Source organism: Mucilaginibacter sp. SJ, from assembly GCF_028993635.1.
GTDB lineage: Bacteria > Bacteroidota > Bacteroidia > Sphingobacteriales > Sphingobacteriaceae > Mucilaginibacter.
The window spans coordinates 115,343-576,715 of the sequence record NZ_CP118631.1; the positions used below are offsets into that span (position 1 = coordinate 115,343).

A 461,373-nucleotide genomic window follows, 5' to 3' on the forward strand; every position below is an offset into this window, starting at 1 on the left:
TCTCATTTTGTCCTTCTTCCGAGTTAAGGTACTTTTCATCGTCGGGGTTATTGATATAGCCGGTTTCAACCAATACTGATGGCATTGCGCTGTGACAGAGTACGTAAATGCCCTGCTCCCTGATCCCTTCACTGCGCCTTCCATCGGTATCAACAAATTCACCGTTAATTAAAGTAGCCAGCTTGATACTTTGCTGCCTGAACTTTCTCTTATACTCGTTTGTTAAAATAATGGTCATGGGGTCGTTCGGATCCAGTGCGCCGCCGTCGAGTTCGGTCTCTTCTCCAACCTGGTTTTTTTGAATAGCGTTTTCCTCTTCGCGGGTACGGTGTAAACCATAAACTAAAATCAGCACGCCTTTGCCCGACCTGTCCGGTACCCTAACGGTACGGTACACCGCTTTATGACGTTTGGTACCAACCTTTTCGCGAACTGTTCTGTCGGATAGCGAATTGCAATGCAGGGAAATGAAGAGTTGTCCTTTGTTTTCATTGGCTATTTCAGCCCTGCGTTCAAACGAAACATCATCTTCGGTAGTACGGGTCATTACAGCTTTTACACCGTTTAATTCTTTTTCTATAGCGGCTTGCAATTTAAAACCAATAGCCAGCGTTACATTCCTTTCTGACGAATAAGAACCCGATGCACCGTGCGAATAATGACCTGTAGAAGCTGATGGTTTGCCGCCATGGCCGGGGTCGATAATAATGGTTTTAATCTTAAAACCGGTATTGTTGACCACAGTGTCTGTTTGACGAGGAAGACTATTGGTAAAAATAGAACCGTATGATTTAAAAGGAAAAAATGAAAGGAGAACCAGCAACACCCACAAACTATAAATCAATCTTTTCAATGCCTTATTTTTCATTATTTTTGAACGCTGTTAACTATATCTGCAAAAATACTATTCATAATCAATTTTGAAATTCATAACCTTTTTTTTTCTGCTTGCAATTATATTAATAGTAAACGGACTTGCTGCTAATGCCGGCACTGTTTTAAATAACGGCCATGGCAGGAGGCCTTTAACTGATACTATTATCAAACTTGATTCGCTTCGTGATAAGAAACTTCTTAAAGGTAAACAATCCGGCTCAATAACACCGTTAAGAAACGGTAAGCCGGTAAATTCTTTACCTGCAAATGATACCACTAAAAAGAATAAAGGCGGTCTGCAATCAGAAGTAAAGGCAACTGCCGAGGACTCGACCCACTCAGACCGGGAGCACCAGGTTACCTATTTTTACGGTAAGGCCCGTGTAACCTATGAAGATTTTGAGCTTGATGCAGATTATATCAGGGTTGATGATAAAAACCACCTCATATTTGCAAGGGGGAGCATTGACCCGCGTACGCACCAATATACCCGCAGGCCTATCATGAAGCAAAAAACGGATAAGCCCGTAGCATCTGATTCGCTGATTTTTAATTATCAAACAAAAAAGGTAAAGATTTATAATCCTGCATCCGAGCAGGAAGGCAACTTTATTTCGGGCGGGCAGGCAAAAAAACTCAATGATGATGAGGTTGCATACCGTAACGTTATTTTCAGTACCTGCGATTTGCCTTACCCAGATACACACTTTGGTATAGTGATTACACGTGGCATCGGCGAAAAGAAACGTATTATATCCGGGCCCGCCTACCTGGAGATTGAAGGGGTCCCCTTACCGCTTGCCATTCCTTTCGGTTTTTTCCCTAAGCCGGATACCAGGACATCAGGTGTTATTTTGCCAACTTTTGGTGAGGACAACACCCTGGGTTTCTATTTAAAAGGGCTTGGATATTATATTGGTATAAGTGATTATGTTGATTTGACTACCACCGGGTCTATCTACTCAAAAGGCTCGTATGAACTAAGCAGCACGGCACGATATCTTAAACGTTATAAATATACAGGAAACGTTACGCTAAGCTTTGGCTCTCATAACTATGGCCTTGAGGGCGACCCGGCCACTAAAGACGCGCATATTTATTGGTCGCACGTGCAGGATGCCAATGCTAACCCAGGTTCAACTTTCAGTGCTTCGGTTGACGCCGGTACTTCCGGTTTTTTTAGGAACACGCCCTCGGCGAGTAACTATAATGTTAACTCCATTGCTCAAAGTAGTTTACGCTCAAGTATCGCTTATGGTAAAACCTGGGCAGGTACACCGTTTAACTTAAGTGTAGGCATTTCACATAGCCAGGATATAGCCCGTAAAACGGTGAATATCGAGTTGCCCACCATCGCCTTCGGTATGTCGTCAATAAATCCATTCGACTCTAAAAACAGGGTTGGCGAACAAAAATGGTATCAAAAAATTACTGTTAGCTATAATTTAGTAGGTACCAACAAGCTTAACGATATACCCGAGTCTCAGTTATTTAAAAGCGAAACTTTATCAAAACGGTTACAAAATGGTTTTCAGCATACCATCCCGGTTAGTTTGGGCTTAAACGTATTAAAGTACTTTCAGTTTAATAACAGTGTTAACTATACCGAACGCTGGTATTTTCAAAGCATTAATGAAAGATTTGAAAGGGGAAGCATCGCCGGTTCAAATCAGTTAATTATCGATACAATACCTGGTTTTAAGCGTGCCGGCGAGTATAGCATCAGTACAGGTATATCAACCAAATTGTACGGTACCATAAACTTTAAACATGGTAACCTGAAAGCAATCAGGCACGTGGCAACACCCTCAATAAGTTTTAGCTATCGTCCCGACTTCAGCGACCCAAGCTTTGGCTATTACAAAACAGCTGTAAGTACAGCCACGGTGCCTTATCCGTATACCTATCAAAAATATTCTATTTTCCAGAATGGAGTTTACGGTGGGCCCTCGGCGGGTAAGCAGGCGGGCTTAAACTTTTCGGTAGATAATACGATAGAGGCGAAAGTAAAAGCGAAAAGTACGGATACATCTGGCACCGACCGAAAGATCACGATTTTACAAGGTTTGTCGTTCTCCACCTTTTATAATTTCGCGGCCGACTCAATGAAACTTTCGGATATCTCATTTTCGGGGCATACCGCTATTTTTAATCAAAAATTAAGTATAAGTTTTTCGGGAGTGTTTAGCCCGTATGTAACTAAGGTAAGCGATTCAATCTCCAATAATCAGATTGTAAGAACAAGCCGTTACATAAACAGGTATGCCTGGCAGGACGGCAAATTCCCAACTTTAACAGGTTTAAACATTTCCATGGGCGGGAGTTTGAATTCAACGAAGGCAACTCCGGGGAATGCCGCCTTGAATACTATTGCAACCATGAATCCCACCCAGGCTCAGAGATTGGCCCTGGTAAACAGCGACCCGAATGCATATGTTGACTTTAACGTGCCATGGAATATCTCGCTCAACTACAGTTTTAGCTATCAAAACTACTTAAACAACAAAACAACCAGTAATACGCTCCAGATTTCGGGCGATGTGAACCTTACGCAAAAGTGGAAGATCCAATACTCTACCACGTATGATATTAAGGCGGCTAAATTTGCAAGCGCTACCTCGTTTTCAATATACCGCGATCTGCATTGCTGGGATCTGGCTTTTCAATGGATCCCTTTCGGTGTATACAAAATGTATAACGTAACTTTAAAGGTGAAGGCTTCTATTTTGCAGGATTTGAAACTAAGCAAGAAAAGCGATTACAATCCACAATCATCTTTTTATTAATATAATAATGCTGGCAGAAATAATTACCATCGGCGACGAAATACTTATCGGACAAATTGTTGATACCAATTCGGCCTGGATGGCTACCGAACTTAACAAGATAGGGATAAGGGTAAAACAGATCTCATCAATAAGTGACGATAAAGAACATATCCTGAAGGCATTAGCCGAAGCAGCAAGCCGGGTCAGTATCATTTTTATTACCGGTGGACTTGGCCCTACAAAAGATGATATCACCAAAAAAACATTAGCCGAATACTTTGGTGTTGAACTGATTGAAAATAAGGAAGCCTTTGCCAATGTAGAACGCATTTTTGCCAAATATAACCGCCCGTTGCTGGAGATCAACAAACAGCAGGCGCTTGTTCCTGCCAATTGCGAAGTTGTGCTTAATGAAAACGGCACTGCTCCGGGTATGTGGTTTAATCACAATGGAGTTATTTACATGTCGATGCCGGGTGTGCCATTTGAGATGATGTATATGATGGAAGGGCAGGTATTGCCTAAAATTAAGGCTACATTGAAGCTTCCCGTGATCATTCATAAAACGCTGCTAACCGTTGGCGAGGGTGAATCATTTTTGGCCGAACGGATTGCGGATATCGAAAATGATTTGCCATCGCATATTAAACTGGCCTACCTGCCCAAGTTAGGCCAGGTGCGTTTACGGTTAAGTGCTTTTGGCGAAGATGAAGCTGCTTTACAAAAAGAAGTTGATGCATTTGCCACCCGTTTTATTGAGCGCATAGGTGCGCCGTTTGTTATTGATCAGGACATCCCGCTTGAAAAAGCTATCCTTAATTTGATGGAAAGCAGGGGCCTTACTTTATCAGTAGCCGAAAGCTGTACCGGTGGTTATCTTTCGCACTTGTTTACCCAACATCCGGGGTCATCGCAGGTGTTTTTAGGTGGAGCTGTATCCTACTCATATGAGTTAAAGGAGAGTATTTTGGGCGTAAAAAACGAAACTTTGTGGCAGCATGGGGCCGTTAGCGAAGAAACCGTGAAAGAAATGGTGGAGGGTGCACTGTTAAATTTCAAGTCGGATTTGGCTGTCGCTATTACAGGCGTAGCCGGACCGGGGGGCGGTACGGAAGATAAACCCGTTGGTACTGTGTGGATTGCAGTTGCCGGAAAGCAGAAAACATACCTAAAGAAATACACATTTGGCAGCAAGCGCCGCCAAAACATTGAACGGAGTGCCGTAATGGCCCTGTCAATGTTGAATACTTTACTTATTGAAATTAAAAAGTAAAGATTTAAATACATAATTTTGGGGTCAAACTATATTCTACGTATGGCCAAATACCAGCTGTTATTGCCAAAAATGGGGGAGAGTGTTGCTGAAGCAACCGTTATCAAATGGATAAAAAAGCCGGGTGATAAGGTGAATGCTGACGATGCTGTAATGGAAATCGCTACCGATAAAGTTGACTCGGATGTGCCTTCGCCTGTAGCCGGTAAGTTAGTTGAACAACTGTATCAGGAAAACGATGTGGTACAGGTTGGCGCAGTTATAGCGATCATTGAAACTGAAGAAGCCGAAACTGCCCCGGTAGTTGCCCAGCCTGAAGAGGTTGCGCCACAACCTCCCGAAGAACCGAAAATAGTAGACTCAACTTATCACGAAACTGTTTCGTCTAAAGAAGTTGAAAAAACTCCTGAACCGGAACTGAGCGAAATTCAGCCGGAAAATTTATCCGGCATTCCTGGTATTGATCAGCTTGAGCAAAAAAGTTCGCCTGCTGCTCCGGTATTTAAATCGGAAGGGCGTTTTTATTCGCCCCTTGTAAGAAATATTGCCACACAGGAAGGTATCAGTATCGGGGAGTTGGACAGCATCCCCGGGACGGGGTCGGATGGCCGTTTAACCAAAGACGACCTGCTGAACTATCTGCAGGCAAAAACTTCATCAGTTCCAAATACACATTCGTCAGCTCATGTTGAGTCGTTTATTACTCAAACTGCCGAACAACCTGTAAAAGCAGTCGACTCTGCTAAGGAAGCACGACCGACGCCGCAACCGGTAGTTGCTGCGACTCCGGATCCTGCAAAAACCGAAACGCCAAAAGTCGCCCCTGCTGAGCAGCAGCCTGCTCCGGCTGTTTCTGTAACCGGCAGTGATGAGATCATAGAGATGGACAGGATGCGCCGTTTGATTGCCGATCACATGGTGATGAGCAAACAAACATCGCCGCATGTTACCTCATTTGTTGAAGCCGATGTCACCAACCTGGTATTATGGCGCGAAAAAGTAAAGAACAGCTTTGAAAAACGCGAAGGTGAAAAAATAACCTTTACGCCTATATTTATTGAGGCAGTAGCGAAAGCCATCAAGGATTTCCCGATGATCAATGTATCTGTTAACGGTACCCAGATTATTAAAAAAGCTGCAATCAACATCAGTATGGCTACGGCTTTGCCAAGCGGTAACCTGATAGTGCCGGTAATTAAAAAGGCGGACGAGCTTAATCTTGTTGGTTTAACAAAGGCCGTTAATGACCTCGCGAACCGTGCGCGCAACGGTAAGTTATTGCCCGATGATGTAAAAGAAGGTACATTTACGATTACCAATGTAGGCTCGTTTGGTAACGTAATGGGTACACCAATAATCAACCAACCACAGGTTGCTATTTTAGCTGTTGGTGCTATTAAGAAAAAGCCGGCTGTTATTGAAACAAAAGAGGGCGATATGATCGCTATACGCCACATGATGTTCCTGTCATTATCATATGATCACCGCGTTGTAGATGGAGCTTTGGGCGGCTCGTTTGTAAGGCGTGTTGCCGATTATTTGGAGAAGTGGGACAGTAACAGGGAAGTATAGATTCCTAATACATAAAACATAACACGCCGGACAAACTGTCCGGCGTGTCGTGTTTTTAGACTATGCGTTTCATTATCGGCAAAATTGAATTTTAAATTTGTACTAATGAAGCACATAAATAACTACAAGGGTTCAAAACCCCGTAAATGATGCTTGTTGGGTAAATTGTGTGAAAATTCGTATTAACTTTGCCTTTGAAAATGGCTTACAAGTATACTGATAATTACCGCGAACAGGGTGCCCGTAAAAGGTTGGTGGATGTTTTGAGAAAGAAGGGAATTGGCGACGAACACGTTTTAGAAGCTATTGGCAAGGTAAAACGTCATTGCTTTTTTGATGAAACTTTCTGGAACCAGGCTTACAGGGATATTGCGTTCCCGATAGGCGAAGGGCAAACCATATCGCAACCTTATACTGTGGCCTATCAAACCGAATTACTGCATATCCGTAGAGGGGATAAAGTACTTGAAATAGGCACAGGCTCCGGGTATCAAACCTGTATCCTGCTTGAATTAGGAGCTACCGTTTATACTATTGAACGCCAGGAAAAGCTCTATCACCGCACCAAATACGTACTGCCAAATGAAATGGGTTACAATGCCCGTTTTTTTCTGGGAGATGGCTCTGTTGGGATATCCGAACACGCACCTTATGATAAGATCATTGTTACCGCCGGGGCACCTACCGTACCCGACGTGCTGTTAAAGCAATTAAAAATAGGCGGTATCCTGGTTATCCCGGTTGGTGATGAGGAAACCCAAAAAATGGTTACAATACTAAAAGTAGGAGACAATGATTACGAAAAGATTGTGCTTGATACCTTTAGGTTTGTGCCTTTGGTAGGGGATAAGGCTTGGTAACGTATTTGGGATTTCGAATTTTCGATTTCGGATTGCGAAACGTTAGGATTTTATTTAAATAAATCCGAAATCGAAATTCCCAATTCCGAAATCAATTTACCTTTTCATCACCCTGTCCAGTTCTATCTTAGTATCGCGTTCTTTTAATGTTTCGCGTTTATCAAATGTCTTTTTACCCTGTGCAAGACCGATCTCCAATTTTGCAAATCCCCGTTCGCTAATGAATAATGCCAACGGAACTATGGTTAATCCACGTTCTTCGCCACGGGTTTGAAGTTTTTTGAGCTCTTTTTTATTCAGCAGCAGGATCCGGTCGCGCTTGGCTTCATGGTTATAGAACGAGCCGAATGAATATTCAGAGATATGCAGGTTGCGTACATATAACTGGTTGTTAATGAATGTACAAAAAGCGTCGTTAATGTTTGCCTTACCCTGCCTTATCGACTTGATCTCGGTACCGAGCAACTGTATGCCTGCTACATACTTATCAAGGATATGATACTCAAAGTAGGCCTTTTTATTTTTTATATAGATGTTATCCTGGCTCATAATTATTCAGCCGCAAACTTACAAAATTAGTTTGACTGTGGCTTTACCACCAATACCGGCACATTAACCTTATGCCTCACAGAGTTTACAGTGGTGCCAAATATAAGGTCTTTCAAAGCCTTGTGTCCGTGCGAGCCCATGACGATGAAATCAATTTTTTCGTCCTTTACAATTTCGGCAATGGCGCTGGCCGGGTTGCCGTAGCCAATTTGTCCCTGGGCATTGTAGCCAAGGTTTTTTAAAGCGCAAACGTATTTGTCAAGATTGTTAAAATCAATTTGGGTTTCATTATCCAGCACCTGGCCACCGTAGTAACGCGCACCGGCAGTTTCAACAACGTGGATCAATGTATAATCGGCCTTTTTACCTCCCTGCATAATAGCATGGCGCAGGCAATCGGTATCGTTTTTTGAAAAATCTATGGTTATAGCGATATGGCTATAAGTTATTGCATCGAGCTCGGTAATGGCATTGGCTATACCATGTGGTACGATAGCAGGTCTGTCATGATGTTTAAATAATAATGGCCGTATAAAAACGTAGATCAGTAACAGCGCTATCCCGATAACAATCGGAACCACTACAGCATAGATCCATATTGATGACGGATTTCCGCTTATCCAATCGCCAATTTGTTCATATACCAGTTTGGCATTTAACGCAACAATTAATAGTGCGCTTGCCCACGCTAATGCCCTTGTTTGATAATTGACTGCAAATTTGCCCATCCTTTTCCTGTCGGATGTAAAATGGATGAGGGGGATCACTGCAAAACCCAGCTGCATGCTTAATACAACCTGGCTTAAAATAAGGAGCTTTCCTAAACCCTCCTCGCCATAATAAAGAATGGTAAATACAGCCGGCACAATAGCCAGTACCCGGGTGAGTAGGCGGCGTAACCAGGGCTCTATGCGCAGGTTGATGTGCCCTTCCATAATGATTTGCCCGGCAAGTGTACCTGTAATGGTTGAACTTTGGCCGGAAGCAATGAGCGCTATGGCAAATAGTGTAGGTGCTATAGCCCCGAAAATATGCTCCAGTAGTTTAAATGCATCCTGGATCTCTGCTACTTCAAAATAGCCGTTCCTGAAAAAGGCGCTTGCTGCTAATATCAAAATAGCTGCATTCACAAAAAAAGCAAGATTAAGGGCTATAACAGTATCAAAAAGATTAAACTTAATGGCGGCTTTGAAGCCTTCTTCGGTACGGGTTATTTGGCGGGTTTGCACAAGGGATGAATGCAGGTATAAGTTATGCGGCATTACCGTAGCACCAATAATGCCTATAGCTATATAAAGCATTTGCTGGCTTATTTTATCCCCTTTAAACAGGTTGCCGGGAATGAAACCCTTCGCTACTTCTATTACATCGGGCTTAACAATAAACATTTCGACCAAAAATGAGAGTCCTACTATAAAGATCATTGAAATAATAAAGCCTTCGAGTTTGCGCATACCCTTATTCATGAGGTAGAGCATCAGTACAGTATCGGTAATGGTAAGCGATACACCCCAGATTAACGGAAGATGAAACAGCAGTTTTAAACCAATGGCCATACCAATAATTTCGGCCAGGTCGCATGCTATAATGGCTATTTGTGCCAGTATATACAAGCAAAAGTTTACAAAACGCGGATAGGCATTTTTTGACGCCTGTGCAAGGTCGAGCCCGCGCACTATCCCCAACCGGGCTGCCAGTGATTGCAGCAGGAGGGCAATCATGTTGGATACAAACAGCACCCAGATCAACTTATATCCAAAAGCACTGCCGCCGGCAATATCTGTTGCCCAGTTTCCCGGATCCATATAGCCTACGCTCACCAGGTAAGCCGGGCCCAGGAAAGCCATCAGCTTACGCCAGCCGTTTTTGTTTTCGGTGGTTACAGATCCATGTACGTTGCCTAAAGATTCGTTGTGTGTATTGTTCATAGGGCTATAAGCAAGTTATTGGCTACTTCGCGGCTGATATGCACTTCTTTATTGCCGGTTTGTACCACTACCGAATGGTCATATTCAATAATATCAGTGATCATTATTTTGCAGCCGATAGTGAGCTGTTTTTTATCGAGGTATTGTAAAAAGGATGAACTATGGTCGCGGACGCCTGAAATTATACCGCTTTGGTTAATCGTTACTGCTGAAACCGGTTTTAACTCGTGCGTGTTAAAGCGGCCGTTACAGTCAGGTATAGGATCGCCGTGCGGGTCATGTTTGGGGTAGCCCATAAACTTGTCAAGGCGGTCAATTAACTCTTCAGACGAGATATGTTCCATCTCTTCGGCAAGGTCATGAACCTGGTCCCATTTAAAATTGAGTTTCTCTACCAGAAAGTACTCCCACAGCCGGTGTTTGCGGATAATGCCTATCGCTATTTTCTCGCCGGAAGGGGTGAGGCTTACTCCCTGGTAAGGGGTGTAATTGATGAGCGCTTTATCTGCAAGTTTTTTAAGCATGTCGGTAACCGAAGATGCTTTGGTATTTAGCGAGGATGCGATTTGATTTGTACTCGCATTTCCATCATTTACAGAGAGATGATAGATGGATTTTAAGTAGTTTTCCTCGGCTAAAGTGTTCATTTAAACAAATCTAATAAAAAATTTAGACTAATCTAAAAAAATAAACGTTAGGAAATATGTTTTCGTTGAAGTACTTTAACGAAAAATTAAATTTTGCGAAGCAAGGAAAATACTATATTTGCATACAACTATGGCCGCCGAATTAGATAAAATAGACCTACAAATACTCAAGATTTTACAGGAAAACGGGAGGATAACCAACCTTCAGCTGTCTAACGAGATAGGGCTTTCGCCAGCACCTACTCTTGAACGTGTGCGTAAACTTGAGAACGCCGAATACATTAAAAGCTATCATGCGCTGGTAGATGAAGAGAAGTTAGGATTAGGAATCAAAACCTTTATCCAGATCTCGCTTGATTTTCATCAAAAAAATACCATTCAAACTTTTTTGGATGAGATCAAGAACATTAAAGAGGTAACCGAGTGCCATCACGTAACCGGTCAGTGTGATTTTCTGTTAAAGGTATACGTACGGGACATTAAATCATATGAGCAACTCATCATGGAAAAGATTAGCCGCATTACTGTGGTAAAAACATTCCAAACGATGATGATCATGTCTACCAGTAAAAAAGAGCCTATTGTGCCACTGGAGTATTAGACGTAAGAGGCAAGACTATAAGAATCAAGAGTCAAGAAGAAGGATTAAATATCTTTTATTTCTTGACTCTTTTTATTTTCAGACTTTTTAAATCTTGTTTCTTGACTCTTGGCGTCTTGTCTCTCGCTCAATGTATTTGCCAGTCAATCTCTTTTTTCCCCTCTTTCTTCAATATCTCATTAGTTTTTGAAAATGGTTTGCTGCCAAAAAAACCCCGGTCGGCTGAGAAAGGCGAGGGGTGCGGAGAGCGAATAATAAAATGTTTCTTCTCATCAATCAAAACAGCTTTTGATTGGGCAAAGGCTCCCCATAGTATAAACACGATGCCTTCTTTTTTATCGGAAATGGTTTTGATTACCTCATCAGTAAATTCTTCCCAACCTCTTTTTTGATGCGAGCCTGCATTGCCCGCCCTAACGGTTAGTGTAGCGTTCAGTAACAACACTCCTTGTTTAGCCCATTCTTCGAGGTTGCCATGTGCGGGGATTTTAAATCCGGGAATATCGTTTTGCAGCTCTTTGTAAATGTTTATCAATGATCGGGGAATAGCAATGCCCTTTTGTACTGAAAAGGAAAGACCATGGGCCTGGTGAGCACCATGATAAGGGTCCTGTCCTAATATAACTACTTTGACATCATCAAAAGGTGTAGTATTGAAAGCGTTGAAGATTTCGCCGTTTTTAGGATAAACAACTTGCCCTGATTGCTGCTCTTCTTTTAAAAATTGTTTAAGTTTTATCATGTAAGGTTTGTCAAATTCCTGCTGTAAAACCTCAAGCCATGATGGTGGTAATGCAATCGCCATAAATATTTATATAGAAGTTGATTAAGCGTACAAATAAACAGATATTTGCGCTAATATTAGTATCACAAAATTATGTCAAATATTGTTCGGTTAGTTATTGCTTGTGTAGTGATGGGTGCGGCGGTTGCGCTATGTGCATTCGGTTTTTGGGGATGGGGGATTTTTGTTCTGTTAATGGGCGGTATTATACTGCTTAGCTTCTTCTTTAACGAGAATATGATCATCGCCCAGTATTTTTTGCGTAAGGAAAATTCTGAAAAGTCAGAAGTATGGTTGTTGAAAATTACCGATTACGAAAAACAGCTGCACAAAAACCAGCACGGTTACTACAACTTGCTGATCGGTTTAATCGAATCACGCAAGGCGCCAATGAAATCAGAGAAATACTTTAAGAAAGCTCTGTCGCTGGGTATGAAAATGTCGCACAATATAGCTTTGGCGAAATTGAGCCTGGCCGGTATTTCAATGGCGAAGCGCAACAAGCGCGAGGCGCAAATGTATTTGTCAGAAGCTTCAAAAGATGATAAGAACAAATTGCTTACCGAACAGATTAAGATGATGAAAGGCCAATTAGCCCAAATGGATAAGCAAGTAGTAAGAGGGGGATATCGTCAGTTCTAAAAAAAGAACAAATAGAAAAAAGGAATAAAAAATAAAAGGGACGCGAAAACCGCGTCCCTTTTATTTTTCTTCAATGGCGCTGAAATAATCAGGCGTTGCTGAATGGTTTTGATAAGGCTGAACGTAGCTGTCTGTGTATGATGAATATTCAGATTCTTCAGACGGGTTGGCCACTTCAACAAGCTTCAATAAACTCCTGATGAACGACAGGTTGAAATTGCTCCTGTTAAGTTTGATCAGGTATTCGTTTTCGGTGATCTCTAATATTGAGTTGGTCATGATATTTGTAATATATGTTTATTACAATAGTAGCTAACTCTTTTTAAATGAAAGTATTATTTTTTTTAAGCTTTTGTTAAGAAATTATAACCGCTGAATGGAGGGATTACGCTGATTGCGTTGATTTTCTTGATTGAAAGATTTTACGATTGATTATAAACTAAAATGGCCTGCACGAAGCAGGCCATTATTAAATATCAGGGTAATCCTAAAATCCTACAAATCAAGGTTCAATTATTCAAACCAAGCCATTACCTCTTCTTTGGTTGGCATGGTAATATCGAGTTTTAGTTTTTTACGCATCCCGCCAAGATCATTAAATACCTTGTTGGGGTTAGCTGCTTTTAATTCTTCAACGGTATTAAAGCCCATTTTATTCAATACCGGTACCCATTCGGCTCGTACGCCAATATTTATAAAATCATCGGCGGTAGCTACTTTAGCTTTTTTCTCCGGGCGCATTTGCGGGAAGAACAATACTTCCTGGATGGTGCTTTGATTGGTCATCAGCATTACCAGCCTGTCGATACCGATACCTAAACCAGATGTTGGCGGCATACCATATTCAAGCGCGCGTAAAAAATCGTCATCCATGGCCATAGCTTCGTCATCACCGCGACCGGCCAGGATCAGCTGCTCTTCCAAACGCTCACGCTGGTCGATAGGGTCATTCAGCTCCGAGTAAGCATTTGCTATCTCTTTACCATTTACGAATAACTCAAAACGCTCAACCAAACCTTCTTTAGTACGGTGCTTTTTGGCAAGCGGGGTCATTTCGATAGGGTAGTCGGTAATATAAGTAGGCTGGATCAGGTGATGCTCAACTTTAGCGCTGAAAATCTCGTCGATCAGTTTGCCTTTGCCCATGCTTGGGTTTACTTCTATTTTTAGTTCTTCGCAAACCTCGCGTAAGCCTGCTTCGTCCATTGCAGATACGTCAATACCGGTGTATTTCAGGATCGAGTCATACATCGATAATTTTTCGTACGGACCTGCAAAGTTAATTTCATTGCTGCCAACCTGTACAACCGGGATTCCGTGAACTGCTTTGGCAACAGTTTCCAGACATTCCTCAACCATGGCCATCATCCATATATAGTCTTTATAGGCTACATAAATTTCCATGGCGGTAAACTCCGGGTTGTGGGTGCGGTCCATGCCCTCATTGCGGAACATTTTGCCAAACTCATAAACACCGTCAAAGCCGGCAACGATAAGCCTTTTTAAGTAAAGCTCGTTGGCGATACGTAAAAACAAGGGCATATCAAGCGTGTTATGGTGTGTAGCAAACGGACGGGCCGCTGCACCACCATGCACAGGCTGCAGGATTGGAGTTTCCACTTCCATCCATCCCTGGGTGTTAAAGTAACTGCGCATAGCGCTGATCACTTTTGAGCGGTTGATGAAAATCTGTTTATAATCGGGGTTAACCGTTAAATCCACATAACGCTGACGATAACGCAGTTCAGGGTCGGTAAAACCATCATGGATAGTTCCGTCTTCTTCGCGTTTAACAACCGGTAGCGGTTTCAGAGATTTTGAAAGCACCACCAGCTCACGTACGTGAACCGAGATCTCGCCTGTTTGAGTAAGGAACACATAGCCTTTTACGCCAATGTAGTCGCCAATGTCCAGCAGTTTTTTAAATACGGTGTTATATAATGTTTTGTCCTCACCAGGGCAAACATCATCGCGTTTTATATAGATCTGCACACGGCCGGTTGAATCCTGCAGTTCGGCAAATGAAGCACTGCCCATGATACGGCGGGTCATGATCCTGCCCGCAATTACAACATCCTGGTAGGCCTCGGGTTTATCCTTAAAATTATCGGCTATATCCTGTGCCCAGGCGTTAACATTAAAAGCTTCGGCAGGGTATGGGTTAATACCCAGTGCACGTAGCTCCTGTAAAGATTTGCGGCGAATGATCTCCTGTTCGGATAATGCAATACTCATGTGATGAACGGTATTTTAATAAAGGTGCAAAAGTAAGGTTTTTTAAGTTATCACGCTATCACACCAATCAAAAATGTGATTGGTAAGCGCAGTCGGGTGGGTTTATTCTTCAATCCTACAAAACCACCACTTGTATCAAATATTTTACCCCTTTAAAATAATCGGTCTCAAAAACATATTACTTTAGCAAAACCATTATAACATTCCGTAAACCATGAAAAAAGTCTCTGCCCTCATTTTATTGATATCGGCGTTCTCTGTTAAAGTGTTTGCACAAACCGATGCCAATTTGTACGACCCCAATACCAAACCCCAACTGGTTGCCAAACAATTCTCCTTTACGGAAGGACCCGCTGTCGACAAAAAAGGCAATGTGTTTTTTACGGATCAGCCAAACAACAAGATCTGGAAGTATGATACCGATGGCAAGCTTTCTGTTTTCCTGGATAGCGCGGGCCGCTCAAACGGGATGTATTTTGATAAGAAAGGCAACCTCATTAGCTGTGCCGATGCCAATGATCAGCTTTGGTCTATCAGCCCCAAAGGAAAGGTTACCGTTTTGCTGAAGGATTACCAGGGACATAAGTTTAACGGCCCTAATGATGTTTGGGTACGCCCGGACGGGGGCATCTATATAACCGATCCTTATTATCAACGTGACTACTGGACCCGTAAACAGCCCGACCTTGATGGCCAAAAATTATATTTCCTGGCCAAAGGCAAGGCATCGGCTGTTATGGTCGATGATAAGTTTGTACGCCCCAATGGCATAATCGGTACACCGGATGGTAAGACTTTGTATGTAGCCGATATCGGCGATAACAAAACCTATCGTTACGATATCAATAAAGATGGTACATTATCTAACCGTACCCTGTTTATAGCTATGGGCTGCGATGGCATGACGATTGACGAACATGGCAATATTTATATGTGCGGCAAAGGCGTTACCATCGTTAACCCCAAAGGCGAAAAGATTGGCCACATAGATATCGATGAACCGTGGACTGCCAACATCTGTTTTGGCGGAAAAAACAAAGATGTATTATTTATAACCGCATCAAAGGCAGTTTACACCTTTAAAATGAATGTAAAAGGAGTGGATTGATCCGCTCACTATACTATCAGTATACCCATGACAAAATAAAGTAAGGGTCATGCTGAGCTTGTCGAAGCATGGTGGGCGGGGCCTCTGCGCGCGAGTCTTCGACAAGCTCAGACTGACAGGCCTCTTTTGTTATTTCACCTTTGGAGTTCACAGGATTTAAATATTTAGCAAGACAAACATTAGGTGTTCAATTTTTTAAAGTGTGAACACTTGTTGTTTTTGTCTAAATTTTAACAGCTGATAATCAATGTGTTATAAGTATCAAGAAATGTCCAATAGCGGAATTTGAACATCTTAGTGTTGATAATCAATGTGTTATAATATTAAGCCTCCGAAAGTTGAACACCCCTTTTTCAAAAATTGAACACCAAAAAACACCAACAAAAAAGCCGGGTATCCCGGCTTTTGATTTTATAAATTATCTAAGTTTTATGTTCCCGAAGCTCCGGTATCTACTTTAACTTCAAGCGCTGTCCTAACCGCAGTTGGCAAGTTTGAGAGCAGGGTATAACCTGTTGCTGTTTCAATATCTTTGATAGTTGTTATGTACTTGGTCCAGTCGGAGTTGATGGTGTTAACATTAGGGGTATTTACCGCGATAACCCTGGTTGAAGCGGTAACCCTTGCAACGTCGCCGTCACCTTTGGGGATGATCAGGGCTACTTTCCAAACGTTACTTGGTACATTTACGTGGCCATTATTGATCGTATTGGCAGTCCCGTTTGAACCTGTTCCACCTGTACCGTAACTCCCCATAATGATATAAACTTCGTTGCCGGCTGCCACTTGTTCGCGCAGGTAATTTTCAAGATTGGCCCAGGTTTGCTGGTTATTTTGCGGGGCCTGCGGTATCATATTGGTCATCAGGAAGGTTGAGGAATTAGCGTTGGCTGAACTGGTGCGATCGGCCGAGGGACAGTTATGCCCCCTGTCGAACCCGCTGCCCGAATAGCTGTTGCTTTCTACCTGGTACCAACCAGCAGGAATCCCGCTCCAACCTGCAAAATTATCCAAACGACCAGTCGCATTAGTGGTATTGGTCGCGTCAAGGTGCCAGCTTACCCAGTTTGGCTCGCCTTTGGTAGCGTTGTATGATTCTACATAATACTTCTGGTCTATCAGGTAGTTATCCATTGAGGCCAGTGTTGAAAGTGCATTTGAGGGGTTACCGAAAAGCAGGTTGCTGTTATCGCCGCTTGCAGGTGGCGCATCAGCCCCGGCGGTAACGTTCCTTGGTGTTGCAGAATTTGATGTGCCGGTAGTATCGCTGCCGCCGGTATCAGGTATGCCAACGGTGATGCCCGGATCCCCGGTACCCTTAAAGGTAATATCATCAATATTGATGCGGGTTGTGCCTGCTTTTTTGATCTCAAACCTAACTTTACCTGTGACGCTCACTTTAAATGAGTCGGTTACCAGTGTGGTATTGGTTTCAGTAATATCGGTACCTACCTGCGTGTAATTCGCCCCGCCGTCGGTCGACATTAGCAACTGCCAGGTCGATGTGGCATCGCTGCCATATTTACCGTGTTTAATGTATAACGTAGTAAGACCTTTGATATCAAAATTCATGGCGATATCCCCGGTACGGAGCCTTACAGATTTACTGCCATCCTTAAGGTCGGCAGCGAGGTTACCTATCAGCGCATCGCTAAAATTCCAGCTTCCGGTGCTTAGGGTTACATCGGCTGCCGCGTAGGCGGTTTTACTTCCCTGTTCAAAACCTTCGGTAATGGAATAAGGAACCGGCGCAGGAGGGTTTACTGTGGTATCGCCGGTTTTTGGCGGAGTAGGCGAGTTTTTAAGGTCTTTGGAACATCCGGCAAAGGTTAAAGCTAAGCCCAGGCCGATAAGTAGGTTGTTAATTTTCATAGTGTGTTTTTTATGATAGATAAATACAATGCACAGCAAATGCGTTTACGCTGTGCAAATTTTAAAACCGGAAAGATTTAGGGAGAATTAAAAGAAACAGGAATACGCATTCACACGCTTCTGTTGGATATTATTGTGCCTTTACAAGGCCGGTGCAGTGCTTGCACACTAATAATTAAAACTTAAATATTACCGTCACCGGCTTTGGCAGTTGCCATAAGCACCATATCACCGTTCAAAATTGAACTTTATGTATTTAATTTAGGTTAAATCAATGTTAGTAAATAGGTTTTGAATAGTAACTTTTCAGTTGCAAAGCAGTGGTATAAACAACACCTGCCGGGTTGGTGCTTGATTGTAAAGGATTGATTTTTAAAATAAAAATCCCTTATGCCGGTTAAGGTATAAGGGATTTATCCGCCTGTTGTTATGTTAACTTATTGTTTTGGCTTGCCATCAGCGTCAAGTTCAACAATCGGGTAGCCCAGTTTTTGCAGGCCCGGATAGATCCTTGCCTTATCCCCAACAACCAGGATGATCATGTTATCAGGATTGAGGTATTTTGAAGCAAGCCCATTGATCTCGGCAGGAGTTATGGTTGATAAGATCTTGTTTTGCTCATCAACAAAAGTAGGTTTAAGGCCGTACTCCTGGATGCGTGATAAAAACGCCGCCTTTTGCGCGTTGGTTTCATAACGGCGGGCATCACTCTGGCCGATAGAAGTTTGGGTGAACTTCAATTCTTCGGGTGTAATCCCTGTTTTTTGATAATTGGTGATCTCCTTCATAAACTCAACCACCGAGCTATCGGTAGCCGTAGCCAATACGCCGGCCGCGGCGGTGAAGTCGCCACCATATCTACCCGAACTGAAAGATGAACGGGCACCATATGTCCAGCCTTTTTTCTCACGCAGGTTAAGATTGATGTGACTGTTGAATGCGCCGCCTAAAATGTAGTTGGCAATGTTCAACTTATAATAATCGCCAGTTGGATCATAGTTTAGTTTATCCAAATACCCGATACGGATCTCAGATTGTGCCGCGCCCGGGATATCAACCAGGTATAAAGTGGTTTTATCAAATGTTTTACCCTCAGCAGGAGCCGGGATGGTCACCTTTTTATCCTTCCAGGTATTGAGGAAAGCGAGCGCGCTTTTTGCAGATGCCTCGCTAACATCGCCTACCACAACAATTTTGGTTAACGATGGTGAAAAGTTTTTATCGTAATAGTCCTGAACATCCTGCAACGTTATACCCGCAACAGTTTCTTCATTACCGCCTGCAGCGTAAGTGCGTACGTTATCGGTACCATAAAGGATTTTGCTGTAAACTGTGCTGGCTACGCCTGCAGGTTGGGTTTTAGCTTGTTTAAAGCCTTCCAAAGTTTGCTTCTTGATTCTGTCGAGCGCATCCTGGGTGAATTTAGGGTGATATAACCTTTCTTCGAGCAGGGACATTGTCTTGCCCAGGTTTTTGGTAAGCGACGATACCTCAGCATCAATCTGATCTAAACTGGCATAAAAAGTGATACTGCTGCCCAGTTTATCCAGTTCGGAGTTGAAATCTTCGGCAGTGTATTTCTGCGTTTCTTCATTCATCATGCGGCCAACAATACCTGCCAGGCCTGCTTTTGATGGGTTGTTGATGGCAAACAAACCACCGCCTTTAATAGAGATCGACATAGATACCGATGGGATCTCGTTATTTTGAGTACCGATGATATTGATGCCATTTGGTGTATTGGCCGACCATATAGCCGGAACTTTAATGGCCGGGTTAGGGCCAACGCCCGGTTTTGCGGCACGATCAAAACTATCTTTAGGCTTGTGATAGGTTAAACCATTATAGCCATAATCCGGTGCTTTGTAACCTGTGGTATCAACAGTAAAATTATCGGGTGCTACAGGCTGCAGGTTACCGCCCTTAGGCAATACGCTTAATATTACAGCTGGTTTCCCTTTAATGTACTGGTTATAAACGCGCATCACATCCTCTTTGGTAACCGCGCGGATAGCAGCAAGTTCGCGGCCAATTTGGTTAGGGTTACCGGTAAAGGTTTGCGCCTGCGCCAGTTCAGATACCTTACCGCTTACGCTCGATAAGCTGTTGATATAATCGGCTTCGGCAGTGGCTTTAAAGCGGGCCAGGTCATCGTCACTTACACCTTTTTTCTCAAACTCGGCTAATGACTCATCGACCAGTTTTTTGGCATCAGCCAGCGTTTGACCAGGGAAAGGTATAACCCGCATGCTGATCTCACCGGCCAGTTCGGTATTGGATGAACTCATGGTGGCCTGTGCCGCTTTACGGGTTTTTACAAAGTTTTTGTAAAATATAGAATTGCGGCCCTGTCCGATGATAGCCGACAAAGCATCAAGAGGCGACATGTCCTTATCATAGATCTTAACGCCCGGATAGCTTACAGACAACAAGGGGAACTTGGCGTAATTATCTGTGTAGGATACATACCTGTCGGCTTTTAACACAGGTGCAGGTAAAGACATATTCTTTACCACTGGCCCTCTTGGGATCCCGCCGAAATATTTGCTCACCCAGGCTAAGGTTTGTTTTGGGTTAAGATCGCCGCCAATGGTTAGCGTGGCATTATTAGGGCCGTACCATCTCAGGAAAAAGTTTTTAAGATCGTTTACTCCTACTTTATTCAGCTCCTCGATATAGCCAATGGTAAGCCATGAATAAGGGTGGCCGTATGGATAAAGTGTTTTTGATGCATACTGGCTAACTAAACCGTACGGGCGGTTATCGTAGTTTTGCCCGCGTTCGTTTTTTACGGTTGCGCGCTGCACCTCAAATTTTTGCTGGGTGACAGCATCGAGCAGGAAGCCCATCCTGTCCGACTCCAGCCAGAGCATTTTTTCCAGCTGATTAGCCGGTACGGTTTCATAATAGTTGGTACGGTCGCGGTTAGTTGATCCGTTTAGGGTGCCGCCGGCTTCGGTAATGATCTTAAAATGGTCGCCATTGGCTACATGATCTGATCCCTGGAACATCATGTGCTCAAAGAAGTGAGCGAAACCCGATTTACCGATCTCCTCACGCGCCGAACCTACGTGATAGGTGATATCCACGTGAACCAGCGGATCGGAGTGATCTTCGGCCAAAATAACCGTAAGGCCATTGGGTAATACATATTTTTCATAGGGGATCACCAGCTCGGTTCCCTTACGGGTAACCTTTTCAATAAGCTTTGGTTGCGCGGCGGTTTGGGCAACCGCGTTAAACGCCAGTACAGCAATTGATGGAGTGATCAATGCGTGCTTTAAAAGTTTGATCATTTGTGTTAATTGTTTAAGTATTAGTCAGTCAACCGGTGTTTCGTTTGGTAAACACCGGAACCACTATATTAAGCAATTTATACTACTGGTTAATATTGTTGCGATGTAATTTGATTGGTGTAACGAATTTGTGACGGGTGGGTGGCGTGCATTTTTCAATTCCCTCCCTGAAAGTTTAAGTTAACCCGCAAAATAATGGTCAAATAGCTGTTGCCAATTTAGTAATCAGCTTAGTTGAACCCCTCTGGGGTTCGGATAAGGGTAGGATGCTATTCTATTCTACAAACCTTTTCCCCCTCTGGGGGACTTTTACAATTTAATAGACTGGTATTACTTTAGACGCGCTTAAAAACAGGTGCACCAGAGGTGCAAAAGGTTTGTAGCGTGAAAAATAGAAATATCCTTTGCCTCAGAGGGGCAAAACAACACACCTTGCTGATTATACAACAAACAATTTTGTGGGAATAGAGGCGGGGCACAAGAAAAGAGCGACGGCAGGGACGGCTGCTGCATGTTTAGCAAAGATGCTGAAACAAGCCCTGCACCTCAATGTCATTAATTTAAAAAAAAGACAAGTTGCACCAGAGGTGCAAAAGGTTTGTAGCATGGAAAATAGAAATATCCTTTGCCCCAGAGGGGCAAAACAACACACCTTGCTGATTATGCGACAAATAATTTTGTAGGCATAGAAGCTGGCGCGCAAGAAAAGAGCGACGGCAGGGGTGTGTTTCTGCTGCGTACTTACCAAAATGGTGAAACCTCTCCCCACACCCTTCTCGAGAGAGGAATCGCACATTCCCAGGCTTTTAAAAGCTTCAGAAACCAACATAACAAAAAATGGGTACCCAAACAAGTACCCATTTCATTAAAATTATTGTATGGCCTATCTCCAGCCGCCGCCCACAGCCTGGTATAAATTAACCGAGCTTAAGAAAATATCCCGCTTAATACCGGCCAGCTCAAGTTCGGCATCAAGTACGCTGCGTTGCGCGGTGATGATCTCCAAATAATTGGCCCGGCCAACAAGGTATAAATCGTTAGCTACAGACAATGCATTGTTTAGCGATTGCAGCTCCTGTTGCTTAAATTCAAAAGCACGGTTAAAATTCTCTATTCCGCTCAAATTATTCTTCACTTCCTGAAAACCGGAAAGGATACTTTTTTGATAATTGTACACCGCTATTTTCTGCTCAGCTATAGTTCGCTCGTATTCGGCTTTGATGGCCTTGCGGTTAAAGATAGGAGCGGTGATGCCTCCTAAAATACCATAAGTAAATGAAGCCGGATCAAATAACAAGTTTGTCCTGAAACTGTTATAGCCAACATATGGAGTTAAAGTTAAAGTTGGGAGAAAGTTTGCCCTTGCCGCTTTAATGTCCGCGTTCATCGCGGTAAGCTCCAGTTCGGCAGAGCGGATATCCGGCCTGTTTAACAGCATTTGCGACGGAACACCAGTACCAAGTACCACTGGCAGTTTAATTTTCATGATAGAAGTATCCCGTGTTACCGTTCCGGTATAACTCCCTGTTAAAAAGCGAAGCTGATTTTCGGTTTCGGTAATCTGCTGGCGGGTGGTAAACTCCAAACCTTTGGTACGGGCCAATTGCGCCTCAAATTGCTGCACAGCCAATTCCGTAGCGCGGCCGCCCAGTTTTTGGATTTTAACAATCTCTAAGGCATGTTCCTGAAGCCTGATGTTTTTTTTGATGATCCCTAATTCGGTGTCATATGCCAGCAATTGGTAATAAAGCCCTGCAATTTGGGCAGTGAGGGCTGTTGTTACCAGGCGATATCCGCTTTGACTGGCCAGGAAACGGGCAAAGGCGGCCTTTTTATGGTTGTTTAGCTTGCCCCACAGGTCAACCTCCCATGAGCTTTGAAAGCCCAGGAAATAGTTGGGGACAGGATTGGGGATATGCTGATCGCTGTTAATGTTGTTTGAAAAATTAGTGTCGTAATTACCTACGCCGTTTTGGGTATAATCACCATATTTTTCAACCCCGGCGTTGGCGGCCAGGTCTATGGTAGGTAAAAGCTTTGAGGCGTTGAACCGCAGATTGGCCCGCGCGGCCTCAACCCGTTGCAGGGCGCTTAACAGATCGGGGTTTGCTTTAAGGGCTGTGTCAATGAGGTTAACGAGCCTCTGATCGGCAAAAAACTGGCCTATTGGTAAGGCTGCAATTGTTGCAGTATCAGTACTGTTATTGAATGACGACGGCAGATTAGCGGCCACTTCCTGCCCCGTGACCGGTTTATAGCTTTTGCAGCCGGCCATGATCACCATCAAAAGTGCCGTATGGAGTATATAGAAAATTGCTTTTTTTAGCATTGCAGATCTTGATTAATTATTAACGATATCGAGCTCATGGTGAGCTACTTCTGTGGCTGGTTTTTGCTTTTTATTGCGTTCGGCCAAACCTGCAAAAATCACGTATAAGCCCGGAATGAGGATCAAGCCGAAAATAGTTCCCATCAGCATCCCTCCGGCAGCGGCTGTACCAATAGAACGGTTACCCATGGCGCCCGCACCGCTGGCAACACAAAGCGGGATCAAACCGGCTATGAACGCCAGTGATGTCATGAGGATAGGGCGTAAACGGGATACCGCACCTTCAATAGCGGCTTTTAGTACGCTTAATCCTTCTTTTTGCCGCTGGATAGCGAACTCAACTATCAGGATGGCGTTTTTACCTAACAAGCCGATAAGCATTACCAGTGCCACCTGGGCATAAATGTTGTTTTCGAGCCCCGTGATTTTTAGGAAGAAGAACGCGCCGAAAATACCTGTAGGCAATGAAAGGATAACCGGAAGCGGCAATAGGAAACTTTCATACTGGGCAGCCAGTAACAGGTAAACAAAGATCAAACAGATCACAAAAATATAAATAGCCTGGTTACCAGACAGGATCTGCTCGCGCGTCATGCCCGACCATTCAAAGGCATAACCTTTCGGCAATTTTTCGGCAGCAATACGTTCTATAGCTTTAATGGCATCGCCGCTGCTGAAGCCTTTATCGGCGTCACCTGTAACCATGGCCGATGTATACATATTGTAACGGGTAAGCTGTTCTGGTCCAAATACTTTCTCCATTTTAATGAAGGTAGAGAACGGTACCATTTCGCCTTTATCGTTCTTAACCTGCAGGTTTAAAACATCCTCGGGGCGCGAACGGTACTCGGGCGAGGCCTGAACCATCACCTTATACATCTGCCCGAATCTGATGAAATTGGAAGCATAGAAACTCCCCATCAATGTTTGCAGGGTCGACATGGCTTTATCAATCGTAATGCCCTTCTGGGCGGCCGTTTGCTGGTCAACAGAGATCAGGTACTGTGGAAAGTTAGGGTCAAAGCTGGTAAATGCCTCGGCAATCTCCGGCGAAGCGTTAAGCGCATTTACAAAGTTTTTGGTTACATCGGCAGCTTTCTGCAAATCGCCCTGGCCGCTTTTATCAAGTACCCTTATCTCGAAACCGCTGGCGTTACCAAAGCCCGGTACGGTAGGCGGGGGGAAGAACTGGATAGAAGCATCGCCGATATTCTTGGTTTTTGCGGTTAAATCAGCAATGATATCATCTAATGATTCGCTGCGCTCATCCCATGGTTTAAGGTTGATCATGGCCATACCGTATGAAGCGCCGGCAATCTCATTCACTAAACTATAGCCCGAAAGGGTTGAAACCGATTCGATAGATTTCATCGATTTGGTTTTGGCTTCAATCTCTTTCAATACCTGTTCGGTACGCTCAACTGTAGCACCTGCCGGGGTGGTTACGTTCACGTAAAGCATACCCTGGTCTTCGGTTGGGATAAAGCCCGTTGGCAAAATAGCGCTGGTTCCCCAGGTAAGGATGAAGAAACCTGCCAGTAATATCAAAGTAAGACCTTTGCGTGGTGACAGGTAGGTCATGAAGGTAGCATACCTGCCCTGTAACCTGTTGTATTTATCATTAAAGCCACCAAAAAAGCGCTGCATCAGGTTTTTCTTTTTAGGCGCATGGTTGTGCTTTAACATGATAGCACAAAGGGCAGGAGTAAGTGTTAAGGCGTTAATGCCCGATATTACAATAGAGATAGCCAGCGTAAGTGAAAACTGCCGGTAAAACACCCCAACAGGCCCCGACATAAAAGCCACCGGAACAAACACCGCCGACATTACCAATGTAATGGCCACAATAGCACCGCTGATCTCGCGCATGGCGCTGATGGTGGCATCCATGGCGTTCATGTGGTTTTCGGTCATTTTTACGTGCACGGCTTCAACTACTACTATCGCGTTATCTACCACAATACCTATGGCCAATACCAATGCAAAGAGCGTGAGCAGGTTGATAGAGAACCCCAGCATCTGCATAAAAAACAGTGAACCGATGAGAGCTACTGGTACAGCCAAAGCCGGGATCAGTGTAGACCGGAAATCCTGCAGGAAAATGAATACTACAATGAAAACCAATACGAAAGCCTCAACCAGCGTACGTAATACTTCATGTATAGATGCATCCAAAAAACGGGATACATCATAGTTTACGTTAAAGGTCATCCCGGCAGGGAATGAGCTTTCTTTAAGCTCGGCCATGCGGGTTTTAATGTTATTGATCACCTCGCGTGCATTTGAGCCGGGACGTTGTTTTATCATGATTGATGCCGAAGGCTTGCCATCAGTATTGGAAACCATACTGTAGGTCAGGGAACCGAATTCAACATCAGCAATTTCTTTCAATCTTAATACCGAGCCGTCTTCCTCGGCGCGGATCACAATGTTTTCGTATTGTTTAGGCTCAAAGAATTTGCCCGGGTAGCGCAAGACATATTGCAGCATCTGCGGGGTTTTATCTGAGCTTTGGCCGGTTTTGCCCGGCGCGGCCTCCACGTTCTGGGCACGGATGGCATCTATCACCTCATCTGTTGATACCTTGTAGGCCATCATCCTGTCGGGCTTAAGCCATACCCGCATGGAGTATTCTTTGGCGCCCATGATCTCGGCACGGCCTACACCATCAATTCGTTTAAGCTCCTGTAAAACGTTGATATCGGTAAAGTTATAAATGAATTTTTCGTCCATGCTGGTGTCCTGGCTCATGATGTTCAGGTACATCAGCATACTGTTTACTTCTTTTTCTGTAGTAACACCGGCTTTGATCACTTCTTCCGGCATTTCGTCAATAATGGTGGCTACGCGGTTTTGAACGTTAACCGCGGCCTGGTCGGGATCAACCCCAACGTTAAAGTAGATCTGGATCACCGTTAAGCCATCGTTACTGCAAACTGTCGACATGTAGGTCATCCCCGGCACGCCGTTAATGGCACGCTCCAACGGAGTTGCTACAGCCTTGGCACATACCTCGGCATTGGCACCGGTATAGTTGGCCGTTACAGTTACCGATGGCGGCACAATATCCGGGAACTGGGTAACGGGAAGCGTTATCAGCGCCAGCACACCCAGCATGGTAATTATCAATGAAATAACAAGCGACAGCACTGGCCGCTTTATGAAAGTTTCGAACATAGTTTGTTAGGGTAAGTGTACAATAAACCCGTGCCGCGCGTTTTACGCGGCCGGAAAAAGGAAACATCAGCAATAATTATTTCATTGCCAGCAATGAGTCTTTTGCCATTTTCCTTGGTTTAATGATCATGCCATCACGCACGTTCTGTGCTCCCTGATACAAGATCCTGTCGCCTGCTTTTAGGCCGTCTTTCACAATATAATAGGTAGAAAAACGGGTTTGCGGCGAAAAAGCCTGCATGTGCAGTTTATTATCCTTATCAACTATGTATACGTAACTTTTATCCTGGATATCAAATACCGACTGCTGTGGCACCATGACTACGTTATTGGCTTTGGTAGATATGAAAAGCTTACCGGTAGCACCATGCCTCAATAACCTGTTCGGATTGGGGAACTTTGCCCTGAAGTTAATAGAGCCTGTTTTTTGCTCAATTTCGGCCTCTACCGTTTCTATTTCGCCCTGGTAGGGGAAGTCCAGGCCGTCTGCCAATACCAGCTTAACCTTATCACTTGTTTGGCCGGGAGCTGATTCCTTTTTGCGGATGTATTGCAGGTATTCATTTTCCGGGAAGCTGAAATAAGCGTACATGGAGCTGATATCCGACAGGCTGGTAAGCAAGGTGCCTTCATCAATCAAACTGCCCGATTTAAGCGGGATCCTGTCTATGATGCCATCAAACGGCGCATGAATGTAAGTATAAGCCAGTTGGTCTTCGGCGCTTTGCACCATAGAGCGTGCTTCTTCAATGGTCGCGCGGTCTGCACTCATCTTTGATTCAGCAACTTCCAGTTCAGACTTGGATATTACTTTCTTGTCAACCAGTAGTTTAACCCTTGCTACCTCAAGTTCGGTTGCTTTGGCAGCGGCCACGGCATTACTTAACGCGGCTTTAGCTTTTGACAGGTTTACTTTAAATTCCTGGTCGTTAAGCTTAAATAAAAGCTGGCCTTTTTTAACCTGCTTTCCTTCGTCGATGTATATTTTTTCGAGGAAGCCGCGAACGCGCGACCGGATCTCGATGTTTTTTTGTGCCTGGATATCGGCAACGTATGATTTTTGAAGAACGGTATCCTGCGTATTTAACGTAAGTACAGGTAACTGAAGCGTATCGGAAGCGACAGCTTCGTTATTGGTTTTGGCTTTGGTTGAGCAACCCGTGACAAATATGCCGGCGGCCATGGCCAGCAGGGGTATATAAATGATGATCCTTTTCATTTTTTTTCCGGATAGATTATAGGCATAGCAGTGCTAATCACGTACTGTTAGCCAATGTTAAAATTTGATTTGTAAAAACATGGATTTGCCGCAAAGGGCATCGGAAACGGGAGGTGGATCAGAACGGGCTGAGCCTGAAAAGGAAATTGTAATATGCAGGCAAAAAGCCTTTGATGGATTTATTCTGGTTTTGTCGCTTTTCGGCTATCGATATCACATCTGCAAGTAAGGCCTGCTGACCAGGCAATAATGCTGACGAATAATTTACCCGGCTGGGTAAAAAGCGTATGATGGTACGGTTATGGTGTGCTTCGTTAGTATCCGAATCGGGTGAATCATCCTGAACTTCCTGCTGTTGAATTTGACCGATGATCCTTTGATGGGTACGGGAAATTAAATCGGCAGCCGGGCCCGATTTTTTGTAGTGGGTTAAAATTGATTCGGCGTTAGCAGGGGCTACAGCTATTGCAAGCTGGAAAAAAAATAATGCGAAGAATATTTTTTTTATCGTCGGCGCCATGATTGCGAAAATACTAAAATATTTGGAGCTATCGAAATAGGTTTGTATTTTTTTTGATATAAAATGACTTTATTTTTATTTTTTGTCGCTGTTTTTTAGGATTTTATCTTTTTATAACTCAATTTTTACTTCGGTAGTTTTATTTAATGATTTCATAACAGCAAAAACGATTATTTGTTCATGTTTTCTTAATACTGGTTAATAATATAGCTTGCAAGCTTAACTCAACGAATAATTGTATTTTAGCTACATGCTGCATCACGTTATTATTCAATGTGCCTGCCTGTTAGTAGTTATCCTTTTTGTGGTAATGCTTGGGCAAAAAATCAAAATAGCTTATCCCATACTATTGGTTTTAGTCGGTTTACCTCTTGGTTTCGTTCCTTTTCTGAAAGGTATCGAAATACAGCCCGATCTGATCTTTGTTATTTTTCTGCCGCCTTTGTTGTATGAATCGGCGTGGAACACTTCCTGGAAGGATTTCTGGAAATGGCGCAGGGTGATCTCCAGCTTTGCATTCTTGATCGTTATTTTAACTTCATGTTTAATCGCGGTTGTGTCAAACAGCCTGATAGCAGGTTTTACCCTGCCCCTGGGTTTTTTGCTCGGAGGGATCATTTCACCCCCCGACGCGGTGTCGGCAAGTACTATCCTGAAAAATATAAAAGTGCCCAAGCGGTTTATTGCCATTGTTGAGGGTGAAAGCCTGTTGAACGATGCATCAAGTTTAGTGATATTCAGGTTTGCGCTTGCCGCGGTTGTTACCGGCAAATTCGCGTTAGGACAGGCCACGCTAAGTTTTGTACTGGTGATTGTAATGGGTATCGTTATAGGATTGGCAGTAGGTTTGGTTTTTTATACCATACACCGCTGGCTGCCAACTACAGCTAATATTGATATTATCCTTACGTTTATTACACCGTATGCCATGTATATGGCGGCCGAAGAGTTTCACTTTTCGGGAGTGTTGGCTGTAGTAAGCGGCGGTTTGTTCCTGTCGTCACAACGGCACGTGATATTAAGTTACCGCAGCCGGTTACAGGGAGTTAATGTTTGGGAAACAGTAGCTTTTGTTTTAAACGGGTTTGTGTTTATCCTGATAGGGTTAGAGTTTCCGGTAATTATCAAGGCGCTTGGGCCCGAAGGCCTGAAACCGGCGATAAATTATAGCCTCATTATAACCGGTGTGCTGATAGTGGCCCGTTTAGCCAGTACTTTTGGGGCCTCTGTATTTACCGTATTCATTAGCCGTTACATCACTACAGCCGATCCGAGCCCGGGCTGGAAGGGTCCATTATTGTTAGGCTGGGCAGGTATGCGGGGTGTGGTTTCACTTGCCGCAGCCTTGAGTATCCCTGAACTTTTACCGTCAGGCGTCGCCTTCCCTCAACGCAACCTCATCTTGTTTATCACCTTTGTAGTGATCATGTTTACCCTGGTGGTTCAGGGCCTTACGTTGCCCTTATTGGTGAAGTTTGTAAATATGCCCGATCGTGATTATATAGGTTCGCACGAGCAGCAAAAGCAATTAGTCAGGAAGAAGTTATCTAAGCTGGCATTACAAATACTTGAAGATAAATATGCCGACAGATTAGACGGTAACGATATGATCAAAGCATTTAGGTTAAGACTGAGTGCTGACATGGAACTGCTGAAAGACTGGGAAAAAGATGGCAGTGAACAACGCGCCGATAATTTTTATCATGACTATCGCATGATTTTAAACGATGTGATGGATCAGCAGCGGGCCTTGTTACTTACACTGAATAAAAAAGAAAACATCAGCGATGATATTGTAAAGCAGCAATTGGATCTGCTTGATTTGGAAGAAGAGAAATTAAGGCAGCATTTTGAGGTGGTATAGATTATTATTTCTTTCATGCATAATGGCTACTTTTGCCGCTCTATATACATCAAACTATAATGAACTGGGATCAACTGTTATCGGCAAAACGCTGGGGTTACGAGGATAAATATATTGCAAACCATATCGATGCACGATCGGAGTTTCAGCGGGATTACGACCGGATCATTTTTTCATCACCCTTCAGGAGGTTACAAAACAAAACCCAGGTATTCCCTTTACCCGGAAGCATTTTTGTACATAACCGGCTTACTCATAGTTTGGAGGTAGCCAGTGTGGGCCGCTCGTTAGGGCGGATGCATTTTAACAGGATGCTTAAAGAAGATCCTGATGTAGAAAAGAAATATCCGCTGATCAGTGAGATCGGTAATATGGTGGCTGCCGCCTGCTTAGCCCATGATTTGGGTAATCCCGCCTTTGGCCATTCGGGCGAATCAGCCATTTCACATTATTTTGCCGAAGGAGCGGGTAAGGATTATAAGGATGCTGTTACAGCTCAGCAATGGGAAGATCTCACTCATTTTGAGGGTAACGCCAATGCTTTGAGATTATTGACGCATCCGTTTGCAGGTAAAGGCCGGGGGAGTTTGGCATTAACTTATTCTACCATCGCTTCTATTGCAAAATACCCGTGTTCATCTCTCGCCGGGCATAAAAAGGGTATCATCTACCGAAAGAAATATGGTTTCTTCGCTTCCGAGCAACATGACTTTGAAAAGATAGCCAATGATTTGGGTTTGATCAGGGTAGAGGGAGATGAACTTATTTACAAAAGGCATCCATTAGTATATCTTGTTGAGGCAGCTGACGATATTTGCTACAATGTCGTTGATCTGGAAGATGCCCATCGCCTTAAAATACTCTCTTATGAGGAGGTGAAGACATTGTTGATGCCGTTGTGTACTATTCCCAGGATGGAAGAGCGACTGGAAGAGTTTGATGATACTGATGCTAAAGTTGGCTATTTGAGGGCAATAGCAATAAATACCTTGGTAAATCAATGTTCAAACCTGTTTTATGGCAAACAGGAAGAGATCATGAATGGTGATTTTAATTCGGCACTGATGGATGCGATTGAAGAACCGCTCCGGTCTGCCATGAAAGCGATCGAAAAGGTTTCTGTAAAAAAGATCTACAACTATAGTTCGGTAGTACAAAAGGAAGTTGCCGGTTATAAGGTAATGGGTGGTTTATTGGAAGAGTTTGTCCCTGCTTATTTAAAGAATAATTCAAAATACCACGAGAAACTGATCGAACTGATCCCTAAACAGTTTTTAACCAAAGCCAATGACGATTATTCAAAGATCCAGACCGTTCTTGACTTTGTTTCGGGCATGACCGATCTGTATGCTGTTGAATTGTTTAGAAAAATCAAAGGGATTTCGTTCCCGTCGATGAGCTGATATACACGAATGGCTTTGCGAGGTGTAATAATTCGTGCAAATAATAGTTATTATTGCTTACTATGCCGAAAGAGATCCGACCTGTACAAATGCATACCATGGAGCAATTGCTTGCTCCGCTTGGTGTTACCAGTCAGCATAAAGGTCTGCATGTGATGTCGTTTAACCCCGAAGATGTTGAGGTCCCCATTCTGCACCCCTTCCGGTCAGATCATTTCTTTTTAACGCTGGTCCATGAAGGCGAGCTTTCAATCAATGCTAATCTTTTGGAGTATAAGGTAAAAAAGAACAATATGCTGATGATAGCGCCTAATACGGTCCGTCAGTTTCAGAATGTTTCGCCGGATTGCAGGCTCACTTCTGTAATATTTACCTCGGCGTATTTATCTGCTACCAGTATCCACACTAAAAATGTAGAAGCATTTGATTTTTTATCGTCGCAGGTGAACCCCTTGTTGGTTATCGATCAGGAATCAAAGGATACACTTACATCAATCCTGAATATTCTTGAAAGTAAAATAGAGGGCCGTAATGATCTGGCATTCCAGGATGAAGTTTTGTTAAACATTTTTACGGGTTTTATTTATGAGATAGGTGCTTTATATCAAAAACAACAAGCATTTGGGGAGGTAAAGGGTACACGAAAGGAAGAACTGACTTTTCGTTTTCTAAAAATCCTTCCGCAGCATTTTAAGGAGGAAAGAAGCGTACAGGCTTATGCTGCCATGCTGAATATCACCCCTAAATATCTTTCGCAAACTGTAAAGGAAATAACCGGCAAAACCGCCGGCGAGTTTATTGATGAGATTGTGATCATGGAAGCTAAAGTAGCGCTTAACGATCCGGCATTAACGATAGCTCAAATTGCTACCTATCTCAATTTTGCCGATCAGTTCTTTTTCAGCAAATTCTTCAAAAAACAATGCGGTACCAGTCCCAGTAAGTACCGTCAAACGCCTTAACGGGCATGTGCCTCCCTTCGAGATTCTTCCCAGCCTGCTCTCCTTGCTCCGCATTCGGTAATATACTATCTGTTGTAATTTTAATCGCAAATTAAAAGTATTGTTGCAACACTGTAATTATTATTACCATTCTATTACAATGTTTTTAGTAAAAACGACTTTTTGACATATTGCGCCATCCTTTAAACATTCTGCAAAAACGATAATTGAGCCACTTTTGCCCTGTCATCAGTTGTTGATGCAGCCGGGTGTAATAGTGTGCCCGGTTAAACGCCAGGTTTGTTTATGCCGATAAGGGACACAGGTGCCGAACAATTAATTAAGGACACCGCTAAACACATTTTTTTTGCCGAGGGCCGACTCCATGCCAATACCCAGGATATTGCCGACGCGGCCGGTGTAAGCCGCACCTTATTAAATTACTATTTCCGCACTAAGGATGTTTTAATTGAACAGGTGTTTAAGGAAGCTATGCTTGCTCTAACAACCCGTCTTGATGCCGTTATGGCATCCGACATGCCATTTAAAAGCAAGGTTGAAAGCTTTATAGAATTGTTTTTAACCGAAGCAAACGATTATCCCTACCAGGAAACCTTCCTGATCACCGAGATTAATACAAACATCTGTAAGTACACAAACGAGGCTTGGCCGCATCATATCAATAAGTTCATGGAGCAGATCAGCGCCGAAATGGAAGCGGGTAATATTGAACGGATGAACCCCATGCATTTTGTGCTGAACCTGTTTTCGCTGATGTCATACCCGCTTATCATGGGGCCTATATATAAGAAGGCCTTCAACCTGAGCAATGAAAGTTATACCTGTCTCATTAACGAACGAAAGAAGATGATCTGTAAAATGATTTTCAAGTAAAAAATTTATCCGGTGATTAACGCAATCGTCAAACAAAATAATTTAACATATATCACAATGTCTTCAATATCAATTCACTCCAATAACTACAAGTTAATATTTATGAAAAATACAGTTCAACTGTTAACCGGCTTTGGGGCCGCCTTAATTCTATTGTCGTCATGCGGCGGCAGCCAAAACCAGGGTGGTGCTATGGCTGCGGGAGCTCCCCAGCCACCGCAAAGCTACCCGGTTTTTAAAATCAGTTTACATGACGCCACGCTGAACAGCGAATACCCTGCCACGCTCCAGGGGCAGCAAAATATAGAGATCCGTCCTAAAGTTGATGGTTATGTAGATAAGATCTACATTGACGAGGGCAGCGTTGTAAAAAAGGGCCAGCTGCTTTTTAAGCTCAGCGCGCCGCAATACGCCCAGGACGTAAACACCGCGACGGCAGCCATAGCCAGTGCCGAAGCTGATGTAAGCGCTGCCCAACTGCAGGTTAACAAAACCAGGCCGTTGGTTGAAAAAGATATCATCAGCCATTATGAGCTTGAATCGGCCGAGTACACATTAAAAGCCCGCAAGGCCACCCTCGCCCAGGCAAAAGCCAGTTTGGCAAACGCCAAAACTAATTTAGGTTATACGGTAATAACCAGCCCGGTTGATGGCGTGGTAGGGGCCATTCCTTATAAATTAGGTAGCCTCATCACCGGTTCAACCGCGCAGCCATTAACAACAGTATCTAATATCGGTAAGGTGTATGCCTACTTCGCGCTGAATGAAAAGCAGCTGCTTGATTTTTCGAGAACGGTAAAAGGAAAAACCATGAATGAAAAGCTGGCCAACACGCCGCCTGTTTCACTGGTATTGCCGGATGGCAGCACCTATGCCGAAAAAGGTAAAGTGGAAACCATCAGCGGTTTAATTAATACCGAAACCGGATCGGCAAGTTACCGGGCAGCATTCCCTAACCCTGTTGGCCTGATCCGCAGCGGCGGAAGTGCTACTATACAGATCCCCCAGACTGTAAAAGATGCCGTGCTGATCCCTCAAAAGGCCGCTTATGAGCTGCAGGGAAAGCATTTTGTTTACGTGGTTGACGGCAAAGGAGCGGTTAAAAATACCGAAGTGAGCGTTATGGACCTCACCACAGGCCAATATTATGTAGTTACCGAGGGCCTTAAGGCAGGTGATACCATTATTACCGATGGCGCAGGCAGTTTAAAAGACGGTATGGTTATCAAACCGGAAGTACAGGAAAACGCCGTGGTATATAAAGATCTAAAATAATTTTCACAACACCGGCCGGATTCCTTTTTACCCGGCATCAACATAAACAATATGTTACGTACATTCATTGAACGACCAGTACTATCTACCGTAATATCGGTAATTATAGTCATACTGGGTGTCCTGGGCCTTACAACCTTGCCCATATCAGAATACCCCGATATAGCACCGCCTACAGTGCAGGTATCCGCGTCATACCAGGGCGCTAATGCCGAAGTGGTAATGAAAAGTGTTATCGTACCGCTCGAAGAGCAAATTAACGGCGTGGAGAACATGACTTACATGACCTCTACTGCAAGTAATGACGGCAGTGCTGTTATCACTGTTTATTTTAAACAAGGTACCGACCCCGACCTGGCGGCGGTAAACGTGCAGAACAGGGTGTCAAAAGCCACCAGTTTATTACCGGCCGAAGTTACAAAGGCGGGTGTTACCACCAGTAAACGGCAAAGCAGTATGGTGATGGTATTTTCCCTGTCGAGCGATAATAAAAGCTACGACGAGAAATTTTTGCAAAACTATGCCAACATTAACGTGCTGCCGCAGATCAAGCGTATCAGCGGTGTAGGTGACGCGTCATCATTTGGCATACAGGATTATTCCATGCGTATTTGGTTAAAGCCTGATGTAATGGCCACCTACGGCCTTGTACCGGATGATGTGAACAGCGCCCTGGCCGAGCAGAACATTGAAGCAGCGCCGGGTAAAGTAGGAGAGAACGATAACCAGTCGTTCCAGTATGTATTGAAATATAAAGGCAGGCTTACCAGTGTGCCCGAGTTTGAAAACATTGTGATCCGCTCATCAACTAAGGGGCAGCTGTTGCGCCTGAAAGATATAGCGAGGGTTGAGCTTGGCGCGCAAAGTTATGCCAATGCTACTACCATGAATGGTAAACCTGCAGTAGCTATAGCCATTTATCAAACCGCTGGTTCAAACGCGCATGAGTTAATTAAAAACTGCGAGCAGACCATTGAGGCTGCGTCGAAAACGTTCCCCGCGGGCATTAGCTATACTTCCCTTTTTAGTGTTAATGACTTTTTAGATGCCTCGATAGAAAAAGTTGTGCACACCCTGATTGAAGCATTTGTACTGGTGTTTATCGTAGTGTTCGTATTCCTTCAGGATTTCCGTTCTACGCTGATCCCGGCTATTGCGGTGCCTGTGGCTATTGTGGGTACTTTTTTCTTTCTACAACTGTTTGGTTTTACCATTAACCTGCTCACCCTGTTTGCTATGGTGCTGGCTATTGGCATAGTGGTGGATGATGCCATTGTGGTGGTTGAGGCCGTGCACGCCAAGCTCGATCATGGGGCTAAATCGGCAAAAGCGGCTACAATCAGCGCCATGAATGATATCAGCGGGGCTATAGTATCTATCACATTGGTAATGGCTGCCGTGTTTATCCCGGTAACGTTCATTACCGGTTCAACCGGGGTGTTTTATAAACAGTTTGGTTTAACGCTTGCTGTCGCGATTTTTATATCAGCAGTAAACGCTTTAACATTAAGCCCTGCATTGTGCGCGCTGTTATTGAAACCGCATCCCGAAGGCGAGCATCATAAAACTGGCCTGTTACAAAGATTTTATACCGCTTTTAATACCAGTTTTGATACAATTACCCGCAAGTACAAAAAATCTGTAAGCTTTCTTGCGGCCAAAAAATGGCTCTCGATTGCCGGCATTGCGGTTTTTGGGCTGATATTCTGGTTCCTGTTAAAAACAACGCCATCGGGCTTTGTGCCTAATGAAGATCAGGGTTTTATTATTGGTGATATCTCATTGCCGCCTGCCGCGTCATTGGAGCGTACTACCGAGGTTATCGACAAAGTATCAGGTATAGTAAGGTCCCTGCCCGAAGTGGAATCGACTATCAGGGTTGCCGGCCAGGGTATACTGAGCGGCGCGGGCGGTTCATATGGCTTAATCATGGTTAAGCTGAAACCCTGGGACAAACGCACGGCCAAAGGGTCTGATGTGAACACCGTTATCGGTAAGCTATTTGGCATGACAGCCGGAATTAAAGGTGCTACCGTCCTGTTCTTTGCCCCGCCAACTTTACAAGGGTTTGGTAACAGCAGCGGTTTCGAGTTCCAGGTGCAGGACAAAACCGGCGGTGACATTGTGAAATTTGCTGAAATAAACGGCAAGTTCCTGGGCGCATTAAACCAGCGTCCCGAAATTCAATATGCGTCTACGTTTTTCAATACCAACTTTCCACAGTTTTTGGTTGATGTTAACGTGGCTAAATGTAAGGATGCCGGTATTACTGTAAACTCGGTATTAAGCGCTTTACAGGGATATTTTGGCGGTGTTTATGCCTCCAACTTTAATGAGTTTGGTAAGCAATACCGGGTAATGATCCAGGCAGATGCCGCTTACAGGGGTACCACCGGCAGCCTGAACAACATGTATGTGCGCAATGCCAATAATACCATGGCACCCATATCTGAGTTTGTTACGCTGAAAAAGGTTTACGGCCCCGAATCAGTTAACCGTTTTAACCTGTTTACTTCTATTTCGGTAAACGGCGCTCCGAAACCGGGCTTCAGCACGGGCGATGCCATTAAAGCCATACAGGAAGTGGGTGCAAAGACATTGCCTGCCGGCTATGGGTTCGAGTTTTCGGGCCTTACCCGCGAGGAGATTGCCAGCGGCAGCCAAACTATTTTTATTTTCCTGCTGTGTTTAGTGTTTGTATACTTCTTATTAAGTGCGCAGTACGAGAGCTATATCCTGCCATTTGCTGTATTACTGTCACTGCCTATAGGTTTGGCCGGCGCGTTCATTTTCGCCAGGATCTTCGGCATCCAAAACAATATTTATTTGCAGATCACCCTCATTATGCTCATCGGTCTGTTAGCCAAAAACGCTATCCTGATAGTTGAGTTTGCAGTAGCCCGCAGGCGAAACGGCGAAAGCATTGTGCAGGCCGCTATTGATGGCTCGGTTGCCCGTTTAAGGCCTATTTTGATGACATCTTTCGCATTTATACTGGGCTTAGTCCCGCTAATGATTGCATCAGGAGCAGGTGCCGAAGGTAACCGCTCAATAGGTACAGGCGCTGTAGGCGGGATGTTGATCGGTACCATATTCGGTGTGTTTGTGATCCCGGTACTGTTCATCATCTTTCAGTCGCTCCAGGAACGCGTAAGCGGTAAACCTGCCGGGAAAGAAATAGAGATTGAGACCGAAACGGTAGCCTGAACGCAAAATTTTAAGAACAATAAATAAGCAAAAAAATGATCCATTCATATAAACGGCAAATATTGGCCACGCTGGCAGCAACGGCGGTATTTGCCTCATGTGTTACAAAAAAATACCAGCAACCGGTAGTAAATACCGATAAGCTGTATCGCGATACCACTATCAGCGATACCACATCAATGGCCAGCATGCCGGTAAGCCAGCTATTTTCTGATACCGTTCTGGTAAACCTGATCCAGGAAGGGCTGCGTGAAAACCTCGATTTAAAAACTGCCGTGCAGCGCATTAACGAGGCGCAGGCAACATTTAACCAAAGCAAGGCGGCATATCTGCCAAGCCTGGAAGGAAGCGGAACCGTTACGAGGGCAAAAACATCAGCAGCAAGCTTAAATTTTCCGCCTGAGTTTGCCAGCTCCTTCAACCTGAAAACAACCACTTACCAGGCAGCGTTAAGTACCAGTTGGGAAGCTGATATCTGGGGTAAATTAAGCAGTTCGAAAAGAGCGGCGCTGGCATCATTGCTGCAAAGTGACGCTGCTAAAAGAGCGGTTCAAACCCAGCTCATAGCCGATATAGCAAACGCTTATTATAACCTGCTGGCGCTTGATGAGCAATTGGCTATCACTCAGCAAACCCTTACCATACGGGTAAAAGATGTAGAGACCGTAAAAGCCCTGAAGGAAGGTGCTGTGGTAAACGGAGCGGCTGTGGTACAAAGCGAAGCTAACCGTTATGCCGCCGAGGTTACCATACCCGATCTTAAACAAAGCATCCGCGAAGCCGAGAATGCATTAAGTATTTTACTGGCAAGAGCCCCGGGTACTATCAAACGTACAACGCTAAGCGAACAGAAACCTGTAGCCGACCTGAAAACGGGCATCCCATCCCAGCTCTTAAAAAACCGCCCGGATGTGCAGGAAGCTGAGTTTGCATTCAGGAGTGCGTTTGAGAATACCAACCTGGCACGTACTTATTTTTATCCGCAGCTTACCATTACCGGGCAGGCCGGTTTATCAACCCTGCAGCTCAAGAACTTTTTTGATCATTCCATATTTTACAACTTTGTTGGCGGCATTACCCAGCCCATTTTTAACAAAGGTCAAAACCGGGCGCGTTTAAGAACGGCGCAAGCCCAGCAACAGGAGGCTTATTATGCTTACCAAAAATCATTACTCACGGCGGGGCAGGAGGTAACCAACGCGTTGTTCTCCTATCAAAACGCCATTGAAAAACAAGGTTCAAGGGTTAAACAGTTGCAGGCGCTCGAAAAATCGGTTGATTATACCAAGGAGTTGCTGCGTTACAGTTCGGCTACAAATTATACCGATGTTTTAACTTCAGAACAAAACTTGCTTGCTGCCCAGTTAAGCGGCGTTAACGATCATTTGCAGGAATTGCAAGCTATAGTTAACCTTTATCGCGCTTTGGGCGGCGGCTGGAAATAGATGACATTAGCACCATGGCAATCAAGAAGCCCGGTTTGCAATTGAGCTGCCGGGCTTTTTTATAGCCGGTGGTGATTTTGACATATTTTGAAGTTGTTTAAACATTTATTATCTATGCCAACTAATTGATTTTTGTAAAACCTGTTATCATACAATCATCTAAACCAAATTGATAATTTAATTACGGTTAATTATTTATTAATGAATAAATTAAAGTAAATTTTGCTTGTGATTGAGAGGTTAAAACATGGGAAGTAAAGAACGGATATTGCGGCAAAAGGATGATACCCGCCGAAAGATACTGGACGCTGCGTTGGATATGATTAAGTGTGAGGGATGTGATGCGTTAAGTATGCGGAAACTTGCTGAGCATATCGAGTACACGGCTCCCGCTATTTACGAATATTTTGAAAGCAAGGAAGCTTTGTATACCGAGCTTGCCCGCAAGGGGCACCTTAAACTGGCAGCTATGGTGAAGCTGGCAAAAGAGGCACATACAGACGGCATTGAACAGATGGAGGCTATGTGGTTGGCTTACTGGAACTTTGCAATTGCCTATAAGGAGCTTTACCAGCTGATGTTTGCTGTTGGTACAGGTTGCAGCCCGGTAGAAAACCGGATAGCGGAAGCGTTGGTTTTTCCGGAGATGGTTTCTGAAGTGATCCGCACGCTATATGAGCCTCGCGAAGTAAGTGATGAAGAGGTTCAAAAAAGATATTACACTTATTGGTCGGTAATTCATGGGTTGATAGCCATCAACATGATCCAGCTTACGCGGGATGAAAAAATGAACCAGGAGATCCTGATTGGTGCTATCAGGGGGATCACCGCGTTGATAACTACCTAAAGCTATGATTGATAAGGAGCGGGTTTTAAATGGGAGTGAAGCGCTTTTTCTTGAGGCGGGGATAAAAAGCATTACTATGGATGATATTGCCCGGCATTTGGGAATCTCCAAAAAAACAATTTACCAGCATTTCAGGGACAAAAACGAGCTTGTTACAGCCCTTGTAAAAAAGCGGCTGGCCGATGATGAGGCAATGCTTTGCTCAATTATTAGTGACACCGGTAATATGATGGATGAGATGGTTGAACTCACCAAATGTACAGGCGAGATCTTTTCGAGGGTAAATCCTGCTGTCTTGTTCGATCTGCAAAAGTATCATCATGAAGGCTGGATGTTATACCTGAAATTTAAAACAGGCTTCATGGTAAATATTATCGGGAAGCTTTTAAAAAAGGGTATCGATCAGGGGTATGTCCGTCCCGAAATTGATGCCCGAATAATTGCCATTATGCGGGTTAACCAGATTGAGCTTGGTTTTAACGCCTCCGTATACCCCCATGCCGAATTTAATTTATGGGATGTTCAGCTGCAGCTTTTAAACCATTTTAACTATGGTGTGTGTACGTTAAAGGGTATCGCCGTTTTAAATAATCCCGACTGACGGGTTAGCGTTGAGGCCTTATGGTCCGGATACCATTTTCGCCTGCAATAATTGCCCTGCCGGCCATTTGGTAAAATAAAGAGTGTTCAACAACACCCGGTATCATTTTAACCAGGGCATTTAATTTAGCCGGTTCGGGCAGTTCAGTAAATTGTACATCCATCAGCATATTGCCATTATCTGATATCAAAGCGCCATCTTTTTGTGTGCTCATACGCTGGGTAAGTGTAGCTTGAGGAAACAGGGCTGCCAGGTTTGCCAGTACAATTTGTAAGGCTTGCGGTAATATCTCTATAACCAGCGGATATGTAGCGTTAAGTTGGGCTGAGAATTTTCCCTCATCGCCCAGCAAAATAAATTCCTGCGCCATTGAGGCAAGTACCTTTTCGGTAGTATGGATGCCGCCGCCGCTTTTCAGGGCGTTTAGTTCGCTGTCAAACTGGTCGCAGCCATCAAAATAGATATCGAGTTTATTAAGCAACGCAGGCGACTGAATGTGTAACTCATGCTTGCTTAACAACTGGGTTGTTTTGAATGATGATGAGGTAAATATTAAGGAAGCCGCAAGCTTACGATCCCGGGCTAACATATTAACCAAATGAGCTATGGTGCTCCCGGCTCCCAAACCAATAATTTGATTGGGGGTAATCAAGGTTAAAGCGGCTTTAGCTGCTTCCAGTTTATAATCCGTCATGGCGCTAAGATACAGCACCCGCCGCTAATAACCTTTGTTAATTTACTCTTTTAGTCGTCTATGCCCTCCCACAAGTGACTATGTACTGTTGATATGATATGCTTTTTCATGTTATTGTTTATTTGATGATTTTAACCGTCTTTAATAATGAAGACGAATCAAAACCGGGAACATTTTAAAACAGCATAACTTTTTTTAATATGTTAGGATGGTATTATCGCATATCAAAATACAGGCTTGTCAATTTCTGTGTCTTTTATTTTCCAGGCAGTTTTTAATTGTTGTTTTATTTTATTTAAAGCAGTGGCATTACTTGTATTTTGATAGGCCAGCTGAAGCCCGGTTAACGCCCAGCCATTGTTGGGATTAATTACAAGGTCTTTATTTAATACAGCTATGGCTTCATTGTACCTGCCTGCTTTTAACAAAGTATTGGCAAGGTAGTGTCTTGCGGGCAGTGGCCAGTCGCGGGGTTCATTATAGATCAGGTGATCTTCGGCGGCAACGGCTTTTTGTAATATATTAATGGCTGTGCTGTATTTTTTTTCGGCGGCGGCAATACTGCCCTGTAATATAAGGCTGGCAACGCTTGCAGATTCATAAGCGCTGCTAAAATTATCTAATGGTGTTTTTAATGATTGGTCCTGCATTTTGGTTTCCAGTATTTTTAGCTCACGCCTGGCATTGGTGGCATTGCCTTTGCTGCACCATGCCAAACCTTTCGAAAAATGCAGCAACGCCGACGCGTAAACCAATGTGTCAACAGGTTTAGTATCTAAAATATCCGCCCATTTACCAAACCGCACCGCCGTTAATACCGGCTGCATATAAACATATTGGAAAAAATTACCATCGGCCCCTTTTGCAGCTAAGTAATAAGGTGGCAGCGCTGCCCTGGCCTCATTAGCGGCAGCAAAGGCTGTTTGATAATTGCCGGCCATTTGTGCACAGTTTACTTTTAAATGGATGTTGTGGATCTTATATAAAACATCTCCGTTTGCTACAGGGCTGTACTGTTCCAGGTAAGTATTAAAACCTGCAACAGCCGCCGTATTATTCATAATACCCTGTTCGTAATTGCCTGTACGGATATAAATATGCGAAGGCATATGTGTTATATGCGATACCTGCGGCATCAGGGTATCCAACAAACGGGCACTTTTTAATGCCATTTGTGGTGTTGCGGAAGCCTCCATGGTGTGGATATAAAAATGATTGGCCCCTGGATGTTTGGGACAAATGACCAATGCCTGTTCTAACAACGATCGGATTTGCGGCGTCCATGGTTTGGGCGTAAAATCATGCGCATACAGGTCCCAGGGATGGAGCAACAGTAAAGCATCAGCATATAGGGTTAATACCTCGGCGTTTTTAGGATACTTTGAATATACTGCCTGCATGGCATCGGCATAATTGGTTCTTAACTGCTTTACTGTAAGGCTGCTGTCTTTACTGTAGCGCTGCTGCATAGCTGTAATAAGCTCCTTTTCGAGCGAGGTGCTATTGGTGCTCAGCCTTTTGCTTTTTTCTGATGCTTCATAGGCATCAGCCGGAGGGGCATACCCATTAGGATAGTTAATAGTTGGCCCTAAAGCCAGTGATTTGCCATACCAGGCCATTGCGCAGCCGGGATCAAAACGGGTTGCTTTGATAAAAGATGCTATTGCTTCGATAGAATGAAAAGCATAATACATGCTTATGCCCTGGTTAAAATAAAATTGCGCACTATCGGATGATGTGGTGATTTTCCATTGATAGTTACCCCAGCCCTTTAATGCCGGGATCTCCGGGATGCTATCTGCACTCTTATACCCAAAACCACATACCACGGCCCGTTTAACGGTGCTTTTATACGGTAAAGCCGTTGACGTTACGGTGCTTTTTTGATAACGGTAATAAAAGGACTGCGCTGTGAAAGAAACAACGATCAATCCAAAAAAGCTTTTGATTAAAAGGAGGTTATTTTTCATTGTGATACATTAAACAGGTTATTTAAAAGCTAAAAGCAGAATGCATAAAGCCTAAGCTTAATATCCTGATTATTAACCTTATTAAATTACTTTATGTGAAATTAATTATTAGGTTCTATATAGGTGCAATTTAGAGTTTGCAAGGTGAAAGGTTTTCAATCAAGGACGTATTACAAATAATCCTTTTCTTCAAAAACTTCCTCCCGGTTTTGTTCAATAGGAAAGGTTATCATTAACGTAACACCCTGGCCGTTTTCAATTACAAATTTCCCTTTTAACTGCTTGCCAAGCGCTTTCATCATTTCCATCCCAAGGGAATTAGCCTCACCAAAGTCAAAGTCGGGAGGGAGGCCGCGCCCGGTGTCAGATACCTTTAAAATTGCGTTTTCATCATCTGATGTTGACAGGCTCACCATGATCTCCCCGCCCTTATGATCAAAAGCATATTTTATAGCATTCGTGATCGCTTCGTTTAATATTAAACCGATAGGTACTGCAAGGGCCGGATCAAGGTTAAGAGGATTTAACACCTGTTTTATTTTGATCTGCCTGTAACCTGTATCGAACGAATCGCTCAGGTAATCGATCAGTTCACCAATATAAGCGGGCATAGATACAAGGGCGGTGGTTGTACTGCTGTATAGTTTCTGATGTAAAAGCGCTATAGCGTTTACCCGGTGCTGGCTGCCGCGAATTGCTTCAAGTGCGATATCATTTTGTAAATAAGCCGATTGCGTGTTCAAAATGCTCATTACAATTTGCAGGTTGTTTTTTACCCGGTGATGTACTTCTTTTAACAACCATTCCTTTTGCAGCAGCAGATCTTCCAGCAGAATGTTTTTAGAGGTGATCACCTCGTTGCTTTTTTGCTTATGCACGTTTTGCCTGAATAATAAAGCCGCTATAACCAGCAATAAAAATATGGCGCCGATTGTAAGGTTTTTAACCAGGTTGGCCTGCTGTAAATTGGCCTGCTCAAGCTTGCTCTTTTGGTTTAAAAGTGTAATTTGTGCTTCCTTTTGCCGGGTTTCAAATTCAATTTGCAGTTGCTCAATCTGTTTGCTTTTGGTGGTACTAAATATCGAGTCTTTGATGGCACTGGCTGATATAAGATGATGAATTGCCGACTGATACTGCCGCCGGCTGGTATCCAGGCCAAACCAAAGGGTTTCATTGGTGCCAAGGTCATTGGCATTGCCAATCTTCCTCAACAGGTCCTGGTTCATTTTGAGGTATTTTAACGCTTCGGCAAACCTGGCGGTTGCGGTGTAAAATTTAATGATCAGTTCATAATAGCTGCTCCGGGCATATAAATTGAGGTTAGGATTGTTGGTTTGCTGTATCAGCTTGTCGCAGTAAAGTTTAGCTTCACTATACTGTTTTAACGCCAGATAAATTTTAAGATAGGTTTGACTTACCTCATCGCCTCCTTCATATAGCTTTCCGGAGGGATGCACAAATTTTTGGGTCACCTGTGTTAAAAAAGCTTTGGCTTTTTGCGGCTGACGCATCCGGAGGTAAACATCAACTATATTGCCTGCCAGCAAGTATATGGTTGCATTATCTTTCTCTGATTTGGCAATTTCCAAAGCGCGTGAAAAATAATTGATGGCCTTTTGATTATCGCCAAGCTTTACAAAATCATAGCCCAGGTTATTATTGATCTGGCATATTAACCTTACATTATCCGCATGGCTTGCGGTGGCAATTTTCAGGGCCTTTAGTTCATAGCTGATCGCTGTTTTATAATCGCCCTGGGTATAATACAGCCTTCCTAATAACGCGTAAAGCCCCTGGGTTTCTGTGTAATGAGCCTGATCATAATAGGCTAATGCCTTTTTAGTTTCGGCAAAAGCAAGGGTATAATCATTCATCATCTGGTGCAGATCGGCTAATAACCGGTAACACCGGGCAAGTTCAACCAGTTGGTTTGTACGCTCAAAAGCGCTGACGGCCAGGTTCAGATAATGAATCCGGGAAACCATGGTTTGCTGCAAAAAATCCTGGCTGTAATATTCAGATAGTTCAAAATAGGCTTTACCAAGCAGCGTCCGGTTATGTGCCTGCTTAATTTGCTGTGTGGTTTGCTCAAGCAATGCGCGGCCGTTTTTGGATTGGCCGTTCGATTTGTAAAATGCCGAACGGATCAATGCAATACGAAAGTTGGTTTCGGCCTGTGGAGAGCGGTGATTAAGCTGTTCGGCCTGGTTAATAAAGTGAGAAGCACTATCCAATTGTGCCGGAGAAGGATGGCGCAGATGAGTGAAAAACTCCGCCAGTTGCAGTACAACGTTGATCCGGTTGGCGGCAGAGCCCGGGAAGCTTTTTTGCGAAAGCAAAGAATCAACATGGCGCCTGGTAATTTCCTGCGCGTTTGCTGAAATGGCCAAAAGAAAGCACAGGATAATCAGTTTGCATTTTCGTATCGTATCAGCTCGTTTCATCGTTGGTTGGGAGCCTGTATGCATCAATCTTTTTTTAAATTTAGGTATATTCAAGTACATCTGCTAATTTTAAAGCTGTACTTGTGTGATGTAATTTATTAGTAATCAGCTATTTTTGAGCTTTGTTAAAACGAATGACGGGGATATCGAAAAAGAAATTGCATTAAAAAACATTAGTACGGCTACATCAGCATTAACAGGGTCTTTTAATATATTTTATCCGGTATAAATATATCCGTATTTGACAGATCGTCATTGATCAGGATGCTGCAGCTCAGTACATTTCTTTTGATTGTTGAGTGATGTCCGGTAATTTGTACCAAACAGGTGCCGCAGCTCCCCATTCCGCAGCACAGCCCAAAGCCCGGAATTGCCAGGTTATCACATATGAGCGACATTAAACTGTGATATTGCCCGGGGAACGTATGGATACGTTCGCTGTTGTCCAGGTAATGTAATGTAAACAGGATAGTGTTTTTTTCAGGCATCGTCTGCTTCTTTAAACTTTAACCGGTGCGATAGGTAAATTAATGAAAAAATCCCCGGTTACCCGTAATACCCGGAATGATGCACGGTTTTAAGCCAGTGGTAAACTGAAGTGAAAAACAGATCCTGTACCGCTTTCGCTTTCTGCCCAGATCTGTCCCTCGTGCCGGCGAACGATCTCGGCACTCAAATAAAGGCCAATACCGAAACCTGAAATATGACGGGTTTGGTTGCTTTCAACCCGGTAATAACGGTCAAAGATCCTCGGGAGGTCCTGGGCATTGACCCCCATTCCCTCATCTTTTATGCTAACCCGGGCAAAGCCATTGACGGAAGCGCATTTCACTTCGATCTTCCTGCGTTTAGGCGAGTATTTAACGGCGTTGCTAATTAGGTTGGAAATTACCGAGCCGATCTTTTCCCTGTCGGCATTAACCTGCACATGATTACTGATATCGATATGAATAATATGAGTGGAAACAGTGAGCCCGTATTCCTCAACAACTTCCCTGATCAGCAGGTCCAGATCAAATAATTCTTTATTAATAGCGATTTTACCTGATTCCAGGCGCGATATATTCAGGAACCCGTTGATCATGCTGCTCATCCTCTTCGCCTGGATATCCGCTTTTTCCATAGCGCCCGCGAGAAAATTATCAGGATTATTTTTTAACTTGAGGTTGGCCACCTGGATCAGCGCCATCAGCGAGGTTAACGGGGTTTTAAGTTCATGGCTCACCATGCCTATAAAATCATTTTTCCGCAGCTCGTCTTGCTTCTGCTCCGAAATATCCCTGGCGATCTTGGAAACCCCGGTGATTTTTCCCTGTTTATCACGTATAGGCGAAATGGTTAGGGATACATCCAGGATACGACCGCCGTTCGCCAGTCTTTTTGTCTCAAAATGTTCCATGCGCTCCCCGTTTTTCAAGCGGGTTATGATCTGCGGTTCCTCATCCTGCCGATCTTCCGGAACCAGCTTAAGAATAGACTGTCCTATCATTTCGGAGGCCGGGTAACCAAAGATCCTCTCTGCCGATTTGTTCCAGCTGGTGATCGTCCCCTCCAGCGATTTACCTATTATCGCATCGTCTGATGATTCTACGATGGCGGCCAGTTTGGCACTGCGTTCCTCTGCCTTTTTCTGATCGGATATGTCAAGCGCGATCACCAGTCCGGCATAAACCATTCCCCGTTCATCAGTTAATGGTACAAAATCTACCTGCAGATCATGACCGCCGCTGCTTTTAAGTTCGGTCCGTATCTGCTCACCGTTTAACATCCGCTCATAGTACCCCCTGGTTATGGCATACCGCTCCGGAGAGTTAAGTTCGGCCATGTGTAAACCTGCATAACTATCCTCGTGGTAACCTAATTTTTGCATCAGGTCACCTTCCATCGTTATCAGGTTATGCTCTCTGTCAATAACAAGGATCAATGAGCGGGGAATATTGACGGCGATAGAACGGAATAACTGCCCCTTCTTTTGTATTTCGTCCCTGCTTCTTTGTAGTTCCTCATTACTTGCCAGCATTTCTTCGTTTGATGCCGCAAGTTCTTCGTTAATCGCGGTAAGTTCCTCATTAAGAGCTTGCGTTTCCTCTTCACTTTCTGCAAGGGATTTAGTGCGTGAAGCTACCAATTCCTCCAGCGATACGTTCATCCGTGAAAGTGCCTGCTGTGCCTCCAAAAGCTCCCCATTGATAGAGAGGAGTTCTTCGTTTGCTGTGCTGATCTCTTCATTAGCCGCGGTAAGCTCCTCGTTAAAAGCCGCGGTCTCCTGTTCTTTCACCTCCAGTTCCCGTTGCAGGCGTTCTTTTACCTTTACATCCCGAATTGCACTAATATATGACAGAGAGGCGATCACAACGGCGAGTATGAGCATTACGATTATGGCTGCAGGAGCAACAAAGGTATAACGTTCCAAAACCGCCCTGCGTTCGTCCAATAGTTTGCTTTCGGTATCTTCTGCATGGTCAACGGCAAGGCGCAATGCATCCATGGCAGATCTTCCTTCTTCCAGATCGGCTGTGGAAACAACCTGTTGATGTTGTTTTTTTGAAACAAGTTGTTCCAGGATGGCCATTCGCCGGGTTAGTATCGCTTGAATGCTTGCCAGGTTGGCTTGCTGCGGGGCGTTATCGGCGGTTAAGGCACTTACCTCACTAATCAGGCGCTGTGTTTTGAGATAGGCACCCTTATAAGGGCCTAAGAAGGCGGTCTTGCCGGTAAGCAGAAAGCCACGCTGCCCTGTTTCTGCATCTTTCATCGATGAAATAGCTTGTTCAAGCTTCTGGATCACCAGCGTGCTGTGGCCAACAGCTTTATTGCTGTTTAGCAAATTATTAATCGTATTATAGGAAAAGAATCCGACGATCAGCAGGATCAATATCGAAAACCCGTAGCCGAGCTGTAAATTGCGGGTAAAGTTCAGTCGCATAGAGATACCGGGTATCAATGATTTTAAGGGATATGCAATAATTTATGTTTTTACGAAAGAAACCAAAGAGATGGTTTGACGTTACCGGTAATAAATGCCGAAGGTAACATAGATGTTACAATTATTGTTGGGTCTGCTATTTTATACAACGGTTTAATTTTAACTCAGGAGCTTAATTTTTTTAATTGGTAACTTACTAATTAACAATAACGTTTAACAACTTTATTGATTTTACTGACTATATATGAGAAAAGGGGCGTTTGGAATTGCCTTTGCTTATTTGTTGATTAGCCTGCTGTGGATCATGTTCAGTGACCGGCTGTTGTTTTATTTCGAAGGAATACTTAGCCCCCACCAATACCTGTGGCTGAGTTTAGGAAAGGGGTGCCTGTTTGTGATGGTTACAGCAATTGCTCTTTACGTTTTGATCAGGTCAGAAGAACGAAGGTTGAAACAGAGCGAAAAGCAATACCGGAGCATGTATGAATCCAATCCAAACCCAATGTGGATTTACGAGCCGGGGACACTCCGTTTCATTTCGGTAAACGATGCCGCAATTGCGGTTTATGGCTACAGTGCGGAGGAGTTCAGGCAACGGACAATATTGGATATCAGGCCTTTGGAAGACCGGGAGAATGTGATTGCTTCGTCCGATCGGGTAGACAGTAAGCTCAATGATAGCGGTACCTGGCGTCACATTAAAAAGGACGGGCAACTGATTTATGTAAATATTACCTCGCATAAAATCTGGTTCAATAAAAAGCCCCATATCATGGTTATGGCTCGTGACATGACCGAACGGGTAGCATTTGAGCAAGCCCTTGAAAAAGTAAACCAGGAGCTTTTAGAAGAAAAACACAAGCTTAGTGAAACCCAGTTGTTGTCGCGGGTGGCCGGATGGGAATTCTACCCCCGTGAAAACAAGCTGATATGGTCAGACGAAGTTTATCGCATCGCAGGTTTAAAGCGGGATGGACGCGAAGCTTTCGATATTTATGTACATCACATTTTTCCGGAAGACCGGCCGCTGATGATCAACGCTTTGCATGAGCTCATCAGTACCGGTAAACAACTCGATGTAACGCACCGCATCACTGCCCTGGATGGCACAACCCGTTATATCCGGCAGCTTGCCCGCGTTGAAAGCACCGGGGAGCAGGAACTTAAGATAGCAGGTTCGCTACAGGATATTACTGAGCTCAAACAATTGGAAATGGAGCGTAATCGGTATCAGTATAGCTTTGAGCATACGCTGAACAGTATTACCGATTGCTTTTTTGAGCTCGACCGCCAAATGAAGATAACCCGGATAAACGACATCTTTCGGGAGATGGTTAAAACAGACAGAAGCCAGATTATTGGTGCAAGTATTTTTGAGTTTTTTCCTAAAGCCGAAAATAAGTTTTATCATGTTTACCATAAAGCGCTTGAAGAAAGGGTTATTGTAAGGCACGAAGATTACTCGGTTATCCTGCAGCGCTGGCTCAGGATGGCTGCTTATCCTACCGATGAAGGTGTTGCCGTATACTTCGCCGACATTACCGAAGACAGGCTTAAAGACGAACGGTTAAAAGAAGCAGTTGAACGTTACGAACTGGTGGCCCAGGCGACGAGGGATGTTGTTTATGACCTTAATATTGTTGAAAACAAACTGATATACAATACAAGCCTTACACATTTGGTGCAAATATCGCTCGACGAAATCAGTTATGAACTGGAATGGTGGCGGTCGCTGATCCATCCGGATGATATGGAAGAAGTAGTGAGCAGCCAGGAAAGGATCAGCCGTGCCGGTTTAACCAATTGGGAATGCGAATACCGGCTTAATTGCGGTAAAGGTGAATATAAATACGTGATGGACCAGGGGTATTTTATATATAACGAACAGAAGCAACCGATACGACTGATAGGAGCGGTAAGAGATATTGATGCCCTTAAACGCAGCACCCAGGAAAATAAGCGGTTGGCAGGGATCATCAAACAGGTAAATAATATGGTGCTTATTACAGATGACCTGCGCAGGGTGCAATGGGTAAATAATGCCTTTGTAGAGCTGACCGGTTACGCCATGGAAGAGGTGGTAAATAAGATGCCGGGTGATTTTTTGACAGATCCCGATGACCCGGTGATCCAAACGTTATTAAGGAAACAGCAGGCCAGGGAAGCTTTTGGTATTGATACGATCATTTATACCAAAAACAGGATCCCGGTTTGGGTATCAGCCCAGTTAACCCCGGCATATGATGAAGATAACGCTTTTCAGGGCTACATCATCGTTTGTCAGGATATAACTTACCGTAAAGAAAAAGAAGAAGAGGTTAACCGGCAGAACCGTTTACTCCGTGAGGTTGCGTGGATAAGCTCGCATGAGATCAGGCGGCCTGTGGCAACTATGCTCGGATTGGTAAACTTGCTGGATATGACCGAAGATGAGAACGAGCGAAGAGAGATCTTTTCAAAACTCCGGGAATGCGCCCGGGAAATGGACAGCATGGTACATGAGATCCACCGTCGTATTGAAGCGGAAAAAGTCATGCAAATTGCGCGCGACCTTTAAACCGCTAATTTAATGGTTAGCATAATTACTTAGTAAAAACTTAACATTTCGGCATTTATCGCTTTAGCGAAAACCTGCCTGAATAAAATTAACGGCAGGTCTTTTTTTAGTATTAGCCCAATATACCGTAGCCGGAATTGTTCCGGCTACTCGCTTTTCAGGCTCTTTACCGGGCTGGTTAACGCTGCTTTTATGGTCTGTAGGCTAACCGTAAGCAGTGTGATGACAAGCGCGGTAAAACCAGTAATGATGAATATCCATACCGATATACCCGCCCGGTAATCAAAATGCTGAAGCCAGTTGTGCATCAGGTAAAATGCTATAGGTGTAGCCAACAGTAATGAAAGCATGACCAGGCTAATGAAATCTGCAGATAATAACCGACAAAGGTTGAAAACTGTTGCCCCCAACACCTTGCGAACGCCGATTTCTTTCACACGTTGTTCGGCCATAAAGGAAGCCATGCCAAACAATCCCAGGCAACTGATAAAGATTGCCAGCCCGGCAAAGAATGCGGCCAGCCTGCCGATGCGCTGCTCGTTACCAAATTTTTGAGCGTAGGCCCCGTCAATAAAAGTATATTGGAAGGGCTGTTCAGGGTTAAAACGTTTAAATACCCTCTGGATATTTGCTATAGCAGTACCGGCGCTCACCTTTGGGTTAATGCGCAGCAGCACGGTGCCCCCGGCATCTTTATTAAAAAAGTAAACGCATGGCTTCACCTGGCCGTATGGTGAATCGACAATAATATCTTTGATTACGCCGATGATTTTGAAAGTGACGCCATAAAAAGTAACACTATTTCTTAAAGGGTCCTTCATACCCATAAATTTCACAGCGGATTCGTTGATGACTACCGCTGTTGAATCAGTCAGAAAATCTTTAGAAAACTCCCGTCCTTCCCTGAACTGCCATCCGGCGGTTTTTCCGTAGCCGGCCGAAACGCCATTCTGCTGAAAATCGATACTCAGGTTTGGGTCCTTATCTTTCCATTCAATGGCGCTGGTGCTGCCCGCGGTTTGTGTGGGGTTTACATCTCCTTCTGCTGCCGAAACCACCGTGCCGGTTTTGTACAGTTCATCTTTTACAGCTTCAAAACTTTTATGGATTTGGTCTGTACCCGGGTTAACTGATAATAGCCCGTCGCGGGTATAACCCACAGGCCTGTCTTTTGCAAATTGTATTTGCCTGAAAACAACAATGGTGCCTATAATTAGCGTAACAGATACTGTAAATTGCAGCACTACCAGTGCTTTGCGGGGGAGGGCAGCCATTTTTCCAACCCTGAAAGCTCCCTTCAGTACCTTTACGGGTTGGAAAGACGACAAATAAAAAGCAGGGTAACTACCTGCCACTATGCTGGTAAACAAGGTAAAGCCTGCTCCCATAAGCCAGAAAAAAGGGTTGCCCCATGGGATAGTTATTTGTTTGCCGGCTACTTCATTAAAAAAAGGCAAACTCAATTGCACAAAAAGCAGCGCGAATACAAAGGCAAAGGATACACATAATACTGATTCACTGAAGAACTGATAGATCAGCTGGCCCCGGGCCGAGCCGATAGCCTTACGGATACCCACCTCCCGGGCGCGCTTTTCAGACCGGGCAGTACTCAGGTTCATGAAATTGATACAGGCCAGCAGCAACACAAATACGCCAATGATACCAAACATCCATACATACTGGATACGGCCGCCTGTATTTTTACCATCCTTAAATTCATCATAAAGATGCCACTTGCTCATGGGCTGCAGGAACAGCGCAGGTTTCTTTTTAGCGAGAACAGCGTTCACATTACGCAGCTTGGCATCTTTTATTTTTGATGAGATGACCGAAAGGTCGGCGCCTTCGGCAGTTTGAACATATAGCGTACAAAAGTTTGGCCGCCATGGTTCACGCATCGATCGGATATCATTGGCAGTAAACCCCATATCCCAGGGCGCGATAAAATTGAGGCCTGCAAATGTGGCATTTGAGGGCATGTCTTCAAACACGCCCCCAACTTTTGCATTGTAGCGGTTATCAATCTTTAAAGTTTTGTTGATCGGATCACTGTCGCCAAAATAGGCTTTAGCCGTTGAGGCGGAGATCAGGATAGATGAAGGATCGGTAAGCGCGTTGCGGTTGCCCTTCAGCATTTGCAATGTAAACATTTCGGGGCCGTTAGGTTCCATAAACACACCCGTACGGTTGAGCTTTTTGGCGTCAAGCGCCAGCATGTGGTCGCCGTAACCGGCGCTGTTCACCACTTGCTTAAAAAAACTCCCGTAGTTTTTGCGCAGTTCCGCGGCCAGGGGCAGCGGAGCCGATTGCCATGTTTGTACTTCCCCGTTATTAGTTACATTTTGGATGACCTGGGCAATAGTGTCACGGTTTTTATGATTGCTATCAAAGGATAGCTCATCCCATATCCATAGGCCGATCAGCATGGCTACTGACATACCAACAGATAGTCCGGCGATATTGATAACAGAGTGTACCTTGTTTTTGATAAGGTTACGCCATCCAATTATTAGATAATTTCTGATCATAAAATTGATTGTTTAATTGGCAGCCACCGATGCGCAGACAGGCCTGCTTCAAGAATATGTATCAAATGTGTGCCAAATGATTAATTTGTTGTAAATCAATTTATTGTGGTGCGATAGCGTCTTGGGGATTGTTCGGATTCGGACGGTTGTGTTCGGTTTTATTTGGGGGCGTTTTGTGAGTGTGCCTTTTTTAACTGAATGTTTTTCATCTGGCCGCAAAAAATGCTTTGCCGTTGAGTATCAACCCACAATATCATTGTCTTTATAGCAGATCATACGTTTGCCGCCGTTATGGCGCCATTATTTCACTTTCCCCTGATTAACTATTCTTTACAAGTCTAACCTTAATGGTTATCAAATATTGTTTGGCCAACAATGAAGTTGCTTGTCTTCATAAAACAGGTAAGGGAAAGTTGCAACCCTGAAAATGCAGCGTCATCAAATATGTTTTATTTATACTTCCTTTAAAAAAACTGTCTTACGATTGTTTAACAGGTTCATTTATCGCTGTTATCCTCAAATGCAGCTTTTTTCAGGATTGATAGGAACGTTTTTAACCAATAGTATACGCTCCTGGTAAATAAGGGCAGGTAAACGCCTGCCAATACATTAAGAATTTTAAAATATGAGAAACAAATTATTAGGATTAATCGGCTGCTGTATAATTACTGCGGTTGGGTGTAAAAAGACCATTTCGCCCGAAAGTATTTCCGGACAAACCAATGAAACCGGGAATGCCAAACTTAAAACTAATGCTACATTCAGTTACATCCATCCGGGTATGCTGCATACCTCTGCAGACCTGATCCGGATGCAAACACAGGTAAACGCCAATGCCTCCCCCTGGGTAGACAGTTACAATCTGCTCACTGCCAATTCGTATGCGCAGCTTAATTATGTCATGGCCGGTCCGAATGATACGCTCACGCGAACCAGTACCGGAGGCAATTATGTACACATTATGCGTGACGCTGCCGCAGCCTATCAGGATGCTTTGCAATGGTACATTTCGGGCAATAATGCATATGCCGACAAAGCTGTGAGCATTCTTAATGCCTGGGCAACCACATGTAAAGCAATAGGAGGGGATTCAAACTATGCGCTGGCTTCCGGTCTTTATGGATACCAGCTTGCAAATGCCGCCGAAATCCTTCGTTCGTACAGTGGCTGGGCGGCTACCGACTTTAACAACTTTAAAGCATTTATGTTAAATGTTTTCTATCCGGCCGCCAATGGTTTCCTTACCAATCACAACGGTACCTGCGATACGCATTATTGGGCAAACTGGGACCTGTGCAATATGGCTACTATTTTATCAATCGGCATTTTATGCGATGATCAGGCCAAGTTTAACCAGGCTATAACTTATTTTAAGAGCGGTATTGGCAATGGGAATATCGACAGGGCTGTGTTCTATGTTCACCCCGGTAACCTTGGGCAAAACCAGGAAGCGGGCCGCGACCAGGGACACGCAACGCTGGACATTTCGCTGGTAGGTGCATTTTGCCAGATGGCCTTTAACCAGGGCCAGGATCTGTTCGCGTACGAGGGCAACAAGGTACTTGCATTAGCCGAATATACCGCGAAGTATAATCTGAATATGACGGTGCCTTATAACACTTACAACAATTGCGACAATGTTAACCAAACTGTTATTTCAGCTGCTTCCCGCGGTACCATCCGCCCTTGCTGGGAACTGATTTACAACCATTACCAGAACGTGATGGGCGTAACTGCAACTTTTAGCAGCCAATTTGCCACCCAGGTAAGGCCGGAAGGGGGCGGAGGTAACTACGGATCTACCAGCGGCGGGTTTGACCAACTGGGTTTTGGTACACTTACCGCTACCGTTGGTACACAACCTATTGCCAATGGTACCTACCATGTGGTTAACAGGGCTACAGGTAAATACCTCGATAACCTTGGTGCAACTACAGACGGAGCTACTGTTGGACAATGGGCTTCGAGCACCAGCAATAATCAAAAATGGACACTTACTTATAGCGGCGGTTACTATAAGCTGATATGCGTATCGAGCGGAAAAGCGCTGGATAGCTATAACCATACTGCTGATGCTTCGACCGTTGCACAGTGGACCAGCGGGGGCAGTACCAATCAGCAATGGACAATTGTTCCGATAGGTTCATATTTTAAAATTGTGAACAGGACGAATGGTAAATGCCTGGATACCGGCGGAGGCACAGCAAACGGCAGCCCTATGGAGTTTTACGGTAACAATAGCAGCCTGAATCAGCAATGGAGCATTGTGCCCTGATGAACGTTATACTTAAGTTAGATTTAGATCAATTATGCCGGCGGCTATCCTTTTATAGGATAGCCGCCGGCATAATAACAATCTTTGAAAGTAAAGGCGATCCCTGTTCGCCGGTCATCGGGCAGTAAAGCCGAAGCCTTTCCGCTGCTTATTTTCCTGCGCGTCTATCGAATGATTGGTTTTCATATTATTAAGCGTATGTTTAAGTGTTGATCGCGTGTTTATAATACTTTGTTCAAATAATTGATTTTCTGTAAATAATTAAACCAATTGATCTGTCTGACCGTATAAAGGTTGAATATTATTAAGAATATTATTTGATGGCATTTTTACCTGTGAATATGAGAGGGCGTCATGCTTACTTTTTACTATCGATTTTTTTAATATTGCTGGGGAATAACATTTTTGCCGCTGTTCCCATCATTACCTATACTTCATCCAATGTTTATACAGTTGGCACAGCCATTACTACCCTGACCCCCTCGGTTACTAACGGCGTTAGCGCGATAGGCTATAGCGCGACTACAACAGCGCTTACCGGCGCTACCTTAAATAACCCGCGCGGTGTAGCTATTGATGCAGCCGGCAATATTTATGTAACCAATACGGGTAACAACACCATCAGCAGATATAATTCAAGCGGTACTTACCTGGGTACCTTTGGTACGGGTGCTACCATGTCTCTCCCTAAAGACCTGGTTTTTGATTCATCGGGTAACGCTTATGTACTGAACCTTGGCGCTACTCCAGGTACAGGCAGCGTATATAAATATAATTCAAGCGGTGTATACCAGTCTACCATACTTAGCAGCTTAAACTATGCTTTGGGAATTACCATTGATCAATCAGATAACATTTATATCGCTGATCAGGGTGCTGTTACGGTGCAAAAATACAATACCAGTGGTACACTCTTACTTTCATTGCCCACTACTAATTTAAACACTCCACTTGGAGTAGCTGTGGATGCATCGGGTAACATTTACGTGTTAAATAACGGCACCGGGAACGTAACAAAATACAATTCGGCCGGAACCTTTCAATCTACTTTTCTTAGCGGGTATACATCAGCACAAACCATAACCATTGATGGTGCCGGAAATTTTTATGTAGGCGACAATGCAGCTACCAATATAGTTAAGGTTTACAATCAAAGCGGTACCTTACTTACCAGTAAAGCCCTTACGGACCCTGAAGGGATAGCTGTTGACAGTAAAGGCGTCCTGTATACCTCGGCTTATTATGCTAACCAGATGAATAAATCCACCCCAACCGGCGGCTTTTTCCTGAGCGGATCCTTACCTGCGGGCTTAACCTTTAACAGTTCAACAGGCAGCATCAGCGGCACCCCGACAGCAGCGATGGCAACCACCTCCTATACCGTTACCGCCTATAATGCCAGCGGTGCAGGTACCAGCAATACATTTACTATTACGGTTAACCCTACCACCCCTACGGGTACCGGCGGCTCAACATGTGCTTCGGGAACAGCAACACTTTCAGCTTCAGGAAGCTCACCGTCGGGCGGGGTATATAACTGGTATGCTGCCCTTACAGGCGGTTCATCTTTAGGAACGGGCTCAACCTTTACTACGCCAACTCTAACGGCAACTACAACCTATTATGTCAGCTATACTCAAAACGGGGCAACAAGCACGCCACGCATCGCCGTAACTGCAACTGTAAATGCCGGTCCGGCTATTGCTACTGCCCCTACAAGTCCAACCGGCAGTTTATATCTTTCCTATCCGTTTACCGGTAATGCCAACGATGTTTCTGGCAATTCAAATAATGGAACACTTCAAAACGCCCCCACGCTTGTTGCAGATCGTTATTCGGCAGCAAACAGCGCCTATAGCTTTAATGGTTCAACTCAGTATGTTTCTACCGCTACTGCTGTAGCGTTCCCCGGCCCCCAAAACTTTTCCATTAGCGTATGGTTCAAAACCAGTTCGGCAGGAGGCAGGCTGGTAGGTTTTGGCTCATCGCAAACCGGGCTGAGTATTAACAGTGACCGACATATTTATATGAGTAACAGCGGACAACTTTATTTTGGCCTTTTCCCGGGAATACTTAAAACCATAAATACTACGACAACTTACGCGGATGGTAACTGGCATCATGTGGTGGCTACCGAATCAACAACCAACGGAGCCAACCTGTATGTTGATGGGGTATTGCAGGCTACAGATGCCACCATGACCGCCTCGCAATCTTATGGCGGTTACTGGCGTATCGGTTATGATAATCTATTAGGTTGGACAAATGCCCCCACCAGTTATTTGTTTAATGGATCATTGGACGATATTGCCGTGTATAATACCGAATTGACGGCATCCCAGGTTTACACGTTGTACGGAGGCGGCAGCACGCCGGTATGTGCCGGCAGTACCATGGCGTTACAAGTTAATACGGTAAGCGGCGCCACTTATTCGTGGTCGGGCCCAAATAGCTTTACATCAACTTTGCAAAATCCTACCATTGCCAATGCTACTACTGCAAACTCCGGGGTATATACGGTTACGGTAACATCGTCGAGCGGCTGTACATCACAATTAAGTGTAACAGCTGTAGTAAATGCCCTTCCGTCTGCCACATTTACCGCAACTTCAGCGGTTAGTGTTAATTCCAATGCAACAATAACCTATACTGGTACTGATCCTTCAACATCAACTTATTCATGGGATTTTGATGGCGGCACGCCCTCAACCGGAACAGGGCAGGGACCGTTCTCTGTACAGTGGACAACAGCCGGAACAAAAACAATAACACTCACCATCACCAATGCAAATGGGTGTTCTGCTGTTTCAACACAAACAGTTTCTGTTTCTAACTACTATGGAAATTATGCTTTCGGAGACGCCATTACGCTAAATACTACTTCACTTGGCATTACCTCAAATCTTACTAATTTTCCGGCATTACTTAGTATACAGGATAATAACCTGATTATTTCAAATACCTGTACTGATAAAGTGCAAAACCCTAATGGGCCAAATTATGATTTTGCATTTGTAAGCGGCGGTAGCGAGCTATATTACCAGGTAGAGAGTTATGACCAAACTACCGGCACTTTACTGGTTTGGGTGCAAATACCTACTTTAACTTACGCTGCTAATAACAACATAATGTTTTATTATGGCTCAAAATCCCCCACAGTAACACACAATACGGCGTTTTTTGCAAATACCTGGGCAAGTAATTACCTGGCTGTGTTCCATTTTAATGAATCGAGCTACACGGGTTCGGTTGCCGATGGTACCGCGGGAGGGCATACAGGTACTACCAGCGGAATGACCTCGGCAGATCTTGTTACCGGTAAAATCGGCACGGCTTACAGTTTTAACGGATCAAGTAAAAAAATTACTGCCAATGCCGTGTCTGTTACAGGCCCCTTCACCTTATCTGCCTGGGTTAAATTAGGGGCGACTGGACTGGACCAAAAAGTAATGACAAACCAGGCCGCCGGTGGGGGCACCAGTGGCGGCTATAAACTTGGTGTTTATACTACTAATATCCCCGAATCAGAATCGGGTATTGCCACAACCAGGTTTAGTACACCTAATCCAACCGCTTTTGCCAGTGGCGCATGGCATTATATACAAAGTGTTTACACAGGTACAACCCTTAGCACGTATGTTGATGGAACACAATATAAAATATTAACTACTTCCAATAATCCTTCGGTCAATACAAGCTTTTATATTGGGGTCGGAGAAGCGGGAACCAGCTTTTATTTTAACGGGGTAATTGATGAGCCGCGTGTTTCAAACGTTGCAAAAACGGCCGATTGGCTAAAAGCTGAATATGTAAATCAAAATAACCCGGTAACGTTTACTACTGTTGGTACTACCACTACCAATACCACTAATGCGGCAGCAATACCAGGTGCATTAACTTATACCTATAAAGGCGTTACAGGAACTTATACCGATGCCAGCAACTGGGATAACACCACTGCCGGTATTACTAATCAGGCCCCGGCATTCGACGGTACAGCTACCTTAATTATCCCTACAGGGAAAAGTATTACAATTAATTCTGATGCATCGGTATACGGGCTTACTTTAAGCGGTACGGCTTCAATAAGCCTGAGCGCAAATTTGAGCGTTGGGTGTAATATTTATAACCAGGGCACCGGAAAAATAGATTGGAATAATTTAAATACATCGAAGATAACCTGGAATGGGACCAGTGCCGCCCAAAGCTACAATGGTGCAGCTTCTACAGGGTATACGCATGTGGGCACTATGGAAGTGAATAATTCGGCGGGTGGAACTATAACGGTTAATAGTGACACACTTGATATTTACAGCGAACTCAAAATTACCAAGGGGAACCTGGCGGTTGCCTCCGGGGCTATTATGGTACTCAAAAGCAGTGTATCTCAAACGGCCTCTGTCGATCCTATCCCGACAGGGTACAGCATTACAGGAACAGTATATGCAGAACGTTATTTCAAGGCCGGGACTATTGCTACCAATACCCGTAATTACCGGCTCTTGTCTTCCCCGGTAAATACCACTACAGGTGCCTATAACCTCAGTTATCTGAACACCAATTCAGGTAATTTCTCCGGGGTTTTTGTTGCCGGCCCAACCGGGACGGCAGGTGGATTTACGGTCACCAACGCTGCCTCTACGGTTTATTTATACAAAGAGAACCTGCCCGCAAGCAGCACTACTTTTAATTCGGGAAATTTTAAGGGCTTAACAGATATTTCGGGTAACACCATCTCTTATTATACAGGTACGGGTACTACCACTGCAACAACAACGCTTCCGGTAGGTAATGGCTACATGTTATATTATGCCGGAAATAATGTTAACAATGTTACTTCCACAACAGCACTGAATAAACAATACCGCTTTGGCGGAAGCTATATTGATCCGGATGCTTCAACTATGGTAGCTGTAGGTACGCTTAACCAGGGCAGCATCCCGGTAAAACTATGGTGGAACAGCAGCAGCACCACTTTAAGCAAAGCACAAACCGGTTATAATCTGGTAGGCAACCCATATGCCTCTTCTATTGATTGGGACACTTTTTCGCAAAGCAGTTCAACAAACGGCATTTATGGCCCCGGTGTATCTGCTACCATATATGTTTTCAATTATACCAATAAAAATTATGGCACTTATACCGCTTTGATCCCGGGGGGCATTGGTACCAATAATGCAACACGTTACATTGCAAGCGGACAGGGCTTTTTTGTGCAGGCTACTACAACCTCTGCTTCATTGACTTTTAATGAAGTAGCCAAAACAACAGTGCAACCCAGCTCCCTGGGGAGTACCCTTTATATGTTAATGAGCAAAAAAAGCCAGGCATTAGCCAAGCCCCAGTTAATGCGGGTGAAGCTCTCGGCTGATTCGGTTAATACCGATGAGATCATGGTATTATTTGATCCCGGATCCAAAAATGAATATGAGCCTTTTTATGATTCAGACCGGTTAAACGGCATCGGAAATGTTTCGACACTGGCCAGCTACGGATACAGGAGCCAAAATATGCTCGCCATTAACAGGATGAATGTCATAGATTCCACTACCAGGGTAAAGTTATTTGTGAATGTTAATAATTCGGCAACCACAGATACGATTTCCGGTTCGGGATTTGAATCACTTGATTCGAGATATGACATATACCTGCTTGATCATTATAAAAAAGATTCTTTGCTTTTCAGCCAGTATAAACGTTACCCGTTCAATATCGACAAAACAGACACAACCAGCTACGGCGCAAACAGGTTTGAAATCGTATTTCATAAAAAAAGCTCGTTAAGCTACCGGTTGCTGAGTTTTGAGGCAAGCCCGGTTAAAGACGGTATTCAGTTAACCTGGAAAACGGAGCATGAAGGAAACCTGTCGGGCTTTACACTGCAAAGGCAGGACGGCTCAAAGGAATTTGTTCCTTTAACGTCAATGTTAAGCAATGGCAGCGGGTCTTATACTTATATAGACAGGTTCCCGTCAGCAGGAACCAATTACTATCGCTTGCAGCAAAATGATCCTTTTAACACCATCAGCTATAGTAAAACGATATCCGTTAACTTCAACGCTCCAGGTATCATTAATGAGATAATGACACTTTATCCTAATCCGGTTAATAGTGAGTTTTATATTAAGATCAATAGGAACGCACCAGACAGGGTGATACTTAAGGTAACCGGCATAACCGGTCAGGTAATGTTTTACCGGGAAACGGATGGCAATAATATACAACAGAACGTAGGCAGTCTGCTGCCCGGAAACTACATTGTTGAGATTTCGGACAAGGTAACCAAAAGGCTGATTGGGATTAAAAAATTTAATAAGAAATGAAATTTTACCTCTGCAAAACAATCTATCGGGTTAGTAGGATATTATTGACCTTTTACCTGGTTATAAGCCCCTTTTTACTATTTGCTGATGATCCGGGCGCGCCGTGTGATGACAGCGACCCGCTGGATAATAATTGTCCGCTGGATAGCTGGATTATTTATATATTCATATTAGTTCTTATTCTCACAGCTGTCCGCCTGTACAAAAAGCAGCATGCCTTCGGTCGTTAACGCACGGGGATACTGAGCAGGCCATAAAATGTCGGGGAATAAAGACATTATATAAACATTTAGACAACATATCAAATGTTCGGCTTGGCAACGATTCGCAAACTTCGTTTATATACGCTGTGTATTATTATGCATGGCGTCCTGGTTTGCCTTGGAGATATAATTATCAGTACTTCTGCATGCCGTGCCCAAACCAGTAGCATAAATGTGCAGCTTAAAAATCTTGATAAAGCAAAACATGATACTGATAAAGTAAAGATTTATTACTCTATTTCAAGGTTGTATTGGAACAGGAATGCCGACAGTGCGCTGCTGATGGCACAAAAATCCCTTGATCTTGCAAAAAAAATCCATTATGAAAAAGGTATTGCACTGGGGTACCTGGCGGAAGGGGTTGCTCTCGGATATAAAGGTAACTGGCCCGGAGCCCTTAACAGCCATCTGCAGTGCCTGCGCATAAGTGAAAAGCTGGGCATGGAAGGATTATCAGGAAATGAATATAATAATATTGCCGGCCTGTATACCTCAATGGAAGATTATTCAAAAGCGCTTTATTACAGTCAGAAGGCTTATAAGATAGCTATGAAGCAAAACGACCCCGCGCATGAAGGAACGTTTAGCCCGTTGGTGAACATTGGCGAGATATTTAAGAAAAAAGGATTGCCAGACTCGGCAATTGCTTATAACTTAAAGGCTTTGGTTATAGCAAAAAAGGTAAAGGACCCGGTTTTTACTGCCGCCGCAATGTACAATATTGCCGAAAATTATATTACGAAGAAAGAATACCGGCTTGCCGAGGGCTATTTAAATAAAGCGCTTGATATTGCGCAAAAAGCAGGCGACGACGAAGATGTAGCTTACTGCCATACCGGGCTGGCGCTTACATCTTATTATACAGGTAAATACAATTCAAGTATGCTGTATGCACAAAAAGGGCTTGACGAAAGCAGGAGATCAGGCATTGTTGAACTTATTCAAACCGCCTATAACGTATTATACTTAACTCATCAAAAAATGGGTAATTACGAGCAGGCCCTATATTACCGGAACCTTGAAGTTGCTTTAAATGATAGCTTGAAAACCGATCAAAGACTGAAAACTATCAGGAACATGCAATCTGCTTATGAGCTGGAAAAAAAGGAACGGCAAATTGACCTGTTAAATAAAAATAAAATTATAGGTCAGAAAGAGCTGGAAAAAGTGAGTCTGAAGCGAGATATTTTAACTGCGGGCACCATACTTTTATTATTGCTCGCATTTATTCTGCTCAGAAATTATATGCAAAAAAGGAAGCTCAGCGAGCAGCTGGCTCTGCAAAATAAGAACATATCTGAGCAAAATCTTCACCTCGAAGAACTTGTGCACGTAAAGGACCGCCTGTTTTCAATTATCGGACACGATTTAAGGGGACCGATCCATACCATCAGTCATATGATGGATATAGTAAAGGAAAAAAGCCTGTCGGAAGAAGAAAGCGATTATTGGATTGAAAAAATAGATGAGACCCTGATAATAACCTCCAGCTTAGTGGAAAACCTGCTATACTGGGCAAAAAGTCAGTTGGACGGAATCCAGCCCAATCCTGCCGGTTTTGATGTGCGAAAGTTAATTGATCAAAATGTTATGCTGCTGAAACAGCGGGCCGCTGAAAAGAAAGTGGTAGTAACAAGTGAGGAGATAGCTGAGCCCGTGATGGTATTTGGAGACGAAACCATGATTGATATTGTGATCAGGAACTTATTGGAGAATGCTGTAAAGTTTTCAAAAGCGGGTGATCATGTTACCGTAACCGCGGAAAAAAGTGAGACCTTTGCGATACTGAAGATCCGGGACAACGGGAAAGGTATCCCTGAAGAAGCTCAATCAAAAATATTTAACAAATATACCTCATATACCACTTTTGGCACAGCCAGTGAAAAGGGAAGCGGACTTGGGCTGTTATTATGTAAAGAGCTTGTAGAAAGAAACAATGGCACCATATGGTTTGAAAGTAAGGCCGGGATCGGAAGCACGTTCTATTTTACTGTGCCAATAGAAAACGAAGAGTTGGTTGCTGTTTAAAGGGGGCTTTAAACAGGTCGGAAGATGGGATGTCTCTTTATTTTTCAATAATCTTAAGATATCAGGGCATGATGTTTGTGTGAAAAGAGCTATGTTAAAACGTAGCTTTTAGAACTATAAATGATTGCCTCTTATCAGAAGAAAGTCCTGGTTGTTGATGATGATAAGGACATTCGTGAATTAATGCACCTGATCCTGGAAATGGAGGGATATGCGGTGACCGAACTGGATAATGGTCATGGCGTCCTTGAAGCTATACAGGCCTTACGACCGGATGTTGTGTTGCTGGATGTTATGCTGGGCGATATGGATGGCCGCGATATTTGTAAACATTTGAAGAATGACCCGGGTATGCAGGATATACCTATAATTATTGTTTCGGCAAGTCACGGGTTGCATACGATGCACGAGAAACAATGCGGCGCCAATGATTACCTGGCCAAGCCTTTTGATGTGAATGAGCTCGTTAATCATGTGCGCCATTTTGCCGCCTGACGGGAGTCAGGCCGTAAATCTCCGGCAGGGCCATGACCCTGCAGTTGCCATGGCGGCTTAAATATTTTTTTTTTTATAGCTGCCAGCAGGTTAATTAAGGTTGAAATTTCGGGAAGATTTTCGAGGTTACGAACGGTGCCGATCAGTTGCTCCTGCATCTCTGCGGAAACAATATTGTTGCTCAGCCGCCGAAATTTTTCAATCGTATCATCCCATGTAAACGGACGGGTAAAAAAGCCATGGTAATCTTCCTGTTCCCTGGTTAAGGTTTGGCCGTTTTTCAGGCCGATCTCCACCTTGGTTTTCATTTTATTAGGATAAGCAACGGTATAAGGATCAAGGATACCGGCAACTATCAGCGGTTGATGCAGCGGGAAACCCGTACTTACTTTCACTTTCTTTAGCAATCGCTGTACATCGTTATTTTTAATTCTTTCCGGCTCATATTGTTCGGGATAAACTTCGCCATCGAGCAGGAGCACTGCGGCAGCATAAAATAAACTGTGATCAGCCTGTTCCTTCGTTTCCACAATTTGCCGGTTGCCGTAAGCACCGGATCCTATAATGTGATATGCAGTTAAAAAGGTGGTCAGCTCAACGTTTTCAATCTCTTCCGGATTAACCTGCTGTTGTTTGCGCAGCTCGTCAAGGGCTTCCAGTGTGGCCTGTGCATGTACTTCTACATTATATTTCTTCAATACGCAGCGTGGTAGCAGTTCAAAGGTCTCACTATCCCAATCATAATCCAGCTTCATGCCAAACACATCATCAAAGCCCTTGGGGCCTTCAAAAATGGCCACCGGGCCGGTCATCCCTTCCCGGGCCAGGAAACAGATGTTAACGCAGTTCAGCGCATCCAGGGAAGATGCAAACCCCTTCCACTCATAGGTATATGATGCCCGGCTGCTTACCATCGGGCTTATTGAAGTGCCGGTAATGCCCAGTGCATGAGCTGTTTGTTCTTCAGTTAGGTTTAACAGGCGGGCAATTCCGGCTGTCATCGAGTAGCCTAAAAGCAAGGTATGGTCGATACCTTCTTTCATGACCGGGATTTCCAGTACGAGGCGGCATTCTATCTGGTAAGCCACGGCCATGGCAGCAAGGAAATCCTTACCTGATATCGGCCCAAACTGCGCTACTGCCAGCAGCGGGCCTATATTATCACTGGGATGGCAGGTAGCTTCTTTGCCCATAAAATTATCCATAAAATCCGGGTAACGGATAAGCGCTGTATACAATTGTGCCGCCCGGTCATAGGGTAAGTTTTCAATAAGCGGCACTTTGCATTTGCCGCCTTCGCCCATAACCTGCAATTGCCTCAATAATTTTTGGATGGCAGGTTTGTTACCAGCGTGGATCAGCGAGCCCAAAGCGTCAAGCAGATGGCGTTTCAGTTGTTCGACGGAGGCTTCACCGATGTCGTCATAGCGGGCATTAAGCGCGAAACGGGCGATCTTGAAATTCTGCAGCTCTTTTTCCATGATCTGCCTGTTAATTGCTGCGGCCGCGAAACAATGAGATAACCCAGATGATGACCGCGATAACGACGATTACCGCGAAAATGCCCACGGCAGCACCGGCTTTAAAAATACCGACAACGGCATCACAACTGCTCAATAACAGGCAAAGGCTTAAGAATAGTGGTGTAATTAACTTTTTCATAGACTGATAGTTTTATAATTAAAACTTAAAACAGCAAGCGATGTTTTAATTATCATTTAAAAGATATTTTTTCAGCGATTTTTTTAATTGTTAACCGATTTAAACCTATGAACGCATCACCCTGGTTTTGGAATACCAAAGCCGCCCTGCACTTGCCTGACCTTATTCCGGTATATAAAACCACAGCAGGCAGCTATGATTTTAAAATATATGACCTTGGCGACAGCTGCTGGCTGGTGGCCGGATGGCCAACTGACAATCAGATCGCTTTCCGGCTGGCTTATTCACCAAACGACCGGTTACAGATCGTACTAAAAGAAAGGAAAAACGATGTGCGGTTGAAGATTGGCTCGCAGTTGGGCGACTATGAAGTTATTTTGACGTTACCCACAGAAGACCGGCCCGTACTTCATCATACCACCAGGCTAACGCTGGCCTCCACCTTATTGTTCCCTTACTGGCCGCGCGACATTGTGCCGCTTGGTTCCGGGGGAGGTGAAAGCAGGGCCGAAGGAGAAATACATACCAGGCAGGTGGGTACACGTTCGGGACAGCTCTATTTTAGCATGAACCGGCCAAAAGCTGGTTCAGTATTATACCTGCAAAACTTAACCGCGTTGGCCGGTTACAACCAGCAAACCGAAACCTCCGCGGCGGACAGTGTAGGCGGCGAATGGCCTGAAATTGGCTTTGCCCTGCCGCCAACTATTAAAAATAAACCGCTGGCAGCAGGTAAAAGCTATACTTTGAGTGATGCCTTTATTGTTTTTTCGGAAGAAGTGCCTGCTGATGAGGCGGCTATGGTTCGGCAATATCTCAACCTGCTGGCTGAAGTTTACCTGGCTTTACCCAAACCGGCAACCAATTATACCCATTGGCCCGACATACTTGGCAAAGGGCTAAAGGACCTGATAGACAGCCCGGGCTGCTGGGTACAACTTGATGGTCATCATTATTTTAACGCCTATGTATCAGACTATGTCACTCCTCCCGAAATCATGGTGCAACTGGCGGTACTGCTTCCTTTACTTGATTATGTGGAATGGAGCGGCGCGGAACTGGAAGTAATGAAAAAAGTTAAAGCCGGCTTGCCATCATTTTATAGTGAAAAATACGGCACCATAATGCGCTGGCACCCAAAAGCAGCCGATACGCTGGAAGGTGAGGAGGAGCAAAAACAACCACTGGTTATGGATTCCTGGTACCTGCACCATCCTTTGTTAAACCTGTCTCGCCTTGCGCTGAAGGGCGATAAGGTTGCCAGGAAGCTGTTTTTGGATTCTTTGGAATTTTCGATACGGGTGGCGCATCATTTTAAGTACAAATGGCCGGTTTTTTATAAAGTAGATACCCTTGAAATAGTGAAAGCCGAAACGCAGCCAGGCAAAGGAGGTGAAAAGGATGTGCCGGGTTTATTTGCCCATGTCATGCTGCAGGCCTGGGAGCTTACGGGCGAAAAACGGTATTTAACCGAAGCGGAAAAAGCTGCTATGCATTTGCGCGGACAGGGTTTCGACCTGTTTTACCAGGCCAACAATACAGCCTTTTCAGCTGGTGCAATGCTGCGCTTATATAAAATCACCAAAAAAGAAATTTACCGCGAGCTTAGTTATCTGTGCCTGGCCGGTGTATTTAACAACGTGAAGCTTTGGGACTGTGATTATGGCTATGGGAAAAACTTTCCGACATTTTTTGCATTGTTCCCGCTTAATGATGCTCCTTATACGGCAGTATACGAAGAGCAGGAAGTGTTCTGCGCGCTGCATGACTACCTCCGCCACGCCCAAGATATTGAGATTTTACCATCAGTACGCCTCCTGATAACCGAATATGTCCGTTACCTTGTAGACCGTGCCGCTTATTATTACCCAACAATGCTTCCAAAAGAAATGCTCCAGGAAAAGCCCAAGATAGGCGAGGTTGATCCGAACCTGTGGATCGCGCTTGAGGATTTACACGATGGCTGGGAAAAATCAGGGCAGGTAGGCCAGGAAGTATATGGGGCAGGCAACGCTTTCGGGATCCTGCCGCGCCACTATATCCGAATACCCGATCAGCCTTTCATGATCTTCACTGATTACCCTGTTTACCGCTTTGCCGCCAGGAAGCAAGATTATCTTCATGTCCGCATGGCGGGCGATAATCGCATCGACTGCCGCCTGATGGTGGTTAAGAGCGGTCATGGTAAATTACCAGGGGTAGAAGTGCGTGTTAATCAGAAGCCTATCGACGGAAAAAAAATTAAAGGCGGCCACTTTGAATATTTAATACCCGGCAATGCCGAAATCACTATTAGCTGGAAATAACATGAAAAAGAAAATCAATTACTTTGAGCGGTTCTCTAACTGGGCCACCGCAGCAACGGGCAGTTCGGCCGCTTTTATTATAGCTGCGTCCACCATAGTGCTATGGGCTGTTACCGGGCCGGTATTTCACTACTCGGAAACCTGGCAGCTTATTATCAATACCGGCACAACCATCGTTACTTTTTTAATGGTTTTCCTTATCCAGAAGGCGCAGAACAAGGATTCTAAAGCTGTCCATTTAAAACTGAATGAATTGCTGGCCTCTCATGAAGGTACCAGTAACAGGATGGTTAATATTGAGGACCTGAGTGAAGAGGAGCTGGATCACCTGTACAAATTTTACATCCGTTTGTCCGAACTGGCACAAAAAGAAAGTGACCTTACCAAAACACATTCTATTGATGCCGCGCGGGTAAATCAACAAAATAAATCAAAACGTTATACCAGGAATAATAAGAATTCAGGGTAACCTAATGCCTGGAACCGGCTCATCAATTATTGAGATTATGATAAGCAAAATAAGATTTTTGATCATCATCGGGTTTGTTGCAGCGGGCATTTGGCTGGTGGTAAGGCATCGTTCGGCCCAAAACGTCAAACCCGGAGTTGTCTGCAGCGGGCTTTTAAAAAATTGAGTTATGGAAAAGTTATTGATCACCGTTTTTGGAGAGGGGAAGGACCTGAATGCGCTGCAAATGAGCAGCCGCGGCGTTGTTATCTTTTTTATCGCGCTTATACTGATCCGCATTTCGGGGCGCCGGTCTTTTGGGTTGCGTACCCCGTTGGATAATATCGTCAGTATTTCGCTTGGGGCTGTTATGAGCAGGGCGGTGGTTGGCGCCTCGGCTTTTGTGCCGGTTATTGTTTGCTGCTTTGTGATCGTTCTGCTACACCGGCTGCTGGGCTGGCTTATTGCACGTAACAGTCCTTTAGTTAGTTGGGTAGAAGGGGAGAAGATCCCGCTTTTTCGTGGCGGCCGGTTTGATGAAGACCGGATGAAACGGGCACTGGTTTGCCGTGAAGATGTGATGCAGGGTGTACGCAAATCTGCACTTACTGAAGATTTAGAAAAGATAGACAAGGTGTATATGGAACGGAATGGCGATATCAGCGCCATTAAAAAATGATATGTATGGATTGGCATATAGGATGTTCAGGGTTTTACTATCGTCACTGGAAAAATACTTTTTACCCGGAAGGGTTGGCGCAAAAACGCTGGTTTGAGTTTTACGCCGGGCAATTCCGTACCCTGGAATTAAATGTGACCTTTTACCGTTTTCCGCAATTATCCATGCTGCGTACCTGGTATGAAAAAGCGCCGGCTGAGTTTCGCTTCGCGGTGAAAGCCCCCAAGGCTATTACCCATTTTAAGCAGTTTCACGGAACCGTGGATATGATCACGAGTTTTTATGATACCATTCGCGATGGTTTACAGGAAAAGTTAGGGCCTGTATTGTTCCAGTTCCCGCCGCGTTTTCATTATGATGAAGAACGTTTGGCACGCGTGTTGGCGCAATTGGATCCCAACTTTAGTAATGTATTGGAATTCAGGCATCCGGGCTGGTGGCAGGAAGATGTTTATTCACGGCTTAGGGAGCGTGGTGTTTCTTTTTGCGGTATGAGCCATCCCGAACTGCCGGATGAGCCTGTTGTAACCGGCCCTGTGGTGTATTATCGTTTTCACGGTGTTCCGGATTTATACCGCTCATCTTATAGTGATGCTCAATTACGGAAATTTGCCGATGAGATTAATTCAAAACCGGAAGTCCGGGAAGCATGGTGTTATTTTAACAATGACGCGGCAGTGGCAGCTATTCCCAACGCAAAGTCCCTGCTGCAATTTTCGGTTAAGCACTAAAATAAAAGGTTAATAAATAGGGCGGCGAAAGCCGCCCTAACAATCGGTTTGTTTTATTCTGTTTCCGCTGCTGCGGCTTCATTTACATAGTTTTCAGCTACCTGGGTTAACAGTGCATCGGCATTTTTCTCCTCGGCCAGGGTTTCCTCAAGCAGGCTTTGCGCTTCGCTATAGCCTAATGTACCGGCCAGCGTGCGCAAGGTGCCGTATGACGCGATTTCATAATGCTCCACTTTCTGTGCCGCTGAAATGATCGCTACGTCGCGTACTTCGGTACCTTTGTCGGTATCTGACAGCAATTCTGTCGCTTCATTCAGCAAACCTTCCATGGCCAGGCATTTTTTAGCCGAAGCTTTCTCACCAATAGATTCGAATACGCTTTCCAGTCGCGTTACATGGTTTTTGGTTTCTTCCAGGTGGGTGGTGATGGTTTGCTTCAGATCTTCTGAGGTAGCTCCCTTGATCAATTTGGGCAGAGCGGTGGCCAAATGCTTCTCGGCCCAATAAAGGTCCTTGATCTCGTCGATGAATAGTTCTTTCAGCACGCTCTCGGCTTCCGGACTGCGACTGGCCGCTGCTGCGGTCTTTTTGTTGTTTTTTGTTGCCATAGTAGATATATGTTGATGATAATTAAATTGAGTTAGCCCCCTGATCAGCATCTCCGCGGTAGCCTGGATGGTTTGCTGAATAATTTCTTCGCATGATCCCTGAAATACTTTTCGAAAACTGAGGTGCCTGTCATGGATCAGCGCATAAACAAACATAGTTCCAACCGGTTTTTCCGGGGTTTCGCTGCCACCGGGTGTAGTGAGCCCGGTAACGGTTACCTGTATGTCGGATGGGATAAGATGTGCCAGGCGGTATGCCATTTCCCTCGTCACCTCCATCGACTCTGGTGTAAACTGATCAATCAATCCCTTCGGTACTCCTAACAGGGATACTTTGAGATCGGCATTATAGCAGGCGATCCCGCCCTTGAGCACCTGGCCGGATTCGTCGGTAAGTGCAAACTCCGAACAAAGCCAGCCGGCCGTAGCGCTTTCGGCAAAAGCAATGGTCATCCCCTGTTGAGCTATCAGTTTACTACATTCTTTAATCTTATTTTCTGCCATGATTACTTGATCCAGGCCTGTCGATTACAGACTCTATAAAAACCTCCGGAAATACGGTTTTGTTTTGTTGTAATTTATTATTTTAATAATAAATTAAGGTTTGGAGGATGGCACTGATAGAGAAATGTGCACCGCAAACAAACTCATCGGCTGCACCATAATAGATGGTTAAACGGTCGCCATTGGCAATATGGCCATTAGTGAAAACAACGTAACCGAAAAAGCCGCTAAGTTCATAAGCCTCGGTTGGCACCATGATCGGGTCACCACTTCGGGCGATAACTTTTGACGGATTGTTAATATCCATTAAGAAAGCCCCAAGGCAATAACGGTGCTCGGCATTGGCACCATGATATATCTCCAGCCAGCCACGTTCCGTACGGATAGGTGCCGCGCCGGCGCCAACGCGGCCGCTGTCCCACATTCCGGGCCGGGTTTTTATCAGGCATTGATGATTGCCCCATTGCCGGCTGTCTGATGACTCTGCCAGCCAGATATAGTTGCCGCCAATTTCTTTGCTGCTTGGCCGGTGCAAGCAGTAGTATTTTCCTTCGATCTTTTTTTCAAAAATTGCACAATCCTTATTATGTGGCGGCAGGATCATTCCGCCGCTTTCAAAATGCCGCCAATTGGTGGTTGTTAGCAGGCCCACGCCTACGCCGCTGTCTGATACGGCGGTATAGGTGAGGTAATAAGTGTCATTTATCTGCGTAACCCGGCAATCCTCTATACCAAAACGTTCCAGGTATCCCTTTCCGAATAAGGGTGGATAACCTTCCTGCTCAGTAAAACGGATCCCGTCGTCACTGGCCAGTAAACGCAAATGTGAAACTGTGGTGAGATAATCCAGGCCCTTGTAGTTAATGACCCGGGCGTCGGTGGCGATCAGGTCGGGGTCGTTAAGCGGCACTTTAATGATTTCGGTATTGCCCGTGGCATCCAGGGCAGGAAAAAATAAAACTCCTTCCTCCTGCATAACACCTTCGGCTACCCTTACAATAAGCCAGGTTTTACCGCCGTAGCTAAAAACGCCGGGATTAAGCAGGCTGATAATTTGTAAACCCTCGCGGCTGGGAGCAAGATCTTTTGGCAGCAGCAAAGGGTTTTCGGGAAAGCGTTGTGCCAGGTCTTTCATATCTCTTCCCCGCTAACCCAGGCTTTGGCCTCTTCCAATTGATCGGGTGAAAAACCGCGCGACTTGCCCGGTATCATAAACCGGAAGAGGTCCGTAAACCATTCCACACCTTTCTGGTCGGTTACTACCGCAATGCGGTGCCAGTTGGTAAAGTTCGTTAGCCCAAGTTTGAGGTCGTCCCACCAGGCCGCCAGCGTGAAATTCTGCACGCCTGTTCCCAATACCAATAAATAGTTGATTTCACCCTGGCGGTTTTTGAGTTCCTCTATCTTGGGTATCAGTACGGTCTCCATATCGTTACGGGTTACTTCGCCGCTGGCATAAATCCCTGCCACATGCTGCGGAAGGTTATTAATTATTTGTAGCATAACTTGTTGTTTTTTGCAAGATGTGATAACCAATGCCGGCGAAAACCGCGAACACAATATGTGCGGGTACCAGTTGCAGATAATATTTTTTAAAGTTGAGGAATGGAGGCAACGGGTGCATTTTAAAGGTCGTTTTCCAAACAGCTACAGCTAACAGCCCGCTTAGCCCACCCAGCCAAAGATTTGTTTTGAGGTCGGGTTTTAATTTACCACGGTGCCATAGTTCTACATAAACGAGCGTAAACAGCAGGCCTACGCTATAATGCCCCAACCAGCCCAAAGCCTGGCTTTGTTGTTTATCTAATTTAGGGATCAGGCGACCGGTTAGCTGCCCAAGGCGCTCTGGTTCGCTGAAGTTTTCACCGTCGGCCAGCGATACAAGATAGCTGAACAGCGTCATGAAGGTAGTGCCGGTGACTCCCGAAATAAAGATTTCTTTAGTTTTCATCATCGCTTATCCTGGTAAGCCCCCTGGTTGCGGGCCCGGTTAATACATTGCCATCAATATCGTAGCGCGCGCCATGGCAAGGGCAGTCCCAACTCTTTTCTTCGCTGTTCCAACTAACAACGCAGGCGGCGTGAGTACATACGGGATTCAGGGCATGTATGGTGCCGTCGTCATCGCGGTAAGCGGCGATTTTGTTTCCATCTACTTCCACCACTTTGCCGGTACCAGGTTTTAACCTGTTCAGCGAGTCGGTGCTTTTAATATTCAAACGGTCAGCTACAAAGTGGTAGGCTACATCGGCGTTTTCTTTTACAAATTCGCTAAACCCGTCTATCGGTTTTATTCTACCCGGATTAAACAGTTTTGCATATTTGCTGCCTTTGCCACTTACCAGGTCGGCAAGGATTTGGGCGGCAACGCTTCCGAGCATCATGCCGTTGCCATTATAACCGGTTGCGCAATAAATACCATTAGCAGCCAAAGGCATCCGGCCGATATAAGGAAGGCCATCTACGGGTACATAATACTGGCTTGACCACCGGTATTTCACCGATGACACCTGATAATATTTACGTGCATATTGTTCAAGATCGCCAAAAGCTTTCTGCGGCTTCTCGTGCCCTGTTTTATGATCCAGCCCGCCAATCAATAATAATTCCTGCCCGTCTATTACATGTGTCCGCACATAATGGTAAGGTTCCTGGCAGTCATAAATAAGCCCGTCAGGATATTTTCCGCTATGGAGTTTAACGGCCAATACGTAACTGCGGTAAGGTGCGCACTCGAAATTGAGTACATTTACATTCGGCGGCATGTGAGTGGCATAGATCATATTTTTTGCCCGGATCTTATTTTCACCGGCCTGCACGATATGTATTTCATCTTCAGTGACTATTTTTCCAACAAGCGTATTTTCTAATAACATGCCGCCGGCTTCCAAATAAGCCTTTTGTAATCCTTTTAAATATTTTATGGGGTGAAATTGTGCCTGGCCATCGAAAGCCAAAGCTTTTTGAAAAGGAACAGGTGTCGGTACTTCGTCTGTATATTTTACAGGAACACCAACTTTGGTTGCGCCCTGGTATATGTCATCCAGTATTTTGACTTCATCTTCATTTTCGGCATACAGGTAACCGGTTTTTGGTTCATAATCGCATTTGATGCCATAGATATCGATATTGGTTTTAATCAGTTCGAACCCCTCATTGATCGCATCTGCAAAACCCTGGGCGCCCGCCTCGCCAAAGGCGCTTTCAGCTTCACTGTAAGTAGTATCGGCAAAAGTATTGATATGCGCGCTGGTGCCGCCGGTTGTGCCAAAACCGGTATTATGCGCTTCTGTAATAATGGTAACCTTGCCTGCTTTTTGTAATAACAGCGCTGCCGTCATACCGGTAATTCCGGCGCCAACAATGAGGCAATCATATATTTTATCTTCAGGCTTAACCCTGGCTGCCGAACTGCTGAGAGACTGCCAGGGGCTATTCCTGGTACCATCTCGTTTGAAATTGATTAATGTCATTGCATAGATTTTGTATCATTAAATACAGTGCAAATGCGTAATGGTTTCTTTTGAGGAATATTTTTAATTATTTAATTAAATTATGAGAGGGCGTAGCCGATATAATCAACTTTTCGCGGGGACGTGCTGTTAAGGGTTATCCAAACGATTGGGAACGAATGATTTGAACAGGTTTGTATGGCTTATCACATTTATGCCAACTATTTATGCAGATGTTTGTTAAGCCAATCATGCAACAAGAAACTACTAAAACACGGTACAGTGATACCGAATTAAATGAATTCAGAACATTGATCAAAGAAAAGATTGGCGTGGCACGCGAAGAGCTGCAGGAACTGGTGGGTACGCTCAGCGCTTCAAATACTAACGGGGACGATGCCGCAATTGCGGGCAAGACGCTTGAAGATGGTTCGGCAACTTTTGAAAAGGAACAGATCAATCAGTTGGCTGCCCGCCAGAAAAAATTTATCGAGCAGCTTGAAGCCGCGCTGATGCGTATTGAAAACAGGACTTATGGCATTTGCCGTTCTACCGGTAAACTGATACCAAGGGAACGCCTGCTTGCTGTTCCGCACACTACCCAAAGCATGGAAGCCAAACTGAAACAGGCATGAGTTCGGCATTTGTAAAAGAGGGGGAGGCCGGGCATCTTAAAGATGTTGCACCGAATATAGGCGCACTGCTTTTTTTTCTGCGTGTGGAAAATAACGGTACTATTATCCGTGATGAGAAAATCTACTTTAGTCAAAAATATGGTCGTGACGTTTATGAAATGAGTGACGGCCTGGCCTATGCCCTTGACGATGACAATCATTGGTATATCATACTTGATCTATGAAAGGAACTTTTTTTGGAGGTACCAGCGGCTTACAGATCGACAGGCCCAGGCGGGATTTTCCCCCTGAATACAGCCATTTGTCGCGGTTGGGTTACTATGCTTTGCGTGAAAACAGCATCGAGATCAACAGCTCTTTTTATAAAACCCCGCAAGCAAAAACCGTAGCCCGGTGGGCAACGGAAGTAACCGAGGGGTTTCGTTTCACTTTCAAGCTGTGGCAGGGGATCACACACCAAAAAAGCTTGTTTTTCAATGAGGAAGATGTTACCCGTTTTATGCAGGCTATCCATTTGCCGGAAACTGAGCGGGGTTGCCTGCTTGTTCAGTTTCCGCCCGGCCTGCAGGCGGGCGCTCTTCCTCAACTAACGGAATTGCTGGAGGCTCTTAAACCTTATAACTGGCCTATGGCCATCGAATTTCGTCACCCGTCCTGGTACAGGGATGAAGTTTTTGAACTTTTAAACTGGTACCAGGCAGCAATGGTACTGCAGGATATGCCCAAATCGGCCACGCCTATGGAAATCACCGCCGATGAATTAGTTTACCTGCGCTTTCATGGCCCATCAGGCAATTATAAAGGAAGTTACAGTGAAAGTTTTCTTTCTGAATATGCATCTTATATCAATGAATTGCAGCAGGAAGGCAAAACAGTTTACGTTTACTTCAACAATACCGCCGGGGCAGCACTGGAAAATCTTCAGTTATTGAAACGGCTTCTCGTTTAAGCAAAAATCCTGGTAGCTTAAACCTGCCCAAACGCTTTATCGAAATCGCTAATCTGTATATATTTATTAGTGTTATAAATACAATTAATTTTTTAATTTCTATTTTTCGATATAAATTATTTCTTATCTTGTCGCCGTTATAGCCTAAAATAATTACTTCCTGGCAAGATTACTGCTTAGGATGTTATAAACGTAAACAACAATCTGAATCGATTAATTTTACCTCATTCAATTAAATGTATTTTATACGCTTATAATTCTGTGAATGCGCGATGCCGGATACGGAAGATTTTTGGATGAGCTTAGCTGGGAATTCACAACTGAAGGCCGTCGCGGGTAAGGCAAGAAGTTGTTACAAATTCTAACTTAAAGCAGCGTATAGGTTACTAACAACAATAAATAAAGCGCGGGATGGCGGGTTGGCCGCTACTGCTTTTGAACTAATATATCATCAGGATGAAAAAAAGATTACTTATTGCATTATCATTTTATTGCGGCGTTGCTTACGCGCAAACTAAAGATTACCCCATTAAGCCGGTATCATTTACCAATGTAAAGCTTAATGATCAGTTTTGGACCTCGCGTATTGAAACCAATCGTACGGTCACCATCCCGGCATCATTTGCCCGGTGCGAGAATACCGGTAGGGTTAAAAATTTTGAAATGGCGGCCGCCCGCAGTGGTAAGTTTTGTACTAAGTTTCCTTTTGATGATACGGATATTTATAAAACCATTGAAGGCGCATCTTACTCTATGGCTGTTCATCCGGATGCAAAGCTGGATGCCTATGTCGATTCATTGATTACGATAGTAGGGAAAGCGCAGGAGCCGGACGGATATCTTTATACTGCCCGTACTATTGACCCATTGCATCCGCACGCATGGTCGGGCCCGGAGCGTTGGGTAAAAGAGAACGAACTGAGCCACGAGCTGTATAACTCCGGCCATATGTTTGAAGCTGCGGCCGCACATTACCTGGCTACCAACAAGCGCAATTTTTTAGATATCGCCCTTAAGAATGCCGATCTGCTGGTTAAAACTTTCGGGCCGGGTAAAAGACATGTAGCGCCCGGCCATGAGATTGTGGAGATGGGCCTGGTACGCCTGTACCGCATCACCGGTAAAAAAGAATATCTCGACCTTGCTAAATTTTTTATTGACGAAAGGGGACACCGCGCCTATGATAAAACCAGTACCGACGAATGGAAGAACGGTATGTACTGGCAGGATAATGAACCTGTTATAGCCCAGGAAGATGCCGAAGGCCACGCCGTAAGGGCAATGTACCTGTACTCGGGCATGGCCGATGTTGCCGCTTTAACCGGCGATAAGGAATACATTACCGCCATTGATAAGATCTGGAACAACATGGTTGGCAAAAAGATCTACGTGCAGGGTGGCATCGGAGCAGTACCGGGCGGTGAACGTTTTGGAGCCGATTATGAGCTGCCAAATACTACCGCTTATAATGAAACCTGTGCAGCAATAGGCGATGTGTTCTGGAACCAGAGGATGTTTCTGCTGCACGGCGAGTCGAAATATATTGATGTGATGGAAAAGGTTTTATACAACGGGTTAATTTCGGGTGTTGGGCTGGATGGCAAGACATTCTTCTACACCAATGCCATGCAGGTAACCAATGGGGTTACACATCATGAGCTTGAGCCCGAGCGTTCTGGCTGGTTTGAATGCTCATGCTGCCCAACCAATATGGCGCGTTTTCTGCCCTCACTGTCAGGCTATATGTATGCCCAAAAGAATAATAGTGTATTTGTAAACCTGTTTATTGCCGGTGCAGCCAATATGGAGGTAGGTAATAAAAAAATAAGCATTGTTCAAAGCAATAATTACCCATGGAATGGTGCCCTGTCGTTTGCCGTAACACCGGAGGCGCCAACTAATTTTGCTATGCACATCCGGATCCCGGGCTGGGCAAGGGCAGAGGCGATCCCGTTTGATTTGTATACTTTCCAGAATAAATCGGCCGCAAAAATCAGCCTGAAACTAAACGGCAAAGCGGTTGCTTATAAAGTTGAAAACGGCTACGCTGTAATTAACAGGCAATGGAAAAAAGGGGATAACATCCAATTAAACCTGCCGATGGAAGTTAAAAAGGTTATTGCCAATAAAGCATTGGTTGATGATAAAGGTAAAACAGCCCTGCAACGCGGCCCGATCATATACTGCGCCGAGTGGAAAGATAACGGCGGAACGGTGAGCCATTTAGCAATCCCTGCAAATGCGACTTTTAAACCTGTAGCCGAACCCAACCTGTTAAATGGCGTAACTGTTTTAAAAGGAGAGATCCTAAGTAAAACAAAAGGTGAAGCTGCTAAAAAGGTAGAGCTTACGGCCATTCCTTATTATTCATGGGCAAACCGTGGTAAAGGCGAAATGACCGTTTGGTTTCCGGAAGTAAATGCCGCTGCCAAATAAATATATGAAGCCTCAGCAACGCTCCCGCAATAATTAAGATGGTTTAGGGGTACTCAAATTCAGCATTCCCGTACTTATTTTATTATTTGCCGAAGCATTGCTGAGGCTTTTCCACTGCAGGCATAATGCCAGCCTGTTCATCAAATATCCCCGATGACCCTAACTATTGGATGATCGATAAATATGCATCCGAGGAGTATTTCGTATACACTACCAGTCCAACTGAGTTACCAGCGCAGAATCGGCAACTGATCGCAGTAGATCTCCGAAACAGATACTCCATTATTCAGGCCTCCTGGCCTAATCTGAAAACATTTATATATTTTTTGAAATTTGTCGGATATTAAGCTTAAAATTAAATAATTAAAATTTACAAGTCTTAACTACCTATCCCTTAAGATTTGCCGGTATATCTTTTTCCGAAAATTTGAAATGTTTAATAAGCAATTATGAAAAATATTAAAGTGTTCATCCTTGCAATCATAATGGTCTGTTTTTTTACCGGGGCTTCGGTTAATGCTCAAAGCAGCAAATTAATCACCACCGATGTTTGCGTATATGGCGGAACTTCCGCAGGGGTAATTGCTGCTTATACGGCAAAAAAGATGGGGAAAACGGTGATATTGATAGAGCCGGGAAAGCATTTAGGTGGCATGAGTTCAGGAGGCCTTGGCTATACAGATATTGGGAACAAATATGTGGTGACGGGTTTAGCACGGGATTTTTATCGCCGTATAGGTACGCATTATGGAAAATTTGAACAATGGATATTTGAGCCAAAGGTAGCAGAGGGCATTTTTAATGATTACGTAAAACGGGCAGGTTTTCCTGTTTTATTCGGGAGCAGGCTTATAAAAGTGAAAAAGGAAGGAAATCAGCTAAAGGAAATTACAGTAGAGAACAGCTATAAACCCTCGGCTGCTACCAATAAAACTATTCGAGCTAAGGTATTTATTGATTGTACTTATGAAGGGGACCTGATGGCCCGCTCAGGTGTTTCTTATACTGTAGGAAGAGAAGCTAACAGCCAGTATGATGAAACTATAAACGGAGTGGAGTTGCTGGATAAACACCAGTTTCCGGATAGCATTGACCCCTATAAAGTACCGGGCGATGCGAAAAGCGGTTTATTGTGGGGTATAAGTAAGGAAGTATTACAAACAAATGGAGCGGGAGATAAAAAAGTGCAGGCATACAATTTTCGTATCACGTTAACCAATGTGCCCGAAAACCGGATCTCAATTTCAAAACCCGAAAATTATGATCCTAAAAAGTATGAGTTACTGATCCGTTTAAAAGAGAAACAGCCTTGGAAATCAATTTTCGACGTCTTTATTATAAGTAAAATGCCTAATGGCAAAACGGATATCAATAATAACGGAGGTTTCTCTACGGATATGATCGGGATGGACTGGGAATATCCGGAGGCTGATTATAATACAAGGGCCCAAATATGGAAGGAGCATGAAGATTATACCAAAGGCTTCTTTTATTTTATCGGCAATGACACCCGCATACCCGGAAATATCAGGGACGAAATGAAACAATGGGGGTATCCCAAAGATGAATATACGGATAATGGGAACTGGACACCACAGCTTTATATCAGGGAAGCCCGACGAATGATTGGTGAACTGGTTATGACCCAGCATCATTGTCAGGGAAAAGAACAGGTAGAAGATGGAGTAGGAATGGCCGCATATGGTATGGATTCGCATAATTGCGAAAGGTTGGTAGTTAATGGCATAGTGAAAAATGAGGGGGATGTTCAGGTACATGGTTTTGCGCCATACGCTGTTTCATACAGGGCAATAGTCCCAAAGCAAAAGGAAGCCGCTAATTTATTTGTCCCGGTTTGCTTATCTGCAAGTCATATAGCTTACGGATCAATCAGGATGGAGCCGGTATTTATGGTATTAGGCCAATCTTCGGCTGTGGCGGCATGCCAGGCTATTGATAAAAAAATAGCAATACAGCAGGTTAATGTAAAAGAAGTACAAAGCTTGCTCAGGGCAGACCCTCTTGCAGACGGAAGTATGCCCGAAGTACTGGTTGACAATGAGGACAGTCACGTAACAGGCGATTGGAAAACTGAAAAATCAGGCGGCTATGGGCCAACCTATCTCACTGATAATTCAAAAGCAGAAACTGCAAAATCGGTAAGGTTTATTCCGGAAAAATTAAAAAAAGGTGCTTACCATGTTTATACCTATTTTCCTAAGGTTATGAATCCGGCAACAAAAACTTACATTACTATTTACGATGGTGATAAGGCCACAGAAAAGATAATCAACCAGTCTGATTTGCAGGTAGAAGGTCAAACTTCAGGTGAGTGGCTTCCACTGGGGCTATATAACTTTTCAGGAGAAAATAAGGCATATGTAGAAATTTCCAATAAAAACGCGGATGGCGTAATTGTGGCTGACGCAGTGCTTTTTGTACCTGTCAGGTAGTTTTATCATTCAGGCGCGACGCTTATATTATTAAAATGGCCTTGTTAAACATAAATTTATAGCGGTGAAGCCTTAAGTATCTGATAAAAAGCAACATACCAGTGCTGCTCTATACCCCAATATTTTAATTTTAATAACATATTTTATATTTTCATTGCTTGTGATGGCTTTGACAAATTTAAACTATGTTTAAATCGCCGTTGTAAACCAATTAAACAAGCATAATGCAAACAAAGCAAAGAGCTAATTACGGGGTGAAATCCCTCGTACAGCAAATTGTCGGATCTATCAGTAAGAATATTGACAAAGGCGTTTACCGGAAAAATGAAAAGCTGCTGTCAATAAATACATACAGCAAACAACACGGTGTAGCAAGGGACACCATTGAAAAGGCTTACACGATACTTAAGAGCAATGGCTATATCCGTTCGGTTTCCGGAAAGGGTTATTTTGTAGTAGGTAAGCCCGATGTGAGGATCAAGGTACTTTTGTTGTTTAATAAGTTAAGCTCTTATAAGAAAACCGTTTACGATACCATCGTACGCACTTTAGGCGATAAAGCCAGGGTTGATCTTTATATTCATCATTATAATCCCGCTTTGCTCGAGGAAAGTATAGATGCTAATTTGGGCAATTACCATTATTATGTGGTAATGCCGCATTTTTTTGATTATAGTAACGAGCAGGAATATTTAACTATTTTAAAGAAGATCCCGGTTGATCAGTTGATATTGCTGGATAAAGATTTGCCCAAATTAACCAGGCAGTCAGCTGTATTCCAGGATTTTCGCAACGATATCTACGGCGCATTAAATGTGGTCACCGATCTGATTGCCAAATACAAAAAATTAATTATCATATATCCCGCAGACCGCCACCATCCGCCCGAAATTAAGGATGGGATAATGCAGTTCTGTGAAGAGAAAAACAAAAAGTTTGAAGTAATAGACGCTTTTAAAACAGACGATCTCAAAAAAAGCACCCTTTATATTGCATTGACCGAAAATGACCTTGCCGATTTGATTAAAGGTGCCAGGGCAAGTGGGTATGAATTAGGAAAAGATATAGGGATCATATCTTTTAATGAAACCGTGTTTAAAGAATTATTGGATATTACCGTTATTACCAGTGATTTTGAAGAAATGGGCAGAAAAACAGCTGAGTTAATGTTGCAAAACAAAGCCGCGGTTATTAAAAATGCTTTTAAAATAATTATCAGGAAGTCGCTATAACGAAGCCCTGAGTGTAAGGTAAAAGGGCACCTCATAACGCCCGGTAGATCCATTTTTAATAATGTCCGCGGTCATTTTTCCCATTTCCTCAAAATCCGTTGATATCGTAGTTAAGCCATTCAGGATGATTTTTTTTAGCGGGGTTTCATTGTATGAAATCACGCCGACATCTTTACCTATTTTTAATTCCGTAGCCAGGATCCTTTCAATCAAAACCACAAGGTCGTTTTCCATCAGGTTGATGAATACATCTCCCTCATTAATAGGTTCTCCCTGTACATCATGAACTACTTTGTAAGTAAACGCATATTGAATGCAGAAGCTGAAAAAACCTTTCAATATTTCGCCCGGAAAATAAGTGTATTCAGGAAATATGATCTTTAGAGTATGATAATTTCTTAGTTGCGGCAGAGCTTCTTCCAGGGCCTGGAAAATGTCTTTTTCAAAATTCTCGTACACCGCGGCAAAATCACCTTTTATTCCCGGTACTAATTTATCAAGTATGATTAGTTTGTCCTTTGGCAGCATATTGATTATATCGTGAACGTTTTCGCCGCCGTGCATAAAGTGCGGAAGGATCACATAATGGGTGTAATCGTTACTGTTGTTTTGAAGCAGTTTTTTAAAAAATTCGAAGTCGTTATTGTATATATAGAAGTCGATAGCTGCTTCGTGTCCAAGACCATCAACTATAGCGTCATAAACCAGCTTTTTATGGGTGCTTAGCTTATTAAATATCAAAAACACTTTAAATTGCTGGCCTGCCTCGGTGTTTTTGATGTAATAACCTTTACCGGGTACCGAGCCAAGCAGACCGATTGATTTCAGGTGTTTATAAGCTTTTTCAGCAGTATCCCGTGATATTTCAAAATTGCAGTTTAACTCGTTAATGGATGGCAGCGTTTCGTTGATAATTAATTTCCCTTCACGTACACTTTTGATGATCGAGTTAGCTAACTGGATGTATTTAGGGGTGGATGAATAATAATCAATATAGATGTATTCTAAAAAACGTGAAGATTTCATAGTCATTATTAAAACAGGTTTCGCCCACCGGCAAAACTTAAAGGTAATTAAATTAGACTTGATCTTTTTCAGGAGCAGGCAAAGGAAGCCTAATAAGTTACCAAAGCAAATAAAGTGATGAATTTGTTACAATAAGATGGCCTTTAATCAGGATGGTGCAGGACGCTGTTGGTATAAACATGCTCTAACTTTATCTATTATAAACCTCGGCCCATATAAACCGGCTGGTAACCAGATAAATTATCCCATAATGATCAAGCTGCCATACAAGATCTTGCTGTGTTCTGTTTGCGTTTCGTTGCGGCTCATTTTACCCGGGCAGCTTTTTGCCCAGGTTGTGAAAACCAGTTTTAAGTTTGATTTTGGTAACGGAAAAGCTGCAGCCGGTTATCAGAAAGTAAGTCCCGATGATGTATTTAACGACATTAAAGGTTATGGCTTTGATTTCGGTTCTAAAGTAAGATCTGTAACGCGCGATGGCGGAAAGAAACTTACCGGCGGGTATGTGACCAGTGATCAACCTTTTTACTTCTCGGTAAATGTACCCGAGGGTAATTATAAGGTTACTTTAACGGTTGGCGATATCAAAGGCAGCGGTGATATTACGGTACGCGCCGAATCGCGGAGGTTGATGCTGGAAAAAGTAAAGACCAATAACGCAGTTAAAAAGCTAAGCTTCGTTGTAAATATTCGTAAGCCGGAAATCAGTACAGGTGGCAAAGTGGCGCTTAAGCCACGGGAGTTAGGCAAATATGATTGGGACGATAAGCTTAGCCTTGAATTTAACGGTACAAAACCCTGTGTTGATGCGCTGGAGATAGAAAAGGCAGACGATCAGGTAACTGTTTATCTGGCCGGAAATTCAACCGTAGTTGATCAGGATGATGAGCCATGGTGTTCCTGGGGCCAAATGATCACCCGGTTTTTCAAACCCGGTGTAGCCATTGCCGATCATGCAGAATCAGGGCTTAGTTTGGGTAGTTTTTTAAATGGTCATCGTTTGGATAAAATGCTGAGTGTAATTAAGCCGGGCGATTATCTGTTTATTGAATTCGGCCATAACGATCAAAAGGAAAAGGGGCCGGAGGATGGTGCTTATAAATCATATAACGAACGTTTTAAGCTATTTATCAATAAAACGCGCGAGAAAAAAGCCATTCCGGTAATCGTAACCTCTACCAGCCGCCGGGCTTTTAATGATAGTAGTAAAATAGTAAATACCCTTGGCGATTATCCCGATGCAGCCAGAAAAGTTGCTGCAGAACTGCATGTGCCTTTGATTGATCTTAATGCTATGTCCGCTAAATTTTATGAAGCATTGGGCAACGAAGGATCTAAAAAGGCATTTGTTTGGTATCCTGCAAACTCGTTTCCAAACCAACCAAATGATCTGGCCGACAACACACACTTTAACAGTTATGGTGCTTATGAACTTGCGAAATGCATTATAGAGGGTATCAGAAGCAATCATTTGAGCATTGAGCGGTATATTATTGACACGCCGCCTTTCGATCCATCACATCCTGATCCGGTAGAAAAGTTCAGTTTGCCGGCGAGTCCTAAAAACAGCACTATAAAACCTGATGGAAATTAATTGACGGTATGAACGCCGGAACATATAAATTTTAATAAAATGATAATGAGCAAAAAACTGGCTGTATTAACGCTTGTTGTTTTACAAGCTGGGATAGTCACCCTAAAAGCCCAGGAAGTAATAGAAACAGGAGGCGCCAAACCTATGCCCGCTCAATGGATCGATAGTGAAACAGGTCATAAAGTAATCCGCTTAGTCAATCGTGAAAATGACAATGGCAGTTTTTATTTCAACAATACTCCTTTTGTTCCCCAAATAAAAAATGAGGGGGATCTGATGGTATTTTATGGTAAAACGGATAAGGGAGAGCAACTATTTACCGTTAATTTAAAAACGCAGAAAATAGAACAGCTAACAAACAGGGCGAAAGTATCCGGAGAGATGGTTTGTGCCAAAACGCGTGAAGCCTTTTATCAAAGTGCCGACAGCATATTCGCTGTAAATGTTAACACTCATAAAACAAGATTTATCTACGCCTTTGCCCCCGATTTTAAAGGCAGGGTCGGTACTGTAAATGCCGACGGAACGTATATGGCCTGTGTTAAAGCTACCGGTGAGCGGGAACGTGAAATACTTGCGAAATATCCCGAAAAGCATGATTTTTTTAACCGGATCTATGACGCGCATATCCAGCATACCTTATACGTGCTTGATGTTAACCATAAAACATTGAAACAAATACACCGGGAAAACGAGTGGACAAACCACTTGCTTTTTTCGCCTACAGATCCTGACAACCTTTCCTATTGTCATGAAGGCCCCTGGGAAAAGGTAGACCGGATCTGGAACATCAATATAAAAACCGGCGAAAACAAGCTGTTGCACAAACGTACCATGGTAAATGAAATAGCCGGTCATGAGTTTTTTTCACCCTTGGGCAATACCGAGTGGTTTGATTTGCAGAAACCCAAAGGGCAAACATTTTTTCTGGCAGGCATTAACATGAAAACAGGAAAAGAAGATCATGTTTATCAAATGGACAGGAACGAATGGTCGATCCACTTTAATGTAACTAAAGACGAGCAAACATTTGCCGGCGATGGAGGTAATTCCGGGCAGGTAGCCAAAGCACCCAATGGCATGTGGATCTATTTATTTAAGCCCAATGGCGATCATTTTAAATCAGAAAAATTGGTAAACATGAAACATCATAATTACCACCTGGAGCCTAATGTGCATTTTTCGCCCGATGAAAAATGGATTATTTTCAGGGCCAACTTTGAAGGTCACGAAGGCGTTTACGCGGTAGAAATTGCCAAGCATCAATAATTTTAAACAGATGTCATTCATTAAAAATAATTTAAAAATAGCTATAGCATTCGTACTGCTAACGGGCGCCAAAACAGTATCTGCACAAGTTGGCTGGCCTGCAACTACCAAACAAACTAAGCCCTGGGCCCGTTGGTGGTGGGAAGGTAGTGCGGTAAATAAAAAAGATCTTACCTGGAACATGGAAAGCTACCATAAAGCCGGTTTGGGCGGATTAGAGATTACGCCTATTTACGGGGTAAAAGGGCACGAAAATGAGTTTATACAATACCTGTCGCCGCAATGGGTGGATATGTTAAAGTATACGCTAACGGAGGCAAAGCGGCTGAATATGGGCATTGACCTGGCCAATGCCACAGGTTGGCCTTTTGGCGGCCCCTGGGTTACTAATGAAGACGCCAGTAAAGAATTGTTCTGGAAAAATTACAATCTTAAAGGCGGCGAAAAGCTGAGCGAACCTGTGGTGTTTGTGCAGCAGCCCTTAGTGAGGGCCGATGGACAGGCTCCAAAGATCACCGATTTGGTTGAACCCGTCAGCAGCAATAAAAACCTGCAGTTGATGGCCCTTGACCAGGTACGGTTTGAGAAACGGATCCCTTTAACGGTTTTAATGGCCTATGATGGCAAGGGACAGGCATTGAACCTTACCAATAAAGTTGATGCGGCCGGCAAACTTAACTGGACAGCACCCGCGGGCGAATGGAAGTTGTATGCACTTTTTCAGGGTTGGCATGGTAAAATGGTTGAGCGTGCTGCTCCCGGAGGTGAAGGTTATGTTATCGATCATTTTTCCAAACCGGCGCTTGATCATTATCTTGCCCGGTTTGATCAGGCATTTAAAGGCCAGGATTTAAGCGGCATCAGGGCGTATTTCAATGATTCATACGAAGTGGATGATGCTCGCGGGCAATCGAACTTTACCCCGCTGTTTTTTGACGAATTTATTAAGCGCCGTGGTTATGATTTGCGCAATCATTTGCCGGCTTTATTTGGTAATGATAGTAAGGAAAATAACAGCCGCATCCTGTGCGACTATCGCCAAACTATATCCGACTTGTTGCTTGATGATTTTACCAAACCATGGCATGACTGGGCTAAAACTAAGGGGACATTAATCCGCAATCAATCACACGGTTCACCATCAAATATACTGGACCTATATGCTGCTATTGATATTCCCGAAACAGAGGGCGATGACGTGCTGCGGTTTAAATTTGCCACATCGGCAGCTCACGTAATGGGGAAGCCTCTTGCGTCGTCCGAGTCGGCAACATGGCTTAATGATCATTTTTTGTCGTCGCTGGGAGATGTTAAACAGGCTATCGATAAATATTTTGTAGGAGGCGTAAACCATATTTTTTATCATGGCATTAGTTACTCACCACAAAATGCCCAATGGCCGGGATGGTTATTTTACGCCGCGGTGCATTTTAATCAAACCAATCCGTTTTGGAATGATTTTTCGACCTTAAATCAATATATCACCAATTGCCAGTCGTTTTTGCAGCAAGGAAGGCCCGATAATGATGTATTGGTTTATTATCCGTTATTTGACAGTTTTTCTGAACCTGGCGATAAAGGTTTGCTTAAGCATTATGATGCCATGAAGCCCGATTTTAAAGGTACAGGCTTTGAATCATCTACCGAAGAAATGCTTAAAAAGGGCTACACGTTTGATTTTATATCGGATAAGCAAATAATGGATGTGCAAGCATCCGGCAGCCATTTGCTTACCGGCGGCCTTAATTATAAAACTATCCTTTTGCCCGATAATAAATATATCCCGCTCGAAACCTTTAATAAAATGGTGGATCTGGCAAAGGCCGGGGCAACAATAATAGTGTATAAAAATCTTCCATCGGGTGTTCCGGGATACGCCGGGTTACAGGAACGTGAAAAAGCATTTAAAAACCTGCTTGCCGGGCTAAATTTTACTGCTGAAAATACTGGGGTTAAAATTGCCAAAGTTGGCAGAGGCCGTTTTTTAATGGCAGATGATATTGCTCCGTTGCTGGATGCGGCAGGAATAAACAGGGAACAAATGACCGATAAAGGGCTACAATTTGTACGCCGTACTTATAAAAATGGTAACAGCTATTTTATAACAAATAGCGGCGGCAATCAGGTTGATGGCTGGGTTGATCTATCTGTTAATGCAGCATCAGTGGTGGTATTTGATCCCATGACAAAAAATTATGGATTGGCCAAAAGCCGCAGGCAGGCCGACGGTAAAACAAGCGTTTACCTGCAATTATCGCCTGGGCAAAGCTGTATTTTACAAACCCTGCCTGTAAAAACTCAAATAGCAGCCTATGCCTATTATCAGGCTGCAGGTAACAAGGTGCCTGTTAATGGTACATGGACACTCAACTTTACCGAAGGCGGCCCAACGTTGCCACAACCAATAAAAATCGCAGAGCTCAAATCATGGACAGATTTAGGTGGTGATGACCTTAAAGCTTTTTCCGGAACAGGCAGTTACACTATCACCTTTAAAAAGCCGGTACAAAATGCCGCTGCCTGGAAGCTTGACTTGGGAAAAGTTAACGAAAGTGCAGAGGTTTATCTAAACGGTAAAAAGCTGGCTACACTGATCGGACCACAGTATGTGGTTACTATTCCTTCAGCACAGTTAAGGACGGTTAATCAGTTGCAAATAAGGGTAGCTAACCTCATGGTTAACCGGATTATTGATATGGATAAGAAGCATATCCCTTACCGTATATTTTATAACACCAATTTTCAGTCACATAGCCCGGGTTCTAAGGGGCCTGACGGGCTTTTTACCGCTATAAACTGGGAACCGAAGCCTTCCGGGCTAATTGGGCCAGTAACACTTGAGCCGGTTAAGCCATTGTTTATTAAATAATTATTTAAGGGTTTTATTTCAAAAAGGTGGTCGTATCGGCCACCTTTTTTGTGTTTTAATACATTGGAGCAGGATGCTACAGGATGGTGTTATTGAAATTAACTTATAAGTTCGTTTATACAATTATAACCAAAGCTGTACCAAACAGTAAACCCCTTAACTTGATTTTATGAAAAGAATTTTTATTCATTCTTGTAAAATGCTATTGCTATTACTGCTCTTTAATGTGGCAGGGGCAAACAGTGCATTGGCACAAAAGCTTAGCATTACGGGTACTATTACAGATAGTAAGCACCAACCGGTTTCGGCTGCTTCCGTGCAAATAAAAGGCACAAAATCAGGTACTACGTCCGATCTCGACGGAAAGTACGCCATCAAGGCCTCGGCAGGACAGGTGTTAATATTTAAATCAATCGGTTTTGATGCTAAAGAAGTTACCGTAGGTACAAACAACACTATCAACGTTAGTTTAACCGAAGCCGAATCGCAATTAAACGAAGTGGTAGTTATCGGTTACGGCGCTCAAAAACGGGCAAACGTTACCGGCTCTCAGGCAACCTTCAAGGCCGATAATTTAAACGAGCGGGCCATAACACGTGTTGATCAGGCGCTTGTTGGGCAAATGGCAGGTGTTACTGTTAAACAAACAACAGGTGTGCCGGGCAAAGCATTTAGCGTTAACGTGCGCGGCAGTGGCTCTATCAGTGCCGGCAACGAGCCATTGTATGTAATAGATGGCTTTCCTTTGTCCGTCTCAGCTATAGGCAGCGGTGGTAGTTTTAGCACTGGAAACCCGCTTGATAATATCAACCCTAATGATATCGAAGATATCCAGGTTTTAAAGGATGCGGCGGCGGCGGCTATATATGGCTCAAGGGCGTCAAATGGTGTTGTATTGATCACCACTAAAAAAGGAAAATCGGGCAAGGCTAAAATTACCTATAGCGCTTACTATGGTTACAATGCTGCCGCTAAATATTTACCCATGCTCAACGGCGACCAATGGATTGACAGGGCTACCGAAATGATCAACGCGGCCTATGTGCTCAAATTTGGTGCACAAGGTGCTACCGCAAGTGATGATAATGCAAAACGCCAGGCGCTGAATGGCGGTGCTTTCAGCGCAGCCTATATGCTCGACCCAAGATGGGCTATGCCGGGCCACCCGGGATTACAATATGTAGACTGGCAGAAAGCCATTGAGCAAAAGGGGGCTATGCAAAACCAGGCTTTAAGTGCAAGCGGCGGCAATGAGTTTGTAAATTATTTTATATCAGGAAACTATGCTAATCAGGATGGTTTTGTGAAAGGCTTGGGTTATAAAGCTTATTCGGCCAGGGCTAATGTGGAAGCGCGCGTTGCGAAGAATCTGAAATTGGGTTTAAACATAGCGCCTACCTATTCTATTTCGCAGGATCCCGGTGTTGAAGGAAAAGACAATATCTTCCATCAGGCTATAAGTTATAGTCCTATTCAGGAGGATACGGTAGGTTTATATCCCAATGCATTTAAAAACGGACAATATACCTGGGGCAATTCGGCAAACAGCCCTATAGCCAAATTGGAGAATAAAGTAGGACAAACAAAAAAATACCGCACACTGGGAAGCATATATGCCGAATATGAAATTATAAAAGGCTTAACATTAAGAAGCTCACTGAACCTTGATAATGTTGACAATGCTTCTAACAGCTATACACCGTATACCATCGCGGGTAATCTTGCCGCCAGAACATTTGATGCTGCTAAAAATCCTAATTTAACAGCGAATACTTCAGGATCATACAGCACCTTTAAAAGACAAACCTTCGTTAATGAAAACACGCTGACTTACAATACTACTATTCACGCAAATCACAGTTTGAGTATATTGTTAGGCCAGTCTTACAATACCGATCGTTTGGATCAGTCTTCATTATCATCAGTTGGCGGTTACACCAGCAGCGTTATCCAAACTTTAAATGCTGCCGCGGCGGTAACAGGCAGTACCTCCAGCACCAAAAGTGTGTTGGTATCATACTTTAGCCGCGCGCAATATGCATATAAGAACAAGTACCTGTTATCCGCAAGCTTGCGTGAAGACGGGTCGTCAAGGTTTGGCGGCAATACCAAATACGGTATTTTCCCCTCGGCATCCGTGGGCTGGCGCATCATCCAGGAAGATTTCATGAAAAAACTGCCCGTGATAAGCGATTTGAAGTTGCGCTTTAGCTATGGTGTAAATGGCAATAACAGCATTGCCGATTACGGAAGTATTTCGCAAATAGGTTCATACGGATACGTTTTAGGTTCGCCACAGGCATTAGCTATTGGTCAAGCCCCAAGCAATCTGCCAAACCCCGATATCAAGTGGGAAAAATCACAAACTTTTGATGTCGGCCTCGACTTCGGGTTTTTCAGCAACCGTTTAACTGGTTCATTTGATTACTATAATAAATTAAATACCGACTTATTGCTGAATGTACCTATCCTGCAATCTACCGGTTTTAGCAGCCAGCTGCGCAATGCCGGTTCGGTGCGCAACGTTGGCCAGGAGCTGGAGTTAACCAGCCGCAATTTGGTGGGCAAGGTTCAATGGAGCACATCAATCAATATCAGTCATTACAAAAATAAAATCGTAAGCCTTTACGGTAACCAGCAGCAAATTATTATTCCAAACTCCTTTGATGTTTCAGACGCTATTTTGCGCGTAGGCCAGCCAATAAACAGTATCTATGTAGTAAGGCAAATCGGTTTCCTTACACAGGCAGATATTGATAACCATGTGGCAACCTACGGCACCGGTGAAACCGTTGGTGACCCGAAATACCAGGACCTGAACGGCGATGGTGTGATAACTGAAGCAGATAAGCAGATTGTTGGTCATCCCAACCCCAATTACACCTGGGGTATTTCCAATACTGTACGCTGGAAAGGCTTCGACCTTACTGTTTTAGTGCAGGGCCAGAATGGCGGGTCAGTTTATTCCCTGCTTGGCAGAGCTATAACCCGTACAGGCCAGGGTTTTACTGATAATGCTCCGGCATTTTATGAAAACCGGTGGAGGTCGCCCGAAAACCAGGGCGCCGGCCGCGTTAGTAAAGCTTACTCTACATTCGGCTTCGTTGCTAATACCGATTGGTTGTACTCTTCAGATTATGTGAGGGTTAGAAATATCACCCTGGGTTACGATCTTAAAAATGTATTTAAAACCAGGGTTTTAGGAGCAGCACGCCTGTATATTACGGCCGAAAATTTTTTCGGGCATGATAAATATTATGGAGGTTTCAATCCCGAGGCACAAAATACAGCTATAAGCTCTGACAGTAATTACCCCGAAGCGGGAGATTACGGAGGCTTACCGCTGGCTAAATCATTGATCTTCGGGCTAAATGTTACTTTTTAATTATTTTCAACCTATTAAAATGAAAAAGATATTTTTTCTATCAACCATATCAGCTGTTATTTTAATGGCTTCCTGTAATAAGGATTTAAACCAGGTGCCAATATCCAGCTCAACAACAGCAACTTTTTACAGGTCGCCAAGTGATTTTTTGCAGGCTACAAACGCCATTTATGCCGATCTGCACAATTACCCGGTACGCTTAGCCAATATGTCTGAAATACGTTCGGATAATATTTATGGTGTTTCGGTTACCGTACGTGATTGGGACCCGGTAAATGATTTCTCGCCATCATTAGCAGCCAATGCTTATGTTACTGAAGCCTGGGGTACCGATTTTAACGGTATTTTCAGAGCTAATACCCTGCTTGACCAGGTTGCTAAAAATGGCAGCTATATAGGTTCGGCATCATTAGCTACAAGGCTACAGGCCGAAGCTAAGTTTCTGCGGGCATTTTATTACTTCGACCTGGTTAGGTATTACGGGAAACTTCCTGTTATTGATCACCCTGTTACTGCGCCTGAGGCAAATTCAATAGGCCGCAGTTCGGTAGCCGATGTTTACAAGCTGATCATAGCCGATCTGCAATCGGCCATAGCTAACTTACCCACAACGTATACCGGGGTAGATGTAGGCCGTGCTACCAAGTATGCGGCAGAAGCCGTGCTGGCACAGGTGTATATGGCTAAATCGGCGCCCAATTATGGCATTGAAGGGCCGGGAACCGGATCAAACGAATGGAATCTGGCTTTGCCATTATTGCAGGATATTATCAGCAGCGGCAAGTTTGCTTTTGAACCTACTTACAGCAATATATTTTCATATGCCAACCAAAGTCCTGCCGTTAACAAAGAAGCTATCTTTGATGTGATGTATACCAGTGGTATCAGCGGTACAAGTGATCTTTACGGAGCCTCATACCCGTGGACGCTTGCACCAAGCGCTTATTTTTTATCTATTAAGGATACCAAATCAAACGGAAGCCTGGAGATTATCCCGGTATCAAATGACCTGGCAAACAGCTATGACGCTGTTGATGTGCGGAAGGCATTTACGATATATACCGCCGGTTACACCAACGCGGGTAGTACAGAAAACCGTCCGTTCTTTAAAAAATGGCTGGATATAACAAAAATTCCAACGGCCAGCCGCTTTGACTGGGGCATTAACTTCATCGCCATCAGGTATACCGATGTTTTAATGCTTAAGGCCGAGTGTATCTTGAATGGCGCAACCGGCGGATCGCAGGCTGATGTTGACGCTATTGTTAACCAGGTACGTGCAAGGGCTGGGTTGCCGTCGCTAACAGGTGTAACGCTGGCGCAACTGTTTGATGAACGCCGCCGGGAATTTGCCGATGAAGGTTCACGCTGGTTCGATCTGCAAAGAAGCGGCAACCTGTTAACTATTATGAATAGCTGGATAGCCAAGGAGGATGCCCAGAAAGCCATCAAACCGGTTATAGCTAATTACGTTATTTACCCGGTACCGCAAACACAACTTGATGCTGCACCGGGCTTATATTCGCAAAATCCCGGATATTGATTTCGGGGAAATGATGAACAAACTATTTTGATCGTCATAAGAATGGTTTATTCTTCGGGTTTTCGGAGAGTAAACCATTTAGAGAATACCACGGTCATGTTAATCATGTAACGATAAATAGTCTTTAGTCGGAAGTCTTAAGTTCCAAGTCAAAAAAAATGAACTTAACTTTTCACTTAAGACTTAGTACTATTAACTTAACGCTGCCTATGAAATTATTACGTTATTCTGTTTTCCTGATAGTTATTGCTGCAAATGCCGTAAACGGGCAAACTAAGCTTCACTGGGCAAAAAAAGTTGGGGCCAGGCACGTTCCGCAAAAAACAATAGTTTGGTATGTAAATGATAATGGCGCGGCCAATGATGGTAGTACCTTAAACACGGTCGCCATACAAAAAACTATTGATCGATGTTCGGTTAAGGGCGGAGGGATAGTTTCATTTAAACCCGGTAAATATTTAACAGGTTCCATTTTTTTGAAGAATAATGTTTGCCTGAATATTGATGATGGAGTAGAGCTGTTGGGTAGCCAGGATCTAAAAGATTACCCGGAGATTGATACCCGCGTTGCTGGTATCGAAATGAAGTGGCCTGCCGCTTTGATCAATATAGCCGGGCAAACCAAGGTGGCAATTACCGGGAAAGGATTGGTAAACGCACAGGGTAAGCCATTTTGGGATCTCTACCGGAAAATGCGGGCCGAATATGATCCTAAAGGTTTACGCTGGATAGTTGACTATGATGCCCAACGTCCCCGCACGTTGCTGGTTTCCAATTCGGCAGATGTTACCATCAAAAATATTACGCTGCAACAGGCTGGGTTCTGGACTGTGCAGCTGCTTTACTCAGATCATGTTACTGTTGATGGTATTACTATCCGCAACAATGTTGACGGCCATGGGCCCTCGACCGATGGCATAGATATAGATTCATCAAGCTGGATCCTGGTGCAAAACTGCGATATTGATTGTAATGACGATGATTTTTGTCTTAAAGCCGGTAGGGATTGGGACGGCTTGCGGGTAAACAAACCAACCGAATATGTGGTGATCCGCAAATGTGTATCAAGGGCGGGTGCAGGATTGCTTACCTGCGGCAGCGAAACTTCGGGCGGGATCAGGCATGTGCTTGCTACTGACCTGACAGGTAACGGAACCAGTAATGGGTTAAACATTAAATCTGCCATTACGCGCGGCGGCACGGTTGAGGATATACACTTTACCAACATAACCATGAATGGCGTGGGCACGGCCTTTCAAATCACCATGAACTGGAATCCAAGTTACAGCTATTCTAAATTACCCGATGGTTACAATGAAGCAACCCTGCCCGATCATTGGAAAAAGATCCTGCATAGAGTGGAACCAGCCGAAAAAGGGATCCCGCATTTTAAGGATGTATATATTTCAAATATTAAAGTTACGGGTGCTAAAAAGGCCATTAATGCCATCGGACTTAAAGGATCGGCCATGCAAAATTTTCATTTTGATGGGGTTAATATTGCGTCGGGCACCGCGGGAGATGTGCAGTTTGCAAAAGGATGGGAGTGGAAAAATTCACAGATCACTACTCAGGATAACACAAAACTTAATTTAAATGATGCCGGGGTTGGTCAATAATAAATACAAGCTTTTAAAACGAGTCCTTATTTGCGTGGGCGCAGCTTTGGGAATGCTTTTTTGTGCCTGGTCAGTTCCCCGGATACAAAAGAGTAGCAATGTTATTTCACTGGCAGGCCAATGGCAATTTCAAATAGATCCGGCTGATAAGGGGATTGAAGGGAGATGGTTCCTGAGATCCTTTACGGACACCATTCACTTGCCGGGTTCTATGACCCAAAACTTAAAAGGGGATGATATAACACTTAAAACAAAATGGACAGGCAGCATCTACGATAGTTCGTGGTTTTATAACCCACGTTTGGCAAAGTACCGGGTGCCTGGCAACCTCAAAATACCTTTCTGGCTTACGCCGTCCAAGCATTATACAGGGGCCGCATGGTATAAAAAGGAAGTAATTATTCCTGCGGATTGGAAAAATAAACATCTGGTGCTTTTCCTCGAACGGGCTCATACCGAAACCAGGTTATGGGTTGATGGTACTGAAATTGGCATGCAAAACAGCCTGGTGGCACCGCATCAATATGATCTTGGAGATCAGTTATCACCCGGAAAACATGAAATTACATTATGTATTGATAATCGTATTAAATCCATCAATGTAGGTCCCGATTCTCATAGTATAACAGATCATACGCAGGGCAACTGGAACGGGGTAATAGGTAAAATAGAGTTGAAGGCCGGAAGCCGGACCTGGCTGGATGACATTCAGATTTACCCTGATCTGAAACAAAAAACAGCCCATATCAAAGTACGGATAAAAACTGAAAAGGGAACTGCAAATGGTAACATCTCACTTTCGGCCAAAGCAATTAATACTCCGGTATCGCAACTTATACCAGCTGTAAATAAACCTGTTAATGTCAAAGATAGTGTGGCTGAATTGACCATCGATTTGCCAATGGGCGCTAAAATGGAAACATGGGATGAGTTTAATCCGGTTTTATACCGACTTACAGCAACGCTGCATACTGCGGATGGATCAACAGATATTAGGCAGGTGGATTTTGGCATGCACGAGTTTAAAGCCGATGGAAAAACATTTACCATAAACGGTAAAACTGTTTTTCTGCGCGGTACGGTTAATAACTGTGAGTTCCCGCTTACAGGTTACCCACCCACTACTGAAGCGGAATGGGACAGGATCTTTAAAATTTGCAGGGAGCATGGGCTTAATCACATGCGTTTCCACTCCTGGTGCCCGCCGGAGGCTGCATTTGCAGCAGCCGATAAAGCCGGCTTCTATTTACATGTTGAAGGGCCTTCGTGGGCAAATCACGGCAGCGGTTTAGGTCTGGGGCGGCCTATCGACCAATATATTTATGACGAAACAAACCGTATGGTTAAATGGTACGGTAATCATCCGTCATTTTGTATGATGGCCTATGGCAATGAACCCAGCGGCAAACAGGTAGAATACCTTACCAAATTTGTTGATTATTGGAAGGCTAAAGACCCGCGCAGGCTGTATACCGGAGCAGCGGTAGGGGGTAGCTGGCCGGTAATCCTCAATAACGAATATATGGCCCGTGCGGGTGCGCGTGGTTTGGCCTGGAACCAGCGGCCCGAGAGTAACTCTGATTACAGCAAACAGATAGCCCAGTTTAATGTGCCCTTTGTAGCCCATGAAATGGGGCAGTATTGCGCCTTCCCCGATTTTAAAGAAATCAAAAAGTATACGGGAATCTATAAAGCCAAAAACTTTGAACTTTTTCAGGAAGACCTTAAAGATCATGGCATGGCCGATGAGGCCGAAAAGTTCCTGACGGCTTCGGGTAAATTACAGGCTTTATGCTACAAACATGAAATTGAAAAAGCCATGCGTACACCCGGATATTCAGGCTTTCAGTTGCTTTCGTTAAATGACTATCCGGGGCAGGGTACTGCCCTGGTTGGTGTACTCAATGCCTTTTGGGATAGTAAGGACTATATAACAGCAAAGCAGTTTGCACGGTTTTGCAATGCAACAGTGCCGCTTATCCGTACCGAAAAGTTTGTTTATCAAAACAACGAAACGTTAAAGGCGCAGGTTGAGCTATTTAACTATAGTAAGCCTATCACAACTGCGCTGAACTGGAAACTAACCGATGCGCAACATAAGGTGATCAGCGAGGGTGTGCTGGAGAAAAAAAGCTATATAATGGGCAACTGCCAGCAGGCAGGGATGATCAATTTGCCTTTATCAAAAATAAAATCGCCGGTAAAACTGACCCTTGAAGTATCCGTACCCAACACTCAATATGTAAACGATTGGGACTTTTGGGTGTATCCGGCAACATTACCTGCTGTAAAAACCGATGTGTATTATACTACTTCGCTGGATGATAAGGCCAGAGAGGTACTTAACCGGGGCGGCAAGGTATTTCTGAATGCCGCGGGCAACGTTATCAAAGGCAAGGAAATTATACAATCGTTCACGCCGGTTTTCTGGAACACTTCGTGGTTTAAAATGCGCCCTCCGCATACGCTTGGTTTTGTGTGCGATCCTAAGCATCCTGCGTTTAATGATTTCCCGACATCATCCTATAGTGAAATACAATGGTGGGATATCCTCTCGAATGCGCAGGTCATGCACCTGGAAGATTTTCCGGCGACATTCCGTCCGGTTATTCAGCCTATTGATACCTGGTTCATGAACCGCCGTTTAGCCTTATTATTTGAAGCAAAGGTAAGTAAGGGGAGTCTGATGGTGAGCAGTGCCGATCTTTTGCCAACAACCGGCGAAGACAGGCCGGCGGCAAAGCAATTATATTACAGCATTTTAAAATATATGTCGTCACCGCAGTTTAAACCTGCTGACAGCATTTCGATGGAAACTGTTGATGATCTTTTCAAAACTGCTTCAAAAGAGGTGTTTGTGTCCTATACTAACGGCGCACCGGACGAACTGAAGCCTAAAAACACAAAAAAATAATATGAAAGTATTGAAACCGGTTTTAGCTTTATTAATAATAGCCTTTGTGGGCCTGGCTTTTATCAATCAGCAAAAGCCAACCATTTATTTGATTGGCGATTCCACTACGCATAATAACGATAAGGAAACCTGGGGCTGGGGGAGCATTATCCCATACTATTTCGATCTGTCGAAGATCAATATTGAAAACCATGCCATGGCCGGTCGCAGTACACGCACTTTTATCAAAGAAGGCCGGTGGAACAAGGTTGATTCGCTTTTAAAGCCGGGCGATTATGTGATGATGGTATTCGGCCATAATGAAGGCAGTAAACCCGATACTACCAAAGCCGGGTATCGTGGGGTATTAAAAGGCACCGGTAACGAAACGGTAGAGCTTACCTGGCCTAACGGTACTAAAGAAACTGTACATACCTATGGCTGGTATCTTCACAAATTTATCAGGGATACCAAAGCTAAAGGTGCAACGCCTATAGTACTGTCTATGATCCCTCGTAATGAGTTTCGTGATGGCAAAGTTATTCGCGCTGATAATGATTATGGCAAATGGGCACAGGAAGTGGCACAGCAGGAAGGCGTCATCTTCATTGATATGAACCGTATCACAGCCGATAAATATGATCAATGGGGCGCTGATTCCGTTAAGAAATTCTTCCCCGGAGATCATACACACACTAACAAAATGGGAGCTACTGTAAATGCTGAATCAGTAGTTGCTGGCATCAGGGCCAATCCTGCAAATCCTCTGAATAAATATCTTAAAAACTAAATTTTAGGCTGTGATGAAAAATATGATCCGTACAAATGCCGGCTTAAGCTTATTGCTCTTCTTGGCTCTGCTGTTATCTTCTTTTATGCTGATGAAACCCTCGGATAAGCCAACCTTTTACCTGATAGGCGATTCAACTGTAAAAAATGGTAAGGGCAAGGGCGATGGTGGTTTATGGGGATGGGGAAATTACATTGCCCCTTATTTTGATACAACAAAAATAGCCGTCGAAAATGATGCGCTTGGTGGCACCAGCAGTCGCACTTTCCAAACCATAGGCTTGTGGGATAAGGTGTTGGCTAAAGTCAAACCTGGTGATTTTGTGATCATGCAGTTTGGCCACAATGATAGCGGCGCGCTTGACGATACAGCCCGGGCCCGGGGAACCATCAAAGGTATTGGCGACGAACAGCAGGAAATATACAACCCGATACGGAAAGTAAAAGAGGTGGTACATACCTACGGCTGGTATATGCGCAAGTTTATTGCTGATATTAAAGCGAAGGGGGCAACTCCGATCATCTGCTCGCCGATACCCCGTAATATATGGAAAGATGGTAAGTCTGCTGGACGTAACAATGAAAACAGCTATGGGCAGTGGGCGCGTGAGCTGGGCGAACAAACCGGGGCTTTTTTCATCGACCTAAACAAACTAATTGCCGATGATTATGACCAGGAGGGCGAAGCAAAAGTTAAATCAACTTACTTCGGTACTGATGCCACACATACGCTTGAGCCGGGTGCGCAGCTAAATGCCAAATTGGTTATTCAGGGTATCCGATCGTTCAATCAGCTGGCGCTCAATAAATATTTAAAGTAACAGGTTCTGTAAATGATTGTGTCCGGATGATGAAAAGAAGAGATTTTATTGAACAGTTAAGCGTGGCTTCGGCAATGGCGTTATTGCCGGGTTTGGCTTTTGGTAATTCAAATGATCATGTTTCGGCATTCGCTAAAAAACTGAAGCCTGTTGGCCGCGCGCTGGAAATGGAGGGTTATTACGTTTGGTGCAATAGTCCTATTGAGGGCCCCGATGGCAGGATCCACGTGTTTTTTTCGAGATGGATCGCCTCCAAAAAAATGGGTGGATGGATCAACGGATCTGAAATATGCCATGCTGTGGCAGATACGCCAGAAGGTGAGTTTAAGTTTTTAGAAACAATCCTCGCCCCGCGCGGTCCCGGTTATTGGGATGCTACTACCTGTCATAATCCGTCAATAAAACAGGTCGATGGTAAATATTGCCTGTTTTTTATGGGTAATTCAAATGGCAAAACCAATACAAAACGGATAGGTTTGGCCATAGCCGATTCACTTGATGGACCCTGGACGCGCCCGGATGAACCATTGCTTTTGCCCGGCCCGGAAGGGGCATGGGACGATCATTGTACTACCAACCCGGCATTTGTTAAACATCCCAACGGGCAATACTGGCTGTTTTATAAATCATGGAACACCAAAGAATATGAAACATCAACCGACCCGCTGGTAAAGGGGAACCGTAAATATGGTTTGGCTATTGCCGATAAGCTGGAAGGCCCTTATATCAAGTATGATGGCAACCCGGTTATAGATTTTTCAGGACGAGGCAATAATGCCCAGTTGGAGGATGCTTTTGTTTGGCTTGACAGAGGTCGCTTTAAAATGCTTGCCCGGGACATGGGGGTATTTAATCACCAGTATGGTTTATACATGGAATCAAAAACCGGTAAAAAATGGAGCGAACCGGAGATTGGCTATTTTAATGCTGAATATTATCATATTAATCAGCCGCCACCACCGAAATACCTTAACAAGTACGGCCGGTTTGAAAGGCCCCAGCTTTTATTTAAAAATGGTAAACCAACTTACATGTTTACTACCTCGCAGGGTGGTAAATACATGACAGCATCGCCATTTATATTTAAAATAGAATCATAGTACTCTCAATATGAAAAAAATACTGCCCGTATATTTTGCATTATTTGCTGTTGTTTGGCCGGTTTTATTGAGGGCGCAAAATAAAATAGACCGTAAGGCTTTGGTGCAAAGGCACAATGTAATAAATAATAGTACCGACACGCTATCGTCTCTGTCCGTTGGCAACGGTCGTTTTGCTTTTACGGTAGACGCTACAGGCCTGCAAACCTTTCCTGAACATTATGATAAAGGCATTCCTTTAGGCACACAATCTGAATGGGGCTGGCACAGCTTTAAAGATACTGCAGGCTACAAGTTTGACGAAACATTAAAAACCTATATGCTCAATGGCCGCAACGTAAGCTACTCGGTACAATGGAACCAGCCCGGCCGTAACAGGAATGCTGCTAACTGGTTTAGGGAAAATGTACATCGCCTGCAATTGGGCAATCTTGGCTTTGTGTTATTGCATAAGGACGGAAGCGAGGCGCAGATAACCGAGATCCAAAATATCCGGCAGGAACTTGATTTATGGACGGGCGCTATTAGCAGCTCTTTTACATTTGATGGTGAGGCCGTAAAAGTTCAAACCTACGCGCACCAGGATCAGGACCTGGTAGTGGTGAAAGTCCAATCGCCATTGTTAGCGCAGGGCAGGCTTAAAGTAAGGCTGCGTTTTCCTTTCCCCACCAATCAGTTTGCCGATTATGGCGACAATTGGAAAAATCCGCAAAAGCATTATTCGGCAATTGTTAGTTCCGGGGTTAGGCAGGCAACTATTATTCACCGCCTGGATACCAGCCAATATTTTGTACGCCTCGCCTGGGATGGAGCAGCCTCGGTTAAAAATACCGCTGTTCACCAGTTTGTGTTATCACCACAGGGCAAAACCGGTGAATTAACATTTACCTGTTTGTTTACCTCCAAGAAAACCACAACGCTTTTACCCAGTTTTGCCCAAACGCAAACAAACAGCATACAGCAATGGAAGGCATTTTGGCAAAGCGGCGGTGCGGTTGATTTTAGTGGTAGTACCGATCCCCGGGCAAAAGAACTGGAACGCAGGGTAATACTGTCTCAATATCTTACCAAAATACAATGTTCCGGTCATCAGCCCCCACAGGAAACGGGCTTAACTTACAACAGCTGGTATGGTAAACCGCACCTCGAGATGCATTGGTGGCATGGGATTCATTTTGCATTATGGGGAAGGGAGCAACTGCTCGAAAACAGTTTGGGTTGGTACCAGCACGTAAAAGCTAATGCCAGGACTATCGCCAAAAGACAAGGATATGATGGCATCCGCTGGCAAAAAATGACCGACCCTGATGGCAATGAAAGCCCATCATCGGTAGGGGCATTCCTGATCTGGCAGCAGCCGCACTTTATTTATTTTGCTGAGCTGGACTATCGCGCCCATCCGAATAAGGAAACCCTCAATAAGTATAAAGACCTTGTACTGGCCGATGCCGATTTTATGGCTTCATTCGCAACTTATGATAAGGAGCATGACCGGTATAATTTAGGCAAAGGCATTATCCTGGCACAGGAACGTTATAAGCCCGAAGAAACATATAATCCAACCTATGAGCTGCAATACTGGCGCTGGGCTATAAATACTGCCCAGCTATGGCGCAAACGGATGGGCTTGCAGCCGGATAAAAAGTATGCACAAATCCTGGATAAATTAGCTCGACTGCCTCAAAAGGATGGCGTTTACCTTGCTACCGAAAGCTCGCCCGATGCCTATACAAACCCGAAATTAAAAACAGATCATCCGGCGGTTTTAGCAGCCTATGGGATGCTGCCCTATAATGATAAACTGGATACCACGGTAATGAAGAAAACCTTTAACCTGGTTTGGGATGTATGGGATTGGAAGGATACCTGGGGCTGGGACTTCCCGATGACCGCCATGACTGCCGCCCGCTTAAATATGCCCGAAAAGGCCATCGATGCTTTATTTATGCCCATAAAAACCAATACTTATTTAGCAAATGGTCACAATTACCAGGACGGACGGCTGCGCATGTACCTGCCGGGTAACGGCGGTTTGCTGGCCGCAGTAGCCATGATGTGTGCGGGTTGGGACGGCTCAACCACTGTAAATCCAGGTTTTCCTAAAAATGGGAAATGGAAAGTAAGGTGGGAAGGCCTAAAAAAAATGCCATAATGGGGATATATGTTTTATGAACCTGATCTAATAAAAAGCTACAATATGAATAAAGTATTTATCAAGATAAAAACGGTATTGTGTATCGGTGCCATTACAATAGCAAGCAGTGTGAATGCCCAGCAACCAGTAAAAAGTAAGGTGTTGGCAGATATGGCCCTGGCTAACAATTATTTTATGCAGAAATGGCCCGATCCGGGAGCTTCTGTTACCGTAAAAGGTACTACCCGCACCAGTAATTTATGGACAAGGGCTGTTTATTACGAAGGGTTGATGGCGATGTATAAAATTGATCCTCAAAAAAAGTATTATGATTATGCGGTTGACTGGGGCGAAAAACATCAATGGAGTCCCCGTGGCGCTGTTGATACCCGCAATGCCGACAATCAATGCTGCGGGCAAACCTATATCGATCTTTACCTGATAGATAAAAAGCCCGAACGGATTGAAAAAATAAAGCAAAGCATCGACCTGATGGTAAACAGTGAAAAAAAGGATGACTGGAACTGGATAGACGCGCTGCAAATGGCCATGCCGGTATATGCCAGGCTGGGTGAAATATATAATGACAATAAGTATTATGAAAAGATGTTCGAGATCTACAATTACTCAAAAACCGTTCACGGTGGTAAAGGATTGTATAACACGGCCGATCATCTTTGGTGGCGCGATAAAGATTTTGTACCACCTTACAAAGAACCTAACGGAGCAGATTGCTACTGGTCGCGCGGGAATGGTTGGGTAGTGGCTGCCATGCTGCGGGTGTTGGAAGTTATGCCAAAAAATGCCCCCCATCGCGACGAGTATTTATCGGTATACAAAGAAATGATTGAGGCTTTGGTGCCGCTGCAGCGCGCGGATGGTTACTGGAACGTGAGCTTAAAAGATTCGACCAATTTTGGCGGGAAGGAATTGTCCGGTACAGCCTTGTTTACTTACGGTATGGCCTGGGGCGTAAATCATGGTATCCTGAAAAAGAAAACCTATTTGCCAATTATTATCAAAGCATGGAACGCCATGGCAAAAGAGTGCTTACATCCCGATGGTATGCTCGGTTTTGTGCAAGGGACAGGCAAGGAACCCAAAGATGGCCAGCCTGTTGGCTATAACAATGTACCCGATTTTGAAGATTATGGTTTGGGCTGTTTCCTGCTGGCGGGCAGCGAAGTTTATAAACTGAGTAAATAATGAGGAAGATCTCCCTGTTTTTAGCTTTTATCCTATTAGTTGTAGTAGGCGCTTTTGCCCAAACGGGTATCGGCAGTAATAAGTCCGGCTATCAAAAGCAAGGCAATACCTTATATTTTAATAATGCCAATGGTGATGTTAAAATTGAATTTTGCTCAGCATCCATGTTCCGCGTAAGGGCCAGCTGGAGCCGTAAATTTGCACCTGATGAGCATTTAATGCAGGAGAATTATAATTGGCCTGCTGTTGATTATAAAATAACTGATGCTAAATCGGCATACGTAATCCAAACATCGGCCTTGATTATCACGGTACTTAAATCACCATTTATTATTAATGTAGCTGATAGCAAAGGCGTGACGTTATCGTCGGAGTATGTGCCTGATAGTAAACAGAATGGAGGTTTACATCACATAGGCGATACCGTGATGTGTACTAAAGATTTGTTGCCTGATGAGCATTTTTTTGGCTTTGGCGAGCGTATGGATTTTACCGACCAGCGTAACAAATTGGTAAAGCTGAACGTGGGCCGGGGAAAAAACAAAAATAACTTGCTTGGCGCCTATAACATTAACGAAGCTAACTATTGCCCGGTGCCATTTTTTATGAGCACTAAGGGATACGGCATCTACTTGCACAATTCATCGGCTACGGAATGGGATATGGGTAGCAAAACGGATGATGAGTACAGCTTTAAGGCAAATGATGGCGAATTGGATTACTACTTTATCTACGGTCCAACATTCCCGGCTATTTTGAATAGTTATTTAACCATTACAGGTAAATCTCCTTTGTTGCCAAGATTTGCTTTCGGTTTACACATAGGCACTTATAGCGGCGGTACCTGGGGGCATGAGGAACTTACTTCGGACAGGTATGTGATAGAACTGGCTCGTAAAATGCGCGAGATGGGCATCCCGGTTGATATTCTTTTTCTTGATTCTACCTGGCGCTTGTTTGGTAAAAATGGGGGCAAGGGCGCTACAACCTTTGAATGGCGCGAAACATTTAGAAATCCCAAAGCCATGTTTGATAGCCTGTATGCCATGAACTTTAAAATGGTGGGCCTGCATATTCGCCCGAGGTTTGATAATGCCAAAAATCTGAACCTGCTCGATCAGGCACAGGCCAAAGGTTTTACCTATCCTGAAAACGGAAAACCGGGCGAGTTTGTGAATTTTTTTGATCAGCAGGCTGCAAACTGGTGGTGGGATAATGGGGTGATGAGAGTAGCCTCAATTGGTGCCAAATTCCTGAAAACGGATGAAGGCAGTGCATTTGGTTCGTTAGCCAACGAAAGCGAAAAGGTTGGGCCTACTGGTAGAGAAGTGGCACAACTCCATAATGTATTTCCAATCGCTTACGCTAAGGCACCGTATTTAAAATTTCAGGAGTATAACGACATTCGGGGTCTGAATCAAACCCGGGAAGGCTATTCCGGCATCCAGCGTTACCCGTTCATTTTTGCAGGTGATTGGCCAAGCGAATGGCAGTACTTTGCTCCGGTTATCAAAGCCGGATTAAATATTGGCCTATCGGGCGTTGGGTATTGGGCGCATTGTATGGGCGGTTTTGAACATGCTGCCGATCCGGAGTTATACATGCGTTGGGTACAGTTTGGGATGTTCAGCCCGGTAGCCATGGTTTTTGGCATGGATCACCCGGGTTATAAAGAACCCTGGAACTATGGGGCCGAAGCTTTAGCTAACTTTAAAAAGTACGACGAACTCCGTTACAGGCTGATCCCCTACATTTATAGCAACGCGTACACACAATATCAAACCGGTATGCCACTCATGCGCGCTTTGGTGCTGGAATACCAGGACGACGCCAATACCTACAATATAGCCGATCAATACCTGTTTGGTGATAACATGATGGTTTGCCCGGTTACTGTAAAAGGCGCACAAACGCGTACCATTTATTTACCCAAGGGAACCTGGTTTGATTACTGGACGGGCGCAAAATACCCCGGAAAACAGTATATCCATATCTTAACCCCTCCTGATCATCTGCCCATTTTTGTAAAAGCAGGCAGCATCATCCCAATGCAACCGGCCATGAAATACATGGATGAAAAGCCGGTAGATGTAATTACGCTGGACGTGTTTTTGGGCCAGGCATCTGAGTTTAAGTTGTATGACGATGATGGCATCAGTTTAAAATATCAACAGGGCGACAAGGCAATCACCCAAATTGCTGTAGCCAATACTGCCGGTGGCTGGCAACTACAAATTAAAAAGCCTGCAGGTAACTTTACTCCGGCGCAGCATACTTATTTGACAAAAATACATTGGGCTTATAGTAATGATCCATCCTCAATAACAGAAAATAACGAAATATTGAAAGCGGCTGATCGTGTTGACGCATTAGACAAAACGGCTGGCTGGTATTATGATAAAACCAATCATTTGCTTTGGATAAAAACATCCCATAACAACAGGGATGATATTACCCTTAATTTTCAATAGATTGCAATAATCGTCTCCTATGAAAAAGTTCCTTCAAATCATCTTTTTTTTTTCAATAGCAAACAATCCAATATTTGCCCAGGATAAGCAACCGGCTAAGCGGCCAAACATCATTATTATTTTGGCCGATGATATGGGCTACTCGGATATCGGCTGTTTCGGCTCTGAAACCCAAACGCCCAATCTTGATGCGATGGCCAAAGGCGGTTTGCGCATGACCCAGTTTTACAATGCATCGCGCTGTTGCCCAACCCGCGCATCGTTACTCACCGGGCTTTATCAGCACCAGGCCGGGGTAGGTGATATGGTAAACCACCGGGATGTGCCGGCTTATCAGGGCTACCTGAACCAAAACTGCGTAACCATAGCCGAGGCACTTAAAGAAGGCGGCTATAACACATTAATGGCGGGCAAATGGCATGTGGGTACAGACCCCTCGCGCTGGCCGGTTAAACGCGGGTTTGATCATTATTTTGGTTTGATAGATGGGGCAAGCAGTTATTTTACTCCAACAATGCCTTACCGCCCTAATCAAAAACTTACCATTGCTTTAGATGATAAGGAATATACGCCGGGGCCAAACTGGTATTCAACCAATGCTTATGCCGATTATGCCCTTAAGTTTATTGAAGGTAATAAAGGCACGGGCAAGCCATTTTTCCTGTACATGGCTTTTACCAGTCCGCACTGGCCAATTCAGGCGCTGCCTGAGGATATTGCCAAATATAAAAGCAAATACCTGAAAGGCTGGGATAAGCTCAGGCAGGAACGGCTGGAACGTCAAAAACAATTGGGGATCATCGCTAAGGATGAAAAACTTTCGCCAAGGGATAAGAGCGTACCGGAATGGGATAACCTTACTCCGGAAGAAAAAGAGCAGTTTGATACCAAAATGGCCGTATATGCTGCCATGGTCGACCGGATGGATCAGAACATAGGGCGCATCAGAAAAAAACTTAAAGAGATGGGAGAAGATAAAAATACGGTGATCATGTTTCTGTCGGATAACGGCGCCAGTAATGAAACTATCGCGGGTCCGGGTTTTACCCCCGAGGTACTGGCCGCAAACGGTAAGCCTGCGAGTGATCCAACATGTTTTACCTCCTACGGGCCATTGGGTGCTAATGTGAGCAATACGCCCTTTCGCTTGTTTAAGCACTGGGAATACGAGGGTGGCACAGCTACCCCTTTTATCGCTTATTACCCCGATGTGATTAAGCCCGGCTCAATTGTTAATAAACCAGCCCACATTATCGATCTGATGGCAACCTGCCTTGATCTGGCCGGTGCAGCGTATCCTAAAGTTTATCATGGTAATAACATTACGCCAACTGAAGGTATAAGCATGGTGCCGGTATTTAAAGGACAGAAGTGGCAGGGGCATAACGGGCTGTTTTTTGAACATGAGGGTAATCGTGCTGTAAGACAGGGCGACTGGAAACTGGTATCTCAACGCCCCGAAAATAAATGGGAGCTTTACAATATCAGCACCGACCGCTCCGAATTAAACAACCTTAGCGCCAAATATCCGCAAAAAGTAGCCGAACTTGAAGCAATGTACAAGGTATGGGCCACCAGGGCAGGAGTGGTGGAGTTTGATAAATTGGCAAAAGCGAAAGGCGAATAATTAAATAGTATTAATCATTTGCTTATGTGGCAACAACACGATAGCAGCTATAAATTAGCTTTAAGTTTTGCATTCCGCTTCTGCTTTTACCAATGCCAATGTGTCAGGTCAGTGCCACATCGTACCGTTAAGGCCCAATACGAGGGCCATCCACAAGCCGATGAAATAACCCACAAAGCTTAGCACAAGGAACAGTCGTCCCAGCCATCCATCAAGACGGCGAAGCGGTTCTGTTAAATCGTAGCAGGCGCCAATCAAGGCACCCAAAAAAGGGGTTAACAGCAGGGGTTTTACCCGCCAGTATTCATTCCAGGCCGGGTTGCCCTTACCGGCACTGATCACAAAAAAACTGATCATCAGTAAACCGATACCAGCGCCTGTTAACATACGCTTTCCCAACGCGTCGGTAAAAAAAGGTCTTGTTGTAAATTCTCTTGTCTCTGTCATAACCTATAATATTATTTAAAAGTACTTTGTTATTCAAAGTTAAATTATAAATTTTATTTATGCAAGCCTTATTTTTTAAAATAATCTATTGTGAATTAAACCTGTTTACCAAAGTTGAAGCGCCAGGTGTGGGACTGCGATTGTCTTAGATAACATAGGTGACCGGGTTAATTAAAAAGCTGCAGGGCAGATGTGCCATATGAAAAATCTATAGTTGGTTTAAACCAAGCGACGGATAACCTCAGGATTATCGATATTACATTGAACCGGTAGGGTTGGACAGATGGCAGACTTACGAATTACCTGATGATTCTGCCTGGGGAAGCGAAAAATAAAAAGTTGATCCCTTATCCAATTCACTTTCCGCCCATATCTCACCGCCATGTCGTTTAATAATTTCGGCACTGAGATAAAGGCCGATACCGAAACCGGAAATATGGCGCGTATGATTGGTTTCAACACGATAATAGCGGTCGAAAATGTAGCTGAGATCTTCGGGCTTTATGCCCATGCCTTCATCTTTTACACGCACTGTTACCATCATATTGCCATTGAGTTTACAACTGATATCGATCAGGCGGCCTTTGGGCGAGTATTTTACGGCATTACTGATAAGGTTGGAAATGACGGAAATGATCTTATCCCGGTCGGCGTTAACCGTGAGCTTGCTACATTCTTTAAGGCTGAAGATATGGCTTGTAACGGTCAGCCGGGTTTCCTCCAATATTTCCTGCAGTAATTGCCCCAGATCGAACGGCTGTTTCTCAATTAATAATTTACCGGCTTCGAGGCGCGAAATATTAAGGAAACTGTTGATCATAGAGGCCATCCGCCTGGCTTGCTGATTTGCTTTCTCCATCGCGTCGGAAAGAAATTGATCCTCACTCTGCGCCAATTTCTTTTGCGTAACCTGTATAATGGCGGCTAACGAAGTCAGCGGTGTTTTCAGTTCATGGCTCACCATGCCGATAAAGTCATTTTTGCGTTGTTCTTCCTGCTTTTTATCGGTGATATCGCGCGCGATCTTGGATAAGCCGATTATTTTCCCCTGCTTATCCATAACAGGAGAGATGGTCAGCGAAACATCCAGTAATCGCCCATCTTTGGTTTGTCTCCTGGTTTCAAAATGATCGACCCGTTCGCCTGTAATTAACCTGGAAAGGATGTGCGGTTCCTCGTTTTGCCGGTCTTCGGGAATGATCTTATAAATTGTTTGCCCTATCATTTCCTCCGCTGTGTAGCCAAACATTCGTTCGGCCGCGGCATTCCAACTGGTGACCACACTTTCCAGCGTTTTGCTTACAATGGCGTCATCCGACGTTTCAACGATCGCGGCAAGCTTTGCACTTTTTTCTTCGGCCTGTTTGATCTCGGTAATGTCCAGGGTTATGATAAGCCCGGACTCTACAATGTTGTCGTCATTTTTAAGCGGCACAAAATGGATAAGATAAAATTCTCCCGTTTCGGCCTTTCGCTCTATAGAAAACTTTTCGCCGGATAAAACCCTTTCATATAAATGCCTGGAAGCTTCGTAGCGTTCGGGCGAAATCTCTGACGGATGCTTGCCTTCATAGTCGCGCCGGTCATAACCCATCTTTTCCATAATATCGCCTTCAATGGCCATATACCGGTGGTTCCGGTCAACGACAAGGATCAGCGAACCTGGAATGTTCAGTGCAATCGAGCGGAAAAGTTTTTCACTCCGCCGGAGATTTTCCTGGGTTTTCAGCAGTTCTTCGTTGGTAGTGGCCAACTCTTCATTAGCAGCAGCCAGCTCTTCGTTGGCCGCGGCATACTCCTCATTGGTAGCGGCCAGCTCTTCGTTGATGGCTGCCAGTTCCTCGTCCAGCGCCTCTTTGGTGTTTTCTAATATCCATATGGCTATGTGAGTAACCTTGCCCTTATTGTTTTTTACGGGCTTATAAACAAAGGTAACGGGTACAATCTCTTTCTTCCCATTAAGCATTTGTATCATCGTTCCTTTATCATCCTGGTGCTGCCTGCCTTCTACTGCCATTTTCAGTGCCGACTCATCACCGGGTTTTGCAAGGGTAAAGATTTCCCGGTAAGATTTCCCCGCCAGGTCTTCAGCCTGTTTATTGATCAGCTTTAACAAATGAATATTAGCTGTTTCAATGGTCATACTTTCCGCATGAAGTATACAAATGCCCACAGGTGCGTGGAGCATGATCGAATATAAATCTTCCTCGCCGGCTATCTGCATATAAGTAATAAGTAATTTCTTATGGATAAATATAAGTTAAATACAAATTAAGGAGATTAAAAAATATTTAATTTACATGTTATAAAAATTGGCAGGCTATTGGTATTGGGTTTCTTAACGCGAGGCAGCTTTACTGACAGTGCCTTATTTTTTAGGCACCTGGCCGCTCGGTGGCACATTGCCTTTCGATGTGGTATCTCCGCTCAAGGAATCCTGAAGGTGTTGTTTCCTTGTACTGTTTATAGTGCTTGTGTCGGAGATGGATGGTCCGCCGCCCCTGTTTACACTGCTGCTATCGGTAGAGCCGCCTATTTTTCTATTTCGATCGGCAGGATTACAGCCGGTGGTGACGTAGAGCAACAGGGCGACTGCAATAATTAGAATTGTTGTTTTCATGATGATGCTATTATAACATTTTAAAAAAGAAGGTGATTGTCTTTTACTGCTAAACAGTCCTGTCTGCCCGGAAGATGATAACTGATGTTGTGCTTGTATTTACTTTTGACCGATACTACCTTATCCGTTTACTACTTCGCCGCCGTTCACATGGATTACCTGGCCTGTAATAAAAGAAGAGTCGTCTGAAGCCAGGAAAACATAGGCGGGCCCAAGCTCAGAAGGCTGTCCGGCACGTTTCATAGCCGTTTCACTGCCAAACTTTTTGATCTTTTCTTCGTCGAAGGTGGATACAATAAGCGGTGTCCAGACAGGTCCGGGCGCTACGGCGTTAACTCGGATCCCTTTTTCTGTCAGGTTGGTAGCCAGCGACCGCGTGAAGGTGGTGATAGCGCCTTTAGTTGATGAGTAATCAATAAGCGAGGGGGAAGAACGGTAGGCCGTTACCGAGGTGGTATTGATAATGCAATCGCCTGCATGCATATGATCTAATGCAGCTTCTGCAAAATAAAAATAGGCAAATATATTGGTGCGGAAGGTAACATCCAGTTGCCCGGGGTCAATCGCCCTAACGTCTTTTTGCGGAAACTGCATACCTGCATTATTCACCAGGATATTCAGCTTGCCAAATTCTTTTATAGTTTGTTGTACCGCGTGTTTGCAAAAGGCGGGGTCTTTTACGTCTCCTTTAATGAGCAGGCATTGCTGACCTGTTAATTCAACCAGGTCCTTTGTGATTTCGGCATCTTCATCCTCATCCAGGTAAACAATGGCCACATTGGCACCTTCCTGCGCAAAATGTACACTTACCGCGCGGCCAATCCCACTGTCGCCTCCGGTAATCAGGGCTATTTTTCCCTGCAATTTGCCGGCAGCTTTATAGTTGTCTTTAATGTATTCCGGAGCCGGATGCATCTTTGCTTCAATGCCTGGCTGCCTGTCCTGTTTTTGCGGTGTTTGTTCTTTGGTTATCATAGATTCTTAAAAAAAGTGTTGTTGTTAAGTTGACTAAATTAGGCCGGGGCGCCGACTCTTATTGGAAGTCGTTTAATTAAATAATGATTTTTTTTCTTAAATGTTTATAATATTAAAAAAATTGGAAAATTTTGTGTAAGCACGGGAGTGCATGAAAATGTCTAAAGGAGTTTACTCCCGGTTTAAAGAACCCGGGAAAAATTTTCAGTGAACAGATAATTTGTGAGATCTACAGAAATAATTCAGCCGACTAACGATGACCGCAGATGCCAGGGCAACTGTTTAGTACAAGCCGTCATCAGCAGGATGACGGCTTGTAGCATTATTTTTTTAAGTATTTCAGACCCTGTTATTATTATCAGGATAACTACTCCATTGCGCCACGCCTTCGGGTTCAGAGTCCTTCACTTCGGTGCTTTTTTCCTGGCTCATTTGCTTATTCAGCTTTTCGGCCTGTTTAAGTTCCCTCGCCTTATCATCTTCCAGTTGGGTGAGGCCCTGTGTTTCCCTGACGTGCTTTACCGGGTCAGCTATGTAAATGAATTCTTTTTCCAAATCGGGCATTTCGCCCTCGTTCCACGGTCCGTGAACGTCGGCACCATTAGACATATTGAAATACTGCTGTGTAAAGCGTGGATCGGCTGCCAATACCCCTGGTGGAAAGTTCGGCTGGATATCGTTTAAAGCCGCTTCGAACATCTTGTAATGCGCCACTTCACGGGTCATCAGGAAGGACAATGTTTCGTGAATGTAAGGATCATTGGTAAACTTCATCAGGTGTTCATAAACCAGCTTGGCGCGTGACTCTGAGGCAAGGTTACTGCGAAGATCGACGGTCAGGTCGCCATTTGAATGAATATAACTTGCACACCATGGTATGCCCTGGCTGTTGCGGGGCGTAACACCGCCGCCTGTAATAACGCCAAACTGTGGATTGGCGAATACTGCCTGGTGAATTATATCTTCTTTGGCAGCTTTACCATTCAAAACCTGCATGATCTCGGAACTGTCGGCAGCATTCTTAAGTTCGCCATTAACGCCTTTGAGGAGCATTTGAATAGTGGCGCCCACAATTTCAAGGTGACTGAATTCCTCCGTGGCGATATCCATCAGCATATCATATTTGTCAGGGTATGGCACCTTGGCACCAAAGGCTTGGGTGAAGTATTGCATGGCTGCGGCCAGTTCGCCATTCTCTCCGCCAAACTGTTCCAGTAATAAATTGGCAAACTGTGGGTCGGGGCGCGATACGCGCGCGTTAAATTGTAGTTCTTTTACATGGTGAAACATAACATTTGATTTTGGTAGATAGTGTTATGATACAACCATGGGTAGCGTTTTATGTTTTATAATTTAATTAATTTATTTAATAGGAAAATAAAAGTGATCTATTTTACCAATTATTAATATGACTACTGTTTCAATAAACTACAAAATTTGAGCATCGATTGCGGAGTAATGCTCCAGTTAGGGGCTTTAATATCACCCCAGGCTTTGGGGTTGTCGTATAAATTAAAGTAGCAAACGCCAAAAATATGAGGGTTCGCATTTATTGTTTCAGCGGCATCGGCAAGCCATTTGTCCTGAAAGCTTTCTGATCCCTTTACACCGAATTCGGTTATGAACAAAGGCTTATCAAGAAACCTCATCCGAAAATATTTTCGGTTAAATATGGTGCTGAAGGCTTCCTGCTTATCCTGATCGGTAATGTTTTTATCCGGCAAACCGTAAATGGCTATACTGATATAATCTACTACATCGCTTCCGGGCCAAAAATCCGCCGAGCCCCGGTCGCCGGCAGGTCCCCAAACCTTTCTGACATTTTTGCCCGGCCCTCCGTCAAACTGCATAAAATATCTGAAGGCATTGATGTAGTTAACCGCATCCTGACTTTGCCACTTGTACCGGTGGATCGGGATCTCCATTTCATGCATCCATCTGAGATAAACGATATTCTGTGTGGCAGAAATTATATTAAATAGTTTTTTGATCTGCTTGTTATAACGGCCGTTTAAAATACTTTCCATGACAGCAGTATCCGGTATTCCGCTGGTGTCACGCCATGGTTCCATGGTTACAATAACATCATGGTGACGGCTAATGACCTCCGAGAATTTTTTCTCAAAATCGCCTCTTTCAACTTCGCCCCAATCTGTAAAAAGATGTTCTACACTAATTCTTGGTTGATTGAGCAGTTTTTTATTTGGATCAAATACCCCAATCTTGAGCGAGGTCCTTACCGGCTTTTTAGCGGCACTATCCGCGTAGTTGTCGGCACTGTATACGGTATTCCGGTATTTTGTAAAGTAGTCTTTTTGTTCGTTTAGGCAACTGTATTTAAAAGGTGTTTTTCCGGTATTATTATCTATGATCAATACAGGTTTGTCTATAAACCTTAAGCGATGGAGCTTATGTTTTAACATATCAGAAACCGTACTATCTTTTGGATAAAAGTTAGTGCTATCTTCGGATTTGCTTCCAAGTGTTATACTTACATAATCAACGGTCTTATTTCCGGGCCAATATTCGGTATCGCCGGGATAACCAGACGGCCCCCAGATGATTTGTGCCTTTGGGGCAATCATTTTAATTTTTTTTGAAAAATAATTAAATGAAGTAATATAGTCTTTGGGCGATTTATATTGCCAGGGAAATACACTGGCCGGTACTTCCATGTCAGGATTCCAGCGGATAAAAACCTGATGGCGACTTTTTGCCGCCAAAACAGCCAGTTCATGGATCTGCTTATCAAAACCGCCGTTAAGCACTTCAGTTAAAACGTTGTTTTTATAATCTACACCTTTAAGCCAGGTTTCTACGGTGATTAATACATCATTGTTAGCCAAAGCTGTTTCCACATTGCCCCGGCTTGATCTGATAGCTGTATTTTTAAACACTGTAGTATAACAAATAATGGGTTTGGCCGGCAAGGTATCACTTAAATTCCTGCGGTTAAATATGCCAACCACCTGTTCGTTGCTGCGATAGTAGTCATTTGTAAAATAATCACTGCGAAAGAGTTTAATGCCCCAAAAGGATATAACGAAGATTATACCTAAACTGATCGCTAAATAAATCTTTACGGACTTTTTTTTCATTGACGATTAATTTTGAGGAGGGGTATTTAATGTTGCGTAGTCAACAGTTACATTATCGCCATCGGTTGCAACAAGGTACAGCCTGTATCTGTCATCATTTTTAGGGATCGTAACGTATACATCCGGACTGCTTCCCACCTTTTTCATGCCGGTAGCATTACCCCAATTGTCTGTTTTGACAAGATACCATTCAAATTTCAACCCGGTTTTTAAATACGCGGCGATGTTCCAGTGACCGTAGGAAAATACCAGGGCGTTATAGCGCAGGGATGCCCCCGGAGTAGTTGTTAATGCAGGTTTTAGTATTTTAATATCGGGCAAATTATTGACAGGTGTATTGCCATTCCAGTTCCTGCTTATTTTATAAAGGTAACGTTTATTCCTGCCCCATACGTCTTTTAAACCGTTAAACGTGACAGCAGTGCCGCTTTGTTGATCCTGCCAGTTAGCGTAAAAAATTCCGCCGGAATGCTGTACACCTTCGAGTGCACCGGGATCAGTGCAACTGAAAAAATAAGGCGTTTTAAAATCACGGCTAACATATTTCAATGACCGTTTATTATCAACAATTACTCCGAAAGCATCAATTGCCGGTATTTGCCCCTTTAATATTTGCATAGCAGGGTTAAGTGTGGGAGAGGATAAAAGGTCGATGGTTAATGGCCTTGTTGGGTCCTCATGTTTAATTTCATTTATCAAACGTTTTAACAAATTGATATAATGCTGTTGGGCCTGGTACAACTGTGGCCCATGATAAAATTGGGATAGCTGTTGGTAAGTACTATTGCCTAAGTTCCAGGCACTGATGTTAGGGTTTGATTTATTTTTATTTATGGTGTTAAGGATGATATTGAATTGCTCGTGCAGGTAGGTGGTATCATTAATGAAGCTTGATGGGGCAGGCACCCAGAAACTATAATTAATTTTTAAGCCCTTTTGTGCCGCTGCTTCAAAAATTGAGTGATCGTAAATATTGGGCCCATATATTTTTATGGTATTTATTCCCGCTTTTCTAATGTCTTCAAAATCATTAACTATCATTTTTTTGGTGAGTGGAGCTATGTTCTTGTACCAGTAATTTCCCTTAGAGTAGATTACGCCTTTTACTGAAGAAAAAAATGAAGGGTTTACTGATAAACGTTTTTGACCGGTGACTGGATCTTGTTCAATAATATTTTTCGAAGTATCGGATAATGCTTTCGAAACGCTATTGTAAAGTCGCGATTGCCTGATCAGTTGGGATAACCCGGTAGTATCTGATGAAGAGATGAACTCGGCAAAAGACTTTTTGCTGACTTCATTCTTTGCATCGAAACTACGCGTAACATTAAAGCTTGCATCTTCATCCGATTCCTGAGACGCATATATGCAGATGCCAACCACTAATATGCTAAGTATCAGGCTAACTTTCCTTACACCGGAATATATCTTTCTTCTTAACAGCCAAAAAAATATTTTAACATGATGCACTTTTGAAACGACCGTAAATAACGTTGCATGTTTATCCAGGTAAGCCTGAAATTTAAGTTCTGAACTCGCGATAAGCATAAATATCATGAACAAACAATTCAGGCCAACGATGCCGGACATGAAAAGCGTATAGGGATTCCAGTCGTTGTAAAGGCCGTAAATAATAGCTGCGATGGATACAGCCAACACCACAATATTGGGTAAGTTGTTTTTTAAGTTTTTTTCATCTTTGATATCCTTGGGGGTAGCTATGTACGGAACATTCTTCCTGATAATAGTATAGATAAAACCTAATATAAAAACCCACCATGTACCTATGAGCAGCAATCCCCCAACTACGTGAAATCCCCGTTCATTATCCTCCATTACCCATTGCTGAACAAAATGCCTGATCAGAACAACTGACGTTATAAAAGGAACACTGATAACTAAAAACTCAGAAAAGTCCATCCTTAACGGGAAAGCATCGGTGAACAGGGATATGACCGGAATTGAAAAATTAATAAGAAATACAAAACCAGATAAGTAAAACAGAGGTAAAAGACCGTAATGAAGTTTCTGCCGCCAGTTGAATTTTCTGAAAAGTTTAACATAGGAGGTCACCAGAAGCTCAAAAACCCCCCGCGACCATTTCAATTGTTGCTTATAATAAGCTGACAAAGTAGCCGGAACCAGGCCTCGGGTCAACACAGCGGGTACATAAACGGATTTCCAATTGCGCGCATGGAGCTGCATTGCGGTATGCATATCTTCAGCCAGCCCGGCGGCGTGTCCGCCAATAGATTCCAACGCTGTTCGTCTGAAAGTACAATTGGCGCCTATAGCCTGGACAGTTCCATAACTGTTCATGCACATCATCATCGGGCCGTAAAACTGATAGGTTTGTTGTGCCGCGCCTTTAGCTATCCATCCAATGTCGTGATTGTAATAGGCCTGCACAATTTGCACATAACCAATTTCCGGGTTATCAAAATGAGCTATTATCGGATCCAGAAATTCGGGTACGGGTATATGGTCAGGATCAAGAATTACACATAGTTCGCCTGATGACTGGGCTAACGCGTTATTAATATTGCCGGCTTTGGCGTTGATCTTTTTAGTTCTTGTTATGTGATGAACACCCAGTTCTTTACAAACTGATTTCAGGTAAGGATCATCGGCCTCGTCACATAAAAAGGTTTCGTGAGGATAACGTATAGCCTGAATTGCAGTAAGTGTTTCAACAATCATTTCATATGGTTCACCGGCGCAAAACGTGGTAAATATGTCTACCGTATATTGTTTCGTTATGGGTAAAGCAGGCGGAACGCTTATTGACCAATAATGATACCACTCATATATTACCTTAAAAAAGGTATAAACAAAGGTTGATATTAATAGCCAATATAGTGGCCGATAACCAATAACTGATTTTCTGAGCAGGCTATGTATTAAAAAAAACATACAAAGCAAACCAATGATGATCATCAGCCTTAAATAGAATAATTGCCGTTTGGAAGGTGGTTTTATAGTATTGTTCATGGATTCTTTAATACATAAAAGGGAGTGTTTGAGGTAGCAAACGAGCCCTTTTGATCATATACATAAACCAATAAGCGATAAGGGCCTTCTGTGGCGGGTACTTTAAACTTCAAGTCCGGTCCGCTATGCCCGATTATTAAATTTTTAATCTCCTTTGGTTTCTTTTGGTTAAAAGCGCCATTGGGTTTGAACCAATCCTCCGCAAATATTTTCCATTGAAATGTTAAGCCGGTGGTATCAGGATCTTCAAGATACACTTTGCTGTTTATTGTTATGCCAGGCTTAAATAAGATATTGTCCCTGGCACCTTTTCCATCTACCAGCATATATTTCAATGCAGGGGCCTTCTTAGGCGCTTTTTGGCCTGTCCAGATATAATGCATCACCTGAACGGCCCCGGTTTCAGCGCCATTCTCGTCAAACAGACTGAACCAGGTTGGCGTTAGTTCCTGTTTTTGACCCCAGTAAAATACCATCGACCCCAGAAACCTGGAATTATTAACCGGCATATACTTTTCATAGGTTGAAAGATATTGCTCCGCCTTTTTTGTGCTGGTATTTTCAATATAAGCCCCCCAGGCATTTTGATTGTCCGCGACCCAGGGCCCTTCAATTCCCCATTCTGTTATTAAGAATGGGCCATCCCAAAACCATTTGAAATTCTGTAAGTCTTCATTTAATGTTTGGATCGAACCAAAAACATTGAACGAAATGAAGTCGATTTTTGTCCGTAGCTTAATATTGACAATGTTTTTCTTTTGAAAGGACATAATGGTTGTGGTAACCGGATGCTGCGGATCGTCCCGGTGGATCATATCAACCACATCATTAAATATCGTATAAAACTGATGGTATTTTGGTTTGTAAGGGAACGCAAGCTCATTGCCCACGCACCAACTCAAAAGCGCGGGGTGATGCTTAAACCTATTTACAATACCGGCAATCCTTCCCACATGGGCACTGGCCTCCTGGGTTTTATAAAAGTTATCTATACTTTCGCTTGGAGGCATTGGCAAACCTGCTATTACAGCTAAATGATGTGCCTGAGCCGAATCTAAAATACTTCCTAAGTTTAAGGTATCCCAAACCCTTATCGTATTGCCTCCGGCTTCGTTCAATCGTTTTAAGTTTGTAAAACCGGAAGCCCCTTTTACGAAAAACGGCTCACCATTACGATACAGTGAATATTTGCCATTCTTGTTTTTGATGTAAACTCCATTTTTATTGACATTATGAGGTTGTGATCGATTACAAGATAAAGAGAAAAGGCAAAGTATCAGGCAGCTAATAATTAATCGTAAAAGAGGACATCTCATAAATAGTAGTTCGGTTCATTTAAAAAAGCAAACGATATTTTTATAGTCATATATAAAACTCTTCGTCTTTGAATAAAAGAAATTCCAAAGCAGGTTTCGGTTCATGTTGCGAATATTCAAAAAATCATGTAAATATTGACTGTATACGGAAAGTATAATTAATAGTTTATATGTAGATCAGGAATTAAGAGCAGGAGTGGAGCAGAGAGCAGATACACTTTACCGTTGGTTTGTTTGGAGTCCATTTGCAGGATAAATTACCTGAATTTATCGAACGGATAAGGCGACAAGAAAATGATGTTTGTACCCTCCATACCTAAAATCATGTTAGGCTTTCTTAAAACCGTGCTCTACCGCCCAGGCATTATTTAAATAACATATAGTACAGGCAAAGCATCGCTGAAACTTGTTTCAAACAGCCCCTCAGATGTTTCAACGCCACGGTTATCTGGTTTTCAACTGTTCGTTTGGATATTCCTAAGCGGGCGGCAATTTCCTGGTTACTCAGGTTTTCCATGCGGCTCATGTAAAATATTTCCTGGCAGCGCTTGGGCAACTTCTCCAGGTAATAACTCAGTTCCTGTAACAACTCCTGGTTTTTGATCCGGAAGTCACCCTGGTTGTAGTCGGGGAAAATGCCTGCTTCCAGATTATCCAACTCCAGAATTACGGGGCGCTTCGCTGCACGCACGCGATTATAAACCTGGTAGCGGATGGCCGAGAGCAAAAAATTGGGGACAGATTCTATTTCCAGTCGACGCCGGCGATCCCAAATATTCAGGAAAACATCATGTACCGCTTCTTCACTATTTTCACGGTCTTTCAGGTACCGGAGGGCAGTCTTATATAATCTTACCCAATACCGGTCAAAAAGTAGGGCGAACGCGTGCTCATCGTCATTACGTACGGCAAGCCACAGCTCCTGATCACTAATATGAGAATTGTACATACAATTGGTTGGATAAAATTAGGAAAAGCCGATCAAACTTATTCAACATTTAAGCCCGGGCGGGAAAAAAAGTTAAAAATGTATGTGTGTGCCGGCATAAAATTTACACTAACACCATATAAACCTGCAATTGCAACCTGATGATAACTAAAAACGAGTTCCTTGCGCTGTATGAAAAATATATGAGCGGCCAATGTACCGATGCTGAAAAACAGCTATTGGATACATACCGCGATGAAATGCAGTTAGCCGACGAGGTTTGGGATAATGAAGAGGTTAGTGAAGCCGATGTACATGCGCGGATTTGGAAAAAATTAAGTGAAAGCAGGCAAAAGGCTATTATCATAAAACCTCTTAAACAAACGAGCTACAAATGGCTATGGGTGGCTGCTTCATTAGTTGCTATAGCTGTATTGGCTGGCTTGCTGTTTATACCTGTTAAAAAGGATAATACCACAGGTACAATGGCTAAGAATACTAAAACAACCATATTACCCGGAAGCAACAAGGCGTATCTTACGTTGGCTAATGGCAACAAGATAGTACTTGATGACGCCAAAAATGGCCAGCTGGCGGCTGGGGCGGGCGTAAAAGTAAGTAAAGCAGCCAACGGCGTAGTGGTTTATAAATTTGACAAAAAAAACGGGGAACAAGCACATGAGGGCGTCCCACAGATCAATACCATTACCACACCCCGTGGTGGCCAATACCAGGTTATATTGGAAGATGGCACCAAAGTACAGCTCAATGCAGCTTCATCAATCAAATTCCCGGAGTATTTTACCGGGGCCAACCGTGAAATTGAATTGAATGGCGAAGCTTATTTTGAGGTAGCGAAAGATAAAGCCCATCCATTTATAGTTAAAGCCAACAGTACGCGTGTGCAGGTTTTGGGCACTCATTTTAATATTAACGCATATAGCGATAATCCCGATATCACCACAACCCTGCTGGAGGGCTCAGTTAAAATGAGTAAAGGAGCGGTTGCTGTAATGCTTTTGCCGGGACAACAGGGAGCCGTAAACCAAAACAGCTCGTCAATAAAAGTGAGCCGGGCCGATGTTGAAGCTAATATGGCCTGGACAAAGGGCTTCTTTGTATTTCATGATCAAAGTATAGTAACTATCATGAAGCAGGTAAGCCGGTGGTATGATGTGGATATTGAGTATCAGGATATCCAGGTTCAGGAAAATGAATTTGGCGGTACTATCTCCAAATACAAGGATATTAAAGAATTGCTTGATAATATCAAGCTTACCGGCAGTATCCACTACAAAATTGAAGGAAGGAGGGTTATCATTATGAAGTAACCTCATACTTACATAATGCTATCCTTAATGAAATAACCAGGAGCGTTCGCACCGCCCCTGGCTCAATGCTACGGATAGCAATCAGGTCAGTTAACGATCATTTTTCTCACAACCAATTATTTAACCTAACATTCAAATGTACAAAAATTCTACTGCATTAAAGCGCGGGCAGATACCCCGTGCCATATCAAAATTATTTCTGATCATGAAATTGTCGTTCTTTTTGTGTCTGGTTTCGATACTTCAGGTAAGTGCCTCAACCACGTTTGCGCAAAGGATAAGTCTTAGTAAAAATAACGCTTCGCTTGTTGAAACGCTTAAAGACATCCACAGGCAAAGCGGATATAGTGTACTCTACAATTCCAAAATGCTAAAAAAGGCACTTCCTGTAAACGTTGACCTTAAAGATGCTGCTTTAGACGAAGCGCTGAAGCAATGTTTCCGTGATCAGCCCTTTAGTTATGTAATTAACAATACTACCATTGTAGTTACACCCAAACCGGCCGAAAGCAAGGCGATACAGGTTATTACAGTTACAGGTTCAGTGAAAGATCAGAAAGGCGTGCCTTTACCGGGTGTAACCATAAAGGTAAAAGGAACCAATACCGGGGCACAAACCAATTTAGACGGTAATTATACCATCACGGTGAATGACAACAGTGCCGTATTGGTTTTCTCGTTTATAGGTTTTGTTAACCAGGAGGTAACCGTTGGTAATCAAACCAAAATTGATATTGTGCTTAAAGAACAAACTTCGGCACTTAACGAAATTGTGGTGGTTGGTTACGGTACACAAAAGAAAGTGAACCTTACAGGAGCTGTATCGTCAGTATCCGGCGAAACATTGAATAAACGCCCTGTTGTTAATCCCGCTTCTATGTTGCAGGGCCTGGCCCCGGGTGTACAGATCAATACAGGCTCCGGCGAACCGGGAAATGAGAGCGTATCTATCCGCATCCGTGGTAACAGTACATTCAGCGGCGCCGGTTCAGACCCATTGGTATTAATAGATGGCGTTCCCGGTAACTTTAGCGATCTTAACCCAACTGATATCGACAATGTGTCGGTGTTGAAAGACGCTGCATCTGCATCAATATACGGTTCAAGGGCTGCCAACGGCGTGGTGCTTGTAACAACGAAGCAAGGTAAGGCCGGACAAATGTCTGTTACTTACGATGGTAACTTAGGATACAATAGCCCGACCAAGATGTTTAAACTGGTTACCAATTCTGCCCAGTATATGGAGATGTTTAACCAGGCACGTATCAACAGCGGCACAACTGATCCTAACTCACTTTATCCGCAGGATCAGATTGATTTGTACCGCAACAGTACTGACAGGCTGCATTATCCCAATACCGATTGGCTAAGCCTGATATTCAGAACGGCTTTAACACAAAATCATAACCTGACATTTAGCGGTGGCAGTGAAAAAACTACGTATAACGTGTCATTGGGATATGTTAACCAGGACGGTATCGAAAGAGGCTTTGATTATAAGCGATATAGCGCAAGGATCAATCTAACCTCAAAGATTAACGATCATATAAAATTTGGCACTAATGTATTATTAAAGTCAGGTACCAGGGGTGCCGTGGCCGGTAATCCTTCATCACCCAGCCAATGGGATGGTTCTTCGATGGATCTCTTCCTTTCGGCTATGTCACAAGCACCTACTTATGGCCCTTACCTAACTGATGGCAGCGGGCGGTACACTTACAAAGCTTATGATTTTGAGTATAACAATAAAAACCCAATAGCTGTATTGGATCAAAATTTCAGAAGGATTACTAATGATTATGCGGTAAACGCCCAGGGCTGGTTTGAGGTGCAGTTTAATAAAGACATTTCCTGGTATACCAAAGGCGCGGTGAACTTTAATATGGATAAATACAAGGATTTTAAAGCCACCCTTGATGAGTACAATTTCAAAACCAATCAACTGGCAACATCCCTTGACCTTGGTAAAGGCTTAACCGACCAGGATCAACAAACTGTATATACCAATTTATTCAGCTACTTAAATTATGCACATGATTTCCACGGGCATAACCTTAAGGCGCAATTTGGCTACAGCATTGAGCAAAGTAAATACCAGTATTTACAAGGATATCGTAAAAATTTCCCGGTGCTGGACCTGCAGGAACTAAACGCGGGCGGTTCTGATATACAAAATGCATATGGTACATCAAATCAGTGGGCACTGATGTCTTATTTCGGTCGTTTAAATTACGATTATAAAGGCCGTTATTTGTTAGAGGGCAACATCCGTGATGACGGAAGTTCGAGATTTAATGGCGCCAATAAATGGGGAGTGTTTCCTTCGTTTTCGGCAGGCTGGCGTGTTACCGAAGAGCCGTTTGTAAAAGCCATGAATTTAACCTGGCTGGATAATTTTAAATTAAGAGGTTCATGGGGGCAATTAGGCAACCAAAATGTAGGTAATTATCCCTATCAGGCGCTGTTAAACCTTACAGGAAACTATTCGTTTGATAACTCAACCCTAACAACAGGCGTAGCGCAACAGGCCTTAAACAACCCGGTTATAAAATGGGAAACAACCACCATGACCGATATTGGTTTGGATGTTACTATTTTCAAAAACTTTAATTTAACTGCCGATTGGTATAATAAAACAACGTCTGATATTTTAAGACAGGCACAGGTTACGGCGGTTGTTGGCCTAAGTTCTCCTACTATTAATGATGGCGTGGTGAATAATAGGGGTATTGAGCTTGGCCTGTCATACAATAATGTAATACGTGACGGTGCTTTAAAAGGCCTGGCCTTTAACATAGGGGCGAATGTTGATCATAACCGTAACAGACTGGTGAAATTTGGCCAAACCGAAATAAACGATTATAAGATCAACCAAAACGGGCTGCCGTGGAACTCGTTCTATATGTTGGACGTTATCGGCATCTTCCAGTCGGCAGCAGAGGTAGCTAATTCTCCCAAACAGTTTTCTGATTCTACCTTACCGGGCGACTTAAAATATAGAGATGTAAACGGCGATGGTAAAATTGATCAAAACGACCGTACAATTATCGGTGGTGTTTATCCGAAATTAAACTACTCATTTAACTTATCGGCCAGCTTTAAAGGTTTTGACTTATCAGCCATGATGCAAGGCGTTTACGGTGTTAAATCTTATGTATCAGGTTGGGGCACTATACCATTTGTGCAAGGCTCGTCGCCAACCACCGATTGGTTGAATGCCTGGACTCCTGAGCACCCTTCAACCTCTATGCCGCGCATTTATTTCGGGCAAAGCGCACCTGATAAGATCGGTCGCCGGTCTACCTTTTTCCTTCAGGATGCATCTTATTTAAGGCTTAAAAACCTGGTACTGGGTTATACCATTCCGGCGCAGCTCACCAAGAAGATAGGTATTAACCGCCTAAGGGTTTATTTTGCCGGCGATAACCTGTTAACTATAACCAAGTTTAAAGGCCTTGATCCTGAACGTTATGGCAGCGGAGACCAGGTGCAGTACCCGCAAAATAAAATCTACTCTTTTGGTTTGAACGTATCCTTTTAATTAGCCCACATGAAAAATCGAATTATAATAACCATCATATTAATTACATCGCTGTTTTTAGGCGCATGTAAAAAGGCTCTTGATTTAAACCCCAACGATCAGATAGCCACTTCAACTTTCTATAAATCGAAAGCGGACTTTGACGCGGCTGTGGCAGCGGTTTATGCATCCCTTCAACAAGAAGAATTTTCTTATGGCATGGCCTTTAGGGATGGATTTACCGACAACGGCTATAACCAGTTTAATTCGGGTGCCGCTAAAGACTTTGTACAGGGCAATTTTAACCCTACAACCGGCGGTTACGAAACTGATATTTATAATCACAGTTATGCCGGTATTGCCAGGGTAAACCTGTTTTTGAAAAATTTAGGCAATTATAAAGGGGCAGATATATCTGACAGTCAGCGTAAAGTATACGAAGGTGAAGTAAGGTTTATCCGTGCTTTTCTCTACTTTCAGTTATACAGCATTTACGGCGACGTTCCGTTGGTGACACAGCCGCTTGATCTGAGCAACCAGAAACAACCTAAGGTACCTGCTGCACAAGTGCTCGCTCAGATCACTGCCGACCTTGATTATGGCATTGCCAACTTAAGCACCAATGCCTATTACGCCAACGGTGGTCATGTTGCGGCATCATCTGCCAAAGCATTAAAAGCAAGGGTTTTATTATTTGCCGCATTTGGCAGCACCGGCACGCCTGATGCCGCCATGCTAACCCAGGTGCGGAACCTTTGTTTGGATTTAATGGGCCAGTATAAACTAAGCACCAATTTTGAGGATATTTTCAGGGATGCTACCCAGAAAAACAATACCGAGATCATGTTTTCCGTTAACTTCCTGGCTCCAAACAATACAGCCCCGTGGGATATGTATTATGGTGATTGGGATGCCTGTGCACCGTTGCAAAATATGGTTGATGCTTTTGAATGCACAGATGGGCAGCCTTATGGTACTTCGCCGTTAACTGATACAAAAAATCAGTTCAAAAACCGCGACCCAAGGTTGGCCAAAACCGTATATGCCGATTCAGTATATTTTGGTCCGGGCAAGGTTCACCATCCTTCAAATCTGAGGCCTACAGGCTATGGAATTATCAAATTCCTTGAACCTAATAACATACCTTATGGCTTTTCAACTCTTAGTCAGCAGGATGCGGTTATTTTACGTTTAGGCGAGGTGATGCTGATGTATGCCGAAGCTCAAAATGAAATTGCCGGCCCTGATGCAACAGTTTATAAAGCTATGGCCGATTTGCGCGCAAGGGTAAATATGCCGGCTTTCCCGGCCGGGTATACCAAAGATCAGATGCGTGAACGGATCAGGCACGAACGCCGTGTGGAGCTCGCTTTCGAAGGTTTGCGCCACTACGATCTGTTAAGATGGCATATTGCCGGCCCGGTACTTAACGCGGTAAAAACCAGCCTTATCAATTATCATTTTGAGGATAAGTTTTACCATTGGCCGCTGCCTCAAACAGAAATCGACAAGAGCGGAGGTGTACTTATACAAAATCCGGATTACAAATAGTAACCGGAACTTGAAAGCCAGAGGCGGCCTGTCAATGAAGCGCATGCCAAAATCTGGACAACAGTCTTAATTATTCATGTGATGAGCCCGGTATTTTATCGGGCTCATTCTTTTAGGTCGAGTCTGATCTATTCAAAAGCCTTTGACCCTATAATGCCGTACTTTATATAAAAGCTAAAAGCAGAATGCACAAAGCCTAAAGTTTAACGTGTTGATTATTAAATTAGTTATGCAGCTCAATGATGTTCAAACCTGCCGGTGACTTTGTCTATCCTGATCTTATAGACGATCAGGTCGATCTTGTCGCCAATATCATACTCATTTGCGGTTATACCATGGGAGGGATGGTCTGTAGCATGTTCCACCAGTGGCATAACCCGGTGGATTAGTGCCTGCATTGTCTGCTCTTGTTCCGCTATGTCTGTAATTTCTTCAAATGTACCCCAGGCTATGACACTTTTCCAGCTGAAGATGTTTTTTATATCATCAACTTCAAAACAAACTTTAGGGTTTTTTCGCATCATTTCAATTTTCTTTCCCGGACCGGAATGCGCATAGATTACGCCATTCTTGTATACATAGTTAACGGGTACTATATACGTGGTGCCCTGGGCATAACACCCTAAACGGCCGGTTACCTGCCGGCTAAGCAACGCTTCAATTTCCGGTTGTTCCAATTTTCCTAACATAACGGCGAATATTAATTGACCAAAGCTAAGCTCATCACTATTTAAACAAAATGCTGCTGGTCAGTTAAGGGCATGATCGCCGTCACATTTGTGTCAGTGGCCCTCGGGGTATTGGTGTTATGATACATACTGTGCATCCCGATCTGCCGGCTGTTGTACCTCAGCGCAATCACAGGTAAACATCCCTGTGATTGTTTTTATGTTGCTTTATTAATCAATTGAACCGGTTTCGGGTGTACGATCAATTGTATAAGTGACGGCCGTCACTATTTTAACCTGCCGAACATCGCAACTTTACCTCATAAAAATAATGTTATGAAAGTAGTTGAGGTAAGCTATGCCGCCAGTAAACGAACGATCATTTCCCTGTTATACAATTTAAAGTTTGGAAGGCGTGAATAATAAGAGCAGCATAACTGGGATCGAAAATTTTTACGCGGTCGGAATTAATTATAAAAAATCGGATGCCCGGCTTAGAGGCCGTTTTGCAGTTTCAAACGAACAATATGAAGCCATATTGAAAGAGGCGGGCAATTATGGCGTTAGCTCATTATTTATCTTGTCGACATGTAACCGTACCGAAATCTACGGAGTAACCAATACGCCAGATAAACTGGTTAACCTGTTATGCAGTGTTACCAATGGCGAAATAAAAGAATTTAAGGGTCACTGCTATAAAAAGGAAGGCATCGGCGCGGTTGAACATATGTTTAATGTTGCAGCTGGTTTAGATTCACAGATACTTGGAGACTATGAAATTATCGGGCAGTTTAAACAGGCTGTAAGGTTTGCGAAAGACCGCGGTTTTATCAACACCTTTTTAGAAAAGCTATATAACACTGTTTTGCAAGCCTCAAAGCAGATCAAAAATCAAACGGGCCTCAGTAAAGGAACTACTTCCGTATCGTTTGCAGCTCTGCAATCCATTAAGCAATATCATGCTAATGCCACAAATATTTTGATTGTAGGGGCAGGTAAAATGGGGCAGCGTGCATGTAAAAACATTAAAGATTACCTGGGGCAAAAGGTTCGTATTACTTTGGTTAACAGGACTGTTGATAAGGCAGAGCGGCTTGCCGAAGAAATGGACGTTAGTTATGGCCATATAGCAGATTTGCCAATACTCATTTCCCTTGCAGATGTTATCATTGTTGCCACCGCTTCCGCTACACCAGTAATTTCTAAAGCTGATCTTGAACATTGCAATGAAAAACTGATCATAGATTTGGCGATACCCAACAATGTTGAACCCGCGGCATCAGAACTACCGCACATTAAACTGGTTAATATTGACGAACTCTCGCTTGTTAACAGTGAAACTATTCAGAAAAGGCAAAGTCAGGTTATTGCCGCGCGAGAGATCAACAACCATTTCATCAACAGGTTTGTTGAATGGTGCGAACTGCGAAAAAGCTGCATAGTGGTGAATGCCATTAAAAAACAGTTAACCTCCATTTGTTTAAGCCAATCCAAATCCGCCGGCTGTGTTGCGGGCTTTGTATCCTCCCGGGATGAACAAAGAATACAGCAAATATTAAACGGAACAGCAGGAAAAATGAAATGCGCTAACAAAGCCGGCTGCCATTACCTGGAGGCTTTAAATGAATTTATCTCGGGCCTGGGTTTATCAGCCAACATACTAAATCCTGAAAGAACGTTAATATAAATAACAACGGGCGGCCAACGTAGATGATTGTGTTATCGGATAAGCGGAAGCAATATCAATTTTGCCTGGATATAAACGGGTATGAAAGAGATTATTAATTAGCGAATAAGAAACAGCGGGTTTCCGGCGTTCAAAATATCGTAGTACCTTTATTACTAAACAGATTTTGCAGTATTGCCGGATACAATACGATTTTTGTTAGTCATTGATTATCTCTTACCTAACTTCGCTATGGAAACCGCAAATCAACACCGCAGGGATTTTATTAAGGCAGCCGCCATCACCTCATTAACCGGGCTGACATTGTTATCAGCTTGTAATGACAGCGACGATGACGAGGATCAAAAAGTATCGCCGCCCGAGGATCTTATGCAGGAACACGGTTTACTGAACCGGGTGCTGCTCATCTATGACCATTGCAAAGGCTTGCTAATAGATAAGCAGGGTTTCCCGATGGAAGCCTTGTTAGACTCGGCTGGCATTATCCGCACCTTTGTTGAGGATTACCATGAAAAGCAGGAAGAAAACTACCTGTTCCCGCGTTTTCGAAAGGCCAACCAGTTAACGGACCTCGTACAAACTTTGCTGGCGCAGCATAAGGCCGGGCGTACTATTACGGATGAGCTCATGCAATTAACTAAGTCTCAAAAACTGTCCGATACGGAAAAACATCAGCTTATTACCTTGTTGAATAATTTCAACAAGATGTACCGCCCGCATGAAGCGCGGGAGGATACCGTTTTATTCCCAGCCTTCCGCAATATCGTATCCCACCATGAATATGATGCGCTGGGGGAGGAATTTGAAAATAACGAACATACGCTGTTTGGCAAAAACGGGTTTGAAGGCATGGTTGAGAAGGTGGCCGGTATCGAAAAGTCTTTAGGCATTTATGAGCTGGCCCGGTTCACGCCGGGCGCCTAACTACAAATTGCCAGCTATTTTTTGTTACCTATCGATAACAGGCTGGCATTAATGGCGACCACTACCGTGCTCACTGTCATGAGTACCGCGCCAATTGCCGGGCTCACCATAATGCCCTGGTTATACAGAACGCCTGCTGCCAGTGGCAGGGTTATCACATTGTAACCTGTTGCCCAGGCCAGGTTCTGTGTCATTTTACGGTAGGTGGCTTTACCAAACAAGATCAGGTTAACGATGTCTTTAGGATTGCTGTTTACCAGCACAATGCCGGCGGTTTCGGCAGCAATGTCACTGCCCGAGCCAACAGCAATGCCAACGTCGGCCTGGGCAAGTGCAGGAGCGTCGTTTACACCATCACCTGTCATGGCTACAAACTCGCCCTGTTGTTGCAATTCTTTGATCTTTTCCAGTTTTTCATGCGGCAGTACTTCAGCAAAAAAGCCATCCATCTTCAGTTGCGTGCTAACACTTTCGGCAACCTGCTTATTATCGCCGGTCAGGAGTATCGACTTGATACCGTTTTCGCGGAGGGTTGCTATCGCTCCATTTGATTCCTCCCTGATAGCATCGGCAAGGGCAACAAATCCGGCAAGTTTTTCATCGATCAATACAAATACCACTGTTTCGTTACTGGCCACCTTGAAATTTGCCGAAAGGCTGATGCTATTTTCTTTCAGATAACCGGGACTGACCACTTTGATGTGCTTTTGCTCTGCAACCGCTTCAACGCCTTTACCTGTGATCGCTTTAAATTGTGTTACTTCGGGAGGGGTTAGTTTTCTTTTTTTAACTTCACTTAAAATGCCTGTGGCTATCGGATGTTCTGAATTGCTTTCCAATGCTCCAGCCAGCCTAAGTAATTCATCTTCGCTTTTCAGTACTCCTTCGGTAAGCACCATCCTGGATACCTCAAATTTTCCTTTTGTTAAGGTGCCGGTTTTATCAAAAACAATAGAAGTGATCTTTCGTGCATTTTCAAAAGCAGTCCTGTCTTTGATCAGCAGGCCATGTTGCGCCGATAAGGATGTTGATTTAGCTACCACGAGGGGAACAGCCAGGCCAAGCGCATGCGGGCAACAGATCACAATAACGGTCACCATCCGCTCCATGGCAAAAGCCAGGTCGTGCCCCAGGCTAATCCATACCACGAACGTAGTTATACCGGCTAAGAGCGCAATGATAGTTAGCCAACGGGCCGCTTTATCTGCCAACAACTGCGTGTTTGATTTAGCGTTTTGCGCATCCCGGACAAGATCGATGACTTTGAACAAATAAGAATCTTTACCACTATGTGTAACAAGAACTTTTAATGAACCGTTACCGTTCACCGATCCGGCAATCACTTGCTGTCCTTTTGTTTTTTGCACCGGGGCGGATTCCCCTGTCAGCATGGACTCATTCAGATAGCTTTCGCCATCTTCCACCACACCGTCGGCGGGCGTCTTTTCGCCCGGTTTAATTAAGATAAGGTCATTTTCTTTCAGACTTTCCGTTTTTACGTCCTCTGTAATGTCTCCTTTAAATACGTGCGCGGCTGAAGGCATAAGCTGGACCAGCAATTCGAGCTCGCGCGAGGCGCCGGCTATCGATTTCATTTCGATCCAGTGTCCCAACAGCATAATGAGAATAAGCGTGTCCAGTTCCCAGAAGAAATCCATGCCCTTAAGCCCGAATACGGTAGCCGCACTGTACAGGTAAGCAACAGATATGGCAAAACCGATCAGGGTCATCATACCGGGGTTTTTCGCCTTTAGTTCCGAAAGCCACCCGGTCAGGAAAGGCCGGCCTCCGTAAAGAAAAACTGCCGTCGACAGCGCAAAAAGTACGTACCGGTTGCCCGGGAAACCAATTTGCAGGTGCAGCCAATGCTGGATCATGGGCGATAGCGCCAATATGGGTAGGGTGAATGCCAGTACTACATAAAAACGCTTACGGAAATCAGCGATCATGGCCCCGTGATCATGCCCGGCGTGCCCCATGTCTCCATGTCCCATACCATTTCCTTCCTGGTGTTGTCCGTGCTGATGTCCTTTCATTTCGGGCATTTCGTGCCGGTGTTCATGATGCTGATGTTCCATAATCGTTTGTATTAATTAGCTTTACTTACTGATAACTGTTAATAGGTTAATGTTAATCCGGCGCCTAAGCCCATATCACTGTCATAGTGGCTGGAGAAAGAAAAATTCTTATTAACAATATAGCGCAATCCGGTACTATATTCTTTATCGGTATTGCCTGTAATGGAAAAACGGAGCCTGCTGGTCAATGCGATATCCTCCCGGCCAAGTTGAAACCTGAGTTTGCCATTGCCATCAATACGGGCATCGGCCACAAACAGTAATGGCAAAGTGTAGGCCAAACCTGCAACTACCGTATGCCGGTTGTTTTTATTGCTGAGCTGACCGAACAGGTTTTTTTCCTGTTCATTTGTTTTTTTATAATGATAATCAAATCCTGCATAAGCATACAGCCATTGCATACGGCCAAAGTACCTTCCAAACATGGTTTCACTCTCATATCCCTTGGTATTGTTTATTCCAAGGTGCCACATTGTAGAAAATTTCCAGCGGGTATTTGCTAAAGCCGCGTTGCCATCGCTGCCGTTTGTTTCCAGCCCCAGTTTGGCCGATGCATAGTATTTACGATCGTCGGCAGCTACTTTCTTAAATCCAGCTGCCGGGTCGGGTACTTCGGGGTTAGGCGGCGAGTTTTCGTAACTGATGATCCGTCCCATGCCGCTCATCATATGGTATAAAATATGGCAGTGAAAAAACCAGTCGCCGCTTTCGCTGGCACGGAATTCGATGGTATCCCTTTCCATCGGCATAATGTCCAAAGTGTTCTTCAGCGGCGAGTATTCTCCCTGTCCGTTTAACACCCTGAAATAATGCCCGTGAAGGTGCATAGGGTGACGCATCATGGTATTGTTATAGAGAATGATACGAACATTTTCTCCCTGCTTAATAAGGATCTTGTCAGACTCCGAAACGGTTTTGTTGTTGATCGTCCAGACATAGCGGTTCATGTTGCCGGTTAATTCAAAATTGAACACTTTGGTTGTTCCGGTTGGAAGCGTTGTCGGTTGAAGGGCTTTCAGCATACCATAGTTCAGGGTAACCGGTGGCTTGCCTTTGTCAAGTTCAGGATACATCACGGTGTTCATGTCCATTACCTGGGTAGTCATCTTCATTCCTTCCATTTCCTTCATGTTACCCTGCAGATCCATCATATCATTCATCATTTTCATGCCCTCAAAGTATTTCAGCTTGGGCAGCTTTTTAGCAGCATGTTTGATACCGCTGCCCAGCCAAAGCGATGTATATTTGGTGCGATCTTCGGGTGTCACCAGGAACTCATAACTGCCATCGGCAGGGATAGTAACTATCAGGTCATACGTTTCTGCAACGCCTACGATCATCCGGTCCACCTCAACAGGCTGAACATCTTCGCCGTCATTGGCAACAACTTTTAGTTTGCCGCCCGCCCAGCCAAGCCAGAAATAGGTAGAAGAACTTCCGTTAATTACCCGCAGTTTCACCTTGTCGCCGGCTTTAAATTCGGGAGCCTGATTTTCGGCCTTGCCATTGCTGAAAAAACGGTCGTAGTAAACATCGCTTACATCCATAGCCGTCATGCGTTTCCATTCATTGAGCAGCTTTGTTTTGAAATGTCCGGTTTGTATCGCCTGCAAATAATTCTGGGTACTGCCTTTACGGATGGCGTACCAGTCTGTGGCATTATGGAGGCGGCGCTGTACCTGTTCCGGGTTTTCATCGGTCCAGTCGCTTAGCAGCAGGGTATATTCCTTTAAAGGGGATGGCTGTTTTTTATGAATGATAAATGCCCCGTACAGCCCGCTTTGTTCCTGCGTCATGGTATGGGAGTGGTACCAGTAGGTTCCGTGCTGCACCAGCGGAAATTTGAACAGGTGCGTTTCACCAGCCTTGATGGGCGTGGTAGTTAGATAGGAAACACCGTCATACCGGTTGGGCAGGATCAGCCCGTGCCAGTGGATAGAAGTTTCCATCATCATTTCATTGTGCACATAGATCTCAGCAGTATCGCCTTCGGTAAATTCCAGTTCGGGTGCAGGGATACTGCCATTTATAGCCATAGCCGGCCGCTGTTTGCCGGTATAGTTAACGGTGGTATCATTGATATATAAGTGGTAAATCTCCCGGTTACCTGTTTTGGTGAAAAACGGAAGATGCTTGCTCTGACCGACAGACTCCATTTTCATCCCCGAATGTTGGGCAATGGAACTGACAACAGGCAGCAAAAAAAGGAACAATAAAATAAACTTCTTCATAGTATTAAAATATAAGGCCGGAGTATATGCCCCGGCCCTTTAATTACTTAGCTGCAGGTAAAGTTTCTTTTACAGCGCCACAGGTTAACATTTGATTGCCGTAGTAGGGATTTTGAATGGCGGCAGTTTCACTTAGCCAATATGATTTTTTCATCGGACAATAGTCGCGGTAAACAGGAGCATTGTTCAGTTTAATTGCCTGTACCGTGGCGAACATGTTTTCTGAGAGGTTGGCAAAATGTTCACGCTGATGCATGATATCATCGCTTTCCGAAATATGACGGGCATCGAACTGCAACTTATCCGCATATTTTGTCCAGGTAGTTTTATCAGCTGCTGAAAGCTTGTCGACCGGAAATGAACTGATTGCCGCCAGCAGCATTTTGGCTTTGGCATTGGTTGCGGACGCGTCGCCGCTGATCAGGGCGTTTTTAACGCCATAATAAGCCGAAAGTACGTCCGCTTTGGATGAAGTGTTTTGTGCTTTAACCTGGTTAAAAGCAAACAGCATGATGATGGCGAAAACGAAAATTTGAATCTTTTTCATGATATAGAAATGGTTAAATAGAGATTATCATTCCCCGCCGTAGCAGGAAACTATGGATTAAAGAAGTTTTAGAGTTGCAGGGCAGCCATAAAAAGCTACCAAGCTTCGGGTTGAAGCAAAAGGAAAATCAAATACGGAATGTGCAGTTGCGTAAAAAAACAGGTAGGGTAGTGACAAGCGGCGGTGACTGTCCAACCGGATGACTAATTTTCAGCGGCAGGTAATTGTAAGGCACTAACCCGAAAAGCGGTATAACCAGCAATGCGGGGCTTGTTCCCAAGCCAATCTGACTGTAAGTAAGTGAGCTGCTCTTTTCCGATTTCAGTTGCTGGTGTTTATCTGTGCAGCATTTTTTTGCAGCCTTGCCCTGGTAGTTCATACCGCAGGTGTTGCATTTTTTGCCCTGCTCATCATGCCACAACGCAACCTTGATCAGCCTGCCCATGCAGTACTGATAATGCAATGTTGCACCCGAAGAAACCCCGAGGTACAGCACAGCTAAAAAAGTTACGAACAGTTTCTTGATCACGGTACAAATATCAGCAAATTAGTAAAGTGTTGTTTATAGAATTTCCTTTTCTTTTTATGTTTTTTTGGGATCGAGTGTGTTTCAAACATAGGATAAACCATCCTTGCAATAAATGATAACCATTACTTTTTTCCATGCTGATGATCAATGATTTGCTTTTTTAAATGCTTTTACTTTGGCTAAAAAACAATCATGAAAAAACTAATCACAACTATTTTGTCTATTACAGCTGCGCTATTATGGAATAGTGCGCCTGCATTTGCGCAAACAGAACCTAAGAGTGTTCCTGCCAGCGAAATTCATATTAATAAAAAAGGTGAAATCCATGACCACGGCGGTACGCTGCTCGGGTATATCAGCAAAGATGATATCGTAAAAGACGCCCAGGGCAACAAGGTTTATTTTATTGACCGAGACGGTAACGTAATCGATGCTAAGGGCAACAAACTTGGCAAAGCCAGGAAAGATGGGTTTTATTTTAATAATGAGGGTGAAACCGTGCTTAAAGTTAAGGATAAAGACGCCGAAGAATGCGAAATCCTTGATCCTGCAGGACATAACCTTGGCACGACCCACAAAAATTATAAGCTGCATGCGTGCGCAGCGCATTGTTTCTGGCTGAAAAAGAAAAATACGCCACACCCGCTGCATTAATTAAAGGGAGTATCAAAACATACTCCCTTTTCTATTTGCTAATTTAAAGCTGCTGATCATCGCTTTCATCCTGGCGGTGGCGTCCCGCCATCATCTGCTTAACATGTTGCGGTTGCAGCTGTCTTTAGAGCGGACAAAATAAGGTGATATAATTCCGTTACAATAACTTCATCTTTTGGTTGGGTTTTATTTAATTGAATAATTTTTTGTCATGCTATTCCTGTAGCTATGAATTTCCCGATCTAATCAGGACAGAAAGCTTTTGATTGGTGTACCAGCGGATATCCGGTGTCCGGCCAAATCTCCCCTCGTTTTGATATTTCCAAAGGTAAATGACGGCGATGCCGGAAGCGGTGTGCAGTTTATATCCTGAAGGACTTAATTAGCAGAAAGTGAACAAGCAATATGGAAAACAAAGAGAGGGAAAGACCGATTGCCAGGACAAAAATATAAGGTGCAGGTTGTAGCGCCTAACTAAAAATGTAATTCTTACATTTTATGACTGATTTTAAATGGTTGGAGCATGGCCTTTTAACATTTTATCAGGATTTTACCGGGTGTGTTTATTGATATTTTGTAAAAAAACTTAAAATTTTTGTTACTTTTTTTGTCATTTTTTCAATAGGGATCGATTGCTGCTATTTGAAATAATAAAAATTTATTATTTTTTTGATATTACTTGGTAAAACGTTTTTCTTAATTATATTTGTTAAAACCAATTGTGAAAAATACTTTATTACTTAATCGTTTAAGCTACCTGAACTGCTTGTTTTGAGATTTATGTAATCATTAAATTAACCAATATCACTGACATGAAAAACATGATTTACCTGTACCACATCTTTCAGAAGCCCATCATCTGACAGGGTTGATCCTTCGAAAAAATCTCTTGTTGAGATTTTAGGTATCAAAAATTTTATTAATTAACCTAATCACCAAAAGTGAAAAGAACGCTTGGGTATGGTCATTTTTGATGGCAAACCTGGGGGTGTATAACTATGCGCCGCTATCAAAAATATTCCTGCCGGTTATTTTTGATTTCTGTTCTTTTCGCTTGTAAATCAACGCTATGGAAAAAGAATTACATTCTACCTAATCTAAAGGTGCATGTCATCTGCATAACTCGTTTGCAGGCATAAAAGCACATGGCCCGTTAAATCAAAAATTATTTTACAATCTAAAAGATCCATTCATTATGCGATACTTATGGCTGTGCTTTGTGGTTTTAGCAGCAATAACCACAAATGCACTTACAGGCTTAGCTAAGGGGAATGAGGGTAAAAAAAGCAAAGTAAAACGTTCTGTTTTTTATAAAACCTATATCCGTAAGGATACAACGGCAAAAGATTCGTTATTAAAAGATAGCATAAATATTATTATAAAGCATACCCTTTATAATAAGCTGGCAGATAGTGTTACCAAAAAGCCTTATGATCTGTCCAAATTCCCGGCTGTTTCCCTGCAGCAATTGTTAAAAGGGCAATTTGCGGGGCTGTACGTGCAGGAACCTTCGGGCGAACCCGGTACCGTTCAAAATATGTTTATGAGAGGGGCGCCCATGCCGCTTCTTTCTCCGAGAGATGTTTACCAATCACAGCCACTGGTTGTACTGGATGGTATTCCACTGGTAACTGAACATCCGTTTGCATATGATATACAACTGTATAATTATAACAGGATGGGAACAGCCACCAACCCATTTGCTGGTATCGACATGAATAATATAGCCTCGGTTGAGGTGTTAAAGGATCTGTCTGCCACGGCGGTTTATGGGCCTCGTGCTGTTAATGGTGTTATCGTTTTAACCTCAAAAACCCCTATTGCCGCCAAAAGCATCACTTTTGATTCGTATATAGGTTTGGCACAACGGCCGCATGTAACCACTATAAACGGCAAATATGAAAATGCTTTCAGGCAGCGCTTTTATGATCTTTATACAACCAATGGCAGATACTCTGATGATGAGAACTATCCCATCTACCTGAGCGATTCATTAAACAATGTTTATAGCGGGAAATCTGATTGGAGCGATCTTTACTATCGAAATGCGGCAGTTTATGGTATTAACTTCGGTATTTCCGGGGGGACAGATCGTGCTAACTTCCGTTTCTCATTAGGTGATCTGAAGAATAATGGTATTGCTGATGGAACAGTGCTAAACCGATATAGCGCCATGTTCAATATCAATATGAAACCTATCAAATGGCTCCTTTTTTCGGCAATGGTAAATGCCAACCGGATTGAGCGGCAACGAAACAGATATCTCCGCGACAGGTTTGCCCAGATCAACTATTTTCCAGATCTCAGTGCTCCATTGCCGCCTAATAAAGATTTTTATGCCGATTACCTGGCGCAATACAAAAAAGGTTTTGATAATAACAAAACAAATATCGTTGACGGCTATGCCAAAATAGGCATCGATCTGGGAAAATTTAAATTCGTAACCACTTTTAATGTAGATTATAATGAAGGGTACCGCGACGTGTTTTATGCGCGCACGCTTTTACAGGGCAACAGTTACGCTTCCAATTACTTTGGCTTTAGCCAGAGAATAATGGCAGATAACAGGGCAACCTATGATCTGACAGTAAATAAAGTGAACGATTTCCATTTTGAACTGGGGCAATCAACGCAATGGGACATTTATAAGTATAGTAACGCCTATGCGTACAAAGGGGTGAATGACTATATTAAGATAAACCTCCTGGATTCAAACCCGAAAAACCCGGACGGGTCTGATAACCCTAACTATCTCAATTCAACAGCCTTCCCCCGCGAATTGACCTATCGTTTTTTAGATAAGATCAAGCACAACCTGGTTTCGTTTTATGCAAAAACGGATTATTCATTCAAAGAAAAATACTTCCTGTCTGCAACGGTACGTGCTGACGGATCATCAAATGCACAGCCTACCAGCCGGTGGTTCTATTCGCCGGTATTATCTGCAGCCTGGAACATTAAGAAGGAGGTATTAGATAATAGCGCTTTCATAAACGATCTTATTTTACGCGCAAGTGCAGGTAGGTTAGGCCGTCTTAATGCCTTTGACAACTATGCGCAGGGGCCTCAGTATACAGCATCGGTAGGGTATACCGGTAACTTAACCGTGCCTGGCTATAACGCTTTTGGTGTGCTTACCAGGCCTTACTCTACCGGTTGGATCGGTTATGGCATACCATGGTCGTATTCCAATCAGCTTAATATAGGCACAGATGCCGGTTTCCTTAATAACCGTTTGCACCTTTCGGTTGATTGGTACCTGAAACAGGAAAAGAATTTGCTGATAGGTATTCCCGCTTTTGCCGAATATGGGTATAAGCAGTCGATTGAGAGCGGTATGGCTGTAAATAATACCGGTATAGATGTATCTGTATCTGCCAATATCATCCGGAACACAAAATTTGGATGGACATCTTCTTTGAATCTAAATCATAATGTCAATAAGCTCAAAGCATTGCCAAGGGGCTTAAATCAGATCATTATTGATAACAGGCTTTTAAAGGTAGGGAGCCCGGTTGATCAGTATTGGTTACTGGTAAATGATGGTATTTATAAAGCGGAAAGCGAAATACCCGTTGTAAATGGGCAGCCACTTAAATACAATGGGATCGCCTTGCACGCAGGCGATCCCAGATGGCGTGATATCAATGGCGATAATGTGATTGACAATAATGACAAGGTATTAAAGGGGCATACATTACCAAAAATTTCGGGCGGATATGATAATAATTTCAGATATGGCAATTGGAATTTAAATATCAATCTCTACTTCAACCTGGGGCGCGACCTTATACACCAGGAAATGGCCAACCGGTTTGATTTTATTAACCGGGAAGGTAACAGTGATGTAAACTCTGTTAAAGAGATCACATTTTGGGAAAAGCGCGGAGACTACGGCAAATACCCGTTGTATAACCCATGGAGTACTGTTATCCCATATCGTGTTGATCAGGACCTTTTTCTTGAAAATGCTTCATTCCTGAAATTAAGGACAGTTTCCATTGGATATGACCTTACCAAAGCTATGCGCTTAAAAAAAATCAAGTTAACCAGGTTCTATGTATATGCCACGGCAAATAATGTGTTCACCATAACCCCTTATACCGGTCAGGACCCTGAGTTGGTGAATTACGATGGCTACGATACAGGTTATGGCCTGCCTATACCACGAACATATACCCTGGGTGTAAAAATGGAATTATGATATGAAAAACGATCACAAAAATCATGTTGTAAAAATGAAAAAGACATTATGTATCGTCCTGATCCTGTTTACTGCGGCAATGACAAGCTGTAATAAAACCCTGGATATTGATTCAACAAGGGTTGTGGGCGAAAAAAACATGTGGAATAAGCTCGAAGATGCACGTGCAGGCTTATTAGGAGTGTATGCACTTACCCGTGCAGCCTTATCTGACAACGATGGTCACTGGCTTTATGGCGATGTACGTACAGGCGAATTTATTAGCCCGAACCGGCAGGACCTGAAAGCAATTGCAAGCAATCAGCTCAACGCCTCATACCCAACTGTTGACGCCTTGAGCGACTGGACGAGATTTTACGCCATAGTTAATGCTGCGAATATCTTCCTTGAACGTATTGGCGATGTAAAAGCCGCCGATAAGCGCTATACAGAAAACTATTTGATAGTTGATGTTGCCCAGGTACGTTTTTTAAGGGCCTTTACCTATTTCTATATGGTAAGGATTTGGGGAGATGTACCATTCATTACCGCATCCCACGATGGCAAGTTTGAAAATCAGCCCCGCGAAAGCGGCAGTAAAATATTAGTCTGGGCGCAGCAGGAAATGCTTAAGGCCGCAGCCGATCTGCCATTTGTATACAGTAACAACGACGTGCAGCAGCCCGGCAATTATTATAATGAGGATGCAACCCGCTGGGGAGGTGCTTTAGCCACAAAGAACTCAGCCTATGCGGTCCTGGCTCATTTGGCCGCCTGGCAGGGTAACTATACCGATGTAGCTACCTATACCAAGTTTGTTGAAGATAATTATGGTAAAAGCGGCATCAATTTTCAAAGCACAGAAGATCTGACCAAATCAAATGGGTTCTTTTTCAATAAAAACACCAGCCAGATGTTTGGTTTTAACTCTGACTGGGGCCATATTGACGGATCGGTAACAGGCCATCTGGAAGAGTTAACCCTGGCCGAACCTGTGGTGAATAAAAAAGTGCCGGATATCTACATGCCTAAGGATACTATCCTGAAAATATTTGACATGCCCAAGGATGAGCGCTTTAGTATAGATACGCTTGGTCAGCCCCGTTCCGAAAGATATTTCACCAATATCAATGGCAAGTACCCGATTTTTAGCAAAATAAAAGTGATACTGGGGGGCGTTTCTGATCCTAACTTCCGATACTTCACCAGTGCTTTGATCTTTACAAGGATAGAGGATATCGTGTTACTCCGGGCCGAGGCGCTGGCCGTTTTAGGGGATGTAAACGGGGCGATAGCCGAAGTAACTTCCATCATGGCCCGGCGGGGGATGTCGGAGATCACAATCGACAGCAACCAGGATATTATCGAACTGATATTCAAGGAGCGCCATCGCGAATTGATGGGCGAAGGGCACCGCTGGTATGACCTGGTACGATACAACAAGATCAAGCAAAACAACCCGGCATTCATCAAACTCATCAATTCGCAGGGGATCTATTGGCCGGTATCACGCAAGCTCATCGCTCAAAATAACCTGTTAACCCAAAACCCATTTTGGAAATAAACTGACCATATATGAAAAAGTTAAAAAAATATATGAGTGCCTTAACGCCGGTGTTGGTTGCTGCCCTGTTGCAAACCGCCTGCAAAAAGGATGGCGGCTATCATGACGCTACAGGCACCAACTCAAAATTTGCGGGTAATACCTATGAATATTTGAAAAGCAAGCCCGGTGTATATGATTCGTTACTGGCGGTAATAAACCGGATGGGCCTGCAGCAAACGCTCATGGACAGCAATGTTACCCTTTTTGCCGTTACCAACCCAAGCTTTCAGCTGGCAATTAATAACCTGAATACATTAAGAAGACAAGGCGACAAAGATCCGCTGTTTTTGGCAAAAATTGATGGTGTACAGCTGGACACCATGGTTTCATACTACATTATCAGGGGGAAACGCACAACCGATTCCCTGCTGCTGCAGGATGGGCTTGATCTTTCCAGTGTACGTTTCGGATATCCTATGCATGGCAAGGTTTCTAAAATATCAGCCTCTGGGCTTGCCGGAGGGGGCCCCGACGTCATTGAATTTAGCAATACCAAGCGCAGCAAGTTTATCAGAAACTGGTCAACCACTACAACCGGTTCTAATAATATTAGCACCAAAAATGGCATTGTTCATGTGCTGAGCCCCGATCATATTTTCGGTTTTGATGAATTTGTATCCCGATTAACCTTTGTTCCGCCACCGCCAAACCTGATGACCCTCATTGGCGGCAAGCTTACAGTTTTGAGAGATAATAATGGCGGTCCGGATAATGGCGAAGGCTCTAAAAAAGTAATTGACGGCGATGACCATACCAAGTTCCTGGCTGATCTTCAGGGACGGTTATGGATGCAGTTTGAACTAAATGAACCTGCCGTATCAGGGGTTTACACGCTCACATCTGCCAATGACGCCCCTGAGCGTGATCCCAGGGCATGGACTTATGAAGGTTCAAATGACGGCAAAACCTGGACTGAGTTAGATCGTCGGAGCAACTTCTTCTTTGAAGAACGATACCAGACTAAAGTTTTCAGGTGCTCCAACACTACCGCTTATAAATTTTACAGGGTAGATATTTCCGAGTTGCGTGACGGAGGCCTTTTTCAACTGGCCGAATGGACCATCAATAAAGTGAAATAAGCTATGGAATATCAAAACATAGATGCGATAAAAAAACGAAAAGAGATGCAAACATTCATAAAAATGGGATCTATGGCTCTGCTGTTTGTTGCAGCTGCGCTTAGTAGCTGTAAAAAGATGTATGGAATTCCGGATGAAAAAGATTATCTGAGTTCGAATGTAAACTACAGCAATAAAGTTTTTGAACCGATTTTAGGCCGAACCACTTTGATGGGCGGGTTTAATGGAGACAACTCAACCCAGCCGTTAAAGTTTGAGATCATCAACGCGCGTTTTGGTGACGGTAAACCCCTAACAGATCTTTTTCAAAAAAGACCAACCTACGTATGGACAGCGCCCTATAACGGGCTTGAAAAGAGCCTGGCCGAGATAGAGGCAAAACGCAAGCTGGAAGATCACCCCTTATTTGAAGTGCGCTCATCGGGCGAGTTCATTATGTGGGCTTCTTCTAATAATGACCTGATCAAGCCCAGACCGTCTGATAGTACCAATTTCCCTCAGGATACGCGCTATTTTGACATAAAAATAACCAACACGGGTGGCAGTACTATAATTCGCGACCTGCAGGTACGCCCATTCCGCGAGCGCCCTTATGAGCCTTCTGATGATTTTAACATTTACTCCGGCCTGCCTGCGCCTCATCCCAAAACGCCTTATAATCCGGCCAGCCGAAACTACATCAGGCCATTTTTAAATGGGGTGATAGGCGAAGTTACCGACATTCCGCTGCAGAGTAATGACGATAAAAAGGATGTGGTGGTTTATATCCGCCCGTTTACCGGCGGTACGGGAAATTCGTTAAGGTTCAAGTTCCTGAACAAAGACTCAGTAGAGATGAATCCGGCCTTATTGAATGAAACTACCTGGGATAAAATAGTACACGGATTTAACATGCAAAAAACTGCAACCTATGTACAATACGATGTTGCATATCCTATTCCTTTAGTGGAAATCCCAACTGTTTATGCACCCGGAGGAACCAGGGACCATGCCGAATTTAAATATTCGCGAATTGGTTTTGGCGGTGGTAGGGTAGTGGCAAGCTTCGGGATAGATTTCGCCATATACAAAAAAGGCGACTGGGAGATAGTGTTCCATTTTTTGAAGGATAATCCAAAGTTTGAAGACGAATAACCGAATTAAAACTTATCACCATGAGAAAACACATACTATTTTATATAGTGCTTGCTGTTTGCACGATCTTACTCTGTGCAGATGTTCATGCACAAGCACAAAATATAACGGTTACCGGTACGGTGGTTGAAAAAGCTACCAATAAAATTTTACCCGGTGTAAATATATATATGGGCAGTAAAGGCCTGACGCAAACCGATTATAAGGGAAAGTTTACCGTTAATATACCGGCTAACAGCACACTTACTTTTACGTTTGTAGGCTTTGTTACCGAGAAAGTAAAACTTGAACCCGGGCAGAAGAATATAGCAGTAGCGCTAACTGAGGACAAGAAAGGACTTAATGAGGTAATCATTGTAGCCTACCAGAACAGGAATAAAGAAACAACACCGGGTGCTTCGGTCACGATAACTCAAAAGGATATCCAGGACGTACCTACGTCAAACGTTGAAAGCCTGCTGCAAGGTAAAGTAGCCGGGTTAAATATTCAAAACAATACCGGCGCTCCCGGTTTCAGGGGCTCGGTTCAGGTGCGTGGTTTATCAACCCTGAGTGTATCGGGCAGTGGTAGTGAATCGTTCCTGCAACCTACATCTCCCCTGTATATCATTGACGGGGTGCCATTGGACGCAGATAAGGCGGCTGAATTCGGTTTTCAAACCCAGGGGCCGGGCGTGAGTCCTTTATCATTGATACCGGTAGAGGATATCCAGAGTATACAGGTCATGAAGGATGCACAGGCAACCTCCATGTATGGATCAAGAGGTGCTTATGGTGTAATCATCATAACCACCAAGCGTGGAAACTCTAAAGTACCCCGCGTAAGGTACACCGGCAACTTCTTCGTTAACGCCACTCCACAGCTCCGCGCTACGCTGGGTGGTAATTCCGAACGCCGGGCAAAAATTCAGCAAATATTATCCAATGCAACAATTATTGATGAGCTAAGGAAATTGGGGCAAACTGGTTTCCTGGCTGATAGTTTGAACGCATATTGGAACAACTCAACAAACTGGCAGTCCATTTTTTATGGTACAACGCATAACCAAAGCCATAACGTAGCCTTAGACGGAGGCAACGACCGCTTTAATTACAAAGTGAACATGGGGCTTTATTCGGAAAAAGGCGTAATCAAAAATACAGGTTTCGACAGGTATAACCTGAATATGAACATGGAGTTTAAACCGAATGATAAATTCAGGTTCTTTGGCTCATTGTTCGGTTCGTTGGGAAGCCAGGCTAAGGGTAATGGTGTGGGCTTACTGCAACAAGGAGTGGCCTCGAACGGTCAGGCATCTACACTGCTGCCGCCTCCTTCATTTTATCTTTCACCAGATGGCGTAACATCAGCTTTACAAACGCAGAATAGTAACAGTACAAGAAATATCCGTACCAATATTGATGGTCGTTATGAGTTTATCCCGGGGCTGGCGCTATCCTCAAGCATCAGTTATGATTATACCTCAGATGCCGAATCAACCTTCACTCCCGCAGCTGCAAATGCCCAGTTTGCGCAGGTATATGATTATGAGGGCCGTAATTTCACGTTATACAACCGTAACGCGCTTACTTATGCCAAAACATTCAGCGCCGATCATACCATATTCATTAATACTTTTAATGAAATATATAAACAAGGCGGCCAAAGCGGTATCATCAGGCAAAACCGTATACCTAATGATCAATTGCAGGGGCCTGTAGGGTCCGACCCGTATAACTCAAGAGGCGGAGGTGTATTGTCAAACTTTAAAAATGCCACCATCGCCTCATTTGCAGGCTCCTTTAACTACGATTATAAAAAGAAGTATGTATTGGAGTTATCTTACCGCTTAGATGGTACATCCTCAAATGGCTTAGAGAATCCGTATTCCAAAAATCCTGCAGCCGGTTTCAGGTGGAATTATTACAAGGAAAATTGGTTTAAAAATTGGGATTGGCTCACTTCAGGAGGTTTAAGGTTAACCTGGGGACAAAATATCGTACCAACTGGCAGTTTGCAAAGTATTTACGGCTTATATAACCTGAATGGCAATTTCAATAACAATCCAACCATCGGTATTAATTATGAATTTATACCTAATCCAACATTAAAACCAACTACTACTACGCAGTATAATCTTGGGTTTGATATGACGATTTTGCAGGGTAAAGTCGACCTGAGTTTTGATACTTATTACAAAAAGGTTGATAACTTGTTGTTTGACAGGTTTTTACCTAATAGTACAGGTTTTCAGAAAAAGTCAAGTAATGATGTATCCATTGCCGATTATGGGTATGAGCTGATGGTAACGTTGAGGCCTTTAACCGCCAAGGATTTTAACTGGACGGTGTCATTTAACGGTGCTATTAATCGCGATTACCTATTGAGGTTACCTGCCGAATACAACGGACAATACATCAAATTTGATTATAATAACTATCAGCACATTGTTTTCAGGGTGGGTAAAAATACATTGTCAAACTACCTGCTGGTTAACCAGGGCGTTTATTCAACGGATGCCGATGTACCGGTGGATCCTGTAACCGGTAAAAAATATCAAACCAGTGGCCTCGCTTTCAAAGGAGGCGACCCGAGGTTTAAAGATGTTAACGGCGACTATATCCTTGATGACCGGGATTATGAAATAACCGGTAACTCACAGCCCTTAATAACGGGTGGGGTATCGACAAATATCAACTATAAAAATTTTGGATTAAATGTTTATGCCACTTATACCGCCAAGAGAACAATTTTAAATAACGCACTGTCCGATCGCTTATCCATCATGCGTGATCCTTATGCCCTGCTGGCAGCCGTTCCGCTGGATGACCTGGATATATGGCGCAACCCGGGCGACCAATCCAAATATCCTAATCCCTATTCATTTTCAAGGTTCAACCAGATCAGGCCTCTCCGTTCGGACCAAAGTTTATGGCAGGAAGAAGGGTCATACCTGAAGATCAATACGGTTACGCTTTCCTACATGTTTGACAGAAAGTTTGTACGACGGTTTGGGTTCAATAACGTAAGGGTTTATTTCTCAACCAATAACCTGATCACGTTTTCGGGATATAATGGTCCCAACCCCGAAAACGTAACCTCTCTGGGCCGGGATATATCAAGCGGGTACCCGGTACCGCGCACTTATAATTTAGGTTTAAACATTGAACTCAATACAAGTAAATAAAACTCAAGATCATGAAAAAAAGTGTTATATACATTTTAGCAGCGGCAGCAAGCTTGTGTTTACCAGCCTGTAAAAAGTTTCTGAACGTACAACCCATTGATAAACTAACAGGGAATAACTTTTACCAATCGAAAGATGACGTGGTGGCCAATATTTATGATATGTCAAGAACATTTTTTGGCAAGATCAATGAAACGCATTTTATTGGTGCTACGGGCGAATACCGTTCGGGAGAGGTTTTATCTGAACCTCAGGCAGATAATGGGCCGGCACGGGCATATGTCGAGGTGTTAGGCCGGAATGACCTGCTTGGGCTTATCAACGGCAATCCGCCCTGGAATTTTTACAACTTTTACCGCATTACCGACTGGACAGGTTATTACCAGGTAATACAAAGTGCCAACATCCTCATCTCGAAATTGGAAGCAGGCGTACCCGGCGTATCAGACAGCGAAAAAAAGCAGTTTGAGGGCGAAGCGGCTTTTATACGCGGGCTTGCATACTTCTTTATGGTAAGGCTTTATGGCGACGTACCTTATTATACCGATGCTTACCATTCAACAGCTTTACCGCGCGAAAACATGGTATCTGTTTTAAACAAAAGCATCGCTGACCTTAAAAAATATAAGGACGGTTTGCCTTGGACTTATTCTGATCCTGCTTTAAAAGGGGTACGTGCAAGCAGGGGCAGCGTTATCGCGCTTATCATGAACATGAACATGTGGAATGCCGGTTTCGACAAACCCAATGCAACCAAGTACTACCAGGAAACTGCCGACCTTGGGCAGGAATTGATTAAAAGCAATGCCTACAGGATGCTACCCATCAATGAATGGGCTACGGTTATCAAAGGCCGGTCGGACGAGAGTTTGTTTGAGTTTTATCGCAGTATAAACTATGGCGATCAGAACACCAATGTTGCCCCTATTGGCGATATGTTTCTGCATTATCCATATAAAAGGCCGGAATATACGCACCGTATAAGCTTCGCCTATTTCAGGGCCGAGTATATGCAAAAACTATATTCAGGCGCGTCTGACAAGCGCGCTACAATCTGGTTTAACTCAGACATCTACGCCGATAACGGAAAGTTCATGATGCTGAAATTTGCTCAAAACTCATTTGCAACCGGCGAGGAGGATGCCAATCCCGACAACACCTTTATGATATTCAGGTATGCAGGTGAAATACTACTCTGTGCAGAAGCACTGGCCGAACTGGGTCAGGATGATCAGGCTATTGCCCTGCTGAATAAGGTAAGGGACCGGGCCGAAGCATCACGCTATACCGGAGGTGGGGGGCAGGACCTTAAGGATTTTATTTTCCTGGAAAGATCGCGGGAACTGATGGGCGAGGGGCACCATTACTTTGACCTTGTGCGTACCCGCAGAATTATGAACAGCGAGTGGTCATATAACGTATTGACGCTGGATAAATTTAACCGGGGTGCCTGGACATGGCCGATCAACAGTAACGCGTTGGCTAATAACCCCTTCATGACATTAAACATGTATTGGGTTAACGGAGGTAATTAACCTTTTCCTAAAAAGTAATGATAAGAAATATGAAAAATATAATTATTGTTTTTGCCGGGTTTTTACTGGTGCTCGCCGGCTGTAAACGCGACGAGTATTATAAAGACGGAGGTAAAGCCCAGGCCGATTATCCTGCCGATATGCTTCAATATTTGCAAGACAAAGCGGTGCCTTTTGATACCATCGCCCAGATCGTAAAACTGGCAGGCATGGAAGAGACATTCCGCAAAAGTGATTTTACCTTTTTTGCGCCCGATGATGATGTGATCAAAAGAACCATAGGTAACAACAAAATCAGGGGCTCTTTAAATAAATTTTTGTTTGATGCAGGTCGTGATACAGTGAAAAAGTTATCGGATATCGATTCTGCTATATGGAGAAAGTACCTGCAAAGGTATATGTTCAAGGGCATTAACCGGCTTAAAGATTACCCACAGATAGATATCAACCTGCAAAATCAGTATCCGGGTGCACTTTACTACGCTTACAGCGGAGACGTGGTGAACATTGGTGTAATATATGGCGACGCCAATAACATCAAATATATTGGCCCGCGTACACTGGTAATTAGCTATATCTACGACATTAATAATGCACAAAACGCAGTTTTTCGTAATAATGTTTCCTCATCGGATATTAAACCTAAGAACGGCATAGTGCATACCCTGCAGTATAACGAGGCCTACTTTGGGTTTAACCGGGATGACTTTTACCAGGAAATATATTTCGCAGGCCTTCATCCATCCAATTAAAACATTGTAAACGATATTCTTTCAATAGTAACGAATTGAAATATGAGAAGAATTAACCATATCATCATGTTTATCCTGCTTTTACTCATAATAGAAGCATGTAAGAAGGATAAAACAATTTATTCCGATCCATATGGGGATGGAAAGCCACCATTGGGTGTTATCCTAAGTCGCGACGCGGTACCTGTACCGGCAATCGGGGCGGTAGGTACCGAGGTAACGTTCAAAGCTACCGGACTGATTCCTTATAAGGATAAAATAAAGTTCATGTTCAACGGCGAACCGGGTCAGGTTACCGAAGTAACGGAATCAACCATTAAAGTGAAAGTTCCACCTTTTGGCAGCACAGGTATTACCTCAATCGCTATTGACGATCAGTTGGTGCTTGGGCCGGTATTTAAGGTATCCGGATTAATTAATATCGATCCATCCTTTAGGGCCACAGCCGGAGCAAATAATTTTGTAAACCAGGTGTATCCCCTTGCCGATGGCCGGAACCTGGTACTGGGCTGGTTTACCAATTATGATAATAAAGGGATCATTACCCCGCTCAACCGCATTGTAAGAACATCGGCTGATGGTGAGTTTGACCGCACTTTCCGCACGGGTAAAGCAGCAAACGGATCATTATCAAGGGTTATTGAGCTTGGTGGAAAATACATCATCGCAGGGGGCTTTAGCGGTTACAATCAGCGAACAGAAAACATCAGCAATATTACCAGTTTAAATGTTGATGGCAGTATTGATACTATTGGCGTAAAAACCTACAGGCGTCCGTCTCAAACAGATACGACCAAATATTTTCCGAAGTTTAACGGCGGCACTAATGAGTATATAAGTAAAATATATAAGCATCAGAACAAAATACTTGCAACCGGAAATTTCAGATATTATGTACGCAGGGTTTATACTGAGCATAATCATGATTTTAGTCGCGATACGGTGATTCTTGATAGTACGGAGATAAGGCAAATCGCTCGTTTTAACCCGGATGGGACACTCGACAAAACATATCGTTTTAACATAGCAACCAATAAAGGCCAGCCTTCGGCAAATGGTCCTGTTGACTCCTATATGCATACCGACGCCGATCAATTGGAGAAACTGGTGCTGTTTGGAAGTTTTACCACATTTGACCAAAAAACAGCCGGCCGACTGGTTCGTTTAAGCTCCGATGGCACAATTGACGCTTCATTTAAAACAGGTACAGGTACCGACAACAGTATCTCATCCCTAACATACAACCCTGTAACCAAAAAATACCTGATAACAGGGATCTTCAGAACATACGATGGCAAACCGGCCATCAGCATGGCGCTGCTTAACCTGGATGGTAGTCTTGATCAAACTTTTGTGGCTAAAACATTTGAGGGAGGGTATCCTGGTTTTGCCCGCCAGCTTAATGATGGACTGGTAGTAGTAAGCGGCAGCTTTAAAAAGTATAATAACGTTACCCGCAATGGTTTTATGGTATTAAATACCAAAGGTGAACTTGCCGGAAGCTATAATACAACCGGACCATTTTCAGGTACATTGTCTGATATCATTGAAACCAAATCTACTGATGGAAAGCGGGCGTTATTGCTGATTGGCGGTTTTGACCGTTTTGATAATACTCAGGTAAGTAATATCATACGCGTTACCATCGAATAAATTTTAATTGAACTTATAATCTATAAAGAAATGCAGAACAGGAAAAAATACAAACAGATCATTTTTTCAATTATTTGTGCATTGGCTATCGCGACAATATCATGTAATAAAGATTTTGTGCGCACGCTGCCCGATAAGAACTATACAGATACGGCCAAAGCAACATCCGGCGAACGTAAGGTTTTGTACCTGATTGTTGACGGGGCACGGGGCTCATCGGTAAATAGCGCCAATGTGCCTAATATTAAAGCATTATTGCCCGGTTCAATTTACAGTTGGGTTGCCTTAAGTGATCCGGATTCAACCCGCGATGTAAGCAACTGGGCCAATATGCTAACCGGCGTAAAAAAAGAAAAGCACAAGATCTTGTCGGATGATTTTGCCGGCAACAACCTGGCAACTTATCCTGTGTTTTTTGAAAGGATAAAAGAAGAAAGGCCGAATGCCAAAATCGTTTCTTTTTCTTCCTCGGCTATTTTTAAAAATAAGTTAACACAGGGTGCTGCCGTAAGCGAGTTGTATAGTACTGATGAGCAAATTAAAACGGCTGTAGTTAATGACCTGAATACCGACACGGCACAATTGATAGTTGGCCATTTTAATGATATCAAAGAGGCTGGCGCCAGGTATGGGTTCGATAATTCGAAGCCGCAGTATAAAGCTTCTATTGAAAAATTTGACGGATATGTAGGTGAGATTGTTAATGCCCTGAAAAAAAGAAAAAATTATGCCAATGAAGATTGGCTGATAGTGATTGCGTCGAGCGGTGGTGGTAAATTCAATATCCCGGTTAACGAGAATGATAACACAGTCTTCAGTAACGCCGCCGCCAACACCTTTACCATTTATTACAATCCAAAATATAAACAAAGGGTAATAGGTAAACCATTTACAGGCAACAGGTATTTGGGGCGCACAGTACGTTTGAGGGATACTGGTATCAGAGCAGAAATTGATACAGCTGATATCTTTAACATCGATGATACTACGAAGTTCACCATCGAGCTAAAAGTTAAGAAGAATGAGGATAAATTCTTTTGGCCAAGTATTCTCGGAAAAAGAGCGCAATGGTCGGCAGGTCATCCGGGTGTTGGCTGGGTGATTTATCTGGAAGATGCTTACTGGTATTTTGAATACCGGGGGACTAAGGATGGCGATTATCACCAGTGCCGCGGCGGCGACCTGCAAAAAGGCAGATGGCAAAATCTTTCGGTTAAGTGCGAGATACGTGCAGGCAAGCGATATATCAGAACCTACACCGACGGAGTTTTTAACAATGAGTTGGAAATAACAGCATCCGGTAGTTTGGCCAACAACAGCCCGCTAAAACTGGGTTATTTAAACGGTAACGGGCATGGTACACCTGATGTGTATGTAACCGACATCAGATTTTTCAAGGTCGACGTACCCGATGCCGTGATTGGAAATTACGCCTGCGAAACATCCATTAGCGAAGGTCATCCTTACTATACTTTTCTGGCGGCCTACTGGCCGGGTACAGATGGCCAGGGCGACAAGATCAGGGATGTTGGCCCGCAGGCCCGCGACTTTCAATTAAAAGGCAGCTATCAATGGGAAGATTTTAATGATCTGATCTGCCCACCCCCCGCGGGGGCGCTGGCCATGTTTGTTCCGCAAACGGCAGATATCCCCGCACAGATAATAAACTGGTTCAGAATACCTAACAGGCAGGCCTGGGGCCTTGACGGCCGCGTGTGGCTTGATCAGTAAATTTAACCATGATACTAAATTATTTGATGATGAAAAAATACAGATATGTTTTGTTTATCGGATTAATTGTTCTGATAGCGGGAGCCTGCAGGCAAAATGATCTTGATGAACTGAAACCAATTCAGAATACAGACAGGGACATCTCCGGCGCGGGAGCCAATACTGGTGATGCAACAGCAGGTAACGAAATAGTTAAAGTTCCATTTAAAATATCCTTATCAGGACCGGCAACTAAAGCATTCCAGGTAGGTATAACGCTTAATAATGATACCGTAACTAAACTAATAGCAAATGGCAGCCTTAAAAATACGGTAATATTGCCCGCCGGTGCAATTGATTACGACGGCGTGATCAATGTAGCATTCGGAGCAGATACCGCGACTTCGGTTGCCAGTGTCAGATTATCGGCCATTGAGGCTAATTATGGTAAAAACGTAGCTTTTGCATTTAAGCTTACCGATCCCGGCAAGGGCAACCAGGTCAAAGGATCGCAATCAAATATCCTGGTGGTGCTTGATACCAAAAAGCTTATTAAAGAAAGTGATATTCATTATGTGTCGCTTTTAAATGGCGGAGGTATTATGGATGTTGATTATCAAAAAAACTATACAACGTCACCGGCAGGCATTACCATTCCATTAACCATAAACCTGGCGGGTGTACCGGCCGGTGCATTTAATGTTCATGTGAAATTAAATATGGACACGATTGCCGATTTGGTAAGTAAAAAAGTGCTGCCAGATAACACCATCGCGCTTAATCCCGATCAGTTTTCTATTGATACCCTGGTCCGGGTAAACTCCAATGCAAGTACCGCAGTGATACGCTTATCAATAGGATGGCCTGTTTTTGATGCCAATATAGTTGCCAATAAACGTTTTGGTTTTGTGGTGAGTTTGGCCAATCCGTCAAAACACATCCTGCATCCCACAAACAGCAAACTGATAGTTTTGGTGCAGCCGGAGGTTAATCTTGATAATAACTCTTACATCACCGGCAATGGAACAGGTTTAAAAGCAGAATACTTTTCGAATAACCAACTACTTGATTTTGATGGCAGAAAGCCCGATCTGGTACAAATAGAACCCACTATTGATTGGCCTAATGACGGGGTTTGGCAAGCTGCTATACCTGGCATAAGTCATGATAATTTTTCGACCAGGTGGACTGGCGAGTTCCTTGCACCCGTTCGGGGTGAATACGTGTTCTGGCAGAACGAATGGGACGACGGATCAAGATTATATATAGACGGCAAGGCCATTATTAATGATTTCACTACCGAGTGGGATAAGGATAGCCGTACCGCCAAAATATTCCTGGAGCGCGGTAAACGTTATAAAATAGAAGCCGATCATCGTGAAAACGTGGGTGGCCAGCGTGCCCGTTTAACTTTTGAGGTGCCATCTGCAGGTATCAATGGAAGAAGGATAATACCGCAAAGCCAATTATTTCCCGCCCCTTAAGCCTGTTTGCTAATTGATCAATAAAAATTAAGGACATGAAAAAAATATTGCATATTATATCGGTATTTTCAACAGTAGCCCTGTTGCTTGCCGGGTGTAAAAAAGACAAACCAGCGCCCCAGCCCGAACCGGATGAGCCCAAACCCATCGCCGGTTTCACGGTAGCCCGAACAGATAGCGTTGATTTTTTAAGCTATCAGTTCACCAGTACGTCCATCAATTATAAAGATATTCTGTGGCAATTTGGCGACGATAGCACATCGGCAGAAAAAGCACCGAAGCACAGGTATGCCTTTGATGGCTTATATCACGTAACATTAACGGCCAGAAATTCACAGGGGTACTCAGCTGCCCGGGAAATAATATTGAACGTTGCCGACCCTAATTTTGACCGCACCAAGGTTGGTGAAAGTTACTTTGCTACCATAGGCGGTACATTGACTGTATCACGCGATAATGGCGGCGGCCCAAATGCAAACGAGGGGTCACTAAAAGTAGTTGACGGCGATCCGAATACCAAATTTTTCCAATCGGGGTTCTCCGGCGACCTGGTGATGAAATATGAGCTTAAAACACCTGCCGTTGCAGGAGCATATACTATGACATCGGCAAATGACTCACCTGATCGTGACCCAAAAGGATGGATCCTCCAGGGTTCTGAGGACGGTATACGCTGGATAAACCTGCACAGCAAGAACAACGAAGTTTTTGCCAACCGCTTTCAGCGCATCCTATATCACTTTAATAACAATGTAGCTTATAAATTTTATAGGATAAGCATTAAGACCAATAATGGCAGTCGTGACTTCCAGATGGCTGAGTGGACGGTTAATAAAAAGCAGCCATAAAATTGGTTGTTTGTAAGAATGATCCATGGAATGTTCGATCTGATGTTACGTAAGTTCATTCGCCCGGTCAACAGTTTTTAAGGAATAAGGCCCGGGAGTGTAGTATCCGGGCTTATTCCTGAGGGGATTTCGGTCATGTAAAGTCCGCGAATGTTCAGTCTCTCCATGTCCTAACCGATTCGGCAAAACCCAAGGCTATTCTTCTTCATCTCCGGTGTTCTTTAATTTCATAAGCAGGCTGTAAGCGCCTTTAGTCACCACGGGTACACCTTTCAGGTTTTCATCCGCTAACTGTACGTAGCCTTCCTCGTTCAGGCCGGTCTTAACCTCCTGCATTTCATAAATATTTTTGCTTTTTACACGAAATACATAATATTTATTCTCAAAATTAACCACCGCTTCCTCCGGTAGCGTTAAGCCCTCGCCAGATTCTACCTCAATTTCGGCATTCATGAAAGTGCCGGGGATCAGGCTCTGGTCGTATTTTTCAAGGTGACAATGCACCACAGTCTTGCGGTCGCCGCCCAAGTCTTTACCGATGAGTACGATTTTTGCCTCGTATTGCTGATCCGGTTTGCTGTTCATCCAGGCAGTGACACGTTGACCGGCATGCAACTGGTTGACATCCTTTTCAAATACGTCTAAAGCCAGGTGGATATCGGATGGGTTCACGATCTCAAACAGCACATCGGTGGGGTTTACATATTTGCCGATATTGACATTCACCTTGCTGACAAAACCATTGATGGGCGAATAGATATTGGCGCTGCGTGTGATATTTCCGTCGCTCAACCGTTCCGGGTTCAACCCGATCAGGCGTAGTTTCTGAGATAATGCACTGACCAGCACTTTCTGACTTTGGTAATCGGCCTGCGCCTGCTCAAATACTTTGTCGCTGCTGGCCTTGCTTTGGTTGAGGTCGCGCTGGCGGTTGTATTCTTTTTCGGCAGCGATGAGCCGGGCTTGGGCAGTCAGGTAATCCTGCTGCAATTGGATGAACTGCTGATCTTCCATCACTGCGATGGTTTCTCCTTTGGCCACATGCATACCCGGCAGAAGCTTGGTGGATTTGAGATAGCCACCCATCGGGAAGCTGATGCTCACCAGGTTCTGCGGCGGTACATCGATCACACCGGTCACGCGTAGAGTGCCTGCCATTAAACGCATTTGCGCCCGGCCGGTATCCAGTCCCGCGTTTTTGGCCTGGACTTCGGTTAAGGTAACCGAATTAGCATTCAAAGCGGGCTTCTTTTTAGTACTATCAGTATTGGTTTGCCCGGGCTTACCCCCGCAGGCAGAGAGCAGCAGGAAACAGGTTAAGGCATATATCGGGGTTTTGATGGATTTGTTCATGATTATTTGTTTTTCAGAGCATTGATATAGATGATGGTTTGATTCAGGCTGTTTACCGCCTCGATATAATCATTACGAAGTGTCATAGCCTGGTTAATGAGCAGCGTATATTCCAGGTAATTGATCTGCCCGGCAATAAATTGCTGGTGAGCGGTATTCAGGATGGTTTTGGCATTAGGCAGGTTAATATGCTCGTCATAGTCGGCCAGCCTGCGGTATTTGTCCAACTCGGCTGCTGCCTGCCGGTAACGGCTTTGGAACTCCTGCACTCCGGCCTGGTAATCAACCTGGGCTTTTTGCTCCTGAATACGCGCCGCGCTGACACGGTTACGCTGCGCACCACCGAAGATGGGTACGGCAATACCCACCTGCACCGATGAAAAACGGTCGCTGCCGGTATAAAAACGGCTGTTGCCGTTCACATCCTGCGTACCCCGAAAGCTTTGGTTGTAATAACCAAAGTTTAGGTCAGGTAGCAACTTTGCTTTTTCCACTTGCGTTTGCGCTTTGGATACTTGCTGTTGCTGGTTCAGATATTGTAACTGCGGATGTGCGGATAGGGAGGTATCGGCAGTAACCGGTAATGGCAAGCGAAAGTTATCTGAAGTTGGTTCTAAATCAGCAACCGTATTTAAAAGTATTCTGAACTTCACTAATGCTTCGGAAAGGTCAGCGTTCACCATTTCGGTCTGCCTCAGGATCTGGCCGCGCTGGCTTTCGGCAGTGGTCTTTTCCAGGATATTGCTTTCGCCTTTTTCAAACCGTAGTTTAGCATTTTTCAGGAACAGTGTGTAAATACTGTCGGCGGTGATGAGCAACTGCTGCTTCTGCTTAAGGTAAAGCACCTGGTAAAATGTCGCTGCTACTGCTCGCCTCAATTCATTTTCCCGCAAAGCTACGTTCAATTGTCCGGCTTTATATTCCTCATTGAGCAATGACTTTTGCCGGGTGTACAGGCCTGGAAAACTGACCGACTGAACAACCGACAAACGGTTATCATAATAAGCGCTGTTAATATTGCCGTATTCGCCGTTCAGTTGCGTTTTGGGGAGAGTGACCGCTGTACCTATGTTTTGTTTCAGGTAAGCGGCGTTCAACCGTTCGCTTTTAAGGCCCAGGTTGTTTTTCATAGCGGTATCCAGTGCGGCTTTGAGCGTTACCGGGGTTTGCGCCTGGCTATTGCCGGCGAACAGGCACACCGCGCTGATTAGCAGGATGAACGGTATTTTTATAGATAACTTACGTAAGGCCCGTTTCTCGACGAGCATATAGAGGATGGGGAGCACGAAAAGTGTCAGGAAAGTTGCCGTAACGAGGCCGCCGATTACAACGGTAGCCAGGGGCCTTTGCACTTCGGCCCCCGAACCGTTGCTCAGCGCCATTGGCAGAAAACCGAGCGAAGCAACGCTTGCCGTCATTAAAACCGGGCGCAATCTGAGCGTTGTGCCTTCAAATACGATCTTTTTAATATCCGTCATTCCCGAAGCTTTTAAACGATTGAACTCGGAAATTAACACAAGGCCATTGAGTACAGCCACGCCGAACAGCGCGATAAAGCCTACGCCCGCGCTGATGCTGAAGGGCATTCCCCGCAATACTAAGGCAAGCACACCCCCAATGGCGGATAATGGTACGGCCGAAAAAATAAGCAGGCCTTGTTTGACCGAACCGAAAGCCAGGTACAGCATGAGCAGGATAAGCAGTAAGGATACCGGTACTGCAATGCTAAGCCTCGCTTTGGCTGCATTCAGGTTTTCAAATGCACCGCCATAAGTAACCTGGTAACCTGGCGGCAACTTCAGTTGGGCGCCTGCCTTTTGCTGTAATTCCTCCACCATGCTTTGCACATCGCGCCCGGCCACGTTAAAGCCAACAATAATACGTCGCTGAGCGTCTTCACGCTGGATCTGATTGGGGCCTTGCTCAATCTTTACCGCCGCTACCTGCTGCAAAGGAATTTGATTGCCGGAAGGTGCCGGTATGAGCAAGTTCTGTACATCGCTCAATTGTTTACGCTGGTCGCCTGCTAAACGCACTACCAGGTCAAAGCGTTTCTGCCCGTCATAAACTATACCGGCAACACCGCCTGCAAATGCGGTGTTCACCACCTGGTTTACATCTGCAATGTTGAGCCCGTATTGAGCAATAGCCGCACGATTGTAGCGCACGACAATTTGCGGCATACCGGTCACAGATTCTACATAGATCCCCCTCGAACCTTTTACGGATTGGGCGATGCTGCCCAGTTTGCGGGCAAATAGCGCCAGTGTATCCAGGTTCTCACCAAATATTTTACAAACTACATCCTGGCGTGCACCGGTCATTAACTCATTAAAGCGCATCTGCACCGGGTATTGGAAACCAAAGGTTACACCGGGAATGGCTTCCAGTTCTTTAGACATTTTTTCCGTCAGGTCATCAAAGCTTTCGGCAGACTGCCATTCGTTTTTATCTTTTAAAATGACCATCATGTCGCTGGCATCGATGGGCATTGGATCTGTCGGTATCTCGCTGCTGCCTGTTTTACCAACAACCTCCTGCACTTCGGGGAATTTCTTTAATAAAATTTTGGATGCCTGTGATACCGCATTGACAGATGTTTGCAGGCTGCTGCCGGTCAATACCCGTGTTTCCACTGCATAATCCCCTTCTTCCAGTTTGGGGATAAACTCACCGCCCAGCCTGGTGAGGGTAAATACGGAGATCACGAACAATACCGCTGCAACCGCAATAATCGTTTTTGGCATACAGACGGCACGCTCCAGCGCCCGGTGATAATGCCGTTGAAAGAAAGCGATCATCTGGTCGGACCAGTTGAACTCATTGTCTGATTTCCGGCTCAAAAACAGGCTGCTCATTACCGGCACATAGGTTAGCGAAAGCACAAATGCCCCGATCAGTGCAAAGGCCACCGTTTGCGCCATCGGTTTGAACATCTTGCCCTCGATACCCTGAAGCGTGAATATAGGAATATAAACGATCAGAATAATGAGTTCGCCAAATACTGCCGCGTTACGCATCCTGGTAGAAACAGTCACTACTTCTTCATCCATCTCCGAAGGACTGATCTGTTTTCTTTTTTTGACGTGTACCTCGTGCATAATAGCCTCAACAATAATTACGGTCCCGTCCACGATCAGCCCGAAATCGAGCGCCCCCAGGCTCATCAGGTTACCCGATACGCCGAATAGGTTCATCAGGATGACCGCGATCAGCATAGCGAGGGGAATTACCGAGGCAACCAGTAAGCCGGCGCGCAGGTTGCCCAGGAAAATGATCAGGACGATGAGCACAATGACCATACCTTCGATCAGGTTATGCTCCACCGTTTTAATGGCGTTGTTCACCATTTTGGTCCGGTCCAAAAATGGGTCGATCATCACACCTTCCGGCAGCGACTTACGGATCACATTTACCCTTTCTTTCACGCCCGCGATCACTTTATTACTGTTCGCGCCTTTCAGCATCATAACCACCGCGCCGGCCACCTGCTGGCGGCCGTTCCAGGTCATTGCGCCGTAACGGGCTGCATGATCCAGTTTTACTTCTGCCACATCACGAATGAGCAGCGGTGTGCCGTCGGCCAGGTTTTTGACAACGATCCGGCCGATGTCATCCAGTGTAGCTACGAGGCCCTCGCTTCGGATGAAGAGTATAGCAGGGCCGCGCTCAATATAAGCGCCGCCTGTATTGCTGTTGTTCTTTTGAACGGCATTGTATACGTCAGTGAGGGTGACATTATAAGACTTTAGGCGGTTAGGGTTCACGGCGATCTCGTACTGCTTCAGGTAGCCGCCGAAGCTGGCCACATCGGCCACGCCTTCTACACCTAACAATTGCGGGCGCACGATCCAGTCCTGAATTGTACGCAATTGCATCGCATCGTATTTATTTTCGTATCCGGCTTTGGCCCGTACCGAGTATTGGTAAATTTCGCCGAGGCCGGTAGTCACCGGGGCCATTTCGGGTTTGCCGAATGTGGCAGGTATCTCGTTGGCGATAGTTTGCAGGCGTTCGCTGATCTGCTGGCGTGCCCAGTAAATATCGGCTTTGTCTTTAAACACGATAGTTACTTGAGACAAGCCAAAGCGGGAAAAGCTGCGGATTTCTTTAATATCAGGGATATTACGGCAGCTTTGTTCTATAGGAAAAGATATGAGGCGTTCCACATCGGGAGCTCCCAGTGACGGGGAACGTGTGATGATCTGCACCTGGTTATCAGTAATATCCGGTACGGCGTCTATAGGCAGCTTGCGGACTTCGGCGACACCCAATACGATTAGCCCCAATATAAATAGAGCAACGATAAGTTTATTTCTTACGGAAAACTCAATAATTCTGTTAAGCATGAAATGAATTTCTACTGTTGATAAAAGACAATAAGCAACCAGGCTGCTTATGACAAGCAGCTATCAACAGTATGCGGGAGGGCCGCGAAGTACAGGAAGTTCAAAAAAGACCAGCGGAGGGTCGGGTCCTTCGGGTATCACCCATTTAACAGCAGGTAATTGAATTATCCTTGTCCCGGGGGCAACAGCTGATACCGGTAATATCGTTACCGCGGCATGCTGAAAATCAAAATGCAGATCAAACTGGTGGAAGAAAATGTGTTCAATTTTTACATGTTCCAGCGGGTCATGCGGATGATGCCTCGCATGTGTAGCAAGTGTGTCATCCTCATCTGCATGGTGATGCGGCGTAATGCCATGATATAGCAGCAGGGTGAAACCCAGGAACAATAATATTTTGCTAAACCATTTCACCATATGCAAATATAGCAATATCTATTGTTCGCGGAGCCCGTTAAATTAACGGCAACCCATTGATTTCAATTTTTTAGACTAAAAACTATCGGTACAATATGTTCATTAAAAAAGTCAAATAAATATTAAGAAATCATGGCCAACACTTCACGCCACTCGTTAAGCTCGGGCAAGCCAGGTTTGCGTTTGCCAAATAGCTGCACAATCATTTCGCCTTCGGCATCAAAAAGTTCGAGGGAGTTGATGTCGCCATCGTTTGATGGTTTAACCACCTGCCATACGGAGGCCACGGCATCCATACGCAAGTGCAGGTTAAATTCGGGATCAAGCACATTAAACCAAACATCCATCTCCACTAACCGGGTAACCATACCGGTGTGGATCTGGATGCAGCCCTGGTTGCCTACAAATACCATTACGGGTGCTTGTTTTACCGAACAGTTTTGCATTACGGTTTTAAAATCATCCGTGGTAATCTGCTTTGTAAAGCCTGCAGGGGCAAGCCTTAAGGCCTGGGTGCGGTTAAGGTTAAAACGCTTCAGTAAGCCAAAAAACTCGTGGGTATCCTGTAAAGCTGCCCAGGCTTGTTGAAATGCAGCAACATCAATTTCATCGTCGGGCAATGAAGGTTTAGCAGGGGCAGGGTCTGGCAATAGAGCAACCACTTGCTGATCTGCTTTGCGGAAACGAGCGACCAGTTCCCGATATTTTTCGGGATTGCTTTTATCTGTAAGATATATTTTGTGTATTGCCACACCGTTGCCATCAAAAAACTGCAGACTTTTAAGGTTGTTGTCGTCTACAGCAAAGCCTGATTTCCAATGGCTCATGAATAAGCGAAGATCGATATCCGGGCCTAAAACCAAACCGGCGTGAGGGCCGAATGAAATCTTTTCGTAAACACCTTTGCGCTCATGAACGCAATATTCGTTTCGGGTGAGGGCCATTACATAACCTAAAGTGGTGATCTCTTTTAGCAGGTCCTCAAATTTATTTTCAAGAATGATCACGTTTTCGCCAAGACCGGTCATCAGTAACTCAGCTTCACTAACTTTTAGGGCGGCAGCTATATCCCGGATCCTTTTTCTGGGATTTTCGGCTTTGAAAGCAAGATATTGTTCTTTTAATGATATGGTTTCCATATTTAGCTGTATAAGGTTCTAATTATAGCTTGTGCCTGGTGTACGATCACCTTAGGCATAATGAGTTGTTTAAGTGTGTTTGGATTGGTAAAAACATCGGCCTCGGTTTCAAAAACATCATAAATGCTTTTGGTATTCAATATCTCGGCAGGAGAGCCGTGGTACCATTTGCGCCCATTTTTCAGCATCATGATATTATCGGCATATTGAGCGGCCAGATTAATATCGTGCAAAATGGCTACTACCATAAAACCTTTTTTTGCCAGCATGGCTGCCAGTGATAGCGTTTGCTGCTGATACAGGATATCCATGCCGGATACCGGTTCATCCAATAATAATAACGCTTCCGGCGTATCCCAGATTTGGGCCAGCACCCGCGCCAGGTGAACGCGCTGCTGCTCGCCGCCTGATAACGACAGGAATGAGCGTTCGGCCATGCGCGTTGTGCCGGTGATGGCCATTACCTCGTTAATAATATCCCAATCGTGTACTGCCGGTTTACTGCCATAGTGCGGGTAGCGGCCCATCTGCACTATCTCCATCGCCAAAAAATCAAGATTAATGATATTTTGCTGATTGAGAATAGCACGTTTCAATGCCAGCTCTTTTGCTGAATAATGATTTAAAGCTTTCCCCGACAGCGAGATAGACCCGGTTGATGGTTCTTTTTCGGCGCTGAGCAAACGCATCAGCGATGATTTCCCTGCTCCATTGGCACCCAGGATCACCGTGATCTCGCCGGGGTGCACCATAAATGATACATCTTTTAACAGGGTATGTTTCCCGGTTGTATAAGTTACGTTTTCAACTGTGAGCATATTACCGGGTAATTTTCTTTTTGTCTTTTATTAAAATATATAAGAAAACGGGCGTACCTAATAAAGCGGTTATCACACCGATAGGCAACTCGACAGGGGCAACCACTTTGCGGGCTATCATATCGGCCAAAGTGAGGATCAGTGCGCCCATCAAAGCAGATGCCGGCAGTACGCGGCGGTTATCTACACCAAAAATCAGCCTTACCATATGTGGTACCAGCAAACCAACAAAGCTGATAATGCCTGATACAGCTACCGATGCTCCAACCGCCATAGTAGCCAATACAACCACCCAACGCTTTACACGGCCAACCGGTAAACCCAATTGCTGCGCCTGTGTTTCGCCAAGGGCAAAGGCATTAAGGGTTTTAGCCATGGCAGGCAGAAGTATTAATGGAATAAACACTAAAGGTATAAGGCATAAAACAATTTGCCATGTAGCGCCGCCAAGGCTTCCTAACAGCCAAAACGTAATGTTACGCAACTGCTGATCATTGGCCATATAAGTAACTAAACCGGTTAAAGCCCCTGCGAGCGCGTTAACAGCTATGCCGGCCAGCAGCATGGTGGCTACGTTGGGCCGACCATCATTGCGCGAGATCTGGTAAACAACAAATGTGGCAATCCCAGCCCCCGCGAATGAGCCAAAGGCAAGTAAATAGTAACCCAGCAAATTGCCCAGGCCGGCCAATAAAGCCGTTTCGGCAGCAATAATGAGTACCGCGAACAACGATGCCCCGGACGAGATCCCGATCAAGCCCGGTTCGGCCAATGGATTGCGGAAGATGCCCTGTATGGCCGCGCCCGAAATTCCTAACGCCGCACCAACAAGCAGACCCATAATAACGCGCGGCATCCGTACTATCGTAAGCACTGTATCAAATTGCTCATCAATAGTTGTGTTTTTAAATAACCCTGCCTTTTTTGCGAGTATGAGCAGCACATCCTGAACAGGAATTTTCATAGCCCCCATACTTAACGACAGAGCCGCTGTAAAAAAAACGCCTGCGCTTAATAATGTATAGATCAGTCCGTTTTTCATTACAGGTTTTTGTTCAGCGTTATGATGGCCTGGTCAAGCCTTACGCTGAAGTTGATCAAAAGCTCGCCATCCATCTGCACGATTTTTTTGTTTTTACCCGCATTGGTTTGGGCTACGCCCGGCATTTTTAATACCGCTTCAGTTCCGCCCAAACTGCTCAGGCCAAAATCAAACATCAGGATCACATCTGGATTGGCTTCTATTAACGACTCGGTAGTGTAAGGCTTAAAGTTGTCGAAACCCTGTGCCGCATTTTTGCCGCCGGCTAAGGATATGATAGCATCGATATTGGTGTGTTGCCCGGCAACCAGCATAACACCGGTACCGCGGGCATAAATGAATAACACTTTTGGTGTTTTATCACTTTTTTTAACACCGGCTAATGCTTTATCTACTTTGGCCTGTGTTTGTTTAGCCAATGCTTCACCTTTAGCCGCAACCTGGAGCGCGTTAGCTACCGCTTTAATAAAAGCTACCGAGCCACTTACAGAATAATCCTGTTTAATATTCACGAGGTTAATACCGGCTGAGTGTAGCTGATAGGCTATCTCTTTTGACACACTGCCTTCAGGCGCAAGTATTAGATCGGGCTTGAAAGAAATCAACCCTTCGGCAGATACTGTACGGTTCCTGCTTACTTTAGGTAAGGCGGCAACGTAGGCCGGGTAAATACTGGTTACATCAACAGCTACGATACTTTTCCCAAAGCCTAAAGCGTCGACAGTTTCGGTTAAAGCCCCGCTTAGGGTAATGATTCGCTTAGGGGCGGCTGCGCTGGCTCTTATGCTGAAACCTATCAGTAGGAGAAGGGCGATCCCTTTTATGTATTTGATAATTAAATTCATAGTAAATTGGCAGGGCGTTTTTAAAGAGCGCTGTAACGGAAGGTATAATTAGCCGAAGCTCCGTCCGATCCGTCTTTATAGTAGCTATCAATAATTAGTTTATAAAATTTCCCCGCGGCTGTGTGGATAAAGATCACCTTGCCTGGGATAGGGCTGATCTGGTGGGTATCCATGTTATAAGTATACCAGCCGTTGCCGCTTCCCCACGGAATGGCTTGCTTGCCTTTTTTATAGCCCGATGCCGGCGCTTTATCGATCTTATCAAATGATGAGTCCGAAACAATCTGACCTTCGGCTGCACCCTGTACAATAATGCCGGTGTGGTGAAACGAGATATCCCAGCCGGTTTTCACGGTATCAGCCTCGTTTACTTCAGTTCCTTTTTCGAAATTAAAGTAGGCCATTTTATCAGCCGCGTTAAGATTCCGGATTGTTTTTATGGCGGCGGTTTGCGAAAAGGCATATCCAATAGGCATTAAGAAGCCGGTTAACAGGAGCCTGTAACTTATTTTTTTAAGGTTGATCATGATCTGAAATTGATTAAATGTGGCATTGATTACGCAAAGCAAACATTTAATTAGACTAATTCAAAATAATAAACCGATTTTTATGGACCTGGTATTTTAAGGAAAAGTTAAGCGTTGGCTTTTTGATTTCTAAATGGATTTTTTGTAAATATTTGATTTTTAAGTGTTTGTATAGGTGTCGTCTCTTTGTTGATCTCCCTGATTCTTACTGTGCTTTATTCATATCTCCAAAAAGGTTAAAACTTTATCCTTAAACAGTAAAAGAAAATCCCGATTGCGTAAATGATTTCTCATTTCTATAAACGACTTTTGCTTTGTTTATTTAGACTTATTAAAAATAAGAAAATGCAATTTATATTCAATGTTTAAATTTTACCTGATGCTTTATCTATGCTGTTTTTGTTTAACATCCGCTGCCGAACCTCTTTATAAAATAAGCGGACAGGTGAAGAGCGAACAAGAGGAGCCGGTTAATGCAGCTACTATCCTTATCAAAGAAAATTTAAGTGGCACCCAAACCGATACAATTGGCCGTTTTATAATTGAAAAGTTAAAACCAGGCGAATACACCCTGATCATTTCGGCTGTGGGGTATGAAAAGCGCTTTCAGCAGGTTGTTATCAGTAAAGCTTCTGTTAATAATTTAAGTATCCGGCTAAAGGTATCGGCACAAAGCCTTAAAGAGGTAAACGTATTGGGCAAACAAGAGAGCCACGATAACCTGATCGATTTTACCCGTACGCCGATGCCTTCAACAGTGATCAGCCGAAAGCAGATTGAGATGATGGGGAGCCGCCGGTTAGATGAGGTATTGAAGGAGCAAACCGGTTTGGCTATTGTAAATGATATAGGTTCGGGTGCGAGGGCGGTTGGTCTTCAGCTTCAGGGTTTTGATAGCGGCTATACCATGATCATGATAGATGGTCAGCCGATGACCGGCCGTAACTCCGGGAATTTTGACCTGTCGCGGATTACGGTGGCTAATATCGAACGGATTGAGATCATTAAAGGCGCGTCATCATGCCTGTTTGGCAGCGAGGCATTGGCCGGGGTAGTCAATATAGTTACCCGCCAAAATATATCGCAAAGCCAGGGCCTGGCCAGTTTGCGCTACGGTAGCTTTAATACTTTGGATGCAACACTGGAAGGTGAAACACCTTTTGCAGGCGGCAGGGGCTCAGGTTATATATCCGGTAACTATTACCGTACCGATGGCTTTAACGCCAATCCTTACCTGAGCGAAGGTAAAACGGCACCACCTTATGATAGTTATACTATACAAGGCAGGGGCAGGTACACTTTAAGTAAAATGAACGCGATTAATATAACCGGCAGGTATGCGGCGCGTAATTCGGTTAATCAAACTGCTTACAGTACAGAGCCAAGCCGCGATGTTTTGGTTGAAAAGGACCTGAATGCATCGGCTATTTTAAATACAAATTTTAATAGCGGACTGCGTTTAAAAACGCAATATTACCTTACCCGTTACGCTACCGATCAAAACATTACCAACCGGGCCAACAGCCAGGTTATACCTACCAACAACTTTGTGCAATACCTGCATCGCGGCGAATTACAGGCTTCTCAAACCTATTGGAGTACTGTGGTGCTTACAGGTGGTACGGGTATTCAGTACGAAACGATGAATAACAAGCTTTACAGCGGTGCCAAAAGTCAATCAACAGCCTTTGCTTATGGGCAGGCCGACTGGAAACTGAGCGATGAGCTGGGCCTAACCGGTGGTGTGCGGGGCGAACACCATAGCCGTTACGGTGGCAGCTTCAATCCAAGTTTTGGTGTAAAATATCAGCCTGCGAAAGCACTTACCTTAAAGGCGGCTATAGCAACCGGCTTTAAAACGCCGGATTTCAGACAGCTATACCTCAATTTTACCAATTTGGCAGGCGGTGGCTACACCGTTTTAGGAACCGATGTTTTTTCAGCTGAACTTCAGAAACTGCAGGATGCGGGGCAAATAGCAACCGTATTTGCTAATGCAGCCAAAGTGAGCACGCTTAAACCCGAACGCTCTGTGGCCTATAGCGCCGGTTTTACATTACAGCTAAGTGCCAATATAAAGGCGGATGTAAACGGCTTTTATAACGATGTACGCAACTTTATCAATACCGATCAGGTGGCTTCAAAAAAAGGCGGGCAGCAGGTATTCTCTTATTTTAATATCGATCGGGCTTTCCTGACGGGTGCTGATGTTGGTTTGAGCTGTAGAGTAACCCGCGGATTTAATGTGTCGGCAGGTTATCAACTGCTGTATGCAAAAGATAGGGGAGTTATTGATTCGATCAAAGCAGGCAGGGGCAATTATGCCCGGGTATATGATACCAACACAGGCCAAACCCGCCGCTCAAAAACATCCGACTATTTCGGGTTGAATAATCGTTCGCGTCACATGGCCAACGTGAAGTTTACTTATGAGTACGAACCCAAAAGCATCACCGGAACTTTCAGGGTTAACTACCGGGGCAGGTATGGTTTCCAGGAGGCAAACCTGCCCAACGGATTTCTTGATCCAAATGATACCTATGTATCCAGCTTTTTCCTGTTCAATGCATCGCTACAAAAAAAACTGATGAACAATCACTTTTCGGTACAGCTAACCGCCGATAACATCTTTAACTACCGCGACCAACTGATGCCGTCACAAAGCGGGCGTACCATTATGCTTGGCCTTAACTATCGCTTTTTTAAACAGCAATAAACTATGATGAAACTAATATCAACCTATAAAAACCATTATCAAATGCTGCTCATCGCCCTGGCTGTGGTTACCGCTCTTAGTTCATGCACTAAGGAGCAGGTAAAACCACAGCTTCAGGATGGCAGCAGTACAGTAGTTACCGATTTGCCCGGCGATGTTGGCAGCACCATTAATACGGGCTTTAAAACTTTCTATTTCAGCTTTTCTACCAATAGTAAAGTTGATAGTACAGCCAGGCAAAGCACCTTATGGGATCTCTCTTTTGGACGTGAATACAATTCATATATAGGGATTAACAACGGTACCAACGCGGGAAGCTACGGATTTGGTGGGGCTGGAAAAGGGGCTTTAATTGTTGTTAACCAGGCTTACGATCTTGTTAAGGAAGCACCATCTGATGCCGATTTCACAGGCAAAGGCGTAACCTCGGTTGGCTGGGATCCCGGAAATGGATTGGGATGGTATTTCTACGATCTTAAAACACACATAGCTGTCCCCATAAAAGGCCGAACCTTTGTATTGCGCACTGCCGAAGGTAAATACGCCAAGCTTGAACTGGTGAGCATGTACAAAGGAGCACCCGCTGTAGTAACCGATTTAAACTGGCCTTCGCCTTATTTCACTTTCCGCTATTATGTTCAACAGGATGGCAGCAGGAATCTATCAACCAAAAATTAAAAACAATTAATCATGAAAATCATAAATATATTTCAAAAGCGTACATCTACAAGTATTTTAATGCTTGCTATGTTGGCATTGACCTTTATTGCATGCAAAAAAAATGATGCAGTAACTCCTGATCCCACACCTGGTACCCCAACAAGGGATGCCGACAAAGTGCCTTACTACAAATTGCAGCGGGTTGAAAACCTGGCAGCACAAACCGACGATCAAAACCCTACAACGCCTAAAACAGAAATCCTTTTTAGCCTTGATTACAAAAAAGAACAGCCTGCAGGCTACGCTAAAACTTCATTTTGGGATATCTCATTAAGTGGGCTTTATAACAGCTTTTTGGGTGGCAACAACAATACAGATGCAACCAACAGCGGTTACCAGGGCCCGGGCAAAGGCGGGATTACCATTGTTCAACAGGCTTTTGAGGATGTAACCGCTATCCCGGCAACTGCCGACTTTAAAACAGGTAAAGGCCTGATTGGTACAGATGATAAGGGAAGCTTCGGTACAGGCACCGGGTGGTATCTGTATGATTTTGGCGGAACTGTGGTTGGCGATGGCAGCACTACCAAGGTACATGTGGCTTATGCGCTGGGTAATTCGCTTAAGCTGGCCGACGGTAGTACGCTGGCTGCACGAACCATCATTGTTAAAACTGCTTCGGGCGATTATGCAAAGATCAAAATGATCAGCTGCTACAAGGATGTTTTTACCCCCGACCAGATGTTTACCGATACCCCGCACATGTACTTCACTTTTGAATATGTAATTGTACCTGCCGGAAGTACAAAATTTGAGATCAAATAGACCCTATACCTACACTATGAAAATCAAATACTTATACCTATTGCCTGCTGGCTTAATTACCCTGCTTTCTGCCTGTAAAAAAACGATCTACCCCGATGCGCTGCCCCAAAACAAGATCCTGGAATATAAAGTGGTGAACGTTCAGGATACGGTAATCTATGGTTCGGTTGATAATATAGAAAATACCATAACCGTGTACATTCCTTACTATTATGGCTTAACAGTTATTGAACCTAAAATCACTTTAGATGCCAATGCTACCCTTACTGCTACAGCGCAACCGGTGAGTATTGATAACAACAGTCAAACCTACACGGTAAAAGGAGGGGACGGCACAACACGTACTTACAAGCTGAACATTATACAGCAAAATACAGCCAGCCTTACCTTAAATTGGTTTGACAGTGATCCAAGGGCTATTCCCAATGGCCAAATTACTTTGATCAGCGGTAATTTTTTGAGCACAAGTACCGCGTCGCTAAAATTGACGCTTTTAAATCAGATTACTAATAAAACTGTATTGGGCGATTTGAGCACTGCCCAGATCGTTACCAATGCCGACAGTTATGGCGATACCTATATACTGGGTATCAAAGTGCCGCTGGATATTGACAGTGGCCGTTATAATGTCCAGGTAGATTATCTTGGCCATTCGGTGAAAATGGATAAACCACTCCGGGTTTACTACAATCGCCCTCAAATTGCAACCACATTTAATACGCAAACCGTGGCAGCCGGTGATTCCATTAGTTTTATTAACCAGGCCGATGTATTTATTGATCTGAAATCGGTAAAAGCTACGATAAACGGACAGGCTTATGATTTTCCTGTTCAAACCAGCACCCGTACAAAGATTGTGATCAAAGTTCCTGAAGGGTTGCCTGTTGGCAGTTGGGGCAGTACGCCTTTTAATTTCCAGTTTGGCAACTGGCAGCCGGTAGTAACCAATGTGCCGCTGGTGGTTAAATCCAAAACCGGTGGTTAAAACATTAAACGCTGCGCGTACAGAGCCGGATAATAATCAACTCAATGTTTAACAATAAAACCGAAGCCTATGTAAACATCAAAGCCCCGAAAACACAAAAACCGGCAGGTTAATTCTCGCAAACCACCTGCCGGTCAAGATCAATGCGCTTTATAAGACTTGTAAAACATTATCCTGGACGATAATGAAGGCCTTACAGCGTTCAACATGCGAATTAAATAAAAATTTAATTTAAAAACACAATTACCATGATTTCAATAATCAAAAACCTGTCAAAAACAGCTGCAGCTGTGATCACTGTATCAGTAATATTTTCATCTTGCCAAAAAAACAATAGCGATAGTGTAAAACCTTTGGCCGCTGCAAACCAAAGCGCAACAGTAACCGGCGTTACTACAACATTATTAACCGGTAACTACGGAAGCCCAACACCTGCACCGGGCACTTATGGCACAAAATATCTGAATATAGCCAATGGTGCGCAGGATTCAACCGGCGCTATTACCTACCACCTGACTTTTACCTCAACAAATAACCTGGCAATGGCGGCAAAATCAGGCTATACACTGAAATATTTAAACACTACCAAAACACTTAATACTGTTAACAACAGCGATTATACCGCTGCAACCACAGTGTCGGGCACACTGGGGTTAAATACCGCTACCGATTCCCTTAACAACCCGGTTGGTGCAAACGGATGGTTAAATTACAACATAACTACCCATGCGGTAAACTACACGCATAATGTAGTATTGTTCCTTAGCACCGGAACCACCATTTATGCTTTCCAGTGCTACGCTGCTGATGGTCAGGGTTCAGCTACGCTGAACAGGGGCCGTTACTGGTTCCGCAGAGGTACTTTGATCAATTAAGTTAAAGTACTGTTGTAAATAGCATTAAAGAGAGCGCCCGGTCATTTGATCCGGGCCGGGTGCCTCTCTTTAATGATTATCACTATTACACACTAATAAAATGATTAAAATCAAACAAATACTTTATTTATCTCTTGTGGTTTCGCTTTTCCTGTTGCTGGCTTCCTGTAAAAAGGAGTATGTAAAAACAGGGTACAATAATGTAGAAGAATTTACCATTGCAGATTCTGCCGGAAATAAGCTCAAAGCCTCCATTGTGGGCGATAGCATAAGGGTTTACTGGCCTCCGTTTCAAACTGTTCCTGTTAATGTTGCGCCCCAGATTTCGGTTTCTACCGGCGCCGGTATCAGTCCTGCATCGGGCACAAGTGTTGCCTTTAAAAGAGGGACTTCCTATATTGTTACCGCACAGGATGGCAGTAAAAAAACTTATTTTCTGTTGCCGATGATCAATCAGCCCGCGCCGGTTTTTGAAGTTGCTGCAGGTTATGAATTTACCATACCTTATTTTTCAATACAGGGGCAATATTTTATTCCGGATACCAATCAAACTAAATTATACCTGATCAATAGCAGCAACAAAAATATCCCTGTTAGCTTAAGAAATGCTTCACGGTTCAACTCTCTTGGCATTGTTGTTAATCTGCCTGCAGATGGAAGTATAGATACTGGCTTTTATAAAATAAAATTAATAAGCGGGCAAAATATTATTACCAAAGGCCCTTATCATTTTGGCCGCCCTCAATTTTTATCAAGCCTTGTTACCTGCACATTTAACGAAGCCGGGAAATCATTGAAAGCCGGAAATGAAATAAGTTTCAATTATACGCTTTCTAATTTAGCCAAAAAATACTTTACGGGTAAGTTCGTAAATGCACAGCTTTTGGTAAGGCCTCCAAACGGGGCAGATGATGGCTCTGAAGACCTTTTTTATGAAGTACCGCTTACCCAGCTAACGCAAAACGTAATTCATTTTAAACTGCCGGATGACGTTTCGAATGGAAAGATCTCCCTGATCATATTGCCGTTTGAATTGGAAAACGGAGAAATGCCGGCTGCATATGTATGGGATGCCGCTACAGAACCTGCTACCTCTATTATAAATTAAAGAAATCATAAAATGCGGATATTAAAAGCTCTCGAAATTATAGTACTTGCTGCCGGTTTGTCGGCATGCACGAAAAGTGCTGTTATTGCTCCTGAGTTTCCTGTTTCGCCAACCACAGGTACCCGCACCCAGTTTACACTTGATTCTATTTATCTGTATGCCAAACAAATTTACCTGTGGAGTGATGTATTGCCTGCATATGCAGTTTTTAACCCAAGGAGATACGCTGTAGATCCTTTGCATCTTAATGCGTTTAACACCGAACTTTTTGACATATCGCAATTAAAAGTTAACCCGCAAACCGGCTTTAAATATGAGAAGCCGATAACCCCGGGTTCGCCAAAATATTCGTTCCTTACGGAGCTTGACAGTAACGGTTCGCTGGCTGCCGTCGGGGCTCCGGTATTGGATGCTGTGTTAAAGGATACGGTACTGCGCAAAAACGTTGCCTATGTTGCCTTAGGCTCGTTTCCCGGATTAAATACCTGTAAGGATAAGCTTGATGCCGCGTTCGCTAAGCTTAAGGCCGCTAACCCTGTGCAGCTGGTAGTTGACCTGAGGTACAACGGCGGCGGTTTTGTTGAAACAGCCGAATACGTTGCCAACTTGATAGCTCCGTCATCATTAAACGGAAAGGTGATGTTTTCTGAACAATATAATGCCTTGCTACAGGCATCAGGCGCTACTATACTTAAAAATCAAACCTACTATGACGCCAACGGCAATACGGTAATTTACAAAGGCCGTACGGCTACCCTGGCCGATGTTGACTATACCGAAGCCGGAAATACGCATCATTTCAAAAAGCAAAGCGGTATGGAAACGGTAAAGGAGATTTATTTCATCACCTCTGTGGCTACAGCTTCAGCAAGTGAGTTGCTCATCAGCGCCCTGAAGCCTTATTTTAATGTGAAGCTTGTGGGCAGTACCACCTATGGAAAGCCCGTTGGTTTTTTCCCGGTTAAGATAGATGTGTACAATGTTTATTTATCAGGCTTCCTGATCCGCAATGCCCGGGGCTGGTCTGATTATTTTCAGGGGATCCCCGCAGATATTGAGATAACACCGGAGGACAGCCCTGCGCTGGGAGACCCTAATGAAGCTTGTTTGAGCGCTGTATTGGAGTTGATCAATGGCGCATCGTTAAGCACAGTACAACAACAGGCAAATAATAAAACAGTACAAATAACTTCCATAGTTAAATCAAGTCCGGCTGGTACCATAATAAAACCTGACGGAATGATAGAGAACAGATTAAAACTAAAGAATAATTAATAAACAGAGAGCGGAATCTCTCCATCAAAAACAATAGATATGCTAAGCACTACAATTAAAGAAGCCACCAAAGAAGCCCATCAGCAATTAGAGAAAAAAGTAGTACAGAAATTAAAGGCGATCCGCAGTAACCAGGATTATGCCGATTTACTGAGATATTTTTATGCCTACTTCAGTCACCTGGAGAAAGTAATTGCGCCTTTTATTACCATTGATATTTTACCGGATTATGCACAACGCAGAAATTCATCATTCCTTAAAAGCGATATAGAAGCATTGGGTGGAGATATTAATAACCTGCCGGAAACCAGCGTTCCCGAAATCAATAACGTTATCCAGGCGCTTGGCGCTTTGTACGTAATGGAAGGCTCCATCATGGGCGGAAGCATTATTGTGCAGATGCTGGCCAAAGGAGGCATTACCGAAGGCGTTTCTTTTTTTTCAGGTTACGGACCCGCAACCGGCCAAATGTGGGGCACTTTTATTTCGGTGTTGAATGCAATTGCTGCTAACGATGAAGAAGAAGCAATTGCTGTGCATACCGCGAATGATACATTTAATCACTTTGCTGCCGTGTTTGCCGAAACAGAACAGCCGATTAACGGATAACTGGTACTGTGCTGCATATTGGATATTAAACCCGATTTAAGTTTACCTGTATTGAAATTGTAATGAAGATAAAGTCGAAGATTGAAGGTTTTGATGAATGGTTGTTTATTGAGGAACTGCCCGACGCTTATTCGCCCGGTTCACAGCTTTCAGAAAAACATATCTCGATAAAACGCGAACCTGTAAAAAAACTATTTTATTATCAGCTAAGCTCGGGTGGGTTGTTTTTGCTTCATTCCAATATGCAGTTTAATGAACAAGTACACATCTTATCGCAAGTAGAAGGCGAAACCATTACCTCGCAATTTATATTTTATGAATCGGGTAGCACGCCTCCAAAATTGTTAAAGAAAAGCATTCATGGCAATAACCGACACAATATTCGCTACATACCATCATCAAAAGGCAAATATGAAGTTGTGCCCGATATGGAGTATAGTTATTTTTTAATGGTGCTTTCCAAAGAGTATTATTTTCATTTGATCGACAGGCACGCCCTTATCCATTCAGCATTTGTATCGGCCATTATGGAGGGTAAATACACCTCGCTTGCCGCACAGGACCTGGCCGTAACTCCCGAAATGAAAAGGGTGATCACCGATATCTGCGAATGCAAAAAAACAGGCGAACTTAAAAAGTTCTACACCGAATCGAAAGTGCTTGAGTTACTGATGCTGCAGCTTGAGCAAATGCAGAAGAAAGGGGAGGACGAAAACAGTTTGCAGATAAAAACCGATGACCTTGAAAAGCTATACCATGCAAAAGAATTACTGGATAAAGTTTATGTTAACCCGCCAACCATAAAAAAACTATCAAGGCTCATCAGCCTGAACGAGTTTAAACTGAAGCAGGGTTTTAAAGCTTATTATGGCACCACAATTTATGGATACATCACAAGATTAAGGATGGAAACCGCCAAAAAAATGATCATTGATGATCACAAGAGTATCGGCGAGGTAGCCCATGCTATCGGTTTTAAACACCAGGCGCACTTAACAAGTGCCTTCAAAAAATATTACGGCATTTTGCCCAGCGAGGTAAAATTAATGGCATAATATTCCTGTAATAGCCACAACTTGATCTGACAGTTATCGGTACTTGTGCTAAATTGCTTTTACTAAATTGGATGACCAGGCCGGTAAATCAATTCAGAAAAAAATCCCGGTCGGGTTCATTGCCAGGAATGTAGTATTTGCCGAAAAAAAGAACTACTTGGTCGATATTTTTTCCTTATAGGTGACTTTTTCATGCTATTTGCCTAAAAAAAACATGAAAACCATCATTTGTAATTTCCCGGCATGGCTAAAAGTATTTCTTTATTTTGTTTTGCTTACCGCCGCCAGGTTCGTCGCAGACGCTGTTCCCGCATTAAATGATCTGTCCTTTTATCTGTCAGTCTCATTGCTATTAAGCTGGCTGTTTCTATGGGCAGAAGGGAGAACACTAAAGACGCTAAATTTTATTCCGGTGTGTAGCAGCAATTGGGTTCAGTTACTATGCGGAACCGTGGGCGGCATTTTAATGTTAATCGTCACGGCTATTATAACGGTTTACCTCACCGGCGACCAATGGCATTTCAACTCGTCGCCTGACATCATGTTCCTGCTGATGTGCTTTCTGGCAAACCTGTGGTCGGTGTTTGTGCAGGAATTTGCTTTTCGCGGATATCCTTTCCAGACGCTGAACAGCCACTATGGAGCCTGGAAAGCACAGCTCATCATTGCGATACCTTTTGGTTTGATGCATGTAAACAGTACAATGGACATGCAAACTATTTTGATGGCTATGTTGACGACAGGGCTGGGATCGGTTTTGTTTGGGATGGCTTATCTATATACCCGCAATTTAGCTTTGCCAATAGGTTTGCACGTAGGATGGAACTATGCCCAGGCGTTGATCCCCCGAACAGCAGGCCCTGCAGGGAGGACGATTATCACGGTGGATGGTGATCCTAAACATTATAGTTCGCTATACATAATCGGCCCATATTTGGGTGTTGTCTTATGTACAATGGCAGTTTTGTGGTTACTTAAACAAAGAATGAGGATAAGCACGGCACCCTTAACTTCATCTCCTCAATCCATTTAATACCATGAAGGTTATCTTGCAAACTTTACTGTTCTACGTTTTGACAGTATTCGTATTTATCTTATCCGATCTTTGGGCTAAAGGTTTGGGAGAGAAATATGCCTCGCATATCGCAATGGCAACCGCCGCGCTTTTTACCTTTTTATTGGTGATCATATTTTGCAGGTTGCGGGCCATACCGCTAACCGAAGCAGGTACTGTTCCTGACAACGGAAGCCCGGGCCGTATAATTACCGGATTTCTCGCCGGGCTGCTGATGTCATGCCTGCAACCGGGCGTACTGATGATTATGGGTTATATGAAGCTTCAATTTAACGCCTTTGATCTGCATGTTATCGGTCTGCATATGCTGCTTTTTACGTTGATCTCCTGCCGCGAAGAACTCGTGTTCAGGTCTTATGCTTTACGTAGTCTTGCTGACCGCTTCGGAGCACGTTCAGCACAATTGTTCATTGCCGCTTTGTTTGTTTTTGAGCACATTTGGGGAGGAATGAACTGGTGGATGGCGTTGATCGGTTCAGGAACCGGGGCCTTGCTATTTGGCTATGCGGCTCTTAAAAGTAAAGGAATTGGACTTCCGCTTGGCCTGCATACAGCGTGGAATATGGGACAGTGGTGCTGGGGAGGCAAAGGTGATGCTGGCATCTTTACCCAAAGGATCACGGCGGGCAGGGAAGCGTTATCTGAAGTTATAGGCTTGTCCGTTTTTGTCGGTGCCGCGCTATTTGCCGGTTTGGCCATCACTTATTATTACAAACGATCGGTTCAATCACGATAGCATAATTGATCTTTTGTTGCCCCACAACCCTGCTCGTTGACTAAAAACACCGCTCTGTGATTTATGTTGTATAATTGACAAAGATAAGCCAACTTTAAATAACAATGTTTCAAAGCTTTGCTCTATACACCTCCCGGCCCGGGTACCGCAAAATGGTGCACCTTTTGTTCTGGCTTGTACTGCTTATAGTTCGGCTATACCTCACGCTGATTACCTTCAACGTTTACAGCGGTTTGTCTTTTAGTATTGTTTTCCTGCTGAACCTAAACAGCACTTTGCTTATCGCGGCTGTATTTTATCTGATGACGGGTCCGCTATGGAAGCTATTGCAGCGGAGGCAATATTTTCACTTTACTTTCTGTTTTTTTGGTTTGTTATGCGGATACACATTGATCGAGGCGGTAGCGGAGCAGGCTTTGCTCAGGACCTGTTCCGGCTGCTTGCTCAGTTTGCAGAAAGGTCAGCCGCAATATTTCGCCCTGGTACAATCCGGTCTCATTAACATTGTGCTGAAGCGCCTGCTTAGCCTGGGCACCCCATTTGGCCTTTTGCTGACGCTGAGTATTCCGTTATGCCTGAAGCTGGCGGTTAACGCCTGGCGATCGCAACTAAAAGCTTTACAGCTTGCAAAAGACAACCTGGAACTGGAATTTAACTTTCTGAAAGCGCAGCTCAATCCCCACTTCTTATTCAATTCGATGAATAACATTTACGGCTTGATACTGCAAGGTAACCAGGAACGGTCTGCCGGATTGGTCGCTCGCTTGTCTGAGATGCTGCGCTATATGCTTTATGAATCCAATGAAGCATTTATGCCTTTGCAAAGCGAGATCAAGCTGATACAAAATTACATAGAGCTGGAAAAAGTGCGCCTGAATGATACCGGGGTCATAGTAAACATCGCTGTGGATTCCATGACATATGAAATACCGCCGCTTTTACTCATGCCGCTGGTTGAAAACGCGTTCAAGTTTTCTCCTGATGAACCGGGAGCCCGTATTCATTTCTTTCTGGATGTCACTGACGGCCGTTTGCGTTTTACATCTGACAATGTAGTAGACCATCGGGAACGGATGCAGCAAAACGGAGGTATAGGGCTGGGCAACCTTAAAAAGCGTTTAGAAATGTATTACCCCGGCAAGTATTGGTACGAAGATAATTTTGCTGACGGTGTTTATAACACCATCTTATCTATTGAGCTGACATGAAAAAACTGAGTTGCCTCATCGTTGAAGATGAACCCATTGCAAGAAGTATATTGGAAACGTATATCGAACGCCTGCCGGAAATTGCTTTGATAAAAAGCTGCCGCAATGCGAATGAGGCTTACGAGGCGCTTTATGAACATGCTGTCGATCTGATTTTCCTGGACATCAAAATGCCCGTAATTACCGGAATAGAGTTTTTTCGTTCATTACCTAATCCGCCGCTGGTTATTTTTACCACTGCTTATTCCAGTTATGCTGTTGAGGGTTTTGAACTAAATTCTGTGGACTATCTGATGAAGCCGATCACTTTTGAACGGTTTAACCAGGCCGTGCGGCGGGCGCAGGAGCGGTTGGTCTCGCATCAACCAGAATTGGATCCGCCCCCGTATATCTTTCTCAGGCAGGATACCCGCCTGGTAAAAGTGAATTTTGATGAGATCAGTTATGTGCAGGCGGAACGTGACTTTTGCTCTGTTTATCTGTGTAACGGTAAACGGCTACTTGCAGGTATGCATCTGAAAATCCTGGAAGAAAGATTGCCGGCTAAACGATTTATGCGGGTACATCGTTCCTATATCATTAATCTGGACAAGATCACCAGTATTAAAGGTAATGTAATAGAATTCGGAACTACGGAAGTTCCGATAGGGAACAGTTATAGGGAGCTGGTATTTAAAGTATTGCGGTTATCATAAAGCATTTTGGTTATATAAACTTATTCTATAACTAATTGATCATCTGATAGGGGATAAAATTACAGGATATTTGGAAAGAAAGGTGACCGTTATAATCGTCAAATTGAAGCCGGCCTTCTTCATTAATAGGGCTTTTATAAATTCAATATCTGAACATTCGTGTTAATGATTATCAGTAATAATTTCCATCTTTGTTCAAATGGAAAAGAAAGAGGCCGGACTATGCTTTAGTACCGGTTAACTCTCCGCCATTTTTGTTACTCACTTTAAACGGGCGCGGTAATATTTCGAAAACCACTCCGAAGAAGAAAGCGCGGATATTAGGATTCAATGTTATGCCTTCAACCGTCATTCAAAACATGGATTATGATCTGGAAACACAGGTTTTAAAAATCTCCTATGTTTCCGGGCAAACTTATCTGTATAAGAACGTTCCGGAAAAGGTTTATAAGGAACTGAAGTCCTCACGGGTGAAAGGCCGCTATCTGCACTTTTTCGTAAAGAATAAATATGAGTTTGAGCAAATATCAACGGGCTAAATCACCAAACGAAAGGTGAGGTTTACCCTCGCCTTCATTAATTTGTTAGACTTGGCAATCCGGTGTTCCCAATACTCCTGCAATCCTGATTTCATCAGCAGGAATGAACCATGCCCGAGCCTGACGGAGTAATGTTCTTTGTGATTAACTTTATTGCGGATGTCAAAACTGCGCACCTGCCCAAGGCTTACCGAAACAATAATTGGCTGACTGCCCATAATGCTTTCTTTGTCACTATGCCAGGTTACGGAATCATTTCCATTACGATAGTAGTTCAGTAATACGCTGTTGAAGGTAATACCCGCTAAAGGTTCTACCATGCCCCGGATAGTTTGCAGTTCCGGTGTCCAGGGGAGTGTTCCTGCGATCCGGTCTGTGTCTCCATACCAGCAGGTGAGCCTTGGTGTCAGGTATTCCTTATCCCAAAGTTTTTGCGTTGTTTGTTTCCAGGGTGTTTCCCTGATCAGTTTTTCTAACAGCCAGTCACCCATTGCCGGATCAATCAAGCCGGGCTGGTATTCCAGCAAATCCTTAGGCAATCTTTTACTTTGCCCGGTTTCGGCAAATAATGTCAATTGTTCCATCACTAAATCCTTTCCACATAAGTTGTTATAAAATGGGCCAATTGTTCCTGCTCTTCTGGTTGCAGTACATCGCCGTCGTATATCCAGTAGCCCTTCGCGTCAAATAAAATACGGCCCATGTAAACGGGCGGCTGATCATAAGCCGTATAGATCTCATAGCATTGTACAGCGTGCTTTTGCGCTGTATCCGGTACAATTTTCACCACTTCCCGTGAACCATCGCGGTATTTAAGCCAGGCTTTAGCCTCGCTTTTTAAATACGTTTTGACCAACAATTCCTGCATTTGAAATTTTTTCTCAAAGATATATAAAATACTAATATTTTTAGCATTAAATTTGTACTCCCTATTTGGTACAAACACGATGGAAACGGTACACGACCGAAAAGCACTGATTGACAGTCTGCAAAAGAATATTTTGCAATGGGAGGGCTATAGGCCGCCGCCTGCAGGTACGCAGGGATTGGTAGGCCTGGGGGCAGTGGAAACGGCTTTCCCCAACGGCGTTTTTCCTTTAGGTACAGTGCATGAACTGGTTTGCAGTACCACCGAACAGGCTACTGCTTCCAGCGGATTGATTAGCGGCCTGCTCTCGGTGTTTATGCAAAATGGCGGGGCCTGTTTATGGATCAGCCTCACCGGAAACATCTTCCCACCGGCGTTAAGCGGCTTTGGTATAGAACCCAGACGTTTGATCTTTATCCGGGTGGCCAAAGATCAGGAAGCCTTATGGGTGATGGAAGAAGCGCTGAAATGCGCAGGGCTTGCCGCGGTTGTGGCAGAAGCGCGGGAGCTGGATTTTAAACAATCGCGCAGGCTTCAGCTGGCTGTTGAGCAAAGTCACGTTACCGGGTTTGTGCTGCGTAATGCCGTTAAAAAGATCGGTTCAACGGCTTGCGCTGCCCGGTGGCAGGTGAAACCTTTGCCGAGCGAGCCGGTAGACGATTTGCCCGGTCTTGGTTTTCCGCGCTGGGAGGTAGAACTATTACGTGTCCGTAACGGGCATCCGGGTACCTGGATCATCGAATGGGCAGAAGGTAAATTCAAACAGGTGGAAAAAGAGCAAACAGCTAAACCATTTAAACGGAAAGCGGGGTGAGTTATGCAGCACAGGTATATGGCTATTTGGTTTCGTCACCTGGTGACAGACTGGCTGACACTCCAACAGCCGGAATTAAAAGATCAGCCCGTTGTGCTGGTTGTGCCCGAACATAACCGTATGATTGTCAGGGCAGCTAACCCCGAAGCCGAAGCACAAGGTGTTCGTGCAGGGATGCCTGCAGCAGATGCCAAAGCGATTACCACCAATTTACAGGTTATTGATTTTCCGTTGGGCCAGGAAAGTAAGCTGCTCCGGCATTTGGGTTTATGGTGCATCCGCTATACGCCGGTTGTGGCTATTGACCTGCCCGATGGTTTGACCCTTGATATTTCCGGCTGTGCACATCTATGGGGTGGTGAAAAAGGATATTTAAAAACCATTGTACTTAAATTAAGGGGTATGGGCTACGATGCACGGGCCGCTATTGCCGATACTGTTGGCGCAGCCTGGGCTATTGCCCGGTATGGTAAGATCAGGCCCATTATTGAAAGCGGCGGGCAGGCGGAAGCCATTGCCGGTCTTTCTCCGGCCGCTCTCCGGTTGGAACCGGAAATACTGGACAAACTGTATAAACTCGGCTTCCGGTATGTTAAAAATTTTATGATCATGCCGCGTACTGTGCTGCGCAGGCGTTTTGGTGAAGGCTTTTTGTTAAGGCTTGCCCAGGCTTTGGGTACTACTGATGAATACCTGACCCCGATTATCCCGCCCGTACCTTATGTTGAGCGGCTACCCTGCCTGGAGCCGGTACGAACGGATAAAGCCATAGAAATTGGCATTGAAAAACTATTGCAAGGCCTATGTAGCCGCTTGCAAGCTGAAGGAAAAGGTGTGCGTAAGGCCGTGCTGAAATGTTTCCGGATTGACGGCAAAATGGTACAAGCGGGGATAACGACCACGCGCGGCTCACATAGTGTTTCCCATTTATTCAAGCTCTTTGGTTTACAGATCAGCAAGATTGAACCTGCTTTGGGTATTGAGCTGTTTCTGCTGGAAGCACAAAAAGTGGAAGATATCGACCCCTTGCAGGAAAAGCTATGGATGGGAGATCCGGGCCTGCAGGATACCGCACTGGCCGAGCTGCTTGACCGGATTGCCGGAAAGATCGGCCCCGAAAGGATTATGCGTTACCTGCCTGCCGAGCATTACTGGCCCGAACGTTCCATCCGGCCCGCTCTTTCACTCAAAGATATCTCGCTGGCCGGCTGGCGGGCTGACAAGCCAAGGCCAATACGCTTGCTCAGCAAACCGGAAGCCATTGAAGTTATGGCTTTATTGCCGGATTATCCACCAAAAATATTTATCTATAAGGGTAAGCGCCATGTTGTGGATAAAGCAGACGGACCGGAACGTATTGAACGGGAATGGTGGCTGGACAAAGGTGAGCACCGCGACTATTATATGGTGGAGGATGAGCATGGGGGCCGTTATTGGCTGTTCCGTTCGGGGCATTATGATAGCGGAGGTGCCCAATGGTATTTACACGGATTTTTTGCCTGATGATGAAATACGCGGAATTATATTGTACCTCCAATTTCAGCTTCCTGCGCGGTGGATCTCACCCGGAGGAACTGGTTGAGCAGGCAGTGGTTCATGGTTATACGGCCATAGCGGTTACCGACCGGAATAGCCTGGCCGGTATTGTCCGGGCGCATATTGCCGCAAAAAAACTACCTGTACAATTTATTCCCGCTTGTCGCCTGGACTTACTGGATGGGCCGGGACTGCTGGCTTATCCTACTGATCTTGCTGCTTATGGCCGGCTTTCGGCCTTGCTCACCAGGGGTAATCTGCGCGCCGAAAAAGGTGAATGCCATTTATATAAAGCAGATGTGTATGAACACCGGGAAGGCATCCTGTTTATCATCATTCCGCCCGATGAGCTCAACGCGCGGTTTGATTTTACCGGTGAGTTTAAAACAGCAGTAGCAGAATATAAACAAGCTTTCGGAAATGCCTTATACATGGCTGCCCTACGTTCTTACAGTGGCGATGATGCCAAACGGCTACACCGGCTGGCCGGCATGGGCGTACCTTTGGTTGCTGCCGGTGATGTGCATTATCATGAACCGAACAGGAGGGAACTACAGGATGTATTGACCTGCATCAGGGAGAAATGCACTATCCACAACGCAGGGTACCGGTTACATCAGAATGCGGAACGCTACCTGAAACCTATTGAAGAAATACACCGGATCTTCAGGCAATATCCGGAAGCCATTGAAAATGCACTTGCTATTGCCGAAGCCTGTACTTTTTCGCTGGACGAATTAAAATACATTGAGCCGGAAGAAAAGATCTTTGACGGATTAACACCACAGGAAAGGTTGAAAAAATACACATGGGAAGGTGCACATGAACGCTATGGTGAGCATATACCGCCTAAGATAGTTAAGCAGATTGATTTTGAGCTGGCCTTTATCGAAAAGCGCAGGCTGGCGCCCTATTTCCTTCGTGTATATAAATACACCCGGAAAGCAGAAGAACTCGAAATCTTGCACCAGGGCAGGGGTTCTGCAGCCAATTCAACGGTATGTTATTGTTTGCGCATTACGGCGGTCGACCCGATGAAGTCACGTTTGCTTTTTTCCCGTTTTATGTCTGATGCACGCGAGGAATGGCCTGACATTGATGTGGATTTCGAGCATGAACGCCGCGAGGAAATCATCCAGTATATTTATGAGGATTATGGCCGGGAACACGCGGCTATTGTGGCTACCGTTACGCAGGAGCGGCATAAAGGAGCAATTCGGGATGTGGGCAAAGCGATGGGCTTATCTGAAGATACAATTAAACGTATTGGTGGCACGATATGGGATTTCAGTGAAGAAGGTTTTGATGAAAAACGTTTGCAGGAACAGGGGCTTAACCCGGGCGATCCATTGATATACAAAGTACTGAAGCTGACGACACTGCTGATGGGTTTCCCGCGGCAGTTGGGACAGCATACCGGCGGCTTTGTTATTACCGATAACAAACTATCCGACCTGTGCCCTGTGCTCAATGCCCGCATGGAGAACCGAACCCAATTGGAATGGAACAAAGATGACCTGGAAGCATTGGGCATTTTGAAGGTGGATGTTTTAGGATTGGGTATGCTGACTATGATCCGCAAAGCATTTGACCTGATAAAACAACATTATGGCCGAAAGCTTACCTTAGTCAATATCCCGCAGGACGACCCCAAAGTTTATGAAATGATCGGTCATGCGGATACACTTGGGGTATTCCAGATTGAGAGCCGGGCGCAAATGTCTATGCTGCCAAGACTGAGGCCCCAATGTTTTTATGACCTCGTGATCGAGGTGGCTATCGTGCGGCCCGGTCCAATACAAGGTGATATGGTGCATCCTTATCTGCGCAGGCGTAATGGCGAAGAACAGGTAGTGTATCCATCAACGGAACTGGAAGATATTTTAGGCCGGACTTTAGGTGTTCCGCTTTTTCAGGAACAAGCGATGGAGATCGCTATTGTTGCCGCAGGCTTTACACCGGCCGAGGCTGATGAACTGCGCCGGAGCATGGCGACTTTTAAGGCAAATGGCAAGTTATACCTGTACGAAAAGAAACTGGTGGAGGGTATGGTAGCGCGTGGTTATGAGGAAGATTTTTCGAGGCGGGTATTTAAGCAATTACAAGGTTTTGAGGGTTATGGTTTCCCCGAGAGCCATGCCGCTTCTTTTGCGCTGCTGGTTTATATATCTTCCTGGCTGAAGTATTATTATCCGGATGCTTTTGCCGCCGCTTTGCTTAATAGCCAGCCGATGGGCTTTTATCAGCCCGCTGAGATCGTGGACGATGCGCGCGGGCATGGCGTTTTTGTTCGTGGCGTGGATATTAACTACTCGGCCTGGGATCATTCGCTGGAAGAACAGGCCGGAAAATATAAGATATTACGCTTAGGTTTCCGGTTGGTGAAAGGGCTAAAAGAAGAAGAAATGAATATCCTGGTTGAGAATGCTCCTTATCAACATATTATCGATTTGTCAAATGTCGGTATTTCGCAGGCAGCTTTGGAGAAACTGGCTGATGCGGATGCATTCCGCTCTATCGGCCTCGACCGCAGGCAGGCGCTTTGGGAAGTTGCCGCTTTAGGCGACCGCCCCGTGGCATTGCTGGAAAGTTTGCCTTCGGCCAGTGCAGGTGAGCAAATTGAATTACCGCTAATGACCGCGGGTGAGCACGTGGTACAGGATTTCGCTTCCACCGGCTTATCCATTAAAGCGCATCCGGTAAGTTTTGTACGGGAAGATTTGAACCGGCTGCAGGTTATACCGCTCAACCGGATCCGATCGTTAAAGAATGGCGAAAAAATTCGTGTTGCCGGGATGATCACCGTGCGGCAACGGCCGGGGACGGCCAAAGGCGTGGTATTCGTAACCATCAAAGATGAAACCGGCTTTGCCAATCTTGTGGTTTGGGGTAAGTTTTTTGATAAGTATCGCAAAGAGATCGTTCAGTCGCAACTGCTCCTGGTAGATGGGCATTTACAGGTTGAGGGCGAAGTGATCCATGTGGTGGTACGCCGCTGTTATAATCTCAATTCTTTATTGGGTAAACTGACGGCTGTACCTGATGAACAGCCTTCTTTACTGAGCCTGTCAAGGGGAGATGAAACCTCGATGCCTTCACCTGATCCACGAAATATCCCCAATAAGAGCGCCTTTCATAAGGGCAGGAATTTTCATTGATGAAAAGCGTATCATTAATAGGCTTTTCATAGACTCAAAAGGCAGTTATAATTGTCTTACTATGCCTGTAAAAGGGATATGGTAAGGTTTATCCGATCAAAGGAATTGCAATACCAATTGCTCCCATTCTTCTTCCAATGAAAGGTTGGGGCGTACTTGCCGTGCTTTGCTATACCAGTAATCAGCATTTCCAATATCACCTTCTTTACGGTGCAAATAGGCATGGACCCACGCCGATGCCTGATCTGTCAGATGATCAACCTGTGCATGTGCCTGATGCCAGTCGCCTTTACCATCAAACCAAAGGCTTTTTAACTGCGCAGAGAGCCCGTTAACAGGTTGTTCTAAATTTAATGATGCTTTAAATTCTGTTAAAGTTGTCATTGGTATTAGTTTTTTACAATAAACGTAATTGGTACATAGAACTTTTATCAATACGGTTTACAATTTCTGATGTAAAAGTATAAACAATGTATTACGGTGTTGTGCAATACCGCAATTTTTTGTTTTCGCAGAAAAAAGAAAAACAGTGCAACTAAAATCTTAATGCCGGCGTCTTATGGTTATTAAAGCCTGATTATATGTTAAAAAACTACTTAAAGATTACCTGGCGCAACCTCTTACGTCAAAAAACATTCTCCCTGATCAATATCCTCGGATTGACCATCGGCATGGCCAGCGCAGCGCTGATTTTGTTATGGATCCAGAATGAGGTTAGCTATGATCAGTTCCATGAAAAACGGGATCGGCTTTACTCTGTTTATAACCGCTCGAAATTTGACGGTAAATTATGGAGCTGGGAAACCACGCCTAAAATCATGGGTAAGGTGATGAAAGCGGAACTGCCCCAACTGGAAAAAGTAGCCAGGGTAACTGATGCCAGTTTTTTGTTTAGCATTGGCGACAAACGTTTGACTGCAACAGGCGATTTTACTGATCCGGATTTCCTTTCCATGTTCAGTTTTCCACTAATTAATGGAGACCCCAAAACCGCTTTGAACGACCTTCATAGCATAGTTATCACTGAAAAGTTTTCAAAGAAACTTTTCGGAGAGGAAAATGCGCTTGGCAAAACAGTTAAAATAGATAGTAACGCTTATTTTAAAGTTACGGGTGTGATGAAAGACCTCCCGAATAATACCCGGTTTGATTTTGAATACCTTATTCCCTGGTCATATCTAAAAAAGATAGGGCAGGATGATGAATACTGGGGCAATAACTCCATTCAAACGTTTGTTCTTTTAAAACCCGGCGTAACGGAAGCTCATGCTGATGCTGCTGTGCTGAACTTTACCAGAAACCATTCCGATACCAAGGATATTCAGCAGTTTTTGCACCCCGCAACCAAATGGCACCTGTATTCGCAGTTTAAAGATGGGGTGATAGTTGGTGGGAGAATTGAACGGGTCAGGGTATTTTCACTGATCGCTGTACTGATCCTCGTCATCGCTTGTATAAATTTCATGAATTTAAGTACGGCCAGGAGCGAGACGCGTGCAAGGGAGGTAGGCATCCGTAAAACTGTAGGCGCATTAAGGGGTTCATTAATCTGGCAGTTTTTAGGTGAATCTGTTTTGATCGCACTTATTGCCGGTATTTTTGCTATCGTCATTGTACAGATCAGTATGTCGGGTTTCAATCAGCTTACCCAAAAGCAATTATATGTGCCTTATAGTAGTCCCTATTTTTGGTTGACCGCAATTGGATTTATACTGGTCACCGGTATAATTTCAGGAAGTTATCCTGCATTGTACCTGTCGTCATTCAAGCCTGTAGCTGTACTAAAAGGTACTTTTAAGGCGGCAAATGCTTTAGTTACACCGCGTAAATTGCTGGTGGTCATTCAGTTTACTTTTGCGGTGGTATTGATCATTTGTACCATCATTATCCGTCAGCAATTACAATATGCCCAGGACAGAGATACCGGATATAAGAAAGATAACCTTGTTTACACGTTTATGTCCGGCGAGATCGCGAAGCACTATCAATCCATCAGAAACGAATTGCTCTCCAGTGGTGCCGCGACTTCGGTGTCCAAAACTAATTCGCCTATAACGCAACGATATAGCGATAGCTGGGGCTTTAACTGGCCGGGCTCACAGCCTAAGAACAAGGTTGATTTTATTATTTACACTTCGGACGGAAGCCTTATTAAAACCATGGGCCTTAAGCTTGTTGCAGGCAGGGATATCGATCCGGTGAATTATCCGACGGATTCAACGGCTATGCTGGTGAATGAGGCTTCGGTGAAGATCATGAACCTGAAAGATCCGGTTGGCAAATTAGTTACCCAGGGCGAGGGTAAAGACATCAAAACCTGGCATATTGTTGGAGTTATCAAAGACTTTATTATCAGTTCGCCTTATGAACCTGTGCAACATATGCTGATTGAAGGCCCCAGTTCCTGGTTCAATATCATTCACTACAAGCTTAATAACGCTAATTCGACAAAAGAAAACCTGCGCCGAGCCGAAGCTGTATTTAAGAAATACAACCCGGATTACCCGTTTGAATATAGTTTTGTTGACCAGGAATACGCTAAGAAGTTTGGTGATGAGCAGCGTATCGGGACTTTGGCCAGCCTGTTTGCCGGATTGACAATCGTTATATCCTGTCTCGGACTTTTTGGCCTGGCGGCTTACATGGCGCAAAACCGTATCAAAGAAATCGGTATCAGAAAAGTGCTTGGCGCATCGGTTGCCAGCGTGACCACACTGCTTTCCAGGGATTTTCTGAAGCTGGTCGTAATCTCATTTTGCATCGCTGCGCCAATAGCGTGGTATTTAATGTTCCAATGGTTGAAAGGATACAGTTACCGGATTTCCATTAATATCTGGGTATTTGTAATCGCCGCCGCGCTGACATTGCTGATCTCTGTTTTGACAGTAAGCTACCAGGCGATCAAGGCTGCATTAACAAATCCGGTGAAAAGTTTGAAAGGGGAATAACACCTTCATTACGGGTGTTGCATTCTCATTACCATAAAAGACAATAGTAACTGCCCGGTGAAGGACCTGTTTTAAATTTACTGCCCCCAAAAAGTTAGACACTATTTGGGGGCATTTTTTATGAATAAAACAGAAGTGATCGCTTCTGTTAAACTCAAAACATTAGTTGAGTTCTGAACTCCATAAACAAATCACAATAAATAACGAGATCTACACGGCCAAGCCAGTATGATGGGTAAGTACAAGTTCGGTTTACAGGCTGGATTAACCAAGCCTGGCTAATGACCAATTTTAAGGCAGGCATATATATACTGGCACGTCACTCAGACGATTGGCAGAATTATTAAATTTTTATTTCAAATAAGTGTAACAAATTCATTCGGGTGGTAGTCATATGGTTATAGTACTATGTATTGCATGGTATTATAAGGTTTATAACCTGGTTAAGATTGGCTCAAAAAGATTAATGGTCAAACAGTTCACCTATCACATCAGCATGAAACTAAAGCTCTTACTCCTCATTTTATTTTCAATCATTATGGCCCCGGCCTTCGGACAGGCGGGGCAGGCGTTATTCGCGGTAAACGGCACTGCAACGGATTCGTTATCGAAACAACCGCTTTCCTATGTAACCGTAAACCTGCGCAACGAAGCAAAGCAGTTGGTCCGCACCACGGTGACTAAAACCGACGGCACGTTCCGGTTTGAAAAGCTGCCATCAGGACAATACCTTCTCTCGATGATCAGTGTTGGTTTTAAGACGAAAACACTTCCTGTCGATTTTACCGATAATAATAAACCCTCTATAAATCTGGGGAGCATTGCCCTGGGCACACAAACTACACAGCTTAAAACGGTGGCTATTACGGCCGACAGGCCTATCATTAAGCAGGAGGTTGATAAACTCATCTACGACTTAAAGGCTGACCCTGACAGCAAAAGCAGCAATGTACTGGAGATGATGCGTAAAGTGCCTTTGTTAACGGTAGACGGTGACGATAACATCCTTTTGAAGGGAAATAGCGGCTACCGGATATTTGTTAACGGTAAACCATCAAGTATGATGGAGCGCGATCCGAAGAATATCCTCAAAAGTATGCCTGCGTCAACCATTCAAAGCATCGAGGTAATTACCAACCCTTCGTCGAAGTATGATGCCGAGGGAATGGCGGGTATCATTAATATTGTGACCAATAAAAAAATAAGTAACGGGTATAATGGCACGCTAAATCTTAGCCATGTATTCCCCGTAGGCGGTCCGAGATTAGGCGGATCGTTTTCGTCTAAACAGGGCAAGCTGGAACTATCAGACTATTTTGGCGGGAATATCTCCAATTCGCCCGAAGTGCTTAGTTCCATTTCGAGGCTTACTACCGGGAGCAACCCTACGAGCCTTAACCAGAATAACACGGCAAAATGGGATGGCAAAAATGGCTATGCGGAAGTTGGCATCAGTTACGAAATTGATAGTCTTAACCTTATTTCGGGGCAATTCAATATTAATGGAAATAACCAGGACGGCGTCAACACGCAAAGTTCTGTTTTGAACGAAGCCGGCAACATGGTTGAAGGGTACGACCTGTACAATAACAATACGGCAGGCGGCAGGGGCCTGAATGTCGGTTTAAATTACCAGCTGGGTTTTAAAAGCAATAAGCAAAGGCTGCTCACCTTTTCGTACCAGTACTATACATTCAACAACAGGCAAGATGCGGCGCTGACGGCATCAAACCGCGTAAACTATACGACGCCCGATTACCTGCAACACAATGAAGGTGAATCTTCCGAACAGACTGTTCAGGTAGATTACGTTCAGCCTGTAAAGAAGTTGAATATTGAAATGGGGGTGAAAGCAATTATTCGTGATAACAAAAGTGACTTTCAATACCTCGGATTTAATGCGACAACCGGTAATTTCGAGGCCGACCCATCGCGAAGCAATAAATTTGATAATAACCAAAATGTACTGGGTGCATACAACAGCTATACCTATACTCTGCAAAACTGGAGCTTTAAGGCAGGCGCCAGGGTAGAGGAGACGCTGATTGATGCTGACTTTATTTCAACCTCATCGCAGCTAAATAAAAATTTCTTTAATATAGTGCCTTCGGTAAGTATTAATAAGCGGTTTAAAAACTCCAGTACGCTGAACTTCGGGTTTTCGCAAAGGATACAGCGCCCGGGCATATACCAGCTAAACCCCTTTGTAGACCGCTCGAACCCAAACTTCGAATCGTCGGGAAACCCCAACCTCAGGCCCGCGGTTTCCAATAGTATTCAATTGGGTTACAGCAGAACGAAAAAGGCATCCTTAAACCTGATGCTTGGCTATAATTATTTTAACGACCTGATCATGCCCGTTGTAATTTTCGACCCGGCCACGAATATTACCCGCAGCACTTTTGATAACACCGGCAAAGCCCGCCTGTTCACCTTTAACGCCAATATCAATTACCCCATCACCAAAAAATGGAGCACATCGTTTAACGGTAGGATTGCGCATGGCCGTGTGCAGGGCATAGTGAATGGCCAGTTGGTGAAAAATCAGGGCTTTATGTATGGCGCATCACTAAACAGCGGTTATAATTTAGAGAAGGGCTGGCGGGTTAGCACCAACGTGTTTCTGAATGGGCCTAATCTTTCTATCCAGGGTACATCCAACCCTTACGCCAGTGTATCCTTTACAGTTAATAAAGATGTAGTGAAGGATAAACTTTCGTTCTCGACCACGGTGAATAACCCTTTCAGCAAATACAGGGATAATATCAGGAGTTCATTTGGCCCCGATTTTACCCAAACAAATATTAACCGCGCCTATTTCCGGGGCTTTACCGTCAGCCTTAACTACCGTTTCGGCAAGCTGAAAGAAGCGGTTAAGAAAAACAAGCGGGGTATCAGTAATGACGATGTTCAGGGAGCGCCTTCGGGAAACTAAGAGCATTTAACGAACAACAAACAGGCGGAGAGGACCGCCTGTTTGTTATTAACCTTTTTCGATATTCCAGGTTCGGTTTTAGTTATCTAATAACCTGCGCAGATCGCCCGTGCTGATCTCCTGTACCGGCTGGAATGTATTCCCGGCCGCATAATGTAACAAGCTGTATCGGAGCTGCCTTGCCGCTGCCCGTTCCGTTAATTGACTATGAAGATCCATTGTGCAAAGAATTAAGCTCCCGGAACCAACCTTGAATTCAACCAGCGTTGCCAGGTTACGGTTCCTGAAAAAGTTATCGATCACCCGGACTATAGGCGTTGCAGGAGCTCCCAATTTATCGAGTAGGAGCGACCGGGAACGGGTCACCAGGTCCCACCATTGCCAATCCGTATAAAAGTCAGTAGGGAAATCAGCCAGCGCGTTACTTTTCTTGTCGATGAGCAGGCCCATACTGCCTGGTTGATCGGGGAAGTGGACCGGGCTCCAGAAAACAGGAGCGAAACGGCCGTCGATACCTTTAACGTTGGCAGTATCCGGATTAAGCAACACTTTTCGCCCCGCTTGCAGATAACTAAGGGCACTGTCGATGGATGTAGTAAAGATCACGTTACTAAAAGATTCCGGCTTTTTATCTGGGTAAACCCAAATTTTCCAGTGATTAGTATAACCGGTATTGGCTATGCTTACAGTGATCAGTAATTCACAAGCCCGGTCGATTTTGCTGAGATCTATTGAGAAACTTCCCGCAGAAGCGTTGCCAATAGCGATAAGCTGCCGGCCAAGCGAACCATGAAAATTAAACTGTTTATCCGTTGAAGCCGCTGACCAAAGCACTTCTCCGTTGATTTTACCATCACTGTAATTAGCGATTTCGGCAGTGGCATTAAAATGCTCATTATTGCTGTAAGCCGCTTTTTCAAAACGGATCAATGGCACCACTGGGCCACAGAATTTGCTAAAATCAGCCGGCGAAATCAGTCCTTTACTATCCCAGAAAGCATTTAAAATCCCAACGAGTGCTGTTCCCTGCCCCGGAAAATCATGAAGGTCAAGCAATTGAAACCCGCCAACACCCTGGGTTTTCAACGCGCGTTCAATTTCTTCTTTGTAAAGCTGAACGGCCAGTGTTCCGCTGGCTTTAAGGTAATCGGGAGCCAATCCAAGTATCCCTTTTTCGCGGAGGTTGTTCCGTACTGCCTCAAAGTTAGCTGGCCGCAAAACCCCGGTATATTTTTTTATTTCTTCAAGATCCGGATAAACGGAATACTGGCCCACCTCGTGAATAATAAGGGGAACTGTTGTCCCTTCCAGCGCTTTACTGTAATCTGTCTTAAAATCGGGCGGGTTGGTGTTAAAAATACCCTGTCCCCGTACCCATCCTTTTTCCGTGTACTGGGTAATAAAATAATCATCGGCAGGCTCCGGATTTTTGCCATGCCCTTTTTGAAAACTGAAGGTGGTTGTGGTGTATAAATGCCGGTTGTCTTCCTGCTTTAACTTACGCACCAGCTTCTCCAGCCATCCAAAATCGCCCTCCAGCTCATTACCCATGCTCCAAAAACAAAATGAAGGGTGGTTGCCATAATTCCGGATGATATTTTCGGCTTCCTGTTCCAGGTAAGTTAATGTTTTGGGGTCTTTTCCCACGGTTAGCGCCCATAGTGGCAGCTCAACATGCAGGTAAAAACCCAGCGAGTCGGCTACCTGAAATGCTGCTTCGGGCGGGCACCATGAATGAAAGCGAAGATGGTTCAGCCCGTAAGCTTTAGCGGTCTTAAACACTTTCAGCCAGCCGGCTGCATTCATTGGTGGATGGCCTTCCAGCGGAAAAATATTGCATTCAAGCGTACCGCGCAGAAAAAGCGGACGACCATTGATACGAAGCTCGTTCCCGGTCGCGTTAATATCCCTGAAGCCAAAACTTTGAGTCCTGGCATCCAAAACTCGTCCCTTGCTGTCAATTACTTCCGTGCGAAGGCTGTATAGGCGCGGATGAAATTCGTCCCATGATTGCACCTCCGGAACCTGGAGGTTAATTTCCTGCTGATCATGCTGAATAACGGTTGGGCTGGTTTGTTTAACGACCTTTTTTCCGGAAAGGAGGGAAGCCCGCAGATAAGTATCGCCACGATGGGAACCGCCCAGGCTGATAGCTGCCTTTACGCTGTGATTGGCCAGCGAGGAGTATACCTGTACCTGGTTAATAACTTGTTTGCCTATGTCGATCAGCTGCATCTTTCCGATAACGCCGTTCCAAATGATCTGTGTACCGTCGGTGTAGGCATGGGCAAAGTCATTTACACTGATATCATGCTGCTTGCGATTATCTACGCGAATGGTGATCACATGTTTACCTGCTGCCAGAGGGCCTAATTTGAAAACTTGTGGTGCAATCAGGCTTTCCTGTGTGCCGGCTGGTTTGCCATCTATCCAGCAATCGGTTTTCCAGATCACCCGTTCAAGCGACAGCAGGACGTTGGCCATCCGGCTGGTTAGATTTATGCTGCGCTGGTACCAAACGGCACCGGTGTACCTGTGTTTTCTGGACAGATGCAGCATGATGTCCTTGCTCAGCACAGTTGTATCCACCTTTACAGGCGCCCCGATACCGGCGTCATCTAAGGTGCCAGGCAGCCATATGCTGTTAGTAAATTGCTGTTGCTGCCAGTTCTGATCCAAACCTTTGCCCAGCGAATCGAGCCTGTACAGCCATTTGCCGGCAACCGGGATTGGTTTAACCTGCGCCGAAATGGTGGAACTTGCTACCAGCGCCGCGAGCAAGAAAAATGTTTTTTTTAAAGAATACTGCATCATTGATAGTGAGCGGTTAAAGTAGTAACAGAACGGGGCTCAAGTGTTATTGTCCCGACGGGAGTTGTTGATTTTTTAAGATTTTTGAGAGCTGTTGTGGTGTACATATCAAATGTATTTCCGGCCAATTGTGAACCACCCGGATCAACCGTGTATTGTTTGCTTTCGGTACTCATATTTATCAGCACAATAACCAATTGTTTTGAAGCGAGATCTTTGTATGCGGAAACCATTTGTGTTCCTGTTGCCAGTACAGGATCGGTAATATCGCTTAATGCTGCATTTATGCGGATCATCCCCGGCCTGATAAACCGCGAATAATTTCCCAAACACCACAATTGTTTTGAATCACTAACCAGGCCATTGGTTTTCATGCTGTTCAGGTCATATCCACCAGATGGGTCGTTAATGTATACAAGCCCGTCACTATAATTATAAGTATCAACGGCAAGCCACCACTGCCATGAAGTTACATTGGCCACCGTAAGGTCATGATGAATAACTTTGGCCACATACAAGCCGTAATCAATACCGGTATTTTTCGGGTACCCATTCAATAGACCACAAATATCGCCTAATATACCAAACTCTGACTGCCAAAGATGAAGACTTGGGTCAACAGCCTTTTGCTTATCTGCCGCGTGTTGCCGGTAACTGATCAAATCGGCGCCCGGACAGGTAGTAAAATAACTGTGTGCTGATAGTAAGTGCTCCATCGAAGGGACATCGCCTATATAATTAGCGGAGCTTTTGTTAAAGAATTGGTTGAGCTGATCGCCGCGGCCATCACTGTTGTTAGCATCCAGCGAATTCCATTGATTGGCTTCACCAACACATATCGTAGTTGCTAAGCCGGCAGCTTTCATCTTCGGGCCCAACAGGCGTATAAAGTCTGCAATTTCAGCATTGGTAGCACCAGTGCCTTCCTGCGATGGATTTTCTCCCCAATTCCACTGGGGTTCATTAAAGGGGCTGAGATAATTAAAAGGGGTACTGCTTGATTCAAAATGCTTTAAAACGCTAACCAGAAAATCTGCAAAAGCATTTTTCTTGCTTTCTGTCAGGTTCAGATGACTGTTAGCTAAACCATAAGCTTTATTATTTTGCGTGAACTGTACCGGTGGCGAAACAGAAAATGCCAGGAAGTTTTTTACACCGCGTGCTTTCGCTGCCGACAGGAACCATTGCTGGCCTGCTTGTTTGTTCCAGTTATAATTATTATTTGCATCCAGAAAGCATTCTTCCCGGCGAAACTCATCCGGTATTCCGCTATCCGCACCTTGTTCATAGCTCCCGGCGCCGATGTTGAAGCGCCAAAGCGTAAGGCCAATACCTTTGGGATTGCCCTGCTGGTCGGCTTCCATGCTGAACAGGTAATCAGCAATCTGATTTTTTTTGGTAACATCATTCCACTTTCCGATGAATTTGGTTGTCCAGCAATCAGAGGCACCAAAGCTTTGCATCGTTTGCTGCTCATTTCCCAGATTGATAGTGATGCGGGCCGGGCCGGTATTGCATGTATTAACGCCATTAACGATGCAACCGTCGTTTCCTTTTTTAATTCCTGTTTTTTTAGCGCAGCTGAATGAGTTTGATACCCCCAGCATTACCATGAACAGCAGTGCTGATCGCAAATTTATTTTCATAATAGTTATTTAAAGCCGCCGGCATGCCGGCGGCTATCTGCTAATATCCCGGATTTTGTGTGATCTTTCCGTTTGAGGCAATAATTTCCTTTGATGGGATAGGCCATAAATTATGTGTTCCTGCAATAAAATTAGCACCCTTATTTTGAGGCTCGTTCAGGTTCTTAGTTTCATATGGGTCTTTGCTTTGTTGCGTATTGTATTTAACAAAGCTTCCGTTCGGTCCCAAAATACTATTGATCACCGGTTGTCCGCTTTGATCTTTCCATCGCCTGATGTCATACAAACGATCTCCTTCCAGGGCCATTTCGAGCCTGCGCTCCAACCGCACAGCGTTGATGAGGTTCCAGCCGGTAAGTGTCATATCGGTAGTGAGGCCAACGCGGTTCCTAACCGTGCGCATCGACTGTAAAGCCTGGGCCGACTGCTGCTGCATAGCGGCAGCTTCAGCATTCATCAGGTAAACGTCTGCCAGCCTCAGGTAAATATGATCTTTTGAAAAGCGGCCGTTCGGTGTTCTTTCACCGCGAGGTACATACACTTTTCGGTTGTACCTGGCAGATTTACATTGTGCCGGATTGGCATTGAATGAAGTATTGGCCGGATCGCCTGCAACCGGGAAGCCCTGGCGCATGATCGTCCAGTTTAACCTTACACTGTCTGCCTGCGATTTAAAGGCATTTTCAAGATCGCTGGTTGGTGTAAAATATCCCCATCCGCCTTCGGTCCCCGGCATGGAGGTGGTAGGGAAAATGTTGCCCAGGTTTGGGTATTGGGTAGAATACTGGTACTGTATTTCAAAAATAGACTCAGGTCCGTTATGATTAGTTGTTTGCCATATATTACCAAAAAACGTTTCCAGGTTGTATTCACCAGAGCTGATGATCTGGCTGGTGAGGTTTTGTGCTCCTGCCCAATCTTCGGTATACAGGTCGATCTTGGCCAGCAGTGCCTGCGCAGCTCCCTTTGATACGCGGAACTTATCTGTGGCGCTATACTGTGATTTATTCGGTAAAATGCCAATAGCACTATTAAGATCTTGTTTAATGAAATTGTACACATCGGCGGCGCTGGTCCTGCTGTAGGTATTTTCCTGAGGGCCCAGTGTCTTAGTGATCAGCGGAATCCCGCCCCAATTTCTTACCAGCTCAAAATATTGGAAAGCCCGCAGAAACTTGATCTCGGCGATAAGCTTCTGTTTGGTAGCGTCGTCAATCTGCGATTTCTGAATGCCTTCAATGGTAGCATTGAAAATATAAATGCTTTTGTAGATTTCGATCCAGTGCGCCTCAATACGATCATTTTCGGCATTTAACGTGTAGTGCGCAGCCTGTACTGCCGTGCCTTGCCCTCCGTTGATACCGATCCATTCATTATCGGAGGCGGCCTCGCCGCCTACTTGCTTCCACCATTGCGTCTGCCACCAGTCGTCAAAGTCAATGTATTTGTAGCAAGCAATCGTTGCGCCACTGGCTTCATCAACTGTATTATAAAAAGTATTGGCCTGTATAGCGTTACCATAAGGTTCCTGATCCAGGAAAGTCTTTTTGCAAGCGCTCATGCCGGCAATAACCAGTACGAGCAATATATATTTCAAGTGTTTCATTGTTGTTTACTGCTAAGTCTTAAAAATTCGCGTTAAATCCGATATTGAAGAATTTGGGGATCGGGTTCTGTCCGTTGTCAATGCCATACCTCAGTACACCCGCAAATGGGACTTCAGGGTTTAATCCGTCATATTTGGTAATGGTGAAGAGGTTTTGAGCAGATACGTAAATCCGTACCTTAGCCCGGCCGCCCAAGGCCTTTTCAGGCACAGTGTAACCGAGTTGCAATAATTTATTGCGTACATAGGTGCCTTCTTTAATAAAGAAACTGGAGTTTTTAGAGAAATTGCCGTTTGGATCACTCAAACTCAGCACAGGATAACTGTTCGTGCTGCCCGGACCGGTCCAAAATTTATTTTCTTTACCGCTGATGAAGTTATACCCGTAGATGGGGTTCATCCTTACCAGGTAATCATCAGCTACCTTATTGCCAAAGGACCCATAAAATTCCATACGGAAATCAAAGCCATGGTAAGAAGCCTGAAGGTTTAAGCCCGATGATAATTTAGGATATGGATTTCCGATCGACGTCCGGTCGTTCAAATCGATGGTATTATCGCCGTTAACGTTCGCGTACATAAAATCGCCGGGCCTCGCATTAGGCTGCAATACAGTGCCGTTCGGGCTTTTATAGTTCTGTACGTCCTGGGCTGTTTGGAAAACACCGAGTACCTTATAACCGTAATAGCCGCCTAAAATATCACCTGCAGCGGTTTTGGTCCTCCGGGTAGACTGAAATACGTCATTGGATATTTCGTCATATAGGATCTGTCCCTTCAGGTCGACCGCTTTGGAAAGGAAATGCTGTACCGTGAGGCTGATACCGAAAGAAACACCACCGATTTTGTCTTTATAATTGATGGCTGCTTCCCAACCGCTGGTACGCATGGTACCTACGTTAGTATAAACTGTTGGGATATATCCCTGCGGATAGCCCAGCGAGGGTTGTACCGGGAGGTAAAGCAACATGTCTTTAGGTGAGCGCCAGTATTTATCTGCGGTTATGGATAATTTATTATTGAAGAAGTCCGCATCAAAGCCGATGGTCACGTCCTGTGTTGTTTCCCACTTGATATTTGGGTCGGGTACATTGGATGGAACATAGCCATAAACCCGGCTGTTTGCGCCATTGATATAGTCTGATAAGCCCAGAGTACTTTCATAAGCGCCCGGCGAGCCTGGTAAATTGCCCCCTACACGGCCAAATGATCCGCGCAACTTTAGGTAGTTCAGCCATTTGATGTTCTTCATAAATGATTCGTTTGAAATCACATAAGCGCCTGAAACGGTTGGAAAATAACCCCAGCGGTTGGCGGGCGATAACATCGATGAACCATCTGCCCGGAAAGAGCCCGCAATGAAATAAGTTTCATTAAAATCATAAGATACGCGGGCAAAGTAAGAGCTCATTTTACCGAAGGGGCCCGCGCCGGGTTGATGAGAGCCGGATCCGTCGGCAAGCGTTGCACCGGCAGAAATGTAGTGATAAGGCTCCGCATCATAAGGAACATCCTGGCGGTACACGTAAGTGTTATTATACGTATAGTTATCGGCAGACTGGCCTATCAAAACATTGTAATGATGCTTGTTGATACTTCCGATATAATTGATGGTATTATCCAGTTGCCAGCGGTAGTTGATCATCGAGTTTTGGGATGCGCCTGATATATCACTGCGGTCTTGTGGATCGATGTAGTATTTAGGCTGGTAATTAGTCTGGTTTATTGAGTTATAAAAGCCGGAAATACTGCTTCTTAACGTCAGGCCTTTAATTGGTTTGATTTCAAGATAGGAGGAACCCTGTGTGCCGAATAATCGTGATTGGTTAAAATCACGGGCCATGGCAGCCAGGGGATTATTGATATTATTAAAATTGGAACGCGTAAACTGGCTGTAAACCGGGTTATAGGCAGTGAAGCTCCAGCTGGGATTGGTTGCTGCATACGCATTAACAGCCGTTTGCGTCTCCGCGGCAGACCTGGTTGCCGCTACGTTGGGTGCAATGGACATGATGTTGAACAGGCTTGTGCCGCCACCGTCGCCATATCGCTCCATGCGCGGTGCAAGGCTAACACCAAATTTGAATACTTTTGAAATTTCGTAATCGATGTTGAACCTGGTGGTGATTTTTTGATAGTCGGCAGTACCGCGCTGTGCTGCAAAATTGCTGGTTTGATCAAAATACCCGGCGCTTCCATAAAAGGTGAGCCCGTTTTTTGATCCGGATGCGCTGACATTATAGTTGTGGGTGTAAGCTTTTTTGGTTGCCTCATTCCACCAATCAGTATTAACTCCTGTCACCGCGCCATTGGCCGGAAGGGTTTGGTTGTTATTGGCATAGATCTGGCGGTAATGGCTTACAAACTCGTCTGTCTGTGCAAGTTTCGGGTTCACCCAATAGTTCATGCCCGAAGTTCCGTTAAAATTGATCTGCGTTTTCTCTTTCCCTCTTTTTGTGGTAACCAGCAAAACACCGGCTCCGCCACGGGAACCATAAATAGCAGTAGCTGCCGCATCTTTCAGCACGTCGATCTTGTCAATATCTGACGGGTTAATGTCATTAAGGCCGCCGAATGAGGTGATCACGCCGTCAACAACAATGAGCGGATCGCTGGACCCTGTGATTGTGGAGAAGCCCCTGATCAGTAGCTTCGGTTGCGCGCCGGGATTGCCGCCCCCCTGAAATACCTGCAATCCTGGTACTTTACCTTGAATAGCATCTGCAACATTACTGGTGGTGGTTGGGGCAATGTCTTTAGTCCCGACAGAGGACACCGCTGTAGTTACGCTTTTGCGGGTAATGGTTTGGTATCCAATTACCACGGCCTCATTAAGCTGATTGTCGGCAGGGTTAAGTGTTACCTCATAAGTTTCCCTGTCATCCACCGGAACCTCTTTGGCCTGGAAACCAAGGTAAGAAAATACCAGTATGTCACCTTTGCTTGCTCTGATCTGGAACTGACCGGCCGCGTCGGTTACAGAACCGGTTTTTGTGCCCTTAAGCAAAATGCTTACGCCAATAAGCGTTTGATGCGTGTTATCTGTTACACGTCCTTTTACGGCTTTGGTTTGGGCGAAAACCAGGCTGTAAAGTGGTAACAATAACACTAATGTTAGTGTAAATTTTGTTCTCATAATTGGGTTATTTAGGGTTATTAAGGATGACAAATCTAATGGCAATCGGATCGTTGAGTATAGACGATATGATGTAATACATGGACAATATTCTGATTGGTGTTGTATTTATCCGTTTTGCCGCCTATTGGGTAATGAAAACCTATGCCTTTTTTTCGCCATTTGGAGCCATATGGTGTTATTTTATTCTTTTAGTTAAAAAACGGAAGGCGGGCATTCATGAGGTTGGTTATTCTATATGGATAATTTTACTATTTAATTATAGGGTATACCAGGGCCTTTTGAATGTGACATTGATTAAAATGAATGCGTAGTGGCGCATTAAATTATAGGAAGGAGAAAATTGAAGGGAATGAAACAAATGTTAAATGATTTCAGTTCGTCCTGTTTGATAAAAAGCACAAAAGTTTGCCATAAATAGCCGAATCAGGGGTACTCATCAGGCTTGTTTCTTATAAAAGCCTGACCTTATTTTCGCAATGAACGTAAAGTGTTTTAGCGTTCCGGCGATAGTTATATAGTCCATGTTTTTAATTTTTTCATCTATATAGAATGCCCTGTTATTAAATATTTTTGTGAATATCAATGTTGAGCGACTAACAATTACCGATTGAAATCAATGAACATCAAACTCTATGTATATCGTAAATAAAAGATGGGATAGGGGAGTATTTTAAAAAATAATAATTTAATGGATTTATGAAATTCAGCCGTTCAGAAATTTTACTTTTAATGTCAGTATCCGACATTGATAACGGCTGTGGCAAAACAGTATCTATTCGCCTTTTAACACAGCATGTCTGCATTCGCAAACATGTGTAACCCGCGATAGGATTTAACTAAATCAAATGAATACATATTCAGCAAGTTACAAAAAAGATGGGTTTGAAGGTCAGCGAGCGATCGTGATACCCAAAACTATATTACAGCGGTTTTGTGAAGGAAATGCGGCTATACAAGGAGCATTTATAACGGATATTGGATACTATCCCAAGGCAAAATTCCATCGCAGGGAGCGATATACAGGTGCGGGGCAAAATATCCTGATTTATTGCATTGACGGAAAAGGGATGGTTAAGATAGGCACTCATACTTATGAGATCAAGCCCGGCGACTTTTTTGTTATTCCTCATGGTGTTAAGCACTTTTATGAAACAAATGAAAGCAGTCCCTGGACAATTTACTGGTGTCACTTTAAAGGTCCGCAAGCGGACGCTATAACGGAGCAAATTTATGTCAGGGATCAGAGTTTCCGCTACAGCATCGAATTTGATGGTGATCGGATCGCTCTTTTTGATAAGCTTTACGTATTTTTAGAACAGGGTTACAGTACAGAAAATCTCACGTATGTCAATTTACTGCTGCTGCAATATTTAAGTTCTTTTTTGTTTAGGGACAAATATTATAAAACGAATTTAAACACACACTCCCAGCCGCAGGACAGATCTATTTTATTCATGCAGAAGAATCTGGATAAGACTCTAAGTTTAGCTGAGCTCGCGGCCTCGGTAAACCTATCGGTGAGTCATTATTCTGCGTTATTTAAGAAAACCACAGGATTTTCGCCTATAGATTATTTTAATCATCTTAAAATACAAAAGGCTTGTCAGTACCTGCAGTTCACGGAATTGAGGATCCGTGAAATAGCTTTTCGCATCGGCATCGACGACCCTCTTTATTTTTCAAGATTGTTTAACAGAACTATGGGATACGGCCCCAAAGAATACCGTAAAAGCCGGTCTCCTTCCATTAAATAAGTGCGTTTCCCCGCTTTGGGCTGTATGTTTAAAAAATTATGCTTTCTTAACAAACTCTGATTTTAATGCCATAGCGCCAAACCCATCGATCTTACAATCAATGTTATGATCGCTGTCAACCAAACGGATGTTTTTAACCTTGGTCCCGGCTTTTATACTTTGAGAGGAACCACGTACCGGCAGGTTCTTTATTGTAACAACAGTATCCCCGTTCTGGAGAATATTTCCATTGCTATCCTTCACCACAAACAGATCTGAACTTATAGGATTATCTTGCGGATTCCATTCGTGTCCGCATTCCGGACATATGAGCAGGTTATCCATTTCATAAGCATAGGGAGATTTACATATTGGGCAGGGGGCAAGTTCAGTCATCTTTTGTAGTATTGATTTTCATCGGCAAAGATAAAATTTTAAAAGATTTGCATCCGGCCATGTTGTATACATTTTTTCCAGGCAAAACAATTGAAATAAGGAACCGGAAGACAGACCTGCCATACAGTAATCTGTCGAAGTAGTTTCGCCGAAACTCTGATATGTGAGATGCTATTTGCCAGTTTTAATATTGACTTAACAGGGTTTCTTAAGATTTATTATTTAGAATTAGATTAAATAAATACTTTCGTGCAAAATTTAATCTAATGAAATCACATGGACCATTACACTTTATTACTACCTGTTTTTTATTATTATCCTGTTTTGCATCAGCTCAAAACGTGAAAATACAAGGTAGCGTCCGCGACTCCGTGTCTGGAGTAGCTTATCCCACAATCAAGTTGAAAACCGCGCAGATAAGTGGTGATGCCAAAGGGTTCTTCACGGCTTTTGTACCGGCAGGACAGCAACTATCATTGGAAATTTCTGCCGTCGGCTATCAGCCCATATTGGTATCGCTTCCGGCTTTAACGAGTGACACAGCCATTAACTGGCATTTACGGCAAGCCAGCCAGGCGCTTGGTGAGGTTGTAATTTCGGCTACAAGAAGACCGGAAAGCCCCAGGAATATTGTATCAACAGTAAGCATCGTTTCAAAAAAGAAACTCGACAATGAGATTGCTGTTAACCCGGACCTGACCAGCATCCTGGCAAACCAGGTACCCGGCTTTGCCCCGACAGCACAATCGGGCAGTAATGTTGGTCAAAACTTAAGGGGGCGTCCCATGCTGGTTATGATTGATGGTGTGAGCCAGTCGTCCCCACTCAGGAATGCCGAGGTGGACCTGAGGTCTATTGACCCCTCTGTATTGCAGCAAATTGAAGTCGTAAAAGGGGCAACAGCCATTTACGGTAATGGTGCCGCCGGCGGCCTGGTTAACTATGTAACATTGGTGCCTGATACTTCGGCAAAGTTTGCCGGTAAAACCGACGTTTATTTAAACGGCTCGCTGGTGAAGGTACGTAATTCGGTAGGCGGTCGTATCAGTCAGATGTTTTATGGCAAAGCAGGGAAATTTGATTATGTAGCAAGCGGCATGGCAGAGGAAACCGGAGAATACAAAGATGCCAAAGGCGATGTGGTTGGGCCCAACTACAGCCTTGGTGAAACAAACACCTATAATGCCTTTGCTAAACTGGGTTATCAGCCAACGCGTAACCAGCGTTTACAATTGGTATATAACTATTATAGCAGCTTACAGAACAGCAACTTTACGCTGGTGAACGGCAACCTGGCTACAGGTCAGAAAGCTACCGGTGTACTTGGTAAACCGGCGGGCATTCCTACCGGAGCGGCTTACAATCACAACCTGCATTTATCTTACAAGGTTGACGATCTTTTCGCACATACGAGCCTGAACGCGGATGCTTATTATGAAAAACGCCAGGATGTGTTTTATGTGTCCTTAGGTCGTTTTGATGGCGGCGACGGTCAGTCATTAGCACATAATGACAAAAAAGGCATACGATTATTCCTCCAAACTCCAATGGTCAGCCGTCCGTCGCTGAACGCCAACCTGTCTTATGGTATAGATTTGCTGAAAGACAAAACCTCACAGCCTCTGGTAGACGGCCGTGTTTGGGTACCTGCCATGGACATGATCAACCTGGCACCATTTGCGCAAGCCGACTTGATGATCATTCGGGATCTGGTGTTCAAAACAGGGTTCCGGTATGAGCGTGTTGATATTGATGTCGACAACTATCGTACATTACGCATTACCAATGCAAGCGGTGCTACGGTAACTCCATCATTTGATGTAACGGGCGGCGTGTTGAAATATAATACCGCTTTGTTTAATGCCGGTTTAAAGTATAATCGTTTTGAGCTGTTCAGCCCTTATATAAGTTTTTCCCAGGGTTTTTCTGTAATGGACATCGGTTTGGCTTTACGCGATGCAAAGGTAAACAGTATTAATAAGATCAATACCGATGCTGTTAAAGTGAATAATTATGAGGCGGGCTTTGAAAGCCATTATCAAAACCTGGTATTTTCAGCTTCAGCCTATCAAAGCACCTCTAAGTTGGGAATTGAGGTGTTATATGATCCGGCCACCGGCTTATTTAATACCGCGCGGAGCCCTGAAAAAATTTACGGTTTTGAATTAGCTGCCAGCTACATATTTAGCCGCCGGTTAACCGTAGGCGGTAGTTACAGTTATACAGAAGGAAAAAGGGACGTTAATCAAAACGGGAAATACGATGACCCGCAAGATGCCTACCTGAACGGCAGGCGCATTTCTGCTCCTAAGATTACCGGTAATGTTACTTATTCACCAATCCAGGTGGTGGACATAACCCTGAATTATACAGGAATTGGCAACCGCAACCGTTTCGTAAAAAATGCCACCGGTATCTATAATGGCAATGAAGGGGCTGTAAAAGCCTATAACCTGTTTAACCTGGCGGCCGGGTATAAAGTGAACAAGAATACCCGATTGAGCCTGGGCATTGAAAATCTGTTTAATGAAGACTATTTTCCTGCACGTGCGCAATGGTTCATGCAACCGGGATTCTATTCAAAAGGCAGAGGCACGGCGTTTAACTTTGGTATATCAGTAAGATATTAAAGACAGGCCGATCAGCACATCCATGATACAGGCGGTGGGCGCCTATATATCATGGATGTGCCGTCCTTAACCGGATAACCGCGTTAAATTTCCCCGGTTGACCAATTGATCATTTCGTTTTAGTACGCCGTTTATAAGTGCAAGGGGAATATCGGCCGAATTAGCAACACCTGTCTCTAAATACTGAAATCAGAAAATTTATCAGGGATAATTTGTAACCCAATCATCATATTGTCAAGACCCGGCCCTCATCTGACTTTCAATTTTAAATATTACAAGTACACTAACTCCCGGTTCGTTTTTAATCTCAAAAGTGCCTCCCAACTGCTTACTAAGTGCCTTAAGCATTTCCATTCCCAATGACGAAGCTTCGGATAATTTGAAATTTGCTGGTAGCCCTTTACCGTTATCAGTAATACGCAAAGTAATAGTTTTCAAGGCCGATAGTTTCGCGTGGATAAGAATTTCCCCTCCGTCGTTCCCAAACGCATATTTAATACTATTGGTAATGGTTTCATTCAATATAAGGCCCATAGGCACGGCCTGGGATATATCCAGATTCACCTGATCTAAATCTTCTTTAAATCTAATTTTACGATGACCGCAATCATAGCAGGTATAAAGATATCTAACTAAATCGGTTATGTAGTCGGCCATCGCAATAGTAGCCACGTTGCTTTTACTGTATAGTTTTTGGTGAATAATAGAAATGGCCTGTACCCGGTTTTGGCTATCTCTTATTGCGTCCCTGGCATCGGTATTTTGCAGATATGCGGATTGCGTATACAGTAAACTCATTACAATTTGCAGGTTATTCTTAACCCGGTGATGAACTTCCCGCAGCAGCCATTCTTTTTCGGTTAGCAAGTCCTGTTGGCGGCTTAACAGGCTATCTTTATCCTGAAGTAGTTTTTCTTTCTCATTTAGTAAAGAGAAAAGAGAGTTGTTTTGAGTGTTGATCTCTTCCTGCTTTATCTTCAGTTTAAAGTTGCTGCTTTGTTTGCTTCGGTAAGCGAAGTATAATACTCCGGTTAGTATAAAGCCTATCAACACACCGGTAAGAGTGATGTTTCGTTGCTGGTTAATTTTTTCGAGGTTGTTTTTTTGTATGGTTGACTGGTTATTTAATTCCTGGATCTTCTTATCCTTTTGTACGGATAAATATTTGGTTTCAAGCTCGCCTATTTGTTTGCTTGTTGTAACATTAGTAAGGGAATCTTTAATGATTTTAATTCGCTGAAAGCCTTTTAATGCCGCCAAAAAATCGCCTTTGGCCGAATCAACCTTGAATCTATGCTGATAGATGGTCATTTTTGAAAGTACCGACATTTTATCGGTAGGCAGGGCTTCCAGCATCTTCAGTTCATTGGCCAGCTTTGCCCACTGCCTGGTAAGCAGGTAATGCTTGGGAAGGGGATCATACGTGGCAATGAAATTATCCATAGCATAATAATTTCTTTTTGTTTCCCTGGGGATGTCTTTATAAACTTGTTGGAATACTTTTTTAAACCTCGGGATCATTTTTTCGGCGGCATTGCCATTATTCATGTGATTGTATAGTTTCAGCTCGGCCGAGAGAAACATACTTTCCTGAACGACAGTTTTTTTAGGATACCTTTGGGATGTTTTTTTTAGATACGCGAAAGCTGTGGCGTATTTTTTAAGATTAATATAACAAGTAAGTATTTCGTGAACGCCCAGGTTGTACATTTCCTGGTTATTCAGTTCAGTTGCAATATCAACACATTTTTGGTGATAAATTAAGGCCTGTTCAAACTGACGTTTATTGTAGTAGGCTACTCCAAGTGTAAAGTAATAATATTGTCCCCAGTTAAGATCATGTTTAGCGGCGGCTTCATAGGCATTTACACAGTTAATACGGGCGAGTAATTCTTTCGGCATATCGCCCTTACGGTAATAGTTATCCGCCAGCCTATAATAGGCTAATGCAATTTGCGGGCTTTTTAAAAGCTGATATTGCTTAATGACAGATATAAATCCCTGTTCGGCCTTATCAAATTGATTAGCATTTTGGTATGTAAATGCAATCCGGAACTGCTCATCGGCAGCCTGAAGCTTGAAGCCGTTTTTCAAATAAATTTCATAGGCCTTATTATGGATCTTTAATTTACTGTCAACTTTGAACTTATCTGGTACAGGCATGCGGTCGGCATAATAATGCCAAACGTTTGCTTCTTTTAATGGTTCGTGGTGTACCTGGTAATAGTTAGCTACCGAAGTGAAAACCTCAGTTGCGGCGTTCCAATTGTTTTGTTCTATGTCAAGTTCTCCTTTCGCAAAAAGCGTACGATACAGATGGCCTGTGGCATGGATAGTTTTACTGAGTGTTTCGGCTTGTGTTATGTAATATGAAGAACTGTCCAGGTCTTTAAATAGCTCTCCTGGTTTATTTAAATAATACTGACCTAATTGAAGTTGCGCATTGATACGGTTGGTATCATTTCCGGTGTTTTGTAGCTTTTGAAATAGTTCCGCTACTTTTTGAGCATCGGCGATAAAGGTACAGCTTATCAAAAAAATGCAAATGGCAAGCTTTTTCATCGTCGTGATATGTGGTTTAACTAAATTGCTTTTCGTTATGATTCAAAAGAGGCTGAAAACTGAAGCGGCTCTGCTAATGATGATTGCCATTTTCAGAATCTCTTCTCTTAAAATCAAATACTGATAACGAAAGATTGTGCCACCTAAGTAGTTGCTTGACAGACAGATATTTGGTTTAACTTCAAGGCATGAAATGGGCGATATATCGGACGAACGTTTGGCTATCATCCGATATATAGTTGCATGGGGGCCAGGGGGAACGCAATTTTTTAAATTATAGCGGCATTGAGGCCTTGAGTTATTTAATACCCAGCCTTTTCATTTTTGAATGAAGAGTGGTAGGAGGTAATCCCATTACAGCGGCAGCACCGTTGGCGCCTCTTATTCGGCCATTGCAGTTTTTTAGCACGGTGATGATATAATCCCGTTCATTCTCATCAATCGTTTTCATTCTTGTGCCGGTTTGCATTTCGGCATTTGTTTTATTAGCGGGGTATTTGGGCAGTGAAACCTCCTCTATAATTAAGGTTTTTGACAACAGTATTGTTCTTTCAATAAAATGTTCCAGTTCCCTCACATTTCCCGGCCAGGTATAATCAAGCATTTGCATCATGGCCTCAGGAGATATCCCGTTAATAGGTTTTTTATACTTTTTTGAATAGTATGAGATGAAATGATTGGTGAGTGCTGGTATGTCGTCAATTCTTTCCCGTAAAGAAGGGATAATGATCGGGAATACAAAGAGCCGATAATATAGGTCCAGTCTGAACCGCCCTTCTTCCATCTCTTTTTCAAGGTCGCGGTTTGTGGCGGCTATGATCCTGACATCTATTTTTATTGGTCCTTTGCCGCCAAGCCGTTCAATTTCCTGTTCCTGTAATACGCGAAGTAGCTTAACCTGGAGGTCTATAGGCAGTTCGCCAATCTCGTCGAGGAAGATGGTACCTCCATCAGCCATTTCAAATTTGCCGGTTCTTTTTTCCAACGCGCCTGTAAAGGCACCTTTTTCATGCCCGAAAAGTTCGCTTTCGATGAGGTTAGCGGGCAAAGAAGCACAATTGACAACCACCAGCGGCTTGCCCGACCTTCCTGATAGCGTATGGATGCTTTTAGCTACTCTTTCCTTGCCCGTGCCGCTTTCACCAAGGATAAGTACAGATGTATCCAGCGGTGAAATTGTGTTGATATGATCAAGTACAGTTAGCATAGGGCGGCTTTGCCCTACAATGCCGTCAAAATGATATGGACGTTCTTTAGGCAACACCGGTTGGGCGGGAATAACCGGAGCCCGGTTATTTGCAGTAGTGTGTTGCCGGTCACTTTCAATTACATAATTTAAGGCGTTAAGCAACCGGCTTAACAACGCGATATGTTGCTGGCCATAGGTATTGCCCTTTCGGCTGTAAAACTCATACTGTATCAATGTTGAGTTGTCTTGCCCGACCGGAAAAAACAACGCTGATTCGAAATCATATGTATCGGCAATTATTTTGCTCAGCGGGTTTTGATTACAAAGGTGATCAAGCTCTTCATCGCTAAAATACTTTGCCCTATTTATCGCAGATAATGAGGTGTAAATGTTCTTCAACGTAGCATGGTTGGTACCCGTTATATTCATTAATTCCTGTTCTCCCTGTACCTGGTATTCATCAAAACCTATCCTTAAAAAACCAATGCTGGTCAGGGTTTCGTTATTTGCATTCTTGAGTATAAAATTCAGGTAATCAAATGGTATATATGCCTGCATTTTGTCGGCAACACGTAATAACTTTTGCACCTTGTCGGCATCATAATTACGGATATCCTTTAACTTTTGGTTCAGCTCCATTTCTTGCTGCCTACTGCTTTCGAGGCTGTTTTGATGCCGGTAAAAAGCAACATCAAGTGTGGTAAGCAAATCGTCCTCGCGAAACGGTTTAACTATAAAGCCAAATGGCATTGTCGATTTAGCTTCTTCCAGTAAGGTACCCTGAAAGTTTGCGGTGAGATACACAAAAGCCATATTCCTTTCGGTAAGCTTCCTGGCAAGGTCAATGCCGTTTTGTACTCCTTTAAGATGAATATCAAGCAAAACCAGATCGGGTTTTTGTTCGTCGATAGAAGTTAAGGCCTCATTAACAGATTCTGATATGCCGGTAACTTTATATCCTGCCGATGTTAAAATCAGTTTTAAATGATGGCCAACAAGAGATTCGTCTTCTACTATCAGTATTTTTTTTATGGACATATTATACAAAAATAAGGCTATTTCAAACGCCCGGTTTGCCGGAGGAATTTACTGGGGCATGAAATTTAGTTAAAATAGTTTTTTGGTTATGAAATATCCAATCCAATATATGTGCCGCAGGCGAAATAACCTTATACAATTTCCGCCTATTTTAATAATCTGCCAAATGTATTCTAAAAAACCAGGGTATTTTGAGGGCTTAGGTGAATTTTACAATTGCGGGCCACATGCAAGTGCAGGGGATTCATGATATAAACCGACGAAATAAAATTCAAAAAAAAAGGAAATCGTCGAAATATCGTCGGATGACATGAAGAAAAGTTCCTTTTTTCATTATTAGAGCAGTGGCATAAAATTCGAAGCAGTTGTGATGAAAATCTATATAAACAAATTTGAAATGATCACTGAAAGAATAGTATCCAACACGGAAACTGAAGGGCAGAAACTGAATTTACATTTGGGATTACCTCAGAGTATACTTATTGATTCTGGCGTGAATACAGGTAAAGACCGCCTTGCACGGAAGCCTCTTTTCAACAATCAATATCCCGGCATTATCGGCAATTGCGCCGAAATGCAAAAAGTGTATCGGCTGATGGCTATGGTTGCGCCAAGTAATTCGACAGTTTTACTGCTTGGGGAAACAGGTACCGGAAAGGAAGTTATAGCCAGGGGAATACATCAGTCATCGGGCAGGAAAAACAAGCCGATGGTAACCATAAATTGCGCGGCACTTCCGGCTAACCTTATCGAAAGCGAACTTTTCGGGCACGAAAGAGGATCATTTACAGGGGCGGCAGACCGAAGGATTGGCAAGTTTGAGCTGGCCCATCAGGGTACCATTTTCCTCGACGAGATTGGCGAACTTCCGCCGGAGTTGCAGGTAAAGTTATTACGTGTTATCCAGGAGCGGGAGTTTGAAAGAGTAGGGGGGAAAACAACTATGAAGGTTGATGTTAGGATCATTGCGGCTACAAACCGCGACCTGGAGGCTGAAGTTGATGCAAACCGCTTTAGGGCCGACCTGTATTATCGCCTCAACGTTTTCCCAATAAGTTTACCCTCCTTGCGTGACAGGCAGGAGGATATTGCCGAACTGGCAAATTTCTTCCTGGTTCGTTATTCCAAATTAACCGGCAAAAAAATTAATTTCATATCCAATAAGGTACTGCAGCAGCTTAAAAGTTATTCATGGCCTGGAAATGTGAGGCAGTTAGAACATTTAATTGAACGAAGTATCCTGCTATCAGACGATAGTGTATTAAGGCAGATCTGCTTGCCGAATACTACAGTGAAAAACCTCAACGATCAGGAGATTTTCAGGAATAAAACGCTTATAGATGTTGAACGGAGCCATATTATAGCTGTATTGAAAAAATGCAGTGGTAAAATTGCCGGTGAAGGGGGCGCTGCCGAATGGCTGGATGTACCACCAACTACGCTGCATGCCAAAATGAAAAAGCTTCATATCGTTAAGCAGGATTATTTTCAGCAAAAAGCATAAACATAAGTTTGGGGATTGCCTGCTTCGATCATGAAAAATATCTACTTTTAATGCTAAACTTCTGTTTCGGCTAAACGCCGCGATTATAGTATATTTTCATGATTCGTTCACTGATACGATATTGTTTCATTCCGTTATCATTTTGCTGTATATCACTATCAGCTTATGCCCAGGATTTTAAAACTTTAACAACTGAACTCAACAAAACCAAACAGGATACCAACCGGGCTGTGGCGCTTATAAAATTAGGGAGATATTTTAAAGACAAGCCTGTTTGGGATCCTAAAAACCTTGATACAGCCCGTTCTTATTTCAATGCGGCAATAACATTAAGCCAGGCAATCGGATCGGCCGATTTTTTGCACCACGCGTTATTTGAAAAAGCACTCACTTTTATTATACAGGAAGATTTTAAAAATGCTGATTCGCTATTTAATCAAATAACCGGCTATTACCATAAAACCGGTGACTATTTAAAGGAAGCTGAATACTGGACACTGTATGGAAACAACCTGTCATTTAATGATAAGCGTCTGCTTTCCACCCGTTCAAAATGTTATGAAAAGGCGTATGCGCTTTATAAAAAAGGAACGGACCGCCTTAAGATAGCTGATGCGCTTGGCAAAATTGCGGATGCCGACCTTAACGAGGGGCGGTTTGATAAGGCGGAAAAAGAGCTGTTAAGCGTAATACAGGAGTATAAGGCTATAAAATTTATAAGGATCTATTACGGTTATTACCTTTTGGCCGAAGTATACTCACGTAAAGATCAGCTTCAAAAAGAATTGCTTACCCGTATTGAATGCATAAACAGTTGCGATGCCGACGTGCATAGAAGCGACTATGATGCCTCTTTTTTTAATATTGCGGTAGCACTATCGTACAGGAAGAACAACAAGGACAGTGTAGCATTACCATATTTTATAAAAGGAGCCGAATTAGCGCTTAAAATAAGAAATCAGAATTACTATTACAGTGCTATTGACGGGGCTATCGGTTGTTGTATAACATTAAAAAAATATCACACTGCCCTTGCTTATTTAAATAATACGCCGAAAAAATTTCCGGGCCCAACCCTCAAAGAACAAAGCAAGTATATAGCAAGAAAAATGCAGCTGTACAATTTCCTTAAACGGAATGTGGAGGCAGAAAAACAGGTGCCGGCATTTAGAAAGGTGTTTGAGAAGTTATATGGTACCCTTAACGATGATCCGCTGTTTTATGCGGTAGACAAGTTTGTTGAAAATTATGACCCGCTTCCTCAACATTTTATCCAAACAAAACAATGGGCAAAATTATCAGATGAGTTAAAGTATCTCCAAACGCTTCCCTCAAAAAGATTATTAACCCCTTCCCGGATAATTATTTCCGGATATAAGTATAAAGTTGATTCGGCAGGCGGGAATTTTGATACCGCGTTAAAGGAATTTCAATATATGAGGCGCATGCAGGATTCGCTCACCAATGCCGCCACGGTTAAACAAATTAACGAATTAGAGGCCAATTATAATTCGATTAAAAAAGACAAAACCATTCACGCGCTTAATAATAATGCCCAGATACAAAAAGATAAGCTGGAAAAAGCTAACCGGCAAAGAAATATTACGCTTGCCGCAGTACTTATTTCTGTAGTATTTGCAGTTATAATATATATTGCCTATCGCGCCAAACAACGCAGCAATGTACGTTTGCAAGCCAAGCAGCAAGAGATTGACAGGCAAAATCATAAATTATCGGCCTTGCTTTCAGAAAAGGAAAAACTGCTTACCGATAAGGATGGTTTATTGAAAAGGCAAGAGGACCTGATCACTGAAAAAGAATGGCTGCTCCGGGAGGTACATCACCGGGTTAAGAACAACCTGCAAATAGTGATGAGCTTGTTGTATACACAATCGGCTTATCTGCAAAATACCGATGCAATTGAGGCTATACAGGACAGTCGGAACAGGGTACAGGCCATTTCTATTATACATCAAAAGCTCTATAATAAAAGTAATGTTGCCACTATTATAATGGCCGATTATATTAATGACCTGGCACGGTACCTTAATACCTGCTATGATTGTAACCGACGAAGAATTAAATTCAGGGAGGAACTGGATGTCGTAAACCTGGATATATCACAGGCCGTGCCAATGGGACTCATATTGAACGAAGCCATTACCAACAGTATTAAATATGCATTTGATCAGGAGGGCGGGGAGATTTTTATTAAAGCGCGGTTGTCATCTAAAGATACAGTTACACTAAGCGTTACAGACAATGGCAAGGGTCTGCCTCCCGATTTCAAACTGTCTGAGACATCCTCCCTGGGCATGGAAATGATGAAAGCCCTTAGTAAACAGTTGGGGGGCAGTTTTGATATAAAAAGCGAACGCGGGGTAATTATGACTATACAGTTCAAAATCGAAAATTCCTCTGCTGTAATACCTGGCAGTGAGGATTCGCTATTGTGAAATTTTGTTTTGCAGCAATTACCGTTTCTTTCAAATGTTCAATTAATTTCCATATCTTACTTCCGGGCGACGTACCCTGGACCCCCTCCTGGTTGCCCTCTGGACCAGTTTAAGCCCCTTTTTTCAGCATAATTTTGCCTTACAAACTCAATAACGGGTTTGGGTATAATTATTCTATTATGAAAAAAATAAGTTTAACCTTGTTGGCGTTTTGTGCTGCTTTAGGTGTCAATGCCCAGGCAAAAAAGGACCCCAAGTGTGCAAATGTGAATGTTACACAGTATGAACCTGAAGTTATTTTTAAAAGGATCATTACCACGCCGCAAATTAAAAGCCAGGAAGTTAAAATGGTCATCGTGCGGTTTGCACCCGGTGAAATATCCGGGGCCCACAGGCACCCGATCCCTACTATCGCTTATGTATTACAAGGAAGCATCTCTTCAACATTTAACGGTAAAACTCATATTTATAAACAGGGTGAGGCGTTTTGGGAAGACCCTAATGGTTTGCACGCTGAAAGCAAGAACATGAGCAAAACCGAAGAGGCTAAATTGCTGGTTTATTTCATCGGCCCTAAAGAATTACCGTTTATAACCGCTGCAAAATAAACATTGATTAAACGCCATCGATCAATAACTCTGAATCTCAATAAATAAAAAATATAAAACGGCCGGTAACGGCCATAAAAACATAAATTATGAAAATAGTAGTAATAGGAGGCAGCGGGCTGATAGGCTCGCAGGTTGTAAATAAACTTACAGAACAGGGGCATGAAGTTATAGCGGCTTCGCCGGCAACCGGTGTAAATACAATAACCGGCGAGGGTGTTGCTGAAGTTTTAAACAGAGCAGATGTTGTAGTAGATGTTGCAAATTCCCCTTCGTTTGAAGATGCCGCGGTAATGGAATTTTTCAAAACATCGGGCAAAAACCTTCTTGCTGCCGAAATTGCAGCAGGAGTTAAGCATCACCTGGCATTATCAGTTGTCGGGACAGATCGCTTACAGGATAGCGGATATTTCCGCGCTAAACAGGCGCAGGAGGATTTGATCAAAGCATCTGGTGTTCCCTATTCAATTATACACTCCACCCAGTTTTTTGAATTTTTGAGCGGGATAGCTAACGCGGCAACAGAGGGAGATACCGTCCGCCTGTCGCCTGCTCATATTCAACCTATCGCATCTGCAGATGTGGCCACAGCGGTTGCTAAAGTTGCTTTGATGGAGCCCCTTAATAAAATTGTTGAAATAGCCGGCCCGGATAAGTTCAACCTGTCAGATCTTGTGCAGATGTATTTGACTAAAAATGGCGATCCCCGTAAAGTTGTTGCCGATGTACATGCAAGTTATTATGGGGTAGAATTGAATGATAGCATGCTGGTACCAGGCAGCGATGCTAAGATCTTCAATACCAATTTCGAAAATTGGTATCTGAACCAGCCTAAAAAGGCATAGTTCATCTTTTTCTGTTTTATGGTTTGGATGCCCGTCATTATCAAAGTGACGGGCGTTTTTTATGGCAAAATATCCACTTTATATAGTGTAAGATAACTCAGAGCACCAAATATGGAGTGGTTTAACAGTGTTTATTGTTGTAATGTATTGGTAGTTAGGTTTTTATAAAATGGCATGTGTGTTGCAAAAAACAAAGGCCTGCCTTGGCAAATATTTGAATGGGTTTTTCAAAGCGGGTGGCAGATCAATTTAATTACAAAAATAACATGCTTCCTTACCATAACCTGATTGTCATCGATAAACGAAACCAACTCCCTGTTTACAGGCAAATTACCAATCGCCTGATCAGCCTTATAAAGGAGGGTTTAATTCCGCCAGGAACATTTTTTCCCGGTACCCGGCAAATGGCCGAATTTATCACCGTTAACCGTAAAACAATTATCAACGCTTACGAAGAGCTGATGACGGAAGATTGGATAGAACCGGTGGATAGGAAGGGCTATAGGGTAACACCCAAACTACCTGTAATTAAACCAAGGTCGTTTCAACCTCGCAACTCTTTTTCGCCTCTGGATAATATTTGCTCAATAAACCTTGCCTTGCAAGGTGTATTGCAACCAGAGCACCGGGCAACCAAAAGTTCGGATATTGTTGTTAACGATGGTTTTCCGGATCCGGAGCTTGCTCCGTTTTATGAGATCAGTAAAGTTTACCGGGATAAGGCCACCAGTTCGAGAATTAAACAGTTGATGTGTTTGAGGGACCAGGGTGGCCTTCCGCTGCTCAAAGAAGCAACCGCTTTATTTTTAAACGAAACCAGGGGGGTAAATATCAGGAAGGACGACCTGGTAATTACGCGCGGCGCGCAAATGGCTATTTACATAGCGGCTACAGTATTACTTACCAAAGGCGATCATGTAGTGGTAACCGAACCTAACTATCTTTATGCCGACCAGATCATTGAAAACGCTGGTGCCCGCATCTCAAAAATAGGAGTTGATGAGGAGGGGCCGGACCTGGGGCAACTGGAGCAGATCCTTAAAAAGTCGCCGGTAAAAATGCTTTATATAGTTCCTCATCTGCATCATCCTACCACCATAACAATGTCGGCCAGGAGAAGGCAGCATTTGCTTCAATTAATTGAACAGTATGGATTTTATGTAATTGAAGATGATTACGGCTACGATTTCCATTACACCAATAATCCTATCCTTCCGTTGGCCAGCGCCCCTCATGGCGGTAAAATAATTTATATAGGATCGTTTACAAAGTTGCTTGCCCCGTCAATAAGGGTAGGTTACATGATAGCTGCGCCCGAAATCGTAAAAAAAGCAATCGATCTAAAACGTTTGATTGATTTGAGAGGGGATACCTTTATTGAATTTATGCTGGCGCAGATGATCATCAACGGCGATCTGATTCGGCATATTAACCGGTCGAACAAGCTATACGCGCGGCGTTGTGATTTTATTTGCGATCTGCTTACCAAAAAATTATCGCATGCTGTTGATTTTACCCGGCCGCTTGGCGGGATGGCTATTTGGCTTAGGTTTAAGCAGGAATATCCTGTAAATAAAATAATTAACGATGCCGCCCATGCCGGGCTTCGTATGATCGGTATGTCGTTCAGGCTTCCTGGTAACCTGAACGATAACGGGATCCGGTTTGGGTTTGCCTCGCTCTCTGAAGAGGAGGTTTCAAAAGCTGTGGATATCCTGACTAAGTTAACTTCTTGATTTTGAATTGCAATTACGGATAAAGTATCCGGTGTTACTGTTAAAATCAGATGCATACCGCTATGAGCGGCGCACCTGATTTTAAGCTGGCTTGAATGATAGTTCCATTTTTATAAATTGAAAAACCCCATTGGCCGTTTGCGTAAAATTTACATAGACCGGTAATGCCCCGGCCTATGTAAAAAAACAATCAACCAAACTGACCAACCTGATAGCTGCCTGCAATTTGGGGGAAAGAAAGGTTGAACCTGTTCCAGGTGTTAATAGTTGTAACTGCAAGTGTGAGATCAATCAGTTCTTCTTCGGTAAAATGAGGTTTTACACGTTCGTAAACGCTGTCGGGCACGTCGCATTTAGTTACGGCCTCGGCCCAGCCCAGGGCTGCACGTTCACGGTCGGTAAAATAAGGTGTCTCACGCCATGCGCTGATACCGTAAAGCCTTTGCTCGGTTTCGCCATGTGCACGGGCATCTTTGGAGTGCATATCCAGGCAGTATGCACAACCGTTCATTTGAGATACCCTAAAGAATACCAATTCTTGCAGAGGTATTTCTATTGTTGAGTGTTTTAAATAAGCTCCCGTCTGAAACAGGGATTTCAGGGCGTTTTGCCCTTTGCCAAATAGATTAACTCTTTGTTCCATTGATAATTAAATTAAATTGTTATTTATTCGTAAAGGTGTAAGCTTTCGGGTTTTTGGAGGTCGTTGATCCAGTTCCGGATATACAGTAAAAGGCCTTGCTGATCTGGTTTTGTATTTGATTCGCCACAGCAGCCAAATACAATAAGGCCGAGAGCGATGCAGTGGGCGATATCAAGATGTTTTAATAAACCAATGCTGAAGCCGGCTATGAAGTTTTGCCTGGCATCCGCGCCGATCTCAATATGATGCTCAACTTTTTTTCGGCTAAGGACAAATTGCTGGTTGCGGGAGAATAGTATTGCATTATCGGCCGAGTAGATCAACAGGCGGCTAACATCCATAGTCCTGAAAATGGAAAAGTATTTTTTGTTGAGGTCGGATGGAGTTTGACCATCTACCGGCGTATCGGGATTTACGCCGTTCAATACCATCCACAACTTCATTGCCTCAGTTGCATCAAGTGCGAAGGTTACCTGACCATGGTGCGAAAATTCGCTTATGAGATCGATCGCTTCGTCTACCTGGAACGAAAGTTTATTTCCGGGATCACCGAGGTAAAAGATAAATTCAAGGTCTTTTTTATCCAGCGGCCTGATCACATCGGCCAACAAACCATTCCAAAGGTTGGATGCACCGGTAATAGCCGCCCAATCGTCAAATGCTATCGTTCGGCAATTGCTAAACAGTGAGCGAAGTTCCGCGATAACGGTTTCATTCTTAAAAAACGTCCATAAGTATTGTTCAACCTGCGCAGGTGGTAATGTTACCGATAACTTTAAAAGCGCGGTGAAATCATGACTTGCATTTAAGGTTATGCTACGCACACCCAAAAGTTTCAGAATTTCGGGAAGCGGTGCTTCGGTAACTCCCAGTTTATTTATCCTTAAACCGGATGAAAATTGATTTAAGTTTTCGTCTATAAGTGTGAGGTAAATATTTTCCGAAAGCAAACCGCTTTCCACAATCTGTAAAAGATTGGTTAAAACAGGTGCCGTATTTTTAATTTCCATGTTCAATGTTTCCATCTTCAAATTGTTTTTAGGTGCATTAATTTGTGTTTCCGTGCTAAAAAGGGTATATCCTTTCATCATCATCACCACTATTGGTAGCGTAATTCTGAATTTAGAGCCTTTTCATTTGTGTAAATGCGTGCACTTAGCAGATGTTTATTTGCTGCCTGCTTTCAGGTACCGTGCTTAGGCGCGATTTTGATATGATTACATACTGGCATATTTTGACGTTCCCAACCAGTTGCAACCGGGAAGCCGGGGGCAAAATTGTTAACTGTTCACACACTAATTGGCTTATAATAAAGCCCCAACCGATCCTTTCGGTTCCAGGTAAGGGCGTGTTAACGTTTTTGAGGAGGGTATAATCGGTTGCTTTATTCATCCTGCAATGGCTGTTCAACCATCCGTAAAGAGTCATCCATATATTCGCCTCCTTCACTAAAACTTTCTTCATTTGGATCATAATCTTCTGATGGCATTTCTCCGGATTGATCGCTTTTTTTGTGAGGATCGCTATGCGATCCGAATAACCAGTTTTCCATATTCATTTTTTTGTTTAACCTGTTGCGCGCCTGATTTATCGCCCGGTCCAGACCTATATTGCTGTGCAAAATCGTTGGCGAGGCGGCTTTTTAGCTTTTACAAGCGTTATGCCATTGAGTAATTGATTGATTTTTAGCTGGTTGTTGTTTTGGTGGAATTTTAATTACACCTTATTTCGCCGAACAAGCCGTTGATACACCAAATACAGAGCCTTTTCAGGTGACAACGTAGACTGGCAGAAACAAATTGGAGGCGCGAGGCCTTTTTTGAATACAGGAGGTGGGGGTTAAACTTAATGCATTTTTAATGTTCAATAAAAAGCTATCCGGATTGAAAGGTATATCCTGAAACAGAAACAACCACATAAACAGAGCAATGCTTTTTATGTGGTTGTTAAATCGGTTGAGCTAATAGGGGGTAATAGCCCATGCCAATAAAAATTAGAAATACCGTGGAAGGCTAACGCAGTTTTAAAATTTTTAATTACGGACCACTGCCGATTCTTTAACAACCTGCCACCTGCCTGATAGATATTCCCAGATCAAAGTAAAATATTTTCGGTTCAATTTGCCGTCAAATACAAGTTCGCGTGTAATTACAACCATGCCCATATTCCCATCACATACGGCGTAGTGATAGTCGGTTTTGGTAGAAAGTGGTTCGGTATTTAAATCTTTGTTTTGCTGTATAAAAGACATGAGCTGCTCTTTGTTCATAGTATCAACAACTCCGTCTTCATCAACTTTTACTATCAGTAAATTATCGGCATAAGCTTTATCAACGTATTGCACGTCAAAATGGGTTGCATGATAAATTAGTTCCCGGGTTAATTCAATTAATTGTTCGCTGTTCATCTTTTAATTTTTGAGGATTAATTATTGTGTGTATTCGACCTTTAGGTAAAACTGAATGTGTTAAGCTATGGTTATCGGGGATGAGCGGAGACAATACTTATGCCAGGTTCTAAATTGTTGATTTATAGGTATTTGTATATTAAATAAAAATATTGTACACCTTATTTCGACAATATTTGAATGCATTGACGAAATGGAGTGTCACGATCAGATGATTTTATACTGACTTGTATAGGGATTCTGAACTGCAGCGAAACTATTATCAGACTTGAGTGATATACGTGCCTTTAGAAATTGAGCTTCGCCAACTTACGGGGTTTGAAAAAATGATTCAAAGGGCCGGATCCCTCGCCGGTTTTTACATTCTGTCCTTCTTTGATGGCTATATTAACGTAGTTCCCGGCCAAAGCAATAGCTTCGGTTAGAGATTGCCCTCGTGCTATGTGAGATGCGATAGCCGAAGCCAGTGTACAACCCGTTCCGTGTGTATTTAAGGAATTTATAAAAGGATAGGCAAAAGTTTTTCTTACACCTTGCCGATCAGCATATACGTTGTAGAGTTCAGCCCCATCTAAGTGCCCGCCTTTTACAAGAACGCCCTGGCTACCTAAATCTAACAACGCTTCTGCCGCGTTTATCATATCATCAACATTACCAGCATATTTGCCTATTAGTTGAGCTGTTTCATTCAGGTTTGGCGTGAGCAGGGTTACCATTGGAAAAAGCAGCTCCTTCATGGCAAACAATGCTTCGTTATTTGCCAGTTGTTTTCCGCTGCTTGAGCTGATAACTGGGTCGAGGATGATGGGTAGCGGTTCGTATTTTTTTAAAGCATCGGTCACCGCCTGCACAGTTTCCGCATTTGGCAGCATCCCGATTTTTACAGCCAAAGGCCGGATATCGCTCATTACCGCGCTGATTTGATTTTGCACCATTGCCGGCCGTACGACGTGAATATCAGTTACCCCCAGGGTATTTTGCGCGGTAATGGCAGTAATGGCTGAGGTGCCGTAACAACCCAGGGCGGCAAAGGTCTTCAGATCGGCCTGAATGCCCGCACCGCCGCCGCTATCGGAGCCGGCGATGGTTAATACCGAACAATATTGATAATACTGCATCATTTCGTTTTAAAAATTAAAGGCGTTAATGCCCCCTTTTAAACTAAAGGCCGCTATTCCCGAAAAAGACCTGATTTGCTGAGCCGCTATTTTACTGCGTTGCCCGGTTTGGCAAATAAATACCAGCTTTTTACCGCTTGGAAAAATATTAGCGTGTTCTTCCAGCTCATAAAGCGGGATATTTATTCCTCCTATATTTTCATCGTCAAATTCATAGGTTTCACGCACATCAACCAGGTAAATTTCGTCGGGTGTTTCCGCGTGCCATTTTTTGAAGGTGTCGGCATCGATTTCATTTACAACCCTATCATTTTCAACCGACAGAGATGTGTTAACCGGGGGGGAAGGTGTTGCGGCAGAAATTTTGAAAATACTGATGCTGTTGTCAAGCGCATTCAGGGTGAACAGTTTGCCAGATAATAGTTCCCCAATACCGCAAATCAACTTAATGGCTTCGTTGGCCATATAAGTACCTATTATACCGGGTAATACGCCGATAACACCAATTTCGGCACAGTTGGGCGCTTCATTTTCTGGCGGCGCTTCGGAAAACAGGTCACGATAGCCGGGGCCGCCCCGATGATTAAACACCGATACCTGTCCCTCAAATTTAAATATTGAGCCAAATACCAGCGGTTTGCCAAGGGCGGCGCAAGTATCATTCACCAGGTAGCGGGTTGTAAAGTTATCGGAGCCATCTATCACCACATCAAAACCGATTATCAGTTGTTGGGCGTTGGCAAGGGTAATCCTTTCGGTATATGTTATCAGGTCTACAAAAGGATTAAGCTGATTTAGTTTTTGTTTGGCTGTCAAAGCCTTTGGCCGGCCAATATCAGCGGCAGCATATAATATTTGCCGGTGCAGGTTGCTGATATCAACCACGTCATCATCTACAATACCAATGGTGCCCACTCCGGCTGCAACCAGGTATTGCAAAACCGGGCAACCTAAGCCGCCGGCCCCTATCATTAACACCCGGGCGGCTTTTAGTTTTTCTTGTCCGTGCAGGCCCAGCTCGGGCAATATCATTTGCCGGTTGTATCTTTTCAGTTCTTCGCGTTCCAGCATATCCTTAGGTTAAACAGCTATCCCAATCTTTCCAAACCGCTTCATAGCCCTGTTTAGCAATTATCTCTGCGATTTCCGCAGGACTGCGCTCGTCGGAAATTTCGAACTGCTCCAGCGACTCAGGCTCTACCGTGTACCCGCCCGGATTGGTTTTTGAACCGGCGCTTATAGAGGTAATACCCAACTTGATGATATTATTGCGGAAGTTGGCAGATTCGCGGGTGGATATCGAGAGTTCAACCTCCTCGTTAAACAAACGATAAGCGCAGATCAGTTGTACCAGTTCGCGGTCATTCATCTCCACCTTTGGCTCAAGGCCGCCGCTAAAAGGTCTCAACCTCGGGAACGAAAGGCTGTATTTAGTTTGCCAGTATTTTTTTTCGAGGTAGTTAAGGTGCATCGCGGTGAAAAAACAATCGGTGCGCCAGTCTTCCAAACCAATTAAAACGCCCAGTCCCATTTTATGGATCCCGGCCTGGCCCAACCTGTCAGGCGTTTCCACCCTGTATTTAAAGTTTGATTTTTTGCCTTTGGGGTGGTGTTTTTTGTAATCCTCTTTATGATAAGTTTCCTGGTATACCAGCACGGTGTTAAGGCCATAAGGCGTTAGCTGCTGATAGTCTTCCAGGTCCATCGGTTGCACCTCCATCGAGATATGGGCAAAATGAGGCCTGATCAATTCGAGCGCTTTTTTAAAATAATCAACATGCACATTCACGTTGTCCTCGCCCGTTACCAGTAATACATGCTCGTAGCCCATCTCTTTAATAACGGCCACTTCCTGCATAATTTCCATTGGCGAAAGCGTTTTGCGTTTTACCTTGTTGTCGTAACTAAAGCCGCAATAAGTACAGATATTACTGCATTCGTTGGATAGATAAAGCGGCGCGTACATCTGCAGCACCTTACCAAAACGTTTCAGGGTCAGGCGCTGGCTGATCTGCGCCATTTGCTCCAGGTAGGGGGCTGCAGCAGGTGATACCAGGGCCTTAAAATCTTCCAATGTTCGTTTATCAGCGGCCAGGGCGCGTTCAACATCCGCGCTGGTTTTGGCGTAGATACTGGCCTTGGTATCATCCCAGTTATAGGTTTCAAAAATATCGTTAAAACTACTCATCTAAAAAAGAAGTTAGTGGACTACTTGCCATAGCATGTGATACCGGTTGTGCCAGTTTTGCTTCAAAAGCCATCCGGCCGGCTTCAACGGCCAGTTTAAATGCTTCGGCCATTTGTACAGGATTACTTGATACCGCGATGGCGGTGTTTACCAGTACCGCGTCGGCGCCTATCTCAAGCGCTTTGGCTGCATCAGACGGAGCACCTATACCCGCATCAACAATAACGGGTACACGGCTTTGGCTGATGATGATCTCTAAAAAATCGATGGTTTTAAGTCCTTTATTACTACCAATGGGCGAGCCTAAAGGCATCACGGCCGCGGTACCGGCTTCTTCAAGCCTTTTGCATAATACGGGGTCGGCATGGATATAGGGCAATACTGTAAAACCCAGTTTCGCCAGTTCTTCGGTAGCTTTTAGGGTTTCTATAGGGTCTGGCATCAGGTATTTGGGGTCTGGATGGATCTCCAACTTTATCCAGTTGGTTTCCAGCGCCTCGCGGGCAAGCTGGGCGGCAAACACAGCCTCCTTAGCGTTCCGTACACCTGAGGTATTAGGCAGCAGGTTAATATGCGGATATTTTAAACGCAGCAACAGATCGTCGTTGTCGTTGTTTTTTACATCAACACGCTTCAGGGCTACGGTTACCAGTTCAGAGCCTGAGGCCAGCAAAGCCTCCTCCATCATGACAGGCGAGTTAAATTTGCCGGTGCCTGTAAATAAGCGCGACTGAAAAGTTTTATCAGCGATGGTTAACATAGTGTTGATTTTAAGCTTCGTTAAACGAAGGTTGATTTAAATGATGGTATAATTCCGAAACCACTTGCCTGGCGTTGGTAGCGTGGGTGATTGCGCCGGACAGCGCAGCACCGTATACGCCGCTTTGTATGATCAGCGGTATATCGGCCGGCACAATGCCGCCGATAGCGATTACCGGGATACTCATATTTGCAAGACGCATCTGATCCATGATATCCCGATAACCGTCCAGCCCCAGAATAGGGCTCAGCTTTTGTTTGGTAGTTGTAAAACGGTAAGGGCCAAGGCCGATATAGTCGGCGCCCTCGGCAACGCGCTGTTTTACATGCGCAAATGTATTGGCCGTACCACCGATGATCATATCAGGGCCAACAATCTGACGGGCCTGTTGTATGGGCATATCCTGTAAACCCAGGTGCAGCCCATGGGCACCCGCCTTTTTTGCAATTTCAGGATGGTCGTTCACTATTAATCTGGCGCCGTATCCGTCACAAAGTTTAACGGCCTCGATGGCATAATGCAGAATGATATCTTCCGGTTGATCTTTAACCCTTAGCTGTACCCATTTACAACCGGCATCCAAAGCGGCTTTGATAGCGCCGGCATGTGTACCGTTTTGCGGCTGTTGAGAGATATAATGCAGTTTATCAATCATGGATTTAATTGTTCGGTTTGTTTTTTAATGCTTATAAAATTGGAAACAGCCTGCTTGGGATCTTGCCAGATAGCACCTAAAACCGCCGCTCCGTCAAAATTCATCTTTTTTAGTAGGGTTAAATTAGATACATCCACGCCGCCAAGCGCTATTATTTTTGGTCCGGACTTATTACTGTCTAAACAAAAACCGGCAGGCAGCATGCTTTGATAACCCGGTTTGGATATGCTATTGAACACCGGGCTTAAAAACGTGTACTCAAAATGTTTTAGTGAAGATGTGTCGCTAACATCATGTATCGAAGTACTCAACCGGTAGCCCTCTTTAAGCTGAATGTTTAACTTCAGTTGGTCGCTTTTGATACGATCCTTTTCGGGATAATGTAAATAGTGCATCTCAAAAACTTTAGCCAGCCCATGATGCTGATGACAAACTACCGCATGATGATAGGCCTGGTCAATCCGAGTAATCAGATTGGTACATTGATCGAGATCCCAACCTGGTTTGCGCAGGTGGAAACGCTGTAAACCGGCCCCGAACAAGCGGTTGATTATTTGTGCTTCATCCGGCACAGTATCCGGGGCCGATATCACGATCAATTCCATTACAGGTATATTTCGCTGCCTTTTTCGGCAAACTCCTTCGATTTTTGTTCCATGCCCCTGGTTAGCGCGTCGACTTCGTTAACACCGTTCTCTTTGGCAAAGTCGCGCACATCCTGGGTTATTTTCATCGAGCAGAAGTTCGGTCCGCACATCGAGCAAAAGTGCGCGATCTTGGCTCCTTCGGCAGGCAGGGTTTCATCATGAAATTCTTTAGCCGTATCCGGATCTAACGACAGGTTAAACTGATCTTCCCACCTGAACTCGAACCGTGCTTTGCTCAGCGCATTATCCCTGTACTGCGCACCGGGATGACCTTTGGCGAGGTCGGCCGCGTGGGCGGCTATCTTATAGGTGATCACGCCATCTTTAACATCTTTTTTGTTGGGCAAACCCAGGTGTTCTTTAGGGGTTACATAGCACAGCATAGCCGTGCCGAACCAACCGATCATGGCAGCGCCAATGGCCGAAGTAATGTGATCATAACCCGGAGCGATATCGGTAGTTAATGGCCCTAATGTGTAAAAAGGCGCTTCAGAACAATGCTTTAATTGTTTCTCCATGTTCTCTTTGATGAGGTGCATGGGTACGTGGCCGGGGCCTTCAATAATGGTTTGCACATCGTGCTTCCAGGCTATTTTGGTCAGCTCGCCCAGGGTTTCCAGCTCGCCAAACTGCGCGGCATCGTTGGCATCGGCAATGCAGCCGGGGCGCAAGCCATCGCCTAACGAGAAGGCGACATCATATGCTTTCATGATCTCGCAGATCTCTTCAAAGTGCGTATATAAGAAATTCTCTTTATGATGGGCCAGGCACCATTTGGCCATGATTGAACCACCGCGCGATACGATACCGGTAATACGTTTGGCCGTTAAAGGCACATAGCGCAATAACACGCCCGCATGGATAGTGAAATAATCAACACCCTGCTCTGCCTGTTCTATCAGCGTATCCCTGAACAGTTCCCAGGTAAGGTCTTCGGCTTTGCCGTTCACTTTTTCGAGCGCCTGGTAAATAGGCACGGTACCTATGGGTACAGGTGTGTTGCGGATGATCCATTCGCGGGTTTCGTGAATGTTTTTACCTGTCGACAGGTCCATAATGGTATCGGCGCCCCAGCGGCACGCCCAAACCGCTTTTTCTACTTCTTCTTCAATACTCGAGGTAACTGCTGAGTTGCCAATATTGGCATTGATCTTAACCAAAAAATTACGGCCAATGATCATCGGTTCACTTTCGGGGTGATTGATATTTGATGGGATAACGGCCCGACCGGCGGCTACCTCTTGTCGTACAAATTCGGGCGTAATGTAACCTTTAGGCGTATTGGCGCCAAAGCTATGGCCCTGGTGCTGTTGGCTCATTACATCATATTGCCCGTTCAACTGTTCTTTCAGCAGATCGATGCGTTGGTTTTCGCGTATGGCGATGTACTCCATTTCGGGTGTAACGATGCCCTTTTTGGCGTAATGCAGTTGCGATACATTCATGCCTGCTTTGGCGCGGAAAGGTTTGCTGTGATAGCCAAACCTTAAATGATCAAGCTCTTTACTGTTTAAACGTTCGCGGCCATATGCTGATGATATGCTATCCAGCAACTCAACATCACCACGCGAAGTGATCCATTTTTCGCGCAGGCGGGGTAAACCTTTTTTAACATCGATGGCTATGTTGGGATCGGTATAAGGGCCGCTGGTATCGTAAACAGTTACCGGGGCGTTGGGCTCGGTTTCGCCAAAACGGCCATGTAGTTTGGTGTCACTCAGGCTTATTTCGCGCATGGCCACGTCAATGTCGTGCAATTGTCCTTTAACGTAAATCTTACGCGACGCCGGAAACGGTGTTTGCGTGATGGCTTGTGCTGTAGGTGTTTTTTCTGTTTTCATAAAAGGCTATTGGGTGTTTATCCTCCCTGGGTGGCTTTAATAATGATGACCTTATCGCCCTGATTGAGCTTGTGGTTTTCCCATTGGGTTTTGGGAACAATGGCTTCGTTGATGGCAATGGCCAGCCCCCGGTCAGGGTGCTGCAAGACATCAGCGAGCAAAGCCTGCACGTTGCAGTTATCAGGCACAATAAAATTTTGTTGATTAACGGTTACTTCCATTACGTTGCATTAAAATTTCAACTGTAGGAATGTCCCCGTATTAGGAAAGAAAAAACAACACCAATAGTGTTATCGTCACTTTTCCCTTCGCCAGCATTACCTGGATCAGGTTCAAAGGGTATTATCTCAGTCCGTCAGGACACCCCTAAAGTTGCAGTAAAGCTAAAGGAATAAAATTGATTAATCCAAATCAATTTTATGTTAAGACTGTCTGCTTACTACTGATGGTAGTTTGTTTTAACGTGTAAGTGTATTGAAGATCAAGTGATTGAATTGTGTTAATACTGGCGAAAATAATTTGAAAGCACCAGGCAAATTATCGTCAGCTTAACCCAAGATCCATAAAATAATAAACTACTCTCAACCTGATGTCAAATAATTGTTAATCGGCAAAATCGGGCCGGTCAATAAAAATAAGTGTCTTATCTTAGCTGCAACTGAAGTATGAACACATTAGTTGATTTAATACAAACCTATGGGCTCTGGCTGGTATTTTTGATCACTCTTTTACAGAGTGTTGGATTGCCGCTGCCTGCATTTGCAGTATTGATTGTTACTACCGCTGTAACACCTGCAACCGAAGCTAATATCATCATACTCATTTTAACCGGATCACTGGGTACCTTAGCAGGCGACCTCATATTATATTTTGCCGGGAAGAGATACGGAACGGGGATCCTTGGGAAATTATGTAAAATTTCTATGTCACCGGATACCTGTGTTCGCAGCACCGGCGATATTTTTGAACGCTACGGCGCCCCTGCGTTAACCATTGTGAAATTTATTCCGGGGCTATCAACACTGGCACCTGTTGTTGCCGGAGTTTATGCAATGCGGGTGACATTATTTGTGTTTTTTTCATCTATCGCAGCACTTATCTATCTCGGCGCGGCAGTGACCCTTGGTGCAGTTTTTCGGCACCAGGTTAGTGGTTTGATCGCCGCATTAAGTCATTATGGCACAATGGGTAGTTTATTTGTCGTCATGCTGTTCGGTTTATACCTTTTGTTCAAATGGCTTCGGCGGTATCACCTCATCAGGCAGTTTGAAACGGATAGGTTAACTGTGAATGATTTGATAGAACTGATTGACGGAGAATCGAACCCTGTGATACTTGATGCGCGTCCGATAGATCAGCGCACAAGAAATGGATTTATACCGGGCTCAGTCCCCATAGACGAAAACAGTTTTAATGATATTGCCGACCGATATGCCGGGCATAAGGAGATTGTTATTTATTGTTCGTGCCCGAATGAAATAACCGCTGCAAGATATGCAGAGAAATTGCGTAAAGTTGGCCTGAAGCGCATCCGGCCCTTAGTGGGAGGGATTGATGCGTGGGCCGAATCAGGCCAGCAGGTTACATTTCTTTAAAGCCACTGAGTGGTACACATCTTTAATGACCTTATTATTAATTAAAAAACGATGTCATTTCGAACAAACCGTAGGGGGATTTGTGTGTCGGCAGGTGAGGAGAAATCTTCTACGCCTTGCTTTTCGTCGCGTAAATTTTGCATATAGTATAAGATTTCTCACTCTTACCCCGCTATTTTCCCACCCTTCAAGAGTTCGAAATGACATTTTATTGTACATACAGACCTCTTTTACCCATTCCCTACACGCTGCATCTCATCTGCAGCACCGTTGTCGCGCTTGGCCGTTTTGAAGGTTTTGCCGAAACGATAGGTGAACGCAAGCACCACTACGCGGCTATCGCGCTTAATTTTAAAATATTCGGTAGCGTTGGGGAACTGCGTTAAGCCTTCCATGGCATTGGTATAGAATATATCGCGCATGCTCAACTTCAGGGTGGCCTTCTTTTTAAGTACCGACATGCCCAGCCCTGCCGATAGTTGCCCGGTAGGGTATAGCCGTTCCTGCACATCGTTGCGGGCGCGGGTGGTGTAAAAGCCCGATAGCTCGCCCGTAAAACGTTTGCCCATCGTGAACTGGTTGCTGGCGTTGAGGTTAAGCTGGTTAATATCTGATGTGTAATGATTGCCGTTAAAACCGCTCAGTTTTTTGTAATTGTACAGTGCCTGTGCTGTAAGTGTCCACCAGTTGGTGGGAGAGGCCGTGATAGTTTCGGATACGCCGATGATATACGTGCGCCCCACGTTGCCCTGTGTATACAGCAAAATGCCCGCAAGGGTAGGGTCGCTTAAAAAGATCTGCGAAAAATAGTTGTTGATATTACTGTAAGATAGGGTGGTGGTGAGCAGGTTTTTGTATTGATGGCTCAGCTCCAGGTTCCAGCTGTATTGGGGTAAAATATAAGGGTTGCCCGTTTGATAAGTGTACTTGTTAATGATAAAATAAAATGGGTTAAGCGTTTGGTAAACCGGGCGGTCAATGCGGCGGCTTACCGTTAAAGTAAAGCTATTGGCAGTATCGGCCTGGTAACTGAAATAGCCGCTGGGAAAGAAGCTGCCATAGTTGCGTGAAAAGGCCGAATCTTTTTGCAGCACATTACCCAGTTGATGGGCATGATAATCGGTATGCTCATAACGCAAACCTAACTGGTAGGAAATGGCCTTATGCTTGCGCTCCCATTGCGTGTAAACCGCGTGAATGTTCTCGCTGTAAAGGAAATGGTTGCTGCGGGTCAGGTCGTCTGTCCATTGGCCCGCATTGAGGTTTTGATAACCGGCAGAGTTATCGGTACTGCTGTGTGCCGATTTCCAGCCCGCCTGAAATTGGCCATCGCTGTCGGTTTTAAGCGTATAGTCGGCTTTGCCAGTGAATATGTTGATGCCGGTGGGGATGTTGGCGCGTGTAGACTCGTTATAACCGCCGGTGGTTTGCAGGCGGTTGTTGAAATTTTGGTCGCTGGTAATGTTGTAGTGCAGCCAGTCGGCATCAGCGCTGATGTCCTGGGTTTTGCTGATGGCATGGCGGAGGCTCAGGCTCACCTGGCCATTTTTAAACCGGCTGTTGTTGGCGTTATCGGTAGCAATGACCGAATCTGCCGCGCCACTGGAGTTGAGCCAGCGCGCCGAAGCCGTATTGTTACCCTCGCGGTGGATCATGGTTCCGCCAAGCACAATGCCAACCGTTGTTTTAGGCGAAGCTTCATAGTCCAGCCCCGCTTTGGCCGTATTGTTGAGCAGTGTGCCGGTGAAGTGCGAGGGCTGATCCAGCGTCGCGGTGGTGGCCCCGTCGGCGCCGGTGTATTTACGCAGCGCGTACAGGTTGGTAAGATACTTCTGCCGGCTGATATTGTAATTAAAGAAAGTGCTGACCCGCCCGGCGCGGTAATTGAGCGTGAGCGTGTTATTGGTTTTGAAGTAAACACCCTGCGCCGCCGTGGCCGTAACCGACCCGTTGAAACCCTTTTGCCGGTTCTTTTTGGTTTTTATGTTGATGATCCCCGCATTGCCGCTGGCATCATACCTGGCCGTAGGGTTGGCAATCAGCTCAATTTGTGCTACCTGGGTGGAGCTCATGCTGCTGAGCAGGTTGTTGAGATCGGCGCCAGAGAGGTAAGTAGGTTTGCCATCTATCATCACCAGCACCCCGGGCTTGCCTTGTAAAGAAATGCCGCCATTACGGTCGACTATTACCCCCGGCGACTTCTCCAATACCTCCAGTACCGTAGCCCCCACATTGGTTACCGAGGCTTCCACGTTTACGATCACCTTTCCCTGCTTCACCTCTACCGGCGGCGTTTTGGCAGTGATGTTCACCTCTTTTAGTACAGTACTCAGGGCTTGTATGCGGATGGTATCCTGCTTTATATTCTCCGCAATGGTATAGCTGCGGGTGGTTAGGGGCTGATATCCCGTATAAGTTACCGAGAAGCTGAATGCTCCCTGCGTAATGTTCTGAAACCTGGCCTGGCCGCGGGCGTTAGTTACGATCACGCTGACCTGCTTATTAGCCTGGATCAGTTTAATGGTGGCGCCATCGGCGGGCTGGGCATTTTCTTTAACAACTATCAGCGTAAACTGCTGCGCAAAGCCGCCCAGGGGTAACAGGGCCAGTAGAAAGAGTAAAAGTGTACGGGTCATTCAGTCAATTCAAATAATCCCGTAAGATAATCAGGCTGAGGTAGATGTTTGCAATTTAAGGTGCGAAAATATGGGTGAAAATCACTTTTTTACTTTGAAAGTCACGTGTATACCGCATCGCATCCCAACCCTGCATACCCGCGCCAGTTTGGGAAGCTATCAGCGTTAACGCCTTACGCGGTTTAAATTAAAAGCAACCAGGTATTCGTACACCGGCTCGGGGGCGAAACGATCCGACGATATCACTGTTTGTGCCTTCATCACCTGGTTCAATTGCGTTTTTACCAGGGCAAAAGTCGCTTTTAACAGTTCGGGCAGTACGCTTGTCGCTACTGTAGGATAGTAGTACTGTTTCTCAAAAGCTTTTTTCTCAGCGGCGGTAGCCATTTGTACCTCCCAATGCTCGTCGGGTTTAAAACCATTCTCCAAAGCGGTGTTACCCAGGTCATAAATATATTCGCTGGCTTTGTAGTGTGCTGTTTGTTCATCGGTCATTCTGATATTTATTGTATGAGTATTTATGTTATTTATTGTTGCAATGGTTAATTAAGCCTTAGTTGGCTTTAACGACTTTGACAGCGGTAGGCCCTTTTTGCCCCTGTTCTATTTCAAAGGTAACTTTGTCATTTTCTTTGATGGCAAAAGAAGCCGCGTTGACATGAACAAAAATGCTTTCCTGGGTTTGCAGATCTTTGATGAAACCGAACCCTTTAGATTCATTAAAGAATGTTACTGTGCCTTTTCTTACAATTTCTACTTCAACTTCCTCCTGTTTGGGGGTACCAATGCGGATGTCCTGCGCCAATACCTTTTTCCGGTTACCGGGGTCCTGGGGCACGGAGGTAATGTTGCCGTTTGCGTCAACATAGGCCAGCATATCTTCAAACCCCTGTCCTTTAACAGCGTTGGCTTTGCGATCTTCGGCTTTTTCTTTTTTGTCCTGTTGTTTTTTGAGCTTTTTCTTTTCGCGCTCTTTCTTGTTAAATGTTTCGGTGGATCTACCCATGTTTTTGATTAAGTGTAACAAAAAAGCATCCCCCCGGGATGGGAGGATGCTTTTAAAATGATGATATAGTGTATTAAGCTATTTTTACATTTACTGCATTCGGACCTTTACGGCCTTCTTCAACGTCATAACTAACGGCGCTGTTCTCACGAACATTGTCAATCAGGCCTGTTGAATGAACGAAGATTTCGCTGCCACCATTATTAGGTGTGATAAATCCGAAACCTTTGGCTTCATTAAAAAATTTTACTGTTCCTTGTTGCATTATATTGTTATTAATAAGTGTGCAATATAACTATAATTATTGGTGTATTTTACTTTTTGTAAAATTATTTAACATTTATTTAATTGATTACTGCGAAAAAGGGCCCGGAGCGCTGTTTAAAGGGTGTTTTCGGGGTATCTTCGATTTTTAAAAAACCTTGTTGTGCATTTTGATAAATGGTGTGCATAGCCGGCATGCTGGTCGTTTTGCTCTGCATCTTGTGTTGTGATCTCTGCAACCCAGAAAATTGGTTTAAATAAAACTTTATTTACCTGAACACGGGCCACAAGCGTGGACGCTTGCGGCAGCGGGGGCTGCATACTCGCGCCAGCTTGGGGATGCCACGTTCTTTGTCGGTGCCACATACCCGCGCCAGTTGGAGATTGTACATTTAGTTTTCAGTAGATTCAGCTTCCATAACTTAATTTACCTACATTAGCTATCAGAGCCATTCATCGCTGACATGAATAAAGAAACCGAACTTATCATTTCAAATAACCAGGCAACTGCTATCGAGCATATCAGGATTCGGCTGGCAAATTCTATTGATGTGTTTCGGGTGATCAACTGGCTAAATAATTTTAAAAAAGCTGAATGGGATAAAGCACTAGAGGTATTAAAAGCCTTAAAGTATTATTCCAATAATCATGTAATAGTCGAATATAACCGGAACCTTGAAAGGTTGCTGGCTGAAACCGATCCTACCCAAAAGATTTACGTGCATGGATTTGGAAAGCTCGGCAAAAGCGGGAGTACGATGTTGTATTTCTTTCGCCAGACACCGGTTTTTAAAGCGAATGAAAATCGTTTCCAGATCTTGGAGCATGTTGTAAAGTTAAAAAGACAGCATATTAAGGACGGAGACATCTTGGTCTTGCTGGATGATATTATCGGTTCGGGGCGTTCCTTATCCACGTTCTACAGGGTGAATATCAAACATCAATTTATTAAAGAAGGGTTTTCCCTGAGAATATATGCTTTATGTGTGGCTTATATGATAGAGAGCATTGCTTTGCTGGAAAAAAATATTGACGGTATCCAGATCATAGGAACAGGCTATAATAAGGCCTTCATTACGCCCGGTTCTGTTTTCGGTTACAGACCGAGAATGTTACCGATACGGGAATTTTGTTATGAGTACGGAAAACCCTTGTTTATACTGCACGATTATGATAAAAAAGCTGATGTGCCGCATCCTTTGGGATATGACAACTCGCAATCCCTGATTATTTTTGCGCATGCAGTTCCAAATAATACCTTACCGATCATTTGGTCATCTAAAGGCAAATGGTTCCCGCTATACCCGAGGTCGGGGCAAGGAAAAATATCAGAGATCAAAGATTTTCAGCAGGACAATTACTATTGGCTTAATCTGGCCTATCAATTGAATATTCTAAATAAGGAACAAACAGGCAATTCCTTATATACCAATAAAGTCAATTTTGGCCTGATCGCGGTAATTCGGTTAAAGAAACAAAATAGCGGACATCAACGGATCTTCCAGGTTTTGGGGATCAGCGCAAACGAGCTAGATGAGATCATTGCCTCGGGCAGAGAAAGGGGTATTTTTAACAAGGCTGATGAACTGACATCCCGGGGATTATCATATTATGATCAAATAGCCAAGAACATTAAAATAGAGAACACCAGGATAAAAAGGAAAAAACATACCTTTACACAATCTAAAATGTATATACCTAAACATTTTAATGGAATGACATAACTGGTTAGCGTACTCGCAAGAGTTAACTTGCTTCTTGAGCAAGGCTAATAATAAAGCTACTTTACATTAATCCTTGTACAACATGGCAGCCGCACGGTCAACCCGCTGTTGCACAAGGATCACTAATTCGTGATCCTGTATTCAGGAAAGAGTAACCAGTTATGTCATTTGATTTAGAAGAGTTCATTTACAGGTCCCAGGAGCTGGGGCGGGGGGCAGACTTCATAAAAGAAACAACGCATTATGCCCGTAACCTGATCGGACAGGGACTTCCGGTGATCTTTTCACCTCACCACCTGGCCGCGTATCTTGACCTTGATTATGACCAGCTAAGATACCTTATTGAACATCGGAATGAGTTGTATAAGTTTTACGAGATCAAAAAGAAGAGCGGTGGTACGCGGGCCATTGTGGTTCCCCACGCGAACTTAAGATTCGTTCAGCAGTTTATTCATTCCGAGATTCTGGCAAAGGTCCCGGTCAGTCGTGCCGCATTCGGATTTGTAAAAGAACGCTCCATTCTGCATAATGCGCAGGTACATACCGGGAAATCGGCACTATTAAACATTGATCTTTTTAAGTTTTTTGATGCAGTTACCGAAAAAAGAGTTTCAGGTATCTTCAGATCACTGGGTTACGCGAAGAACCTCGCCTGGGACCTTGCCCGGCTTGTCACGGTGGTTTTGCCTCAATCCTATTATCTTCACTTCAAGCCGGGTGAACTTGAACAATACCGGGGCATTGTTCAAGAGCATACGGCAGTGTTACCACAGGGGGCAGCCACAAGCCCAGTCATTTCAAATATCATTTTAAGAAAATTAGACCTGAGACTTGCGAAGTTCGCGGAAAAGAACCAGTTGAGTTATTCAAGGTATGCCGACGACATCACCTTTTCGGGGGAGGTTGGTCGGTTGCCGTCAATAAGACTGCTTACCAAAGTGATCAGGGAAGAGGGATTTTTGATCAATTACAATAAAGGCGGTCTTCATAAAAAAGGACGGAAACAATTGGTTACCAGCCTGACAGTCAGCGACGGTGTTCACGTGCACCGAAAATTTAAGAAAGAAATTGCAAAACATATCTATTGCTGCCTGACCTTTGGTGTGGATGAGCATTTAAAGTTCTTAAAAATGGAGAACAAGGGCCTTTATAAAGAATGGTTACTAGGTAAGATCTATTTTGTAAGGTCTGTCGAAGTTGCGGCAGCACAAAAATTAATGACTGAGTTTTTGAAAATAGACTGGCCCAGCTAATCATAACTGGCGCGAGTATGCAGCGCAGGATGTTGTGGGCAGAGTACTCGTGACTTCTCAAATAATTTTAATTAAATGAAATTTAATGGGATATAGATTTACCTAAATTCCATGTTTGGAAATTACTTAATTTGTAGCTAGCCTTAAACGACACCTGATTGAAATAGCAAATAAGTAATAATGGACATTAATAATAGGAGTAAACGCCAAATGCAACCCATTTTTTCAAGAAACGAAGATATAGAAAAAATCGCTTTTTTAAATTGGCGAATCAGTTCGGATGACGCTATACTCAATATGACGAATATGGCCGAGGGATTTCTTAATTCCGCTATCAGGCTTGCCAAACTTAATCTTATTTATAACGACCATAAAAGTGCCGATATACTGATATTTCCGATACTCACCAATGCCAATCATGGTATCGAGCTTTACCTGAAAGCCATGACCTGGATGCTTAACCTTATCCTAAACAACGGTACTAAAATCGAAGGTAGCCACAATATCCGGCAGATTTACCAAACAGTCAAGGCAAAAATCAAAGCCTATAAAGGAAAAATAAGCCCGAAAGATTTTGCGGAGGCCACCGCTGAGTTGGAGAATTATATTGGTGAACTGTTCGCAAAAATCGAAGCTACCGACCAAAAGGATAGAATGGACTTTTCTCGTTACCCTTTCGATACCAAATACGATAATCATTTTTACGTCGATCTGATTGGCAATGTAGAAATCGACTTAGAGAATTTTGTAAAACGTTTTGAAATCATCTCGCAGTCATTGGAAAACTTGTGCGATTTTATTTATTACCAAGAACTTAGAGATGATACAATGCTGAGTACTGATATTAGTAACGGTGTTTAATACCTCTGATCGGTGCAGGTATGCAGCGCTGGATGTTACGGGCTGGTTACTCACCATTTTTTTAGCTATATAATTCACAAATACTCCAAGCATATCAAGCAACTCTATACATCACAATCGCATCAACCTAAGAATCAACTCCAAACCTCACTTCCCCCCAATCCCATTAACAATCAACTCAATTTGATTCAGCTGTTCCTTACTCAACTGTTTCAGGTTTTCCTGACTTAATATGGTATTGTTTATTTGCAGGTAGTTATTTTGCTCGTTGATAACGGTGTTGGGCCGGCGTTTATTTATAGCGCCAACCGTTTCAAAATAAAGCCGGGCGGCCTTTACATCGCCGTTGCAGGCAAGTTTACAAACCTTGGCCAGTATTTTAGGGACCATATATTTAAACTGCTCCATTTCGGCAAGGTATTGCGGATATGTTTTATAGCCTGTAAGGTGTTTGGCAACAGTTTGCCGGCTCAGTCCGCACTCCCGCGCTATTACAAATTTAGGGGGCATGGAGCCATTTTGGGCAATCAGCTTTTCGATGGCCCGGCCAATCAATAAATGGTTTTGTTCCCAGATCTGCTCATTGGTGCATGGCAGCATGATCTCCGCTATTTTATCTATAAACTTGTCCCGGTCTTCATCCGTTAAGCGGTGCAGCATTTCGGTACTAAATTCGGCAATGTAATTGCGTTCAGCATCGTTCAAATCTTCAATATCTGCTAAGGTGATCCTCTGCAGGCCCAATACACGGTCGAGCTTCTCTCTTGAAGGCGTTAAATTTGATAAGGTATTTTCAGGTTCCATCAGGTTTGGCAATCTTTTAAATAAAGATCGGAAATTTATTATAAAAATGCTAATGTTTTTAGTAAAAAATGCAGTGTTAACCCTGTGGTTTTGTGTATGACTTTGATTGTCAGTGTATTAGCGGTAAGGTCACTTCCTGGTTGAAAAATAGTGTAACCCCGATTGATTTTATTTAATTGATTATCAGTTGTTTGTAAGATGATTTTTGAAATTGTGTTAACCCTGTTAACCCCCCTCTGATGCAATGGATATACAAGGTAAACTCTCCCCTATGCCATCGCGGGGCAAATTAACGATTGGTTCAGGCCGGCTGAAGAGGGCATACCCATTCGCCCGAAACCTTAAATTAAATACAAAAAGCCGGGAGGCCGGCTTTTTGTATTTGATAAGATATTGAAATTTAAACTTCAGCGCGATGACCTATTTGCGCTTCGACAGCCTGATGACGTTGACAGAGTAAGGCTGAAAGGTGTGTTTGAATGACCGGCCAAGCCCGGTTATGGTCGACGTAACCGGGACGATTTTCGTCGGCTCGTCAATTGTATTGGTATCTTCCGGTTTATCGCCCTTTAGTACTACCAGGGTGCCATTTGCAGCCACATCTCCGCCTTTTAGGCTGATGTCGATTTCCCGGGCCATATCGTCGGTATTTACCACCTTCAGATACACGTTTTTAGCATCCTGGGTACAAACAAAAAATAACGCCGGACGCTCGGCCTTAGGGCGCCGCGCGTTTGCCGGCCAATGGCTTATGCCGGCGGTGTCTTTAACTGCCGGTTTGCGTAAGGGGGCATTTTCGGCTGTTATTGGCACCACCTTGGTACCAAGGTAGCTGCCGAACATCTTTTGTACATAATAAGATGGTGAGCCATAACTTTTAAGGGCTGTATAACCAATCAGATCAGAGTCCCATTGCCATGCTTTAGGCTGGCCATTGCCCGCCTGGTTTACGTTCACAAATAATGGTGCATAGCATGACCGCTCTACCAGGTCGCTGTTGCGTTCCATTCCGGTCATCCAGGCAGCATCTCCGAGGGCTGCATTCAGGTTAGTGGTAGGCGCGCCTTCGCGGGTGGCCCATTCGCCTACAAATATTTTAGGGCTGGTTGCACGGTCATAGCTATCGTACTTCGCCGCGTCTTCTTCCATCTGCCAGGCCGATTGGTAATAATGCTCGTCAACCATTTCGGGTTTAACACTGGTTACCTTGTCGGGCTTATAACTTTCAATGGTTGAGATACAGCGTAACTGGGGATATTTAGCTTTTATAGCAGCCTGAAATTGTTTAAAGCGCCCATCGTAGCTATGCGACCTGTCGAACCAGTCCTCATTGCCTATCTCTATATCTGTGAGTTTAAAAGGGGCGGGATGACCGTCGGCAGCCCGTTTTGCACCCCAGTAAGTTTTGGTATCGCCGATACAATATTCAATTTCATCCAGCGCGTCTTTAACATATGGCTCCAATAAAGGCCCCGCATCTATGTGGTCACCACGTAACGAGTAACCGGCAAAAACTGCTAAAAGCGGTTCCATTTTTAAATCTTCACACCATTCTAAAAATTCCAATAGGCCCATGCCGTCGCTTGCACGGTAGCCCCAACTGCCTGTATGGCCGGGGCGCTGTTCTAGCGGGCCTAAGGTCGTTTTCCATGGGAAGGCATCTCCCAGGTATGGCCCCTCTAAAAAGTTGCCTCCCGGAAAGCGAAGAAAAGTAGGTTTCATATCGGCCATCATCTGCATTAAATCAATGCGATTGCCATTCGGCCTGTTTTTATACGTGGGGGGAAATAAGGAAACGAGGTTGAAATAGTAAGTGCCTGTCCGGTTAGATGAAATAACAAAACGCGCGTCGGCAGTAGGTTTGATATTTGCAGCAGTTGTGATGGTTAACTCATGCTTTTTCCAGTACGTGCTTTTTTCGAGGTTGATTGTGCCCCTTGCGTAAATTGTTTTGCCATCGGTGCTTTCCAAACTAATGTTGATAATACCGGGACCATCTTCTGTAACTGCTGTTGCAGGCGGCGTAGCATCAGGCCTGTTACCCCGCGGAAAATTGACAGTGCCGGTTTTGATATAAAAGGAGCAGCGATAAGTAGTTGACGGTGTAACCGGAATACCCCAAAAGCCATTGTTGGCAATACCCGCGCGGTTACCGTTTGCCTGGCTAACCGTCAGCTTAAGGCAGGTTGTAAGTGCCGCGTTAATAGCATTGCGCCCCTGATCAAAAGGGACGTTAGCCGGATCGGCACCAATCAGTTGTATCGATGCCTTGCTATCGCCATCCTGAACAACGCTCCAACCATCGGGCTGAGTTGGGTTATCCTTAAAAACCCGGTTACGGATCAGTTCAGCATATAAACCTCCGTCATATGAATGATTGATCTCCTCGGTCATGAGCCCGTAAAGCTTCGGGCTTACGTTCACACCTTTGGTAAGATCCAGGTTGAGGCGGGTTTGCGCTTGTAAACCACCGAATGCACTTAAGCATAACGTGGTTAAGAATAGTAGCTTTTTTGTCATTGTTGGTATTCCTTAATTATTTTGAAATAATGATCGGGCTGATGCATAGTTGTTTTATTGTGCATTGCTGATGTGGAAAAAATCAAAATCAACATAACCGCCCGATTGCCTGGTTGCATAGTTAAACAGGCCAAAGCGATATCCCATAAAATGGGGGAGCGTATAAACCATTTGCAGCGGTGTGCCAATAGGTTCCCATTTGCGCCCGTCGAGGCTATAAAAAAAGTAGGCTTTATCTGCCCGGTTATTAAAATCGCAGCTTGCTTTAAGGTAAATGGTTGTTTGCTTTAAAGGTATGCTGGCCGCTTCAATCGCTGACCCGGATTGCGCGTTGATCATAACTACTTGTTTGGAGCCATGATCTGATTTTACACCAACGAAGCCATACTTTCGTTGCAGTAAAACCAAACCTGCAAAGTCTCCATCCTTCATGTTGGAAACATCAATTAAAGTTATTCCTGAACATTGGGGGCCAATAGTGCGCTGCGTTAAGGTGTTACGTGCCGATAGTACTGTGCTGTCCAGTCGCCCGGTGGTCAATCTCAGGTAGCCGGGCCGCTTTTTTAACGACCATAACTGATCATCAGGATTGTGGTTCCATTGCCATACCAAAGGCAGTATGGGTTCCCCGTTTTTACGGCTAAATTCATCCGGGGATACAACACCCGGGATCAGGCTTTTATTTGCAGGTAAATTGAGCGTATCTGGTGCTTTGTGATCAACACCCAATACAGGCCATCCATCTGTCCAGGTAACCGGTACCAGGTACGGCACCCGGCCAACGGCGCCAAAATCACGAAATAAATAGGCATACCAATCGCCTTTCGGGGTATTGATAAGCCCGCCCTGGGCCACGCCTTTATCCTGGAGCCCTACCTGGCCTTCATAAGGACCGGTCAACTTGTCGGCCCGGTGGATTAAAACGGTACGCATACCCCCTTTAGGCCAGCTGATATTGAAAAGGTAATATTTCCCCTTAATTTTGAATAGCTGTGAGCCTTCGGCAGGCAAACCAATATTTGGACCGGCAGCAGCGCTTGCATTCTCGATCAGGATTTGCGGTTTTTTATCAGGATTGACGCCAGACAGGTCATCATTCAGTTCGGCCAGCATGATCTTGCCGCTCCCGTAAATCATATAAACTTTGCCGTCATCGTCAAAAAAAAGTGAGTGGTCATGTAATGCCGGTTTAAAGGACATTTCTTTCCATGGGCCTTTTTCAATATTTTTTGTGCTGTAGATATAGGTTTTGTTGGTAGTGCCCGAAAATGTGGAAACGTAAAAAGTACCGTTATGATAACGCAAGCTGCTTGCCCATGAGCCCCTGCCATATGCGTTTGCTCCGTTTGCCAGGTTAAGGGCATCCCCACCATCAAGCGTATTATACGCGTAACTCACGATATGCCAGTTCACCAAATCTTTTGATTTCATGATTGGCAGCCCGGGATTAAGATGCATTGTGGTGCTGCTTGCATAATAAGTATCGCCAACCCTGATTATCGATACATCCGGAACGTCTGCATATATGATAGGATTTTGTGCTGTCTGCGCGTTTAATGGCATAATTGCCAGTCGCCATAACAGGCAGGTAAATGCCAGTTTAAGAAATGCGATTTTTTTTGTTTTCATTCATTTTAGGTTAAAAGTTGACCACTGCCCAATATGCCTTTTTACGCTGAAGTTTTTCATCAAACAGGAGAGGATAGGCCTTGATAGCTGTGCGACTTGTGCCCTGACTTGCAGCTGCGCCTCCGGCAATACCGCCACCGCGGAAATCAAGCCAGCTGTGCCGGTCTGATACGTTCCAAAAAGTAACCCCGGTTATTACCTTTTTGTATTTCCTGAAGATTTCAAAAATGGCCTTATACCTTTCGGTTTGCTGAGCGGCCATAGTTTCCGTATAAACGGAATCCGTTAGCGTTTGATCGCCTGCTTTACGCGGCGGGCTGGTACGTACCGTAACATCCAGCTCCGTAACCTGCAGCTTTAATCCAAGTGCTGCGTACCTATCCATAGCTTCAGTTATTTGTTGCAAACTGGGGTCAGTTAATTTCCAGTGGCCCTGCAGGCCTACTCCGGTTACCGGTACACCGGCATCTTTAAGGTTCCTGAGCAATTTACAAATCTTATCCCTTTTGGATGGTACTTCACTATTGTAATCGTTGTAAAAAAGTTGGGCCTCTGGATCGGCTTCATGGGCGTATTCAAAGGCTTTGGCAATAAAATCCTCGCCGCAGATCTGGTACCATAATGAGTTACGCAGGTAGTTATCGGGCTTATCATCAATGGCTTCGTTAACTACGTCCCACGCGTATATTTTACCCTTAAAATGATTGACTACCGTGGTAATATGATCTTTAAGCCGCTTCAGTAACACATCCTTACTTACCTGTTTGCCCGTGCTGTCTTTAAACATCCACGCAGGTGCCTGGGCATGCCAAAGCAAATTATGGCCCCTGATTTTCATGTGGTGCTCTTGCGCGAATGCTACAATGGCGTCGGCGTTTTTCCAGTTATATTTATTTTCGCGCGGATGAATGGGACCCATTTTCATATCGTTTTCCGGCGTAACACTGTTAAACTCCTTTGCAATCAGTTCTGCTTCAGGTCCGCTAAGTGCAGCCGCGTTTACTGCAACACCAATAGGAAAATACTTTCGGTAATAATCTTTCAATCCCTTATCAGCCTTATGTGATGAGACAGTAGCCCGGCCATAATCTGTGTTATGGTGTAGGGCCTGTCGGTTCGTAAAGGATACCAGAGCGGCAAATCCAGTTAGTAACAGCGGGAATTTTAATGTTGTAATCGTTTTAAATTTCATGTTGGATCAGTTGCAGGTGTAATTTTAATTTATTTGAAACTTATCCAGTCGATATTAACGCCGGTGCCACTTTTTAATACTATGACGAGGTTGGCTGTTTTAGATGGGAGAGAAGCGAGGCGGGTTTGTATAACTTGCCAATCGTTCCCTTCGGCAATGTTTGCCGAAGCCAATATACGTCCGTTGGGATCGCCAAGCCGCACTTCTATAGTTGCTTTGCTTGCTGCATTTGCCAGGATCTGCAATTCTTTAAACTTTTTGTCTTCGAAGTCAACACGATTGTAACGGCTCCAACTACCTGCATTGTTGAACGTAGTTTTCCAGCCGTCAAATCTTTTTGCGGTATCAAGAAAGGAGATTTTAACGGTACTGTCCTTATCGCTGTACCTGTCTATCTGTATTTTTTCTGAGGCTTTGGTGATCCCCACGCCACGCAGGGTTGGGATAACTTTTTTGATCGTTCCGTCGGCGTTAAAAAATAGGCTGTCGCACCTTATCGACCTGTTTTTGTCGAAATTCGGCGATAGGTCGTCGTTGTGATAAAACAGGTACCATTGATTTTTAAACTGGATAATAGACTGGTGATTGGTCCAGCAGCCGGAAGCCGACTCATCCATAATCACGCCTGCAAATTTAAAAGGCCCCATCGGGTTGTCGCCGGTAGCATACTCCAATCGCTCAATCTTATTGGCCACATGCGGATAGGTGAGGTAATAAATGCCATTGCGTTCAAACAGGTAAGGGCCTTCCTTCAGCCCTTTATCAGGCAGCTCAGTTAAAATTTGGGGTTCTGAAGCAAGTTCCAGCATGTTTTCTTTAAGTTTTGCAGCATACAGGTTACCCTGTGCCCAATACAAGTAGGCTTGTCCGTCTTTATCAATAAATACATTAGGATCTATGCCATGCACCCCTTTTATAGGTTCTGGCTGAGGGGTAAACGGTCCATAAGGTTTATCGGCTACGGCAACACCAATGGTAAAGCCGCGACCGTTTTCGCTGCCTTTCATGGTAGTCGGAAAATACATATAATAATTGCCATTGCGGAAAATGCAGTCGGGAGCCCACATGCTGTACGAAGCAGGGTCGGCCCAGGGCACTGTTGTTTGACTGATGATCATGCCATGATCAGTCCAGTCGGTGAGGTTTGCTGATGAAAAAACGTGGTAATCTTCCATGCAAAACCAACCAGGGCGACCATGGCCAGGCGTTGCCTTAATATCATGCGATGGATAAACGTACACCCTGTCGCCAAAAACGCGGGCTGAGGGATCGGCCGTAAACTGGTCCCTGATTAATGGATTTTGCGCTATGGATTGCCCGGCGAAGCCCAGTACTGATCCGAATAGCAATAGCCAGAACTTAATATTTTTCATGAACGGAATGTCTTTGATCTGATTTTTTTGATCATTAATTATTTAAACAGGATGGGGGCAAATTTGTAAAGATCATTTCGCCAAACAGGCCAGGTATGACCTCCCGGATACTCGTAATAAGTATGTTTTATCTTCATCTCATCCAGCTTGCCCAGCATAACCTGGCAGTTTTTATACGCGATATCCTCCTTGCCGCCCATCGCAATCCAGAATGCTTTTAGGTTGCTGTTGATTTTGGAAGCATTTTTCTTCATAAAGTCATACTGTGTATCAGCGATGCTGTTTTGTGCAGGTAGAATCCACCCCGAGCTGAATACGCCGAGGTAACTGAATGTATCAGTATTGTAGATACCTGTATATAGGGTATTTAGTCCACCCATGGAAAGCCCGGCCAGGGCACGGCCCTGCGCGGTACGGTTAACCCGGTAATTCTTTTCTATAAAGGGAATAATGCATTGTTTTATTTCATTTGCAAAGGTTTTGAGGCCGGCTTCACCAAAACCTCCGCCGAAATTGGCATCGGGCATTACCACTAACATGGGTTTCGCTTGCCCGGCCGCAATCAGGTTATCCATGATCATATCGGTTTTGCCCTGGGTTGCCCAGCCGGTTTCGTCCTCGCCGCCGCCATGTAATATATATAGTGCAGGGTATTTAACCTGGCTTGCATCATAACCGGGCGGGGTATAAATGAACAGCCTTCGCCATGATTTGGTGACGGTTGAAAAATAGGTTTTGATGCGGATATCGCCATGCGGAACGTTTTTTAGCGCATAATAATCGCCGCCGTCAAATGGTATTTCTATGCCGCTGGCCATGCGCCCCATGCCGTAAAAGGTTTGACTGGAGGGATCGGTTGTAGCAACGCCATCTATAATCAACGAATAATAATGGAAGCCTTCGCCAATTGAATCTGTTGTAGCTGTCCAATAACCGGCCGTGTCTTTTACCATGTCATATTTCTTGCCCAGGTCAACCTGAACTTTTTGAGCATCCGGCGCCTTGACACGGAAAAGCACCCGGTGGTCGGGTTGGATAAAAGGATATTTTGAGCCTCTGATATTGGTAGTTGCAGGGCCGCCCGAGATCATCATGTTATATTTATTGATATCAACAGGTTTGAACAGGAACTGCGAAAACAGGTAAAGATCATTTTTCCAAACTTTAAAGTCGTGGATTCCCGGCTCGACATTGAAGATATGCGGTACATTTTTTTGCTCGAGGTAGTCATGTGTACGTTTACTGAACGACATTAACCCGTCGTGATCGCCGCAGGAGATCCAAAGCAGCTTAAGTTTGCTTTTGGCTGCATCTGGATCAGGTAACAGCTCTTCAGGTTTTTTGGTGTTGGGTGCCGACGAAAAGCCTCCAACCCAGGCAAATTTATCCAGGTTGCCCAGCCCAAAATTAAGTGACTGACCACCGCCCATTGATAATCCAGCCAGTGCCCGGTGTTCGCGGTCGGTATAAACTGGATATTTTTTTTGAATATAGGGGATCAGGTCATCCAGCAGGTCATGCTCGAAAGTTGCAAACGCGGCAACTTTATCCGGAGCCATGATATTGCCGGTGGCACGGTCGTCTTTCATGGCGCGGCCGTTGGGCAACACAACGATCATTGGTTCCAGTTTTTTATCGGCATACAAGTTATCCAATATCACCTGGGGCGTGCCCTGGTTAAGCCATTCAAACTCATCGCCGCCAATGCCATGCAGCAGGTATAAAACTGGATATGTTTTTTTAGCGGTATACCCGGGTGGCAGGTAAACTACCGCGCGCCGTTTGGAATCAACTGTTTTTGAGTTGTAGGTAACGGTGTCTAATTTTCCGTGTGCTATACCAGCGCGGTAAGTGTCGAAACCGGCCGGTGAATGTTTAAGAGCTGGCTGTGAAAGGGCCAGCAAGGCAGGCAAAATGCCGATGACGGTGAGGTAGGCTATCTTCTTCATAATTTTTGTCAGTTAACCCGGCGAACTGATTGTCCTTGGGATTAAAAGAGGCTAAAGCGGGTTAAATTGTATTAGTTTTTGCTCGTTTGAGGAATACCCGAAAGTAGGGCAAGCACTTTGCCGCGGTTAACACAAATCATGATAATGATAGCACGAATGTTTAAGGCCTGAAAAATGAACCATCAATCCGGTTTGCGTAAATGAACAGGAAGCCGGAAAATACTGTCGTTATTTCTTTTCTGAATCGTTAATTGTATTGATAGCCAGTTTGTTTTGGATGTCTGGGATGCTTGCGGCAGCGGTTGGTTGCGGCTGATTGTAACAATCATATAGCATTTTTTGGAACGAAGCCATGCAGATACATTCGTGGTATCAAAATATTGGATTGTGGTAGCAAACCATTTTCTGTACGGATACTTTCGTACGGTCCGTAATCGGTATTCCGATCATAAACTTCTTTAATAAATCTTATAAACCATGCAATTGAAAATTTACTTACCGAAGCCGGTCATGATGGTGATGGCATTAATTTTTTGCCTGTCATCCCTCCGGGGCACGGCTCAAAAACTAAAACTAAACAAGTTGGGTTATTTCGAAACGCCCGGCGTCAACGTCCTCGTATTCAGTAACCAGTATAATGGGATCTTTCAAGACGAGAAAACAGCTGGTGTCGAGCTGATACATCACGGCGTGCGTACAATTACAGGCGGCGCGGTACGGCTGCAGAACACACCCGAGCAATGGGACTTGGTGCCCACACTGGTTAACCGTAAGGTTGATAGCGTCAACCATCAAATTGATGTAACTATGCGTTATGCTGACTATGATTTTGATTCCAGGATCACCGTTACGCCGAAAGGCAATGGCGTTGAATTGAATTTATACCTCGATAAGCCGGTACCGGAAAAGTTAGCAGGCAGGGCAGGTTTTAACCTGGAGATTATACCATCTGCTTACTTTGAGAAAACATTTTTGATTGATGGAAAACCGGGCGAGTTTCCGTTGTACCCGGCAGGTTTAACAAAAATGCTTCCTTCAAGTCAAAAAATCCCGCAGTTTGCCGGCCACAGCACATTTGACGATCGTGGCCGCAATGAATTTATCGAGCCCGCACCATTGGCTACCGGTAAAACATTGGTGATGGCGCCCGAAGATCCTGAGCGCACCATTAAAATTCAATCGTTTGATGCCGACCTTAAGTTGTTTGACGGCCGAAGCCTTGCGCAAAACGGATGGTTTATCGTGCGCAGTTTATTGCCGGCAGGAAAAACGGGCAAAGTATTAACCTGGTATATTGAGCCAAATGCCGTACCTGGTTGGAAGCGTGCGCCCGTAATTGAGTTTTCGCAGGTAGGTTACCGCCCGGAGCAGCAAAAGACCGCAGTAATAGAACTGGATAAAAATGACACGCCATTACAAACCGCTACACTTTTTGAGGTAACACCCGATGGGAAATATGTTGAGAGGCTTAAATCAGCTGCACAGCGCTGGGGGCAATTTACCCGTTATAATTATTTGAAATTTGATTTCAGCAGTGTGAAAAATGCCGGGTTATATGTGATAGCCTACGGCGGTCAAAAAACTAATGCCTTCCCCATCAATGAAAATGTTTATGAAAATATAGGGCATCCTACAATGGATGTTTGGTTCCCGGTTCAAATGGATCACATGATGGTTAATGAGGCCTACCGTGTATGGCACGGCGCGCCTTTTCTTGATGATGCCTTGCAGGCTCCTCCAAACCATCAGCACTTTGATACTTACCAGATGGGCCCAACTACTGATACCAAATATAAGCCGCTTGAACGAATCCCCGGGCTTAATGTTGGCGGTTGGTTTGATGCCGGCGACTTTGATGTTGAAACGCCATCGCACTGCAGCGTTGTGCTGAATTTTGTTGAAGCCTGGGAGAATTTTAAGATCGATCGTGACGAAACCTATGTGGATTACCCAACCCGGTACGTAGATATACACCGCCCTGACGGTAAGCCTGATCTTTTACAGCAAATTGAACATGGTACGCTTAACCTGGTGGCGCAGGTCGTGAACATTGGCCACCCGGCGCGCGGAATCATAGTGCCGAATTTGCACCAGTATCATCACCTCGGAGATGCCGTTAACGAAACAGATAACCTGCCTTATAACGCCTCGCTCAAGCCCTACCAAACCGACGGTAAATCAAGTGGTACCATGGATGACAGATGGGCGTTCACTACAAGGAATATAGCACTGGATTACCAGGCTACCGCCGCCCTTGCCGCTGCCAGCAGGGCGTTAAAAGGGTACAATGATACGCTCTCTGCTAAAAGTTTGCAAAGTGCCTTGAAACTCTGGCACGAAGATGACAGCCTCAAAATGCACATGGACTCGGCTGCCCGGGCACGTAACAGGTTCCTTGCCGGTAATGAAATGCTTGCCGCTCTTCAATTGTATATCACAACCAAAGATCAGCAGTATGCAGATCATTTCAAAAAGCTGATTATGCCGATGCTTGATCGCTTTCCCGGCTTTGTTATGATAAGCGCGCTGCACGCTTACCCTTATATGGATAAAGATTACCAGGATAAAATAGCAGCCTATATGCAAAAGTACAAAGCTTCATGCGATGAGTACGATAAACAGAACCCCTACGGTGTGCCGGTTACTCCAGGCGGCTGGGGCGGTAGCGGGCAGGTTATTAACTACGCCATTACCAACTATTACGCCAATAAGTATTTCCCTAATATAATCGGTCCGGAATATGTTTACAAAGGCTTGAATTATATCTTCGGGTGCCATCCTTACTCCAACCTTTCGTTTGTATCGGCGGTAGGTGTACGTTCAAAAAAAGTAACCTACGGTAATAACCGGGCCGACTTCAGGTTTATTGCCGGCGGCGTTGTGCCCGGTATCCTGCTGCTTAAACCCGATTTTCCGGAGAATAAGGAAGACTGGCCGTTTTTCTGGGGGGAGAATGAAGTAACAATAGCAGGCTGTGCGCAGTACATCGTTTTGTCAGGAGCGGCTAATCAGTTAGGTCAGCATAATTAACAAGTTAAGTTCAAATTTAACAACCACTTTCCCGATTTCGAATAAAGGGGGGCGGGGAAGTGGATTTAGGTTGAACCGTTTATACAAAGAAGCCCTGCCGGCAAAATGCCGGCAGGGCTTCTTTGTATATGGCCAAGTGAATGTAATTGGTATTTACTCTTTAAATAGTAAAGGTGCAAGTTCGTAAAGGCTGCGGCGCCAGGTCAGGAACTCATGTGCGGTGTTTTCAGAAATGTAAGATACCGCGTCATATCCCGCCTCTTTTAAGGCAACCACGGCATTTTTAACGCCGTCGGGCCGTTCCTTGCTGCCGCAGCTTATGAATATCAGTTTAGGTTTGGTTTTGTTTTTAAGCTCATCCAGCGAATAAGTTCCGCCGCTAAGCAGGGCATAATAGGCAAAAAGCTCGGGCTTGTTTAGTGTTATCATATGCGTTTCCATACCGCCCATTGACAATCCCCCCATCGCACGGTGAGCCCTGTCTGCACGTGTGCGGAAGCTTGCATCAACGTAGGGGATAAGCTCGTCAGTTAAAACTGTTTGAAAGTGATCAATCTTAAAACTTTTAAATGCGCCGGGGCCGGGCTTCACGTCGTTGGTCATGCCGTAAGTCATTACAATAATGAATGGCTGTATTTTACCGGCTGCAATTAAGTTATCCATAATCAGATTGGCATGGCCCTGGTTGCTCCACGCGGTTTCATCTTCGCCCCAGCCATGTTGCAGGTATAGTACCGGGTATTTTTTTGATTTATCCTTTTCGTACCCTGGTGGCGTGTAAACAAAAGCCCTGCGCTGGGTATTGGTGCTTTTTGAAGGAAAAAGGATCTGCTGCACATTGCCATGCGGAACATCCTTAAGCGCATAAAAATCCTGGTCGTGTGCGGGTATCTCAATGCCGCTTTCCCAACGTGTGGATCCATAAAAATTTAATGTGCCCGGATCGTTAAATACCCCGCCATCGATGGTTAAGTGGTAGTAATGAAATCCTTCATCCATCGGGCCTTCTGTAGTGCCGGTCCAGAACCCGTCAGTTCCTTTTGTGAGCTTAGTGCCCCCGCGCCCGCCAAGACCAAGGCTAACTTTTATACTGTCGGACTGTGGGGCCTTAATACGAAAGCGCGCGTAGCCTTGCGAGTTTACCTGAGGGTACTCTTGTCCCGGCTGGTTAAAAGTTGATGGTTTGAAATCTTCGGCAATTGAAGCTGTTTGTGCCATGCAGAGACTGGAGGCACATGTAACGGCCAACAAGGCAAGTAAACATTTTGGTTTCATAATAGAATATTGAGGTTTATAAATTGTGGATATAGTAAAGTGCCGGGCTGTTTTGATCCGGTAAAATACACGGAATACGATAAATGATTAAATTGTGATTAATTGTTATTGTTACACATATTAAGTAGTTGGTTTGTTTTGACTTTAACCGGAGCCAGTTTTCATTATTTATGAAAAGTTGATCCGGGATGAAATATTTAAAAATAATTTATAATGGCTATCCTGTTGTTTTGAGAGGCTTTTTCTTATTATAAAAGTATTTTTATATTAAAAACAAGGCACGCAGTTTTTAGCATAATTTTACAACATTTGTCGATACCATGTGGAGCGATATCATTGCCGCAAATTTGTCGATATGTACTTTTGTACAATAATTACCGGTTCAATTGAACAAGTGTGTTATTTCTTTGAACAAATGTTTGCCTGTTTCATCATCATAAAATGTAGATTTGGATAATGATGTTAGTTCGAAGACATCAATCACACCAATTTTAAAACCATAGTCTATCAACAATTTTTTTCTGCGGATTACCCGCTCCGGAAAAAAGTAACCTGTTTGTTATGATGCATTCTGTACCCGATTTGTGTATTCGCAAAAAGATCAATACAGTGCTGGCAGGCGCTGTGCGCGTTATACTCACCTTAGTCGTTTTGGCCAACCTCAGTTTCCTGGCAAATGCTCAAAAGCCTAACCTGAAATTTACCGCATTAACCACCAGGCAGGGGTTAATGGGCAACGCCGTAAACGCCATCGTAAAAGATAATAACGGGATGATGTGGGTAGGCACCTCCGAAAGCCTGAACAGATATGACGGAAGGAAGTTTAAAGTTTATACGTTGGGTGCCAAAAGGCAGGTAGAGCCGGGTTCCTACGAAATAAGCAGTATCAGCATGGACCGTGCCGGTACGCTATGGGTAGGCACTATCGGTTTTGGTTTGTATTATTACGATAAGGCGGCGGATGATTTCAAAAGCTTTAGTTCGCCCTTAAAAGGGCAGCGTTTAAGCCAGGGGGTTATTACCGCCGTTTGTGCAAACGATAAAAATGAGATCTGGGTGGGAACGGTAAACGGCCTTGATGTGATCAGCCCCGATCGTAAATATATCAGCCATTTTGAAACCGGGACAGGCAAACCAGGGCAGATACCTGTTAAAAGCATGGGCTGTATTTTTGAGGATAGTTACAGCAGGATATGGATTTGTACCAATTTAGGTTTGTATTTATATGATGATACGCATAAAGGTTTTAAAGCCTTCCGTCATCAAAAAAACGATACCCGTAGTTTACCCTCGGATGTTGTAATGACAGTTTCGGAGGATAAAGCGGGCAATTTGTGGGTAGGTACAGCTAATGGCTTAAGCCGCCTGGATAAGGATGGTGAACACTTTGTTAATTACTGTTATAATGATAAGGATGAGACGTCGCTATGTGGTGACATTGTTTACAGCATTGCCGCTGATGATAAAGACCACATCTGGGTTGGTACCGAAGGCGGTTTGAATGTTATGGATATCCACACCGGGAAATCCATCCGTTACCGCCATGACCCGCGCGATCCGTACAGCCTTAACAGTAAATCCATCCGCAGCATTTATATCGATCCTAAAGGCATTTATTGGGTGGGTACCTATATGGGCGGCATCAATAAATACGACAAAAACCTCACATTGTTTAATTATGTGCAACCCACTGAGTTAGACCCTTACGGTTTACGCGCGCCAATCGTATCATCTTTCGCGCAAAAAAATGACAATGAGCTATACGTGGGGACAGACGGCGGCGGCCTTAGCATTTTCAACAACAAAACCAACCGTTTCACTCATATCGCTATTCAGCCTAAGGAAAAAATAAATTCGGCAGGCCTGCCTGTTCTGGCTATGTTATTGGATCATAAAAAACAACTTTGGATAGGAACATTCGGCCACGGGCTTTTTAAACTCAATACTGCAAACAATGGCTATACACAATTCACCAGCGGTACCGGGAAGTTAAATATCAGTCAAAATAACATTTTCTGCTTCAAGGAAGACCGCTTTGGTAATGTATGGATAGGTACAAACGGTGCAGGTATCGATATTTTTGACGCGAAGGCTGATAGCTTCCGCCGGTTTAAACCTGCCTTAGTGTCTGTAAAAGGCTATAAAATGCCATCAAATGGTTATATCAGGGCTTTTGAAGAGGATAACGATGGTAATATGTGGATCGGGTCGTATGGTACGGGCATCGCTATTTATAACCCGGCTACCAAAGTGTTCGATACACTTAATCCAATCAATACAGGTCTGCCTATAGCAGAGGTGTTGTCTCTAAAACGCGATACTAACGGCAATATGTGGGTAGGTACCAACGGCGATGGCCTTTTCTTTTATAATCATCGGCTTAAAAAAATAACCCCGTTTAAATACAATAACCAGTTGCTGAACGGTGTAATTTGTAAAATTTTGCAGGATAAAACCAATAATATTTGGTTCAGTACAAACCAGGGTATCGGAAGAATTGATCCTGCTGATCAGAAACTTTATGTTTATTGTAATGATAACGGACTTCAAAACAATGTTTTTTTAAACGGATCGGGTATTATTGCCGCAGATGGCACGCTTTACTTTGGCGGGGTAGACGGGTTCAATTATTTTAAGGGATCAGATGTAAGGATTAATAAAAATCTGCCCCCGGTTGTATTAACTACCCTGAGTATAGATAATAAACGTATTTCGCCTAATCGTGATAATCCCTTGCCTGTTAATATCAGTGAGGCAAAAGAGATCACCATAAAGTATAAACAAGACATCTCCATAAACTTTGTGGCGCTTAATTATACCCTTCCACAGCAAAATCGATATTCGTATATTTTAGAGGGATTTAGCAATACCTGGAAAAATGCAGGAACATCAACAACGGCCAGTTATACCAACCTTGATCCCGGAGAATACACGTTCAGGGTACGGGCATCCAATAATGATGGAAAATGGAATGATAGCGGTACATCCTTGAAAATTATAGTGAAGCCGCCTTTTTGGATGACCATATATGCTTATGTGCTTTATGTTTTGCTGGCCTTTGGCGTGTTGTTGCTCATCCGCAGGCAGGGTGTTAAAAAGCTTAAAAAGAAATTGCACGATGAGCAGGAACGTAAAGCAGCCGAAGCCCGTCATGAACTGGATGAGATGAAAATTAAGTTTTTAACCAACCTGAGCCATGAATTCCGGACACCGATATCTTTGATAATGGCGCCTGTTGATAAGCTTTTGGAGCAGCCTAACAGCGGGCCTGTTACCGAACAATTAGGTGTTATTAAAAGAAACTCGCGCAGGTTGCTTAACCTGGTTAACCAACTGCTTGATTTTAGGAAACTTGAAGAGAATGAACTTAAGCTGAATTTGGTTGAGGGGGAGTTCATTTCTTTTGTTCGCGAAGTAGCAGATTCGTTTTATGACCTGGCCAATAGAAAAAAAATTGTTACAGTATTTAAAACTGCCGGTGAAAGGTTATTTGTAAAATTTGATCATGATAAGGTTGAGCGAATATTATTTAACCTGCTATCCAACGCGTTTAAATTTACGATGCCTGGCGGGCAAATTACAGTTGAAGTTACCGCCCCTGTTATCTCAGAAGATGGCAATTCATACCGCTTGGGTATTTCGGTTGCGGATACAGGTACCGGTATAGCAGCCGATCAGGTTAGGCATGTTTTTGACAGGTTTTATCAGGCAGATGCCCAGCCTGCCGTACTTAACCAGGGAAGCGGGATAGGCTTATCGATAACACGCGAACTTGTGCAGTTGCATGGCGGCGAGATTGGTGTGAAAAGTGAATTAGGCAAAGGCTCAATTTTCTCCTTATCAATTTCATTGCCTGTAATTAATCTATCGGAGACAGCAATGCATGAGCAAAATACTCCCGAGGCTGCCCCAATCGTTATCGACGATGACAGGGATAATAAACCGAGGACGGCGATTGCCACAGGTATTAACCGGCTCCATGTTCTGGTCATTGAAGATAATGATGAAATGAGGCAATACTTGTCCGAAAGCCTGGCTGCAACTTACAAAGTTTCGGAGGCGGCCAATGGCCGTGAAGGGTGGCATAAAGCACTTGCCGTACATCCCGACCTGATAGTTAGTGATATCAGCATGCCATATATGGATGGGATCCAGCTAAGTTGTAAACTTAGGGCTGATAAAAGGACCAGCCATATCCCCATCATATTATTAACGGCGATGACCAGCCAAAAAGAGCAACTTGCAGGGCTGGAATTGGGCGTGAACGATTACCTGACCAAGCCTTTCAACTTCGATATCCTGAATATCAAAATTAAAAACCTGCTTCAACTAAATAAGTCGCTTAAAGAAACCTATCAGAAGAAGATAAAAGTTATCCCGGCAGATATGGATATTGAATCCTCGTCAGAACGGTTCATTAAAGATGTGGTGATGTATATTGAAAAAAACATCAACAACCCTAAATTTTCCGTCGAGGAGATCAGCCATCATTTTAGTATGAGCAGGGGATCATTCTATAGCAAGATCACCGAACTAACCGGCGAGCCACCTGTGGAATTTATCCGCTCCATAAAACTGGACAAAGCAGCTATACTGCTCGAAAAAACCGATTTGACCATTGCGGAAATAGCATACTCTATCGGTTTTTCGACGCCGCATTATTTTACCAAATCATTCAAGGCAAAATATAATGTTCTACCATCCGAATATCGGGTGAAAAAAGTAGACGTCAAAAGTGTGGCCTAAGAAGTTTTCATTTTACCGGTTAGAAAAATATCGATATTACTCGCCGGCATTCCCTGTTGTTTGAACTTGTATAGGATAGGTGGCGGCCGGTGCTTTGTAACCCAACAGATTGAGCATTTGTAATCCATATCGTGTGCCTAAAACTCGATAACCCTCAGCGGTGAAGTGCAGCTTATCTGATGCGGCCGGGCAGCCGCTTGAATTGATCACATATGCGTTGGGGATAACTTCAGGAAGCTTATCAATTATGTTGTTCATAGCAGCGCACTTGCCGCCCTGGTCTTCATTAACAAGCTGACCAGCCAGCAAAGGAACTTTTTTGGCCTTCAGGTGAAGATCTTTTAATAGCATATCATAGATGCTTTTTACTTTCAGTGTCCAAAGTGTATCATTTGGGTTAGATTCGCCTTGATGCAGCAAGATGCCTTTAATCACGCCGGATTTTTGTGCCAGTTTAGCCATCTCCACTAAATGGCCGTAGGGATTGCCTCCATATTCGTTGATGATGTTCACCATCCAGGAGGGGGCGGTGGCTGCATAGTCCTTATAACTGTCTTTTTGGAACAATTCAATTTTACAACCAGCTACCGATACGTTCACAATACCAACTGTTACATCAGGAGGCAGAGTGGCTATTAGAGTACGGCCAAAGTAGTCGGCAGGGGTGAGGCCGGTATTGCAGCGTGCTAATGGTGGTACGGCGGTGTACCAGTTGCCATTTGCCCGTTTAAGGTTAGGGCAGTCCACGGTTTCCAGTACTTGTAAACGCGGATCAACTATGGTATCCTGTGGCTGTATGCGGGCGTTACCTTCCATATTTGATTGGCCGAAGCACAAAAAAATATAGAACTTTTTGTTTTGGGCTGATGCATTACCAACAAATAATACGCTGATTGTCAACAGGGCAAGAGAAAAGATCCTTAGATTCATTTGATGTTCTTTTAGGTTTCGCGGCAGTCAAAATTGGCGGCCAGCTTGCTGATAAAAATAGGCCAACCTATAATCATACTATTACAACAATTGTTGAAAGTGCTATAACAGTTGTTTAGGACATTGTTGCAACTGCCGGCAAAGAATAACAGTAAGTTGGAAATAGAGGTGCGATTGTGCGTTTAGTAAACCAATGTGTTAACCTTTTCAACATGCGTGTCATTTAAAGTTTACAACCCTTAATACATTTGATTGTTCGAGATGTATTAATCGTGAATTACATAGCCTTAACAAAGTTTACCGGTATAATCAATAATTATTTGTAGCATTTGCCTTAACGCGCAAATACTTTATCAGCATACTTACAAGATATAATACCTCACCTTTATTACTTTTCTTTTTTTAAAATTGGTTGTAAGGACAGCGCGAGGCTGTCCTTATTTGTTTCCTGTAAGCAGGTATGCTAAAAATATTTATTATTTCTATCGCTATAAATCAATAAGATTTATTGTTTTAACTATACCTAAATATCGCATTTTGGGTGAGTTTCGCAATCGATTGTTGCTGGTGGTATTTTTACCTGCAAATTAACAAGCCGGTGCCAGTTTCTGGTAAAGAAAAGCACTCGTCTTTAACTCGTTTTGGTTTTTATTTTGTATTTAAATATTGAAAATCAATAATTTACAGTTTTTTGCAACCTCGAAAACCAACGTTGGGACATGCTATATATTATGGCGGAAAACTGTTTTAATATTGAAAGGGAACCCTGTTATAGGGAACTTGCTTAAACAAATGTTGTAAGATTAAGATAAATACTGCGCTACCTGCCCAACCGCGAAAGATAATTTTACCCCTGTTATTACAACCTGCTTTTTGCAGGATGTAACAATAAGTACTGTTGCCATTACAACGTACAGATTACCAATTATAAACATGTTGACCAATAATGGAGCGTTCGTGGCATTTGTTGTTTGCTGCCCGGTTCGGCGTGGGATACCGTTTGGAATCGAAAACTAATAACACCGACATATCAATTATCAATCAATTAACTAACAAGAAAAATTATGGAAAGACAAAAAAGAGATTTTCAGGTCCTGGATAAGTACGGAACAGCTAACAGATAGGTTTCGTCGTTCATTTAAATCTGGTAGTTACCATAAGGTGACACCAGGATAATTTTAGGCATATGCAGCTTAAACGATGCAGGTAAATGTTGTGCTGAGCGCAAATCAGGCCAACGTTTTCCCAATCGAATCGAAAATTTAAAACCTTAATAACATGAAGTATTCTTTACAAAAAATTTATAATAACAAGTGGCGTTACGCTACGCTCATCTTAACCGGATGCGCGCTCGCAATGCCATCGGTGTCAATTGCGCATAACCGTGGTTCGGCAGGTTCATTGAACGGTATTACCATTAATGAAAATGGCGCTTTGAAAATAAAGCCTGCATTCAACGTTTCGGGCAAAGTTACTGATGATGATAACCAACCTTTGCCCGGCGTAGCGGTTTCCATAAAAGGCACAACCCAAGGCGTAACTACTGATGCCAGTGGTAACTTCAAAATAGCGGTGCCCGGAAATTCAGCCGTGCTCGTTTTCAAGTTAATTGGTTTTGCACAGCAAGAGATCACAGTTACCAGCGCTGCCGAGCTAAAGGTGCAAATGAAAAAAGATACCAAGAACCTGGAGGAGGTTGTTGTGGTTGGTTACGGATCGCAAAAGCGCGCTAAGGTAACAGGAGCTGTTTCCTCAGTTAGCGGTAAAACCCTTGCTTCCGTATCGGTAGGTGGTATTGAAGCTCTGCAGGGCCGTATCTCTGGTCTTACCGTTACCAACAACGGCGGTCCGGGGACAGGGGCTATTATATCGTTGCGCGGCATCAGTTCTGTAAATTTCGGATCTGATCCTTTATATATTGTTGATGGTTACCCGGGCAGCCTCACAGGCGTTGATATTAAAGACATTCAAAGTATCGACGTGTTGAAGGATGCCAGCGCCGCTGCGATCTATGGTTCGCGCGGTACCAACGGTGTTATCATTATCACCACTAAAAAAGGTAACAATAATAGCCGTACGGAGGTTACTATCGACTCATATTACGGCATACAAAATGTTATCAAGAAATATGACCTGCTTAACACCCAGCAATACCTGCAATACGAGCGCGCCCTTAACGGGTCTGCCGGGATAGCTTTACCGCCGCGCCTGCAGCCAGATAACTTTAACAAGCCGATTTACGCAGGTAGTTCTCAAACCTTTGCCCAAACCAATACTAACTGGCAGGATGCTTATTTCAGAAGCAACGCGCCGATACAGCAGCATAATGTAGCATTGAGCGGCGGCAATGCGGTATCCCGATTTTACACCTCGGCCAATTACTTCGATCAGCAGGGTATTGCCCAGGGACTAAGTGCCTACCACAAGGCTTTCCGTGCTAATTCCGATCATACCATTAGTAAGTTCCTGTCATTTGGCGAAACATTCAACGTTATTGAAAACCATCAGCGCTATGGCGTTGACGCGGGTAACCGTACCGCTATTACCAATGTGGTGAGGATGCAGCCGTATCTGCCTATTTACAATCCCAACAACGCAGGAGGATTTATGGGGCCACAAAATAGCTTCGACGGATCGGATCCTACCAATCCAATTGAAGCTGCCAAACTGATCGATAATACCAACCACGGCTTCACTATCCATGGTAACGCTTATGCAACGCTTAAGTTTACCCCATGGCTTAACTTTAAATCAATTTATGGTATTGACTATAACACCAACCAAAACAATACTTATACGCCTATTTACGATGACGGTGGTACTTCCAAATCCACAACAGCGGTTATTAACTACGGTAGGAGCACCAGCACAACTCAACTGTATTCTCAACAGCTTACCTTCGATAAAACATTCGGCAACAAGCACCATGTTAATGCCGTTTTAGTTTACGAGGCCCAGAGCTCGCGCGGCGATAACCAGGTATCTTCGGGTAATCAAAATACCAACACGGTTAGAACACTAAATGGCGCGACTAATCTTTACACTAATTATACTTATGGTACAAACCTCCTCGTTTCGGAGGTAGCCCGTGTAGGGTACGACTTTGAGGGTAAATATTTGATATCTGGTTCTATCCGACGTGATGGTTTATCTGTATTTGCACCGGGACACAAACATGAAAGCTTTCCCGCGGCATCATTAGGCTGGAAGGTAGACCAGGAAAATTTCATGAAGGGAATCAAATCAATATCTTCATTAAAGCTTAGGGCTGGTTATGGTGTAACAGGTATTAATGGTACCGTATTGGGCAACTATCCTTATCTACAGCCTATATCGTCTAATATCGCTACATATCCGTTCAACGGTTCATTGGCCGATCTTGGAAATGCATCATTTTACAGCGGTTTAAGTAACCTCGATCTGTCATGGGAGACAACCAAGCAAACAAATATCGGTTTGGATCTGGGTTTATTCCAGGAAGCGTTTACCCTATCTGCCGAGGTTTATAACAGGCAAACCGATAACCTCTTATTGACAGTACCTACACCGCCCAGCTATGGCTTTGGCGGGGCCGGTACATTAGCAAACGTAGGTTCGATGCGCAACCGCGGCTTTGAAGTTACTTTAGGCTATCATAAAACAAACGGTGAGTTTAAATACGATATTAATGGAACCTTTGCCTTGAACCGAAACAAGGTTTTGACACTTAATACTGCAAACGCTTCAATTACCGCCGGTGGCGATGCCGATTATGGCGGTGGTAACCCTATAACCAATACAGTGGTCGGGCAGCCGGTACAATCATTTTATGGCCTTATAGTTGATGGAATATTTCAAAACGCGGCCGAGGTTTCTAATTCGCCCACGCAAACAGGGGCGGCTCCGGGCGATATCAAATTCAGGGACGTAAATCATGATGGTGTTATCAATGATGCCGATCGTACCTTTATAGGTAGCTATCTGCCCAAATTCACCTATTCATTAAACTACAGCGCATCCTATAAAAATTTCGACGTGGTGGTGTTTTTCCAGGGCGTTTACGGCAATAAAATATTTAATGCCGAAAGGATTATCCTGGAAGGTATGCCAAGGCTTTTCAACGCGGGTACTAATGTTTTAAACGCATGGACACCTACAAATACCGCTACAAATGTTCCGCGTGCCTTCTCCGGCGACCCGAACGGAAACAAAAGGCCTTCAACAAGATGGATTGAAAGTGGTTCATACCTCCGCGTTAAAAACATGCAGCTTGGCTATAATTTCCCCACTTCATGGTTAAGGGCAAAAACAGATAACGCGCTTAGCAGGCTCAGAATTTATGTGGCATCAACCAACCTCTTGACATTTACAAAATACAAAGGCCTTGATCCCGAAATAGGCTCACGTAATGGTACCCTCACCAATGGTATTGATTATGGCCAGTATCCGCAGCCAAGAGTAGTTCAGTTGGGTTTGCAGGCAACCTTTTAATGATTAATTTAAAAAGATACAGCGATGAAAAATAAAAAAATATTCGTGTGGTCGGCCCTTACAGCTATTATAGTAACGGCTACGGTTAATTCCTGTAAAAAGGGATCCCTCAACACCAGCGACCCTAATAACGTAACAACCAATCAGTATTATAAAACCAGCGACCAGCTAACCAAAGGCGTGAACGCTATTTATGTTGCTATTCATTCGTTAGGACTGGTATCAAGGGAATGGTTCTTTATCCACGATCTCAGAAGCGATGAGGTCGCAAGCGGCGGCGGACAGCTCGAAGCTCCCAGGGGCCAGATGCTTAATGGCAATGCCGATCCTGCCAATTCAGTATTAAACTCGGTATGGAATGCCTGGTATACAGCAATATTCAGAGCGAATGTGGTTATTCAAAACGGACCAGCTGTAACCGATAATGGACCATTGCGCGACAGACTGGTTGGAGAAGCTAAATTTCTGCGTGCATGGGCTTACTTTGACCTGGTTTCGCAATGGGGAGGAGTGCCGCTTCTTACGACCCCTGTTAAAACTGCCAGCGATTTTCAACCCCGCGCGTCTGAATCTGAAGTTTATTCATTAATCATAAAGGACCTTCAGGACGCGGCAGCCGTTTTGCCTGAAAAATCAGGTACCGACAAGGGAAGGGCGACTGCCGCTGCAGCAAATGCCATGCTGGGCCGTGTACTAATGCAAAACGGCGACTATGCAGGTGCAAAGGCTGCGCTTTTAAAAATTCCTACAACCGGAGTAAACGGCTATACACTTACCAGCAGATATCTTGATAACTTTGAAGAAGAGACCGAATTCAACAGCGAATCCATCTTCGAGATCGTTTTTGTTGACAAAGGTGACGGTGGATTTAACTGGGGCGGTGATAGCCCTACTGAAGCGCAGTCTACCGTACGCAACCAGGAATACAACCCGATAGCCTGGAGAAACCTTATTCCTTCAAATAAATTAATTAATGAGTTTGAAAATACGGCTACAGGTGCTGCCAAATCGGATCCAAGGTTCCACTACACCTGTTATCAATCAGGCGATACTTATAATAAAGGCGCATCGGTGCTAACTGACGGCGACCAGAACGGTAACTCGTCGGTGATGAACGGCATAACCAAAAAGATCAGTTTCCGTAAGTTTATGATCATTTATAAAGAAGGTTTGCCGGCAGCAGGTTTCCACCCGGGAGGTAATAATCAACGCATTATTCGTTATGCCGAGGTTGTATTGATGCTGGCCGAATGTGAAAATGAGCTGGGTAATACTGCCGCCGCAGTTAATTATCTTAATATGATACGGGCCCGTGCAGATGTTGCGATGCCGCCTTATCCAACGGCACAATATCCGGTTGGTTCAAAAGCTGATGTTGTAAAAGCAATTATGCACGAAAAAATGGTGGAAATGGGTTGCGAAGAAATAAGAAATATAGACATTCTTCGCTGGAGGAAAAAGCAATACTTTACAACCGATCCATTCCCTTATTTCAAGAAAGGCCGGGATGAACTATTGCCAATTCCTCAGGCCGAGCTGGATAATAACCCTAAGGTAAACGGACATCAAAACCCTGGCTATTAATACTTAACTTGCTTATATATAGCAGTTGAAAAGTATAGAGTTTCAGACTTGTTAAAAGAGATAGGCTGTGCATAACAGCCTATCTTTTCCATATAAACCAATTTATAAATGAAGAAATTTTACCCGGCTTTATTGCTCGTTAGTGTTGTTCTTTTTTCATGTGCTAAAAAGAAAACAACGCTGTTCGAATTAATACCGTCTTCACATTCGGGCGTTACTTTCAATAATTTGATTACCGAAAACGATTCAATCAACCCGATTGATAATGCAAATGTTTATAACGGCGGCGGAGTTGGCATAGGCGATTTCAATAACGATGGCTTGCAGGATATTTACTTTTCGGGTAACATGGTATCAAATAAGCTGTACTTAAATCGCGGCGACTTTAAATTTGATGATATTACAGATAAAGCCGGAGTTAATGGTTTAGGAAAATGGGGCAGAGGGGTTGCCGTTATCGATATAAATAATGATGGCCTTCAGGATATTTATGTGTGCAATTCGCTGCTGCAGGATAGCGTTAAAAGGCAAAATTTGCTTTACATAAACCAGGGGGCAGATAAAGAGGGGGTGCCGCACTTTAAGGAAGAAGGCAAAGAATATGGCCTTAATATACACGCATATTCTACCATGGCAACCTTTTTTGATTTCAATAATGATGGCAAACTGGATATGTATCTTACAGTTAACAGGCCGGGGGACGGCTATTACGCAAACCAGTTTCGCCCGATAATTGCGGACGGCAGCGGTAAGAGTACGGGGAGGTTATATGAAAGCAAATGGGATGCCCAGCTTAAACACCCGGTGTTTAGCGATGTATCCAAAAAAGCCGGTGTATCCATTGAAGGCTATGGGCACGCGGCAACCATTGTGGATATAAACAAAGACGGCTGGAAGGATATTTATGTTACCAATGATTTTATATCGCCCAATATCCTCTACATCAATAACGGTGATGGTACATTCACCAATAGATCTAAAGAATACTTTAAGCATACTTCGATGAACTCGATGGGGCAGGACATTGAAGATTTGAATAACGATGGTTTGGCCGATGTATTTGAACTGGACATGTCACCACCGGATAATTACCGGAAAAAAATGATGTCGATGCCGGAAAGCTACCAGTCGTACGAGTTATTTAATCATTATGCATACCAATATCAATATGCACGTAACACCTTGCAGATAAACCAGGGGCCGGGATTAGGCCAGAATGATTCTATCAAGACCCCCGTATTCAGTGAAACCGGGTTCTTGAGCGGAGTTACAGAGACCGACTGGAGCTGGACTCCTTTGATAACAGATTTCAACAATGATGGTTACCGCGATATCATTGTAACCAATGGATTTCCGAAGGATGTTACTGATCACGACTTTATCGTTTACCGAAATAATCCTTATTCCACAGCCTCAAAAAAAACTGTTATTGATCAGATTCCCACGGTCAAGATCCATAATTATGCTTTTCAAAATAATGGCGACCTAAACTTTGGTGATGTTTCCAGCCAATGGGGATTGGATTTACCGACCTTTTCAAACGGTGCCGCTTATGCTGATCTGGACAATGACGGGGCAATGGATATGGTGATCAATAACATCAATGACGAAGCGCTTATCTATAAGAATAATAGCCGGGTACTTACTTCCAAACCATCAAATTATCTGCAGGTAAAATTGAATGGCAACAACTTTAACAGGGATGGCATTGGTGCCTGGGTAGATATCTATTATGCAGGCAAGCAACACCAGGTATACGAGAACAATCCTTATCGTGGATATTTATCTTCTATCCAAAACGTCGCACACTTTGGCCTCGGCAAAGTCAATAAGCTCGATTCTGTAGTGGTGAGATGGCCGAATAATTATAAGCAGGTATTAAAAAATGTAAGCGCTAACCAAACGCTGAAAGTAAATATCAATGATGCGCGTCAGCCTTATAGTTGGGTTATACCCCAAAAAAACAGGGGGGCACTGTTTACTGAAGTTACAGGCACGGCAGGTATTAGTTACAGGCACAAGGAGGATGATTTTCCGGATTTTATCATTCAGAAATTATTGCCTCACAAATTTTCGGCGTATGCTCCGGCGCTTGCAGCCGAAGATGTTGATGGCAACGGGCTTGATGATATTGCTATTGGTGGTAACAAGAAATTTCCCGCCCAGGTTTTCCTGCAGCAGGCTAATGGTAAATTTAATCAGCGAAATTTAATTGATGGAAAACCGGATAGCGCAAATTATAAGGATGAAAGTTTATTGTTCTTTGATGCCGATGGCGATGGGAAGCCAGATCTGTATATGGCCAACGGGGGATATGAAAGCGCGCCGGGTTCAAAAAATTATGCAGACCGCATCTACCTCAACGATGGCCGCGGGCATTTCAGCGAACAAAAAGGTGCCTTGCCCGGCAATTTTACAAGTAAGCTATGTGTCAGAGCGTTCGATTATAATAAGGATGGCAAGCTCGATTTGCTGGTGACCGGTCGGGTTGATCCCTGGCATTATCCCAACCCGGTATCCAGTTTTATTTTACGAAACGACAGTAAACCCGGGAAGCTGCAATTTACAGATGTAACGGCATCAGTTGCCCCTTGCTTAAAAAATCTGGGGCTAACCTGTGATGCCCTGGTTACAGATTATGATAATGACGGTTGGCCGGATCTTGTTATAGCGGGTGAATGGATGCCCATTACCTTTATTAAAAACGTTGGAGGCAAATTCGTTAACTCCACAGCAGCGTCTGGTATTGCTGATAAGATCGGCTGGTGGAATTCTATCGTGGCCGGCGATTTCAGGCATTGTGGTAAGATAGACTATATTGTTGGCAACCTGGGAAAGAATAGTTTTTTCAAAGCCAGCGATAAAGAGCCCGTATATATCACGGCAGGCGATTTTGATAAACGTAAAACCACTGATGCCTTTCCATCCCTATTTCTCCCCGACACTGACGGGGTGAAACGTGAATTTCCATCTTTTGTTCGCGACGATGCTATTAAGCAAATGGTCAGTCTCCGGAAAAAGTTTGTTAATTACAGATCCTTTGGCCACGCAACGTTGCAGGATTTGTTATCGCCCGAACAACTGAAAAAGGCCTTGCGGTTAAAAGCCAATACGCTTACTTCATGCTATCTCGAAAATTTAGGAAACGGGAAATTTAAAATGTACCCTCTGCCAAATTACGCGCAGGTTTCTGCCATTAACGGAATGGTAGTGGATGATTTTGATGGTGATGGCAATTTAGACGTAGCCATTAACGGGAATGATCACGGCACAAATGTTTCAGTAGGCCGGTACGATGCCTTAAACGGATTGCTTTTAAAAGGCGATGGTAAAGGGAGATTTAAGCCATTAACGATTTTGCAAAGCGGGATCTGCTTTCCCGGCGATGGGAAAGCCCTTGTAAAACTTAAGGGGAAAGATAGCCGTTACTACCTCGCGGCCAGCGAGCATAACGGCAATTTGAAGTTGTTAAAGCTCAACGCACCGGGAAAAACCATAAAGATCGGGCGGCAGGATGCCTATGCGGAAGTATCTGCAAAAGATGGTTCGGTTACCCGGCAGGAGTTTTATTATGGCTCGTCTTTTTTATCACAATCGGCAAGGTTTCTGAAAATAAGCCCGGACGTGCAGAAAGTTAAGATTGTATCTAACGATGGCCGGTGTAGGGAAATTAAGCTTTAATAATCCGTTTGTGGTATTCAAAATATAACACCTTCAATATTGATCAGGGTCTTAAGAAAGAATAATGTGTAGCTAATTTTACAGAACGAAATGCCGAAGAATGTAATTGTCAATTTTGCTTTGAGTTTGGCCCGCGGAAAAACGTCATTAAATATTTATGCAAAATTTTTGCTTTTGATACTTGCCATGTCATTTATTACGTCATGCCGCGAATCATCCGAGGGTAAAATGATCCGGATCATTGCCGGTCTGAACCAAAAGGATTACAACAGCCGCAATCCGTTTTGTCCCGAAGCGAAGGTGGCGCAATGCGATAGTTTACTGAAGCTACCGGGCAGGGAAAATGATTTTTATCTTTTAAATACCAAGGCTAAGCTTTTATTGGAAACCGGTGACGAAACACAGGCTATTGCCATCTACGAAAAGATGGTGAGGGGGACCGATAGCTCAAAACGTGATTTATTTGAACCGGATATGGCACTGGCCTACATGAGGTTAGGCGAGCGAACTAATTGTATGTTGAACCACAACCGGATGTCATGTACCTACCCAATAAGGGATAACGCGATTCATGTAAATCAAACCGGTTCGCGACATGCTATTGCAGTTTATGAAAGCATTTTGAAGAAGCATCCGGCCGACCTGGAATCACGCTGGATGCTCAATATCGCTTACATGACACTGAGGCATTACCCCGATAGTGTGCCCAAGCCGTTTTTAATTCCATATCTCAATAAAACATCCGCGACAAAAATAAAGCCGTTTACCGATATGGCTGCCGATGTTGGTATTAAACTAAAAAGCAGGGCGGGTGGCGTTATAGCGGATGATTTCAATAACGACGGTTACCTTGACATAGTAACCTCAGGAACGGAGCTTGATGATCACATGCATTATTTTCAAAATAACCAGGACGGAACATTTATTGACAAGTCTGAAACAAGCGGGTTGCGGAAGTTTACCGGTGGGCTGAATATTCAGCAAACTGATTACAACAACGATGGGAAGATGGACATTTTTGTACTGCGGGGTGCATGGAAAAAAAACGGTTTTGGCAACCAGCCAGCCTCCCTGCTGCGCAACAATGGCGATGGCACATTCTCCGATGTGACGATACCTTCCGGGCTACTTTTTTATCACCCTACCCAGGCGGCAGTCTGGGCTGATTTTAATAATGATGGATGGCTCGATGTATTTGTAGGAGCGGAGGGTTTTAACAACGGCGACAGCATCAATATCCACCGGAGTATGCTTTATATAAATAACCGGGACAATACCTTTACTGAGGTTGGCCATCAATCACATTGCGATGTAATGTCATACGTAAAAGGAGTTACATCGGCAGATTTTAACCATGACGGATGGCCGGATATTTTTATTTCAACAATGGACGGGCGCAAATATCTGTTAAAAAATAAAGGTAACAGCGGAAATACCCCCGACTTTGAAGACGTTACAAAACAATCGGGGATCCTGGCAAATAGCAACAGTACTTTTACTACCTGGTTTTTTGATTACAACAATGATGGCTGGCCGGATATCCTGATTGCAGATTACAAATTTGAGGCCCCGCTGGGATATTATTCGGCTGCTGAAGCGCTCGAAAAGCCCATACCCAATGCGGGAAACATTTACCTGTATAAAAATAACCATAACGGCACTTTTACCGATGTTTCCAAACAAACGGGTCTTGATAAAGTAGTGTTCAGCATGGGCGCAAATTTTGGTGATATTGATAATGACGGCTTTCCCGACTTATATTTTGGCACAGGCAACCCCGATTTTGGCTCCCTTATACCCAATAAGATGTTCAGGAACGTGGAGGGGCAGCGGTTTGAGGACATTACAGGCGTCTCCGGGACGGGGAACCTGCAAAAAGGCCACGGTGTCGCGTTTGCAGATTTCAGGAACCGTGGTTTACAGGACATTTTTATCGAAATGGGCGGGGCTTACGCCGGCGATGCCTATGCCAGCGCCTTGTACGTAAACCCTGGTCAGAACGATAATAACTGGATAAGTATAAAGGCAGAAGGGGTGAAATGTAATAAGCTTGCCATTGGCAGTCGGTTAAAAATAACATTTGTTGACAATGGTATTAAAAGAAGCGTTTACCACGACCTAAACTCGGGCGGTAGTTTTGGTTCATCGCCCATACAGGCGGAAATAGGGGTCGGGAATGCCGGGCTTATCGAAGAGCTTGAAATAATGTGGGCTGGCAGCCATACCGTTCAACGGTTTCGTAATTTGCAGGTAAACCAGTTTTACCATATTACAGAAGGAAAAGGGAAAGTGGCCCTGATTCAAATGAAAAAACTTAGTATCAATAATATGGCGATAAAAATGTGAGATCTCGCTTAAGTCGAGATAGCTATCGGTTAATTCACGGGCACTTACACCAAATAAACTCTGGATGATATGTGGGCGCATAAAAAAGGCAATCAACGTAAAAGGCTGCCTGATCATGAGCGTTTCCGGTTGGATTGTTTGTCCATAGAGGTTGAGATATCCGGTATCCGATCCAGAACGCTTTCCCACTGCCGATTGAAACACCGTTGTAGGGCAGCCATTGGCATAAAGCGGCAAAATAAAATCAGCACTTAGAGGCTGTTTAAAAACGGTAATTTAAAAATGCTATAAGATATCATTATAGGTTTTCCGGCTTAATTAGTGGCTGCATTTGGATGAAATAATGTTAAAATCTATAGATTCTGACCGTTAAACTCCCTTATAACATTTCTGGTAAATCAAATTTAAACAGCCTCTGAAGGTTTTGCTTTCAATGATCAGTATACCAGTGACATATTCGTCAAGGTCGGGAGGCGGAAACAACGTAATTATATTCACCGATTTCTAAATTACTTCTTTCAATTAATAAAATAAAATTATCTTTGTAGCTAAGATAATCAAAGTTATAAAGATATTGTGAAAAGCGAAGCTATTACCCGGATAAGAAAACTAAGCCAGTTGTATGCTTATACATCCATTCAAATGCATGAAAATATTGCGCGAAAAGCCGGGCTATCAGGTACCGATCAGAAATACCTGGGCTTTTTCCTGGTGAAAGGGGCCATGACTGCCGGGGAGCTTATGGAAGTAACCGGCCTTACCAGCGGCGCTGTTACAGGTTTGATTGACCGGTTTGAGAAAAAAGATCTGGTCAAAAGAGAATTTGCGAAAACGGACAGACGAAAAGTACTGGTAGTGCCGGATACTGAAAAGATAATGCAGCTCCTGGCTCCGCTTTACAAGGATTACCGCAGCCATTCGGAGCAATTGATCGGTTCCTTCACTGAAGAGGAACTAAAAATCATCGAAAAATTTTTGGAAGGATCGATAGGGATTATGAGTGAAACAGTCGATCAATTTAAAGACAAGTGAAGCATGATGAAAAACAGAAGTTTATACATTGTTGATTTAAAAAAGGCCGATAAAACGTTTAATAGGTTAATCGGGGGCAAGGGGGCAAATCTGGCAGAATTATACAAGATTCAGGCACTTAATGTGCCTGGCGGTTTTTGTATAACCACTGAAGCTTTTAAAGACACTGTTGGGAACGACCAGGAGTTTAATTCACTGCTGGAGCAGTTAGCATTGCTAACCGAAAACCAAAGGAACGAGATCCATGAAATAAGCAAAAAGATCAAAACGCTGATAGAATCGATAGCTCTTTCTCAGGAACTGAAAAGCCAGATCGTTGCGCATATAGATCAATATGGTAGCGATTACGCTTATGCGGTTCGTTCAAGTGCGACAGCGGAGGACTTAGCTACCGCATCTTTCGCCGGACAACAGGATACCTACCTAAACGTTATCGGCGAAGCCGCTATTTTAAAACACATCAGCAAATGTTGGGCATCTCTTTTTACGGAACGTGCCATAATCTATCGGCTTCAGAATGGCTTTGATCACCGCAAGGTTTACCTGGCTGTTATTGTACAGCAAATGGTAGCTGCAAAGGTAGCCGGCGTGCTATTTACAGCCCATCCGGTTAATGGTAACAGGACAGTGAGCTCGATAGATGCAAGCTTTGGTTTGGGGGAAGCGCTTGTTTCTGGTTTGGTTAACGCCGATAATTACCAGGTCCGTGCTTCAAGAATTATTGAAAAGAAGATTTCGGAGAAAAGGATCGCTATTGAGATCATTAAAAATGGCGGTACTGAGCAAAAAGAGATAGGGCCGGAGCAACAACGCATGCAAGCATTAACTGACGGACAAATTTTACAACTCGAACAAACCGGCAGGATGATCGAGGCACATTTCGGCCATCCCCAGGATATTGAATGGTGTTTAAGTGACGATAAATTCTATGTTGTACAAAGCCGGCCGATCACCACATTATATCCTGTGCCAGCGGCAGACGACCAGGAGAACCGGGTTTATGTATCTGTAGGGCATCAACAAATGATGACTGATGCATTTAAACCACTCGGCATATCCGTTTGGATGTTAACCGGAAACCGTGCGATATTCAAAATGGCTGGCGGAAGGTTATTTGTTGATATCTCGAAGGGCCTCGCTTCGCCGGCGGGCAGGGAAAATCTGTTGAATGTGTTAGGGCATTCAGATCCGTTGATAAAAGATGCCCTGATGACTGTAATCGATCGAAACTTTGTAAAAGAGGACCCTGGCGCCAACATCCCCGGACAGGTTAAGGGCCATCACGGAATGTCGGCGGCGGATATACTTGCGGAAGCGGGAGCCGATGCCGGGATTGTGACCGATCTCATCAGCGGCAGTGAAAGGTCGGTATCAGCATTGAAAGATAACATCCGGGCAAAAACAGGCCCCGATGTATTTGATTACATCCTGGACGATATGCAGCAACGGAGGCAGCTGTCTTTAGAAAAGAAAAATCTGAACGTGATCATGGCAGCCATCCATGCTTCGGCCTGGATCAATGAAAAGATGGAAGAGTGGCTTGGTGAAATCAACGCAGCTGATATTCTTTCGCTTTCTGTGCCAAATAACATTACTTCAGAAATGGGCCTTGAACTTTTGAACCTGGCAGATGTGATCCGTCCTTATTCGGAGGTCATCGCATATCTGCAGGAAGCCAAACAGGATAACTTGCTAAATGGGTTATGTCAGTTGGATGGTGGATGGCAGGTGCGAAACGCCCTCGTCGCTTATCTTAACAAATATGGCATGCGTTGTGCCGGTGAGATCGATATTACCCGCACACGATGGAGTGAAAATCCGGTTGCGCTGGTTCCGATGATCCTGAGTAATATCAAAAACCTCGAACCGGGGGAGGGCATCCGAAGGTTTGAACACGGGCGGCAGGCAGCCTTAGAAAAAGAACAAGGCTTAATGTCGCGACTAAAACAATTGCCCGCCGGAGAAGAAAAAGCCCGGGAAACTAAGCAGATGATTGACCTGTTGCGGAATTTTATCGGCTATCGCGAATATCCGAAATACGATATTGTGAGCAGATACTTTATCTATAAGCAGGCTTTGCTTCAGGAAGCCGAACGCCTTGTAAAAGCCGGTGTGCTTCATGATGAAAAAGATAGTTATTATCTTTATTTTGAAGAGCTGCAGGAGGCGGCGCGTACCGGAAAAGTAGATTACCAGCTTATTGACCAGCGAAAAGCGGAATATCAATTTTATGAAAAGCTGACGCCGCCGCGAGTTATTACTTCTGAAGGTGAGGTAATAACAGGTCATTACAGACGTGAAAATATCCCTGCAGGAGCCCTGGCGGGTCTCGCTGTTTCTTCCGGCATAGTTGAAGGGCGCGCACGCGTGGTGCTAAACGTGGAGGGTGCTGATCTGGAAGATGGCGATATCCTGGTTACAACCTTTACCGACCCAAGTTGGACCCCTTTATTCTTAGCCATCAAGGGTGTGGTTACGGAAGTTGGCGGACTAATGACACACGGCGCTGTAATAGCCCGTGAGTACGGTTTGCCGGCGGTTGTTGGCGTGGAAAACGCGACCAAGCTGATTAAAGACGGTCAACGCATTCGTGTGCATGGAACCGCAGGGTATGTGGAGATTATGAGCGAAGCAGACGCGTAGTGGAAATAATGTTGTCGCGAATTACCCCCGGGATTGTCGCTTTTGCACACTGCGAAACACCGGCGTGTATCCCATCTTTGTATCGTTGATGAAGTTTATGATCAATAGGGATCGGGTTACGAAAAACAACAAAGTAAACCGGCAACCGTACAAAATTTTTAAACAAGCAAATAACGATGAGTACAATACAGATCACAAGCTCAAAGCTTTGGAACGCCATTAAGCTTTCTCTTAATGGCGAGCAGCAGGACTATACGCAAGGCAGTATTCCGAAGGCCATCTTTTTACTGGCTATCCCAATGATCCTGGAATTAAGCCTTGAAAGCGTTTTTGCGGTGGTAGATATGTTCTTTGTAGGTAAACTTGGGCAAAACGCTATAGCCACGGTAGGTTTAACTGAGTCGGTGATCACCATTGTCTATTCCATCGCTATTGGTTTAAGCACCGCGGCAACGGCAATCGTAGCGCGAAGGATTGGTGAAAAGAAACCGGAAGCCGCGGCACATGCAGGAGCCCAGGCGCTGGTAATCTGTCTGATCACAACTATAATAGTAAGTATGGCTGGTGTTTTATATGCACCTGAGATCTTAAAGTTAATGGGTGCAAGCGAAGAAGTGGTGAGGGACGGAGCTATTTTTACCCGGATCATGCTGGGCAGCAGTCTTGTTATTATCCTGTTGTTTCTGATCAATGGGATTTTTCGGGGTGCGGGTGATGCAGCTATGGCGATGAAAAGTCTTTGGATTGCAAGCATCATCAACATTATTCTCTGCCCGGTTTTCATCCACTTTTTTGGGTTGAAGGGCGCTGCCATGGCTACCGTGATTGGAAGGAGCTGCGGGGTGACCTTCCAGGTATACCATCTGTTTAAAGGAAGCGGTATTCTCAAGTTTCGCGGTGCTGACTTTAATTGGGATCCGGCTATTGTAAAGACTATCATCGCTGTTGCCTGGCCGGCGACTTTTCAATTTATCATTGCAAGCGGCAGCTGGATCATACTTACGCGGCTGGTTGCTGAAACCGGCGGTACAGCAGCTTCTGCCGGCTACCAGATCGCTTTCCGGAATTTTGTTTTCTTTATTTTACCATGCTGGGGGTTAAGTAATGCTGCGGCAACCCTGGTAGGGCAAAACTTAGGTGCAGGCCATGTTGACCGGGCAGCTCAAAGCGTGCTGCTTACGGCGCGATATAATGCTGTATTGATGAGTTTCGTCATGCTGCTGTTCCTGTTCTTTGCCCGTCCCATCGTCAGCATATTTACAACCGAACCCGTTATTTTGAACTTTGGCAGTACGGCACTCCGGATTATCGGTTCCGGATTTATTTTTTATGCTATAGCCATGGTCATGAGCCAGGCCTTAAACGGGGCAGGCGACACCAAAACGCCTACATGGATCAATTTTGGGTGCTTTTGGCTTTTCCAGGTTCCTTTAGCTTACTTACTCGCCAAAGGCTTAGGGTTGCATTCGGCAGGCGCCATCGCAGCGGTGCCTGCAGCCGAGGCACTTTTAGCCCTGGTTTCCTGGTATTACTTTAAAAAAGGGAACTGGAAAAAGGTGAAAGTGTAAGGCCATCCATATTGAATTACTAAAAGACAATTAAACCACATAAAAAATGAAAAAGAAAATCCTATTCATTGCATGCCTGTTATTCGGGCTGATGTTTATCAATGCAGGTCTGAACAAGTTTTTAAATTACATGCCTGTACCTAAAGACATGCCGCCAAATGCCATGGCCATGTTTGGCGCCATTATGCAGATCAAATGGCTGATGCCACTTATCGGCATTGCCGAAATTATCGGGGGGATCCTGGTGATTATTCCCCGTTTCAGGGCTTTAGGCGCGGTGATCATTTTTCCCGTTATGGTCGGCATATTGTTAACCGTTATTTCTTTATCTTCGGGATTACCGATGGTGCTTGTGCTTTGGGCGGTGCTTATCTGGATACTATTTGAAAACAGGGAGAAATATTTTCCCATGATCCGGTAGGAGGATAGCATAGTCCGGCTATTCCGCAACTAATAGTCCGGCTATTCCGCAACTAAATAATAACCGCCCGGTGAATTGGAAATTACAAATGATTATAGCAAGTCGTGTTACGTAGTTGAGAGACTTTATTAAAAATCATATGAAACTTTTTGAAAAAGAAACGGGCAAAACAAAGTGCGTCGGGGTAATAGGCGCTTCTGCAACCGGGGCATCAGCAATCGCTGTGTTGGCATTGGGATCTATGGCTATTGGTGCGATTGCTATAGGCGCTTTGATGATTAGCCGAATCATGGTTAAAAAAGCTATGATCAGAAACCTCCATGTTGGTAATCTCAGCGTAGATAACCTTGTAATTAAAAACCGGGAAGATTAGCACGTCCTTGGGATCCGGTTACGTTGAATTGAGGTGGAGTAAAGTGTTATCGGAGTCGTTTCTGAGTCTGCCGTGCTCCTGTGATAAACTTCACTCGGCAGTCGATGCCCAACAACTTAGCTCGCACATATTGGCCGGCGCGCATCAGGACCTTACCGGTCTTAACATCCTTCTTTTTGCTGTGTTTTTGAAATAAAATTCGGAACAGCCATCTCAAATTGCGGGAATATGGCAGCAAGGGAGCCCTTGCTATCATTTTCCTGGGGGGATTATATTTCAAATATAGATCTAAATGAGTTGCGGATGTGATTCTCTGACCAAATCGCGCTGAATCCAACCCATACACCTTTGGTGGCCGTGGCCGGGAAGACAGATATAACGCATTCATAAAATAAATGTTGTTTTTTAACGTTACATTCATCATTTAGTGCATGAAAAGAGCGTGTTTGGGAATTGTGTTGGCTGCACTGTTATTATTGACGGTCGGCGGTTGCGGCGTAGTTAAATCTCTGGGTAAAAATCCGGATGGCGAAGAACTTACCCGGTTAGATTCTTTACCAAATTATAAAAATGGAGCTTTTATAAATTTGGCTGAACTTTCCGATTCTACGGTCAAACGTAAATTTCTTTTTTTGAGCAGACGTCCTGAAACCATCAGGCCTTCTCATGCACTTCCGTGGATTAAAACCGATCTGAATTCATTAGCTGCTCCTGCACCTACGATCGTTTGGTTTGGACATTCATCTTTACTAATAAAAAGCGGGCAGTTTAATATGCTCATTGATCCGGTTTTTAGCAATCATGCCGGACCGGTGCCCGGATTGATTACCGCATTCCCGGGTACAAAGCATTATCACGCCGATGATATGCCTCAAATAGATGCGCTGATCATTTCTCATGATCACTACGATCATCTGGATTATCGGACTTTGAAAAAGTTAAAAAATCGTATTAAAATGGCCATTGTGCCGATGGGAGTAGGCTCTGATCTGGTATACTGGGGATTTGACCCTAAAAAGATTATCGAACTTAATTGGAACCAATCGATTACGTTATCCAGTGGTATTCGGATTACCGCCACCCCGGCCCAACATCGCAGCAATCGTACGTATAAGAACGAGAATAAAACATTGTGGGCCTCTTACGTTTTTCAGATTGGCATTTATAGGCTGTTTTACAGTGGCGATAGCGGGTACGGTCCGCATTTTAAACAAATAGGCCAGCAATTCGGGCCATTTGATCTGGCGTTTTTGGAATGCGGGCAGTATAGCCCCAACTGGCCATGGACGCACCTGTGGTTAGGGCAACCCGCACAGGCTGCTGCTGACCTGCAAGCCCGTTTGCTGCAGCCTATTCACTGGGCCAAGTTTATTGAAGCTAACCAGCCCTGGAATGAGCCGATAAAAAGGCTTGTGCCTGCAGCAAAGGAGTTGGGTGTCGAACTAAACGTTCCGCGTATTGGGGAGCCTTACACTTTAGGCAGCCCCCTCAAACAGGCTGCGTGGTGGAATTTTGAATAACTGCTTTTGTAATATTGAACAGTTAATAAAAAGGACCATATCGGATGGCAGGATGATCATTTGAACAACCGGCAATCAGTATACAGGGCCAGCCTACCTAATCAATTTTTCAGGTGCCTCCAGATGATATCATGAATGTCGGTCGCTATCAGGCCCTGTTTTTCCAATGGGTTATCGGTAATGATCACCGGCTGATATTCTGACGGTACATCCACCCGGCCGTGAGAGCCTTTAATCAGGGCGGCATCCAGTGGAATAACATCCATTACGTACCTGAACCCCGCTTTTTTGCGCAGCAACTTGTAGCCGGCGCGGAGCTTTGAGCTCATAAACATCTCAACAGGATCATAACCCGGTTTTTTATGGATGTCAACTACGCGCGCGTAATCCGGGGCAAGCGCATCATCCAGCCAAAAATAATAAGTGAACCAGCTTCTCTCATCAGCGATCAGGACGAGGTCTCCGGCCCGGGGATGGTCGATGTGATATGCGGCCTGCTCTTCCCGGGTAAGCACCCGTTCAACACCAGGCACGGCTTCAAGCAGCGCTTTGACTTTTGCCGTTACGCTCGCGTCGTTGATGTAGACATGTGCCAGTTGGTGATCAGCTACCGCAAAGGCTTTGGAAGCACCCGGGTCAAGTATCTCCAGTCCACGTTCAATCCTGATGCCTAACAAGCCGTTTTGCCTCAATACCCGGTTTAAATGAACCGGGCGGTCTACCGGGGAGATACCATATTCGGAAAGAATAATGATCTCGGCATCTTTTTTCCTGTAAAACGAAACCAGATCTTCGATAATTTTATCAATATCATTCAGGTCTTTGGCAATAATTGGTAAATCCGGGCCGAATTTTTGCAGGCAATAGTCCAGATGAGGCAGGTATATCAGCGTTAGCGTCGGGTCATGCAGCGCATCTGTTTCCATTGCAGCGTCAGCTATCCAACGGCTTGATTTGATATTGGCGCCGGGCCCCCAAAACTGAAAAAGCGGAAACTGCCCCAACTTCGCCTGAAGGTGGTCACGCAGGTCGGCAGGCTCCGAGTAACAATCCGGTATTTTTCGTCCGTCGGCAAGGTAGTTTGGCCTGGGCGTCACGGAGTAATCCGCAGAGGAGTACATATTGTACCACCAAAACATTATCGAGCTCGTGAAAGATGGATCTTCGCTCTTGGCCTTTTCCCATATTTTCTGTCCCTCAACGAGTTTGTTTGATTGCTTCCAGAATTTTACTTCACAATCCGCGCGGTCATACCACCCATTACCTACAATGCCATTGTCAACAGGAAATTTGCCGGTGACGTAGGCGGACTGCATAGCGGTGGTAACAGCAGGCAATACAGGCGTTATATGCGTCAGATGCCTGTCTTTGATATAAGATTTAAGAAATGGCGTATGCTCGCCGATCAGAGACGTAGATAAACCTACTACATCGATAACTACCGTTTTATTCATAATTGTCTTCTTTCTTATGATATCTGCGCTTTAACCCAATCTAATTCCCGGATGATCGATTGTGTTAGGGGGGCCTTCAGCTCATCCGGTAATACACTCCAGGTATATGTTTCCACTTCCAGGTGTTGTGTAAAAGCAATGTTCCTGAATTTGTTGAGCACCCTGACAATATCGTTTTGTGTTGATTGTACCACACCCATATCTTCCACAAAAACAGGCACATGGAAATGAGCACGCCATTCATTGACTACCGGGTTCCGGCTATCTGACAGGGCCTCCGGTAAATCGGGATAGCGGATCAATTCTCCATTTGCGGTTTTCGCGATCACCTGGTGCAAATACGTTGGCTCGTTGAATCTGGCAAGCGCGTCGGTCACTTCGTCCCTCATTGCCAAATCCACCGGAAGATGGGCCTTTAAGGCAGCACTGATTTGTATCTTGCCTACCTGGATACCTTTCGCGGCCAGTTCATCAATAACGCTCTCATGTTCCTCATAGCCGATGGCAAAATGGCAAACGTCATAGCATAGGTTAATGTGTTGTTTTACAGCTGCTTCTGCATTAGCCGAAGACAGGCCAAACTGTTCTCCCAGCACTAAAACAGCACGCGGCAACAGGTCGTTTTCAAACCAATCTATAAACTCCCGGCCTGATTCCAGGAAGCCATCCGGCTCGGGCTCGATATCCAGGTGCATCAGGACCCCGGCCGAGCGGTGTATTTTAAAAAGTGCAGCCGCCACTGTTAAAATATTCTCCGTGGCGATCGCCCTTGCGTTGTTCCTGGCCTCACCGGCCGCATGCCATGGTTTATAGCTTAAGGGCGAGGTTGAAATCCCTCCCTGCAAACCTTCAGGAAGTAATTCGCCCAATATATGAAACAGGCGCAAGGTATAATCCACGCGGTCAACTGTTGTCCAATCCGGCGTATGCACTTCGTCCTTAACTACGGTGTTATGGAAACCGCCATAGGGGAAACCGTTCATCGTGAAAACATAAGCATCATGATCAAACAGCCATTGTTTGAACTCCGCTAAGTTATCTTCCTCTGCCAGCAAACCGAGGCTGGCCATATTAGAAAGACGCAGGCCAATACCCATTCGTTCCTTCCCCGCAAGGGCCGCCCTGATTGCCGGGAAATGGTTTTTCAGGGCTCCGAAAGTTTCCGGCCAGTTCTCCGCGGGATGGATATTGGTACAATAGGTCAGGTGCGCTGCATTTATTTTCATGAGGGCAGATGTTTGTATTGTTTAAATTTGCGTTTGCTGAAGTTCGAGTTGCCGGTTGTATAGTTCAATACTCGCTTGTTTCAAAAGCTCGGTATCAATTTCATGCACCTCGGCACCTTCGCCAATAGCATTGAGTAACGTAATAGTGAGCTCCCCGCCTAAATGCTCGCGAAACTCCTCCAGGCCCTGCAATAATGGGCTGTCATCTCCGTTGATCTTTAAGAGCCCATGGCTGATTTCAAAACCTAAGTTTTGGATCAGGCTTACCACGCGCTCACTGTCCGCAACGGTTAAACGGCCGCAAAGGCAGGAATAAACCGTATCCAGGGCTATCCCCATGGCTACTGCTTCACCATGTCGAACGTCGAAACCGCTAAGATATTCCAGTTTGTGCGCGCTCCAATGCCCGAAATCCAAAGGGCGTGATGAGCCGCTTTCAAAGGGGTCGGCGCCGGCAATGTGCTGCATGTGCAGCTGCGCGCAGCGCCAAATCAGGTAATTCATTGCTGTCGCGTCGCGGCTCACGAGGGCGGGTGCGTTCTGTTCTATCCAGTTGAAAAAAACAGGGTCTTTGATCAGGGCAACTTTGATAGCTTCGGATATTCCGGAACGCCAGTCTCGGTCGGTCAGGGTGGTCAAAAACTGGTCATCATTAAAAACAGCGGCAGGTGGTGCGAATGTGCCCAGGAAATTCTTTTTCCCAAAATAATTGATGCTGTTCTTCACTCCGATTCCTGAATCGTTCTGAGACAGCACAGTTGTTGGTATGCGGATAAGCTTTACTCCCCGGTGGGCTACTGCAGCAGCATAACCTGCCATATCCAATACGGCCCCGCCACCAATTACGGCGATGTATGAATGCCGGTCTATACCGTAATTATTTACCGCTTCGAGGATCATATCAAAATAGCGTTCATCATTCTTTACGTACTCGCCGCCGGGTATCAGCAAGATCTCGGGCACCAGATGAACAGCAGTATGCGCCCGAAAATAAGAACTGATATCAGAGCATAAATGCTCGTGGGCGTCGGCAACCCCCTGATCGACCACAAACAGGATCTTCCTTAACGCGCCTGAAGTAGTAGCGTTTGTCAGAAAACCGTTCAGAAGGGGATTATCCTTTGCGAATAAGGCCGAGGTAAAAAAGACGTTATAACTATATTTTACGCTGAAGTTCTGTTGCAAATGTTCCATCGGGGGAAGATCTATTGTTATTGAAATTAATTAGGTGACTGCAAAGGTTTTCGACAGCCACAACGAGAGCGGTAAAAGGCAGGCGATCATCAGGGCGAATGTAAGTGAGCTGAATGTGGCGGACCAGGAAGCGTCCATCAATATCAGGGAGATCACCCCGGCCTTTACGGCATTACCAATATTTTTGCCGATTGGCTCTCTTATAGCTATGAGCAACGGTTTGAATATCATCCAGGTAAAGGGTAAGATGAAAAGCAGTGACCATAGCAGCCGGTTATTAACGTACGAAAAGTAGCTGATAAAGGCGATGACTGCAGCGTACAAAAATGCCGCTATATATAAGTTGTTCTTTTTGCCGCCATGAACTTCGCCACGACTGGTCAGGGTGATCGAGAATATGTAAACCACAGGCACCAATGCTAACATTGACCAATGGTTGAGCGCATCCGGTATGATGCTGACTCCGAGCAACAGGTTTAATCCCCGGCACATCCCCATATTAAGCGGCCCGAAAAAGGGATGATGTTTGCCAAACTTGTCGTAGAGCAGCGCGCAGAGCGCGATAGCTGCCGCGAGCATACCCGATGCCGCCGAAACAAGAAACGCCAATAGGATACCTGCGCTTAACAACAACGTGCCGAGCACTGAAGCTTCCGGTAAACTAACCCTGCCTGAGGGGATGGCCCTTTCAGGCCGTTCAATCTTATCAGTCTCCACATCGAAAATATCGTTAAAAACAATACCGCCGCCGTAGAGACAAGCTGTGGAAAGGCAAAGGAGGAGGGCCGTTGGCCAGGCTCTTTCCGTTAAAGTACCTGCGGCACTGGCAATAGCGATCCCCGCCAGAATATCAGCGACCGAAGTAATAATATTGGCGGGCCGCATGAGCTGAAGATAAATGTACAGTTTCCTGAAGATCACGATTAGCTAATGATGATAGATGATTTATCGATTCTTGGTTGTTGGCCGCCTCGCAATATACTGTTACCTTCAAATTTTACGCTTTGATCAACGTTCCTCACCGTGGCGAAATCAGTTTCATCGAGCTGTCCGCTTTGGGCAAAAGCGGTAATTGCGTTACCGTAGGTGATCAATTGGATATCTTTGTCACTGATACCGCGTATTTTCATTAGTGCAGCGGTTTTCGGCACAGCCAGGGGATCACTGATGCCCCAATCAGCAGCTGAATTGACCATGATCCGCTCCGGGCCATATTGCCTGGCGATTTCAACCATGCGCTCATTACCCATTTTGGTGAAGGGATAAATCGTGAATGCAGCCCAAAAACCCCGGTCAAGGACCTCTTTAACGGTCTCCTCGTTGTTATGATCAATGATGACCTTATAAGGATCGATGCCATGTTCTATCGCGATGTCCATACTACGGCGTGTGCCGTTTTTCTTGTCGCGGTGCGGCGTGTGGACCTGTACCGGCAGGCCGGCTTCCCTGGCCAGTTCCAGTTGCAAGCGGTAATATTTTTCTTCAGCCGCGGTTTGATCGTCGAAACCTATTTCACCGATACCCACAACACCCTCTTTATAAGCAAACAGCGGAAGTATTTCCATCACCTGTTCTGCAAGGCTTTCATTGTTTGCCTCGCGGGAGTTAAGCCCTATGGTGCAATAATGTTTAATACCAAACTGCGATGAGCGAAATCTTTCCCAGCCAACCAGGCTGCTGTAATAATCACGAAAGCTGTCAATGCCCGTCCGGGGCTGTCCCAGCCAGAAAGCCGGTTCTATCAGCCCAACTACGCCCGCATCAGCCATAGCCTGGTAGTCATCTGTTGTACGGGATGTCATATGCACATGTGGGTCAAAAAAACGCATACCTTTTACGGCCGTTATATCAAATGACTCTGGTTTTTCGCCAGGTATTTGTTCTCTGTTTTCAAAATTGCTGCAACACATATCCCAAAATTAATTTTTTGTATCGTTAATAAATTCGTTCCAACTCGTTTTTCCGCCGGTCATCACCTTTAAAGAACCAACTTTCAACAACTCTTTTGCGGGCTGAAAGCTGCTTTCGGCAATAGCTAATGCCACTGCTTCCCTTTCAAGTTCGCTTAAACCCGGTAATCCTTCCCGGATGTCCTGCAGTATCGTGTCATCCATAAAGCGACTTACTAATCGCCAAAGCATAGGATCTGTACTTCGGCCGGCTGACCAGCGCTCTCGCGCGTAATCGATCAATGTATGTGCAAGGCTGGTATTGGCACGTTCATCCAATCCTGTGATCAGTTCCAGCTTTTTTTCGGTGAAAAGTGCCTTTAGCACCATTTGGTTCCAGGCCGGCTCGGGCAGGTTTTCCGCAGGGTAGGGGTTGTGATACATGATTGCTTCGAGCACAACGCCCAGATTACTGCGGTTACCTTCCGTACAGCGTTGCACCCATATCGGGGCGTAAGCAAGCAGAGGCAAAGCCGAATATAAAGCCACTAACTCGTTCATTTCAGCAGCTAAGAATAAGTTCTCGATGTTCCGCTGATAACGATCTTTATCGGTGGTGTCAAGTGTTAACAACAGCCATACCCTGGCAAGCCTGTCAACCGACCATCCTGCTATCGAAAAATCTTTACGGATAGCAGATAAACCAGCTTCGTTTTCAGGACCGGCATTGACCGGCGCTTTTCCCGTCTTACGCGGCAAGGCGGCGAAGGCAGTGTTAAATACTGCGGCAGATGCAGCGTGATTCCCCTGGGCCAGCAGCCAGTCTTTGGCATCCGGGCTTACATGTCTTGCAATGAGATCTGTAAGCAGAGGCTTAAATTTTTCTATATCATAAGTGAACATATCTTCAAATCATCAGGGTTGACCGATCCATGTTGCTCAGGCCGCGATATAATTGATCAGCAATGCGCCGGCAATGATCAGCAAGCCAAAGAACTCCCTCGTTTTTTCTATATAAGGCTTGTCTGCCTGCATCGTTTCTACCAAACTTGGCCTGTTATATTTTGTTATCCAGTCGCGGACGCCATCTTTAGAAAAATAAATGGTGCCTGCGTGAACAAGGTATATCGCGATCAAGCATAGGTACAGCCTCGGATAAACCAGGTGAAAAACTACCAGCCCGCAACATACAGCCGCACTAAGGTAGATCGGTACCCAAAGCCATGGATCGACATCGTTCAGGTTAAGGTAAGCGAAGACCAGGAAAGAGAGACAGAAAATGATATTTATAATAGCAATCATATTGAACAGATCGGAGCCAGGCAAATTAATAAATGTAATGTAATCTAAGGCTCATATATCAATATAAATTTTCTTACGCTTGACAACTTGAAGATGGGCAATGTTTTTGGATTTGTAGCCGGGCGAAAATGCTCACATATAAGAGGTGATGAGTTTTGCAGAGCCGAGGGGTACCGATAGAAAGTCGTTTTTGTATAAAATTAAGTCTGGTTTAGGTAATTCTGCGTCGTTGGCTTTAATTAATTTAGCGTGGCGTATGCCTTATTATTAAACCGTCCTCAAAAACGTTAATTTTATTATTATACAAAAGGTTTAAACCATCGCTATTTGGCTGAATTGTTACTGTACGAAAACCCTAATTATGTTTAACAAAAAAACAACAATCAAGGCGGCTTGCTTGCTGCTAACACTATTGAGCCATTCTTTTGTGGTAAAGAGCCAGCAAATGAGCGACGCAGAAAGAAAATCAATGGAAAAAGGCAAGGTGTACCCCGCATTAAAGGGTGCAGGGCAGGGTGTATCGGGCCCAGGTTCTAATCTTCCGCCCGAAAAGATGCAATGGTGGGAGGATCAGAAATTTGGGATGTTTATACATTGGGGCCTATACGCTATTCCGGCCACGGGTGAATGGACCATGTTTAATCAAAAGATACCGGCAGAGGAATATGCCAGGTTAGCTGATCAGTTTAATCCAAGGCATTTTAGCGCTGCAGAATGGGCTAAAGTAGCCAAAGAGGCGGGTATGAAGTATATGGTAATGGTTAGCCGCCATCATGATGGCTTTGCTCTTTGGAACAGCCCTTCAAGTTACCGGCATTTTGATAGTTGGGAAACTGCCGCTCATCGTGATTTTGTAAAAGAGTATACCGATGCCTGCCGTAAAGCTGGCCTCTATGTAGGCATTTATTATTCTCCTCTGGATTGGCGTTTTCCTGGTTATTTCGACCCCAAGGGGCTTCCTGACAATGCTGCCTTGCTCAAGAAACAAACATATGGGCAGGTAGAAGAGCTAATGAAAAATTACGGCAAAATAGATATTTTGTGGTACGATGGCGGCTGGCTGGCGCATAAAGGTACCGATGCCGACGCTGCCTGGTTTTGGGAACCATTAAAACTTAATGCTATGGTACGTAGCTACAACCCGGATGTGGTCATTAATCCAAGATCAGGAATGGTGGGAGATTTCCAGACCGACGAAGATGGCGCGGATGTTAAAGGACCTATTATTCCCTTCCCATGGGAAAAATGCTTGAACCTTAATGAAACCAGTTGGGGATACAATAAGGCTCAGCGATTGATGCCACTGAAAAAGATTATAAATATGCTTGTTAATACCGTTGACCGCGGTGGAAATATGTTATTAAATGTTGGGCCGGATTCGGACGGTGTTATTCCCCCTGCTCATGTGGATCGCCTGAAAGAAGTTGGGCAGTGGTTAACAAAAAATGGCGAGAGCATATATCAAACGCGTCCGGGACCTTTTCAACCTGTTGATGATTTTTACGGAGCCACAAGTAGGGGGGATAAAATATATATCCACGTGCTGAAAATGCCGGCGGGGGATACTGTCATTAAATTACCGCCTGTTAAACAAACTATTACAAATTGCAGGGTACTGCATAGTAAAAAAGTTAAATTTCATCAGGATTCAACAGGTATCAGTCTTGACTTAGCCACAGTAAAGCCGGATTCATTGGTAACCACTTTGGAGTTAAAAATAAAAGGTAACTAACTGTTTCAAATATCCTAAAGTTAGGCTAAAAGGGAGTTTGTAAAATAAACTGTGTGAATCCAGGCGGGCCCCGGCCACCTGTGTTTATTTAATGAAAATACAATATGCCCATCTATAACATTCGGCCGCTGTATCCTGCGTGCAGGCAGGTGACAAGGGGATGTATTTGAATAACGACTGGCGATAAGCGTGCTAACTATGGGTTCCCAAATCCGTAGTTAGATTTTTTAACCAATTGTTTAAGATCTTTGATCCAGATCTTTCGGCCGTCGGTTTCCAGTATGCCTTCCTCTTTAAATTCTTTTAATAGGCGGATCACATTTTCCTGCGCGATCCCTGCCATGCCGGCCAAGTCCATTCTTGAGATATTGAGAATAACATCTTTTTCACCTGATCCGTCCACTTTAAATTTTTCTCTCAAAATGATCAGTGAAATAGCGAGGCGTTCAGATGCTGTTCTCTGAGAGATCACGGAAATACTATTGGCCAATACACTAAATTCATGGCTCAACGATTTCAATAAGCGCCGCATAAAAAGTGGTGATTTATCCAGAATGGTTAAAAAGTCCTCTTTAGGGATAAAACTGATCAGGCAGTCTTCCAATGCAGCTGCAGAATCAGGGCAGCGCTCTTCCGCCAAAATAGCGTGATACCCAATTAATTCGCCTTTATTAGCTACATATATGATCTGCTCCCGGCCATTCCGGTCAACTTTATATTTTTTTATTTTTCCCTGGTGGATAAAATAGATACCGGAAGGTACAACGCCTTCTTTGAAGATGATTTCTCCTTTTTGATATTTCTGCGCGCCTTGCCGGGAGATTAAAAAGTCATAATCTTCTTCGGAAAGTGTATTAAGAACAGATTGTGTTGTGAATTCCCACTTATCAATTGGAAAAATTCCGGATAAACTCATATTACAAATATATAAATTTAATGAAGCCCATGTTATTGACTGGTATGCCCTGTATGACCGGAGAAACCCGTAGGGCGTATATTAAGCGCGGGCTTGCCGTCTAAAACTGATAAATATCAGTTTGTTTGCTGATGTCATACCATATCAGGCCTTTATTATAAGCATAGCTTTGTATTAATGGTAAGAACATCAAAATCATGGGCGATGCTCCATGCAAAATGCCCGCGCTGCCGCAGGGGCAATATGTTCGAAGGAGCAACATACCGTTTGGGTTCCAACAAGATCAACCTGAATTGCCCGCATTGTCAGATGATCTTCGAGATCGAGCCCGGCTATTTTTATGCGGCGATGTATATCAGCTACGCTATGAATGTAGCGGAGGGAGGAATCTTGTGGATCGCCACTTTCCTGATAACCCAAAATAACGATTCGCCATGGTTATATCTCACTACCATTCTCGGTGGTTTGTTCTTGCTTGCGCCGTTGAATTTCAGGTATTCCCGCGTAATATTGCTTTACTGGTTATCTCCCAAGGTTCATTATCATCCCGAACTTGATGTTGAAATGCCGGTGGACGGGAATAAATTTAAATGGTTTCAATAATGAACGAAATGATGAATTTGTTCAGGCCCAAGCTGATTGACACCCTTAAAGGTTACACTCTTGCACAATTTTATAAAGATGTTGTTGCCGGAGTAATTGTAGGTGTTGTTGCTTTGCCCCTGGCCATAGCTTTTGCCATTGCTTCGGGTGTATCCCCCGAAAAAGGAATTTTTACGGCTATCATTGCGGGGGTAATTATATCTGCTTTGGGAGGCAGCAAGGTGCAGATAGGAGGGCCCACAGGCGCATTTATCGTTGTTGTTTATGGGATCGTTCAGCAGTTCGGTGTCAGCGGATTGGTTATTGCCACATTTATTGCCGGGATCATTTTGATTATTATGGGGGTAGCTAAATTGGGTAATACTATCAAATACATTCCCTATCCGCTGGTCATTGGTTTTACCACCGGGATCGCGGTCATCATTTTTTCTTCAGAAGTTAAAGACTTTTTGGGGTTGAAAATGGGAAATGTCCCTGCTGATTTTATCAGTAAATGGATCGGCTATAGCCGGCACCTGTCTTCGCTGAATCTATATGCCTTGTTTATCGGGGTTTTTACCTTACTGGTTGTTTTGCTGTGGCCCAGGGTAACCCGGAAAGTTCCCGGTTCGCTGATCGCAATTGCCATAAGCACACTGGTTGTCCGGTACTTCCATCTTCCGGTAGAAACTATTGGCAGCCGTTTTGGAGTGATCACTGCTGCTTTACCGCGCCCGGTCATGCCAGATGTAAGCCTGGAAACTATCCGGCAACTGATCAGGCCTGCTTTTACCATCGCTTTGCTGTGCAGTATTGAGTCTTTACTATCAGCGGTTGTGGCAGATGGCATGACCGGCGGAAATCACCGGTCTAATACAGAGCTCATTGCACAGGGACTGGCCAATATCTGTTCATCTGTGTTAGGGGGCATTCCAGCCACAGGGGCAATAGCAAGAACGGCTACCAATATAAAAAATGGCGGAAGTACACCCGTAGCGGGGATCATACATGCCATTACCTTACTTCTTATTATGCTTTTTATAGGCCAATGGGCAGCGTTGATCCCCATGGCAACACTTGCAGGTATATTGGTGGTAGTAGCCTGGAATATGAGCGAACTGGGGAATTTTATAGACGTATTTAAAGGCTCAAAAAGTGATGCTTCCGTTTTGTTGATCACCTTCTGCCTCACCATATTGGTAGACCTGACCGTAGCTATTGAAATTGGGATAATTGTTGCCGCTTTCCTTTTTATGCGCAAAATGATGCAGTCCAGTTCGGTACAGCAAACTATTTTGGCTCCGGATCAATTATCTGATGATGAATTTAATCAATCAGTTATCCCCAAAGGGGTCGACGTTTTTGAGATCAATGGCCCTTTGTTCTTTGGTGCGGCCTATAAATTTAAAGACACGATGAAAGTGCTGGAAAAACCCGCCCGGGTATTGATTATCCGGATGGGGAATGTACCCGTAATTGATGCAACCGGTATCAGGGTATTAAGGGATGTCCATCAGGAAATAAAAAAGAAAGGAACTAAACTTATCCTGTCGGAGGCAAACAGCGAACAGGTAACAGGAGCGTTAAAAAAGACGCGTTTATTATTTCAAATTGGGAAAGGCAATGTCCGGGACACATTTGAAAAAGCATTAAAACGGGCAGATGAAGTTTTATCGGACACCGATCCCTCAAAAAAATCCTATGCAGGTTAATAAAGGCTTTGATCTGTTATAATCCTGTTCTTAAATAGGGTAACGCAAGGTCACCGCTCTGCTTATAGCCAGCACCAACCCCTGATCAAGAGGACGATCTTTATCCGGGTCTTTTTCGATCCATAGTTTATTTAAACTCAGAATAAAGGTGTAACTTTTAGCATCTAAAAGAATCTCAAGGGTATGGTTCTTTTTACTCGGGGCAGCAATGATATAATAAATAAAATCTTGCTGCTGATAAGTAACACGTAAAGGGAATCCGATCATATATTAAAAAGAATGATTTATCTGGCTGTTCCTGATAAAATAACCAGGTCAACTTTGACCTGGTTATTTTCCCAAAACAGTTCTTAACTAATTTATTTATTGTTTTTCTTTTCTGTTATTTCTTTACGGATATCTGTTGCCATAACTTTTAATTGCTGCATAGCATTTCTAACCCTGGTTCCTGCAGCTTTGTTGCCTTTTTCGTAAAAGCTGAACATGTCTTTCTCTATGGCATCTATCAAATCTTTTGCCGCTTTAAATTTTTCCATTGTGTTTTGTGTTAAATGAATGATGTGTTTGATTTTATTTTTTTATCGTTCAATTATTATTTTGATAAATATTTGCCGCGTTTATTAATCTGAAGTTCAATATGCCTATCGCAAGGTTGAACCAGCTCCTTTACTGCTTGATCCACATTTTGAGCACCCGGCTATAGGAATTGTTCATTAATTGATAACTAACCGGAATCTGTTTTTCGGGTGCATGAAAGGTAACCAGTCTGGTACCGGCCGGTTTTTTGTTCAGCATTTCATAAATGAACAAAGTATAGTAATTATACAGATCAAACGAGGTATTGACGCTATAATCGATCCGGATGCCTGGTTCTATATTTTCATAAAAGGGATTAAAAAAATAAAAATGATCAAACAGGTCATAATCCAGGTTAGTGAGGTTACCATGCATAAACTGCACATTGGGTACACCGATCTGCGCTTTGGCTGATTCTGCATAATTGAACAGCTCTTCCCGTTGCTCAATGCCGTAAAAGGTAGCCTCCGGATGATAAACGCCCGACGCGATACAAAATTTACCAACACCGCTGCCAATATCCAGGATTCTGGCCCCTGGGGCTGCGAGGAAATTGCTGGCTTCGAGCGAAATGTCCAGGCCAGTCCAGTGCATTTGTGATAGTTCCCGGATATGTATCGGATACAAAGTATCGAAAGCCGCGTCTTTGCGGAAATAAGAAATGCTTATGGTATCACTATACATAAAAAAAAGGAAACTGTTTGTTATACAAGTGTTTATGTTAAATTGTAATTAATCTTTGACCCACAACTGAAGTAAGGAATCATAAGCGAGATCTTTCATGCTGTAATCTATCGGAATAACTTCTCCGAAACTCTGGTAGGTCACTACCCTGGTACCTGACGGTTTATCATTCAGCATCGATTTTAAATACCGTGAATAATAAGCGTAGAGGCCGTAGGAAGTCTCTATATGATCATCAATAGCATTCTCCTGGTCTAAATTTTCAAAAAAAGAATTATAGAAATAGAAATGGTCAAATTGATGAAAGTTAATCTGTGTGATATTGGCATGTATGAAACTGACATTATTAATATCCAGGTATCTTTGTGTGGTTTGGGCGTAATGCACCAGTTCATGTCGCTGTTCTACCCCGAAATAAAAAGAATCAGGATAAAAATGCGCTGCAGTTAAACAGAATTTCCCTATGCCGCTACCGACATCCAGGACTTTGGCACCTTTTACTGCTAAATATTCGGCGGCCTTTCTGGCGATGGCAACAGGCGTCCATTGTTTTTGTGATAACGACTGCAAATGCTCCGGGTAGAGCCAGTCAAATTCCGCATCATTGCGAAAAAAACAATCATTGGGATTTTTTTTCTTAAAAAGTGTCGTCGCACGCCGCTGCTGTTCTTCGGACCGGGTGGGAAATGCTGAAAATGGATATTGTGTTGGCACATGCAAATATATCCACCATTGCAGGCCGCCTTACCTGCAAGAAATCAATGGTAAAGATGATATTTATCAGTTTTAAATAGCAGCGTTTGGATTATGCGATCGCGGGCTGACAGACAATGATACATTGATTACGGGGATGAATATCCTAATGGTTTGTGCTCGCACCTGTTGGAATAAGAGCAAATCATAAATTGTAACTAAAGCAAACTTTACATTCTATTTTCTGCTGCTGCGACAAGGCTTTGTGAATGGTGAGTTATTTTCCCCGAGTTAAGAAATCACGACTGAATGAACTGGCTATATGGAGGCAAGCCATCCCAAAAGCGAACAGCCATATGTTCGGTTGCGTTACAGTAAATATATAAAAATGTAGTTAATTATTTGTATGTCAATATATTGCAAATTTGGAACAGGGATTGAGCAATTTGAAGTAATTGAATACCTATATATTCCATATCAACGCCTATGACCTGGCCTTTTTAGGAGCTATTTTCATCGGGATGGCATTTGCTTTGCTTTTATGGTTCACTAAAAGGATAAACAACGCCGCTAACCGGTTTTTCGCCCTGGCTTTGATCGTTGTTGTTTTGTACATAGCCCGCATATTAGCTATTGACATTCAACTGACAACTTATATCCCTTATTGGAGCCGGTTACCGCTGCAATTTTCGCTTGGGTTTGGCCCCCTGATTTTCTTTTATGTACTTAAAATAACCCGGCCGCAGTATAAATTCAGATTTAGAGATTTACTGCATTTTATTCCGTTATTGCTCGAACTGGGCACTCAGCTATTGGAAATTAACGATAGTATTAAAACAGGCAAAGCCGCTTATGATACACTGACCTTTTACCGGCTAAATCCCGCATTTCAACCGCTTGTGTTTATTTCCGTCATTATTTATCTCTATGCCTCCCAAAAGCAGATAGCAAACTTTTACCGGAGTATTAAATTTAATGGGGGCGACCGGTACCGGTACGAAATGAGATGGCTGCATTGTTCGCTGATTGGTTTTGGTATCTTGTGGCTATGCTGGATGTTCATTGCGGCCACAAACCACTTTTATTACCATAATCAATTAGGAAAGCAGGTTTATTATCCCCTGTATCTCTTTCTAGCGATATTGACCATCCGGATGGCGGCTGTCGTTTTTTTAAGGCCGGAGGTTGGCTTACACTTGGTTGCTCCGCGGGTTTTTAAAGCTGCGTTACCCCGAGAGTCAAAGCAAAAGGGTAGCTGGCTGAAGAACGTTATGAAAGCCAACCTGTATTACCAGGATCCGGAACTTAATTTACGTTCGCTGGCCGAAAAACTTGACCTGCATCCCAATGAATTATCCCGGATCATTAATACGGTGCTCAAAAAAAGCTTTAATGATTTCATTAATGAGTATCGCGTTGCCGATGTGGCCCGGAAAATGCAAGATCCGGCTTATGATCATTTGACCCTGCTCGGCATAGCTTTCGAATCAGGATTTAATTCGAAAACCACCTTTAACCGCACTTTTAAACAAATGACCGGTAAAAATCCGGCCGAATACAAACTTGAACTGAAAAAAGAGCGACCATATTATAACTTGGAACGCCAGCCCCATTTTACAGCTGTAATTTTAAACTACGAAACAGCTCCCTGCCGGACCGTTAAGAAGCCAAATCGATACGTTATGTTTAAAAATTACTTCAAAATTGCCTTGCGTAACCTGATACGCAATAAAAGTTATGCTACCATTAATATCACCGGTTTGGCAATAGGGATTGCAGCCTGCCTGCTCATATTCCTGATTGTTCAATACGAAACAAGTTTCGACAGTTTTCATCCCAATAAAGACCGGATCTATCGTATTGTGACAGTGAGTTAATCACGTCTTTTCCCCTTATTTAATGAAAGGTTATATTATCCTGTTTGATTGCTTCAATATGATTAAGTAAAGCTTTTTCTTTTACGGGGGCGCCTTCCTCTTCTATGGCGGATACATGGACAATTTCCAGGTGAAAGTGTAACTGTTTTTGTAAGCCGGTTAAGTAATTGATTGCATTGATATCGGCCAGTTCGAAAGCCGTGGCTAACGTTACTTTTTTAAGCCGGGCTAAATCCGCTTTTGGCGGGATGATCAATACGGGGCAGGACGAATGATCTATCACCTGCATTGTATCTCTGCCGAAGATCAAGTGGCCTAAAGAGCTATCTGTACTGCTGCCGATTACAACAAGGTCAACGTTATTCTCCTGAATAACCGCCGCTGTATTTCTGCCAAGTGAACCTTCACCAATTGATAATCAATTTTAGGTTCAATGCCTTCTGTAGTTAGGTCTGCAATAATATGCTTTAGTTGAATAGCCAATTGGCCCAGCTGTGCCGCGCTTTCGTCTTTACGAAAAACGAACTCTTCTACCACCCAGGGCCCACCGGCATATGTAGGAAGTATAGGGTGGTCATAATAAGTGTTGTAAAGCAATATATCTGCATTTAAATTCCTCAGAGCTTTCGCGGCGGTTTTTGCGGCGTGGTTTGCATTTATTGAAAAGTCAGTGAGCATTAGAATCGTCTTCATGGTGTAATTCTTTAGACTGTAAAGCTATCCGTTCATTATTCTCCAATAAATGATTAAGATCATTTATTGGCTTGATTACTATTATCTAAACAGTGCTATTAGTTGATCACTTTTGATAAAAGTCATGAACCAGACACACATCCACCTGCTGATCACCCACCTGCCTATCGTTGGCACGGCTTTGGGTGCATTTGTCCTGATCCATGGGATATGGAAAAACCGTAAGATTAGTAGCTTTCATACCTACCTGGCCAAATTTGTTGCGGTTTTTCAGGGTGTATTCCTTATACTCTTTTATTGATTACCCCGGCGTTTACATACTGTTTTACTTTGTGCCAGCTTTAACCATCCTTGATTTGTTAGAAGAAATCGTACGTACTTATTATTCCGAAATGGGAAACCGATATAAAAGGCTTATATTGGGTAATAAATAAAAGTGCGCTCCCAAAAGTGTAAAACTGCTCCCATGGTAAAAGAAATTCCGTTAACCGTGAAACGGGCCATAGAACTAATTGGCCTGTTTGTTTTAGGAACCATCATCATAGCTGGAAATACGATCATTATGCCTTTGTTGATGGCGTTCTTCTTCAGCCTGGTACTTTTACCCGTGTTTCGTTTTTTCAGGAAGCTAAAAGTACCGGAGGTTATTGCGGTTTTTTTGCCAATATTGTTATTAACCGTCATTGTGGCGCTGATCATCTGGTTGTTCTCCAGTCAGATAGGTGCTTTGGTAGATGATTTTCCGCAGATTCAACGTACCGTGGCCAAACACCTGGATGACCTAAGTATCTGGATTAGCAATTCATTTGGATATTCCCCGGCAGAGCAAGTGAAATTCATTAATGTGCAAAGCAAAAAGTTATTCAGTTCTTTAGGCGGAGTTTTAAACGGCGCGGCTGGATCTTTGTCTGGCATGGTTATATTTATTGGATTATTGCCGATCTATATATACCTGATCATTCTATACAGGAATCTTTTTTTAAGATTTCTGCTGATGTGGTTTAAAAAAGAGGAGTATCTGAATGTGGAGGAAGCTGTAAGGCAAACTGAAAAAATGGTTAAAAGCTATCTTGTAGGACTGCTGATACAGATTACCTATATCATTGTTCTTTTAGGTGGCATATTATGGTCTTTCAATATTCAGAATGCACTGCTCATTGGTATTATCTTCGCTTTTCTGAACCTGATCCCGTACCTGGGCGCCCTGATCGGCAATATTCTGGGGGTGCTGTTAACGCTGGCTTCGTCAGATAGTGTTGCAGATGTGCTGATTGTATTGGGAGCTATCACAGTGGTACAATTTCTGGATAATAATATCTTAATGCCTCGTATCGTAGGGTCGCAGGTGAAAATTAATCCGCTTGTTTCCATTGTTGGCATTATCGTTGGCGGGAGCATGGCGGGGCTTTCGGGCATGTTCCTGGCGATGCCGGTGTTATCTATGCTAAAAATAGTGTTTGACCGTAGCGAAAATTATAAGCAATGGGGTGTGTTACTGGGTGATGAGCGGCCTGTAAAGAGCCAGATGCAGGTTTAACTCCTCCGGTTGTGTATTTTCTGGAAAGCTTTGTAGCCCTGAAAAACAACTAATGGCAACAGGCTGGCTGTTGTAGCGGTTAGCCACAACTTAGAATAATACTAAACCCAGGCAGCGTGTAGCAAAAACAATTAACGTTAGTCCACTACAGGTCAAAATGGCAATCCATATATCAAGGAGCGGACCTTGGCAAAATTATTTGCCATCCTTTTTTTTAAAGGTGAGTAAAGGAACCTTTCCATAAAAGGAATATTCTGTGGCATTGGAAGGGAAAAATAGCTTTTCGAGCATAGACCTGGACTGATGGGTGAATAAGACCAAAAGGGACGGTTTGCTGATCTTAACAGCATGATCTATATCTTCCAGTAAATTATTGTTGACGTCTCTTTGCAGGTTTAGAAGGCTAATTTTATAACTATTTTTTTTCTGTAAGGTGGCTTCAGCCAACTCTTTGTCAAAAGCGAATTCATTAGGATAGGAGATATGTACCATCTCGACACTGGCACCAATTGGCCCGGCAAAATCGACAACCTCTTTTAATTCGTTTTCATAATCGGTCATATCCGAGGCATACAGGACGTGTTTCAATTCTTTTAAGTGATATCCGCTTGGTATGCATATTACAGGTACAGTCGAACAACTGATCAATTTTGCGGTATGCGTACCGAATATTTTTGCAATAGTGCCCGCGCCACGGGTACTGATGCAGATATAAGAACAACTGTTCCTGCTGGCATAATCCGTGATGCCAGCAACTACATCGATATTGGATACTAAAACTAATTCGTAGTTAATTTCGCGTTCATCGATATCACGATAGATGCCTGCAATAAATGATGATAATTCGTCTGTAGTTTTTTTTCTGAATTCATTTGTATACGCCGCAAAAGCGTGGTCTGTCCATTTGAAGGGTTTTAAAAGATGGTATACATGAAGGATGGTTAATTCCGCCTTACGCCGGCTGGCCAGTTTAATCGCAAAACGGATAGCCGCTTTGGAATTAACGGATTGATCTGTTGTAACTAATATCTTTTCCATAATTATTCGAGGTTTAACGGTTGTGATGTTGTTTTATTCGGCACGTATGTACATCTTGTTTAAGAACTTAAAATAACTTTCAGCGCTTTCTCCTCGGCTGCGTTGCCAAATGTATCGTATGCTTCCACCACCTGGTCTAATCTGAAACGATGTGTGATTAGTTTGGCGGGCGCTATTTTCCTGGATTGTATCGTTTTTAACAACATTGGGGAAGTCACTGTGTCTACGAGCCTGGTCGTGATAGTAATGTTTTTCGACCATAGGTCTTCCAGGTGTAAGCACACACTTTTTCCATGAACGCCAATATTGGCGATACGGCCGCCGGGGGCGATAATCGCCTCACATAGCTCGAATGTCTCGGGAATACCGACAGCTTCTACTGCCACATCAACACCGGTTTGGTTGGTGAGTTTCATTACCGCTTCAATTGTATTTTCATTGCGGCTATTAATAGTCTGTGTTGCGCCGAATTTCCTGGCTACATCGAGCCGGTTAACATCCTGATCGATCATGATAATTTCCGCAGGTGTATAAAATTGCGCGGTAAGTAAAGTGGCAATCCCGATTGGACCGGCACCTATTATGGCTATGGTATCTCCGGGTTGTACCTTGCCGTTCAATACGCCGCATTCAAAGCCTGTAGGTAGTATATCACTTAACATCACCAATGCTTCTTCGTCAGAACCGCTGGGTACCAGAAAAAGGCTGTTATCGGCGTGGGGGATACGAACATATTCTGCCTGCGTACCATCAATCAGGTGTCCTAATAACCAACCACCATCTGTACAGTGAGAATACATGCCCTTTTTACAGTAGGTACATTTACCGCAAGACGTGATACAGGATATAATCACGTGGTCACCCGGCTTAAAATTACTGACAGTGGTTCCCACTTCTTCGATCACACCCACGCCTTCATGCCCGATGATCCTGCCATCGGCAACTTCAGGAACATCTCCTTTCATAATGTGCAGATCTGTACCGCAAATCGCTGTTTTCAGGATTTTTACAATGGCATCGCTTGTTGACAGCAGTACCGGTTTTGGCTTTTCTTCCCAGGATTTTTGGCCCGGGCCATGATAAACTAATGCTTTCATATCTTCTGCTTTAACGGGTTTTATGTTAAGCACAAAATTGCTGTTGTTTTATTTTTTTTATGATGTTGATCGTCAGATAAATAAATGATATATATCACTATTAAAGATGACGGATAATTGACGGGTCCTTTGCATATTAAATATGTGAGCGGTATACCTGTAGTGGTATCGCACATCAAGGCCTTGAGCGATACTTCAGTGCCCGTACAGGTGAGCATTCCGGTGACTGTTTTTCCGTATTGATTTATACATGGTTGAACCGTACCGGATGTTTACAATCAATTGAATAAATGACCGTCGTCACTAATTTAAGCTGCCGGGCATTGCAATTTTACATTATAAAATTCATCTTATGAAAACAGTTGAAATAAGCGATGTCACCCTTAAAAATACAGTTATTGGGTTGTTTGTTTTGTGCATCTTTTTGTTGCCTGTGAAAGCCAGGTCAGAACACTATACATCCGGAAAAGCCAATGGTTATAATACAGTTGATACTTCGGTCACAGCTCAGATCGTCGGGCAATTAAATGATAATGCATTGAATAATGGCCTGTACTTTCCTGTTTCAACTAAGCGGTTTTATGAAAAACGAGATTTTGCTCCAGTATGGACAGTGGAACAAAAAGACCAAAATAAAACATGGGCTGCCATGCTGCTGATTGATTGTGTGTTGCAATTTGGTTTAAGGCACGAAGATTACCATCCTAAAGAGTTGCAGTACGCTACATTGCATACCATACTCGAACAAGCCGGTAAAGTAAGCAATAAGCAAAAGGCCCGGTTTGAGATATTCCTCACCGACGCTATGCTGGCTTTTATGAATAACCTGCATTTCGGCAAACTTAACCCGTATTATCCGGCAGAGAAAATTGATAGGGCAGCCATTAACGGTTTTAACAGCGAAGAATTATTAACTAATGCGCTCAAACAACCGGCCTTTATGGATGCAGTGGTAAAAGTGCAACCCGTAAACAAAGACTACGCAATATTTCAACATCAGTTACATTTGATTAAAGGGCTTTATGAAGGGGATTGTTATGAAACGCCGGAGGCCGATGTGAGGAAAATCGCCGTAAACATGGAGCGGCTACGTTGGGCTGATATGAACCATAGTACTTATATCCAGATCAATATCCCTACTTACACATTGAAATTTGTACTGCCGGATACTACATATATTTTCAAGATAGTTGTAGGCGCTCCTGCTACACCGACACCTTTGATGGTAAGCACACTTACAGATTTTGCTACCGGAACAGGCACTGTAAATCCCAAAACTAACCAGAGAGACAAACTGATTCCGTATAATCTGTTTTTTAAACAAAAAACAGGCAATCAAAAAAATGGTAGTTATATCTATTTCATGCCCGGCAATAAGGCAGGTATAGAGTTGTTAGGTTTATCTGATAAGAATTTATTCACAAAGCAAAAAAGAGCGATGAGTAACGGGGCGATAAGAATTGAGCGGGGAGAAGAACTTGCCAAGTTATTATTGACTACAGCCGGAAATAAAACAGATATACAATCCATGCACCGAGCCCTGATGGATCGGGAAATTAAAATTTTTCAACTTAAAAAGCCTGTACCAATCAGAATCACTTATATCACTACTGCCATTGTGGATGGCCAGATCGTAAAATATGAAGATATATATAACCTTGACAGCAAGGTCGAAAATCAGCTTTATGGCCTTAAACCCATCAGTAAAACAAAGTGAGTGGTTTTAATTATGAATTTGAAAAATTATGTTCTGTCAACTTGTAAGCCTATCGAAACCTATGGAATCGCTAATAAACCTGATTACCTTATCAATTTAACATGTAATAAAATTAAGGAATTTGAGGCCAATTGCTACTCGCAAACCGATACCGCCCGCTGGAACGATCTTGTTTTGAAAAATGGAATACCATCAGCATTGGGTCACTGAAAAGATATAAGGCTGATACAGCTATTACCGAAAAGATTAGCAGCAGGGATAAAGACCGCAAATATGAGCTCAATGGTACAACCGCCGCGCTTATTACAACTACGTAGCCGATACCGTAAAACAGGTTTTGCTGCTCAAAAATAGAAACAGCAATTACAAAGCAGATCAGTTTACGCTGCACTATACCAAACCTGAAAACGGCACTATTATCCTTACTGGCGTTGATCATAACAAGGATTCTGTTTACGTACAGCTGGACAACATCAACAAAAAGTACCTGCTGCACGAAACTGCACAGGGCAGGAGTAAGGCACTTAAATTTTAAGCAATAAACCTTTAAAAGATATTAATCATGGCAACAACAGTAATAAACCCGGACACCGAACAGGCAGGCAATGTTGTACCCGAAAGCAAAACCCGGCATGCTGCCCCGTAGCTGATCCCGGCGCACAAAAGGAATGGACTGCCACACAGCGTGTGGCTTTCCGTGTCGCTTTCATCTTTTTCATTATCATGTGCATCCCCACCACTGCTGAGTGGTGGAATAACCTGGTAACCATTAACTGGTTCCATTTGCATTACCGCGATTTGTATGATATAGCGCGGTTTTCGCCAAGTATTTACAAATTTCAAACCCCTGCTTATAACCTGTTAGGCTATATTGATTGGGTTGAAGCGCTTGTTATTGATTATGGGCGTGGTCGGTGGTAAGTGGGTATTTTATTACGATGCTGATACCGTTAACAAAGTGCTCTATTTACAGGATAAACTCCCCGAATGTACCAAACGCAAAGGCAGGCGTGGTAACCGCGGCGGCGATAAAGCCGGCGAAAATAAATTGGACAAAATCATTTATCCCTGCCGAAGCAAAGGCTAATATCCGCAATGAGGTAACAGCCATTGATAGGGCCGTACAATCAACCCGCCGTGAGCGTGGAGTGCCCGAAGAGTTGAAAGATAAACGTAAACGCGCGCGCGCGGTGCTCAATTATGCGGCCGACGCAGATGGATCGCACATTGTGTTGACCGGTAAGGACGACAAGAAAAATGATGCGTATATTGTGCTTGACCGCGTAAACCGCCAATACGCGCTTACTGACAGTAAATTAGTAGCGGGCAAATACTAAAACAAATACCTATGAAACCGGAAAAACGTGATTATGATGCAGTGATAGTAGGCTCGGGGCCAAACGGCCTTGCAGCGGGCATATTATTGCAGCAACACGGGCTTTCGGTTTTAGTACTGGAAGGCAAGGATAAAATAGGCGGCGGTTTACGCACCGAAGAGCTTACCCTGCCCGGTTTTAAGCATGACGTTTGCTCAGCCATTCATCCGCTGGCCGCGGGATCACCGTTTTTTGAAACGCTGCCCCTGCATGAGCATGGTCTGGAATATATTTCCCCTGAAATTGCCGCGGCGCATCCCTTTGATAATGGGACTGCCGCAGTACTCAAAAAATCAATCATCGAAACCGCCGACTTGCTTGCCGAGGATAGGGATACCTACATTAAATTGTTAGCACATTTAGTTAAGACCTGGCCCGGCTTAGCACCGGATGTATTGGGGCCGCTTACTTTTCCGAAACATCCGGTTGACCTCGCAGTTTTTGGATTGGATGCGCTTACCTCATCAACCTATTTAGCCAAAAGGTTTAAAACTGAAGAAGCCAAAGGGCTTTTGGCAGGCATGGCTGCGCATAGCATACAACCTTTAACCAACCTTGCTACATCGGCCATTGCTTTGGTGCTTATGGCTAACGGGCATTTGAAAGGCTGGCCGGTACCTAAGGGTGGGTCTGTGAAGATAGCGGATGCACTGGCATTGTATTTTATTTCGATAGGGGGAAAGATAGAAACCAATACCTACATCACCGCTTTTGATCAACTTCCATCGGCCAACGCTGTTTTGTTTGATATTACGCCTAAACAATTGCTGCAAATTGCAGGGCATAAGTTTTCATCGCTATATAAGTGGCAACTGGAACGGTACCATTATGGGATGGGTGTTTTTAAGGTAGATTGGGCACTCGATGACGCTGTGCCATTTAAGGCTGAAGGCGCGAGGAAAGCCGGAACAGTGCATATCGGCGGTACGTTAAAGGAAATTGCCGCCGGTGAGCAACAAATCTGGGAGGGGCATCATCCCGAAAAGCCATTTGTTCTGTTGGCTCAACAAAGTCTTTTTGACAACAGCCGAGCCCCCGAAGGCAAGCACACAGCCTGGGCTTATTGCCATGTACCTAACGGATCAAATAAAGACATGGCCGAGATCATCGAGAAACAGGTGGAGCGTTTTGCCCCCGGTTTTCGGGAGCGCATTATTGGCAGGCATACTTTTAATACCCGACAGTTGGAAAACTATAACCCCAATTATATTGGCGGAGATATTAATGGCGGGGTTATAGATATCGGTCAGCTTTTTACCAGGCCTGTTTTAAGACGTTCGCCTTACCGCACATCAGCAAAGGGTATTTATATCTGTTCGTCATCCACACCTCCGGGCGGCGGGGTACACGGCATGTGCGGCTATTATTCGGCCAAACGAGCATTAAAAGATGTTTTTAACATCAGCATAAAATCATAACATATTATCACACTATAAAACTAAAACTATGTCAACCACCACTACTAAACTAACCCTGCACGAAGACTGGGCAGTAGTTATTTTAGGTTCTTTGATCATTATCCTGTCGCTGGCAGGCCTGCTCTTACCTGTACCAACCTTCGGCTGGAAAACTGGTGCGGATTTAACCGGTACCGTTCTTGATTCGGCCAATCTTACAAAAGTGCTTATTCAGTTTGTATTTGTTATCATTATTGGTGGCATAGGAGCATTAATTACAGGGAAGTCAATTAAAAATTATGCTTTAGGTTTCCCGCTGGTATACCTCGTTACTATTTTGGCTTTAGTACTGGCAGGCAGCAGCCAAGCTAAATCGCTTAACCTCGAAGCGGTGATCTTCAGCCTTGTTTTAGGCTTGCTGATCAGTAACTTTATTAAACTGCCGGAGTGGTTAAAATCATCCCTATCAACCGAATTGTTTGTGAAAATAGGCCTGGTGCTTTTAGGTACCAGCGTTATTTTTGGCGACATTTTAAAAGCTGGTTCTTTAGGCCTGATCCAGGCCCTGGTGGTAGTTACCTCGGTTTGGTATTTTGCTTACTGGGTATGCAAAAAGCTTAAGGTTGATGACGAGATAGCCATGATGATTTCGAGTGCAGTATCCATCTGCGGGGTATCTGCAGCCATAGCTACCGCCGGCGCCATCAAAGGTGATTCAAAAAAGCTTTCTTATGTGATATCGATGGTATTGATCACGGCGATTCCCATGATGATCTTTATGCCTATCATTGCCCATAAATTTCACTTTTCGCAGGAAGTTACAGGCGCATGGTTGGGCGGCAGTATTGATACTACCGGTGCGGTAGTTGCGTCGGGGTCGTTAGTAGGAGAGGTTGCGCTGAAGATCAGCACCATCGTTAAATTTTCGCAAAACGTACTGTTGGGTTTAGCTGCATTTGCCATATCCATTTACTGGACGTATACCAAACACCCATCGGCACAGGATAAAGACACCAAACCAACGTTAAAAGTGATCTGGGAGCGTTTTCCGAAGTTTGTATTGGGCTTTATCGGTGCTTCGCTGTTGTTTTCGTTCGTCCTGTCGCCGGCGGCAGCCGCCACGGTTAAGGATAGTTTGAAAAATTTGCAAGGACTTTGGTTTGCACTGGCTTTTACCAGTATCGGCCTTGAAACCAACTTTGCCGATTTGTTTAACAGGAACAGCAAGAAGCCGTTATATGCCTTCCTGATAGCACAAACCTTTAATATTTTCATTACGTTGGTTATAGCAATCATACTATTCTAACAGGTTTATATGCTCAAAAAGTTAAAAGTAAGGCGGAGCCATGTCCTCATTTTTTTTGGGATCATCATTATTGGGGTGATGATTTGGCTTTGGGCTGCTTTTCATCCGATCAAAAAAACTGGCCCCAAAGCTTTGCTACGGGAAAATAGCCACAAAAGAAGAAATAGCCCCCCTTTGATATTGATATACGGCCCGATGGTAAAGGCCTGCCAACGGGAAACGGTACCGCCGAAGCAGGTGAAGTGATCTGAATAAACAAATGTGCATCCTGCCATGTTGCCGATGGCAAGGAGATAAAAAGGGGGCAAGTTGCCGGGGCCTCCGTTAGTAACAGGGAAGGGCAAATCTAAAACTATAGGTAACTATTGGCCTTACGCAACTACCTTATTTTATTAGTAGCAGTTTTTAATACATGAAAACTGCCACTATTCTGCCGTAAAATTAGATTAATCTATGCAGATGTGAATATATCAAAAATCACATATATCTGATTATTAGGTTTTTACGTTATAGTTACATCTCGAGTTTATGAGGCATGGCGATTCGAACCTAAAGCCTACAAAATCTACCAAGTTTAAAATGTAACACAATATAAATCAACAACTTAATTTATTAAAAAGTGCATAAAAAAACCGAACTTTTTAGGTTCGGTTTTTTTCTAGTGGAGCCGGAGGGATCTCAATCGAACCCCTTATTCCGGTTTTAACCCTTTTAGGTGAAATGAAATTGACATGAACTTGTTAACCCCGTTGATTTTATTTTCACAGAAAGCTATCTCGGTAACTTATGGTTCGAGCCCAGTTATGGGAGCTTTAAAATCAATGAATTAGCCTGGCTCGGACGAGTTGGGCTTTTTTATTTGCACAAAATTTGCACAAAAACGGGCTGTGAGGTTTTTAATTAAGTTTTGTCGCGAATTGTTACATGTGGTCGCCCCGAAAAATGCGCCTGTTTTAATCTGTATAGCAAATCATTTTGACTATGGTTATATTTGAAATACAACGCGATGACAAGCAATTTTCAACTTCTTGCTTGATACTGTCGTACTGTTCACTGTTAGGTAAAATAAGGCTAACTGATCCTTTAGGTTTTTACGTGCTGCACTAACAGGCCTTTCGGCACACGTATCGCTATCGTCTGCCGATAATAGACGATTGCCCCGAAAAACAAAGCGCACATAATATATTGAAGGAGATTTGTCGATACCCATGTTCAATAATTTATCCATAAGCTCGTCTTGCGTAGCGCAGTTCTCCTGATTTTGATGTTTATATTTTACGTCAAATAAAATTACACGATTGAAGAAATGGAGAGCCCTTACGCTGTTTTCATGGATAATGTATCCGCCGAGCAGGTCAATTATTAAAGTCGCTTGAAAGCGAACACCAGCTGTAACGTTTCCGAACAGTATTTATTAATTAAATTTATATAACTTTCTTATTATTAAATATTTAATTTGTTGGCACGAAATTTAAACACTTTGATGATATTGCGTTCGTGGTTTTAATATTGTTAATTCGAATTATTAAAATGAACATTGAAGATCGTTTTCTTGAATTGATAGTTAAGGAATTAACAGGGGAAGCTACTGTTGAAGAATTGCAGGAGTTAAACGATTTGCTTATAAAAAATCCTAATGCTATTATATTATTAAAGTACTTATTCGACGAATGGGTGGTAGACGAAAAAATATCCAGGGAAGATAGTCGTCGTCTTTTTGCTAAAATAATGACTTCTATTAAAAATGCAGCGCCCCGGCAAAACGCGCAGTATTATGTTGTACCTAAACACAATTGGCAGCCACCTCCAAATAAACTAATCACCTATTTAAGTAATTTGATACCTATGTTGAAAATATATTTTAAACTCGCTTACCGAAATATTATTAAAGATAAGACCTATTCGGCAATTAATATTGCTGGTTTGGCTATAGGCCTGGCATCGAGCATCCTGATTATGCTTTGGGTGCAAAATGAATTAAGTTATGACAGGTTTCATAAAAATGCAGAACAAATATATCGTATAACCTGTGATTTGAGTGGTTCTAAAGCAGCGGTAAACTCGGCTGGCATGCCTGCCGGATTAAAGGCCGAGATATCGGTTATTAAAAATACAACCCGCTTAAGCGCTATACCCACTACTATTCTGTTTGAAGCTGAAAATAAAAAGTTCGAAGAAAAACGAGTGTTTTATGCGGACCCCAGTTTCATGGATATTTTTTCTTTTCCACTTGTGCAGGGTGACCGTGCAACGGCATTATCACAGGTGGATGGTGTTGTGATTACACAGGAAATGGCAACAAAATACTTTGGAAATGAAAATCCAATCGGTAAAATCTTACGAAAAGATAACAATGAAAACGTGGTTGTAACGGGGGTCTTTGCTAATATTCCTGCTAATTCCCAATTGCAGTTTGATTTCATTCTGCCGATGGTCTCTCTGGCAAGAAACAATAGTGACTTGAAAGATAATACCTGGGACAATTTTAATTTTTACACGTACTTACAATTAGACAAAGGTTTTGTTGCTTCTGCTAATAATTTGTCAGGGCTCGAAAGGCAGATAAACCAGATTTTTCATAACCATGTTCCTGAAATGAAAGTCACGTTTCAATTACAGCCCCTTACAAGTATTCATTTAGGACCTGAAAAGCTGGTAGATTTACCAGGGCATGGTAATGCGCAGTATGTCAACATATTTTTTATTATCGCAATTTTAATTGTTGTTGTTGCTTGTATTAATTTTATGAATTTGGCCACAGCCCGATCAGCGCGCCGAGCCAAGGAAATTGGCTTGCGGAAGGTTGTGGGGGCGCTGCGTATGCAACTGATTTTCCAGTTTTTAAGCGAGTCGATACTTATAACTTTTCTGTCCTTATTTCTTGCTCTCGGGATTGTTTGGTTATTTCTTCCCGAATTCAATAGTTTATCGGATAAGCAGTTGCTTATTCCTGTAGGTGACGTCCGGTTTTGGTTAAGTCTTTTGGGAATTGCTTTGTTAACGGGGATAATTTCCGGAAGTTATCCTGCTTTATTCCTTTCTGGTTTTAACCCGGTCAAAGTGCTTAAAGGAAATGTAAAAGCGATGGGAGGTAATTTGTTATTCCGTAATACTCTTGTGGTAACGCAATTTATGGTTTCTATAGTACTGTTGGTAGGGACAGTGATCATATATAATCAGCTTAAATTTATCAAGGACCGTAACCCTGGTTTTGAAAAGGCTAATCTATTATATTTACCCATGAAAGGCGAGATATGGAGTAAACAGGAGGCCTTTAAAAATGAATTGAGGCAAAATCCACTTACCAGTGATTTTGCAATTACATCCGACTTGCCTACTAATTTGCTCGATGGAACTATTAACGTTAATTGGGATGGCAAAGATCCGCGTTCACAAGTAGTTATACCTGGTATGGACGTAAGTGAAAATTTTATCCATGTATTTAGGATGAAACTATTGGCCGGACGAAGTTTTTCAGGCGCTTTTATCGCGGATTCAAACAATTATGTTGTTAACGAGAAAATGTTGAGCGTTATGAATTTAAACGTAAATACGGCTATCGGTAAAATGCTGACCTTTCATGGTGTCAAAGGTAATATCATCGGAGTTGTAAAAGACTTTAATTTTAAACCCGTTCAACAAGCCATTGAGCCTTTGGTCTTGCGCTTTAATAAGCGTGGCGGTTTTATAGTGGTGAAAACAACATCGGGCAATACAAGTGCAACTACACAGGCTTTAGAAAGAATCAGCCACGAACTCAATCCGGCCTACCCGTTCAAGTTCGATTTTCTTGATCAGGATCTCGCTAATCTTTACAAAGGCGAACGCCAAATGGGTAACATATTTAATCTTTTCGCCATACTTGGTATTTTTATTTCGTGTCTTGGATTATATGGATTATCTGCATTTATGGCCGAACGGCGTACCCGAGAGATAGGTGTTCGTAAAGTTTTGGGGGCATCTGTACCGAATCTCATATACTTATTATCAGTCGACATGACCAAACTCATATTAATTGCCATATGCATAGCCGTACCGGTATCGTGGTATACTGCTACTCGTTGGTTAAATGGCTTTGCCTATCATATCCAGTTAAGTTGGCTCACATTCATTGGTGCATCCCTTGCAGCCTTATGTATCTCTTGGTTTACGGTGAGTTTTGAATCCATAAAAGCGGCGGTTGTTAATCCAATAAAAAGTTTAAGAGCAGAATAAGATTTTCCTTTTGATTTTTTGATTTAGCGTGACGCTGTTAAAAGGTTATATTTTTTGAATAGGCTGTATCGTCATTACGATCAGCCTATTTTTCTTTTTAACGATAACTGTTTTGCCGGCAAGTTAAATACAAACCCGGTTATTGGGTATTGGTGATGTGATGGGATCGAGAAAAGGCCCCTATCGGTTTTATTATCGTGTATGTCATTTAGGTTGAGTATCAAAGTATTTAATAATATTTCGTAGTGTACTCAGGAGTACGATAATGAAAGCTGGCACCACCTGCCCAAGATAAAAAGATAGCTGGCGTGGTCAGATATCTTAAATAGAGCACACAGGTGATGTATTAGTTATGCGGACTATTTTAACCAAATGGGTGATTATGTTAAGTGCTGAGGAAATTGCCCGCTTTAATAGTAAAATTTATGGAGATGGCGGTTTAAAAAGGTATTTGTAGCAGGGCCGACGCATTAGAAATTTTTGTTAGCTATAAGTGTTAGGAGAAACTTGTGATTCCACCCAGCCATTTTTCTTTTGGCCTTTATGCTGGCTTTGCTGGTTTTGTCAGCCTTTAGAACATTTAAAGCTATCTTTCTGACTACAGCAAGATTTTGTGCAGCCTGGCTATTTCGTGTGGTATTATAATCTTCGGCAAAACCAGCATCCGGTTACCAGTGCAACTGGTTTTCTATTCCCCAATGTGTGCGGATGGCCTGGTTAAAATAGGCAGCGTCTGCCTGAAGGCTGGAGATGTAATAACGATTTTGTGTAGTACGGCTGTCCCCAACTATGCGTTCGGAGGTGATTTTGATAATACTATTTATCCCTTTCCAGTTTTCCTTTTCGTCAATCCAGTTAAGTTCATGGACCTTGCAGGTTCTGATCTCAGACCGCCTGTGCCCTTTATCCAGATGCTGGCTGTAACTGTCTTCCCTGAAGTAAAACTGGTTGGTTACCTGGTCATAAAGCGTTTCATGGTTTTGCTTCAGGGCCAGGATATAATCCCCCTGACTTTCGATAATCTTTTCAGCGATTGCTTTTTGGGTGCCCATCGCATCGATGCTGACTACTGCCCCCTTAATGTTCAATAAAGATAGTAACGCCGGGATGGCAGTAATCTCATTACTCTTGTCGGCCACCTTTTGTTGCCCAAGTACCAACTGATTACGGCCTGACCAGGCACTTACCAAATGTAATGCCCCAATCCCTGATGCTTGCAGGCGCTATTGCAGACGCTCTTTCCATCGATAGCAATCAGTTCCCTTTCGCCAGATGTACCTGTTGTTTGAAGGCTCTGGCCAAGTTCCGCCGTCCAGGCGCGGAAACAGCGTTCAAAAACATCCGCATCGATCATCATAAAAACGCGATTGATCGTATCATGACTCGGTATGCCATTTTCAAGAGGAAGCAACTGTTTTAAAAAGTCTTCTTTTTCCTTGCCAAACTCCTCCATTTCGTACCAGCTTTCCGCACCGCATACAACCGCCAATACCGATAGGATTATTATTTCCAGTAAATTATGTTTCTTATTATTGCCCGTGCGCGGATCGGGTATCCATCTGAAATGATCATGAGTGAGCTTGTCATATTCTTTTTACAAAGAAAAAACTCTAAAAGCCTTTAACCACCTCCGAACATTTAAACTTATTCCCTCTTTACCAACATTTTGTTGGTAATACTCTCTTTTTTACCGTTTCTTATACGTCGGCCCTGGTATTTGTAGCCGTTCGTGTATCAGAATTACTGTTTAGTGTATTGGTTTTTTATTGATGGGATTTTTCTCTCTAATTAGAGTGTAAATCAACCTGAACAAAATGAACAGACCAAAATACCTATGAAATCCAAAGAGGAAACACACAGTAATAGCCAAGGGTGGCATGTTTTGTACACCTATGCAAATTTTGAAAAAAAGGTACACGATGCACTGCAAATCCAAAAAATTGAAACCTATCTCCCTTTGTTGAAAGTCGAAAAAAAATGGAGCGACCGGATGAAAATATCTGAAAAACCATTATTTCCGAACTATATATTTATTAGGCCGAATGCGGGGAAATTTAATTATTCGTCATTGTCTGTAAAAGGAGCGGTTAAGTTTATAAAAATCGGGAATAAGCCCTGTATTGTTCAAGACAGCGAAATTATACTCATTCAAAAACTGCTATCTATTACTACAGACATCAGCCATGAAAGCACCTATAAAAAAGGCGATCAAGTGAAAGTGTTGGATGGACCATTTGAGGGATTTTATGGTACAGTTAGAGAATTATCTGGAACAAGCAAGCTTTACATACATATTGAACTGCTTAACCAGACTATTTCTGTCAAAATTTTAAATGCAAATCTTCAAAGGATAGCCAGTTGATAAAAAGATAACATTCGATATCAACGGTTGTCGGATAGCACATTTCTGCAATGTGCTATCTTATTAAGGAGTCTTATCATACATGTTGGATTCTTTATCACTCGGGCCCAGTTTTGATCTATAATATTTTGTGATTATAGAGTAGCCAATCATTTCGAAAACTCGTTGGTGAACGTGAAATAATCTGTTAAAATGCATATGAATCAGACTTGAGATTAACCCCTCATTTGTAACTTTTAATGCTTCCAATAGTTTACTTTTAAAACTATTGGAAGCATGAAATAGATTTAAATAAGGGCGGATCATTGGAAGCTCAGGCGCATTTTCTATGACCATTCTGATTTTTTTTATATTGGTATGATAATATTTTTGCAATATGTTTTTTTCATCTTGAGTAAGATTTTTTTCATCCTGAAACGCCCGACTGTTTTTTAATGATAAAGTTTGTTTTTTTTCAGTAGTCAAAGAAAATAAGTCATAAATTTCATCGATCATTTTTATACTCAGTAACATTAAGGGTATTTCATGCTCAATTCCCTTATTCATCAATACCTGGATGCAAAAATCGCTGCTTATTTCGAAATATTTCTCTATAACTAAGTAATCCGGAACATTATACCTTTCCAATTCACGCTCGTATGTATCGATGGCGATCCTTGGAATAAATCCTTGTTGTTGATATGACGCCAGGCATGTGTTTAATTCTTCTAATAAAGTACTGAGAAAATGCAGGTTTGTTAAACGAAATCTAATCCTGATATGTTCATCCGGGTCTTTGTACCTGACAAAAAACCAAGTGTCAATTTTTGCATTATCACTCCACTTCTTCAAAAGCGGGTATAGCAGATCAGATAAAAGCGTATCGCTGAAGAAAACTGAACAATATATTTTTATATAACACCATTCTGAGCCGGGGGGGAAAGATCGGGTTATGCTCCTTATCTCTGCCTGTTTTTCAGTAGCTTGCTGTTGCTCATTATTTTTTATTATTGTTATAAACTGGTGATTGTAGACCGATCCATCTTTATCTTTAACATAGTCTGCATCCGGTTCGTGAAATTCACGAAGAGTGATTTCTTTTTTCCTTATCATACCATTAAAAAGTAAACTAAAAGAATACTCATCATCCCGGTTTAAAAACATTGTCTGGTCACTTTCAACCCATAATAGTTTTTTGGGAATGCCCCAAAATGTACATTTTGTGTTAAATAATGCTATTTGTTGCTCTATTGCTGTGATTTTACGAAATGGTTTAAGGTTTTCTTCTTTTAATACCCATTGAGCCGATTGCAGAACAATAGATTTGTATTGTATCCTTGGATAGAAGGTTGTGCCCTTGAAATACGTTTTAAAAACAACATTTAAATTTGCCTTGGTAAATTGAGTTTGAAGTGATGACAGCAGCCTATAAATTGGCAGGCTGTTATTTTTGAAATTATGAGCATTATCAATCTTGGGAAATACCTGTTTCCCGCCTTTTTTTGAATAAAGAAATATTGCATTGTTTTTATATTGAACCTCTAATTCGCTGATTTTTAGTTGATACCTTGAAGGTAAATTAGATGCTGATAAATAAGGTATTTCAAAATCGCGTAAACTTGGGTTTCTTAATACATTACCGGCTTGTGTTTCGGGTAGGTGAGTTACTGATGCAATTTGTAGAAACTTGTTTTTTTCTTTTTCGAACTGAGCTATTTCTTTTAGTATATTTAAGATATCGTTATTTTCATTACCGAATCGCCCCAAAAGGGTAGTACCGCTATAGCCTCCGGCAGATTCGATCGCAACATTTGCAGTAGCGTCATTAATTAGTTTGAACATTACAGGAAAAGTATCGGGCAGGGGGGCGAGCTTTATTTTTTCCGCAAGCTCATTCAGGTCATCGGGAGATACATGGATGGTTAAAGAGGTAGAGCTCTCGTTTGAATCAAATTTGGAATTAAAGAATTGTTTGATCAGTTCCTTAATCGGAGTTTCACGCTCACGGGATATAGCAGAAGAAGCAAGAGGGTTGAGCTCATTTAAAATTTCGTCATTAAAGTTTATTATCGCGTTTGAAGCAGGGTCGGTTATTCCAAGGTCAGGGTCAAATAAATGAGCTAATAATATAGGCTTAGTGCCAAATTTGTGTTTTATCTGTTCCTTTATGTTCTCAAGCCATGGATCGGTGCTAACTGTCAGTACCTGGCAGGCATGGATAGCATCGAGTACCTGATTTTTTATTTTTTCGTCTAAAGAATTCTTTAATGAAGGTTTGTAGCTGTTAATCTGAAACGGATTACCTTGGATTTCTCTGTTTAGTATTTTCTCAAATTCTCTCTTTTTTTTCTTTAAAAAACTGCTTAGTAAGCCCTTCGATTTAGTAAATGGAAAATCTTGTTTAAAGGCTTTGAGTTTGGAAATAAGCTCATTTAATTCTTCTATAGGATTAGAAATATTAAGCTCGGCAAGCACCGTAATAATCTGCGATAAAAAATCATGTTCACCAAGCCTCGGCTGTAAAACGCTTACTAATAGTTGAGCATCTATCAAATCGACAACGAGTTCCGTTACATCCACGATGTCGTAATCACTATAGTTACAGGTAAGCATTATGATTTGCTCGTACGACACAAAATTATCCTGACATAAATTATAGATAAAGTCTAATTCTTTAGTAGCTCCTACGGAATTGATATGGTGCTTTTTTGTTTCGTTTTTAATTTCGTAATAATAATAACGATACTCGTTTCCCACTTTATAAACGGACGAGTTTAATTGATAACTTAGGCTGGTTCTGAATTTAAGCTCAAACTCCTCAATTATGCGGCATAAAAACAAGGTATCTGGATGTATGTGAAATGCAGTGTTATGGCTATCTATCTCAACGTTGCTGACTTTATCCCAACTTAAAGTGCTACATGAGGCAAAAGCTCCAAACGGCGTTGCACGATGGCACATCCTGTTAAAATACTTAAGAAGCGTGATTTGGATTTTTAATAATTTTTTATCATCCGAAATCTCACCATTTTTTAACATCTCGCACGTTTTTGAGAAATCGGCAGACGCGGCAGCAATTGCGTCCATTAAGTAGGTGTTTTCGAAAAGTTCAGAAAGATTATTTTCTCCTGTTTCATATTTATTTATTGGGAAAGCGGGAGTCCTCAGCACTAAATTTGGAAAGAATTCGAAGTTCATATACAATTGATGAAGAATGATTTCATTAATTATGCTATTTGTTTTCTATCAGGTTTTTTCTGAATACTTCGAAAAGTTTCTTCCTGTAACTGTCGCTGATGGGAATACTTCGCTCAAGCCCGTTTAGAAAAACCTGGTTGCCGTCAATTAATTTTACCTTGGCAATCGAGATTATAAATGATTTATGCGTCCTTATAAATGAGTCAGTAGGCAGATTTTCTTCCAATGACTTTAAGTTTAACAGTGATATAACTCTTTGTTGCGTTGTAAATACCGAGAGATAGTTTTTCAGCCCTTCAATATATATAATGTCGGCAAGGTCAATTTTAAGCAGTTTGTTTTTTGAATCTGTTTTTAAAACAATAAATTTATTTTGGACAATGCTTGTTATGTCGTTTTCTGCAGACTTTACTCGTTGTACTGATTGCAGCAGGCGTTCGAAAGAAATGGGTTTTAACAAGTAATCCAGTACCTCGTTTTCGAATCCCTCTAACGCGTATTCTTTGTAAGCGGAAGTTAAAATTATAGGAATCTTTTTTTTAATGATTTTAATAAATTTCAACCCTGAAATTTCAGGCATTTCAATATCTAAAAAGATCAGATCGACCGAGTTGTGTTCAATGAAGCTAATTGCGTTTATGGGGTTATTAAAAGTTCCTATTATTTTTAGATGCTCAATCTTTTGAATGTAAATCGTCAGAAGGTCAATAGCATGCTGCTCATCATCAATTATTATACAATTCATCGTGGTTCAGGGGGATTCTTAAAATGACTGAATAAAAATTTGTATTATCTATAATTTTCAAAGAATGCTTATTTGAATAGGCAAGGCCAAGACGTTGCTCAATATTCTTCATTCCGATGCCGAAGCCCGGACGCAATAAATTGTTGCTTTTTTTCTTATTATGCAGTGTAAAAAACAGTTGCTCGTCTTTTATACTAAGATCAATTACTGTCGCATGTTGTTTATCTAATAAATCGCCGTGTTTAAATGCATTTTCAACCAGTGTAATCAATATAAAGGGTATGATTTTTTTATCAGCAGATAGTTCGTCTTCAGGTATGCTCAGTTGGATGGACATTTTTTTATCAAATCTTAATTGGTGAATTTTGATAAGATTGGTAATATGTTCTATTTCATCTTTTAACCATACTTTCCCATCGCTGTCTGGATTTGCAAGAATATTTCTCAATATGTTTGAGAGCAACATTATACTTTCAGAAGCTTTCTCTGAATATTTAATGACCTCTGTATAAATCAAACTCAGCGTGTTAAATAAAAAGTGGGGATTAATTTGTAATCTTAGATAGTTCAGTTCCGATTTGATTTTTTCTTTCTCCATTTCTGCCGTTTTCTGAATTTCAAGATATCTGGATTTTTCAGCTGACAACAAGTTCCTTTCCATCTTCAATTTGTCTTTAATCAACCAGTATGTATAACTAATGGAGATAATATATAAAAAGCGAAATATCCTTAGTATTGTGAACTCTCTAATGGAGGCAGTGAACATACTGGTAGGCAGGGAAATATCGCGAATCAAAATCATCAAAGCGTAATTGGTATTAAGATAAATAATGCACAAACACACAACGATAATAATCCTTTTCAGATACTTAAACTTATCAACCCCAACTATCAGTATGAGCTGATAGTTTCCGTAAAAGAAAATGGCGTTTAATAAAAAGTAAAAACATGAGCTTACAAGAAAGACTCTTTTGGGATAAATCAAGAACACCGCGGCATTCTCATAAATGAAGTATAATGCCCATGCGAAAATATGAGCAGCCATCTCTTTAAGCAACTCACGTTGTTTTTTTTTCATTTATAGATTTGGGATAAGTTGGTGTTTTTAGGTCATTCGTGTATTCGAGTGGCTAAGTTGTGTATTTTTTTTAAAAGTAATATAATAAGTTATGATATTACAGGCCGTCTACAATATTATTTACACTATGGAAACAATGTCAAATCTTCGGATGGCCAAACTAAAAATTAAAAAAATCGTTCAATTTGCCGGAAAGCGCGTAAAACCAGGTAAAAATTTACCAACTGAAACTACATTTCCACCCACTATTACCGGAGAAATGTAGTTTGGCTTTTAATTTACGATACCCATTCAGGGAACTTTTAATTCCTGAATGGGTATTTGTTTTTTGTTACAACAGTATTTGCTGCTGCAATTATTTGCTTTTAATTTACAGAACACTGTAGCATGATTTAAACATTTTTGGGTTAATGGGCTGCCAGGCATTAAGCTTGGGCAAAAGTTGATAGAGAAGGCTCCGTTCCTGAATTCGTATCTTTCTTGCGAAAAAAAAGGTTTTTTTGTTTTACTCGTTTTAATGAGTATTATTGTATTGTGATATTAACTAATTCTATATGCATTCTTTAAGAATGTGTTGTTGATATTTACCCAAGTCTACCATGAATATCTAAATTTAAAAACGGTTGTTGTGACAACCATTAGCGAAGCTTTTTAGCTTATTGGGACGTTCTGCGTTTATTTCTACACATTTAATTATATTAAGTTTTCTTGACTAATCTACCAGCACAGGGTTCTGATATGAACATTTGTGACCGGGAATAAATAGCCAATCCAGATAAACCTGTTGCTATATGTTCCGCTGATCAGGGGCGGGAACGTTGCATGATCATTTATTTATTTCCAGGTTCTTAATTTAAGAAAACAGGCTTCGCCTAAAGATTTTTTATCGCGTCTAATTTTTTTCAGCGTTTACCTCAACTTACAACCAATTGCATGAGCCAACATCTCGAATTAAGCACACCTGTTTACAGGTCAAAAGGATTTGAAAAACCTCTTAAAATTATCTTCGAAGTTTTTTTTTATTACTGTTTATTATGTTGGATGCTGGCATACAACCAGTTTAATAATAAGGAGTTGGTCGCCTTCGTTCCTTTGGTTGTAATCCTGTCATTCTGTGTTATCAAAACCGGTATTTTAAAAAGAATGAACAAGGCGTCTTTGTCAGGGCTTGCGGCTGTAACTTATATAGTAATATTTGATAAAATTGATAACACGAATATTGCGAAATATATTCACGTGACCTTGTTGGACCGAATTTCCCTCCCAACGGTACTTTTATCAACTATAATCCTGATTTACCTTTTAAAGGTCTTGTTTGCAAAATCATATATTTTGTACATCGATAATTTATGGCGAAAAATGGGTTTTGCTTTTCTTTTTTTATTGACCACAACTATACTGTTGTATTGCATGCTGTGCAGACTATACCAGATAAATACCCAACTGGATTTGCAATTATTAAATAAGCTGATTAAGTACAGCATGTTAGTGTTGTTGTGCCAGGAGTGTACTATGGGTCATGCGCTTGTAAAGCGCATGACCTGGGGCCTGCTGATTAGTATTTCGTCAATTTTAGTGTTAAACATTACGTTCTGATAATTTAATCATCTAATGACCCGTAATAATAGTGCATTTGTTCAAAAAGTGATAGATTACAGCTTAGTAGCTGTTTTTTGCTTTTTTCCATTGAGTTTTAATCTATCCATCGGCTCTTTTCATGATGTATCACACCCATTATTGGCAACAAATTTTTCAGTTTCCGATTTGTTGATAGGCCTGGTACTCATAGTATGGATAGTGAAAGTCATTGCTTATAGACAATGGCGCAATGTTAAATATCCACCAAAAGAAATTCTTCTTTTTATCTTGTTCGGCTTATTGTCGGTCATGAATGCTGTATCACTAAGCCAATGGGTGAAAGAGTTTGTTCAACTGGCTGAATATTTTGTTCTTTTTTACCTGCTCGTTATAAATAACTTTCTCTCTGTTAATATCCGGACAGTCAAATATGGCATCTTCATATTAACTACAGTATTGGTTATAATAGCCTTTGTTCAGGATATAATCTTAAAAAGCGACTACTACCTGGTAAGAGGACTTTTTATCAATGAAAATGTTTTAGGCACGTATCTGTGCATGGTATCGCCTTTAGTTTATATAGAAATACTGGAAACAAAGAAACTTGCTGTTAAGGTTTGGACGGTAGCAATGCTTGTTTTAACATCCATAGTATTATTATCTGGAAGTGCCATTTGTGCAGTATTAATTTCCTTACTGGTGATGAGCATTCTGCATAGCAGGAAAACTGCGCTTTATTATGTAATTGTAGTGATTGTATTCGGCGTTAGTTACAGGTGGATCATGCCAGAAAAGAACATCAACAGAGTAAGGGATTTTAGTAGTATTTATGAGCAAGGACAAATAAGCGAAAACTACTACACCAGGCTTGCTATGATAGCAGCGAGTAATAAAACAGAAATATTTACCCGTGAATTTGGCGATAAGTATCTGAAGCTTTCTACAAACTTTGATTTTGCAGAGCGAAAGTTAAATGTGCAAAAAGGAGATCTCTATCAGGAATTCAATAATAAAAAGGCCATTAAAAACAGGTATCTTGAAATGCAAGCGTCATTGATATTGCTAACCGAATTTACCCCTCTGGGGGTTGGATTAGGTAATTTTCAGGATAAAATTGGTATGTATTATAAAGGGTTTCCGAAAGTAAATACGGCTGAACCCGAGCAACATAATCAATTTCTTCTCATAGCCTCTACAAGCGGGTTGTTAGGGCTAACAAGTTTTTTGTGGATACTGATGTCCTGTTTCCGGATTAATTTGAAAAGGTACATAGCCAACAAGCAGGAACTGTTTTATCTGGGGTTATTGGGATGCCTTATTGCCATATTTTGGGAAGGCTGTTTTTCATCGCTGTTGTCAACTGCGTTGTTTGTACCGTTTATTTTCGTTATCTGCTCCTCATTAACAACTTTTAACCATGCTAAAATTACAACTTGATAATAGGCCCCGCAGGGTCAGTCTTGCGGTAATAGTTTTCACAGCAGTAATCTTTATTATCGGAACATCTTTGAAAAGTGGGGGTGTGAAGAGCTTGATATGGATAGAGGCAGAATCGGCGGAGAAGGTTGTGGAGCCTTTACGTATTATCGATATGGAGGGGGCCTCTGAAAAAAAAGGTATAATCGCAATCGGCAATCATTTCAGAAAGGAGGGTTATGCAAAATATAAATTTGCAGTTGAGCAGGATGGGGATTATACTGTTTGGGGAAGATGTTTCTGGGATAATGTATGTACCAATTCTTTCCAAATAGGCATAGATAATTTAGGATTGGAAGGTATAGGAGAGGATCCTTTAACAAATCAATGGCATTGGGTAATGGGCCCCAAATTTAAAATAAAAAGAGGGGAGCATACCCTTTATCTTTGGAATAGGGAAGCGAGTTCACAGATAGATAAAATGTTGATCACGGCAGACCCCACCTACGTTCCTGAAGGGACAGGAATTGTTTCATCCATATCCGAAGATTTTGAGACAGGTCTGATTCCGGAAAATTTTAGTTTCTTAAATAAATCTGACTGGAAAATTGTTGATGGAAGCGCCAAAAGTAAAAATCTCTTTCATGCTACAAATTCTACAGGAGGTTATTTAGGCAACCAAGTGCTGATTCATCAGGATTATGGGGCCAGTTATCTATTTAGTTTAGCTTTCAAGGCCAATAAATTCCCCCGAAAAACGGTGTCTGTCAGTTTTAATTATCAAAATGAACTCAATTTCTGTGAGGTTAGGATCGATGGCCGTGCTATCAAATTAATAGAAACCCGTAATGGCCATCAAAAAATTCTGCAACAAAAGAGTTTTAATGAAAATCTTATAAATGACGAATTCCGAGATTTGTCTGTATGCAGCGACCATAACACTTACAATATAAAGTATAATGGAAATGATATTTTCAGGTTCGCAGTAAATCCGCTCACAACGGGAGATATTGTAGGATTCGGCTCTTCAGCAGGCGTATATTTTGATAATATATCTTTAAATGGGGAGCAAAAAATCAGCTATAATGAGAACTTCCACGAACCTGATTTTAGCGCCTCCACAGAGAAACCGGAAACATCGGCTGGGTATTTACAAAATTTGAAACGTGGACGTAGGAACTGGTGGATCATAGATGGACAATGGAACCAAACCACCTTGGATGGCTATGAAGAAATTGGAGCAAAAAGCAGTTCCGGTAAGCCTGCTTTGATTGTGTTTGGAACTGATTTCTGGAAAAATTATGAGATACAAGTAGCAACTCGATTTAACAGCGAAAATGGAGCCGGCATCATATTTAATTTTCACGACAGAAACAATTACAGTTTGTTCAGGTGGATAAAAGGACCTTCGGGCTGGAAATATCTAATAGATAGAATCCAATCTGGAAAGGAGACACCGATAGCAGCTACCATAGCTATAAATCCCAAAAAAGGGCTGTCTTACTGGTATAAAGTCAATCTAAGAATTAAAGACGACTCTATTAAGGTACTTATAGGCGACAAGATTGTTCTTCAGAAAAAAAGTAAAATGCTTGAAGGAGATGGTAAAGTTGGCTTTTGGAGCATGGGCGAAGCCGGAGCTTATTTCGACGATATTTTGGTTTCATCAATTAAAAACTTAAGTCCGGTGCCCGAATCGCCCATGCATGTATATAATCTTTTTACAGCACAGCTGGACATATCAACATCCTATAGTTACTGGTTACCTGCAAAAGATAGCATTATCATTAAACAGCCAACGGGCATTTTTATTTGTTTAAATAAACCAATGTTTGAACCGGCATTTATTTATAATACAGGTAGCTTTAAAACTGACTTCAAAATTTCATTAGCAAGCGATGGCGTACCCAGGGACATTGATGCAAATTTGAATTTTAAAGTTAATACCAAAGAAGGTAATGCAGATTATAATTTTATAATCGCCAATGATAAGATTACCGTAACAAAAAATGCCCAGGTAATATTCATCAAGAATTATAATTCGTCAGCAAGAACAGATATTCATATTTCTCATATCAAAAACGTTTGGGAAATAGTTGAACTGGACAAAAAAGTTGCCTCTTTTACCGATAAGACACAATGGGATACCACCAAAATTGGTGTGGGATATTCAGGCGTAGGGCAAGCAAAAGTTATTTTACAGCATATAGAAATTGAAAACCTTTAAGATGAAATTTAGTAATGACTGTTTTTCTAAAAAAACATTTTTGCGAAGCTTTTTATTAATTGTAATTGGAATTGTTTTTAACAGATGTTCATATGACACGAACAAAAATGCAGGAGAGGCCAATCAAGTAGTCATCGAAGTTGGACAGTATAGAGTAACTTTTCAAGAATTCGAAGAACAACTGGAACTTTTAAAAGCCAAGGGAACGCCCACCCGGGGGAGCCTGCAACAGTTAATTGACAACTATGTGAGTGCCGGTCTTTTAGTGCAATTGGCAAGAAAAAATAATATAGATCAAAGTGCGGATTACAAAAAGCAACTTATTTACATAAAAACTGAGTTGGTTTCAAAATTTGCAAAAATAAAGCGGATCGAGTCATTTAAGAATGTTGCTTACGATCAAAGTAAATTTACGGCCCTTTTTGATTCAACAAATGTGATCGATTACATTTGGGTACCGCTGCCACGTAAAGATGTTTCCAAGGAAATTCTCGACAGGTTAAACTCAGGATCGAGTGTTCAGGAATTAGTGAACAGCAACAAATTTGATGAATGGAATAAGCTTAATCTGCGGTTCTACATTAATTTACCTACAGGGTCGGCTCCATTTACGGCAGATCTGCTTGAGCGTATCAATAATATGAAGATTGGAACATTTAAGGTATTTGAAACGCAGTCCGGTTATCACTTGATCAAAGTCATCAGCCGTTCTCCTAACGGTCAACTACAAAAATCAACCAATACATTACTACTAAATTTAAAAATTGCACAAGCCATCGAGAACGGCGATACAACACTGAATCCATATGTGTTAAATAAAGATTTGAAAGTTAATGATTCACTACTTGCCAATATCCCTTTTCAAATAGAACCACTTGCCAAAGAAACAAGCAACGGAAAAATAGATGACAATCCCGAGATAGCTGAATTTTTGGGAAAAATAATTTATAAAAAACAGATAATGGCGCAACTAAAAGTATTGCCGCTTAACATTCAATCTGTTTTCAAAAACAAGTCGACTCGCGCTTTAAAAATTGTAAATTTAATTTTGGCCAATAACGCAGATCTGTATAATAACAAAATTTTAGAATTAAATAATTACAGGTCATGGTTAACCAATTTTCTGCACACTGAATTAGACAATGATCGAAGTAAAGACACTGTTAAAGCGTTAGTTAAAATTATAGAAGCCAATCTCGGATACAATGGCGGTAATTTTGTTGATTACCGGGATCAAATGTTGAAAACTCCCCGGTCAATGTACGCTCACAATGATGAATCCGAACTGCAAATTATCAGTTTTGACCAAAGAAATAAATACTCTTGGGTTTATGATGACAATCAGCCGGGAAAAGAGGCCGTCAAGCTTAATTTTTCGGCCATTGATAAATTAGATCTTCCCGATGTTTTAGATTCTTTTGACCGGGATTTAATAGCATATTCCCGGAATTGGAGATTAACAGCAGCTCAATTAAAACTGGAACTGAACAAACTTACTCCAGAAAGCCGATTGGCTATCTCAGCACATGGGGATTTGAAGAAACTGATCTATTACCTCATGGAGAGGGATGTAAAATCGGTACAAAAACAGCCGATTACCATTAATAAAAAGCTGATAGAAAAGATTGATGTTGTAGGGAGCTCAATTGATTCATTGCATGACTTTGAAAAGTATGGAATATTGGGGGCGCTGGGGAATACAAAAATAAACGAAGCAACGACGATTCGCCTTGTAGCTAATATGCCTAAAAATGAGCGTAATAAATTTAGAAGTAATTTTTCTTTTAGAAAAGAAGCATTCAAGCAATTATTGATAGATGAATTTTGGAAAGATCAGGTTGATATGGGCAAACTGATTAAAGATCCTGATTTTAACAGGAGCCTGCAAAAGAGAGAAAATTGGTTATTGGCAAACATGTATTATCAATCCGTTCTGCTTGTTAATGTCCCTGAAACAGATGATGACTTTTTAAATATGCAGCTAAAAAAAGTAAGCAGAGTAATAAGTGAAAAGAGACTGAAGAATACTCTTGATACGGAAGCCCGAAAAACTCCAATAAAAATAAATAGGAAATTGCTTGAAAAGCTGGGGATTTCTGCTGGAAAGTCTATATACAATTTAATGGAGATTAAAGGCTAAGCGATGAGGTATATTTTAATAACGGGTATTTGTTTTTTTACTGTTAATACACATGCCCAGTTTCATGCGGTTTACATTCCGGAAGCGAAGTTACAAGGGATGAAGATGGATGGTGACTTAAGGGATTGGAGCTGGATGCAACCGGGTGACTATATAACCACGAAGTCAATGAATGAGTTCTCGTCAAATTTGAAAGTGGACGAGAAAAATTTCGGCTGTAAACTGGCTGTTGGCTGGAGCGATATAACCAACAAGTTGTACATCATGGCGTTAGTTTATGACAATATAAGAAGCTCCAAAGTTATTACAACAACAGATGCCGGCTGGTTGAATGATAATTTCGGAATTTCTGTTTATCCAATAGGTTATGACGACGATAAAAGCTTTATTCAATACTATTTTTTAGTGCCTTTTGTTGACAAAAGAAGGGAAGTAGTTGTGGATAGGGGAGCGGATTGGCTTAAATCACAACTTAGCTGGGGATGGAAAATGTTAGGCGATCCGAGGAAGCCTGGTTATACGGTATATGAAATCTCTATGCCTATATGGGATAATTGTAGTCTTAAAGGAATTAAATTAAGTAAAAAGCACAAGCTTTCGGCAAATGAGATCATCAGCTTGGCATTGGAGTTTAATGATTTGGATAACGACAAAACCACAGTAAAGCATTGGGATACCTCTCATGATGGTGCTTGTTTTTCCGATCCCAAGTATGTGTCAGAATTTGTTTTGGACCCACCTGTTAGTTTAAAGAATTCGTGGGACAACATTGACAAAATTTTAAAGGCTTCACTTTGGTAATTCCATTTACTTTTATCCTGTAATAATCGAGTCTGGATTTAGTTGGCCTGATTTTCCCTGTGCTTAACTTGACCAAACTACCTGAAGCTTTTAAATCTGGGATGCCGAAATTATGAATATCTGTAAATCATTTGGAGAATATTAAAGTATCGCAAGAAGCAGGATTTTGTTGCTGATAAGTGATTGAAGTTATTATCAAACTGAAATTAAAACTATGAGGTATATTTTAATAATAATAATAATAATTTCTTTGAGCCTGAATACGTTCGCTCAGTTTCATGCAGTTTATATTCCTGAAGAAAAGCTGTCGAAAATGAAAATGGATGGCAATATGAACGATTGGAACTGGATGCAGCCCGCTGATTTTATTACTACTAAATCGTTTAATGAGTTTTCGTTTAATGCTAAGGTGGACCCCAAAAACTGGGATTGCAAATTGGCATTTGGTTGGAGTGACGTTACCAACCGACTTTATATCGTCGCATTAGTTTACGACAATGTACGAATTGCAAATGTTATCACTACAAAAGATGCACATTGGCTGAATGATAATTTTGAAATTATGGTTTTTCCTACGGGCAATACGATTGAACGGAGCTTCGTTCAATACTATTTCTTAGTGCCTTTTATTGATAAAAACGAGGAGATGAATGTAGGAATTGGGGGCAAGTGGCTTAAATCACAACTTGAATGGGGATGGAAAATATTGGGCGACCGAAGCCGTCCCGGTTACACGATATATGAAATCTCGATGCCTATTTGGGATGATTGGAATGCCAGAGGAATAAAGTTCAGTAAAAAACACACGCTTTCAGCAAATGAAACAATTTATTTATCAATTGCTGCTAACGATTTGGACAATGATAAAACTAAAGTAATGCATTGGGATACGTCTCCTGGGAGGAATTGTTTTTCAGACCCCAAGGATCTTTCTGAATTAACCTTAGACCCGCCGGTTAGCGTTAATAGATCATGGAATAATATAGCTAAGGTCCTCATGCCATATTGATGGCAATTCCGTTTGAATCTGCTTAAATATTATTACAGCCTTTGTAGGGCTAACCCACTCTGTTGAATTTAGTGAGTTGGTGCGAAAATAATGTTAATCGCTATCATTTGAATCTTTTGCCAATGGTGCACGTTCTGATTAACGGGTTATTATTAATTAATAATTATTCTGGAGTACAGTACTCAATTGAGTACTTTATAGATTCGCTGGGTAATATCAAATCTGCTGATCATATATTTACTGTACTCGTATCAAAAAATTATACTGGAAGTTTAAGTCCGGCAGAGAATCTCATCATCCGCAGAGTCGGATTCGACTCTGCAGACAGAGCAAAACGAATTTGGTTTGAAAATTTTTCTTTGCCAAAACTTTTTATTGAAAGCGGTTTTGATCTTTATCATTCCCTCGGTTATACATTACCTATTTTTTCGAGGATACCATCAATTGTAACAGTTCATGATTTGATAGCACTGGATTTTCCTGCTTTTTGTAAAAATGAAACGGCGATATACTATAATGCTTTTATACCAAGGTCGTTGAGTATCGCAAAAAAAATAATAGCAGTTTCTAATACGGTCAAAACAGATATTTTATCTAAGTTTCCGGATGTACCGGAGCATAAAGTCGAAGTTGTATATCATGGCTTGCACAAGAGATTTTCCGATATTGATGATTGGGATCCCCTGATAACGCTGAGGGCTAAATATAATCTACCGGATGATTTTTTCCTGTTTGTTGGCAATATTGAGCCAAAGAAAAACCTATCAAATTTAATCAAAGCTTTTTTGTACTTAAAAACCACACATAAGATAGGTCAAAAATTGCTAATAGTGGGGGCCAAAGGCTGGAAGTACACTGAGGTGATGGATTTTTGGGAGCATAACTTAATGAAAAACGAGATTGTATTTTTAGGATATGTGCAGGAATCAGATCTGCCCGGTATATATAGTCTTGCACAATTATTTATATTTCCCTCTTTTTACGAAGGCTTCGGGTTACCTGTTATAGAAGCCATGGCTTGTGGTTGCCCTGTTATCATATCAGACAGGGGCGCATTGCCTGAGATATCAGGTGGTTTATGCGAACAGGTGAATCCTGATTGCGTTACAGAAATAGCACATGCAATTCTTAAAATAATAAGATGGGAAGTAAACCGAAGAACGGAAAGGGTTGCACTGGGGAAAGGATGGAGCAAAGGTTTTACATGGGAAGCTGCAGGTGCCAAGGCCTTACGTATTTACACTTCTGTATATAATTCATTGTTGCACACCAATAGAGGTATTTGAAATAGAAGCAGTTGCCCTGCAATAATAAAGGAGAAGGTCACTCGTGACTTCTTGAATTTTAAATTAAACTGCACGAGTTTATGATTGTCGCTTATATTTTGGCAAAGTATCCAAACCTTACAGAAACCTTTATTCAAAATGAGATTACCGCCTTGCGGCAGCGCGGTTTAATAATACAGATTTTAGCAATTGATAAGGAAGATGTTCCTTCAGTGGAAGCTGCCGATACTTTGGGCACTATAATTTACTATGGCAAAAATTTTGCGTTTGATAAGTTTTTAGCCCATTTACATTGTATTGCTTTTTATGGATATAAATATTTTAGAACCCTTATCGCTTCACTGTTTATAAATGATAAATCGTTTTGTGATCCTCTGCATAATTTAAAAGCATTTTCAATAAGTGTATATTTCCTTTACCGCTTAAGAAGGTCTCCGGTAAGGCTCGTACACGCACATTTCATTAATATGCCCGCAACAATAGCCTCATTGTTGTCACGGTTATCTGGCTTGCCGTATAGTTGCAGTGCACATGCCCATGATATATATACGGGGAATGTCAGTGACATTAATCGTAAGATTGCCGGATCAGTGTTTACGGTAACGTGCACAGCAGCAAATAAGGATTATCTTTTAAAACTTTGCGCGGATAATTATCACGATAAAATAATTCATATATATCATGGTATAGACACCAGCGTTTGGCCTTCTCGGATTTATAATCCTAACATAATAAAGCCTGTTAAAATTCTTTCTATTGGCAGGTTGGTCGAAAAAAAAGGCTTTAACTATCTATTAGAGGTTGTTTCAATTTTGAAAGAAAATGGATTGGATGTCCGCTGCACGATCGTGGGTGATGGCCCATTAAAAAAAAAATTAAAAAACCAAGCTAAGGAACTATTTATTGAAGATGTGGTAACCTTTCATGGTGCACAACCTCATGAACATATTAAAGATTTGTATGCTGGCTGCGATTTTTTTGTTTTGCCATGTCATATAAGCAAAGATGGTGATCGTGACGGTTTGCCCAATGTCCTGTTGGAAGCTATAGCCCTGGGAATACCTGTGATTTCCAGCAACATTTCCGCTATTCCGGAATTAGTTAAACATAGATTTACAGGAATGCTAAATGCTGCCGGCGATTCTAAGTCGATCGCTGACAATATTATGGAGCTAACGAGCAATCCCGAACTGCGAAGGTCTCTGTCAGTTAATGGGCGGAGTATGATTGAAGAGAGTTTTGCTATGAATAATTGTACATCCCGTCTGAAAGAACTTTTAGATAAAGCAGCAAGCGGTGGAAAAGAAAATTAAGATATTATTTGGGATGGAATCAACAGGTGGCGGATCTCTAAAACACCTGATCTATTTAATTACGCATCTTGATAGGGAAATCTTTGATATGACCCTTATGTATTCTTTAAGAACAGGAAGTGAAAATGAAGAGATCGATAAATTGAAATTACTCGGTATAAACATTATTCGAATGCAAATGCCAAAAGATATTTCTTTTTCGAAAGATATGATCTGTCTTTTTAAGGTCACAAGTTTTTTGATGCGAAATAAATTTGATATTGTTCATGCCCATAGCTCAAAAGCTGGTTTCTATTTCAGGATAGCATCATTACTTAATAAAGTTCCAACTGTTATTTATACACCGCACTGTTTTTATTATCAAAGCAAGTCTGGTATGAAAAGGACTTTTTTTGAACTCCTTGAACGCGGGTTAGGCCTTATATCAGATAAGATCGTGGTATCAGAAAATGAGCGGCTGCAGGGCGTAAGATCCAGAATAGCTCCAGCAGATAAATTTGTTAATATTAACAATGCCATTGATTTTAATGATTATGTAGAATACGAACGAGAGACCTGCTTGAAACATCTGGGTTTGCACGATAGCGCCGTTGTAATCGGTTCAGTAGGGAGGTTGGTGAAGCAAAAAGATATGCTCACCTTAATATGGGCTGCCGGGCAACTCATAAAAGAAGTCCCTGATCTTTATTTTATCATTGCCGGGATGGGTGAAGAAGAAGACCTGTTGCAGGCGGAGATAGCAAAACTGGGACTTTTGAATCGCGTGCTGTTAGTGGGCTGGGAATATAATATTGACAAAATATTTTCTGCGATAGATATTTTCGTAAGTACATCGTTGTGGGAAGGGTTACCCTACGTTATTTTGGAGGCGATGTTTTATAAAAAGCCAATCGTGGCAACAGATATTGGCTATCAGCACGTTCTCGTGGATAATGAAAGTTGTTACCTTGTGCCCGTTCAGGATGTATTGACACTTTGTGAAAAATTAAAATTGTTAGTGAATGATCGGGAACTTCGCCATGAGTTCGGAAAAAAGAACAGGATTAATTTCGACCTTAATTTTTCGTTTAAAAAATTTGTGAAACAGCATGAGCAGCTCTATCTGAAGCTATTTAACAAGAACTGAATTATTAATATGTTATTGCTATTAATTAGTAGGAGCATATTTTTCGCTGATTTTTGTGATAGAATGAATATAACTATAAAATGAAGATTTTAGTGACCGGAGGTGCCGGATTTATCGGCAGCAATCTCATTTCGATTTTACAAAAAAACGGTTATCATGCCATTTGCTTTGATAACTTTGATGAGTTTAAAGAGCAGAAGCAGTTAAATATTTCCCCCTTTTTAGATAGTGAAAATTTTACATTGATAGAAGGTGATATCTGTAACATGGATCATCTTAAATCCATCCCCGATATTGATGTGATTGTTCATCTCGCAGCTAAAACAAACGTTCGTTCCAGCATAAACAATGCACGTCGCTTTTACGAGGTGAACGTTTCTGGTACAAAAAATTTACTCGAATTTGCGAGGCTGCGCCGTGTTAAGCAGTTTGTCTTTGCATCATCCAGCAGTGTCTATGGAATTAATCCGGCAATCCCATGGACCGAAGATGCATTCCCATTGCCGGTCAGTCCGTATGCAATTTCAAAACTACGCTGCGAGGAAATAGGGCGTTTTTACAGCGACCAGTATGGAATCAGATTTTTAGCCTTGCGCTTTTTTAACGTTTTTGGGCCAGCACAAAGACCAGATCTGGTCATTCATAAATTTTTCAAGTATATCTTAGAAGGGCGGCCGCTTGAAGTTTTAGGTGACGGGAGAAGCAGCCGTGATTATACATTTGTAGGAGACATCGTGGACGGAATTCTTTCAGCTATCGGGTATGATCAATCAGATTTTGAAGTAATCAATTTAGGGGCACAACGTTCAGTCAATTTAATGGATTTGATCATAGCCATTGAAGAGATTTGCCAAAGCCCTGCAACTATAAATCATTGTCCCGAGCAACCAGGGGATCTGCTAATTACTTACGCTTCCATTGGCAAGGCAAAAAAAATTCTTAATTATGTGCCGCAGAACATATTCAAAGAAGGCCTCACGGCGTTTTATAGCTGGTTTATATCAGTTAAGGAAAACAGGTTTACCCTGCCTGATCCGGCTATCCTGGATATTCACAGTAATATTTTAAGGGATGATATCAGTTAACATCCGGAATATGAAAACAATTTTGGTAGTTAATAACTCATCCCAAATTAGTGGAGCTGAGTTTAGTCTTTTAGAACTACTGGACACGCTGAAAAATCATTATAAAATTATTATCGCCATACCTGAAAAAGGTGATTTCGGACAAAAACTAAGCTCGCTTAACTATCAGGTTGAATATTTTAGGATGCTCCGGTTCTCGCGCAAAAGCAATGGTTCAAATAAATTGCGCTATGCTGTTACCCTCCTGGCTACGTCTTTTAAGATTCTTTGTTACGCAAAGAAAAACAATATTGATCTCCTATACTTGAACTCAAACCAGTCTGCGGTTTATTCGATATTTATCAGGGTGCTAACCCCCATAAAAACCATATGGCATGTCAGAGATTCCCTGAAAAATAAAATGATTACCAAGGTTTTAAGTTTAGGCGTAAGTCAAGTAATATGTGTTTCAAAATACATTTATGCTCAAATTCCGGTAAAAAAAGAGAAAAAAACCTTGATCTACAATGGGATAGATACAGACTTATGGAAGCCTTTTCGCAAAACAAACGGGCTTTTGCCGGCTACAATTGAAGACGAAAAAACGATACTGATAGGTAATATAGGACAATTGATTCCATGGAAGAACCATATGGAACTGATCAAAGTCGTTAAATTGATATCTTCAAAAAGTGAAAATGTTCATTTTTTATTTTTGGGAGATGATTTGTTTAACCAGTACCCAGAATACGTAAACCAACTCAAATTGGCTGTTGGGGATACAAACTTAACCGGCTACATTTCTTTTTTAGGCAATCGGCAAAATATTTTGAGCTATATAAATCAAATTGATATCCTGGTACATTGTGCAACAGAAGAGCCATTTGGAAGAGTTGTTATGGAGGCTATGGCGCTACAGAAACCCGTTGTTGCTTATAAATCTGGGGGGGTCGCAGAGCTTATTGTCGAAAATAAAACAGGGTTTCTTGTAGAACCTTATAATTATTCGGATTTTGCAGATAAGCTGGAGCTACTTTTAAAGAATAAGCCACTAAGAGACAAATTTGGATTTGAAGGTAGAAAAAGAATACAAGCCAACTTTTCGGCCGAAATTTATACCGGAAAGATTCAGACACTTATAAAAAAGCAAATTGCATAGGAGAACATACACTTTTAGTTGGCATTCCGTCTGAACCGAAAATTGCGTGATGTAAAAAGAAAACTCCTTAAGATTTTTGAAAGTTATTTTGTATTTATTTATCGGTAAAGATCAATGGTGAGTATTTATGCTATTAGTAATGAATTTGAATTGTCTGATGCTGGTCGTTCATCTTATCTTAATTCATTTCCTTTTGATATCCAAAAGAAAATTTTAGGGTTTAGCAAATGGCAGGATGCCCAGGCATCTTTTTTAGGAAAAGTTCTGTTAAAAAAAGGATTGGAAGATTTTAAGATAGATTCTAATTTGTCAAATTTAAAATATACATCTTATGGGAGGCCTTACATAGAAGATGCTTTAGATTTTAATATATCTCATTCGGGAAATTGGGTTGTTTGCGCATTTTCTACAATTGGACGTATTGGAGTTGATGTAGAGAAAATTAGTCCTATTCCGGTTTGTGAATTTAAAAGTCATTTTCTTGAAGAGGAATGGAATCTTATCCTCCGTTCTGAAAATACGTATCACACCTTTTATGCTTACTGGACAGCAAAGGAAGCTATAATCAAGGCCGAAGGGAAAGGGCTTAGTATCCCACTTTATACCATTTGGATTAAGGGGGGGCTATCAGTGCTGGGACAAACCCCTTGGTATTATAAATCTGTTTCATTAGCTGACAATTATCAAATGCACATTGCATCTGATAAGCCGTTAATAGATATAGACCTGATTAAATTATCATTGGACGACATTGTCAATGTTAAATTGTAGCAGCCGTTAAAATTGAATCTTTTTGAAGAAAAGACGGAATGCTATGGGGCAAACCGCAACTATAAAGAGTACTTTCCTTCAAAGCAATTTGTTACTGAATACGAATGCTATTTTATCTCCGCGTAAGCCAGCTTCATAGCATCCTTTAATGTTAACAGTAAACCGGAATAAATTACGGGTTTATCGAACTTGCATACTAAGTCAATAAAATCTGAATATTTTATAAAAAATCTTAATGATATTATTTTAATTTGATTTTTATAAGTATTATTGTAACGGTAAGCCAGTGTATTCTGGTTTAATAACGATCTACCCGAATTTATTTTGAATTAGTCTTTTTCTCCTTCAATGTGAAGGGGTGTCAGCAAAGCTTTGCGGCAATTGATCATTAAGCAAATTTTTTTCTTCTTATTCTCGTAGAGAAAATCTTAAAAACTTAGGGTTAGCAATTGATTTGGTTAAAGCCAGAATATTTAAAATGTTACTACTTAATAATTGGATTAAGGCAGGAGTTATCTGTTTCCTTTAGCATCATCGGGCCTTAACTGGATCCCGTTTATCTGAAAAGTCAGGCGTTTGATCAACCGCATCCCAATTTTTACCATTTGAAATGAATCTTGTAAACGTTTTAACCGAGAGGAGTGAACTGAAACTCCGTGGCGTGTTTTTTATTTCGAATAATAACCAGGAGGATTTTCTGTCTTATCATTCTTTATATCATTCAGCATTAAAGGTATTATCTTGTTTGCAAGATAAAGGGATGCCGCCAAATAGTGAATTGGTATTTCAAATTGAAGACAATAAAAGTTTCCTGATTATCTTCTGGGCATGTTTACTAGGGGGGATTATACCGGTTCCATTGGCAACCTCTAAAAATGAAGATCATAACAGGAAGTTTTCTCAGGTTTGGTCGTTACTATCAACCCCGAGTCTGATAATTTCTCCGGATGCCCTGAACCAATTGGAATACTATCTTCAAAGTAAGGGACAAAATGATCTGCTGCAGCAAATAAGAAGTAATCTTCTGTTTGTAGATGATGTTTTTTCATCAAATAAAGATGGTAATATCTGTCAACCTGGTGATAATGACATCGCGTTCATACAATTCTCATCGGGGTCTACCGGCAGCCCCAAAGGTGTTATGCTTACACATGCTAATCTTATTGCTAATGTAAACGGGATTGCAAATGCTGCATCCTATTCCGAGAATGACAGCATGTTAAGTTGGATGCCTCTTACCCATGATATGGGAATGATTGGTTTTCACATTAATCCTTTGTTCTGCGGACTTAATCACTACATTATACCCACAAGCGCTTTTGTGAGAAACCCAAAGTTATGGCTTGATAAAGTGTCTGAGCTCAAGATAACGATTACATCTTCCCCTAATTTTGGATATAGGTACTTATTGAAACATTTGGATAAATATCCTTCAGATTGGGACCTGTCTTGTGTGCGAATAATTTATAATGGGGCAGAACCAATTTCTGAAAGACTTTGTCATGAATTCAATGAAAGGTTAGCCGAGTTTGGTTTGACAGACGTGGCAATGTGTCCGGTTTATGGTTTGGCAGAAGCATCAGTAGCTGTTACCATGTCCTCAATTGACAATAAGATAAAATCGATATCCCTTAACAGACAGAAATTAAATAGCGGGGAGCAAATTGAAGTGACAGATTTTTTATCAACAAGCGGCACATTCGTAAATGTCGGAAAGCCTGTTGATGGTTGTTCAATCCAAATTGCTGATGAAAGAAATCAAATCCTCGCTGAAAATATAGTTGGCCGGATTAAAATTAAAGGTACCAACGTCACTGGCGGCTATTACAATAACAAAAATGCATATGATGAGATCACTGACGAACGTGGCTGGCTTGATACCGGAGATCTTGGTTTTGTAAACGGAGGAGACTTATATATTACCGGTCGGGCTAAAGATATAATATTCATCAACGGACAAAACTATTATGCGCATGATATTGAAAAAGAGGCGGAAACTGTTCAAGGTATAGAGTTGAATAAAATTGCTATTTGCAGTTCGTTTGCTCCCGAATCTCAATCGGAGGAAGTAATAGCTTTTTTACTACATCGTGGAGCGCTTAAGAATTTAGTATCCATCGCCCGGGCTTTGAAAATGGTTATCAATGAAAAATTTGGTATTGGACTTAGTGCAATAGTTCCGGTGAAAAATATACCCAGGACTACGAGTGGTAAACTTCAGCGTTTCAAATTGCGGCAATTATATGACGATGGTGCGTTTCGGGATATAGAACAGGAGTTTACGGCGTTGTTGAACTCATTTGATGATGATACAGTGGTGCCCCCGGCCAACGATCTGGAAGAAAAGATTTTGAATTTATGGGAAGATATTCTGCAAAGCAAAAATATCGGGGTTGAAAAGAATTTTATTCAGGTTGGCGGAAATTCACTGAAAGGGGCAGAGCTTATTATGAAACTCCATCACTCTTTCCAGGTAGACCTGCCAATAGAAAAGTTATATGAATTTCAGACTGTCAGAAAACTTGCGTCCGAGATTGCCAATCTGCAACATAAAGCTTATCATTTTATACCTAAAGCGCCTTTGTATGATTTATATCCGGTATCCGCGTCACAAAGACGAATTTATTATGCCTGGAAAATAGCCCCTAATTCAATCGCATATAACATGCCGATTGCAGTTAAACTGCGAGGTGGTATAGATCTGGAAAAGTTGCAAGAATCGCTCGCAAAATTAGTTGCACGTCACGATGCTTTGCGAATGACTTTTTCCGTGGATGAAGAGCCCCGGTTTAGAGTGAAGGATGATGAAGAGGTTAGCCTGGGCTTGATCAAATGTGAAAAAGGCGATTGGGATGAGAAATTAAAGCAATTAATTTTGCCATTTGACCTTGCTAAAGGGCCTTTGTTTAAATTCGTTTTGCTTTATGATAATAGAGGTTATAACGGAGACTCGTTATTGCTGCTGGATTTCCATCATATTATCTCAGATGGGCAGTCTGCATATCTTTTTATTGACGAATTACTGAAAGTTTACGGCGGCACAAGATTACCGGATGCGGATACTTCGTTCAGGGATTTTGTGATTTGGGAACGTGCATCAAAAGAAACGAGAGAAAGCACCAGGCTATATTGGGCCGATCATCTTTCGGGTGAAATACCTGCTTTGGAAATATCACGTGATTTTCCCCGTTCTGCCATTCCAAGTATGATGGGTAAAAGGCAAATGTTCACGCTGGATAAGCTTTCTTGTGCGAAGCTAAAAGAGATTTCAGCAAATAATCAGGTTACTAGTCACACGTTATTTTTTACCTTATATCTGATCTTGCTGGCCAAATATTCCGGCCAGGAAGATTTTATTGTTGGCATCCCGGCTCATGGCCGAATACACCCATCTTTACAAAAAGTGCATGGGATGTTTGCGAACAATCTTCCAATCAGAAGTTTAGTAAAGGGCGGCCGAACCTTTTCTGACTTGCTAACTGATAGTGCCCGATTAATAAATAAAGCCCTTGACCGGCAAGATATGGCATTTGACGATCTCGTAAATTTTATCAAGGCGCTGCCGCGTCCCGGAAGATCACCTCTTTTCGATACCATGTTCCTTTATCAGAATTTGGCAATAGATGTTCCGGAAGCTACCGGTACCGCATTTTCGCGGTATTTATTTGACCCTGGTTTTTCGAAATTTGATATCTCTTTGGAAATATCAGAAGAAAATGATCAAATAAATTATGCTTTTGAATATTGCACCCAATTGTTCAAAGACGAGACTATTTGGCGATTTTTACAGGGATTAAAAACTATTATCAACCAGGTTATAGCAAACCCCGAAATCTTAATTAAAGATATATTAATTCTTGACACAAAGGAGTTTGAGAATTTTAATATCGATTACAATAAAACAAGCCGGAAAACGGAGGCATTCGCTACCGTTCAGGAAATATTTGAAAAAAGGGTTAAAAGCTACCCCGAAGATATCGCGATTGAATATGATGGGAAGGAAATTTCCTATCAGGCGTTAAATATTAAAGCAAATCAGGTTGCTTGCGCTTTAAGTAATAAAGCAATTGGTAATGGAGATATTGTTGGGGTGCATCTTAAAAGATCCACCGAATTAGTGGCAACCATATTAGGTATTCTTAAAGCAGGTGCTGCTTATTTGCCGCTTGAGTTGGAAATGCCTGCGGAAAGGATAAAGTTTGTTGTGAGAGATAGCGGTTGTAAATTTCTAATCAGTGATTCTTCTCCTGAACTGGGAGACGTGGTGTTTCCGGAAGTTTTGACTCTTGAATACCTATTTGGTAGTTTTCAGAATAAATATTTACAAATTAAAAATGGCGAGACAGATTTAGCCTACGTCATCTATACCTCTGGTACTACCGGGCAGCCCAAAGGGGTGATGATTGAGCATGGAAGCCTTTCCAATTATATTGTATGGGCTGGCAACCGGTATATAGAAAACGAGCCTTGTTCCTTTGCTTTCTATTCATCCATATCTTTTGACCTTACGGTTACGTCCATTTTTGTCCCGTTGATCACAGGTAACAAAATGATAATTTATAGTGAGAATGATACCCTGCTATCTATTGAAAATGTGATCCGGGAAAATAAAGCTGATATCATTAAGCTAACCCCTTCACATCTTCGTATTTTAAAAGGGAATCATTTGATGTCGCCAAAATCGAAGGTTAAAAAATTGATCCTTGGCGGAGAAGTTCTGGACACAAACCTTGCCAAAGGCGTTTATGAAGAAATGGGCAGGAAAGTTCAAATCTTTAATGAGTATGGCCCTACTGAGGCCACTGTTGGTTGCATGATCTATCAATTCGACCCTGAAGATACAAATTCGACCGTACCCATCGGCAGACCAATCGACAATACACAAATTTACTTGTTGGATAGTTACCTTAAACCGGTACCCGTCAACGTACCCGGTGAAATATATATCGCAGGGCGGGCATTGGCAAGGGGGTACTTGTTTCTTGAAAAATTGACAAGCGAAAAGTTTATTGAAAACCCTTACATAAAAGGGGACCGGATGTATAAAACTGGGGATATAGGCAGAAGAATGACAAATGGTAGCCTGGAATTTATGGGGCGTAATGATAAGCAGGTTAAAATTAACGGTAATCGTGTCGAAATATCTGAAATTGAAAATCAGTTGCTTGCGTCAGGACAAATTAAGGAGGTTGTTATTTGGGTGGATGACAAGGATCGCGATCATATGTATACCTGTTATACACCTATTGTATCTGGTAGTCAACTGCAGGAAACGTTTTTTATGAATTACCTCGCAGAACGATTGCCATATTATATGATCCCAAGGGAATTTATTCAGGTGGACTTTATGCCGCTTACTGTAAATGGTAAAATAGACATAGCAAAACTACAAGGCTTTAAGCGGACAAATTCAAACGCCGAAAAAGTTTTAGCTAAAAACGAAACCGAACGAATTTTTGCAAAGATATGGGGTGAGGTACTGAATGTTGAGAAGGTTGGTGTAACAGATAATTTTTTTGAAGCAGGGGGGGACTCCATCAAAGCGGTGCAAATTTCATCAAGACTATTTGATGAAGGGGTTTCGGTAAAAGTAAAAGACATTTTAACTTATCATACTATTGCATATATAAGTCAACGGGCTGAACATGTAAATGGTCGGCGTATATACAAACAAGAGCCAGAGGAGGGAGAGTTTTCGCCAACTCCTATCCAAGCCTGGTTTTTTAGTCATCGGCTTAAAAATCCCCACTTTTTCAATCAATCAATTTTATTTTCAATTAATTGCCCTTTGAATCTTGTTGTCCTTGAACAAGCTTTTAATGCATTGATTGAACATCATGACGCATTTCGCATAAATTATAATCCGGAAACAAATTCATTTTTTTATAATAACAAATTTTTAAAAGAAACACAGGTCATCAGGAAGCTTGACATCAGTGATGATTGTACTTTGAGTGATATCTGTAATGATGTCAGGAACTCGTTTAATATATTGAATAGTCTTTTAGTTAGGATGGTTATAATACGGCACCCTGACGGGAGGGAATACCTGTTTATAACTGCGCATCATCTTGTTATGGATGGTTTATCCTGGCGGATTTTCCTGGAAGATTTTTTCAAAGCATATTCATTAGCAACCGAGGGCACTCCGGTAAGCCTTCCTCAGAAAACAGCGTCCTTTAAAGAGTGGAGTTTAACACTCAATCAACTTGCAGAGTCAGAAGAAATGCAAAGTGAAAGATTATATTGGGAAAAAATGGCAGATCCCTCGTTTACACTGCCCACGGATTTTGTTTCAGAAAATTCATTGATGAGACATTTAAGGAAAGAGGTTATAAGTTTGGATAAAAAAACAACGGCTTTTTTATTAAAAGGTGCGCACAAATCATATAATACAGATGTACCGATACTATTAAACGCAGCCCTTATTCAAACTCTTCACCAATGGACAGGATTAGGCGTATTTATTATTGAACAGGAAAATTACGGGAGATATATGGTAGGTTTGGATGCTTCCAGAACCATAGGCTGGTTCACATCTATGTATCCTGTTAAATTAACCTACAGTGGTGAAGTAAATACTCTTCTTAAGTCAGTCAAAGAGATTATGAAGGGGGTGCCTAATATGGGTATCGGTTACGGGATTAACACTTTTCTGCCTTTTAAAACAACTCAGGCGTCGAAAATATCGGAAATCCGGTTAAATTATCTTGGGCAGTTTGGATCAGAACTCAATAACAGATTGGTATCATTGATCCACGATGCTAATGGAACTGAAACTGATCCTGAAAATGTATTCACCGCAAAGCTGGAATTAAACGCTATTGTAATAGACGGTGTGTTTCAAATGGAAATTGCATATGATTCTACTTTATTTAAAGGATCTACAATAAGCAGACTTGGCGAAAGCTTTCTGAGTAATCTCACCGGTATCCTGACATACCTTAAAAATGAGGATGATCTGTATTTCACACCCTCGGATTTTTCTGCCGCAGACCTGAACGAGGAAGACATTAAGATCCTTTTCGGTGAAAACTAAAAGGTTTAATGACTGACACGTTATAATTACCCTTCTTGCGCATAGCCGTATCTATAATCGACACTTCTTTAATTCATAAAATCTTATGCTGACTAATATTTTGAACAAGGTTGGGAATACCCCTCTCGTGTATTTGAAGAATGATGAAATACCAAATGTTAAAATATTTGCCAAGTTAGAATATTATAATCCTACTGGTAGTGTAAAAGACAGAGCTGCCTGCTATATCATCAACAGAGCATTAAACGAGGGTATTTTCAATCAAGATACTGTAGTAATCGAGTCTTCGTCAGGGAATTTTGGAGTTGCATTATCAGCATATACTAAAATGCATAACCTAAAGTTTATTTGTGTTATCGACAATAATACATTGCCGGTTAATGAGATGCTGATAAAACTCCAGGGGGCCGAAATAATAAAAATTACCGAACCGGACGAATATGGAGGATATTTACTCAATAGGATAAGAAAAATCAAAGAGCTTCTTGTGGAAATGCCAAATCTGTATTGGGTCAATCAATATGCCAATACTTTGAATGCTGAAGCATATTATGGCTCTCTCGGGAGAGAAATTTGCCAGGAGGCGCCCGGGCAACGCGTGGAATATGTATTTATGGGAGTAAGCTCAGGTGGCACAATAACGGGAGTTTCCAAAAGGGTAAAAAAGGAACATCCTAATGCCAAGATAATCGCCGTTGATATTTATGGATCTGTCATATTCGGAGATACTCCTAGAAAGCGGTATATACCGGGAATAGGTTCAAGTATACAGCCGGAGATACTTGAGCAGGCAATCATTGACGAGGTTGTGCTGGTTAGCGAATACGAAACTATACTATGTTGTAAGGAATTATTGGAAAAGCATAATCTTTATGCGGGGGGCTCCTCCGGGTCGGTATACGCAGCAATAAAAAAATACTTCAAGAACAGGGAAATGGATGCGCCTGTAAACGTCATGTGCGTGTTTGCCGACCGGGGTGAGCGGTATATCGAAACAATTTACAATCAGAAATGGAGCGAAATGATAATGAATAGTTCGCTTCAGGAAAATTTGCTGTAATCAGGTATTTCTAAATCAAAAAATCAATAGCTCAATAATCTATGATCTATATCAACGATAAGGATATTAAGGAAGTAAACCCCGATTGGGAAGAAAATATCAAAATAATTGAGGCGTCGGTAAGGTGCCTGGCCATCAATGATTATGTTCAGCCCGTTAAGCCTTATCTCAGATACCGGGATCTAAAGAACCGGATAATTGCTATGCCGGCATTTTTAGGAGGCGACATCAATATGGCCGGTATAAAATGGATAGCGAGCTTTCCGGATAATCACAAGGCCGGATTGCCCAGGGCCCATTGTGTTGTGATCTTAAATAATTCAGATACAGGCGAACCCGTTGGAATTATAAACAGCGCGACTATATCAACCATAAGAACCGCGTCTGTAAGCGGTTATGTTCTAAAAAAGTATTTGGAAAAAAAAGGCAAAGCCGATCTAAAGGTAGGTATCGTTGGCTTTGGTCCAATTGGGCAATATCATTTAAAGATGTGTTCAGCGATTCTTGGCGAGCGTTGTTCGAAAATAATGTTGAATGACCTGAAAGGCATAAATTCCGAAATTATCGATAATGAAGTAAAGGACCTTGTTGAGGTGGTCGACAGTTGGGAAAAGGTTTATGATGAATCGGACGTATTCATTACTTGCACAGTTTCAAAAGATAGGTACATTGACCGAAAGCCCAAAAACGGATCGCTTCATATTAACGTTTCGCTTCGCGATTATAAAACCAGCGTTTACCCATGGTTTAAAGACGCAATTATCGTTGATGATTGGGAAGAGATATGCAGGGAAAATACGGATATAGAAAATTTTCATTTTGAAAATGGTCTGAATCGAGATGACGTTGGTACTCTAAAGGATTTACTGAAAGTAGATTGGATAAATTCATTTGAAGAAAGTCAGGCTGTTATGTTTAACCCAATGGGTATGGCAATATTTGATATTGCTATCGCGCAATATCATATGAAGCATTTGGAACTTGAGAATAAAGTACGCGTTTTAGCATAGATCCGGCAGTTGATAAAATGATAAGATGTGCGGCGTTTCCATGGTAAATGTTCGCTTTTTTCAATGTATTTTAAACATTTGCGATGAAAAAAATTACCGGTAAATCAAAATACGGAATACTTTTAATTACGTTTTTATTAATGACTTTGTCGTATGGTAAAGTCGAAGCTCAACTGTTTCAAACTACTTTTAAGGTAAACGGGCGGGTGATAAAAATTAATGAGCTAAATAAAAAAATAGAAGGTATTATAGACAGTGCCAGTATCCCCGGTTTGTCATTTGCAGTTATCGATCACAATGAAGTTGTTTTTTATCATACATACGGTTTTAAGCAAATCGAAAAATTGCCACGCGGAACGATCAGGCATAAGGGTAAAGTAAATAAAAGGTCACTTTTTGAAGCATGTTCATTGTCAAAAAGCTTTTTTGTTTTCGCTGTTCAACAACTTGTAGACCAGGGCGTTTTGAACCTGGATACTCCATTATATCGATACCTTACCTATCCAAGACTTGAGCATGATGAAAGGTATAAAAAAATTACTGGCAGAATGATACTTTCTCATTCTTCGGGTATTGAAAACTGGCAGCATTATAATGCTCCGGACAAGCTTGAAATAGTTAGTGAGCCCGGAAAGGAATTTGTCTATTCAGGAGAGGGCTATGTTTACCTTTCAAAAGTGATAGAGAAACTCTTGGGTACAAGCACTGAAAATTATATGAAAGAGCTGGTTTACAAGCCGCTTAAACTTAAGCGAACGTTTACCGTTTTCTCAAAAGACGGACTTAGCCCGGATAACTACACAGTTGGCCACAATAATTTTATGGAGCCATCATCCAAAGAGAAGAATCAATCTCCTAATATTGCCGGACTTATAAATACAACTGCCAATGATTACGCGAAGCTGCTGATCGGTTTTTTTAAAAATAATAATTACCTGTCGCAGAAACGGATTTCTGAGATGACCGGTGCTGATACAAACAAGCACTATCCTATGATGGATAAAAATGATTATTGGGGCCCGGGTTTCGGCGTAAATCATGAAGAGAGGGATACTGTACTGTTTCAGGCCGGAAACAATGATGTATTTAAGGGATTTGGCTTTTATTCCTATACCCGAAAATCGGGTTATGTAATGTTCGCGAATGGTGAACCCGGAGATAGGATTATCAAGATTCTTGACAGCCTTACTACTGCCCAGCATCATATTTTCGATTTTAACAGCCAGTACCCTAACTCAACGCTTAAAATATTGAATGTTTATAATAAACAAGGTTATCTTCCTGCTTTGGACTATTTTAATGTGTTATTGTCAGAAAAGGGAAATTTGATTTCAAAAAAGGATTTCAGTGAATGGGCTAATCTTTTTCTTGAAAAGGAACCAAAATTTTCTGCTGCTATAGCGATGGAATATGAAAACCGCTATCCCTCTTGCCAGGATGCTTTTATATTACACGGAAATGCTATGGTGAAAATAAAGCGCATTGAAGATGGAATCAGGGACTATAAAAAAGCAATAGAGTTAGACAATACTTCACGTGTACAACTTGAAAATTTAATAGCCCAATGCTATGATCTGCTTAAAAAAGAACAATAAAAAAGGGCATTAATTTATTTCCCTACAACAGTTCCGTTACTTTGATATAGCAGTTATTCAAATAAAAGCTTTATCAATAAAAAAACGAGCTTTCACAAACAGCCCATTGCTGATATACCGATTTATAAGCTATAAAATAGTAAGGAGAATCATGTAATGCTTACTGTTACCATAAATTCCAAAAGATGAAGGGGCTCCCCTGGAGATTCATCTTACGTGCTGATGTTTTTTCAGATCCCTGTGTTATATAACTCAATATTGGTTTTTTAAGAACGACTTAATAACAAAATGAATTTCAAACAGAGAAGAGAGGCACTCATTAGAACCTCGATTAATTTAGAGGATGAAAAATTTCATCAGCATCTAATCCGTGCATATGGCGCTGATACCGGATTTCTGAGAAAAGATATAAAAATCCGTGAGGTTATAACTCCTGTAGCCATTTTAAATGCGATTGGGAAGGAAACGGATGTGACAAGAGCTTATGGCGTGGATATGGAACAATTGCGATCACTTGGTAAGGTTGCGGTTTTGTTACCAAGCAATGGAATAAATCTTTGTTTGGCCAAATCGGTAGGTGCTTCTTTTTTAGCCGGCAATGAAACTATTATAAAGTTGCCGCGCAAACTGCATTCATCAGGTAAATACTACCGTGAATTGGTGTTGAATAATTTACCTAACGTTTCATTTGCTCCGGATAATATCTCCTCCAAGGATTTTTTGAAGGACTGTATTTCTGATCCAGATATTAAAGCTGTTGTTATTTACGGGGATGATCGTTGGATATGGGAATATAAAAATCTGGTTCGAAGATCCGATATAAAATTAATATTTGAAGGCCCGGGTAAAGATCCCCTTATTGTAATGGAAGATGCAAACGTCGATTTAGCACTCGAGGCTGCAGTTAAGGGAGGCTTATTAAACGGAGGGCAATCCTGTTCTGCTATTGAAAGGTTTTTCATTCATGAAAGTATAGTAGAAGAGTTTTGTACGAAACTTACTGAAAAGGTGGTCAAACTCAAGATTGGGAAACCGGAATCTGAAGAAACCGAGATAGGCCCTGTTTTATCTTTTGCTGTATTAGAGCGTCTTGAACAACAGGTAAAAGAAGCTCAGGCAGATGGCGCAAAAATACTTACCGGAGGCAAAACAGAAAAAATAGACTCTATTGGTGGTTCTGTATTTCTCCCTACCGTACTTATTGGATGCCATCCCAAAATGAGAATAATCAGAGAGGAAAACTTTGGTCCGGTATTCCCGGTGATGTCATTTTCTTCCGAGGAGGATTTGTTGGCTAAAGTAGATAATTGTGATTATGGACTAAATGCAAGCGCATACGGGACCATCTCGACCGATTTAAGGCAGTATCTGGTCAACACACACAGAAACGTTTATTATAATTCAACGGTTACCGGCGTAGGAAACCAGGATTCGCAGGTAATAGACGGCGGATATAAGAATTCGGGATTTATCTGGAAATGGCATAAAGACAAATTTTTGCAAATAGAAGGCAAAAGGATGCTATTGAAAGAACTTTCGCAATAAGCACTGTGCTTGATTAACATTTCTTTATGTTGAGTATCAATTCATTTATCTAACTTTCTTACAATAATGGAAATAACTAATCAGAATCGATTTGATAACAATGTTAATTACACATTGTTTCCTTATGTTGCTCAAAATATTTTAAAACCAATGCACATAAAAAGAGCAGAGGGGATATTCTTTTATGATGTTGACGACAAACAGTATATCGACTTTTCTTCGCAATATATGAATGTCAATATAGGCCATGGTCATTCTGCTGTTATGGACGCGGTTGTGGAGCAGATGAAATCTTTTAGTTATATGAACCCTGGTTTTGCTACAAATGTGCGCGGAGAGCTTGGATTGGAGTTGTCAAAACTCCTCCCTGGAAATTTAACTAAAACCTTTTTCACTTTAGGTGGGTCAGACGCTATCGACAGCGCCGTTCAAATAGCAAGAAGTTATACTGGAAGGTCAAAAATTGTCACGATGGCCCGCTCTTATCACGGAGGCACGTACAGTACTTTATCAATGAGTGGTGATCCGAGGCGTTTGTTACTTGGAAATCATAACATGGCGGATGTTGTAAGGGCCGATAATCCTTATTTTTACAGATGCCCCTGGGGGAGTGGGAGCATTGAAGAGTGTGGGATAAATTGCGCTGAGAATCTGGAAAAAATTATCATCGGAGAGGGTGCCGAAACTATTGCCGCAATAATTTTGGAAGGAGAATCAGGCACTTCCGGATGTATTAAATATCCACCTGATTTCTGGAGATTAGTAAGGCAGGTTTGTGATAAATACGGAATACTGTTAATTGATGATGAGGTAATGAGTGGTTTTGGAAGAACCGGGAAAATGTTTGCGGTAGAACATCACAATGTTATGCCTGATATGATGTGTATGGCAAAAGGGCTAACTTCCGGTTATATGCCTTTGGGAGCAGTAGCAGTTAGTAAGGTAATTTCTGATTACTTTGATAGCAAGCCTCTTCCATGTGGCCTTACCTATTCAGCCCATCCGGTAAGTTGTGCTGCTGCTTTAGCTGTATTAAATATTTATAAGGAGGAGAGGTTGGTGGAGAATGCTTCAGAAATGGGCGCTTATATTTTTGAGAAATTACAGAAACTCAGCAATGAACATATATCGATAGGAGATTTTAGGCTTACAGGATTGCTCGGATGTATTGAGTTAGTGAAAGACAGAGATACCAAGGAGCCAATTACTTCGCCAATCGGGGGAACCCACAATATGGAAGTAATGGATAAAATAGATGCAATTTTTAAAGAGCAGGGCCTTTTTACCCTTATTCGCTGGAACATTATTTTTATTGCCCCCCCGCTTTGTATAACTAAGGAACAGATTGATATTGCATTTAAGATATTATCAAAAGGGTTGTGCATAGCAGATAAATATTATAAACAATCGTATTCCGCGATTGAAAGTTGACTATTGACTACGTGTTTTATAATTATTCCATAATTTGAAATACATCACTGCTTCTCTACTTAACCTAAGCTTAAAACGGAGGCCTAACGCATCCGCATCCAAATAAGGCAGCAAGCTTTTTTAATAAGATAAGTTTAAGGGGCAAATGAAAATATCTTTTATTGGGTTTAATCAACAATGGTAAAGTTGCTTAACACGGTAAAAGACAGCTGCCATACATGGGCAGCCTGCACGTTAGATGCATCGGCATATCGGCTTTTGGACAGCAACCTGCATCAAAGAAACAAACTACACTATCTCTATAACATCACTTTTCAAAGGGGCGGTAAATGCCGACTAATTGATACTATTTAAAAAAATTCCATTTACGTATGATCGCTAATATAGAAAAGTCAAATATTGAAGAAATATTTGATCTTAATACCGCTCAAAAGGGAATGCTATTTCATTATCTAAAAGATGAAGGAAATCAATTCAATGTACAGATCGTTCTGAGAATTGAAGGGATTATGGATATTGATTTGCTGGAACAGTCTATTCGAAGTATTCAAGCTAACAATGAAGTGCTCAGGTCTGTATTTAATTGGGAAATTCCAGGCAAACCGTTTCAAATCATTCTTAAGGAAATTCCAGTTGAACTTACCGTTGAACATTTCTTTGACAAGCTAACCGGGGAATTGCCTTCTCTTTGTAACAGGTATTTGGATCAGGACAGGCAAAGAAGATTTGACTTGAATGGATTGCCGATTAGATTTGGAATAATTAAATGCGAACATAACTCATATTTAATGCACATTACCCACCATCATATTTTGTATGACGGATGGAGTACAGGGATAATATTGAAGGAAATATTTTCTGCCTATGACATGTTATTGCAAAAAAGCGCGCCCGCTCTTATTGCAAAACCATCTTTTAAGGAAATTCAAAAAGCAATTCGGGTAAAAACAGCCAATAGCCCGGGAAACCAATTTTGGGCTGATTACATGGAGGGATATGAACTTGCTAACTTAAGTTCAATGCTGTCTGGTAAACAAGAAAAGGAAAAACTCAAAACTATATCGATAATTGACAGGGAGTTAGATATAGAATCTTTCTCAGCCGGGAATAAAGTTACCAAAGCATCTATTATTTATGCAGCATACGGCATGTTGATACAAAAGTATCTGTACACATCCGATATTGTTTTTGGCACTGCGGTTTCATACAGGGAGGGGGATATGCGGAACGCTGAAAATGTAGTGGGAAATTTTATCAATATTATTCCACTTAGGCTTCGGGGAAACGGAAACTTGTCATTGCTCGAAACCATAATGGGTGTGCAGGCAGACCTGATTGATAGGAATGCTTATAATCATACTTCTTATTTTGATATCCGGCAAATGATGGGACTTCAGCCATCAGAATCGCTGTTTGACTCTGTATTAGTTATAGAAAACTATCCCCTTGATAAAAGCATAAAAAGGAATGATCGCGATTATCAGGTAAGTTTACATTCATTGTATGAAAATACAGGTATGCCCCTGCTTGTCACTGTATTTTTAGATGAGGGATTAAGGATTGATTATACCTATAATATAGATCGCATTCCCGATGAGTTAGTTTCTGTTCTATCAAGTCAGCTACCTCTAATTATCAGGTCTATTTTGAATAGCCCGTTGGAATTAGCCGGGGCTGTAAGTATTTTGACCGAAAAGGAGCGTAATGAGATATTATACGAATTTAATAACACGGAAGTAAGCTATCCGAAAAATAAAACAATTGTTGAATTGTTTGAAAAGCAGGTTGAGAAGACACCCGGAAAATGCGCGATATTTAGTGTAAGTGAATCGATAACATATAATGAGCTAAATAAGCGCATTAATCGGCTGGCCCATTTTTTAAAATATAACGGTGTAAAAAAGGGGGGTATAGTTGGAATATTGATGGACCGCTCAATAGATTTTGTTATCAATGTTTTTGCTGTAGTCAAAGCTGGGGCTTTATACCTGCCAATAGATGCTGGTTATCCGGATGAAAGGATAAACTATATGCTCGAAAATAGTGAAGCAAATGTTTTGCTTACGAAAGAAGAAATACTAAAAGGTAAAAATGTAAAAGAAGGATCCGTCATTTTTTGCTATGATAAGCTGTTACAGGAGCTTAATGCTTTAGCAGATTCAAATCCACCAGCGCAGGAAGTAGAAGACATTTATGTACTTTATACCTCTGGTTCTACAGGGCTTCCTAAAGGAGTGGTCGGAACCGAAAAGGGTTTGATTAATCGCTTGTACTGGGGATGGGATAAGTATCCCATAAATGATGATGATGTGTTTTGCCTGAAAACTAATATTGGTTTCGGGGATCATGTGGTCGAAATGTTTTCTCCTTTATTATCGGGTACTCCGGTGAGGGTATTCGGTGAAGAGGAGATACTGAACATAACTGTAATGTATTCTCTGCTTATCAGAGAGAAAATAACGAGAATAACGCTTGTTCCAACTTATCTGAAAGCATTGATTGATCAAATGCGGGAAGAGGAACCACGTACTCATGCTCTAAAATATGTGTTCTGTAGCGGAGAGGCCCTGCCGTTTCAGCAGGCGAAGGATTTTTACAGGGTGTTCCACGGCGTACAGCTGGTAAATATATATGGATCAACAGAAGTAAGCGCGGATGCAACTTCTTATGATGTGGAAAGGGGGTATGTGGATGACGGTTCGTTAGATTTAAGAGATAATGAAATTATTGATGAACCGCGGAATCTGTATTCCAAAAAAATCCCTATCGGAAAACCTATATCAAATACAACGGCCTATATCCTTGATGAGAATTATAATCCTGTACCTATCGGAGTATGCGGGGAGTTGTATGTAGGAGGTTCGGGGGTTGCGCGGGGATATCTGAACAATGCTGATCTGAGTTCAGAAAAGTTTGTGTCGGATCCTTATCGTAAAGGTGATCGAATGTACCGTACTGGAGACCTTGGGCGGTGGAGATCAGATGGAACGATCGAGTTTCTGGGCCGTCGGGACGATCAGGTGAAAATCCGGGGGCACCGTATAGAGCCGGGAGAGATCGCTGTACACGTCAACGGGTATGCTGGTATAGGGGATGCAGTGGTGCAGGTTCGGGAGCGTGGTGGAGAGAAATACCTGGTGTGCTACTATGTTTCATCGGATGTAATTAGGGAGGATGATCTTCAGGAGTATTTGTCTTTTCGGTTGCCGGAGTATATGATACCCGGTCGTTATATTCGCCTGGAGAGTATCCCACTGACATCGAGCGGAAAGGTTGACCGGAAGAAGCTCCCGGAGCCGGAGATTATAAATTATGATAATTATATAGCGCCTGCGAATGCTGTTGAGGAGAAGCTGGCTGAGATCTGGTCAGAGGTATTGCAGATAGATAAGGGCGTTATCAGTACAGATTCGGGTTTTTTCCGTCTGGGTGGTCATTCGTTGAAAGCGATGGCGCTTGCGAATAAGATCTCCAGGCAGCTGCATGTAGAAGTTCCTTTAAAGGAGATTTTTTTACGCCAGGATATCCGTGGTCTTTGTGCTTTTATACAAGGGTCATCGAATTCAGGCTATTCGGGGATATCGAAAGCAGATGCTGCTGAATCCTATCCTTTGTCGTCCTCCCAGAAGCGGATGTATTTCCTTTATGAGTTTGATAAGTTATCGGTGGCGTATAATATGCCTGTTGTTTTGGAGCTTGAAGGGGAACTGGACCATAGGCGTATAAGCGGGGCCTTTGGCGGTTTGATCTCTCGTCATGAGAGCCTGCGTACGACATTTGAAAGTGTTAACGGGCAAGTTGCGCAGCGGATTCATGGCGAATCCGGGTTTAACCTGGAATGGTATGAAAGCGAAGGCGTGGATGCGGGTCCTGTAATCCGGAGGTTTATCCGCCCTTTTGAACTGGAGCGAGGGCCGCTGTTCCGTGCCGGAGTGGTCAGGAGAGGGCAGAGTTCACATTTGTTATTGGTAGATATGCACCATATCATCACAGACGGTGTATCTCAGGGAATCCTGATCCGGGACTTTATGTCGCTGTACAATAATGAGGTATTACCGGAGCTTCGTTTGGAATATAAAGATTATTCGGTATGGCAGCAGGGCCCGGCACAACAGGAACGATTGCTGGGTCAGCGGGATTTCTGGAAAGGTGAATTTTCGGAGGGTGTGAGTTTGCTGAACCTTCCCTGCGACCATCCTCGTCCCGCGGTTAAAAGTTATCAGGGGAGCAACCGTTCCTTTATGCTGGATGCTGAAGATACATCAGGACTGAGGCAACTGGGTGAGGGTAGCGGGGCGACGTTGTTCATGACCGTGCTGTCGGTATTCAATGTATTTTTAAGCAAGTTGAGTAACGAGGAAGATATTACGGTGGGCACGGCAACTGCAGGGCGTTACCATGCCGAGCTTGAGGGTATTATAGGCCTGTTTGTTAATACACTGGCCCTGCGTAACCAGGCTTCCGGTTCCCTCAGCTTCCGGGAGTTTCTATCGGTTGTCAAGGAACGTACGCTGTCGTGCTTTGATAATCAACTGTATCCCTACGAGGAGCTGATCAATGAGCTGGAGTTGCCGCGTGATACGAGCCGCAGCCCGTTGTTCGATGTGATGTTCTCTTATCAGAACTTTGGTCATAAAGATCTGGAGATCCCGGGGCTGAAACTTAAACCGGGGGCCAACGAGCATAATATATCGAAGTTTGATCTTACGCTAACAGCTACTGAAACAGAGGGTAAGCTTCATTTGAACTTTGAATACAGCACATCGCTGTTTGAGGCTGAGACGATAGATCGGTTCATGTCCTATTTCGGGTTGCTGGTAAAGGCGGTTATAGCCGATGCGGACAGGAGTTTATCGGAACTGGACATGCTTCCTGCAACGGAGCGGTACCAGTTATTGTACGGGTTTAATGATACGGCTACTGATTACCCCAAAGAAAGGACGATCACAGACCTGTTTGAGGAGCAAGTGGAGAAAACCCCTGATCATGTCGCGGTAGTTAACGAGGGGAAAACAGTTACATACAGGCAACTGCTTGAACGGGTTAATCAGATAACGGATTTTTTAGGTTCACGTTCAACAGGCGGTGATATTATAGCTGTTTTTGCTGACAGGACAATAGATACGATAGCAAGCATGATTGCCATATTGAAAAATGGTTCAGCTTATTTGCCGGTAGATATAAAACTTCCTGCAGAGAGGGTGAGGTACATGCTAAATGATGCTGAAGTAAAAATCATTTTAACCAATGTTGCGATTCCTGAAGAAATACGCAGGGAGTACATTGTTCATGACATTTCCTTGATTGAGACAGAACCCGGAACATATGTGGAAAAGCCGGTCCGTTTCACAACCTCTGAAGATGTTGCTTATGTTATGTATACATCAGGAACTACAGGTTTACCCAAAGGTGTAATGATCAGTAACCGGAACATATCTGGACTGGTTATTAATTCAGACTATGTGGAGTTGAATGAAACAACAAGGATCCTGTTAACTGGTATGTTGTCTTTTGATGCCACGACATTTGAAATATGGGGAAGTTTGTTAAATGGAGGAGCGGTTTATTTATTTCCGGAGGACACGTTGCTAGATACGGAACAGCTGGGCAGTATAATGGAATCCTGTGAGATAAATACGATGTTTCTGACCACAGCCCTTTACAACTTTCATGTTCAGGAGAAAGTATCCATATTCAAGGGGTTGAAATATCTTCTGGTAGGTGGTGAGGTATTAAGCCCTTATCATATAAATAGAGTACATGACCTGTACCCTTCTGTTCATCTCATCAATTGTTATGGTCCTACAGAAAACACTACATTTTCCGTTTGCCACAGCATTGTTGAAAGATATGAGCAGCATATCCCTATCGGAAAACCTATATCAAATACAACGGCCTATATCCTTGATGAGAATTATAATCCTGTACCTATCGGAGTATGCGGGGAGTTGTATGTAGGAGGTTCGGGGGTTGCGCGGGGATATCTGAACAATGCTGATCTGAGTTCAGAAAAGTTTGTGTCGGATCCTTATCGTAAAGGTGATCGAATGTACCGTACTGGAGACCTTGGGCGGTGGAGATCAGATGGAACGATCGAGTTTCTGGGCCGTCGGGACGATCAGGTGAAAATCCGGGGGCACCGTATAGAGCCGGGAGAGATCGCTGTACACGTCAACGGGTATGCTGGTATAGGGGATGCAGTGGTGCAGGTTCGGGAGCGTGGTGGAGAGAAATACCTGGTGTGCTACTATGTTTCATCGGATGTAATTAGGGAGGATGATCTTCAGGAGTATTTGTCTTTTCGGTTGCCGGAGTATATGATACCCGGTCGTTATATTCGCCTGGAGAGTATCCCACTGACATCGAGCGGAAAGGTTGACCGGAAGAAGCTCCCGGAGCCGGAGATTATAAATTATGATAATTATATAGCGCCTGCGAATGCTATTGAGGAGAAGCTGGCTGAGATCTGGTCAGAGGTATTGCAGATAGATAAGGGCGTTATCAGTACAGATTCGGGTTTTTTCCGTCTGGGTGGTCATTCGTTGAAAGCGATGGCGCTTGCGAATAAGATCTCCAGGCAGCTGCATGTAGAAGTTCCTTTAAAGGAGATTTTTTTACGCCAGGATATCCGTGGTCTTTGTGCTTTTATACAAGGGTCATCGAATTCAGGCTATTCGGGGATATCGAAAGCAGATGCTGCTGAATCCTATCCTTTGTCGTCCTCCCAGAAGCGGATGTATTTCCTTTATGAGTTTGATAAGTTATCGGTGGCGTATAATATGCCTGTTGTTTTGGAGCTTGAAGGGGAACTGGACCATAGGCGTATAAGCGGGGCCTTTGGCGGTTTGATCTCTCGTCATGAGAGCCTGCGTACGACATTTGAAAGTGTTAACGGGCAAGTTGCGCAGCGGATTCATGGCGAATCCGGGTTTAACCTGGAATGGTATGAAAGCGAAGGCGTGGATGCGGGTCCTGTGATCCGGAGGTTTATCCGCCCTTTTGAACTGGAGCGAGGGCCGCTGTTCCGTGCCGGAGTGGTCAGGAGAGGGCAGAGTTCACATTTGTTATTGGTAGATATGCACCATATCATCACAGACGGTGTATCTCAGGGAATCCTGATCCGGGACTTTATGTCGCTGTACAATAATGAGGTATTACCGGAGCTTCGTTTGGAATATAAAGATTATTCGGTATGGCAGCAGGGCCCGGCACAACAGGAACGATTGCTGGGTCAGCGGGATTTCTGGAAAGGTGAATTTTCGGAGGGTGTGAGTTTGCTGAACCTTCCCTGCGACCATCCTCGTCCCGCGGTTAAAAGTTATCAGGGGAGCAACCGTTCCTTTATGCTGGATGCTGAAGATACATCAGGACTGAGGCAACTGGGTGAGGGTAGCGGGGCGACGTTGTTCATGACCGTGCTGTCGGTATTCAATGTATTTTTAAGCAAGTTGAGTAACGAGGAAGATATTACGGTGGGCACGGCAACTGCAGGGCGTTACCATGCCGAGCTTGAGGGTATTATAGGCCTGTTTGTTAATACACTGGCCCTGCGTAACCAGGCCACCGGTTCCCTCAGCTTCCGGGAGTTTCTATCAGTTGTCAAGGAACGTACGCTGTCGTGCTTTGATAATCAACTGTATCCCTACGAGGAGCTGATCAATGAGCTGGAGTTGCCGCGTGATACGAGCCGCAGCCCGTTGTTCGATGTGATGTTCTCTTATCAGAACTTTGGTCATAAAGATCTGGAGATCCCGGGGCTGAAACTTAAACCGGGGGCCAACGAGCATAATATATCGAAGTTTGATCTTACGCTAACAGCTACTGAAACAGAGGGTAAGCTTCATTTGAACTTTGAATACAGCACATCGCTGTTTGAGGCTGAGACGATAGATCGGTTCATGTCCTATTTCGGGTTGCTGGTAAAGGCGGTTATAGCCGATGCGGACAGGAGTTTATCGGAACTGGACATGCTTCCTGCAACGGAGCGGTACCAGTTATTGTACGGGTTTAATGATACGGCTACTGATTACCCCAAAGAAAGGACGATCACAGACCTGTTTGAGGAGCAAGTGGAGAAAACCCCTGATCATGTAGCGGTAGTTTTTAAAGAGGAACAGCTAACGTATAAAGCTTTAAACGAAAAGTCGAATCAGCTTGCCCGTTATTTACTTTCGGCCGGCATAGTTCCGGAAAATGTGGTGGGATTATTACTGAACCGTTCATTGGAAATGGCGATTGGCATAATAGGCATATTAAAGGCCGGAGCCGTCTATATGCCGATAGAACCTAGTTTGCCGGAACAACGGATCAAATATATGTTGGATCAAAGCGGAACACGCCTGCTGCTTACGCATGATCAATATTTAGGGCAGAATTATACTGATTGCCGGGTCATGGACATTAATTCAGCAGCCGGTTACGGTGGTAATAAAGAAAATTTGTATGTTAAAACGGGACCTGAGGATTTAGCATACTGCATATTTACATCAGGATCAACCGGTTTGCCCAAGGGGGTAATGGTAGGCAACCAGAGTGTTGTGAATTTGGTAACGGGCCTGGAGAAAAAAGTATATAAATATTATAACGATAAACCCTTACATGTTGCTTTACTCGCTTCTTGTATATTTGACGTATCTCTGCAACCAATATTTGGATCATTATTACTTGGCCATTGCCTGTATATATGTGATGAGCAAGATCGTAAAGATGGCAACCGTTTGATAGACTTCTACAACAATAATGATATCGACCTGTCAGACGGAACGCCAACACACCTGCGTTTAGTGGTGGAATCATTGGATAAGAAGATAAACCTGAAAAGCCTGAGCAGCTGGATACTGGCAGGGGAAATATTGCCAAAAGAGCTGGTACGGGAGTTCTATGACCGGATCGGGGACCGGGAAATAAAATTATTCGACTTTTACGGGCCGACTGAGACCTGTGTGTATTCAACCTGTTTTGAGATTATCCGTGATGAACTGGACGCTTATCCGACAATACCTATAGGAAGCCCGCTTCCAAATGAACGGATTTATATTACGGATAAATATGGCAGTCTAACCCCTACGGGTGTGGCTGGAGAGCTTTGCATAGCGGGAGATGGGCTTGCAAAATGCTATGTGGGGAATGCCGGCTTAACCTCTGAAAAATTTCGGGAAGATTGGATAAGTAACGGAGAGCGGGTTTACCGTACCGGTGACTTGGCCAGGTGGCTGCCTGATGGGAATATAGAATATCTTGGTCGTACAGACAGCCAGGTAAAGATTCGTGGGTACCGGATAGAATTAGGAGAAATAGAAAGCTGGCTTACAGGATACGAAGGGATCAAAAATGCAGTGGTTTTAGTTAAAGAAAAAGATGAGAATAAGTATCTGGCAGCCTACTTTATATCTGAAAAAGACATAAAGCCGGAAATGCTCCGAAATTATCTGGCAGAACATTTACCGGAATATATGCTGCCTGCACATTATGTTCGCATAGACAGCATGCCACTAACTTCCAGTGGGAAGATTGACAGAAACGCGTTCCCGGAAATAGGGTTAGGTACAAGCGATAATTATATAGCGCCTGCGAATGCTATTGAGGAGAAGCTGGCTGAGATCTGGTCAGAGGTATTGCAGATAGATAAGGGCGTTATCAGTACAGATTCGGGTTTTTTCCGTCTGGGTGGTCATTCGTTGAAAGCGATGGCGCTTGCGAATAAGATCTCCAGGCAGCTGCATGTAGAAGTTCCTTTAAAGGAGATTTTTTTACGCCAGGATATCCGTGGTCTTTGTGCTTTTATACAAGGGTCATCGAATTCAGGCTATTCGGGGATATCGAAAGCAGATGCTGCTGAATCCTATCCTTTGTCGTCCTCCCAGAAGCGGATGTATTTCCTTTATGAGTTTGATAAGTTATCGGTGGCGTATAATATGCCTGTTGTTTTGGAGCTTGAAGGGGAACTGGACCATAGGCGTATAAGCGGGGCCTTTGGCGGTTTGATCTCTCGTCATGAGAGCCTGCGTACGACATTTGAAAGTGTTAACGGGCAAGTTGCGCAGCGGATTCATGGCGAATCCGGGTTTAACCTGGAATGGTATGAAAGCGAAGGCGTGGATGCGGGTCCTGTAATCCGGAGGTTTATCCGCCCTTTTGAACTGGAGCGAGGGCCGCTGTTCCGTGCCGGAGTGGTCAGGAGAGGGCAGAGTTCACATTTGTTATTGGTAGATATGCACCATATCATCACAGACGGTGTATCTCAGGGAATCCTGATCCGGGACTTTATGTCGCTGTACAATAATGAGGTATTACCGGAGCTTCGTTTGGAATATAAAGATTATTCGGTATGGCAGCAGGGCCCGGCACAACAGGAACGATTGCTGGGTCAGCGGGATTTCTGGAAAGGTGAATTTTCGGAGGGTGTGAGTTTGCTGAACCTTCCCTGCGACCATCCTCGTCCCGCGGTTAAAAGTTATCAGGGGAGCAACCGTTCCTTTATGCTGGATGCTGAAGATACATCAGGACTGAGGCAACTGGGTGAGGGTAGCGGGGCGACGTTGTTCATGACCGTGCTGTCGGTATTCAATGTATTTTTAAGCAAGTTGAGTAACGAGGAAGATATTACGGTGGGCACGGCAACTGCAGGGCGTTACCATGCCGAGCTTGAGGGTATTATAGGCCTGTTTGTTAATACACTGGCCCTGCGTAACCAGGCTTCCGGTTCCCTCAGCTTCCGGGAGTTTCTATCGGTTGTCAAGGAACGTACGCTGTCGTGCTTTGATAATCAACTGTACACCTACGAGGAGCTGATCAATGAGCTGGAGTTGCCGCGTGATACGAGCCGCAGCCCGTTGTTCGATGTGATGTTCTCTTATCAGAACTTTGGTCATAAAGATCTGGAGATCCCGGGGCTGAAACTTAAACCGGGGGCCAACGAGCATAATATATCGAAGTTTGATCTTACCCTGACAGCCACTGAAACAGAAGATAAGCTTCATCTGAACTTTGAATACAGCACATCGCTGTTTGAGGCTGAGACGATAGATCGGTTCATGTCCTATTTCGGGTTGCTGGTAAAGGCGGTTATAGCCGATGCGGACAGGAGTTTATCGGAACTGGACATGCTTCCTGAAGGGGAGCGGTACCAGTTATTGTACGGGTTTAATGATACGGCTACTGATTACCCCAAAGAAAGGACGATCACAGACCTGTTTGAGGAGCAAGTGGAGAAAACCCCTGATCATGTAGCGGTAGTTTTTAAAGAGGAACAGCTAACGTATAAAGCTTTAAACGAAAAGTCGAATCAGCTTGCCCGTTATTTACTTTCGGCCGGCATAGTTCCGGAAAATGTGGTGGGATTATTACTGAACCGTTCATTGGAAATGGCGATTGGCATAATAGGCATATTAAAGGCCGGAGCCGTCTATATGCCGATAGAACCTAGTTTGCCGGAACAACGGATCAAATATATGTTGGATCAAAGCGGAACACGCCTGCTGCTTACGCATGATCAATATTTAGGGCAGAATTATACTGATTGCCGGGTCATGGACATTAATTCAGCAGCCGGTTACGGTGGTAATAAAGAAAATTTGTATGTTAAAACGGGACCTGAGGATTTAGCATACTGCATATTTACATCAGGATCAACCGGTTTGCCCAAGGGGGTAATGGTAGGCAACCAGAGTGTTGTGAATTTGGTAACGGGCCTGGAGAAAAAAGTATATAAATATTATAACGATAAACCCTTACATGTTGCTTTACTCGCTTCTTACGCATTTGACGCATCCTTGCAACAAATATTTGGATCATTATTACTTGGCCATTGCCTGTATATATGTGATGAGCAAGATCGTAAAGATGGCAACCGTTTGATAGACTTCTACAACAATAATGATATCGACCTGTCAGACGGAACGCCAACACACCTGCGTTTAGTGGTGGAATCATTGGATAAGAAGATAAACCTGAAAAGCCTGAGCAGCTGGATACTGGCAGGGGAAATATTGCCAAAAGAGCTGGTACGGGAGTTCTATGACCGGATCGGGGACCGGGAAATAAAATTATTCAATTTTTACGGGCCGACTGAGACCTGTGTGGATTCAACCTGTTTTGAGATTATCCGTGATGAACTGGACGCTTATCCGACAATACCTATAGGAAGCCCGCTTCCAAATGAACGGATTTATATTACGGATAAATATGGCAGTCTAACCCCTACGGGTGTGGCTGGAGAGCTTTGCATAGCGGGAGATGGGCTTGCAAAATGCTATGTGGGGAATGCCGGCTTAACCTCTGAAAAATTTCGGGAAGATTGGATAAGTAACGGAGAGCGGGTTTACCGTACCGGTGACTTGGCCAGGTGGCTGCCTGATGGGAATATAGAATATCTTGGTCGTACGGACAACCAGGTAAAGATTCGTGGGTACCGGATAGAATTAGGAGAAATAGAAAGCTGGCTTACAGGATACGAAGGGATCAAAAATGCAGTGGTTTTAGTTAAAGAAAAAGATGAGAATAAGTATCTGGCAGCCTACTTTATATCTGAAAAAGACATAAAGCCAGAAATGCTCCGAAATTATCTGGCAGAACATTTACCGGAATATATGCTGCCTGCACATTATGTTCGCATAGACAGCATGCCACTAACTTCCAGTGGGAAGATTGACAGAAACGCGTTCCCGGAAATAGGGTTAGGTACAAGCGATAATTATATAGCCCCGGTTACCCGCGAGGAGCAATTACTTTGCGAGGTATGGTCAAGGGTTCTGGGAGTTAAACGAATAGGCATAACCGACAATTTCTTCTCGCTCGGAGGCGATTCGATCAAGTCAATCCAGGTATGTTCTAGAATGCGTATAGCTGGTTATAAAGTAACTGTTCAGGAAATATTTTATAATCAGACCATAGATAAGCTGGCAGTGCAGCTGAAAGGTATTGAGAAGGTATCGGATCAGACATCGGTAAATGGAGAGGTTGGGTTGACTGGTATTCAGCAAAAGTTTTTTGAAGGAGAACGGCTTCGGAAAAATCATTATAACCAGTCTGTTATGTTGAACTTCCAGGATAGGCTTACACTGGATGAGGTGCGGGAGATATTTGGCGTAATACAAGATCATCATGATGCATTAAGGATGGTTTATCGTGGAGGGGAGAAGCAGGTGGTACAGTATAATCGCGGCCCTGGTCAGCCTGTATTTGTTAATTATTTCGATTTGCAGGACAACATATCTCCACGGGAGAAACTGTATTCGATAAGTAATGAGCTGCAATCAGGTATTGATTTGGAGCAAGGCCCATTATTAAAACTCGGTTTATTTGATCTGATTGATGGAAGCCGTTTGTTGATTGTAATCCATCACCTTGTAACGGATGGTATATCCTGGCGAATTTTATTTGAAGATATAAAAACGTTATATCAGCAGCTGAAGCGTGGAGAGATACTGAAATTGCCCCCTAAAACTGATTCTTTCAAATTATGGTCACAGAAACTGAGGTCTGATTATATCGGAGGGAAGCGCTACACATCCGCTGTCGCATATTGGACTTCGATATTAACCCAGGAGGGGGTAGATATTACTTCAGGCAACACAGTAACAGAAAATACAATCGGAGAGGGTGCGAACTCAGGTTTTCGTCTGGAAAAAAGCCTCACGGAAAAACTGCTGGGAGAAGTACACAGCACGTTTAACACTCAAATAAATGATATTTTATTAGCCGGATTTTTGATGAGTGTTAATAAACATTATGGAACCGGAGCTTTACAGATGGATTTAGAGGGGCATGGTCGAGAAGATATCATACCCGGAATGGATATGAGCCGGACCATCGGGTGGTTTACAAGTGTTTACCCGGTGGTATTGAAGCAAACGGAAGATGGCCTGCCTGGTTTGATCAAATCAGTAAAGGAAACACTTCGGGGGGTTCCTAACAAGGGCATAGATTACCTGATAGCAAAGTACCTTTCTGGAGATATTCGTTCTGATGCCAGTTCCCGGATCATATTCAATTATCTGGGGCAGGTTGACAGCGATACAGGTGAGGAAGTGTTTTCGATTGCCACCGAATCTACAGGGCTTAACGCCTCACCGGAAGAACAAAGAGAATATGCCTGGGATGTATCTGCGATAGTTACCAATGACGAGTTACATATGCAAATAAGCTATAGCATTTCGCAGTATGACCAGTTAATGATGGATGAACTAATGGTCTCTTACAAAGCAAGTCTGGAAGAATTGATTGCCTATTGCCTAAGTCATGGCAAACGTGAGTTAACCCCGTCAGACCTTACTTATAAAGGTTTAACAATATCACAATTGGAAAAACTACAAGATAAATTGACAAAATATGAATTCTAACTCAAGTCCAAGCAACATCATTAAAGACATCTATCCATTATCACCGATGCAGGAAGGTATGCTGTTTCATTTTTTATTGGGAGCGAATGACTATTTCGAGCAGATTAGTTATCTTTTGATCGGAGATCTTAATATAAACCTCATAGAAAAGTGTTTTCAGACATTGGTTGATCGTTATGACACTTTTCGAACTATATTCCTCCATGAGGGATATGAACAACCGCTACAAGTGGTGCTCAAGGAAAGAAAAGGGGCGTTTACTTACATGGACATCCGTGATGAAGCAGAAAAAAAGGGAAGGGAGATAACGATTGAGAAGTACCGTTTATTGGACAGGGAACAGCGGTTTAAGCTTACTGAAGAAGTACCGTTACGGGTGGGCGTTTACAGGACTGGAAACGAAGAATATGAATTTATATGGAGCTTTCATCATATCTTGATGGATGGTTGGTGTATAAGTATCATAACCGGCGAATTAACCAGAATTTATCAAGCATGTGTAGAAGGCAAAGAGGTCATTTTACCGCCGGTTCAGCCTTATTCAAATTATATCAGCTGGCTTGAACAGCGGGATAAAGGGGCATCCCTGAGTTATTGGCGTGAATACCTTTCAGGCTATGAGAATTTGGCTACCATACCTAAAAACCGGAAGCAGTTGGAGCAGGATGATTTCGTATTAGGTTCAGAACATCTTGTTTTGGATGACCAAATTACGCAATCGTTAAAACAGATAGGTAGAGCATGTGGCGTAACCCTTAATACGATTCTGCAAACTGCCTGGGGAATCCTGTTATCCAGATACAATAACACTAATGATGTTGTGTTTGGTTCGGTCGTATCTGGCAGGCCATCCGAATTGACTGGGATAGAAAATATGGTAGGGCTGTTTATTAATACAGTACCAGTTCGGATAAGTTATGAGGAAAGGGATAGTGTAAAAGACGTCCTGATTCGATGCCAGGAGAGAGCTGTAGAAATGGAACAACATCATTATAATCCATTATCGGAAGTGCAGTCTACCAGCAGCCTTGGAGCAGCGTTGCTGGACCATATAATGATATATTATAATTATCCGATCGCCAAAGAAACCGGGGGAAAAAAACTTTACGAGATTACCGCATTCCAGGTTTTCCAGCCAACAACCTATGATCTGTCCATAGTAATAACTCCGGGAGATCAGACTTTAATACAAATTGATTACAATTTACATAAGTACGAAAAACAACTGATCGCAAGGCTCATTGACCACCTGTTAATAGTTATTAAACAGATAGCTCGTGATATTGATCAGTCAATAGCTAAGCTAAATATCTTAACAGAAGAAGAACAGGACGAGTTGGCATATAATTTCAACGGCTCGAAGCTGACTTATCCGCGCGATAAAACGATAGTTGATCTATTTGAAGAGCAAGTGCTCAATCACCCTGATAAAGTTGCCGTAGTTTTTAAAAATGAATCGCTTTCTTTCAATGAATTAAATAATAAGTCAAATCAGCTGGCTCATTATCTTAAATCTTTGGGTATCGTACCAGGTAGTGTTGTAGGTTTGTTAATGGACCGTTCTTTAGACATGATAATTGGTATAATGGGTGTGTTAAAAGCAGGTGCCGGTTACATGCCGGTCGACCCTGCGTTGCCAGAACAGCGGGTAGGTTATATGCTTGATAAAAGCAGGTGTAGTTTACTCCTTACACATCACTCATATTTAGAGCGGTATTCCGCCTATCTACCCGTTAAAGACATTAAATCCGTAGATATCTACCGAAACGATACAAAGAATATCAGGGTCAGTTTTGAATCTAACGATTTGGCTTACTGTATATTCACATCAGGCTCGAGCGGTTTGCCTAAAGGTGTGATGATGGGGCACAGGAGTGTTGTTAACCTCGTCAGAGGCTTGGAGGACAAAGTGTATCGTCATTACAAAGACAGCTGTTTACGTGTAGCTTTATTGGCATCATATGCTTTTGATGCTTCAATCCAACAGATCTTTGGAGCCGTTTTATTGGGGCATAGTTTGTATATCTGTGATGAAGAGGATCGCAAAGATGGTTTTTGTTTAATCGATTTTTATAATAGAAACGCCATCGACATATCAGATGGTACTCCAACTCATTTACGCTTGTTGTTACCGGCCTTAAATAATAGGGATGATTTAAAAAGCCTCCGGATTTGGATATTGGCGGGAGAAATGTTACCCAAAGAATTTGCAAAAGAGTTTTGCGAAAAGACAGAATGTAAAATAAAATTGTTCAATTTTTATGGCCCTACAGAAACATGTGTAGATTCAACAAGTTTCGAAATTATATTTGACAAGCTGGATGATTATGCAACGATACCGATAGGAAAACCACTTCCGAACGAACGGATTTACATTGCAGATCAATTTGGTAATCAGCAGCCTGTTGGTATTACCGGGGAATTATGCATAGCCGGTGATGGGCTCGCGCAGTGCTATGTCGGTGATTCGGCATTAACATTTGAGAAATTTGTTGAAGGCTGGATATCTGGTGAAGAGCGTGTTTACCGAACAGGTGATCTTGCTCGCTGGCTGGCTGACGGAAATATTGAATTTTTGGGCCGAATGGATAACCAGGTAAAAATCAGGAGCTATCGCATAGAGCTTGGAGAGATTGAAGGACAACTTGTTAGTCATCCGGAAATACAAGAGGCCGTTGTGCTGGCGCGTGAACAGGGAAGCGAGATATACCTGGTAGGATATTATGTGGCCGGTGAAAAGGTTTCTTCAACAACTCTACGAGCTTATCTGGCAGAGCGTTTACCAGAATACATGTTGCCGACATATTTTGTTCGCATGAGCAGTATGCCGCTTACTACAAACGGTAAAACGGATCATAAAAAATTACCTGAACCGGAATTTGAAACAGCAGGCGATGATTACGCAGCTCCCGGTAATGGAACGGAAAGGATTTTAGTGAAAATATGGAGTGAAGTATTGAAACTCGACTCCGGGGCTATCAGTGTAAACGCAAACTTTTTTGAATTAGGCGGGCATTCTATCAGGGCCATACAGTTGATTAATAAGATACAGGGTGCTTTTTCCGTAAAAATTGACTTAAGAAAAGTGCTCGAGAAAAATACTATATCAAACCTGGCTTTACTGATCAAGCAGGCCAAACCTAACGTTGATAATCTGATTCCTAAAATAGAACGACGGGAATATTATTTAACATCACCCGCACAAGAAAGGATGTACTATGGGTACCTTTTGAACACAAATAGCACCGGACGTAATATTAGCTCAGCAATAGAGGTAGGGCAAAACATACAACTAAAAGAATTGGAGAGTGCTTTTCAGGCCTTGGTAGAAAGGCATTCCAGTTTAAGAACATATTTCGAATTGACAAATGATGGTGTTGTTCAGAAAATACTGCCAAACGTTAAGTTTGAATTAGATTCACTAAACATTGGTCACAATGAAACGCTTAATAGCTGCTTTGAAAGTTTTATAAAGCCTTTTGATTTGTCTAAAGCGCCGCTTATCAGAGGCACAGTAGTAGCTGGCTTACACAAAAAATACTTGTTTATTGATATTCACCATATTGTGTGTGACGGAGTTTCTGTGAACATTTTGACGCGTGATTTAAGAGATATTTATTTCGGAAAAAGTTTACCTGAATTGCAATTAGAATATGTAGACTTTGCAGCGTGGGTTAGAAACGGGATAGTAAATGAAGAAAAACATCGAAATTACTGGTCGGAAAGGCTAACTGGTAATTTGAAAAACTTAAACCTGCCAGTTTTACGGGATAGGGAAGCAGTTCAAAACAGCACGGTATCAGAAGTAATGTTTTGGATTGAAAACGATGTTTATAAAAGTATAAAATCAATTTCAACAGACGCCGATGTTACCTATTTCATGTTTTTTCTTTCTGTTCTTTATGTTACATTAAATAAAATCACTGGAGATCACGATATTATAATAGGGACTGATAGCATAGGGAGAAACTCTAAACAGCTGGAAGAAATCGTAGGTACTTTTGTTAATGTCCTACCCCTTAGAATGGACATAAGTGGGAATGACAGTTATTCAATTTTTTTGCAAGAGGTAAAGGACTGTGTTTTAAATGCATTTGAGCACCAGGAATATCCGTATGACCGAATAATCGCAATGGTTGACTCGGATAGGAAACAACTCATTGATATTCATTTTTCTTTCGCCAATGTGTTCGACAGTAATCAGGAATTGAACGACCTGCAGTTTAATACAATTGATATTGCGGATGGTTTGGTAGCCGAATATGAGCCGACTAATCTTATCGAGAGCAGAAAAGCCGAATATGATATTGAAATTGTGGCTTGCGAAAAAGAAGGAAAGTTCCAATTATTATTCTTGTATAACAACTCATTATACGATGCCGACACTATCCGGATATTCACAGATACCTATAAATGTATACTGAAAACTGTTATAGGTAACGGGAAAATTGAAATTGATCAAATTGATATTGAACCGGCAATGACTTTATAATACGACATAATTGTATTCTGTAATAACAAACCTTAACATATAACCTAATGGAGAAAATAACAATCCCGGGCGTAGCAAATGCTATTGAATTGGGTAGTCTGGTGACGATTCAAATGCCTTCAAATGAACTCCCGTTAACAATACATGCAGCACCAGGTGTAAATTGTATGGAATGGGCAGCAGAGTATAACGATGAACTTAATCAATTACTCATAAGTTTCGGCGCTTTACTTTTGAGGGGATTTAAAATAGAAGGAGCCCCGGTATTTAATCAGTTGTTCTCTCTTATTTGCGGTGCTCCAATGGAATATAAAAACAGGACGTCGCCAAGGGAACAGGTTCACGATAATATTTACACCTCAACTTCTCATCCAAATGATCAATACATTCAGATGCATACTGAAAATTCCTATTCACAAGTATATAACAGGATCATAGCGTTTTATTGCCTTGTTCCTGCTGCTCAGGGGGGGGAAACGCCAATAGCAGATGAAAGAAAGCTATTAAAGAGGCTGCAGCCGGAAACTGTTCGGAAATTTCGTGAAAGGAAAATAAAGTATTTGAGAAATAGTATTCCAGGAATCGGATTAGATTGGAAAACAATTTATCAAACAGATGATAAAGAGGTTGTAAGTAAACACCTTAATGCTGTTGGGGCGGAATATATTTGGGCAGATGATGATCATTTAAGAGTAAAATGGATTCTGCCAGCGTTCCAGAAACATCCACTGACAGGAGAAGAGATGTGGTTTAACCATATGTACTTTGGTCTTAAATCTCATTATGACCCGATACTACTTGAATATTTCCAGGAAGATGATCTTCCTTTTGCTACTTATTATGGAGATGGAAGTGAAATTGAGGCTTCCGTAGTTCAAGAGTTTAAAGATTTTTATAATGAAAACTCAATTGTTTTTAAGTGGGAAACGAATGATTTTTTACTGTTAGATAATATGATGTTTTCCCACGGAAGGAAACCTTTCAAAGGAAACAGGACAATTTTGACGGCGATGGCACAGCCATTTACCATTTCAGCGTAGTGGTAAATTTTAAATAGTTTCGTTCTGCTACTTGAGTATATAATTTCTCCATCTATGTAAGCTGCAAATGCTTATAGGATACTTTTCTGTTCCCCAACTGATAAAAATGGGCCTCCTATATTCAAATTAAGGATTTTCCTTTTTATCTGGTATCACTCCATTTTCATTAATCACTCCCTTTATAATTTATGTGCGGTATTTGCGGATTTATAAAATATAGCGAAAGGATTTCAGCCGAAGATAAAAATACACTGCGCAAGATGAGTGAAATGCTTATTCATCGCGGTCCTGACGCACAAGATAATTTGTTTTTTGACAATGTAGCTTTTGGTTTTACAAGGCTTAGCATCATCGGCCTTGAAAATGGGATGCAACCGATATATAACGAGGATGAAAGTCTGGTGCTAATTTGTAACGGAGAAATATTTAACTACATAGAATTAAAAAAACATCTCAAATCTCGGGGACATTCATTCAGAACTGAGTCAGACGTTGAAGTAATCCTGCATTTATATGAAGAAAAGGGGACGGGATTTTTAAATGATTTGAACGGACAGTTTGCTTTTGCTCTTTTCGACAAGAAAAAGAAGATACTGTTTTGTGCAAGAGATCAGATGGGTATTCTGCCGTTCTTTTATACTTTAATTAACAATACTTTCGTATTCGGATCGGAAATAAAGGCAATATTGAAGCATCATTCCGTACAGGCAAGTGTAGATGTGACTGGGCTGGATCAAATTTTCACATTCCCAGGATTGATTAGTCCCCGCACTATGTTCCAGAACATCCACTCTCTGCAAAATGGTCATTTTCTGCTTGTTAATAATGATGGTCAAATTACCGATACCGAATATTGGGACCTGCCGCTGGTTCAGGACGAAGCATTTATAGATAAAAAAAGCGAAGCAAGGTATCTTGAGGAACTTGAATATCATTTCGAAAATGCGGTAAAGTTACGTTTAAGGTCGGATGTCCCTACTGGCCTGTATTTAAGTGGTGGTTTGGATTCAGCTTTGATAGCTATGAAAGTAGATCAGCTTTCTGATCAGAGTAAGAAAGAAGGATTTTCTATTGCATTTCCTGATTCACAGATATCTGAATCAGTTTATCAAAAAATAATTGCAAAAAGTTGTCACGCAGAACTTTATCAAAAAACTTTCCATTATAGTGACATCAGCGAGCGGCTAAAGCAAGTTATATACCACTGCGAATGTCCTATAAAGGAGACCTATAATACGGCTTCGTTACATCTTTCAAATGCAGTAAGAAATAACGGACTGAAGGTTATTTTATCCGGTGAGGGGGCAGATGAATTTTTTGCTGGCTACGTAGGGTACAGATTCGATAAGATGAGGGCGATGAGTTCGATCAAAAATCCCGTATCTCAGGAAGAATTTGATCTGAGGTGCAAAATATGGGGCGACGGTGATTTTTTTTACGAGAACAGCTTCCTCGAATCACAACAATTAAGAAAAAGCATATATTCTGATAGAATTACTTCTGATTTCACCAAGATAGATTGTCTCAATTATCAAATTATTAATCCTTTAAAAATCAGCGGAAGGGATATTGTAGCTAAAAGATCATATATCGATTATAAGTTGAGGCTTGTTGATCATTTAATCTCCGATCATGGAGATAGAATGGCGATGGCGAATTCCGTTGAAGTTAGATACCCTTTTCTTGACAAAAATCTGGTGGTGTTTTCTACCAGGGTACCTTCGGATCTGAAACTCAATGAATTTACTGAAAAGTACATTCTCCGGAGAATGGCGGAAAAAACTGTACCGAAAGAAATATTAGCCAGGGAAAAATTTGGCTTTGTCGCTCCGGGTAGTCCTTATTTATTGCAGAATAATATTGAATACATTAATGATATCTTATCCTATGATACAATTAGGAGGCAGGGCTATTTTAATGCAGACTATGTTGAAAAACTCAAAAAGCAATATAGTGAACCGGGCTTTTCAATTAACGTCCCTTTTGAGACAGATCTGTTAATCATCGTGATCACGTTTGGAATATTCCTGGAAGAGTTTATTGAAAAACGATAATATTCAATATCCATTATTAAAACATTTTTTTATGTATACACAAAAAGGGCTGAAAAAGATTCTTGATAGCTATAACGATAATATTGCGATTGAGGAAAATGGCCAGGTGATGACCTATGCTGAGTTACTTGAAAAATCTGAGAAAGTTTCGGCATTTTTAGTTAATAGCGGGTTCGGAGAAAAAGCAAGGGTTGGTATTTGTGCCGATAATGTTATGGATATGGTGATATGTATCCTTGGCACATTGCGGGCCCGGTGCATTTTCATCCCAGTTGATGCATCTCTGCCCGATAAGCGTTTTTCATTGATCATTAAAAAATCAGCGCCGGATGTAATTATCTCGTCCGGAGGTGCAAATATCGACCAAAAAATTGCCTCGATACAATTAATAAGACTTGTCAGCATTTTAAAATCTCCGGTTGAAAAATATCAGGACCGATATATAGATTACCAGGAAAATGATGATTTGTATATATATTTTACCTCGGGATCTACAGGCGAACCTAAAGGGATTGTAGGGAAAAATAGTAGTTTATGGCATTTTATTGAGTGGGAGATAAACACCTTTATGATTGAACCTGGAAAAAGATTCAGTCAGTTAATATCACCCTATTTTGACGCATTTTTAAGAGATATTTTTGTGCCGCTGATGAGCGGGGGCACCATTTGTGTTCCTCCCCGTGAAGAAGGTCTTTTCGTGCCGGAAAAGTTGATCTGGTGGATAGATAAGGAGGAAATAAACTTTATACATTGTGTACCCAGTGTATTTCGAATATTTAACAACAAAAATATATCACCCGAAAATTATCGTGCCTTGAACTACATATTGCTTTCAGGTGAAAGAATTGTCCCTTCTGAATTAACCAATTGGTATAACACATTTAATGCTCGTATTCAGTTAGTTAATCTTTACGGAGCTACAGAGGCAACGATGATCAGTTCCTATTACAACATCGAACCGCAAGATACTTTAAAGGCAAAAATACCCATAGGCAAACCTATCTCTGATGTTGAATTGGTTATACTGGATAAAAACCAAAGACCTTGTAAACAACTTATTGCCGGCGAACTTTTTATTGTTTCCAACTATTTATCAAACGGGTATCTTGATGATACTTTACTTATGGAAGAAAAGTTCATTAAGCTTTACGGAAAGAATGGAGAACAGTTGGCGTTTAAAACAGGAGATAGTGCGAGGATTCTGGCAGATGGTAATATTGATTTATTAGGCAGGGAAGATCGGTTAATAAAACTTAGAGGGATAAGAATTGAACTTGACGAAATAGAACGGATTTTGCGAAAATGTCAGTTGGTTGAAAATGCTGTAGTGATATATGATAAAAATTCGGATTGTTTAAGTGCTTTTGTAAAGTTTGTTATGGACTGTGTGCCGCCTGATGAATTTATCGGGCAAGTTGAAAAATATTTGGCTGATTACTTGCCTGCATACATGATCCCTTCCAAAATCAATGTCATCGATTCAATCCCGCTTCTTAATACAGGCAAGATCGATTACAACTTATTATTGAAGAGAAATGAAAACGTTTCAAATCTGGTAGCGCCTGCTAATGAAACAGAAAAAAAAGTTTTTGCTCTTTGGAAGGAGATATTAAACGCGGGCAAGATCTCAACAGATAAGAATTTTCAAGCAGCAGGCGGGAATTCCTTAAATATGATGAGACTCATGTCGAGGATATTTTTTGAATTTAATGTTAGAATAAGCCTCGCAGAACTTTTTACAAACCTCACCATTCAAAAGCAGGCGCTGTTAATCCAACTAAAACTTGGAGAGATAATTGAATCCGGCATAGAACAAAATACGGCTTCGGAAGAAAACATTTCTTTAAAGGAGGATATAGAGAAAGCACAGCATCGACCATACTATACATTACCCCCTTCACAGAAACGGTTGTATTTCTTAAATAAACTTGATAGCGAATCATTAGCTTATAATCTTCCCCTGGCGGTAGAGCTTGAAGGAGCCTTGGATAAAAATAAGGTAGAGGAAATATTCAGAAAGTTAATTTGCCGTCAAGAGAGCTTACGGACTTCATTTCTGCAAATTGATGAACAGCCCGTTCAGATCATACAGCAGGAGGTCCAGTTTTCTATGGAATATTATGAATACGTTGGGCCAGACGATATATTGAAAAAATTTGTTCGTTCGTTTGATCTTCAACAGGCACCGCTCATGAGGGCAGGTCTGGTTAAATTATCTGACCGATCTCATTTATTGATGATAGATGTTCATCATATTATTAGCGATGGCATGTCACAGGGGATTTTGATCAAAGATTTCCTGGCTTTGTATAACGATGAAAAGCTACCAGTGATGCACTTACAATATAAAGATTATTCTGAGTGGCAATTGGGAAAGGAGCAGCAACACCGGATGTCTGCTCATCGCGAATTTTGGGAAAAAGAATTCTCTGAAGGAACAAATGTGTTGGATTTACCCATGGATTATCCGAGGCCGACAGAGAAGAGTTATCAGGGAAACAATAAACCATTCAAACTTGACAGGGAAGAAACGGCCGCACTAAGGCTTTTGTGTGATGAATCCGGAGCCACACTATTTATGACCATATTGGCGATATTAAATGTGCTATTAAGCAGGTTAAGTACTCAAAAAGATATAACCATAGGTACACCGGTGGCAGGAAGATACAATGCAAACCTGGAAAGGATAATGGGTGTCTTTGTTAATATTTTGGCTATCCGCAATGAGGTGAAAGAAGACCTGGGTTTCGAAGATTTTTTATTAAATGTAAAAGAAAAGACATTGTCATGTTTTGAAAATCAATTGTATCCTTATGAAGAGTTGGTCAGTGTACTTCAACTTCCCCGGGACACCAGCCGCAATCCATTATTTGATGTAATGTTCACGTTACAAAATTTTGAGCAAAATGAACTTTCGATACCTGGCCTGAAACTTAAACCTCATTATTATGATCATAGTATCTCAAAATTTGACCTTTCATTAATTGCGATGGAATACGAAGGGGAGTTGCATCTGAATTTTGAATATTGCACTGCTTTGTTTAATTCCAAAACCATAGATAGCTTCATATCCTATTTCAAGCGGATTGTTGCTGCGGTTATAAAAGATGCTACTATAAAACTTTCCCAGGTGGATATTTTATCTTCAGATGAGCGGGATGAGTTATTGTATGGTTTGAATGATACTGAATCGGCTTATCCGTCATCTATGACGATAATGGAATTATTTGAAGATCAGGTGGAAAGAACACCTGGCAATATAGCAGTAAGGATCGGCCGGGATGTTCTTACCTATAAAGAACTGAAGGAGAAATCCGACAGGATTGCTTATTACCTTCAAAATTCAAAAGGGGTTAAAACGGGAGATCTGGTTGGATTACTTCTGGATCGGGAATCGGAATTATTGCCGAGTATATTTGGCATACTTAAGTCAGGAGCAGTTTATGTGCCGCTATCACCCGCTTATCCTTCGGCACGAATCAAGTCAATCATATCAGATTCAGGTTTAAAGGTTTTAATTAGCCGTGGCGAATATTTTGACAGATTATCAATTGAAATGGAAGCAGGGTTTTTAAACCTGGATTCTGAGTTGTCCATTATAAATGAAGAGGAATCGCCCAAGCTGAAAAATGGGGCAACTGGAAGTGACGTGGGCTATATAATTTATACCTCAGGTTCAACGGGTACCCCGAAAGGAGTGATGATCGAGCACCATTCGATTGTGAACCGTTTGCTTTGGATGCAAAAAGAGTACGAATTAACAGAGGATGATGTATTGTTACAAAAGACACCTTTGGTATTTGATGTATCGATATGGGAGTTGTTTTGGTGGTCATTTACAGGTGCAAGCGTTTGCCTGCTGGGTCCTGAAGAAGAGAAAGATGCAGAGAAGATCATATCATGCATAGAGGAAAACGGAGTTACGAGAGTGCATTTTGTACCGTCGATGTTAGGAGCGTTTATGGAAATGGAAGAACGGGAGAAAGTCCGGCGTTTGGGAACACTACAAACTGTTTTTGCAAGCGGGGAGGCGCTAAGCCCGGATCATGTAAACCGGTTCGGTAAAACAATGCATGGTATTTACGGTACGCGGCTGGTAAATTTATATGGGCCTACAGAAGCGACGGTGGACGTATCCTATCATGAGGTAGATTTCAGTCAAGCAAATGAAATCATACCGATAGGTAAACCGATAGATAATTTACGTCTTTACATAGTTGACGAACATATGCAACTGAAGCCGAAGGGCGTTGCAGGGGAATTGTGTATAGGTGGGGTTGGCCTTGCGCGGGGTTACTTAAATAATGCGGAACTTACGAATGCCAAATTTGTTAATGTTATTCATGCCAGCGCGGAGCGGGTGTATAAAACAGGCGACCTCGCCCGCTATCTTCCGGATGGAAGTATAGCGTTTTTAGGGCGGCTTGACGATCAGATCAAGATCAGGGGATATCGTATCGAACCCGGTGAGATCGAAACCCAAATTAGAACTCACAATGAAATTGAAACCGCTATTGTTCAATTGAAAGACATAAACGGAGAGCAATGCCTGGTTGCATACTATATATCAGCTACAGTATTAAAAAATTCTGATTTGAGGCATTATCTTTCTGCAAAGCTTCCGTACTATATGATACCGGCATATTTTGTACATATCAAATCCCTGCCACTCACAACAAATGGTAAGCTGGATCGCAAGGAGCTGCCTCCCGTAGTAAATAATTGGCAGGAAAGTGATCAAAAACCTTCAAATATAACTGAAGAACTGTTGGTAAATATTTGGTCTGAAGTATTGCAGATGGATAAAGAAACAATTGGTGTTGACAGGAACTTTTTTGAATTAGGAGGACATTCCCTAAAAGTTATACAAATTGTTGACCATATCAGGAAAGAATTTTCGGTCGCGCTAAAAATAGTTGACTTGTTTAGTAACCCAACCATTTTGCAGCAAGCCAAACTTATTGAAATGGAACAATGGCTCACAGAAGACAAAATAAACATTGTCAAAACAGAAAAAAACACGATCACTATTTGACTACTACCTACCCGTTCGTTCGATTCTGAGGCAGAACGGCTAAAAATCGATATAAATATTATGAAAGAGTTATTGTTAAAGCTAAAAGAAAGGGGTATTGCTATCGAAATTATTGATGATGAATTACGGCTCAGTAATATCCCGGATCGATTTAAAGAAACTGATTTGATACTGGAGCTGAAAAATCATAAAACGGAAATTATTCAATATATCAAAGCCAGAAAGCAGGAAAATGTAGGGATAGAAAGAATTTCCATGGCACCTCTGGCAGATTATTACCCTGCAAGCCCGCAACAGCGGAGGCTTTTCTTTTTGCATCAAATGTCGCCGCTATCTTTGTTTTATAACATGTCACAGGCTTATTTGATTAAAGGAAACCTTGAATTGACAAAATTAAAAAAGGCTTTTGAATTATTAATTGAAAGACATGAAATCCTGAGAACAAGTTTCAGTATTTCGGATAGAAAAGTTGTTCAAAAAATCTCTGCCGATACCTCATTTGATATAGAATATATTCAAGCTGGTAATGAAGAAGTAAATCACATCATATCAAAATTTATACGCCCGTTTGATTTAGCCCAAAAGTCGTTATTCAGGGTTGGATTAATTGAAATCCGAATAGATGAGCACATCTTAATTTTAGATATGCATCACCTGATTTCTGATGGCATATCCCAGCAAATCTTAATTAGGGAGTTTGTTAAATTATACAGTAATCATGCCCTTCCGGAATTAATTCTTCACTATAAAGATTATTCGGTTTGGATTGATATCCTTAATGAAAATAAAGCACATCTTTTAAAGAACTTTTGGAAAAACCAATTCGATAGTCTTCCGGATCCTTGCCATTTGCCTTTGGATTTTCCCAGAACTGAAGCAAAAAATTATGATGGCGGGATGTTAAATTTTTCTATAGATATTAATGTCACAAAGCAGCTGCATGCTTTGGCTTATCGTGCAAACACGTCCCTTTTTTCAGTGTTAATTTCTGCATTTGGCGTTTTACTTTCCAAATTAACAGGCCTGAAAGACATTGTGATAGGCACGCCGGTGACAGGGCGGACACATCCTGATCTGAACAGCACTTTGGGGCCATTTGTTAATACAATACCGGTAAGGATATATCCTGGATCTCAATTAACTTTTCATTCTTATTTGGAGCAGGTAAGTTCGGGAGTGGTGGCATGTCTTGACCACCAGGATTATCCGCTTGACCAGTTGATTGATGATTTAAATCTGGACAGGTCCCTGGCACATAATCCTTTATTCGATATTGTGTTTGTTTTGCAAAATATTGAAGACGTCGGTGCTGAATTTGAAAATTTGGAAGTACATAGCTACCCGTTAAATAATGGATCGTCCAAGTTCGATCTTTCGCTGTCAGCTACAGAGTATGCCAACCAAATTAATTTTAGTTTCGAGTATTCAAAGCAATTGTACAGAGCGTCTACCATTGAGCGCTTTAGCTTGTACCTGAAAAAAATACTTTCCGATATAGTACAAAATGAACACATCCTTTTGGCAGAGGTTGATATCCTTACTGATAACGAAAAGGACTTTCTGCTGAATGTTAATAATAATATTTGTAGTTATCCGAAAGATAAAACTATAGTTGATTTATTTGAAGCTCAGGTAAAAAGGTCGCCTGAAGCGGTGGCTCTGGTATTTGAAGATATTCAATTAACGTATAGCGAATTGAATCGTCGTTCGAACCAACTGGCAGGAATTCTGCAGGCAAAGGGTTGTACCGCCAATACAATAGTAGGACTTTTGACCGGGCGGAGCCACCAAACTATTATCGGAATACTGGGGATTTTAAAAGCTGGTGGCGCTTATTTACCTATTGATATAGAATATCCTGTAGAAAGAATACGGTTCCATCTGTCGGACAGTGGAGTTAGGCTTCTGGTTACAGATAGCAGTCAGGAAGAAGTCATTAGTGGATATCCATACGAATGCCTCTTTACTGATCAAATAGTCCCGGAAGCCGAAGACTACTCAAATCTGCAACTTGAAATCAGTCCCAATGATCTGTGTTATATTATCTATACATCAGGTACAACAGGTAAGCCTAAAGGCGTGATGATTAATCACAAAAATGTTGTCAGATTACTGTTTAACGAGCATTTTCAATTTGATTTTAGTTCGGAAGATGTTTGGACAATGTTTCATAGTCATACTTTTGATTTCAGCGTATGGGAAATGTATGGCGCATTGTTATACGGCGGTAAACTGGTTGTTATAAAAAAAGAAGTGGCATTGGATCCGGCAAAATATTTGGAAATTCTCAATGCACTGAAGGTAACTGTTTTGAACCAAACCCCAACCGCTTTTGGAAATTTAATCCAGGAAGATACCGGGTATAATCAGTCACTATCATCATTACGCTACGTGATATTTGGCGGGGAGGCTCTTAAGCCATTTATGTTGAGAAAATGGCATCAAAACCACTCAAATGTTAAATTAATTAACATGTTTGGAATAACAGAAACAACGGTTCATGTTACTTATAAGGAGATCGGTGAATATGAAATTGAAAGAAATTTGTCAAATGTAGGCAAACCGATGCCTACTGTTTCAATGTACTTATTTACCGAAAACATGCAGTTAGCCCCTACGGGGGTTGTATCGGAACTTTATGTTGGAGGTGATGGGGTAGCAAGCGGTTATTTACATAATGAGGAGCTTTCAGCTCAGCGTTTTTTGAATAATCCTTATCGCCCCGGTGAACGCTTGTATCGTACCGGCGATCTCGGAAGGTTGCTCGACAACGGAGAAGTGGAGTATTTGGGTCGGGCTGACCGGCAGCTGCAACTCAGAGGATTTAGAATTGAGCCTGGAGAAATAGAGTTTCATCTCAGTAATTACCCGCATATTGATAATGCGTTGGTGGTTTTAAAAAGGAGGGGGGACGGAACATCGTATTTATGTGCCTATTGTATAACTAAGCACTCTATTTCAGCAGGTGATTTAAAGGAACATTTACAAGAAAAGATTCCTTTATATATGATACCATCCTACTTTATACCCATCAGTCATTTACCACAGACACAAAATGGGAAGGTAGACATAGCCCAACTACCTGAACCCCGAGCTTTTACAGAGCCTGTCTATGTTGCCCCGGAAACATCGGTGGAAAAGAGGTTGGCTAATATTTGGACTGACGAATTATCTGTGGGCAGGGTAGGAAAGACGGATAATTTTTTTGCTATTGGCGGAGATTCAATAATGGCTATCGGGATTGCCCATAAAATCAATGCTGAATTTAACTGCAATATAAGTATAGCTGATTTGTACAGGAATCAAACTATTGCGGCGCTGGCAACATTGGTTCAGGCGGGGCCGAATCAGGACGTTGATGAAAATTATAATATTGCTATCAAGGAGTTATCCGCATTTCAGGAAAACTATAAAAAGTTGGAAGGCTGGGACGAGTCATATGAGGATGTGTTTCCAATGAATGGTGTTGAAAAGGGCATGGTGTTCTATTCATTGAAACAACCCTCTGAAAAGCAAAGCATACACGAAGTGTTTTATCACGAACAGAATACTTACCGGATAGCAAACCGTTCCTTTGATTTTAATACTTTCAAAAAAGCTGTAAAAAAACTAACTGAGAAACACGCTGAACTCAGAAAAATCTATGACCTGAAAAACTTTGCGCACATCATAAAAAAAGAAGTCGAGCCGGAAGTTTATTTTATAGATGTCTCCGATTTAGAACCGGATGCACAAGAAGTTTTTGTGCTTGAAAAAATCAGAAACGAAAAACTAAAAGCAACCGCTCTTGATCATGCTGTGCTATGGCGAATGAATGTGTTGAAAATTGCTGAAAGTTCTTATCTCATCGTATTTGACATGCACCATTCTTTATTCGATGGCTGGAGTCTGCAATCTTTTATGACCGAGTTAAGCAATACTTATAAGGCTTTGTTAACCGACCCGCTTTTCGAGGTTGAAATGTTGAGGTGCAGCTACAAAGATCAAATTGTTAATGAGCTGGCGGAAATAAAAAAAACCGAAAATGTTTCGTTTTGGCGTGATGAAATGGCTGGAGCAAACCGGCTTAACTTTAGTCAAAGGCAAAAAGAAAACACGTTCACGAACAGTAGGTTCGCACTTGGAGAGGAACTGAGGTATGATCTTGAGCGTGTTGCAAAAAAATACAATACAAGTTTAAAGCACCTTTGTTTTAGTGCTTATATATATACAATGAAAGTATATACATCTGAAACTGACATCGTAGTGGGTATCACAACAAATAACAGGCCTGTGGTTCCTGACGGTGATAAGCTACTTGGTTGTTATTTAAATTCAGTGCCATTTAGGATTACTGTTACACAAAATCAGACTGTAGGTGATTATATTAAGTTAATTGAAAGCAAGTTACAAACCCTCAAAAAATATGAAAGGGTGCCATTTCAGGAAATTGTTCAGATAGCCGGATTACGGTCCCAAATGGGAAATCCATTTTTTGATACCTTTTTTAATTATACCAATTTCAGGGTACTGAAAGAAATGGAAATTTTAGATGATGCCGAGGAGTTTAACGCTCCTTATCAGGATAAATTAGATGAAATGTCTTTTATGAACCTGAACACTTTTTGTGAATTCCATGTTCTACCCGAACCATTTTCACTATATATTACATATGCTTCAGCCTATTTTAGTGAACCGCTTATCGAAAAATTATCCGAAATATTTCGTAATACGCTTCGTCACTTTGTAGAAAATGAACAGCTGCTTTTAAGCCAGGTGGATATTTTATCTTCAGATGAGCGGGATGAGTTATTGTATGGTTTGAATGATACTGAATCGGCTTATCCGTCATCTATGACGATAATGGAATTATTTGAAGATCAGGTGGAAAGAACACCTGGCAATATAGCAGTAAGGATCGGCCGGGATGTTCTTACCTATAAAGAACTGAAGGAGAAATCCGACAGGATTGCTTATTACCTTCAAAATTCAAAAGGGGTTAAAACGGGAGATCTGGTTGGATTACTTCTGGATCGGGAATCGGAATTATTGCCGAGTATATTTGGCATACTTAAGTCAGGAGCAGTTTATGTGCCGCTATCACCCGCTTATCCTTCGGCACGAATCAAGTCAATCATATCAGATTCAGGTTTAAAGGTTTTAATTAGCCGTGGCGAATATTTTGACAGATTATCAATTGAAATGGAAGCAGGGTTTTTAAACCTGGATTCTGAGTTGTCCATTATAAATGAAGAGGAATCGCCCAAGCTGAAAAATGGGGCAACTGGAAGTGACGTGGGCTATATAATTTATACCTCAGGTTCAACGGGTACCCCGAAAGGAGTGATGATCGAGCACCATTCGATTGTGAACCGTTTGCTTTGGATGCAAAAAGAGTACGAATTAACAGAGGATGATGTATTGTTACAAAAGACACCTTTGGTATTTGATGTATCGATATGGGAGTTGTTTTGGTGGTCATTTACAGGTGCAAGCGTTTGCCTGCTGGGTCCTGAAGAAGAGAAAGATGCAGAGAAGATCATATCATGCATAGAGGAAAACGGAGTTACGAGAGTGCATTTTGTACCGTCGATGTTAGGAGCGTTTATGGAAATGGAAGAACGGGAGAAAGTCCGGCGTTTGGGAACACTACAAACTGTTTTTGCAAGCGGGGAGGCGCTAAGCCCGGATCATGTAAACCGGTTCGGTAAAATAATGCATGGTATTTACGGTACGCGGCTGGTAAATTTATATGGGCCTACAGAAGCGACGGTGGACGTATCCTATCATGAGGTAGATTTCAGTCAAGCAAATGAAATCATACCGATAGGTAAACCGATAGATAATTTACGTCTTTACATAGTTGACGAACATATGCAACTGAAGCCGAAGGGCGTTGCAGGGGAATTGTGTATAGGTGGGGTTGGCCTTGCGCGGGGTTACTTAAATAATGCGGAACTTACGAATGCCAAATTTGTTAATGTTATTCATGCCGGCGCGGAGCGGGTGTATAAAACAGGCGACCTCGCCCGCTATCTTCCGGATGGAAGTATAGCGTTTTTAGGGCGGCTTGACGATCAGATCAAGATCAGGGGATATCGTATCGAACCCGGTGAGATCGAAACCCAAATTATGTTATATGATAATGTTAAACAGGTTTTAGTAACGAGTTTTGGTAGTGCTGACGTCAAGAAAATAGTTGCTTTTTTAGTTTCCAAAGAAAATACCGCTCTAAACACATTTGAACTTAAGAAATTTTTAAAGGCGCAACTGCCTGATTATATGATTCCTACGCTAATTCGAAAAGTTGACAAATTTCCATTAACCAATAACGGAAAGGTTAATATAAAATCAATGCTGTTATCAATTGATAAATTCTCGTCAGAAAAAACAGATTTTATACAGCCAACAACAGAGATCGAAGTTGATATGGCAAATATGTGGAGCGAACTTTTGATGGTTAATAAAATAAGCGTTAATGATAATTTTTTTGACATAGGTGGACATTCCATAATCCTGATGAGGTTAAATGCAATGGTAAATGACAAATACAATGTTCAGCTCCCTTTTAATCTATATTTCAATAATACACTTGAGCAGATCGCTCAGGAGGTAAAAGAAACGCTCAATAAAAGGGAAGTGGCCGAGCATTTATAACCTATGGTGAAGCGGTATAGTAGCGTCAGGAACCGCGGGCCGAAACTATCCAAATTACCGGTTAAACGTTTAAAAACTTTAAAATATGTTTTGTCAGTTTATACCTTTTCAAGAAGGGGATTTATATAGCGTTTATCATGAACCAGAAATAATGGATCACGATGACATCGGAATTGTATTATGTTATCCGTACGGTCAGGAATATATAAGGTGTCACAGGTTGTATGTTAACCTGGCTAACAAGTTGGCCCGGCGTGGTTTCCACGTTTTGCGGTTTGATTATTATGGTACAGGCGATTCGTCTGGTGACTTTACTTTAGTTACAGTACCGGAAAGCTTGAACAATATCAAAATTGTGATCGACCAGTTTAAAGAATCTTGCGGCGTTAGCCGTATTGTTTTATTTGGGGTAAGGTTTGGAGCTTCACTCGCAATTATGTATTCTAAGATTTATAGCATTGACGCCCTGGTTTTGTGGAATCCGGTATTAGATGGTAGCGCATATTTAAAAGAAATTGATCATAGCTATAAAAGATGGCTGAATGGTTCCTTTACGAAAGAAAAAAACAAAAGCGGTTCGTTCATGGAGAATTTTGGATTTCAATTTTCAGATATCCTGGTGAAAGAAATTAGCGGGGTGTGTATTGAAAAAGGTAAACTAAGTGAAAATATACCATCGCTGATTTTTGATGTGGAAGATTGGCAACCAGATGACAATAAAGGATTATTATATGAGAAGTCGGTAAATACGGAATACTGGATAAAACGGGAAGATGTGCTTGATAAAGCAATAGTACCGGTACACGAAACCGAAAAAACAATTGAATGGCTGGATAAATTAGTTTTTTAATGATACACGAGGAAATTGTAAATTTTGGCAAAGGTGGAGCCATGTGCGGCATATTTACCCCGGCACCCCAAAAGGTTTCTAATAACAGTCTTTGTATTATTTTCCTTAATGCTGGATTAATTCATAAGATCGGCCCCAACAGGATATATAAAAAGCTCTCTGAAAGTTATGCTAAAAACGGCTTTCCTTCATTCCGGCTGGACTTCGCCGGGCTCGGAGACAGCGGATCTTCAAATGACAAGATAAGTAACGGTTATGAGCAGATTAACGAATTAAAAATCGCCATGAACTGGTTGCGTGAGAATAAAGGTATAGATAGGTTTTTGCTATCGGGAATATGTTCCGGCGCTAAAATAGCCTGGGACGTGTCGCTGGAAGACCCGAGAGTTATTGGACTATGTTTGATAGACGGGGTATATGCTGATGACCAGGTTTTGAAAGCGGTTGAGGGTAAAGCCAATCAGCGCTTAAGAATCCGGTATTACAAAAAAAATATATTTAACCAGGGGCGCTGGTTAAAACTGTTATCGGGGAGAAGTAAATTTCTTAGTTTTAAGAATATAGTGTATGCCGGAAAGCTCATTTTATTATCCACAAAAAAGAAGATAAAACAGTTACGCCGGAAAACAGCAAGAAAAGAAGGCAACTCCACTGTAATTAGCCGGGAGAACACCCTTTTACCCTGGAAAACTTTGTTTGAAAGGGGCGTGAAAATCCAGATGATTTTTTGTGAGGGAGGTATAGCTGTAGATATTTATAACTTAACCCTTGCCACACCCTTAATTGATTATCAAAAGCGTAGGGCAATACAAACTATTGTTGTAAACGATGTAGACCATACCTTCACACCTATATGGTCCCAAAATCATCTCGCTGATTTAACTACGTCTTGGTTGAAGTCGGCTTTTGAGGAGCAATACATTAATAAAACCCATGGAGACCTGGATTTAATGGAAACGCAGCGTTAAAGATATTATCCGATATTGAATACGGCGCTTAACGTAGCGATGCCTAATTATCTGCCATTTTTCCATAACAGGATAGCTATTATCCAAACGATGCATATTCATTGTTGCACCGAAACTGTTTTTCAGGAATTGTTTGAAACGTATACTATTTAATGTAAAGGTGTGTACCCTTTTTTAATTGCAGTTTTAAACTGAATTACCAGATATAGTCAGAAGTGAGTTAAAAAAAGCAGTCGCTGTATCCGCTTTCCCGTTACACGGCAAATTGTTAATCAGCTGTGACGATGTTGTCAAAGCCAGGATTGCTAAGCCGGGGCCATCCCGCATTCGATTTACTAAACCTTAGGTTATAATCCTTAAATACTACTACCGATGAGAAAAATCACATTCAGGATATGCTTGATCATAATAATTGTTTTACACTGTGAATATTCATTTTCTAATCCTGATAAAAGAGCGTTTCCGGTAAATTGGAACAAAGATTTTGACAAAGAAATTACGGAAAGTTTTGGGGCCGGAAAAATTCCCGGCATGTCGATAGTGATAGTTTACGGAGATAAAATGCTCTTCAAAAGTTACGGATATGCCAACATTGAAAAAAAAATCCCCGTAAACCCTAACACCCTGTTCCAGATTGGATCATGCAGTAAAGCTTTTACTGCGTTGGCCGTAATGAAACTTGCGAAAGATGGTCTGATAAGCCTGGACGATAATGTATCTAAATACATTCCTTGGTTTAAAGTGTACTACAAAAATAACAAGGTAGAAATCACAATCAGGCAACTCCTGCATCAAAGCAGTGGTATCCCCTGGAATACGATCGCAAAAATCCCTGAATCGAATGTTCAGAACGCTCTCGACAAAACTGTCAAAACAATCGTAGGAATTCAACTACACAGGTTGCCAGGACAACAATTTGAGTACGCTACAATTAATTATGACATTCTGGCTCTGGCTGTTGAAAAAATCACCAGGCAGTCATTTGAAAATTATTTGCAGCAGCAAATTCTCGCACCTATGCAACTTGACCACACATCTCTCGGAGTTCCAAAGGGTGGAGATACGATGTCGGAAGGTTATAAAATCGGTTTCCTTAAACCAAGAAGGTACGATGCCCCGGTGTATCGGGGAAATAATCCGGCAGGTTATGTGATAACAAATGCACTGGATATGGCAAAATGGCTTAGGTTCCAAATGGGGAGTGATCATATTTCACTGGCAGATGTCATTGAACAAACCCATCAGCGTGATGAGACAGTGCCCCCACTCCAGAATTATTCTTATGCTTCCGGCTGGTATAAATCATTAAATGGAGATAATTTATTATTTCACAGCGGGCATAACCCCAATTTTACTGCATTTGTAGGCTTTGATCCGTCACGAAAGTATGGCGTCGCTGTGCTGGCAAACTCAAACAGCGCTTACACTGAAATTATAGGGAATAATATTTTAAATATGCTTGCATCTAAAGCTGTAAGCAAAGAGCAAAATGGGAACGATAATAACGACGGGATGTTTTCAATAGCTACTTTGATTCTTGGTGCTTACATCCTGGTTGTTCTTGCTTTTATGGCATATGTCATAGCAGGCATAATTAAAGGAGGCAGGATTAGTGAGCAAATGAATTTAGATAAGGTGAAAGAGCCCATATTAATAATTGTTTTGCTTATTCCCTTTTTATATGGCGTTTACAAGCTTCCGAATGCGATAGCAGGGTTTAATTGGAGTGCTACCAGAGTATGGATGCCCCAAAGCTTTTTTGTAATGATCGTACTGTTACTGGCGGCAATATTAGTTAGCTACATTGCCTATTTCCTAACTTTATATTTTCCGGATCAAAACAAGTACCGAGGTGCGTTTCCTAAACTGCTGTTGATAAGCGCGATATCCGGAATTGCCAATATGGTTCTGATCTTGCTTATAACATCTGCATTAAAAACAGATATCGAGGTAAAGTTTATTCTTTTTTATTTTGGACTTGTTCTGTCAATATACCTGGCCGGACGAAGGTTTGTTCAGGTTAAACTCATAAAAATAACAAGAGATCTGATTTACGATCTAAGAATTAAACTGATTGACCGGATTTTCAACACCTCTTATCAAAAATTTGAGAAAATTGACAGCGGAAGGATTTATACAGCTTTCAATGATGACGTGGGCACTATAGGCGAATCGACAAATATGTTCATCATGTTGGTAACCAACCTGTTTACGGCAATTGCGGCAATGTTGTATTTAGCTTCTATTGCTTTTTGGGCAACTGTGCTTATAATATTGCTCATAATTGTGATGTCGTCAATTTATTATTTTGTTGGCCGCAGTACCCATCGTTATTTTGAGGAAGCCAGAGATAGCCGTACCGTTTTTATGCGCCTGCTGAATGGCATGATTGATGGCTACAAAGAGATAAGTATGCATTTGACCAAAAAGATTTTATATAAAAACGATGTGTCTGAAAGTGCAAACGAATACAGGTTAAAGATGTCTACCGCATCAATTCTTTATGTAAATGCTTCATTGGTTGGGGAAATTGTTCTTGTTTCAATACTTGGAACGGTGGCATTCGGTTTCCCGATCTTATTTCCAGGTATTCCGATCTATGCAATTTCAATGTTTATTGTTGTGTTGTTATACTTGATAGGCCCTGTCAATGCAATTTTGCAATCCGTGCCGGTAGCAATGCGACTTAATATAGCTTGGAAAAGGGTGCAACAATTTATTAAAGAAATTCCGGCAAATTATGAGATGGATTATAAGATGGTTCACTCCAGGGGTAAACTTGTTTACAGCCTCAGAACAGAAAATCTTAGATTCACGTATGAAGACGAACATCAATTTGATGTTGGACCTGTTAATCTGGAAGTGAATAGCGGCGAAATCCTTTTTATAATAGGAGGAAACGGAAGCGGCAAGACAACGCTTGCTAAATTGCTGACAGGTTTGTATGAACCTACCGAGGGAAAAATATATGTAAATGGTAAAGAAGAGCCTTTTTCACAGCTCGGGGAGCATTTCTCGATTGTTTTTAACCCGCTTTATCTTTTTGAAAAGCTTTATGATATTGAAATAAACGAAAAAAAGGATGAAATAAAAAGATATCTGAATTTATTGGATATGCAGGATAAAGTTCAGATTCTGGAAGATGGGACATTTAGTACAACTAGTTTATCGGGGGGCCAGAGAAAAAGGCTGGCCTTACTTTTATGCTATCTTGAAGATTCACCGATTTATTTATTTGACGAATGGGCCGCCGACCAGGATCCAGAATATCGTAGATTTTTCTACAAGACGCTACTCCCTGAGATGAGAAAAATGGGCAAAATGGTAATTGCCATCACTCATGATGACCATTATTTCGATGTAGCAGACAAGGTTGTAAAAATGAACCGTGGAAAATTGGAGGAATATTCAGCCAATCAGCATACCGGGCTTGGATACTAATCTGGAATAACTGATATACCGGTTAACAGCTTGCCGATAAATTATATAACTTTTAATTTGCTTTTTTATGGTATATAAAAAGCCTAAAACAATAGGTATTGTTGGTGGAATGGGCCCCCAGGCGGGCATTGCCCTTTATGAAAACATAGTGAACAATACACGGGCAACTACAGATCAGCAGCATCTTTCTGTTGTTTTAATGGCTTTTCCCGGTGATATCGACGACAGAACTTTGTTTCTGGAAGGAAAAGCGCTTGCTAATCCCGCTTACGAAATTGTAAAAATTATTGAAAAATTATCGGCCTCAGGTGCTGAGGTGATCGGCGTGGCCTGCAACACCTCTCATTCGCCTGCTATTTTTGATATTATAACATCAGAGGTTAATAAGCTTAAAAGCAAGGCGATTTTGTTAAATATGCCTTATGAAGTGTGTAATTATATTTCTGCACATCACCCTGGGATTTCGAAGGTCGGATTGATGACAACAAATGGCTTGTACAAATCCGGTTTATACAAAATCTTGTTACAACAACGCGGATATGAGGTGGTAATCCCTGATTTTACGTTTCAGGATCGGATTATTCACAGAATGATTTATGATCCCGATATAGGTATTAAGGCAAATAAAAACACCATAACTCAAAAAGTAAAGTCATTTTGTGATGAAGCCTTATCCTTTTTTAAGGAAAATAACGCAGATGCAGTTATACTTGGGTGTACAGAATTATCTCTGGTACTCAAGATGAATGAGGTACATGGAATGCAGATTATTGATTCGACTAAATGTTTAGCCAAAGCTTTAATTAGAGAGGCGATGGCAATTGATACAGGCAATATCAGGCAGCAAGGATTGTCTGACGTAAATATGCCTAATGGTATGGCAATGCTGTAAAAGAACATTTACAAATTCAGCAGTCAAAGTAATCTTTGGTTTTTATTCAAGTAAACTTAAATCTCGTGTCAACTATAAAATTATTTTGTTTTCCGTATGCAGGAGGATCTGCAACAATATACAGCAAATGGGCTTCCTTTCTCAGTATGAACAAAGGTATTGAATTAATCCCGGTGGAACTGTCGGGTAGGGGAAAACGCATAGAAGAGCCTCTGTATAAAAATCTGCAGGATGCCGTCGAAGATTTGCTTATGAAAATTGAACCCGAAATTACTGATACACCCTATGCTTTTTTTGGACATAGTTTGGGCGGATTATTAGCCTATGAGCTGGCCCTGAAAATAAAACACCTCGGCGTCAGACAGCCGCTTCACATATTTTTTTCAGGCAGAGCTGCCCCGGATGTTAAAAGCGAAACAAAGAAAAAGTATCATTTGATGGATGAGGAAGAATTTAAGAATGAGGTTATAGCCCTGGGCGGAACATCAAAGGAGTTTTTTAATCATCCGGAATTATTGGCGCTTTTCATGCCAATGCTTAGGAATGATTTTAAGTTAGCAGAAACTGATTTTCATGAACGGGAAACAGATCCTTTTGATTATGACATTACGATCCTTTCGGGGAAGGATGATCATAAAGTTTCTGCGGTACAGATCGACGCATGGAAGGGGCACACAAATACCCATTGCGATATTCATTATTTCGAGGGAGGACATTTCTTTCTTCATGACCAAGTTGCCGGGATTACAAAATTGATACTTGACACAATGAAAAGAACAAGTTTAAAGGATATAAACCTTTATAGCAGACAATAAAACCATCTAAAATAATTATAGCAGATTAAAAGGATACATGATGCCCCCTTCGTAGATATACAGGAGAAAGGAACATATAATTAGTTCTTAAAATAACAACAGGCTTGTTTTGACTTTGTCAATTCATAAGAAAACATTCCTAAAAACACTTTAAATAATCAGTTAATAGTAAATAACCATTATAATGAACTACAAAAGGAGAGACTTAATCTCATTAACACAAATTCGTGACGAAGAACTTTCCCAGATTATTGAACTCGGGGTGGCTTATGCAAAGGGGGAGGTAAATGAAAAATTACCTTTGCAGGGTCTGGTCATTGGGATATATTTTCTTAAAACTTCAACCCGAACCAGAACTTCATTTTCTTCTGCAGCCTTACGTTTGGGAGCCCAGATAATATCGTATGGCCCGAATGATTTGCAGCAAAATACCGGAGAAACGGTACAGGATACCGCAAGAATTCTTTCATTAATGTTAGACGGTTTAGTGGCAAGAACTGCGGGCAGCCGGGAAGATATGGAAACATTGGCCTCGCAAGACAATATGGCGGTCATAAACGCAATGACAGAGGACGAACATCCTACTCAAGCTTTGGCCGATCTTACTACGATGATACAGCATTTTGGCCGCATTTCGGGGTTGCGCGTGTTATATCTGGGCGAAGGGAACAATACCGCCGCCGCTCTCGCTTTGTCACTATCCCGCTTTTCGGGTACACAGCTTTATTTCTGTACGCCTCCGGGGTATGGTTTGCCTCAGGAAACTATGTTATTGGCGCAGCAATACGCAAAACAACACGGCTCTATTGTCATTGAACAGCATAGCATGGTAGATTTACCGCCTGAGTTTGATATTGTTTACACTACCCGATGGGAAACGACGGGTACAATTAAAAAAGACCCGGACTGGAAGGAGATTTTCAGGCCATTTAAGGTTTCAAAGGTGTTAATGGATAAATATCCGGATGCTGTATTTATGCATGATCTCCCTGCACATAGAGAGGAAGAAGTTGAAACATCTGTTATTGATGGACCTCAAAGCATCGTTTTTAAACAGGCAGAAAATAAATTCCACGGTGCCTGTGCAGTATTGCATTGGTGTTTAAAGCCGACCGGTAATTTTTAGATTATGCCGGCAGGTATTTACAAACTCACCACCTACATTGCTCAAATGATTAAAATATTAAACAATAAACCTATTCTTAAAGCTTCTTTCGCGGTAGGTTTAATTACCTTATCAACAAGGCTTTTGGGATATATTGAAAAGGTAATTTTAGCTTTTTATTTTGGCACTGGTTACCAGGTTGATGTTTATACCATAATTATTTCCATTGTAACTGCAGTATTCATTTTTATAAGGGAAGTAATAGAGCCCGGCTTTTTGAATGTATTCCTAAAGAGGTTAAATGATAAAGATGGTAAAAGTGCCTGGGCCCTCTTTAATAAGATTGCGCGGCTTATAATTTTTTCAACCATTTTCATTTCAATAATAGCCTTTGTTTTTCCGCATATAGTTATTGATCTGTTTGCTCCCGGATTTAAAGGTGAAAAAAGGGAAATGACTGTTAAGATAATTCAATCGGCATTTCCCGCAACTGTCTTTTTATCTTTATCTGCCCTGACCAATATTACATTAAACGGGCTGAAAAGATTTGGATTACCTGCTTTGGGTGACTTTGCCTTCAAGGCTGTTATTTTGTTGTGCCTTCTGATTTTATTTAAATATACAGGAATATACTCAATCATCTACGGCTTGATCTTAGGGGCATTCATCAAGATACTTATCCACTCCGCCGGTCTATACAGGAATTATTCATTAAAAAAGATAAACCTGGATTCTGGCTACGCCCTGGATACCTGGAATCTTACATGGCCGCTTCTTATAGGCGTTACCTTTTCGCAAATCAGCGGTTTAGTGGATAATATTTTTGCATCCTATATGCAGGAAGGTGCGCTATCTGCTTTAAGTTATTCAAAAAAGATTATTGACCTGCCTGTATTATTATTTCCATACATTTTAAGCACGGTTGTGTTTCCTTATTTCTCGGAGTTAGCTATCGCAAAGGAAAAGGGGAAATTATCTGTATTATTTTTAAAATCAATTTATTGTATTGTGATTGTGTTTTTGCCACTCTCAGTTTTTTTCTACATGTTTTCTTATGAAATCATAGAAATAATTTTTAAAAGAGGGGCTTTTAACGAATTTTCAACGATGCTGACTGCTAAACCATTCGCTGTTTATTCATTAGGCATGACTTTTTTTGCGCTGGAAACGGTCTTAGTCATCTTTTATTATTCTAATTCAAACACTAAAACCCCAATTTTTATTGGAGTTTTGTGTGTAATTGAAAATATTATACTAACGTATTTCTTAATAGATAAATTAGGTTATCTGGGTATCGCATTAGCTCTTGTAATTTCAAAAGTGACAAAAATAGTGATTCTCTCGCTGCTTGTAAGAAAGAGTTTAATTGCCGATTATCATGACGTAATGGTTTTTATATTCAAAGTTATTTTTTCGACTGTAGTATTTGGAGTAGTTATCTCTTTATCGAAACATTTTCTTGAGGCACCTGCATTTACATTAAGTAAGAAGATCACCTCGGTGGCAGTAGCGTTTTTAATTGGTACAATATCGTATATGCTACTTTTATTTCTATTGAGACTAAAAATTGCAAAGTCTCCTAAATCTTAATACCCGGAATGTACTTGACGGCTACCTGAAGACAACCAAACGAGTGAAAGCTATTTTAGATAGTTTTGGGGATGATCGTGGAATGGGCCTACCGGGCTGCGGTTTAAAAATATGGGCATCCCTAACGGCCGGGCTTTTCACCGTATCTTCTGCGAAGTATGCCGCTGCAATCCCTGAGGCACTGAAATGAAAACGCCACAACGCTCCGGTTATGTAATCCGATAAAGGACTTGCCAGGTAAATTACTGCTGTTGCCACCTCTTCTGATCAAAAATATGGAAGACTATTTTGAAAAATCACCATGCTTTATTTTTGTTGAATTATAACATCTTTTTATCTTTTATGAGATTGTATTCACTGCCCGTTAACAAATCAAGAGAGATATGATCAAGCGTGGGTGGATAGAACCACCGGGGCGTTTGAATGGACATCGACTCGCGGGTGCCATAATGGCCGCCCGGCAAAAGGAGCATCATCAGAATTGATTGTTGAACCAAGCAGCGGTAAATTAGCCCTTAAGCTCGTTTTACTGACCGATAATTACTCAGATTCGCTTTCGGAGAGGAGCGGAAAAGTCTCACAGCAATGTGGGGCTTTTGGGTGTCGGAAATTTTAGAACGGTTTGGGGATTAATGCATCCCGACGGTGTCGGGAGGGTTGCTGGTTCAAGCCCATTCTCAGGAGTATAAAAACCTCACCGTAATGTGTGCTTTTATTATGTTATGAAATTTCGAATAATGATCGTTAAAAGGACTTCGCCCATCCATGAATCTTAATATTTACTGATTAGTTCAGCATTTATTGCCTGTTCTGTTTCGCCGAAATTTGCAGTTAACGGTTCGAAATTATTCCGCCTGCTGGGCGGAATAATTTTTCCTTGCTTGTGGCTCAAAATTAAAAGCACAATGGTTGCTACAGAACAAAACAAGGTTGCTTGAAAATGTAAAAGATTCGATATCGCTGTCGCGGGATATTGAATACCTGAAAAACTATATCCTGTTGCAAAAGTTGCGCAGCGCTACATCGCCTTCCATCACTATAGAGACAGATATTGAGGAATACCAAGGGCCATTGAACATTACACCAATGTTGCTGATCCCTTTTGTGGAAAACGCATTTAAGCATGGTATCAGTTTGCAAAACCCATCACATATCGAGGCCGCGCTGCAAATTGAGGGCGACACCCTTTATTTTGATCTACATAACAGTGTTCACAGCCGACAGGATAACGACCCGGAAAAGGAGCGGGGTAGCATGGGGCTTGAAAACGTAAAACAAAGGCTAAATTTGCAATATCCCAACCGGCACGAACTGATGATCCGAGAAAATGCCCGGGAGTTTTTTGTTCACCTCACCATGCAATTGGCCGTTAATCATTAATTTAAAAGTATGATAGCCATCGCCATTGATGATGAACCCATAGCCCTCGATGTTGTAAGGGCGCATGCCACTATGGTGCCCTTTATTGAGTTAAGAGACGTGTTCACCAACGCCTTTGAAGCACTAAGCTATCTGCAGAAAAATAAAGTCGACCTTATTTTTCTGGATATAAAATGCCCGACATCAGCCGCCTCGACAAAGATCATTCTCCTGCTTACCTGATCCTGGAAAAGCACTTGCAGTCATTGACTGACATAAAATATATTTATAATCAGGCTGATATCCTGCAAAAACGCGAATTTATAGACCTGGGGTTCGATAGCAACTTATACTATGAAAATGGGGTCTATCGAACCCCTTCCATGTTAGAAATATTTTCACATAATCACTTGAAAATGAGAGAGAAAGAATTGTTAATTTATGAAAAAAAAGGGATTTTCCTGAGAAAATCCCTTCGGGTGGAGCCGGAGGGATTTGTGTTTCTCTCTCATTGCTCTGATATTCAATATTTTATGCGGGTTTAAATTCTTACTCACCGAATTACTCACCACTTTTATTTACAGATTAATTGCAAATCTTATTAGATAAAAATACATAATATAATTTTATCAATCAAATTTTATATCTATCTCACTAAAAGGCAATCGGCCATATAAGGTGTTACTACCCAATCCAGTGAAGTTAAACTTTTGGTCTTTATAAAAATTGGGGTCTATGTAAAACAACCATCTAACCGATATTGCTGGCGATAGTAGGATATATAATCAAACAGTGTGGTTGTGTTATTTGTAGTAGTGTTGCGTAGGAGTCGGCAGCCCTCCCGCATGCAACATTAAATCAGGAAAGCCATGAATAGATCAGCCAATATCCTGTTATCAGCTACCGCCGGGACAACAATGATGACCTTGTTTAGCTACCTCGTGTCACTGGCAGCAGATAAAAATTTTAGTGAACCGGAACACCTGGGCACCCTAATCCATCGGTTGGCGCCAGGCACTTCTAAAAAGCAGGGCCAGGCGATTGACTGGGGTGCACATTACGCGGTCGGGCTGCTATTCGTTCTGGCTTATCAAGAACTTTGGCGTACAGGAAAGATCAAAAAAAGCATTCGGAACGGTCTTGTTTTAGGTGCATTGAGCGGCGCCTTGGCGGTCTTGGTCTGGAAGGCAACATTAAAAATGCACCCTGCCCCCCCTGGATAGATTTTACCAATTATTATATCCAGTTGGTACCGGCGCATATCGTTTTTGCGGTTTGCGCAACCTTAACTTCACGCTTGCTCGACGAGCGCGTTTAGCGTGGCCAGGTTTTGCACCGCATCGCCCATGGTGTTGTTAAAATAGGCATAGACCGTTTTACCTTCTTCCCGCCATTCACGAATGTAGGTACTATACTCCTGCAAAACCTCGGCGGAATAGCTGCCACTATATTTTCCACCAGGACCGTGAAAGCGAAGATATACCGTATTGCCGGCTGCATAATAGAATGGTGTGGCTGAGGATGGAATGTCCTGTATGACAATGGTCAGCAGGTTTTCTTCAGCAAATTGTTGGATATGTTCCGTATACCATGATGGATGACGGAATTCCAGTGCTGGCTGCCAGATCTGATCAGGATCGGCTTCACGGATTCGGCCAATTAATTCTTGCAGCTGAGGTAGTAAATTTATTCTGACTCCTGGTGGAAACTGAATCAGGAAACATCCTTTACAATTTCCCGCGGCGTTGATCGCCTGTATAAAACGGTCTAGATCTGCTGGGTTGTACAACAATTCTTTTTCATGAGTGATACCTTGCCAGAGTTTGAAAGTGAACCGGAAATTATCGGGCACGGATTCCGCCCACTTTGCGATGATTTTACTTTGTGGTATCTTATAAAAAGACGAATTGATCTCGATACTGTTAAAAAGAGAGCCATAATAAGCAATCCTGCTTTTGTCCTTGAATTGAACCGGATAATACGTTTTATTTGGAACAGGCAATACCAGCCCGCTGGTACCAGCGAAATAATTATCCATTGACCACTTCACCACCATTCACGTGAATAACCTGTCCGGTGATATATGAAGCATCGTCAGAAGCAAGAAATACATAAGCAGGAGCAAGCTCTGAAGGCTGACCAGCCCTCTTCATTGCCGTTTCTGAACCAAATTTTTTGATCTTTTCCTCATCAAACGTAGCAACAATAAGCGGTGTCCAGACCGGGCCGGGCGCCACGGCATTAACCCGGATCTTTTTCTCCACAATATTGGTGGCTAATGAACGGGTGAAGGAAGTAATAGCTCCTTTAGTGGAGGAATAATCGACGAGGCTCGGTGAAGAGCGATAAGCGGTCACCGAAGTGGTATTGATGATGCTGTCGCCGGCTTTCATATACTCCAAAGCCTCGTTGGCAAAATGGAAATAAGCAAAAATATTGGTACTGAAGGTATCTTCCAATTGTTTTTCATCAATCGCCTTGGGATCTTTTTGCAGAATCTGCATCCCGGCGTTATTGACCAGGACGTTCAGCCCGCCCAGCTTTTTAACCGTTTGCTGCACCGCCTTTTTGCAAAAGCCGCTCTTTTTAACATCACCTTTAATCAGCAGGCATTGCCGGCCTTCGGCTTCCACCAATGCCTTTGTTTTTTCTGCATCTATATCCTCACCAAGGTAAACGATAGCGATATCTGCACCCTCGCGAGCAAAATGAACGCAGACAGCGCGACCAATACCACTGTCGCCACCGGTGATCAGTGCGATTTTGCCCTTCAATTTTCCAGAGCCCTGGTAACTGGGCTTGATATATTCCGGTGCCGGATCCATTTTGGCTTCAATGCCGGGCTGCCTGTTTTGTTTTTTCGGTGTCTTGCTCATATCGCTTTGTGATATAACCTTTCGGCCAACATATAGTTTTACTGATAATTGAAACAGTGCCGGGGCTTTACTGTTGAAAGAACATGAAAGACATCGCCCGACGCTTCCCTGAAAACCCACTATTGCTACCTAAGGATCTGAAGCCAAGCGGAGCAGGTCTGCAAGTCATCAGTTTACTTAATCCGGGTGTATTCCGTTTTGACGGTAAAATCTGGTTGTTGGTGCGGGTGGCTGAAGGCGTATCGCAAAAGGAAGGCGTGCTCTTTTTCCCTGCATTGAATGCAACGGGCAATATGGAGATCATCGAGGTGCCATTAAATGATCCTGACCTCATTGCTACCGATGCACGGGTGATCAACTACAAAGGGCTTGATTATCTAACCACGATATCACACCTTCGTCTGTTAGCCAGTGTCGACGGAGTACATTTTTCGGAACAGGATGGGTATTTATCGCTATTCGGCCAAGGTTACCTGGAGCGTTTCGGTATAGAGGATTGTCGGGTGAGCCAAATAGAGGACACTTATTACCTCACCTACACTGCCGTATCTGACAGCGGTGTTGGCGTGGGCTTAAAAACCACCAAAGACTGGCAGCATTTTGAATCCGGGGGGATGATCCTGCCGCCGCATAATAAAGATTGTGCGATGTTTGAAGAAAAGATCGGCGGAAAATATTATTGTCTGCACCGGCCTAGCAGCAAGGAAATAGGTGGTAATTATATCTGGCTAGCAGAGTCTTCTGATGGCAGGCAATGGGGTAACCAGGTGCTTTTTTGATGGATATTAACGATCCGTCCAAAGTGATCTCGCGAACAATCGAACCGATCATGGTGCCGACGGAAACCTATGAATTAAGTGGCTTTTTTGGATATGTGGTATTTACAAATGGCCACGTGCTGGATGGTGATAGCCTGACCATTTATTATGGCGCGGCGGATGAATTTGTCTGCGGAGCGCATTTTTCCATCGATGAAATTTTAAGTAAACTGAGCTAAAGAAAGTTTCCTATAGCTAAATAACAGATCTGTGTAGAAGGGTTATTAAAAAAACAGCCCGCTTAAGCGGGCTGTTGGATCGGCTCATAAAAAGCCCCTGCGGGCTTTTACAAAATTAAAAACAAAAAGTGATTCTCCAATTTAGTGGTGAACTGAAAACAAATGAAACATTTGTGATAATTGTCAGTTGTTTTAACAACACTTCTATACTTACTCACTGGTGACCGGCAGTGTGTAAGCGTTTGCGGGCCGCCTGGCCGTTCAATCACCCGGCCATAATAGCGCAAAAAATGAAGTTGCAGCTGACCTCTGAACTATTGGACTTTTTGACCGGTCAAGGTTACCGGCATTGTTTTTCACGGACAACATTAAGTGGTTCCGACAACGATATGGTTACGATCACATTGACCCCGGCATTTTCCCGCCCCAAAACCCGTCACCTTCCAAAAGCATATGATACGCATTTTTGTCTCAATCAAGAACCCCGGCAAATGGCAACTGGATTGACAGGGATATTGGTGTTGGTTGACATAAAAGAGGAAGTATTAGTGGCTTATTTCAAGTGTCTGATATCACCGAACGCCGGAAATACTCCAGTAATGAGGTCAAAACGCCATTTAATGTACATTCAAAAATAAATATAAAGCCCGGCTCACTATGTAAACCGGACTCTATAATTACACTGCTGGAGTGTCTTTTCTCAGGATACCCAATACAAAGGCAATCACGGCGATCACCAATAAAACATGTATCAGGCTGCCTGCTGCGTAAGCAAAAGTTCCGATAGCCCATCCTATGATCAGGATAACCGCTATGATATACAAAATTGATCTCATGGTTGTATGTTTTTATAGATAATTAGTTCTTACCTGGTTCGGTACTGGCGTCGTAATTGGTGTGACTTTCGGCGATCTCCGTTAATTTCGCGTCGGCCGCTTTTTCTTCGTCCAGTGTCAGTACAAGCAGTTCGGCAACTTCATAGTAACCCAATGTTTTGGCTAAGGAGATCATGCCGCCGTAGGAGGCGATCTCGTAATGCTCGGCCTTTTGCCCGGCAAAGATCAGGCCCACATCGCGTTGTGCGGTGCCTTCCTCAGTCGCGCTGATAATATCATCACCCTCATCGACGATCCCAGCCATAGCTTCACATTTACGACTTTCAGGTTCCAGACCCAGGATACCAAAGACTTGTTCCAGCCGGGACACGTGGCCTTCCGTTTCTGTCAGGTGCTCCTCAAAAGCATTCTTTAGTTCATTTGAAGTAGCTGCCTCCGCCAAATCAGGCAAAGTATCCACCAGTTCACGTTCGGCCCACAGCAGGTCTTTAAGTTCATTGATAAAGAATTCCGACAATTTAGAATTACCTGCATTCGCGTCCTGACTTTCGTCCCAGGCGTCCTCCTGCTCCAAACTTTCCGGCTCAGGAACATAGGCTCTCGGGGCTTGATATTCACCGGCCGCTGCTTCGTAGGATGGTTGTTCTGTAAACTGTTCCTGGTGAGCTGGTTCTCCGGATGTTAGATGACTTCCATTGTTTTCCTGTGTTTCTTCTGCAGATTTTGCCTGGTCGCGCAAAGACTTAATCAGGTCATGACCTTCCCTGATTCCTTGTTGGTGTATTTCTATGAGCTGGGTCAACTCTGGCGTTAATTCACTCTTGGGTGCAAGCGCGTCAAGGTAGGCAGCTTTGGCTGCATCTTCACCCCGTTCGCATTCGTTGAGGATGGCGAGCAGGTCATGGCCGGTAAATGTAGCTTTAATATCGATCCAGGCACGGTGAAGATCACCTGAGGTACTGGTGCCCTCAGCGGCTTCCCCTCCGTACTGCCTGGCAATATCTGTGAGTTCCACAACATATTGCCGGCTTTCATCAGCTAGTTTATTAAAGACTGTGATCAGTCCGTTATCAGCGTTTTCGAGATCGATGCCTGCTTTTTGAAAACCGGCTACGCGGTCATTATTGATCTTGATCAGATCATTGATTACATCAAGTGATTTTTCTGAAATTTCCATAGGTGTTTTTATTTCTAATTAGTTTTTATTTTTTTTATCCTGCGCTGCTATCGTCTTCTACTTTGTCCGAAGGAAATGTACTGATGGAACCATTATCCAGCTTGATCACTACCTTATCCCCGATAAGTTCGACCACCTCGCCCGGTCCATCGGGCGTTTTGACGCGTTGCCCTTTTGGCAAAAAAATACTATCCATTGGCTTATTGATTTTTGAACATGGCCTGAAAGGTATATGATTGCTTCATTTTTTCCATCGCGGTTCGGATTATACCCGGGCGGCTTCGTAGGTGCTCCATTGCGCAACACCTTTTGGCTCCGCGTTTTTCACTTCGGCGCTTTTAACAGCACTCATCTCTTTATCAAGTTTCTCCGCTGCTTTCAGTTCCGTGGTATAATCATCTGGCAATTTGGTTTGACCATCGGTTTCCTGCACATAATCCAAGGGATTTTCGATGTAAATAAATTTTTTACCCATCCCTTTTATTTCGCCTTCATTCCAGGGTCCGCGAACGGTGCCTTCAGAAAAATTATAAGCTTGTTGCAGATATCTCGGATCAGCAGCCAGCACAGCAGGTGGGAAATTAGGTTGTATACTGTCCAGAGCCGCCTCAAACATTTTATAGTGCGTTACTTCGCGGGTCATCAGGAAAGACAATGTTTGGTGGATATATGGATCGTCGGTAAATTTCATCAAGTGTTCGTAAACCAGTTTGGCTCTTGACTCCGATGCGAGGTTGCTGCGCAGGTCGACGGTTAGGTCACCATTGGAGTGGATATAGGACGCACACCATGGAATACCCTGGCTGTTGCGCGGGGTTACACCACCACCGGTAATCATAACAAACTGCGGGTTGGCTGTCAGCGCCTCGTGGATAATGTTTTCTTTAGCTGCTTTTCCGTTCATCACCTGCATGATCTCAGACTGGTCTGCGGCGTCCTTTAACTCTCCATTGACTCCTTTTAATAACATCTGTATAGTTGCACCAACGATCTCCAGGTGACTGAATTCCTCCGTGGCGATATCCATCAGCATATCGTATTTATCGGGGTGTGGCACTTTGGCACCGAATGCCTGGGTAAAGTATTGCATGGCCGCGGCCAGCTCACCATTTTCGCCGCCGAATTGCTCCAACAATAAGTTGGCAAAACGCGGATCAGGACGGGATACCCTGGCATTGAATTGTAAAGACTTGACGTGGTGAAACATAATAGTAGATTTTAATGGTGAACTATTACGCTTACAATTTTAGATCCAAAACTATAGTTTTAATTAAATATTTTTTTAAATATGAAAATTAAAACAATTGATATTTAATTCGGTTTAAGTACATACATTTTTATTGTTGCGCTATTCGCGGCGTGCACGGATTAATAAAGCATTATTAAACGATCAATTTTACTATGAATGCAGTATCTCCCTGGCTCTTATCCATTAACGCCCAATTGAACAATTCTGATCTGGAGGCCGTCTATGATCAGGAAGTGTTGGGTTATACCTTTAAAGTTTATTTGATTGGTGATTCCTGCTGGCTCGTTGTAGCATGGCCAAAGGGTAGCCGTATCGCTTTCCGCCTGGCTTATTCGCCCAATGATAAACTGCAGCTTAAGAAAGTCTCTGGAAAAGATAAAAAAATCACTTTCCATATTTCGTCCTTAATAGGCGACTATCAATCTGACCTGGAATTACCCGTCGGGGATCATCCAGTGTTCCGGCTGACAACTACACTTAAAACTTCTGCCCCGCTGTTATTTCCTTATTGGCCCCGTGATATTGCCCCGCTGGGAGCAGCCGGCAGCGACTTTTTAGCCAAAGGCGAGATTAGGATCAGCCAGGTTGGTAACCGGTCAGGCCTGCTTTATTTTAACTTAAGCCAGCCTAAAGCAGGCTCGGTATTGTATCTGCAAAACCTGACGGCGCTGGCAGATTATAACCAACAAACAGAAACCTCGGCCGGAGATACAGTAGGCGGCGAATGGCCGGAAATTGGCTTTGCGCTGCCGCCAACGTTAAAGAATAAAGCGCTTGAAGCAGATAAAAATTACACCCTAAGCGATGCTTATATCGCTTTGTCAGATGAGGTACCAGCCAACGAACCAGCTATGGTGAAGCAGTATTTAAATCTGCTGGCAGCTATTTATTTACAACTGTCCAAACCGGCAACTGCTTATAAACATTGGCCGGATATCTTGCAAAAAGGATTGACAGACCTGACCGAAAGTCCCGGCTGTTGGAACCAGGTAGATGGAAATCATTATTTGAATGCCTATGTCTGCGATTATGCGACACCGCCAGAGATCATGGTACAATTAGCGGTGCTATTGCCTTTGCTCGATTATGTGGAGTGGAACGATTCGCAATTAGCCATCATGAAAAAGATCAAGGATGGCCTGCCCGCGTTTTATGATCAGAAACTCGGAACCATTATGCGCTGGCATCCGAAAATGGCAGATACTATGGATGGTGAGGAAGAACATAAAAAGCCCCTGGTTATGGATTCCTGGTACCTGAACCACCCCCTGCTTAACCTGTCAAGGCTGGCGCTTAAGGGTGATCAGGTGGCAAAAAAGCTATTCCTGGATTCCCTGGACTATGCCATTAAAGTGGCCCGTCATTTTAATTATACGTGGCCGGTGTTTTATAAAATGGATACGCTGGAAGTGATCAAGGCCGAAACCCAGCCTGGCAAAGGTGGTGAAAAAGACGTACCCGGGCTATATGCACACGTCATGCTGCAGGCCTGGGAGTTGACCGGCGAAAAACGTTACCTGGCAGAAGCGGAAAAAGCCGCATTAAAACTAAGAGGTCTGGGATTTGAATTATTTTACCAGGCCAATAATACCGCGTTCTCAGCAGGTGCTTTATTGCGGCTTTATAAAGTAACCCAAAAAGAGGTTTATAAAGAATTAAGTTATTTGTGTCTGGCGAACCTGTTTAAAAATGTTCAACTGTGGGACTGTAACTATGGATACGGGCGAAATTTCCCGTCGTTCTTCGCGCTTTTTCCGCTGAACGATGCACCTTATACGGCAGTTTACGAAGAGCAGGAAGTTTTCTGCGCTTTTCATGATTACCTGAAACACGCCGAAGGGCAGGATATCCTGCCGGCTGCACGGCTATTATTAGCCGAATACATCCGGTTTGTAGTTGAGCGGGCAGTGTATTATTATCCGCCGATGCTGCCGAAGGACATGTTGTCAGAAGAAGTAAAGACTGGTGAAGTAGATCCAAGCCTGTGGATAGCCTTGGAGGATATGCATGACGGCTGGGAAAAATCAGGTGAGGTTGGCCAGGAAGTTTACGGGGCAGGCAATGCTTTTGGCATTCTGCCGCGCCACTATATGCAGGTAGAAGGCCAATCATTTATGATCTATACGGATTATCCAACCTATGGCTTTTCACCTAAAAAACATCGACCTGCAAATTTTAAACTCGCTGGTGACGGCAGGTTGAGCAGCCGTGTGATGCTGGTTAAAACAGACAAAGATAAAATGCCGGAATTCTCTGTTACGCTTAAGGGTAGCAAAGAAACGATCAAAGGAAAGAAAACCAGGGAGGGACACCTGGAATTTACCGTTGCCGGTGACAGCGAAATTCATATCAACTGGAAATGAGACTATGAAAAAGAAAATAAATTTATTTGAGCGATTTTCCAACTGGGCAACCACAGCCACCGGTAGTTCCGCAGCTTTTATTATCGCAGCGGCGACCGTCATTGTATGGGCCATCAGCGGGCCTTTGTTCCATTATTCTGAGACCTGGCAGTTGGTCATCAATACAGGTACTACCATTATTACCTTTTTGATGGTTTTCCTGATCCAGAAATCACAAAATAAAGATTCTAAAGCTGTTCACCTTAAATTGAATGAACTGCTGGCCTCGCATGAAGGAACCAGTAACCGCATTGTCGATATCGAAAACCTGACTGAAAAAGAGCTGGATGAACTCCATCGGTTCTATGCGAAATTATCGGCGCTGGCAGAAAAAGAACATGATATCACCAGCACGCATTCCATAGATGCAGCCGAAGAAAATCAACGGAGAAAATCTACCAGTCGAAATCCTAAATCACAATAACATAAAATAATCACATTCAGTAATTACCGGAACAGCTATTGCACTATATCAAGCGATTGATAAAAACAGTTAAAAACAATCACTAATCATTAAAATCTACCATTATGACTACAAAAACAAACAAGAACACAACCGCTTCAGTAGCGGTCCGTTCACCCAAAGCCGAAAGTGCTTTAAAAGAATTATTTATCGATGAGGTTAAAGACATTTATTGGGCCGAAAAGCATTTGGCCTCCGCGTTGCCAAAGCTGATCAAGGGCGCTACTTCAGCAGATCTGAAACAAACGATCACGACACACCTGGAAGAAACTAAAAACCAGATCACTCGTTTGGAAAGCGTATTCGCTTCTATCGGAGAAAAGGCCGTGGCCAAGAAATGCCTGGCTATGGAAGGTTTATTGAAGGAAGCAACTGAGCTGTTAGCGGATACCGATAAAGGAACCGAAGTACGGGATGTAGCGATCATTTCCGCCGCTCAAAAAGTGGAACATTACGAGATCGCTTCCTATGGCACATTACGCACCCTTGCAGGTACATTAGGTTACGGCGAAGCGCAAGGTCTGTTGGATGAAACTCTGGCAGAAGAAAAGAATGCAGATTCCTTGTTAACACAGGTAGCCGAAAACTACGTAAATGAAGCTGCTGCGGCAGAAGTAGAATAAGTAGGCTCTTATAAAATGATTTCATTATAAAGGGGCGCTATAGGCTCCCCTTTACTTAAATTTTAGATAACTCAATAATGCTGTGCGATATATGGACCTATTGTAAAAAGGAATAATATACAATTTATTGGCAAAGTGGCAGTGAAAAGGAAAAGGTAGAACCTACACCTCTTTCACTCGTGGCCCAGATTTTACCATCATGCCGCTGGATGATCTCGGAGCTCAAATAGAGCCCAACTCCAAAACCGGCGATATTTTTAGTTTGCTCATTAGTTGCGCGATAATAACGATCGAAAATGCGAGACAGGTCATATGGGCTAATCCCTGTTCCTTCATCTTCCACACTAAGTATCGCCTGCCCATTCTCCGCGGTGCAGGTAACGGTGATATGTGTTCCCTTCGCCGAATATTTAACTGCATTTGATAACAGGTTAGAAATTACTGAACCGATTTTCTGACGATCGGCCAAAACGTTCACCGCTAAATGGCAGTTGAGGATAAGCATATGATCGGCAGCTGTCAGGCGGATCTCTTCTGCTTCTTCGGCGGCCAGCTCGCTCAGATCAAAGGGCTCTGGCATAATCTCCAGTTTACCAGACTCCAGGCGGGAAACATTCAGAAAACCGTTGATCAGGCTACTCATTCTTTTAATCTGTTGAGTCGCTTTGGCTAACGCATGAGGTAAAAATGGGTCAGCGTTATCCTTAACCTTGTGTTGAAGTATTTGCATCAGTGCCGATAGCGAAGTAAGAGGTGTTTTGAGCTCATGACTTGCCATGCCGATAAAATCGCTTTTGCGCTGTTCATCGCGCTTTTGCTCGGAGATATCACGAGCTATCTTGGAGACGCCAATAACCCGACCCTCTTTATCCCGGATCGGAGAAATAGTCAAAGATACAGGAATTAGTCTACCGTCTGCTGTTTGACGGATGGTTTCATAATGATCGATCTTTTCGCCTTTACGCAGGCGGCTGAGAATCTCAGGTTCCTCATGCTTAAGGTCTTCTGGAATCAGCCTTAAGATGGGCTGCCCTATAATGTCCGATTCCTTATAGCCAAAAATTCGTTCGGCACCACGATTCCAACTGGTGATGATACCGTCTAAGTTCTTACCGATGATGGCATCGTCGGAAGATTCCACGATAGCCGCCAGCTTGGCGCTGTGTTCATCGGCGTTTTGCAGCTGCTCGACCATTTGCCGAGACCGGAATTCACTTTGAGCCAGTTCTTCATTAGTTGCAATCAATTCTTCGTTAGCAGAAGCCATTTCTTCGTTTACAACGGTCAGCTCTTCATTTAAGGATTGCAATTCCTGTTCAAACGTTTTTCGTTCTGTAACATCCCGGGTAGTGCCCGCGACAGCTTCTACCTCACCATTTTTATCGAGTACCGGCGTTAAAATATAATCATAAACCCGGCGGCCTAAAACAGCGTGCGGGAAGGATACCTCTCCGCGGACTGGTTTTTTCATGGCGCGGACCTGGTCTATCTCCCGTTCATGCATTTGAGCGTGCCATTCTTCATAGCCATTCTCGCGTAAACCTTTGCCAACGGCTGTATCCCACGTCTTGCCCCACATGGTGAGTAGGGCCTGGTTTACGTACGTAAAGCGATAATCCAGACTGAAGACATAGATCAGGTCGGGTGTACTGCTATTAATAGTTTCATATAATCGCTTTTGCTGTTCGGCCTGCTCCTTACTTTCCCGCAACGGTGTAATATCGGTGGCCGCGCCGAACCATTCAATAATTTCATTCTTTTCGTTTAGAATAGGTACAGCTCGTGAAAGCGCCCAGCCAGGGGTGCCATCCGAACGGATGACGCGATGTTCAAGCCGGAACATCTGCTTGTTGGCAACGGCTTCAGCGATAGCCGTTTTAACGGCCTCCTGATCTTCCTGTAAAATATATTTCCGTAGCCAGTCTGTGTTTGGCTCCAAATTGTCAGATAAAAAACCGCGGCCGTCCAGTTGTTGCATTACAGTCCAGTCAGCGTTCATCGCGTAGACAATGTCAGCAGTAGCCATGATCAGCGCGCGAAAACGCCCTTCACGTTCGGCTATAACCTGAGTTGTTGAATCGGCTTGATGTGTTGATGTCGTCATGAATTGATAAGAACTAGCCTCTGTTAGTCGGGAGCAAAAACACGACAGCACGCGTGGCTATACTTACTATGGCCTCGGTTACGATCAAAGTAGCGTGATTATCTTTTTTGAATGGATTTTTCATGCTCATACAACAAGTCTCGCGGTGTATTGTTCGACATTGATTTTAAGTCCGTTATGTGGAGGATTTATCGCGTTGAATCACTCGTTACCAGATTAAGCCCAACCAATACTTTGCTTTTATCGGAAAGGTCGCCAACCAATATACGCATGGGGGCCGGCAGTTTTTTAATCAGGGTGGGTACGGCTATGATCTGTTCGCCTTCGGCCAGGTGAGGATGTTCCAGCAGGTCGATGATCTCGACGGTGAATTGGTCTCTTAACTCGGCCTCGCAATACTTTCTGAGGTTTTCGATGGCCTTGTTGGATTTTTGAGTTTTTCCTGCGATGTACAGGCACAGTTTGTATTTTTTAGCTTCCATAACAATTTCAAGGTTATTTAAGCCTTTGTATAACAAGCTTGTAAAGCAGTATATGTTTTAATAAGGCGTAAATATTCCTGTTCATCATCAACTATAACTATTTGAGCCTTTATACAAAGGCTCAAATGACAGACCTGTTTTTATCCTGCAATAGTATGGAACAAAAAGCGTTTTAAACTGTAGTATCTTAAGCTAACATCAAGTACCTGCTGTTTTTTGGCCGGTCAGCGCACCTTAATCCCTTATCGCGCTGCCTATCCAGGTGAAGTCCAGGCCACAGTGAAAAATCTCTCTCTGTTTACTAAAATCATTAATCATACCAGGATGTGCCCGGTTATGGATCGTTCTATTGCTTTTAATCTATTTTTATGCTGATCATCCTCTCATTTTTTGTTGCCCACTGGTTCCTGTCCCTGTTCTTTCAAACATTTTTCCAGCACCGGTATGCTTCGCACCGCATGTTCACAACCAATAGGTTTTGGGAACGGGTGTTTTATTTACTGGCCTACCTGTTTGAAGGCGCTTCTTTTTTAAATCCCCGTGCTTATGCTTTAATGCACCGGGCACATCATGCTTACAGCGATACCGAACAGGACCCACATTCGCCGCATTTCTTCGTGGATGTTTATCAAATGATGAAGGCGACCATTATCACTTTTGGTGATTATGTGAAACGCATTAAAGACCCCGAGGCGCAATTTCCCGGACACTACCCGGAATGGCCGCTGATCGACCGGATGGGCTCGTCATTGTTGTCACGGCTTTTATTTGGCGCGGCCTATACCATGTTCTATATCTTCTTTGCGCCCTATTGGTGGCTGTTCCTGTTACTGCCCATCCACTTTATGATGGGGCCGATCCATGGCGCTATCGTCAACTGGTGCGGGCACAAGTACGGTTATACCAATTTCGATAATAAAGATAAGTCTAAGAACACCACACCGTTTGATTTCCTGATGCTTGGCGAACTGTTCCAGAATAATCACCATAAGCATCCTAATAGCGCCAACTTTGGCACACGCTGGTTCGAGATCGATCCTGTTTACCCGGTGATGAAAATTATGCACTGGTTGCGCATCATCAAGCTGAGAAAAGTTTATTGACCCAATATTAACAATTTAAAATAACAATCATGAGTAAAGATAAAGGCAGTAAAAATGTAAAAAAGGCACCGGCCACAGAAGGTAAAAAGGCAACTTCAGATTACCAGGCAGGTAAGAAAAGCGTATCAAAAGACGATGTGTCTATTAACAAAAAGAAATAATCATGAGTGATCAAACCATTGAATTCCAGGCAAAGATCTATGTCTATGACCTGAAGAACTGTGCACGTGAATTTGGCTTCAAAGCCGGTGAGGATTGGGAAGTTGGCATGGCAACCAGCGAAGAAAAGACGTCTATCGAGAACCGGTATTTCCCGACGCTGTCTGCAAGTGTACTGCCGGAGATGCTGATCGAAATGTTCCACTCGGTTAAGGCCAAATTAACCCAACAGATAGTCGGATTGGAAAAGAATTTGGATACGGCTGCGATTCGCCGCAACCACTTACAGTACCTGATAGCCTATAACCCCAAGAGGCTGCGACGCTAAGCAAAAATGAAGATGAGAACTAATAGTATATTTCAAGCGGCCTTGTTTCTGCTATGCTTTATTCCTGCTACGTTGCTGGCACAGGACGCATCAAACATGATCCCCAAACAAGGCACGGTGAAAGATACGTCGCGGCAAACCGACCTGATCGATATCGCAAAGAACCTGTTTAATATCAATCCTAAGGAACCGAGGGTACAGCGGGAAAAGAAGATATATTTTACTTTCCTGCCTATTCCGGGCTCGGTACCTGGTGGTGCGGGAAGAGCATTGATCACCAGTACCACGGCCGGCACTTACCTGGGGCCGCAAAGTACGACGAATCTATCCAGCGCTAGTTTTGCACCTTACTGGAATCTGAAGAGTCGTTTTGGTCTTCCTTTACGTTCCAGCATTTGGTTGAAGGATAACACCTGGAATATCCAGGGTGATATTCGTTTCTTAGTTTATCCCCAATATACCTGGGGCCTGGGCAGCAAAAATGCGCCTAACGATAAGACCCTAGTTGATGATAATTATATTCGTTTTTACCAAAGTGCGCTCAAGCAGATCACACCTTACTTTTTTGCGGGGGGCGGTTATAATATCGACTACCGGAGCAGTATAAAAAGTGATGACCCGGCAGTCGACCTAAAGCAGTTTACCGGCTATGCTTATGGCACTGGTGGCAGCTCTGTTTCTTCGGGTATTAACCTGAACCTGTTGTATGATACCCGTAACAATTCTATTAACCCGTTGCCAGGTTCTTATGTTAACGTTGTCTACCGTATTAATCCGAAGTTCATGGGGAGCAATGATAACTGGAATTCCTTGTACGTCGATGTCAGAAAATACCTGCCGCTGAATCCGGCTAATAAGAATCAGCAAAACATGCTGGCCTTCTGGTCATACTTCTGGACGGTGTTCAATAGTAACGCGCCATATCTGGATCTGCCCAGCATTGGCTGGGATCCTTATAATCGTTCGGGTGAGGGTATGGATCAGAACCGTTACCGCGGGAAATCCTTATTTTACGTGGAAAGTGAATACCGGCGGGATATTACCGACAATGGCTTACTGGGTTTCGTGCTTTTTGCCAATGTCAATACTGTCAGTGGTTCAGGTACTTTATTTAAATCCTGGCACCCGGCCGCTGGCTCCGGGCTGCGGATAAAATTCAATAAAGGATCCAATACCAATATCGGCATCGATTATGGTTTCAGCAAAGGGTATAATGCTGTGGTGTTGAATATCGGCGAAGCATTTTAATCAACGGCTTGTTTACCAAAGTTGGGAGGGGAGTCCTTCGGGGTTCAAATGATCAATCTAAATATTTGATTCCTGACGACTTGTGTTTTAGTTAGCGAAAAATGACTACCAAATCCTTATTTATCTTCACAATAATCCTTTTACCCAATAATTATAGCTGAAGAAAAAATAAGAGAAACGGCTTCCCCTAATCCGGATATATAGTTGTAAATTTGATCTCCTACTTTACTCATCTCTAAGAATTTAATAAATTCTAATACCGCTCTTTAAGTTCATGCCATGCTGAAAGTCGATCCCCATCACATCATTGCCATTGGCGCCTCCGCGGGCGGTATGGAAGAGATCAATTCCTTTTTTGATCACACCCCTTTAGATGGGGTATCCTATGTAATTATTCAACACTTATCAGCCGATTTTAAAAGCAGGATGCTCGACTTGTTGACCCGACACAGCAAGCTTATTGTTGAGGAAGCCGAAGATGGCATGAAAGTGCAATGTAACCAGGTATACCTCATCCCCAGCAATAAATACATGACCATACGCGGGGGAAACCTGTATTTAACCGAAAAAGAAAAAATCCAGGGCCCGCATTTAACCATCAACACCTTTTTTGAATCCCTTGCTGAAAGCTATGAAAAAAAAGCCATTGGCATCGTGCTGTCTGGTTTAGGATCCGACGGCACGGAAGGTATAAAAGCCATAAAAAGAGCAGGCGGAATGGTGATGGCCCGCGACCCTAAAACTTCGGAGTTTAGCAGTATGCCCACCCATGCTATCGCTACGGGATTGGTTGATTTTGTATTGGAACCCGCCTTAATGCCCGGGGCGATTGAAGATTATGTAAAACAAGAAGGAAATTCAGTAACAGATAATCGGGATGATGAGAAAGATCTTTTGGCCATTATCGACCTGATCAAAGAAAGATCGCCGCTTGATTTTTCGGACTATAAACAAGCAACCATATTACGACGAACAAAAAAAAGAGCTTCGATCCATAATTTTAATACGCTGGGAAAATACCTGAGCTACTTAAAAGAAGCTCCCCTGGAGGTAGACGCCCTGGCCAAAGAGTTCCTCATCAGCGTTACTTCCTTTTTCCGGGATACAGAAGCTTTTGATTTTATACAAAATAAGGTATTACCCGATATACTGGAAAAACTAACCCCGGACGAAGAACTGAAAATGTGGGTTGCCGGCTGCGCTACAGGCGAGGAGGTTTATTCATTGGCTATATCGATAGCGGAACAGTTAACGGGTCGATTATCGGACACCGTAGTAAAGCTATTCGCTACGGATATTGACAGCGACGCGTTGATTCATGCGGGCAAAGGGGTTTATAGTAAAATCATTTCCAAAAACATGTCCCAGGAACGGCTCGAAAAGTATTTTTTTAAAGAGGGTGAGAACTACCGGGCAAAGTCGGTTATCCGTAAAATGGTGATCTTTGCCAAGCATGACCTGGTAAAAAATCCGCCTTACTGCAATATGCACCTGATCAGCTGCCGTAACCTGCTCATCTATATGGCGCCTGTTTTGCAAAAGAAAATATTTACCATGATGCTTTTCGGGCTTAAAAAAGATGGTTATTTATTTTTAGGATCGAGCGAAAACCCCATGCCCATTATCAAAAACCTGGAAGTGGTCAATAAAAAATGGAAGATCTATAAAAACCTCGAAACCAAACGGGCTATAAGCTTTGAAGCATTCTCCATGCCCGATGTGCCGGATACCAAACACACGCCGCCTCACTTTTCATCCGGCGCAGCTAAAAACACCAATCATAATAATTTGTCCGAAGAAATTCATGAAAGCCTGGCCAACAAGCTGGATTACCTGGCTGTTTGTATTGATGAACATAACCAGGTGGTGCGCTCATACGGAGATACTACAAAATACCTGCTCCATAAACATTTCAGTTCTGACCTGACCGAACTTTTACCAAAACCTCTTGCCGTAGCTTTCAACACCCTGAGCACAGAGGTTTTAAAAACAAACGAAAGTGTTGTGCTTAACGGCATAAAAATTAAACGGGGTCAGCATATGGTTAGCGTTAGCTTGTCCATCAGTCCATTAATATTAAAAGGCAGGGAAAAATTTTTATGGGTAACTTTTAGTGAGGATAAATCTGCCCTGCCGATACAAAAAAACGCCGTATATGATGAAAAGATCTACCTGGATCAATACATCGTTAACCTGGAAGAGGAACGGAAGGAATTAAAGGACAAACTTTATGCCTCTAATGAAAAGCTGGATGCTTCTAATGAGAACATGCAATCTTTTAATGAGGAGCTGATCTCGGCCAATGAGGAAATGCAAAGCACTAACGAAGAAATGCAATCCGTAAATGAGGAACTGCATACCATTAATTCAGATTACCAGCTAAAAAATAAAGAACTGCTGGAAATTAATGACGATTTGAATAATTATTTCAGGAGTAATATCAACGGACAACTATTTATTGATAATGAGCTACGTTTAATGAAATTTTCGCCTGGAACGGTAAAACAGATCAACCTGCTGGAAACGGATATCGGCAGGCCGCTCAGCAATATTTCTACCAATATCAAATTCGAAACCATTATAGACGATATTAAAAAGGTATTGGCAGAAGGGTGCGTCATTACTAAAGAAATTGAAACCAATAACGGTAAATGGTACCAGATCATGACCATGCCTTATGTGCAGCAGGCAGACCATATTAACAATGGCGCCATCATTACATTTAATGATATCACAGAGTTAAAAAGGATCCAGCAGGAACTGGATATCAGCAATAAAACACTGGGCATGGCTATCGACTCTGCCCAAATGGGAATCTGGTCAATAGACGTAGAAACCCGGGAGTTTATTCCATCACCGCGCCTTAAAGAGTTGTTTGGTTTTCATGCCGATGAGCCAATGAGCTATGAATCAACCATTGGCCAGATTGATAGTACCTATCAGCCAGGTGTAACAGGTGCTATTGAAGCGGCCATTACCCGTGGGGAAGTATGTGATGTAGAATTTCCGCTGAAGGGGTTTCACGATGGAAAACTGCGTTGGGTGAGGGCTAATGGAAACCTTACGCACGACCAGGATGGCAAACCGGGATATTTTACAGGAGTAATGCATGATGTTACCGTGCACAAGCAGGATGACATCCGAAAAAGTGATTTTATTGCCATGGCGAGCCATGAGCTCAAAACACCGTTAACAACGCTACGGGCCTATGTACAGATGTTAGCTGCCAAAGCTGATAAAGCCGGGGACGCTTTTGCCGTTGGTGCACTGGAGAAGGCTAATATACAGGTGAAGAAAATGTCGGCTCTGATCAATGGCTTTTTGAGCGCATCGAGCTTTGAAGCAGGTAAAATTTACCTGAATGAGCAGCCTTTTGAGTTGAATACCTTACTGAAGGAAATTGTGGAGGACATGATATTGATCACCCAAAGCCACTATATTATTGTAACTTCCGATTGTAATATAATTGTTTGTGCCGACAGGGACAAGATAGGTCAGGTGATAACCAACTTTTTAAGCAATGCGATCAAGTATTCGGCAAAAGGAAAAAGCATCACAGTTTCCTGCCGGGAAACGAAGGACGTAGTTGAGGTGAGCATAACAGACGAAGGCTTGGGCATAGCGCCACAGGACCAGGAAAAACTGTTCGATCGTTATTACCGCGTTGAAAACGAACAAACACAAAACATTTCGGGTTTCGGGCTGGGCCTTTACCTATCGGCCGAGATCATCCAAAGACATAAGGGTAAAGTATGGGTGGAAAGCGAAATGAATAAAGGATCAACATTTTACTTTAATTTACCTTTATAGCCGTGGATTAATGAATACAATAGGTCATATTCATCATGTAAGCAACCAAAAGGGCGTAGCTGGGTAAAATGTCAAGGCCGAGGCAAACCTACAAAAAACAAAATAGCCTCGCTCGCTGTAGCCTTGACATTTTATCCCTGCTTAGGCCATCTTCGCGTTTGTGGTGAATGTGGATTGTTTTCTTTCATTGGCAAACAAACGTTATATCTTGGGAAGAAAAAAAGCCAAGAGGCCGTTACAAATGAGATATATTTAATATGTCCAGTTATCGCTTAATTCTACCGCCTTGATCTTGCCCATTATTTTGCTTTAATTGTTGTTTTTGTTCCTCCTTTTGATCTTCAAGAAGTTTCTGAGATTGTTTTAGATCTATGCTTTTTATCAATTTGTTGACCCAATCCGGCAATTGTTCAGCTCGTTCTTTGAAATGACCTTGTTCTAGGGTTAAGTAAGAACTTAATTTGATATCCTGCTCATTTGTCGGGAAGCCTTTAACGATATGTACAGAATCAAAAGCAAAATAATAACGCTCTAAATTTTTAAGTCCCGATTCATAGTTTGCTTTAATATTGTCGAGACTAACTTCATGTCCGCCATTCAAAACCCGGAGTTTTACCCGGTCAATAGATGCTTCCACGTTATCGAGACCGAAAAATATTAACCGGGTTGCATAGCCCTGGTCCTTAAATTCCTTTACCGAGTTCATCACATCAGCCGACCTGAAATTGGTTTCAAATGCGCAGTCGATACGTTCCTTTTTTGCCTTATTTTTCCAGTCCGAAAAAATGTGTCCGTTTACAGCCTCAAAAAGATTCCCGCTGTCTGTAGTTGGAAATTGCTGCCTTAGCAGTGCTATTTCTTTATCGCCATCAAATATAGGCGTGCCAGGTGCAAGCATACTAGCCGACAACGTGCTCTTACCGGCACCATTGGGTCCGGCAAAAACATACAATTGCGGTTGTTTCATTAGAAATTTCTTTTGATCGTTTGGGTATGGCCTGTATCTGCATCCACCTTCACCAGCTCTCTGTGGTCAGCATATTGGTGAATAAAAAGATCTTTTGATGTACAGTATTTGTCGTCTTGATAGATGTTGTATAAACCTTGCTGTAAATTGGCGGTTTCTACCTGTTCAATTTCATGATGCAGCCATTTTCCCTGCTCCTTTAAGGAACGTTCAAAAATCGGTTTAAATGTTAACTGCTCCATAAGCCGGTGTAATTCACAATTTTTATCTACTGAGGGTGCTATCTTTGACCATTGCTTTAAAGGAATTAAAACGCCCATGGGCTCCTGTTCAGAATTGACAAAGATGCTGAGTGTGTCATGTTCGGCGAACTCATTCAAATTTAAGGATTTCTTCATGATGTTACAAGTTTTAATGTTGACTATTCATTATGCTTAGCCCTGCTTTTACGCACTTTTGCTTTGTTTTTTGGAGGTTTATTTTCTTTGATTGGGGCATTTCCGGACGCACTTACGACCGTTTCGCCAAATTGCCTGGCCATCCTAAGTTCATGAGCTTCAAATGCAAAACCAATGGTCGTTCCTGTTAAAACAGCAACTAACAAGATCAGCATAAAATAGATAATCAGTATCCACTTTGATTTAGCCTCAAAATGATGATGATGCTCAACAGGTATAACCTTAGGAATGGCTTGTATTCTATTGTCCAATTGATCTAATCGTGCCTGCCATCTTTCTTTAGCGTAGTTCTCGTTGAGCAGCGCCAACTGACTACCTACGTGTTTGAGCTCGTCTTTATAATCAGGAATATAAACCTGAGGATATAAAGAGGATTTTGTTTCCATTGCCAATTGTCTTTCCTGAAGTTCTCTATTGTCCTTGATCAATTGATTAATGACCTCTTCCTGTGTATTTAATTTTTCTAATGCTTCGTCTTTCATGTTGTCTGGGATTAGATTTAATATTCGAGCTACCTGCTGATACGATAATCTTGGTCATGACCAGGACCCTTGCCTTTTTTTCGTTTTTTCCTTCGGTAAGCGTCTTCATCTGTTGAAACCTGTACGGAGAACTGTGGTTCCAACAATATTGATAGAATCGAGTTATTATCCCGATGAAACGTCGGTCCTTTCGACATTGCCTCGCCTTGATGGTAACTGCGTACGGCTCCCCGTAATTGTCCGACAAATTGCCGCTGCCTTAATTTCTGTTCTTGTTGTTGGATCGCTCGTTGTTCAATACTATGGCTTAGCTTACCATAGCTCAAACTCCGATCGATCTCTGATCCTTTGAATTTATAATCGTCCTTACCGAAGCTGACACCTTGTATTTCCCGACTACCGCTTTTGTATTTATATAGCATGCCGATACCTTGTTTTTGTAATTGCTGCTGCAATTCATCCATATTATTAACTTTTTGACTTGCTATTTTAATGGCATCATAAAGCTCATATTTCACTTTATCTATCCCTTTGAGTTGCTGGCGGTTCACTTGTTCTTTGCCTTTTGACAAGTACATATCATGCTTTAGGGTCAGCGCTTTGGCTACTTTAATGTTTAATTTCCACTGAAATTTGTCGGATATGGTTTGACCTTGGTTATTTACCCGATTATAAACGATATGCAGATGCGGATGATCCCGATCTTTGTGCCTTACCATTAACACTTGTGTATCCAGGATCTTCATTTTATACAAGTACTCATTGGCAATATTGATCATCAGATCGTTATTAAGCTTACCTGCATCATTGGGGCTCCAGCTCAAAGCAATATGGCCGACAGCGTTTCCAAGGTCAGGATTTAGCTTTCGCTGCATATTAAAGTCCGCAATAGTATGATTAACCTGATCGGCCCTCACGCCATCTGCATACAAGATCTCTGCATCTTTCTTTTGTACATTGTACCTTACACAACCTGCAAAACTTTTACCCGGTTTAGGAATTTTCCCCATCATGATTAAAATATTTTATCGCTATATCAATTTCACTTAAGAGGTTTGCACATTTCAAAGCAATGCTAACAATACCATTAGCATGAGCTAACTTGGTTAACTGGTTGAGATTATTAGCTAAGCCTGACAACATTCGGAGCAATTGCATTTCTTCTGGTTTCAGGCGGGTCGTTACCTTTGCGTTCTTAGCGGCTGCCCGGAGCCAGCTACTCGAACGCATACCTGCTTCCCGGGCTTTTGCTTTAATCAGGAACTCTTCCGTTGGTGTTAGACGGATTTTCATTTCTTTTTCACGCCTGACTTTTAATCGGGGCCGACCGCCTTTATGTCTCAGCCGGTCCGATTTGATAGTTGTATTTCGCTGTTCTTTAATAATCGTGTTCATTGATTCCTTCCTTAGTGACACATATAATAAACTACATTCTTTAACTCTTATCCCTTTTGCGACCAACGGGAGTAAAAGGCAAGTTTGCCCCCTTGCCGAAGGCTTGGGGGAGTTTTTGCGGGAGCAAAAACACAAACTTGCTCCTTACAAGCGAATAAAAAACCGCTACCCCTGAAAGCGGGGATAGGCGGTATATCTGCATATCTCAAACTGCTTTAGATCCGTTGGCTTTTAAGCCATCCGGCCAATAAATCAAGCTGCCTTTTGCAGGGTGAAAAGACGGCTGATAACGGATGTAACCATACTCGTCCAATTCCCTGATGCACTTGTGATAAGTAGCAATGGATGCTGTTTTAGAAAACGCCATTACCGACTTTCGGGTGATGGCAAAAGGACTAACAAAGCCATCCTGCTGCCAAAAAATAAATAATGAAGTGAACAAGCTTACATGGGTGGCCTGTACCCGCTTGTCCGTTCCCATGCGCTTAATAATGTCGCTGTAACCATTTAATTCTTTTGAGATAATCATTGCCCGTTCTCCTCCAAAATCTTGTTAATGTCCTCTAACTTGTAAAACATGATGCTGCCCATTTTAGTGAAGCGTAGTGTACCGTTTATGCGTAGATTCTGTAAAGTGCCGGGTGATATATTTAGCATCTTCCTTACCTCGCTGCTCTTTAGCCATTTTTTAGGCTGGCTCTGTCCCGGCTGTACAATCTGCTTTATCTCTTTTAATAAATCTTCCAACCGCCTTAAATCCTCTCTTGTGACCAATTCCACATTCATCTGTCATCCTCCTTTAATCTTTAATAGTTTGTTGCATGGCATTGAGTACCTCACTTTTTTTGAAGTACACCCGTTTATGCAGGCGCAAATAGGGTAAGCCTTTTTTCATCCAGTCGGTAAGCGTTACCAATGACACGCCGAGTTCGGCGGCAAGTTCCTGCTTGGATAAAAGTTTTTCTGAATCCTGCGGCTGGCTGCCGCCTGTTTTAAAGTGTTCCTGTAGTTCTGCCCTGACTGCCTCACGTATGCATTGGCTTAGGGCGTTTGTGCTGAATATTTCCATAGCCTTTGATTTTTGTTCAAAGGAATAATGAAAATGAACTTTTTCGTTACCATGCAGATTCGCATGGTTAAATTGGGGTGGTTTGAGTTAAATTGCAATTCTGTGCAATTATCTCATTATCAATAAAATGACAGATGGTGTTAAACAAAGGGGCTAAGCGAAAAGCAAGCTATATCAGCTTCGCTTTTTCGCTTCAACTATTTGGAAAAGCTGTGATTTGGTGGGAACAGCGGCTGACCTGCCGCTGGGTTCATCAGGGTTGCCGGGGAAATATCGCCGTATGGTTTCAAATTTAATTTCCCTGTTGCCATGCCGGAAATTCTTACAGATCATCTTTGTCCAGACAGTTTGTGTTTGTGAAAATACAAGTTCCTTACCATTCAATTCTAATTCCTGCATTTTCTTTGCGAGGTCAACCACGGTCAAAAGATAGCCCTCCTGAATATTAATAAAGTCTTCGGTTTCTAATTTCCTTGCAGCTTTAAGTTCTTCTTTTAGCTCGGCATTTTGTTCTTTCAAGCTTCGGATTTCACCTTCTTTATCTGCAATGATTTCATCCTTGGTTCGGCCTGTGTTCCATTGGTCAATAGTTTTAAGATAGGCTAAGAAACTTTTTAAATGCTGTTTATTTTTAAACTCCATTGCGTGCCTGGAAGTGTAGCGGTTTTTTACTTTCAGTTCGGCGGTGGCATCGTCAATTATTTCCCAAACGTGTGTGAAAAATTCTTTTTCTTCGGCATCGGGATAATTCTTCAGAAAATCGTCAAGATGGTATTGATAAAAAGCAGGAAACTCTGCTTCCTGCTTATCATATAGCCTGTATAAAAAATGATTGTCTTCGTTATCTTTCGGCCAAAACAAGGGACGGCCTATGTCGTTGCTATCTTTGGAAAAATCGGCCCAATGACGATGTTTAAAATATTGTGCTCTCATAAACTTGTTTTTTAGGTAGATAACAAATTTACGTAATGACTTTGTTTAAAATGAGTCTTAAAAACCGTCTGGTTTAAAGCCAATTGCTTTTCGTGGCGGTTGGTTGTCTTTTTTATCGATTAGCTCGTCAAGATAACGGAATACTATTTCCATATTCTTATCCTGATTATCAAGCTTGGATTTTATCTTTTCAATAGCTAACCAAACTTCCGTTTGCTCGGCATAGACCTCCCTTAGCCTGACAAAAACATCTATAATCCGAATACTTACCTTTACCGCGCTTTCACTTTTAAGCACATTAGATAACATTAAAATACCATGTTCCGTAAAAACAAATGGCAAGTATTTGGAATGTTCCCCTTTCTTTAAGGTCGCATTTTGCGACCTTAGAAGTTCATTTTCTTCTTTTGTCAACTCAAACATATAGTGGTTTGGGAATCTGTTCAGATTTCTATTGACTTGTTGCTTAAGCTTTTTTGTTTCTGTACCATACAATTCTGCCAAATCTTTATCAAGCATTACTTTCTGCCCTCTGATATAAAATATCTTAGTCATGATTACTTCATCGGGTATTATTTGATTTTCCATTATTTTCTTGTATTTTAAAAAAGGAGAAATCTCTAAGGTCACATTTTGTGACCTTAGAGATCATAAGATTAAATTGCGGCGTATTTCTGTCTAATGGCGGCCATGTCCTGGCTAACTTTTAAATCCAATATTTTTGCGTAGTGCTGTGTAGTTTTAATATTGGTATGACCTAGCATTTTGCTTACGCTCTCTATAGGTACACCGTTGGATAGTGTAACGGTAGTGGCAAAAGTATGTCGGGCAATATGAAAAGTCAAAGGTTTATCTATGCCACAAATCCCTGCTATTTCTTTTAAATAAGCATTCATTTTTTGATTGGTACTTACTGGAAGGGCTTTACCTAAATTACTGCAAACTGGATGATCTGCGTATTTATCAAGTAGAGTTAAGGCAGATGGTAATAATGGAATACGGCTTGGGGTGTCTGTTTTTTTACGTTTTGTGAATATCCACATTTCTCCATCCAGACCTTTGACAATTTCGTTGCGTTTAAGCTTGTTTACATCAGCATAAGCTAAACCCGTAAAACAGCAAAATAAAAAAATATCTCTTACCTGGTTTAATCGCTCTGTTGAAAATACTTTGTCGGCTATAGCTTGCAAATCATCTCCATTCAGAAAAAACCTGTCAACCTGCTTAATCCTTATTTTGTAATTGATAAATGGGTCTTTGTCTAACCACCCGCTTGATAAGCAAATACCAACGATTTTTTTGAAATTCTTTATGTATTTAAAAGCAGAGTTATTAGCGCAATTGCGTTCTGAACGGAGATAAAACTCGTAATTGGCAATAAAATCATGGTCGATTTTTTTAATATCTATATCCGACACTTTGTATTGCCACTGCAAATATTCTTGTGTGTGTTTTAGTGAGGTTTGATAGCGAATTGAAGTACCTGAGGCATACTCTTTACCAACTAAAGTGGCAATTTTCTTGTTGTGGTCTTTAAATACGTCTATAAGCATTCTTGTTTTTTCGCTTTTACCCAATAGCCTATCTCTAAGAGTTTCAGCGGTAATACTGCTTTTTGCTTCGGTCAGTTGACTGTGCGCCTCGTACACTTGTTTTTTCAAAGTGTCTAAGTAGGCATTAAAAGATTTAGTGTCCTCCTTAGTCCCTTTTAATCTTCCCGCAATGCTGTTCCACAGACTTGGCTCACATTCCCGCCCTGTGGTAGTTTCGGAACGTTTACCGTTTACGGTAATACGTAGATAAATCGGCACCAGGCCGGCTTGATAGTTTTTTGGCTTTTTTAAATAAAAAAGCAAGCTGAAATTAGTTTTCATAATGTTTTAAGCATTAAAAAGTGAAACAAAATTAAGCTTGCAATCACATCTGTACAAGATGTTCAAAATTTGAATATCTTGATTATCAAATAGATATGCGGTTTTGGTGAGTAAAGAATCTCTAAAACATACTCACCGAATTACGCTCCATTTTATCGCGAATTGATGAATAATATAGTCATTTGACTAAAAAACAAAAGCCTGCAATCATTTGATTTGCAGGCTTTTAGTCTGTTTTAATACTGAATTCAGTGGAGCCGGAGGGATTCGAACCCTCGTCCAAACATGGTATAAGGTAAGCTTTCTACATGCTTAGCTTCTGTTTAATTGTAGGGAAGGGGAAGGTCAGCCGCTTACCTGTACCGTCTTCCTTAGGTGCTTTATCTTACCCGCTTATCACACCCTAAGCAGGCCAGTTTCATCTTTCGATGCCCCGATTGCCGATCCGGTGAAACGGAAAATCGGCGGGACAAAAGCTATGCTAATTCTAAATTAGGCAGCTAAGGCGTAGTTATTTTCGCCATTTGTAAGTTTGAGCGTTCAGATTAAAGCGCTAATTCACCCAACGCGCTGCATGCTTACCTACTTATCTCCATCCTGTCAATTCCGGTCGACCCCATTTATTGGAGCTTAAATCTGAAAGGATAAAACAAAAAGCCATCAAAGATATAAAATTTTAGCTAACTGGGCAAATTCAAACGCTTTCTGCCTTTTGCTTTAAGCTTTCAGCTACCACGCGGCCCGGATAAACTTTCAATGCTTCATCCAAACAAATCATCGCTTTTTTAAGGTCGTTATTATTTAAGACGTATGCCATACGCACTTCATTTAATCCCGCGCCCGGTGTGCTGTAAAAGCCGGTGGCAGGGGCCATCATCACCGTTTCATTGCTGAGGCTGAAGCATTCAAGCATCCATTGGCAAAACTTGTCGGCATCGTCAATAGGTAATTTGGCAACCACATAAAAAGCCCCGCCCGGATTAGGGCAATAAACGCCATCCATTTTGTTCAATGCATTAACAAGTGTGTTGCGCCTGCTGGTATATTCTTTATTTACGGCTTCAAAATAGCTATCCGGAGTATCAACTGCAGCTTCGCCGGCAATTTGTTCAACCATGCCTGCGCTTAAACGGGCCTGGGCAAATTTTAAAGCTGTGGTACGCAACTCTTTATTTTTAGTGATCAGACAGCCTAACCGGGCGCCGCACGCGCTGTAGCGTTTGCTTACCGTATCCAATATTACAACGTTTTCTTCAAGCCCATCCATGTGCACCGGTGATATAAATGAACGGCCATCATAGCAAAACTCGCGGTAAGCTTCATCCGAAAAAAGGTAAAGGTCATGCTTTAAAACCAGTTGTTTCAATGCTTCCATCTCTTCTTTTGAGTATAAATACCCGGTAGGATTGTTAGGATTGCATATGATGATGGCCCTGGTTTTATCTGTAATCAGTTTTTCAAATTCGCTGATAGGAGGGAGCGCGAAACCATTATCAATGTATGACAATATAGGCTTAACCACAATATCGCCCTGGCTTGCAAATCCATTATAATTGGCATAAAAAGGTTCAGGGATAATCACTTCATCGCCCGAATCAAGGCAGGCCATCATGGCAATTGTAATCGCTTCCGAACCTCCTGTGGTAACAATAATATCTTCGGGAGTAATATTATAATCCAACTTGTTATAATATTCAGTAAGCTTTTTGCGATAGCTTAATGTGCCCTCACTTGGGGTATAGGCCCAAACCTTAAAATCAATATTTTTAATGGCATTCAGCATGCCATCGGGTGTTGCAATATCGGGTTGGCCGATGTTGAGATGATACACCTTTTTCCCATCCTGCTTTGCTTTATCAGCAAAAGGTGTCAATTTACGTATCGGTGATGCGGGCATCCGCTGCCCTTTTTTAGATATTTTTGGCATCCTGCAAAATTACTAAAAATGAAAATATTGTTTTGTAAAACCTTTGTAAATGAAAAAAGACCCGGTTTCGGGTCTTTTAAATATTATTTTTAAATATCCCGGTTGATATACGGGATATATCAAGCATGCAATCAGTTATTTGCTTGCCGCGGGTTTAGCTACAACTTCACCAACAATGTTCAAATATTTTTCGGGCGTTACTGCGTTTGATTTAACAACAATAGTTTTGTTAAACGGAGCAGCAGCAGCAGCATTGTAAGTTATCTTGATTGTTCCCTTATCACCGCTTTTTACAGGGGTTTTAGTATAATCGGCAATGGTACAACCGCAGGTCGGTCTTACTTCTGTTAAAATAAGCGGTTCTTTACCAATATTGGTAAATTCAAACACAGTAGTAACCGGAGTGCCTTGGGGTATTTTACCGAAGTCATGCTTTTCTTCGTTAAACTTAAATTCAGCCTTTCCGCTATCTTGTGCTGATGCGGTGAAGGCAAAGCCTAATATTACCGCGCAAATCATTAATATCTTTTTCATACGTTATATTTGATTATTACAAATATAAAAGGTTTAATGTAATTACAAAACTATTACTCAAACTCCGGGTTTTATCTGTTAGTTTGCTTAATACAGAATAGAATTTTATACTTTTACCGTCTAAACAAAATTTTATATGCCTGAAACTACAACACGCGCTACCAGTAAATTTAATACTGCCGAGCTCAGTTTTGATGATTTCAAGAAGATAGTTATTGATGATTACCGCATTGGTTATGAGAGCCGTCAGGCCAGTTTAATAGGCCGCAGGGAAGTACTAACGGGCAAGGCAAAGTTCGGTATTTTTGGCGACGGTAAAGAGCTTGCACAACTGGCAATGGCCAAGGCTTTCCGCGCCGGCGACTGGCGCGCGGGCTACTACCGCGATCAAACTTTTATGTTTGCTACAGGCATGAGCAATATGAAAGAGTTTTTTGCCCAGTTATATGCTAACCCAGATATTGAAAAAGATCCTGCATCAGGCGGCAGGCAAATGAACTGTCATTACGCTACACGCTTTGTAAATACTGATGGCAGCTGGGTTAACCAGGCTGAAACAATGAACAGTTCGTCGGATATATCAACCACTGCCGGACAAATTCCCCGCTTATTAGGGTTAGCTTACGCATCAAAGCTATATCGCCAAAATAAAGAACTGGATTATCTGAAACAATTTTCGATTAACGGTAATGAGGTAGCTTTTGGCAGTGTTGGCAATGGTGCTACCTCCGAAGGTTCGTTTTTTGAGACTTTCAATGCAGGGGGGGTACTACAGGTGCCTATGGCCATCTCTATTTGGGATGATGCTTATGCTATTTCGGTACCAGCAAACCTGCAAACTACCAAAGAAGATATTTCTGAAATATTAAAAGGCTTTCAACGCGAAAATGGAAGCAACGGTTACGAGATCTTTAAAGTTCGCGGTTGGGATTATATTGCTCTTTGTGAAACTTACGAGCGTGCCATTAATATTTGCCGTGAGGAACATGTGCCTGTGCTGATTCACGTTACCGAAATGACCCAACCACAGGGCCACTCAACTTCGGGCTCACACGAGCGTTATAAAAGCAGGGAGCGCCTTATTTGGGAAGATGAGCACGATTGTTTGTTAAAAATGCGCGAATGGATGATCACATCGGCTATCTCGACCGAAATTGAACTGGAAGAGCTTGAAGCTGAAGCGAAAAGGTATGTACGCGAATGTCAGCGTGAGGCGGCTAATGAATTGGCTGTCGTAATAAAAAGCGAAATAGAAGAAGCTGCAGCATTGATCGATGCCTTTGCCGAAACAATGCCGGATAAAAAAGAAGCAATATCAGCATTATCAGCTGGTTTGCGCTCCAGTATTGATGCCGGGCGCCGCGAAATCTTTTCAGCTATCCGCAAAACATTACGTTTAACCACTACCAAAAATAATATTGAACGCCAGCTTTTAACAGAATGGTTAAAAGTTGAGAAAGTAAAAAATACGGAACGTTACAACTCAAAGCTGTTTACCGGAACTCCTGAATCCCCTCTGTATGTGCCTGTTGTGCCCGCTATTTATAGTGATGATGCAAAGTTAATAGATGGAAGGGAAGTATTGAATGCCGCTTTCGATGCTAATTTTGCACGTGATAAAAGCATTGTTGCATTTGGTGAAGATTTGGGTGCGATAGGCGATGTTAACCAGGGTTTTGCCGGTTTACAGGCAAAATATGGGGAAATCCGCATTACAGATACGGGCATTCGCGAAACAAGTATCATAGGGCAGGGTATGGGTCTTGCTATGCGCGGCCTAAGGCCAATTGCAGAGATCCAATACCTTGACTATCTGATCTATGCCATAACCATCATCAGTGATGATATAGCCAGTTTAAGTTACCGTACCATGGGCGGGCAAAAAGCTCCGCTGATTATTCGTACCCGTGGCCATCGTTTAGAAGGAATCTGGCATTCAGGTTCGCCAATGAGTGTTATTTTAGGGTCAATGCGCGGCTTTCATATTTGTGTACCCCGTAACATGACTCAGGCAGCAGGTATGTACAATACGCTATTAAGGGGTGATGAACCTGCGCTGGTAATAGAATGCCTGAACGGTTATCGCCTGAAAGAAAAGTTACCTGCCAATGTCGGCGAATTTACTGTACCGCTTGGTAAGGCCGAGGTTTTGCGCGAAGGCAACGATATTACCGTTGTATCTTATGGTTCAACGCTGCGCATCGTACAGGAGGCATCGGAAGAGCTTGCAGCAATGGGTATCAATATCGAAATTATCGATCCGCAAACTTTATACCCTTTTGATACAGAGGGTGTTTGTGGTGTTTCGTTAAAGAAAACCAGCAAGTTGCTTGTTGTTGATGAGGATTTACCGGGTGCTGGCTCAGCTTATATTCTGCAAAAGATAATGGAAGGCCAAAATGGCTATTATGCGCTTGATGCCCAGCCAAAAACGCTTACCGCAAAAGAACACAGGCCGCCTTATGGTTCGGACGGAGACTACTTCAGCAAGCCTTCTGTTGATGATGTTGTTGAAATTGTTTACGCTATGATGAACGAGGCTAATCCATCAAAATATCCTGCTATTTATTAATAACATAATTACAGGTTGTTGAAATCAGTGATTCATAATCCTGATTTCAACAACCCTTTTTATCTGAAATGGACAATACTTTTTTAACCGTTGCCGAGAATATCAAAACCCGCCGTACCGTAAAACCAGCCATGATGAATGGTCATAAGGCACCAAACGGTCATATAGCCGCCCTGCTGGAACTTGCTGATTGGGCACCAACCCATGGTTTCACCGAGCCCTGGCGCTTTATTGTTTATGAAAACCCGGAGCAGTTTTGTGCCGAACATGCCGAAGTTTATAAACAGAGTGTATCTGCCGAAGAATTTAATGAGGCTGCATACAACAACCTGAAAACCCTTGGCAACAAAGTTTCGCATGTGATCATTTCGGTAATGCAGCGCGGCGATTTGCCTAAAATACCGCCGTTCGAGGAAGTTGCAGCTGTATCGAGCGCTATTCAGAATATCCTTTTAGGAGCCACCGCCTTAAATATAGCCTCATTCTGGAGCACAGGCGGTGCTATCCTGAAACCTGCTTTTAAAGAATTTTTGAATTTGCGGGATGAGGATAATGTAATGGGGGTATTATATCTTGGTTATGCCGACCAGTATCCCGAAGGTAAACGCACTATTCCTCTTGAAAATAAAATTAAATGGGTTAAATAAATTTAATCTATAACCTTTCCTTTTTTCGCTCGTATAACAGTTTAAAATATTGCTTATTTTTAAATTTATTTTCATTTTAGTAAAAAAATATCATTTTTCTGATTTGGATTTTAAGTTTTAAAGTATATTTTTGTATTAATCTGTTAATAGCAGGTTAACCTTTTATCCAAACCCTGTTACTATACCCTAATTAATTAAAATTAAATTAAACTCAGGCAAGCGTATGAGGAAACATTTTTTGTGGGTCACTATGTCGATCTTTTTTCTTTCAGCAACAATTTTAAGCTGGAAATCGGATGGTGCAAACAGATCAGTGAGCGTAAGGAAAGAAAATGCAGCGTTTACAACAAAGGAACTATTCGAGCAATATGTTAATAATTTATACGAGGCGGCGCATCTTAAGGAGGCCGGTTTAGCTTTTAACGTGTTTGAAAAAGCTGTAACAGGCTATACCAATCTGAAGCTTTCGCACCAGGTACCTCAAAGCAGTGAGGTGCTTACCGTGGTTGATTTCTCCAAATCAAGCCGTGAAAAGCGTATGTGGATTATAAATTTGTTAAACAAACAGTTGGTGCTCAATACATGGGTTGCACATGGATCAGGCAGCGGGCAGGAAATGGCAAATCATTTTTCGGATGCTAACGATTCACATGAAAGCAGTCTGGGATTTTATGTAACTGATAAGGTTTATAATGGTAAACATGGGCGTTCACTATACCTTGACGGTATGGATGAAGGCTTTAACGGTAATGCCCGTATGCGCAGCATTGTTGTACATGGCGCTAACTATGTTGGGCCGGCTGCTATCAATGAGCAGGGATATATCGGCAGAAGCTTTGGTTGCCCTGCGGTATCGCCGAAAGTGGTTAATAAAGTTATCAATACCATTGCCGGCAAAACCGTTTTATTTATTAATGGAAACGATGAGTCGTACTATTCAAAATACCTGGATGAAACGGGGCCGCTTAACTTAATGGCAAGCGCTGATACTTCGTTCAATTTTACAAAGTTTTAAATCCAACCCAACTATAAACCAAATCATGAAGCCCGGCTTACCCAAAAGTTTGCCGGGCTCTTTTTTATTTGGCTAAAAAGCTTTGCAGGTGTGCATAAAGCACTATATCTAAACCATAAACATCTGGGCGGTATTGAATGGTGCCATTGTCATCTGCCCAGCAGGTTACATAGGTGATGTAAATAGGCGTTTTCTTTGGCAAGCCTATATTGGTAGGATTCGGTTTATCTTCAACCATATCTTTCGAAATGGTGTCGAGGTCTGCACCTTCTCCAAACAGGTTTTGCGCCAGGCCAAGCGGATCACCCAATCGTACACAGCCGTGACTTACTGCACGCATAGCATGCCTGAATGCTTCTTTATTAGGGGTATCATGCAGGTAAACGCTGCTACGGTTTTTAAACAGGAACTTTATTTTACCCAGCGAGTTGTCTTCTCCGGGGCGTTGTTTGAACTCGTATTCCAGATTGTCGGGCGTAACCTGCGACCAGTCGATAGTTTCCGGGTCTTCAATCCTTTTACCGTCCTTAAAAACATCTATATTTTTGTTGGAGAGGTAGTAACGGTCGTCGGCTGCCTCAACAATGATCTCTTTTGTGGCAATACTGCGGGGAATATTCCAAATAGGATTTACCTCAACGCTATGGATCAGGCTGTTCAGTATCGGCGTTTCCCGGGGAAAAGGTTTATCGGCCCTCGCTGTATCATCAAAATGTTCAAGCGTGTTCTGGTTTTTCATGTTTCGTCCCTGGCCTACACAAACTTTCATATTTAAAACCGATTTGCCATCTTCGATAACGTCGAGCCTGAAATCGGGGATATTTACAATCACGTATTTGGGTTCGAACGGTTTATTTCGCCAACGCAGCCGCTCCAGGCTAACCAATAAATAGCGTTTGCTCTCCTCGTGGGAAAGGCCTTCGATAGTTGTACTATCCCTGTATGCTTTTTGCAACGCTAAATATTGAGGGCTTTTAGGTTGGATACTGTCAAGGAATGTTTTAAAGTCCGCCCGGTTTAAGGTGGCAATCATCGTCGTGCTATCAGGCCGGCGGGTGGCCATAAAATACCTCGAGTAGATCTTTTTAGGATTGATCACCCCGTATTGCAGCGCATTGGAGTATTTTGTCAAAGCGCCCGCTGTTAACACCTCAAGTTTGGCAACAGTTTCATAGGCTTCATCAATTGTTTTTATAGCCTTTTTGTCTTTGAGTTTGGCTACAAGCGCTTTGATCTCTGCCGATGGATACACAGTTGGATCAAGACCATGTTCATTGATCTTATCAAGATATTCTGTTAAAGCTTCGAGATCACCATTATTTAAGTGGTTTATAACTAAAAGGGGCTGGTATTCGTTCTTTTTGAAAAATGATTCGATAACCAGCGAATTAGCTGTCTTGGACCGGTATTTTGTGAATACTCTTTTAAAAACAGGGATGTATCCTTCAGTATCGGCCTTTTTAAAAATTTCATTTTGTGTGATCCTGAACATATCTTCAGCAATCATTTCATGCTTTTTCTTACAGCTTTGTAATACAGCAGGCAAAACCAAACACGTGGAAAGTATAATCGGGATAAAGTGTTTCCTAAAGGGAATAGGTATCATATAGACGAAAGATAGTTAAATATTGCTTATGAATAGCAATAGCCATACCATAAACGGCCGTGCTTTTTATTTATTTTTGAACAAAGCCTATTATCTCCTTTAAGCCGAATAGCCTGTTTAATTAAAATGAAAAAACTACTCCCGCTTGCTCTCATCATATCATTGCCATTCATGGCATTAGCACAACGTTTTAAACCAGTAAATAAAGAAGCATCGCCTGAGGTAAATAAATTGCTTAGCTTCCTTTATAGTATAAAAGGTAAACATATTTTATCGGGGCAGCAAAATTATAACAGTGACCGTGACGTTTTTTCAGACAGTGCTAAAGCCATTACAGGACAATATCCCGCCGTGTGGGGCTCTGATTTCATGCTTTGGGGAGATAAGGACCTGGGGCAGGACCTCGTTAACGAAGCTAAACAGAAATGGCAGGACGGCTATCTCGTAACATTGATGTGGCACCAGGGCAGGCCAATTGATAACCCTCCCTATGATTGGAAGCAAAGCATCCAGGGGAAATTGACCGATGGGCAATGGAAGGAGTTAATTACTCCCAATACCGAATTGAATAAAAAATGGTTGGCGCAGATTGACGTTGTAGCCGGTTACCTGAAACAGTTAAGGAATGCCCATGTGCCTGTTTTGTGGCGCCCATACCATGAAATGAACGGCGTATGGTTTTGGTGGGGAAACAAAAAAGGTAATGACGGTATTATCAAACTTTGGAAAATGATGTATGACCGGTACACAAATTATCATCATTTAAACAATCTGATTTGGGTATGGGGCCCTAATGGTTTGCGCGACCTGCCATTAGATGAAGCATATGACTATAAGGACTTTTATCCGGGTGCCGGTTATGTAGATATTTTAGGTGCTGATATCTATCATTTCGATTATGAACAACGGGATTATAACGATTTGCTTAAGGTTGCTAATGGCAAGATCATTGCGCTGACAGAAACCGGCGAACTGCCAAAACCCGAAATTCTGGCAGCCCAGCCCGAATGGGCCTGGTTTATGGTGTGGACAAGCTGGCTTTGGACTGATAATACACACGAGCGTGTAAGAACCATCTATGGTTTGCCTCAAACCTTGAATCACGAACAAGTGAAAACACTGTTAAATAAAAACTAATGTCTACTCAAAAATTACCTGAAGTTTGGCTTCGCGGTGCGCTGGACGAGATGCCCGCCCTGCTTCAACCTGTGGCGCATGCCCTTTTACAGGCAAGGGAAGAGCTTAATGAATTGATGATCGATTTTCCGGAAAAACTGTTATGGGAAAATCTTGCTGGCATGGCTTCACCTGGTTTTCATTTGCAACACCTTACTGGGGTACTTAACCGGCTTTTTACTTACGCAAAAGGAGAGGGGCTTAGCGAAACTCAACTAAGTTATCTTGCAGCCGAAGGTAAACCTGGTGAGTATAAAATTACCGTTATTGATTTGATAAAAGCGTTTAATTCCCAGGTTGATGATGCTATCAATCAACTCAAAGCTACCGATGAAGCTATATTAACCGATTGGCGGGGAGTAGGCCGGGGGCAATTACCATCAACAGTTATCGGCTTGTATACGCATTCGGCCGAGCATACCATGCGTCATCTCGGGCAGCTTTTGGTTACTGTAAAGGTGCTTAAGCAACAACAGCGGTCGCGTCTTTGAGATTTTGTGAACGATAGGTTACCCGGGCATTAGGATGTTCATTTTCAGGATCGTATAAGAAAGTATCGATACCCAATTCGCTTGCTGCTTTTATTTCAGATTCTGGATCATCCCCAATAACGAGTACATCTTCGGGTTTGTAATCATATTTCTCCAAGATCAACGCGAAAATATCTTTCTTGGTGAGGGGCGAAAGCTCAGGGTCTACAATGTGGATGGCTTCAAAATCTGCTTCAATGTTCAGCATTTTAACTTTGCTCCATTGCAGTTTGGTAAAGCCCGTGGTAACCAAAAACTTGGTGATCTTTACTTCGCGGATCTGTTTGTAATCGTCAAAAGGCTGCATTGGCCGGTTGTATTCGATGTTATTCAATAGTTCGAGCCCTTTATTTTTAACCAGTTCGCTAAACTGATATTTGTCTGCCACCTTTTGATAGGGAATCCTCTTCAAATCCTCCTTTGCTTTATTGATATGCTCGATACTCTCACCGGCAATATGCTGATCAAGAAAGCTGAATAGTTCATTAAACAAATGATCGGCAATGGAACTTACCGGGTATATGGTATTATCAAGATCTAATATGATGGCTTTTTTCATGGTAGCAAATTAAGGTAAAACAGGCACTCGTTTATTGATATGGATAGATCGCTTCATAATGAAGTAACCGCAGGCCACAAGCATACAAACACCGCCCAGTAACCACCAAAGCATTTCAAACCCTCCGTAGGCGATCACCTGGCTACCCAAAAATGGAGCGATGATCTGTGCACCGGCCCATGACATGCTGTATAACGCAGCATACTCACCACGGTTACGCACATTTGAACGGCTTATCCAAAACGTGTTCATAAATGGCATGGAAAGCATTTCACCCAATGTTATCATGCATACAATTAATATGGCTACTAAAGGCACATGCGGCATCAGGTTAAGCAAAACAAAACCAGCCCCGGTAACCAGGATACCCGAGATAATATAGGTTAGCGCATGGCGTTTGCCTTCAAGCCAGTTAATCAATATCATTTCAATCAAAACGATAAGTATTCCGTTTAGCGCAAGCAGGAAACCGATAAAACGCTCGTTAAAATGCCATTGTATTTTATAAAATACGGGTTGCATAATAAAGAACTGGAAAAAACAAGTTGCGAACAGGGTTGCCAATAAGATAAACAGCAGGTAAACCCCATCTTTATAAGCCGATGAAACCACTTCATCAAAGCCGGCCACTGCTTCTTTGATTGTTTTTGCCACTTTTGAACGGGGCATCAAAGTGAGCAATAGTATACTTGCCGAGATATTTGTACAACCATCTACCCAAAAAAGTAAATGATAATTTATAGATGCCAATAATCCCCCTAAACCGCCGCCAAAGGCCCATCCTAAGTTTGTAGCTAACCGGTTAAGCGAGTAGGAGCGCGTTTTGTTTTCTTCGGTACTGTAATGGGCTATAGCTGTTGAGTTTGCGGGTCTGAACGACTCATTGCAGATGCTCAATAGGAATGTAAAAATAGCCATACTGATGAAACTTGTTTGATAGCCCAGTACCAGGAACAGTAAGCCGCCGGTAAGCAATGCCCCAACCTGCAAATCATAAAAGCCTATTTTATTGATCAGCTTACCACCGATGAAGCCGCCGGAAACAGCACCCACGCCAAAAATAGCCATAATATATCCCGACTGTTCAATGGTAAAATGCAGCTGCCTGATGGTATAAATGGTCATGAATGGTACAACCATGGTACCGCTGCGGTTAATAAGCATTACAATGCTCAGGTACCAGCTGTTTTTTGAAAGCCCGCTGTAAGCTTGCTTGTATAATTGGATAAGAGAGGTAGCCATAGCTTTGCAAAGGTAGGTTATTGGGCTGAAAGCTTAAAGCAGAAAGCCTAAAGCAAAAATTATAATAAATAAAAGGCCGAAAGTTCAAAGCTTCTCATTAGAACGCTTTAAGCTTTCGGCCTTTTGCTTTGAGCTAAAATATACCATTAACTCAAACGTGCGTTTCTATTCCTGAGCCAATGATCAGCCAATACGAGGGCAGCCATGGCTTCAACAATAGGTACAGCGCGCGGAACCACACAAGGATCGTGACGGCCTTTGCCCGATATTTCAGCAGCATTGCCCTGGCTGTCGATGGTTGCCTGGTTTTTCATGATGGTGGCTACGGGTTTAAAGGCTACCTTAAATTCGATAGGCATACCATTGCTGATGCCTCCCTGGATCCCGCCCGAAAAATTGGTAATGGTTTGTATATCACCCAGGTGCGATTTTACAAAGATATCGTTATGCTCAGACCCACGCATTTCGCTGCCTTCAAAGCCCGAGCCAAACTCAAAGCCATGAACAGCGTTGATGCTTAACATTGCTTTGCCTAAATCGGCATGCAGTTTATCAAACACAGGTTCGCCAAGGCCAACGGGGCAGTTTTTTATATAGCAGCTGATCTTGCCGCCAACGGTATCGCCATCCTTACGTACGCTGTCAATAAATTCGATCATCTCTTCCGCAGTGGCAGGGTCGGCACAACGTACAATATTTTTTTCGCGTTCTGCAATAAACTCAATCGGATCGCTGATAAATACGTTAGGCGCATTGATTTTACCTACACTGCTTACATGGGCAACAATTTCTATACCCTGTGTTTTAAGCAGCAGTTTAGCTAAAGCGCCGGCAGCAACGCGGGCTGCGGTTTCGCGGGCAGATGAGCGGCCGCCGCCGCGATGGTCACGGATGCCATATTTAGTTTGATAGGTATAATCGGCATGCGACGGACGATATACATCCACGTTATGGCTGTAATCTTTTGAACGCTGATCTTCATTGGGGATCAGCATAGCTATAGGTGTACCAGTGGTTTTACCTTCAAACGTGCCCGAAAGGATCTTTACAGTGTCGCTCTCTTTGCGTTGGGTGGTGATCTTTGACTGGCCGGGTTTGCGTTTATCCAGTTCGCCCTGGATATAATCAAGATCAACCTGTAAACCGGCCGGGCATCCGTCAATAATTACACCGATGGCCTCGCCATGTGATTCGCCAAAAGTAGTTATCCTGAATAATTGCCCGAATGAATTGCCTGCCATAGTTTTAGATATGAGATGTTAGATATGAGATATGAGGACATCCTATCTGAATATCTTTAATTGGTTTATAAATGTTATTGTAGAATCCAGACTTACGAAGTATTTAAAACTTCGTAAGTCCGGATTCTTTTTTATAACCGTCATTGCGAGGTACGAAGCAATCGCGAACTTTGCAGGGCGCACCTGCTAACTGGGGATTGCTTCCTTCCTCGCAATGACGTAGTTTTGTGTTTATGCTTTGGGATTTCGGCCTTCAGCTTTAAGCCTCAACTTCTTCCACTTCAAACCCCTGCTTTTCCAGGTCATTCCAGAAAGCGGGATATGATTTATCAACCACCGGACCGTTCTCAAATTCCATTTGTGGAAGAACGAGGGCCAGCGGCGCGAAGGCCATTGCCATTCGGTGGTCATGATAAGTATTGATGAAGATACCATCAGGGGTAAATTTCCCGCTGCAATCAAGCGTGTAAACTTCATCTTTTTCAATCAGCTTAACACCCATTTTGCCAAGCTCTGTTTGCAGGGCCAGGATGCGGTCGGTTTCTTTGATCTTTAAAGTTTCCAGGCCGGTAAAAGATGCTTCATGATTAAGTGCCGCGCAAACAACAATTAGTGTTTGTGCCAGATCGGGGCATTCTTTCAGGTCAAACTCACGGCGGGAGATAGGTTTGTTCTCTTTTTTAAGATGAACGCCACCATCCCTGAACTGCGAAGTAATACCAAAGTTAGCCATGATTTCGGTGATTACACTATCGCCCTGCAAACTGTAAGGGGTAAGGCCTGTTAAAAACAATTCAGCCTCATCTGCAAGCGCAGCAATAGCATACCAGTATGAGGCGGCACTCCAGTCCGGTTCAACGTACAGTGATGTTGTTGTAAATTCCTGGTTTGTAATTGCGATAACATTACCTTCCCACATGTGCTTGATACCAGAAGTTTCCAGCATGGCCAGGGTCATTTCAACATAAGGGCGCGAGGTTAATTCGCCTTCAATATGCAATTCCAAACCCAAAGGTAATGCAGGAGCGATGAGTAACAATGCGGTAATGTATTGGCTACTGATGTTACCCTTTATACTAATCTTATCGGTTTGCTGCCTGAAGCCTCCTTTTAATTTGATGGGAGGATAGCCATCATTCTCTTCATAATCAATATTGGCACCCAGCACGCGCAATGCATCAACCAGTATACCTATTGGCCGTTCCTTCATGCGTTTACTGCCGGTTAAGATCACTTCATCTTCCTGTATAGCATAGTAAGCTGTCAAAAAGCGCATTGCTGTGCCCGCCGGACCGATGTCTACGATTTCGGATTTGCAATTTTCGATTTCGGAATTATCAGGAGAAGCGTTTCCTGCCAGAACCTCCTGGCTCTTGGCTCTTGACTGTTGGTTCTCCCTTAAAATACCTGCCAGTAAAACAGCGTCAGCAGCGTCAGATACGTTTTCAACCCTCACTTTACCTTTGCTTAACGCTTCGATGATCAGGGCGCGGTTACACTCACTTTTTGAACCGGTGAGGTTAACCGTGCCGTTAATGAACTTATTATTTCTTTTCAGAATGATGTTATGCATCATTAAAAATATTAGGCGTGTGTAAGTTTTTCTGCTGCCTGGCCCTGAGCGGCGTCGGCGTTCATTACTTCTGTTTGCCTGCGGATAGATTCGTTGTGAACTAATTCAAGCAATTTTTCAGTAAACTCGGCGCTTAATTTTAATGCTTTACCGTAAGTTGTACGTTTTTGAAGGATTTCATCCCAGCGGCCAACTTGTAAAATGGTAATGTTGTTATCTTTTTTGTACTGGCCGATTTTTTCTGCAATCTGCATACGCTCAGCAATTTTCTGGATTAACAGGTCGTCGATCTTGTCGATCTGGTTACGTAGTTCAGCCAGTTTATCGTTTACTTCAGAATTTCTAACTTCCGCTTTACGCAAAGTTAAGTGGTCGATGATATCGGCAAGAGCTGCAGGAGTAACCTGTTGTTTAGCATCTGTCCAGGCTACGCTTGGATCGATATGTGATTCGATCATTAAGCCTTGCATATCAAGGTCTAAAGCTTTTTGTGAAACATAACCGATCAGATCGCGATTACCTGAAATATGGCTCGGGTCATTAATAAGAGGTAATTCAGGAGCCAGGGTTTTTAAGGCGATAGCAACATCCCACATCGGTTCATTACGGAAAGCAGATTTTTCGTAAGATGAGAAACCGCGGTGGATCGCAGCTAATTTAGTAATACCTGCATTATTGATACGCTCTAAAGCGCCGACCCATAATGAAAGATCAGGATTTACCGGGTTTTTAACCATTACAGGCACATCAACACCTTTTAAAGCATCGGCGATTTCCTGAACTGTGAATGGATTGGCAGTTGAACGTGCACCTACCCAAAGGATATCAACACCGGCTTTTAAAGCTTCTTCAACGTGTTTTGCTGTAGCAACCTCAACAGCTGTTGGCAAGCCTGTTTCTTCTTTAGCGCGTTTTAACCATTCCAAACCAATGCTGCCAATACCTTCAAACTCACCCGGGCGTGTACGTGGTTTCCAGATACCTGCACGCAAAGCTGAGATTTTACCTGTTTGGGCTAATAAATGAGCTGTGGCTACTAATTGTTCCTCTGTTTCAGCGCTGCAAGGGCCTGAAATAACCAAGGGCTCCTTACCTGTTTTAATCCAGGTGTTAAGCGGCTGTATGTTTAAATTTAGTTTCATCGTTTTTTTGTTTGTCCGGCGATAGCCGGGAATGTTAGTTAATAATTTAAATTATGTTAGTTTTTTGGGTTTCTGCTTGTTAATGGTCTTTATTTATACATTACGCCTGATATTGATATACTTGCGGATGCTCCGTTCGGCCCGGCGAGGTTTTGGGCTCACCGCATGCTCATCATCGTGCCTTTCGTACTCGCCAAGGATATTGAAGTTATGGGTGTACTTAAGGATTTGCCTTATGGAAGCGTCATATTGTTTTTGCTCTTCCCATTCTATATCTACATAAAAATTGTACTCGTTGCGCTTGCCCAAAATCGGCATCGACTGAATTTTGCTCATATTTACACCTTCTTCGGCAAAAATATTAAGCACTTTAGCCAACGCACCAACTTTGTTACTCACCTGGAAGCATAAAGAAGCTTTGTTAGCCGGTTTCTTCTCGATATTATCATGATGGGTAAGGATCAGAAAACGGGTAAAGTTTCTTTTGTTCGATTCGATGCGGCGTTCCAAAACATCCAGACCGTAAAGCTTGGCGGCTAAGGAGTTTGCAATAGCAACCGTATCTGTTAGCTGTTCATCCCTGATGCGTTTAGCACAGGCTGCAGTATCACTGCTCTCCACAATTTTAAGGTGCGGATATTCGTCAAAAAAATCAACACACTGGCGTAAGGCAATGGGGTGGGAGGTTACATATTTGATATCCTCGAATTTTACCCCGGGTAAAGCCATCAGGTGCAGTTGAATGGGCAGGTAAATTTCACCAACTACGGGAAAGCCATAATCAAGCAGCAAGGTATAGTTTGGCAGGATGCTGCCGGCGATGCTGTTTTCGATAGCCATTACCACATAATCGGCCTCACGGTTTTTTAAACTCTCAAATGTTTGTTTGAAAGAGTTGCATTCAATGGTCTCGGTGTTTTCGCCGAAGTATTTCAATGCAGCTTCTTCGTGAAAAGAGGCCCGGATACCCTGAATTGCGACTTTTGGTTGTTCTATTTTCATAAACCTGCTTAAAGCAAAAAGTCCCGGCTGGTAGGCCGGGACTTTTTAGTTTCTTTATATGTTTGTTTTGTACATATTAGTCCCGGCTCTCACTGGTAAAGTAAAAGTAGTAGCCAAAGAAGTATGCACCTGTTAATTTCATTTGTCGTTTTTTTATTACGACGTAAATGTACGGTAAAAAAAGAGTTTGTCAATAGAAAATTTTATTTTTTGTTAAAAAAGAATAGTCAACAAAATTAAATTTGGCGAAAGTCGGTTTTTTGATTCGCCAAACGTTGTTTTTCCGATGTAAGTTATCTTAACACCCGATTTTTCAGGATGGTTTCATTAAAGGTACGGGTTTGCTCGTCAGAATACCCGGATTTTTGTAACTGTTTTGCTCGAGCTTGGATATTAACTGCAGTATTGTTTTAGGTATGCTTGAAGGCAGCATCCAAATATACTGTGGCTAAGCGGCTGTTTCGTGTTTTTTATGCGTCTCTTCCATCGCTTTATATTCGCGTTGCAATATGCGCGCGGTCTGGGTACTGCCATCATGGCTCCATCCCGGAGGATTTAAGAGATAGCCGATCTTTGATTTAAGATCGGGAGCATTTTTTACATCATGCAATAAAGCCTTCCATTCATGGAATAGAACATTCACAGGCCCCATATCTTCAGGCTGTTTGGTTAAGCCATATTTAACCGGCTCTGGTAAATCTTCATCGCGGAAAGTACCAAATATTCTGTCCCAGATAATCAATACCATGCCCATGTTTTTATCCAGGTAAGGAATGTTTGATGCATGGTGTACACGGTGATGGGCAGGTGTCACAAAGATCCATCCGTACCATTTTGGCAAGGGAATTTTGTACTGCGTATGCACGAGGTTGCCGTATAGCTGTGTAATTAAATAAGCATACAAGATATCTAAAGCAGTAAAGCCCATTACCGCCAATGGTAAATAAAAGAACACCCTGTAAAGGGGTTCAAAAACTGTAGATCTAAAACCTGTTGTAAAATTAAAATGCTCGGACGAGTGATGGGTAACATGCATCGCCCAAAACATTCGGCAGTAGTGCCCGGTGTAATGCAAAACCCAATATAAAAAATCCTGCACTACGACAAGGGTAAACCAATACAGAAATATATTATGAATCTGGAATAACCTAAAATGCAGGTATGTATAATCTAAAATAAAAAAAGTAAAAAACTTAACGCAAAGGTTGATTACAACAGCCAGGGCAGTAAGGTAGATATTGGTCAGCGTATCGCGGGTTTCATAGTACTTGCGATCTTCCCAATAGCTCAGAGCCATTTCAACAAGCGTTAAAATAACCAATAAGCCCATTAAAACAAGGGCCGCCTGATTTCGCGGATCTAAATGCTGAAGCATGTTACAAGTTAATGTAATATCTTAAACTTTCACAAAGTTCGTGGGCAGTGCACACATTATCAATACTAAACTCACCTATATGTGTTAATAAGGTGCAATTAATCTCATCACCAACGTTCTTTTTGTCCTTTTTCATATTCAACAGCAGTTCGTCGAAACTGTCTTCATTGATGGTATGCCTGGGATAAAGATCGGTCAATACCTTTACAATTTCATGAAGTTCTTCTGAAGGCAACCCTGTTTTTTTGTGGGCGAGGTATGATTCGCAAATCATGCCGATAGCTACGGCTTCACCGTGCGAAAGGCTATCTTCATCATGCAGTAAAGAATAAGTTTCGACAGCGTGGCCGATAGTATGCCCAAAGTTAAGCGCTTTACGGATGCCTTTCTCGTGCGGGTCTTGTATGGTAATTTCGTTTTTGATCTGTACCGAACGATGTACCAATTCAACCGATGGGTTTTTCAGGTCGCTGTTTTTTAGTTTGTTCCAGTAAGCGGCATCAACAATTAAACCATGTTTGAGCATTTCGGCCAAACCTGAAAGGATCTGGCGCGGCGGGAGGCTTTGTAAAAATTCATGTGCTATAAACACAGCTTTAGGCATAGTGAATGTACCGATGATGTTTTTAATCCCATCAACATCGATACCTGTTTTGCCTCCAACCGAGGCGTCAACCTGCGAAAGCAGGGTAGTAGGCACCTGTACAAAATCTATCCCTCTTTTGTAAGTAGAAGCGGCAAAGCCCCCCATATCTGTAATAACGCCACCACCTAAATTGATCATAAGGCTCTTGCGGTCAGCACCAAAGTCAATCAGCATTTTCCAAACACCTACGCAAAAATCAATGTTTTTGCTTTCCTCGCCTGATGAAACCTCGATCAGGTCGTAATTATTAAAGTCTGTAAGTTTGCTGGTAAGTAACGGCAGGCAATGTGCGCCCGTGTTTTCGTCGGTTAAAATAAAAAATTTTGAATAGTTGCCTTTTTTGATAAAATCAACCAACTCATCAAGGCTATTATCGAAATAAACCGAGTAATTATCGCTTAAAATAGTGTTCATTATTATATTACTATAATTTTATTTCCATCGAACTCAACCGTGTCACCTCTTTTTACTTTGAGTCGTTTTCGGTAATCAACCGCGCCGTTATACTTCACGAGGCCTTCAGTTACAACTATTTGCGCCTCGCCGCCGGTTTGCACTAAGTTCACAGCCTTGAGTAGCTGGATCATTGGGATAAAGTCCCCTTCTAACTTAAATTCGATCATGGGATGGCAAAAATAAACTATTCATGCAATTATGAGTTATCATTTTATAATTTTGCAGATGACCTCTAACGAAACTAACAATAATCAAGGACGAACTACGCCCTCGTTCGAAAATACAGAAATAGCTTTTCGCCATTCATCCAATGCCGATCTTAACCGGGCGTACTGGCTGTTCAGGATGATTAATGTCAACTTTTTAGTGAGGATTGGCCCGCCGATTACCAATTTTGCCATGAAGATTGGTTTGCCGATAAAGAGTATTATCAAAGCTACCATATTTAAACATTTTTGCGGCGGTGAAACTATTGCCGAATGTGATAATACCATCAAAAATCTTTATAGCGGTAGGGTAGGTACTATCCTGGATTATTCGGTAGAGGGAGAGGAAGAAGAAACCGTATTTGATAATACCCGCGATGAGATTATCCGTACTATTGACCGCGCTGCCAAAGACAAAGCTATTCCGCTTACTGTATTTAAAATAACAGGCGTAGGCCGTTTTGGCCTGCTTGAGAAGCTTGATGCGCGCCTTAAACTAAACGATACTGAAGAAGAGGAGTGGAGAAGGGTACAAGCCCGGGTGTTGGCGATATGTGATAAGGCATATAAAAACAATGTACCGGTAATGATAGATGCAGAGGAAAGCTGGATCCAGGATACCATCGATCTTTTGGCACTTACAATGATGACTCAGTTTAACAAGCAAAAACCGATAGTATATAATACCTATCAAATGTACAGGCATGATAAACTGGCCTCGATGTTAAACGATCATGCTATTGCTCAAAGCGAAGGCTTTATCTTGGGAGCGAAAATAGTACGCGGTGCGTATATGGAGAAAGAGCGCAAACGTGCCGAAGAAAGAGGTTATCCTTCTCCGATTCAGCCCGATAAAAAATCTGCTGATCTTGATTATGATTCAGCACTTGATTATTGTACCAGTCATATCAATGAAATAGCTTTTATAGCAGGCACACATAATGAAGAAAGCTGCCGTTTGCTGGCCGAATTGCTGGATAATAAAAGTATCGATCATAAACATCCGCATGTTTATTTTTCGCAATTGCTTGGCATGAGCGATAACTTAAGCTTTAACCTCGCCCATGCCGATTATAATGTAGCTAAATACGTGCCTTATGGACCGGTAAAGGCTGTATTACCATATTTATTTCGCCGTGCACAGGAAAATACGGCAATAGCCGGGCAAATGAGCCGCGAGTTAAGCTTAATTACAAAAGAAAGAAAGCGCCGAAGCGCTTAACTTATAAAACTACCATACAAGAGAGCATTTATTAAATTAGTTGCTCTCTTTTTGCAAAGGACTGTATAGTATCCGGAGCCGTCATAAGAAAGGTCTGGATGCCCAACTTTTTTGCGGCCTCCAGGTGCTGCGGGCTATCGTCAATAAATAAGGTTTCTTCGGGCTTTAACTTATTTTCCTTAAGTACCTGCTCAAAAATTGCAGGCTCTGGCTTGCGTTTGCCCGTAAGGTGCGAGTAATATGTTTTTTCGAACAGGTGATCGTTCCCCTCAAAACCGAAATCGGTTTTAAGATAGTTCATGATATAATCATAATGGATAGCGTTAATATTGCTAAGCAAAAAAGTACGGTATTTGTCTTTTAGCTTTAACAGTAATTCGTGATTCCCTTCGGCAATTCCGACCAATATACTGTTCCATGCAGCATCAATCTGAAGATCGGTAAGGGAAGAGTCGTTGGTTTTTTCTCTTACGTAATCCCTGAATTGTGCTGCGGTAACTTCGCCACGATCAAATTTATCAAAAATTTCATCCTGGGTTTTGTGGCCAAAAAACGCTTCGGGGTTACTTATACCTAATTGATTCCATGATTGTTGAACACGGAGAAAGTCGATACTGAAAATAACGTTACCATAATCGAAGATGATATTTTTAATATTTTCCATAAAAAGAGTTTGAGATATGGCCGCAAATATGTAAAATTGCACCCGCAAACAAAAACAAAATAACTGCGCCTATAGCTCAGTCGGTTAGAGTAGAAGACTCATAATCTTTTGGTCCCTGGTTCGAGCCCAGGTGGGCGCACTTAGTAAAAAAGCCGTTTCTGCATCAGAAATGGCTTTTTTTGTTTCTAAACGCCGAGTTCGGTCCCTCAGCAGCATCGTCACTGTGAAGTTTTCGTGACGAGATTTACAGGTTTTTTTGTTGAACTTGACACGTAATCTTCACAAATACGTCACGAAGATTTCGGGTCATAAATGTAAATTTTATGGCAACTGTAGCTGCAGTCGTTTATGAACACCACAAAAAAAATGATGGAACTTTTAACGTAAAAATTAGGGTCTATCACAAGTCGCAAAAGAAGTATATTGATACTACTCATTTTGTCTCAAGGAGACAATTGGATGCGGAATTCAATATCAAAGACAAGTATCTTTTACGGGTGCTTGAAGAAACTCTCGAAGAATATCGCGAAGAGATCACTCGACTTAAAAGTAAGATCGATTTTCTTACCTGTGAAGGCTTACGTGACTATTTACAAAATTTGAACAGCGATATTGATTTCATAAAATTCGCACAGGAGCACATCGATCGATTGATCGAAGAAAAACGAGAGCCTTACTCCAAATGCTTTCGAGTAGTGAGGAATAGTCTGATCGATTATTTCAAACGTACTTCCGCTTCAATCACAGAAATCACGTCGACAATGCTCCATAGCTATGAGCGCTTTCTAAAAAGTGAAAGAACGCATAAACGGATCAATCAACTGGGTAAAGAAGTTACAACTACGGAGAAAGGATTGACGGAGAGTGGTCTTCACAATCACATGAGAGATCTAAGAACCTTGTTCAATGCAGCAAGGAATCTATACAATGATGATGATCTCGGCATTTACAAGATAAAGCATTATCCGTTCAAAAAATACAAAATCGGATCTGCCCCACTTACAGAAAGTAGAGATAACACAATTGAAGAGGTGAAGACCATCATGGAATGTGTGGCGGAGTCCGGTAGCCGTGCGGAGTTAGCGAAAGACCTTTACATGCTTTCATTTTTCATGTGTGGGATGAATGCGGTCGACCTATATAATTCTGAAACCAAGTGGATCAAAAATGGCAGACTTGAATATAATCGTGCAAAAACGAAAGGCAGGAGAAAAGACAGGGCTTTTATCAGTATCAAAATAATTGATGAAGCGATTCCATTATTAAATAAATATATAGGTAAGTTAACGACCAGATATTGCAATTACGAAGGCTTGGACACTGCCCTATCTGATGGCATGAAGAAGCTTAGGGAACTGACAGGTATTCCTGATATTACACTTTATTGGGCTCGGCATACATTTGCTACTCTTGCCAGAAATGAGTGCCGGATGAGTAAAGATGACGTTGGTCAGGCATTAAACCATATTGATAATGGCCATCGTACTACCGATATATATATCGCAAAAGACTGGCGTATAGTGGATGAGGTTCAGGAGAATGTAGTCGATTTGCTGCGCTCAATCAGTAAAGATGTCGAGATCCTTCAAATTGATCCAATTGTTCAACGCGGTGCTATGCGAGCTATCTATGCTTAAGTGTTCTCTAATGGAATCGTTGAATTCTAAAGACCGAATAGATCTATTAATATTTGTATTAGTAGCTTAATCCCTCAAACACTCGGCTAAGTTTGGTATCTTGCTTTTCCTAACCATCGCAAACAATAATGAGAATAACATCGATAAAAGGACTAACACAGGAACAGGAAAGGATATATGATGGATTGTTGCAAATAGGTGAGCTGCTTGCCGCCTTTTACATTGACGCGGTTCTCATTGCCCGCGAACAATGTTTCTTACAAACAAAGGTCAATTTAATTGCTCATTGTGCGCGTGAAATAGACGGAGGTTTACGGGAGATTTTTGTACCTGATAGGGAAAAATTAACCGTGGAAGCCACTCTGCCAGGAAAAAACAAAGGACATTATGCGTCGATACTTGTTGCATTAGGAAACAACAATACGGCAATTGCCGACGAATGGCTTGATGTTGCAAAACGGTTTCACGGTTTGGCTCATCGCCATCAACCGTGGTTGAAACCCAAGAATGTTTCCGAAGTCTTTGAACTATGGGCGCGTTATGAAAAAATCCTATTCATCTTAACGGGCTCATTTTATGCGATTAAGGACAGGATCGACCAGCTTACGAATTTGGCTGTTCCGACGCCAGAGATCATAGAAGTGCTCAAAAACCTGAATCAGGGCCGCCAAAATGAATTTCAATTTTTTAAAAACCTTAACAAACCTGATTGGCTAAAACCACTGTTTGAGGCCGGTGCATTTGATCTTGCTAAACAAGAACCTGTGTATGACCACTTAGGCAGACAAGTCCTAATTGATTGGCTTCCTTTACGCTATTTGGCGAACATTGCTGAGGCTGCTACCATTAGGAAGGAAAAAATAATAGTCGACATCATCGACGGTTTAAAAAAACAAGTTATAGCAAGAGAATTTTTTGTTGACGACTACTCTGTTTATATGATATACAAAACATTAGGTGGTCTGCGGAATTACATATTTAATCAAAGTGATGTAGAATTTCTCAATGCCTATTATGATTATGCTCCCCGTGGCCAATTTCCATTGCACGAATCTTACTTATTGGAAACTTTAGTGAAGAAATATGTGACCGGCGGACAGAAAGATGGCCTTATGACGTTGCTCACTTATTGCTTCGGATTTCGAAAAAAAGAAGAAAAAGTGGATTTCTTTAAAGAAATTGGGATATATACCCACAACAGCATTTTTCCCAATTTTTCATCTATAACTCACCACTATACAATAGACGACTTTTTGTCCAGGATCATTGAGATTACCGGCACCGATTTGCTCTTTGCTCTTAGTGACACCGTTGAAGAACTCGCCGAAGTTAGATCGTATGAATTAAATAGTATTCCCTCTGTTGAGGTCAGTCAGCAAACTGAAATGTACATGCATGACTGGATACTAAACCTCGTAGAATTTATACGTAACGGGGCAGAGTCATTGTCAAAAGAGGAACTTATATCTTTTGTAAAGCATTTGCTTAGTAAAGAAACGGATATACTTCAGCGTATTGCTATCCACCTGATTCGGTTTTCTTACGAGGATACCAGTGATCTGTTTTGGGATTGGATTGGCGCGAACCGCTTGAAAGGATACTTTAACATTCATGAATTATACTTACTAATTCAAATTATATCTGGAAAGCTCAATATCGAAGAATTTAAAAAGCTGGTCGATTGGATCGAGCAAATGCTTTATGAGTCAGAACATTACAAACAGGAAGAGTTGGTGAGGTTTAAAGCACATCGCATTCGGTGCTACTTTTCAGCTTTTCAACCGGAGGAACAACCACAGGCAGATTTATTAAAAGAAAGATCAGCGCATTATCTGCAGATAGATAGCTGGCCACTGGAGCATCCTGAATATGATACTTATTCGACTTCAAGCATGGGTTATGATATTCCTATCCAGGCTGTCGAACTTGAAGCCATGTCCGTGAATGAACAAGTTGCATATATAAAAGCATTACCAAAAAAGGATGACTTTGATACTACACCACAGGGATTAGGTCTTTTGCTCAATAACGCGATTATAGGAGCGCCGGGAAAATATGAATCTGCTTTGCCAGAGTTATTGACATTGGGCGATTTGTATTTACAACAAGTTATCAGCTCTTTTGGCTGGGTAGTTAAGAATGGTACATTATCGGATTGGAAAACGCTGATAACAAAAATAGATGAAAGGTTGCTTAGGGGTGAAAATCCCCAGGCGGGCTTGAATGACTATGAGCAAACACTTACTGCTTTGGCAGAATTACTTGTCCAACTATACGAACACGGCGATAAATTCGACTATTCACTGGATGACCTTGATTATTTGATAGGTCTTTGTGAAAGGTTGCTGTTGATAGATTTTCCTAATCAACTATCTGAAAGTTCTTATCGCGACCATCTTTCTGATCGGCTCAACAGCCTTTGGGGTAAGGCTTTTGACGCGCTGGTTGGCTTTAATAGATTCTGGTCAAATCACGCCGAAAACAAAGGCGGAGTCAAACTTAACAAAACTATTTCCGCTTATATAGAAAAATATATTAGCAGCCCCGAAACCACACCACCGTCCTTTTTTATCAATATAGGATGGCACTTCCCATATTTGTTGGCAATTGGCCCAGAATGGTGCGCAAAGCATGCAGGGCAGTTGTTCCCTATTGAACATGGGTATCAATTTGGGCTGGTGATTGATAACGTTTTATCCCCATATCAGGAAGTTCACAAAAACGTATTGCTGTATTTCGGTGATAATAATTTAAATGCCTATCTGGTAAATCGGAAATACTCTGACGAAGCCAGCTTCAATAGAGTTTGCCGTTATGCCTTAACAGAGTTAAACTATATTGATAATCAGTCTATTGATAGGCAAGGGTCATTGATAAATCTAATAGTAGAAAAGGGCGATCCGGAGCAATACAAAGCGCTGATTACTGTGGCTTTACAAAATAAACATGCAAACGAGATGGCGATGATGACGTTATGGTCAAATCTCCAGGATCGTATATTAAAAGCGGAAAAAGAATACGAAGTTGTAATAGCCAATGTTGGTAGTCTTGCTTTAATAAGTGGTGTTTCCACACAAACGCTTGATTTATTGGATAAAGCGATCCCATATTTAAAAAATGGGTCGGTACCTTACCAACTTACAGCGCTATTATCGCGAAGATTTGAAATCTCGCCAGTTCGGATTGCGGAAACTATATTAGCCATTTGGGATCAGACGAAATTACGGGTTATGGTTACCGAGGAATTATCCGATTTCATAGAGAAGCTGTATGCACAAGGTTTCAAAGCATCAGCAGATGAATTATGTATTTACGTGGGTGGGCTGGGGAACTATGAACTGAAGCCTATATTTGATAAATACCAGGTAAAGAATTTACCGTCATTAAACGGAGATGGCTTATAATTAAATATGGGAGATGTTTTGAGGATACCAATTTCCGTTGCCTCCCCGAATTGTTGGAAATTAGAAAACGACGTTAACTGTTTTCTAAAAATAAAACTGTTTGTACCTTAGTGAAACAAAGCCTTAGTGCTATCATACTTAACCTTATTATTTATTAATTGGAAATCTCAGAAGAAAAACTTAAGGCACTAAGAACTTATACATGTTCAGTTATGAACCATGTATATTGGGTTAAGCAAGCCTTTGATGTAGTTCCATCAAAGGAGCATTATGCATCCTGTATTAATTATGTCGATTTACAAGAATATAGAGATGAGTTCTGCGATGAACTTGTCAATACTATTCCTGAATGGATATATAGTAACAAGAAAGCTGCCGAGATAATCGACCAAATGATCACCGAAGAAGGTCGAAGTCCTCGAAATGCCGAGTCTGCACTACGAACTGCTACCTTTCATAAATTCAGAAATGGAGAGACAGACGAAATGTTACTTCAAGGGCAGTTTGGAGAACTGGTTCTATTCAATCTACTTCAAGTATTTTTTGACGCAATACCTTTGCTACGCAAAATGTCTTTGACAACGTCAGAGAAAATGGAACGTTATGGCGCTGATGCAATTCATTATAACTATACTAATTCCAAGCACTTACTGTATTTAGGTGAGGCTAAAGCGTATATTAGTTCGTATCAGTTTAATACAGCCTTTGAAAAAGCCTTAAACAGCATTTTGGATAGCTATAAGAATCATAGAACCGAGCTCAAACTTTACATCTATGATGACTTCCTGGATGACGAACTTATACCGATAGCCCAAGCTTACAAAAATGGCACTTTGAGACCTGTTGAATTACAGTTTGTGTCTGTGATACTTTATAATGAAACCAATAGAATTCTTGGCGCATCAGAAGCCGACAAGAAGCAAAGTATTATAAATATTATTACCGACAGAGCAAAGAAAATCGACAAAACCCTATTTAACGATATCGATGAAGCTCTTCTGCCACGTTTTAATTACATTTTCTTCCCTCTTTGGGAAATGACTGAACTGCTTAAATATTTTCAAAAACTTATCGGACGCTAATGAATGTTGAAGAAACAAAAGAGGTATTGAACCAACTCTTAGATATCGACTTACGCAGTAACGCAGCAAAGTTCAAGTTTATTCCTTCATTCGAATACTCGCTAACAAAAGATTTTATTGCTGAATGCATCCAGGTAGTTGATACGTTATCCTATACGATGACAGAAGAAGCGGATCGCCATCTTGTAACAATCTCTGCCCTATTATGGACTTATGCTAAAGACAAATGGTTAGGGTTAGAGGATTACCTGATATTATTCCTTACCCGGCGAGGGTTTGCACCTACTGCCACAATGCTTGATGAAACATATATTCAATCCCAAGAAAAATTTAAAAGTCAAAGAAGCTTATTTAATCAGTTTGCTGTAACATTAAACCAAGTAAAATTCCAAATAAGGGTTGCCGAGAGATCATTTTTGATTACAAGTTTTCAAAAAGAGGTTTGGGACGCTGTGAATAACAATCGTATGGTTGGGGTTTCTGCACCAACTTCTGCGGGCAAGTCCTATATTATTTTGATAAAAATGATGGAACTGTTGCTGGAAAGAATAGGGCCCGTAATTTACATTGTACCAACTTTAAGCTTAGTTGCGCAAGTAGCTACCGATATTAAACGGCAACTCAGTTCTTTCAACATAGACTGCCAAGTCGAAACCTCGTATAATCATCAACAGCATGCACCTAATTTGGTTTACGTTCTAACACAGGAAAAAGCGCTTGCTGCATTTAGTACAACGGAACGATCGTTTGAAAGTCTTCGATTACTTGTTGTGGACGAAATACAAAATGTAGAGAGGGTTGCTGAAAGTCGAGACCAGCGGGCAAAAATATTGTTTGATCTAATGATTGATATGAAGAATACCTTGGAGATAGACAAGATAATTCTTTCAGGCCCACGAGTTACAAATATTGACGTATTGGGTAAAGACATTTTTGGAATAGATGGTTATAAAGCATCGACCAGAAATTCTCCGGTTGTAAACCTAACCTACTCGCTAAAAAAAATAAACTCTCATGAGTTTAGGTTCAAACAGTATTGTGATTTGAACGCGGAAGCAAAAAGTTTAAAAATAGAAAATCAGCAAACGCTACAGGGATATGGTCAAACGATGTATACCGCTAAATATTTAGGGTATTTTGGAGCATTTATGTCTTGTTTCTCTCAGGACGAGAGTAATATTATTTTTTCCCCAACAGCAGGCGCGTCTCGTAAGATGGCAGAGGAGTTGCGTGTTGCTTCAGACAACCGCAATGACGATTATTTAGTTCAACTTTCGAAATATCTGGCAGAAACCGTACACGAGGATTTTAGCTTAAGTGATACCGTGCTTAGCGGTATAGCATATCATAATGGCAAGCTTCCACATCATGTTCGCAATGCCATAGAGGATGGAATAAAAAAAAGATATATCAGAAACATAGTATGCACGACAACCTTGTTGCAAGGTGTAAATCTCCCGGTCCAAAACATTGTTATCCGTAATCCAAATCTTTTCGAAAGATCACAGAACGGTGAGCGTCCACAACTTACCAGTTACGAAGCAGCCAACTTACGGGGTAGAGCAGGAAGGCTATTAAAAGATTTTATAGGTCGAACATATGTTTTGGACGAAGATAGCTTCACTGACATAACTGACCGTCAAACTTCAATGTTCGAGAATACTGAAAAGAATATAACGACGGGATATAAAGATGTATTTCAAAATTATCAGCAAAACATTGTAGGCGATCTAAACCAAAATACAGGTCAAACATCAGCCAACGTACAATATGCCTATTTGTTAACCTATGTCAGGCAGACTGTTCTTAGGCACGGTGAAAATGCCTCAAACAGAATGCGAGAGGTAGGAATTAGCCTCCCCGACAATGTGCTCTCAAGCGTAATCGCCGAGATGAACGATTTAGAGGTTAGCAAAGAAATTTGTCTTGCAAACAGATATTGGGATCCGCTTGACCTTAACAAATTGTCACAAGTTTCAACAGAATGGGATTTACCAACAAGCGCTTCAGATAGTTCAATAGCGGTGAAGCTCAAAAATATCTTATTAAATTTAAAAGAGAACTTCCCTGTCTACTATAACCGGCTCTTTGGTATTCAAGAGAATGAAAATTTCGATCCGTTAATGACAGCGTGCCGCAATGCGGAAAGTTGGTTGAAAGGACACTCTTTAAAAAGAATCCTTAGCGGAAATTATTTTGACAACAACGACAAAATCGAGCGTACGATTGTATTGCTGCAGAATAAGATATCGTTCGATCTACCTATGCTCTTGAAGCCTCTTTATGATATCAGAGTACCAAATCATATGTTTTTACGCTTTTTAGAAACTGGAGCCTATCAACCTATGATCAGGAGATTGATAGAGATGAATATCCCCCGCGAAACAGCTATTTCACTGGCACAAAATTACGATTTAGGAGATTCTGATAACATTTCCAGTATTAAACGTAATCTTGATGAAATTTACAATGGCTTACCTTATTTTGATAGACTACAATTGCAATTGCTGTAATTCTTGCTGATAAAATGTGAAGTTGACTAAAACAGAGCTGTCTGTGGCTGTGAGCCGTAAAAGCCGCCATCATATTTGGGGACCTTTCCACCCCAGTCATAAAAAGCATCCTTTAGTTTGCCTTCGGGATGCGGTTTTCCACCCCGTATAGAAAATACCGGATAAAAATCGAGTTTTTCCTCCGGTATACTATAATTAAAGATCTCTGCCATTTCTCCTTCCGAAAGATCTTCTCTTATCCAGGCCTGCTCCATTTCAGGAGTAAGGAATAACGGCATTCTGTGTTTATTATCACCGTCATTGTGTATCCAGGTCATCACATCATTAGAAGATCGCGTGATCATCGTGAACGTCGGGAATTTAAAAAGCTCCCCCGTTTCCTGATCAACCTCCTGGCTAACCTGGTATAAAGCCGGTACATAGAAACCATCCCTGCCTTTTTCACTTACATGATAAGGTATCTTATTTTTAAAGCCGGCTACTTTCTGATGTTCAAATATGCCCGTTGTCGGGATCAGGCAACGGTTGTTCCTCATTTTGTACCAATACGATCTTTTATCTGCAAGAATGCGTTCGGACTGCGCATTTACCATATTTCGTCTTCGTATTTGGCGCTGCTTGGGATCATTTTCATAAACAGGTATGACTCCCCAGCTCATGTTGACCAGGTGCAGCCCTTGTTTTTGTACGACTATCGGATAATTCGGCAATATTTCGCAGGTCACATGGACCATTTCATCAGGATGACGGGCAACATCGGGTGATACTTGAATCCCCTGAAAATCCCGGGTTACCACTTGTATTTCTGAATGAAAACTAATATCTCTACACATACTGATTAGGTTATGATCTTACTGAACAATGCTGTGTGGCTATGCCCCCCCGAGCTGATCTCAGCCTTTACGCGCCCATACTCCACATAGATCCGAACATTATATTCTTCATCTTTCGGCATACGAATATACTTAATGTACGAATGAACATTCTTGCCATAGGCCTTTTCCAGCCTTTTTTCATTTCGCTTGTCTATCGTTCCGTTAAAGAACACAGAGTATCCCGCGACTGTTTTCACAAGATCGATCACTTTTTGACGGTCATTTTCATCGTTAAGGTTTTGGTACTTGCCTTCTTTGGGAGCCAGTTCCTGAGCATGTCCCAAAGCCTCAAATTCGCGCTCATAAGCGGACAAAAGAAAACCTTTCTGTGCCTCGACACCAGGCCATACAAATCGTTGAATAACAATGTAGGGTTTACTGGCTTCGATAAGCTTCGGTATCGAATGCTCGTTTACCCGGAGAAAAGGATTGTAGAACAATTGGTTCATCGTATCATCATTAACTAAATCTCGGGTCAAGCCTGATCGGCAACATTGCCATCTTCTCTACGGTAATCGATGGTACGCCAAAACTTTCCGTGATCTTACCGAGTATCAAATATAAACCACCTTTTTGAAATGGGTATTTTGCTAACGAGGCCGGAAAGTGCACGGTATCAAAAAAATCACCATCAATATCAAGAAAGCTACCAAAAGCCATCGCGTCACCTTTTTTGGTACGTGTCGGCTTGGCGGTTACATACAGCCCGACCATTTTAACCACCTGCCCGACATGTTCGATCAATTGTTTCGCTTTTAAGTGTCCCCGGAAGTTCGTTTTTAACATTGTGAACGGTGAAAGGGATAATGAAAAATGAAGAAACTCCATTTCGTCAAAAAAATCCTCTTCGCCGTAACAATCGAATTCCGGTAAGGTAATGGCAACGGTTTCCGGCCTTAGTAAGGGACGAGAGCCGGGCAGTAACTTTTTAACCTTGCTGCGTTTTTCAAATACCATGTTGGCGAGCCACATCAAGGTCTTTTTATTTTGGCCCGTAAAACGCAAAGCACCACTCCGCACTAATAACAGCGTTTGTTCCAGGGATATGCCTGTCCGTTCAATGAGGTCTTCCATTGTAAGATAGTTACCATCTTTTGAACGAACATTAAGGATGTTTTGCATCACGGTGGTTTCCAATCCCTGTATCAATCCCAGGCCCAGGTAAATATCATTGCCCCGAATCATCGCGTCAACGCGGCTGTTATTTACACAAGGCAGGTGGACGTTCGCACCTGCCTTTCGTGCTTCAGCAACGTAAACCCATTTTTGATAGAATCCGCCATCATTGTTAATGACCGCAACCATGAACTCTTTGGGATAATAGGTTTTAAGGTATAAGCTCTGATAGCTTTCGACGGCATAGCTTGCAGAGTGCGCCTTAGAAAAAGAATACCCCGCAAAACTGGATATCTGTCGCCATAATTCCGCTGTCGTTTCGTCGGGTCTGCCCAATTCTTTGCTTTGGCGGAAGAATTTTTCCTGTATCTCTGAAAGATGGTGCGCGCCACGGTTCTTACCGGACATCAATCTACGAAGCACATCTGCATCGGCAAGGTCAAGCCCTGCATAGTGATGAGCGACTTTCAGGACGTCTTCCTGGTAAACCATCACACCATAGGTCTCTTTCAACTGTTCCTCCAATACGGGGTGCAGATATACTACTTTTTCAGGTTGATGATACCGTTTGATATATTCATCCATCATGCCGCTGCTGCCTACGCCCGGACGAATAATGCTCGATGATGCTACCAGCGTCAGGTAATTATTGCACCCCAGCTTCCTGTTCACGCTGATCATCGAGGGACTTTCGATGTAAAAGTTACCTATCGTATTTCCGGCTTTTAACTGCTCGTTCACCTTTGGGTCATTCTTGATCTTCGCGACCTGGTGCACATCGATCGTTTTGCCGCAATTCTCCCGAATAATATCTACAGCATCACGTATATGACCTATACCACGCTGACTGAGAATATCAACTTTCTCAAATCCTATCGTTGATGCCGTATACATATCGAATTGCGTTGTTAACAAGCCTTTCGGCGGCAGGTCGAGCGCAGAATAATATGCTATCGGTAATTCGCTGATCAATACACCTCCGGCATGTATACTGCGATTGTGAGGGAAATCACTGATCCGGTCATACACCTGTAGTATCTTTAGCGCGATATGATTATCAGCCCGGATCTCCTTTGGAGATGCGATCATCTGATCAATATCTCTTTTCGGTAAGCCATAGATTTTCCCCAGCTCCCGAATGATACTTCGATCCTGGAATGTGGTCATCATACCGAGCAGTGCCGTATGTTTTGGATCATAGCGTTTGAACATATAGTCAAATATCTCGTCGCGTTCCCGCCAACTGAAATCGAGATCGAAATCCGGCGGCGCATTCCGTTTCGGGTTAAGGAACCTTTCAAAATACAGGTCAAGTTCTATAGGACATACGTCCGTAATGCGCATGCAATAAGCCACAATACTATTAGCTCCGCTGCCACGGCCAACGTGGTAATAACCGCGCCACATGGCATATCTGACCACATCGTGGGTGATCAAAAAATAGGAAGAAAACCCAAGCCTGTCAATCACTTCCAATTCATGTTTTACCCGTCTTAGGGCCTCCTTATTGCCTGTGCCGTACCGATCAGCCCAACCTTCCAATGCATATTTTTCGAGTAGTAGTTTGTCTGTATACTGGCTGTTCGTGAAGGTTCTTTTATTCTTGCAGGTCGTAAAATCAAAATCAAAGCTGCAATTCGATATGAGGTGATCCGTATTATAAATGATCTTCGGATAAGCGCTATAAAAGGAGATCAATTCCTGTAGCGGCCTCAATACTTCATCGGAAGCCGCTTGTTGCTCGGCCTTCAAATGGTCAATTAAAGCATTATGCTTGATCGCAACTAATTGGCGATGAAGATCAAAGTCATTCCGCTCTTTAACAGTTACCGGGGACCAGATCACGAGCCGTTCTATAAAAGCGCGGGGTTTACCATACAGCTTGTTGATCTGTCCGGGGCGCAGCCCGAGGTATTCGTTATCACGCAAGCCTTCATGTGTTGAGCGGAGCGGATAGATCACATAAACATGATCCCATTCGGGAGCGGCAGAAGGAAACGGCTTCTTTTGCTGGTTATATTCGGTCAGGTATTCATTGATCTCGCGAAAACCTTCATTGTTACGCGCGATGGCGACGAACAATAACGTATCCGCATTCCTGAATTCAGCACCGGCGAGGCCAGTGAAGTGCTTTTGCTGGCATTCATGGATAAAATCCAGCACTGCACTGGTATTATTGATATCAGTTAATACCGCAGCCTGATAGCCATTCAGGATCAACTCATTGACCAGTTCCTGAACAGGGATGGTTCCGTATTGCAGACTATAGTTACTATGAACATTGAGCAGCATCTTCCATTACCTCCTTTGCATATCGTGTCCATGACTAATATTTATAGGTAATGCAGCGGCCTTTATGATCGCGTTCGCTCCATACTTGTTTTTTAGCTTATCTATACTCTGATAAAGGGCAATGTTATTGCCTGTATCAGCGAACAGATCGATCTGATAGTTGGATGTGATCAGCTGACTGAATTTCACGCCGATCAAACGGATGAGTACCCGGCGTTCATATAACTTCTGGAACAGTTCCCACGCTGCCCCCGTAAGATCTTCATCGAATGATGACCCCTTTATTTTGCGTTGTTGTGTGTGTGTTTCAAAATCGGAATAGCGGATCTTGACCGTTACACAGGTAGCCATTTTATCATTTTGCCTCAACTCGAATGCAAGCTCTGTGACCATCTGCATGATGTGCCCACGCAGTAGTTCCATACTGGTGGTATCCTGACTAAATGTGGATTCTCGGCTGATAGATTTAGATTCAGAATACGGCACGACCGGTGTTTCGTCGATCGCGTTCGCCCGTTGCCATAACACCAGACCATTTTTACCAAAGGTCGCCTCCAATAATGGCGGATTTAGCTTATAGACATCTTCGATCAATTTCACACCCATAAGAGCCAGTTTGGTTCCCGTTTCCTGGCCAACACCAGGTATTTTTTTGACCGGCAAAGGAGAAAAGAATTGCCGCTCTGTACCAAATTCTACCTGTTTGCGTCCCAGAGGCTTTGTCACCGTCGTCGCCACCTTACTGACCAATTTATTTACGGATAGCCCGAAGGAGATCGGCAACCAGGTTTCCTTTGTAATGCGATCACAAAGTTCCATTGTGTATTTGTAGGTACCGAAATAGCGATCAAATCCGGTAAGATCAAGGTAATGTTCATCGATAGAAGCTTTTTCGACTATGGGTACAGCATCCTTGATAATGGCGGTAACTTCTTGTGATTTTTGGCTGTAGCTGTCATAATCGCCACGACGAACGACCAGATGCGGGCAGAGTCGTTTGGCAATTTTCATCGCCATACCACTGCGAACCCCGAACTGACGGGCTTCGTAGCTACAGGACGCCACAACAGCCCTGTCACCTTCTCCGCCGACAGCAACAGGCTTGCCCTTTAGCTTACTGTCCTTCAGCACCTCAACAGACACAAAGAATGTGTCGAGATCAAAATGAACGATGCTGCGGGTTTCCATTTAGTACAGTTTGCTGATGAGATCCAATTTGGAACTACAAACTTAAATAAGAGTTTTTGAAATACTAATATTTTTAGTAATTGAAATTAAAAAGAAGATGTTACTAATTGGTACACAGCGAGAAAAAGAAACAACCAAATGTATGTATCTTGCAAGATGGAATTTAAGATAGGTCAGAAATATGAGGTAGATTGTGCCGTGCTGGAATGGAAAGAAGATGGGATTATATATTATGTACCTGTGTTTGATCACTTACATGCAGACCCTCAATTTGGGTTTGAGTATGAGCATTACCATATCGACGGGAGGTTTGAAATGCACCCGCGGGTTCGTCATTGGTTCAACATTAAATATGGTTACACGTTGACGGTAATCGTCAAACACGATATGGGGAGTTATAATTTTAAGGGGATCATTCAGCAGTCGCTGAAATGTGAGTGGGAAAGAACGGGGCTTCTTTTTATCAAGCAACCGAAAGAAAAGCAAAGGGAAAATCTTAAGAGCTACGAGACCTGGTACGAAAGTTTTGTTGGACGTTCTTGTAAAGGACGACGTTGTCCGCATTACGGAACTGAAATGTTGGAGAACAATGGGCAACTTGTTTGCCCAATGCACCACCTCACTGCGGACTTACTAACAGAAAAGGTAATGCCATTTCAATCAATAAGCCTATCGGCACTTGATTAAAATCATCGGCCAATCGCATGTTACCCATTGAGGCGCTTGGTCTCGATCCACCCGAATACCTGCTTGGCGATACAATTCGAAATTTCGATCATACCAATAGTCGCCTCGATTTTTGATTCGTAGTAAACTTGATTATCCACTTTTCCTATGAAGGTAGTTAAACTGCTTTCTTTGCCCTTAGTCAAGGTCGTTGCGTTGGCAATATGTTTATCGCTGAAATGAATGAACCCGGAAGTTGCCTCATAAACATCTGCAATCCATGGGTAATCGATAGTAGCTTTTTCTTTTAGATAACTATCTGTCATGAATTTGCCGTCGGTATCACGGATCTTTCTAATGGGATTGCCCTTCCAAACTTCTGTTGCAAAGCCATGAGGGTCCATTCCCGCTTAGTCCAAAGTTTGTGTTGGCCAGGCAGTGCATTAATTATGAGGGGATAAAATCGGTCAGGCAACATTGCACTCAACCGCAGAGAACTCGTAAATATCTTGCGTCGCGTCGAACAAATTGCGATAATTAAAACCCGCCCTGTATAATAATTTTCGGGCAGCGGTATTCTGACGGTGGATAACTGCGGCGACCTTGAGCACACTCTGACTGCGGAGTGATTCTAAAAAATGAGGTAGCAGCGATGACATTAGCCTTTTTTGTGAATATTCTGATTTAAGATAGAACTCGATAAAATAAGGGTATTGTTGAAGATCATAATGCTCTTTGGCGAGATCAGGCGACACCACGTCTATGATACCTATGATCTGGTTATCACTTTTTTTTCGGATAAAATGAATATAGTTCCTTCCACAATAAAGATTAAGAAGGGCATTTTTTAATAGATTGTCAGCATCCCGAACCGACCGAAGTCTTTTAGACGGCAGATATTTTAACATTTGCTTGTCCGAGAGCAACTCGAATACATCGTCTGCCATAACAGACCATCGGGAAAGATCATCGGGGCTAAATGACTGAATAATGTGAGCATCGTGTTCCAGGTAGATTGGTGTTAGCATAAAAGCGAATATATAATGTAATACGGTTCAGCTGCAATGACGGACGGCACAAATTCATACAACCAACAGGAACAACTTGTTTATTAGGAAATAAAAAAGCCACCGCTGATTGGCGGGGGCTCCCAAAACAGTATTTTAATACTGTTATTATTATTTTGCAGCGTTCTTTTTTTCTGTCACATCTTTGCGAAGATCTGTCGCAATTACCTTGATCTCCTGCAACGCATTCCTCAAACGAGTGCCGGCTGCTTTATTATTTTTCTCGTAAAAAGCTTGCGCTTCTTTTTCTGCGGTTTCTACAAGCGCTTTTAATTCTGTGATCTTTTCCATGGTTTTTAAAAATTAAGCGTCGAATATAACAAATTTGACTTAACACCAAACGAAACGCGTAGCTACCCAATGATATTTTTGACCAGATGGCCTAACAAAAAATGCAGTTTATCAAATTTATACTTCTCATGATCTTTCTCCTCCAGCCCGACGAATTTGGTGGTATAATCCTCTTTATTTTTTAATGCGCCCTGTAATTGCTGAACAGAACCATGCATCCCTCCCCATACAACGATCGGTGTACGTGTCAGAACATAACTGTGGTCCAGGTACATTTCTATAGCTACCGCACGACGGTTCACATTCTCTTCGGCCTCACCGGAGGTTCCGGAGGTCTTGAAATTTTCAAACTCTTTCATATCGGGTAAGACATACTTCCTCATATTAGGGGGATGAGCTATGTTATCTAACCGACTGAAATTGTAACAACCTTCCGTGTCATTATCAAAAATGAATATCATGTTGCGATTTGTACCGATCTTGATCAACCCCATAAAGAATTTGAGCATACTGCTAACATTATCGAATGGATAATTTTCACGCATGTCGATGAAGTCAAAAAAATCGGCAATCTCGGGTCGAAGTATATGTAATGCTTTTTTGAGCACCACGCCATCGCTTGGACCTTCCGTAACGATGAGGTAGGTTTCGTACTTATCCAGACCTACGTTTTTCTCTTTGGTGCGCCATTCAACGGGCAACTCTCTGTTTAACGGATTCTCAGCAAGTGCCGATAAAATAATGTATGGGTGGATCTGCTCAAAAACGAGGTCTGATGCGCCTGGAAATTCCTTCAGATATGACCTTATCGGCCCGAACTGCGGCAAGGTCAATATCCGTCGTGTAAAAAATTCGCCATAGTCGGCATCTGCTTCGTGGGGTACCCAATCAATTTTGGGGATCTCAACGGCGCTAAGCATTCCAAGAAACTTTTTAGGACTAAAACCCTTGAGGTCCTGGCGTTCATATACAAAACTTTGGATATGCTCGTGAAGCAGGGCTGGAAGTTTATTATATCCATAACCGAGTAATTTCAGGCGCTCCCTTACTTTATCCAGCGGTTTGCTATAACCAGGGCCGGTTTTACTGACCACTTGCTCGTCGTCATTATCAAAATAATAGCACACATTTGCTTTATCACCTGGCTGAAATAAAGCAAAATGGTCTTCTTTTATAATGTTTTTGCGCCAATCTATTTCCAGTTTACCGACGCTTAATGATAGATATTCGTATTCCATAGTTTAAAAATTGGAACGCAAAGGTAAGCTTAAAAGACGGTGGCAAAGGCAGCCTGTAACTAAAAAGCCCCGAAGACTTGCTCCCGGGGCTTTTAACCTAAACCTTATCACAATGCGACTGAGAAGTCGCGGTACGTGCAATATATAAATTTAAAATGATCTGTGCCTGATGTCGCTTTTTGAGCGCATATACTCGGCGAACATCCTTTCATTATAGCGACGGATGGCATTCCTTTTCATGCGAACGTTCAGCCGCCAAAGGAACAAAGCCCAAAAAGCAAAACCGATACCGTAAAGCAAAAAAGGGGTCTTTGCACCGAGTCCGCCCCAAAAGCAGAAGGTTGAAATAAAACAGGTCGCGATCAGGTGAATAAATGTTCTCATAAGCTGTATCAATGACTCTAATATACTAACTATCTTAGTATTTATCAAGTAAAAGTTTCACTTTTTAGCCCCTTACCGATGGTTTTCGCATGAAGCTGATCGAGGAATGTGATAAAGCCGGCAGGCTTAAAAGTGCGGATGCCGTAACGCTGCCCCATGGCCTGCTGAAAGCTGAATAGCGAAAGAACATCTGCCCGGATCGAACCGGACCGGTCGTTTAACAACACCTCATACCTTTCATCATTGAAAAAAATGCTTACATTTTTTTTCTTCAGCCAGGAAGCGGCTTTGATGTCCGCGACTGCGCCAAGTTCATTATTAGGAAAAACAAGCGTGAATTTTCGCCTGCGGTAATTCTCCCGTAACCAATCGAACTGTTCTTTTCGGGGACGGTTCCCAACGGCAACGAAAGACAGGTCATACCAACCGGGGAAGCGATGCTCATGGATGGTCATCAATGCGATGATCTCCATCACGGAAGATGCGATGATCACTTCTTTAGTGGCGGAGCTGCCAGCTATCCACAGCCCGTTACCGGAAGGCACGATATGACGGTCAAAAGCGTAAAATTCCTTCTCACTGCCATAATCGAATATCGTTTCCCGGAAACCAAAAAACGCCTGGAGTTCCGCAGGAACCCCAAGCGCATTGAGTATAGCTACCATCAGCGTGCGTAAAGTCCCCTTGTACGGAATACCGATTCCTGTTTGGGAGCATTCTGCCGGTTCTCCTCCATATCTTTTACCGCATTATGGTATCCGGGGCTTAATTTGGCCGCTTCAGCTTCGTCCCGTTTGGTGCCGAAAAGGGCGTTCAAGCCTTTATATAACAGATAGCTTAATCCACCATCTATGAGAACAGAAGCGATAAGCGCAAGCCGGTTCGAGCGGATGCCATGCGGATCTTTCATGGAGTAACTGAAAATGGTCTTGTCAGCCAGCTGGACCTCTTTACCTTTACGGTAATCCTCTTTTTGAGCTGTGGTGAGGAACTCCCCGTTGACCATATCGGGCGCAAGGATATTATCGGTATCACCGATCAGGAACTCCCGGGTGTCGGCATCGTACTCGAACAGCAGTTTCTTGATGCCGCCCTTGTTATCACTGATCTCTTTTTGAATACTGGCTATATCCCCTTTACGCAACTGATCCGCTTCGCTGTCACTCAAGAAATCAGGCGTAGCAGGTTTTTTGTAAATGGGATGGATCAACAGATCCATTTTTCCGGCGGCGTTTCGTTGAAGCGAAACCTTCGCATCCAATGCTTTGATCTTGATATTTTCAGCTTCAAGATTAGATAATTGTAGCAGGCTGGTACGTCGCCCAGAGAGCAAGGCTTTGAGGTCATCCACATTAAGCAGTAGCTGCCCGCCCGCCGCCAGGCCTAAAGTTTCGAGGTCAGCTACCGGGAGTTCGTTTTCTTTAACGTTGAACAAATGCATTATCTTCCGATCTTATGGTTTATTTCCTGCTCCACGGCGGCAACTTCCATCAGTTGTTCAGCAGGGTTGTTCTTTGCATCAAGCAAACCTTTGTAAAGCGCATCCGTAGGTTTTACAGATTTTCGGGTGCCATCAGCGAACTCGACCTTTAAGTTTTTATTCTTGTAGGTTTCCAGTACGCTAACTGTTGAGTTATTGTAAGCGATCTGTTCCCCTTTCTCAAAGGCCTGTGCAGGCGCTGCCTCACGTTTGACATCGAGTTTACGTTCGATATCCAGCACGAAATCGAATATCTTTTGTGCATCTGCTGATGCACGGAACAATTCAAAGGGCTCGTCCTTCAGTATCTTTACCCAACTGTTCACGTATGCAGCATGCTGACCGAAGTTATGGCCGATCTTTAGTTCGCTCCCCAGCATCAGGGATGCGATCTCCGCGCGTAATTCTTCACGCGCATATTTTTCTGAACCGAAACGACCTTCCATCGGACGGTCAAGGCGGCTGGAATGGCCGGTCCAATGTCCGAGTTCATGTAATGCGACCGCATAGTACTTGGTCTCATTGTCGAACTGCGCTTTGCCGGGCAACTGGATGATATCTCGGGATTTGCTGTAATAGGCTTCGTTGCCACCATGGTTGATCACCGCCTTACTTGCTTCCAGCAATTTTTCCGCGCGCTCCAATGGTGCCCATTTTTGTTCTACCTCGGCGCTTTTAAGATACTCCGGCAATGGCGGGATACCTTTGATCTGCTCGGCGTTAAACACCCAGGCGTTGGTGATCATCGGTTTATCCAGGTTCGTCACACGGGTCATGGTCTTGCCATCCTCATCGGTGATCTTATTGCCATCGACATCCCTTATCGCTTCGATATTACTGGTCTTGACAAAATTGATCAGCGTTGCTTTTGCGCCTTTTTCGACGGTGTAACCGGCAAAGTCCGCTTGTTTTAAGGTCATCCAGCGCGGGTCCTGATATCCTTGCATGGATAACCACAAGGAGTTCATACCCCGGTAATTTTTATTGGTGGTCGGGTTTACCGGAATGGTGAAGGCCGGTGCATCCGTTTCCGACCACGGTTTTTGAAAAGGCGAAGTGCCTGCTTTTAATTCAGCGATGAGCTTGTTCGCGATCTGCTCATGCAGTGGTTTGAAATTTTTACTCATGATAATGATGATTTAATTCGATCAGAAATTTGAGGGGATCAATGGGCTGCCCCTTAAAGCGTACGCCGAAATGAAGGTGTTCCCCGGTCACTCGACCGGAACGGCCGGTGATACCAATAGGGCTTCCGGCGGTAACAGGTGTATTGCTAAGGATAAACACCTGGCTTAGATGGCCATATTCCGTTTTTACGAGGCCATGGCTGATACTGATGTTCAGGCCAAGGCCATGTTGATAGCCAGCCTGAATGACCGTACCGTCCAGAACAGCAAAAACAGTATCTGAACGAGCCCTGAGATCCAAGCCTTCATGTGTTCGAAGTTGGCCGGTGATCGGGTCAAGGCGGTTCCCGAATGGCGAATTGATGTGCAGCTGCCTTAACGGAAAACAGCATGCTGTGAGGATAGCTAACCATTTCATCGGGTATAGGCAGTAGCTATTTTTTGTTCGATCGCAGGCCTTGAGCGCGATAATGCACTTTCCCATACTCCAGGGTTGACCGCAGCTAATTCGAGGGCGTCGAATGTGGCTTTATTGGTTCCGCGATCCAGCAATGTGCCGATCTTATAGAGCGTTTTGAAGTCATTCAGCGGCATGGCCTTACCATCGTTGACCAGCGTTTGCATGATCTGTTGCCGGTCCTTTAATTTCAACAAGTTATCGGGGTGGTATACCGCTTCCTTGCCGTCCATAAGTGAAACATAGATCTCATTTGTGTCCGGCCTGTCATAAGTGACGACCGCTACTTTACCCTGCGCATTCGCCGGATCGACGGTCAGTGCCGGGTGCACCAGCACGAGTGATCCGTGCAATGCTTCCTGATTCATAAATTAGATTTTGTTATTGTTGCTTTGCCGGCGCGACCGGCTGCTGTGGTGGCCTATGGGCCGATACAAGAAGTTGTATCTCGTTGGAAATGCGCTCGAAATTCTTTCGAAGGATCTCCTCTTGCTTATTACCGAAGTCATAGAATGACGGTAGTTCCCGGTAAGCAGATTCCTCTTTCGCGATCGCTTTCAGATCGAGTGCGATACGGCAATTAACAGCGGACGTTTCAAACTGACCCGTGTATTTTTCCTGGGCTTCCGCTGCGATAACGCCAACCATCTCACCTGAGTTCAAAGAGGCTATCTTTCCTGCCGGGATCAGCACTTCCAGCTTTTCATTCAGTGATGATGAGGTCTTGTTACGGTCGATGGATAATCCTTCGCCGATCTGCTTTGATTTACCGAAAAGGCGTTCCAGCCATTCCAGTGTTTCTTTATTGCGTACACTTCCCGACAGGATATTGCCAACTACCGAGGTGATCGTTGCCGCCGTATCCTTCCCGTATTGCTGATTGAACTGCGGCAATTCCTGAAGCCCCATCAGCACAGCCACTTTATTGCTCCGCGCGGTGGCGATCAGGTTCTCCACCTTATGAACGAATAGCGTCGGTACCTCATCGACGATGAGTGCTGAAGGCAGATTCCCCTTAGTATTGATCAGCTTGGTCAGTCGGTTTATAACGATAGAATAGCAGGCGGAATTGATATTCTGTGTATTCGGGTCATTGGCGAGGACAAGGATCGCAGGATCATCCTTTGCCGATATTTTCAGATCGAAGTCATTTCCCGAGAAGACCCAAAAAGTTTCTTTAGTGGCCAGGCGGCTGATAAAGACCTTCAACGTACCTATCTGTCCCTCCAACTGATCAAATGCCTTGGCATTGTAAGCTGTCATAAATGGCGATAAAAGCGACCGCAATTCCGGCTCCGAAACCAGCGTATTAAAGATCTCTTCATAGCTGCGGTTCAACAGTGCCAGAACATGCGGCAAACTGGAAAACCTGCCACCATCGTGCCTGCTCATGAAGTAGATACAAGATGCGAGAAAGTTGATCGCTGACTGGGTAAAAAACTGATCGCTCCCGCCACTTTTATCACCTTTTTTTAATGCCTCTACCAATGCCTCTGCTGTTTCCGAGGCATCCGCCAGCGTATTGATATATTCGGATCGCCAGGGATTTATCCTGCGACTTTTCGCCACCTCATTAAGGTTCAATACATGGAATTTAAAGTTTTGCAGTTTTCCCTGTTGCCGGGCGAGCAGGTAATGATAATAGGCGATCTTGCCGAGATCAGGGAACTTGAAATCGTACAAGCAAACAGCGAAGCCTTTACCGATCAGCTGGCGGATGAATGGATTGACTACAGAAAAACTCTTGCCAGATCCGGGGGTACCGATCACTATGGTACCCCTGAAAACATTACATATGTTGATCCATCC

321 protein-coding genes, 1 tRNA gene, 1 other RNA gene, 3 pseudogenes and 1 riboswitch (2 of these 327 only partly in view) are annotated in these 461,373 nt (G+C 42.9%); of the genes and pseudogenes, 174 read left to right on the forward strand and 152 right to left on the reverse strand.

The features are described 5' to 3' along the window. On the reverse strand, window positions 1–868 hold the 5' portion of the coding sequence (locus MusilaSJ_RS00510; RefSeq protein WP_274988126.1) for an N-acetylmuramoyl-L-alanine amidase family protein. Its footprint begins 65 nt before the window's first position; the window shows 868 of its 933 coding nt (coding positions 1–868); the start codon lies at window positions 866–868; the stop codon falls past the left edge of the window. A gap of 52 nt (window positions 869–920) precedes the next feature. Between MusilaSJ_RS00510 and MusilaSJ_RS00515 the strand changes: the two genes are divergently transcribed. From MusilaSJ_RS00515 to MusilaSJ_RS00530, 4 genes are all read left to right on the forward strand, one after another. Next, window positions 921–3,662 carry a putative LPS assembly protein LptD gene (locus tag MusilaSJ_RS00515; protein ID WP_274988127.1) on the forward strand — a complete coding sequence of 914 codons (2,742 nt, stop codon included), beginning with the start codon at window positions 921–923 and terminating at the stop codon, window positions 3,660–3,662. 7 nt (window positions 3,663–3,669) lie between these two features. Then, a complete protein-coding gene (locus MusilaSJ_RS00520; RefSeq protein ID WP_274988128.1) occupies window positions 3,670–4,917 on the forward strand; it encodes a competence/damage-inducible protein A in 1,248 nt (415 codons plus the stop codon). A 42-nt stretch (window positions 4,918–4,959) separates the two neighbouring features. Beyond that, window positions 4,960–6,489 carry a dihydrolipoamide acetyltransferase family protein gene (locus tag MusilaSJ_RS00525; RefSeq protein WP_274988129.1) on the forward strand — a complete coding sequence of 510 codons (1,530 nt, stop codon included), beginning with the start codon at window positions 4,960–4,962 and terminating at the stop codon, window positions 6,487–6,489. 200 nt (window positions 6,490–6,689) lie between these two features. Continuing rightward, on the forward strand, window positions 6,690–7,349 hold the full coding sequence (locus MusilaSJ_RS00530; RefSeq protein ID WP_274988130.1) for a protein-L-isoaspartate(D-aspartate) O-methyltransferase: 660 nt from the start codon (window positions 6,690–6,692) through the stop codon (window positions 7,347–7,349). Between the two features lie 96 nt (window positions 7,350–7,445). Here the strand turns inward: MusilaSJ_RS00530 and smpB are convergent, their stop codons facing one another. From smpB to MusilaSJ_RS00545, 3 genes are read right to left on the reverse strand one after another with little or no spacing between them, the layout of a single operon-like run. Beyond that, the gene (gene smpB, locus MusilaSJ_RS00535; RefSeq protein WP_274988131.1) at window positions 7,446–7,898 is read right to left on the reverse strand and encodes an SsrA-binding protein SmpB; all 453 of its coding nucleotides are present in this window, start codon (window positions 7,896–7,898) and stop codon (window positions 7,446–7,448) included. 26 nt (window positions 7,899–7,924) lie between these two features. Next, on the reverse strand, window positions 7,925–9,826 hold the full coding sequence (locus MusilaSJ_RS00540) for an Nramp family divalent metal transporter (protein WP_274988132.1): 1,902 nt from the start codon (window positions 9,824–9,826) through the stop codon (window positions 7,925–7,927). Further along, a complete protein-coding gene (locus MusilaSJ_RS00545) occupies window positions 9,823–10,473 on the reverse strand; it encodes a metal-dependent transcriptional regulator (protein WP_274988133.1) in 651 nt (216 codons plus the stop codon). Before MusilaSJ_RS00545 ends, MusilaSJ_RS00540 begins: the two co-directional genes overlap by 4 nt. A gap of 130 nt (window positions 10,474–10,603) precedes the next feature. On the opposite strand from MusilaSJ_RS00545, the gene MusilaSJ_RS00550 reads away from it, so the two are divergent. Then, window positions 10,604–11,074 (forward strand): Lrp/AsnC family transcriptional regulator, encoded by a 471-nt coding sequence (locus MusilaSJ_RS00550; RefSeq protein WP_022832833.1) that lies wholly within the window; start codon window positions 10,604–10,606, stop codon window positions 11,072–11,074. A gap of 127 nt (window positions 11,075–11,201) precedes the next feature. On the opposite strand, the gene ung is transcribed toward MusilaSJ_RS00550, so the two are convergent. After that, window positions 11,202–11,879 carry a uracil-DNA glycosylase gene (ung, locus tag MusilaSJ_RS00555; RefSeq protein ID WP_090527151.1) on the reverse strand — a complete coding sequence of 226 codons (678 nt, stop codon included), beginning with the start codon at window positions 11,877–11,879 and terminating at the stop codon, window positions 11,202–11,204. Between the two features lie 72 nt (window positions 11,880–11,951). Between ung and MusilaSJ_RS00560 the strand changes: the two genes are divergently transcribed. Beyond that, window positions 11,952–12,500 carry a hypothetical protein gene (locus tag MusilaSJ_RS00560; RefSeq protein WP_091162705.1) on the forward strand — a complete coding sequence of 183 codons (549 nt, stop codon included), beginning with the start codon at window positions 11,952–11,954 and terminating at the stop codon, window positions 12,498–12,500. A 60-nt stretch (window positions 12,501–12,560) separates the two neighbouring features. Here the strand turns inward: MusilaSJ_RS00560 and MusilaSJ_RS00565 are convergent, their stop codons facing one another. Then, window positions 12,561–12,779 carry a hypothetical protein gene (locus MusilaSJ_RS00565; RefSeq protein WP_090527160.1) on the reverse strand — a complete coding sequence of 73 codons (219 nt, stop codon included), beginning with the start codon at window positions 12,777–12,779 and terminating at the stop codon, window positions 12,561–12,563. Between the two features lie 234 nt (window positions 12,780–13,013). After that, a complete protein-coding gene (gene lysS / locus MusilaSJ_RS00570; RefSeq protein ID WP_274988134.1) occupies window positions 13,014–14,735 on the reverse strand; it encodes a lysine--tRNA ligase in 1,722 nt (573 codons plus the stop codon). 214 nt (window positions 14,736–14,949) lie between these two features. Between lysS and MusilaSJ_RS00575 the strand changes: the two genes are divergently transcribed. Continuing rightward, window positions 14,950–15,843 carry an SMP-30/gluconolactonase/LRE family protein gene (locus MusilaSJ_RS00575; RefSeq protein ID WP_274988135.1) on the forward strand — a complete coding sequence of 298 codons (894 nt, stop codon included), beginning with the start codon at window positions 14,950–14,952 and terminating at the stop codon, window positions 15,841–15,843. A gap of 429 nt (window positions 15,844–16,272) precedes the next feature. Here the strand turns inward: MusilaSJ_RS00575 and MusilaSJ_RS00580 are convergent, their stop codons facing one another. From MusilaSJ_RS00580 to MusilaSJ_RS00605, 6 genes are all read right to left on the reverse strand, one after another. Further along, a complete protein-coding gene (locus MusilaSJ_RS00580; protein WP_274988136.1) occupies window positions 16,273–17,715 on the reverse strand; it encodes a DNA/RNA non-specific endonuclease in 1,443 nt (480 codons plus the stop codon). 437 nt (window positions 17,716–18,152) lie between these two features. Further along, entirely contained in the window at window positions 18,153–21,011 is a 2,859-nt protein-coding gene (locus MusilaSJ_RS00585; protein ID WP_274988137.1) for a M16 family metallopeptidase, read from the reverse strand. Between the two features lie 883 nt (window positions 21,012–21,894). Then, window positions 21,895–23,340, reverse strand: coding sequence for a TolC family protein (locus tag MusilaSJ_RS00590; protein WP_274988138.1), 1,446 nt, complete (start codon window positions 23,338–23,340; stop codon window positions 21,895–21,897). 12 nt (window positions 23,341–23,352) lie between these two features. Then, window positions 23,353–26,517 (reverse strand): efflux RND transporter permease subunit, encoded by a 3,165-nt coding sequence (locus tag MusilaSJ_RS00595; RefSeq protein WP_274988139.1) that lies wholly within the window; start codon window positions 26,515–26,517, stop codon window positions 23,353–23,355. A 76-nt stretch (window positions 26,518–26,593) separates the two neighbouring features. Next, window positions 26,594–27,736: an efflux RND transporter periplasmic adaptor subunit gene (locus tag MusilaSJ_RS00600; RefSeq protein ID WP_274988140.1), complete on the reverse strand. Its 1,143-nt coding sequence runs from the start codon at window positions 27,734–27,736 to the stop codon at window positions 26,594–26,596. Between the two features lie 118 nt (window positions 27,737–27,854). Then, complete coding sequence (locus MusilaSJ_RS00605; protein WP_274988141.1) at window positions 27,855–28,256, reverse strand: hypothetical protein; 402 nt, start codon at window positions 28,254–28,256, stop codon at window positions 27,855–27,857. A 250-nt stretch (window positions 28,257–28,506) separates the two neighbouring features. On the opposite strand from MusilaSJ_RS00605, the gene MusilaSJ_RS00610 reads away from it, so the two are divergent. The 9 genes from MusilaSJ_RS00610 to MusilaSJ_RS00650 all read left to right on the forward strand — a co-directional run bounded on the left by MusilaSJ_RS00610 (window position 28,507) and on the right by MusilaSJ_RS00650 (window position 40,733). Next, window positions 28,507–30,120 carry a Na+/H+ antiporter gene (locus tag MusilaSJ_RS00610; protein WP_274988142.1) on the forward strand — a complete coding sequence of 538 codons (1,614 nt, stop codon included), beginning with the start codon at window positions 28,507–28,509 and terminating at the stop codon, window positions 30,118–30,120. A 59-nt stretch (window positions 30,121–30,179) separates the two neighbouring features. After that, window positions 30,180–31,523: a deoxyguanosinetriphosphate triphosphohydrolase gene (locus MusilaSJ_RS00615; RefSeq protein WP_274988143.1), complete on the forward strand. Its 1,344-nt coding sequence runs from the start codon at window positions 30,180–30,182 to the stop codon at window positions 31,521–31,523. Window positions 31,524–31,585: 62 nt separating this feature from the next. After that, on the forward strand, window positions 31,586–32,485 hold the full coding sequence (locus MusilaSJ_RS00620) for an AraC family transcriptional regulator (protein ID WP_274988144.1): 900 nt from the start codon (window positions 31,586–31,588) through the stop codon (window positions 32,483–32,485). 285 nt (window positions 32,486–32,770) lie between these two features. Beyond that, complete coding sequence (locus MusilaSJ_RS00625) at window positions 32,771–33,358, forward strand: TetR/AcrR family transcriptional regulator (RefSeq protein WP_274988145.1); 588 nt, start codon at window positions 32,771–32,773, stop codon at window positions 33,356–33,358. A gap of 102 nt (window positions 33,359–33,460) precedes the next feature. Further along, window positions 33,461–34,633: an efflux RND transporter periplasmic adaptor subunit gene (locus MusilaSJ_RS00630; RefSeq protein WP_274988146.1), complete on the forward strand. Its 1,173-nt coding sequence runs from the start codon at window positions 33,461–33,463 to the stop codon at window positions 34,631–34,633. Window positions 34,634–34,684: 51 nt separating this feature from the next. Continuing rightward, on the forward strand, window positions 34,685–37,840 hold the full coding sequence (locus MusilaSJ_RS00635; protein ID WP_274988147.1) for an efflux RND transporter permease subunit: 3,156 nt from the start codon (window positions 34,685–34,687) through the stop codon (window positions 37,838–37,840). A 35-nt stretch (window positions 37,841–37,875) separates the two neighbouring features. Further along, window positions 37,876–39,285: an efflux transporter outer membrane subunit gene (locus tag MusilaSJ_RS00640; RefSeq protein ID WP_129570884.1), complete on the forward strand. Its 1,410-nt coding sequence runs from the start codon at window positions 37,876–37,878 to the stop codon at window positions 39,283–39,285. Between the two features lie 247 nt (window positions 39,286–39,532). Then, the gene (locus MusilaSJ_RS00645) at window positions 39,533–40,132 is read left to right on the forward strand and encodes a TetR/AcrR family transcriptional regulator (protein WP_274988148.1); all 600 of its coding nucleotides are present in this window, start codon (window positions 39,533–39,535) and stop codon (window positions 40,130–40,132) included. Between the two features lie 4 nt (window positions 40,133–40,136). Continuing rightward, window positions 40,137–40,733, forward strand: a complete 597-nt coding sequence (locus MusilaSJ_RS00650) for a TetR/AcrR family transcriptional regulator (RefSeq protein WP_274988149.1) — start codon at window positions 40,137–40,139, stop codon at window positions 40,731–40,733. Window positions 40,734–40,737: 4 nt separating this feature from the next. On the opposite strand, the gene rpiA is transcribed toward MusilaSJ_RS00650, so the two are convergent. The 5 genes from rpiA to MusilaSJ_RS00675 form a co-directional block, all read right to left on the reverse strand. Then, complete coding sequence (gene rpiA / locus MusilaSJ_RS00655) at window positions 40,738–41,427, reverse strand: ribose 5-phosphate isomerase A (RefSeq protein WP_274988150.1); 690 nt, start codon at window positions 41,425–41,427, stop codon at window positions 40,738–40,740. Between the two features lie 224 nt (window positions 41,428–41,651). Further along, entirely contained in the window at window positions 41,652–43,397 is a 1,746-nt protein-coding gene (locus MusilaSJ_RS00660) for a tetratricopeptide repeat protein (protein WP_274988151.1), read from the reverse strand. A gap of 170 nt (window positions 43,398–43,567) precedes the next feature. Then, window positions 43,568–45,787 (reverse strand): tetratricopeptide repeat-containing sensor histidine kinase, encoded by a 2,220-nt coding sequence (locus tag MusilaSJ_RS00665; RefSeq protein WP_274988152.1) that lies wholly within the window; start codon window positions 45,785–45,787, stop codon window positions 43,568–43,570. 260 nt (window positions 45,788–46,047) lie between these two features. Further along, entirely contained in the window at window positions 46,048–46,329 is a 282-nt protein-coding gene (locus MusilaSJ_RS00670; RefSeq protein ID WP_274988153.1) for a 2Fe-2S iron-sulfur cluster-binding family protein, read from the reverse strand. An 89-nt stretch (window positions 46,330–46,418) separates the two neighbouring features. Then, window positions 46,419–48,767, reverse strand: a complete 2,349-nt coding sequence (locus tag MusilaSJ_RS00675; RefSeq protein WP_274988154.1) for a PAS domain S-box protein — start codon at window positions 48,765–48,767, stop codon at window positions 46,419–46,421. A 244-nt stretch (window positions 48,768–49,011) separates the two neighbouring features. On the opposite strand from MusilaSJ_RS00675, the gene MusilaSJ_RS00680 reads away from it, so the two are divergent. Further along, window positions 49,012–51,324, forward strand: a complete 2,313-nt coding sequence (locus MusilaSJ_RS00680) for a PAS domain S-box protein (protein ID WP_274988155.1) — start codon at window positions 49,012–49,014, stop codon at window positions 51,322–51,324. A gap of 146 nt (window positions 51,325–51,470) precedes the next feature. Here MusilaSJ_RS00680 and MusilaSJ_RS00685 read toward each other — a convergent pair whose 3' ends face one another. After that, a complete protein-coding gene (locus MusilaSJ_RS00685) occupies window positions 51,471–53,852 on the reverse strand; it encodes an ABC transporter permease (protein WP_274988156.1) in 2,382 nt (793 codons plus the stop codon). A 625-nt stretch (window positions 53,853–54,477) separates the two neighbouring features. Here MusilaSJ_RS00685 and MusilaSJ_RS00690 point away from each other — a divergent pair. From MusilaSJ_RS00690 to MusilaSJ_RS00705, 4 genes are all read left to right on the forward strand, one after another. Further along, on the forward strand, window positions 54,478–56,127 hold the full coding sequence (locus tag MusilaSJ_RS00690; RefSeq protein ID WP_274988157.1) for an RICIN domain-containing protein: 1,650 nt from the start codon (window positions 54,478–54,480) through the stop codon (window positions 56,125–56,127). Between the two features lie 341 nt (window positions 56,128–56,468). Further along, window positions 56,469–62,450, forward strand: coding sequence for a DUF2341 domain-containing protein (locus tag MusilaSJ_RS00695; RefSeq protein ID WP_274988158.1), 5,982 nt, complete (start codon window positions 56,469–56,471; stop codon window positions 62,448–62,450). A gap of 314 nt (window positions 62,451–62,764) precedes the next feature. Next, the gene (locus tag MusilaSJ_RS00700; RefSeq protein WP_274988159.1) at window positions 62,765–64,741 is read left to right on the forward strand and encodes a tetratricopeptide repeat-containing sensor histidine kinase; all 1,977 of its coding nucleotides are present in this window, start codon (window positions 62,765–62,767) and stop codon (window positions 64,739–64,741) included. Between the two features lie 120 nt (window positions 64,742–64,861). Beyond that, window positions 64,862–65,236 carry a response regulator gene (locus MusilaSJ_RS00705; RefSeq protein WP_274988160.1) on the forward strand — a complete coding sequence of 125 codons (375 nt, stop codon included), beginning with the start codon at window positions 64,862–64,864 and terminating at the stop codon, window positions 65,234–65,236. Here the strand turns inward: MusilaSJ_RS00705 and MusilaSJ_RS00710 are convergent. Together MusilaSJ_RS00710 and MusilaSJ_RS00715 are read right to left on the reverse strand one after the other, a co-directional pair. Next, the gene (locus MusilaSJ_RS00710; RefSeq protein WP_274988161.1) at window positions 65,212–66,717 is read right to left on the reverse strand and encodes an MmgE/PrpD family protein; all 1,506 of its coding nucleotides are present in this window, start codon (window positions 66,715–66,717) and stop codon (window positions 65,212–65,214) included. The two genes, MusilaSJ_RS00705 and MusilaSJ_RS00710, sit on opposite strands and share 25 nt — an antisense overlap. A 10-nt stretch (window positions 66,718–66,727) precedes the next feature. After that, window positions 66,728–66,898: a hypothetical protein gene (locus MusilaSJ_RS00715; protein ID WP_175489925.1), complete on the reverse strand. Its 171-nt coding sequence runs from the start codon at window positions 66,896–66,898 to the stop codon at window positions 66,728–66,730. Between the two features lie 107 nt (window positions 66,899–67,005). Here MusilaSJ_RS00715 and MusilaSJ_RS00720 point away from each other — a divergent pair, with 107 nt between their 5' ends. From MusilaSJ_RS00720 to MusilaSJ_RS00735, 4 genes are all read left to right on the forward strand, one after another. Next, complete coding sequence (locus MusilaSJ_RS00720) at window positions 67,006–69,204, forward strand: hypothetical protein (RefSeq protein WP_274988162.1); 2,199 nt, start codon at window positions 67,006–67,008, stop codon at window positions 69,202–69,204. Between the two features lies 1 nt (window position 69,205). Further along, on the forward strand, window positions 69,206–69,673 hold the full coding sequence (locus MusilaSJ_RS00725; RefSeq protein ID WP_274988163.1) for a low affinity iron permease family protein: 468 nt from the start codon (window positions 69,206–69,208) through the stop codon (window positions 69,671–69,673). A 169-nt stretch (window positions 69,674–69,842) separates the two neighbouring features. Then, window positions 69,843–70,331 carry a DUF421 domain-containing protein gene (locus MusilaSJ_RS00730; RefSeq protein WP_274988164.1) on the forward strand — a complete coding sequence of 163 codons (489 nt, stop codon included), beginning with the start codon at window positions 69,843–69,845 and terminating at the stop codon, window positions 70,329–70,331. Between the two features lie 5 nt (window positions 70,332–70,336). Then, window positions 70,337–71,062 carry a DUF72 domain-containing protein gene (locus MusilaSJ_RS00735; protein ID WP_274988165.1) on the forward strand — a complete coding sequence of 242 codons (726 nt, stop codon included), beginning with the start codon at window positions 70,337–70,339 and terminating at the stop codon, window positions 71,060–71,062. Between the two features lie 53 nt (window positions 71,063–71,115). On the opposite strand, the gene MusilaSJ_RS00740 is transcribed toward MusilaSJ_RS00735, so the two are convergent. The 5 genes from MusilaSJ_RS00740 to MusilaSJ_RS00760 form a co-directional block, all read right to left on the reverse strand. Beyond that, entirely contained in the window at window positions 71,116–72,174 is a 1,059-nt protein-coding gene (locus MusilaSJ_RS00740; RefSeq protein WP_274988166.1) for a DUF892 family protein, read from the reverse strand. An 82-nt stretch (window positions 72,175–72,256) separates the two neighbouring features. Then, a complete protein-coding gene (locus MusilaSJ_RS00745) occupies window positions 72,257–73,309 on the reverse strand; it encodes a glycoside hydrolase family 130 protein (protein WP_274988167.1) in 1,053 nt (350 codons plus the stop codon). Further along, window positions 73,306–73,677 (reverse strand): SpoIIAA family protein, encoded by a 372-nt coding sequence (locus MusilaSJ_RS00750; RefSeq protein ID WP_274988168.1) that lies wholly within the window; start codon window positions 73,675–73,677, stop codon window positions 73,306–73,308. The genes MusilaSJ_RS00745 and MusilaSJ_RS00750 overlap by 4 nt, the downstream gene beginning before the upstream one ends. Beyond that, on the reverse strand, window positions 73,661–74,128 hold the full coding sequence (locus MusilaSJ_RS00755) for a hypothetical protein (protein ID WP_274988169.1): 468 nt from the start codon (window positions 74,126–74,128) through the stop codon (window positions 73,661–73,663). The genes MusilaSJ_RS00750 and MusilaSJ_RS00755 overlap by 17 nt, the downstream gene beginning before the upstream one ends. Beyond that, entirely contained in the window at window positions 74,115–75,647 is a 1,533-nt protein-coding gene (locus tag MusilaSJ_RS00760) for an FAD-dependent oxidoreductase (protein WP_274988170.1), read from the reverse strand. Before MusilaSJ_RS00760 ends, MusilaSJ_RS00755 begins: the two co-directional genes overlap by 14 nt. Before the next feature lie 230 nt (window positions 75,648–75,877). Between MusilaSJ_RS00760 and MusilaSJ_RS00765 the strand changes: the two genes are divergently transcribed. The 6 genes from MusilaSJ_RS00765 (at window position 75,878) to MusilaSJ_RS00790 (ending at window position 83,331) form a co-directional block, all read left to right on the forward strand. Further along, window positions 75,878–76,261 carry a TraR/DksA family transcriptional regulator gene (locus MusilaSJ_RS00765; RefSeq protein WP_274988171.1) on the forward strand — a complete coding sequence of 128 codons (384 nt, stop codon included), beginning with the start codon at window positions 75,878–75,880 and terminating at the stop codon, window positions 76,259–76,261. Continuing rightward, window positions 76,258–76,485: a hypothetical protein gene (locus MusilaSJ_RS00770; protein ID WP_274988172.1), complete on the forward strand. Its 228-nt coding sequence runs from the start codon at window positions 76,258–76,260 to the stop codon at window positions 76,483–76,485. The genes MusilaSJ_RS00765 and MusilaSJ_RS00770 overlap by 4 nt, the downstream gene beginning before the upstream one ends. Next, entirely contained in the window at window positions 76,482–77,210 is a 729-nt protein-coding gene (locus MusilaSJ_RS00775; protein WP_274988173.1) for a DUF72 domain-containing protein, read from the forward strand. Before MusilaSJ_RS00770 ends, MusilaSJ_RS00775 begins: the two co-directional genes overlap by 4 nt. 456 nt (window positions 77,211–77,666) lie before the next feature. Further along, window positions 77,667–79,646, forward strand: a complete 1,980-nt coding sequence (locus MusilaSJ_RS00780; protein ID WP_274988174.1) for a glycoside hydrolase family 127 protein — start codon at window positions 77,667–77,669, stop codon at window positions 79,644–79,646. Between the two features lie 449 nt (window positions 79,647–80,095). Continuing rightward, on the forward strand, window positions 80,096–82,099 hold the full coding sequence (locus MusilaSJ_RS00785; RefSeq protein ID WP_274988175.1) for an FAD-dependent oxidoreductase: 2,004 nt from the start codon (window positions 80,096–80,098) through the stop codon (window positions 82,097–82,099). Window positions 82,100–82,323: 224 nt separating this feature from the next. Continuing rightward, on the forward strand, window positions 82,324–83,331 hold the full coding sequence (locus tag MusilaSJ_RS00790) for a GntR family transcriptional regulator (protein ID WP_274988176.1): 1,008 nt from the start codon (window positions 82,324–82,326) through the stop codon (window positions 83,329–83,331). On the opposite strand, the gene MusilaSJ_RS00795 is transcribed toward MusilaSJ_RS00790, so the two are convergent. After that, the gene (locus MusilaSJ_RS00795) at window positions 83,326–84,357 is read right to left on the reverse strand and encodes a GntR family transcriptional regulator (RefSeq protein ID WP_274988177.1); all 1,032 of its coding nucleotides are present in this window, start codon (window positions 84,355–84,357) and stop codon (window positions 83,326–83,328) included. The genes MusilaSJ_RS00790 and MusilaSJ_RS00795 overlap by 6 nt on opposite strands. A 250-nt stretch (window positions 84,358–84,607) precedes the next feature. Between MusilaSJ_RS00795 and MusilaSJ_RS00800 the strand changes: the two genes are divergently transcribed. The 14 genes from MusilaSJ_RS00800 (at window position 84,608) to MusilaSJ_RS00865 (ending at window position 109,677) form a co-directional block, all read left to right on the forward strand. Continuing rightward, on the forward strand, window positions 84,608–85,951 hold the full coding sequence (locus MusilaSJ_RS00800) for a rhamnogalacturonan acetylesterase (protein ID WP_274988178.1): 1,344 nt from the start codon (window positions 84,608–84,610) through the stop codon (window positions 85,949–85,951). A 45-nt stretch (window positions 85,952–85,996) separates the two neighbouring features. Beyond that, on the forward strand, window positions 85,997–87,220 hold the full coding sequence (locus MusilaSJ_RS00805; RefSeq protein ID WP_274988179.1) for an oligogalacturonate lyase family protein: 1,224 nt from the start codon (window positions 85,997–85,999) through the stop codon (window positions 87,218–87,220). Between the two features lie 10 nt (window positions 87,221–87,230). Then, complete coding sequence (locus MusilaSJ_RS00810; protein ID WP_274988180.1) at window positions 87,231–90,089, forward strand: glycosyl hydrolase; 2,859 nt, start codon at window positions 87,231–87,233, stop codon at window positions 90,087–90,089. Window positions 90,090–90,258: 169 nt separating this feature from the next. Beyond that, window positions 90,259–93,474 carry a SusC/RagA family TonB-linked outer membrane protein gene (locus tag MusilaSJ_RS00815; RefSeq protein WP_274988181.1) on the forward strand — a complete coding sequence of 1,072 codons (3,216 nt, stop codon included), beginning with the start codon at window positions 90,259–90,261 and terminating at the stop codon, window positions 93,472–93,474. A 19-nt stretch (window positions 93,475–93,493) separates the two neighbouring features. Then, window positions 93,494–95,017, forward strand: a complete 1,524-nt coding sequence (locus MusilaSJ_RS00820) for a RagB/SusD family nutrient uptake outer membrane protein (protein ID WP_274988182.1) — start codon at window positions 93,494–93,496, stop codon at window positions 95,015–95,017. Between the two features lie 209 nt (window positions 95,018–95,226). Next, on the forward strand, window positions 95,227–96,636 hold the full coding sequence (locus MusilaSJ_RS00825) for a glycoside hydrolase family 28 protein (RefSeq protein WP_274988183.1): 1,410 nt from the start codon (window positions 95,227–95,229) through the stop codon (window positions 96,634–96,636). Further along, window positions 96,617–99,550 (forward strand): exo-beta-1,4-galactosidase, encoded by a 2,934-nt coding sequence (locus MusilaSJ_RS00830; protein WP_446725138.1) that lies wholly within the window; start codon window positions 96,617–96,619, stop codon window positions 99,548–99,550. Before MusilaSJ_RS00825 ends, MusilaSJ_RS00830 begins: the two co-directional genes overlap by 20 nt. Before the next feature lies 1 nt (window position 99,551). Next, window positions 99,552–100,319 (forward strand): rhamnogalacturonan acetylesterase, encoded by a 768-nt coding sequence (locus MusilaSJ_RS00835; RefSeq protein WP_274988184.1) that lies wholly within the window; start codon window positions 99,552–99,554, stop codon window positions 100,317–100,319. Window positions 100,320–100,332: 13 nt separating this feature from the next. Then, window positions 100,333–101,139: a rhamnogalacturonan acetylesterase gene (locus MusilaSJ_RS00840; protein WP_274988185.1), complete on the forward strand. Its 807-nt coding sequence runs from the start codon at window positions 100,333–100,335 to the stop codon at window positions 101,137–101,139. Window positions 101,140–101,165: 26 nt separating this feature from the next. Next, complete coding sequence (locus MusilaSJ_RS00845) at window positions 101,166–102,239, forward strand: glycoside hydrolase family protein (protein ID WP_274988186.1); 1,074 nt, start codon at window positions 101,166–101,168, stop codon at window positions 102,237–102,239. 10 nt (window positions 102,240–102,249) lie between these two features. After that, window positions 102,250–104,391: a hypothetical protein gene (locus MusilaSJ_RS00850; RefSeq protein WP_274988187.1), complete on the forward strand. Its 2,142-nt coding sequence runs from the start codon at window positions 102,250–102,252 to the stop codon at window positions 104,389–104,391. A gap of 45 nt (window positions 104,392–104,436) precedes the next feature. After that, window positions 104,437–105,579 (forward strand): glycoside hydrolase family 88/105 protein, encoded by a 1,143-nt coding sequence (locus MusilaSJ_RS00855; protein WP_274988188.1) that lies wholly within the window; start codon window positions 104,437–104,439, stop codon window positions 105,577–105,579. Further along, on the forward strand, window positions 105,579–108,050 hold the full coding sequence (locus tag MusilaSJ_RS00860) for a glycoside hydrolase family 31 protein (RefSeq protein ID WP_274988189.1): 2,472 nt from the start codon (window positions 105,579–105,581) through the stop codon (window positions 108,048–108,050). Before MusilaSJ_RS00855 ends, MusilaSJ_RS00860 begins: the two co-directional genes overlap by 1 nt. A 19-nt stretch (window positions 108,051–108,069) precedes the next feature. After that, a complete protein-coding gene (locus tag MusilaSJ_RS00865) occupies window positions 108,070–109,677 on the forward strand; it encodes an arylsulfatase (protein WP_274988190.1) in 1,608 nt (535 codons plus the stop codon). Between the two features lie 108 nt (window positions 109,678–109,785). Here MusilaSJ_RS00865 and MusilaSJ_RS00870 read toward each other — a convergent pair whose 3' ends face one another. The 9 genes from MusilaSJ_RS00870 to MusilaSJ_RS00910 all read right to left on the reverse strand — a co-directional run bounded on the left by MusilaSJ_RS00870 (window position 109,786) and on the right by MusilaSJ_RS00910 (window position 122,073). Beyond that, window positions 109,786–110,124 (reverse strand): hypothetical protein, encoded by a 339-nt coding sequence (locus tag MusilaSJ_RS00870; protein WP_274988191.1) that lies wholly within the window; start codon window positions 110,122–110,124, stop codon window positions 109,786–109,788. A gap of 292 nt (window positions 110,125–110,416) precedes the next feature. Next, a complete protein-coding gene (locus tag MusilaSJ_RS00875) occupies window positions 110,417–112,348 on the reverse strand; it encodes a PAS domain-containing sensor histidine kinase (RefSeq protein WP_274988192.1) in 1,932 nt (643 codons plus the stop codon). 144 nt (window positions 112,349–112,492) lie between these two features. Further along, window positions 112,493–112,744, reverse strand: a complete 252-nt coding sequence (locus MusilaSJ_RS00880; protein ID WP_274988193.1) for a hypothetical protein — start codon at window positions 112,742–112,744, stop codon at window positions 112,493–112,495. Window positions 112,745–112,864: 120 nt separating this feature from the next. Further along, window positions 112,865–113,719: an SDR family oxidoreductase gene (locus tag MusilaSJ_RS00885; protein ID WP_274988194.1), complete on the reverse strand. Its 855-nt coding sequence runs from the start codon at window positions 113,717–113,719 to the stop codon at window positions 112,865–112,867. A 339-nt stretch (window positions 113,720–114,058) separates the two neighbouring features. Continuing rightward, window positions 114,059–115,009, reverse strand: coding sequence for a manganese catalase family protein (locus MusilaSJ_RS00890; RefSeq protein ID WP_274988195.1), 951 nt, complete (start codon window positions 115,007–115,009; stop codon window positions 114,059–114,061). Between the two features lie 122 nt (window positions 115,010–115,131). After that, the gene (locus tag MusilaSJ_RS00895) at window positions 115,132–116,817 is read right to left on the reverse strand and encodes a glycoside hydrolase family 26 protein (RefSeq protein ID WP_274988196.1); all 1,686 of its coding nucleotides are present in this window, start codon (window positions 116,815–116,817) and stop codon (window positions 115,132–115,134) included. A 6-nt stretch (window positions 116,818–116,823) separates the two neighbouring features. Next, the gene (locus MusilaSJ_RS00900; protein ID WP_274988197.1) at window positions 116,824–119,517 is read right to left on the reverse strand and encodes a glycosyltransferase family 2 protein; all 2,694 of its coding nucleotides are present in this window, start codon (window positions 119,515–119,517) and stop codon (window positions 116,824–116,826) included. Window positions 119,518–119,804: 287 nt separating this feature from the next. Continuing rightward, a complete protein-coding gene (locus MusilaSJ_RS00905) occupies window positions 119,805–120,926 on the reverse strand; it encodes a glycoside hydrolase family 2 TIM barrel-domain containing protein (RefSeq protein WP_274988198.1) in 1,122 nt (373 codons plus the stop codon). Between the two features lie 562 nt (window positions 120,927–121,488). Continuing rightward, window positions 121,489–122,073, reverse strand: coding sequence for an RNA polymerase sigma factor (locus MusilaSJ_RS00910; protein WP_274988199.1), 585 nt, complete (start codon window positions 122,071–122,073; stop codon window positions 121,489–121,491). Window positions 122,074–122,213: 140 nt separating this feature from the next. On the opposite strand from MusilaSJ_RS00910, the gene MusilaSJ_RS00915 reads away from it, so the two are divergent. The 3 genes from MusilaSJ_RS00915 to MusilaSJ_RS00925 all read left to right on the forward strand — a co-directional run bounded on the left by MusilaSJ_RS00915 (window position 122,214) and on the right by MusilaSJ_RS00925 (window position 128,454). After that, window positions 122,214–123,383 (forward strand): FecR family protein, encoded by a 1,170-nt coding sequence (locus tag MusilaSJ_RS00915; protein ID WP_274988200.1) that lies wholly within the window; start codon window positions 122,214–122,216, stop codon window positions 123,381–123,383. A gap of 136 nt (window positions 123,384–123,519) precedes the next feature. Continuing rightward, window positions 123,520–126,924: a TonB-dependent receptor gene (locus tag MusilaSJ_RS00920; RefSeq protein ID WP_274988201.1), complete on the forward strand. Its 3,405-nt coding sequence runs from the start codon at window positions 123,520–123,522 to the stop codon at window positions 126,922–126,924. Between the two features lie 9 nt (window positions 126,925–126,933). Further along, a complete protein-coding gene (locus MusilaSJ_RS00925) occupies window positions 126,934–128,454 on the forward strand; it encodes a RagB/SusD family nutrient uptake outer membrane protein (protein ID WP_274988202.1) in 1,521 nt (506 codons plus the stop codon). A 236-nt stretch (window positions 128,455–128,690) separates the two neighbouring features. Here the strand turns inward: MusilaSJ_RS00925 and MusilaSJ_RS00930 are convergent, their stop codons facing one another. Next, the gene (locus MusilaSJ_RS00930; RefSeq protein ID WP_274988203.1) at window positions 128,691–129,143 is read right to left on the reverse strand and encodes a pyridoxamine 5'-phosphate oxidase family protein; all 453 of its coding nucleotides are present in this window, start codon (window positions 129,141–129,143) and stop codon (window positions 128,691–128,693) included. Between the two features lie 394 nt (window positions 129,144–129,537). On the opposite strand from MusilaSJ_RS00930, the gene hemA reads away from it, so the two are divergent. Next, window positions 129,538–130,809 (forward strand): glutamyl-tRNA reductase, encoded by a 1,272-nt coding sequence (gene hemA, locus MusilaSJ_RS00935; protein WP_274988204.1) that lies wholly within the window; start codon window positions 129,538–129,540, stop codon window positions 130,807–130,809. Between the two features lie 231 nt (window positions 130,810–131,040). Further along, complete coding sequence (locus MusilaSJ_RS00940) at window positions 131,041–131,733, forward strand: hemerythrin domain-containing protein (RefSeq protein WP_274988205.1); 693 nt, start codon at window positions 131,041–131,043, stop codon at window positions 131,731–131,733. A gap of 14 nt (window positions 131,734–131,747) precedes the next feature. On the opposite strand, the gene MusilaSJ_RS00945 is transcribed toward MusilaSJ_RS00940, so the two are convergent. The 4 genes from MusilaSJ_RS00945 to MusilaSJ_RS00960 form a co-directional block, all read right to left on the reverse strand. Beyond that, on the reverse strand, window positions 131,748–133,811 hold the full coding sequence (locus MusilaSJ_RS00945; protein ID WP_274988206.1) for a heavy metal translocating P-type ATPase: 2,064 nt from the start codon (window positions 133,809–133,811) through the stop codon (window positions 131,748–131,750). A 38-nt stretch (window positions 133,812–133,849) separates the two neighbouring features. Beyond that, a complete protein-coding gene (locus tag MusilaSJ_RS00950) occupies window positions 133,850–136,042 on the reverse strand; it encodes a multicopper oxidase domain-containing protein (protein WP_274988207.1) in 2,193 nt (730 codons plus the stop codon). A 43-nt stretch (window positions 136,043–136,085) separates the two neighbouring features. After that, window positions 136,086–136,589, reverse strand: coding sequence for a DUF3347 domain-containing protein (locus MusilaSJ_RS00955; protein ID WP_274988208.1), 504 nt, complete (start codon window positions 136,587–136,589; stop codon window positions 136,086–136,088). 127 nt (window positions 136,590–136,716) lie between these two features. Beyond that, the gene (locus tag MusilaSJ_RS00960) at window positions 136,717–137,118 is read right to left on the reverse strand and encodes an HYC_CC_PP family protein (RefSeq protein ID WP_274988209.1); all 402 of its coding nucleotides are present in this window, start codon (window positions 137,116–137,118) and stop codon (window positions 136,717–136,719) included. 192 nt (window positions 137,119–137,310) lie between these two features. Here MusilaSJ_RS00960 and MusilaSJ_RS00965 point away from each other — a divergent pair, with 192 nt between their 5' ends. From MusilaSJ_RS00965 to MusilaSJ_RS01020, 12 genes are all read left to right on the forward strand, one after another. Next, a complete protein-coding gene (locus MusilaSJ_RS00965) occupies window positions 137,311–137,772 on the forward strand; it encodes a DUF3659 domain-containing protein (protein WP_274988210.1) in 462 nt (153 codons plus the stop codon). 1,195 nt (window positions 137,773–138,967) lie between these two features. Next, window positions 138,968–141,976: a SusC/RagA family TonB-linked outer membrane protein gene (locus tag MusilaSJ_RS00970; protein WP_274988211.1), complete on the forward strand. Its 3,009-nt coding sequence runs from the start codon at window positions 138,968–138,970 to the stop codon at window positions 141,974–141,976. Between the two features lie 34 nt (window positions 141,977–142,010). Next, the gene (locus tag MusilaSJ_RS00975) at window positions 142,011–143,519 is read left to right on the forward strand and encodes a RagB/SusD family nutrient uptake outer membrane protein (protein ID WP_274988212.1); all 1,509 of its coding nucleotides are present in this window, start codon (window positions 142,011–142,013) and stop codon (window positions 143,517–143,519) included. 11 nt (window positions 143,520–143,530) lie between these two features. Continuing rightward, complete coding sequence (locus MusilaSJ_RS00980; RefSeq protein ID WP_274988213.1) at window positions 143,531–144,640, forward strand: fasciclin domain-containing protein; 1,110 nt, start codon at window positions 143,531–143,533, stop codon at window positions 144,638–144,640. 45 nt (window positions 144,641–144,685) lie between these two features. After that, window positions 144,686–145,774 carry a DUF5007 domain-containing protein gene (locus MusilaSJ_RS00985; RefSeq protein WP_274988214.1) on the forward strand — a complete coding sequence of 363 codons (1,089 nt, stop codon included), beginning with the start codon at window positions 144,686–144,688 and terminating at the stop codon, window positions 145,772–145,774. Between the two features lie 20 nt (window positions 145,775–145,794). Further along, a complete protein-coding gene (locus MusilaSJ_RS00990) occupies window positions 145,795–148,941 on the forward strand; it encodes a SusC/RagA family TonB-linked outer membrane protein (protein ID WP_274988215.1) in 3,147 nt (1,048 codons plus the stop codon). Window positions 148,942–148,952: 11 nt separating this feature from the next. Next, window positions 148,953–150,476 carry a RagB/SusD family nutrient uptake outer membrane protein gene (locus MusilaSJ_RS00995; protein WP_274988216.1) on the forward strand — a complete coding sequence of 508 codons (1,524 nt, stop codon included), beginning with the start codon at window positions 148,953–148,955 and terminating at the stop codon, window positions 150,474–150,476. Window positions 150,477–150,505: 29 nt separating this feature from the next. Next, window positions 150,506–151,228 carry a class I SAM-dependent methyltransferase gene (locus MusilaSJ_RS01000; RefSeq protein WP_274988217.1) on the forward strand — a complete coding sequence of 241 codons (723 nt, stop codon included), beginning with the start codon at window positions 150,506–150,508 and terminating at the stop codon, window positions 151,226–151,228. Between the two features lie 42 nt (window positions 151,229–151,270). Then, window positions 151,271–152,881, forward strand: a complete 1,611-nt coding sequence (locus tag MusilaSJ_RS01005; protein ID WP_274988218.1) for a DUF5008 domain-containing protein — start codon at window positions 151,271–151,273, stop codon at window positions 152,879–152,881. A gap of 30 nt (window positions 152,882–152,911) precedes the next feature. Further along, window positions 152,912–154,612 (forward strand): alkaline phosphatase family protein, encoded by a 1,701-nt coding sequence (locus MusilaSJ_RS01010; RefSeq protein ID WP_274988219.1) that lies wholly within the window; start codon window positions 152,912–152,914, stop codon window positions 154,610–154,612. An 8-nt stretch (window positions 154,613–154,620) separates the two neighbouring features. After that, window positions 154,621–156,075: a PA14 domain-containing protein gene (locus MusilaSJ_RS01015; protein WP_274988220.1), complete on the forward strand. Its 1,455-nt coding sequence runs from the start codon at window positions 154,621–154,623 to the stop codon at window positions 156,073–156,075. A gap of 35 nt (window positions 156,076–156,110) precedes the next feature. Continuing rightward, window positions 156,111–156,923 (forward strand): PKD domain-containing protein, encoded by an 813-nt coding sequence (locus MusilaSJ_RS01020; RefSeq protein WP_274988221.1) that lies wholly within the window; start codon window positions 156,111–156,113, stop codon window positions 156,921–156,923. Between the two features lie 195 nt (window positions 156,924–157,118). Here the strand turns inward: MusilaSJ_RS01020 and MusilaSJ_RS01025 are convergent, their stop codons facing one another. The 8 genes from MusilaSJ_RS01025 to MusilaSJ_RS01060 all read right to left on the reverse strand — a co-directional run bounded on the left by MusilaSJ_RS01025 (window position 157,119) and on the right by MusilaSJ_RS01060 (window position 167,413). Continuing rightward, window positions 157,119–158,276: an efflux RND transporter periplasmic adaptor subunit gene (locus tag MusilaSJ_RS01025; RefSeq protein WP_274988222.1), complete on the reverse strand. Its 1,158-nt coding sequence runs from the start codon at window positions 158,274–158,276 to the stop codon at window positions 157,119–157,121. 2 nt (window positions 158,277–158,278) lie between these two features. Beyond that, complete coding sequence (locus tag MusilaSJ_RS01030) at window positions 158,279–162,625, reverse strand: CusA/CzcA family heavy metal efflux RND transporter (RefSeq protein ID WP_274988223.1); 4,347 nt, start codon at window positions 162,623–162,625, stop codon at window positions 158,279–158,281. Between the two features lie 63 nt (window positions 162,626–162,688). Continuing rightward, on the reverse strand, window positions 162,689–163,042 hold the full coding sequence (locus tag MusilaSJ_RS01035; protein WP_274988224.1) for a hypothetical protein: 354 nt from the start codon (window positions 163,040–163,042) through the stop codon (window positions 162,689–162,691). A gap of 122 nt (window positions 163,043–163,164) precedes the next feature. Further along, window positions 163,165–164,181 carry a hemin-degrading factor gene (locus MusilaSJ_RS01040; protein ID WP_274988225.1) on the reverse strand — a complete coding sequence of 339 codons (1,017 nt, stop codon included), beginning with the start codon at window positions 164,179–164,181 and terminating at the stop codon, window positions 163,165–163,167. Between the two features lie 2 nt (window positions 164,182–164,183). Next, window positions 164,184–164,999: a heme ABC transporter ATP-binding protein gene (locus tag MusilaSJ_RS01045; protein ID WP_274988226.1), complete on the reverse strand. Its 816-nt coding sequence runs from the start codon at window positions 164,997–164,999 to the stop codon at window positions 164,184–164,186. A gap of 1 nt (window position 165,000) precedes the next feature. Further along, a complete protein-coding gene (locus tag MusilaSJ_RS01050) occupies window positions 165,001–166,041 on the reverse strand; it encodes a FecCD family ABC transporter permease (protein WP_274988227.1) in 1,041 nt (346 codons plus the stop codon). Beyond that, window positions 166,041–166,886: a heme/hemin ABC transporter substrate-binding protein gene (locus tag MusilaSJ_RS01055; protein ID WP_274988228.1), complete on the reverse strand. Its 846-nt coding sequence runs from the start codon at window positions 166,884–166,886 to the stop codon at window positions 166,041–166,043. Before MusilaSJ_RS01055 ends, MusilaSJ_RS01050 begins: the two co-directional genes overlap by 1 nt. A gap of 20 nt (window positions 166,887–166,906) precedes the next feature. Further along, window positions 166,907–167,413, reverse strand: coding sequence for an HmuY family protein (locus MusilaSJ_RS01060; protein ID WP_274988229.1), 507 nt, complete (start codon window positions 167,411–167,413; stop codon window positions 166,907–166,909). A gap of 445 nt (window positions 167,414–167,858) precedes the next feature. Between MusilaSJ_RS01060 and MusilaSJ_RS01065 the strand changes: the two genes are divergently transcribed. From MusilaSJ_RS01065 to MusilaSJ_RS01130, 14 genes are all read left to right on the forward strand, one after another. Next, on the forward strand, window positions 167,859–170,129 hold the full coding sequence (locus MusilaSJ_RS01065; protein WP_274988230.1) for a TonB-dependent receptor: 2,271 nt from the start codon (window positions 167,859–167,861) through the stop codon (window positions 170,127–170,129). A gap of 3 nt (window positions 170,130–170,132) precedes the next feature. Further along, window positions 170,133–170,807, forward strand: coding sequence for an HmuY family protein (locus MusilaSJ_RS01070; RefSeq protein WP_274988231.1), 675 nt, complete (start codon window positions 170,133–170,135; stop codon window positions 170,805–170,807). 12 nt (window positions 170,808–170,819) lie between these two features. After that, window positions 170,820–171,614 (forward strand): HmuY family protein, encoded by a 795-nt coding sequence (locus MusilaSJ_RS01075; protein ID WP_274988232.1) that lies wholly within the window; start codon window positions 170,820–170,822, stop codon window positions 171,612–171,614. Between the two features lie 16 nt (window positions 171,615–171,630). Continuing rightward, the gene (locus tag MusilaSJ_RS01080) at window positions 171,631–172,599 is read left to right on the forward strand and encodes an SGBP N-terminal domain-containing protein (protein ID WP_274988233.1); all 969 of its coding nucleotides are present in this window, start codon (window positions 171,631–171,633) and stop codon (window positions 172,597–172,599) included. A 248-nt stretch (window positions 172,600–172,847) separates the two neighbouring features. Further along, entirely contained in the window at window positions 172,848–173,474 is a 627-nt protein-coding gene (locus tag MusilaSJ_RS01085; protein ID WP_274988234.1) for a hypothetical protein, read from the forward strand. A 100-nt stretch (window positions 173,475–173,574) separates the two neighbouring features. After that, entirely contained in the window at window positions 173,575–174,582 is a 1,008-nt protein-coding gene (locus MusilaSJ_RS01090) for an SGBP N-terminal domain-containing protein (protein ID WP_274988235.1), read from the forward strand. 12 nt (window positions 174,583–174,594) lie between these two features. Then, window positions 174,595–175,857 (forward strand): S41 family peptidase, encoded by a 1,263-nt coding sequence (locus tag MusilaSJ_RS01095; RefSeq protein ID WP_274988236.1) that lies wholly within the window; start codon window positions 174,595–174,597, stop codon window positions 175,855–175,857. A gap of 39 nt (window positions 175,858–175,896) precedes the next feature. Further along, on the forward strand, window positions 175,897–176,466 hold the full coding sequence (locus tag MusilaSJ_RS01100; protein WP_274988237.1) for a biliverdin-producing heme oxygenase: 570 nt from the start codon (window positions 175,897–175,899) through the stop codon (window positions 176,464–176,466). A gap of 62 nt (window positions 176,467–176,528) precedes the next feature. After that, window positions 176,529–177,521, forward strand: a complete 993-nt coding sequence (locus MusilaSJ_RS01105) for a helix-turn-helix transcriptional regulator (RefSeq protein ID WP_274988238.1) — start codon at window positions 176,529–176,531, stop codon at window positions 177,519–177,521. Window positions 177,522–177,735: 214 nt separating this feature from the next. Further along, window positions 177,736–178,554: a CPBP family intramembrane glutamic endopeptidase gene (locus tag MusilaSJ_RS01110; RefSeq protein WP_274988239.1), complete on the forward strand. Its 819-nt coding sequence runs from the start codon at window positions 177,736–177,738 to the stop codon at window positions 178,552–178,554. Between the two features lie 4 nt (window positions 178,555–178,558). Beyond that, complete coding sequence (locus tag MusilaSJ_RS01115) at window positions 178,559–179,332, forward strand: CPBP family intramembrane glutamic endopeptidase (RefSeq protein WP_274988240.1); 774 nt, start codon at window positions 178,559–178,561, stop codon at window positions 179,330–179,332. Between the two features lie 104 nt (window positions 179,333–179,436). Continuing rightward, entirely contained in the window at window positions 179,437–180,540 is a 1,104-nt protein-coding gene (locus MusilaSJ_RS01120; protein ID WP_274988241.1) for a sensor histidine kinase, read from the forward strand. Continuing rightward, window positions 180,537–181,235 (forward strand): LytR/AlgR family response regulator transcription factor, encoded by a 699-nt coding sequence (locus tag MusilaSJ_RS01125; protein ID WP_274988242.1) that lies wholly within the window; start codon window positions 180,537–180,539, stop codon window positions 181,233–181,235. Before MusilaSJ_RS01120 ends, MusilaSJ_RS01125 begins: the two co-directional genes overlap by 4 nt. Window positions 181,236–181,489: 254 nt before the next feature. Next, window positions 181,490–181,774 (forward strand): KTSC domain-containing protein, encoded by a 285-nt coding sequence (locus MusilaSJ_RS01130; protein ID WP_274988243.1) that lies wholly within the window; start codon window positions 181,490–181,492, stop codon window positions 181,772–181,774. Here the strand turns inward: MusilaSJ_RS01130 and MusilaSJ_RS01135 are convergent. Both MusilaSJ_RS01135 and MusilaSJ_RS01140 read right to left on the reverse strand, forming a co-directional pair. After that, complete coding sequence (locus tag MusilaSJ_RS01135; RefSeq protein ID WP_274988244.1) at window positions 181,771–182,358, reverse strand: alpha-ketoglutarate-dependent dioxygenase AlkB family protein; 588 nt, start codon at window positions 182,356–182,358, stop codon at window positions 181,771–181,773. The two genes, MusilaSJ_RS01130 and MusilaSJ_RS01135, sit on opposite strands and share 4 nt — an antisense overlap. Window positions 182,359–182,360: 2 nt before the next feature. Continuing rightward, window positions 182,361–182,642 (reverse strand): hypothetical protein, encoded by a 282-nt coding sequence (locus tag MusilaSJ_RS01140; protein ID WP_139159971.1) that lies wholly within the window; start codon window positions 182,640–182,642, stop codon window positions 182,361–182,363. 79 nt (window positions 182,643–182,721) lie between these two features. Between MusilaSJ_RS01140 and MusilaSJ_RS01145 the strand changes: the two genes are divergently transcribed. The 3 genes from MusilaSJ_RS01145 to MusilaSJ_RS01155 are packed head-to-tail and all read left to right on the forward strand — an operon-like array spanning window position 182,722 to window position 188,150. Next, window positions 182,722–183,456, forward strand: coding sequence for an ImuA family protein (locus tag MusilaSJ_RS01145; RefSeq protein ID WP_274988245.1), 735 nt, complete (start codon window positions 182,722–182,724; stop codon window positions 183,454–183,456). A gap of 18 nt (window positions 183,457–183,474) precedes the next feature. Continuing rightward, window positions 183,475–184,959 carry a Y-family DNA polymerase gene (locus MusilaSJ_RS01150; RefSeq protein WP_274988246.1) on the forward strand — a complete coding sequence of 495 codons (1,485 nt, stop codon included), beginning with the start codon at window positions 183,475–183,477 and terminating at the stop codon, window positions 184,957–184,959. Further along, a complete protein-coding gene (locus MusilaSJ_RS01155; RefSeq protein WP_342457018.1) occupies window positions 184,959–188,150 on the forward strand; it encodes an error-prone DNA polymerase in 3,192 nt (1,063 codons plus the stop codon). The genes MusilaSJ_RS01150 and MusilaSJ_RS01155 overlap by 1 nt, the downstream gene beginning before the upstream one ends. A 96-nt stretch (window positions 188,151–188,246) precedes the next feature. Here the strand turns inward: MusilaSJ_RS01155 and MusilaSJ_RS01160 are convergent, their stop codons facing one another. Beyond that, window positions 188,247–188,534: a hypothetical protein gene (locus MusilaSJ_RS01160; RefSeq protein WP_090527483.1), complete on the reverse strand. Its 288-nt coding sequence runs from the start codon at window positions 188,532–188,534 to the stop codon at window positions 188,247–188,249. Between the two features lie 197 nt (window positions 188,535–188,731). On the opposite strand from MusilaSJ_RS01160, the gene MusilaSJ_RS01165 reads away from it, so the two are divergent. Together MusilaSJ_RS01165 and MusilaSJ_RS01170 are read left to right on the forward strand one after the other, a co-directional pair. Next, complete coding sequence (locus MusilaSJ_RS01165; RefSeq protein WP_274988247.1) at window positions 188,732–191,098, forward strand: ABC transporter permease; 2,367 nt, start codon at window positions 188,732–188,734, stop codon at window positions 191,096–191,098. 394 nt (window positions 191,099–191,492) lie between these two features. After that, complete coding sequence (locus MusilaSJ_RS01170) at window positions 191,493–194,033, forward strand: TonB-dependent receptor domain-containing protein (RefSeq protein ID WP_274988248.1); 2,541 nt, start codon at window positions 191,493–191,495, stop codon at window positions 194,031–194,033. Window positions 194,034–194,111: 78 nt separating this feature from the next. On the opposite strand, the gene MusilaSJ_RS01175 is transcribed toward MusilaSJ_RS01170, so the two are convergent. The 4 genes from MusilaSJ_RS01175 to MusilaSJ_RS01190 are packed head-to-tail and all read right to left on the reverse strand — an operon-like array spanning window position 194,112 to window position 203,232. Continuing rightward, complete coding sequence (locus MusilaSJ_RS01175; protein WP_274988249.1) at window positions 194,112–196,847, reverse strand: DUF8487 domain-containing protein; 2,736 nt, start codon at window positions 196,845–196,847, stop codon at window positions 194,112–194,114. After that, window positions 196,844–198,490, reverse strand: coding sequence for a glycoside hydrolase (locus MusilaSJ_RS01180; RefSeq protein WP_274988250.1), 1,647 nt, complete (start codon window positions 198,488–198,490; stop codon window positions 196,844–196,846). Before MusilaSJ_RS01180 ends, MusilaSJ_RS01175 begins: the two co-directional genes overlap by 4 nt. Before the next feature lie 40 nt (window positions 198,491–198,530). After that, a complete protein-coding gene (locus MusilaSJ_RS01185; RefSeq protein ID WP_274988251.1) occupies window positions 198,531–200,096 on the reverse strand; it encodes a RagB/SusD family nutrient uptake outer membrane protein in 1,566 nt (521 codons plus the stop codon). Between the two features lie 19 nt (window positions 200,097–200,115). Further along, window positions 200,116–203,232 (reverse strand): SusC/RagA family TonB-linked outer membrane protein, encoded by a 3,117-nt coding sequence (locus MusilaSJ_RS01190; RefSeq protein WP_274988252.1) that lies wholly within the window; start codon window positions 203,230–203,232, stop codon window positions 200,116–200,118. Window positions 203,233–204,080: 848 nt separating this feature from the next. Between MusilaSJ_RS01190 and MusilaSJ_RS01195 the strand changes: the two genes are divergently transcribed. Beyond that, window positions 204,081–204,989: an AraC family transcriptional regulator gene (locus tag MusilaSJ_RS01195; protein ID WP_274988253.1), complete on the forward strand. Its 909-nt coding sequence runs from the start codon at window positions 204,081–204,083 to the stop codon at window positions 204,987–204,989. Between the two features lie 36 nt (window positions 204,990–205,025). Here the strand turns inward: MusilaSJ_RS01195 and MusilaSJ_RS01200 are convergent, their stop codons facing one another. After that, window positions 205,026–205,364 carry a zinc ribbon domain-containing protein YjdM gene (locus MusilaSJ_RS01200; protein ID WP_274988254.1) on the reverse strand — a complete coding sequence of 113 codons (339 nt, stop codon included), beginning with the start codon at window positions 205,362–205,364 and terminating at the stop codon, window positions 205,026–205,028. 341 nt (window positions 205,365–205,705) lie between these two features. Here MusilaSJ_RS01200 and MusilaSJ_RS01205 point away from each other — a divergent pair, with 341 nt between their 5' ends. Then, window positions 205,706–207,994, forward strand: coding sequence for a TonB-dependent receptor (locus tag MusilaSJ_RS01205; protein WP_274988255.1), 2,289 nt, complete (start codon window positions 205,706–205,708; stop codon window positions 207,992–207,994). Between the two features lie 234 nt (window positions 207,995–208,228). On the opposite strand, the gene MusilaSJ_RS01210 is transcribed toward MusilaSJ_RS01205, so the two are convergent. Together MusilaSJ_RS01210 and MusilaSJ_RS01215 are read right to left on the reverse strand one after the other, a co-directional pair. Then, window positions 208,229–210,556, reverse strand: coding sequence for a tetratricopeptide repeat-containing sensor histidine kinase (locus tag MusilaSJ_RS01210; protein WP_274988256.1), 2,328 nt, complete (start codon window positions 210,554–210,556; stop codon window positions 208,229–208,231). 298 nt (window positions 210,557–210,854) lie between these two features. After that, complete coding sequence (locus MusilaSJ_RS01215; RefSeq protein ID WP_274988257.1) at window positions 210,855–212,783, reverse strand: sigma 54-interacting transcriptional regulator; 1,929 nt, start codon at window positions 212,781–212,783, stop codon at window positions 210,855–210,857. A gap of 397 nt (window positions 212,784–213,180) precedes the next feature. Between MusilaSJ_RS01215 and MusilaSJ_RS01220 the strand changes: the two genes are divergently transcribed. The 5 genes from MusilaSJ_RS01220 to MusilaSJ_RS01240 all read left to right on the forward strand — a co-directional run bounded on the left by MusilaSJ_RS01220 (window position 213,181) and on the right by MusilaSJ_RS01240 (window position 219,932). Then, window positions 213,181–214,287 carry a sigma-54 interaction domain-containing protein gene (locus MusilaSJ_RS01220; RefSeq protein ID WP_274988258.1) on the forward strand — a complete coding sequence of 369 codons (1,107 nt, stop codon included), beginning with the start codon at window positions 213,181–213,183 and terminating at the stop codon, window positions 214,285–214,287. A gap of 98 nt (window positions 214,288–214,385) precedes the next feature. Further along, window positions 214,386–216,743, forward strand: coding sequence for a sensor histidine kinase (locus tag MusilaSJ_RS01225; protein ID WP_274988259.1), 2,358 nt, complete (start codon window positions 214,386–214,388; stop codon window positions 216,741–216,743). Between the two features lie 179 nt (window positions 216,744–216,922). Then, window positions 216,923–217,351, forward strand: a complete 429-nt coding sequence (locus MusilaSJ_RS01230; protein WP_274988260.1) for a cupin domain-containing protein — start codon at window positions 216,923–216,925, stop codon at window positions 217,349–217,351. An 89-nt stretch (window positions 217,352–217,440) separates the two neighbouring features. Beyond that, entirely contained in the window at window positions 217,441–218,196 is a 756-nt protein-coding gene (locus MusilaSJ_RS01235) for an SDR family oxidoreductase (protein WP_274988261.1), read from the forward strand. 266 nt (window positions 218,197–218,462) lie between these two features. After that, the gene (locus MusilaSJ_RS01240; RefSeq protein WP_274988262.1) at window positions 218,463–219,932 is read left to right on the forward strand and encodes an aminotransferase-like domain-containing protein; all 1,470 of its coding nucleotides are present in this window, start codon (window positions 218,463–218,465) and stop codon (window positions 219,930–219,932) included. A 190-nt stretch (window positions 219,933–220,122) separates the two neighbouring features. Here the strand turns inward: MusilaSJ_RS01240 and MusilaSJ_RS01245 are convergent, their stop codons facing one another. The 12 genes from MusilaSJ_RS01245 to thiS form a co-directional block, all read right to left on the reverse strand. After that, complete coding sequence (locus MusilaSJ_RS01245) at window positions 220,123–220,575, reverse strand: carboxymuconolactone decarboxylase family protein (protein ID WP_274988263.1); 453 nt, start codon at window positions 220,573–220,575, stop codon at window positions 220,123–220,125. A 23-nt stretch (window positions 220,576–220,598) separates the two neighbouring features. Beyond that, window positions 220,599–221,600 carry a hypothetical protein gene (locus tag MusilaSJ_RS01250; RefSeq protein ID WP_274988264.1) on the reverse strand — a complete coding sequence of 334 codons (1,002 nt, stop codon included), beginning with the start codon at window positions 221,598–221,600 and terminating at the stop codon, window positions 220,599–220,601. Between the two features lie 359 nt (window positions 221,601–221,959). Further along, entirely contained in the window at window positions 221,960–222,127 is a 168-nt protein-coding gene (locus MusilaSJ_RS01255) for a hypothetical protein (RefSeq protein ID WP_274988265.1), read from the reverse strand. Between the two features lie 480 nt (window positions 222,128–222,607). Beyond that, entirely contained in the window at window positions 222,608–222,982 is a 375-nt protein-coding gene (locus MusilaSJ_RS01260) for a hypothetical protein (protein ID WP_274988266.1), read from the reverse strand. Between the two features lie 287 nt (window positions 222,983–223,269). Further along, window positions 223,270–224,103 carry a bifunctional hydroxymethylpyrimidine kinase/phosphomethylpyrimidine kinase gene (gene thiD / locus MusilaSJ_RS01265; protein ID WP_274988267.1) on the reverse strand — a complete coding sequence of 278 codons (834 nt, stop codon included), beginning with the start codon at window positions 224,101–224,103 and terminating at the stop codon, window positions 223,270–223,272. Between the two features lie 6 nt (window positions 224,104–224,109). After that, complete coding sequence (gene moeB / locus MusilaSJ_RS01270; RefSeq protein ID WP_274988268.1) at window positions 224,110–225,171, reverse strand: HesA/MoeB/ThiF family protein; 1,062 nt, start codon at window positions 225,169–225,171, stop codon at window positions 224,110–224,112. Window positions 225,172–225,175: 4 nt separating this feature from the next. Continuing rightward, on the reverse strand, window positions 225,176–226,288 hold the full coding sequence (gene thiH, locus MusilaSJ_RS01275) for a 2-iminoacetate synthase ThiH (RefSeq protein WP_274988269.1): 1,113 nt from the start codon (window positions 226,286–226,288) through the stop codon (window positions 225,176–225,178). Next, entirely contained in the window at window positions 226,281–227,048 is a 768-nt protein-coding gene (locus MusilaSJ_RS01280) for a thiazole synthase (RefSeq protein WP_274988270.1), read from the reverse strand. The genes thiH and MusilaSJ_RS01280 overlap by 8 nt, the downstream gene beginning before the upstream one ends. A gap of 10 nt (window positions 227,049–227,058) precedes the next feature. Continuing rightward, entirely contained in the window at window positions 227,059–227,703 is a 645-nt protein-coding gene (locus MusilaSJ_RS01285; RefSeq protein WP_274988271.1) for a thiamine phosphate synthase, read from the reverse strand. Further along, window positions 227,700–228,308 (reverse strand): thiamine phosphate synthase, encoded by a 609-nt coding sequence (locus MusilaSJ_RS01290; protein WP_274988272.1) that lies wholly within the window; start codon window positions 228,306–228,308, stop codon window positions 227,700–227,702. Before MusilaSJ_RS01290 ends, MusilaSJ_RS01285 begins: the two co-directional genes overlap by 4 nt. Then, complete coding sequence (gene thiC / locus MusilaSJ_RS01295) at window positions 228,308–230,191, reverse strand: phosphomethylpyrimidine synthase ThiC (protein WP_274988273.1); 1,884 nt, start codon at window positions 230,189–230,191, stop codon at window positions 228,308–228,310. The genes MusilaSJ_RS01290 and thiC overlap by 1 nt, the downstream gene beginning before the upstream one ends. 17 nt (window positions 230,192–230,208) lie before the next feature. Continuing rightward, window positions 230,209–230,412, reverse strand: coding sequence for a sulfur carrier protein ThiS (thiS, locus tag MusilaSJ_RS01300; protein ID WP_274988274.1), 204 nt, complete (start codon window positions 230,410–230,412; stop codon window positions 230,209–230,211). A gap of 65 nt (window positions 230,413–230,477) precedes the next feature. After that, a riboswitch (TPP riboswitch) is annotated at window positions 230,478–230,569 on the reverse strand. 287 nt (window positions 230,570–230,856) lie between these two features. On the opposite strand from thiS, the gene MusilaSJ_RS01305 reads away from it, so the two are divergent. Then, window positions 230,857–231,786, forward strand: a complete 930-nt coding sequence (locus MusilaSJ_RS01305) for a DedA family protein/thiosulfate sulfurtransferase GlpE (RefSeq protein WP_274988275.1) — start codon at window positions 230,857–230,859, stop codon at window positions 231,784–231,786. 230 nt (window positions 231,787–232,016) lie between these two features. Here the strand turns inward: MusilaSJ_RS01305 and MusilaSJ_RS01310 are convergent, their stop codons facing one another. From MusilaSJ_RS01310 to MusilaSJ_RS01325, 4 genes are all read right to left on the reverse strand, one after another. Next, entirely contained in the window at window positions 232,017–234,422 is a 2,406-nt protein-coding gene (locus MusilaSJ_RS01310; protein WP_274988276.1) for an outer membrane beta-barrel protein, read from the reverse strand. A 165-nt stretch (window positions 234,423–234,587) separates the two neighbouring features. After that, the gene (locus tag MusilaSJ_RS01315; protein ID WP_274988277.1) at window positions 234,588–234,917 is read right to left on the reverse strand and encodes a hypothetical protein; all 330 of its coding nucleotides are present in this window, start codon (window positions 234,915–234,917) and stop codon (window positions 234,588–234,590) included. 58 nt (window positions 234,918–234,975) lie between these two features. Next, the gene (locus tag MusilaSJ_RS01320; RefSeq protein ID WP_274988278.1) at window positions 234,976–235,428 is read right to left on the reverse strand and encodes a cold-shock protein; all 453 of its coding nucleotides are present in this window, start codon (window positions 235,426–235,428) and stop codon (window positions 234,976–234,978) included. A 73-nt stretch (window positions 235,429–235,501) separates the two neighbouring features. Further along, a complete protein-coding gene (locus MusilaSJ_RS01325) occupies window positions 235,502–235,693 on the reverse strand; it encodes a cold-shock protein (RefSeq protein WP_090527544.1) in 192 nt (63 codons plus the stop codon). A gap of 463 nt (window positions 235,694–236,156) precedes the next feature. On the opposite strand from MusilaSJ_RS01325, the gene MusilaSJ_RS01330 reads away from it, so the two are divergent. The 3 genes from MusilaSJ_RS01330 to MusilaSJ_RS01340 all read left to right on the forward strand — a co-directional run bounded on the left by MusilaSJ_RS01330 (window position 236,157) and on the right by MusilaSJ_RS01340 (window position 239,530). Continuing rightward, window positions 236,157–237,416 carry a phosphoribosyltransferase-like protein gene (locus tag MusilaSJ_RS01330; protein ID WP_274988279.1) on the forward strand — a complete coding sequence of 420 codons (1,260 nt, stop codon included), beginning with the start codon at window positions 236,157–236,159 and terminating at the stop codon, window positions 237,414–237,416. Between the two features lie 161 nt (window positions 237,417–237,577). Next, window positions 237,578–238,669: a reverse transcriptase domain-containing protein gene (locus tag MusilaSJ_RS01335; protein ID WP_274988280.1), complete on the forward strand. Its 1,092-nt coding sequence runs from the start codon at window positions 237,578–237,580 to the stop codon at window positions 238,667–238,669. 210 nt (window positions 238,670–238,879) lie between these two features. Further along, the gene (locus MusilaSJ_RS01340; protein ID WP_274988281.1) at window positions 238,880–239,530 is read left to right on the forward strand and encodes a hypothetical protein; all 651 of its coding nucleotides are present in this window, start codon (window positions 238,880–238,882) and stop codon (window positions 239,528–239,530) included. 147 nt (window positions 239,531–239,677) lie between these two features. Here the strand turns inward: MusilaSJ_RS01340 and MusilaSJ_RS01345 are convergent, their stop codons facing one another. From MusilaSJ_RS01345 to MusilaSJ_RS01370, 6 genes are all read right to left on the reverse strand, one after another. Continuing rightward, complete coding sequence (locus MusilaSJ_RS01345) at window positions 239,678–240,334, reverse strand: hypothetical protein (protein ID WP_274988282.1); 657 nt, start codon at window positions 240,332–240,334, stop codon at window positions 239,678–239,680. Window positions 240,335–240,754: 420 nt separating this feature from the next. Continuing rightward, window positions 240,755–242,854, reverse strand: coding sequence for an alpha-L-arabinofuranosidase family protein (locus MusilaSJ_RS01350; RefSeq protein WP_274988283.1), 2,100 nt, complete (start codon window positions 242,852–242,854; stop codon window positions 240,755–240,757). Window positions 242,855–242,908: 54 nt separating this feature from the next. Then, window positions 242,909–244,483 carry a glycoside hydrolase family 43 protein gene (locus MusilaSJ_RS01355; RefSeq protein ID WP_274988284.1) on the reverse strand — a complete coding sequence of 525 codons (1,575 nt, stop codon included), beginning with the start codon at window positions 244,481–244,483 and terminating at the stop codon, window positions 242,909–242,911. A gap of 10 nt (window positions 244,484–244,493) precedes the next feature. Continuing rightward, the gene (locus tag MusilaSJ_RS01360) at window positions 244,494–245,675 is read right to left on the reverse strand and encodes an endo-1,4-beta-xylanase (RefSeq protein ID WP_274988285.1); all 1,182 of its coding nucleotides are present in this window, start codon (window positions 245,673–245,675) and stop codon (window positions 244,494–244,496) included. Window positions 245,676–245,704: 29 nt separating this feature from the next. Beyond that, on the reverse strand, window positions 245,705–247,048 hold the full coding sequence (locus MusilaSJ_RS01365; RefSeq protein ID WP_274988286.1) for a family 43 glycosylhydrolase: 1,344 nt from the start codon (window positions 247,046–247,048) through the stop codon (window positions 245,705–245,707). 38 nt (window positions 247,049–247,086) lie between these two features. Then, entirely contained in the window at window positions 247,087–248,997 is a 1,911-nt protein-coding gene (locus tag MusilaSJ_RS01370) for an alpha/beta hydrolase-fold protein (protein ID WP_274988287.1), read from the reverse strand. Window positions 248,998–249,480: 483 nt separating this feature from the next. Between MusilaSJ_RS01370 and MusilaSJ_RS01375 the strand changes: the two genes are divergently transcribed. Beyond that, window positions 249,481–252,027 carry a glycoside hydrolase family 9 protein gene (locus MusilaSJ_RS01375; RefSeq protein WP_274988288.1) on the forward strand — a complete coding sequence of 849 codons (2,547 nt, stop codon included), beginning with the start codon at window positions 249,481–249,483 and terminating at the stop codon, window positions 252,025–252,027. 153 nt (window positions 252,028–252,180) lie between these two features. Here MusilaSJ_RS01375 and MusilaSJ_RS01380 read toward each other — a convergent pair whose 3' ends face one another. Then, window positions 252,181–253,302 (reverse strand): alpha/beta hydrolase-fold protein, encoded by a 1,122-nt coding sequence (locus MusilaSJ_RS01380; protein WP_274988289.1) that lies wholly within the window; start codon window positions 253,300–253,302, stop codon window positions 252,181–252,183. A 561-nt stretch (window positions 253,303–253,863) separates the two neighbouring features. On the opposite strand from MusilaSJ_RS01380, the gene MusilaSJ_RS01385 reads away from it, so the two are divergent. Continuing rightward, a complete protein-coding gene (locus tag MusilaSJ_RS01385) occupies window positions 253,864–258,048 on the forward strand; it encodes a hybrid sensor histidine kinase/response regulator transcription factor (protein ID WP_274988290.1) in 4,185 nt (1,394 codons plus the stop codon). 36 nt (window positions 258,049–258,084) lie between these two features. On the opposite strand, the gene MusilaSJ_RS01390 is transcribed toward MusilaSJ_RS01385, so the two are convergent. After that, on the reverse strand, window positions 258,085–258,978 hold the full coding sequence (locus MusilaSJ_RS01390) for a sialate O-acetylesterase (RefSeq protein ID WP_274988291.1): 894 nt from the start codon (window positions 258,976–258,978) through the stop codon (window positions 258,085–258,087). Between the two features lie 1,278 nt (window positions 258,979–260,256). On the opposite strand from MusilaSJ_RS01390, the gene MusilaSJ_RS01395 reads away from it, so the two are divergent. The 4 genes from MusilaSJ_RS01395 to MusilaSJ_RS01410 all read left to right on the forward strand — a co-directional run bounded on the left by MusilaSJ_RS01395 (window position 260,257) and on the right by MusilaSJ_RS01410 (window position 271,059). Next, window positions 260,257–263,448 carry a SusC/RagA family TonB-linked outer membrane protein gene (locus tag MusilaSJ_RS01395; protein WP_274988292.1) on the forward strand — a complete coding sequence of 1,064 codons (3,192 nt, stop codon included), beginning with the start codon at window positions 260,257–260,259 and terminating at the stop codon, window positions 263,446–263,448. Between the two features lie 24 nt (window positions 263,449–263,472). Next, window positions 263,473–265,032 (forward strand): RagB/SusD family nutrient uptake outer membrane protein, encoded by a 1,560-nt coding sequence (locus tag MusilaSJ_RS01400; RefSeq protein WP_274988293.1) that lies wholly within the window; start codon window positions 263,473–263,475, stop codon window positions 265,030–265,032. 108 nt (window positions 265,033–265,140) lie between these two features. Further along, the gene (locus tag MusilaSJ_RS01405; RefSeq protein WP_274988294.1) at window positions 265,141–268,713 is read left to right on the forward strand and encodes a VCBS repeat-containing protein; all 3,573 of its coding nucleotides are present in this window, start codon (window positions 265,141–265,143) and stop codon (window positions 268,711–268,713) included. A gap of 90 nt (window positions 268,714–268,803) precedes the next feature. Beyond that, entirely contained in the window at window positions 268,804–271,059 is a 2,256-nt protein-coding gene (locus tag MusilaSJ_RS01410; protein ID WP_274988295.1) for a CRTAC1 family protein, read from the forward strand. A 27-nt stretch (window positions 271,060–271,086) separates the two neighbouring features. On the opposite strand, the pseudogene MusilaSJ_RS28035 reads toward MusilaSJ_RS01410, so the two are convergent. Next, a pseudogene (locus tag MusilaSJ_RS28035) lies at window positions 271,087–271,296 on the reverse strand (DUF6597 domain-containing transcriptional factor); the annotation flags it as partial. Window positions 271,297–271,635: 339 nt separating this feature from the next. Between MusilaSJ_RS28035 and MusilaSJ_RS01415 the strand changes: the two are divergent. The 6 genes from MusilaSJ_RS01415 to MusilaSJ_RS01440 all read left to right on the forward strand — a co-directional run bounded on the left by MusilaSJ_RS01415 (window position 271,636) and on the right by MusilaSJ_RS01440 (window position 278,616). Beyond that, window positions 271,636–272,091, forward strand: coding sequence for a MarR family winged helix-turn-helix transcriptional regulator (locus MusilaSJ_RS01415; protein WP_274988296.1), 456 nt, complete (start codon window positions 271,636–271,638; stop codon window positions 272,089–272,091). A gap of 3 nt (window positions 272,092–272,094) precedes the next feature. Beyond that, window positions 272,095–274,734 carry a phosphoenolpyruvate synthase gene (gene ppsA, locus MusilaSJ_RS01420; protein WP_274988297.1) on the forward strand — a complete coding sequence of 880 codons (2,640 nt, stop codon included), beginning with the start codon at window positions 272,095–272,097 and terminating at the stop codon, window positions 274,732–274,734. Window positions 274,735–274,910: 176 nt separating this feature from the next. Beyond that, window positions 274,911–276,302 carry an MATE family efflux transporter gene (locus MusilaSJ_RS01425; protein ID WP_274988298.1) on the forward strand — a complete coding sequence of 464 codons (1,392 nt, stop codon included), beginning with the start codon at window positions 274,911–274,913 and terminating at the stop codon, window positions 276,300–276,302. A 46-nt stretch (window positions 276,303–276,348) separates the two neighbouring features. Further along, complete coding sequence (locus MusilaSJ_RS01430) at window positions 276,349–276,723, forward strand: DoxX family membrane protein (RefSeq protein ID WP_274988299.1); 375 nt, start codon at window positions 276,349–276,351, stop codon at window positions 276,721–276,723. A 139-nt stretch (window positions 276,724–276,862) separates the two neighbouring features. Then, window positions 276,863–277,096, forward strand: coding sequence for a hypothetical protein (locus tag MusilaSJ_RS01435; protein WP_274988300.1), 234 nt, complete (start codon window positions 276,863–276,865; stop codon window positions 277,094–277,096). Between the two features lie 431 nt (window positions 277,097–277,527). Continuing rightward, window positions 277,528–278,616, forward strand: coding sequence for an MBL fold metallo-hydrolase (locus MusilaSJ_RS01440; protein WP_274988301.1), 1,089 nt, complete (start codon window positions 277,528–277,530; stop codon window positions 278,614–278,616). Window positions 278,617–278,717: 101 nt separating this feature from the next. Here the strand turns inward: MusilaSJ_RS01440 and MusilaSJ_RS01445 are convergent, their stop codons facing one another. The 7 genes from MusilaSJ_RS01445 to MusilaSJ_RS01475 form a co-directional block, all read right to left on the reverse strand. Continuing rightward, complete coding sequence (locus MusilaSJ_RS01445; protein WP_274988302.1) at window positions 278,718–280,070, reverse strand: alkaline phosphatase family protein; 1,353 nt, start codon at window positions 280,068–280,070, stop codon at window positions 278,718–278,720. Between the two features lie 14 nt (window positions 280,071–280,084). Continuing rightward, complete coding sequence (gene eboE, locus MusilaSJ_RS01450; protein WP_274988303.1) at window positions 280,085–281,296, reverse strand: metabolite traffic protein EboE; 1,212 nt, start codon at window positions 281,294–281,296, stop codon at window positions 280,085–280,087. A 21-nt stretch (window positions 281,297–281,317) separates the two neighbouring features. Next, the gene (locus MusilaSJ_RS01455) at window positions 281,318–282,490 is read right to left on the reverse strand and encodes a 3-dehydroquinate synthase (RefSeq protein ID WP_274988304.1); all 1,173 of its coding nucleotides are present in this window, start codon (window positions 282,488–282,490) and stop codon (window positions 281,318–281,320) included. A gap of 30 nt (window positions 282,491–282,520) precedes the next feature. Continuing rightward, a complete protein-coding gene (eboC, locus tag MusilaSJ_RS01460) occupies window positions 282,521–283,375 on the reverse strand; it encodes a UbiA-like protein EboC (protein ID WP_274988305.1) in 855 nt (284 codons plus the stop codon). A 38-nt stretch (window positions 283,376–283,413) separates the two neighbouring features. Then, window positions 283,414–284,319 carry a TatD family hydrolase gene (locus tag MusilaSJ_RS01465; RefSeq protein WP_223266247.1) on the reverse strand — a complete coding sequence of 302 codons (906 nt, stop codon included), beginning with the start codon at window positions 284,317–284,319 and terminating at the stop codon, window positions 283,414–283,416. A 90-nt stretch (window positions 284,320–284,409) separates the two neighbouring features. Continuing rightward, on the reverse strand, window positions 284,410–285,282 hold the full coding sequence (locus MusilaSJ_RS01470; RefSeq protein WP_274988306.1) for an EboA domain-containing protein: 873 nt from the start codon (window positions 285,280–285,282) through the stop codon (window positions 284,410–284,412). 36 nt (window positions 285,283–285,318) lie between these two features. After that, window positions 285,319–285,681 (reverse strand): transmembrane 220 family protein, encoded by a 363-nt coding sequence (locus tag MusilaSJ_RS01475; protein ID WP_112653740.1) that lies wholly within the window; start codon window positions 285,679–285,681, stop codon window positions 285,319–285,321. Window positions 285,682–286,126: 445 nt separating this feature from the next. Between MusilaSJ_RS01475 and MusilaSJ_RS01480 the strand changes: the two genes are divergently transcribed. Next, window positions 286,127–287,413, forward strand: a complete 1,287-nt coding sequence (locus MusilaSJ_RS01480) for an alpha-L-fucosidase (protein WP_274988307.1) — start codon at window positions 286,127–286,129, stop codon at window positions 287,411–287,413. Window positions 287,414–287,609: 196 nt separating this feature from the next. Here MusilaSJ_RS01480 and MusilaSJ_RS01485 read toward each other — a convergent pair whose 3' ends face one another. Then, window positions 287,610–288,329, reverse strand: a complete 720-nt coding sequence (locus tag MusilaSJ_RS01485) for a Crp/Fnr family transcriptional regulator (RefSeq protein ID WP_274988308.1) — start codon at window positions 288,327–288,329, stop codon at window positions 287,610–287,612. 177 nt (window positions 288,330–288,506) lie between these two features. Here MusilaSJ_RS01485 and MusilaSJ_RS01490 point away from each other — a divergent pair, with 177 nt between their 5' ends. After that, window positions 288,507–288,932: a DUF983 domain-containing protein gene (locus MusilaSJ_RS01490; RefSeq protein WP_274988309.1), complete on the forward strand. Its 426-nt coding sequence runs from the start codon at window positions 288,507–288,509 to the stop codon at window positions 288,930–288,932. After that, on the forward strand, window positions 288,932–290,623 hold the full coding sequence (locus tag MusilaSJ_RS01495) for a SulP family inorganic anion transporter (protein WP_274988310.1): 1,692 nt from the start codon (window positions 288,932–288,934) through the stop codon (window positions 290,621–290,623). Before MusilaSJ_RS01490 ends, MusilaSJ_RS01495 begins: the two co-directional genes overlap by 1 nt. 30 nt (window positions 290,624–290,653) lie before the next feature. Here the strand turns inward: MusilaSJ_RS01495 and MusilaSJ_RS01500 are convergent, their stop codons facing one another. The 4 genes from MusilaSJ_RS01500 to MusilaSJ_RS01515 form a co-directional block, all read right to left on the reverse strand. Next, complete coding sequence (locus MusilaSJ_RS01500) at window positions 290,654–290,890, reverse strand: hypothetical protein (RefSeq protein ID WP_091164133.1); 237 nt, start codon at window positions 290,888–290,890, stop codon at window positions 290,654–290,656. A gap of 92 nt (window positions 290,891–290,982) precedes the next feature. Next, window positions 290,983–291,159: a BF3379 family histone-like protein gene (locus MusilaSJ_RS01505; RefSeq protein WP_274988311.1), complete on the reverse strand. Its 177-nt coding sequence runs from the start codon at window positions 291,157–291,159 to the stop codon at window positions 290,983–290,985. Window positions 291,160–291,289: 130 nt separating this feature from the next. Then, window positions 291,290–291,883, reverse strand: a complete 594-nt coding sequence (locus MusilaSJ_RS01510; protein ID WP_274988312.1) for a class I SAM-dependent methyltransferase — start codon at window positions 291,881–291,883, stop codon at window positions 291,290–291,292. Between the two features lie 48 nt (window positions 291,884–291,931). Beyond that, window positions 291,932–292,597, reverse strand: a complete 666-nt coding sequence (locus MusilaSJ_RS01515; RefSeq protein ID WP_274988313.1) for a class I SAM-dependent methyltransferase — start codon at window positions 292,595–292,597, stop codon at window positions 291,932–291,934. A 434-nt stretch (window positions 292,598–293,031) separates the two neighbouring features. Between MusilaSJ_RS01515 and MusilaSJ_RS01520 the strand changes: the two genes are divergently transcribed. Next, window positions 293,032–294,453 (forward strand): helix-turn-helix domain-containing protein, encoded by a 1,422-nt coding sequence (locus tag MusilaSJ_RS01520; RefSeq protein WP_274988314.1) that lies wholly within the window; start codon window positions 293,032–293,034, stop codon window positions 294,451–294,453. Window positions 294,454–294,472: 19 nt separating this feature from the next. Here MusilaSJ_RS01520 and MusilaSJ_RS01525 read toward each other — a convergent pair whose 3' ends face one another. Then, window positions 294,473–294,865, reverse strand: coding sequence for a universal stress protein (locus MusilaSJ_RS01525; protein WP_342457029.1), 393 nt, complete (start codon window positions 294,863–294,865; stop codon window positions 294,473–294,475). Beyond that, a complete protein-coding gene (locus MusilaSJ_RS01530) occupies window positions 294,796–295,146 on the reverse strand; it encodes a putative universal stress family protein (RefSeq protein WP_274988315.1) in 351 nt (116 codons plus the stop codon). The genes MusilaSJ_RS01525 and MusilaSJ_RS01530 overlap by 70 nt, the downstream gene beginning before the upstream one ends. 124 nt (window positions 295,147–295,270) lie before the next feature. Here MusilaSJ_RS01530 and MusilaSJ_RS01535 point away from each other — a divergent pair, with 124 nt between their 5' ends. Together MusilaSJ_RS01535 and MusilaSJ_RS01540 are read left to right on the forward strand one after the other, a co-directional pair. Then, entirely contained in the window at window positions 295,271–295,447 is a 177-nt protein-coding gene (locus tag MusilaSJ_RS01535; RefSeq protein ID WP_274988316.1) for a hypothetical protein, read from the forward strand. A gap of 165 nt (window positions 295,448–295,612) precedes the next feature. Then, on the forward strand, window positions 295,613–296,683 hold the full coding sequence (locus MusilaSJ_RS01540) for an AI-2E family transporter (RefSeq protein WP_274988317.1): 1,071 nt from the start codon (window positions 295,613–295,615) through the stop codon (window positions 296,681–296,683). 195 nt (window positions 296,684–296,878) lie between these two features. Here MusilaSJ_RS01540 and MusilaSJ_RS01545 read toward each other — a convergent pair whose 3' ends face one another. Together MusilaSJ_RS01545 and MusilaSJ_RS01550 are read right to left on the reverse strand one after the other, a co-directional pair. Next, window positions 296,879–297,721: a universal stress protein gene (locus tag MusilaSJ_RS01545; protein ID WP_274988318.1), complete on the reverse strand. Its 843-nt coding sequence runs from the start codon at window positions 297,719–297,721 to the stop codon at window positions 296,879–296,881. A 59-nt stretch (window positions 297,722–297,780) separates the two neighbouring features. Further along, window positions 297,781–298,818, reverse strand: coding sequence for a zinc-dependent alcohol dehydrogenase family protein (locus MusilaSJ_RS01550; protein WP_274988319.1), 1,038 nt, complete (start codon window positions 298,816–298,818; stop codon window positions 297,781–297,783). 352 nt (window positions 298,819–299,170) lie between these two features. Between MusilaSJ_RS01550 and MusilaSJ_RS01555 the strand changes: the two genes are divergently transcribed. From MusilaSJ_RS01555 to MusilaSJ_RS01590, 8 genes are all read left to right on the forward strand, one after another. Continuing rightward, entirely contained in the window at window positions 299,171–300,535 is a 1,365-nt protein-coding gene (locus tag MusilaSJ_RS01555) for a L,D-transpeptidase scaffold domain-containing protein (RefSeq protein ID WP_274988320.1), read from the forward strand. Between the two features lie 131 nt (window positions 300,536–300,666). Beyond that, a complete protein-coding gene (locus tag MusilaSJ_RS01560; protein WP_274988321.1) occupies window positions 300,667–300,852 on the forward strand; it encodes a hypothetical protein in 186 nt (61 codons plus the stop codon). Window positions 300,853–300,872: 20 nt separating this feature from the next. Then, window positions 300,873–301,070, forward strand: coding sequence for a hypothetical protein (locus tag MusilaSJ_RS01565; RefSeq protein ID WP_274988322.1), 198 nt, complete (start codon window positions 300,873–300,875; stop codon window positions 301,068–301,070). A gap of 188 nt (window positions 301,071–301,258) precedes the next feature. Then, the gene (locus MusilaSJ_RS01570) at window positions 301,259–301,456 is read left to right on the forward strand and encodes a hypothetical protein (RefSeq protein ID WP_274988323.1); all 198 of its coding nucleotides are present in this window, start codon (window positions 301,259–301,261) and stop codon (window positions 301,454–301,456) included. Window positions 301,457–301,473: 17 nt separating this feature from the next. Beyond that, entirely contained in the window at window positions 301,474–301,872 is a 399-nt protein-coding gene (locus tag MusilaSJ_RS01575; RefSeq protein WP_274988324.1) for a hypothetical protein, read from the forward strand. Between the two features lie 11 nt (window positions 301,873–301,883). Beyond that, window positions 301,884–303,329, forward strand: a complete 1,446-nt coding sequence (locus tag MusilaSJ_RS01580; RefSeq protein ID WP_274988325.1) for a phytoene desaturase family protein — start codon at window positions 301,884–301,886, stop codon at window positions 303,327–303,329. Window positions 303,330–303,357: 28 nt separating this feature from the next. Then, window positions 303,358–304,614 (forward strand): YeiH family protein, encoded by a 1,257-nt coding sequence (locus MusilaSJ_RS01585; RefSeq protein WP_274988326.1) that lies wholly within the window; start codon window positions 303,358–303,360, stop codon window positions 304,612–304,614. Between the two features lie 1,530 nt (window positions 304,615–306,144). Then, window positions 306,145–308,829, forward strand: coding sequence for an ABC transporter permease (locus tag MusilaSJ_RS01590; protein ID WP_274988327.1), 2,685 nt, complete (start codon window positions 306,145–306,147; stop codon window positions 308,827–308,829). 668 nt (window positions 308,830–309,497) lie between these two features. On the opposite strand, the gene MusilaSJ_RS01595 is transcribed toward MusilaSJ_RS01590, so the two are convergent. Both MusilaSJ_RS01595 and MusilaSJ_RS01600 read right to left on the reverse strand, forming a co-directional pair. Next, window positions 309,498–310,019 carry an ISAs1 family transposase gene (locus MusilaSJ_RS01595; RefSeq protein WP_274988328.1) on the reverse strand — a complete coding sequence of 174 codons (522 nt, stop codon included), beginning with the start codon at window positions 310,017–310,019 and terminating at the stop codon, window positions 309,498–309,500. Next, window positions 310,013–310,387, reverse strand: a pseudogene (locus MusilaSJ_RS01600) (ISAs1 family transposase); the annotation flags it as partial. The gene MusilaSJ_RS01595 and the pseudogene MusilaSJ_RS01600, both read right to left, overlap by 7 nt. Before the next feature lie 276 nt (window positions 310,388–310,663). Between MusilaSJ_RS01600 and nusG the strand changes: the two are divergent. Then, window positions 310,664–311,191: a transcription termination/antitermination protein NusG gene (gene nusG / locus MusilaSJ_RS01605; protein WP_274988329.1), complete on the forward strand. Its 528-nt coding sequence runs from the start codon at window positions 310,664–310,666 to the stop codon at window positions 311,189–311,191. 63 nt (window positions 311,192–311,254) lie between these two features. On the opposite strand, the gene MusilaSJ_RS01610 is transcribed toward nusG, so the two are convergent. The 3 genes from MusilaSJ_RS01610 to MusilaSJ_RS01620 are packed head-to-tail and all read right to left on the reverse strand — an operon-like array spanning window position 311,255 to window position 316,191. Then, on the reverse strand, window positions 311,255–314,368 hold the full coding sequence (locus tag MusilaSJ_RS01610; RefSeq protein ID WP_274988330.1) for a lantibiotic dehydratase: 3,114 nt from the start codon (window positions 314,366–314,368) through the stop codon (window positions 311,255–311,257). Between the two features lie 34 nt (window positions 314,369–314,402). Next, a complete protein-coding gene (locus MusilaSJ_RS01615; protein WP_274988331.1) occupies window positions 314,403–315,113 on the reverse strand; it encodes a LytR/AlgR family response regulator transcription factor in 711 nt (236 codons plus the stop codon). Next, window positions 315,094–316,191 carry a sensor histidine kinase gene (locus MusilaSJ_RS01620; RefSeq protein ID WP_274988332.1) on the reverse strand — a complete coding sequence of 366 codons (1,098 nt, stop codon included), beginning with the start codon at window positions 316,189–316,191 and terminating at the stop codon, window positions 315,094–315,096. Before MusilaSJ_RS01620 ends, MusilaSJ_RS01615 begins: the two co-directional genes overlap by 20 nt. 1,611 nt (window positions 316,192–317,802) lie before the next feature. Between MusilaSJ_RS01620 and MusilaSJ_RS01625 the strand changes: the two genes are divergently transcribed. The 33 genes from MusilaSJ_RS01625 (at window position 317,803) to MusilaSJ_RS01785 (ending at window position 391,600) form a co-directional block, all read left to right on the forward strand. Beyond that, entirely contained in the window at window positions 317,803–319,206 is a 1,404-nt protein-coding gene (locus MusilaSJ_RS01625; RefSeq protein WP_274988333.1) for an O-antigen ligase family protein, read from the forward strand. After that, on the forward strand, window positions 319,187–321,412 hold the full coding sequence (locus tag MusilaSJ_RS01630) for a hypothetical protein (RefSeq protein WP_274988334.1): 2,226 nt from the start codon (window positions 319,187–319,189) through the stop codon (window positions 321,410–321,412). The genes MusilaSJ_RS01625 and MusilaSJ_RS01630 overlap by 20 nt, the downstream gene beginning before the upstream one ends. Window position 321,413: 1 nt before the next feature. Next, window positions 321,414–323,552: a peptidylprolyl isomerase gene (locus tag MusilaSJ_RS01635; RefSeq protein ID WP_274988335.1), complete on the forward strand. Its 2,139-nt coding sequence runs from the start codon at window positions 321,414–321,416 to the stop codon at window positions 323,550–323,552. A gap of 3 nt (window positions 323,553–323,555) precedes the next feature. Further along, on the forward strand, window positions 323,556–324,353 hold the full coding sequence (locus tag MusilaSJ_RS01640) for a hypothetical protein (RefSeq protein ID WP_274988336.1): 798 nt from the start codon (window positions 323,556–323,558) through the stop codon (window positions 324,351–324,353). 214 nt (window positions 324,354–324,567) lie between these two features. Beyond that, window positions 324,568–325,362, forward strand: a complete 795-nt coding sequence (locus MusilaSJ_RS01645; protein ID WP_274988337.1) for a sugar-binding protein — start codon at window positions 324,568–324,570, stop codon at window positions 325,360–325,362. Between the two features lie 71 nt (window positions 325,363–325,433). Further along, the gene (locus tag MusilaSJ_RS01650; RefSeq protein ID WP_274990431.1) at window positions 325,434–326,648 is read left to right on the forward strand and encodes a glycosyltransferase family 4 protein; all 1,215 of its coding nucleotides are present in this window, start codon (window positions 325,434–325,436) and stop codon (window positions 326,646–326,648) included. 80 nt (window positions 326,649–326,728) lie between these two features. Continuing rightward, on the forward strand, window positions 326,729–327,961 hold the full coding sequence (locus tag MusilaSJ_RS01655; RefSeq protein ID WP_274988338.1) for a glycosyltransferase family 4 protein: 1,233 nt from the start codon (window positions 326,729–326,731) through the stop codon (window positions 327,959–327,961). Continuing rightward, window positions 327,945–329,087, forward strand: coding sequence for a glycosyltransferase (locus MusilaSJ_RS01660; RefSeq protein ID WP_274988339.1), 1,143 nt, complete (start codon window positions 327,945–327,947; stop codon window positions 329,085–329,087). The genes MusilaSJ_RS01655 and MusilaSJ_RS01660 overlap by 17 nt, the downstream gene beginning before the upstream one ends. Before the next feature lie 80 nt (window positions 329,088–329,167). Beyond that, on the forward strand, window positions 329,168–330,172 hold the full coding sequence (locus tag MusilaSJ_RS01665) for an NAD-dependent epimerase/dehydratase family protein (protein ID WP_274988340.1): 1,005 nt from the start codon (window positions 329,168–329,170) through the stop codon (window positions 330,170–330,172). 10 nt (window positions 330,173–330,182) lie between these two features. Then, window positions 330,183–331,310 (forward strand): glycosyltransferase, encoded by a 1,128-nt coding sequence (locus MusilaSJ_RS01670; RefSeq protein ID WP_274988341.1) that lies wholly within the window; start codon window positions 330,183–330,185, stop codon window positions 331,308–331,310. Between the two features lie 114 nt (window positions 331,311–331,424). Beyond that, a complete protein-coding gene (locus MusilaSJ_RS01675; RefSeq protein WP_274988342.1) occupies window positions 331,425–332,081 on the forward strand; it encodes a 4'-phosphopantetheinyl transferase family protein in 657 nt (218 codons plus the stop codon). 610 nt (window positions 332,082–332,691) lie between these two features. Next, the gene (locus MusilaSJ_RS01680; RefSeq protein ID WP_274988343.1) at window positions 332,692–339,120 is read left to right on the forward strand and encodes a non-ribosomal peptide synthetase; all 6,429 of its coding nucleotides are present in this window, start codon (window positions 332,692–332,694) and stop codon (window positions 339,118–339,120) included. A gap of 85 nt (window positions 339,121–339,205) precedes the next feature. Further along, window positions 339,206–340,180 carry a 2,3-diaminopropionate biosynthesis protein SbnA gene (gene sbnA / locus MusilaSJ_RS01685; protein ID WP_274988344.1) on the forward strand — a complete coding sequence of 325 codons (975 nt, stop codon included), beginning with the start codon at window positions 339,206–339,208 and terminating at the stop codon, window positions 340,178–340,180. A 41-nt stretch (window positions 340,181–340,221) separates the two neighbouring features. Beyond that, on the forward strand, window positions 340,222–341,190 hold the full coding sequence (locus tag MusilaSJ_RS01690; RefSeq protein WP_274988345.1) for a hypothetical protein: 969 nt from the start codon (window positions 340,222–340,224) through the stop codon (window positions 341,188–341,190). A gap of 83 nt (window positions 341,191–341,273) precedes the next feature. Beyond that, window positions 341,274–342,785 (forward strand): serine hydrolase domain-containing protein, encoded by a 1,512-nt coding sequence (locus MusilaSJ_RS01695; protein ID WP_274988346.1) that lies wholly within the window; start codon window positions 341,274–341,276, stop codon window positions 342,783–342,785. 288 nt (window positions 342,786–343,073) lie between these two features. Then, window positions 343,074–344,330 carry an aldehyde dehydrogenase family protein gene (locus tag MusilaSJ_RS01700; protein WP_274988347.1) on the forward strand — a complete coding sequence of 419 codons (1,257 nt, stop codon included), beginning with the start codon at window positions 343,074–343,076 and terminating at the stop codon, window positions 344,328–344,330. A 66-nt stretch (window positions 344,331–344,396) separates the two neighbouring features. Continuing rightward, the gene (locus MusilaSJ_RS01705) at window positions 344,397–345,761 is read left to right on the forward strand and encodes an aminotransferase family protein (protein ID WP_274988348.1); all 1,365 of its coding nucleotides are present in this window, start codon (window positions 344,397–344,399) and stop codon (window positions 345,759–345,761) included. Window positions 345,762–346,132: 371 nt separating this feature from the next. Next, complete coding sequence (locus MusilaSJ_RS01710; protein WP_274988349.1) at window positions 346,133–360,100, forward strand: non-ribosomal peptide synthetase; 13,968 nt, start codon at window positions 346,133–346,135, stop codon at window positions 360,098–360,100. Continuing rightward, entirely contained in the window at window positions 360,090–364,592 is a 4,503-nt protein-coding gene (locus MusilaSJ_RS01715) for a non-ribosomal peptide synthetase (RefSeq protein ID WP_274988350.1), read from the forward strand. The genes MusilaSJ_RS01710 and MusilaSJ_RS01715 overlap by 11 nt, the downstream gene beginning before the upstream one ends. A 47-nt stretch (window positions 364,593–364,639) precedes the next feature. After that, a complete protein-coding gene (locus tag MusilaSJ_RS01720) occupies window positions 364,640–365,632 on the forward strand; it encodes a TauD/TfdA family dioxygenase (protein WP_274988351.1) in 993 nt (330 codons plus the stop codon). Between the two features lie 188 nt (window positions 365,633–365,820). Further along, window positions 365,821–367,686: an asparagine synthase (glutamine-hydrolyzing) gene (gene asnB, locus MusilaSJ_RS01725; protein ID WP_274988352.1), complete on the forward strand. Its 1,866-nt coding sequence runs from the start codon at window positions 365,821–365,823 to the stop codon at window positions 367,684–367,686. A 31-nt stretch (window positions 367,687–367,717) separates the two neighbouring features. Then, complete coding sequence (locus MusilaSJ_RS01730; RefSeq protein ID WP_274988353.1) at window positions 367,718–372,721, forward strand: non-ribosomal peptide synthetase; 5,004 nt, start codon at window positions 367,718–367,720, stop codon at window positions 372,719–372,721. Window positions 372,722–372,781: 60 nt separating this feature from the next. Continuing rightward, window positions 372,782–379,357: a non-ribosomal peptide synthetase gene (locus tag MusilaSJ_RS01735; RefSeq protein ID WP_274988354.1), complete on the forward strand. Its 6,576-nt coding sequence runs from the start codon at window positions 372,782–372,784 to the stop codon at window positions 379,355–379,357. 85 nt (window positions 379,358–379,442) lie between these two features. Next, window positions 379,443–380,207: a serine aminopeptidase domain-containing protein gene (locus MusilaSJ_RS01740; RefSeq protein WP_274988355.1), complete on the forward strand. Its 765-nt coding sequence runs from the start codon at window positions 379,443–379,445 to the stop codon at window positions 380,205–380,207. Next, window positions 380,207–381,175, forward strand: coding sequence for an alpha/beta hydrolase family protein (locus tag MusilaSJ_RS01745; protein ID WP_274988356.1), 969 nt, complete (start codon window positions 380,207–380,209; stop codon window positions 381,173–381,175). Before MusilaSJ_RS01740 ends, MusilaSJ_RS01745 begins: the two co-directional genes overlap by 1 nt. Before the next feature lie 372 nt (window positions 381,176–381,547). Next, the gene (locus tag MusilaSJ_RS01750; protein ID WP_274988357.1) at window positions 381,548–384,616 is read left to right on the forward strand and encodes a cyclic peptide export ABC transporter; all 3,069 of its coding nucleotides are present in this window, start codon (window positions 381,548–381,550) and stop codon (window positions 384,614–384,616) included. Window positions 384,617–384,683: 67 nt separating this feature from the next. Then, window positions 384,684–385,508, forward strand: coding sequence for an aspartate/glutamate racemase family protein (locus MusilaSJ_RS01755; RefSeq protein WP_274988358.1), 825 nt, complete (start codon window positions 384,684–384,686; stop codon window positions 385,506–385,508). A gap of 65 nt (window positions 385,509–385,573) precedes the next feature. After that, window positions 385,574–386,323: a thioesterase II family protein gene (locus MusilaSJ_RS01760; RefSeq protein WP_274988359.1), complete on the forward strand. Its 750-nt coding sequence runs from the start codon at window positions 385,574–385,576 to the stop codon at window positions 386,321–386,323. Window positions 386,324–386,507: 184 nt separating this feature from the next. Then, window positions 386,508–387,449, forward strand: coding sequence for an ornithine carbamoyltransferase (locus MusilaSJ_RS01765; RefSeq protein ID WP_274988360.1), 942 nt, complete (start codon window positions 386,508–386,510; stop codon window positions 387,447–387,449). Between the two features lie 3 nt (window positions 387,450–387,452). Next, window positions 387,453–389,018, forward strand: a complete 1,566-nt coding sequence (gene murJ, locus MusilaSJ_RS01770; protein ID WP_274988361.1) for a murein biosynthesis integral membrane protein MurJ — start codon at window positions 387,453–387,455, stop codon at window positions 389,016–389,018. Between the two features lie 909 nt (window positions 389,019–389,927). After that, on the forward strand, window positions 389,928–390,398 hold the full coding sequence (locus MusilaSJ_RS01775; RefSeq protein ID WP_274988362.1) for a LytS family sensor histidine kinase: 471 nt from the start codon (window positions 389,928–389,930) through the stop codon (window positions 390,396–390,398). Window positions 390,399–390,407: 9 nt separating this feature from the next. Next, a complete protein-coding gene (locus tag MusilaSJ_RS01780; protein ID WP_274988363.1) occupies window positions 390,408–390,620 on the forward strand; it encodes a response regulator in 213 nt (70 codons plus the stop codon). A gap of 626 nt (window positions 390,621–391,246) precedes the next feature. Further along, window positions 391,247–391,600, forward strand: coding sequence for a hypothetical protein (locus tag MusilaSJ_RS01785; protein WP_274988364.1), 354 nt, complete (start codon window positions 391,247–391,249; stop codon window positions 391,598–391,600). A 68-nt stretch (window positions 391,601–391,668) separates the two neighbouring features. Here the strand turns inward: MusilaSJ_RS01785 and MusilaSJ_RS01790 are convergent, their stop codons facing one another. After that, the gene (locus MusilaSJ_RS01790; RefSeq protein WP_274988365.1) at window positions 391,669–392,415 is read right to left on the reverse strand and encodes a DUF72 domain-containing protein; all 747 of its coding nucleotides are present in this window, start codon (window positions 392,413–392,415) and stop codon (window positions 391,669–391,671) included. Beyond that, window positions 392,408–393,253, reverse strand: a complete 846-nt coding sequence (locus MusilaSJ_RS01795) for an SDR family oxidoreductase (RefSeq protein ID WP_274988366.1) — start codon at window positions 393,251–393,253, stop codon at window positions 392,408–392,410. The genes MusilaSJ_RS01790 and MusilaSJ_RS01795 overlap by 8 nt, the downstream gene beginning before the upstream one ends. Window positions 393,254–393,546: 293 nt before the next feature. Here MusilaSJ_RS01795 and MusilaSJ_RS01800 point away from each other — a divergent pair. After that, window positions 393,547–394,250, forward strand: a pseudogene (locus MusilaSJ_RS01800) (glycoside hydrolase family 130 protein). 290 nt (window positions 394,251–394,540) lie between these two features. After that, a complete protein-coding gene (locus MusilaSJ_RS01805) occupies window positions 394,541–394,888 on the forward strand; it encodes a hypothetical protein (protein WP_274988367.1) in 348 nt (115 codons plus the stop codon). 39 nt (window positions 394,889–394,927) lie between these two features. On the opposite strand, the gene MusilaSJ_RS01810 is transcribed toward MusilaSJ_RS01805, so the two are convergent. The 4 genes from MusilaSJ_RS01810 to MusilaSJ_RS01825 form a co-directional block, all read right to left on the reverse strand. Next, the gene (locus tag MusilaSJ_RS01810; RefSeq protein WP_172336586.1) at window positions 394,928–395,086 is read right to left on the reverse strand and encodes a lmo0937 family membrane protein; all 159 of its coding nucleotides are present in this window, start codon (window positions 395,084–395,086) and stop codon (window positions 394,928–394,930) included. A gap of 22 nt (window positions 395,087–395,108) precedes the next feature. Further along, window positions 395,109–396,263: a DUF892 family protein gene (locus MusilaSJ_RS01815; RefSeq protein WP_274988368.1), complete on the reverse strand. Its 1,155-nt coding sequence runs from the start codon at window positions 396,261–396,263 to the stop codon at window positions 395,109–395,111. Window positions 396,264–396,297: 34 nt separating this feature from the next. Beyond that, entirely contained in the window at window positions 396,298–396,459 is a 162-nt protein-coding gene (locus MusilaSJ_RS01820) for a hypothetical protein (protein WP_274988369.1), read from the reverse strand. Window positions 396,460–396,528: 69 nt separating this feature from the next. Further along, complete coding sequence (locus MusilaSJ_RS01825) at window positions 396,529–397,470, reverse strand: manganese catalase family protein (RefSeq protein ID WP_274988370.1); 942 nt, start codon at window positions 397,468–397,470, stop codon at window positions 396,529–396,531. Between the two features lie 194 nt (window positions 397,471–397,664). On the opposite strand from MusilaSJ_RS01825, the gene MusilaSJ_RS01830 reads away from it, so the two are divergent. The 3 genes from MusilaSJ_RS01830 (at window position 397,665) to MusilaSJ_RS01840 (ending at window position 401,000) form a co-directional block, all read left to right on the forward strand. Beyond that, window positions 397,665–399,875: a glycoside hydrolase family 88 protein gene (locus tag MusilaSJ_RS01830; protein ID WP_274988371.1), complete on the forward strand. Its 2,211-nt coding sequence runs from the start codon at window positions 397,665–397,667 to the stop codon at window positions 399,873–399,875. Window positions 399,876–399,879: 4 nt separating this feature from the next. Next, on the forward strand, window positions 399,880–400,338 hold the full coding sequence (locus MusilaSJ_RS01835; protein ID WP_274988372.1) for a low affinity iron permease family protein: 459 nt from the start codon (window positions 399,880–399,882) through the stop codon (window positions 400,336–400,338). 104 nt (window positions 400,339–400,442) lie between these two features. Beyond that, the gene (locus MusilaSJ_RS01840) at window positions 400,443–401,000 is read left to right on the forward strand and encodes a YciE/YciF ferroxidase family protein (RefSeq protein ID WP_274988373.1); all 558 of its coding nucleotides are present in this window, start codon (window positions 400,443–400,445) and stop codon (window positions 400,998–401,000) included. 124 nt (window positions 401,001–401,124) lie between these two features. On the opposite strand, the gene MusilaSJ_RS01845 is transcribed toward MusilaSJ_RS01840, so the two are convergent. Next, window positions 401,125–403,104, reverse strand: coding sequence for a PAS domain-containing sensor histidine kinase (locus MusilaSJ_RS01845; RefSeq protein WP_274988374.1), 1,980 nt, complete (start codon window positions 403,102–403,104; stop codon window positions 401,125–401,127). Window positions 403,105–403,292: 188 nt separating this feature from the next. After that, complete coding sequence (locus MusilaSJ_RS01850) at window positions 403,293–403,586, reverse strand: circadian clock KaiB family protein (protein WP_274988375.1); 294 nt, start codon at window positions 403,584–403,586, stop codon at window positions 403,293–403,295. A 371-nt stretch (window positions 403,587–403,957) separates the two neighbouring features. Here MusilaSJ_RS01850 and MusilaSJ_RS01855 point away from each other — a divergent pair, with 371 nt between their 5' ends. The 5 genes from MusilaSJ_RS01855 to MusilaSJ_RS01875 all read left to right on the forward strand — a co-directional run bounded on the left by MusilaSJ_RS01855 (window position 403,958) and on the right by MusilaSJ_RS01875 (window position 410,234). Then, window positions 403,958–404,689, forward strand: a complete 732-nt coding sequence (locus tag MusilaSJ_RS01855; RefSeq protein WP_274990432.1) for an acyl-CoA desaturase — start codon at window positions 403,958–403,960, stop codon at window positions 404,687–404,689. Window positions 404,690–404,718: 29 nt separating this feature from the next. Then, complete coding sequence (locus MusilaSJ_RS01860; protein ID WP_274988376.1) at window positions 404,719–404,850, forward strand: hypothetical protein; 132 nt, start codon at window positions 404,719–404,721, stop codon at window positions 404,848–404,850. A 2-nt stretch (window positions 404,851–404,852) separates the two neighbouring features. After that, the gene (locus MusilaSJ_RS01865) at window positions 404,853–405,176 is read left to right on the forward strand and encodes a hypothetical protein (RefSeq protein ID WP_274988377.1); all 324 of its coding nucleotides are present in this window, start codon (window positions 404,853–404,855) and stop codon (window positions 405,174–405,176) included. A gap of 12 nt (window positions 405,177–405,188) precedes the next feature. After that, entirely contained in the window at window positions 405,189–406,424 is a 1,236-nt protein-coding gene (locus MusilaSJ_RS01870; RefSeq protein WP_274988378.1) for a BamA/TamA family outer membrane protein, read from the forward strand. A gap of 279 nt (window positions 406,425–406,703) precedes the next feature. Then, window positions 406,704–410,234 (forward strand): chemotaxis protein CheB, encoded by a 3,531-nt coding sequence (locus MusilaSJ_RS01875; protein ID WP_274988379.1) that lies wholly within the window; start codon window positions 406,704–406,706, stop codon window positions 410,232–410,234. Window positions 410,235–410,499: 265 nt separating this feature from the next. Here the strand turns inward: MusilaSJ_RS01875 and MusilaSJ_RS01880 are convergent, their stop codons facing one another. The 14 genes from MusilaSJ_RS01880 to MusilaSJ_RS01945 all read right to left on the reverse strand — a co-directional run bounded on the left by MusilaSJ_RS01880 (window position 410,500) and on the right by MusilaSJ_RS01945 (window position 419,873). Next, on the reverse strand, window positions 410,500–411,201 hold the full coding sequence (locus MusilaSJ_RS01880; RefSeq protein WP_274988380.1) for an ATPase: 702 nt from the start codon (window positions 411,199–411,201) through the stop codon (window positions 410,500–410,502). Continuing rightward, window positions 411,201–411,599: a hypothetical protein gene (locus MusilaSJ_RS01885; RefSeq protein WP_274988381.1), complete on the reverse strand. Its 399-nt coding sequence runs from the start codon at window positions 411,597–411,599 to the stop codon at window positions 411,201–411,203. The genes MusilaSJ_RS01880 and MusilaSJ_RS01885 overlap by 1 nt, the downstream gene beginning before the upstream one ends. A gap of 23 nt (window positions 411,600–411,622) precedes the next feature. Beyond that, window positions 411,623–412,141, reverse strand: a complete 519-nt coding sequence (locus tag MusilaSJ_RS01890) for a hypothetical protein (RefSeq protein ID WP_274988382.1) — start codon at window positions 412,139–412,141, stop codon at window positions 411,623–411,625. Between the two features lie 29 nt (window positions 412,142–412,170). Beyond that, a complete protein-coding gene (locus MusilaSJ_RS01895; RefSeq protein ID WP_274988383.1) occupies window positions 412,171–413,154 on the reverse strand; it encodes a relaxase/mobilization nuclease domain-containing protein in 984 nt (327 codons plus the stop codon). Then, the gene (locus MusilaSJ_RS01900) at window positions 413,135–413,536 is read right to left on the reverse strand and encodes a plasmid mobilization protein (protein WP_274988384.1); all 402 of its coding nucleotides are present in this window, start codon (window positions 413,534–413,536) and stop codon (window positions 413,135–413,137) included. The genes MusilaSJ_RS01895 and MusilaSJ_RS01900 overlap by 20 nt, the downstream gene beginning before the upstream one ends. Window positions 413,537–413,741: 205 nt before the next feature. Then, window positions 413,742–414,017 (reverse strand): hypothetical protein, encoded by a 276-nt coding sequence (locus tag MusilaSJ_RS01905; RefSeq protein WP_274988385.1) that lies wholly within the window; start codon window positions 414,015–414,017, stop codon window positions 413,742–413,744. Between the two features lie 44 nt (window positions 414,018–414,061). Then, window positions 414,062–414,322 (reverse strand): helix-turn-helix domain-containing protein, encoded by a 261-nt coding sequence (locus MusilaSJ_RS01910; RefSeq protein ID WP_274988386.1) that lies wholly within the window; start codon window positions 414,320–414,322, stop codon window positions 414,062–414,064. Between the two features lie 13 nt (window positions 414,323–414,335). Further along, a complete protein-coding gene (locus MusilaSJ_RS01915; RefSeq protein ID WP_274988387.1) occupies window positions 414,336–414,605 on the reverse strand; it encodes a helix-turn-helix domain-containing protein in 270 nt (89 codons plus the stop codon). A gap of 174 nt (window positions 414,606–414,779) precedes the next feature. Beyond that, entirely contained in the window at window positions 414,780–415,538 is a 759-nt protein-coding gene (locus tag MusilaSJ_RS01920; RefSeq protein ID WP_274988388.1) for an SH3 domain-containing protein, read from the reverse strand. A 57-nt stretch (window positions 415,539–415,595) separates the two neighbouring features. Beyond that, entirely contained in the window at window positions 415,596–416,126 is a 531-nt protein-coding gene (locus tag MusilaSJ_RS01925) for an ORF6N domain-containing protein (protein ID WP_274988389.1), read from the reverse strand. Between the two features lie 68 nt (window positions 416,127–416,194). Then, window positions 416,195–417,412 (reverse strand): site-specific integrase, encoded by a 1,218-nt coding sequence (locus tag MusilaSJ_RS01930; protein ID WP_274988390.1) that lies wholly within the window; start codon window positions 417,410–417,412, stop codon window positions 416,195–416,197. 249 nt (window positions 417,413–417,661) lie between these two features. Next, window positions 417,662–418,030: a transfer-messenger RNA gene (gene ssrA, locus MusilaSJ_RS01935) on the reverse strand. Between the two features lie 76 nt (window positions 418,031–418,106). Further along, window positions 418,107–419,339, reverse strand: coding sequence for a pyridoxal phosphate-dependent aminotransferase (locus tag MusilaSJ_RS01940; protein WP_274988391.1), 1,233 nt, complete (start codon window positions 419,337–419,339; stop codon window positions 418,107–418,109). A 135-nt stretch (window positions 419,340–419,474) separates the two neighbouring features. After that, a complete protein-coding gene (locus MusilaSJ_RS01945; RefSeq protein WP_090525844.1) occupies window positions 419,475–419,873 on the reverse strand; it encodes a DUF1573 domain-containing protein in 399 nt (132 codons plus the stop codon). A 136-nt stretch (window positions 419,874–420,009) separates the two neighbouring features. On the opposite strand from MusilaSJ_RS01945, the gene MusilaSJ_RS01950 reads away from it, so the two are divergent. The 3 genes from MusilaSJ_RS01950 to MusilaSJ_RS01960 all read left to right on the forward strand — a co-directional run bounded on the left by MusilaSJ_RS01950 (window position 420,010) and on the right by MusilaSJ_RS01960 (window position 424,107). After that, the gene (locus MusilaSJ_RS01950) at window positions 420,010–422,445 is read left to right on the forward strand and encodes an alpha-ketoacid dehydrogenase subunit alpha/beta (protein WP_274988392.1); all 2,436 of its coding nucleotides are present in this window, start codon (window positions 420,010–420,012) and stop codon (window positions 422,443–422,445) included. A 68-nt stretch (window positions 422,446–422,513) separates the two neighbouring features. Continuing rightward, on the forward strand, window positions 422,514–423,092 hold the full coding sequence (locus tag MusilaSJ_RS01955) for a nitroreductase family protein (RefSeq protein WP_274988393.1): 579 nt from the start codon (window positions 422,514–422,516) through the stop codon (window positions 423,090–423,092). 223 nt (window positions 423,093–423,315) lie between these two features. After that, window positions 423,316–424,107: a murein L,D-transpeptidase catalytic domain family protein gene (locus tag MusilaSJ_RS01960; RefSeq protein ID WP_274988394.1), complete on the forward strand. Its 792-nt coding sequence runs from the start codon at window positions 423,316–423,318 to the stop codon at window positions 424,105–424,107. Window positions 424,108–424,171: 64 nt separating this feature from the next. Here the strand turns inward: MusilaSJ_RS01960 and MusilaSJ_RS01965 are convergent, their stop codons facing one another. Further along, entirely contained in the window at window positions 424,172–425,614 is a 1,443-nt protein-coding gene (locus MusilaSJ_RS01965) for a L,D-transpeptidase scaffold domain-containing protein (RefSeq protein WP_274988395.1), read from the reverse strand. 225 nt (window positions 425,615–425,839) lie between these two features. Here MusilaSJ_RS01965 and MusilaSJ_RS01970 point away from each other — a divergent pair, with 225 nt between their 5' ends. Together MusilaSJ_RS01970 and MusilaSJ_RS01975 are read left to right on the forward strand one after the other, a co-directional pair. Continuing rightward, window positions 425,840–426,850, forward strand: a complete 1,011-nt coding sequence (locus tag MusilaSJ_RS01970; protein WP_274988396.1) for a glycosyl hydrolase — start codon at window positions 425,840–425,842, stop codon at window positions 426,848–426,850. Continuing rightward, on the forward strand, window positions 426,850–427,380 hold the full coding sequence (locus MusilaSJ_RS01975; RefSeq protein WP_274988397.1) for a DinB family protein: 531 nt from the start codon (window positions 426,850–426,852) through the stop codon (window positions 427,378–427,380). The genes MusilaSJ_RS01970 and MusilaSJ_RS01975 overlap by 1 nt, the downstream gene beginning before the upstream one ends. Here MusilaSJ_RS01975 and MusilaSJ_RS01980 read toward each other — a convergent pair. From MusilaSJ_RS01980 to MusilaSJ_RS02020, 9 genes are all read right to left on the reverse strand, one after another. Next, on the reverse strand, window positions 427,352–427,978 hold the full coding sequence (locus tag MusilaSJ_RS01980) for an HAD family hydrolase (RefSeq protein WP_274988398.1): 627 nt from the start codon (window positions 427,976–427,978) through the stop codon (window positions 427,352–427,354). The two genes, MusilaSJ_RS01975 and MusilaSJ_RS01980, sit on opposite strands and share 29 nt — an antisense overlap. 9 nt (window positions 427,979–427,987) lie before the next feature. Then, window positions 427,988–429,220, reverse strand: coding sequence for an MFS transporter (locus MusilaSJ_RS01985; RefSeq protein WP_274988399.1), 1,233 nt, complete (start codon window positions 429,218–429,220; stop codon window positions 427,988–427,990). A gap of 146 nt (window positions 429,221–429,366) precedes the next feature. Next, a complete protein-coding gene (aroC, locus tag MusilaSJ_RS01990) occupies window positions 429,367–430,461 on the reverse strand; it encodes a chorismate synthase (protein ID WP_274988400.1) in 1,095 nt (364 codons plus the stop codon). Between the two features lie 259 nt (window positions 430,462–430,720). After that, on the reverse strand, window positions 430,721–432,037 hold the full coding sequence (gene aroA, locus MusilaSJ_RS01995; RefSeq protein WP_274988401.1) for a 3-phosphoshikimate 1-carboxyvinyltransferase: 1,317 nt from the start codon (window positions 432,035–432,037) through the stop codon (window positions 430,721–430,723). Between the two features lie 8 nt (window positions 432,038–432,045). Beyond that, entirely contained in the window at window positions 432,046–433,176 is a 1,131-nt protein-coding gene (locus tag MusilaSJ_RS02000; RefSeq protein WP_274988402.1) for a chorismate mutase, read from the reverse strand. Window positions 433,177–433,269: 93 nt separating this feature from the next. Next, a complete protein-coding gene (locus tag MusilaSJ_RS02005; protein WP_090525832.1) occupies window positions 433,270–434,178 on the reverse strand; it encodes a prephenate dehydratase in 909 nt (302 codons plus the stop codon). A gap of 448 nt (window positions 434,179–434,626) precedes the next feature. Next, a complete protein-coding gene (locus MusilaSJ_RS02010) occupies window positions 434,627–435,553 on the reverse strand; it encodes a sterol desaturase family protein (RefSeq protein ID WP_274988403.1) in 927 nt (308 codons plus the stop codon). Between the two features lies 1 nt (window position 435,554). Next, window positions 435,555–436,613 (reverse strand): 3-dehydroquinate synthase, encoded by a 1,059-nt coding sequence (gene aroB / locus MusilaSJ_RS02015; RefSeq protein ID WP_274988404.1) that lies wholly within the window; start codon window positions 436,611–436,613, stop codon window positions 435,555–435,557. A gap of 2 nt (window positions 436,614–436,615) precedes the next feature. Beyond that, a complete protein-coding gene (locus tag MusilaSJ_RS02020) occupies window positions 436,616–436,822 on the reverse strand; it encodes an RNA-binding S4 domain-containing protein (RefSeq protein WP_274988405.1) in 207 nt (68 codons plus the stop codon). Between the two features lie 58 nt (window positions 436,823–436,880). Here MusilaSJ_RS02020 and MusilaSJ_RS02025 point away from each other — a divergent pair, with 58 nt between their 5' ends. Continuing rightward, a complete protein-coding gene (locus tag MusilaSJ_RS02025) occupies window positions 436,881–438,083 on the forward strand; it encodes a proline dehydrogenase family protein (protein WP_274988406.1) in 1,203 nt (400 codons plus the stop codon). Between the two features lie 31 nt (window positions 438,084–438,114). Here the strand turns inward: MusilaSJ_RS02025 and MusilaSJ_RS02030 are convergent, their stop codons facing one another. Further along, a complete protein-coding gene (locus MusilaSJ_RS02030) occupies window positions 438,115–438,747 on the reverse strand; it encodes an HAD family hydrolase (protein WP_274988407.1) in 633 nt (210 codons plus the stop codon). A 65-nt stretch (window positions 438,748–438,812) separates the two neighbouring features. Here MusilaSJ_RS02030 and MusilaSJ_RS02035 point away from each other — a divergent pair. From MusilaSJ_RS02035 to MusilaSJ_RS02055, 5 genes are all read left to right on the forward strand, one after another. Beyond that, a tRNA-Ile gene (locus tag MusilaSJ_RS02035) sits at window positions 438,813–438,886 on the forward strand. Between the two features lie 184 nt (window positions 438,887–439,070). Further along, window positions 439,071–440,384 carry a site-specific integrase gene (locus MusilaSJ_RS02040; protein ID WP_274988408.1) on the forward strand — a complete coding sequence of 438 codons (1,314 nt, stop codon included), beginning with the start codon at window positions 439,071–439,073 and terminating at the stop codon, window positions 440,382–440,384. Window positions 440,385–440,512: 128 nt separating this feature from the next. Beyond that, window positions 440,513–443,788 carry a hypothetical protein gene (locus MusilaSJ_RS02045; RefSeq protein WP_274988409.1) on the forward strand — a complete coding sequence of 1,092 codons (3,276 nt, stop codon included), beginning with the start codon at window positions 440,513–440,515 and terminating at the stop codon, window positions 443,786–443,788. A gap of 158 nt (window positions 443,789–443,946) precedes the next feature. Continuing rightward, entirely contained in the window at window positions 443,947–444,870 is a 924-nt protein-coding gene (locus tag MusilaSJ_RS02050) for a HamA C-terminal domain-containing protein (protein ID WP_274988410.1), read from the forward strand. Next, entirely contained in the window at window positions 444,870–447,383 is a 2,514-nt protein-coding gene (locus tag MusilaSJ_RS02055; protein WP_274988411.1) for a DEAD/DEAH box helicase, read from the forward strand. Before MusilaSJ_RS02050 ends, MusilaSJ_RS02055 begins: the two co-directional genes overlap by 1 nt. 26 nt (window positions 447,384–447,409) lie before the next feature. On the opposite strand, the gene MusilaSJ_RS02060 is transcribed toward MusilaSJ_RS02055, so the two are convergent. The 4 genes from MusilaSJ_RS02060 to dinB are packed head-to-tail and all read right to left on the reverse strand — an operon-like array spanning window position 447,410 to window position 452,854. Next, on the reverse strand, window positions 447,410–448,216 hold the full coding sequence (locus MusilaSJ_RS02060) for an SOS response-associated peptidase (RefSeq protein WP_274988412.1): 807 nt from the start codon (window positions 448,214–448,216) through the stop codon (window positions 447,410–447,412). 5 nt (window positions 448,217–448,221) lie between these two features. After that, a complete protein-coding gene (locus tag MusilaSJ_RS02065) occupies window positions 448,222–448,707 on the reverse strand; it encodes a hypothetical protein (protein WP_274988413.1) in 486 nt (161 codons plus the stop codon). A gap of 10 nt (window positions 448,708–448,717) precedes the next feature. Continuing rightward, entirely contained in the window at window positions 448,718–451,666 is a 2,949-nt protein-coding gene (locus MusilaSJ_RS02070) for a DNA polymerase III subunit alpha (RefSeq protein WP_274988414.1), read from the reverse strand. A 6-nt stretch (window positions 451,667–451,672) separates the two neighbouring features. Further along, complete coding sequence (dinB, locus tag MusilaSJ_RS02075) at window positions 451,673–452,854, reverse strand: DNA polymerase IV (protein WP_274988415.1); 1,182 nt, start codon at window positions 452,852–452,854, stop codon at window positions 451,673–451,675. A 156-nt stretch (window positions 452,855–453,010) separates the two neighbouring features. On the opposite strand from dinB, the gene MusilaSJ_RS02080 reads away from it, so the two are divergent. After that, window positions 453,011–453,541: a hypothetical protein gene (locus MusilaSJ_RS02080; RefSeq protein ID WP_274988416.1), complete on the forward strand. Its 531-nt coding sequence runs from the start codon at window positions 453,011–453,013 to the stop codon at window positions 453,539–453,541. Window positions 453,542–453,561: 20 nt separating this feature from the next. On the opposite strand, the gene MusilaSJ_RS02085 is transcribed toward MusilaSJ_RS02080, so the two are convergent. The 10 genes from MusilaSJ_RS02085 to MusilaSJ_RS02130 all read right to left on the reverse strand — a co-directional run. Beyond that, window positions 453,562–453,924: a hypothetical protein gene (locus tag MusilaSJ_RS02085; protein ID WP_274988417.1), complete on the reverse strand. Its 363-nt coding sequence runs from the start codon at window positions 453,922–453,924 to the stop codon at window positions 453,562–453,564. A 63-nt stretch (window positions 453,925–453,987) separates the two neighbouring features. Further along, window positions 453,988–454,548: a GNAT family N-acetyltransferase gene (locus MusilaSJ_RS02090; protein WP_274988418.1), complete on the reverse strand. Its 561-nt coding sequence runs from the start codon at window positions 454,546–454,548 to the stop codon at window positions 453,988–453,990. 150 nt (window positions 454,549–454,698) lie between these two features. Continuing rightward, window positions 454,699–454,878, reverse strand: coding sequence for a BF3379 family histone-like protein (locus MusilaSJ_RS02095; RefSeq protein ID WP_274988419.1), 180 nt, complete (start codon window positions 454,876–454,878; stop codon window positions 454,699–454,701). 62 nt (window positions 454,879–454,940) lie between these two features. Then, window positions 454,941–456,116 (reverse strand): HEPN/Toprim-associated domain-containing protein, encoded by a 1,176-nt coding sequence (locus tag MusilaSJ_RS02100; RefSeq protein ID WP_274988420.1) that lies wholly within the window; start codon window positions 456,114–456,116, stop codon window positions 454,941–454,943. A gap of 428 nt (window positions 456,117–456,544) precedes the next feature. Beyond that, window positions 456,545–457,165, reverse strand: coding sequence for a hypothetical protein (locus tag MusilaSJ_RS02105; protein ID WP_274988421.1), 621 nt, complete (start codon window positions 457,163–457,165; stop codon window positions 456,545–456,547). Further along, entirely contained in the window at window positions 457,165–457,941 is a 777-nt protein-coding gene (locus MusilaSJ_RS02110; protein WP_274988422.1) for a DUF4099 domain-containing protein, read from the reverse strand. The genes MusilaSJ_RS02105 and MusilaSJ_RS02110 overlap by 1 nt, the downstream gene beginning before the upstream one ends. Then, on the reverse strand, window positions 457,941–459,107 hold the full coding sequence (locus MusilaSJ_RS02115; protein WP_274988423.1) for an ArdC family protein: 1,167 nt from the start codon (window positions 459,105–459,107) through the stop codon (window positions 457,941–457,943). Before MusilaSJ_RS02115 ends, MusilaSJ_RS02110 begins: the two co-directional genes overlap by 1 nt. Then, window positions 459,100–459,525 carry a M23 family metallopeptidase gene (locus tag MusilaSJ_RS02120; RefSeq protein ID WP_274988424.1) on the reverse strand — a complete coding sequence of 142 codons (426 nt, stop codon included), beginning with the start codon at window positions 459,523–459,525 and terminating at the stop codon, window positions 459,100–459,102. The genes MusilaSJ_RS02115 and MusilaSJ_RS02120 overlap by 8 nt, the downstream gene beginning before the upstream one ends. Then, complete coding sequence (locus MusilaSJ_RS02125; RefSeq protein WP_274988425.1) at window positions 459,522–459,932, reverse strand: hypothetical protein; 411 nt, start codon at window positions 459,930–459,932, stop codon at window positions 459,522–459,524. Before MusilaSJ_RS02125 ends, MusilaSJ_RS02120 begins: the two co-directional genes overlap by 4 nt. Window positions 459,933–459,945: 13 nt before the next feature. Further along, a protein-coding gene (locus MusilaSJ_RS02130) for a type IV secretion system DNA-binding domain-containing protein (RefSeq protein WP_274988426.1) crosses the window boundary here: on the reverse strand, window positions 459,946–461,373 show its 3' portion. Its footprint extends 567 nt past the window's final position; 1,428 of the gene's 1,995 nt are visible here — the last part of the coding sequence; its start codon lies off the right edge, out of view; the stop codon is at window positions 459,946–459,948.

Coding starts and splice junctions, on each gene's coding strand:
- MusilaSJ_RS00590 (WP_274988138.1), bottom strand. CDS start 23,340: ATGCTAAAAAAAGCAATTTTCTATATACTCCATACGGCACTTTTGATG.
- MusilaSJ_RS02105 (WP_274988421.1), bottom strand. CDS start 457,165: ATGGTAGCTATACTCAATGCGCTTGGGGTTCCTGCGGAACTCCAGGCG.
- MusilaSJ_RS01545 (WP_274988318.1), bottom strand. CDS start 297,721: ATGGAAAAGATATTAGTTACAACAGATCAATCCGTTAATTCCAAAGCG.
- MusilaSJ_RS01355 (WP_274988284.1), bottom strand. CDS start 244,483: ATGAAAACAAAAAAAATCGCATTTCTTAAACTGGCATTTACCTGCCTG.
- MusilaSJ_RS02090 (WP_274988418.1), bottom strand. CDS start 454,548: ATGCTAACACCAATCTACCTGGAACACGATGCTCACATTATTCAGTCA.
- MusilaSJ_RS01700 (WP_274988347.1), top strand. CDS start 343,074: ATGAATTTCAAACAGAGAAGAGAGGCACTCATTAGAACCTCGATTAAT.
- moeB (WP_274988268.1), bottom strand. CDS start 225,171: ATGCTGGAACGCGAAGAACTGAAAAGATACAACCGGCAAATGATATTG.
- MusilaSJ_RS01455 (WP_274988304.1), bottom strand. CDS start 282,490: ATGGAACATTTGCAACAGAACTTCAGCGTAAAATATAGTTATAACGTC.
- nusG (WP_274988329.1), top strand. CDS start 310,664: ATGAAATCCAAAGAGGAAACACACAGTAATAGCCAAGGGTGGCATGTT.
- MusilaSJ_RS00980 (WP_274988213.1), top strand. CDS start 143,531: ATGAAAAAGTTAAAAAAATATATGAGTGCCTTAACGCCGGTGTTGGTT.
- MusilaSJ_RS01180 (WP_274988250.1), bottom strand. CDS start 198,490: ATGAAAATAAATTTGCGATCAGCACTGCTGTTCATGGTAATGCTGGGG.
- MusilaSJ_RS00985 (WP_274988214.1), top strand. CDS start 144,686: ATGCAAACATTCATAAAAATGGGATCTATGGCTCTGCTGTTTGTTGCA.
- MusilaSJ_RS01655 (WP_274988338.1), top strand. CDS start 326,729: ATGATTGTCGCTTATATTTTGGCAAAGTATCCAAACCTTACAGAAACC.
- MusilaSJ_RS01625 (WP_274988333.1), top strand. CDS start 317,803: ATGACCCGTAATAATAGTGCATTTGTTCAAAAAGTGATAGATTACAGC.
- MusilaSJ_RS01160 (WP_090527483.1), bottom strand. CDS start 188,534: ATGACAACTTTAACAGAATTTAAAGCATCATTAAATTTAGAACAACCT.
- MusilaSJ_RS00805 (WP_274988179.1), top strand. CDS start 85,997: ATGAGCAAAAAACTGGCTGTATTAACGCTTGTTGTTTTACAAGCTGGG.
- MusilaSJ_RS01165 (WP_274988247.1), top strand. CDS start 188,732: ATGTTAAAAAACTACTTAAAGATTACCTGGCGCAACCTCTTACGTCAA.
- MusilaSJ_RS02060 (WP_274988412.1), bottom strand. CDS start 448,216: ATGTGTAGAGATATTAGTTTTCATTCAGAAATACAAGTGGTAACCCGG.
- MusilaSJ_RS01590 (WP_274988327.1), top strand. CDS start 306,145: ATGAACATTGAAGATCGTTTTCTTGAATTGATAGTTAAGGAATTAACA.
- MusilaSJ_RS01645 (WP_274988337.1), top strand. CDS start 324,568: ATGAGGTATATTTTAATAATAATAATAATAATTTCTTTGAGCCTGAAT.
- MusilaSJ_RS00600 (WP_274988140.1), bottom strand. CDS start 27,736: ATGAAAAGGATCATCATTTATATACCCCTGCTGGCCATGGCCGCCGGC.
- MusilaSJ_RS01490 (WP_274988309.1), top strand. CDS start 288,507: ATGGTAAGAACATCAAAATCATGGGCGATGCTCCATGCAAAATGCCCG.
- thiH (WP_274988269.1), bottom strand. CDS start 226,288: ATGAGTAGTTTTAACGATATTTTTGAAACCTATAACTGGGATGATACC.
- MusilaSJ_RS01810 (WP_172336586.1), bottom strand. CDS start 395,086: ATGAGATCAATTTTGTATATCATAGCGGTTATCCTGATCATAGGATGG.
- MusilaSJ_RS02095 (WP_274988419.1), bottom strand. CDS start 454,878: ATGGAAAAGATCACAGAATTAAAAGCGCTTGTAGAAACCGCAGAAAAA.
- MusilaSJ_RS01830 (WP_274988371.1), top strand. CDS start 397,665: ATGAATGCAGTATCTCCCTGGCTCTTATCCATTAACGCCCAATTGAAC.
- MusilaSJ_RS01305 (WP_274988275.1), top strand. CDS start 230,857: ATGAACACATTAGTTGATTTAATACAAACCTATGGGCTCTGGCTGGTA.
- MusilaSJ_RS00710 (WP_274988161.1), bottom strand. CDS start 66,717: ATGGAAAAAGAGCTGCAGAATTTCAAGATCGCCCGTTTCGCGCTTAAT.
- MusilaSJ_RS00550 (WP_022832833.1), top strand. CDS start 10,604: ATGGCCGCCGAATTAGATAAAATAGACCTACAAATACTCAAGATTTTA.
- MusilaSJ_RS01730 (WP_274988353.1), top strand. CDS start 367,718: ATGTATACACAAAAAGGGCTGAAAAAGATTCTTGATAGCTATAACGAT.
- MusilaSJ_RS01345 (WP_274988282.1), bottom strand. CDS start 240,334: ATGGAACCTGAAAATACCTTATCAAATTTAACGCCTTCAAGAGAGAAG.
- MusilaSJ_RS01385 (WP_274988290.1), top strand. CDS start 253,864: ATGATGCATTCTGTACCCGATTTGTGTATTCGCAAAAAGATCAATACA.
- MusilaSJ_RS00825 (WP_274988183.1), top strand. CDS start 95,227: ATGAAATTATTACGTTATTCTGTTTTCCTGATAGTTATTGCTGCAAAT.
- MusilaSJ_RS01895 (WP_274988383.1), bottom strand. CDS start 413,154: ATGATGGGGAAAATTCCTAAACCGGGTAAAAGTTTTGCAGGTTGTGTA.
- MusilaSJ_RS01125 (WP_274988242.1), top strand. CDS start 180,537: ATGAAAAAACTGAGTTGCCTCATCGTTGAAGATGAACCCATTGCAAGA.
- MusilaSJ_RS01405 (WP_274988294.1), top strand. CDS start 265,141: ATGAAGAAATTTTACCCGGCTTTATTGCTCGTTAGTGTTGTTCTTTTT.
- MusilaSJ_RS00760 (WP_274988170.1), bottom strand. CDS start 75,647: ATGACATTAATCAATTTCAAACGAGATGGTACCAGGAATAGCCCCTGG.
- MusilaSJ_RS01140 (WP_139159971.1), bottom strand. CDS start 182,642: ATGCAGGAATTGTTGGTCAAAACGTATTTAAAAAGCGAGGCTAAAGCC.
- MusilaSJ_RS00670 (WP_274988153.1), bottom strand. CDS start 46,329: ATGCCTGAAAAAAACACTATCCTGTTTACATTACATTACCTGGACAAC.
- MusilaSJ_RS00540 (WP_274988132.1), bottom strand. CDS start 9,826: ATGAACAATACACACAACGAATCTTTAGGCAACGTACATGGATCTGTA.
- MusilaSJ_RS00735 (WP_274988165.1), top strand. CDS start 70,337: ATGGATTGGCATATAGGATGTTCAGGGTTTTACTATCGTCACTGGAAA.
- MusilaSJ_RS01340 (WP_274988281.1), top strand. CDS start 238,880: ATGCAACCCATTTTTTCAAGAAACGAAGATATAGAAAAAATCGCTTTT.
- MusilaSJ_RS01735 (WP_274988354.1), top strand. CDS start 372,782: ATGAAAGAGTTATTGTTAAAGCTAAAAGAAAGGGGTATTGCTATCGAA.
- MusilaSJ_RS01840 (WP_274988373.1), top strand. CDS start 400,443: ATGACTACAAAAACAAACAAGAACACAACCGCTTCAGTAGCGGTCCGT.
- MusilaSJ_RS01695 (WP_274988346.1), top strand. CDS start 341,274: ATGAAAAAAATTACCGGTAAATCAAAATACGGAATACTTTTAATTACG.
- MusilaSJ_RS01985 (WP_274988399.1), bottom strand. CDS start 429,220: ATGGCTACCTCTCTTATCCAATTATACAAGCAAGCTTACAGCGGGCTT.
- MusilaSJ_RS01710 (WP_274988349.1), top strand. CDS start 346,133: ATGATCGCTAATATAGAAAAGTCAAATATTGAAGAAATATTTGATCTT.
- MusilaSJ_RS00870 (WP_274988191.1), bottom strand. CDS start 110,124: ATGACAGAGACAAGAGAATTTACAACAAGACCTTTTTTTACCGACGCG.
- MusilaSJ_RS01360 (WP_274988285.1), bottom strand. CDS start 245,675: ATGAAATTTAAAACGATTACAACATTAAAATTCCCGCTGTTACTAACT.
- MusilaSJ_RS01215 (WP_274988257.1), bottom strand. CDS start 212,783: ATGTCCATAAAAAAAATACTGATAGTAGAAGACGAATCTCTTGTTGGC.
- MusilaSJ_RS00995 (WP_274988216.1), top strand. CDS start 148,953: ATGAAAAAAAGTGTTATATACATTTTAGCAGCGGCAGCAAGCTTGTGT.
- aroB (WP_274988404.1), bottom strand. CDS start 436,613: ATGAACACTATTTTAAGCGATAATTACTCGGTTTATTTCGATAATAGC.
- MusilaSJ_RS00890 (WP_274988195.1), bottom strand. CDS start 115,009: ATGTTTCACCATGTAAAAGAACTACAATTTAACGCGCGCGTATCGCGC.
- MusilaSJ_RS01200 (WP_274988254.1), bottom strand. CDS start 205,364: ATGACTGAACTTGCCCCCTGCCCAATATGTAAATCTCCCTATGCTTAT.
- MusilaSJ_RS00580 (WP_274988136.1), bottom strand. CDS start 17,715: ATGAAAATTAACAACCTACTTATCGGCCTGGGCTTAGCTTTAACCTTT.
- MusilaSJ_RS00620 (WP_274988144.1), top strand. CDS start 31,586: ATGCCGAAAGAGATCCGACCTGTACAAATGCATACCATGGAGCAATTG.
- MusilaSJ_RS01940 (WP_274988391.1), bottom strand. CDS start 419,339: ATGCCAAAAATATCTAAAAAAGGGCAGCGGATGCCCGCATCACCGATA.
- MusilaSJ_RS01060 (WP_274988229.1), bottom strand. CDS start 167,413: ATGATCAACCTTAAAAAAATAAGTTACAGGCTCCTGTTAACCGGCTTC.
- MusilaSJ_RS00755 (WP_274988169.1), bottom strand. CDS start 74,128: ATGATGAAAACTAAAGAAATCTTTATTTCGGGAGTCACCGGCACTACC.
- MusilaSJ_RS01320 (WP_274988278.1), bottom strand. CDS start 235,428: ATGGGTAGATCCACCGAAACATTTAACAAGAAAGAGCGCGAAAAGAAA.
- MusilaSJ_RS01135 (WP_274988244.1), bottom strand. CDS start 182,358: ATGGAACAATTGACATTATTTGCCGAAACCGGGCAAAGTAAAAGATTG.
- MusilaSJ_RS00730 (WP_274988164.1), top strand. CDS start 69,843: ATGGAAAAGTTATTGATCACCGTTTTTGGAGAGGGGAAGGACCTGAAT.
- MusilaSJ_RS01025 (WP_274988222.1), bottom strand. CDS start 158,276: ATGAACAAATCCATCAAAACCCCGATATATGCCTTAACCTGTTTCCTG.
- MusilaSJ_RS01425 (WP_274988298.1), top strand. CDS start 274,911: ATGAGTACAATACAGATCACAAGCTCAAAGCTTTGGAACGCCATTAAG.
- MusilaSJ_RS01720 (WP_274988351.1), top strand. CDS start 364,640: ATGGAGAAAATAACAATCCCGGGCGTAGCAAATGCTATTGAATTGGGT.
- MusilaSJ_RS00975 (WP_274988212.1), top strand. CDS start 142,011: ATGAAAAAGACATTATGTATCGTCCTGATCCTGTTTACTGCGGCAATG.
- MusilaSJ_RS01380 (WP_274988289.1), bottom strand. CDS start 253,302: ATGAAACCAAAATGTTTACTTGCCTTGTTGGCCGTTACATGTGCCTCC.
- MusilaSJ_RS00740 (WP_274988166.1), bottom strand. CDS start 72,174: ATGGCAGAAAATAAGATTAAAGAATGTAGTAAACTGATAGCTCAACAG.
- MusilaSJ_RS01630 (WP_274988334.1), top strand. CDS start 319,187: ATGCTAAAATTACAACTTGATAATAGGCCCCGCAGGGTCAGTCTTGCG.
- MusilaSJ_RS01905 (WP_274988385.1), bottom strand. CDS start 414,017: ATGGGAACGGACAAGCGGGTACAGGCCACCCATGTAAGCTTGTTCACT.
- MusilaSJ_RS00950 (WP_274988207.1), bottom strand. CDS start 136,042: ATGAAGAAGTTTATTTTATTGTTCCTTTTTTTGCTGCCTGTTGTCAGT.
- MusilaSJ_RS01835 (WP_274988372.1), top strand. CDS start 399,880: ATGAAAAAGAAAATAAATTTATTTGAGCGATTTTCCAACTGGGCAACC.
- lysS (WP_274988134.1), bottom strand. CDS start 14,735: ATGAGTATTGCATTATCCGAACAGGAGATCATTCGCCGCAAATCTTTA.
- MusilaSJ_RS00605 (WP_274988141.1), bottom strand. CDS start 28,256: ATGGCGCCGACGATAAAAAAAATATTCTTCGCATTATTTTTTTTCCAG.
- MusilaSJ_RS01690 (WP_274988345.1), top strand. CDS start 340,222: ATGATCTATATCAACGATAAGGATATTAAGGAAGTAAACCCCGATTGG.
- MusilaSJ_RS02065 (WP_274988413.1), bottom strand. CDS start 448,707: ATGAACCAATTGTTCTACAATCCTTTTCTCCGGGTAAACGAGCATTCG.
- MusilaSJ_RS01845 (WP_274988374.1), bottom strand. CDS start 403,104: ATGACGACATCAACACATCAAGCCGATTCAACAACTCAGGTTATAGCC.
- MusilaSJ_RS01235 (WP_274988261.1), top strand. CDS start 217,441: ATGAAAATAGTAGTAATAGGAGGCAGCGGGCTGATAGGCTCGCAGGTT.
- MusilaSJ_RS00800 (WP_274988178.1), top strand. CDS start 84,608: ATGATCAAGCTGCCATACAAGATCTTGCTGTGTTCTGTTTGCGTTTCG.
- MusilaSJ_RS01285 (WP_274988271.1), bottom strand. CDS start 227,703: ATGATTGATAAACTGCATTATATCTCTCAACAGCCGCAAAACGGTACA.
- MusilaSJ_RS00720 (WP_274988162.1), top strand. CDS start 67,006: ATGAACGCATCACCCTGGTTTTGGAATACCAAAGCCGCCCTGCACTTG.
- MusilaSJ_RS00770 (WP_274988172.1), top strand. CDS start 76,258: ATGAGTTCGGCATTTGTAAAAGAGGGGGAGGCCGGGCATCTTAAAGAT.
- MusilaSJ_RS00965 (WP_274988210.1), top strand. CDS start 137,311: ATGAAAAAACTAATCACAACTATTTTGTCTATTACAGCTGCGCTATTA.
- aroA (WP_274988401.1), bottom strand. CDS start 432,037: ATGATGCATAACATCATTCTGAAAAGAAATAATAAGTTCATTAACGGC.
- MusilaSJ_RS01400 (WP_274988293.1), top strand. CDS start 263,473: ATGAAAAATAAAAAAATATTCGTGTGGTCGGCCCTTACAGCTATTATA.
- MusilaSJ_RS01395 (WP_274988292.1), top strand. CDS start 260,257: ATGAAGTATTCTTTACAAAAAATTTATAATAACAAGTGGCGTTACGCT.
- MusilaSJ_RS00880 (WP_274988193.1), bottom strand. CDS start 112,744: ATGAAAACAACAATTCTAATTATTGCAGTCGCCCTGTTGCTCTACGTC.
- MusilaSJ_RS00595 (WP_274988139.1), bottom strand. CDS start 26,517: ATGTTCGAAACTTTCATAAAGCGGCCAGTGCTGTCGCTTGTTATTTCA.
- MusilaSJ_RS01615 (WP_274988331.1), bottom strand. CDS start 315,113: ATGAATTGTATAATAATTGATGATGAGCAGCATGCTATTGACCTTCTG.
- MusilaSJ_RS01755 (WP_274988358.1), top strand. CDS start 384,684: ATGGTATATAAAAAGCCTAAAACAATAGGTATTGTTGGTGGAATGGGC.
- MusilaSJ_RS01640 (WP_274988336.1), top strand. CDS start 323,556: ATGAGGTATATTTTAATAACGGGTATTTGTTTTTTTACTGTTAATACA.
- MusilaSJ_RS01090 (WP_274988235.1), top strand. CDS start 173,575: ATGATTAAAATCAAACAAATACTTTATTTATCTCTTGTGGTTTCGCTT.
- MusilaSJ_RS01680 (WP_274988343.1), top strand. CDS start 332,692: ATGAATCTTGTAAACGTTTTAACCGAGAGGAGTGAACTGAAACTCCGT.
- MusilaSJ_RS01410 (WP_274988295.1), top strand. CDS start 268,804: ATGCCGAAGAATGTAATTGTCAATTTTGCTTTGAGTTTGGCCCGCGGA.
- MusilaSJ_RS00790 (WP_274988176.1), top strand. CDS start 82,324: ATGCAAACAAAGCAAAGAGCTAATTACGGGGTGAAATCCCTCGTACAG.
- MusilaSJ_RS01190 (WP_274988252.1), bottom strand. CDS start 203,232: ATGAGAACAAAATTTACACTAACATTAGTGTTATTGTTACCACTTTAC.
- MusilaSJ_RS01910 (WP_274988386.1), bottom strand. CDS start 414,322: ATGAATGTGGAATTGGTCACAAGAGAGGATTTAAGGCGGTTGGAAGAT.
- MusilaSJ_RS02005 (WP_090525832.1), bottom strand. CDS start 434,178: ATGAAAATAGAACAACCAAAAGTCGCAATTCAGGGTATCCGGGCCTCT.
- MusilaSJ_RS00810 (WP_274988180.1), top strand. CDS start 87,231: ATGTCATTCATTAAAAATAATTTAAAAATAGCTATAGCATTCGTACTG.
- MusilaSJ_RS00785 (WP_274988175.1), top strand. CDS start 80,096: ATGAAAAATATTAAAGTGTTCATCCTTGCAATCATAATGGTCTGTTTT.
- MusilaSJ_RS01825 (WP_274988370.1), bottom strand. CDS start 397,470: ATGTTTCACCACGTCAAGTCTTTACAATTCAATGCCAGGGTATCCCGT.
- MusilaSJ_RS01170 (WP_274988248.1), top strand. CDS start 191,493: ATGGTTATAGTACTATGTATTGCATGGTATTATAAGGTTTATAACCTG.
- MusilaSJ_RS01075 (WP_274988232.1), top strand. CDS start 170,820: ATGAAAATCATAAATATATTTCAAAAGCGTACATCTACAAGTATTTTA.
- MusilaSJ_RS01790 (WP_274988365.1), bottom strand. CDS start 392,415: ATGGATAATTATTTCGCTGGTACCAGCGGGCTGGTATTGCCTGTTCCA.
- MusilaSJ_RS00695 (WP_274988158.1), top strand. CDS start 56,469: ATGAGAGGGCGTCATGCTTACTTTTTACTATCGATTTTTTTAATATTG.
- MusilaSJ_RS00520 (WP_274988128.1), top strand. CDS start 3,670: ATGCTGGCAGAAATAATTACCATCGGCGACGAAATACTTATCGGACAA.
- eboC (WP_274988305.1), bottom strand. CDS start 283,375: ATGCGGCCCGCCAATATTATTACTTCGGTCGCTGATATTCTGGCGGGG.
- MusilaSJ_RS02100 (WP_274988420.1), bottom strand. CDS start 456,116: ATGGAATACGAATATCTATCATTAAGCGTCGGTAAACTGGAAATAGAT.
- MusilaSJ_RS01210 (WP_274988256.1), bottom strand. CDS start 210,556: ATGAAAAAGCTTGCCATTTGCATTTTTTTGATAAGCTGTACCTTTATC.
- MusilaSJ_RS01860 (WP_274988376.1), top strand. CDS start 404,719: ATGAGTAAAGATAAAGGCAGTAAAAATGTAAAAAAGGCACCGGCCACA.
- thiC (WP_274988273.1), bottom strand. CDS start 230,191: ATGAAAACAGAAAAAACACCTACAGCACAAGCCATCACGCAAACACCG.
- MusilaSJ_RS01915 (WP_274988387.1), bottom strand. CDS start 414,605: ATGGAAATATTCAGCACAAACGCCCTAAGCCAATGCATACGTGAGGCA.
- MusilaSJ_RS01005 (WP_274988218.1), top strand. CDS start 151,271: ATGAGAAGAATTAACCATATCATCATGTTTATCCTGCTTTTACTCATA.
- MusilaSJ_RS01485 (WP_274988308.1), bottom strand. CDS start 288,329: ATGAGTTTATCCGGAATTTTTCCAATTGATAAGTGGGAATTCACAACA.
- MusilaSJ_RS00940 (WP_274988205.1), top strand. CDS start 131,041: ATGGAAACCGCAAATCAACACCGCAGGGATTTTATTAAGGCAGCCGCC.
- MusilaSJ_RS00820 (WP_274988182.1), top strand. CDS start 93,494: ATGAAAAAGATATTTTTTCTATCAACCATATCAGCTGTTATTTTAATG.
- MusilaSJ_RS00840 (WP_274988185.1), top strand. CDS start 100,333: ATGAAAAATATGATCCGTACAAATGCCGGCTTAAGCTTATTGCTCTTC.
- MusilaSJ_RS01570 (WP_274988323.1), top strand. CDS start 301,259: ATGTGCATCCCCACCACTGCTGAGTGGTGGAATAACCTGGTAACCATT.
- MusilaSJ_RS01635 (WP_274988335.1), top strand. CDS start 321,414: ATGAAATTTAGTAATGACTGTTTTTCTAAAAAAACATTTTTGCGAAGC.
- rpiA (WP_274988150.1), bottom strand. CDS start 41,427: ATGACGGATTATAAACTGGAAGCAGCTAAAGCCGCTTTAACCTTGATT.
- MusilaSJ_RS00525 (WP_274988129.1), top strand. CDS start 4,960: ATGGCCAAATACCAGCTGTTATTGCCAAAAATGGGGGAGAGTGTTGCT.
- MusilaSJ_RS00900 (WP_274988197.1), bottom strand. CDS start 119,517: ATGATTGTTGAAACACTTACTGCAATTCAGGCTATACGTTATCCTCAC.
- MusilaSJ_RS01195 (WP_274988253.1), top strand. CDS start 204,081: ATGAATACATATTCAGCAAGTTACAAAAAAGATGGGTTTGAAGGTCAG.
- MusilaSJ_RS00585 (WP_274988137.1), bottom strand. CDS start 21,011: ATGATCAAACTTTTAAAGCACGCATTGATCACTCCATCAATTGCTGTA.
- MusilaSJ_RS01900 (WP_274988384.1), bottom strand. CDS start 413,536: ATGAACACGATTATTAAAGAACAGCGAAATACAACTATCAAATCGGAC.
- MusilaSJ_RS01120 (WP_274988241.1), top strand. CDS start 179,437: ATGTTTCAAAGCTTTGCTCTATACACCTCCCGGCCCGGGTACCGCAAA.
- MusilaSJ_RS00635 (WP_274988147.1), top strand. CDS start 34,685: ATGTTACGTACATTCATTGAACGACCAGTACTATCTACCGTAATATCG.
- MusilaSJ_RS01805 (WP_274988367.1), top strand. CDS start 394,541: ATGAAGTTGCAGCTGACCTCTGAACTATTGGACTTTTTGACCGGTCAA.
- MusilaSJ_RS00545 (WP_274988133.1), bottom strand. CDS start 10,473: ATGAACACTTTAGCCGAGGAAAACTACTTAAAATCCATCTATCATCTC.
- MusilaSJ_RS01045 (WP_274988226.1), bottom strand. CDS start 164,999: ATGCTCACAGTTGAAAACGTAACTTATACAACCGGGAAACATACCCTG.
- MusilaSJ_RS01955 (WP_274988393.1), top strand. CDS start 422,514: ATGGACAATACTTTTTTAACCGTTGCCGAGAATATCAAAACCCGCCGT.
- MusilaSJ_RS01280 (WP_274988270.1), bottom strand. CDS start 227,048: ATGTTAACCATCGCTGATAAAACTTTTCAGTCGCGCTTATTTACAGGC.
- aroC (WP_274988400.1), bottom strand. CDS start 430,461: ATGGCAGGCAATTCATTCGGGCAATTATTCAGGATAACTACTTTTGGC.
- MusilaSJ_RS01350 (WP_274988283.1), bottom strand. CDS start 242,854: ATGACAAAAAAGCTACTATTCTTAACCACGTTATGCTTAAGTGCATTC.
- MusilaSJ_RS00955 (WP_274988208.1), bottom strand. CDS start 136,589: ATGAAAAAGATTCAAATTTTCGTTTTCGCCATCATCATGCTGTTTGCT.
- MusilaSJ_RS01220 (WP_274988258.1), top strand. CDS start 213,181: ATGATCACTGAAAGAATAGTATCCAACACGGAAACTGAAGGGCAGAAA.
- MusilaSJ_RS00970 (WP_274988211.1), top strand. CDS start 138,968: ATGCGATACTTATGGCTGTGCTTTGTGGTTTTAGCAGCAATAACCACA.
- MusilaSJ_RS01260 (WP_274988266.1), bottom strand. CDS start 222,982: ATGAACAGCGAACAATTAATTGAATTAACCCGGGAACTAATTTATCAT.
- MusilaSJ_RS01885 (WP_274988381.1), bottom strand. CDS start 411,599: ATGAAGAAATCCTTAAATTTGAATGAGTTCGCCGAACATGACACACTC.
- MusilaSJ_RS01670 (WP_274988341.1), top strand. CDS start 330,183: ATGAAAACAATTTTGGTAGTTAATAACTCATCCCAAATTAGTGGAGCT.
- MusilaSJ_RS00530 (WP_274988130.1), top strand. CDS start 6,690: ATGGCTTACAAGTATACTGATAATTACCGCGAACAGGGTGCCCGTAAA.
- MusilaSJ_RS01920 (WP_274988388.1), bottom strand. CDS start 415,538: ATGAGAGCACAATATTTTAAACATCGTCATTGGGCCGATTTTTCCAAA.
- MusilaSJ_RS01105 (WP_274988238.1), top strand. CDS start 176,529: ATGAAGATAAAGTCGAAGATTGAAGGTTTTGATGAATGGTTGTTTATT.
- MusilaSJ_RS01330 (WP_274988279.1), top strand. CDS start 236,157: ATGAATAAAGAAACCGAACTTATCATTTCAAATAACCAGGCAACTGCT.
- MusilaSJ_RS01620 (WP_274988332.1), bottom strand. CDS start 316,191: ATGAAAAAAAAACAACGTGAGTTGCTTAAAGAGATGGCTGCTCATATT.
- MusilaSJ_RS00725 (WP_274988163.1), top strand. CDS start 69,206: ATGAAAAAGAAAATCAATTACTTTGAGCGGTTCTCTAACTGGGCCACC.
- MusilaSJ_RS01925 (WP_274988389.1), bottom strand. CDS start 416,126: ATGGAAAATCAAATAATACCCGATGAAGTAATCATGACTAAGATATTT.
- MusilaSJ_RS01945 (WP_090525844.1), bottom strand. CDS start 419,873: ATGAAAAAGATATTAATGATTTGCGCGGTAATATTAGGCTTTGCCTTC.
- MusilaSJ_RS01875 (WP_274988379.1), top strand. CDS start 406,704: ATGCTGAAAGTCGATCCCCATCACATCATTGCCATTGGCGCCTCCGCG.
- MusilaSJ_RS02040 (WP_274988408.1), top strand. CDS start 439,071: ATGGCAACTGTAGCTGCAGTCGTTTATGAACACCACAAAAAAAATGAT.
- MusilaSJ_RS01175 (WP_274988249.1), bottom strand. CDS start 196,847: ATGATGCAGTATTCTTTAAAAAAAACATTTTTCTTGCTCGCGGCGCTG.
- MusilaSJ_RS01000 (WP_274988217.1), top strand. CDS start 150,506: ATGAAAAATATAATTATTGTTTTTGCCGGGTTTTTACTGGTGCTCGCC.
- MusilaSJ_RS02055 (WP_274988411.1), top strand. CDS start 444,870: ATGAATGTTGAAGAAACAAAAGAGGTATTGAACCAACTCTTAGATATC.
- MusilaSJ_RS01110 (WP_274988239.1), top strand. CDS start 177,736: ATGAAAACCATCATTTGTAATTTCCCGGCATGGCTAAAAGTATTTCTT.
- MusilaSJ_RS00795 (WP_274988177.1), bottom strand. CDS start 84,357: ATGAAATCTTCACGTTTTTTAGAATACATCTATATTGATTATTATTCA.
- MusilaSJ_RS01930 (WP_274988390.1), bottom strand. CDS start 417,412: ATGAAAACTAATTTCAGCTTGCTTTTTTATTTAAAAAAGCCAAAAAAC.
- MusilaSJ_RS01095 (WP_274988236.1), top strand. CDS start 174,595: ATGCGGATATTAAAAGCTCTCGAAATTATAGTACTTGCTGCCGGTTTG.
- MusilaSJ_RS00855 (WP_274988188.1), top strand. CDS start 104,437: ATGAATAAAGTATTTATCAAGATAAAAACGGTATTGTGTATCGGTGCC.
- MusilaSJ_RS02115 (WP_274988423.1), bottom strand. CDS start 459,107: ATGAGTAAAAATTTCAAACCACTGCATGAGCAGATCGCGAACAAGCTC.
- MusilaSJ_RS02120 (WP_274988424.1), bottom strand. CDS start 459,525: ATGAAATGGTTAGCTATCCTCACAGCATGCTGTTTTCCGTTAAGGCAG.
- MusilaSJ_RS01890 (WP_274988382.1), bottom strand. CDS start 412,141: ATGAAAGACGAAGCATTAGAAAAATTAAATACACAGGAAGAGGTCATT.
- MusilaSJ_RS01055 (WP_274988228.1), bottom strand. CDS start 166,886: ATGAATTTAATTATCAAATACATAAAAGGGATCGCCCTTCTCCTACTG.
- dinB (WP_274988415.1), bottom strand. CDS start 452,854: ATGGAAACCCGCAGCATCGTTCATTTTGATCTCGACACATTCTTTGTG.
- MusilaSJ_RS00990 (WP_274988215.1), top strand. CDS start 145,795: ATGAGAAAACACATACTATTTTATATAGTGCTTGCTGTTTGCACGATC.
- MusilaSJ_RS02000 (WP_274988402.1), bottom strand. CDS start 433,176: ATGAAACTAAATTTAAACATACAGCCGCTTAACACCTGGATTAAAACA.
- MusilaSJ_RS01750 (WP_274988357.1), top strand. CDS start 381,548: ATGAGAAAAATCACATTCAGGATATGCTTGATCATAATAATTGTTTTA.
- MusilaSJ_RS00835 (WP_274988184.1), top strand. CDS start 99,552: ATGAAAGTATTGAAACCGGTTTTAGCTTTATTAATAATAGCCTTTGTG.
- MusilaSJ_RS00750 (WP_274988168.1), bottom strand. CDS start 73,677: ATGCTACAAATAATTAATAACCTTCCGCAGCATGTGGCAGGGATTTAT.
- MusilaSJ_RS01975 (WP_274988397.1), top strand. CDS start 426,850: ATGTCTACTCAAAAATTACCTGAAGTTTGGCTTCGCGGTGCGCTGGAC.
- MusilaSJ_RS01255 (WP_274988265.1), bottom strand. CDS start 222,127: ATGGAAAACTGGTTATTCGGATCGCATAGCGATCCTCACAAAAAAAGC.
- MusilaSJ_RS01310 (WP_274988276.1), bottom strand. CDS start 234,422: ATGACCCGTACACTTTTACTCTTTCTACTGGCCCTGTTACCCCTGGGC.
- MusilaSJ_RS01225 (WP_274988259.1), top strand. CDS start 214,386: ATGATTCGTTCACTGATACGATATTGTTTCATTCCGTTATCATTTTGC.
- MusilaSJ_RS01865 (WP_274988377.1), top strand. CDS start 404,853: ATGAGTGATCAAACCATTGAATTCCAGGCAAAGATCTATGTCTATGAC.
- thiS (WP_274988274.1), bottom strand. CDS start 230,412: ATGGAAGTAACCGTTAATCAACAAAATTTTATTGTGCCTGATAACTGC.
- MusilaSJ_RS01100 (WP_274988237.1), top strand. CDS start 175,897: ATGCTAAGCACTACAATTAAAGAAGCCACCAAAGAAGCCCATCAGCAA.
- MusilaSJ_RS01880 (WP_274988380.1), bottom strand. CDS start 411,201: ATGAAACAACCGCAATTGTATGTTTTTGCCGGACCCAATGGTGCCGGT.
- ung (WP_090527151.1), bottom strand. CDS start 11,879: ATGGCGATTGCATTACCACCATCATGGCTTGAGGTTTTACAGCAGGAA.
- MusilaSJ_RS01150 (WP_274988246.1), top strand. CDS start 183,475: ATGGCTATTTGGTTTCGTCACCTGGTGACAGACTGGCTGACACTCCAA.
- MusilaSJ_RS01185 (WP_274988251.1), bottom strand. CDS start 200,096: ATGAAACACTTGAAATATATATTGCTCGTACTGGTTATTGCCGGCATG.
- MusilaSJ_RS00860 (WP_274988189.1), top strand. CDS start 105,579: ATGAGGAAGATCTCCCTGTTTTTAGCTTTTATCCTATTAGTTGTAGTA.
- MusilaSJ_RS00645 (WP_274988148.1), top strand. CDS start 39,533: ATGGGAAGTAAAGAACGGATATTGCGGCAAAAGGATGATACCCGCCGA.
- MusilaSJ_RS01440 (WP_274988301.1), top strand. CDS start 277,528: ATGAAAAGAGCGTGTTTGGGAATTGTGTTGGCTGCACTGTTATTATTG.
- MusilaSJ_RS00915 (WP_274988200.1), top strand. CDS start 122,214: ATGATAACTAAAAACGAGTTCCTTGCGCTGTATGAAAAATATATGAGC.
- MusilaSJ_RS01475 (WP_112653740.1), bottom strand. CDS start 285,681: ATGATTGCTATTATAAATATCATTTTCTGTCTCTCTTTCCTGGTCTTC.
- MusilaSJ_RS01585 (WP_274988326.1), top strand. CDS start 303,358: ATGTCAACCACCACTACTAAACTAACCCTGCACGAAGACTGGGCAGTA.
- MusilaSJ_RS00560 (WP_091162705.1), top strand. CDS start 11,952: ATGTCAAATATTGTTCGGTTAGTTATTGCTTGTGTAGTGATGGGTGCG.
- MusilaSJ_RS00640 (WP_129570884.1), top strand. CDS start 37,876: ATGATCCATTCATATAAACGGCAAATATTGGCCACGCTGGCAGCAACG.
- MusilaSJ_RS01705 (WP_274988348.1), top strand. CDS start 344,397: ATGGAAATAACTAATCAGAATCGATTTGATAACAATGTTAATTACACA.
- MusilaSJ_RS01495 (WP_274988310.1), top strand. CDS start 288,932: ATGAACGAAATGATGAATTTGTTCAGGCCCAAGCTGATTGACACCCTT.
- MusilaSJ_RS01435 (WP_274988300.1), top strand. CDS start 276,863: ATGAAACTTTTTGAAAAAGAAACGGGCAAAACAAAGTGCGTCGGGGTA.
- MusilaSJ_RS01430 (WP_274988299.1), top strand. CDS start 276,349: ATGAAAAAGAAAATCCTATTCATTGCATGCCTGTTATTCGGGCTGATG.
- MusilaSJ_RS01540 (WP_274988317.1), top strand. CDS start 295,613: ATGGTAAAAGAAATTCCGTTAACCGTGAAACGGGCCATAGAACTAATT.
- MusilaSJ_RS01575 (WP_274988324.1), top strand. CDS start 301,474: ATGCTGATACCGTTAACAAAGTGCTCTATTTACAGGATAAACTCCCCG.
- MusilaSJ_RS01155 (WP_342457018.1), top strand. CDS start 184,959: ATGATGAAATACGCGGAATTATATTGTACCTCCAATTTCAGCTTCCTG.
- MusilaSJ_RS01820 (WP_274988369.1), bottom strand. CDS start 396,459: ATGGATAGTATTTTTTTGCCAAAAGGGCAACGCGTCAAAACGCCCGAT.
- MusilaSJ_RS01785 (WP_274988364.1), top strand. CDS start 391,247: ATGAATAGATCAGCCAATATCCTGTTATCAGCTACCGCCGGGACAACA.
- MusilaSJ_RS02080 (WP_274988416.1), top strand. CDS start 453,011: ATGGAATTTAAGATAGGTCAGAAATATGAGGTAGATTGTGCCGTGCTG.
- MusilaSJ_RS01290 (WP_274988272.1), bottom strand. CDS start 228,308: ATGGAATTGATCGTGATATCGGCCCCGGATACTGTGCCGGATGAAGCA.
- MusilaSJ_RS01245 (WP_274988263.1), bottom strand. CDS start 220,575: ATGGAACAAAGAGTTAATCTATTTGGCAAAGGGCAAAACGCCCTGAAA.
- MusilaSJ_RS01010 (WP_274988219.1), top strand. CDS start 152,912: ATGCAGAACAGGAAAAAATACAAACAGATCATTTTTTCAATTATTTGT.
- MusilaSJ_RS01030 (WP_274988223.1), bottom strand. CDS start 162,625: ATGCTTAACAGAATTATTGAGTTTTCCGTAAGAAATAAACTTATCGTT.
- MusilaSJ_RS00780 (WP_274988174.1), top strand. CDS start 77,667: ATGAAAAAAAGATTACTTATTGCATTATCATTTTATTGCGGCGTTGCT.
- MusilaSJ_RS01115 (WP_274988240.1), top strand. CDS start 178,559: ATGAAGGTTATCTTGCAAACTTTACTGTTCTACGTTTTGACAGTATTC.
- MusilaSJ_RS01580 (WP_274988325.1), top strand. CDS start 301,884: ATGAAACCGGAAAAACGTGATTATGATGCAGTGATAGTAGGCTCGGGG.
- MusilaSJ_RS00615 (WP_274988143.1), top strand. CDS start 30,180: ATGAACTGGGATCAACTGTTATCGGCAAAACGCTGGGGTTACGAGGAT.
- ppsA (WP_274988297.1), top strand. CDS start 272,095: ATGATGAAAAACAGAAGTTTATACATTGTTGATTTAAAAAAGGCCGAT.
- MusilaSJ_RS00660 (WP_274988151.1), bottom strand. CDS start 43,397: ATGAAAAATAACCTCCTTTTAATCAAAAGCTTTTTTGGATTGATCGTT.
- MusilaSJ_RS00715 (WP_175489925.1), bottom strand. CDS start 66,898: ATGAAAAAGTTAATTACACCACTATTCTTAAGCCTTTGCCTGTTATTG.
- MusilaSJ_RS01480 (WP_274988307.1), top strand. CDS start 286,127: ATGAGCGACGCAGAAAGAAAATCAATGGAAAAAGGCAAGGTGTACCCC.
- MusilaSJ_RS00610 (WP_274988142.1), top strand. CDS start 28,507: ATGCTGCATCACGTTATTATTCAATGTGCCTGCCTGTTAGTAGTTATC.
- MusilaSJ_RS01740 (WP_274988355.1), top strand. CDS start 379,443: ATGTTTTGTCAGTTTATACCTTTTCAAGAAGGGGATTTATATAGCGTT.
- MusilaSJ_RS01145 (WP_274988245.1), top strand. CDS start 182,722: ATGGAAACGGTACACGACCGAAAAGCACTGATTGACAGTCTGCAAAAG.
- MusilaSJ_RS00925 (WP_274988202.1), top strand. CDS start 126,934: ATGAAAAATCGAATTATAATAACCATCATATTAATTACATCGCTGTTT.
- MusilaSJ_RS01325 (WP_090527544.1), bottom strand. CDS start 235,693: ATGCAACAAGGAACAGTAAAATTTTTTAATGAAGCCAAAGGTTTCGGA.
- MusilaSJ_RS00930 (WP_274988203.1), bottom strand. CDS start 129,143: ATGTTAGGAAAATTGGAACAACCGGAAATTGAAGCGTTGCTTAGCCGG.
- MusilaSJ_RS00830 (WP_446725138.1), top strand. CDS start 96,617: ATGCCGGGGTTGGTCAATAATAAATACAAGCTTTTAAAACGAGTCCTT.
- MusilaSJ_RS00775 (WP_274988173.1), top strand. CDS start 76,482: ATGAAAGGAACTTTTTTTGGAGGTACCAGCGGCTTACAGATCGACAGG.
- MusilaSJ_RS02085 (WP_274988417.1), bottom strand. CDS start 453,924: ATGGACCCTCATGGCTTTGCAACAGAAGTTTGGAAGGGCAATCCCATT.
- MusilaSJ_RS00630 (WP_274988146.1), top strand. CDS start 33,461: ATGAAAAATACAGTTCAACTGTTAACCGGCTTTGGGGCCGCCTTAATT.
- MusilaSJ_RS01465 (WP_223266247.1), bottom strand. CDS start 284,319: ATGCGTTTTTTTGACCCACATGTGCATATGACATCCCGTACAACAGAT.
- MusilaSJ_RS01315 (WP_274988277.1), bottom strand. CDS start 234,917: ATGACCGATGAACAAACAGCACACTACAAAGCCAGCGAATATATTTAT.
- MusilaSJ_RS02110 (WP_274988422.1), bottom strand. CDS start 457,941: ATGCATTTGTTCAACGTTAAAGAAAACGAACTCCCGGTAGCTGACCTC.
- MusilaSJ_RS01365 (WP_274988286.1), bottom strand. CDS start 247,048: ATGAAAAATATTAAGTTCTGGCTATTGCTATTCGGATCAGTACTGGGC.
- MusilaSJ_RS00865 (WP_274988190.1), top strand. CDS start 108,070: ATGAAAAAGTTCCTTCAAATCATCTTTTTTTTTTCAATAGCAAACAAT.
- MusilaSJ_RS00850 (WP_274988187.1), top strand. CDS start 102,250: ATGAAAAAAATACTGCCCGTATATTTTGCATTATTTGCTGTTGTTTGG.
- MusilaSJ_RS02030 (WP_274988407.1), bottom strand. CDS start 438,747: ATGGAAAATATTAAAAATATCATCTTCGATTATGGTAACGTTATTTTC.
- MusilaSJ_RS01610 (WP_274988330.1), bottom strand. CDS start 314,368: ATGAACTTCGAATTCTTTCCAAATTTAGTGCTGAGGACTCCCGCTTTC.
- sbnA (WP_274988344.1), top strand. CDS start 339,206: ATGCTGACTAATATTTTGAACAAGGTTGGGAATACCCCTCTCGTGTAT.
- MusilaSJ_RS01370 (WP_274988287.1), bottom strand. CDS start 248,997: ATGAAGAAGATAGCCTACCTCACCGTCATCGGCATTTTGCCTGCCTTG.
- MusilaSJ_RS00690 (WP_274988157.1), top strand. CDS start 54,478: ATGAGAAACAAATTATTAGGATTAATCGGCTGCTGTATAATTACTGCG.
- MusilaSJ_RS01335 (WP_274988280.1), top strand. CDS start 237,578: ATGTCATTTGATTTAGAAGAGTTCATTTACAGGTCCCAGGAGCTGGGG.
- MusilaSJ_RS01765 (WP_274988360.1), top strand. CDS start 386,508: ATGAACTACAAAAGGAGAGACTTAATCTCATTAACACAAATTCGTGAC.
- MusilaSJ_RS01795 (WP_274988366.1), bottom strand. CDS start 393,253: ATGAGCAAGACACCGAAAAAACAAAACAGGCAGCCCGGCATTGAAGCC.
- MusilaSJ_RS01015 (WP_274988220.1), top strand. CDS start 154,621: ATGATACTAAATTATTTGATGATGAAAAAATACAGATATGTTTTGTTT.
- MusilaSJ_RS00945 (WP_274988206.1), bottom strand. CDS start 133,811: ATGGAACATCAGCATCATGAACACCGGCACGAAATGCCCGAAATGAAA.
- smpB (WP_274988131.1), bottom strand. CDS start 7,898: ATGAGCCAGGATAACATCTATATAAAAAATAAAAAGGCCTACTTTGAG.
- MusilaSJ_RS02020 (WP_274988405.1), bottom strand. CDS start 436,822: ATGATCGAATTTAAGTTAGAAGGGGACTTTATCCCAATGATCCAGCTA.
- MusilaSJ_RS01500 (WP_091164133.1), bottom strand. CDS start 290,890: ATGATCGGATTCCCTTTACGTGTTACTTATCAGCAGCAAGATTTTATT.
- MusilaSJ_RS01390 (WP_274988291.1), bottom strand. CDS start 258,978: ATGAATCTAAGGATCTTTTCTCTTGCCCTGTTGACAATCAGCGTATTA.
- MusilaSJ_RS01085 (WP_274988234.1), top strand. CDS start 172,848: ATGATTTCAATAATCAAAAACCTGTCAAAAACAGCTGCAGCTGTGATC.
- murJ (WP_274988361.1), top strand. CDS start 387,453: ATGCCGGCAGGTATTTACAAACTCACCACCTACATTGCTCAAATGATT.
- MusilaSJ_RS00625 (WP_274988145.1), top strand. CDS start 32,771: ATGCCGATAAGGGACACAGGTGCCGAACAATTAATTAAGGACACCGCT.
- MusilaSJ_RS01870 (WP_274988378.1), top strand. CDS start 405,189: ATGAGAACTAATAGTATATTTCAAGCGGCCTTGTTTCTGCTATGCTTT.
- MusilaSJ_RS00920 (WP_274988201.1), top strand. CDS start 123,520: ATGTACAAAAATTCTACTGCATTAAAGCGCGGGCAGATACCCCGTGCC.
- MusilaSJ_RS01965 (WP_274988395.1), bottom strand. CDS start 425,614: ATGATTGCTGAAGATATGTTCAGGATCACACAAAATGAAATTTTTAAA.
- MusilaSJ_RS00650 (WP_274988149.1), top strand. CDS start 40,137: ATGATTGATAAGGAGCGGGTTTTAAATGGGAGTGAAGCGCTTTTTCTT.
- MusilaSJ_RS01815 (WP_274988368.1), bottom strand. CDS start 396,263: ATGGAAATTTCAGAAAAATCACTTGATGTAATCAATGATCTGATCAAG.
- MusilaSJ_RS01780 (WP_274988363.1), top strand. CDS start 390,408: ATGATAGCCATCGCCATTGATGATGAACCCATAGCCCTCGATGTTGTA.
- MusilaSJ_RS01250 (WP_274988264.1), bottom strand. CDS start 221,600: ATGGAAACATTGAACATGGAAATTAAAAATACGGCACCTGTTTTAACC.
- MusilaSJ_RS02010 (WP_274988403.1), bottom strand. CDS start 435,553: ATGCTTCAGCATTTAGATCCGCGAAATCAGGCGGCCCTTGTTTTAATG.
- MusilaSJ_RS01505 (WP_274988311.1), bottom strand. CDS start 291,159: ATGGAAAAATTTAAAGCGGCAAAAGATTTGATAGATGCCATAGAGAAA.
- MusilaSJ_RS01080 (WP_274988233.1), top strand. CDS start 171,631: ATGAAAATCAAATACTTATACCTATTGCCTGCTGGCTTAATTACCCTG.
- MusilaSJ_RS01070 (WP_274988231.1), top strand. CDS start 170,133: ATGATGAAACTAATATCAACCTATAAAAACCATTATCAAATGCTGCTC.
- MusilaSJ_RS02125 (WP_274988425.1), bottom strand. CDS start 459,932: ATGAATCAGGAAGCATTGCACGGATCACTCGTGCTGGTGCACCCGGCA.
- MusilaSJ_RS01020 (WP_274988221.1), top strand. CDS start 156,111: ATGAAAAAAATATTGCATATTATATCGGTATTTTCAACAGTAGCCCTG.
- MusilaSJ_RS01675 (WP_274988342.1), top strand. CDS start 331,425: ATGGTGAGTATTTATGCTATTAGTAATGAATTTGAATTGTCTGATGCT.
- MusilaSJ_RS01745 (WP_274988356.1), top strand. CDS start 380,207: ATGATACACGAGGAAATTGTAAATTTTGGCAAAGGTGGAGCCATGTGC.
- MusilaSJ_RS00680 (WP_274988155.1), top strand. CDS start 49,012: ATGAGAAAAGGGGCGTTTGGAATTGCCTTTGCTTATTTGTTGATTAGC.
- MusilaSJ_RS01950 (WP_274988392.1), top strand. CDS start 420,010: ATGCCTGAAACTACAACACGCGCTACCAGTAAATTTAATACTGCCGAG.
- MusilaSJ_RS00675 (WP_274988154.1), bottom strand. CDS start 48,767: ATGCGACTGAACTTTACCCGCAATTTACAGCTCGGCTACGGGTTTTCG.
- MusilaSJ_RS00910 (WP_274988199.1), bottom strand. CDS start 122,073: ATGTACAATTCTCATATTAGTGATCAGGAGCTGTGGCTTGCCGTACGT.
- MusilaSJ_RS01850 (WP_274988375.1), bottom strand. CDS start 403,586: ATGGAAGCTAAAAAATACAAACTGTGCCTGTACATCGCAGGAAAAACT.
- MusilaSJ_RS00565 (WP_090527160.1), bottom strand. CDS start 12,779: ATGACCAACTCAATATTAGAGATCACCGAAAACGAATACCTGATCAAA.
- MusilaSJ_RS01240 (WP_274988262.1), top strand. CDS start 218,463: ATGCTTCCTTACCATAACCTGATTGTCATCGATAAACGAAACCAACTC.
- MusilaSJ_RS00885 (WP_274988194.1), bottom strand. CDS start 113,719: ATGATAACCAAAGAACAAACACCGCAAAAACAGGACAGGCAGCCAGGC.
- MusilaSJ_RS01980 (WP_274988398.1), bottom strand. CDS start 427,978: ATGAAAAAAGCCATCATATTAGATCTTGATAATACCATATACCCGGTA.
- MusilaSJ_RS01470 (WP_274988306.1), bottom strand. CDS start 285,282: ATGTTCACTTATGATATAGAAAAATTTAAGCCTCTGCTTACAGATCTC.
- MusilaSJ_RS01035 (WP_274988224.1), bottom strand. CDS start 163,042: ATGGTGAAATGGTTTAGCAAAATATTATTGTTCCTGGGTTTCACCCTG.
- MusilaSJ_RS01530 (WP_274988315.1), bottom strand. CDS start 295,146: ATGAAGACGATTCTAATGCTCACTGACTTTTCAATAAATGCAAACCAC.
- thiD (WP_274988267.1), bottom strand. CDS start 224,103: ATGATGCAGTATTATCAATATTGTTCGGTATTAACCATCGCCGGCTCC.
- MusilaSJ_RS02025 (WP_274988406.1), top strand. CDS start 436,881: ATGACCTCTAACGAAACTAACAATAATCAAGGACGAACTACGCCCTCG.
- MusilaSJ_RS01510 (WP_274988312.1), bottom strand. CDS start 291,883: ATGTATAGTGATACCATAAGCATTTCTTATTTCCGCAAAGACGCGGCT.
- MusilaSJ_RS00745 (WP_274988167.1), bottom strand. CDS start 73,309: ATGAAAGACCTGGCACAACGCTTTCCCGAAAACCCTTTGCTGCTGCCA.
- MusilaSJ_RS00845 (WP_274988186.1), top strand. CDS start 101,166: ATGATGAAAAGAAGAGATTTTATTGAACAGTTAAGCGTGGCTTCGGCA.
- MusilaSJ_RS00875 (WP_274988192.1), bottom strand. CDS start 112,348: ATGCAGATAGCCGGCGAGGAAGATTTATATTCGATCATGCTCCACGCA.
- MusilaSJ_RS01715 (WP_274988350.1), top strand. CDS start 360,090: ATGAATTCTAACTCAAGTCCAAGCAACATCATTAAAGACATCTATCCA.
- MusilaSJ_RS00575 (WP_274988135.1), top strand. CDS start 14,950: ATGAAAAAAGTCTCTGCCCTCATTTTATTGATATCGGCGTTCTCTGTT.
- MusilaSJ_RS01970 (WP_274988396.1), top strand. CDS start 425,840: ATGAAAAAACTACTCCCGCTTGCTCTCATCATATCATTGCCATTCATG.
- MusilaSJ_RS02045 (WP_274988409.1), top strand. CDS start 440,513: ATGAGAATAACATCGATAAAAGGACTAACACAGGAACAGGAAAGGATA.
- eboE (WP_274988303.1), bottom strand. CDS start 281,296: ATGAAAATAAATGCAGCGCACCTGACCTATTGTACCAATATCCATCCC.
- MusilaSJ_RS01040 (WP_274988225.1), bottom strand. CDS start 164,181: ATGGAAACCATATCATTAAAAGAACAATATCTTGCTTTCAAAGCCGAA.
- MusilaSJ_RS01550 (WP_274988319.1), bottom strand. CDS start 298,818: ATGAAAGCATTAGTTTATCATGGCCCGGGCCAAAAATCCTGGGAAGAA.
- MusilaSJ_RS01960 (WP_274988394.1), top strand. CDS start 423,316: ATGAGGAAACATTTTTTGTGGGTCACTATGTCGATCTTTTTTCTTTCA.
- MusilaSJ_RS02070 (WP_274988414.1), bottom strand. CDS start 451,666: ATGCTGCTCAATGTTCATAGTAACTATAGTCTGCAATACGGAACCATC.
- MusilaSJ_RS01445 (WP_274988302.1), bottom strand. CDS start 280,070: ATGAATAAAACGGTAGTTATCGATGTAGTAGGTTTATCTACGTCTCTG.
- MusilaSJ_RS01050 (WP_274988227.1), bottom strand. CDS start 166,041: ATGAAAAACGGACTGATCTATACATTATTAAGCGCAGGCGTTTTTTTT.
- MusilaSJ_RS00815 (WP_274988181.1), top strand. CDS start 90,259: ATGAAAAGAATTTTTATTCATTCTTGTAAAATGCTATTGCTATTACTG.
- MusilaSJ_RS01555 (WP_274988320.1), top strand. CDS start 299,171: ATGAAAACAGTTGAAATAAGCGATGTCACCCTTAAAAATACAGTTATT.
- MusilaSJ_RS01230 (WP_274988260.1), top strand. CDS start 216,923: ATGAAAAAAATAAGTTTAACCTTGTTGGCGTTTTGTGCTGCTTTAGGT.
- MusilaSJ_RS00705 (WP_274988160.1), top strand. CDS start 64,862: ATGATTGCCTCTTATCAGAAGAAAGTCCTGGTTGTTGATGATGATAAG.
- MusilaSJ_RS00895 (WP_274988196.1), bottom strand. CDS start 116,817: ATGAAAAAAAAGTCCGTAAAGATTTATTTAGCGATCAGTTTAGGTATA.
- MusilaSJ_RS00765 (WP_274988171.1), top strand. CDS start 75,878: ATGCAACAAGAAACTACTAAAACACGGTACAGTGATACCGAATTAAAT.
- MusilaSJ_RS00685 (WP_274988156.1), bottom strand. CDS start 53,852: ATGATCAGAAATTATCTAATAATTGGATGGCGTAACCTTATCAAAAAC.
- asnB (WP_274988352.1), top strand. CDS start 365,821: ATGTGCGGTATTTGCGGATTTATAAAATATAGCGAAAGGATTTCAGCC.
- MusilaSJ_RS01665 (WP_274988340.1), top strand. CDS start 329,168: ATGAAGATTTTAGTGACCGGAGGTGCCGGATTTATCGGCAGCAATCTC.
- MusilaSJ_RS01535 (WP_274988316.1), top strand. CDS start 295,271: ATGAACCAGACACACATCCACCTGCTGATCACCCACCTGCCTATCGTT.